Below are 461,373 nucleotides of genomic sequence, written 5' to 3' on the forward strand. Positions count from 1 at the left end.
GCGCCCTCTGTTAGTTGATTAACAGTTACATCAAGAGCGAGCGCTAAAGCTTTAAGTCGATCCATATCAAACTTATGTTCACCATGTTCATAACGATGTACAGTTTTTTTAGTGATTCCAACTTTTTCTGCCAACACTTGAAGGCTGTAATTTCTAAGGTCGCGGTACTTTTTAATATTTTGTCCAACTATTTTATAAAAAGTTTTTTTGTCGTCTAACCCTGTCATTTAAAATTCTCCTTCATCTAATGTTTGAATATAGTATAACCTCAAGAAGACACTTTATACAACAAAAATAATTATTTCGTGTCTTTTTGGGGTTGACGGTGCATATAAGTGGTGCTAATCTAGGGGTGTCTCCCGGGGAAACAACATATTATGACAGGAGGTGAAATGATGTTTAAGATCAGCGTTAAAGCAGCGAGAGTAAATTCAGGGATGAAATCAAAAGAGGCTGCGAAGGCACTAGGACTATCAGCAAATGGATATTGCAAAAAGGAAAATGGGCATGCGCGGTTCTATGTTGATGAGATTGTAACACTTAGTCAACTATTTAAAATACCGGTTGAAAATTTTTTTGAAGCGGGGTGTCTCCCGAGGAAACGATATAAGAATGACACTCCGCTGATTCCATAATTAGCAACACACAGATCACATAAAACGAAAGGATGGTACAAGCTTATGAACAATCTAGTAAGTATTGATAATGGCCGACCGGTAACAGATAGCTTAACTGTAGCGGAGGTGTTCGGTAAGCGGCATGACCGTATTCTTCAAGACATTAAGGAATTAGAGTGCAGTGCTGAATTTTCACTCCACAATTTCGTGGAGTCAACTTATACAAATGAACGTGGGCGTATTTATCCCAAATACATCATAACCCAAGATGGCTTTTCATTCCTGGTGATGGGATACACCGGAAAAGAAGCGGCTCGCTTTAAAGAAATGTACATCAAGCAATTTACTGAAATGCGTAATCAGTTAAACAACAAACAGACTGATCCTCTTAAAGTGTTGATGCAAGCGACTCATAACTTACTGGCTAGTCAAGAACTTATCGTAGGACGCGTCGATGAGATTGAGCAAAAAGTAGACAAGCAGATCACCTTAGATAGCGGACAACAACGAAGAATACAGCAAGGTATCGGTAAGAAAGTGTGCAGCATTGAACCAGACAAATCGAAGCGCGGCGAGTTATTCCGTCAACTCCATAGGGAAATAAAAGATCGATGGGAGGTACCCAGTTATAAAGATGTTCTTCGTCAGGATATGCAAAACGTATTAAATTACATTTCGGCTTGGAAGCCAATACCACGATCAGAATAGGGGGAAACGATATGAACGAAACAAAAGACGCTCTCAGATTTCACCGCCAAGAAATGGCTTACTGGCTAAGTGTTCAGAAAGACGCTCTATGGCGAGGCGATGTTGAAACTGAACAGTTTGCAATCATGGAACGCCGCAAACATCGTGATGCTGTACTAACTTTATGGGCAACACCTGTGGAGAAACTAGCGGTGTGCGTATGACAGTAATCATATGCAGCACAGTCAGATGTCCTTATCCCAATTGTGGTCATACAGGTGATGTAATCACAGTAAATCATTGCCGTACGGTTCATAACATGGAACGCAAAGAGTTGTTTGGGAAATACGGCAAGCCGCAAAGTATCGGATACGATCCTCAAGCCGCCAACAAAAACCTAGAGGGACATGTGCCAGCTCAGAAGGTAAACATAGGCTACCCTAGTGATTCTACCAACGCGAAAGATAGGAGGTCATCTAGAAGCAAAGGAAAGTGACAAATGAATTATGAACGCTTGAAAGGGGGTGGAAACCTTGAGTAAACAACGTAATAATCTTATCGGTCAGACAGGAACAGTAACTCGTCAGATCACAGTTCTTGATGCAAAAGAGGCTGATGATGGATCTATTGATATCTATGTAAGTGACAGCATGGGCAATGTGTTTTGGACTGAAATGGATGGTGATATTTCGCTGGATTAAAAACGCGGATTTCATAACCGCTATTATTTTTTTGCCAAAAACGGGGTTTTGAGCCCAAAAACACTAGAAAGAGAGGCGAAAACTATGGATAAAGTTACGCTTAAACATTATGTGGATCGGGCTAATGCGGGGCTCGCAATTGTTGCGAAAATTGATTTTTTGAAGAAGGAACTTAAAAACTCGCAATTTGCTGATGGTATCAAGTTTCAAGACATGTATGGAAATCTTCAATCTCTGATTGTAAAGAATCGCAGTAACGGAAAAACGGAGGAGACATTCCCTGCAATTGTAAACGGGATTATCCAAGCAACACAGAAGTTGATCGAGCAAGAAATCCAATTGCTCGAAGATGAACTTGCTGCATTGTAACAACAAATAAATCATATCGGAGGAATCATTCATGAAAACAAAATTCCGCATCACCAATAAGAAACACGCTTTTATCGCAGCTGTTCAGTCACAAGCTGCTAAAGAGTTCGCACTCTTCAAATCCCGCCGCCAGTTCAAACACGAACCATCCGAGAAGACAGCGTATAAGCTCGGATCACTAGGTCCTTCTGTAGTTGCTACAGCAATCATTAAAGAGTATGGCGGTATTATCCCTCGTACTCTTCGTAAAGCCAAGGCTAAACGCACAGGCAAACCATTTAAGAAGTTTTACAGCCATCAATAAATAGCAAGGGAGTGTTATAGATGCACATTAACTGTGGGTGCGGTCGGCTAGCGGAGTACGAAGTCTACGATCACCGCGAACCACATTGCCATCAATGCATGATGGATGCGATCAGCGGTAAGTATCAAGTGCCTGTTCGTAGGTTGGAAGTCGAGGAAACATACCTTGAAAACAGAATGGGAAATGAAAAGTTGGTCTCCACCTATAACAAGGCTCCTGTAGGATGCCATCCAACAACGAAATGGGTCGGAGAAGGAAAGGAAGCCTTTCAGGATGGCATAACCACAACGCTAGATATGCTAGGGATCAAGATCGAAGGATTAAATGAATAGAGTTACAACTGCGGTTGCAGCCGCAGTCAGTAGTATTAACGATTTTTCACCGTCACTATAACACGAACACTAGGAGGGTGTAAAGATGTCGTCGAGTTCACTCAGATCAAAACGCATGGTGAGCACCTTGGATATGACGCATGACGAATGGCTAGATTGGCGACGCAAGGGAATAGGGGGTAGTGACGTAGCGGCAATTTGTGGGCTGAGTCGCTATAAGTCTCCTATGGCTGTCTACCTGGATAAACTCGGGGAAATCCCACCCTTAGATGATAATCCGAAGATGAAGGCGGGTCGGATACTTGAACCGGTTGTAGCAGATTGGTTCTCAGAAGAAACCGGTATGAAGGCAACTAAGCAAAACGCTATCTTTCAGCATCCTGAAGAACCGCACATGTTAGCGAATATTGATCGATGGTTGCCTAAACAAAATGCTGGTCTGGAATGCAAAAACACCGCAGAGTATTGCCGTTCTGACTGGGAAGGAGCGACTGCACCAACAGAATATATTTTACAGGCAAATCACTATATGGCTGTGACTGGTGCTGATCGTTGGTTTATAGCCGTATTGATAGGCGGCTGGGACTTCCAGTGGCGGGTCGTAGAACGTGATGAGGAGTTAATTAAGAATCTCATAACGATTGAACGGGAGTTCTGGCACAGTAATGTTCTAGCTCAACAACCACCTTCCTTTAGCCATCAGGACACGGAATATCTAAAGGAAACATACGGCGAAACTACACCAGACCTAAGTATTGACTTGCCAGAATCAGCCTGGGAAGTAATTCAGAAACTGGCTGAAGCGCGTAAGGTCAAGGCAGCAGCTGTCATGCAAGAAGAGACGGCTAAGAACCAAATAAAAGGCATGATGCAAGATGCGGAAAAGTCATATTTTCAAGGTGAGTTGCGATTCACATGGAAAGCAAATAAGAAGGGTATTCGTTCATTTAAAGTTATCGGAGGCGAAGAATGATGACAGATAAAAAAATAGATCAGTCAGGCATAAGTGCAGCACTAGCGAATAAAGCAGGAGCCCAACTGCCATCCGAAAAGCCAAAAACGGTATTTGACATCATCCAGTCCATGGAGAAAGAATTCAAACGGGCTTTACCTGATCAGGTTGGCGTACAGCGGTTTGTACGTGTTGCCATCACGATTGTGCGAACAAACCCTAAGTTAATGGCCTGTGATGGTATGAGTATTGTAGCGGCGCTGATGCAGTCCGCACAATTGGGACTGGAGCCAAACACTCCGCTAGGTCAAGCCTACGTGATTCCTTACAAAAACAAGAAGGTCATTAACGGTCAGACTACGTGGGTGGATGAAGCTCAGTTTCAACTAGGTTACAAAGGACTCATTACCTTAGCACTCCGCACTGGTGAATACAAAGCTATTTATGCGCATGAAGTATATGAAAACGATGAATTCCATTACAGCTACGGACTAGATAAAAACTTACACCATGTGCCAGCAGACACACCAAAGGGTGAACCTATAAAATATTACGCTGTCTATCATCTCAAAAATGGGGGATACGACTTCGTAGTATGGTCTAAAGATCGGATTGACTCCCACGCTAAGAAATATTCTAAGGCGGTCCAGAAAGACCAAAACTCGCCATGGAAATCGGACTATGACGGGATGGCAAAGAAGACAGTCCTTAAAGAGGTACTGAAATATGCGCCTAAATCTATTGAGTTCGCCCAGCAGCTGGCAGCAGATGAAACCGTTAAGCGCGAAGTCGCTGATGACATGAGTGAGGTTATTGACGTGACAGACTGGTCTGCACAACAAGATGAGGGAACCGTTGATGCTGGTGGCGACCATGGCGAAACCATACAGTAAGCAACAGCAACTTTATAACCGTCGTCAAACGCTAACCGCCAAACAACGTGGAGCAATTAACAATGAGGTCTACAACGCAGCAATGGAACGATCAGGCGGACGCTGTGAGCGTTGCGGGAGTAAAGAGGGCTTACAGTGTGCCCATCTAATTCGGCGCTGGCAGATCGACGGTAAAACGACTGTGAAGGATGTGGCGATGCTCTGTGGTCCTAGTGTTAATACTGGGACCTGCCACAACTGGATTGATTACACGAAGGATGGCAAACAGTGGGCGGTAGATTTTAGGGATCAGCTCTATGAGAAATGAACCCATCGTACAAGTAGAGATACACATCCTTAGTCCAGATTGCAAGGTGTGTGGTCAAGAGATCAACCCAGATCGCGAGGAATACATTGGACGCACTCGAGTATGTCCTCGCTGTTATGGTGAGCTGACTAGCGGCAGGGACCGCAAGGATCGGAAATATAGAATCAAAAAACTATGAAATTGAGGTGCAGCAGATGCCAATTGAAATAAAGATTCTAAGCAAAAGAAGCAGCGGGGATGCTCCTGCTGGAAATTACATTGCTCGGTATTTGAACGACAAAAACCGTACCATTCAGTCGCTTAATCCATGCCGAAGTGTACAGATCATAGAAGGGATTCACTCAGGGCAAATCGTTCCTTATGAGAGTTATGTTGTAATAGGTGACCTACCAGCTCAAGCCGATGTTCTTCGGCAGAATGTCAAAATGATTGAGGGATTGGCTGAGGCTGCTCGGACAATCCAAGAACAGGACAAGGTGATCAACCGAGTCAAAGAGGAAAATGAAAAGCTTCGTAACGGTGAGTATGCCATAAACTTTGCCCCTCATATCGGAGCGCTTAAGGAACGTATTCAACAGCTAGAGTGGGAATTGGAATCTTGGCGTAACAGCAAGAAAGTACAACTACCAAGGGAAGTGGCTGCTGAACTTGATGAATTAATTATTAAAGGAATATCAAATTCGGCTATAGCGAATAGGTTTTTCACGGCTGCAGATGAGGACGAAGAACACTATGGAGTGAGCGAACTTTTAGAATGGACGGAGCACGGTCGAACAGAGCAAGGCAAAGTTCGAGTAATGATTTTTCTATCAGCCTTAGTCAATGGATACACCGAAGCCCCAGAGCCGGAGAAGGATGTTCCATCGAATATTCGATCAGAGGTAACTGAAATTATTAAGTGCTGGATGGGCACGCCTCCTGTAGCAGATGAGGGAAACGACGCTGAACGTTTGACTGAATGGATCTTTGATCACTTTAAGCGGCACGGGGATGACAAATTGCCCTTTTAAAGTAAAGCAGGTGAGGTAATGGACGGGCCGCAACTTGAAGATGGTTATACCCGTGTAGCCAATGAAATATTGGAGCAGGTGGCTCAACGAAAGTTCAATGCCACACAACTAAGAATTATCATGATCGTCTGGCGGTACACCTACGGTTATCGCCGGAAAGACCATGACTTCGCACTAACATTCTTGCAACAGCTCACTTGCCTCTCTGCCAGCACTGTTAAAAGGGAGGTAGGGCTGCTCATTAAATCAAAAGTAATTCTTGTTACTCAAAAAGAAACGAGTGTAATGCCTAGACGGCTATCATTCAATAAACATTATGAACAATGGACTATTCAGAAAAGCGGTGATGAAATGGATTGTGAAAATGACTTGTTTACGTCAGCCGAGGGTTCAGATCTGACCCCTCAAGAATCGCTTAATAATGAAATCCGAGGTATCAGATCTAGTACCCCCGAGGTATCAGATCTGACCCCCCAAGTAGAGGTTTCGAGGTATCAGATCCGACCCCCATTAAAAGAAATAAAGATCTTAAAGAAAAGTATTAAAGAAAATATAGCGATGTTTGATGATTTCTATAGTAACTATCCTAGAAAGATATCTAAAGAAGCCGCAAAAAAGGCATGGGAAAAGTTATGCAAGATAGAGGATTTTGATTCGGATACTGCTATTCACAATACAGCCAATTTTGCTGAGACCTGTAAACTGCTTCAAACAGATAAAAAATATATTCCTCATCCTTCAACCTTTCTAAACCAGAAACGCTATAAAGATTATCCGGTGGTAGATCCGGAAGGAATGCTGAAGCCAGCAGTAACAGAAAACCAAAATACAGGCGATGTAATAGACCGCGCTATGCAGAGGGAGTTGATGAACATTGGATCGGGTCGGCGTGACAGCAATTCTGAAATATCTCCGCTCGGCATACCGGAGCTTTGTGATTAATGACAACGAGATAGATGCAGTTATATCCACCTGGCAGGACATTCTTCAGGACATTCCTAATGAAGTGGCTTATGCAACTGTAAGGAATCTTTGTAGGGTGAGACCTAAGTTTGCTCCTGATCCAGCAGATATTTATCTCGCATGCACTGAACACAAAACAGAGATGACCATTTACCAGGCTCAACGGCTGGAGCAGGAGCAGAGAGTCTTGGAACTTCAAGAGTATCATGAGACAGAAAAGGTAGGTCCACCACCGGACTTCATTCAGAAAAAGATCGATGCTATTTACAGAACGAAGGTGAAGACAGATGAATCTTGATGCTGAACGAGCGCTACTAGGTTCACTACTAAAGGATCACACCTTGATGGATGATTGTTTTCTTGTGCCTGCTGACTTCACTGAAGAGGAAGAGGATAACCGACTCCTTTTCAAGGTTCTGCAATATGCAAAGGAACATTCGGACGAAGCAGCTAACCCATTTGATCCTGTTGTACTTGTATCCAAATGGGGAGCAAGACTGCAGCGGATTGGAGGGCTTACACGCCTCATGGCTCTACGTGATTCTGTCCCTAGTACAGACAGTTTCACTTATTACCAGCGGGCAGTCCGTACCGATCGTATCCAGCAGGAATTGGCAGAGTTAGGACGGCAAATTGCAACAAACGGTGGCGGTGACATCGCTGAGCTTAAAGCCAAGATGGAGCAGTTAGAGGAGTTGCAGCAAGGAGACAGTGACGGCGGGCTTGTCCATATGGCTACGTTGCTGGAAGGACATGAAAAAGTTATAGCTAAACGTGCCAACAGTGGTGGTATAACCGGGGCGAAAGCAGCCAGTGAAGATTTCACCCAATTGAGTAAAGGGCATCAAATTGGTGACTTGGAGATTCTGGCAGGCCGCCCTTCAATGGGAAAGACACTCTACATGGCAAATGATGTGGACGCAGTAACGTCATCTGGGTGGGGGGATGCAGTCTTCTCATTGGAGATGGGTGGAATGGAGATTGTTGAACAGATTGCATCATGTATCGGAGGAATAAAAAGAGACCGCATAGCATCGGGGCAGATGTCTGATAACGACTGGCTTCGGTATGGGGATGCTTTAGAGATTATCGCCGGGCGGTTGTTGTATATCGATGATCGGTCAGGAGCGACTGTAGAGTATATCCGCCGACAAGTGAAGTCATTGAAAAAGAAACATCCCGGCAAGCGCTGGGTGATCCATATCGACTTTTTACAGTTCATCCAAACAGAAAAAAACTTTGAAAACACCAAAGAACGTATTGGGTACATTACGAAGTATCTGAAGCGAATGGCACGGCAGTTACAGGTCTGCGTTGTCTGCTTATCGGCAGTAGGGCGGAGTTGTGAGCAGCGTCCAGATAAGCGGCCGTTGATGTCAGACTTGCGTGACTCCGGGGACATTGAATCAGATGCTGATGTTGTGACATTCATCTATCGAGATGACTATTACTATCCGGAAAGTCCTAAAAAAGGATTCGTTGAGATCATCGTTGCAAAGGGTCGGAAGATTGGGACAGGCACATTTGATATGGCCTTCGTACCGAGTATCAGTCGTTTTGTGAACTTGGACAAGGATCAAAAATACAAGCTCGCTGAGAAGGTGAGAGAGCATGAGCAGCAAAGGAAGAATCGAAGATGATGCAGCCTATGAAAATACGCTTGCATGGATGGTAGAGAAGGCGGAACTGTTGGATGATCCTTTAACGCTGGCAGTGGAAGAACGCAACAAACTGCAACGAATCTATGACTTTGTAGAGCAACGTGTCCTTGAGTACAACCGTGGTCAGATGCTTCTTACAGACCCGGGACGCCTCAAGCTATACAAGGCTGCAGGTGTTGCGTATCAAGAATTCAAATAGGGGGGATGGAAGATGGAAGAATGCAGATGTCCTAATTGCCATTCAGCAGGTACACATACATGGGCGCTAGTGCCATTGTGTCAAGAACACTTTGAAGCAGTGAAACAAGAAACACACCTTTACTATAAAAAGCGAATCGCATATTCTGCACGATTAACATATATGAGCATCATTTACTTGATTCCTTGGAGTCGGAAGGAGTGAGGATATGCGCTTTGTAGGTATTGACCCAGCCACGACAACCGGATTTGTTGCACTGGATGAAGAGGGCAATGTCCTTGTGGCGACAGACGTCAAGGGCGTGGGCAAACGAGTGCCGGGAGGGATAAGCATCGGCATGTTGGTGTCGCTGGAAAACAAGCTATACAACCTCCTGAAGCCCGGGGATATCGTTGCTATAGAAGAGTCAGCCAAGAAAACGCAAAGAGGTGTGACCACGGGAATGATTCACGGCGGACTGCGCTCGATGCTTTACCGCAAAGGACTTGAATTTGTAGATGTTAACCCACAGCGGACCAAGGGGTTTGTGAACCGGAACCAACGGGTGACGAGCTCAGAAAAAAAGAAGCATGTCGCCGCCGGAGTTCTAGAGCATTACGGATACGAACACAGTAGCGACAACGTCACGGACGCTTACATCATTGCTAAGATCGCTCAGGCTCTTTACACGGTAAAGAATGGCGGAGGCATGGAATTATACACATCATATCAACAACGAATAATCAAAGCCATTATAAGCCCGGAAGCCAAGGCTCCTGTACCGTACAATGAAAAATCACAAACTAACAAACGCCCAGGGAAGCCTGCGGCGGCGGGCAGTCACACCCAAAATACAGAACAAACGTGCTTATTTTAAGGAGGAATGGTATGTCTAACCAAGTTGAAACCTTAGTCACATTTAATGATGGAATTGCTTATGTCCTTTCTAATCCAGTTCATTTCACCTACTACAAACAAGGTGATTTAATCATCGGCTTGGATGACACCTGTACTTTCGTGAGTTGCTTTTACTACGAAAGACAGACTAAAGGATTCGAAGCCTTTGGCGGTAGGAAGTTTGATATCACACTTGAAAATGGCGAAGTTATTCACTGCCACGGTCAATGGTGGGATGGGGGTTATCAAAAAGCCGAAGAGCTCCTCGGAGAGCCATTAGTTCGTGTTACTTACGAGGATATTGAAGCGCTGAAGAAATGCTATGTATTTACTGGATGTAGAGCAATAGCCAGCAGCTTGACCAAGCTTCGCGAGACATATGACGGCGAGGTGCAAGGCTACTGGGCATATGAAGCTCTAATAAAAGGGCGGGATAAACCTATTAGGGAAGATCGGCCACGGTAAAAAGGTAGTAAGGAGGCGGCAGCATTGAACTGGAAAAAAGCAACGCTTGGACAGCTTTACGAAATTGCCTTTAACGATGACGGAGCTGCGCCAATATACAAAAACAATGCTATTGCTGAAATTCAGCGGAGACGGAAAAAACCTATGAGCAAGGTCAATCACAAAATCAAGGCGGTGTATCCAAGATGAGAGAAATCATCGTTGATAACTTCGCAGGTGGCGGAGGTGCTTCCACAGGGATTGAGCTTGCAACTGGACGATCAGTGGACATAGCGATTAACCACGATCCAGCAGCTATAGCCATGCACCGTGCGAATCATCCAGAAACTGAACATTACTGTGAATCTGTGTGGGACGTTGATCCCCGAGAAATTGCAGCAGGTCGTCCAGTAGGATTGGTTTGGCTATCACCCGACTGCAAGCACTTCAGTAAAGCCAAGGGTGGAAAACCTGTAGAAAAGACCATTCGAGGGCTTGCATGGATCGCAGTAAGATGGGCAGCTACGGTACGTCCTCGGGTGATCATGTTGGAGAATGTTGAAGAGTTTAAAACATGGGGACCGCTGATGAAAGACGGTTATCCCGATCCTGATCAAAAGGGACGGACGTTCAATTGCTTCGTCAACGCTCTACGCCGTCAAGGATATAACGTGGAATGGCGTGAACTGAGAGCATGCGATTACGGAGCGCCAACAATTCGTAAACGACTGTTTCTAATTGCTCGCCGCGATGGACGCCCGATAGTCTGGCCGGAACCCACGCACGGAGCCCCGGATAGTCAGGAAGTGTTAGCCGGCAAGCGTGCGCCATGGAGAACTGCTGCTGAAATTATAGATTGGTCGCTTCCTTGCCCATCCATATTTGAACGTAAAAAGCCACTGGCTGATAACACTTTACGTCGAATCGCTCGGGGTATTCAGAAGTTCGTAATCAATAATGCTAATCCGTTTATAGTGCGGGTGAACCATAGTGGATCTAATCATCATTATTGCGATTCTATCGAAGAGCCATTTAAGACTATCACTTCAAAGAATGGTTGGGGTCTAGTAACTCCCTATATTGCTCGTATTGGTCAGACTGGATTTGGTGGTGACTGCCTGCAATACGAAGTGGAAGATCCATTAACTACAATTACTACCAAAGCAGAACACTTGCTTGTTAGTCCTACACTGATTCAGATGGGCTACGGAGATCCAGAAGGGAAACGAGTCCTAGACCTCGATAAACCTGTTGGAACTGTAACTGCAGGAGGTAACAAATTCGCTCTTGCCGCAGCTTGCTTGATTAAGCACTATGGTGGCGGATATAAAGGACCAGGTAACGCAGTAGACGAACCACTTTCCACTGTCACAACGGTGGATCATAATGCCATCGTTACAGCTCACGTTGCACGTCATTTCGGAGAGTCAGTTGGTAGTGCTATAGATGATCCGATCGGAACAGTGACAGCTGGCGGAGGCGGAAAGAGTGCTTTAGTTACAAGCCACATGGTCAAGTTACGAGGAACGAATATCGGTCACGCAACAGATGAGCCAGTCCACACAGTGACAGCCGGAGGGCTGCATATCGGAGAGGTTAGAGCCTTTCTGATTGCTTACTACGGTTCTAGCGTAGGACAGGATCTATCAGATCCCCTGCAAACGGTAGTTACCAAAGATAGATTTGGGCTTGTGACGATTCACGGTGTGGAATATCAGATCGTAGATATCGGCATGAGAATGCTTGAGCCACATGAGCTATTCGCAGCTCAAGGGTTCCCATCCAATTACATCATTAATGTGGATGCCGATGGCAAGCGTTATTCCAAGAGCGCACAGGTAGCCCGTTGTGGTAATGCTGTTCCACCGCCGTTTGCGAAAGCCTTGGTAAGAGCAAACTTACCTGAGATGTGTGTAGGTTCCGGTAGAGGGTTGGTGCTGGAAAGATATAATCCGGCAGTTGGGCAGATGGAGTTTAGCCTATGACAGATCTCAGTGAAGCAGCCAAGCAAATCTGTCGGGAAAATCTCAAAGACAACTGCCATCGTTGCCCATTGCGTTCGCAATGTGTACGAAATCTTGGTGCCGGGAGAGAAGCCTACGAAAGATGGTTGAGTGAGGTTAACACTGCTGCTGAGATATTAGTAAATAAGGGGGTATAACAGCACCCAACAAACAATTCACTTACGTCTTGACCGCCAAATACGGGCGCACACCATAATCATCGCAAAGATAAGTAGGAAATATAAAAATTTGGACACATCAATCACCTCTATATTACTCAAGTTAACACCTATTCAGCCCAAATAATACCATTCGATAGTTTTTGATTATGTGCTTTATATCATGAGAGGAGATAACCAGTATGAGCAGAGAGCACAAATTCCGGGGCATGGACCTTGAAGGAAACTGGCACATTGGGAATCTAGCAATACTGCCCGAGGACGTGCGGCATCTGAAAAAGGGGTATTACATTTCCAACGAGGCAGGACTCCCGTTTGCTTACCAAGTACGACCAGAGACAGTCGGTCAATATATCGGTCGTGCTGATGATAAAGGCAAAGACCTTTTCGAAGGGCAGCGAGTCAAATTCACTAATCTATCATTAGGCAGATTTTCCAAGGACGAACAATGGGCAGAAGGCGTTATTGCATACAGTGAGGAAAGCTCTGTATTTTATATCAGCCAAGGCAAAGACAGCGGATGGAATCTTAGAGAATCGTCAGTTTTAGTTTTGGATGATGAAGGAGAGGCGGCGAAGGCGTGAAAACAATTAATGAGCTGGTTAATGAAGCCCACTGTAATGCTGTAGACAAAGGTTGGTGGGTTGAGGAACGGAGTTTTGGTGAAATCATTGCCCTGATTCATTCAGAGGCTTCGGAGGCACTGGAGGACTTTAGAAATGGCAAGAAGCCTACAGAGGTTTGGTACGAAGAAAAGTCCGCTTTCGGGATGACGCTCACTCGCTTAGAAATGGCAGACGATACTTGGAAACCATGCGGCATACCGTCCGAGCTGGCAGACATTGTGATTCGTGTATTTGACGCCTGTGGTCGTTATGGAATCGATCTGGAGCAAGCAATTAAGGAGAAGATGGCTTACAACGCAACACGTCCACAACGGCACGGAGGAAAGGTTATATGACTGAACTCAAGAAATGCCCCGAATGTGGTCGGACACTTTGCCAACTCTGTGAGGAAAAACATTCAGAACTGGTCATGAAAAATAAGTTCATCGGTAATGAATTGGAAGTTTGCAAGGCATGCCATAAGGAGGTATGGGGCAAATGAGTGAATCAGGAAAAGTTTCCTTACCAACACCAGAACGGATAGAAGAGATAAAAGAAGATGCTGCTCACGAAATTAGCGAAGGGTATGGTTACGATATATCAGATATAACCTACGAAGAAGCATTGGGCTTGCTGGCTGCTCTAGAAGAGTCACAACAACAGGTCAAGGATCTGAAAGAAGATAAACGGAAGATACTTGCTGTTCATGATGAACAGTGTGCCAGATCCTCTGAATACTACAACGAACTGATATTTGTTAAAAGGAAGCTGAAAGAGGAGGAACAAGAGAAGATCAAATATAAAGAAGAATCTGAGCGTTTAAACGAGATATGCAGACAACTAGCTGGAGAAGAAATGATGTTCCAGGAAGGACAATATGAAACTGAAATGCAGAGGTTGGAAGCTAAGTTAGTAGAGGAACAGCAGACCATAGCCCGACAACGGGAGGTACTGGAATCAGCAAGAAACACAATGGAGGATGCTCTATCCGTAGGCGAGGCACGGTACAAAGATTTTGACACACGGTTATGTCCGTGGGCGGATCTATCGGATGGCGTAGAAAACATAGAGGCAGCCCTAGGAAATAAGGAAGGGAGCGACAAGGCATGACACAGGTAAAGGGTATGACAGACCAGCAGCTTAACCGGGCGCTGGCGGAGTTGATGGGATGGAAATTGGTATATCGAATTGACGGTAACGAAACCAACGAAGGCACAGAGTATTGGGAAACAGATAAAGGATTCCGTCAGGTGGACTTTTGGGAGCCGACTACATGCCAAAGCGATTCATCGGAGGTACAGGCAAAGGCTATAGAGGTAGATGCACAATGGTATTTGAACGCTATCTCTCAAGTCGTGAACGGATATATCCCTGAAGGTACTTGGGAAGACGATGCGATAATCGCAATGATCAACGCCAGCCCCCGCCAGAAGGCAGAGGCGGCATATATCACGCTAAGAAAGGATGTGGGAAATAGTGGAACGTAAATATTACGAAATCAATGAAATGCAGGCGCGACAAGCGCGTAATATGTGGAGTTTTACGGAGTATGTTGCAGGGAGTGCGACAGAGGATTACAAGCGGTGCGTTGACACGGCGTATTTATATGTCGATGCCGTACCAGAACACGCGAAAGAAAAAGCCTTATATTACGCCGATATGTACGCCAAGAAATTAGCGGAAAATATAAATAAAGGTTTTCGTATTGAGCTAATGTGTCCTTCTGTAATGATTAGTGGTGCGGGGAATTTCCCAGTACGCAAAAAAGAAAAGCAAAACGAAGCAAGAGGGCGGCACTATGAAGAATATGAACGGATAAAAGGTTATTTAGAAAAAATCAAATGGCTTAAAAATTCAAAACCTATTGAGCCAACAGACCAGCCAAACAAAGAATATGACGGAGATTATTTTAAAGTTAAAGAAAACGCGGAAATCGACCGCTTACAGCTTGTATTTGATGGTAAACCAAGCGAGAACGTCCGCAGAATACTCAAATCAAACGGCTATAAATGGTCGCCGAAAAACGAAACATGGCAACGCCAACTAACGGATAATGCAAGGGCAAGTGTGGTAAGAGTTGAACGCGAAATAAAGGCGATATAAACGGCCGAAGGCTATCGTCCGACAGCATAAACCCAGCAACGCGGGGGCCGAAAGAGATCATTAAGGGAGTAGGAGTATCCCTCCTCTCCCAAAGTAGACTAATAACTATGAAGGAGTGAATCAAGTTGAAAAAGTACGAATGCACAGATAGTTTTTCGATTGATAAATGTGACGGTGATGGATTCACGATTGAAGAAAGTGGAGTGTTTATTGATAGAGGTTCAAAATGGCTTGACTGTGAAGAGGACTATCGTTTATTAGGCGGTGAAATTCGGTTGGAGAACGAAGACGGAACGTGGATCGAGTTGTCAAAAGAAGATGTTTCTGAAAGATTCAAAGAAATAGTTTAATTCGCAGTACGAAGATACAGGGACAGAGAGGGTTAATAGCCCTCCTCTCCCACAAGGAGGATATAAGAGATGAAATATGAAGAATGCGGGACAGTGGAAGTCAAAGAATCGTTCGAAGTTTTCTTGTTTGATGAATATGACGAACCAACAGGTGAAAAAGAGACTATCCAAGTAGGAACTTGCGGAGAAATAGTCTCTTATGGATGGAGCAGTACAGACGGATTCCGTAACAGATATGATGTCGAATTGCAGATAAACGGCGATGTTAAATCGATAAGCCTATATGAAAATGAATTAGAACAGCACATGCATGTTACCCCGTTTCCAGAAGAAGCCCGGGAGGAAGCCCAATGACACAAAGGGACTGGCAAAAGGATATGGAGATGGCACATACAGCCAGATACGAGCATACCATCATCCACCTTAACAATGTGCTTGATTCACTGTTCTACTGGCTGGGTGCATATGGCGGCTTAGAATCAGCATATGAAAAACAAATAGCTGAGTCTGGAAAATATTCGGAGCGTGCAGACGCAGCAGAGGCTCGAGTAAAAGAATTAGAGAATAGCGCACGTTTCGAATTAATACGTCATATCCGCACTGAAGCAGATAGAAAAGAATATCTTCTTGCTGAGGAAATAATTCGGCTGGAGGAACGGGAAAAGCAACTAAAAGAGGAATCGTCCGAGGCTATAGAGGGGTTATACCAAATCATTCAGCGCGGTGACTTAACAAGTCTCGACTTGGACCAAGCAGAGGAAGTTTATAAGCGATTCAGGTCCACCCTTTACCCAGATACCCCAGCACAACCAGTAGAAGAGAAATTGCCTGAATGGACTAAAGTGAAAAGCCGTGAAGATGGGCTGATTTATACAATCCATGATGCAACTGAAACAAATAATCAGTTCGGATATGGCGTCTACCGTTATCGGCTCAAAGAAAGATTAGACACGGGGTTTGCGCTGCACAAAAAGTGGTTCGATGTAATTGCAGATACCCCAGCACCCAAGGAGGGCGAATAGATCATGGATCAAGTTCAACGCTTTATCGCAGCAAATACGTTTCAGTTTGGCTATGTCATGCAGGAAGCAAGCCGCCAATGGATTGAAAAGGACCCCACAGGAGCATTAACGGTAGGCCCGTGTAACTTCTTTGTTGAAAAATCCGGAACTTATCACGAAATTCTCGACAAATTGGAGTTGATTGAAAAGGTTTGGCGTAACGGGAGTTTAGATGATTTGGACGAAGCAATGCGCAAGTGTTTCGATGGAAATACGGCCAGTGAGGAAGGAGATAACCAATGACACTCACAAGGGAAGAGATACTGGCGATGGAGCCGGGACAAGAGTTAAGCGAACTGGTGGCTGTACATGTAATGGACTATGAAGTCGGTGTAGTGAGTCTGGGACACTGGGAGCCATCAGAGAACATATCCGCAGCATGGGAAGTAGAGTCCATATTTGATCAAGATACTCCACTACGAGAGGATTACGCCATTGAGCTCCACAATGTAATGGGCCTGATGTTGCATGAGCCAACAACTCTGAATAACGTTTATCAATTTGCCCACGCAACACCAGAACAACGGTGTAAAGCAGCTCTGTTGGCTGTACTGAACTTATAAGGGGGCTGAGACACTTGATGGTCATTTTTTCAAAGTGGCATAACAATTACAGTTTTGTCCTTGGTCAGCCATATGCAGCAATTTTATATAAGCCCGGATGGTTGCTGATTGATGGTCAATTGTATCGGGCAGAACACTTCACATGGATGTAATTTAGGGGACTGAGACCCCAAAGGAGGTTATAAAGTGAGCCAAAGGGCATTATCAAAGCGCCAAGCAGAAGCACTCGAATTTATAGAATCTTTCATTATCAGTAATGGTTATTCTCCAGCAATCCGTGATATAGGCGCTCACTTCAAATATCAGTCAAGTTCTACTGCTTTTAAAATAGTCGAAGCGTTGGTCTTGAAAGGATACATCACCAAGGGAGAGTTTGGAGCAAGAACAATAAGACTGACTAAGAAAGTAGCTGCTCATAAAGCACAGGACACGACTCCTAGGACAGATTCAGAGCTTGAAGAATGTATTAAAGGGCTAACTCAAGCAATTCAGAAGGCACTGCTTTACGTTAACCGTAATAGTGATAAGTGGATGCCTGATGTTGCAGAAAAGGTTCTCAGAGATGCGTTGAAAGGAGTACCTGTAAATGTGGATTGAAGTAATCTTTGCAATTATCGTCATGATCTCATTTACCGGATCTGTCGCTGAAATGGATAGAAACAAGTCTGGAGGCATGCATATGGCAGCTATATGCGTTGCTTCAATTATCGCACTAGCTGCAGTCATTATTTTTTCATAAAACCCAAATTTGAGAGGAGCAATTATAAATGAAAATTAAAATAGCAGCGCACTTCAATAAACAAACGAAGGACTCTAAAAAGGAACTTGTACAGTTCCACGTAAAGGGTGATGACGAGAAGAAGCCTGAGCTTAACGCAATGACGAGATCGGTGGTTGTGTTGAGTATTGACGGTGTGGAGCAGTCCCTGACAACCGAGTTCAGTAAGAGTACGAAGGATGCCAAGAAGACAGTACTGGAGTTCATCGTCAAGGGTGACACATCCTCTGAAAACTCCTATGAATTCTACCGGAAGGCTGGATCGGATGTAGTCTTGGAAATCGCTGAATCTCAAATGAGCATCGAAGAGTTCCGAGGTGATGACGATGAAGAGGATCATGAAGAGCCAAGAGAAGGCGTACGAGGCAAGGTTAATCCAGACGGTACGATTGAATTAGAAGACAAGGATCAACTCACCATTGAGGAGATCGCAGATGGTCCGGTAATTCCTGAGAATAAAGACGATTTTCCGTTCTAAGATGATACACGCCCCGGCTTCGGTCGGGGGATTCTCTTTACAGATAGAGGTGATGAAGTGACACAGATGTCTTTTGAATTGCCGGAATTGGATAGGAAAAAGACGCAGGATGCAGTGGAAGCAGCGCTGGATAAATATCGGATGTTTAAGCTAATCTCCTTTGAAGAAAGAGAAGCTACAACGACAGCGGCGTGGTCAAAGACTCCAAGAAGTGATACAGGTGTAACGAGTGATCAGACAGGTGATATTGCCGCTCATAACATAGATGCACCCATGGCTCGGAAGTTACACTGTGAAAAGATCGAACGGGCAGTTAAAAGACTTCATCCAAAAGAAAGAAAACTTATAGAGGAACGTTACATGAAGGAAGATTACGTCTTCGATTATGTAGTTTATAGTCAAACGTTAGGGATAAGCGAGGCTACTTATTATAAATATCGTTGGAGAGCATTTTATAAGTTGGCACTAATCTTAGAAATAGCAGTGACTAAAAAAAATGAATAGGACAAGTTTCCTTAACAATAAAAATAGTGTAACACTATCCAGGCAGGAGGGGTGAGATGGGCATTCGGTTTACAATTGAAGTTGTAAAAGGAACGAAATCTCCATTGGAGTGTTATGCTCAAATGCTCAAGGATCATGCTAAAGAGGTGCGTGGCATTAACCTAAATGTCGAAATCGTTGATGCTGAAAAGTACAAAAGTTACGAACACCAAAACACCCATAAATAAATGGGTGTTTTTTAGTTAATGATGCAAGTATAATGTTACCTAGTTATCTCTCTAATTAACTATAAGGAGTTTCGTCTATGGATAAGATTAAATGCGGTATTTATGCTCGGGTTAGTACGGATCGGCAAGGTGATTCAATTGAAAATCAAGTAGATCAAGCAAGGGAGTACTTGCGTAGACTAGGAGATGAATATGACGCTGAAGATATCGAGGTGTACAAGGATGAGGCTGTATCTGGATACTACACTTCTGTATTTGATCGTGCAGAGATGAAACGGGCAATTGAAGACGCGAAACAGAAGAAGATTCAACTTTTAGTATTCAAAGAGGTAAGTCGGGTCGGGCGTGATAAGCAGGAAAACCCGGCTATAATAGGCATGTTTGAACAGTATGGTGTACGGATCATTGCAATTAATGACAACTACGACTCTTTAAACAAAGACAATATAACTTTTGATATTTTATCGGTTCTCTCAGAACAGGAGAGTAAAAAAATATCAGTCCGTGTAAGTAGCGCTAGAAAGCAAAAGGCAGCTCGGGGGCAATGGAACGGAGAGCCTCCATTCGGGTACATCGTCAACCCTAAGACGAAACACCTTGAAATTGATGAAGAGCTAGGTAAAGTTCCGCCTTTAGTTTTTGATTTGTACGTTAATAAGGGGTTAGGAACATTTAAAGTTGCGGAGTATCTCAACAAACACGGGATATTGACGAAGAACGGGAATTTGTGGAGTAGGGAGACGATTAATCGATTGATTCGTAATCAAGCCTACATTGGACAAGTTGCCTATGGAACCCGGCGAAATGTACTTAAAAGAGAATATGATGAACGTGGAGCAATGAGCAAAAAGAAGGTACAGATCAAAGTGGACCGTAAGGAGTGGCAAATCGTCGAGAATGCTCACCCTATACTCGTTGATAAAGAATTATTTTATGAGGCGCAAAAGCTTATTTCTTCCCGTTCTCATGACCGTGGAGTTAAGAGAGCTTATCATCCACTCACAGGAATATTGATCTGTGGGCAGTGTAAGCAGGGTATGGTCTGCCAAAAACGTTCAGTTGGTAATAAAGAGTATAGGTATTATATCTGCAAGACATATCATAAATACGGTCGTGATGCATGCTCCCAAGCGAATATACAAGCAGATGATCTCGAATCAGCTGTATTAGATGACCTATTGATGAGACTGAACAATATTCCGGAAGAACATTTTTTGTTAAGTAGCAATAGAAGCCAAGATATTGAACTGCTTTTAGGTGAGTTGAAAGGTATTAGTTCCCGAAAGGCTAAGGCTGCGAAAGATCAGATGGATATCTTCGAGCAACGCGAATTATTCCCAGAAGAGTTATACAGAAAAAAGATGATGGAATTCAAATCTCTTACAGCTGAATTAGAAGTAGAAGAAGAAGTGCTTAAAAATCAAATCGCGGGTATCGAGGAGAAAATAGGGGAGGCATCAAAGTTTTTGAATATGAGATCCGAATGCCTCATGGTTGATCGCAGCGACTCTAATCAAGTACGAGTAATGCTGCACCGTTGGATAGATCATGTTCAAATCAAAGACAAAGCTCTTCGAATAGAGTATAAGTACGACATTTAGTTAATTATGATACACTCTTCGAACCTGACGTATCCATCATCGCAATAATGACCGCATTGGAATGAGGTGTTCTAATATCATCCCATGTTTTGTAGCGCAGATCATCTGGGCTGATACTGTGAATGCCGGGATTTCCGCTGCTTGCATTGCGTCGGAGATTCTCCAGCAGCGTACGTTTTTTATCGATGTTGGACATCATCCCTTTTTTACGAATATCGTTAAAAATTATGGATTTGACCTCGATCTCTTCCTTATTCTTAGGCTTCAGATGAGGCAATTCCATATCCTGAAACAGAATGTCCTCCAGATCTTCCAGATTGACCTCTGCTTCCACGGTATCTTGGCCCGGCTGATCACCTGCTTTTTCTCCCTTACCGGGCTGTGCCGATTGTGAATCGCGCCCAAGCACATCGCCGACCTGACTTTCCCCGTCCCCCTGTCCTACATGCTTCTGTTTACGGAAGTTATAAATAATCCGGTATTCATCCAGACTGCGAATCGGAACCTTCACAATCTGCTTACCGCCTGACAAAATAATATTTTCTTCGGTAACGAGGTCAGGCAAATTATCCTTGATGGCTTCTCTGACCTTTTGCTGATGGCGTTCCTGATCCTGATGACCTTTACGATGAAGGGACCAGTCTTCTTTTGAGACTACGAAGGAAAAGGGACCGGATGATTGCGACAGGATGACCACCTCCCATGGAATATGAAATGTTGATTGAGGGAATTTTTTGCAAAGTATATATTTGGGTCCCCCGCAAAGTACCTGAGTACGCATAGAAAGCAAAGCCTCACTTTGTGGGGATGTTTTGGGGTTGTAACTAAAGTATATTCATGGGGATGAGGGATATGTGATTTCTTATTCACTGATCTCATCTAGGGTCAGCACATAGCTGTTAGATTGGCTTTCGCCAGAGTAGTTACGTCCATCCATATTGAAAGAGTATTGAGCATTTACGGAGCCCTTAAGGAAACGACCCATTACCTGTTCACTCACCTGGACAAAATAATGAATGTTAACCATAGATGCAGCATTAACTACCCCCAGCGGCAAGGTGCCGGCAAATGAAGATTGTGAATTCGGAACTCCATCAATCACAATGCTGTTGGGATCAAGAAAACATTTTTCCGGGATTAGCCGATTCAGAGATATTTCCGCAGGCCAATTTCCGCTATTGGTTAGTGAGATCCAGCATTGGACTCGCTCTCCTGCTTCTACGATAGTTGGTTTTGCATGGACTACGAGTGAAATGACAGGTGTGACTACTAGGGTGGTAACTGTATTGGAACGAGAGGTTTGCCGTACGGTCCGTCCGTCTGGAAGCACAAAGGTATACTGAACACTACCATGGTTTTGTACGGCTGCGATTTCATGAATGTTAATGGCTGCAGGTATACTCACTTGAAAAATTACAACTGCTGTAGTTCCGCCTCTTAAAGTACCTAACTGGATGCCTTCCGCTGGTCGTGCACCTTTTTGCAACACTCCATTTAAGAGAACACTATCCCATACGAAAAGAGTACCTGAAGGTATAGCATCTGTTAGGACTGCATTTACAGCCAGATTCCCGTTGTTCGTTACCGTAAGCTCATATCTCAAATTATCGCCCGGAGCTGCTGTAACATGATCCACTTTTTTACTAATGGTGACCCCCGCTTGGACAAGTGAGACAACCGCAGTGTTACTTTCGGTCGTAATTGTATGCTCATCGACTGAATAGGTGACAACCGCGCTGTTGGTTAAGGCCAACGAGGGAGAAAACTCTGTTACTCGGACACGAAAAGTAATATCAACGCTTAGGTCTGTGTCCAGGGAACCGAGTAATATCCCCTGTGCCGGGTCTGATTCTGGGTAATAAATCCCACCTGCGATGACACTCCCCGGTATAAACACCGCCCCGTCCGGAATAGAAATTATTGCACTGATTTGAGTTAAGAGGCTGTTTCCTTCATTTGTAAGCCGCAAGGTGTAAGTGACTACATCCCCTATAAAAGAAGTCGGAGTACTTGCAGACAAGGAGGTCGAGAGCTGGTAGGAGCGTAAAGAAACCTGTACGGAATTTGAAAATAGATCTCCTTTAACGATTCTTCCCTCCGGTGTGGAAAAAGAAAAACGGCCTAGCGCTTTATTTTGCAGCACTAGGGAAGACGGCAGGGAAATGATGACGACTTGAAAGGCGATGCTCACTTGATTCTGCGGTGCAATAGAACCAAGGGGGATGCCTGAAGACGGTGTAGCCCCCGGAAGAGGCACACCGTCTCTGAGCACACTGTTGGAAATAAAGGATACACCTTCTGGAAGAATGTCAAACACCGTCAAAAAAGCATCTGTATTTCCATTATTACTGGCTGTAATGGTATACACCAAAGTGTCGCCTAAAGAGGCGTGGAATTTATCTGTACTCTTCAGCAATGAAAGCACGGGGCCCACGACCGGGGTGTTAACGGTATTGGAATAGACAATTCCGTCAACACCCGCTGCCGAGTTGAAGAGTACCATGGACTGATTGGTTACGACAGGTTGGGTACGTGAGCCGGGAATCATAACGCTACTACCTGAACCTGGAAGGTAATGGTTGAAGAAGCACCTGCAGCAATTGTACCAATTGCGATTCCCGAAGCCGGACTGCCACTAGGACGTGGGGCTCCATCTACGGTAATGCTTCCCGTTACGAACTGGCTGCCAGCTGGAATAGGGTCAACCATGATGACATTATTAACTGGTGAAATCCCTAAATTGGTGACAACAATCGTATAGGTGATGATATCGCCAACAACCGCATCAATAGAAGTAGTGCTCTTAACCACACTTACGTCAGGTGAAGATACAGGGATAATTAGGACATTTGAGACAGAGGATCCCGTGAGTGAACGTCCATCTGGTGGTGTGAATGTGAAATTTGCTGTAGCTTGATTGACCAATTGCTGCGGTGAAGGCAGGGACGCAATAGTAACCTGTAAGGTAATCGTTACTGTTACTGTACTTCCCGGAGCTACCGACCCAATACTTAAGCCAGTAGCCGGATCTGATCCTGGTTGTGGTACCCCATTCACGAGCACGCTGTTTGGAACAAAGACAGCTCCGTTCGGAATGGTATCGGTGATAACTACATTTGCTATGAGGTTACCAGTATTCGTCACATTTAAGGAGTAAGTAATCGTATCTCCGACAGTTGCGGCGGTTCTGTCCGCCCCTTTGACAACTACAATGATAGGTTGATATACCGGAATAACAAGTGTATTTGAGAATGAAGATCCTGAGAATGCGCCGGACGTGAAACTGACGGAAGCTTGATTACTAAGTGTTGCAGGATTAGGCAGCACATTGACAATCGTGTTGAACGAGACTTGGAAAGATGCTCCCGGTGCAAGTGTACCGAGCGAGACCCCGTTCGCTGGGTTCGCGCTAGGGCGTGGAGTGCCATCTACGGTCACACTGCCAGCGACAAAGCTAGAGCCTGCAGGTATTGGATCACTGAGGTTAACGTTACTGATATTTGCTATTCCGCTGTTGGTAACAGTGAGGTTATAAGTGATGGTATCCCCAACAACGGCATCGGTAGCTGTCGAAGATTTAGTGACGATAACGTTCGGTGAGGATACTGAGATTGTTGTTGTATTGGAATTGATCGAATTGTTAAATGTCCGTCCATCTGGAAGTGTGTATGCAAACGCGACGGAAGCTTGATTGAGCAGCTGTTGGCTTGCCGGCAATGTTGTGATAAGCACTGAGAACATTACAGACAGGCTTCCATTCGCGGAGATTACCCCCAGTGGGATCCCGGCAGCTGGGTCTGCTCCTGGAGCAGGAGCGCCTTGAATGAGTACACTATTTGGAATAAACGTTGTACCCGCTGGAATGGTGTCACTCAGGGTTGCTAAAGCTCCGTAGTTACCTGTGTTGGTCACATTTATAGTATAAGTAATCGTATCCCCAACGGTAGCATTGACTGAATTGGAGCTTTTTGCTGCTGCAAGGATAGGCAGATAGACAGGCGTCGTGACGATATTTGAGAAGGCTACATTTGAGACAACACCTGAGGTGAAGCTGACTGTTGACTGATTATTTAACAATCCAGTAGGCGGTAGTGAAACTACATTTACAGTAAAAGCAACAGTTACGGTTACACCAGGTGCTATGCTGCCTAGGGTCACTCCAGTAGCTGGGCTAACTCCTGTGCGAGGCACACCGTCCACAAGCACGCTGCCTGTCACAAAGGTGGTGCCGGCAGGAAGGGCGTCTGTGAAGACCACATTATTTACAGTGGCAATCCCGTTATTAGTTAAAGCTATGGAATAAGTGATTGTGTCACCGACTGTAGTTGATGTTGTGGTTGTAGTTTTAATTACAGCAATATTAGGTGAGGAGACCGGAATAGTGACGGTGTTAGAGAGTGCAGTCCCATTAAGTGTACGTCCGTCGGGTAAGGTGAAGCTGTATGCTGCGGTTCCTTGATTGACCAGTTGCTGAGGACTAGGCAATGAAGTGATGTCAACCGTGAAAATGACTACGGTCGTTCCTCCAGGCTGTATTATTCCAGCTGCAATTCCGGTGGAAGGATCCGCTTGCGCTAAAGGGAGTCCATTAATGAGCACGCTATTCGGAACAAAAGCCGTACCTGCGGGAATATTATCCGTCAATGTTAAATTAGCAGCATAGTTTCCTGTGTTACTCACTGTCAGTGTGTAGCTAACGGCATCGCCAACCGTGGCATTGGCTGTACTAGCACTCTTGACTACGGCAATGTTCGGCTGGAACACAGGGACAGTAACGGTATTAGAAAAAGTGGAGCTTGAAATAACACCTGAAGTGAAGGTAACGGATGCCTGATTGATGAGTGAAGCTGTAGGAGGGACGGAGGTAACAGTAACACTGTAAGTAACCAGCGCTGATGCACCGGCTGCTAGAGTGCCGATAGATATCCCCGAAGCAGGATTCAAGTTCGGGAATGGAACTCCGTTGACAGACACGCTGCCTGTTACAAAAGTACTCCCTACCGGTGTAGGATCATTGAGTAAGACGCTAGTAACAGATTCTATACCATTATTAGTTATATTGACGTTGTAAGTGACCGTTTCACCAACAGCAACTGATGTTGAAGTAGTGCTCTTGGTAACGACAATGTTAGGAGCAGAGACTTGTAAAGTTACAGTGTTAGACACCGCAGTCCCAGATAACGGTCTACCGTCAGGCGGAGTAAAGGTAAAGCTTGCAGAAGCCTGATTACTAATCTGCTGAGGTGTTGGCAGGGAGATGATATCAACGGTGAAGCTGACTGCAATACTGGCACCAGGAGCGACATTTCCTACAGCTATCCCTGTATCAGGGGCTGATCCGGGTTGAGGCATACCACCTACAATGACACTATTAGGAACAAAAACTGTACCTGCTGGAATGTTATCAGTTAGCGTAAGATTTGCAGCCAGATTACCTGTGTTGCTAACAAGCACTGTGTAGATGACAGAATCACCGACAACTAAAGCATCGAAATCGCCGTCTCCATCAGCGGCACTTTTTACTAAGGAGATTTGGGGCTGAATAACTGGTGTAGTTGTGATATTAGATGAAGAAGAACCGGAGAATACACCGGATGTAAAACTGACAGACGACTGATTGTTAATCTGTGATGGTATCGGCATCGTTATCCTCACCTCGAATGTTACGGTAGCTGTGGCGCCAGGGCTCAAACTACCGATTGGAATGCCGGCGGACGGAACTGCTAGCGGCAGAGTAGTGCCACTTACAATTACGGTTCCGGGAATAAAAGCGACATTCTCAGGCAGAGGATCGCTGAGAATGATATTGCTTACTGTTGCAATACTGTTGTTGGTCAATACAGAGGTAAAGATAAGGATATCACCAGTAACAGCAGTAGCAGCGTTTACGCTTTTTACAACACTGACGTTAGGGGCGGACACTGGGACAGAGAGCGTATTGGACACTACATTTCCACCGAGCTGACGCCCGTCTGGAAGGGTGAAATTATATGTCGCTGAAGCAGAGTTCAGCAATACTTGTGATGGAGGCAGGGCTGTGATTGTGACCAGAAAACTTACGGTGACACTATCACCAGGAGCGAGCGGTCCAACTGGAATGCCAGTTGCCGGATTATATCCGGGCAAAGGTGTTCCTCCAATAATGACACTATTCGTGTCAAACACGGCTTGGGGTGGCAGGATATCAGTTACTAATAGAGTAGCTGCAATATTCCCGGTGTTGCTGATCAGGATGGAGTATGAGAGAGATCCCCCTACAGATGCCTGTGCTGCATTGGCGCTTTTGACCATACTAAGGATGGGCTGAAATACAGGTGTTACTATCGTGTTTGAGAGCGAAGAACCGGTGAACGCCCCAGAGGTGAAGGAGGCGCTGGCTCTGTTTGTAAACTGTGCTGGACTTGGCAAGGAAGCAACATTCACTCTAAAAGACACCGTGACAGAGCTGCCCGCGGCGATACTTCCGATTGCTATACCTGTACTTGGGTTAGCCGCTGCAACCGTCGAACCGTTGACAGTCACACTGCCTGCTACAAAAGCTCCCCCCGTAGGAATAGGGTCAGAGACAACAACGTTAGTAACAGTGACGCTGCTTGGGTTGGACACTATGACTGAATAAGTAAGATTTTCTCCAACCGCTACATTAGTTAGATTTGCAGTTTTGGTTAGTGTAATGTTTGGAGCGGAGACCGGAATGGTTAGGGTATTGGATAGACTGGTCCCGGAGAATGATCTTCCACTTGGCAGTTGGTAGGTGTAATTGCTACTGCCTTGATTATTCAGAACAGGTGGAGCAGGCAGAGATTGTACAGAGACAAGAAAGGTCACAGGAACAGCTGCCCCAGAAGCTAAAGTGCCTAAGTTAATTCCTGTAAGTGGAGAGTCAGCAGGTCTAGCAACACCGTTAACAGTTACACTTCCCGAGACAAAGGCGCTTCCTGAAGGAATATTGTCGCTCAGGGTTACAGCCGCCCCGATATTCCCTGAATTCTGAACATTTAACGTATAAAGAATATTGCCACCTACAGTTGCACTGGAAACGTTCGAGCTTTTTGCAATTTGGATTACAGGCTGATACACGGGAGTTGTAGTCGTGTTTGAGACTGAAATGCCAGTAAAAGCACCCGAGCTAAAAGAGGCACTAGATTTATTCAATAGCTGAGCGGGACTTGGTAATGAGATAACGTTGACTTGAAAAGTGACGGCAACGGAGCTTCCGGGAGCGATGGTACCGACAGCAATCCCTGTTCCAGGATTAGCTGAGGGTTGTGATACACCGGCGACGGTGACACTTCCGGGAACCAGCGATGTACCCGCAGGTATGGTATCTGAGAGTGAAACGTTGGTAACTGCTGCAATTCCGTTGTTACTGATTACTGAGGTGTAGAGCAGTATATCTCCGACAGTTACGTCGGTGAATCCAGCGCTTTTGACTACGGTAACATTGGGTGTTGTAACGGGAATAGACAAAGTGTTGGACGAGGCAGAACCAGCTACCGTTCGCCCATCTGGAACTTGAAACGTATAAGCGGCGCTTGCTTGGTCAACCAACTGCGGCGGTGAGGGAAGACTATTCACGATGACCCGAAATTGAACAGTAGAACTGCCACCGGCGGCAACCGTACCGATAGCAATCCCCGTGGCAGGGTTACCAGCGATAGGATTTCCATTGACGGTGAAGCTGCCTGCGACGTAAGAGCTGCCTGAAGGAATGTTATCCGTAAGTGTTGTTACCGCGCCGATATTTCCTGTGTTCGTGATTTGAAGGGTATAGGTGATCTGATCTCCAACCGTAGCATTGGTGGTATTGGCTGATTTCACAATGTTAAGGACGGGTGAATATACAGGTAAGGTTACTGTATTAGATGGAATGACCCCCGTCATGATAGGGCCTCCGGCTACACTTTGAAACGTAAAGGCAGCGTTGGCAGTATTTGCGATATTTTGTGGACTTGGCGGCAATGAAGTGACTTTGGCTTGATATGTAACCGTTATTGAACTGCTTAAAGCTAATGAGCCTAATGGGATTCCTGCTGTAATATCAAAAGTAGGCCTTACGACGCCAGCAACGACTACGCTTCCAGTTACAAAAGTGGATCCTGCCGGCAGCGCATCTGATAAAACGACACTTGCTGCTCCTGCTGTTCCTGTATTACTGATAGTCACCGTATAAGTTACCGTATCACCGACTATGGGGCCGGCTACATTAGCGCTTTTAGTGAGGTTTATTTTAGGAGCATTGATATCAACCTGTATGGCATTACCGTTGAGTACATAAGCATCGCCTGAGGTGGTTAATTGTAATACGGCTGAAGATTGATTGTTTATCAGCCGGGCGGAGACGTCAACATTGGTAATATCCCAGCCTTGACGGCCGCCGATAATGTTGGTCCCTGGGTTTCCGTTGGTTTGATTGCGGTTTCCAAAGGTACCTGTTGTGTTTAGATTACCTGCATCATTGTTAATCTGTGACGCAAAAAAGTTGTTGGCAAAGTTGTTTGGTCCCGATAAAGCAACAAGTGTAGCCGAGGTTGGACCAAATAACGCTTGATCCCCCGAACGGTTGGCATCCCCCTCCTGTGCGCTGAATAACGCTCTGCCGCCAAGCGCACCTGTAATTGGTGTTGCGAAGCCTGTGATCGTAGTTGAAACTGGGGCTGAGGTTGCCTGTACAAGTATTGCACCTGCCCGTAGGGACATATTGCGAAAAGGTAAGGCTGTATTTTGGTAGATTACGCCTAATGTCCAGCCAGCATGGTTGGCCGTGGAATCACTAGGGATAACAATCGTACCCACTACACCGCCAGTGGTGTAGGTGCCGGCGCCGCCTTGTTGGATAATGCTGGTCACGTTGGCGGAACGAACATATGCTGATGCACCACCTCCCAAATCGACTACGTTGCTCGTTGCTGAATCGGGAGTAACGCTGAATGTAGTGCCAGCAGGAGTTATTAGGGAGACAGGATTGTTAATGGCCGAACTGAGGTTAACGGTTCCGTTAATATAGGTACCGCCCCATATCAGTTCTGCATACAGCACTGTGCTGCCAGATGGTAGGACCAGTATGGCTGCTGAACTGTTGCTTGTATAAAGACTAGTAGTTCCGCTAGGATAGGAACCAAATGTCGATGAAGTATTAACAGTAGTAAAGCCACCGATGCTGTCTAGTGTCCCTGGCACTCCGATCGTATCGGAGCGGCTAAGTCCAAGCGTGTTGCCGGTAAATGTGATAGCACCGGTCGCATTGATCGTTGCCCGTACGACTAGTGGAATGATTCTCACCTCCTTCGAGGTTGATTTTGGCCAAAAGTGAACCGTCCTATAGTTAGGACGGCACAGTTAATACCTGTATGTTAGCCTATGATACAAAATGGGTATTAGTGTATGTCCCATCTTAAAATTATAGAAAAAAATGTCTGTTTTGTGATTTAAGTCTTCGTTCGACAAGAACATGAGGTTCAGGATAATGACTTCTGCTCATCAGCTCCAGCTCCTGATCAGTGATATTGTGCTTGATAACGACAAAATGGTACATGATTTCATGCACTACATTTGCTTGAAGGGTCTTTAGTATTTCTAGTTCTTCAGTTTCGTAAAGCGGATCTTCATAAGGGTGTTGATAGAATAACTCCATCCGCAGCAACCGATAATCGAAGGGTGGTGCGGGTACAGGGTAGTCTGGAATAGCTGGGCATACTGGACCGGATGGGGGTTGGAAGAAGGATCCTGTAAAATGCCGGGGGGTATATTCGTCAAACTTCTGCTTAAAGGAAGGATTGGACATATGGGCAAAGCTGTGGGCATAGGGTGCTAGAATGCAAACAACTGCTTTATGGATGCTAATTCTGTGAATTTCCGCCATGGCTGCGAATAAATTGTCCACATAAGGCAGTACACGGCTAGCCATAACTAACTCAGCGCTATTGTCAGGGAGAGGAATCTCTTGGCAAATATCACAGACAATATCTACAACAGGACCCGCGATCCGATCGATCCCGAGATAACCTGCTTCCTTATTAGATCCACAGCCGATATCGATTTTCAAGGGGCTCACTCCTTTCCTTTGGGATAAATCAGGCTCACACTATTGTATTAATACCGCTGTAGCCTGCATCCGACGGATGCCTAATAGAGGCTGGAAGTTATCTAAAATTACTTCATATGAAACTTTCATAGAGTGGTTAACGTTATAAGAGTATACTTATGAAGATGACTTTGAAAATAATCGCCACATAGAGGAGGCACTCAACATGAAAAAACAACGTTCATTACCCGCCATAGCAGCGATTGCTGCCTTAACATTTGCCTTAACCGCTTGCGGTGGGAATAATTCGGCACAGACTTCAGGAGAACCGACTGCAACACCTTCTCCAACTCCAACCGAGAGCGCAAGCACAGCTGAGCCTACAGAAGCTCCAAGCACTCCCGTACCCACTGAGAACCCAAGTACAGCCACACCAACCGAAAATCCGAGCACAGCTAAACCTAGTTCTACTCCAAAAGCTGAAGGTAAAACAATAAAATTGACGGCCGTTTATATCGGACAAATAGATAGTCATTCCGTTGAGATTGCGACAAAAGAAGGTCCAACCGCTTTTGAGATTTCAGCTGGGATGGAGAGTATACTTGATACTTTGAATTCCGATGATTCCGTAGTTATTGAATACGTGGAAAAAGCAGTGGAGGGCGATCCGTCTGTTAAGCAACGTGTGCTGACAAAGCTGGCTCTAGCGAAATAATTGAATGTATTAATTTGCAAATAGAGGGTGTCTCAGCAATCATATAGTGGTTGCTGGGACACCCTCGTATTTTTTAAGCATAGTTCTTGCTCAAACAATAAACTTAGTTTGGTCGATCACAGTCCGCATACCTAGCTGCATCCTTATGGATTAGGAGCTACACTATTGGATCTAGCTGCACCACTATGGATATAGCAACCCCACTAACGGAACTAGTAGCACCACTATGGATCTAGTAACCTATATTGGACTCAGCATTATCGGACCCAGCAGCCCTAAAACGCAGCTTTTCCCCACATTTGGTTCGCTATCGGACCCCATCGCAGCTATTGCCATAAAAACCGCCCAATAGGATCCTTTTTCGATGCAATAGCGTCACTGGGGTCCGAAACTGTGCTCCAAAGGGCGAAAATCCGTAAATAACGTCATCTGAGTCCGCAAGCCGCGGATGAGGGATAGGATCTAGCATTATCGGAATTATCATCATCGGAATCAGTATTATCGGACCCAGCAGCCCTAAAACGCAGCTCTTCCCCACATTTGATTCGCTATCGGACCCCATCGCAGCTATTGCCATAAAAACCGCTCAATATGATCCTCTTTTGATGCAATAGCGACACTGGGGTCCGAAACTGTGCTCCAAAGGCGAAAAAAACGTAAATAACGTCATCTGAGTCCGTGAGCCACGGATGAAGATGAGGACTCCCCCAATGTAGATTTTAGATTCATACATAAATAAAGGTATCCTCACAACCCGCTCAAAGTTGTTGGGATACCCTTTTTAATGAAGTTAGCATGTTTAAAAGAAGCTTAAAGCGTTCCAGCATTGACTAGGAAGGTTGTAATAAGCAGCATAAAGAGTAAGATAATAACACCATTGACTATTGTGCCAATAATGCCAAACACCTTGCGACGTTTCCGAATGGAAAGCCCAATGATGCCGATGACTACACCGATTACATTAAGAGCAGCCAGAATAATAACAGTTAATCCTAGAAGCATTATGAATTGCGAGGACTGGCTTAATAGTTCGGAATTCTCATTAACCAATGAAGAAGACTTCATTATAATAGAGATAAAGATGGCTGCATAGCCGATGATCGACACGAGACAGATAATGAACGAAGCAATACCAGGTCCAGAATGTTGAAGATCATGTTCTACTTTTTGATGCGTAGATGATAAATCAGCGCTTGGGTAATCCGGATGAGGGTTGGGATTTCCCACCTCTGCCGCAGGTACGTCTGATTTTGACAGAGAATTTAAGTCCATGGTTTGCACTCCTTGAGAGATTAGAATGAAAATGTTGTTAATATCCACTTTTTCATATTGATGCTAAAAAAGCAACCCCTGAATGAGGCAAAATAAAAAATGACTGCTGGAAATAGGAACTGGCATTACGTTATGATAGAATGAGTCTAAAATTAAGGGGGTGTAATCATTTGCAACGGAAATTTATGGCCTGGGGGGCTGTGCTAGCAATGCTGGCAGTAGGAATTGGTGCTTTCGGTGCCCATCTACTAAAACCAGTGATCAGTGAAGACTATATGAAGGTATATGAGACTGGTGTGCAGTATCACTTGGTACATGCGCTGGGGGTAATTCTCATCGCACTGGCTGTGGGCCAATGGGGCGAAAGTGTCCGATTACGTTGGGCGGGCCGATTGTTAATTGCAGGTACCATTTTGTTCTCTGGCAGTTTGTATGTTCTGAGTATCTCCGGAATTAAGGTGCTAGGAGCGATTACACCTATCGGTGGGGTATGCTTTATAATTGGCTGGTTATGCCTTGCGATAGAGGGATTTTCACGTAAAACGTCGTCTTAGTTGTTAAAAAAAAGAAAGACCAATAAGCACCTGTTCCCCAATGAGGGAGGGTGCTTATTTGCTTGTAACGCATGCGCTTACAGAAACTCGTCGATTTCATTTAGATTAAAGCTGTACACCTGCTTCTCATCCACATGGTAGACACTTATAGAGTTGGCTGCTTCATCAAAGTTTAAAATACGACAGGGCATGGACACTTGTTTCCCGTACCGGTTCGCTCGTAAACGTACCAATTGATTATTCTGAATATACTGACGAATCTTCCCGTATGCATCAGCTGGCGTCTCAATGGCCGTTTGCTGTGCAGGCGTTTCTGCCTGTTTTTTTATCGGTGTATCCAGCTGCTTCTTCGTAGATTTTGGAGGCAGCTTTAATGAAATGGGAGGAGCAGAGTTTTGATTCAAAGCTAGTTTAGCGGAGCGTAGCAAGCTGTCAATGGTTCTCCCTAATTCAAGACCGGAATTAATGTTGAAATCTGTGATATGGTCATTATTGTTCAACATTTCGAGCAGAAATTGCAGTGCAAGCGGGTTGGTACGGGCATTAATCAGGATGTCGACGTTAAATAAATAATTGCCGTCTGTGCGTTGTAGTTTCTCGTCCATAAATCCCCCAGCTTTTCGTTTAGAACATCTCTGAATGGTTACAGGAATGTAATTAACTATAACATTAAACATGCAATATTCATATACCCAGGACTACTGGAATAGGGACTATTATACTGCATTTTATACTAGGCATAGGACTACCGTCAGCACACCCACAGGAAAATTAGCATACATATACAACGTGGATAGTGAAAAAAAGGAGGTGCTGCTATTGGTTACTATGGAGCCTATTACAGTAGGTGAACATACGCTGATCGGGGTAGAGGTTAAGCTTCCCAAAACTACACTGCTCTCTATCAGCACGAACCGAGGTTATATTATGTGCGGTGCACTGGATGTCGGTCTCCTCAATGAAACACTTAGTGATCGGCATATCATCGCAGCTCGTGCGGTGGGTGTACGGACGCTTGCCCAGCTTTTAGCTGCCCCGTTGGAGTCTGTAACGATAGAAGCAGAGAGTCTTGGCATCGTACCAGGTATGACGGGTGCGGAAGCGTTACTTCTTATGGTCTGACCGGAAAATTTAACAATTCCAAACAAACGGGGCTTAGGCCCTTTTTGTTTGTGTGCAAGTATTCACATTTAAGCATAATCGGGTGTGTCTTTGCTAATGCTAGAACAAATAAAGGTGTTATGGAAGGCTTCTCCTTGTTTCGTATTACAGGTAAAAGGGTAAATTAAGAATAGACAAGTTACTACCGGACGAAGGAAATAGTAACCGGTAAATATAATGGATAAGGTAGGGATCATCTCATGGCTAAAGCATCGAATAAAGTAAATACAACTTCACTGGAACAGATCATGAATCGTCAGGTTGCTAACTTAAATGTCCTGTACGTAAAAATTCATAACTTTCATTGGTATGTCAAAGGAGAACAGTTTTTCTCCCTTCATGTGAAATTTGAGGAATTATATAATGAAGTAACCCTTCACATGGATGAAGTAGCAGAACGCTTGCTAACCATCAAAGGCAGTCCGGCAGCAACATTGAAAGAATATTTGGAATTAGCTACCATTCAAGAAGCTACAGGTAAGGAAGATACACGGGGAATGGTTCAGTCTCTGATTGAAGACTTCGCCACCATCTCTGAAGAGCTGACAGAAGGCATCGAGCTTGCCGAAGAAACCAAGGATCAGCCAACCTCAGATATGTTCATTAAAATCCGTAGTGATCTGGAGAAACACCAATGGATGCTACGTTCGTTTCTTAGCTAATCATTAAGCAGTTTGAATAAGGCTTCCTGCGGGAAGTCTTATTTTTGCGTAGTCTTATGTTTAATGAAAATCTTCTCTGAGTCACAAGTGATTAGCTAAAGAGAAATTTGTAAAAAAACAAGGTTTGATATAAAATTAGTGAGAATCATTGATAATCATTGTGATTCAATTTATAATAATTATAATGTGATAGAAAATCTAATTGTGCTGGGAATCAGGATTATCCTGTTTCAATACAACTTTTGATTTCGCAAATCGATCAATGGAGGGAATAATATTATGGCAGCAGAATTTGTCATTGAGGGTCTTAAAGCGACGATTGAGGGAAAAGAAATTTTGAAGGGGATTAACCTTCAAATGAAAGGTGGCGAAATTCACGCCATCATGGGACCAAACGGTACAGGTAAAAGTACTTTGGCTTCGGCGCTAATGGGTCATCCTAAATACGAAGTAACTGATGGAACTGCAACTCTTGATGGTGAAGATCTTCTGGAGATGGCTGTTGATGAACGCGCACGTGCAGGTCTTTTCCTTGCAATGCAATATCCAAGCGAAATCTCTGGAGTAACTAACTCCGACTTCTTGCGTTCTGCCATTAATTCCCGTCGTGAAGAGGGAAGCGAAATCTCGTTGATTCGTTTTATTCGCCAAATGGAAGCAAAGATGAAAGAACTAGATATGAACCCTGAGTTTTTACACCGTTACTTGAACGAAGGCTTCTCCGGTGGTGAGAAGAAACGTAATGAAATTCTACAAATGATGATGCTGGATCCAAAAATCGTGATCTTGGACGAAATTGACTCCGGTCTTGATATTGATGCTTTGAAAATTGTAGCTGAAGGCGTAAACTCCATGCGGAGCGAAGAACGCGGCTTCTTAGTTATTACCCACTATCAACGTCTTTTGAACTACATCAAACCTGATTATGTTCACGTTATGATGCAAGGTAGAATCGTGAAATCCGGTGGTCCAGAGCTTGCACAGCGTCTGGAAGCAGAGGGTTATGAATGGATTAAAGAAGAACTTGGAATTGAAGATGAAACTGTAGGGCAAGAAGCGTAAGAAACGCCAGGAAGGAGGAGACCACTATGACGACACAGACCATTCTTCCGGTGGATGCCGAACGCTTGAGCGAATTATCGCACAGCAGCGGCGAACCGGGTTGGCTGAAAGAAAGCCGCTTGAAGGCACTAGAATTGGCAGCTACTCTGACACTGCCTAAATTAGAGAAGACACGGATTGATCGTTGGAATGTCAATAATTATGGTAGCTATAAAGCAAGTGAACCTTTTGCTTCGCTAAGTGATGCACCTGCATCTATTTCTTCCTTGATCAAGGATCAGGAGGAAGGCAGCCTGATTATTCAACGCAACTCCGGTGCAGTATATACACGTATCGCTCCTGAGCTTGCAGAACAGGGTGTTATTTTTACAGACCTACAGACAGCTGTTAAAGAACACGGAGATTTAGTTCAACGTTACTTGCATAAAGCCATTCAGCCAGACGAACATTCTATCGCAGCGCTTCATGCTGCATTGTGGAATGGTGGAGTATTCCTCTATGTTCCTAAGAATGTTGTTATTGAAACTCCGCTTCAAGCAGTGCTGTTAACGGATGATGCGGAAGCTACTTTTGTTCCACACATTCTGGTCGTAGCTGATACTAACAGTTCCGTAACCTATGTAGATAACTACGTATCGGATAAAGAAGAAGCTGGACTACACAATGGTGCGGTAGAGGTATTCGTGGGCGCTGGCGCTAAAGTTCGTTATGCTACAGTGCATCAGCTTGGTGTAGATACTACAGATGTAACTTATCGCCGGGCGGTTGTTGAGAATGACGGAGTCATCGAATGGATTGTTGGTGAGATGAACTACGGAGATACTGCGAGTGATACCAAGTCTGTGCTTAAAGGCAACGGTTCTAGCTCCGATGCTAAAGTAATTGCAGTAGGTACGGGATCACAGAAACTGAATTACACCACTCAAGCTCAGCATTTTGGCAAAAGCACACCAAGTGACATGATCACTCGTGCAGTTATGCGTGATTCTGCTACTTCTATCATCAACGGAATCACCAAGATTGAGAAAGGTGCTACTAGAGCGGACGGCCAGCAAACGGAAAAAGTATTGATGCTGAGTCCAAAAGCCCGTGGTGACGCCAATCCGATCCTGCTTATTGATGAAGATGATGTTACAGCCGGCCATGCCGCTTCCGTAGGACAGGTCAATCACGAGCAAGTCTTTTACCTAATGTCCCGCGGAATTACACGGCATGATGCAGAGACTCTGATCATCTACGGCTTCTTGGCTCCTGTTGTGTCACAAATTCCACTGGAGGGACTGCGCAATCAGCTCCAATCTCTTGTGGAAAGGAAGTTAGTGCAATGATTAGCAACGCCATCCGGGAGCAATTTCCCATACTGAACCAAAATGTGAACGGACATCCACTGGTCTATCTGGACAGTGCTGCTACTTCACAGAAGCCTCGGAAAGTAATTGAGGCGGTCAAGTCGTATTATGAGTGGGATAACGCCAACGTACACCGTGGCGTCCATACTTTAGGCAGCCGAGCAACCGATGCCTACGAGGGAGCCCGGGAGAAGCTAGCTAAGTTTATAAACGCCCGCAGCACTAAAGAAATTATCTTTACACGCGGAACAACTACAGCCTTAAATCTTGTGGCCTCTTCTTACGGACCCTCTGCTGTGGGTGAAGGCGACGAAATCGTCATCACCTTAATGGAGCATCATAGTAATCTGATTCCATGGCAGCAGCTCGCTAAGAAGACAGGTGCTACATTAAAATATATACCGTTGCAACCTGATGGAACGGTTACGTTGGAAGCTGCCGAGCAGACGATTACGGATAAAACCAAAATCGTTGCTATCGCTTATGTATCCAACGTTATGGGAGTAACTCATCCTATTAAAGAGCTTGCGGCTATTGCTCATCGTCATGGTGCAGTAATTGTCGTAGATGGTGCACAAAGCACACCACATATGAAGGTCGATGTGCAGGATCTGGATTGTGATTTCTATGCACTATCTGGTCATAAAATGCTCGCACCCACCGGAATTGGCGCTTTGTATGGCAAGAGAGCACTTCTCGAAGCCATGGAGCCCGTCGAATTCGGTGGCGAGATGATCGATGATGTGGGTCTTTATGAATCCACATGGAAAGAATTGCCTTGGAAGTTTGAAGGCGGTACTCCGATCATAGCTGGTGCTGTTGGTCTAGGTGCAGCCATTGATTTCTTACAAGAAATCGGTTTGGATGAGATACACCGCCATGAGAAAGCTCTTGCAGCGTATGCAGAGCAACGTCTGTCAGAGATCGAGGGTCTGAACATTTATGGTCCTCGAAATCGTGAAGTCGGCGTTGTCACCTTTAATCTGGGTGACGTTCACCCGCATGATGTCGCTACAGTGCTAGATGCGGAAGGCATTGCCATCCGCGCCGGGCATCACTGCTGTCAGCCGCTGATGCGCTGGCTGGAAGCCAGCTCTACAGCACGTGCAAGCTTTTATCTTTATAATAACGAGCAGGATGTAGATCGACTGGTGGACGCTTTAATCAAGACAAAGGAGTACTTCAGCTATGAACTTGGATGACTTATACAGACGCGTAATTATGGATCATTATAAAAGTCCTCGAAATCGCGGTTCATTTGAAGATGATGCTCTAAAAATTGAACTGAATAACCCAACCTGTGGTGACCGGATTACTCTTCAGCTTAAGGTAGAGGATGGAATCGTAAAGGATGCCCGTTATAATGGTGAAGGCTGTTCGATCAGTATGTCATCGGCTTCGATGATGACTGAGGCGATCAAAGGACAAACGGTTGAACGTGCGCTTGAACTGGCCGATAACTTCTCCTTACTGATGAAGGGTGAAGACGTGGATTTTGGAGATTACGAAGACATTGAAGCCCTGTCGGGTGTGAATAAATTCCCTGCGCGGATCAAATGCGCAACACTGGCTTGGAACGCACTTCGTAAAGGAATTGACGAAGAAGAGCAACATAAATAACAGTAGAACAAGGAGGCTGACACCATGGCTAAGAAAGCGCCTGATATGGAAGAATACCAGTACGGGTTCCGTGATGAGCATAAATCGATATTCCAGTCTGGTAAAGGTTTGACGGCCGAAATTGTTAAAGAAATTTCAGCAATCAAAAATGAACCACAGTGGATGCTTGACTTCCGCTTGAAATCTTTGGAGCAGTTCCGTAAAATGCCAATGCCTACATGGGGCGGCAATATGGATGATTTGGACTTCGAGGATATTCAATACTATGTAAGACCTTCAGAGAAGCAAGGGAAGACTTGGGAAGAAGTTCCTTCCGAAATCAAAGAAACCTTTGATAAGCTGGGAATTCCGGAAGCGGAACAGAAGTTCCTCGCCGGCGTATCGGCACAATATGAATCTGAGGTAGTCTATCACAGCATGCAGAAGAGCCTTGAAGATCAAGGGGTTATTTTTACAGATACCGACACTGCATTGCGTGAGCACCCAGAGCTTCTGAAAAAATATTTCGGGACGATCATCCCTCCAACCGATAATAAGTTTGCCGCACTTAACAGTGCAGTTTGGTCAGGCGGCAGCTTCATCTATGTTCCTAAAGGTGTGAAATGTGAAGTTCCTTTGCAGGCTTACTTCCGTATTAACTCCGAGAACATGGGACAATTCGAACGTACTTTGATCCTTGCTGATGAAGACAGCTTCGTGCACTACGTAGAAGGATGTACTGCTCCAATCTATAGCACGAACTCTCTACACAGTGCGGTTGTTGAAATCTTGTGTATGAAGAACGCCCGCGTTCGTTATACCACAATCCAGAACTGGGCTCCAAACATCTACAACCTCGTTACGAAACGTGCGGTTGCAGAAGAGAATGCTACTATGGAATGGGTCGATGGTAACATCGGTTCCAAGCTGACCATGAAATATCCTGCGGTTGTTCTTAAAGGCCGTGGTGCTAAAGGTTCAGTACTATCCATCGCGGTAGCAGGTAAAGACCAGCATCAGGATGCGGGTGCCAAGATGATCCATTTGGCTCCAGATACAACATCCACCATTGTATCGAAATCCATCAGTAAACATGGCGGTAAAGTAACTTACCGTGGTCTAGCTTCCTTCGGCCGTCAAGCAGAAGGTGCGAAATCGAACATTAAATGTGATACGCTGATTTTGGATAATGAGTCCACTTCGGATACTATTCCTTACAATGAAATCATGAACGATAACATCGTTCTTGAGCATGAAGCAACCGTGTCTAAAGTTTCTGAGGAGCAACTGTTCTACCTGATGAGCCGTGGCCTCACAGAAGCAGAAGCGACTCAAATGATCATCATGGGCTTCATCGAGCCGTTCACAAAAGAACTGCCGATGGAATATGCGGTCGAAATGAACCGTCTGATCAAGTTCGAGATGGAGGGTAGTATTGGTTAAGGCTGATATTCCGCGCTATTCATAGGTTTTTATTAAGGGTTTTAATTCGTCGTGCCGATTTTGTGCCGATTCGGAATTGCGTTTGGTGTAGGAGGCGAACTTTTCAAGTTCGTCTTCTTCTATCTTTGGAGTTAATGATGAATAGGTATCGGATGTAGTTTTAATGGTTTTATGACCTAGACGTTTAGATACATAAAAAAGGCTAGTGCCGGCTTCGAGCAGCAATATTGCATGAGTATGACGAAAAACATGTGTGCCTTTATATTCAACACCGGCTTTTTCACAATAGTCTTTAAAAGAATCGCGAACAGTAGCGGGTGTCAAATAATTGCCTAGATAATTTTGAAATATTATACCGTCTTTACTTTGGTGAAATGTATCTTTATCTTTAATGAAATTTTCTTGTATAATTTTGAAGTTCAGCAAGGAGCTAACAATATCTTTTTCAAGTCTAATAGTGCGATAGGAAGATGTGTTTTTTAATGTAGTTAATTTCAATTCGTTGTTATTATTCCGGCTGGTCTGTCTCTCGACAGTAATTTTATCTTCATTTAAATCGGACCACCTTAACGCAAGTGCTTCGCTGATTCTCAACCCTGACTGACTTAGAAAGTAAATTAGCATATAGTACAGAGGATAACCGTCAAAACGTTGGTGATGATATCCTTTCATAAAATCTAATAATTTGTTTAGTTCCACCAGTGTGAAAAATTTAACTTCTTCTATTTTCTCGGTAGAATCTTTAACAGGAACTTTTAATTTATCCGCAGGATTTTTTTCGAGAACTTCTAATTCAAAAACGGCAAAATGAAAAATACTTTTTATAACTGAAAGGTATTTTAAACATGATCCGTAAGAGTACTGCAGCTCGTCGTTTCCATCTCTCTTATCCACGTATTCTTGTACCCACTTTTTAATATCAGGACGACGTATCTTCATTATCCTTTTATTACCAAAGAAAGGGAGGATATGCAACCGGATTATAACTTCAAGTTGGCGAAAAGTTGAATCTTTTATGTTTGAACGTTTATGTTCCGCCCATTGTTCCACCACCTCACTAAACAGCATGTTTCGGTCGTTCAGCGCTTGTCCATAATATATTCTTTCTTCAACTTTTCCCGCCTCTATCTCGGCCTCCTTTTTCGTTCTAAATGTACCAATGCTAAACTCCTCGCCATCTTTTGAAACACGAGCTTGCCAATTACCGCTTTTTAATTTCCGAAATGTCGCCATTTTATTCCTCCTAAAGAACATTTGTTCCCTTTAATGGGTAAATAAAACCGCCATGCGGCGGTATTGACTGCATGCCTTTTTCCCTGATTAATGATTATTATCACTCTTCAGATTTATCTTGTTCTTTTTCTTTTGCTTCCCAAAAAAGACCGGACAAAATGTCAATGGCACGTTGACGTTTTTCACCAATTATTGGGGTTCCATCAAATAGTATTGGATGGGCTTCTTCAAGCATTTTCTTGAGGTCAGCTATATCTTTAGATGATACTGTGTGAGTTAAGATGCTGCCCTGTTCGAGTTTCTTTCCAAGTAATGCATTAGGACTTGTTGTTAGAATATCAGCAATTTTTTCGAGGTCTGTACTAGAAGGGATGACCCTGTCGTTTTCTATATGACCAAAATTAGAGCGACCCATTCCTAAATGTCCCGCAACTTGTTGTTGAGATAAACCTAATTGCTTTCTTCTATTTCTTATCCGCGAACCTAACGACATGGTAAAACCTCCGAGATATTATTCGTAAATGGTATTTAAAATACTTGACGGTATTTTAAATACCATTTATAATCAAAATACAAATACACGAAATGAGGTGAAATTAGTGAATGAAGCATTAACTAGGAAACGAGAAAAATTGCGCGATAGACGACTGGAAAAAGGTTTTACTCAAGCTAAGCTCGCCGACAAAGTAGGCGTTTCCTTGGAACAAATTAAGAGTTTAGAATACGGAAGGGTAAATCCTAGTTTCGTTCTAATGCTGAACATATGTTCAGTCCTAAACAGTAGGCCAGAAGAAATTTTTTAACAATAAAGGTATTTATAATACCTTTATTTAAGTATACTTATATGTTAAGGTATTGTCAATACCACGCGCAGACAAGTGTGGTTTTTTTAAAGATCAAAATGGTATTTTAAATACCGTTTAGAGGTGAAAAGTGGAAAAAATTCTAGATTTAAGTATAAACGAATCACAGGTTAGAAAAATTCTCCTTGAGCAAATAGAAAAAATTGTCAAAGAAGTGGATTCTGAGCATGTGTTTTGGGATACGAATGAACTTAAAAAGCGAACATGCATGAGTTGGAATTTTATTCAGGAACAATTCTTTTTTGATTCTAGATTTCCGAAACGAAAAATTGGGACTAAATGGTTTTTTCCTGCGAAGGAGACCCGAAAGTTTTTAGAATTATGGTTAGATGAACAGCCCAAATAACTATATCAGCAATCATAACCACATCATAGAGTTTTATACTCTACATCCGTCAGGTTGACGGGTATGAATTCTGTCCGTATAGAGGACGGAAATCTTGCTCTCAGACATTTTGATTTAGAATGTCCGAATATCTAACATGGCGATTCATCATTTTAGAACTCCTAACATTCCGATTCAGAAGGTTAGACATTAGAGAAAGGAGCGATGTAAATGAACAGTGACGTACTAATCGAAAGTGTTAGTCTCCGCAATTCATACACTAGTCGTGTGGATGTACTAAACAAGGTAAAGGGGCTTTCCCTACTGCCAGATAACGAGAGTGTTTCTGTTGAAATGGCAGCGGAGTATTACGAGGTTTCAAGAAAAACAATTGATAGCCTGATTTATGATAATCGCCAAGAGTTGGATTCTGATGGTTTGAAGGTATTGAGTGGAGAGGAACTGATCTTCTTTAAGGAGAAGGCAATAATTGGTAAAATGGTTCGTTCCTTCACAGTCATTCCACGCCGTGCAATTCTGCGAATTGGTATGTTGCTGCGAGACAGCTTGGTGGCTCGGGCTGTACGTGATTATCTATTGGATACAGAAGGAGAAGCACCACCGAAGCAGTTAACTCAAAGCGAACTCATAGCTTATTTAGCTCAAAAGAATGTGGAGTATGAACGAGCGGAAGCTGAGCGTAAACGAGCGGACGCTGTGCGTGACCGCCGTCTTAATGACATGGAAGAGAAATGGGAAGACACCATAGAAGTAATGGCGCTCAATCCGGGTGAGGATTGGCGTAAGGAGACAACGGCTATTTTGAATAAGATTGCTCAGAGTCGCGGTGGTGGCGAGGCATACCAAGGGGTTAGGAATGAAAGCTATGACCTACTGACAAGCCGCTTTGGGCCTCGTTTGGAAGTCCGGAAACAGAACATGCAAGGCCGTATGTTGCGTGAAGGAGTAACTCCTTCTAAGGTAGAGAATCTCAGCAAATTGGACGTAATAGCCGCTGACAGACGGCTGATTAACGATTACATCACAGTCGTGAAGGATATGGCGATAAAGTACAACGTTAAGTTGAAGGGATGAGCATATGGACAGATTAGAGATTTATCATAGGTCGTTCACAGCAGCCATTAAGCAAGCTTCTGTAGATAAAGAGGCTCACATGGTAGTGGACCGAGCGGTATTCTACGGTGTACGTATGGCAAATGAAATGATGAAGGATGGGAGAAAGTACACGGACGTTGAAGGACTAGAGTCGCATTTCCAATTTTACGAAGTGGTTATGTCTCTCATGACGCTATTGACGCCCCGCAGAATAACAGTGATTTTTCCGATTATTAAAAGCTATGACGGCGAACGTGCAGGGTGGAAAGACTACTTTTCCACAATCAAGATGATTGAAAATCATGGCTGGGATGAACTGATTGGCGACCCTTTTGACTTCATTTGGGATTATGAAAATTGGGAACTCCGATTCTTTATGACTCATTTCATTAGCATTATGAGCGATATGCGGAGGGTACAGGGGCATCCAAGCATTGCGGAGGAATGGGCTGCAGAGAACGGGATTCCAATGTATAGACAGCATACTGCATCAAATGGCAAAGAATACATGGTGGACAGTAACGGACGTTCATTTCCTTTACAGAAGCCGCGGCCTAAGCATTTGAAAATAGTTGCTGGAAGGAGAGTGTCCAGAACATGACCCTTGAACACCTGGCGCGTATCTGGTTCCACCAACCGGCACAGCACGCAGTATTAGTCAAAAATATTATTCGGAGGGATCAACGTCGATGAGGAACCTTCGTCTCCATGTTTTATCGTATGTGGCGGATCTGAAATCAAGGATTATGGGCGCAACTAATGATTTGAGTAACGATTCTGAATCTGTAGAGGCTGTTGTAGAAGATCTGAAGGACATCATCATTGATTTTATTGAGTTTGATAAATTCCTTCAGACTTCATTTGTACAGGAAGGCATGTTGAATAGGAAAAATCGCCTAAACGCGGATACCTTGGAGGGGTCACGTTAAGACGATCAGATTTAAAAAATACTGGAGCTATATGACGTAATTATACTATTTTTTCAATACATACGTCAATATTGCTCCCAGAAATTAGGAGCGTGTATTCATGAAATCATTCATTCGTAAATTGTTTTTCCGTCTTCCATCCACTGAAAAACGTCGTCAAGAACGCCGTGTAAAATCCTATGAATTCATTTTAGAACAACAAATACGGGTACTACGTACCGATCTGGATTTAGCAGAATCAAAACTGCAAGACCTTCAGGACAATAAGAACGATATGTTTGCTCGTCTGCGCCATGTCTCGTCTTTGCAGCACCAGTTTATTGAAGCTTGCCAGCTTGAACGCCAGTACGCAGAATTTGTGAACTTAGTTCAAGCTAAGAAGGAAGGTGCTGCTGTATGAGCACTACACCACTGAACATTAGATTTATCAATGCTAATTTTGGCAAGGAGACTATTTCATTTTTTAGTGCAGATCAAAAGGAACGGTTATGCTCTACGATGCGCTTGATCATCCATCAAGAGGGCGTAAGCAGCTTGCTGGCGGCTCTTAAAGTGAACGTTAATGAACGCCCTTCAGAGGACAGGGAACGTGTCTGGAGGATCCTTCTACCCGTAGCAGAAGAGGTGATTCACGGGCTGTACGCCCGTCCAGGAGAGAGCCTACTTGTTTGGAGCAATATTCCACCTTGGGTAGCCATGGAAACGCCGTATGAACCTATGATCATGGCTCAGGTAACAAATCGCGAATACGGATGTGCGGAGTGGTTTGCAGATCCCCGGCGTAATGTTTTCAAAGGTTGGGAACGGGTTCCGTTTGTGCATCTGGATAAAGAAATGTTGTCCCGTGGTTTTAAGCGTTATCCTGATAATCTCTTTGAAGGGTCTTGCCATTTCCTCGAATTTGACTGGTCTATGTACCAGACTGATCAAGCGTCTTTCATCAACAAACTTCATGACTTTAGTGAGGTTATTGGAGCATCCATGGTGAATGCGATCCTTCTACAGCTGGTATGGCGTGTTCCAGAGGGCAAGGAAGCTGAAGAAAAGTTTCTGAGAGCGGTGTTTGGAGAGGTGTGTACATGATAGAGCACTGTGTAAAATTGCGTTCATCAATACAAATGTGTTCGGATCTTATTCAGTTTCTTAGAAAGTATCCTAAGCAGCCCATTTCGAACTATATAGGCATGTTCCGCCACATTCCGTTGGATTGTTCAGGTGATCTATTTGACGTCTCTATGAGGCTCCTAGAGGTCTTAAACGATAGTAATAGTACGAGACCTCAGCGCGAGGATTTTCACGCTCAACTGATCTGGCGGTACGGAAATAAGAATTCATTTATGAATCTTTTACAAACAGCATTTGGAGGGCTGAAATAATGAAATATACCGTTTTTATATTAAGAAGAGACGGAGTTAACACGGGTTACAATCCTAGTTTTATCTTTGATAATAAAACGGAATTCCTGGAGTTCATAGATTTATGTTTAAAAATGGTCACGCTTTAGAAATCGGCCTAATTTGAATTCAATGAATAAATGAGGGGTTGAAGGGCGTGGCTAGACCAAAAAAGGAGGGCATGGAATATTTCCCTCATGACACAGATGCAGTAAATGATGAGAAAATAGAGGCCATGCGTGCCTTATTTGGTAATGACGGTTACGCCTTCTATTTCATACTTCTGGAACGAATATACCGAAGTGGGAACGGGGAACTGGATGTGTCCAGCTTTACCGTTAGGACTGCCTTAATTAAGAAGTTGGGGATAGACCAGGATCAATTTATTCCCATGCTTGAGGCATCATTTGAAATAGGTTTATTTGACCCGATTTACTACGAAACGCATAAGTGTATCACAAGTGTAGGCATAAAAAAACGACATGAAGAAGTCGAAAACATGCGCAGCAAATGGCGGAAAAAGAAAACGAAAAACGAAGAAATAGAGGTTTTCCCAGAAGAAAACATTACGGAAAGTGAAGTTATCTCAGGGGAAAACTACAATACAGAGGGGTTATCCCCTGAGAAAGGTGCACAAAGGAAAGTAAAGGAAAGTAAAGTAAATAATAAAGATCAAAACATATGTGTTGATCCGCCTTCGGCAGAATCACACGATGATGGTTCTCATCCTGAATTCGAACGATTTTGGGATGTGTTTCCCAAAGCAAGGCGAAGAGATAAAGCGAAGGCTTACTCCGTTTGGAAAAAGAAAATCAAGGCTGCCGAGCGTGAGAATCTTGTTCGATGCACTGAGCTTTACGCAAAAGACGCTAATGCAATCGGCAAGGACGGAACTTTTGCAAAGATGCCGACAACCTACCTGAATGACGGAACATATAAAGATTACCTAGGCGGGGAAATGCCTGATGTGAATCCAGAGATGCAGGAACTGAACGGACGATTGGACTTTATAGACAAACTGTAGGAGGGCCTACATGGACAGGGAAGAAGCGAAGAAGGTTTTTAAAAAGCTTGCTGCAAGCTATCCAAGCTGGAAAGTAGATGCTGGCATTGCTGAGAGTTGGATCGATGATCTAGAAGCTGAAGATGCCGAAACGGTATGGGCTAATGTGAACGAGTACAAGCGTGAGAATAAATATGCTCCAGCCTTTGCAGAGATCGTTAAACCAAATGCAAATCTTGAAGCCAAGCGAGATAAGGAACGCACTCAAAGGCTGCTGAAAGAGAAACAATATCTGGAGATTGAAATTCCTGGCACTCCACCATGGGAAAGAGCGGGTATGACTCGGGAGGACTGGATGCGTTCAGTTATCGAAAAAAGCAGGGAGAAAAGGGAATGAACTATTTCAACCTCGAGGCAGAACAAGCAGCATTAGGCGCGCTCCTCATCGCACCGGATTTGATTTACGAGTCCATATTGATTCCTGAATACTTTTATCACGAAGACCACAAGCGCATTATTACAGCGATGCTCCATTTGCGAGATAACGAACAAATGATTGACACTGTATCGCTAGGTGCAGCATTGGGAAGTAATTTGCACGACATTGGTGGTTATTCTTACTTGACTAAGTTAAGCCAATCAGTGCCGACAAGCGGACTATTTAGGAGTCATGAAAGAATAATCAAAGAAAAATATTTACTTCGTACAGGCATGCAAAAAATCAGGGAAATCTATAGCGGTGGCTATGACGAACCAAAGAAATTTGCAGGTGAACTAATAAATATTGCTGAGATCATTATGGGTCAGTCTAAGATCGAGGGTGGGCTTAGGCACATCAAAGAAGGTTTGAAAGATCATTATGACTCGATTGAAGGAAGAGCATTCAACGGTAAACCTACAGGCTACAGTACTTTGGGGGTAGATCTTGATAGGGTTATTGGAAAATGGCAAAAGCAAACTCTCAACATCATTGCTGCTAGACCGTCTGTAGGGAAGACTGCTGCACTCTTGAATAATGCAGTGATAAACGGTAAAGAGGCACTGGCCGTTGCTATATTCAGTCTCGAACAGCCTGAGTTACAACTCTACGATCGGATGATTTCTGCACAGTGCAATATTGACGGATCTCGCATAAAGTCAGGTAAACTCAGCGATGATGAGTGGACAAAATATACTATTGGTTTCACAGGGCTTGCAGACTTGAAAATATACATCGATGACCGTCCGGGATTAAGTGTTCAGGAAATCCGATCTGAGGTTCGGAGATTTAAAAAGACACACGGTGAAATCATTGTATTTATAGATTATTTGCAGCTGGTCAACGGTGGAAGGGAATTCGCAAATCGGAATTTAGAAGTAGGGTATGTAAGCTCTAGTTTGAAGCAGATGGCACGAGAGAATGATTGTCCGGTAATCGCACTAGCACAGCTCAGCCGTGGCGTAGAACAGCGGCAGGACAAACGTCCAATGCTTTCGGATCTTCGGGAATCAGGAAATATTGAGCAGGACGCGGACACCATTACATTTTTGTACCGTGATGATTACTACAATCAGGAGACAGAAAAAAAGAACATCATCGAAATGATTGTCGCAAAAAATCGTGAAGGCGAAGTGGGCACGGTTGAAATGATTAATCTAAAAAACTATGGCAAGTTTGTCAATTATGAACGCGCACATTCGATAACAGATCATTAGGGAGGAAATATACATGTCAATGATCGCATTGGATCACGCTCTTCGTGGGGCTTCCAAAGATGAGACTACCATTAAGAAGGAAGATGTCAAAAATACCGAAGCGTTCCTCAGAGCATATTTGCCTATGCTAAAAGTAGTTAAGGACTATGAAGCGGCAGCAGCAATTGGTTCATTATCTAATAATGACTTGACTAATTTAGAAGCATATCAATTCTACAAATCTATCACTGACTTTACTATTTCGACAATTAATAACCTGTCTAACCCTTATGAACGTTTAATCATGGAGAAATTGTACATCCAAGGACTGCCTTATAAAAAAGCGGCTATGTACATGAGGATGGGTTACAGCAGTAAATTAAATCCTATCAGTCTTACTTCATTTGCAGATCGGAAAAGAAAAGCACTTGTTAGTATTGCAAAGAGTCTGAACATCATAGGAATTCTAGAAAAATTATCTAGCGAGACAACCAGACTTTACAAATAGGATTTGAGTTACAACATCCCGACCCAAAAAAGTTAATAGTTAATACGAAAGGAGAAAGAGATGAATACAACGATAGATTTTAATATGCCTCTTGCAGAGATTATCGAAATATTGCTGGGAGCCTCAGAATGTAAAACTAAAATCACTGGAAAAGATGTTGGGATCACGAATAAGCTGCTGAGAGCTTATCCAGCAATGAAAAAGGTGGTTCTTGATTACGAGGCGACCGGCGCACACCTATTACTTCAGCCGGATTCAAAAGCACCTAAGACATTATTGGCATATACAGCCTCTAAAAGTAATGGGACGAAGGAGTACAAGGCGTGTAAAGTACTTACTGAATTTATACAGTCATTAGTAAATAGTTTGTATTCACCATATGAAAGACTTGCAGTGCAAAAGCGATACATTGAAGGTGAAAAAGATCGGGTAGCGTTTGAGTTTCTACAGGATGAAGAAAAAACAGGATTTCCAGCTATTCATGGTACAACCTATTACGAACATAAAAGAAGGGGGCTTAGAAGAATAACAAGGAGTCTTAAAATTGTGGGGTTACTAGAAAAAATACCAGAGGGAATCATCGGTCTAGGTATGGAAGTCGGGAAAATCCCTGATGAATAATCTATCTTGATGAAACATAAGGAAAATTTTCCTTAAAGATATTCATTTAACAACGTAAAAAGGATGGTTCTAATATTGAAAAAGTATAAGAGACGAAAATTAAAGAAGTGGTTTAAGCGTGTGGCTGCCGGTATAAATTCCGGCCAGCCAATTCCAAGGTTTTATGCATTACGTGTAATTGATAGTCTGCACCATTTCGTAGATTGCGAGTACTTAAATCATTTTCGTCCTTGGTGGTATGAGGAATTAGATAAAGGAACTAAATTGGATTTTGTAGAGTCGCATTCACAACATTTCAAAGAGACTGAACGCAAATTCAAAGAATGGTCAGGGATTGATCCTAATGACATTTCTCTTTTGGTTAAGGAACATAAATCACGGAAGGCTCGAAAAAGAAAAGCTCCAAAGGCTAAGCCTGAACAGCCTATTCGTAAGCTTCGTAATCCAGAAGAATTCCATATCTTTTTGAAAACTGGAGAAGAGCGCCCAGTCACGGGAGAAAGAATATTTAACTATGGGGGATATGATTTTTTTATATGGCATGACGGCATATTCTGGAGTGTAAGTGACGTTTCAGTTGGTTTGAGAGTATATGCACATACACGTTACAAAAAGGCTGTAGAAGTGGCTATAGAGCGTGTAACTGTCGGTTTTGATTCGTTTGTTCGACAAGTAAAGACTATTAATGGCGAGATAGATGTATGAACATGGCTAACCTAATACTTATCATATTTGCAGGAATTGGTGCTCTGGCTGCGGGTGGATTTGCGGGTGTCTTAATCCTCGGAGGGCGGTTATATATCAGAAGTGATGGAAATGGCTACCCGGAACTTGAAAAAGAGAATGAGCGTCTGTACACCGTCATTGAGGATATGCAATCAGGTTTATGGGCTAATCATTGCGATTCTTGTGCTCATTTAAAGGTGGAATTGCAGCAGCATAAGACAGTACGAAATTTCTATTTATCTGATAATAAAAAGTTGAAAGATGCAATACAACTGGCACTATCCTGGACGTGGGATTGTTCGGAGGGAAATATGTTGGAGGTCATTGCGGCGTTAAATAATGTTCTAGAGGATCTATATCATACTGATAATCCATAACAGTAAAATGAATAACCTAAAGGAGAGTGGGCAAGAAATCTCAACTCTCCTACAAGGAAGGAGATAACTAATGACACGTTACAAGTGGTATTTTTATTCGTTCTGCTTTTCGGCTAATGGAAGAGATGGCTGTGGTAACGGAGTGATCCGTTTTAAAACAATCCCTAATATTAATGATTGGCGAAGGGTTTCGGAAAACATAGAAAAAGAAAATGAATTTCCGGTTAACACTGTTCTTATTACCAATTACCAATCGATAACTAAGTAATTGATTATTCTAGAACTGACTAAATGAATTTGGAAAGGAAAAGCCCTTATGATATTTCTTCGACTTGCAATGGATCTTGATGGTGCTCTTCGCGGAGTAGCTGGACTTAATACAGTATTGGAGAAAAAAGATATTGAATTGACTGTGACGTTCCTTGAATCATACATCCCAATGCTGAAGATTGTTAAGGATTATGAAGCCACCGGCGCACATCTGCTAATGCAACCTGAAAGCAACAGTTCAAAATCTCTAATCGCATATGCTGCTTCAAAGAGCGAAGGAGGGAAAAGGTATGGTTCCTATAAAGTATTAACGCAATTTATACCGGAACTGATTAATAGTATTTACAATCCTCACGAAAGAAAAGTCCTTGAACTAATATATATTGATGGGCTGACTTTCGGAGAGGCTGCACTCAGCATGGAAGAAGATCCAGCCGAAGGCTTAGGTCCAATATTTGGTGGGAGTTTTGCAGAAAGAAGACGGAAGGGGTTAAAGAGAATTGCATTGAGTCTTAAAATACTAGGGATATTAGAACTCATTCCAGAAGATATCACACAACTTAATGAAGTTGCGGAAAGATTCAAAATGGGAAGGAAGTCGCATTAAAATGAAGATTTTCTTAGTGCACAATTTCAAAGATGGAAGTACTTTAAGCGTCCCTCTACTTAATATGGAATCATCAGACAACAAGGATTTATTTAATTCAATCATTGCCGCAAAGATGGATTGTTATCCTATAGAATTCACAGCTGCTGACGGTAGCATAATTATAAGAAATTATCGAGATGTACGGTCGGTTGAGATTGTATTCATAGAGTAATGTACTTTTCGGATAAGGTGATTCGCCATTTCCAAACATGACGTATGTTCAACATACCCTAGCAAGGCCGGATTCGGTAGATCGCCGCATCCGGCCTTTTTTTGTTCGCTTAACGATCCTTCACCCTGCATGTGCCTCCTATCAACGACACTCTAAATTCACCTGCCGTCCCAGGCTTATGTTCAGAGTGGACACGAGTTGAAATTGAGACTTCGGGACAAGGTGGCCTAGAGAGGAATGGACATTTTGTCCATTGCACCTGGTCAGAGCGAACGGACAAAATGTCCATTCGATCAGTTGGACATTTTGTCTATCTGACCGAGCGAAATGACAAAATGTAAGGTCGCTCACCTGCGCCATTTTGTCGCAAGTGAGACTCTGGGACAAAGTGTCCTAAAGTGGGTCTGCCATTTTGTCGCACCCTAGTATAACTACTCGTCATTTTGACGATAAGCTATTTTTGGGAGCGTCTAAATCTGAGCACACCCTATTCGCCATATTGGCGGTTAGCTAGGCCATTTCGTCCTAGGTTCCAATTGCGCCAATTTGTCGTAATTCAAGATGCCAAATTGTCGACTTGAAAGTTGCTCGCCATTTTGTCGATCAAAAAAACTAGGACAAAATGTCCTAGTTAATGAGGGTCTGCCATATTGTCGTAAGCTCAGGTTCACCATGAACCCGACCTATTGCAAGGTCCATGGAGAAACTCTCAAATCCGTAGTGGAAGTGAACAAAACTGAGTTTATGATATAAACATGAATCAGTTTGAAGTGAATTGGAGGGCGGATAATGTCTTCATTAATTGGTGAGGAACTTGATCCTGTTGCTGAAGAGAGCCTAGCGATAATTGAAGAAGTAGGCCGTGATAAGTATGCGCTAACTGAAAAAGAAAGAAGAGCAGAATTTCTACTGAAATTTCATCCAACAATGATCAAGCTAATCCTTGATTATGAAAAGGTAGAGAACACCAAAACATCGAGTTTATCACAGGATGATATTTCTAATGCTTATGGACATGCAAAACGCGAGCATGGAAGAGAGCTTTATACAGACGTAACAGCAAATACAGTTGTGTTGAAACATAAAAAAGCCGCGATTTATTCCTTATATAAACAGTTGTCCGAGATTCTGCACATCGTAATCAATAGTATAAATGATGCTCATTCAAAGAAAATAGCTGAACTCATGTTCATAAAGGGACATCGTCATAGTTATGTGAGTAGCTATTTAAGTAAAGGGTATTCAAGTGATCTATACGCGATCCCCTTAGGGACATTCACATATAAGAGGATAAACGCTATTAAAGAAGTGGCATCTAGTTTAGAGGTTCTTGGAATCTTGGATTTAATACAAAAAAATGAAGGCACTGGACGATGTAAGAAACAGCAATACCGAATAGATTTAGAAGAATGGTCAGCATACGAAGAATAAAATAAGGGAAACGGGGTGGAATTCTGTGGTCATTAAATCAACTCAGAAAGAGCCCCCTATCCCTTCATCTTCTAAACTGCAACCTAGCAAATGTCGGGGTTGTGTATGGGGTAGTTGGGCTGGCAGTAAGCAAATGTGCATGCTCCCTCAATGTGCCAAGGAAAAGCCCTCTGTAACGTCTAAACGCGAACAATTACCTTAACATAGCATCACGGGTTCTGAACTCATACACCATTTCTGGTTATATGCGTTGTCGTAAAGACATCTCATTGGCGCATATCGCTCATACCCCATCATCCGGGCAACCGTGATCTCAGCGGCCAAAGATATGGATCGAGAGCGCAATGCCCGGACGCGCTACTAAGTTCCGGGCAACACCAAAGCAAACGCCTAAATTAGGGGTTTGCTTTGGTGTTTTTTATTAAATAACGGAGGGATGTAATGAAACTTGTAAGGTTAATGGAGCTAATGGGAAAGTATGCGAAATGCCCGGAATGCGGCAGTGAGACAGGCGGTCAGGGTGAAGGATCGTTGCACGCTTATGGAGATACATTCATCCGTACATGCAAATGCGGTTGGGAAGTTAAGATTATAGAACCTAGGAATAGTGAGGATAAGGGTGGGGCTATGTTCAATGTGATGGCGTCATTTACTCTAGAAGACGATGCAAGCGCAGAGGGGGATAAAAGCTTTGGAAAACGCTGATATAGCAGAGACGAAGTTGAAACTAGAGAACCCTAATCATGTTCTGAAGCCGCTTAAGATAACTGGTGTTAATTCTGAATTTAGAAATCAATTAATAAATCGATGGAAGGAGAATGATAGGTGTGAAATTCGTACAACCAATTCGTGACCCAGTAAAGCTGTCCTCTATTCAAAAATATCTCAGGAGTCAAAACCATCGGAACTATATTTTATTTCAAATCGGAATCAATACTGGATTTCGCATCTCTGATATCCTTCCCTTAAAGGTATTGGATGTAAAAGGAACACATATAACGATCCAGGAGCAAAAGACTGGCAAAGAAAAGAAGGTTTTAATCCGCAAGGCGCTCCGAAAAGACTTGGATGTATATATATCCAACAAAAGGGATGAAGATCTTCTATTCCCCAGCAGAAACAATAAAGGGAGTAGAAAACCACATCCAATATCTCGAAGCATGGCTTATAAAATCGTCCGTGACGCAGCTGCTGAGTTTGGATTAACTGAGATCGGTACTCATTCCATGAGAAAGACCTTCGGACACAACTTTTACACCAAAAAAAGAGACATAGTGTTACTAATGGATCTGTTCAACCACACTGAGGAAAAGGTGACCTTACGCTATGTTGGCATCCTTCAGGATACCTTGGACGATGCTTTAGAGGATGTAGAACTGTAGTGAGTTCGCTTAAAACTGGTAATGACGAACTCAAATTTAGTGATAATCCAAAAATATTATAAGATCAAGCCTTTACGTTCATTTATGAGTTACACACAATACGTATTGAAGAGAGCTTGTTTTACAGTTATTAGGTGAAAAGGATTGATACACCATATTATTTAGATATGTGGTGAGAAAAGGTTAGCGTAACGCTGAGCGGTCAGAAGGCTCTCCGCGTTCTTTCCAACTCGAATACTCAAAACGGTGGTGAATTATGAGCATAGATAAGAACGATAATCGAAAAAAAGCACTCAAAATGTGGCTCGATAGCGGCAAATCTATGAAACTGAAAGATATTGCTGAAAAACTTGGCGTGAGTGCCGGTCTAGTCCGAAAGTGGAAGTCAGTAGATAAGTGGGAAGACGTACCAGAAAAGCGAGGACGCGGCGGACAGAAGGGAAACAAGAACGCAAAGGGCAACAAAGGTGGTCCCGGTGGTCCCCTTGGGAACGATAAGGCGGTTACGCACGGTATGTTCCGCAAGTTTGAACCACAAGATCCTGAATACCTTGAAATTCTCGAATTGGCGCAGCAGATGGACCCAGTAGACATGATCTGGTACAACATCACCAAACTGTTCCAGAAGATCATATGGGGCCAGCGCATACTTCACGTTAATGATAAGGACGATATGACCAAGGAACTCAAAAAATCCAAGCTTGCTACTACAAAGGACATGGATATCGAGGAAACGGAGTGGGAGCTGCAATTCGCATGGGATAAACATTCAGCTGCAATGAAGGCGGAAGCCATAGTTATGCGTGAGCTGCGCGGGGCTATTAAGCAGTTCCTAGCTATAGCACCAGAAGACGATGAGCGCCGCCTGAAGCTAGATCAAATGCAAGCTGACCTAGATAAGACAAAGATCCAAATAGAGAACATGAACAACGGGGACGGAGATTCAAACAAGGACGTAATCGAAGATTGGGTTCAGGCGGTGGAAGCTGATGCCTAAGGAGTCGCCTAATACCAAGCGTAGGCTAAACGCCTTCAAGAAGCGCATACCCGAATACAAGAAGAATCCGGTCCTGTTCTGCAAAGAGATGCTTAAGTTCACGCCGGACGATTGGCAAGCCGAAGTGTTAATGGATATAGCTAATGATCCCCGCGTTTCAGTGCGATCAGGACAGGGAGTAGGCAAGACAGGAGTTGAAGCGGCAATTGCGCTTTGGTTCCTGTCTTGTTTTCCGTTTCCAAAGGTAGTTTGCACGGCACCTACAAAACAGCAGCTGCATGATGTGCTTTGGGCTGAAATTAGCAAATGGCAGGAGAAAAGCCCGATTCTGAAGATCATATTGAAATGGACGAAAACAAAGGTATACATGCGGAACTACGAAGAGCGCTGGTTCGCTACGGCACGGACTGCGACCAAGCCAGAGAACATGCAGGGCCTACATGAGGATTACATGCTGTTCATCGTAGACGAAGCGTCCGGCGTAGAGGACCGCATCATGGAAGCCATTCTCGGTACGCTGTCAGGTCCGTTCAACAAGCTGCTAATGTGTGGTAACCCAACACGTACAAGCGGAGTGTTCTACGATTCCCATAACAAAGACCGCGCAGATTATAAGACACGCAAGGTATCCTGTTTAAACAGTCCCAGGACGAGCAAAGAGAACATCGCCATGCTCAAGCGTAAATATGGCGAAGGCTCCGATGTATGGCGCGTTCGGGTTGAAGGTGAGTTTCCACGAGGTGAATCAGATACATTCATTTCACTGGAAGCAGCTGAATTCGCTAAGGACGAGATACGCATCAAGGCCATAGGACACAAGCTCACGGTGGGTGTGGACGTTGCCCGTTTCGGAGACGATGAAACAACGATATACGGCCAGATCGGAGGTAAGGTGGTAAAGAGCCACTTCCACCACAAGCAGGATACCATGACTACCACCGGTTGGGTGCTGCGACTTATTGACGATGTGAGGGCGGAACATCCGGAAGTGGATGAAGTAGAAATCAGAGTCGATGATAGCGGCATAGGTGGAGCAGTGACAGACCGCCTAAATGAGATCAATGATGAAAAGAGCCTCGGGTACACCATCATAGGCGTGAACAATGGTTCATCTGCTGAAGACGAGCATTACGGAAATCTAGGTTCTGAAATGTGGGGACACATCAAGGAACTGCTGGAAGAAAACATGAGTAACTATATGCTCGGTGTACCTGGGGTGTTTGAGCTGCCGGATGATGAGAAGTTAGTCACGCAGCTGACAAGCCGTAAATGGCGTATGGGTAGTAATGGCAGAATCTATTTGGAACGCAAAGAGGATATGAAGAAGCGCGGACTTCAATCACCGGATAGAGCGGACGCATTGGTGCTGGCATTTGCGAATATTAAAACAGGCCCAAGTTACTACTTTGGAGCCTTATCAGTGTAAAAATACCGTTATATCCGTAGTGGAGCAGTAACGAACCAATGTTATATTTTATTTGTAGTAATTTAGCAAAAGGCGGATTGCCCAATGGGTTTAACTTAGCTCAATTTGAGCCAAGTGAGTCCGCCAGCAAGAAGCCGTATCGCTCCCGGCTACAGGAGCTTATAACGATCTATTTATGGATAATCCGTAAATAGACAAAACGATGTGGTTTCGGACCTCCTGAATCAAGAGGTCCGAAAAATCTATTCACGGAAACGTAAAGCAAAACGATGTGGTGGCGGAATAGGTAGACGCTAGCAGCATCAGCTGAAAGTGAGGCGAACGCGCCCGGCTACTCTCAAGGCTGAATCCGGGTACGAGTCATTGGTGCAGCGCAGGTCCGAGAGGATTGTGCAGCCAGTGCAATGCAAGGTGCAAATCCTTGCCCACAACAATGAGCGGTATGTTGGCAATGCCCTGGTGGCGTTAGGCGGCATACCGTTTTCAATTTTTCATAGACGCAAGGGTATCTGTATTACATATACCCTTGGTTAAATTCAATTTGTGACAGGAGGCATCAAACGATGTACTTCATAACAAAAGAAGCGGACTTGCTAGGCAAGACAATAGCCTTTACCAATATGTCACAGTTTGCCGAAGCGATTACCATAGCAACAGAAGATGGCGGTATTATCGTCCTAAAAATGGAGTACAGCGGCGATGGCGAGTCTACCGAAATCAATATATACGGCGAGGTGTACGCAAGACAGTACATCCTTAACGATACCCGCCTTCGTGCTGATCTTCTTAAATCCGGCGCTTTAACTGAAGAAGCTATCAATGAGTATGAGTTCCAGCGAGAAGTTGTCCGGCAACAATGGGCCGAAGGGCAAGAGGAACGCCGGAGACGAGAATACGAACGGATGAAAGCTGAGTTTGAACCGGACTTAAATAAATAAAGCAGGAAAACTTTCCTTACCCGATTGTTTGATTTCGGATTACGCAAAATGGGTAATCCGAAAATTTGAGCATGAAATGAATATAGAAAGGAGTAGGTTGGATGTTCAAATGCCTCACAAAGCCTGAGGTTCCACAAATAGACGCATTTGATTGCTATTACTGCAAAAAGCGTTCCACAGGCAAATGGTGTCTTCACTGCAACAAAAAACCTGTTCGCGGCTTGTATTGGGACCAATTCGGATATGAATGCAAGCCCACGGCCAGAATTAAACCCTGTGGCAGGAATGAGGTGAACATAATTGGGTATTAGACAAAGGCTTATTACATGGCTTGAAGCAGGAAGGACTAAGAACGAGCCGGAGCGGCAGACAGAACCATTCTCACAGGGCTGGGGCTGGTGGGGCCGCAGAAGCACGAATCAGCCGGTGCAGAAACGAACACCTACGAACCTCAGGACGTTGAGTGAGTCACCTATACCGCGCCGAGCAATCAACGTTGTTAAGGATGGTATAACGAAGCTGAATTGGTCCGTGGCTGCTATTGATGAAAACAACACGGAGAAGTACGCAGGGCTGTGCAAGATCATCGAAAACACGCTACTTAAACCTAATCCCGGCGACACCTTCCGTTCGTGGCTGGAGCAGATGGTCGAAGACATGCTTGTCTGTAGTGCCGGTAGCTCTGAAATACTCAGGGCCGGGGATAAAGATCGGCCATTTCGCATGTATCCGGTAGACTCGTTCTCCGTTGATCTATTTCCGAACTGGGACGGTAAACCAGATTCATACCGATACGCCCAACGGAACAACGGTAAGATCGTTCCTCTGACCGCATCTGAAATGATGTATGTCCGAATGAATCCGAGATCGAGTACGCCGTTTGGGTTATCCCCCCTTGAAACGGTGTGGGAATCTGCAAATAACTTCATTGACACGCACCGTGCATCGGGAAAGCAGACCAAAAACACTTTTCTCCGAAAACTGCTAAATCTCGGTAAGAGCGCGGAAAAGAATGCCGTAAAAGCATTTCAAGATTACTGGAAAAATGAAGTGGTAGGTCAAGGTGTCCAGCCTTCTATTGGAGGGTTCGAAGGAACCTCAGTTATCGACCTCGGAGCGACTGATGATAAGGCGCTGTACATTGAGTGGCAACGATTTCTAATTGAGATCATAGCCATATCCTTTGGTGTATCGCCCAAGAAACTGGGGCAGACAAAGGACGTTAACCGGACCACAGCAGAAAGTGAGGACGAAGATACGGAAGCTACAGTACAATCCATTGCCGAGAACATCGTCGAGCATATTAACAATCACATCATCGACGGTATTTTTAAAATGGGTGGTATGATCGAGTTCAAGTTCATCTATGCTACTTCCCTAAAGGACTTGAAGACTCAAGCTGATATCGATGCCATCTATCTGGACCGTCGAACCTGGACACCAGATGAAGTCAGAGACAAACAAGGGAAAAAGGCGCTGCCTAACCAACATGGCGAGGTGCTATTACAACCAAGCAAGAGCGCGGTTGTTGATATAAATAAGACTCAAGAAGAACTCGTAGCTGCTAAAGCGCCGCCAGATCCTTCAGAAGTCGAACCAAATAAGGAAGACCCAAACACCGAGGAAACGTAACGGTGTTTTTATTTTGTCCTGAGAGGCGGTGAGAACGTGTTTAAGAAGCTACTCAAAAAGCTAGTCTGCAAGACTTCTTCTCAGGCTGCTCCAGCCCCGAGGAATCGCGCAGAACGGCGACATGGCGTAAAACCTGAGGGGAGGTGAGAAGTGAAATGTTAAAAACTCTGAAATTAAGCAATCAGAAGATGCGCGTCCAGGACTTCAAACTCTCGGATGCTGGGGGACACCCCAATAAGGTTCCATTCAAATGTGCATTGTTCGCGGTAGATCAGCCGAGTGAAGGTTCGCCGCACGGAGCTGGCGGCAAGAAGATCCGGATATCATCAAGCGTGTGTGACCAATACCTTCAAACCTTTGTGGGTATGGCGCTAAACATTGACTATGCAGCTGGTATGGCGGACCATGATCCGCGTTTTAAAGTGGCCGTGATCGATAAGGCGTACCGTTCCTTGGATGGATATGCTTGGATCGATGGATATATCTACGGCAAAGATTTCCCGGATGTTGTAGCAACCATCCGTTACTATAACGGTCTTGCAGCTGAACACAATTGGTCAGAGTACAAGTTCGGTGCTTCGCTCGAAATGGAAGCTTCGGTGCAGGATGCACCTGACATGGATAATGTGCTGGATGTGGTCGAGTTCTGCGGTACCGGCGCGGCAATCCTTTTTGCTGAAGCAGCTGCTTATCAAACAACGAGCTTTGCGGCTCGAAATCATAAATCCAAGGAGGAAAACGAAGTGGACGAAAAGGTAATGAAAGAGTTGCTGGAAGGCTTTAAGAAGGATATCTCAGCTAGTATCGGTGAGATCAAGACTGAGGTAGGCGAAATCAAAACGGACTTGGCTTCTGTCAAGGCGGCCAAGGCACCAGAGGGGCAAAAGACACCTGAAGAACAGGCTGCGGCTGATTTGAGCGCATCTCAGGCGCGTATGACCCAACTTGAGAACGAACTAAAGGAACTGAAGGCAAAGGCTGAACAGCCGCCAGCAGAACCGGAAAGAAAGACGTTCTCAGCCTCGCAACTACTTTCCAAGTATGGCAATAACACTGGTGAACCGGAAGACTACAAGACATTCTGCGCTTCGGTGGATACGTTGAATCTTCCAATTGCCGATTCCATGAATTTGAAGCTGCAAGCAAAATCACAGTTCAACAAGGAGGAAAAATAATATATGAGTAATCGAGTAGGAATAGCGGCATCCGTTGATGTCAACGCAGCGATGCAACTTCAAAGTCCAGGTGCGTTGATCACTGACGGCTTCCAAAAGGAAATCACAGATACTCTTCGCCGTAGTTCCGTTCTGGAAGGACGAATGACCTATACGCCAGCTACAGGTGATCTCTCCACTTACTATGAGCAAAACACGATTAACGGTGGCGAAGCTGTTGATCCGCGAAAAATTACCTCGACAGCAACGAGCAATCCCCGAACAGCACATAGTTTAAAAATGAAAGCAATCACAAATCAAGTGAACTTTGGTCTATATGACAATTTGCTCGGCAAACAGCAAAATAACTTTCCGGAGCTAAGAGCTAAAGACCTTGCGGACATGCTTAACGGAGTTGGTCTTCGTCATGGGAAAATGTTGTGGAGAGGCACAGACACTAACTTGATGGTGCCAACTACGTTGGAATATGTCGGCATTCCTAAACAAATCACCAACACGTTCTCCGTTGGCATTGGGGCTTCTATCGTTTCAGCCATTTGCGCCAAGATAGCGGCCATGATTGCCAGTGAAGTGTATGAGCTTATGCCAACGGCAATCTATATCCACCCTTTGGCTTTGCACTATTTGGAAGAAGAAGAAAAACTTGCATCGTTTAATTCGACACATATTAGTAACTTGTCGAAGACAATGGTTGCTGGGTTGTCTGTGCAAGCCATTCAAACAGCTGCCGGTGTATTGCCATTGATTCCAGAGCCATTCATGCCTTATACAGTGAATGCAACTCGTACTGAGAACACGGATTACGGATTTGCCATTGTGACCGAATCCATGATCGAGTATCACTATGTTGGCGAAAAGAGTATCGGACTGTATGAACTTGGTACTACAGGAAACCTTGCAGACTCCTATGTAGGCGTTAAGTTCGGTGCTCCTGTAGCAAAAGGACCTAGTTACGCTCACGCCTACGGCGTTGTAGAACGTCCGACCATCGTAGCGGTTTAATCTATTGGGCGGCTTAACTGCCGCCCTCCCCTATAGAAAGGAGAAGATAAGCATGAAAGAGGAGCCAGGAGAGAAAACAGTTACCGAAGCACAGGACACGCCGAAAGTTGAAAACAAGGACAGCAAAGAGGGTTCCAATACACCTGACACGGAGCCAACAGCGCCGCCTACCGTGGAAACCAAGCCTCAGAAGGAATCGGTTGTATTAAGAGGCTGGGACGAAGGCAGGGAAGGATCACACGCCGTTCACCTCAAAGAAGGCATTTTCACTTTCATCAACGGCAAGGCAGACTTTTCCCCTGAAGCAGCTGAAGCATTGCGTTTGGCTGGTTATGTTGAATGAGTCAATACCTTACGACAACCGACACCGACTACGTCCCAGCAGGAGTGGCGCTGACCACCGCGTTAATCATTAGGGCATCGGCAATCATAGACGGTCGCTGTAAACGTGAGATAGGAGTGACATCCTACACCGAGCGCATACCATTGACCAATCAGCGAGGACATTTATCTTACTACCCTGTAAAAGAAATTTCAGAGGTGAATGGCAGATCAGTATACGGCATCACTGGAGATAACTTCTTTGGTATTCCAGGATTCGTTACTGCTGACCTCACTACCTTGGATGTGGACAAGGAGATAGGCACTGTAATGTGCGGAGGTTCACCATTCGGAATTCCGTATGCAGAGTTGGAAGTTACTTATACCAGTGGTTGGGACCCAATTCCCGATAAGGTGAAGGTGGCTTGCGGATTGTTGATTTCCCAACTTGCTGGGAACTCCAATTCGAACGTCAAAATGAGAAAAGACGTTGACTCAACAATTGAATATTTCGGAAACGATATGATCACTCCAGAGATAGCGGACTTGCTGTCTGAGTATCAGCATCGTTCCTTTAGGTAGGTGAGAAGGATGTTCTATGAATTCGCGCACCGGCACACGCCCTGTACAGTGGATGGAGTGCCGGAGGCGGTTATATTGTCTCGCGGAGCAAGCGGTTCTTCTCAGTTCGGGAGAGAGTCGGATTACATCGGACGTTTTGCTCCTGAATCGTCCGTCCTTCCAGGCGCTTTGATTGATACTGGAGAAACGTTCCTTGTCTGTTCCATACGACCTACACCGGACCGTGATAAGTACTGTGGGATGGTAAAGACAAACATGCTTGTCAAAGTGCAGCGGTATAAGCAGGCGTACGATGGAAACGACAATCCAATCGGAGATCCTGAATTTCTGGAAATCGAAACGGATGTGCATGCATTTGTTCGTTACGTCACTGGACAATTGCGCCAAGAAGATCCCGGATTACTTCCGACTTCAACGCATTTGGTGCGAATGCAGAATACGGTCGGAGTTCTTCGTCCTAATGACCCTGCACTGAGTAAGCCGGATAGAATTGTCCTGAATGGCCGTCCTTATCAGGTGGATGCGATAGACGATATTCAATTCCCTGGACTCTACCAGATCCAATTGTCGGAGGACATGCGATGATCATAGGATATGATTATGCAAGAGCGACAAGAGATCTGGAGAACAAATTGGCGATAGAAATAACTGGGATTACAAAGATTGTGCTATTGACGGCTAAAGGCGGCGTGCGTTATTACCCTGCGGTCCGTGAAAAGTTGGAAATGAGCATGATTATCCTGGCAAACGAAATGATTCAGGGAGATATTACCGCAGACTATTGGCAAGCGTGGTTGGAGCAGTTCGGTAAAGGATCACTCATGGCAGACAGCGGTCAGAATGCCGGACTCATTACTTATATGAATTCGGATGCTTGGAACAGGCTTCGGTCAAAAGGAAGCAAGGTTGTCGTGGGGCGCGGCCAAGGGAACTATAGGAGCATTGACGGTACGGTCCGATACTCAGGCGGCGGTTATGCAGGGGTTGACCTGGAAGAACTGGCGGCACGTGGTGACATTGATCCGAAGTTCAAGGCGACACCGCCTTCATACTTCTTACGAATTGCTATTCAGTCCAACCGTGACCGCATTCTACAGGGAGTTGCACGTGTTCTGGAAGAGTTTCCATATCATAAATACTTCAAGGAGGTGAGGGATTGAGCCAAACGCTAATTGATGCCGTGCACTATCTACTGGAGCGGGACACTGCCTTTATGACGCTGCTTGGACTCGATTCCGCAGCGTTTCCAGAGGTTAAGGCTGGTAAACTGGTAAAAGGGCTAGAACCAGATATTGTGTTATCGGACAAGAATATTCCTCAAGTTCAGATTTATACAATGCCTGGGCGATACGGACGCAACCATTTGGTTTACGAAGGTAAGTTTTGCTTGGATATTTACGCCAAACGTTCGAATGATGCCAGAGGGATAGCACAGAGAGCTTTCGAGTTGTTCCATGACAAATATCTCTCATTCCAAGGGTTCCAGTCCTTTCGGTGTCACTTAGCCTATGACACTGATTTTGCAACCGGTATTAAGGAACTCAAGGGATTTAAGGCTATATATGATGTGGATTATGTTAGAAAGTGAGGTCGAGGATATGAAGGAGTTTGCAGCAGCCATGCAAGCAGCATCTATACGAACAGCCGAATCAGCCAAACTGATTGGCGAACAATTTAAAAGCGTATTGCGAAAATTGGAGGAATAAGTTATGGCAATCAAAACTACTAAAGACGAACCTACCGAGCAAGAAACGCTGATCAAAGAAAAGATTGCACTTGCAAAAAAACTTGGTATATGGGGTTCTTACAAGCCTGTTGCTGGATTTGAAAGCGCAGAAGAGTTCAATCGAATCAAGCAGATCGACCAACGCCTAACCGAAATCATAAACGGTTAGGTTTTTTATATCCCAAGGAGGGATCTACACATGGCATTATCCACAAAGCAATGGGTTGTAGACGACATTTCTAACGCAGCATTGTTTGATGAAAATGATAATCCGGTTGCGTTCTTTGAGCGACTAACCAAAATGACACTATCCATTGACTCTAAGCAGCAGCGCGTATACGGTGGTGCAAGCAAGTACGCGTTTCACTTGACCGAACAAGATGCAGAGTCTGGCATTCAGTTAGAAAACGCAGAACTGGACTTCAATATGCTGCTGGCGGCAACTGGAGCCGAACTAGCAACAGGTTCTGTTGCCGTACCTTTCTTTGAGAAACTGACAGTAGCGACTGGAGGGATCGTAACTCCTTCCAAAGCAGCCGTGTTAGTGGCTGGAACAGATAAGGTTATCGTTGTGTCTAAAGACCACACTTCTGCAGGGAAACAGTTGGAACGGGTTTCCGCAACGCCCACAGCCCTACAATATACGATTGCAGCAGGAGTCATTACGCTGGGGGATGCAACGCTTGTAGGTAAAGACGTTCGTGTGTTCGGGAGTTATACGTCTGTTGCTTCTACATCGGCTTCCATCACCACTACGACACGAAACAAGTCATACAAATTCGTTGCATACGGCAAAGCATTGGATGATTCAACCGAAGAATGGTTTGATGTAACCATCATCATCTATAAGTCAAAAATGCTGGGGACCTTCAATATTGATCAACAGCGCAAGAATGCAACTGCTAATACACTGGAATTAGCTGTACTAGATGCAAACCGATCTGACGGAAAGGTTATTGACATTATCACTACGTAGGCTCATAGGGGGTGTCAAGCCCCCGTATATCTATTTCGAATATTCAGGAGGAATTAATTGTGGAACAAGAAAAAACGGATTTAATTATGGGTATTGGCCCATCTATTCAACTTTCGGCAGATGTGAAAAAGACACTTCGGGTGGGCAGTATCAAGCAAATCAAGGAAGTAGGCGCACTCTATAAAGATGGCTTGTCACGGATCAAACATGCAGCTGTTTTTGAAGAGGGAGAAGAACAGGAAGCCACATTCAATAAATGGACGGAGATCCTCAATATGGTGTTCATCGAAGGGTTTGAGCGCTCAGGAATTGAGGATTTCATTCCGGAGGTCCTAGAAGAAGCCGTAGAGCGATTTCTCTTCTATAAGTAATGGACCGGAACGGAAAAGTCGAGGCAAAGGGAAAGAAGGGGAAGAAAGCAAACCTCTGACCATGGAAGAACTCTATGGTCGCCTCTCACGGCGAAGACTTTCAAAGCCTTGGTATGATCATAACTGGTATGAAGTGATAGCCATATTCGACGACATGAACGAAGAAATGAAAGAACAGATTCGATTGCATGGCGGAGAAGTAGAAGATCCGAAAACATTAACACGAAGTGGTATCGCGCAGATCATGAGCGCATTTAATAGGTGAATTTTATAGTCCGAAATAAGGGGTCTCCTTCGCTGTGAAGGGACCCCTTATTTCCGTTTCTGCACTAAGGAAAATTTTCCTTACTGAACCATAAAGGGGTGAACTACCTTTGACAGATATTAATAAGGATGTTGTTAGCGCACGCGTTAAGTTGGACATTACCAAAATATCACCAGCGTTCAAGTCGATTGACGAAGGTACGAAAAAGAATACTGACTCCTTCAAGACCTTGAATTCAGAAATTACTCAAACTGAGAAAACTTATGCAAACTTGGCAAAGTCCATGGATAAGATGGTCATGAATTCGGATGAACGTAAAAAGAAGGTCATGGCTGAATCTAACGCATTAGTTGCACAACGAAAAGCGCAAGCGGAATTTATTAACGCAAAAAAACAGCAATTGGACCAAACTAATCAGATTGTAGATTCAAAATTAAAAGCACAACAGGCTATAATGAAGCGCCGAGAAGACGCCATTGAACAACAAGAACGCGAGCATCAACTAAGAATGGCTACACTTCAAAATAAGGCTTCAGCTAGCGCAGCAAGAGCAAATACAGTCAATAACTATAGCGCAACAGATAACGTTGGCGGAGAAATGACCTCAACCACAACTGCATGGGCATCAAGATTGCAACAAATGGCAGCACACGCTGTGGTATTTAATACGGTTTATCGTGGCATCCACGAAGTTCAAGCTGCCATGAAAGAAGGCTTAGTGGATATTGAATCCAACATGGCCGGATATGTTCAAACAAATGAAAAGTACTTCCTAATGTATAACGAAGGATCGAAAGAAGCAGTAATGAACACTAAAATTCTGCATGAGGAAACAACAAAATTCATTCATACGGCGCATGACTTAGGAGCGGAGATTCATGATGTAACCGAATCAGCGCGTCTCTGGGGCCGGATGTACAAGGATGCGGCGGTTGTGCAGGAAATGGTCCGCAAGTCCACCATGCTGTCTACAGTCGATTTGGTGAGTCTTGAAGATGCAACAAAGAGCATGGAATCCACACTTGCACAATATGGGGTGCAGATCAAAGACGCAAACGATGCTGCTGTGCTGGGTGGACGCATCCTTGATTCTTGGTCCAAGGTGGCGCATGACACCATGGCTCCAGCAAAGGACCTGGGCGCAGCCTTTGAGCGGACCGGAAAGATTGCTGCTGAGACAGGGGTTAGTTTTGACGTTATGAACGGACTGATTTCTTCAGGGGTTCGTAATACGGCGCTCAGCGGAGAAAACCTAGGTAACATGTGGAAAACGGTTCTCGGTACGATCCGGACAGATAAAGCCGTTGCGGAAATCGAAAGCCTGGGAGTAGCGACAAAAGAGGTCGTTAACGGAAAAGAAGAATGGCGTAGAGCAGATGATATCTTGATTGAACTGTCTACCAAAGTTATCGACAAAAACTATGACCTAACTAAATCCTATGCGGATATTTCTCGTGGGGTTTATCAATATGCCAAACTAGCAGCCTCCCTGAATGCTGGCGATATCCTTTTAGGCACAGCGGCATCCATCGGATCTACTGGATCTACGCTGGAATATTTGAAAGTGCAGATGGATACCATTAGCCGAAAAGCGGCACAGACTAAAGCCTCTTTGCTGGAGATATTCAATAACGCCGGTGATGATGGTTTACGGAAAACAATTAAAGATGTGCTGGATGCCATTGATCAATTGCTAATTGGTCTAACCAAAGTGCCAGCAGGAGTCTTTGAGGGTACTGCTGCCTTGGCTGGGTTGCTTCTCGCCTACAAAACACTGAGAGCACCGATCATGAATGTTGTAGCAGCCGTTCAGGTGTTGACAGCGGCTAAGACCGCCGAAACCACAGCTATAGCTTCCAATACTGTAGCCAATGAAGTGAATATCATTACTTCGCAAGGAGCGACTCTATCAACGGTTCAGAGAGCCGCAGCAACGGAAGGTGCGGTTATTGCTCAAGGCTCATTAACGGTAGCCACAGAGGGAGCCACAGTAGCCACAGCGGCAATGACGGCTGCGCAAGCAACGTCAACGGTTACTATGGCAGCTGCAACGGCTGGATTGTCATTGCTGGCGGGAGCAATCGCCATTTATGTGTTCCAGAGCGGGAGAGCTGAGAAAAAGCAACGGGAACGCATTCAGCAGTTAAAAGATGATGACGCCGCAAGCCAGCAGATGGTCAGCCAACTTCAACGGCAGATTGAGCTTTTACCGAAGCTTACCGAAGCACACAAATCATTAGAAGCGTCCTTGCAAAGTGTGAACCTTTCAGAGCAGAAACAAATCCAGATTAAGAAGCAAATTGATGAGGTATCCCAGGCGCTGATTATTACACTTGGCAAAGATGGAGCTAAACAACTGGAAGCGGCAGGGTATACCGACAAGGCTGTCCAGATACAAGTGGAGGCCCTGAACAAACTTATCATTAAGCAAAATGAAGCAAGACAAAATGTATTAAATGATCAAAAAGCAGATTTGTATGACCAGCAAAAGCAAAAGATTGAAGAAATCACTGCTGCCACTAAAGAGTTGGAGAAAGTGCAGAAAATTATTGCCAACCCCATCAGTAAAGCTTTGGGTACAGGTGAATTCAAGAAAGATGCTGCTGAGCTGGAAGATAAGATAAAGACGTTGCAACAAGAAAACAACGCCCTCACTTTATCTATTACGGATGTCGGGGTTGCTTTAGGTGAGGCCACGATTGAAATGGATCAATTTACCGGGAAGAACGGAACTGCATCCGAATCCGTAGCCGACCAGGCGGCAGTATTAGCCGATCTTCGAGAACAGATTGACGGCAACGGTTCCGCCATCAGTGAAATGAACACCCTCCTGAAAGAAATGACCGGAGAACAGTCCATGAATGCTTCGGCGGCTGCTGAATTGATCCTGAAATATCCGCAGTTAGCCACAGAGATTTATAAAACGGCAGACGGATGGGCTTTCGAAAAAGATGCTGTTGAATTGCTGAGAAAGGAAAAGGTCGCAAAGGCTATTAGTGACCTGGAGTCTGAGAAAACATCTGCATTCAACACTAGAATGGCTACTGAAGAGAGATTACAGGCTTATGGAATTGAAGCATCAGCCATTAAAGACCTCGCTCAATTGAAGGCTTCGCTAAATGGCGCAGCTAATGCAGTAACATCCAGTTCGCTGAATAATCCTGATGATAATAAATATTTCAAAAAAGCATTCCAGAATCAAGGCTCTGTATTAGATGAAAAAGCTAAGACAGAAGCAGCGGCAGCGGCAGCTGTAAGCAGCGAACTAGATAAGATTTATGCCGATTATGCAAAGGAATCAGCTCAATATGATAGCAAAATCAAGGCGCTTGGATCACTATATCAGGACCCTAAATTCGGAGTAAGTTCAGAAAAAGCGGACAAAGGTAAGAAAACGAAAACCGGAAAAAGTGATTCAGAGAAAGCGGCAGATAAATTGGCTAAGGAAGCTGCTGAGGCTCGTAAGAAAGCTTATCAAGAAGACCTAGACAATTTTAAGTATGTAGCCGAACGCCAAAACTGGACCATAGACCAACAAGTTTCTGGATATGAAAAATTAAAGAAACGCCATGCTCAATACTTGTCTGAGGATAAAGATGCTCTAAAACAATGGAGCAGAGAAGTAGTAGCTTTAAGCGATGAAAGGTATACCGAAGATGTGGCCAACTTAGGGAAAAAGACTGAGCGCATGCGGCAAGCCAATCTTCAGGAAGTCGAAATGGTTAAGGCTTCTCTTGATTTTTACACCAAGGAACAAAACAAGACCTACCTGACTACGGAACAAAAGGCTGAAGCACAAAAACAAGTCTATGATTTGACTAAGCAATACAACGAGCTGCGTTATACCAACTCCACAAACTGGATCGACAAAGAAGCCACTAAGATGGAGATGGCTGGAAAAAGTAAGATTAATATCATCACCATGGAACTACAAGCCTATGAACGAATGGCAAAAGATAAAAATCGAACTGCCGAGCAGAGTTTTGCACTAGAAAAAAACATCTATGAGCAGAAGAAAGCCTTAATGGAACAACATTTTAGCGACTTCCAAAAGGACTTGAATCACCGCAAAGCTATGGGAGAAGTTACGACACAGGATGAGTTAAACGGATGGCTTAAGACCCAGTCTATGTACAAAGTCGGAACCGATCAACGAATGGAAGCGGATGAACAAGTCTATGCACTACGTCAAAAGCTGATTGAAGATGAGACGAAGGCCGTTGAGACGTTAGCCAAAAACTATAAAACGAGTATCGAATCATCTAAAAATGCTGCTATTAAAGCAATAGAGGCAGAGCGGGATGCTTATGTTGCTGCGAAGAACGCTGAGATCCAAGCTATTGATGATTTACTTAGTAAGCAACAGGAATTAAATGAAGACCAAGACTACGAGAGTGCACTAGCAGAGAAACAAGCTAGATTAGCTTTGCTTGCCTCAGCCGTAGGACCCGATGGAATTGCGGAACGGAAACAGGTTCAAAAAGACATTGAGAAGTTGCAACTTGATCATGAGCGCACTTTAGCTAAGAGAAGCCTGGAAGAGCAGAAACAAGCCCTACAGGACGAAAAAGACGCTAAGAAGGATGCTTTTGATAAGGACATTGAAGCAACTAAAACGCATTATGATGAGTTACTGCAAGCTCTTGAAGACTTTTCTTCCGACACTGCCAATCGTGCGGAGTTGATGAAGAATATCCAAGTCCTGAAGGAATCTGAGAAAAATGCCGAGATATTAGCACAATTAGATCAGTTTATCGCTGATTATCAATCAAAGATGAGTGCTATTACAGCTTTAACACCAACAGTAGGTGGTGCGTCATCTCTCATCACGTCAACAACTACATCTAAGAGAGATTTGGATTTAATCGAATACAATACTAACAAGGATGCATGGGATGCGGCAAAAGCGACTGGGAATAAATCTGAGATGACGCGCTTAGCAGCACGTAATGAAGAGTTGCGTAGCATTTACGGAATTGCTAAAGACACCGGGAAACTCCAAAGCTTTTCAGAGGGTGGACAAGTTAAGGGTCCGCGCGGCGCGTCTACGATGGTAGAAGCACATGCCGGAGAAATCGTTCTTAATGACCGGCAGCAGAGCAACCTATTCAAATTGTTGAACTTCACGATGCCATCATTCAACTTCACTGTACCTGGAAGAACAAATGACTATTCTAAAACAAACCAGACAATTAACAACAATACGTATCACAACAGCGTTTCTTCAGGACCCGTAACGATAACGGATGAATCATCGGCTAGGATGTTCTGGGATGAAAAAGAAAATGTGGTTCGGCGAATGGGAGGGAAATAGCGCTTATGATTGAAGCCACGGCAGACGGCGCTACTTTTGAATCTTTGGGTCTTGGGTTGGTGAGACATAATATTCCAGTCCTACCCCCAACCATTGATAACAGCCTTTCTATAGCTGGAGCAGACGGAGAAACTGACTTTGGTTCCACTTACGGCCCGAGGACATTTGATTTAGAATGTGTCCTCATGGCTGACAATCCAACTTTGGATTATCAACGGAGAGTCGCCTTAATGGCGGCTCTTTTTGATGCCAAGAAAGGCGACATCATCTTTACGTTCTCAGATTTACCGGACAAACGATATGTGGGACGGTACGCCGGAAATCTACCGATTGAAAAAATCATTTTCGATGGCAATGTGACCATTCCCATTAAAATGCATAATCCGTGGCCAGAGTCTGTTCATACCACAGAGATCCGAAGGTATGGCGAAGGGCTGTCCTATGGCGAGGGATATCAATATCAAGGCTCTTCCTATTTCACAGTCACTTCCAGTGGGCAAGTTCTTGTTGTTGAGAATAAAGGAACTAAAACAGCAGAGCCTTTGATTCGCATTACAGGTGCTTTCACAAACTTATCATTGACAGCAAAAGGACAGACCTTCACTTTTTCGGGGTCTACTGGAGCTTCAGATATTCTGGAGATCGATTGTAATCCTCAGAAATGCAGAGTCCGCCTTAACGGTGAAAGTGTATTTGGAAGGTCCAATGGAGTGTTTTTCGAATTAAGTCCAGGGGAAACAGAATTCGTAGCGCAGGCGCAATTAAGTAACATCATTATTGAATTTATATATCGATACAAATACCTGTATTAAGCAAAAGGAGAGAGCGAAAATGCCAAATCAAAGACACCTTGAGTCACTGGACAAGAACTTAAAGCGTGTGGGATTGCTTGTTTCCGCCTATGATGTGCAGCGGAAAAGAAAGATCAACTCCGATGATGAAATAACATTCACTGTACCTATGACCTCTGAGGATTACCAGGAGAAGCTTGAACTGAAGGGCCACATCCAGGATGAGCGGGGACAATATTACGTTATTGAATCTCGGTCCAGAATCCGGGACGGGCTGAAGCTGCTATGCTCATTTTACTGCCGACACATATTCCACAAGTTAACGGATTTCAAGTTCCCTTATGGCTCATACATCGGGGAAGGGTACGGAATCCATATTTCAGAATTAACTAATCGAATTACAGCGGCTACCGGTGGGCGCTTTACCTTCAGCATAGACGATTCATTTGACTTAATGGATGTAAAAGACTTTGGCGTAGGAAATTGTATGGATGCACTAGAATCGGTAATCAATTTGTATGGATGCGAAATGAAACCTGACAACTTTGTCATTCATCTCAAAAAGAAAATCGGCACTGACAAAGGCCTTCAGTACCGGCTTAAGAAAAATATCGTGTCTGACCAGTTCAAGGACAATACGACGGCGCTCACAACCCGCCTATTTGCCCAAATGAAGGACGGAATGACATGGATAGGTCAACCTGCATCCATTCTTACAAACGAAGAAAGAACACTGCTGGAGGCTGTGCCAGGGGCAATCGTTAACGGCATACTCCAAGTGAATTATTTAATTTCGCCATATGTCCATCAATGGTCTAGTGATTCGGTCCCGTTCTTTGATAATGAGATTATTGAACAGGACATCGATCCGAGTAATAATTTATCAAAGGCTGTAGCGGATCTACTGGAGGTGTCCAGAAAGACACTTCGTTTAAAAGAGATTCCAGAGTTCGAAGTCAGTGTAGATGGAGCGGATCTCTTTAAGATCGATAATGAAGAACCAGCACCCGATCTAGGGGATACCGTCTATTGTTATGATCCCAAGATGGAAATGAAAAACATGGTTGCGCGGATCATGGATCTGACAGAGTACCCATATACCAAAGAAAAGCATGCACAGGTCACGATTTCAAATGTGGCCATCAAAGACGAAACAGATATCGTTGCTGATTTAGGCAACAGTGTCAAAACAGTTGAAAAAATCTTCAGCGGCGGAAGAGTCCGAGCTGCCGCCTTCGAAGAATACGCACGTAAAGCAGTGATCGACATTAATAACTCAAAAACTGAGCTTATCTACCCACCTGAAGGTGGTATCCTAGCGCAAGAAAAAAATAATCCCTTACGCCAGGTTCGTTTAACTTCAGCAGGGCTTGGTATATCTACAGATGGATGGAATACTTTGCGAGCTGCCATTACAGCAGATGGAGTATTAGCTGAACAGGTCATAGGACAATTTGGTAACTTTGTATCCATGTTAATTGGAGAAGGCAACAACGTGGTACAACTAAACACGCATGGAATAGCAGCTGGACACGCAAATTTCAACGAAGCAAAATTTCAAGTAGATATGGCAGGAAACGTGATAGCTAGATCTATTAAACTTACTGGAGAGATTGAACAGTCCACGATGAAATCCTCATTAGTTCAGGCTAGTCGATTTGTAGGGAATGAAATAGAAGGAGGAGTGATAACAGGTTCTTTTATAAGGACTGCTGCTTCCGGACAGCGGGTTGAAATGGATGTTAACAGTTTCAGATCCGTAGATGCATCTGGAAAGATAAGAGTATCGATCTCACAAAATGGTAAGTACGGTGTTGCTGGAACAGAGTACTTTGATGGCGGCAGTGTATTTAAAGGTGGAATATACGGAATTGAAGATGGATTGTATTTTGAATCTCCATCGTATATGAATCTATACGCCCCTATCATAGCAATGAATGGTATTGTGCGTTTTGATGCCGCAACTTCAGTTAGTGGAATCAAGATAAGTGCGATAACTGGACTGCAAGCTGCAATAAATGCTATTCAGTCAAACGTTGACGCAAAGGCAACGTCAGGCATTTCAACAGGTAGTGCGGGGCCATATAACTGCGGAATCCCTATAGGCACTGTGCTTAGAGATGTCAATGGAGTTGCTTACACTTGGTCCGGCGTTCCCGCACACGTTCACACGCAAAACTGATATATGCAGACTCTCCCTATAATTGGTATAATTGCGTTATATCCTTATAGGGAGAGTTGCTTATGAAAAAGTTAATCATTGCATTTTTAACCGCGTGTGTTCTAATTACCGGCTCAACTGCGATTGCTGCTACATCTTCACTCGTTGGTAAAAAAGTTGCGAAAGAAGTCAACATAGAAAAGAATGGCGTAAAGTCCGTCCAGAAAGCGGTAATAATCGACGGGGTTACGTACGCCCCTGTTCGTGATATTGCGGAAAGCATAGGTTACTCAGTAACATATAAAGGAGATGTGGTATCGTTGCAAAGTGTACAGATAATACCTGAGGAAACTACGACATCAAATGATGTTGTGCATTCTGAGATTACTAGGCTTAAAAATAGCATTAACACATATGCTGGAAACATCGAACGACGAACGTCTTACGACCTTACCCCTGATAGAAATCTACTTACAGAGCATCTTGCAAAGGGTGGAACGGACGCGCGCGATATTGCTGTAACCGAGGGATTGGAAAAGAAAATCAAAGACAGTCAAGATTATATCGCAGAACAGCAAGCCCTAATTACCAAAGCGGAAGAACGAATTGCAGAGTTGAAAACTCAACTTGGAGAATAGCTAAGAATCGTACTAAAACTGTCGCTTAACTGCGGTCAAACAGATATATCCTATAACTAAGAAGGTCTCTCCTGATGGAGGGGCCTTTATTTTGTTATAGGAGGCTCGTTTTTATGCTTAAAGTAATTTGGAAGGCTTATCATATGTACTGGATTAAATACCACAATTCATGCAGGAACCATCATTTTAGACAAAGAGATATGCATTGGGACAAGGTTAGAAGAAAAGAATCGGAATAATCTATGTTCGCAGTTAATAAAAACAAAAAAATGAAATTGAGAAAGCGGTGTGAATAGGTGACAAAATCTCAATTAGCAGCATCTGCAGTTGGGGCAGCAGCTGTTCCGATATTCGAATTTTTATACGGGGAGGCGGACGCTGTTCCGACGGTAATGGCTGCACTTTTATTTTTCGTATTAATGGACTGGCTTTCTGGAGTCCGAGCAGCTAAAAAGGACAATACTTATGCCAGCAAGTATGGCATTGACGGTATTTTTCGAACGTTCTTTATGCTTCTGCTGCCAGCTGGCGGTCATTTACTTGATGGCGTGTTCGGATTCTCAGGAGCAATCTTTGGGGCACTGGCAGTTGGAACCCTATATCATGTCTTACAAAGTATGACCGCCAATTCGATACGAGCGGGTTGGGGGGATTGGTTGCCTTTATCTGTAATGGATTGGGTTATCAAGTGGGCTGGCAGTGAACTGGACAAAAAAATCAAGAGAGCTGCTGCCCGGAAGGAGGAAGGTGCATGAGTCGTAAATTATCGAAAGAGTATTTTGCTATAGACATAAAGTAAATTCCCAATCGCGTAAGATCATGAAGCCCGTCAATCTTAACTGGTTGACGGGCTTTTTTTGTTTGCACTTGTTAAGCACCAGGAAAATTTTCCTGAGCAAAAATGATCCGTCCAGGCTATTACTGTGGAAGATCTTTTTTGGCATGTCCTATTTTTTCTTCGATGGCTTCTAAAATGAAAGCATTCCTACTCATTCCGAATTTTTCAGCCTCGATATCAATCTTCTCGCGTTCCCCTTTTTTAACCCAAATCTTCACTTGATCATAGTTAGCTGCATTGTATTTATTTTTTGCCCTAGTCGAAGCTTTTCCTTTAATTTCCACCAACAACCCTCCCTTTTCCCATTATAACATTAATTATATACTATGACCAGTATAAAAAAGCTTGACTATGTGGTTGTACCAGTATATATTTGAGATACAGAAAACAATTAATCCACATAAAACCTAAGCTGAGGGCATACGGGGGGAGGGATAAGGGATGAAACAAACTCGCACTGAGCAAGAGTTAAAGGGGCGCGAAGTCGCGCTGCTGCAAGAACTCTTCACAAACTGCATGGAGTTGGCTGCTTGCTACAAGTCAGCAGGAAAGACGGAACTGGACTCCGAGGTTATCGGCCTGGTAGGTCGCGCTAACGGGTATCGGCGGCAGCTGAAGGCACTGGGTGTGCTGGTAGGCTAATAACACGGGGCTACGGCCGAGGGAGGTGAACGAATTGACTGAGGTTAATTCATTTAAAGATATGGACGGTAAACGAGTTGTTATCAGGGATAAGGTTAGATATGTTTCCGTCCATAAGGAACATGAGCAAGTGCGTGTCGTGCAGCGGATTATTAAGACGGGCTACTTTATTAGCGTGTATGTGGAGGGCATATCCCACCCATGGCACATGCCGAGAACATGCGTAAGGAAGGTGTGCGAATAGCTGCGCATTGCGAATGAATTGAACCATACGGGGCTACAGCCCCTCTAAAGGAGGATGAAATGAAGATCGATCCCGAATTTGTACTGAAATTATTGCGAGAATCAGACGGATCTCATTATGCAACTGCAATAGGAATTATACGAAATGAAATTCAGGCCAAGCATTCACCATTCTCTAAAATAAGAAATGTGAAAATTGTCCTCGATGCGCTTGATACACTTCACAACGAACTCATACAATATCCGCCTGATGAGCGCTGAGAGCGCCTTGGACCAGCTGTGGGGCTGGTCGAAACCTACCGGATGAATCGTGCCGGGATGGTCGCGGTATCCGCCATACGAGGGAAGCGCGCGCCCTCACATGTATAGGAGTGATAGATATGTTGTCTGGTCATGATCGACTTGCCGAACTATGGACCATCAATCTCAACCGTCCATTAACTGATCCGGAAATGGAAGAAATGTATATCTGTCTTAAAGCAAATTCCAACTATCTTTGGGAAGTTGCCAGGCTACAGCAGTTAAATCGATTAGCTAATCAGACTAGTGATCTGATTTGGAAGGAAGAGATTCGTGTTCAAATGGAAGAACTTCGGACAACTGGGAGAGTGTCAAAGAGACACTGAAATACCACCGCCTGATAGGTTTATATCATAGTAAATAAGTAGTATACGCTAAACAAAGCAGGTTATATAATTGGACTAATAAATGAAAATTATGTCAGGCGGTGTAGAACAATGATTTCAGAAGCGGTAGGATTTTTATTGTTTTCGACAATAGAAGGTGTTGGCATCCTATTCATAATGATGTCTATATTTCGGATGAACCCACTAGCGAAAATATGGCCAGCGCTCTTTATAATCCTGCTTATGAGCTTACAAAGCTTTGTTTTACGAAATGAATTGGAGTTGAACTACATGGTACCGGTAATAAATATCTTGCTTTTTATCTTACTGCTTACAACGGTGATTAAGATACCGGTATTGTGGTCAGGCATCATCGCTATATTGGGATACATGGCTTACGCAATTGCCCAAACCCTAGTTGTATTCACGGTATTCGGGTCCATAGTAAACGCACAATCCACGCTCTTTCATGGTTACACAACACAAGCAATGACGGCAATTATATTAATTTTTATTTCGTGGTTCATGTTAAAAAATCGCATAGGCTTCACCTTTGAATTTGAAAGACTTCGGTTAAAAAGAGAAGACACTATTGTTATAATATTAATGCTGATTTTTTTGATTATATTTTCAATCATCATGATTAGACAAGACATTTGGCTCAATATTATTTTTTTTGGAGCAGCTCTAATGATGTTAATATATTACTCTGTAAGGGAGGAACATTTCTATGATTGATAAAATATCGAATATTTTAGCCATTCGTATTAAGAAATCAATTCCTGATCATCCTGCGACTGAAGAGGTACTGAAATTTTCGCTAGGTATTATTCTGAATGCGGTGTCTATTATTACACTTACGTTACTCGTTTCAATTGGGACAGGACGCACAATTTCAGCACTTATAGCTCTTATTGGATTTGCTATTCTACGGCAACTAACGGGTGGATTGCATCTTCAATCTGGAACATGGTGTGTATTAGTCAGTACTTTGCTATTCACAGGGATTAGCTTAATTCACTTGTCTGATGGAGCCACAACAATTATTACTGTTTTAGCACTGATTGTTGTTATAGTATTGGCACCAAAGGGGATTGAGAGGCAGTCACGCATTGACCCGAAACATTTTTTTAAAATGAAATTAGCAGCAAGCGCGGTTGTTGCAACCAACTTGATTTTCACATCCACCACACTGGCACTTTGTTTTTTTGTACAAGTACTGCTCTTGATTCCTGGAAAGGAGGTGAAAAATTCATGAATTTAATCGCAAATATGTTGTACGCTGTCGCTGATTTTACTGTTAGCACAAACAGCTTCTTGTATATTTATAAGGGCAAAGTTCCTGCTCAGTTACTAAAGAAGTAGGGGGCTTTAAATATGGATCATCTTGTAGTCACAAATGACATTCATGGAACCGGCGGATTGATACCTGTCAAAATCGATGAAATACTATATTTTAAAAGCAAACCGGAAAAAATGCATATTAAGATAGTTACATCAACGGCAGATTTCGACGCGATGGGATCTATAAAATATTGGATTGATATGCTCAATAATTCGGGCTATCATTTCAAACTTATTGACAGAGGGACTGTAGTGAATGTCAATAAAGTAGCCGGGATTAATGAAGAAGAAAAAACATTGATGTTTGCCGGACGGAACACCGGAAAAGAATGCACTATTGCGTACCATCGGTACCGGCAGGTTCGAGACGAATTGATCGGAATGAATGGACGCATTTGTGTCATATAAACTGCAGCAGAAAGAGGCTTTAGAGGCCTCTTTTGTTTTGCGTAAAATGTCGAAAAAAGTATACTAGTTTTAGTAAATTGAGAATCCCAATTTTGATTGTCTAATCCCTGAATATGGTATTAAATTATATTAATTCAACGTTTGAAAAAATGTTGACAAAAATCAGTATGGTTGCAAAAAAAAGGAGGGGCAAATGATCTATCTAACAGTTACTGAAGATGAAGATGGCGCAGGTATGAAACAGATACGAGTCGATGAGATATTGTGTATGCAATTTGATAATCGACTTAACATCGCGGTTCACACTGAAAAAAACCATTATGTTGCTGTTGGACCTCTGAGATTTTGGGAATCAGCTTTCAAGAAGGCTGGATTGAATTTTATGAGACTAGATCGAGGGGTGTTGGCAAACGTAGATAAAATAAAAGCGGTAGATAAGGATTTTAAGTTAGCGTATTTTGATACAAATATCGATAAATATACGAAGAGTTGTACTATGTCTAGTTCGGGGTATAAATCTTTTCGCGAAATAAACCCTACAATTCCGGTCGTGAATAACAGTGGATCAAAATTGTTTAAGGGCTTGCCCTGGCAGACAAGCCCTTAATATGAAAGCATTCTAAAATTTACAATTTCAATATATCACACTATTTATGATTTCATATCCTCATTCGCGCTACAAATTATTGTTGACGAAAAATAACTTTCTGTCATGTGCAACTTTCGGTTATCGGGGGAGCAGAATTCTACTCCGTCCTGTTAGTCATAACGGCCATTCATAGAGGTCGGATTCCGTGCAACCAAGTACAATACATAGCCCTCTCATTGCTACAATTGGGATCTCCAAGCGGTTATTTTCGTATTTGGAGATAGTTGGCGCAGCAATGGACACCCCGACTTCCGACAAAAGCTTGTAAGATAACTCGTTTTGAGTGAGACCAGCCTTTTGGCGTATTTGACCTAACAGGCACTTCCCGGTTCGAAGTGCTGCCATAACAACCTCCCATTATGTTATTAAGGAGAAGACGTTCGAGCGAATTATACCATAAAATGTACCCTTAATGCATTTCAGTAGAATGAGAAATTGGCGCATTAATTAACGATAACTGTCATGATTAAATATAAGGAGCATCGTAGATGGAAAAACACAAAATACAAGTACCTTGGGATATAAGCGTAGATCTTATTAAGCTACTTTCAGCAGCTATTGTTTCATCTGAGGGAATTAAAGCACTGGTAGAAGTATCTGTAATTACACCTTCAGCCAATTATTTTGTAAGTATTGATACTAGTAGAACTGATATAAAACATGCCGATTTCGTGCCGAGATAAAGTGGAAATCTGTGATATGGCATGAAATGTATAATAGAAGAGATCGCTGTAAAATGCTGTTTCTTCTATTATAATATATGCTGTGATAGACGTAGTTATTCAAGTTCGAGATGGAGGGAAGCATAGGATAACCTTTATTTACAAGGGTTTTCTGGTTTAAAAGGTGGTGACCGCCCCCTTTTTGCCCCCTTTGCTTAATTTACGTAGTTTACGTAAAGAGTGAGAGCATCATCTTCAATTTTTTCAGTAATATGCAGATACGTGTCCGCTGTGATCTTGACACTCTTGTGTCCAAGACGAGCGGACACGTATTTTATTGTGGCCCCAGCTTCCAGTAGATGCACAGCGTGGGTATGCCGGAGGGCGTGAGGTGACAATATGGGTAGAGCGACACGTTTACATACAGCCTTAAAATAATCTCTCACAACATTTGTCCTAAGCCATCTACCGTCATGTTGCGAAAAGACTAAATTGTCTTTAGAGGCTTTGTAGTTTTCGTATCGAAGAACTACTTCTTTCTGGTTAATGCGGTGCCGCCTAAGAATTTTAATCGTAGGCTCGTCCAGCTTTATAAGCCGGTTGCTCGATTTAGATTTTGGTGTAGAGATGTACGGGTTAGTATTTAGGGGATAAACGAGAGTTTTACTAATAGATAAGGTTCGCATGTCCAGTTGAATGTCATCCCAAGTTAAAGCTAGTGCCTCACCGATCCGGATTCCTGTCCGAGCAAGCAGTGTAAAGAGCGTTTCATATTGTCTCGATTCCTTATATTTTGAATTTTTGACTGGTCGAGCTGAAGTAAGAAACATATCTAATTGCTCCCGACTAAACCAACTCACTTTCTTCTTATCCTCAGTTTCTTTGGGTATTTTAATTTTTTGCAAAGGATTCTCACGGATAATATTAAATTCATGAACGGCATCGCTCATTGCACAATTCATGATACTGTGTATCCGCCGAACAGTCCCTTCGCTATAATGCCCCCGCAATTCGTTTATCCACTCCTGATACTCATTACGAGTGATTTCTTTGATTTTTAAATGACCCCAGCGAGGCAGAATATTCAAGCGTACATTTCGTTCCTGAACCGTGTACGTAATAGGCTTAACATTAGGCTTTTTATACACCTCAAGCCATTTTTCGAAGTATTTGTTCACAAGTTCATTGCCATCAGGCATAAATCCATAATATTCAACTTCCAGTTGTGCAGCAGCAGCAGCTAGCACTGCCTCTGGTTTGGTTTTGAACCCCCCTTTAGATGTTTCGTCCTGAGCACCTGTTTTACGATTTGTGAACTTAATTCGGTACTCCCAAGTTGAACCTCGTTTTCTGTAATAGGCCATCTACACAACCTCCTTACCATGATAACTTTCTAGTCATTATTTGATCGCGAGCGATCTTCATATCTACATCGTGCATATGAATAACGTAACACCTTTTCTTCAAACCGTGTCTGTACAAGAGTTGGTGGACCTGTAATGTAAGAATACCATCGAAACAAATAACGTCACTACTAAAGGTTGACATGCATTCAATTCGCTGCATTTCATCCAAATCAATCTCAGGAAGTCGCTCTCCGATGGGTAATTCAATTTCGCGGCAGTTTATTAATGTCCATTCATCCAGAGTGACTATAAGTTGGGAGGGCCCGTCAGTTGTTCCAGAAGGATCGTAATACACAGCAAACTCCACCTCGTCGTTCACGGTAGTATTCACCTCCTTTCGTGGCTGGATTGCATTCGAAATCTCAGCATTCATACCCCCTTCGAATTCCCTCCGTAAAATTTGTTCATACCTCTTTTGCGCTAATTCTAAGTTAACTGAGAAGACAATTGATAATTGCTCTATAGCTTGTCTGCGGTCTGGAGAGAGAATTATTTGATTAATCATGAAGAAAGGCATCAAAGCATAAATTTTAAATTGTTCTGTGTCGTCTTCCTGATATTTAACAAAGGATTTAGGTAGTAAATTTTGGTTGCCTGAATGCCTTAGGAGATGGCCTAACTCGTGAAGAAAGTCTTCTCTTTGTTCTTGTAATGTTTTTTGATCATTCAAAAAAATTAACAGTTTACCTTTTTTAGTTTGATGAGAAGTACTTCGCACCTTTACATAGGTTACAGTGACATTTAATTTTTTGGCGATAGCTGAGACTGCGATATCTCCTGGAAGATGAATGCCATTTTTAATATAAAGGTGCTTCACAAACTCTTCTAAGTGGGTTTCTTTGTAATATTTAAACATAAGAGCCTCCTATTCAGATCGTATGTTCGTATTTATGGGTATGCAGAATCAACAAAATAGCTGATTCTACGGGATTTATTTTTCATCAGATTCAGAAGCGCGTTTGATAATTTCCCATATTTGTCTTAGTTCCTTGATTCTCTCTTCTGGGGCATCCAATAGCTCTTTGAAAAATAAGTTGTTCTCGGGATCGTTAATAAAAGATTCAAACTCGAATTGCTCCTTATTTTTGTCGTCTGATGAGTTTTCGAGTAGAACATCCAAAGACACATCGAAATAATCAGCAATGATTCGTACTGATTCCATTTTCGGATCAGTTAAATTATTTTCCCATCTAGAAACCATGCTCTTGCTGAAGGAAGTGGAATACCTGCTGTTAATTTCCTTTACGAACTGGTCTAAACTCAATTTTCTATCTGACCTTAGTTTTTTTAAGAGATCACCAAACATTGGAACGCCACTCCTTCTTAATATTACGTACATCTAATATAATACATATTTCGTTCCTATAATGCAACAGTGTGATAAAATATTATTCCTATTTAGGAACAAAAGGTGTTGACAGTGCAGATAAGTTGGTTTAATCTGAGGTTGTTCCTATTAAGGAACGAAAGGAGGGGCAACAATGGCAACAATGTCGCCTAATGCAAATCGCAGAAGACAGCCATACACGAAGATCAAAGTTTTTCTATATCAGAAGAACATCCCTCAGATTGAAGTGGGACAGGTGATCGGGAAAACTGTAAGTGCGATTAATCAAAAACTAAATGGAACTGGAGGTGATTTCTCTTTGGGAGAAGCAAGGATCCTTTGTGAGCACTTTGGTATCCCGAAGGAATTTTTTTTTGAGGTGAGTGTTCCTATAAAGGAACTAAGTAGTTCGGAGGTGACAAGTGAATAACATTCTTTCAGTAAACGTGAATAAAACAGAAGTCATGAAAATGTGTCGTGAACAAATTGAGTTGCTTGTTAAAGAAGTTGACTCCGAATATGTTTTTTGGGATACATCAGAACTTAAGCGTCGTACTTGTCTTTCTTGGAATACAATACAATCTCTTTTCTTCTTCGACCCTCGATTTCCAAAACGAAAGATTGGGGGGAAGTGGTTTTTTCCTGCAAGAGAAACACGGCGTTTTTTGGAAGAGTGGCTTGAGGAGCAACCACGATGATCTATCAGCCATCATAACCACATTATAGGGTTTTATACCTGAAGGGAGATACCCCATGAGTAAAAAGAAAAGTAGATACCCTGATCTGGTAAGTATATTGCAAAACTGTTTAGATCGTGGGTGCACACCAGAACAAATGCAAGACTTCATCGATCGAGCTCGTCTTTACAATATTGATCGTCCGGATATGTTAGCACTCATTGATGACTTAGAAGTAAGATATATAACTTCTCTAGGTGAAGGTAAGGAGGTTTAGTTACGTGACAGTAATCATATGCAGTACAGTCAGATGCCCTTATCCCAATTGTGGTCATACAGGTGATGTAATCACAGTCAATCATTGCCGCACTGCTCATGAAATGGAGCGCAAAGAACTGTTTGGGAGATTCGGTAAACCGCAAAGTATCGGATACGATCCTCAAGCCGCAAACAAGAATCTAGAAGGACACACGCCAATTCAGCGATTAAATATCGGATACCCTAGTGACTCCATTAACGCGAAAGATAGGAGATCAGCTAGGAGTAAAGGGAGGTGAAAGAGTCATGTATAAACGTATTTTGAAGATTTGTGGAAAGAAATTCGGATACATCGGGTGTGCTTGATTATTGAAATACCTACTAGAAAGGATGTGACAACATGAATCAATTTCAAACTTTTGATTTTTCGGGAATGGCAGTAAGGGTTGTTTCGAAAGATGGGACTCCATGGTGGGTTGCCCGAGACGTTTGTTCTGTTCTTGAGATTTCTAATAATCGAGATGCGCTCAGTCGTCTCGATGATGATGAAAAGGGAGTAGTTTCAACCGACACCCCTGGTGGAAAGCAAGATTTGATGGCTGTGAATGAACCGGGGTTATTTTCCCTCATACTCGGTAGTCGCAAGCCGGAAGCCAAGCGATTCAAACGATGGGTTACTCACGAGGTGCTTCCGGCTATTCGTAAAACTGGCATGTATGCTACTGATGACTTACTTAATAATCCCGACTTACTCATTCAAGCAGCAACTAAGCTCAAGGAAGAACGAGAAGCGCGAAAGGCGTTAGAAACAAAGGTTGAACTGGATCGTCCGAAGGTAGTCTTTGCAGAGGCGCTTGAGGTATCAGAAAATTCTGTGCTCGTACGAGAACTATCGAAAATACTCAAACAAAATGATATCGATGTTGGGGAGCAAAGGCTTTTTGAATGGTTGAGGCATAACGGATATTTAATAACTCGAAAAGGTTCAGATTATAATCTGCCTTCTCAAAAATCAATGGAACTTAAAATCATGGAAATCAAGGTAGGTCAACGCAGTAGCGCAAGTGAAGGTGTGAAGATTACTCGTACAACTAAGATTACAGGTAAGGGCATTGGCTATTTTATAAATAAGTTTAAAGGTGAGGGTCACATATGAAAGATTTAAAAGAGTGTCGATATCAAATGCGATGCTGGCTTGAGGCCAGCAAAGATGCGAAACTGCGGGGCGATGAGATCAATGAGGAGCACGCTATCGAAATGTTCCGCTTGTATCGTGACGAATTACTCGCTGCTTGGAGCAGTCCCGCAGAACGAGCAGCGCTTTGTGGATAAACGAAAAACAGCCCAACGGGTTAGGAGCCGTGGACTGTAGCTTTACCAAAAATATTAAGTTCAGTTTATCAGGGTTTGGAGGAAAAAGCAATGCAAGCTAAAGATTGGAATTTACTCATGGTGGATGTAACTGGTCGGAAATATAAGGTTACAATCCAATCTACAAGTTTATTTAATGCAGTTCTATCTATGCATAAGCGCCAACCCTATGCCGATCCCATCCTTGATGGGATGGATTTCACGGCTCAAGAACGTGCAGCAATAGATCACTCTAAATATGTAAAGAACATGCGTGAAGAGTCGCTAGACCTTGTTTTAAAAACGATGAATTATCCGGAATGGATGAGAACTCCAGAACAAAGGAGAAGAGACTTTTTAGAGCGTCAGATACAGCGTGAGAAAGTAACTTCAGGCTGGACCAACGGTAATTTTAGCTGTCTAGCCTGCGAGACAATTATTCCTGAAGGCCAGGTACATCTATCAGCCCATGGCGGTCATATCTGTAATTATCATTGCTTTGGTAACAAATTAATAAAAGATCGAGCTGAGTCAAATGGACATTGATATTAAGCAGTATATCAAGGATATCAGAAAATTACGCGCTCAGGCTGACGCTTACGATGACAATGCTCCTGGAGCAATCATGGAAAAAATACGCCTGCTTACAGCGGCTCACATGCTTATTGGACGAGTATCGGCTGTTAGAGACGGTGAGCATGCTCGTATCTATGCTGCCCGTAAAATAGCTTATGCCAAAGCTAGGAAGGAAGCAAAGCGCGGAGAGAAAGAGATAGCCGGCGATCTTGCTATTGAGGACTTGCGAATGGTTGAGGCTACAGCTCTTGAAGAAAAGATGATGTGGAAGAATGAGTTTTCTTCTCTCCGTGAGTACATTTATGAACTCAGATTAAGAGTACGGGTTGATATGAACACATTAGGAGGTGGGGATTGATGAAAGACGAATCTGCCATGAAGGTTTTAGAAGCTACAGCTATTAGGAGACGATTAAAAGAACTTAACGCCGAACTAAAAAAAGATCCTAAGCTTTCTCAGAAAAGAGTTAAAAAAATAGAAAAAGAGATTTTTGAGTTACAGCATAAATTGAAATCTTCCAATACAACATACCAACCTAAACAAAAATCACTTGGGAATTGCATTAACCCTAAGTGTCGGAAAAAGATACCAATCGGACAAGCAGTTGTTAAATACGGTCATAAGGGGTTGTGCTGTGATTATAAGTGTCTGATTGGTGCGATGAATGGAAGTTAGAAGACCGGGTGAGAAATACAGAATAGGGTGATCACATGAAAGAGGCGTATTACTTTTCCCATGACTATAACGCTAGACATGACCCCAAAATAACAGCAATGCGCGGCGTCTATGGGCCGGAGGGGTATGCCTGGTTTTGGATTCTAGTGGAGATGATGCGAGAGTCTGAGGACTACAAAATGGAGATGCGTTCGAAATACGCTTATCATGCGTTCGCATCACAAATGCAATGCGAACCTGAAAAAGCGCAAGAATTCATACGAGATTGCATTCATGAATTCGGACTGTTTAAAAGTGATGAAACGTGTTTTTGGAGTGATTCGCTACTTCGGCGTATGGAAAAACGCGACAAAAAATCAGAGGCTGCGCGCAGGTCGGCTGAGGCTAGATGGAGCAAGGAATCCACGCCCAGCAAGGATTTATCTAAAGGAGAAAAGCGAACGCAATACGAAAATGATGCGAATGCATATGCGGACGCATCAAAAAACGATGCATTAAAGGAAAGTAAAGGAAAGGAAATAAAAGAAGATATAAAACCATTGTGTGATGATCCGCCTCCGGCAGATCCACCCACTGATAATCACCATCCTGATTTTCTGAGATTTTGGGAAGTCTTCCCGAAGAACAGGCGTAGGGATAAAGCTAAAGCATTCGAAACTTGGAAAAAGAAAGTCAAAGTTGCCGAACGGGAAGATTTGATCAGATGCACGGAAGCTTACGCCAAAGATTTTAAAACGATCGGCAAAGATGGTAGTTATGCTAAGATGCCTACCACATACCTCAATGCTGGAACTTATAAAGACTACTTGGAGGGAGGGGCGATTGATGAAGACGGTGAACGTCCTTCAGGCGCTACCGGTAAATACTCAGAATTTATTATTGAGTAAACCGACCTGGGAGCATTGGGGATGCTGCATTGTCTGCCGAAAGCTCTTGGGATACAAAGAGTATCAGGTAATGGGGCGTACTAAACTCTTGCCGATTCACTGTGAATGCGAAATTGAGGCGGATAAGAAAAAGAAAATAATCGAGGAACGTAAGCGGCGCACGCTGGCTGCTCAGAAGACGTTTAACCGCTACAACTTGATACCGGACTCATTAAACATTGCCGGCTTTAAGAATTTCGTCAAACGGCCGGGATCAGAAAAATGCTATCAAATAGCGAAAAAATTCTATGTGAACTTTGAAAGTGAGGAAAACGGTTATGTTTTCTTCGGTGGCGTTGGCAGTGGTAAGAGCCATCTAGCCAGAGCGATTCAACGGTCCCTAGACGCGGACGGATGGCCTACACTCTTCTTGGATTGGCCGAAACTTGCTGATTTATCTAGGAGGTCAATTAAGGATAAAAGCATCGATATAGGTGCTATCGTACGGGCTGCTGTGGATGTGGATCTCTTGGTTTTAGATGATATTGGGACCGGACATCTTACGGATTATGAATTTAAATCGATCGCCTTTCCTGTTATTAACGGACGGCAAGGGAAAAAGACTATTTACACAAGCAATTTGGATCCAGAACGGCTAGACGCATGGTTTGCATGTGATAAGGACGATAATCCACTGGATGTTGATGGACGCTGTATGGATCGGATAATAGGATCTTGTACATTTGTTCTAAATAGGGCGAGTAGCTATCGTCGTGAGCGACCAAAGATTGTTGACTAAGGAGGGCTTATGGAAAAGATAGACGATTATGATCTGTATGATCTTGATTTTGAAGAGTGGCTGCGCCGCGGTCGGGTAGCATTCGGATTGGAGGAAGAAAATGAACTTTCTAAGCTGGAGGACGGATACAGAGCTAAAAGAGATCATCAACAATGAATATCTTGATTACGACATAAGAATCCACGCTGCCATGGAACTCATAGCCAGAGAAAAAATAAAAAAACTCATAATGGTGCTCGTCAATCGTAGACGTTCAGAGGTGTGGTGATTATGACTGCTGCTGAACGCCGGGAGAAATACTTGCTAAATGAATTCGATAGAATCTTTGAATCCTTGGAATATCGACTTTTTGAACATCTGGCCGCAGCTGACCATATCGTAGCTAAAATTATCTCAGAGGCATCTACTGCAGGTGTTGGGTTATCAACTAGTCAAAAAGTTGTACGGGCAAAGATTGAAGACATGATTGATCAAATAGCTGAAAAAACGTGAATTAGAAACCCCAAAAAGAGCGAGGAAAGATTCGAAATGACACATTACGAGGTTGGTAAAAAATATAAAAAGATCGCAACGGTAGTTAAAATTCACAAGGAAGTCCCGAGTGTACTGATGATTGATGATTTGCGTTATGTACTTGATCCGCCGCGGACTCCTAGAAAGGGTGGTATAGATGGCTCAAGGAAATAGAGGTGCAGCTTTTGAAAACTTAATTAATTTCACAAATAAATCCTATGAACATAGAGAATTAGCCGTCATCAATAAGCGATCAACGCCAGTAAAGGTAACAAAGAGTAAAGGAACAAAAGTACTTGCTGGATTCTTTGAAGCTAAATCAACTGTTGATTACGATGGCATCTATCGTGGAAGAGCTGTTTTTTTCGAAGCTAAGTCAATCCAAGAGCTTGATAGATTTGACCTAAAAAAGGTTGAGGATCATCAGTACGAACATTTAGAAAAGTGTCATAAGTTCGGAGCTCTATGTTTCGTACTAGTCGAGTTTAGAAAACAACGTAAAACATACCTTTTACCCTTCACAGCATTACGTGCATACAAGGTTGAGGCTTCCAGGGGCGGACGCAAAAGCATGACATTGGATAACTTCGAGATTGACGCATTTGAAGTTAGGACAGGCCGTGTTCCTCTTGATTATTTGGCTGCAGTAGATAAAATCTGGTTTGCGGAAACGGCATAGACCCCGAGTATGACAGGGGATCGGGCACCTCCATAGCGAAAAATCGAACTGGTGTACCCGTATATACAAATTTTAGATAATGGAGGATTTAAATATGAGTAAAGAAATTAACTTTAATAATCTAGCTGAGGGTGCTGTCGGTGAACGTCTGAACATTGAAATGCAAAAACTGGCCGCTAACGTTTTGGACCCAAACACTAATTGGAAGAACGTTCGCAAGTTAACACTGACCATTGCAATAAAGCCTAATGAAAAGCGAGAGATAGGGTCTGTTGATATTGATGTGAAAACAGCATTGGCACCAGCGAAGGGAGTATCAACAACAATTATCTTCGGAATGGATAACGAAGGTAAAGCGCGGGCAGCGGAACTTGTGTCTGGCGTTAAGGATCAGATGATGATCGATAATGACGGGGATGTAGCTGACGATAGAGGTAACAAAGTTAATCAAGTAGAGCAAAAGGAAAGTAATGTAGTTAATTTCAAATAATCTATTTATCCCTTAGGAGGAATCATTCATGTTAAAAGAAGCATTTCAATATATCGTCGGGCTTGGTAATAAAGGAATTATACCAGTCGGAGGGCAAACTTATGCTACCGGAAATTTGGAATTAGTCGCGGAGGCAACTACAACAACCCTCAAGGTTCGCAATTTATCCGGAATCGTAGAATACATCCAAAATGATTATGACCAGCAACCTCCGGTGTTAGTTCATATCGAAAGCCCAACAGAAGTTAGGGTCTTGAGTACATTTAACCGGGACAAGCGTCGTAACGTACTTGTTCAAGCCGAAGCGTTGTTACCAAGCATTCCCTTCAAGAGTTTTTTATCAGTCGAAGAATTCAATATCCTCCTGCAATCATGCTTTGTTCAGAGCGCGGATCGCGACACTCTGCTAAAAGTAGTAGGGAATATCAAAGAAGATAACGTGAAAACCACCGGAGATGATGGTATCTCCCAAAGTGTTACCGCGAAAACAGGTATCACAGCGGTAGCAGATGTTAAAGTCCCTAATCCAGTGACGTTAAAACCGTTCCGCACCTTTGTTGAGATTTCACAACCAACTTGTGATTTTGTCTTCCGCATGCAGGATGGTCCACGAGCTGCGTTGTTTGAAGCAGATGGAGGAGCTTGGAAGTTGCAGGCAATGGCAGACATCAAAGAATATTTAATGCAATCACTTAAAGAAGATATTGAATCTGGAAGAGTATTCATTATCGCTTAACAAAACATACTGGGGCGGCTTCGGCTGTCCCATCTTAAAAGGAGTGATCCTAATTGCCAAACGGAAAAGGATACTTCACTAAAAATGAAATGATGGATACCGGAGCATCGTGTTTTATTCCTGATGCTACTGGTTCATTAACGGGCAGATGGTACGGATCACTGCCAGCGGATGGAATAGTATTAACCCGTAAACGTTGCGCTGATCTGGGCGCACCAGTTAAAGATCGCGAAGATCCAGTGGCCTTCATTTATCGAGTAGAAATCAAAGATGATTACAGGTACGTACCTTTTTACCATAGACAAGCTCACGAAATTAATCGAAAGAAAACAAACTACTTAGAAGAAAGAGTACTTCTACGGAGAGCAAACGAGGAGGTGGGTAAATGTGACCCATCAAACATTTTGGAAGCCTAAGAAAGAAGAGAAACCTAAGAAGACAAACAGCCTAGGGCAGCGCAAGAAGGAGAAGAAAGAGGTATCTCCTTTGAAGCAAAAGATATTCGCAGAACACAAGCCAGGTAAAAGTTCAAAACAGCGCTGTGAGTTTCCAGCGGCAGTAATTAAGGAATTGATTGCAGAGGCTGACGGTAAATGTTCACATTGTAAAACTGCCCCGGATACAACAACACATCATGTAATGCCACGAGGAAGAAAGGGCAGGGGAGTTAAGACAAATGGATTACGCCTTTGTGGGGTCTGCCATGACATTATCCAAACGGATGAAGAGCTCTTGCAGTACTGGATTTCAGTATTTTGGAATAAATACGGCGATTACTTTTGGTTTGATGAACAAGATTGGGACGAACACAATCACAAGCTAAATAAGCAGATGGAACTAGAGAAGGTAAAAGAAGAACGATTGCAGCAGATTGAACCTATAGCGGATCTAATCGCAACGGCAGCCGGTCGAGAGCTTCGAGCAAAGGAGCTTAGATTGCTGGAGTCGTTTGAAACTAAGGATTTGAATATCTTCACCGCGATGTTTACTGATGCTCTTAATGGCTATGCAGCACAGGGATCTTACCATCCTAATGACCGATTTGAAGATTAGTTAATTCATATAACAACGAGTAAAGGGTGGTATTGATGACAGAAACTGAACGTCGCAGACACTTCCAACGAATCAAATCTTTGAGTAACGATAAGTTTTGGCGCTACATGAATGTACTGCATACCCGAGCTTATACCAAGGCAGAAAACCATTATCAAGAGGCTATGGATATCGTATTAACACCAAAGCAGAAAGCAGCAGTAATTGCTAAGGCTAATGAGATTCGAGAGTTATGGGATGGCATGCCATCAATCACGTTAGATGCTACAGAGGATGCAGAAATGCGAGAGTTGGGAGTTTAAAAGATAGCAAAAAAAATATATGCAGAAGACGCAACTGCACAACAAATAATTCAATTAAAGGGAGCGAAATATATGTCATTGGAAAAAAGCATTAAGGACGTTATTTCTAAAAAGCTAGAGGATGGCACGATCGAGAAATTGATTGCAGAACAATTAGAAAACGGAATTAAAAATGCTCTTAAAGATCTACTTGGCTCTTATGGAGACGTAACAAAGGTTATAGAAAAGCAAGTTAAATCTGTAATGGTTCCTTATTTGGAAAATTACGATTATAGCGAATACATCACTAAGCTGGATTCTGTTTTAGTGGATGTGCTGAAAAGTTCGGCGCTAGAGAACAAAAAGATGTTGGAAAACTTTAAGAATTTAATGATTCCAGATGAAATGAAAACCATTAAGGTAACTGAATTGTTTGAACGCTGGAAGAAATATGTAGAAGAAAACGTTGAAACAGATGGTCTTGAGGTTTGCTACGATGATGAGCCCAGCTACGAATATGTGGATGTACGTTTTGAAGTTGAATACAACGAAGAGCGGTCTTGGAGCAGCATGAAGCATGCAGTTTTGGTATTTGAATGTGAGCATGACGAGAAAATGAATTACGAAATCCGAATTCACACATGGCCTAAATACGATAAAGGCGAATGGACGATTGAACGCAATTCTATTCAAGATATAAATTCACTAAGACACTTGGACGAGTTTTCTATATTCCTAATGAAACTCAATCAAAATGGTACAAAGCTTATTCTTGATACTGATTCTGATGGAGATGAAGTTAAACCAGATAAAGAACCAGAAGTGACTTTCTCTTAATAATTGATTCTGTTGATATAAGGTGGGGCGTAAATAGCCCCCCTATAAAGGAGACGATAAGCATTAATCCCATGGAGGAAATTTGCAAGATAGCCCATTTGCTACCCTTTGCAGTGCTGCAAGACATAAATACTCGGATCGGAGATTGGCTGGCTGCTGGAGGTAGTGAGACTGATCCTTATATTCACCAGCAATTGAGATTCGCGAAAAGATTTATCCAAGGGGAGGCATAACCAGTATGAAAGCAATAACCATTATACAGCCCTGGGCGACATTGATTGCCCTCGGGGAGAAACGTTTTGAAACGCGCAGTTGGGCTACAAAGCACCGGGGTCCACTCGCAATCCATGCAGGGAAGAAAATCGATAAGGACGCTTGTGAAGAGCCTAAAATTAAAGCGGCACTTGCACGCCATGGCTACACAGCGGATAACTTGCCTACTGGGGCGGTAGTAGCTGTATCTGATTTAAAGGAATGTTTCAAGATTCGTCGTGATGTGTTGGGCGGTGTGATTGCATTAGAATCAGATACTCGGAAGACGCACTTCAGCACCCTAGATAAAGAATTAGCTTTTGGCTGGTTTGGTTCTGGACGCTCGGCCTGGGAAACAACGAACGTTCAGCTACTACCTGAGCCTATCCCAGCAAAGGGACAGCAAGGGCTCTGGAATTGGGAAGGAGTGCAACTATGAGTGAATCAGGAAAAGTTTCCTTACCCAGCATGACACCAGAACAGCTTGCATTGCTCAAAGCAGATATAAAAGCTGAAATCCTAAGAGACCTAACCAAGCAAGATTTAAGAGTGAGCCACTCTGCGGCAAAGAGTCCTTTAGCTGATCTATACGCTAAGTATAAAGGCCCATTATATGAAAAATTCGGCGTTGGTGTATGGGCGCAAGTATGGGAGGCGATACGCAAACTGGCAACATTCCGGGCTGGGCATAGATATATCCGAGAACTACTTCCAAGCGAAGAAGTGGAAGCAGCAGAATTTGCAGAAGGGCTATTAATTCAATTACTTGGTGAGGGGGAATCTCAATGCTGACACCAGAACGGATAGAAGAGATCAAACGTGATGCGCAAAAAGAATCTGAAACAATATACGGAAATTGCTCAGCTAACATAACGAATATTGAACTTTTGAAGTTGCTGGTTGCTCTAGAAGAGTCACAACAACAGAATGAGACGCTCGGTGGAGAATTAAAATACTGGCAACTTGAGAGGGACAAGGTTGTGAGGGAGTTAGCAGAGGCACAGCAGACCATAGCCCGACAACAAAAGGTGATTGATTGGTATGAGAGTGGTGGAAGCATGGGTGAATTGGTTGAGGAAGGGAGCAAGGAGTCATGACACAGATACAGCTAACAGACCAGCAGCTTAACCGGGCGCTGGCGGAGTTGATGGGATACACAATCTACCACTATGACTACCACTATGACAAGGATGTTGCAGAGAGATGCTATTTTGAATTAACAGCTCCTGATGGATATCCGGAGATTGTATTCGGTGGAGAACGTAATACGGAGCTTGAAGCATGGGCTGACGTTCCTAACTACTGCAATGACCCTGCTGCCAGCCTAGAGGTACAGGCAAAGGCTATAGAGGTAGATGCACAAGGATATCTGTACAACTTAGCAACCGTTGTTAACGGGTACGAGGCGGCAGATATATGGGAAGATGATGAAATCATATCTATGTTAAAAGCCAGCCCCCGAGAGAGGGCAGAGGCGGCATATATCACGCTATCCCAGGTAAGAGAGTAGTAGACGCATATTGCAAAGGGGGAAAATAATTGAGTAAGCCGCAAACGATTGGCGGATATGTAATCAAAGATCCTGAGAAAGAGACCTATTTGAAACATGATGACACTACACTAGATCATCCATATGAGGATGTAATCAATGTTGAAGATGCAACAGTGTGGAATACACTTGAACACGCATCCTATGCCCTGTGGTGGTACGTGGACATGTATAAATATTACGAAATTATAGACTTAGATACTGGGGACACGTTTGTTAAGGAAAAATTTCAGCGTGTAGTTAAGGTTTGATGCATACGGTTCACAAGAAGGATGGCGAGAGTTCGCGCAAATTAGGGGGCTGATACAATTGTCAGAACATTTTGAGGATGAAGAAAAGGTCCGGTTAAAAGAGACAGGCGAAACTGTCACGATAAAAGAGTGGTCGCTAACAAGGATGGGCAATGGGATTAAAAGGTACACGTACACATTGAAGGAGCGCGCGAGTTTTTATTATCACAGTGAGCTTGAAAGAATTTAATCAATACTGATGCAAAGTCCGAAGAAATGATGCACTAGGCCGACAGGCTCCCGTAACGACCGAATAGGCGCGAGCCGTAAGAGATCATTCAGATCATTAAGGGAGTAGGAGTATCCCTCCTCTCCCACTAAGGGAGGAACTAACCATGGAAATCTATAAATTGAGATTCAATACTGCGAGCAAAAGCGCAGATGAAATTAAAGCTAATTATGATCCGGCACCTCCATCGGATGAAGTTCTAGAGAAGATGGCCGAAGCATTTCGTAATTTGCATGACACTGAGGTTGTTGGTGCAGCTTGGCCATATAGCCCTGATAGCTACAGCCTATACGGATGGCATGGTGAAGATGATGAAAAATTCAAGGAACTTATTTACTGGATAGAACAAGATAGTTTTTTCGGAGGTTACATTGATGATCGTGATCGCTTTGACACTGATTGGGAGAACGGAGAGTACGAGCCAGTAACTGCAATGCATTTCGACAAAAGTGACTTTATTGTTATAGAAAAAATAGAGAAAAAGTAATTTACAGTACGAAGATGTAGCACATTAGGCCGTTAGGCTATCGTCCGACAGAATAAACCCAGCAACGCGGGGGCCGTAAGAGATCATTAAGAGAGTAGTAGTTATACCTACTCTCTCACAAGGAGGATATAAGAGATGAAAGTACGATATGCGCAATGGCATAACAACTACGATCTTGTGATTGGCGAGGAATATCAGGCAAGCCGTTACAAGCCTGGATGGTTGCTGATTGACGGAGTATTGTATCGTTCAGAACATTTCGAGGTAGGGGAGGAAGCCCAATGACACAAACACCACAACACCCGCCGATGACCTATGAACAGTTGAAACAATCGCATGACGAATGGAGAATGCTGGCCATGCACAATTATGGTGTGGCAAAGGCAGCAGAGGAACGGGAACAACAGCTGAAAGCATTCGTGGAAAAACTTCGAGAAGAAAACAGCGCTCATGACTTCTACTACGGAGGAATTCACGAGGAATGTAACGATATTTTATCCACCCTTTACCCAGATACCCCAGCACCCAAGGAGGGAATAGATTGGCTTAATGAAGAGTCTTGTGCCCGCTGTGGAAGAAATAAGCCCGTTGAAGGATATGAATGGTGTTCAGAGTGCAGACCGGATTTGGAAGCCAAGGAGGGCAAATAGATCATGATGGAATGGGTTAAGTATGATCGGCACGATAGAAGCATTGTGAGCCACACCGACACTCTTGTAACTGATGGAAGAAGAGTCGTATTAGTTGCGAGACATGCTGCAAAAATCCACCCAGACGGTGGCTATGGATGGCACATAAATGATACTCCGCTTACATGGGTGACACATTGGGCAAAGATCGTATTGCCTGAGGAAGGAGATAACCAATGAGTACATGGAACGAACTAACGAGAGTCAATAAGACGCGCAAGGATCACAAATGTGCTGCGACAGGACGTACAATCCCATCTGGTTCAAGTTGCTGGAATTACAGGGGTGAGTATGAAGGAGAGTTTCAAAATTGGTACATGTGCGATGAAGCTAAAGAATTTATGGATGCCAACCCCACACTTTTCAACGATCCAGACGGATATGAATGTTCCTATATCGGTGAAATGTTGGATGAAGCAAAACGGAAATCAAAGGAGGCTAACCAATGACACTCACAAGGGAAGAGATACAAGGGATGAAGCCGGGGCGAGAGATGGATGCTTTGATTGCAGAGAAGGTATTGGGATGGACTGATATAAGGAGGGTCAATCCAGCAGTAATTCACTCTTTTAGTGCGGATGGTAACCATGCAAACTTTGGTTTTAGCCCAGTTCTTTATAAACACGTACCATTTCCTCTATATTCAACGGACATATCCGCAGCATGGGAAGTAGAGTCCATATTTGATCAAGACACACCACTCCGAGAGGATTATGCCATTGAGCTTCACAATGTAATGGGACTGATGTTGCATGAGCCAACAACTCTGAATAACGTTTATCAATTTGCCCACGCAACGCCTGAACAGCGGTGTAAGGCTGCACTATTGGCTGTACTGAACTTATAACGGCCGTCAGGCCTCCGATTCGACCGCATTACTTAGCGACAGCGGAGGCCGCAGGGCTGGATGAACTTATAAGGGGGCTGAGACACATGAAAGAACATTTTGACGATGGCGAAAAAGTTAGGTTAAAGGAAACGGGTGAAACCGTGACAATAGATCAATGGTCCATCGTAAGAGTCACAAAGCAAATCCAGCGATATACCTATAGTCTCAAGGAAAAGCCGGGAACATTTTTCTACCACCGAGAAATCGAAAAATTATAAGTAGGGGGCTGAGACCCCAATCAAAGGAGACGATACACGATGGAAATAATGTTCGAAGAAACAGTTCAGGTAGACCAATGCCAATGTGTATATTGCGGTCATAAGTTTGGAGGGCGCAGAGCCTGCAACGCTGATATGGATTGTAGAACGGTCGAATGCCCTAAGTGTGAGAAGGAAATGAACGTATTCATATCCGTGGAATATACGTGTTCGCCATTGGAAGATTCAGAGGTATAAGGGGGAGAAGAGGATATGAGCAAAATAATCGTTAACTACGTCACACAAAGATCGCATTGCAAATGCTGCGAACAGAGGTTACTACAGCTTGAAACTAGCAAGGTCAAGCAGTTCACGATTAGACCAGAAGATGTGACAGATTGGGCGGAACGCGAAAGTTGGGATAGTTCATATGCCAGCCCCGACGAATTTGCTGAAATGGTCAGAGAATTCACGAATGAAGTTATCCATTTCCACGCCGCTGATATGTTTGACCGTGTTGTCATTGAAAAAATGGAACTGGATAGAGTGAATGAGTTTATCACGCGAGAAGTTTTGTATCAGGCCGTCAGGCCAACGAGTCAGACCGAATAATCCCAGTGAAACGGGGGCCAGATAAGGTTTACATAATCTGCTCCCCATAAAGAGAGGAACAAGACACTATGATCAATTGGATAAAGTATGACCCGGAGAATCCACCGAAAGAATCCGGCCATTATATCGTCTTAGAGGACGGGGATTGCATATGGACAGCAGACTATAACAACCAAACAAAGGTATGGAGAGACGATAATAACTTTATTGAACTCCATGAGGTCACTCACTATGCCCATATCAACCTTCCGAGGGAGGGTACAGACAATGAGATACAAGGACACTCAAAAAGCATTGTCGGACGGGCATAGACAATTTATCTTTACTGCAAGCCCTGGAGAGCCTGTGAATGTATTGGCGTGGGGTCCGAGCTGGGTTAGATTCAAAGATCCGTATAACACATATCCTATTAGTACAAACATGAAGATGTTTTCTATGTTGGTGGAAGGTATTTATACAGAAAAAAGCCCTGAAGCGTCAGGGCAATAGCAGATTTTATCCTCAAGTCGATTATATCACAAAGGAGTTGAGGGTTAATGATGAATGATCGGGCGTTGATTGCGAGTTATAAAAACACTAAAGGGAAGTTAAATAAAAAGCTTGCTTCACTGGAAAAAGAACTTGAGCCACTGAAGAAGAAAATAGAAGACTCCAAAGATAGGAATGAGCGTGAACTCTTACGTAAGCAGATGGAACCGATCAAATTAGATAAAAATATGATGTCTGCAATTATAAGTGATCTAGATTATTCAATTGAATGGATGGAAACAGGATATCCTCCAGGATGGCGTAGAACGATTGATAGAAGATCTGGAGCTCAACGAACAAGTGTATGGGATCCTGCATGGATGGAATATCTCACAGCCTATGAAGTAGAGTTTCAACAGGAGGAAGAGGAAGGACGATGTTTGCAACCTCATGAACAATATGCTGTTGAGGATGCCATGCACAATTTATCTGAGAGAGAAAGGCAATGCTTCGTTCTACACCACGGTTGTGGAATGTCACTAAAACAGATTTCTGAAGAACTTGATACTAAAAAAAGCACAGTACAATCTTATCTGGATCGCGCTACAACCAAAGTAGAGATTAACAAGGGAATGAGTCTATTTCTCCAATGTGTCTAATCTTGCCGTACGCCTGCCACCTATATATAGGAGGAACCTATTAACGGTTCGGCTCTTATAATGAATGGTGTGTGAAAAACCCACGCCAGCCGATGAGCTCACGGCTAATTGAGCTCAAAACAACTTCGTAAAATCAAAAGGGAAAACCCCATCGGTGTCGAATTTTTACATTGAGGGGGAATGAAAATGACATTAGTTAATGCAGTATATACACCAACGGGAATAGTAATGTCTGGGGATAGTAGGACATCAGGTCCTGGTTATGTACAGTCTGATTCGACAAATAAGGTATTTTTGCTCCATAAAAGAATAGGGATTTTGACAGCGGGCAATGCACATATAAATTTTTTGCCAATTGAACATTTCATTAATCAATTCGAGGCAGAAAATGATATTGAGGAACATTCGGAAACTGTATATGAAATGGCGGAGAAGTTGGGTACTTATTTTAAGTCGGTTTCTAAGGAAGTCAATGTATATCTCATGATTGCTGGATATGATGGGAACGAACCTTTCTTATATGAACTAAATACCATCCAAGAGCCTTTAAATATTAATAGAATGAATTTGAATGAAAGTAAGGAAGTCATTTATGGGATTGCTTGGAATGGCGATGGTGAAGTTGTTAATAGACTTACGAGTGGACAATATATGCCTCAATATAACTATATGAATTTACAAGATGCAATTGATTACTCAAGACATTTGATAAGAACGACAATAGATCAATTAAAATTTGAGCCAAGGTTTCCAACTGTGGGTGGAGAAATCGATACCCTTATAATTAAACCAGATGGCGGAGAATTTATTTATAAGAAAATGATAACTTACAATTGAAGGTAGATAATATTGGGCCATAATTCTATGGCTCTTTTTTGATGGACCCCATAATCTAAACCCCAAAAACTGCAGAGGTGACGGCGAAGTAAGGTACATGGGTATATAGTTGCAGGAAAATACTTCCTATACATCGAAATAAGATGTCGAAGGGAGGTGCAAATAATGGCAAAATACGATTACGAAATTGCAGGCGAGCTTACACAGGAATTAATAAAAGCTAGAGGCGTGGCCTTATCGACCTCTCAATCTGCCGCTGCACAAGTATCTGCTGTAGCAAAGGAAATACTCACCGCTGAAGAAGTCGCATTAGCATATAGAACAATTCTTGTTGCTGTCAGAGAAGGAATCAATAGTTAATTGAATGCTAAGCACCTTCGGGTGCTTTTTTCATGCTTAAAATATGGGGGTGGGTGATATGACATGAAATTAACTGACAAGCAGCAAAAGTTTGTTGATGAGTACTTGATTGATTTGAACGCCACACAAGCGGCCATACGAGCAGGATATAGTGTGAAAACAGCAAAAGAGATAGGTGCTGAGAACCTTTCTAAACCTCACATTCGCGCGCGTATAGATGAGAGATTGGCAGTTTTGTCCAGAAGAACAGGTATAAATCAGGAGCGAATCATGCGTGAATTAGCCCGAATAGCTTTTCTTAACGCTCCGGACGTGGTGAATTTCAGTGATGCTACTATTCGGGATGATGCTTCAGAGGATGACACCGCCGCTATCGCTTCAGTCAAGGTAAAAACCATACCTGGGCAGGATTCAGATGGTGTGGAAAGAGAGATCAAATTTGCGGATAAAATCAAAGCCTTGGAATTGCTTGGTAAGCGTTATGGCATGTGGGTGGATAAACAAATCACTGGGGAAATAGGCGTTCAAATCATCGATGATATAGGTTCGGACGATGATTAAGGTTCGCTTATCTGAAAAGATTACCCCACACTTTCATTCGTTCTGGAAAGCATCCAATTCACACCGCTATCTTAGACATGTCTTAAAGGGTGGTCGCGGATCTGCTAAGTCAACGCATATCGGGCTGAAGGTTATTAAGGACATGATGAAATACCCGGTTACGGCGCTGGTTATCCGCAAGGTTGCCAGAACACTGGAAGAGTCAGTGTTTGAGCAGCTTAAGGAAGCGATTGAAATACTTGGAGTGGAACAATATTGGCGTGTTGTGAAATCGCCGCTGCAGCTTATTTACTTGCCTCGTGGGAATAAAATCATATTCCGAGGCGCAGACGATCCGCTGAAAATTAAATCCATTAAAGTATCTAAGTTCCCAATAGCTATAATGTGGATCGAGGAATTAGCGGAATTTAAGACTGAAGAAGAGATTTCGACCATTGAAAATTCTGTGTTGCGTGCAGAATTGGAAGATGGTCTTTTTTATGCGTTCTATTACTCGTACAACCCACCTAAGCGGAAACAAAGTTGGGTGAACAAGAAGTATGAGTCACAATTCATTCCTGATAACACCTACGTTCATCATTCTACCTACCTGGATAACCCGTATATATCAAAAGCATTCGTCCAAGAAGCTGAAGAAGTTCGTAAAAAGAGTCAGCAGAAATATGACTGGGAATATGGCGGTAAAGCAATCGGGAGTGGGGTGGTTCCGTTCGATAATTTAGTATTCAGAACTATAACCGATGAGGAAGTTAATAGGTTCGATAATATACGGCAAGGCAATGACTGGGGGTACGGTGTCGATCCGGTAGCTTTTGTCCGCTGGCATTATGATAAGACTCGACGAACAATATACGCCATGGATGAGATATATGGCGTGAAGATTTCGAACAGAGAATTGGCAAAGGTAATAAAAAACAAAGGCTATCACACTACTATGACAACAGCGGACAGCGCAGAGCCAAAGTCTATTGATGAAATGCGTAATCAGCTTGATGTAAAGATGAGGGGTGCCAAGAAGGGCCCGGGATCAGTTGAATACGGCGAAAAGTGGCTGGATGATCTGAAGGAAATCGTTATAGATCAGAAGCGAACACCGAACCTTGCTAGGGAGTTTGAAAATATCGATTATCAAACAGACCCAGATGGCAATCCTCGGGCGAAGTTGGAGGATAAGGACAATCATACTATTGATGCTACCCGTTACGCCTTTGAGGGCGATATGAAGGGCCCGTCATTCTCATTTGATTAATAGGAGAGGAGGAAACCTATTTGAGTACCACACAGGAAGTTTTCAAAATCATTGAAGACGGAGCAGCAAATGCTATGACGATTGAACAGATCATCAAACAGGAAATCGATGATTGGTACAACTCCCAAGATCGCAAGGACATGCTTGCCGGGGAGAAGTATTACCGAAATAAGAGCGACATACTGGACCGAAAGCGTATGACGATCGGTGATGGTGGGGCACAAATTGAAGCTAAAAACCTGGCTAATAATAAAATCGTTCATGGATTCTTGAGGAAACTTGTTGACCAAAAAGCGGGGTATCTGCTGAGTAAGGAAATGAGCATTCAAACAGAAAACAAAGTCTACGATGAATTGCTGAGCGGATTCTTTGATAAAGGATTCAAACGGATGCTCAAGAGCCTGCTAAAGGAGTCCATTAAGAAGGGCCGCGCTTGGCTTCACGTTTACTATGATGAAAAGGGCAATTTCCGGTTTAAAATGCTGCCGTCAGAAGAGATCATTCCCCTATGGAGGGACGCTGCTCACACTGATCTGCAAGCGCTCATCCGGGTGTATGAGGTCGAAGCCTATCAAGGAACTAAAAAGACCACTATCCAGAAAGTTGAGTATTGGCATTCTAAGGGTGTTAACCGTTATGTGGTTGGCTCCAGTAGCCATTTGCCCACGCCATCTATAAGCGGTCTCATCTCTGATGTGGAATCGGGAGGGAATAGCGGCCACTTCTCTGTAATTGATGAAAAGGAAGAGACAGATGAGAAGGCATTGAACTGGGAGCGAATCCCCTTCATATGCTTTAAATACAACGAGGATGAGCTACCGCTAATATCATTGCTCAAGAGCCAGATTGATGAGTATGATCAAAAAAAATCTGACAATAGCAATAACTTGGAGGATTTGCCGAACAGTGTTTATGTAATCCGTGGATATGAGGGCTCTGATTTAGGTGAGTTCCGTCGTAACCTGTCCATACTACGGGCTGTTAAGGTGTCAGCAGATGATAACAGTGGAGTAGACACTCTTAACTTGGAGATCGACACGGAAGCGTACAAGAATCATATGGATATGACTCGAAACGATATCTATGAATTTGGCCGTGGGGTAGATACTCAAGCAGATTCATTTGCTACAGCACCGAGCGGGGAAGCGTTAAAATTCTTATATGCTGATTTGGACATGGATGCTAATGACATAGAAAATGAATTCCAAGCAGCACTTGAACAGCTTCTTTGGTTCGTTGATAAACATATCGAGAACACCACAGGCGACGATTTTTCTGAAGAAACAGTCAACTTCCTATTTAATCGGGACATCGTCATTAATGAATCACAGGTTATCACTGATGCTAAGAACAGTGAGGGAATCGTATCCAAAGAGACACAAGTAGCAAATCATCCGTGGGTTACTGATGTAAAGGAAGAATTGAAACGTCTGGAAGCTGAAGAGGCCGCGAGTCTTGCAAAAATTGATGAATACGGGCTCCCTAATAATGACACTTCCTCAGGAGGTGGAGCTGATGATAACAAAACAGACACAAGCGAAAATTAACGATCTAATCTGTGCCTTGAGTGATCGAGCAACCACCGATATCGTTTCTGGCTCTGCTGTGCCGCTAAGTACTATTGATAGCCTAAGGAGATTGATAGAGGTTACAGCTGGATGGATATCCGAAGATAAGCCGCCCGTTTGTGGATTCGTTATTTCTAATCCATCAGAAGAGGCGGGAGCTGATAACGAATGAAGTCAGCAGCTTACTGGTCTAAGCGAATGGAGCAACTGAATGAATCACTTTTAAATAAGGGTGTACCATTCACAAAGGCAATGAATAAGGAATATCGGAAGGCTCAGATATCCATCCAGACAGATGTTAACAATTTCTATCAACGGTTTGCAGATAATAATGGGATTGTAAGCTTATCCGCTGCTAAGCAAGTTCTTAAAGCTGGAGAGTTGAAAGAATTCAAGTGGACCGTTGAGGATTACATTGCTCGGGGTAAAGAGAACGCCATAGATCAGCGGTGGATGAAGGAACTAGAGAATGCCAGTATTAGAGTACGTGTTACCCGTTTAGAATCCATTCAATTGCAGATGAAACAACATGTCGAGGAATTATCTGTTAAGCGTCTATCAGGCACAACAGAGCTATTAGGTAACGTCTACAAGGATGGTTACTATCGAAGTATTTTTGAACTTGAAAAGGGTATCGGTATAGGAGCATCTTTCTCCAAGGTAGATAAGCGGCAGCTTGAAGCTATCCTTTCGGCTCCATGGGCACCAGATGGTAGCAACTTCTCATCTCGTATATGGACAGATCGAGTAAGGCTGAATGGTGAGCTGCGGAATATCTTTACTCAAGGACTTATACGCGGGGATACATCAAAACAGATGATTCAACAGCTTCAGGATCGTATGGGTGTATCAGAAAAAGCAGCTACACGACTAATCCTTACAGAATCAGCTTACTTTGCTGGACAATCTCGACTAGCTGGTTATAAAGAATTAGGCGTTGAAGAATACCGCTTTACAGCTACGCTGGATAATAAGACATCTGCTAAGTGCCAGGATATGGATGGAAAAGTATTTGCTATTGTTGATGCGGTGGTTAATGTTAACTACCCACCTCTACATGCTCATTGTCGTTCTACCACTATCCCGCACTATGACGATAACATTAAAGCTCGGGTAGCGCGTGACGAGGACGGTAAGACTGAGACCATACCAGAGGATATCAACTATAAGGAATGGGCGGAGAAATACGCTCCTGAAGCTACAGAGACTGTTTCTGTTGAAACTCCGAGTAAGCAAGCACCAGAGACTCCCTTACCTACTATTGAGATTCCGGGCGGGCCTAGAAAGGATATTCCAATTCCTGAGAAAAGCATCTATACCCTGGAACCAGAGAAATGGTATGATGAAACCGGAAAGACTGCACCACCGCTGATTAATCTCAGTAAGATGGATCTACCGAAGCTGCAGCCAGACATTCCGCGTAAACTAGGTAATATCGATCTGTCTAAACCTGATATCGTCCGCAACTATGTAAAGGATGCGGAGCAAGCCATTAGGAATGCACCGGAAGAACATGCAATAGCTCTTACTAAGGAAGGTGAGGTTATCCATGTTAAGGGTGATAAGGCATCTGTCGATATTACCAAGATCAAACCACCTGAAGTACTTAAAAAGAGCATCGTCACACATAACCACCCTACAGTGGATGGGGAACCCGGAGGATCATTTAGCCGGGACGATGTCCTAGCATTCATAAAGAATGGAATCAAGGAGTTGCGAGCAGTTGATTCAGGTAGCACGTACATCCTGAAGAAGTCAGCCCCAATAAACCTGAGTACAGATGAGATTAACCGTTTACTTGATAAAGCAGAAGATTCGTATCTTGCATTGCTTACTATTGAGCAGGCACTTTCAGGTTATGACGAAAAGCATCTAACTATGGAACAGCTAGTAATGCTAGTTGAAGCGCTACAATATACAAAGGAGTGATGATCTTGCGAACTAAAGAAGAGAATAGAGCGGCTATTGCCGAACAGTTTGCCCCGCAACGTGAGAAGCTAGGCGAACGATTTGACGCTTTTGTGGACGAGATCAGCGACGTTAGGTTTGAGTATCTTCAGAAGCGTGATAAGCTGCCAAAACAGCTAGTAGGTGTTCTGGATGCTAATGCAGCGGACGAACGGCGGTTAAATCGTGAAGAAGCTATGAAATGGGTACTAATCAAACAGAATTATGGTATATGAAGCACTCTCCAATATGTGAGGGTGCTTTTTATATTGGGCCACGGTTGAGACTACCGCGGCCTATTTGCTCATGAACCGGAGCATATCGGTTCACTCCCTAAGCTGGAGAGCAGCTATACAAATCTATGGAGGTAGATGATATATGGATTGGTTGAAAGAGTTGTTGAAGAAGTTGGGCGTTGAAGATTCCAAGATTGACGGAGCTATTGCAGATGCTGGCAAAGAGATTCCGAAGCACTTTGTTCCGAAGAGTCAGTATAACGAAGTTTCTACGGCTAAACAGCAGGCTGAGAAGGATGTCGCTGATCGGGACAAGCAAATCGAGGATCTGAGTAAAACTGCTGGACTGTCAGATGATCTGAAAAAGCAGATTGATCAGCTCAAGACTGATAACAAGACGGCAAAGGACAAATATGATGCCGACCTGCAACAGATCAAGTTAGACAATGCCATTACTGCTGCACTCACTGGTAAGGTGCATAACGAGAAGCATGTTACTGGGCTAATAGACAAAGAAAAGTTAGTCATCGGTGATGACGGTAAAGTGGTCGGCTTAGACGAGCAGCTTAAGGGTTTACAAACATCGGATGCCTACTTGTTTAAAACCGAGGATAAAGGCGGTGGTGGAGGGTTCAAGTTTAAAGGAACCTCTCTATTGGACGGCAAGGATCAATCTAAGGGTGAACAAGGCGATGACAAGGTCGGTAGCTTCGGTAAACAATTGGCGGAATCTACTAAAGGCAATGAAGGGTTGGATACAGCCCGAGAAAGCTACTTTAAATAAGAACGGAGGATAAACAAAATGAGTAAATTTAAAGAAACTACCTATGGGAATAAGAAAGAAATTCTTAAATTCCCAGATCACTATGTAGCAATTGCCGTCACGGTGAGCGATGCAGGTGTTACTGCTAACGCTGATGGTAAAAAGATTGTGCCAGCTGGAACTATTCTAGGTGGCGGTGTGATTGCTGATGATACTAAACTGGCGGTCAAGGCTACAACCACTACTGGAGTATCCAATGCTGAAGGTGTTCTGTTGAATGATACAGATGTAACAAGTGGTCCAGCACCAGGGGCGATGCTCATTCATGCGTTCATTAATAAAAATAAAATCCCGACTGCTCCTACTGCTGAAGAACTGACAGCATTGAAGCAGATCACATTTATCGACTAAGAAAGGAAAGGTGAAAATAATTATGCCTAACATTCAAGATTTAGTAAGAGCTCCAGAGATTGCGGCTTATATTGCGGCTAACCCATCAAACGCTATTCCATATCTGGGAGCTACGTTGTTTCCATCAGCAAAAAAGCTCGGTTTAGATATTGGTTGGATCAAAGGAGCAGGAGGACTGCCTGTAGCCTTGATGCCATCGGAATTCGATGTTAAAGCAACTCTGAGAGATCGAATCGGATTCGGAAAGGTAGAAACAGAGATGCCGTTTTTCCGTGAGGCTATGCTGTTAAAAGAAAAAGATCGTCAAGAATTGCTAAGACTTTTGGACTCGAACAACGGCGAATATGTAAAATCTTTGATTACTCAAATTTACGATGATAGAGCTAGTTTGGTTAGCGGTGCAGAGGTTAACGCTGAGCGCATGCGTATGCAATTGTTGTCATCCGGTAAAATCAGAATCACGGCCAATCGGATTGACTATGATTATGACTACAACATGAAGGCTGGGCATAAGACCACTCTTACAGGATCAGATAAATGGGATGATCCAACAGCTAATATCGTGGGAGACATCAAAGAATGGCAGGACACGATTGAAGATGAGCAAGGTGTGCGTCCAACAAAGGCCATCGTTACTCGTAAGACGTGGAATAACATTCTAGCTAATGAAAAGGTGCGTTTGGATATGAATCCACTTGGCGGGCTAAACATCATCATGACTGATGCACTGATGCGTCAATACCTGGAGTCCAAACTGGGATTGACGGTTGCGGTTTACAACAAGAAATATGCTCTACAAGATGGCAGCTCACACCAATTCTATCCAGACGATTATTTCACACTGATTCCAGACGGAGCTTTGGGTAAAACGTGGTATGGTACTACTCCAGAAGAAGCTGATCTTATGAGCGGGGCAACAAGTGCAGAAGTATCTATCGTGAATACAGGTGTGGCCATCACAACAATTAAGCAGCCACACCCAGTAAGTGTGGAAACTATCGTTTCTGCAATCACGCTGCCATCATTTGAAACTATCGACAATATTTTTATTGCGAAAGTGGTTTAAGGAGGGGCTAACGCCTCTCCTATTTATTTTGAAAGGATGATGAGAGTGTCTGAGGAAAAGAGAATCGAGATAGCTCTGATAACTGGAGCGAAATACAATCGGAAATTCTATAAGGCGAGTGATAAAATTTTGATCTTCCCTAGTGAAGTAGAATCCCTGATTAAGGATGGAGTAATACGACGGGAAGATGTACCAGAAATCGATGAGGTAGATAAACCGCTAGAAAAGATGAAAGTGGATGAGCTTAAGGTTTACGCTTTTGAGCATGCCATCGATCTGGGTGATGCATCCAAGAAGGAGGAAGTGCTCGCGGCAATCCTGAAAGCGGGTGACCCTAATGGAGGAGTATCTTAAGTATCTCGATAAGTTGAAGAGACTGCTTTCCATCCCCATCGAAGATACTTCCAAGGATGGCCGGCTGCAGTTTGTTTTGGAGACTATCATCCAGGAGATCAAAACCTATTGTAACATCTCATCTATTCCGGCTGCTTTGGATAATGTCGTGCTGCAGATCGCAGAGGACTATTATCGGACCAAGCATCCAACGGAGTTTGAGCAGACGGTCCCGGCTGTCACTAGCATCAAGCGCGGTGATGTGACTACGGCTTTCGGATCAGCTAAGGCTACAGTTGTAGCAGGCAACGGAGCAGCATTCGTTCGGAACTACGCAGCTCAATTACAGGCTTTCCGAAGATTGAGGTGGTAACATGGTCAGTTTCGGTAATATACCAGCAGAGCGGTTAGCTATTGAGAGCACCTATGAAGGCCTATGTACTGTTTCGGAAATGAAGGATGTAAAAGATCCATTAAGCGGTAAAACACGACAGCAGCCTATCATTATCTTGGCTAATGAGCCGTGTGCTCTCTCTCAGTCTTCCTTACCTGCTGCCACGCAAACAGTGACAGCCGATCAGATCAATTATGATGCCAAGTTATTTATCTCCCCTGATATAACTATCAAGCCAGGGAGCCGAATCACGGTTCAGCAGAACGGCATGGAGTTCAAAGGAGAACAGGCGGGTAAGGCATTCAGGTATGCTACTCATCAGGAGATTAAGCTAAAAGAGGTCCTGAACGCATGAGTATGGGTAAATTCGATTTCTCCGATGTCAAAAAGCTTCAGAAGAACCTTCAAAGGATGCAAAATGAATTTCCAGCATTTATGGAGGAGTGTATTCGTGAGCTTGCAGGACGGTTACTGGCGAAGACTATAGCTAGGACTCCAGTTATAAGCGGAGACTTGAGGCGAGGTTGGCGGATCGGTGAGGTTGTCAGATTACCTGGTGGCGGTATCCACGTAGAGATCACAAATAATGTTGAATATGCGCTCTATGTAGAATTTGGACACGTCACTAGACTACGAACCGGTTGGGTTAACGGTAAATTCATGTTGACCTTATCCGAGCAGGAACTGGAGAGAGAGTTGCCGGGGATCATGGAGCGGAGGCTGAAAAAATACATGGAGAAGCACATGGGGCGGTGAGCATGCAAGATATTAAAAACGCACTCATAAAGAAGCTATCGTTATTTACTCCGGAATATCCGGTATATGATGAAGCAGTGAAGCAGGGCATGAAGCAGCCGTGCTTTTTTGTGTTGCTGTTAGAAGGTAGCCAGGCCCGGGGTATCAATCGGAGGTATCAGCGTTTCAATCCATTTGACGTTCATTACTTCCCGAATCGAGATTCAAAAGCTCCTCGGGAAGAATGTGAACTTATGGCCGAACGGCTATATTCAGAATTGGAATATGTAAGTGGACACAGTGGTATGTACCGTGGTACTAAGATGCGGCACGAAATTGTTGATGGGGTACTCCATTTCTTTATCCAATTCAACGTCCATCTGATCCGCGAAATGGCCCCTGATCCAAAAATGAAAACAATGAAGCAAGGGGGCGGTATTAAGTGAGTGTGAAAAATGAAAAGGAAGCTATTGAAGCTCCTGAGGCTTCGTATACAAAGGAGCAGTTCTTGAACTCTACCAAATACTCATACCAGGATAAAGATGTCCTGTCGGCGCTGCTGGAGCCGGAGAAGTTGTATACGGCGTCTGAGGCACAGCAGGTCATCGAAGATTTTAAGAACAAGGAGGCTGAGTAGATTATGGCCGGTGGAACATGGACAACTCAAAATAAAGTAAGACCCGGTGTATATGTTAACGTGGAAACGTCTGGCGGGGCATTGGGTACGGTTGGCAGCAGGGGAATAACCTCTTTAGCGCTAACTCTCCCATGGGGAGCGGCTAAGGTCATCACACCGATTATAGCTGGTGAGGATACATTCAAAACTCTTGGGTATGACATTACAGCCCCGGAACTATTGCTAGTGCGTGAGGCACTGAAACGAGCGCGTACAGTGTTGCTTTACAAGCTTAACGAAGGAGTTAAAGCGACTGTAGCAGTAGGCACTCTGGTGGCTACAGCCAGATACGGTGGTACGCGAGGTAATAGCCTGAAGATTGTCGTTCAAACCAACATCGACGATAGTAGCAAATTTGATGTAAAAACATTGCTGGATAATGCAGTAGTGGACACGCAGGTAGTCGCTAATATTGCGGGGCTCATCCCGAATGACTGGATTGTATGGAGCGGGACCGGCACGCTAACTGCAAATGCTGGAGCTCCTTTGATTGGTGGAGCAAACGGCACTGTGACTAATGCGGATCATACTGCATATCTAGCTGCACTAGAGCTGTACGATTTCCAGACAGTGGCACTGACATCCACAGACAATGCACTCAAAGCAGTGTACGCTGCCTTTGTACGGCGCTTGAGAGAGTCAGAGGGTAAAAAGGTACAGGCAGCACTTGAGAACTACCCTGTAGCCGATTTCGAAGGTGTAATCAGCGTCAAGAATGGCGTGGTACTGTCAGACGGGACCATACTTACAGCAGCGCAGGCCACTGCTTGGGTAGGCGGTGCTTCGGCAGCAGCTGAGATGAATGAGTCTCTTACTTATTCGGCATACGACGATGCTGTAGATGTGGCGCCACGCTACACCAATACACAGATTGAAGCAGCTTTGAAAGCTGGAGAATTTGTTTTTACACCATCCAGTAATCGAGCTGTGATAGAACAGGATATTAATACTTTCCTCTCTTATACTCCAAAGAAAGGGGAACAACTTCAAAAAAACCGTGTGCTTCGTGTGCTGGATGGTATTGCGAATGATTTGAAGCGTATCTTTGAATCATTTTACATCGGTAAGGTATCAAACAATGTTGATGGCCGAGCTCTGTTTCGCAAAGAGGCTGTGATCTATCTGGATAACCTACAGGGGATTGATGCCATTCAAAATTTTGATGCTCAGACGGATATCACGGTACTTCCTGGTGTTGATTCAGATGCCATCTACGTGGAAGTCAATATTCAACCAGTAGATAGTATCGAAAAAGTATATATGAAAGTGCAGGTGAGATAAATGACGTTTTTAGAGGCAAAGGACACGATCAGTGGACAAGAGGGACGAGCTTTCGCCACAATCAACGGTCAGGTAGAGGAAATGTTCTATATTAAGACTATTGAAGCTTCAGTTGAAAAAACAAAGGCAGAAGTGAAGACCCTAGGCCGCCGTGGTGTTCAGCATAAAACAACTGGATGGTCGGGCAGCGGAAGTATGACCATCTATTATGTGACAAGTCGGTTTCGTCAGTTGATGATCGACTATATCAAAACGGGTAGAGATACCAACTTTGATATTACGGTAACTAATGAAGATCCGGGATCTACCATTGGGTCTCAAACAATTACTCTACTAGGTGTGAACCTTGATAGTGTAGTTATGGTATCACTGGATACAGAATCTGATGCACTAGAAGAGGATATCGATTTTACCTTTGAGGATATTGATATGGGTCAAGCATTTAACCCACCGGCCAATTAAAATAAATTTCAGGAGGAATTAATAATATGAGCGATTTTACAGCATTCTACGCACAAAATGCAGCGGTGGAGACTACAGAGGATTTCGTGGTCTCTCCTAGATTTAAAGATAAAGATGGAAAGGCGATTCCTTGGAAGCTACGAAGTATCACTGAAGAAGAAAATAAAGAACTTCGTAAGGCTGCCACGAAGCGAACCAAAGGTAAATACGGACAATTTACATCTGAAATGGATGCTAATGAATACATGGCAAAAATGGTGGTGGCTTCTGTATCTTATCCGGATCTCAAAAACGCAGAAATTCAAAAATCCTATGGAGTGCTTGGTTCAGAAGTTCTGTTACGCAAAATGCTGCTTCCTGGCGAATTCTCAGCCCTCAGCGAACGGGTACAGACACTAAACGGTTTTGATCAAGATATCAATGAGCAGATAGAAGAAGTAAAAAACTAATAGAGGAGGGTGACGGTGAGGCTAACTTAGCTTACTACGCCCTCCACGAGCTTCACATTTTACCGCATGACCTTATGGCGATGGGACAGAGGGAACGAGCCGCTATATATGCGATGATTTCTCTCCGGGTGGATAAGGAAAAGAAACAAGCGTCTAAGACCAGTTCTAAAGGACGCAAAAAGTAATAGACCGTTCATTCCCTGTTTGGTATATTGTTAGTAAATATTACCTCTGGGAGTGGAATTTATATGAAAGGCTTACGTAATGTTTTAGCAGTGCTTTGTTTCATCGCCTCTATATTCTTCTTGACATTCACTATATTTTTGTTTGTTAAGCCTGATGTAAATGGAGGGACAATAGGCGTAGTATTTACTTTGATTTTCTTTGCTTTAGGTTATTTCCTTAGAGTTAAACCACATAACCATTTAGACTCAAACGATGATAAAAATGAGTTTTTAGTAACAAGTGCATTGGACCATGTTGAAGGATTGCCTTTAGGTGAGGGAACATTGTGCAACCTATCTGTAACACAAGATAAACTGGTGATAGATGGGGGTGGCACTGACTTTAACATTAACAACTCTCAGATAAGGGCTGTAGAAGTAAAAACGGATACGGAAATTGCAAATATAGTCCATAGTAGTGCAGCTAAAGGAATCGCTGGAGGGTTGTTGTTTGGCCCAATTGGTTTAATTGTCGGATCAAGAGCGACGAACAAAGAAAAAAGAACTAACACGCATTATCTTATAATTAACTATACGAATTCTAACGGTGAGATGGCCGCACTCATGTTTGATGGAGGTCATACAGCAGCATCGGCACAAAAAATAACACATAAGCTTAGACCAATAATAACGAACAATCCAAAGCAATCAGTTCAATTGTAGTTTATGAAGCACTCCACCGTGGAGTGCTTTTTTATGTTGTGTAGAAAGGAGGAAGCCAAATTGCCAAGCATAGCAGCGAGTCTTGCATTAAATGACGTCTTTAGTCAGCGCTTGAATCAGGTTAACGCTTCTTTAGCAGCGACTATTCAGTTAATGGCACGATTGCAATCTCAAATGCAGAATCCGATGGTATTAAGAATCAGCGCGTTTGATGTGATCAGTAATTTAGATATGATTAAACAGCAGATTGCAGCTCTAGGAACAGGTAGCCTGATACGAATAAACATTAACACCACAGAAATATTACAGCAATTAGCGGTAATAAGGCAGCGGTTAGGCGGTGAAGAATCGTCAATTAAAATAAAAATCGATGCCGCTGATATTTCATCGCAAATTGCGATTATAAAAAGACAGATTGAATCTGAATTAAGTAGCGTTGTTGCACAGATTCGGATTGAGCTGCCCAGGTCTTTGGAGGCTATGTTTACAAATCTCCAACGCTTGGTATCTCAACTCATTAGATCAACGCGACAATTAAGAACACGCAGTGCAGATGCAGGTGAATTGCAAAGAGCTCTAGAACGTATCGCTAGGTTAGAACGGCAAATTGCTGACCTACAGTCTAGGGTGAACGGACAAATAAATAATGCAACGAAAAACACATCTAATTGGCTAAGTAGCCTCAAAAATGTAGTCGCAGCTTATCTATCTATTGCTGCAGCTAAAAAACTTTTGGAAACATCCGATGATGTGGTGTTGACTAACGCTAGATTAGCAATGGTTAATGATGGCCTTCGAACACAGCTAGAGTTACAACGCCAGGTAATGGACGCGGCGAATGATACTCGGGCAAACTACCAAGCTACAGCGGATATGGTCACTAAACTCGCTATGAGTACTCAGGGTATTTTTAAAACAGATGACGATATTATTAAATTCACGAAGAGCTTCAACAAAGCTTTGGTAATCTCAGGTGCAGGAGCCCAAGAAACGACTGCCTCTATATTGCAAATGGGGCAAGCGCTCGGGAGTGGGGTTTTACAAGGGGATGAATTGAGGTCCCTTAGTGAAAATGCTCCAGCGGTGATGAGCCTATTAGCGGAGGGGCTAGGTGTAGCACGCGGGGAACTTAAAGCAATGGGAGCTGATGGTAAACTAACATCTGCGATGATTGTTAAAGCTTTTGAAAAGCAAAGCGGAAAAATCGATAAGATGTTTAGTCAAATGCCTATGACTTTTGGTTCGGCAATGACAATTATGAAGAATAAAGTAGCTGAGTGGATTGGAACAATCAACGGGGCAGAAGGTCCTCTTAGTAGGATTACTAAGATGCTACAGGATCTAACTGCATGGTTAAGTACGAGTGACGGAGAACAATTTTTGAGTGGTTTAAGCGAAGGCATCACCACAACTGTCGATATTGTTGTTTCGTTAGGAGATGCTGCTGCACAGGTGTATAGCTATATTACTACGAATTGGACAACTATTGAGCCAATTGTTTGGGGGATTGCAGCGGCATTAACGGCGTGGAAACTCGCATCTATGGCTGTTGGATCTGCCTCTATATTTGCTTCAATTGGAACAGGAATAATGACAGCGGCAGTATTTCTTCAAACAGCTGCTACAGGTGGTTTGGCTCTCGCATGGCGAGGTTTAAACGCAGCTATGAAAGCCAATATATTTATTTTAGTTGCTACTATTCTGGCAGGTTTGATTATGTGGCTAATAAAACTATGGAATACAAATGATGCGTTTGCAGCCGGATTTCTTAGGGTTTGGAATGGCATAATGAATTTCTTCAATCAGGTGCCAATTTTCTTCACAAGTATAGGGTACGCAATAGCAGATGCATTCGGATGGGCTAAAACCAAGTCCTTAACTTTTATGGAGGATTTGGCAAATGGCGCTATTGATCGAATTAATGATTTGATTAATACATTGAATAAACTACCCTTTGTTGAACTTGAGACCATTAGCCACATAGAATTAGCTGCTGGAAAAGCTGCTGAAGAAGAAGCTGCGAAGCAACAGAGGGCAGCAAACTTAGCTGCAATGGAGAATAGTGCAGCAACAAAGGCTAAAGAACGTGAGGCTAAAGTCCAAAAAATGTTAGATGAACGTGCAACGAAACGTGAATCTGAAGCAGCTGCTGAGAACGCTAAAAATGCAAAATCAGGAAAAGATGATAAGGTGGCTGGAATGGGGTTTTCTGCTGGTGGTGGTGCCGCAGCTGCTGCAGCTCCAAAAACTGATAAATTAAAAAAAGTTGATAAGGTAGGCAAAGTAGAGAAGCCTATTGATATCTCTAAAGAAGACCTGAAGATTATGCGCGATGTCGCGGAGATGAAGAACATTCAAAACTTTGTGACATTGACACCGACTATTCAGGTCAAGACAGGACCAGTAACCAATGAGGCTAATGTCGATTCCATCGTTAAGAAGATCGGCAATATACTTACTGAAGAGGTGGCAAGTACAGCCAAGGGGGTATACTCCTAATGAACAACGGCTATAACATTGAATTAAGCTTCAACAACCGTGCTATTTGGTTTGAAATCCCCGTCCTTCCGGAAGAAATAGAGATTGGCGGGGAAGGTGACGGAGAGACTTATGATATAACGGATCTTGGTGAAATTAATGTAATCAAGGCTGCTAAGCTGAAAGAGATCAGCTTTAGTAGCTTTTTCCCGGCTATTGCTGTAGGTGGTACCGTACCAAGCTATGTATCATCAAAAAACTGGGGGCAACCCGCGGACTACATCCAATTAATTGAAACCTGGATGAACAAGCGCAAGCCGATCCGGTTTATTTTTACGTCAACGGGTCTCAAAATAAATATTGCTGCCAGTATCGAAGAATTTAATTATAAAGAGGTTGCCGGGAGCCCGGGCGATTTTGAATATGAAATCAGCCTGAAGGAGTATGTCTTTTACGCTGCTAAAAAGGTGACGTTGAAGACAAATACAACACCAGCTGGTACAACAACAACCACTAAGAAAGAGCCAGCGAAACGCGCAGATGAACGTACCAAGTCTAAAACAGTTACCATCAAATCCGGGGACACCTTGATGAAGATAGCTAAAAGAGAACTCGGTGACGGTAGTCGGTGGAAAGAGATTCAGAAGTTAAACGGCTTAACAGATGCGCAGCTGAAGACACTCAAAATCGGCTCTGTTCTGAAGCTACCGGGGTGATGATACATGGAGTTATTGATCGATAATAAAAATGGCACCGTCTGGGATGTTTCCAGCATCGTTACTGATATATCTTGGAAGACGATCCGTATAGGTAAGGCAGCATCCTTAGAATTCACCCTTGTAGACCATGGCCCATGGCAAGATAAAAAATTCCAACTGAATAATGGCGATGTGGTTAGGTACACAGATGAGGGACATAAGGTTTTCTATGGATATATTTTCAGTATTGAAACTGGTAAGACGGAAGAAATAAGCATCCTTGCTTATGATCAGATCCGGTATCTGATGAATAGCGGAACTTATGTATTTACGAAACAAACAGCAACTCAGGTAGTTCAAAAGATCGCTCAAGACATGCAGCTCAAAACCGGAACCCTGGAAGATACAAAATACATTATTCCTTCCCAGATCCGCGACGATAAAACGTTTATCGATATGATCTGTATGGCGTTAGATGAGACTCTGATTAACTACGGGACCAACTTCGCATTCTTTGATGAGTTTGGCAGCTTAACTATTCGTAATGTATCAAATATGCGATTTCCGTTTGTGATCGGTGATGATAGCTTAATGACTGATTACTCTTACAGCCGCAACATTGACGATGAGACATACAATCAAATTGTATTGTACAGAGACAATAAGGAGACTGGTAAGCGGGAAACTTACGTTACCAAGGATAGCGCCAGCATTGCTAAGTGGGGATTGCTACAACTCTACGAGTCAGTAGATGAGAATCTGAATCAGGCTCAAATTACCGAGCAACTAACTCAGCAACTGTTCATGAAGAATCGAGAGAAGCGGACGCTTAGTATAGAGGCCCTTGGAGATTACCGGATGCGTGCAGGATGCTACGTTAATTTATATATCAACGCAATGAACATAAATAAATTTTTCCTAGTCGATGAATGTACTCATAAGAAAGAAGGCGGAGTACATACCATGGACTTAGAGCTAAGGTTGGTGTGATCATGATAGATGCGATAAAACGCGCTGCCACTGAAGCGGTGAATGCTGCTGGTCCTGTTCTGGTACAGCTAGGAATTGTAGAAAAAATTAATCCTCTTGTAGTGTTGGTCGATAATCGGCTTTCACTTACGGAGGATTTTTTAATTGTTCCGGAAACCTTATCTGAACAGAAAATAACAATAGGAATCCAAGAATACGTAATTCGTAAGCCGTTAGCTACCGGAGATAAACTTTTACTTATCCGCATGCAAGGTGGTCAACGCTACGTAATCATGGATAGGGTGGTGAGTGTTTGATACCACAGAGCGGTAACGTGCTGCTGAATGAGGATATGGAGGATACACCCCAACCAAGTCTTACTTATAAATTAGACCTTGTAAATGGGCGTATAGGATCCGTGGTAGTGGATGGATTGGATGCCGTAAAACAGGCAGTTATAAAAATACTCTCGACAATCCGATTTGAAAACCTGATTTACAGTGACAATTACGGTAGTGAGGCAGATGTTGGAGCGGTGCGGGGTCGGGCGGTGTTTGAAACCGAAGTGGAACGCTGGACTAGGGAAGCGTTACTTCAGGATGATCGTATCGTTTCGGTAACCAACTTTAGATTTAACTATGATGGTGATGCGGTACTCGTCTTGTTTGACGTAGAGAGTGATTACGGAAACTATACAGACCGATTGGAGGTGAATGGCGGTGTATGAAAACCAGACGTTTGAAACGATCTTAGAACGGATGTTAGACCGGGTACCAGATGGGCTGGACAAGCGAGAAGGTAGCATTATTTATGATGCTATGGCTCCAGCAGCAATGGAATTAGCTCAGATGTATGTTGAGTTGGATATCAACGCAAATTTAATATTTGCTGATACAGCTAGTGGCGATTATCTGGATCGATCGATTGCGTGGTCTGGTGTTACACGAAAGGCGGCTACTAAAGCGCAATTAAGAGGGCTATTTTACAATTCATCTAATTCTCTTTTAGATATCCCGGTAGGCAGTCGGTTTGCAATAGGAGATATCAATTACAAGGCAATAGAACGGCTTTCTCTTGGTAACTACCGTATGGAATCAGAAACTGTGGGCGCTGCTGGAAATCAAACATTCGGGGCACTACTGCCAATTGATTTTATTAATAACCTAGCTCGGGCTGAACTGACAGAACTGCTTGTTGCCGGAGTGGACCGGGAAACGGATAAAGCGCTATATGAGAGATATCAGGAGCGGATAACCAAACCAGTTACCAGCGGTAACAGATACCAATATGAGCAATGGGCTCGGGAAATCAGTGGTGTTGGTCGGGCTAAAGCATTTCCTCTATGGAATGGACCTGGTACCGTTAAGGTAGTGTTGCTGAACAATGATATGAGAAAACCATCGACAGCGATTGTCGAGGCAGTTCAGAATTTTATTGATCCAACAAAGGATGGGATGGGTGAAGGGGTGGCTCCGATCGGTGCAGTTGTTACAGTAGTTGGAGCTACTGAGTTTCCTATTAATATATCAGTGAGTGTAACTCTTGCAAGTGGAGCTACAACGGATCAAGTAAAAACACAGTTGGAGACAGCGACTAGAGATTATCTGGCCACTCTTGCCTTTACTGACTCGTTAGTCCGTTATACACGAATACAAAGCCTAATACTAGATATACCGCCTGTGATCGATTATGCAAATCTAAAAGTAAATAATCAAACGGTTAATATTCAGATTCCGGATGATGCTGTGGCAGTGCTTGGGACGGTGACTGTAACATGAACGGGACTGACCGTTTAAAAAATTATCTCCCAGCATATTATGCCGACATACTCGAAATGAACGAGCTGATGAACGGCGAAGGACCAGAGTTTGATCTCCTTGGCGCACGGGTTGAAGAATTATTGAACCAAGCATTCCCGGAGTCGGCTACTTGGGCATTAGGGAGATACGAAGAGGAATTACAAATCGTAGTCGATACCAACAAACCTAGTGACCAACGGCGGTCTGTGATCATTTCAAAAATGCGCGGATTTGGTAAGGTATCCGGAGACATGATTAAGAATGTAGCACAGGCATATGACGGCGGCACAGTTGATGTGGCTGTATCTCCAGCTGAGTATAAGATCGTGATTACCTTTATTGATACATTGGGTGTGCCAATTAACATAGATGACCTTAAAAAAGCCTTAGAGGATATCAAACCGGCTCATATGACTTTGTCTTATGCCTACCGTTATTTGCTTATCAAAGAGGTGCATAAGATCATGACAATCAACCAATTGCAGCAGACGCTATTAAATAAATTTGCGGGAGGTGGGCCTGTTGTCCAGTAATACACCCAATTTGAATTTACTCAAAGTTAACCCAGTTACCGATGGTAATGATACTTTTAACATCGATACTATGCTCAATGATAACTGGGATAAAATAGACACAACAGTAGGTAATAAGGTAGATAAGGTATCTGGAAAGCAACTATCTACCAATGATTACACTGCAGCAGATAAAACAAAATTGGCGGGAATAGCTACCGGAGCCAATAATTATACACACCCTACAGGAGATGGTAATCAACACGTACCAGCTACGGGAACTAGTAATAGTGGCAAAGTGCTGAAGGCTGGAGCAACAGCCGGGAGCTCCTCTTGGGGGAATGTTAACGGATCAGAAGTTGTAGAGGACGCTACACACCGTTTTGCAACGGATACTGAAAAGGTGACATGGAACTCCAAAGAAACAACAACAGGATCTCAAGCTAAAGCAGATGCAGCAGTACTTCCGATTAATAACAGGTTGAATACTGAATCTCTCACTTCTATCAATTTAGTAGCGGGACAGCAAATTTTAAACGCAACAAAGAACGCTAGACTACAAGGATTAAAGGTACAGGGTAGGACGTTAATAGATTTACTTGGTGGGGCTGGGAGTGGAGAGAGTTTAACGGGGTGGTCGTTGGCTGGGTCAACACTCCCGGCTATTTCTACCGCTCAGAAAAAATCGGGTGCTTCATCGTTTAAGATGGCATCGGGTTCAACAGGCGGGAGCTACATGACGCGTGACTTCTCAGTTCAAATTGATAAGGCGCTGCAGTATGTATTTGGTGTTTGGGTATTTATTGAGTCCTACACTGCGGGAGCCCCGACAATTGCATTATATGATATGGGGACAAATACAATAAGATACTCAACCTCTCCAAACACAAGTATTGTTGGTAGTTGGCAGTTTGTACCTCTTAAATTACCAGTAAACAATTCTTTGGTTGGCAATGGGGTGAGGATTGTAGTTGGTTATGGAAGCGCGGGAGCAAGCACGGTATATTACGATGAATTACGCCTATACGCCGTATCCGCAACAGACTATGCAGCCATCGGAACCACGATCACAGGCGCTGCTATTGATGCTCTATTGCCTTATGTACCTCCAGGTATTAATGGAGTAGATGGGTTATATGTACGGAGATATGGACGAAATTTGCTGCCAAGTATGCCGGATAGTTTGCACGCCAACGCAAAGAAGAACGGGCCTTATGATATGACGCTTACGGCACAAGGCATATACAACACTTCTTACATTGATTTTCCGGTTATACCTGGACAAAAATATACTTTTAGCATGGATACCGTAGATGTAGGAGCCTACACTGATGGCGGTTTTTTTGGCAGCGATGGTCAAAATATTATGCAAGCATTCCTGCCCATGAGTGGCGGAAGCGTTACTACAGATCCCGCACCAGCTAATGCGATTAAAATTAGAGTGTATTTGTCCAATGAGATCAATGGAGTATATAGGTTCAAAAATTGGAAATTAGAACTCGGCAGCACAGCCACTCCGTTTCAGCCTCGTGAAGACAGCCTTGTCGCCTTTGGTGGAGTAGAGTTACACGCTAACCCAAATGACGGCAGCGATCCGGATATACTGCGTGAGGTTAACGGACGGTATGAGGTGACGAGGTTATGGCGTAAATCAAATCTTGTGGGTGACTGGTCGTGGTTATTCGATACGAATTATACAGGTTTCAAACGTGTACGCGTTATTTTACCAACTTCTAGTGGCATAAACGCATCAGAACGAGTGACTAAGTATAACGGATACCCTTTATATCCTTCAGCGGGTGTTTATTCAGCTGCTGATCAATCAACGCTTTACAATGGCGTATTATACATTACTATTGCCATCACAGATTCCGGTTGGGGGGACTCCTACACTCCTACACCTGACGAAATTAAGGCTTATTTTAATGGTTGGCGGATGTACAATGGCGCTAGCGGGGTGGCTACAAACCCATATAACGGTACGGCCGGACAAACAAAAGGATGGGTCGAGATTTTGAGTGCTGGCAATCCGGTAGGAGTATTACCAACCACAATACCTTCGGGCTGGACACCGTATCAACTTCTATACCGTCTAGCAACACCGACCACGGAGACGGTACAAGAGGATGGCGCTCTTTCTCTGCTCGAAGGCGATAACTTTATCGAGGTAGGCAGTGGTTATATATCGAGGGAGCCTGCGAGACCAAAGAAAAATGCTCTATCAGACGTATACTACATTGGACTCAATGACGCGGGTAATGGAGGAGATTCGAACCTTAAAAAACGTGCCTCCGAAATTAAACAAGTATTTAAAAATGGTCTGCCTGATTTTTGGAATATTGATAAGTTAGCAGACGGTACATGTTATGCATGGACGGATAATTACGATACAGCTGCTACCTACAGCGTCTCTTACATCAGCCTAGATAAATCCCCGGTGTCAAGCATAACAGGGGTGTATGCAGCCACTGAAAAGGGACAGCTACATGATCTTACGGATGGAGTAACTGAAGCTCTAGCGCGGGTATCCGTCGTTGAAGCAAAAAAAGCGGAGAAGGATGCAGGGCCTTGGATTACACCGTCCGCAGTGCTAAGCGGATTTACTGCTTTCGATTTAGCTTATCGCGTGAATAAAGGATTTATTGAATTTCGTGGGTACGTATATTACAACATTACTGACGTACCAGCGGGTACAAAGATTTTTAATTTGCCGACGCAATTTCGACCTGTGCGAATCTCTAGAATGCTTACATCCTCATGGACATCAAAAGTAGATCCAATGTCGAGCGCAGTGTCAGTAGGTGTAAATGGAGATATAACAACAGAGGTCAACGTAAAGCAAAATATTATATTTGATGGTCTACGGTTTCCGTTAGATTAAAGGAGGCGATATTATGAGAAAAGCAGTACCGAAAGTAGACCTAAACGGACTGTATATAGAAGATGTAGAACCGGACGACTCTTTAATAGGGGTCGTCCCTATTTATGCCCAGCCAGTGCAGGAAGAAGCTCCTGAGCTGCCGGAAGACGAAGAGATCGAAGATGAACCGGACGCGCTAGAAGAACCAGAACAGCCAAGAGAGATCATCGGTTATCTCGTAGGCATTCCGTTGCCGACCGGGTTGTATCATCCGCGTTTCGATCTGTTAACATGGGATGCATATCAGGACGCTGTACTAGAGGCACAGAGCGATTATGCCGACGAGCTACATGATTGGCGGGAGCAATGGGCGGAGGGCGAGGAACAAGGTCCTGAACCAGTTTACACACCTCCAGCACAGCCTGATAATTTATGGATCGAGGGCTTAACGCCAGAAGAGATTGCTGAGTTGACGAAGCCTGGAGAACTCTCAGAAATTGAGATGCTAAAAAAAGAAAACATGCTCTTAAAAGCACAGAACAACGCAATAACTGAACGTGCCGATTTTATTGAGGATATCATTGCTGAGATGGCAATGCAGATATACCAATGATAGCGCGCATTTTTTACTGGTTCATGTCAAAGAGGAAAGGGGGTGACATCATGATGGCTATGTTTTTCGCACAGCGCGTAATCTTAGGTAAGACCAAATATATTGAGGTTCCATCGACTTTGAGACCAGGAGTAAAAGAGATTTTGGTTGATAGCGGACTTGAATTCCTTGCTGAAGAAGAATAAATAAAGTTGGCGCCCATTGAGGCGTTTTTATTTTGCCCTCGGATCCCCGGGGGCTATTTTTAAAATCAGAGATAGAAGGGGCGGGGGCGTATGGATGACAAGGCTCAAATCATAAAAGCTGTATCAACAGCAGCAGGCGTTGTTGTTGGATACATTTGGGGAGGATGGACTGTTATGTTACAAGCACTTCTTGTGTTAGTATGCGTAGATTTTGTAACAGGATGGATCGCCGCCTGGATAAACGGAGAATTAAGAAGTATGAAGGGTTACATTGGTGTGGCGAAGAAAGTATCTATTTTTATGTTTGTTGTGGTCGCTCACTTCATAGATGTTGTACTCGGTGATATGCACTACTTGCGGGATGCAGTAGTGTTTTTTTATTTGGCAAACGAGCTTTTGAGCATTATTGAGAACGCTGGGAAAATGGGCTTACCTATGCCGCCAATCCTGCGGGATGCCGTTGCAGTGTTGGAGTCTAAGTCTGGTGGGAAGAAGGAGGGGAAGAACGGTGTTGACGCTGGATCAAGTAAAGAGTAAATCATCTACGAGATTGATATGGTTACATCCTGTTGTATTGGCTGCTACTACAGTTTTAATTGAACGCTGTTACGCTCGGGGAGTGCCTATTGTTATTACTCAAGGATTACGAACTATTGCGGAACAAGACGCTCTCTACGCACAAGGGCGTACAAAACCCGGATCTATCGTGACCAATGCAAAGGGCGGGTATAGTTACCACAATTTTGGTTTGGCTGTTGATTTTGCTTTACTGCTGCCTAATGGGTCGAGTGTTTCATGGGATATGAGCCTAGACTACAACGGAAACAACATCAAAGACTGGATTGAAGTTGTGGAAGAGGCCAAGAAGCTCGGGTTTGAGTGGGGAGGCGACTGGACAACATTTAAGGATTATCCTCATTTCCAAATGGTCTTTGGCTTAACACTCACTCAGCTGCGAGCAGGTAGCAAGCCATCTGAAACGGCTATGGCAAAAGCATCAGCTATTATAGATCGACTAAAAGGGGAGGTGAAGGAAGACATGAGTAGAATTGAGGAGCTAGAGGCAATCGTAGTGAAGCAGGATGAGCGCCTAGCAGCTGTAGAAAAACGATTAAACAAATCAGGCAAGGAAACATATGCCGTCAATTATACAGAGGCTATTACGGCTGCTAAAGCAGTAGGAGCGATCACTACATCGGCTGACAAGTCAAAGATAGAGCTTAACATTATTCAGATGTTCTTTAATCTAGGTTTATTTAAGAGAGGGGACAAGTAAAGAATGGACAATCAAAACTTAACGGATGTACTGGCGTTCGCTTCGGTGATCGCCGTTTTTGTGTTGGCAGGAGTGCAGTTCGTAAAGACTTCGTTTAACGTGCCTAAAAATATATTGCCCTTGATTGGGTTAGTCATCGGCCTGTTGATCGGCGCAGCTGCTTATCCGTTTACAGAGTTAGGCTTAGTGCTTCGATTATGGGCGGGTGGTCTAGCTGGGCTATCAGCAACTGGACTATTTGAATTAGCGTTTAGTAAGAGGGATGGGACTACAAAAGAATAAATAAAATAAGCCCACTGGCTTCGGCTGGTGGGCTTTTTATCGTTCACAGATCATCATATAATCCGGTAATACTGTTTGGAAAATTATTAGGAGGGTGTATTTTTTGTTTGTAATAAGAACATTTGTTCTATACAATGGAGATAGTAAAGGAGAAGTGCTTGACACTATATGATAGTATAAGGGAAGAAGGTGAAATTACGGCTAAGGGATGCGAGGCTTTTGGTTTGTCATTTTGACTCGATTAAAGCACTTGTTATTGATATTTGCTCAGTTCACAGTTCTTTTTCACGTGACTTTAATGGAATGGCTAAAAGTCAGATACTAAATTTGAGAAAGAGATCAGTGAGTAATATATTTTCAAAAGATTCCGCGACGGAGAAAAAAGGAACTCTTCTCGAATCTTCATTTTTGGAGTTGATTCATGAATATCAAGATGCTCTTGGGAAAATTATAATTAATATGGACTACGAATATGATTATAAGCATTTTGATTTCAGACTTAGGATTAAACAACGGGATTCAATCATTAATAAATTGTTTCACTATAGATATACTAAGGGTGAACAAGGTGGGATGCCCATCAATAAATGTTTAAACGATTTGCTTGGATTCAGAATATTGATTAATGATTTTGATCATACTTGTGAAGAGGTATCAAATTTTTTTGCAGAGCTCGGATTGATTGATTACAAGTTATTCTGTTATGATGCAAGCAAAGAAGATGCTTACAAAGCAACACATATTTATATATTTGGAGAAAATAATTTTTTTCCATGGGAATTACAAATTTGGAATCCAATTCATGCAGAAAGAAATGAACTGTCCCATAAGGAACATAAGAGCAAGAGGGAATACATAAATTGGCCTCAAGAGTATATCAAATGATCTTTAAGGGAGGTGAGGACATGGCTTTTCATTTTGTAGCAATATTAAGCGATTATGTCGTCGGTCAGAGGATAGGATGGCATTATGCTTCTGAGGATAAGCTTGATAAGGGAATTATCAGCGATTTTATGAGAAGAGTTGAGGCTTGTGGACAAACAACACTAGGTATTCACAAGTTATCTACAGAATCTCTTGAATGGTCATCAGTGATTGAAAAGGATTCCTTTTTTGAGGACGTCTTTGTAACAGAAGATATGGATGTTATCATACGACAAATTTCAGCTAGCAAGGAATTAAGTGTGTATGATGTAGTGAAATTTATCTTGTCAATCAAATCAGTTACCCATTTAAAACTTCAAAAATTACTTTATTATGCATATGCTGAGTATCTTTTAAAAACGGGGCGTAAATTATTCTATGAACCTATAGTTGCTTTTAAATACGGCCCTGTTGTCGAAGAAGTTTTTCATACACAACGACATAACGGTTCTTCTGTGATCGATTATAAAGAAGATGAAAAGTTTATTTTATCTACAGATGTTACTTTACCAGCTTCTGTTGTTCGAGTAATCAGTTCTGATAATGGAGTCATTGCAACCGAATGTATTGTAGATGTTCTATTGCGATATGGGGATGTTGACGCCAGGGACTTAGTCGCCAAAACTCATCAAGCTGGTGGTCCGTGGGATATGATATACAAAGAGGGAATGAATTATATCATAACTGATGAAATCATTAAATCGAGACATCAGTTTGTTGTCTAGTACATGAATATAAATATGGTACGTAACTCCATTGGCAATTTAATTGTTGGTGGAGTTTTTTCGCATGTAGTTAAGCGGATTCCCCTTTCTAGTGATATAGAAGTATATATACATAATGTTCCAATTGGATTATATTGTAGTTAAGGTCTCGCGAGGAAGCTCGTGAGTTTTTTTGCTGAGGAGGATGAAAATTGCTTAAGGTGTTAATTTTTGCTGGTATTATCGTAGTTGTTAGTATAGTTGCTGTAGTTCTATTTTTATCGAAAAGAAAGCCACAGTACTCGAAAGGTGAAATAATCGATCCTCTGAAGATTACAATCAAGGACATAGATCAGATGGAGGATGGATCAGACTTTGAAGAATATTTATATCTCCTATTTTTAGCTTTGGGATATAAGGATGCTTACAAAACTCCTAGAAGTAGAGACTTTGGTACTGATTTAGTTTTTACAGATCGTGAAGGGTATCGTAATGTAGTCCAGGCGAAGCGCTATTCGTACCCAGTAGGCTTAGGAGCTGTACAAGAGGTGTATAGCTCAATGAGGTACTATCGAGCCAAGAAGTCTATGGTGATAGCCTCAAATGTGTACACTGCTGCCTGTGATGAACTTGCAGGATATAACGGCGTTAAATTACATAGCAGAAATGATCTTATTGAGATAATTGATTTATTTAAAATGGGGCAAATAGACAAGGTCAAGGATATTATTGAAGGAGATCCACATTGGAAGTATGATTCATGGGATAATTACATGAACAACAATAAAGTTATTAAGAAGGACTTTAAAGCAGAAAAACGATTGGTTGCGAAGAAATAGATAGTTCGGAGAACAAGGAGTTTTTGTACTGATGAACAATGAAGATTTTCAATACAGAGACACATACTTTATTGTGGGGAAACCAGCAATCCTATGGATACTCATACTTGTATTGGTGCTACTGGGATTCGTTTTATTATTTTAATCAGGAAAACAAACAGAAAAGATAGTGAGAAGAGAGTAGTATAAACAATTTTCTAACGACTGTCTTGAAACAGTCGAATTTGGTTTTTTTAAGTCTAAGTCCTTTGCATTACCTACAAATAAAACTCGTACATAAATTTCTTATAGCTGCTAACTATAGATAAAGAAGAGGTGATCAAATTGAAATCCCAAATAAAACTGCTTGTGATTCTGTCGACTTTGTTCCTAGCTATGAGTGTGGGTCAAATCTGTTTAGCTGAGCCAGGAGATCATATTGAAGATTCAGTAAAAGACATACGAACATACACATTATCTATCCTCTTTGAAGAAATCAATAGCTCTATATCAAAACAATTTGGTTCGGATTGGGGTTTCTTTCCTAAAAAAGTTTGTGAGATAAATGGTAAGAGTCTTACTGTTGAGGGGAATCTTTTTAAAGACAATCAAACCAAAAAAATTAGAGTTGATTTAGAGAAGGAAAATTCAAGGTATAAGGTTATTCGGGTTTCGGAAATTTAGTGAAATATGTTAATGATTACTCTGTAGTCAACATGCGAATAAGTTATAGGTGAATTTTAAAGGATTATAAAAATTTCCCATCAACCTTAAGTGGTCGGTGGGATGTTTGAAATCTTTAAATTACATTAACAGTAGATCGTTTGCAAACGGTTTCTAAAAGAATATAATATCTTAATAAGAATCGGAAGGACGCTCATCAAACTAGACGGGGCATTTTTGACTTAAGGAGCGATGAAATGAAAAATCAACTCCTGTTTTTTGGAATTTGCTTTACAGTGGCCACGGTTGTTATAAATCTGTTCATATTATTAAAGAACAATGTTCCACATGTTCAGCAATGGTATTGCTGGTCAATTGTGTCATTATGCGGTACGCTCATATATAACGGGGGCTACTACTATTTAGAGAAGAGAAAAGGCGTTTGTGTGATTAACGCCGGAGTAATTATTCTAGGAGTATTAGTGTTTATGTTTTTATTTTAGAAGTGATTATTTGAGTACTACATACATAGAGAAGCACAACTTTCTAACGATGAGCTGACGTTGGGCAATGGCATTTATCTATAACTCCAAAACAAATATGATTGGAAAATTCTTGGGTTAGAGTCCATATTAGAAGGCTAAACGTAAGAATCTATCAAGATAGCTACCGCTCGAGGCATCCAACAATGATTTTAGTTTAGAGTAAAGACAAGAATACTCCGTCAACCTTCGCATTGAGTGTCCAGTTTTATTCTATGGCTTGAATATATAGTTTTGATACAGAAAAAATTTGTATACATAGAAAAAAGATAGGCTGGGAATATATATACAATAACGTTCCCTTGAAAGGAAGAGATAATTATGATTAATGAACTTCTCAAACTCAATGCCTTTCTTAGTTGGTCCATAATGATTTCATTTGGATTCTTATTTGCTTTAACAGGAAAACCAACATATTTGCTTGCTGTAGTATTCAATGCTATTGTGATCTTCTTGTTTTCTAACGAGGGGTATAAACAAAAAGATCCATGATCATCAAGAACCCAGTTGTTTTGTTTGCATAGGATATAAGTAACCCCTTTTTCAAGACTCCATCACCTTTAAACTCGCCTGAGTATAGGCGAGTTTTTAATCTTTATAAAAGATATTTGTAATTAAAGGATGGAGAATTATTTATTTTCTTTTTAATTCCAATAGATTAATATGTATTCGCTTGATTTAAGAACGTGTGTTTGGTTATAATACAAACAAATGTTCTTATTTTTGGGAGGTTATCAACATGCAAATGCAGATTGGTCAAACCATTGAAATTGTTTACTTAGATAAAGTTGGCAAGATTTCTCAACGTAAAATTGAAATTAAAGGCATGAAGGACGGCAAGATTCGTGCAACTTGCTTAAACACTGGTGCCACAAGAGTGTTTCTAGCGGAAAGCATATTAGCTTGGCAGCAAAGTGACAAAGGAGCAATTGCATGATGCCATTAACGGATAAAGAAAAAGAAATACTCAGATCATTAATTATGATGATCGAAATCAATCACTATCCACCTACTTTGCGGGAGCTTGCCAAGGAGGTAGGATTGTCATCTACAGCGGTAATACATGCACATATGGAGCGCTTAGAGATCAAGGGGTACATACAGAGAGCTAAGAACATGCCACGAGCGTTGAGAGTTATTAAGGGAGTCGACGAAGACAATGAAACCACAACAGCGTAAGAAACTTGAAGGTAATGGACTTTGGGAGGGAAGTCGGATGATAATGCCTGAGCATAAAAATAGGATTCTGGACGATTCGCTGAATGAAGAGGTGCGATCAAAGCCTGATTTGGATCCCCAAGCATTAGCTGAAATCTCACAGGTATTAGCTCAATCTTTAGAGGATTGCAGTCCGATCACGATTACATTGTTTGGGGAATATGAGGACAGATCCATCCATGGAATAGTCATGAGAGTCGATCGGCAGTTGAAACAGATTAAGTTCCATCATGATGACGATTGGGAATGGATTAAACTAGAGGAAGTTATTGAGGCAATCACTTAATCGAGTGTCGCTTTATCTCGTATTAAGCTAACGGGCAGGATTGCGTGGAGAGCCAACAAGTAAACATTTACATTTAAAACGTATGTTCTAAAATATATTATGGAACTTAATACATAGGAGGCCCATGTATATGATAAATCGAATTTCAACACCATTTAGTTATTCATCTGCTGTTGCGGCTGGTGACTATGTGTTTCTCGGATTACATCGGGGTTTTGGACAGAACTTTACAGAACAGATTCACAATACTTTCTCACACTTAAAAGAGACTCTTAATCAACTTGATGTACAACTGGATAATGTTGTTAAGGTGAATGTATACCTAAAGTACATTAAGGACTTACCTGAAATGGAACAGGTTTTTTGTGAGTATTTTGAAAAGGATAAATTCCCTGCTAGAATGACATCTACGACAGAGTTTTTTGACTCTGATTGTCTTATGATGATTGACGGAATAGCATACAAAGGATTGAACTAACGAGAAACTTTTGTTCAACGCACGAAGAAGCAGCACGCGATCCGCAGAGTTTCTTTTTCATTAAGATATAGGGCAGGATTGATTCATTGCTTCGCGAATAACTTAACTAAGGAACTAGCCCAATATGGGAGGATTAAATGAGTATAGAAGATTATAAAAATAATGATGATTTACAACTGTATGATTCAGTTATAAAAAAACTAATAGTAGACCACGAAAACAAATCGATTGAGGTTCACTTTTTAAAGGTAGTTGAGCGTGTTGACCGAGGTGAACATAATTTCACATATAAGGTTAGGGAAGCAATTTTAACTTTCTCAGGTGTCGTTTACGCTAACTTGCCTTATTGTATGGAATTTGATGAATGGAGCGAATTTTATCGTTCTGCAATTGTTAAATCCTCAAGGATGCTTGAAAGAGTCCCTGAGCGAGCAAAATCAAACAAACTACTTCAACATATTTATTTAGGAATTGATAACGGAAACGAATATAACCAACAGGATATAGTCTGTTCAAGTTATTCAATGGAATTAGGACCAAACGAATATATTCTACATGATGATTTTGAATGGTTGTACGAAGAATAAGACGAATTGCTCGTTCAACTAACGAGAAACGATAGCGTAAAGAGCAGACTGCTAATGCAATCTGCTTTTTATATTGAAGTAACGGGCAGGATAGCTCAATCGTTTCTCGAATTCTTTTTGAGATGGAGTATTTACGAACTTCGTGATTAACGTTATGCGACATACAAGCTAAAATATTTTGAAAATATATGGACGAGAAATTAATATTATACATCTAAGCAAAGAAAAGGAGATTAATGTATGAGTATAAAATTTAGAAAAGTAAGTGATTTTAAACGTGGGTTAATCTTTGAATTGTTGACAGATGCTTATTTATTTGATTGCAGATATGAACAAAATTGTAGTTCAGATTGGCAGGAATTTGATAATTTCTTCTTTGATAATTTACAGATTGCAGATGAATGTGGGTTTATTACTACATTAAACGATGAAGCAATTGGTTTGGTTTCATGGGACCCAAGAAATGTACCTGATTATGTGGAAATCGGACATAATTGTATTGCTACAAAACAAAAAAGCAATGGTTATGGTAAAATACAACTCCAAGAAGCTGTCAATAGAATCATAAAAAATGATGTTAGAAAAATTGTTGTAACTACTAATATCGACTTTATACCTGCTCAAAAAATGTATGAGAGTGTTGGATTCAAAATACATCAAAAAAGAAAAGTTGAGGGTTTTGTTAGAAAACATATAGATTATGTATATTCTTTAGAGGGCAGGAACTACACATAACACCATAATATCGCATCGTGACATTCGGTAAAATTCATTATGCTAACGGGAAACGATAGTTCAATAAGACACCTAGCAAATATGATAGTGAAAATTGCCTCGTCAGTGATAATGCTGACGAGGCATTATAATTTGATGGGTCATATATCAAATTCAGCCCATCCTGGTGGTAATGGATTCTCAGGTGCTGGTTCTAGATATGCTGGCAGCACACTAATAAGTAACGGCTCATCAATATCTAGCAAGACAGTTTGTGTTCCTTTAGCTATAACAATACCGATCTTACCAATATGGAAACCGTCTTTGATACGGACACGAACGCCAAGTATTAACTCTTCGATTTTCACTTCTTCCATCCCCTAAGGCGAATTTTCCTTACTTCGTGCTATTAAGTATCGTTGTTATATGAATATGGTCTTATTTGTTAAAGACTGTATTTAATTACCTATAGTCGTTTCGACATATAGCGACAGTATATTCCAATAAACGGATTTAGAATGAATTAGGAGCAATATGCTCCCAATTGAAGTAGGGAAGTGCGGATATCCGCACAGCCTACTCCTTGTCGTCTTGTACAACAATCCATTCGTGTAGATCTTCCATTCTGCAATCAAATATGAGAGATGCTGCGTACTCATCTTCTGGCTTCATCACTCTCTCATTATTGCAAAAATGGGAGATGATACGTTTGGGCCGACCGGATCGTTTGGCGTACTCTGCTTGAGTCCAGCCTTTATTGTCGATCCAATCTTGGAGTAGACACCTTCCGCGAGTTACGCGCAAGCTGCCATGACTCCTTTCAGTTTAGGTTGCTGTTCGAGCGAATTATACCACAATACATAATGAGAGGAGTAATGAAATTGGTTAAAACTGTTTGTGCAATTGATATCTATGCTTTAGGGAAGATTAAAGCGGACTCTGCTTTTGTTCTTTGGCAACTTCAAACAGACAATACTTACTCAAATGAAAGCGCGGCGAGCGATATCGAGAATATTGTCAGAGAGATTATTGAATTTGAATTCAACCTCAATGAAAAATTTCTATTTGAGTCCAAAAATAATGAACTAATTCCTGCCCCTTTTTTGCCCCCTCGATAATGAAATGATATGAAGTTGCATGACATGACGTCTGCTATTTATAATAGAAGAAACACGATTTGAATAGATGTGAAAGCCAAAAATAATTAAGTTCGAGATGGAAGGTTCTATCGGTTAATAAGAGCGCTTATGAATGGAGGCTTGTCCTCCCAACGCTTATATTTCTTCAAAGCATCCGTAGATATTTTTCTACGGATGCTTTTTTATTGGCACAATTGAAAAAATCCCCGAATGCTCCGGGGACACACCTTTAATATTTTCAATTATCCATTTCCGGCAACGGCAATTCCACTGAAGGATCTGGCTCCCAGAGATGCCGTTCTAATCGCTGATGCTACAATGGTGTATTGGATCTGGCCGGTAAGCACATCGGTTGAAGGCGGATAGTCGACAGCGGTGATTCCAACCATTTCATATTGGGTCGTTGTATTATTAATGTTTCCGGGGTAGGTTGTACTAAAAATTAATATATTATTGCGGTAAATACTAAAAGTAACATCATTCTGAACTATAATGCTGACATCAACACTAAGTCTGGCAAAAGCATTCAATGTGACTCTCACTAAGCCTGCATTTGCAGGTGTAACATTTACTGTCTGAAGTCCAATGTCACCGAAAATTGCACTTGAACGAACTAAATTAAGACTTTGTGCATCCATAGTGCTGCCCTGTGAAATTCGCATATCAAGAAACTGTATACTCATCCTATTCACCTAACCTCTCATTGTAGATTTTATATTTTATGAGAGAAAAAATAGAATGGTGTGTAAGATACAAACAGATAGAGGGTTGATTATATGAAACGCTGCTGAAACCCAATTATAAACAGAACCCCCGCCAATCACTTGGCGGGGGTTCTTATATGGTATAGGTTACTATTTTGCCAGATCATTCACTTCTTTACTAAAAGCCTCTGAATATTGATTAAATTTACCTGCATCAAGTTTTAAGCTGTTGTCGTTTGCTTTTGGAGGTGTCTCCTGAATCTGTTTATATAAAAGATCAATTTCTGGGGAAAGCTTGGCCCATATTTTTTTTATAGAATCATACTTAATATCTAACTCGTTCATATATGTATCGTATACTTTTTTCTCTTCCATGGCTTTGCCAAGCTGTTCAATGGTAAAGTCAATGTCCATGCTCGCTCCTGTACTGCTTGTACCACTTCTAGTATATGAGATAACATCTACAAACCCAACATTCCAAATGTCAGCAATAACAAAATTGCTTATTTCTCTTAGCATTTTTTCAGGTGAGGGTGCTGTATCAGTTTTTGAGGAGATTTCCCCGAAATTAAATAAGTTTTTAGATTCGTTGATCGCTGTGTTTGCGTCCGTAGGGTTATTGTTATTTGTATTGCTACACCCTGAAAGAAGGATAATGGCGATAATACAAGATAAAACAAGCTGCTTTTTCAATATAGTTCCCCTCCATAATATAAGTAAAAAGTGTTGTATTACTATATTACGGTAAATTGTGGTAAAAGTTTTACATCTGAAGCAAATTTAAGACGGCGAAAAAGTGAACTCTTCGTATCCCGGAATAAATTCCAATAATTATGCAAAAAACCGAATAAAGGTCCTCCTAATATTACACGATGATTACAATAATCATGTAGATTCTTAATTCATCAGGATTAAGGAGGAAACACGAGCATTTTAAGATAACGAGGGTCCTTTATATCATGTAGATGCTGCTTTTTTCCGAAATAACCGCAAAAACGCGCAATTCTCCCCTTTGCCGCATTAAATTATGGATGATACACTGCTTAAAGTCACTAAATTGTAAGCGCTAAAAAAAGCTAGCTTACGATGTAACATTTGCTTTATACAAAAAATTGCTTACTAAGTAAGCCTTAAGGAGGAGAGATATGGATGTTCTCAGGCAACTGCGCGGTTATTATCGGGAGAAGCTGCATTTTCTGATTCTTTCGATTATATGTTTGGCCGCTGCAACTGCAGTGGGGCTGATTACCCCCAATTTGTTAAGAAAGCTGATCGATGAAGTTATTGTGCCACTTAAGTTTACAGAGGTGCCAGTGCTCGCATTGAGCGTGTTAGCTGTAGTAATAGTAAAAGCATGCCTGCAGTTTGCACATGGATTTTTTGGAGGACGGCTAGGTAACTTTCTTGCATACCGGCTGCGTAATGCTTGTTATGAGAAGCTGCAATTCCTATCTTTCCGTTATTATGATACCGCGAAAACGGGAGATTTGATGTCCCGGCTAACCGGAGATTTGGAAGCGATTCGTAACTTTATCGGTTTCGGTTTTGCTCAGCTGCTGAATGTCTTTTTTATGGTCATTTTTGGTTCGATTATGATGTTCTCACTCAATTGGCAGCTTACTCTAGTAACTTTGATTACGATGCCCATCCTGGCGTTTATTGCGCTAAAATTCGAGTCTAAGATACACCCGGCCTTTCAAGAGATGCGTCTTGCACTCAGTTCTCTGACAACGGCTGTACAAGAGAATATCACGGGTGTGCGCACCGTCAAATCATTTGCGAGAGAGGCTCATGAAGTAGAGAAATTCTCACACCGCAACGAACGTTATAAGAATAACCAGATTTTTGCCGCTGAGCTCTGGAGTAAGTTTTTTCCGGCGATGGAGTTTTTAGCATCGATCAGTGCAGCTATTCTGCTTGGAGTAGGCGGAACGTTAGTTATTAAGGGGAAAATGTCACTAGGTGAACTGGTTGCTTTTTTCAGCTTAATTTGGTACATCATTGGACCGATTTGGGGTCTTGGATTCCATATTAATAACTATACACAATCCAAAGCATCGGGAGAACGTGTATTGGAAGTACTTAATCAGAATATTGATGTGAAGGATAAAGAGAACGCCCGTGAACTGGTACCTTCTGAGGTTAAAGGAGATGTAGCGTTTAATCACGTCACATTTGCTTATGGGAACAAAATGCCTGCGGTTACAGACATTGATTTTGAGGCCAAATCTGGTGCGGTTATAGGGTTCCTTGGAGGTACGGGCTCTGGTAAATCGACCATTACACAGCTGATGATGCGTGCTTATGACGTTAATGAAGGCAGCATCACACTGGATGGGATGGACATCAGAGAATACAATGTTCGCAGCTTGCGTTCACAGATTGCAACGGTCTTTCAGGAAACCTTCCTGTTCTCCTCCTCAATTCGCAACAACATCTCCTATGGGTTGAAAAATGTAAGCATGGAAGAAATTATCCGAGCTGCACAACTTGCCAAAGCCCATGATTTCATCATGGAGATGGAAGACGGTTATGACACTGTGGTGGGTGAGCGCGGAATGGGTCTTTCCGGTGGACAAAAGCAACGGATTGCCATCGCTAGAGCCCTGCTTAAGAATCCGCGGATTCTTATCCTCGATGATGCGACCAGCGCTGTCGATATGGAGACGGAGCACGAGATTCAAGCCGGATTCCAAGAGGTCATGAAGGGGCGCACTACACTTATTATTGCCCATCGGATCTCCTCCTTGCGCCATGCGGATCAAATTATCGTCATGAACGAAGGTCATGTACAGCAGCGTGGTACCCATAAAGAGCTAATTGAAGTGCCGGGTCCTTATCAGGATGTATACCGGATACAGTATGCTGATTATCTGGCCAGAGCGACCGGAAGAGGGGAGGAGTGAGGCATATGAAACTTGAAGCCAAACCAATGACCGCTACGGGAGCAAAAAATAAAGCAGCCGAGCAGCAAGAGCTGGATGAACGTTTTGTATACAAAGATGATGATGTCATCGATAAGGCTTTTGACTGGAAGCAATTCACCAGACTGTTCGGGTACATGAAGCCTTATGCAAAGCAGATGCTTCCATTGGTGTCCATCATGATGATTCTGGGAACCATCACGAAGTTGACCGTCCCGTTCCTAACAAGTTTAGCCATTGACCGTGCAATTGCGCCAAAGGTAGGGAATCCCAGCTTATCACTGCTTTATTCGCTTACAGCAGGGGTAATCGTCTTATATCTGATTCAATGGATTGCGGGAGTGTACCGGATTAAATATACGAACATCATAGGCCAAAGAGTGATTTATGATTTGCGCTCAGATTTGTTCAAGCATATTCAGAAGCTCTCCTTTAACTTCTTTGATAAACGTCCGGCAGGCTCGGTATTAGTACGGGTAACCAATGATATCAACTCTCTGCAGGATCTGTTCACAAACGGGGTTGTCAATCTGATGATTGACTGCGTGCAGCTTATGGGGATTACCATTATTCTGCTGGTGATTAACTGGAAGCTAGGTCTTGCAGTAATGGTTACGGTTCCTATTATGTTCTTTGTTTCAACTAAGCTGCGCCAAAAGATTCGGATCGCTTGGCAGGATGTGCGGATGAAGAACTCCAGAATTAATTCTCATTTAAATGAATCGATTCAGGGAATCAGAGTCACACAAGCCTACACCCAAGAACAAGAAAATATGAATTATTTCGATGTTATGAATACCGACAGCAAAAAATCCTGGAACAAAGCCTCTGCGATGAACCAGGCGTTCGGTCCGATTATTGAGGTCACAGGTGGTTTTGGAACAATGATCCTCTTTTGGCTGGGGGCTTATCTGATCCAATCTGGAGAACTCACAGTAGGTATGCTGGTAGCATTCAGTTCTTATGTCAGCAACTTCTGGGACCCGATTAATCGCCTTGGGCAGATGTACAATCAGCTGCTTGTGGCAATGGCTTCCTCGGAACGGATCTTTGAATATTTGGATGAGCAACCGGCGGTGCAAGATAATCCTGGTGCTAAGCCAATGGGAACGATTCGTGGGGATATTAACTTTGAAAAGGTCATTTTTGAATATGAAAAAGGCCGGGCTGCACTAAAAGGTATTGATCTGGATGTAAAAGCAGGACAGTCGATCGCGCTCGTAGGTCATACAGGTTCTGGTAAAAGTACGATCATTAACCTGATTGGCCGATTCTATGATATTAAGAGTGGCCGAATCACGATAGACGGTGAAGATATCCGCGGAGTTACATTAGACAGCCTGCGAAGGCAGATCGGAATCGTGCTGCAAGATACCTTTATTTTCTCGGGAACGATTCGGGATAATATCCGTTTTGGCCGTCTGGAGGCTACAGATGAAGAAGTGGAAAATGCCGCAAAAGCCGTGGATGCCCATGACTTTATCATGAAGCTGCCCGGAGGGTATGAGACTGAGGTGGAAGAGCGCGGCAGCGCATTGTCGATGGGACAACGTCAGCTGCTCTCCTTCGCCCGGGCGCTTTTGGCAAATCCGCGGATACTAATCCTGGATGAGGCAACTGCCAGCATTGATACGGAGACGGAGCTGAAGATCCAGGAGGCACTCAAAATCCTGCTTCAAGGCCGAACCTCCTTTATCGTAGCGCACAGACTCTCTACCATCCGTCATGCGGATAAAATAGTCGTCCTCGATCACGGAGAGATTAAAGAAGAAGGAAACCATCATGAATTGACATCCCGTGATGGGGTATACAACGGTCTGATCGAAGCGCAATTCCGCTTCCTATAGACCGACAGAACAGAACAGAAGAGAACACGACAGAACACAACAACAGCTCATTCCCTTTGCTTAGGCAAATGGGGGTGAGCTGTTGTTATAGGGATATAGGATGTAGAAAATAATGGTTGGTAGATCAGAGAAGAACGGAAGAACGGAAGAACGGAAGAACGGAAGAACGGAAGAACGGAAGAACGGAAGAACGGAAGAACGGAAGAACGGAAGAACGGAAGAACGGAAGAACGGAAGAACGGAAGAACGAAAGAACGGAAGAACGGAAGAACGGCAGAACAGCAGAACGGCAGAACAGCAGAACGGCAGAATGTCAGAACGGAAGAACAGCAGAACAGCAGAATGGCAGAATGGCAGAACGGAAGAATGGAAGAACAGCAGAACAGCAGAATGGCAGAACGGAAGAACGGAAGAACGGCAGAACAGCAGGACGGCAGAAAATAATATAGCAGGGTAAGATTTCTATTCAGTTACTTAGGGCGTTTGGATACCCTGCCCGTCACACGCAGCTCAAACATTTGTGCACAAATATCTTGATGCCATTGTAGATCAGCTGTCTGTTCCGCTAATAGGATTTCATTTTGTAATCGGGCCATCTCATAGCAGTAGGTAGCGTTAATTTGCAGGCACTGCTGTTGCTCCGTTTCCTCAGCAGCAGTAAGCTGCCGTCTACGGCTTAGGGTGAACAACTCGGCAAGGCGTTCATGGACAGGAAGCATGCTTTTTTCCTCCTACAGCATTTTAAAACCACATATTAGTCTCGCCATGAGAAGAGAAATTCAAACGTTACGTCAGATAATGAAATTGAGGGGCCTTACTATGTTGAGGGTAGAAGGAACTATCTTCGAAGTCAGAAGGAAACAATAGAGGTGAGAGAGGTGAGAGAGGTGAGAGAGGTGAGAGAGGTGAGAGAGGTGAAAATCGAGGAATGTTTAGGAGTAATCTGGAAACCAATCTTTAGTTGCAGTTTGTACAATAGAAACCATCATTCTCGTTATAAAAATACTGTTAATTGCACTTTGTGCAGCTATTTTCGAGAAATGTGCTTATAAAGAGCATTTTCCTTAATTCTAGTTGCACAAAGTACAACTAAATCACAATTCAGCTCGCAAGACGTGGATTAGTTGCACAAAGTACAACTAAATCACAATTCAGCTCGCAAGACGTGGATACTGTTGCACAAAGTACAACTAAATCACAATTCAGCCTGGTAGACGTGGGTTCTGTTGCACAAAGTACAACTAAAAAATCCCCCGTAGTCAAACCGGGGGATTTAGTGTACGAACAGCAGCTCTTAACCTTCTGCTAAGCAACGCAGGACCTCAAGAAACGCCCTAGTCCATGTAGATTTCCACAATCGTAACGTTACGTTCGCGGGCTAGATCGACAAATAATCCATCGATCTTTACCAGCGGACGGAAAATATCAACTGGATTGTTCATGATAATCACACCTGTATCACCCGTGTTCAGTAATACTCGCTTGCCGATAAAGTTGGGCATTAAATGCTGTATAAAGGCTTGAACCGTTCTGCCGTTCAGCTTACCAAAGCTGAGGTCATTTAGTTCACGTAGGACAGAAATAAGCTCTTGCTTGGACTGATAGACGCGTTTAGAAGTCATCGCACTATAGATGTCAGCTACAGCAGCAATTTGCGCATAAGGATGAATCTCGGATTTGGTTAGCTTATTAGGATAGCCAGAACCGTCCTCACGTTCATGATGCTGTAGGGCTGCCAAGGCTGTATGTGAGTCATCCATCGAATTGCGGATAATTTCGTAGCCGTACTTAGTATGTAGTTTAACTTCTTCGAATTCTTCCGCGGTTAATTTTCCAGGCTTATTTAATAGAGCAGGTGAGATTCTACATTTTCCAATATCAATTAAATATCCAGCTCGTCCAATCTCATAGCATTCTTGTTTGGAATACCCAAGCCAGATTGCAATATAATAAGAGAGCATACCTACCTGCAAGGAGTGGTTGTAGGTATAATTATCTTCGCGATCGAGCAGAAGCAGCAGGGAGACTACATCCTTTTGCTTGTCCAACGATTGGAGCGAAGGCTGAAGAATGTCGTTAACCACGGATTGGTTAAAGCTTCCTTTTAATAGTGCTTCCATATAAAGATTCTCAAAGCCGTCAATCATGGTATCAAAACTAGTGGTCACCGTCTGAATAATTGAAGGTCTGCTTAATGGGGCAGGTTCTTCCACTAACGTCTGGATATCAACATAATCAACTCCATGCTGCATCAGCTTGGCGATATCATCTATCTGGAGCAGCGATCCCTTTGGTAATACATGCAGACCTCTTGAACTATAAGCGTCTGAGTTGAGGTGATTACCAGGTTTTAGATCCGAGACGTGTACTCTCAATGCCTATGCCACCTTTTATCCGATTTTATCCAGAATATCAACAAAGTGCAGATTTTTCAATGAAAAAGGAGTGAAGATTAATTGTAGAGGGAATCGGCAGCCTTTTGTTCAGAGCCTACCCAGTGCTGGCCTGATTCATTGATGTCTTTTTTCCAGATAGGGACGGTCTGTTTCAGCAGTTCAATGGCCAGACGACTAGCCTCGTAACAGGTATCGCGATGAGGGGTGGAGACAGCAATGATAACGCTTGCTTCCTTAAGACCAACAAGCCCAATGCGGTGGGAAATCGCGCAGCGTGCATTCAAGCGATTCTGTACCTCATCACCAATTTCTTTCAGCTTATTTAAGGCCATAGGAATATAGGCTTCATAGTCTAATGCTGTTGTGCGTTGTTCTCCGGTCATTTCGCGTGTAGTTCCTACAAATAATAGGGATGCTCCATGATTGGCATCGAGGACGGCATCCAGAAGCTTCTCAGCATTTAATGGCAGATCCGTTATGCTATAGAGGCCGTCAGGAGTGCTCTCATATAAAGAACCATTCTCTCCCCCGGAAACGGGAGGGATTAATGCAACTTCGGCAGACTCGGTGATGAGGGCTTCATCAGGTGCATATTCCCGGTCAATAGCGACCAAAGAAGTTCCAATTAGGGATGCTGCATCCGGATAAGAGGTTGAAAGGAGTTCTTTTAACTTCCCAGCGGTTAAGGGATTCTCCGTCGCATGAAAGGTCAGAGAAGATGAACCGATAATCTCAGCCAAACCCGCGAACAGGCGGATTGTGATATGCATACTTATTCACCTCTGAAATATGTTGTAATGTCTACAATATACCATAATGAGCCTGAAAATGTTATGCTAGGCTCTATAAGATCATGCATCGGCTGCGTCATTAAAGAGCGGCTCAACAGGTAGGAGGAATGTTGCTAATGGGGCATGTGCCGCAAAGACTGACCATACTTCATACCAATGATATACATAGCCATTTCGAAATGGTGAGTCCATTGGCAGCAGAAATCGGGAGACAAAGAGCTGCAGCGGGAGAAGAGCCTGTGCTGCTGCTGGATATTGGCGATCATATGGATCGTGCAGCCGTAGAGACAGAAGGAACTATGGGTCAGGCTAACATTGATGTACTTAATTTAACAGGATATGATGCTGTAACCATCGGTAATAATGAGGGGTTAACATTCTCACAGGAGATGTTATCCTCTATTTTCTCCGGGTTACAGTGTCCAGTGGTATGCTGTAATTTTGTGGAGACTGCAACAGGGGAACCTCCCCACTGGATGAAGCGTCATGCCATCTTGGAGAAGGACGGAATCAGAATAGGAGTGACTGGAGCGACAGCGGCATTTACTTCGTTTTATTCCTTGCTGGGCTGGGATGCTCTGGATCCCGAGACAACCCTTCGGGAACAATGCCTTCTTCTAGCTCCTCAGGTGGACATTCTAATCATCCTTTCTCATTTGGGGCTTCCCGCAGATCGAATTCTGGCAGAGCGGCTGGAAGGTGTGCATGCTATTCTAGGTGGACATACACATCATATGCTGGAAGAACCGCTCATGATTAACGGAACAGCTGTATGTGGAGCCGGGAAATTCGGGCGTTACCTCGGGCGGCTTCAATTTGAGCGGAGAGAGGGACAACCTGGATTCAGCCTGGTGGCGGGTGAATGTATTCCGATTGACCCAGGACTGAAGGAAGAGATTGTAGGTCCTGCCGCTACTATTCATTTGGAGCGTGGTCGTGAGGCTCTTCAGCAGACCGTTGCGATCACAGATCGTGAGCTTCCTTTGAATTTGCAGGGAGAATCCCCTTTTGGCAATCTTTTAGCCCAAGCTGTACGTAGATTTACAGGCACTAGTTTGTCGATAGTTAACACAGGTCAGCTTCTAGGACCTTTGCCTGAAGGGGAGGTTACAGCGGGAATGCTGCACGCCCTATGTCCTTCTCCCATTAACACCTGCGTAATCAAGCTGAAAGGCCTAGATATTCGCATAGCTTTGGAGCAGAGTCTTACTGAAGAATTTTATAATAAGGTGATTTTTGGGTATGGCTTTCGCGGGAATTATCTGGGCAGCTTAGCAGTAGATGGGATAAAAATCTTGTACGATCCGCAGAAGATACCGTATGATAACAATATTGCAGTTTTTGTCGAAGGAAACCCGCTGGAGGATGATAAAGAGTATAATGTTGGTACGCTGGACATGTTTACTTTCCGTGCAGGCTATGAGACGATCGCCAATGGGAAGGATCCTGTATTTTTGCTGCCTCATTTTTTACGCGACCTGCTTGGGATGGAATTGCAGCGTCCGGACAGTCTTGATGAATGCATGCTCACTCGGTGGGAGATCAAGTCTGAGTAAACCTGCAGCTCAAAGATATACTTTTTGATTCCATTTAAACAGTGCTAGATTCCCGAAAAATAGGAGGAGATTATGGACACGATTACAGCTATTATTTTAGCAATTGTCGAAGGGATCACTGAATTTATTCCTGTTTCTTCTACAGGACACATGATCTTGACCTCGAAGCTTCTGGGCTTTGATGAGCAGGATTCGATTATGAAGACTTATGAAATCGTTATTCAGCTAGGGGCAATATTGGCGATTGCGCTTGTTTACCGCGAGCGTGTGCTTAATTTGCTGGGCATTGGGCGTAAGAACTCAGGAAGAGGCGGTGTGATGCCGGCGTCTCGTTTGAACTTAATCCATGTAATACTTGGGATTGCCCCAGCACTAGCTGTGGCATTTTTTGCCCGCGATTTTATAAAAAGTCTCTTTGGAGCCACGACTGTTCTTTGGGCGCTTGTCGCCGGCGGGATTCTAATGATTATCGCAGAATGGGTAAACAGACGCAAAATTAGAATTACAGCGCATGAGCTGGACGATCTTTCTTACGGACAGGCGCTGGCTATCGGGATGTATCAGATTATTTCAGTGCTGTGGCCAGGATTTTCCCGTTCGGGATCTACGATCTCCGGAGGGATGTTAAGTGGGGTTAGTTATAAAGCTTCTGCGGATTTCTCCTTCCTTATAGCCATTCCTATTATGTGTGCGGCTTCCGGATATGAAATGTTGGATTCTTATAAGAACTTTACTAGTGAAACGATTGGCTATTTTGTAATTGGATTTCTGATTTCTTTTGTAGTGGCTTATGTAGTGGTTATTTTGTTTATGAAATTGATTCAAAAGATTAGATTGACGCATTTCGCGATCTACAGATTTATTCTTGCTGCTATATTCTGGTTGTTTATTATGCGTTAATGCCCATAGGCAAAGACCTAGACACACCCGATGTTCTTCATGGTGCACCTGTCTGATCTCTACATAAACGGTATAGACAAAGCGTGTGACCCAAGGATTTCAAAACAGAATAGCATTTTACCGTTAAAGGCAGGAGTGAGCTAAGTGCGTTTAGTATCCGTGAATCAGCTTCAAGCAGGCATGAAATTAGGTAAAAAAATATATAATGATGAAGGTCTAACTCTCCTCGCGGATGGGGTGGAGCTTACTGATGCATTGATCAAGAGGCTTTCAAGAATTGACATCGGTTATATTTACATAGAGGACTCTGTCACGGACGATGTTGAGATTATAGGTATGCTTCAAGATGAGACACGTAATCAGGCACTGAAGGTGATTCGTAATCAGTTTCAGCAAATGACAGGCGCTTCAGGAATAAGCAAGGGATTCTACCATCTGGATAAAAAATTCTCAAAGATCATGGATAGCATCCTGGATGATTTGTCTTTACAAGAAGATCCGATGATCATGCTGCTTGATATGCACACCGCTGATAACTACTTGTACGTCCATTCCCTGAATGTCTGCTTGTACACTTTGGTGCTTGGCATTGCGCATGGGTACAGCAAAGAGGAGCTTCGAGTGATTGGTCTGGGTGCGCTGCTGCATGATATTGGCAAGACCCAAGTCCCGATAAAAATCATTCAAAAACCTGGTAAGCTCAGTGAAGATGAATTTCGCCATATGCAGGCACACACCGAGATCGGGTATCAGATTCTCAAGGAAGAACCGAATATCCCGCTGCTCGCGGCTCATTGTGCGCTTCAGCATCATGAACGCATTGACGGATCCGGATATCCGCGGGGATTAAAAGGACCTCAAATTCATGAATATGCCAAATGGTTGGGCGTGGCTGATTCCTACGATGCCATGACCTCCAACCGGGTCTACAAAAAGGCTATGCTGCCACATCAAGCCGTTGAGGCGCTTTATGTAGGTTCTGGTACATTGTATGAGCAGAAGCAGCTAGAGTTATTTAGAGATCGTGTGGCTATCTATCCTCTTGGTCTTACGGTGAAGCTCAGTACGGGTGAAAGTGGAGTTGTTGTCAAAATAGACCCAAGTACGCCTCACAGACCGATTGTACGTGTGCTTACAGGGCCTGAAGGAGAAAAAGTAGTACCGTTCGAAAGGGATCTAGGAAAAGCCCTCTCCGTTGTTATCGTTGACGTCGCAGATCAAGGCGATTCTGTGGGAACGCCAAAATATTTATCATAGCAGCGAAGAGAGAAGATTAGGCTTGTCCGCATAACTCGCGGAAGCCTATTTTTCGTCTCGCTGCTATTATTTTTTACAGTGAAAAAGCTTGTAAGGACAGTCTGAAAGACATCCGAAGTGCAGTTTTTCTGACTAACGTGGTATGATATAGGATAAGACACCGTTCAATCTTCATGATTATGGGTTAATAATAGGAATAAGATTTAAAGGAGCTAGTACAAATGAATGTTTTAAGACCATTAACATCTTCACCGAAGGAGCTGTCGCCAAGCTACGATCCGTGGGATCCCATTACTTCTTTACGTAAGCATGGACGCCATGTGCTAACGAGTGTGGAATTCACAGTAACCAATTTATGTAATATGCGGTGTGAACACTGTGCGGTAGGTGATAGTTTAACCTCTAGAGAAGGGGATATGCTGCCGCTTAAAAATATGTTGGACCGTTTAGATGAAGTAGAGCATCTGGAGACGATTAGTATTACCGGCGGAGAGCCTATGTTCTTGGCTGGTACGGTGGATAATATCATAGTGCCGCTCTTAAAGTATGCCAAAGAGCGGGGGATTAGATCGCAAATTAATTCTAATCTGACGATGCCGTATGCTCGATATGAAAAGCTGCTTCCGTATTTGGACGTTATGCATATTTCTTTTAATTATGTGAACGGAGACGATTTTCATGAAGTTGGTTTTGCCAACAGCGGGCATGCAGTTTCAAAAGAAAGTGCATATCGGTTATATAATGCAATGATTGAGAATTCTCGACGGCTAAGTGAGGATGGTATGCTAATTTCTGCGGAAACTATGATTAATTACCGTACACATACTAAGCTGCCTGAAATTCATAAGTTGATTCTCGATATGGGCGCCAAACGGCATGAGGTACATCCTATGTACAACTCCAGTTTTGCTTCGGCTTTGCCAGTGTTGTCCTTGAATGAAATGCGGACGGCAATCCATAAACTACTGGATACCCGTGATCCGGAGATTTGGATGCTGTTTGGGACCCTTCCGTTTTTTGCTTGCAGCTTCCTGGAAGAAGATCAGAAGCTGATAAGCAGAATGCGCGCCGAGAAGAATGTTACCCTTCGCAATGATCCGGATGGCCGGAATCGAGTGAACGTAAACATGTTTACTGGCGATGTTTTTGTTACAGATTTCGCTGATATCGCAGCCTTTGGCAACATCGAGAACCAAAAGCTGGATGATATATTTATCGATTGGCAGACTAAACACCCGCTGAACCAAAAGGTGAACTGCCACTGCGATGCAGCAGGCTGCTGCGGACCTAATCTGTTAGTGGCTGATATGTATTATCCGGAAGTTGACTTCAAAACTAGAAAAGCGATCAATCTGTAGAAATGAGGCGTTGTTAAGTGGTGCATACGGAATTTGAAGTAGGGAGATTATTGCTTAATCTTTTGCTGGTTCTGGTGCTCGTATTATTGAACGGTATTTTTGTAGCAGCGGAATTTTCATTAGTTAAGGTCAGGCAGTCCCGCCTGACCCAACTTGTCAGTGAAGGTAATAAAATGGCTGGATATGCTCTGAAAGTAAATAAGAGACTGGATTCCTATTTATCCGCCACTCAGTTTGGGATAACACTTGCGTCGCTGGGCTTAGGTTGGGTTGGAGAGCCTGCGATTTCTGAGTTGTTGGTCGAACCTTTAATGTACCAGATGGGGATCACCGATCATACCCTGATTTCTACCGTATCTGTGATTATTGGATTTTCGATCATTACATTTTTACATATTGTACTTGGGGAGCTTGCTCCTAAATCGCTCGCGATTCAAAGAACAGAAGGTTCGGCACTGTTGTTATCTGCACCCCTGATGTTCTTCTATAATGTGTTCATGCCTTTTATCTGGGTGCTGAACGCTTCAGCCAACGCGTTGCTTCGGTTAGTCGGTGTGGAGCCTGCAAATGAAAGTGAAGCAGCACACTCGGAAGAGGAAATACGTATTCTGATGAATCAGAGCGCCAAGAGTGGTGTCATTGACAAAGATGAAATGAAACTAATGGATAATATCTTTGAATTCTCAGATCTGCTTGCACGTGAAGTCATGCTGCCTCGTACAGATATGGATGTGCTTTACAGCAATCTTTCGTTAGAAGAAAATATGAAGATTATTACCGAAACGAGACATTCGCGTTATCCGGTTGCCCTGGAAGATAAAGACCGTATTATCGGTTTTATTCATATTACCGACCTGTTGTTTGCTCCCCCGGAGCAGCAGAATGACCTTACAACTCTGGTTCGGCCTATCCTTAACGTTCCGGAATCGATGGAGATCAGCCATACTCTTCGTTTTATGCAGAAGAATAAGGCTCAGCTGACGTTAGTTGTCGATGAATATGGCGGCACAGCAGGTTTGCTGACAGCAGAAGAGATTTTGGAAGAAATCGTAGGTGATTTACATGACGAGTTCGAAGATGAGCGTCCAAGTGTGGAACATAATGGGGAGTATATCTCTGTTGAGGGCCGGATGCTGATTGAGGATGTCAACGATCTTACGGGTGTTGTGATTGAAGACGATGAGGTGGATTCCATCGGCGGTTGGTTGTTTAAGGAGCTGGAGGGTAATCCAACCAAAGGAAAACGTGTCAAAGTAGAAGATGTTATTTTTGAAGTCGAGGAATCAACAAGATTGCGTATCACTAGAATTAATATCCACCGGGAACCACGTGTCGAGGACGAAGAAACCTCATCAGAACTGAATGAGGATAAAGAATAACCTATTAAAAATTGTAACGTATTGTTCCGGTTGATCAGGGATATAATGAACTCCTCCTGCAAGAGCTGTATGGCTCATGACAGGGGGAGTTTTTTGTGGACACATAAAGGACATAACGCTCGTCTATGCTAATGTATATTAATTGTTTGAAAGCGGGGTCTAGATTGAAAAAGAAACTTCTTCTCGTTGAGGATGAAATTCGTATTCGTGAACTGGTATCTGATTATTTCTTACAGAATGATTGGGAGGTACTTGAAGCGGATAATGGAAGAGATGCATTGGTTTGGTTTGATTCACTGCTGCCGGATCTGCTGATTCTGGATATCATGATGCCTGCTATGAATGGCTTCGAAGTGTGCCGTGAAGTTCGTGAGAAATCAGCGGTACCCATCATTTTGTTAACCGCCAAGTCTACAGATGACGACAAAATCTACGGTTTTGAATTAGGAGCCGATGATTATGTTACAAAACCATTTAGTCCAAAGGTGCTAGTAGCCCGGGCAAATGCACTTATGAAACGGGTTGAAGGCACCCATCAGCCTGAATCTAGCATAATAAAATTTGGTTCCGCGATGTTTAATACCTTGGCTCATCGGTTGGAGGTAGAAGATGCGGAAGTGGAGCTTACCCCTAAGGAATATGATCTTTTATGGCTTTTAATACGAAATAAAGGGATTGTCATTTCAAGGGATACGATCCTCAGTCGGATCTGGGGAATTGAATTTGAAGGAGATTCCAGAGTTGTGGACAGTCATATCAAAAAGCTGCGAAGTAAATTGGGTTATGAATCACGTTTTATTCGTACGGTAATTGGCACAGGATACATGTTCGAGGAAGAGGCATGAGAAGACGGGGAATTACTTTTAAACTGTTTGTGATGACCGTTATCTTTTTCCTTTGCTTCTATGGCATGGTGATTCTAAGCCAATTGCTGTTGTTTGACAATTTCTATCAGAAGCAAAAAGAGCACCGTGTGGAGAAACACCTTAAGAGCTTTGCGGCAAGATATATTAGCGAACCATGGGGAAGCACTAGAACCTCTCAGGAGCTTGTCCGGTTTATGCTGCGGAATAAAACACAAATGGTTATTTTGAAGCTGGATGGAAGGATGAATTCAGAAGATCCATTTCATATAAAGCTAATCGATGATGACGGGAAGAGTATGGTTGTTTCTTTATCCCTATTCATGAATCAGTACGGAGATTCACTGAGAGCAGCAAAGATTAAAGTAGATGATCAGTTGAGCGTGGAAGGCGAACTTCTGGATGAAGACAGTGCTTCACCCGTTATACTCTACCCCATAAGCATTACAAAAAAAGGGGGCGGAACCATAGGGGAGACGGGAGAGACTGGGACGATTCATGCATCTGGTACTGTTGCAGAAGTTGTACTGCCTGATTTAAAAATATGGAATCCACGCCAGGGAATAATGTTTGAAGCTCTTGAGGAATGGTTTCCTTTGACACCAGCGCAGATAGAAGACTTTAAAAATTTGAAAATACAGAAACGAGACTGGGTTGCTCCCTGGAGTGGGAGTCGCAATTCTGTGGTTATTCTGCCCTTGAAGCAAAGTAACGGAGAAATTGAATTACTATTCACAGTCACTTCATTACAGGAAGTTAAGGATTCGAACGATGCGTTACGCTGGTTCTTCTTATATCTGGGAATGGGTGGCTTTGTCCTGATTCTGGTGCTTTCTCTCTTTTTCTCGAAAATGGTAACGCGTCCGCTAATTAAGTTAAACAAGATAGCAAAACGGATGGTTTCTCTGGACTTTACAGGGGACACATCGATTCGGCAGAAGGATGAGCTAGGCAGCCTTTCTAACAGCATGTTCACCTTATCACTAAGTCTGGACTCTGCTTTACGGGAGTTAAGAGAGGCCAATCAGCAGCTAGTTGAGGATATGGAACAGAAGCAAAGAATGGAGATCATGCAGCAGGACTTTTTTGCCAACGCCTCCCATGAATTGAAGACGCCCCTCAGTATTATCAAAGGTTTTGCTGAAGGCTTGGAAGACGGCGTTAGCGCCGGCAAGCAGGATCACTACATTAAAGTGATTATTGAGGAAGCCGATAAAATGGAGTTTCTTGTTAAAAATATGCTAGATCTAGCGCGGTTGGAGTCGGGCACGATTAAACTACGGAAATCTTCCTTTATGTTAAGTGAACTGACGGAAAAGGTGACGGACAAGCTGGTCCACTTGCTGAGTGAAAAACATTTGGAGGTCATCATTATTCCTGCAAATGAATTACCAATTTATGCTGATATGAACTGGATCGAACAAGTTGTGCTAAATTTTATGACCAATGCTATTAGGCATGCGGAAGAACGAAGTTCTATCACCGTCAATATTGAGAGTCATGCCCAGACTATTGTATTCACTATTCAAAATATAGGAGAATCAATCCCTGAAGATCAGCTGGAGCAGATCTGGGAACGGTTCTATCGGTCTGAGCCATCCCGCAGTCGAATGACAGGCGGTACGGGTCTTGGGCTTTCCATCGCGAAGCGAATACTAGATATGCACGCATGTCTCTATACAGTGAAAAATACGAAGAACGGTGTCAGCTTTACAGTGACCTTTGAAGGTTAAACCGAATCAACAGAAATACTGCTATGAAAGGGGTGAAATTGTATGAAATTGAACTGGTTGCCTTCAACGTGCACACTCGGAAATTTGGGACTAGGATCACTATCCTTGTATTTTACGATTCAAGAACGATATAGCCTAGCTTTATTAATGATAATGCTCGCGGCAATATGTGATGTACTGGATGGATTACTGGCAAGAATATTGCAATGTACTAGTGAATTCGGTAAACAATTGGACTCATTGGCGGATATTATATCATTTGGTTTAGCGCCTACCTTCCTTATCTTGTTATATAGGTTAGAAGATGCCGACTGGATTGGACCTGCAGCTGCAGTTTTCTTTTTGATTTGTGGCGCACTTCGTTTGGCCAGATTTAATCTGTCGGCGCCTTCCAAAGGGTTCGTGGGGATGCCCATTACTGCTGCTGGAGTCATTCTGTCGATGATTTCTTTACTAGATGAACGGATGAAACCAGGACTGGTCATCGGATTAATGGCATTGCTGTCCGTAATGATGATCAGCCGTATCCCATTTCCGTCCCTTAAAAAATCCTTCAACAGGAAGTGATACACCCATGCCTTGGATTATAGAGTTCATTTCACAATATGGATATTTAGCCATATTTGGCCTTATGGCACTTGGGATTATCGGACTTCCTGTGCCTGATGAGGTGTTAATGCTGTTTGTAGGCTATTTATCCTCCGTTATGGTTTTGGATTTTTCACTTTCCGTATTGGTTTGCTTTATGGGATCCATCACAGGAATGCTTATCAGCTATACCATTGGTCTAAGGCTAGGACAACCTGTGGTAGCAAAATTCGGCAAGTGGGTTGGCCTTACACCCAAGCGTTTTGCCAGTATGAAAAGATGGTTTTTGCGGTTCGGAAACTGGGCGATTTTCATTGCTTATTTTATTCCCGGTCTGAGGCATGTATCAAGCTATATCTCTGGTATCAGTGCTATGTCTTTCAAAAAATATATACTAATAACGACTGCAGGAGCGCTAACCTGGTCACTTCTTTTTGTTTCTATCGGCTTTTTTGTGGGGGCTAAGTTTTCCTTTTTATAGCCTTTGAAGTTTAACATTATTAATCGCAATTGAATGGAGCAAGATCAATGAATGTATTCAAGCGATTCTACACGAATATTACTACCAGACGCTTTTTTATTCTCGCACTTATCGGGTTGCTGCTGTACATGGTTCGAGGGATGCTTAATCTGGTGCTGCTGACGTTTCTGATTGCTTTTGTCATGAACAGCTTTCAGATTGTGCTCAGTAAGCGAATTGGTAAATTTATGAAGGTTAACAGTAAGGTGATTATTGTCATTTTATACCTTGCTTTAATCGCATTGATTGTACTGGCCTTTGCAAAATATCTTCCTAAAGTATTGGAGCAGATTAAGCAATTAGCCATCTTCCTCACCAATCTCAAGTCAGAGGATCTTCCGCAGAACAAGATTACATTATATTTGTATGAAATGTTCAGGGACCTTAACTATCAGTCCTATATCAAAAGAGGCATCGATTATGTGCTGCAGGTTAGCAACTGGGGTGCAACTTTCGTAGTATCAACCATTTTAAGCTTTGTGTTTATTCTGGAGAAGAACCGGGTCGTCAGTTTCACTTCCAGGATGAGAGAGAGCAGGATTGCCTGGTTTTATATAGATCTGGAGTATTTCAGCCGAAAATTCATCGTTTCCTTTGGGAAAGTAATTGAAGCGCAAATTCTCATTGCCATGTTCAACACCTGTCTTACTGTTATTGGCTTGTGGCTGCTTAACTTCCCGTATTTATTTGCCCTAGCGATTTTGATTTTTCTGCTCAGTCTCATCCCGGTGGTTGGTTTTTTGATTTCGCTCATTCCGCTTTTAATAATTGGTTACAACATCGGCGGTCTGATGACAGTTACTTATGTGCTGGCGATTATTGCGGTGTTGCATTTTATCGAAGGCTATTTCTTGAATCCTAAGTTGATGTCCACAAAAATGAATTTGCCGATGTTTTTCACCTTTAGCGTGTTGTTGTTCTCTGAGCATTATATGGGTGTCTGGGGACTTATTCTTGGTATTCCTATCTTTGTATTTATGTTGGATATCCTTGAGATTACCCACGAAGATTCGTTCAAAAGAGCGAAGCCCTAAGCTGAATACTAAAAAACCCAAGTTATAAGCTGTTTTCGGTACTTTTCCGGAGACAGCTTATTTGTCATGCACATTGCACAAAAAAAATTGCTAATGGGCTTTTTTTGTGAATAACGTTTTATATTGTGTCCTGCTGTCATAAGTTAGCTAAGGGAGTAATGTTCAGAGTCTTTAAAGAAGGAACAGGAACAAAGGAGGTACAAAAAAGATGGAATCACAGCTGCGGAGGTATACCCCCTTTAGGGGCCCGTTTGATCCTTGCCCACCGGTGCCGTTCAAGACGTATGTAGTTCCACCCAATCAATTTATCACCTTTCAGCCACCCGATTTGCCACAGTTTAGTTTGCAGGAGGCTCTGAAGTATGGAACGCTCTGGCCGGCACTATTTAGTCCGTATGAATCCAAGTGCAAAGGAGGAGGGAAATAGACTATGGAGGCAAATCCTTGCGACCAACGTTATTATGAATTGCTTGAACAGTTGCAGACCCTTGATTTTGCCTTAGTGGAGTTGAACTTATACCTAAATACGCATCCTGACGATCTGAGAAGTATTGAACAATTTAATCAGCTTACGCTGGAACGAACTAAGCTAGCGAATCATTTTCAGGAGTTATATGGTCCGCTGCAGAATTTTGGCCGCGCTTATTCTAAATGTCCATGGGAATGGAATCAACCCCCTTGGCCTTGGCAGGTGTAAGAGGAGTATAACCGTAAGGAACTATTTTTCTAGAGGAGGGAAGTTCCCGAATGTGGATATACGAAAAAAAACTGCAATATCCGGTACGGGTGGGTAAATGTGATGTCCGGATGGCGCGTTATTTGAGTGAGCAATACGGAGGCGCAGATGGCGAGCTCGCCGCTGCACTACGCTATATGAATCAAAGATACACGATTCCAGATAAAGTTATTGGCGTGTTGAACGATATTTCTACTGAGGAATTTGCTCACCTTGAGATGATTGCCACGATGATCTACAAGCTGACGAAGGATGCTTCGGTATGCGAATTAGAGGAAGCGGGATTAGGGCCACATTTTGTAGCGCATGATCATGCCCTGTTCTACACGGATGCTAGTGGAGTTCCATTCACCGCAGCCTATATTCAAGCTAAGGGAGATCCGCTGGCAGACCTTTATGAAGACATTGCGGCTGAGGAAAAAGCCCGGGCTACATATCAGTGGCTGATTGACATGACGGATGACGTGGATCTGCAGGATAGCCTTAAGTTCCTGCGGGAGCGGGAGATTGTGCATGCATTACGGTTTAAGGAAGCGGTGCAGATTATTATTGATGATCGGAATCAGAAGCGGGTGTTCTGACTCAAGAAGAAGTCGCCATTTTGGCGGCTTTTTTATTTTTCTATTAGATAGTTACTTGGTTGGTTAAAATTTACTGTGTTAATATTAGCGAATATAACTAGAGGAGGAAAATTATTGAAAAGTAAAAGAATTTATACCTTATTAGTATTAATACCTGTATTTCTTGTACTGGCAGTTTGCAGCAGTGGTAATGCTAAGGTCTATAAGATGGAGCCCGATACTTTCTCCAAACAGGATATGGCCATTTACAAGGTAGATAACAGCAGGGAAAGAGTCAGCTATGGCATGAGTCGTAAGAATGCGGAGAAGGTTCTGGGGACTGGAAATGAAGGAATTTCCAATTGGTATACATATGATTCAGGAGTGAGTGTACTCTACAGATATGATAAGGCTGTAGCCATAACATTGGGAAGAGAATCTCAGGGGGCATATAAAACTGCCCGAGGAGCTGAAGTTGGTACGAACAAAGAGAGAATTAAAGAGTTATATGGAGAGAAATATGCGATAGAGAATGCTTCGGAAAGTATGAAATCTTTTAAATATTTGGAATATTATTACGATACAGAAACAAAGAAACTAGTAAAAGAATATACATCAGATTTTAAATCGCTTTCCAAAAAAGAACTCAGAGCCAAATATCTGCTTTCAACAACCTATGATGAGGACGGAAAGATTGGGTTGATCATACTGGCGGATGCGCAGGCAACTAACACTTTTGAATGATATGGAGATTTATTAATATTCTCTTCCAAAAGGGTACGAACGATGTTAGCAGAGAGATTAGGATTCGGAAATTTGATACAGTTCTGTATTAATTAATTATGGTAGCCACCTATCGGGTTTAAGGAAGCGGGTGTTCTAAGGATTTCTGTGAAAAAGACATTTAAAGCCGTTCTCTTTTATAAGAGAACGGCTTTTTTACGTTAAAAAATATGGAGGCTCCGCAGGAATTGATAGAAGAAATACCCCCCAAAGCCGATTAATACAAAACCTGCGCTGATAGTCACCCATTTAATAGCTGTCCGATTCATTGCTTTTCGTGTGGTGGATACAATCGTCATCAGGCCAATATCATGGAGTAGGATACCAATCAGGATACCTAATCCCACTAGCAAAAAGCTGCCCGTATTAGTACGGTCAAAGGAGTCGGACAATACGGTACCAAAGACACTTACCCAAAATACCAGGTTTCCTGGTGAGATCGCTACTAGCAAACCATTTTTGTAAGAAGAGAACAGCGATTTGGACGTCTTCTCACCTCCAAGGGAAATATCATGATCTGCATTCTTGATGCTGTCATAGCCAACGTAGCACAGGAACAGAGCCCCAACTAGCCACATGATCACTTGTATGATAGGCATGGAAAGAATAGAGGCTAGACCCAGGTATAAGCCTAGAATTAGGAAGAGGTCGATGGTCATTCCCCCGAGGCCAACAATCCAACCATGCATAAAGCCATTTTTCAAGCCTTGTTTGGTCATTTCAATGGTAATGGTACCTACGGGGAGAGCGATGGAGAAGCCGAGCAAAACGTATGTAAGAAATAAAGTCATTAAAATTAAAAGCCCCCTTTATCAAATTAAACGAAAGTATATTTTACACCATGAAGTAATAGGGGGCAATTCTTTTGAGTGAATTTATCTATTACAAATTTGCTCTATAATTTTCGACCGCTCTAATAGAGATGGTCTTTTTTATTTATTTGAGGATCGCCAGAGATGAATATTAATGGTCTCGATTTTCTTTACCGATGAATTATTGGTCGAAAATTAATATACAATAGTTCATATGATTAAACCATTAAACCCAAAGGGGCAGCTTATGGACAGACAAGAACGCTTAAAAAATCTGGCTGAAGAATTTGGTGAATGCAGTAAAGCTCTTGCAGCCATTGGAGATGAGACACGTCAATCCATCATCATTGCTTTGATTGAAGGTGAAAGTGATTGCGAAAAAGGAATCAGAGTTGGTGAGCTGACACAAAGGACCAATTTATCCCGTCCAGCCGTATCTCATCATTTGAAGGTATTAAAAGAGGCTAATTTGATTGGTTTTGATCAGGAAGGCACCAAAAATTATTATTATTTGGATGTACTTAAAAGTGATATTTTCAGACTCAAAAGGCTGTTTGACCATATCGATGAGTTCATCAAAGATTCTGCAGAATCAGATCCTAAAACTATAAATGATGATGAAGGGTGACATGAGATGAAAAATGTGATTTTGTTAGGTGGAAGTGGTTATATCGGAACACATTTGTCGGAAGAATGGTTAAGAAAAGATCCTCAGGTGCAGATCATCAGCGTATCCCGAAACGGAAAGCCTGGAAAGTTATTACCGAGCCTCGTTAATCACAATCGGATAAAATGGATGTCTGTCGATATTTTTGATATCGATTCTTACATTAGTAAGTTACCTCAACAAGCGGATGCCATCGTTGATTTGGTCGGCACTGCTACAGCAAACAGCAAGGAGGATTTCGAAAAGCTAAATGCTGAGCTGGTAAACATTATGGTTGAGCTTATGAGTAGATTGAACATTCCCAAGGGATGTTATATTTCAGGACGGATGGGAATGCCCTTTAAAAATAAACCATTTCTTGAATCCAAGCATAGAGGAGAGCATATCGCCCTTACAAGCGGCAAAAATATCGGCATTGTAAAACCAAGTCTGGTTTACGGGGATCGTGCTGATGCGGTTGTCATGGTTCCTTTTGTACAAGCCGTAGGTCTTTTCAACAAGGATCTAAAACCCATTAAAGTGAATCAGTTGGCTCAGCAGATTATACAAATATGCATTTAATACTATAATATTAGTGATTTATGGACTAGTATATAAGCGATTAATTGAAAAAAAAGAGCCTCATTAGCTTCGGCTAACAAGGCTCTTAATACTGTCATGAGTTTGGATTTCATTATTTAATTGTTATCTTTATCGGTTTGTTTGATCAGTTCATAAGCGATATACCCGATCATTCCCAAGAACAACCCTGTGCCTGCAATAATGTAAACAATCGTAAATATTTTTCCTAGTGCTGTCTGAGGAACGAACGTTGGATGACCTAATGTACTAAGCGTTGCAACGCAGAAATAAATAGCATCCAGAACAGACAAACCTTCCTGTTTGACATAAAAAATGGTTCCAGACAACAACGTCATCAAAACTAATAAGAATAATGCTTGGAAATTTTTACGTTTGAGCGCTTTCCATAAGCCCGAGAATAAACGTTTTAAAGTTAGTAAAAATGATAACATGCAGCTCCACCCTTCATTTATATTAGAGCATACATAACAAATTAACGTCAAATTTAAAATAGATTTGCAGGAAGAAACTGAGGAGGTTGTGGGGAACTTAAATTTCTAGCATTCAGAGCTGAAACTGGTCACACTCCATTCAAAGCTAGTCTAAGCTATGTTATTATTACCTTATATTTTCCTATAAATAACAAATTATAGAGTTTGGAGGTTTAAGAATGAAAAGTAAGCGTAACTTGATAATGCTGTTATTGTTTGCTTTGACGATTATACTTTCAGGATGTAATGATAAAAAAGCTGCGATATTATCCATGGATGAAATACGAGATCTAGCTCAGCAAGGCGAGGCGTTGTCGTGGAAGGATTTTGAAGGTCATCCCTTTGAAGACGTTGGTTCAGGTTTGTACATCCGTAAATATGAAATTAATGAAAACTACCATGTGCTGGTGGGTGGCGGAAGTGTTGATGCAGCTCCTCTGTATATAAATCTTGTCAAAAGAAACGGAGAAAAGATCGATATCCGTTATGATGACATCGATCATTTTATCCTCAATTAAATGAGGGGTTTTTAGGCTATTCAAATCTTATTCCGTTAGATAATTCATCCAGACGCTCCCAGTCGAGTACAATAATTTCTTGCTTAACTTTATATAAAATTCCCATGTCGGTGAGCCGCTGAATGACACGGTTTAAATGGCGGGGAGTAGTCCCAATCAAAGAGGCTATATCTGGGATATAGGGTGTCTGAATTTCTTTTCCAAACTCACGTTGGAGTTGAATGGTCAATAAATAACTTGCAAACCTTTCTTCTACAGAGCCCAGCAAGTTCGTTCGGGATGCGGATGTGCAGGTTAGAAGCTTGTAGGAGAGATGTTTCAGCAACAAGTCTTTAAACCTGTGGTTATCCATTAGGTCAGACTCAACCTTTTGTTTCGGGATAAATAAGAGGCTGGTTTGTTGTACCGCTTCAACTTGGGATTGGATCACAACTTCCTGCACGTATTCAATATCCCCGAATAATGACAAGGGTGAGCAGAAACGTAATAACAAGGATTTTCCCGTCCCCACACTAGAAGAAACCTTGGTACGCCCCTCCACTTGAAAATAAATTCCGTCCAGCTCATCCCCCTCACGCAAAATGATTTCATTCTGCTCATAGACAAGTAACTGGATTAAAGCATGTGTTGACGTTGTGAATACTTGGTCTAGATTAAATTGTGTAATGTAATGTGATATCAGATTTGGATCGTGAATAGATTTCATCGTTTACTCCTTTTTGGACATCGGTCCTTTCCATTATATCTGAACTCGTTATTATAGAGAAAAAAGGGAGGATATAAACGATGAAATTTATTTTTGATTTAGATGGGACGATTTGTTTTAGCGGCAAACCTTTGAGTAAATTTATTGTACAAGCCTTGGATTCTCTAATTGAAAAAGGACATGAGGTTATTTTTGCGTCAGCCCGGCCTATTCGTGATTTATTGCCTGTGTTGCCTGCTCATATGCATCATTTTTCTATGGTTGGCGGGAATGGCGCGTTTATTGCAAAGGGTGGGGAGGTTATTTCGACGATACATTTTGACCCACAGACTGCGGACAACCTCCTGAATTTGATTGAAGAATTTGATGCAACTTATTTGATTGATAGTCATTGGGACTATGCATATTCGGGTTCTGCAGACCATCCCATCCGGAGAAATGTAGATCCAGAACAACGCGCCAAAAATGTAACTCCGTCGGAGCTGGATGAGATTGTGAAGGTAGTTATTTTGAGCAGTCTGAACGGGGAACAACTTATACATAAGCTGCAAAATCTGCCGATTGTGATCTACCAGCATGGACAAGAAGATATTATGGATATAAGTCCACAAGGTGTGAACAAATGGACAGGACTAAAGAGGTTAGGCATAGAACCGCAGCAATTTATTGCTTTTGGTAACGATGCTAATGATATAGAAATGTTTAGACATTCCGCACATTCGGTTTGTGTTGGCGATCATATATCTTTGGGAGAAGTTGCAACGGAAAAGGTTAGTAGCGGTGAAGAGCAGATTGTTAGAAAAATAATGGAGCTGGTGGGAGGTCTGCGATAATTGATGGGATGGGATGGGATGGTGATCACCAGCTCAGAGGTCATTGTTGCGGACTGTATAGTCGCTATTTCGGGATTTAGCTTCATTAGGCGGAGTGTTCGGACTCAGGAGGCGTTATCTGGTCAGAAGACAGCGGTTTTTGCACAAAAACAACTCAATAACGACTATGGGGTCCGAATAACCTCATTTCTGTCTATTTCGAAGCCAATAAGGACATTTGAGTCCGATGGTAGGAGGTTGGTCGCTATTTGCAACAAAAAACCTGCCATAAAATCAGCAGGTTTTTTGCATGGATGAGCAGAAATAAGTGCGATAACTATTCTAGATAAGTTCTTGGCGGCGATTTAAATAACGATATAAAACACAACCGGATATCGCGCATATAGCTGCACACAAACCGATAAAACCATACCCAGCTTGAAGACCACGTAGCAAGCCAGTTTGTGTTTCTGCTCCGTAAAGCCTCTTTACACCTTCGATTACTGCACCTATGGCATAGTTGCCAATCACGCTACCGACTCCCATTAGTGTAACTGTAAAGGTGATGGCAGTGTCACTGCCATGCGGATACCTTTTTGCGATAAACGCCATGACGGTCGGATAAATCATAGCGATACCTATGCCTGCTGCTGCGAATAGAAACGCGAGCTGTTCCCCACCCAAAATAGCAGCAAACGTACATAAGGCAGAGAAGGCTGAAAAAATGATAAGCGATAGATTGAAACCAATCTTATCTGTAACCGGCCCCAGCAGGAGCCTTGCTAGCGAGAAGCAGAGAAAAAAGGTGGACAACATACCAGAAGCTGTAACTGTATCCCACAAGTATGCTTTTTCCAAAAAATTCACTAGCCATCCACCTACTGCAAGCTCTGACACTACACCGAAAGAAAGAATAAGCACCATCAGCCATAAAGCGGGATCGCGGACCAGTGTTTTTAATGGGATCCGGTCCTCTTGCGGAAGATCGTCACCCGGAAATGTACTGCGCAAGGCAGATAGAATAGGCAGTAAAGATAAGCTTAGCATAATCAGATACATTCCGCGCCAGTCGAGTGGATGGCCAAATATACTTACCGACATGAGTCCTGTTGCCAGCAGTGGAGCTAAGGTTGAACTAAATCCGTAGAAAAAATGGGATAAGTTCATCATCGTCCCGGTATTTTTTACGAAGATGCGTGCTCCCAAAATGGCAAGACCAATCTCCAGCATTCCGTTTCCGATGTACATCAGGAAATAAGAAGCTGAGAAAAAGGGGTAGCTGTGGGAGATATAGATTAACACTCCTGAGAATATCATGGATGCAAAAGCAATGATACTGACAGCCTTGATCCCCCACTTCCGAACCAATACAGCTGTAAAGGAGCAGGCGATCAAATAACCTAATGCATTTAGGGATAAAAGGGTGCCGAGCTGTTTCTCGTCCAGATTAAAGTCGAATTGGATTCGCGGAATGGCAGGTCCCTTAATATTTTCCGATATGCCAAACACTATAAATCCTAAAAAGATGGTTGCCAATTGCATGGCGTAAATCTTGTTAAATCCCCCGAAGCGCTTTTTCAAATTGAGATCCTCCCAGAACGGGTTACTTTATTGCTCAATGTCTCTGTAATACTCTTCTTTAAGTTTTTCCCAGTGTTGCTTATCTTCGTCGGTGATTGCTCTTAATACCTTGCATGGGTTCCCCACCGCAATTACATTGTCAGGGATATCCTTAGTCACGACTGAACCTGCACCGATGATTACATTGTTGCCGATTTTTACCCCAGGATTGATTACTGCGTTTCCACCAACCCACACATTGTTTCCAATGGTAATCGGTGTACCGAATTCAAGCATACTAATACGCACATCCGCATCTATGGGGTGACCGGCAGTATATACGCCTACTCTAGGTCCAAAGAGAACATTGTTACCAATCGTTACTTTAGCTACATCAAGGATAATGCAGTCAAAATTAGCGTAGAAGTTATTGCCAACGGTAATATTACTGCCGTAATCACAACGGAAAGGAGGTTCAACATATAATGACTTTCCTGTAGACTCAAATAATTGCTTGAGTAGTTCTACTCTATATTCACCTTGTTCTTCCGTCGTATTGTTAAATAAACGAGTGAGCATTCTGGATCTTTTGTTATCCTTTGCTAATTCTTCACCGCCTGCCATATATAGCTTTCCTGCAATCATGTTTTCTTTGTTTGTTGCCATTCGTAGTTCCTCCTGAAGTGTATGTTAGTTTTATGTTTTACCGGCGCTTCTCAACCAGCTGCAACGAGTAGGTTAAGCTTTCCAGTGTGATCGCAATTAATCCGTTCATGTAATGATCATCAGGTTGATCCAGCACAATTAAGTGAGGCATATGCTCCTCTGGAATCACTTCCAGACAACGTTGATAAATCGGCCGCACATTCTCTTGTTTGACTTGTTCTCCTGTGAGAGCTATGGTCTCTGGATTAATAATTGCAATCAGGGACGATATAGTGTGAGCCGCCAAAGGGATGAAGGTATCCGTGTGGTCCAAGCTACTCAATTGCTGTTCACGCGAGATTCCAAACGGTAAAAAAGAGACTTCACCAGCAAATCTGGTATTACCTTTGTGGATATGCCCGTCGATCATCATCCCGGCGCCTGGAAAAGCACCTTTGATAAAGGTCACTACGACAATGGTTTTATCCTCTTCATAATCCTGCTGTTTATAGAACCCGTAAACGGTCAGATTCATATCATTTTCAATCGTGACTTCAAGCTCGTATTTTTCTCTGAGCAGTGATTCTAAGGGAGCATTCATTAACTCTTTAATGTCACAGATATTAATGACACCTTGGTGAGCAAGGCCGGGAATCCCAATCCCTACTGCCTTGATATTGTTATATTGTTGGATAAGCGTATCCAGCAGATGGTCGATGGCTGCAGCATCTACGTACTCTAATTCCATCCATCCATGATCCACACGATCACCAACTGAATTGGTCACCGCATAGGTTATGGATTTCTGGCCATCTTCAATTTTGGCATAGATACATGCAATATAGGAAAAATCAGCGTTATAGATAAATCGTCTGGCCGGTCGGCCTCCATTTGAAGCCTCCAGTTCAGTCTCAATGACTTCACCAGTCTCCAGAAGCTCATTCAGGATATTTCCGCAGGTAGCAATACTTAATCCGGTGGCACTTGCAATCGTGGATTTGGTTCCTTCCTTCATCGATTTCAAGGCTTGCTTGATAAGCTCCTGATTTATCTTTTTCACACGAATAGAATTGTTTGCGATTTGGTTTATTTTATTCACCTCTAGACTTTTGAAAATGGTTATTAAAAGTATTATCAATACTATAACTTGGCTCTATATAATTGTCTAGCAATCGACAGTTTTTTATAATGGATTTTTTTGAACGGACATGTGGCTTTCAATCAACCTGCGGTGTCTAATTAAATGTAAGGTCAAGAGGAGGTTCTTACAATGTCTGGAGCTCATGACAAATCCACTGGTTATCCGGATGAACAGGGAGACAAGCAAAGCTTTGAAATCACTTATAATCAATATCGCGAAAGAATCCATAAATATCTTTCGTTGAAAGTAAACTCGGGTAGCACGGAAGACTTAACGCAGCAGGTTTTCTTAAAGGCCATGGAAAAAATCCAAACATTTAAAGGGAATTCGAGCTTATTCACTTGGATCTTCAAAATCGCACAGAATATTGTGAAAAATGAATATTGGGGCTTTTATTTCATTGCGCTTTTTTGTAGACTGCACCTTGTTAAAGATCTCTAAGATTGTTGGAATGCGAGAAAGTGCGGTTAAGAAACGATTGTACCGAGCATTAGAGAGATTAAGAAGTGAACTTAAAGAGCTGTTGGTGAAGTAGACGCTCCTAATTGGTTCATGGGCACTTTTGAGGGAATAAAATTGAAAATTGTTTCTCCTTTGAATCCAGGACCAGAGCATACTATGAAACTATTCTTAAATCCACGCTGCACTTGTTTACAATGTGGTTAATCGGTGACCTTAATTCACTTGCTCCTAAATGGCTGTGTCAAGGGATTGCGGGATACGAAGTAAAACAAATGCCTGATGAGTTCATTGAAAATTCGACTTCAGAGCAAATTTATAATCTTGTTATTCCTACTTTTCAAACATTAAATTCCGCGGGCTGGGATTTCAAAACGATGAATGGCTTTCAGTTTTCTTATTTAATCGGTGAATTATAGTTTTTATTATAAGAGGGTCACATTTGCCATGTATTTGAGGCTGTTGTGACCCTTTTAAATGTCGGGCTAGAAACTATTAAAAGAATAGACAGCATCATTTGTTTCATCGAACAATAATCCACCATTTACGAAGATTTTCACAAAAAGACCAATTGTAATGGATGTACACTATGGAAATTAATAGAATCAATGTTATATAATTCACTAAGATACAAGCTAAAAATGTTCACTCATAATTTGAACCGGGTACATAATCTAATCAATATTCGGCCAGCCAGAACCTTCTGGTTGGTCTTTTTAATGTGATGCGTCTACTTTGTAGGCGATTTCGTTATATTTAGTAGATTGGTAGATTGGAGGGGAATTAAATCGGGGAGGACAAATGGGTCACAGAAGCGCAGCAGGGCAATGAGGCAGCGGTGGAATTATTAATTCGGCATACCTATAGTGATATTTATCGATTCATCAGATGAAAAATACATAATGACGAATTGGCCTGGGATCTTGCACAGACAGTGTATGAAAAAGCATGGGCCAAGCTTGACAGCTATCAAAATAAACAGGGGAGTTTCCGAGCTTGGTTGATGGCGATCGCGCGAAATGTCTGCATTGACTATTTTCGCAGCAAAGGTGCTCGGCAAGCAGAGTTGAATCAAAGCTTATCTGATGAAATCACAGTCGAAGGAGATTTTCTTGAAGGAATATTACTTCGTGAAGAGGTTAAGCAGGTATACGCCGCGATTTACTCACTGCCAGAGGAACAGAGGGATGCGCTCTTGTTAAGGTATAAATATGAATTTACGTTTACAGAAATAGCTGCCGTAACTGATGAACCTGAATCTACTGTGAAGTCAAGGGTAAGCCGATCGCTGATTAAATTACGTGATTTACTAAGGTATTCCAAGCAAGAGGACATATCCCAACCCCTAAAGAAAGGAGCAGGAAAATGAGGGTTAAACGTAACCATCAAGATTACCTCAATCTGAATTTACAGGATGAGATGACAGCAGAGTCTGTAGAGGAGATCGTGAATTATATCAGGTGCATTCCTGAACCGCCACGCCTTGACGGTTTTGCAGAAGAAGCCATGAGCAGGTGGAGAAAATCCAAGCGGGCTTTACCTGCGCCAGTACCACCCGTTCCTCTATTTGCACGGCAACAGCTGAGGATTCTTTTTTCACAGGGATGGTGGAAAGAGGTTGTGCTTGGTGTGATCTTGTTTGTAGTAGGATATTTGGTGCTGAGTGTTATGCAGATTGTTAGCCCTATGTTCATTCTGTCCATCGTGGGTTGTATTCCTTTACTGGTGGTCGTCTCTCATACGGCTCGGAATACGCTCTGTGGAATGGGAGAACTCGCACGTAGTTTTAGAATCCCGTTGCATCGGTATGTGCAAGCTCGGTTCCTTATGGCAGGGGTGATCTCACTACTGATTAACGTTAGTGTAACTGCTATGGTAACCCCGGTAGGGGGAACGGAGTTTATGCTGCGTATGACCCTGCTATGGTGCATCCCGATCCTAAACAATGCGGCGGTAGCGTTAGTATTATCCACGCTGATACGTAATTTTAGACAATTAATGACCGTACTCTTCATGTTGCCTCTCTTTTGGATGATTTTATTTTCCGGAGAATTTGCAGTGAGATGGACGATGTCGGTCGAGTTATTTTGGTTAATGGGACTGGGCGTTCTGTCGGCAGTGGTATTTAGCCTAGCCATGAGGTTTCAATCCAGAATATTGAGCAGGGGAGGGTTTCTGATTGGAGCTTAAACTATGTAATATTGTACATGATTTCGGCAAAAAGCGAATTTTAAATACGATCAACCTTTCTATGTCACCTGGTGTGTATGGTCTTCTAGGACCTAACGGAACAGGAAAAACGACATTGATGCGTATTGTTGCAGATATTCTGTATCCGACTCGTGGAAATGTACTTTTAGATGGACAAAACAAGGATGATATGGGGGATCAGTACCGGGCTCAGATAGGTTATTTACCGCAGGAACTGGGGATGTACAATCATTTTTCAGCTCGCGATTTCTTGTATTATGTTGCTGCCCTAAAGGGGTTGACCAAGAAGGAGGCGAGTGATCGTATAGAGGTTCTTGCTCAAATGGTTAATCTATCCGGAGAAATGGATAAAAAATGTGGTAAGTATTCCGGCGGGATGAAACGTAGACTCGGTATCGCTCAAGCATTGCTTAATAATCCGGGCATCCTCATTCTGGATGAGCCCACAGCAGGACTTGACCCCTCGGAACGCGTAAGATTTCGAAATTTAATTTCTGAAATATCAAATGAGTGCATCGTTATTTTGTCTACTCATATCGTTTCTGATGTTGATCATATAGCTAAACAGGTGCTACTGATGGGGCGAGGAGAGTTACTTCGTCAAGGAACAATTAAGGAGTTGACCAATGAATTGCAAGGAGAGGTTTGGGAGGCACATGTCCCCGGGCGGTTGCTGGCTCAAATCGAAGAGAATGGAACTGTAGTGAATGTGCAGCAGACAGATACTGGACTAGTGGTTCGGGTAGTCAGCAAGACTTTGCCAGTTGAGAATGCACTGATGGTGAATCCTTCATTAGAAGATGTATATATGCATTATTTTCGGAGGGGATGACACACATGAAACGTCTGGTGATGTTTGAATTACGTAAAATTATGATTCCCAGAGTCTGGATTTCTATAGCTGGAAGTATTGCATTAGCCATTTTTTGTTTTGTTAGTTTCTACCCATCCGGTACGGATAGTCTATTGGTTGTAAACAAGGAAAAGTCTGAAGCTATCGCCGCTCATCTAGGACCGATTCAACCAGATTTAGCTTTGAAATACGCACCTAGACTCAAAGAAGAAGATGCTGAAGACAGCGCTTGGCCCAAAGAGGAGAAGATGAAACGAATTCTGGAGCAACACTATGCTGGTACAGCTTATATGGTAGATCAATTCAACAGAAATTTAACAGAGCTGAGAGAGCAGAAGGTTTTAATGGAGAGGCAAGAACCAGGATCTTATGCGCTAAGAGATGTTACTAAAAAGCTCTCCATGCTGGAGGAGGGAAAACCACGGGGGTTTTATGTAACTGAGGACTGGGACTTATTACATATATTTTTTTCGAGCTCGCCTGGCGTCGGGGATCTTTTGATCGGTCTTATTCTAGTATTTGCACTGGCCTCCCTGTTCTCCGGCGAGGAAAACTATAGAATGGATGCACTTATTCTATCTAGTAAATACGGAAGGTTGAAGATTGTTGCGGCAAAACTATTAGCTGGATTTATAGTTACGTTTGTCTGGGTTACTCTTTTTTACGGGATTTGCACATTGCTGGCCTGTTTACCGTTCGGCTTCGTGGGCTGGAATGCCCCGCTGAATAGTTACTTTTATTTTGATGAGACTCCATATGCCTTAACCCAGCTGCAGGGATTTGCCCTGAAATATGCTGTAACCTTGCTGGCTGCATGTGGTCTATTGTTATTGACGGCGCTGATATCCGCTTTGTGTCGGAGTAGCTTAAGCAGTCTTGGACTGGCAGCATTCGTAGTTATTCTTCCCCTTTTCTCTTTGCCTGAAATTTTGGGCAAAATAATCTCTTTTTTGCCGTCAGGTGTAATGGTCAGCAGATCCTTAATCGAAAAATATGTATCCTATAACATTTTTGGCATCCCTATATTACATCTACCCTTGTCAATCCTTTCGGTGATAATCATAGGTATACTTGCTATAATGCTTATCCCCAAAGCTTTCGAACGTCGATTAAAGGTCTAAGTAGTAGATACGTCCAGATCGTTCCCGCTATGAAGTGGGGCGATCTTTTTTTGTTCTTCTTGTGAAAAAGGAGAGCAGTATATTTACGAATTAGACATTTCACCCGATAGTTAAGACAAAGGGGAATCACGATAAACCTGGCAAAGAGAGCAGGAACCCCTTACCGATAAGAACGAAAGGGATTATTAAAATGAAGATAATGAAGCTATTGGTACTAGGTCTTATCTCAGGGACAATTGTGACATGCGGCAACGTAAGTTATAGAGTTCATGCTGACACGACAACGTACGAGAATACAGAGACATATGAAGAAGTGGACGAGGACGTTGAGGAGGATCCGGGATCTTCACTGTTCACTGACATTCAAGGTCACTGGTCCGAGCCTTGGGTGCGTTGGGCGTTGGACAACCAATTGATGGTTGGTTATGATGATGGGAGCTTTCGACCGGATCAGCCGATTACGGAAGCGGAATTTTTGAAATTATTTTATCTTTCTTTCGGCTATCCAAAGGCTACTAGCATAGGCGAAGAATGGACAGCAGCACCGTATAGAATGGCTAAGTGGTGGAATCATCCAGTTACTGGACTACAATATCCAGTGGCAAGATCGGCTCCAATCACCAGAATGGCCGCCGCAAGGTTAGTTGCATCAGGTCTAGGGATGAATTACAACGACACGGATTCCGTGGTTTATTTGCTGGGTAACTCTCTACTTCCACTTCCCGGAGAGCCAACTTTAGTAGGTTTCAGAGGAAATCTCCCGCTTACAAGAGCAGAGGCTATACAATGGATGAGAATGCTCAAGCTTAAGGGAATATATACTGTGAATTCTCGTCCAGAAGGACGATCGGATCGGAGTCACTTACCGTCATTACCGGAACAGGGTACAGGTTTGAAGGATTTTATAGCGGTTCCGGTTACCGATCGTGATTTCGGAATAGCGGATAGTGGACGTAATCTTTTTATTGATTTTGGGAGTTCAAGAATGTTAGTAGAGGAACATTACGGGGATTCAACAGGTCAAGATGTATTCAATAATGAAATGTATAAAGAAGTATCTGTACATTATGATACCGAAGGTCGGCTGAACGCTTGGAAAATAGACAAAGATAATGAGCGCATTGATCCAATCCATATAGGTACATTGAACAATATTCGACCTGGGATAAGTACATTGGAAGATGTGCTAAAGGCATACGGTACATACGTTGCAGTGGATAACGAATACGGGATTATAATGAGTTACTGGTTTGAGAACAAGGGTGGAGTGTATGAGCCCCGATTGTCACCTTTTGAAATGGATAATATGGAGGGTGGGTTCTATATAGGCTTCATTATTGACAAACAATCTCTGAAAGTTCAAACCATACTCATATCTACAGCTCAGCAGGCAATGAATCCTACGGATATATAGGAATTGTACTGGAACCTTATTCATTCTTTAAAATGTGACGGCATGTCTTTCTGAGGCAGCCGTCTTTTGTTTTATAATTTTTTTCACCTCATAAGCTAACATTCCGAGAACTTTATCGTTATACATACGAAGGGAGGTGCAGGATGAAGCCCGGGCAGCTACATCAGATACTTCAACCTAAAATGTTAGAAATTCAAAAATACTTGATTCGTCTCGGGGCACCTGCAGCCGACGCTGAAGATATCGTACAGGATACGGTGTATAAGGCTCTTTTGTATATTGATTCCATTGATGAGAACAAATTCAGTGCATGGTTATATAAAGTAGCGATCAATCGCTACTATGATCTGTGCCGCCGCCGCAAGCGGATAGTCATTCCTATTGACTATGTAGATGTGCCGGATATGGAATTGCCAGAGGATCATGTGCTGTTAAAAGAGAAACGGGAAGACATCGAAAGAGTGTTGGATGAGCTTCTACCGCTCCATAAACAACTCATTATTATGAAGTATGAGCTGGAGCTGTCCTATCAGGAGATAGCTGAGCTTCTGGGAATTACGACAGATACAGTGAAATCGGCATTGTTTCGTGCCCGCAAGCAATTTCAAAAAAAGTATAGAGGTGAAGCGGAATGACAGCTCCATGGGAACAAAAGGATGATCAGAACCTTTCAAAAGTAATTAAGAAGGCAAAACGAAAAACAATGATTCGAAACACAATCATTTCTCTAGTGGTGACGGTTATAGTATTATTCGGCGGGATGCTGGGTAACGCCCATCTGACAAGCTGGTTGGCGATGCGTGGTTTGGATGAAGAGAGGATCATGATGAAGATTAGCAGTCCTAACCTTCAGGAGTTGAGAACTGAGCTTGATTTAGGGTTTCTATCGGGTAAAGTTGAACTGAGCACTTACAAAGTTGTTGAGGGTGTGCCCATCGTATGGGATACTAAAAAACTGTATTTCGATATGGGCAGCCGGTTTTCTCTGCTTAATAGGGGATACTCTAGTATAAATGTTCCTGACCCGGTAATGACACAGCAAAATTATGAATACTACCGAGGATATAACAGTCAAAATGGTCAGCGGGAAATGATGTTTTATGTGCCTGGAGTGAATTATAACGAAAAAGTGCTAAATGACCTGCCTTCACTCGAACATATGGAACCTGGCAAGCTCGTAGAAATGGCTGTTTCTTTTGATAAAAGCTACACTCAGGCAGAGGTAGAGAAGATGCTGCCGGCGGGTTTGTCACAGACTTGGTATTGGGTAGATACGTATGACAATAAAAAGAACCTTGAGTTTATTAGGAATGACAGCAGCCCGAATAAATATGCCTTACCGGAATCTGCTAGACAAGTATATGGCTACGGTGGGGAATGGGAAGGGTTATTTAAGCCGAAACCAGAGGATTTTTTACAATCCTTAACCTATGGGCTTCAGATGAAGGGCAAGCATTACGGAGAGTTTGAGCGAATCTCGAATTACTTGAAAAAGGATAAAGCGGCGCCGGACGCCAGTGATGTACAGCTATTGGGAGTTGTCGTTACTGGAACTGCGAAAGAGCTGCAAAGCCTCAAAGGAAAACCCTATGTAAATACGGCAGTTCTCGGCGCGATTGTGGATAAATATTAGATCAATATAGTAAAAAATGCTGGAGGGGTTATTCTATATGTGGATTTTCTACGAAAAGAGACGATCTCTCCTTCATTTTCAAAAATGCAAGGGAAAGAGCAGCGATTCATCCTCCTATTGGATCTTCGCTGCTCTGCGTTTTTGATTATCCGCGATCTGCTTCAGTAGTAGATTGAGGGCAAGGCAAAGCCTGCTGACCTTAAGCGGCAATTTGTCTATGACGTGACGCAGAAATCGCAGAAATCGCTGGTATCTTCGATTGTTTTCAGATGTCCAAATACGCTTCCGACTCTATAATTAGGGGATTTCTCCCTATAATTCTTAGATATTTGGTCATCTAACTTATAATTAGGGAAAACCTCCCTGTAATTTACCTGATTTGGTGAAAAATAAAGGAATCACCTCGATTTTTAGGGAGAAATTCCCTCATTATGCTCTTTTTTAGCGAATTTCGGCTATTTTTAGGGAGTATTTCCCCAATTACACTAAAGCGCACACCGCACACCGCACACCGCACACCGCACACCGCACACCGCACACCGCACATATCCCATGGGTTAAGTAAGAATCCATCCATTGTATAGCCAATTTTTTTAAAAAAAAGCCGCCCTATAAGTAGAATTCTCTACTTTTTGGACAGCTTCTTTTTAATCAGTTCACAACCTGCTCAAGCTAAGTCCATTTCGCGGACCAAAGCTTCATTTCCTTCAAAATTTGATGTAAATCCTCACCTTTGGGAGTAAGCGAATATTCTACCGTAACAGGAACAGTCGGAAATACGTGACGTTCAAGCACACCATGCTCCTCCAGATGGCGCAACGTAGTGGTTAGTGCGCGGGGAGAAACATTAGTGATTTTTCGTTGCAGTGCCCCAAAACGCTGCGTGCCGTCGAATAGCTCTCTGAGGACAAGAAAGGCCCATTTTCCACCTAATACTTCAAGTGTTTTTTCAACATTACATTCAATAGTAACAGGGGTTTTGGGGATATAATTATTAGTAGATTTAGCTGTCTTCAAGGTATCTCCTCCTGTTTGTGAAGCTACTATACTCTAGTATAGTAACTACACTAGAGATCATATAATAAACTAATTTTCACTTCTTTCTATTATATACAAACTATTCTAGAATGAATATGAGTGCTAAGCAACCTGCCAAAATCAAACACGGAACTATGGAGAGGAGCAGTTATTATGAAATATCGCAGATTAGGTGGAACCGGTTTAAAAGTTAGTGAGATTAGTTTGGGAAGCTGGCTGACATACGGAGGCTATGTGGAAAGAGATAATGCTGTTAATGCCATCGAAACCGCTTACGACTTAGGCGTGAATTTTTTTGATACTGCGAATGTTTATGAAAAAGGTGCTGCCGAGAAAGTACTAGGTGAGACTTTACGTAACTACTCTCGTGAGTCCTATGTATTAGCTACTAAAGTATACGGGGAAATGGGCTCGGGACCTAACGACCGTGGACTATCCCGCAAACATATCACGGAACAGTGTCATGCTAGCTTGAAACGTCTCGGAGTAGAATACGTGGATATTATGTATTGCCACCGTTTTGATCCGGAAACTCCAATTGAAGAGACCTTACGTGCGCTAGATGATCTGGTTCGGCAAGGCAAGGTATATTATGTCGGTGTTAGTGAGTGGACGGCGGCGCAAATGACCGATGCGTTAGCTGTAGCAGACCGCTATTTGCTAGATCATATTGTTGTTAATCAGCCGATTTATAATATGTTTAACCGTTATATTGAGAAAGAGATTATTCCGCTCGGCGAGCGCCGTGGGATTGGACAGGTGGTATTTTCTCCACTGGCTCAAGGGCTGTTAACTGGAAAGTATAACACGGACATCCCTGAGGATAGCCGTGCTGCTAAGCTGGATCGATTAAAAGATTCGATTACAGAAGAAAAGATTGAAAAAGTCCGCCAATTGAGTGGGATCGCCACGGAACTGAATATTTCTGTTGGGAATTTGGCTTTGGCTTGGATTTTGCGTCAACCTAATGTAGCTAGTGCGCTGGTGGGTGCCAGCCGTCCGCAGCAGGTCGAAGAGAATGTTAAGGCTTCAGGTATTGAGCTTTCGGAAGAGATTTTGAAGCAGATTGAGGAGATTCTGGAGTAGTTGTTAGCTTCATAAAAAAGGAGACATACTCATGGCGAAAGTAGTTGTTACAGGCGGCAGTGGAATGTTGGGCAGATGGGTGGTCCGGCATTTTGTAGAGCAAGGGTATGAGGTTGTGAATGTAGATACGCAAAAATCCGCAGATTCTTTGTGCCAAACGATGATTGCTGATTTGAATAATTTGGGTGAAGTATATGGTGTGCTCGCAGGCGCTGATGCAGTTGTACATTTGGCTGCAATCCCAGCTGCAAATATAAAGACAAGTGAGGTTACCTTTCAAAATAATGTAGTATCTACCTATAACATTTTGGAGGCTGCAGCGGGTCTCGGGATTCGGAAAGCAGTGATTGCTTCCAGTGAATCCTCTTACGGAATCTGTTTTGCGGTTAATCCTTTGGGGCCGAAGTATGTGCCTATGGATGAGGAGCATCCACAGTTACCTGAAGACAGCTACGGTCTGTCTAAGGTTGTGAATGAGCAAACCGCTGAGATGTTCTATCGCAGAAAGGGTATACAGGTCGTTTCCCTAAGAATCGGAAATGTTATTGATCCATCGGCGTATGAACGTTTCCCTTCCTTCATTCATGATCCGGCGCAGCGCGATCGTATTCTATGGAGTTATATTGATACACGGGATGTAGCAACAGCTTGCCAATTGGCAATCGAAACGGATGGATTGGAAGCGGTTGCTCTTAATATATGTGCAGATGAGACCAGCATGGCTGTTCCTAGCAGAGAGCTAATGGCCGCACGTTATCCAGAGGTGACGGATTTCCGCCAGCCGCTGGAGGGTCACGAGTCGCTACTCAGTAATGAGAAGGCCAAAAAGCTGCTAAATTGGCAGCCGAAGCACGTATGGCGAGATTATGTTAACCAGTAAATAACGAGCCGGATTCACTATAAGGAGCGTGCAAAATGAAGGTCTTATTTATCGGAGGTACGGGATTAATTAGTCAGGCTGTATCCCCGTTGGCTGTAGATCAAGGAATCGAGCTGTATTTGTTCAACAGAGGACAGCGGGATGAATTCGTTCCAGAAGGTGCAAAAGTAATTAAAGGAGACATTCGTAATCCGGCAGAAGCCGCATTAGTATTACGAGATTACGAATTTGATGTAGTGGTAGACTGGATTGCTTTTACACCGGAACATGTGCAGGCAGACATTGACCTGTTCACAGGTAAAACGAAGCAGTACATTTTTATCAGCTCAGCCTCTGCTTATCAGAAACCGCAGCGTAATTATGTAATCACAGAAGAGACACCGCTGGAGAATCCTTATTGGGAGTATTCGAGGAATAAAATTGCGTGTGAGCAGCTGTTGATGGAAGCTTACAAGGCGAACGGATTCCCGGTTACGATTGTTCGTCCTTCCCATACCTATGGAAATACAGCCATCCCTGCGGCACTCACAAGTGGCCAGCATCCTTGGTCACTGATCGATCGTATCCGCCGCGGCTTACCTTTAGTTATACATGGAGATGGAACCTCTTTGTGGACACTGACACATAATTCGGATTTTGCCAAAGGTTTCGTTGGGTTGCTTGGACATCCGGAAGCGATAGGCGAGGCCTTTCATATAACTTCCGACGAGGTATTAAATTGGAATCAGATTTACGCGGCCATCGGACAAGCGGCAGGTGTGGAAGCTAAAGTGGTGCATATCTCCACAGACTTTATCACAGCCTTTTCCCCTCCAGGGACAGCGGATGGTTTGGTCGGTGATCAAGCGGTAAGCAGTGTTTTTGATAATAGCAAAATCAAACGTTTCGTGCCTGACTTCCAGGCTACTGTGCCTTTCTGCGAAGGGATCAAGCAGTCGGTTGCTTGGTTCGAGGCTCATCCTGAGCAATGTACGGTCGATGCGGAATGGTCTGCGTTACTTGATAAGTTGATCGAGAGACATGGAATTGAGGCCAAACCTCTTTCATTCTACGCATAAGGTATATACAGTTATATTTAAAGACGGTCTGTTCCTAAGGGAGCAGCCGTTTTTTTAGGTTTGTCTCGTTCAATGTAAGGTTATGGAATGAATCAGCAAATCATGAATATACTCTCACTACCTAAAATTCCGTTGAAAAAGGAGTCCTGGCCATGCCAACCCATCCCTTTGTCTCGCGTTTTTTCGTAAATTCAGATGCACGTCGTGAGAAGTTAATTTATGATCTGCCGGAATCATGGTGGAGCCGTCCCTTTGAATATGAGTGGTGTATTAACTTTATTTCTCCGCATGGTGTTGTGCTGGATGCAGCCTGTGGGATTCCTCATCCCTTGAAGTTTTATTTGGCAGGGGTTTGTGCAGAGGTCTATGCCTGCGATATGGACAGTAGGGTTATTTACCCAAAAGCTATCCAAGAATGTATTGAGAATGAGATTGGGGAAAAAGCGGCGAAGCAGGTTATCGCTAGAAGAACAAACAATCTGCATTTCGCTCAAGCTAATCTGATGGATCTGCCTTATGAGGATGAAAGCTTTGACACTGTTTTTTGCATATCGGTATTGGAGCATTTGAGCTTTGAGGATACGGTCGGTACTTTACGGGAATTTCACCGGACGTTGAACGAAGAAGGATTATTGGTATTGACATTTGATTATCCAACGGTAAATCTGAGTCTTATGAATGACCTGCTGCTGCAAACTGGATTTCAGTATTGGGGGGAGACAGATTTTGAATTGCCTGCGGATGCTGTGCATACGGATGCGTGGGGTGGATTAAATTGTTTTAGAGCCGTTCTAAAAAAAGCAAAGGAATAACAGGTCTTTCTACTCTTAATTTAGTAACCTCTTTCCAGTATGCTAGGATCATAGCTAACAAAAGATGAGAGGAGGCTGTATTTTTTGAGATTAGGATCGAAGGTTTTGCGTAGAATAGCACTCATTACACTTATGTTATCACTAATAGTTCCTGTGACATCTGCTTCCAGTGCAGCTTCACTATCTTCAGATCCTATAAAGCTTGCTTTTGCGGGTGATATCCTTTTGGACGGTTTTGTTGGCGATCAGATTGCTAAATATGGGGTGAACTTTCCGTTTGTAAAGGTCGCACCTACGCTGCAAAAGGCTGACATCGCCTTCGCCAATCTGGAGACGCCTGTGTCTATCCGAGGGAAAGCGGCAGAGAAAACCTTTGCCTTCAGATCCAAACCAGCAACGTTGGGCGGCTTAACCTATGCAGGGATTGATGGAGTGTCCTTGGCGAATAATCATATTTTGGATTATGGAAAAGACGCTATGCTCGACACGCTGATCCATTTGGATCGAAACGAGATTGGCCATACAGGCGCTGGCAAAGATGAAGATGAAGCGTTCAAGCCTTATACTAAGACGGTAAAAGGGAAAAAGATCGCCATCCTTGGTGTTAGCCGTGTGCTTTCAAATCCTTCATGGTATGCCGGCAAAAACAAACCGGGAGCCGCTTCAGCTTACACCTCGCAGCCTATGCTTAGCGCCATTCAGAAGATGTCCAAGGAGAATGATTTCACGATCGTATATATTCACTGGAATGAAGAGTTTAAGGATTTCCCTGAAAAGTACGCTCGCACACTAGCTAAACAGATGATTGATAGCGGGGCGGATTTAATCCTTGGCGCACACAGTCACTGCCTTATGGGCATCGAATACTATAAGCACAAGCCCATTTATTATTCACTTGGGAATTTTGTGTTTAATCGCTCCACACGTGGTGGGGAAAAAACACTTAATTCTATGCTATTGAACGTTGAGATTAAGGACTCCAAGATGACCAGCAAGATTACCCCTGTCAAAATCATTGGCGGACAGCCCAATTTTATGGATGATTCCTACAATAGGAAGACGATTAAGCTCCTGAACACCCTATCTTTTAATGCCAACATAGATGCTAACGGCAGGGTCACGGAAAAGCAGCTTTAATAAATACAAACTCTGATTAGCTATTCACGGATCGCGCTCGATCTCGTTAGAATGTGAAATGTGTGGAGTAACTGTGGAGTACCTATGGATTACGTATGGGGTATGTATGTAGTATGTATGATGTGGCGTATAGAATACCTATGGAATACCTATGGAGTGACTATGGAGTATGATGTGGCGTATGGAATACCTATGGAGTGACTATGGAGTACCACCGTTGTGTTTGTGAAATAACTGTATTCTATACACCTATTTTATATGTAAAACGGACCATTTTGCTTTTAAGTGTATTCTATGCAACTAAAAACTAGAAAATCGACCTAGAGGGCAATATATCAACAAAATAGTTGCACGAAATACAGCTATATCCATCAGCCGAGCGAGTTGCAGAGTTATAGTTGTACAAAATACAGTTAAACTGCTAGTTAGTATTGGAACGTCTGCATCAAAAGCTGACTGCAGCAGTGTGCAAAGTATTGGAACGTCTGCATCAAAAGCTGACTGCAGCAGTATGTAGAGTATTGGGTTTGCAAAAAGGGGGAGATCCATATGGATCTCCCCTTTTTTATGCAGAAGCTAGGTTTGGAATCAGATAATCAGCCCTTCACCGCCCCCGCAACAACACCCTTAACGATGTACTTTTGCAAGAAGATGAATACCACGATCGATGGCAGCACCGCCATGACCATAGCTGTCATCGCATATTGCCAATCTGAGGTATATTGGCCCACGAAGGTGTAGGCAGCCAGTGTCAGCGTTTTGGTATCTGGGGAGCCGTTGACCATGAGCAGCGGGAGCAGGAAGTCATTCCAGATCCACATTACGTCGATAATGACAATGGTTGTTGTGACCGATTTCAGCAGTGGGAAGATGACACTGAAGAACAGGCGGAAGCCGGATGCTCCATCAATCGTGGCACTCTCATCAATTTCAACCGGAATACCCTTGACGAATCCATGGTAGATAAACACGGCGAGTGGAGCACCGAAACCCCAATATAACAACCCAAGTCCCCAAGTACTCTCAGAGAGATTTAAGGTTTTAGCGGTTTGCAGAACGGTCAGCATGATCGATTGGAACGGAATCAGCATCGGCATAATGCAGAGGAAATAAATCACCCCGCTCAGTCTGGATTTCGTCCGTGCCAGCTTGTAGGCTGCTATGGATGAAATGAACACAATACCCAGAAGACCTACACCGGTAATGACAAAGTTGTTCAGGAACAGCTTCGGATAGTTGATAAACTTCCACACGTAGGAATAGTTGCCGAATACCAGATGTTTCGGCAGGGCGATGACATCCGTCATGACTTCGCTAAAGCTTTTTAACGAGTTGATAATCGTCAGAAATAGCGGATATAGAAACAGAAGAGAGAGGATGACCATAACAACCTCTAGAATAATTCGGCCTGCTTTGCGGTTTGTATTCATTATGCCTCAACCTCTCTTCGTTTGAAGAATGCTAACTGGAGAATGGTTACCACCAAGACGGCCAGGAACAGGATAAGCGCTTTCGCTGTACCGTATCCATACAGATTGTTCTGGAAGGTATCCCGGTAGATATCGTAAGCGATACTGTAGGTAGTTCCGCCAGGTCCGCCCCCGGTTAATGACAGGATGACATCGAACACCTTGATCGAATTGGTCAGTGCCATGAACACAGAAATCGTAATGGATGGAGCGAGCAGCGGCAGTGTAATACTGAAGAATTTTCTCATGGGACCAGCGCCGTCAACTGTGGCTGCTTCTTTGAGATCCTCAGGTACAGATTGCAGACCGGCAATATAAATGACCAGATAAAAACCAATCGACTGCCAGATGGAGACGGCCAGTATGGAGACGAAAGCAAGTCCCGGCGTCCCTAGCCAGCTTAGACCAAATATGGACCAGCCTGTACTTTCTCCGAGTGAGTTGAAACCTTGCATAAAGATAAATTTCCAGATAAAACCGACAATGACAAGACTGAGGATATAAGGAATAAAGAAAGCGGCTCTCAGCCAAGGGGTGCTCTTCAGCTTCATGTCCAGAACCAGTGCGAGCAGAATGGCCAGCACGTTAACGAGAACGATGTACAGAATCGCATACTTTATGGTGAACCAGGCTGAATTGGCGAAGTTGGTGTCGCCCATAAAGATTTGTTTGAAATTATCAAGTCCGACAAACTTAGGGTGTTTCGAAATTCCGTTCCATTTGGTCATCGAATAGCGGATAGTCATGGCAAACGGAATGTAGAATGCTACAGCGATACAGATGAGGACTGGGAGAGTGAATAATCCGAATTCTGTTTTCTCGCGCCATCTTTTGCCGAGTGATTTTAACATGGATGCACCTCTTCTTGATTTGTTGGGTGGTAATATCGACTAGGCTTGCCACACATAACCATTCCGGTTAGTCTATATTGTGTATTATAGAGCAGTACCCTATACTCAAAAATGGATTTAAGAGTACAGTTAGGGGTAAAAAGGTGAACTGAAATATTTATAATTAAGCCTGTAAATCGTGGAGGAGGTTGCCGGTCATTATTAAAAAGTGGATCATAAAGCGGTTTGAACCCGTGCTGGAGCTTGTCTCACGCAGGTTGGCGAACAAGCTTATTTTGCTGTTTACAATCATCATTGTGTTGGTGGTGACCTCACTGACATTCATTTCATACGGCATGCTGCGAAAAGAATCGGTGGATAACAGCATCGCCAGTACGAGCAACAATCTGTTGCTTGTCGGCCGGAATCTGGAGAGTTATTTGGACGGCATCGAGCAATTATCCCTGCCGCAAATATCGTATGACGAGATCACCTATGCGATTTTGCATGAATCGGAGGATTATGCCTCGAAGATGTATGTGGAGGACTACTTGAAGAACCTGTACTTCTCCCGCAATGATCTGGAAGCTATCTACCTGTATGTGATCAAGGAGCACAAGTATTATTATGTCACCAAAGAGAACTATAATATTACCGTGCGGGTCGCCGAGCATCCGTCGATTGAGAATCTTTCCTGGTATAAAAAAGCGCTGGCCAGCCCGTTTAACCGTTCTTACCAGTCTTTTGTAAAAAACCAATCCTCGATGATCAATAGCTCCGACTACCCTATAAATAAGGATAAAAGCTTCATGGGCTACCATCGATTGCTGCGCTCCATAGTCTCCAGGGAGCCGCAGGCGGTGCTCTCCCTTTATTTCAACTCCTCGGTTACGGACGAGATTATGAAGGATATTCCCTTCAGTAAAGGGCAGCACCTAATGTACGTCAGTCCCGATAATGAACCTTTTGTGGTGGATGACCCCGGGTTTTATCAACAGAGTGAACAAGCGGGACTGCTTAAGGAGCTGACACCAGCCTCAGGAGGACGCGTGACGTGGACGGATAAAGAAGAGAAGTATCTAGTGATTTATGACATCAGCAAAAAAGAAGGCTGGAAGCTGATTAAGCCGATTCCCTACAAAGAAATTTATGAAGCGGCCACGACAACACGCAAATTGAACTATTTCATAGGACTGTTATTTTTAATCGTTTCGGTCATCTTGGTCAGCTTTATTTCGAACAAAATAACAAACCCGCTAAAGAATCTGTCGCTGCAGATGAAACGGTTCAGTACAGGCAGCTTTGACGCTGAAGCACAGGTTGAAGGAAAGGATGAAATTGCCTATCTGTCTCGCCACTTCAATAAGATGGTGGAAAAGACGAATGAGCTGATCAATGAACGGTACAAAATGAAAATTGTCGAGAAAAATGCTGTACTCAAAGCACTGGAAGCTGAGATCAATCCGCATTTCTTATATAATGCCCTGCAAGCCATTTCCACCAAGGCGCTGAAAAACAACAATGATGATATTGTCGATATGGTCGATAATCTTGCTATGACGCTGAGATACTGCATTAGCGGTAAAGATGTGGTTCATGCCAGAGAGGAATTAAAGCATATTGAGCGTTATTTAGCGCTGCAGAAGGCCCGTTTTGGAAACAGAATGCAGGTGGCCTACCAGTGGGAAGACCCTTTGCTTGAGCTGGAAATTCCGAAGCTGTCCATTCAGACCCTGGTAGAAAATTGCATCAAGCACGCGCTGGAAAAAGTGTCCACAACGATCACAATTACCATTGAAGCGCATATGACGCCCAGCCATACGGTTATTTCAGTGACGGATGACGGGCCGGGGTTTAGCGGGGAGCGGCTGGAGCAAGTGAGAAGTTCTCTTCAAATCCAGTGGGAAGATCAGGGCGGAGAGAACGCTGCTGAAAGTGACACGGAAAGCATCGGACTGAAAAATTTGAACACGCGGCTGAAGCTTTTGTATGGTGAGGCTGCGGGTTTGGCCATTACCAGTGATGCTGGCGGAACAAAGATGGACATGCGGTTACCGCGGGGAGGGATTAACCATGTATAAAGTATTGATTATAGATGATGAGGAACCGTTGCGTGAGGCGATCAACATCCTGGGAGACTGGAAAGGACTAGGTGTCGATCAGGTACTGGAGGCTACGGATGGAAGTATGGGCCTAGCCATGCTGCGTGAGCAAAAGATCGATCTCGTATTGGTCGACATGAAGATGCCGGAGCTGAACGGAAGTGAGCTGCTGCAGATCGTGGAGAAGGAGTTCCCGGAACTGCTGACGATTGTAATCAGCGGCTACAATGATTTTGAATATACCCGCCAGGCTATCCGTTCTAAGGTAGTTGATTATTTGCTGAAGCCGGTCAACCGGGGGGATTTGAATGCGGCCTTACGTAAAGCTATCGATGTGCTGGAGGCTAAACGCAAGAAAGAAAGCGAGTTCATCAACAGGAACATTACGCTCAACATGTCTCTGCCGAAGCTAAAAGAGAAAATCTATCTGTCGATCATTGAGCGCAGCTTCAAAAATCAGTCCAACGAGGCTTTTCTGCCGTTGATCGGCGCCGATACGACCGGAAACTATTTTGCTGCGGGTGTACTGCGGGTGCTCAATTTGGAACAAGTACGTCGTAATCGCTTCCATGAGGACCGGGATTTGCTTCATTTTGCCGTCACAAATGTGATTAATGAGAATAGCGATGAGCATTTTCAGGCCTTCAGCTTCGCCAGCCATAAGGGAGAACGCGAGTTTATCGCCATCTTCACGATGAAAGGCGGCTATGAGGAGGACGCAACTTTCCGCTCTTTACATCATATGAAGAAGTTAGTCTCGACGCTGAAAGAGCTATTTGGAATTGTTGTTGCCGGAGGAATCGGACAGCCCTATGGTGACATCATGGCGCTTGCTCAATCCTATGAGACTGCCAAAGCCTCTCTCGACGGGATTGACCTCCTGACGCTGAAGGGAGCGATTGTCACAAATAGCAGCAACGATACTTCCCAGGGAAAAGATAATCCTTCCTTGACGGGGCGCATGCCCTTGATTCGCAACGCACTGGAGAGCGGGAATATCAATCATGCCAAAAGTATTTTAAGCGGATTCACTAAGAAATGGGAGGCTTCCGGACGTTTTAATCTGGGCGAGGCTGACCGGCAGATAGAGGAATTTATTATTTTGCTGAACGATATTGCCACGGAGCTGGATGCGATCCCCGAACGTATCCGTGGTGGTAAAGATAAAGGATTGCGTGGGTTAGGCATCGGGAGCGATTTTGCTTCCTTTGGCGAATTTGAGCGGGTGCTGAGCGGGATTCTAGATTGCTATGGCAATGAAATCAGCAAAAGCCTTGCTGGCAATCGCCCCAGCGTACTGGAAAATATTAAAGCATACATTGATAATCACTATTTTGAGAATATTAAAATATCGATGTTCACGGATAAATATTTCCTGAGCAGAGAATACTTGATGAAACTTTTTAAAGGGCAATATGGTTATGGCATACATGAGTATGTACAAAAGGTAAGAATGGACAAGGCAAAGGAGCTGCTATCCACCCCCGACTTGAAAATCCAAGACATTTCCGAGATGTTGGGATACAAGGACAAAAATTATTTCAGCAAGGCGTTCCGGAATTATTATGACTGTTCACCTTCTGAATATCGGGTTCTGCTATTGAACGGGGAGGAGTGAAGCGGTTACATGAACACACTTTTTTACCCTAATAAGTTCACTTATGTACATTCTTATCCTTTTTCTTTTTCTTTAGAATTGTCTCAAGACCACTAGATGCATAGGAAAAGGGGGCAACATCATGTTAAAAAGATTTATGGCTTTATCTGCGAGTCTGCTGCTCGTCGGCGGATTACTGGCGGGTTGCGGCGGAAACAACAATGCCGCTAACAATAGCGGAACAGGGAATACTCCTGCCACAGATTCTGGCAAGCCGGTCACGATTAATATGTTCACCGCATCACCCGAGTACACTGATGCTTTTAACGCTTATATTGCCGAGTACAAGAAAGTTAAACCGAATGTGACGATTAATCTGGAGATTATGCAGGCTGACTACAATACGGTGCTCAAATCGAAGATTGCTGCGGGAAGTACACCTGACGTATTCCAGACCACAGCGGGCGGAGATATTGATACCTTTGCGGAGTATAGTGCTGACCTAACTAAGGAGCCACTGGCTGCGGCGATGACCGATGCAGTGCGTTCTAACATGAGTTCTTCGGACGGTAAAGTGCTCGGTCTTCCGGTAAAAGGAAATCTATTCGTCCTGATGTACAATAAGAAACTGTTGGCTGACGCTGGGATTACAGAAGTTCCTAAGACAACAGCCCAAATGGACGATGCGATTACTAAGCTTGAAGCTAAAGGCATTACACCTTTTGCCAACGCTTATAAAGAGTGGTGGGTATGGAAACACATCTTCCAACACTTCGTAGATGCGGCAGCCCAAGATGCAGGTACGGATGCTAAGACACTAGTAAACGATTTTATTGCCGGAAAAACCACGATCAAGGATCACCCGGTGCTGTACAATAACTTCTTCACCTTCGTTGATACCACTGTTAAACATGGCACAGACAAACCGCTTGAACGGGACAGCAATGCTGAAGTCAGCGACTTTGCATCCGGCAAAACAGCGTTCATGACGGGTAAAGGCGCATGGGATGAAGAAGCCATTAAGAAAATTACACCGGACTTCGACCTGGGTATTATGGGTTACCCAGTCAGCGACAAGGCTGAACAGTCCCAGATCATTACTGGTGCGGATCAAGCCCTGCGTATCAATAAGGATTCTGCTGTAGCTGCTGAGACTATTGAATTCTTCAACTGGCTGTATACTTCTGAATACGGTAAGAACTGGTTCTCTACAGTAGCTAAGGTTATTCCTCCAATTAAGGATGCTCCTATGCCTGACCTGCAAATGCCAAAAGAAATGGAAGAAATCCTCAAAACAGAGAAATCCGGCGACCTGTCCGTGAACTACTCTCTGGATACCTTCCACCAAAAATTTGGTGAGCTCATGCAGGCTTACATCGGCGGCAGCAAAACTAAGGATCAAGCCATCGATGAAATTCAAAAAGCTTGGATTCAATTCGGATCGGCAGAATAATTAGGTTCAGATCAGGGGCGGGCTCCAAGGTAAGATTCACTTACTGGAGAACCGTCCCTTTTTTACATGTTATATAATCATAAGAAGATACTGAGACAAAGTCAGGAGGTACATTATTGTGAATAGCAAAATGATTGAAATCATTGAAAATGGACTATATCTTACGATTGAAGTTACGGAAGATCAGGATGTTCGGCTGTTGCATTTTGGAGCGGCACCTTTGGAAGCAGCCATAGCGGATAAGAACAAGCAAGGCTTCCGGCTGCTGGAGCTGCAATTATCGGGCGAAGACCGCGCCGAATATCACGGGCGTACACACCGAGCATCCTATCCGGGTCTTCGGATGGTATATGCGGGGCACAGCGATAAAGTGAATGCGCTCGGACGTAAACTGGAGTTTAGCTTGGCTGATCCGATTTCGGGAATCCAGGCAGTGCAGCATTTTCAGTTCTACAAGGGTGTGCAAATCGTTCGAAGCTGGACAGTGCTAAAGAATGCTGGAGAAGCTGAGGTGGCAGTGGAATACATCTCCTCCTTTGCTCTTACAGGTGTAGACAAAGAGGGAGGCGGGGAGCGCAATGATAAGATTGAAGTATCCCTTGCTCACAGCGGATGGCAGAGTGAACTTCAGTGGCGGACCTACCGCCTGCCTGAGCTCGGAATGTATCATTTGGCAGACCGTGGCTCCAAACGAATTGCCGCAAGCAATACAGGCTCTTGGTCAGCAGCGGAACTTCTGCCGATGGCGGTTTTGCATAATAAGGAGAGCGGGACAAGCCTGTTCTGGCAGATTGAGCATAACGGCTCCTGGCATTGGGAGCTGACGGATCAATACGATCAGCTTACACTGCTGGTCAGCGGACCTACAGAACATGACAACCATTGGTGGCTGAAGCTAGCTCCCGGTGAAGAGTTTACCTCGGTGCCGGTAGCCGTGGGTGCTGTGCAGGGAGGATTCCAGGGCGCGGCTGAACAGCTTACGTCATATCGCCGGATGATCCGCAGACCTAATGAGGATAATGAGCTGTTGCGGATTATTTTTAATGACTATATGAATTGCCTATGGGGAAGCCCAACGACTGAGAAGCTACTGCCTTTAATTGATGCTGCCGCAGAAGTAGGTTGTGAATATTTCTGTATTGATGCTGGCTGGTATGCACCCGGAGAGTGGTGGGATGGTGTAGGCCAGTGGGAGCCTTCCAGCGAACGGTTTCCGGAAGGAATTAAATATGTGCTCGACTATATCCGCAGCAAAGGGATGATTCCCGGACTATGGCTTGAGCTGGAGGTTATGGGCATCAACAGCCCGAAGCTTGCGGAGACTGATGACAGCTGGTTTTTCATGCGGCATGGTAAAAGGGTTAAGGACCGTAGCCGCTATCAGCTAGATTACCGCAACCCGAAAGTCATTGATCATGCAAACGGTGTTATTGCGCGTTTGGTTGAGCAGTACGGTGTAGGATACATTAAAATGGATTACAACATCAATGCAGGCATTGGGACAGAAACGGATGCGGACAGCTTCGGAGATGGGCTGCTACAGCATAACCGCGCTTATCTGGCTTGGTTGGACAGTATCTTTGTTCGTTATCCGAAGCTTGTTATCGAGAACTGTTCCAGCGGGGGAATGCGCATGGATTATGCGATGCTCAGCCGACACAGCATCCAGTCAACTAGCGACCAGGAGGATTATGTACAGTATGCGGCCATTGCCGCAGGTTCTCCGGCAGCACTGACACCGGAGCAGTCCGCAGTTTGGTCTTATCCGCTGCGCGAGGGGGACGATGAGGAAGTCATCTTCAATATGGTTAATGCGCTGTTGCTTCGTGTACACCAGAGCGGTCATTTGGCGGAGCTTGAACCCCACCGCAGAAGTCTAGTTAAAGAAGCGCTGGATTATTACAAAACCATTCGCAGTGATATCCCACACGCCACACCTTTCTGGCCACTCGGCCTGCCGGACAGTGAGGGCGAATGGGTCAGCCTTGGCCTGCGGCGCGGCGAACGACGGTATGTCGCGGTATGGCGGATTGCCGGAGAAGCTGCAAATGTCCAATTGCCGATAGAAGAGCTGAAGGGACTTGAACCAGCGATCGCCTGTGCCTATCCTCAGCAGCATAGCTCAACCTGGAATTGGGATAAATCGGCAGGGGTTTTGACGGTGGCGCTCCCACCAGGAAAAACAGCGAGATTGTTTGAGATTACTTCGTAAAGCTTGCAGCGGGCCTGCTCCCCTTCAGTCTACTGTTGGGGAGCGGCTGCTGTAACTTGGCTTTTTTCACTGCCTTTCTACTTCGGTCAGGTTTGGCCTAGCTGCTGAAAGTATATTTAGAAAAGGCAATACAATGATCGTTTCGAATTCATTATTTTGAGCGTTGGTAACCAGATGACCTCCGTATTTTTCGGTGACACTTTGAATATTTGTTAAGCCGAATCCGTGAAAAGCGGGATTCTCTTTAAAATTATGCTGCACTATAGTACTATAATTGTTCCGTGAGTTGGTGACTTGGATAAACAATGAAGTATCGGTAGTGAAAATTAGCAGCTGAATGAATCTATCTTCTTTTTTGGGAACTCTTGCAGCGGCGTTTAGAGCATTATCTAGCACATTCCCGATTACGGTACATAAGTCAAACCGATCAATATCAATAGCTTCGGCGTGTATATGAATATCATACTTCATAGCAATTTTGTGTTCACAAGCAATATTTAGCGCGTTGCCAATTAAAGAATCAATTACCAAATTACCTGTTGATAGTTTTGGAGAAGGCTGATGAATTTGACCGAGCATTGAATTGATATGATGGATAGATTCCTGAATCTCATTGTTCTGAATACAAGTCCGGACATATACCAATTGCTTGTTCGTATCATGGATAACTTGTTTGATGCTTGTAAGGGAATGTGCGGTTTTTTCATAGCTGATGTGTTGATAATCCATCTGTTTATGTAATTGCAGATTCTCTTTAGTCAGTTTGGTGTTTTCATTAATTTTACCGAATAAAAGGATGGTTTCTCTAATTAGCAGAATAAGCAACATCACGATGACCATTGATAGATAAAGAGTCATCCTCGTTCTTTGAATTGTGCAATCATATAATAGGCGTAGGCTTCTTTAACCTCTTTTGCCTGAGTACGGCCAATAGGAAACTGCTCTTGATTGTGCATGACTACGGAAGTAGCTGTAAACTTATGGACATGTTCTAGATTAACAATAACGGAACGATGAATAAGCATAAATGGACGGTTTAGTTTACTTATATATTCTGAAATTGTACCTGAAATTATGTAATGCTGCGTTGAGGTAATGATCTTTAGCCGGTTTTTAGCCAAGGAATGTTTGATTTTAACAATCGCAATAATGTCAGAATTTTTGATCACCATATGTCCATCTTCAGTTTTAATCATTAGAAACCTATTTACCGAAGAAACGATATAGTTACATAGCTTTATTATCTTTGCCTCTAAACACTCATAGTCTACCGGTTTAATCAAATAATGGAAGGGTTGCACATCAAAGCTGCTCATTACGTACTGCGGATAGTTTGTCAAGAATATAATTTGAACCTCTCGATCCGGAAATGCACGGATTTTTTTTGCAACCTCGATTCCATTTAATCCTCTCAGTTCAATATCCATTAGAAGTATATGAAAAGGATAACTACTCTGTTGATTATAATAGTGAAGCAATTCCTCACCGCAGGTAAAATATTGAGTCTCGAAAGAGTAAGCCGTGCTTTTCATAAGTCTTGGGAGATATTCCTTTAGCAAATCGTGTTCCTTTTTCTCGTCATCGCATACGGCTATGCGTAACAAAGCCATTCCCCCCATAATTTAATTTGTTAATCTTCAGAGATACCAAAACCTGACACGAAACGTCATTCAGCCTCCTATTCCAACCATTAGCTACCAAATTACCCCAAATATTCTTTTATATGATATATTGATAGCGTTATCAATGTCAAACCGAAGCTTGAAAGTAGAAGAGGATATATTCTATGAATGATAAGGATACCCTTAAAAAACTTATCGGATTATTTAAACCGCATAAAAAGAATTTATGTTTTATTTTTCTGCTCTTAATATTTTCTACTTTGATTAGTTCCATTTTGCCGATGTTCAACAAAATTATTATTGATGAAGGATTTATGAAATCAGATGTTAGAATCATTATTTCAACGGCAATCTACATCTTTCTTTTGTCAATGTTCAGTAGCTTTTTAGATTTGCTCAAAGAAAAACGAAGAATAAAAATAGCTTCAAATATTATCTACTCCTTGCATAAAGCTGCATTTAATCGACTTATGAAAGTAAAAGTGAAATATTTCACTGATAAAAACTGCAGTGAAATTTTAAATCGCGTTAGTACCGATATATCGAATATTTCGCAAATAACGGATGGTAGCATGCTTTTTATTGTTAGTCAGTGTTTTAGTTTGGTAGGAGGAGTTATTGGACTTTTTATCATAAGTTGGGAACTTACACTCATTGTGCTTTTTTTAATCCCTATAGAATATTTAATTTTGAAATCGTTTGCTAAAAAAAGAAAGTCTCTTGCGGAGAAATACATCACGAAGGATGGAGAATATTCGCATTGGTTTGAGGATAGTTTGAACGGTGTGAAGGAAACAAGGCTTTTTAATTTATTCATTTTCAAAGAAAAAGAATTTGCAGACAAGCAAAATCAAGTAATAACCTCCCATATGGGAATCAGTTTATTGGATAATTGGCGGATTACTGTGGAGAGATTTCTAATTGGAGGACTAGTTCTTCTTATATATGCTTCTGGATCGACGATGATATTAGATTCAAAGCTTTCGGTAGGAAGTATATTTGCATTTATTACCTATAGCGCTTATGTGACCACTCCTATCTCATCGATGTTGAATATTGGATACTTATTGTCGGGAATAATGCCTTCTGCCCGAAGGTATTATTCATTGCTTGAGGAAGAAATCGAAGCTTGTGATGTAGAATCCGCCAACTATGATGTGAAGCTACTCAACCCTTTTGGGAGCATTCAGTTTGAGAATGTAAGCTTTGCATATGATACTGAACTGATCTTGTCAAATGTGAATTTCACGATTGGCAGCCATGAGAAAGTGGCCATTGTAGGAATGAATGGTTCGGGGAAGTCTACAATCCTAAATTTAATCCAGAGGTTTTACGAACCACTTACAGGACAAATTTTATTTGATGGAGTGGATATTAAGGCTATTAATTTGAATGAATATCGGGAATTAATTTCGACTGTTAGTCAAGAGATATATCTTTTTGACACAACCATCGAAAATAACATAAAACTTTACAGTGAAAACCATGAGGAGCAGTATAGACAGGCTATTGAGGCTACCCAATTCTTAGAGAAGGATACAAGCCGGTTTGAGGATTATGTCGTAGGTTCTAATGGGAACAAGTTGTCCGGTGGACAAAAACAAAAAATCGCGATAGCCAGAGCATTAATAAAAAGCAGGCCTATGGTGATTTTTGATGAAGCGACCTCCAACCTTGATCTTCACTCTGAACAAGCCATCAACCATCTATTAGATACAGCACTCAGTAACAATACAGTGATTATAGTCAGTCATAGGCCGGAAATTCTGAAGCATGTGGATAGAGTAATCTTTTTAGAAAAAGGTCAGGTCTCCGCTATTGGACTTCATGAGAAGTTGTCTTATACAAATGAAAGGTATCGGCGCATCACACAACAGCATCAATTCGTTTAATGGGTTTACCCTTCGAGTGATTTAAATATCAAATATTGATATTTAGATAAATACGATTTGAAAGGAGGAATAGGCATATGAAACAACTTGTAAAAAGAACAAATGCAAATTATGAAACGTTGGAGGCATATGCAGCTTGCAGTGCATGTCCTTGTTATGCATGTACATGCAATGCCAGCGGATCAAACAAAGCAGCCATGAAACAAGTAACCTATACTGGTAACTCCATGAAGATGACTGCTATTGGAATCGGGTAGTAAGTGCAATCTTAAGTATAGCTAAGAGCAGGATGGCTAAATGGCTTTATTAAAAAAGCTGTCCTGCTTCACTTTTAGAGTGGGGGGAGTTCAGATGCCAGTATTTCATTTATTTGAAACGGTAACGGGAAAATATATGTTCGATGCGAATGCAAATACATTTCTTAAATTAAATGAAAGATCTTATCAGGCTTTGTTGAACTATAGAAATTCAAACTTTGAACAAGTGGAACCGGAGATTCAAAACTTATTTGATTCCGGTTTTTTGGCGGAGAAACAGGATTTTGAGATGATTCATCCCATGAGCGACTCTTTGCAGCACAATTTAAGCAGAAGCGTTGGCTCGATAACTTTGCAGATCACGCAAAACTGTAATTTAAGATGCAGCTATTGCGCGTATTCAGGGAGCTACTTACACAGAGTACATACCAATAAGAGAATGAAAAAAGAGGTTGCTTTGAAAGCAATTAAGTTTTTGATTGAGCACTCCGTAGATTCTCCAATTATTAATATTGGATTTTATGGAGGAGAGCCCTTACTGGAAATGGACTTAATAAAAGCTTGTGTTGCTTATGCCAGAGAACAAAGTGAGGGCAAAGAACTAACGTTTAACCTTACTACAAATGCAACTCTAATTACCGACGAAACCTTAGAGTTCTTATCTTCTAATGATTTTAATTTAACGATCAGCCTGGACGGCGATGAAGTCGCGCATGATAGAAACCGAGTTTTTGCGGTAAATAATAAAGGCAGTTTTCAGACTATTATGGATAATATTGAAAATATCAAAAACAAAACACCAGACTATGTTAATAAAGTGATGTTCAATGCAGTAATTGATCCGAATTCGGATTTTAGCTGTTCCACAAACTTTTTTTCCAACTATGAGACCGTAAAAGACTTTGCTGTTATGGCAAGTGATATAGCAAGTAGCTACAAAAAAAGTGAGTCCTTGATCAATGACAGTTTTATCAAGATGTATAATTACGAAGTTTTCAAATTATTTCTTTATAAATTTGATAGGCTTAAGAAAAAGGATGTATCCAAGCTGGTGATGGAAAGCTTTGATCAAATCCAGGAGAATGTCCATAACAGGCTTAGAATCTCTTTCTATGATGTAAAAAAAGATCATCATTCCGGACCGTGTGTTCCAGGAGTACAACGATTGTTTGTGAATGCTGATGGTGCTCTGTATCCCTGTGAAAGAGTTAGTGAAGCATCTAGTGTAATGAGGATTGGGCATATAGATACAGGCTTTGAATTAAATAATATCCGGAACATACTAAACATTGGAACAATAACGGAGAAAGAATGCAAAGAGTGCTGGGCCTTTAGATATTGCACTTCTTGTGCAATGGCCGCCGATGATATCAGTGAGTTTTCTGCTGCCAAAAAGTTAAGTATCTGCAATAAAGTTAGAGAAAACACTGAGAGTTTGTTTAAAGATTATTGCGTTCTAAGAGAGTTAGGCTACGACTTTGATAAAGAAAAAGTGTAATGGGGGAGACAATGGTGAAAAAAAGAGCAATTGTTTATCCATATCATGCAGATTTCGGTCCGGTCGTCAGATTCTCCAATTTACTGGGCAACTATGAGTTTGTTTCATTAATGGCACCTTTAGGTTTTGGACTGAATGAAAAAGATGCAGCGTACAGCTATTATGGTGAGGATTTGGGTATAAAAGTTAAAGATTCTTTTTCAGATGATGAATTTGATGTGTTAATGATTTGTGAATTTGAATGCAGTTTTGAAAAAGTGGTGTTCCCGACAATTATCAAAGCCGCAGAGATGGGGAAAGATATTGTTCTGCTTAACAGATGTGCTGATCATGAAGTTGAAATGGTAAAGAAGGTATGTCTGAAAAATAATGTGGAACTCACATGTTTTTTTGGAATTGACATTGACAGAACGAAAGTAGAACTTGTTGAGAAAATACTGCTGGATATTAATGTTCCGATAATCTGCGTGGCGAGTCTGATGGAAAAATCCAATAAATTTGATGTTCAGCTTAGCCTAAGGGACTATTTCTTGAAAGAAGGGTACAAAGTAAGTCAAATTGGGACAAAATCTTATTGTGAGATTATGGGATTTCATTCTTTTCCTGATTTTATGTTTAATCATAAAGAAGCGGAGATAGATAAAATATTTCTTTTTAATCACTTCTGTAAATATATTGAATTGAACGAACGACCTGATGTAATGATCATCGGAATTCCAGGCGGGACAATGGTATATAATAATCTGTTTACCAATAGATTTGGCATTACTGCATTCGAGGCGGCTAGTGCAATCCATCCGGATGTCGGTATTATGAACTTGACCTATGATGATTTTAATAGAGAGTTTCTCGATAAGATATGTGTGTCAACAAAGCATAAATTAGGTTTTGATATTGATTGTTTTAATATGTCAAATCATAAATTTGATACGGGCAGAAGCAAACAGGATAAAGAATTGAAGTTTTTTACGGTTGATTCTAAGTTGGTTGATGAAAAAATTGCACAAATATCGCTAGAGTCAAAGGTTCCTCTGTTTAATTCGTTAAATGGGACAGACACTTTGAAATTAGCAGAATGCTGTGAAGCTCTATTGTTACAGGAAAATATGCAAATCGTATAAAAGAAGGGTGATATTTATGGATCTGGATCAAGTGCGTGAACAGATAAACGAAATATTATTCGACGTAATGGGAATGGACAAGATCAAGCTTAATGAAAACTACTTCTATGAGGATTTATTGGGCGAGGCCATGCAGTTCTCACCACGGGATTTGTTGGTTCTATTTGTACATATTGAGGAAAAACTAAAAATACAAATTCCGGAAACCGATATATTAAATGGATGCTTCAACAGCCTAGATCGAATTAATAATACAGTTTGCCGCATTCTACAGGAAAAAAGAATAAGGGAGTTGGTTTAAGTTGTTGAATGTAGCTTCACTCAGTAGCCTGAATCGTGCGGGGGCAACAATGGTAATCCAGAAAAATAAGAGCTCAGAGATTTCATTTCAAGACGCGCTATCGACATCGAGTTCGGAAGCGGTTTTGACGGAATTGGAAAAAAAATTCGACATTAAAATCAATGTGCAAGCCATACCAAAGAGCAATGAAGCAGTGAAAAGGGTATACTCTGGTAGTGTTGGCAAAGGAAATGTAACCATTGCTCCAAATATACTGAATCAGTCGGCAACAGATCCACAAATGCATAAAAGGGTAGAAGCAATTATTCAGGATCATTTTGCTTCCAGCGCTAATGATAAACCCGGTGATGCCAGTGGCGTCATTATACATCCGGATGGAACAGCTACTTTTTGGGTGATTGGTGATTATTTAACACCTGCCGAGCGGGAGAAGATTAATAAAGAAGCAGAGGCAGATAAAAAGAAAATGGCAGAGCAGTTGGATTCGTTGAGTAAATTAAGTAGTAGCACTAGCCTATCACAATCCGGGTTATTTATTGAGAACTCCAATAATGACGAAGCAGATAGCAAGTATTTAAATAGTGTGCTACAAGCTAGTCTGGATTCGATGCTGCGGAAAAAGAATCTGTTTAATTAAATGATTAATAACTTCTTTAATCATGACTACCGCCTGGGTCAATGGATTTGTGACCAATGAGGCGGTTTTATTTTTATCGCTTTGTAAAAGGAGATGATGAACATCAAAGCTAAAGTGAAAATTGCCGTGATAGATGATGGTATCAACGAATATTTGCTTGGAGAACCTGTTGTTCAACAATTGATCTTCAATGATGATTTCACAATAAACAATTATACAATAGACAGACCCGAAAGAATAACTCACGGCACCATCTGTGCAGGCATAATTAAGCACTATTATCCGGAAATCCATATGTATAGCTTGAAGATATTGTCAGAGACCTTAAATGGAAACATTCAGAAGCTGTATAGTGCGCTGGAATGGTGCGTTCAAAATGATATTCAAGTTGTAAATGTCAGCTTGGGAAGCCATTGCTCAGCGGATTTATTAGAAACGCAGAAAGTCATAAACAAGGTTGCAGGTCAAGGCCTAATTATTGTATGTGCCGCAAGTAATCATGATTATATTACATATCCAGCTTCTTTCTCAAACGTTATTGGCGTCAAGAGAGAGGTAAGCGACACGCTACTCGAAGGTGAGTTTTATCTCAATGGTAATATCATCGACGGTATAGAATTTACGGCTTTTGCTAGACACAAATTGAATGGTAAAGAGTGCAGCAACTCGAACAGCTTTGCCGCGCCCATGATTACAGCCAAAGTATGTGAACTCATTGGTAAATCTCACCTAACTAACCTGCAGCAAATAAAACTCATGTTGTCGAAAATGGCAAATAACTATAGGGACGATAAACACTTGTTTATTTGCTATGCTGACCCTGATTGGATGAGTGATATATTAGTATGCTATGTGAATGGAAAATGCAAAATGGACTATCGGAATCTTTGCGTTAACATACACGGTGAAATTGTCGTTCCCTCTGATTTGTCTTATGATGCTGTTGATGTAGCCCTATTGGCTTACAATGAAAATATTGAGACTCTCGTTGTGATCAGCAGAGATCTTTGTCCTGATGATTATGTTGAATTACAGCGGATTGCATCGAGATACAATAAAAATGTAGTGTTTATTGACAATTACCAAGGAAAAGATATGAATAAGATAGTATACAATCAGTGTAATAATATTAAGTTATGGCATAGCGTATTCAAATTACATAACATACACACACTTAACAGCAACCCATTGCTGATCGAAGAACCAATGGTTTCTATTTACATCCCTGCTGACACTGACTTTGAAGTTATTATCTGGTTAAAAGGGCAATTCAAAAATAATAACTATAACAGTTATTTTGCATCGAATCACCCTATCGGAGTTTTATACGGAATAGACTATGTTCCCGAGATAAACTCAGCGCAAACATCTTCCTACTTCTCCTTAATTCTGAACAAGAAAACTTACGATATCGCGATATATGTCTTATTTGGCTATGATATTTTAGATAAAATGGAAACAGATATTGAAATAGATATTCAACCCTTAAATGCTTGCTTTCAAGTAACTTTTGCAGTAGATGGCTTATGTAAGGAACGTATTATCAGTACTAAACAGATTGATGAAACCTTTATAGGAGAACTATATAATTCTATAGTTAATTTACTCTCTTAATGGGGTACAAAAATCATCAAACACTTTGAATACTCTCCATCAATAACATCTTTGCTAGTCCCTCGTTAGTCGACTTCCGGATTCATCGTATTTACACTACAGCGATATCATCAGCCTTGTAATACATGACGACTCGATACACACTTCTCATAGCAAAAAAATCTACTGATATACCCTATTTAAGTTTGACTTACTAAACATCTGGGTAAATGACGGAGTAGCGTTCTTGCTAGTTTTCGACAATTTCCTACTTACTGTGATTGCGGATAAGCGGAGTGACAAGATTTACAAATAGATTAATGAAGGTATTTTAGGGTAGAATTGTCATCAAGTAGGGTTACATTCTGGGCGGATTTTAACATTCCCGAGAATCCCCTATTTTTTTGTGTTCTGACACGGCTTCAAATCTTGGGGCTCAACAGATATCATACATTGTCGAAATTTTGTCGAATAATATCATATAATGTAGAAAAATAATTGACAGGAAATGAATAGAACTTTAGAATTAGGTAGTAGCGTAATCATTACTATCATATAGAAGCGTACATAGCTTTTAGCAAGAATGATTATAAATGTGACTTCAAGGGAGGATGTACGATGATGAAAGCAACAGGCATAGTAAGAAAAGTGGATGAATTGGGACGTATCGTAATTCCTATTGAACTGCGTAGAACAATGGGAATCGACATAAAAGACCCGCTCGAGATTTTTGTAGACGCTGAAAAGATTATCCTTAGAAAATATGAGCCAACTTGTATCTTCTCCGGAAGCTCAGAAAACCTGATCAATTTCAAAGGTAAAATGGTAAGCAAAGATGTTCTTGATGAACTTATTGCAAGCTTTGATAGAGCATAATCCATATACCACATATGATTTCAAAAAAAAGAACCGGTATTACAAGCACAAGATGTGCATGTAATACCGGTTCTTTTTTTATGGTGTACTTTCGAAAGCAGGTTTTATTTAGACTCTAGCACACTTTGGATTTTTTTGATAAAAGCATCATATTGTACGAGGCCTAGCTCCATGCACAACTTCTGGTAGGAAGATAACTTGTAATCTAGCTGGTTCAACTTCTGTTCCAGATCGTCGTACATTGCCTGCTTTTCTATCAATGCTTGCCGAAGCAGATTATCTATGTTCTCTTTGTCCGTCTTTTCTCCAAAATACAGGTGCATAAAAAAGTCAGAACGCAGAACATCTTTTTCGGCTGGTGATTGTAGATAAGCGTGGAACTGATCCAAGCCGGCAGAGGTAATGGTGAATACATTTTTGTCAGGTTTGCCTTCCTGTCGCACAGATTCTTTAGTGATCAGATTCAGCTTTTCCATTTTGCTTAGGGTAGGATAGATCGTGCCATAGCTGGCATCGAAGAAAAATGAGAAGTATTCCTCGAAATGTCGTTTTATCTCGTAACCAGAATGAGGTTTTTCGCTTAAAATCCCCAGAATAACATCTTGTATGTTCATAAATCATTGCCGCTCCTTTCTTTCACTTCCTACCATATCACAACTGCATATCGCTCTCAATTTGAAATGGCATAGCCGGAGTGGCAAACTGTATAATTACGCGTTTACTGGCACGGGCTCTTGTTCTCGTGAGATCCGAGTTTCTTTACGGAGGAAAGTGACAAGTACGCTTAATACAGCAATTGTTGCCCCAATACAGAGTAAATAGAACATATCCTTCCATACCCCGTTACCCCCGATAACCAGGTCGAGCATACCATTAACTGCATAGTAAGCGGGCGAAAAGGGACCGATCCAGTTATAAAAAGGTGAAAGCACATCGCGTGGAATAGTTGCTCCGGACGCTAACATTTGCATGGAGAGAAGGGCAATATTTAGCCAGCCGCCAGCATCCCCGAGGAGCAGCAGACTAAACTGAGCAAGGATCATACAGGAGAGAATTACAGTGAACTCGAACAGCCACATAAGCAGAAAGCCACGATTAGAGTGGATACCGAGTGAGTTAACCATGATAGTTCCCACTAGTGAGATAAGCACGGCCGTTCCACCCATAATGACAAATCGGGCTGCAAAGCGATTCCATTTACTAAATTGTCCAGACAAGTTGGAGGAAGCTTTATGGAGATTCATCGCGAGTAACATAGCACCGGTAAATGAGGCGGTAACGATCATTAAGGGAACCATAGTTTGTGCAAAATTAGTTGTAGGGTTAATGATTTCGACGTTGGCGGAAATGCGGCTGCTTGCAGCACTTTTGATGATCTCCGCTTGTGCTTGCGGCAGATTCATAGCTTCCAAGGTGTGGCTTAGTGCTGAATTACTGCTTTGAGTGTTCATTGCTGCCGTGACTTTAAGTGCTACCGACTGCATCACATTGCTGACCATCTGCGGATTAGATTCATTTAAGAAGTAGTGGAGTTCAGTCTTTGCAGATGGATTACTGATCTGTCCAGTGAACCCTTGGGGAATATTGATAATCATGCGGATTTCTCTATGCTCAAGTGCTTCTTTTGCATTTTCTAGTTGGAGATCCTGTATGGTTACGAACTGAAGTGATCCTGCAATCCCATCGACTATAGGCTGGCCATTTGTACCATCCTCATTAACAATAGCAATGGGCAACTGATCTACCCGATCCGTTACATGATCGTACCCTGTAATCCAAATTAAGCTGAAAAAAACTTGGAACAACAGTGCAGTTATAATTCCAATGATGGTAGCAGGCTGCTTGAGGAAGCGCATGATTAATGGATTTGACATGGTTATTTCTCCTTTATATTTCAAACTATAATATTACAGATTGAAATATAGCATAACGAAATATAAACTGCAACAGAAAAAGTTAAGAGCATGGACATTACAAAGCGATTTCATATATCATAGGGCTTGTACTGGAAATATCGCACAGATGAATGTCTTACCTGAAGCTGAACAGAATGGGGAGGAACAACAGATGAGTAACGAAGTACAAGGAACGGAACAAAACGCGGTTCATGCGAAACTGAACAAGCCAGAAGCGATTGTATTTGATATGGATGGAACATTGTTCCAGACTGAAAGTCTTTTATTGCCTGCATATCATAAAATGTTCGATATTTTGCGGGAAGAGGGACTATACGTAGGACCTACACCACCAGAAGAACGTATTCTAGGCTGCTTAGGGATGTTGCTGGCAGACATTTGGAAGAATGTTATGCCTGAAGCAGATGAAGCCGTGCACCGCCGGGCGGATGAATTGCTCCTGCAGCTGGAGATTGAAGGGCTTGAAGCCGGAGGCACGCTACTGTATCCACAGGTGGTTGAGACACTGACAGCGCTTAAAGAGCGTGGAGTGAAGCTGTTTGTGGCTAGCAACGGGCTGGAGGATTACATTCACAGCATCGTTGTGGTGCATGAGCTTAAGGAGTTGTTCGAAGGATTGTATAGTGCGGGAGGTCAAGGCACTGCGACTAAGACCGAGCTGCTACGCATTCTTTTGGATAATCATGGTATCAGCAGTGCCTGGATGGTTGGGGATCGTTCTTCAGATGTTCAGGCAGGTAAAGGAAATGGCCAGACCGTAATCGGCTGCGCCTATGCAGGCTTCGGCCGTCAGGATGAGCTGAAGGGCTCTGATGTCATTATTACCTCCTTCGACGAATTGGTTGACTTATACGACAACGCAACGATTAGTGAATAAGAACTTACGATGGGGAGTTTGCTTAGCTTACAAGCAAGCACTTGATCACATAAAAGACAACCTTCTTGAAGAAGGTTGTCTTTTTATTGAAGTCAAAAAGATGGTGCTTCAGTTGAAAGAAATCGGTATCGTCGTCAGGCAGCAAAGATATATACATAAATAAAGGGAGTAATCCGATAAAAAATGGAGAAGGAAAATCTGGAAGCCGAGAAGCGAGCCAAGGGAGCATAAATATGGTAATGAGTTTCTTTTTTATTGCTTTAAGTGCTGCGATTGGAGTGGGGATGTGGTTTTTAGTTATAGGTATAGTCTTTTCTATTGGTGGAGGGAGCCTATTTGTAACTCATTATGATTCCTTGTTTTTTTATAGTGCTGTTCTTTTGTTGTGCATTGTAAGTTATCTATGGTTTATAAAACATCTATTTGAAAAAAAATTGGAGCTATTGCTCCTTATCTGTGTGGGTACCACAATGCTCTTTTTTTTCCTTACAGGTTGGCTTAACTAATCATATGGGGGGAGGACAGGCAATTTATCTTATCTTATTAATACAATTTATTCTGACTTAATATTAATTAATCAAAGTAAGAAATGAAATTTAAATAACATAAAGGGTTCTAAATGTTTTGCATGCCTAATATGTAAACCCTTCATGTTAAACTATCGTTCTCTGTTGGTTAAATTACCAATCGGATTCATTTAATTTAAAAGAAGTGATTCAATAAATGGCTCTATGTCAAAGGGTTCAGTCGTTGTTTCGTATCTACCGTATACATGACCGTTTCTATCGATTAAAAACTTCGAGAAATTCCACTTCATCCCATTTACCGGCATATATGTCCGGATACTTTTCCTGCAGAAAATCCTGCATCCACTTACCGCCTGATGTCTCAGTATCGAATCCTTGAAATGGTGCTTGCTGTGTTAGATATTGAAATAAAGGATGGGCAGAGGGACCCCTAACCTCAACTTTCTCAAATAACGGAAACTTAACTCCAAAGTTGCTCTCACAATATTCATGTACTTCCGAGTTGCTTTCTGGCTCCTTCTCGTTGAATTGGTTACAAGGAAAACCAAGTATTTCAAACCCTTGCTCATGGTGAATTTCGTAAAGTTTTTGAAGATCAGGTAATTGGCGAGAATAGCTGCACCTACTGGCAGTGTTCAAAATAAGCAGAACTTTTCCATGATAAATGGACAATTCAACAGGCTCACCATGAATTGACTTTGCTTGAAAATCATAAATAGACATCAGATCATCCCTCCACGTAATTATTATAAATCACATAATAGCGCTATAGGCGTTTATTGGTCTAGTATATAATAGGAATAATATTTATAGTATTAACCTATAATGAGTATGTCTCCACTATAAAAAGCCGCTTGAATTTTTATTTTTGCGCTTTTAACCAATGAGTAGTTTCCCTCTTATCCTTCAGGTTACTTTGAAAATAATTCTAAGAGTATCAGCAACGAAAATTCCCCAAACGTAATCATTTTGATTGAATTATCCTGCTCGCCGTCGTATTGATTCAAGGTTGGCCATTATACCGCTTTCACCACGGCGTTCGAAGACTAAAAGAAGCGTGCTCCTTAATGGAGACACGCTTCTTGACCTGTATGATAATTGCCGCGGCGGTACTTACTGCTGCTTGGCGTACCATTCGGAAAATTGTTTTTGGTATTCAGCGATATATTTGTCTATTCCCGCTGCTTTTAGTCTGTCTAGCGCTTTGGGGAAGGCGGTGTCATAATCACTGAAGCCGCTTCCGATCGGAGCGAGGTATTCAGTGAATACGCCGTTCAGCTTCGTTTCTTCATTCTTGACGGGTGTATTGTCAAAGTTGAAGCCGGCACCTTTGGAAATGATGGCTCCATCGTCCCAAGCTTTATATTCTGCAATAAACTCATCCGGTACCGTGTTGTCGAAACGCATGAAGTTTTTGTTCATCAGCAGCCAGTCGGGGATCAGCGAATCAGTAGTTATTTTGGTCAAACGCCCGTTTTCATCCAGCGTATAGTCTGTTCCTTCTATCCCGTAGGCGAACAAGTCGTACAGCTCCTGGTTTTTTTGCAGCAGATTGAAGAACATAATATAACGTTCAGGGTCTTTAGCTGCGGTGGAGACAAAAAAGGCGGTGCTGTAAGTGCCGCGGCTGATTTTTGGACGGCCGCTGCCGAGGAAATAGTTGACCAGTTTGGCATCAGGCACTGCTTGTGAGATGGTTGCCGCACCTTCGAATGGGCGTGCTGCTGTGCCGGCCCAGAACATCGCTTTTCCGGAGTTCCAGTCAGACTGCAGCTGTGGGACATTGGTGGCGGCATATTTTGGAATGATTCCTTTTTCATACCAGCCGTGCATAAGGTTCGCATAACTCTTGAACTCTTCGGTTTCAAACCAGCTAATAATTTGATCATCCTTCACAGACTCATCCAGGGCAATAAAATCATTTTGCCAATAGAGGTTTTTGTCCGTGTAATCATATTGTAGGAGTCTGCGTGCATCGGTGTTAGCGTACCCGATCAGTTCGGGATGAATGGCATGGACCTTATCATAGAACTGCTCTAGTTCTCCCAGTGAAGTGACCTGTGTCATGCCGGCTTCTTCAAGCAAATCCTGTCTAACTAGCGCACTGTAGAATTCCGCAGAATTCGGTTTGTTGCCGACGGGGATCGCATACTGCTTGCCTTCCAGCTGAAAGGCTTTGAAGGAGGCCTCGTCCACATTTTTACTCAACTCAGCGGCTGCATCGGCATACGGAGTGAGGTCGGCATAAAGCCCCTTTGCCACAGATTTTACCATGTAATTGGCATCTGTATAAGTTGCGAAGTCTTCTCCCGTAGACAGCATTAAATCAGTTTTACCGCCGCCATATTCGGTCCAAGGAAGAAACTGAAATTCAACCTCAGCATTGATTTCTTTCTTAATAGTGTCGTAGAACGATGTCTTCGCTAGTTCCTTCATCCGGTTGGACTCATCCCCGTACAGCACAATTTTCAATTTGGCAGGAGCCAAGGCGCTGCCGTCTTTACTACCGCTATCCGTAGAGGAAGAGGTACCTTCATTTCCAGTTCCAGAACTATGGGGAGCGCTTTCATTGTTGCCCTGAGCACAGCCGCTTACCAAGAACACCGCAGCGAGGAGCAAACTTAACCAACCTTTTTTCTTTTTCATGATGAACCCTCCTGAAATAGAATCATAATGTTTGAGGCATCTATTGCAAAGGCCGTGCTCCCTTAAGTCCCATTGTACATCAAGAAGTAGGGGAGCATAAACCCGGTGCAACCGAACATAATATGGCATCTTTGCTGGAAATTAGCCTTTTACTGAACCTACGATAATGCCTTTGACAAAAAAGCGCTGGAGAAAAGGATATAATATGGCGATTGGCAAAACGGTCAGACAGGTCATTGCCATTTTGGCTGTCTCCAGTGGCGGTGCGATGATAGCTCCACCAACTTGAGCAGCATTGCCGGAAGCCAGGAACTGAATGTTCGCCATCATGTTGTACATCAAATATTGGATCGTATAGAGATCCTGATCGGATACCAGCATTAGTGGCAAATAGAAGTCGTTCCAGAATTGCAGTGCGTAAAAGAGCGAAATGGTTACCAGTCCGACGCGGCCCAGCGGAATCATAATGCTGAAGAAGATCCGCAGATGTCCGGCACCATCGATTTGCGCAGATTCCACGATTTCATGCGGGATGCTGCGGAAATAGTTAGCCATGAGAAACATCAGAAAGACGCTTAGCACATAAGGGATGAACAGGCCGATGAGCGTATCGCCCAAATGATAATATTTGGTGCTAAGCAGATACCATGGCAGCGTTCCTCCGCTGAACAGCATTGTAAAATAGGCGAAGAAGGCGAAGAAATTTTTGAGCCGGAAGCTTTTAACGGAAATGACATAAGCGTAAGCGGTGGTCACCAATACGGCCGATACGGTACCCAGCACCGTAACGATCACCGACATGGAATACGCCCGCAGAATCTGCTGTGCCTTCGAGCCAAACAGGAATTCATAGGTTTCAAAGGTAAAGCCTCTGGGCCAGAACGAATAGCCTTCCGCGGCGATTCTGGATTCGGTAGATAAGGAGCCGGATACTGCCAGAATAAACGGCGCTAGACAGATTACGGAAAATACGGCAATACAGATGTAAAAGAAAATGAGCAGGCCTTTGTTTTCGGTAGTTTGCATCTTATCAGTCTCCTAAAATAGTTTGCTGTCTTTGTCATACCAGCCGGCTAATTTGTTGGCCACCAGCACCAGAATGAAACCAAAGACGGATTGATAGAGCGTGATGGCTGAAGCAAAGCCGAATTCTCCGGAACGGATGGCTGTGCGGTATACATACACATCGATAATGTCGGTAGTCGGCAGAAGCAACGGATTCAGGAACGTTACCCCCATAATCATACTGAGGTCGCCTTTCAGCATGCCCCCGATGCCCAGCAGCGTCATCAGAATGATCGACGGAATCAGCATTGGCACCGTAATTTTGGTGATAATCTGCCATCTGGAGGCACCATCGATTCTTGCAGCTTCATAATAGGAAGTGTCGATGCCTTGCAGCACCGCATAATAGATGATGGCGCCGTAACCAGCGCTTTTCCAGATATTCGCTAGCACGAGAATGATTACGAACAGCCAAGGGCTGGAATACCAGTCAACCTGGGAGAAGCCGAATGTCTGGAGCAACTGGTTCATAATGCCTTTGTCGTAATCCAGCAGGGAGAACAGAATGGCTCCGATAATAATCCAGGAAATAAAATACGGGAAAAACATGACGCTCTGCGTGATTTTGATAAACCATTTGCTGCGCAGCTCATTTAGAATAATGGCGATGGCCACTGAAAAAAACGTGCCGGTTAGCATATACAGCGCATTTAACATCACCGTGTTGCGTGTAGCCCTAAGAGAATCTTCCATACTAGAGAAGAAAAACTCGAAATTAGAGAAGCCGGCCCACGGGCTGCCGAAGATTCCGTCGTTGAAGTTGTAATTTTTAAAGACGAGAATCAGACCACTCATCGGCAGATAAGCAAAAAGAATTAGAATGATGATTCCCGGAAGAGCGAGCAAATAAAGCGAGCTGTCCTTCCTTAGGGATTTACGGAAGCTCTTGGCTTTGGCCGTCCTGATTCCCGGACTTGGCATTCCTTGTGTCTCCGATGTAGCCTCTTGCATCATTAACAGTCCACTCCTTTATACTAGCGTTGTCATTTCCGTCCCTTGTTTTAGGAGAACGCTTTACATGAAAATCATAAATCCACCCGGAATGTAAACGCTATCATAATAAACGGAAAAAAGTTAAAAAAAGCGGAAAAGGGCAGCTTAAAAAAACGAAAAAGACAGAACTTTTTTGTTTTTAGGGTGCTCAAAAGCCTGATTTAAAGAGGGATTTCATAGTATAGGCCGGCGCGAGGGCTATTCATTGAAAGTCAAAAAGGGGATGTCTCCGGCTATGAAAATGCTGCCGGGACATCCCCTTTGTTCCTTACTTTTAGCGGGTCAATCAGGAAGATTCTGTTTCTGCAAAATATGATTCATTCTCCATTTAGAAGGTGTAACCCCATAACGCTTTTTGAACTGGGTTGTAAAATAGGTGCTGCTGTTGTAGCCCACTTTCTCGGCAATTTCCCGGATATCCAAGCCAAGCTCAGTGACTAATAACATCTGCGCCTGCTCCAGACGCAGCAGGTTAACGAAATCGGGAAAGCTGCAGTTTACTTCGTCGGCAATAAGTCTACTGAGATAAGCGGGACTTAGCGATAGCTTGTCAGCAAGGGCATTAAGGGAGAGCCTGGAGTCATCATAATGATCTCTGATATAACAAATGGCTTCACCAGCAAAGCTCTTGGTCTGTACAGCGCTCATGCTGGCAATGCGCTCGTGGGCGGTATAACAGCTGTCTACAATCCAATTCCATAGCTTGTCATAGCTTTGGATCTGCCAGATATGCTGGTAATTATCTAGAAAGCCGGAATGCTGGACGTCTGCATTAAGCTCAGCCGTGCGGCTGAGCTCAAAGACCAGTCTCGATAAAGCGATGGTGGCAGGCTCGACGCGGTAACTGCAGGCTACTGCCAGCAATCTCTCCACTGCCTGCGGAATATGGTTCGAGAGTTCCGTCTGCTTAACGGCTTGCAGTACCGGTTCAAGGGCACTGTCGGGCATTGGGCTGCTGTTCAGGTGGATCGTATCATCGGCAAAGATGATGTTCTGCTGCACATGAAATTTAATATATTGCAGACAGTCCGCAGCCTCATTGTATTTAGCCCTCAGTAGGTTTAAATCATCCGTCAGCCCGCTGATTCCGAAGGCGCAGCAGGCTCCGGAAAGCTGTAGCTGAGCGGCGGTTTCTTCCCATTTGCCGCGGTACAAAGCGTAATCGCCGAAGCTGCCGCTGTGAAGCTCGCTCAGAATAAGTACAGCAGTGCCCTGATGCGGGCGGAAGGATTGAATGGCTGCAAGTTCACAGAAGGCATGTTCAATCTGTTGTATGTTTTCCTCAAAAGTATGCTGGAAGTCGGAGTCTTCAGGTTGTTCGGGCTCCAGAGCGGTCAGCACGCATACACAATATGCTCCCCCAGCAGCGGCTATGCTCATCAGGGGTGTCCCGCTGTTCTCCGGTGTTCTCTGCGGGGAAAGCAGCCACCGCATCAAGGCGCTATCATCGCTTTCTTTTTTTAGCTGCTCCAGCTTAACGCCAATCTGTTCGAGCTCCTGGCTTACGGTATCGAAATCGCCACCGGTTTTCAGCGCTTCTTCATTGCCAGATAGATGAGCGATATTGCCGAACAACCGGCCGATTGGCTTATACATCCGCCGCGAGATCAGGTTGGCGGTTATAGATGCGGCGGCAATCAAGGCCAAGCAAAGGCCAGTCATCAGATTACGGGCATTGGAGATATCACGGATGCTATCCTTGTAGGAAGTTTCCGACACAAACCACAGCTTGTCCGCTGCAGAATATACATAGGTAATCAGCTGTGGCTCTTCACCTCCCTTATAGACAAAAGAGCCTCTTTCTGAGGTGGAGGACACCACCTGCTTTAACATGCCCTCTTCCAGAGGGATGTCAGATAATGCACTGTGCATGAGTACAGATGCTTTTCCGTCAAGCACAGCGTAACGGGTGGCTTCGCCTTCTTTTTGCGTAAACAGATTATTCTGCAGCTTTCCCAAATTGACGGTCAGTGCTACCGCACCATTATATTCGCTATTCACAAACGCCCGGTCATTATAAAACACGGTGAGCAGGGTAATGGGGGTACCGTTATTCAAGGTTGCCTCCCACAGAAACGGTGATTCAACAATGATGTTATCCCGCATTCTCGAGAATAGCTCCAGCTTGGATTCAGGGCTTAGTGGAAGGTTTTCGAACATGGCAACAGGCTCATCCACTCCCATGATGTAGGCGTTCTCCATATATTGGTTCACAACCAATGCTCCGCGGATTTGGCTTAAGGCACTGTACAACTGGTCGCTCCAGCTGGTATCGCCATTCATCATGAGCGCGTTGATGTTTGGATTCCTATAGAAGTCCATAGCGTAGTTCTGGACGATCTCTTCATAGTTTGTAAAAACGGTTTCAGTATTCACCAGTACATTTTGGTTCGCCTTGTTGACATTATCTATCGTAATATTCCGGTACCAATAAAAGATCACTACAGCCAGTACTAGAATACAGCAAACTGAAATCGCGGTTAGGCTCATAAAAAAGCGGGAGTACAATTTCTTTCTTTTTCCCAAGCTGCTCACCCCTTCAGGTAAATCCTATTACACCCATTCTAGAGGGAAAGGCTATTAGCTGACAAGGAGTGAAATATGGGCAATATAGCATGAAAGTATAAAAATGAAGAAATAGAACATAGAAAATACAAGAAAGTTAAACTTATACGAACTATAATTGGTGGTGCTTACATTTGAATTGTTTTGAGGAGGATTACTTTTAATGAGAACATTCCGCAATCCAGTGCTGCCGGGATTTTATCCTGACCCTTCCGCTATCCGTGTTGGTGAAGATTATTATCTTGTGACTTCAAGCTTTGAATTTTTCCCAGGCGTTCCTATCTTCCACAGCAAGGATCTGGTCAATTGGCGCCAGCTTGGCCATGTACTGGACCGCCCGTCCCAGCTCAATCTGGATCACTCGATTCCCTCCATGGGCATTTGGGCACCGACGCTCCGCTATCATGAGGGAGTTTTCTATATGATTACCACTTTTATTGACAATGACAAGAACCAGCATAATTTCTATGTAACAACAACCGATCCGGCCGGAGACTGGTCTGATCCTGTATGGCTGGAGGATGCACCCGGCATTGATTCCTCTTTGTTCTTCGATGAAGACGGCAAGGTGTATTATACCGGCAACCGTGTTCCGCCGGAAGGGCAGGATTATCCGAAGCATATGGATATCTGGCTGCAGGAGATTGATCTCAGCCAAGGGAAGCTAATCGGTCCGAAGCATAGTATTTGGCAAGGCGCACTCAAGGTAGCTCATGCGCAAGAGGGACCGCATATTTATAAGATCGGCGCTTGGTATTACGTGCTGATTGCCGAAGGTGGAACCGGGCATACTCATGCGATTACGATTGCCAGAAGCAAGAGTGTGACAGGTCCTTATGAAGGCCATAAAGCCAATCCGATTCTAACGCATCGCCATCTTGGCAGAGCGTATCCTATTGTTAATGTGGGTCATGGAGAGCTGGTAGAGACTCAGCATGGTGACTGGTGGATGTTCTGCTTGGCTTCACGAACCAGCGGTGGTTATTACCGCAATCTGGGACGTGAAACCTTCCTGACACCGGTAATCTGGGAGAATGAATGGCCTGTGGTCAATCCCGGTAAAGGGGTGCTGGAATTTGAGACGGAGGCTCCGGATTTGCCAGAGACAAAATGGCCGGAATTGCCTGCGCGCGATGAGTTTATAGGTAATGAGCTGGAACCGATCTGGAATTTCCTGCGGACACCGCGGGGTGAATTCTGGAGTCTTACCGACAAGCCTGGAGTTCTGCGGCTTCGCCTGAAGCCAGAACGGCTCTCGGAGATTGCCAATCCATCTTATATCGGTAGACGCCAGCAGCATTTGAACTTCAGAGCGGCGACGGACATGACGTTTAGTCCCGCTGCAGAAGGGGAAGTAGCTGGTCTTGTTCTCCTCCAAAATGCGGATCACCACTTCCGTTATGAACTGGGGCTAGAGGCAGGCGAACGTGTATTACAGCTGATTCATCGGATGGGTGGCAGCGAGCAGCTGCTGGCGTCAGTGCCATATCCACAGGATCAGGTACAGCTTAAGGTGGAAGCCAGGGGACAAGAGTATAGCTTCTATTACAGAGCTTCTGAAGCCGCCAAGTGGACAGCCTTCTGCGAACGGACGGATGGCAGAGTGCTCAGCACCGATCTGGCCGGAGGATTCACAGGAGCATACCTCGGGATGTACGCAAGCTCTCAAGGTGCAAAGAGCGAAAGCTATGCCGATTTCGACTGGTTTAGCTATGAAGGACTTGAGTAATAGGAGGAGGTGAAATTCAATGAGCAGCAATCTTGTAACTAACACGTATCCGATTCCCGAGCTTCCCCAGATTCCCGAACGGACTTTTGCAATCACGGATTATGGGGCAGAAGAGGGGGGATTAATGCTATGTACCTCTGCTATTCAGGCTGCACTGGATGCCTGCGCTGCGGCGGGCGGCGGAAAGGTTGTTATTCCAGCTGGCATCTGGCGCACAGGACCCCTTACTTTGCATAGTCGAATTAATCTGTATGTAGACAAGGGAGCGTTGGTGCAGTTTGACCCTAATCATACCTTGTATCCGTTACTTTCTTCCCATTATGAGGGGAATGCCGGCTGGCGCTGTCAGGCTCCGCTCGATGGAGAAGGTTTAAGCGATGTGGCAATAACCGGTGAGGGGATATTCGACGGCAGTGGCGAAGGCTGGCGCCCAGTGAAGCGGTTTAAGATGACCGAGAAGCAATGGGAGCGTTTGATCGAATCTGGAGGAGTGCTTGATCCGCAGGGCGAAGTATGGTGGCCTTCCCGGGAAGCCATGGAAGGAGAGGACTTCTGCCGGAAGCTGTGGGATAAGGGAGAAACTAGTATGGAGGCTTATCTGCCTGCTCGTACGTATCTTCGTCCGACGTTGCTTAGCCTGCGCAATTGCCGGCGGGTGCTGCTGGAAGGGCCGACCTTCCAGAATTCACCTGCTTGGTGTCTTCATCCCATTGGCTGCGAGCAGATTACCGTACGAAATGTTCAGGTACGTAATCCTTGGTATTCGCAGAACGGGGATGGCCTTGATTTGGAATCCTGCACGCATGCTCTAGTTGAGCACAGCAGCTTTGATGTGGGTGATGACGCCATCTGTCTCAAGTCAGGTAAGGATGAGGAAGGACGTAAGTGGGGAATGCCCTGCCAGTATATTACCATCAGGAATTGCACGGTATATCACGGACATGGAGGCGTTGTGATCGGCAGCGAGATGTCCGGAGGTGTCCATGCAGTTCGAGTTAGCGACTGCCTGTTCATCGGCACGGACATTGGCTTGCGGTTCAAAAGCACCCGGGGAAGAGGTGGTGTGGTGGAGGATATTGTAATGGAGAATATCAACATGACTGGCATCATCCATGAGGCTGTATCCTTTCATATGTTCTATGCAGGGGTTGAAGGATCGGAAGGGTATGACGAGCAGTTATTTTCGGTTACAGAGGAAACTCCGCAATTTCGGAAGATTACCCTGAAGAACATTGTGTGCCATGGTGCGGCAACCGCTCTACTGGTTAACGGGCTGCCGGAGATGCCGCTTGCTGATCTAACCATCGAAAAATTCCACGCAGTGAGTGATCGGGGAATTGTGCTGCGGCATGCCACGGGGCTCACGCTGGATCGTATCCGGTTGCAGACTTCGGAGATGCCGAAGATAACTGCGCATAGATGCAGCCACGTCACGCTCACTCATTCCGAAGATTTGACGATTACAGAGAGATAAAAAAATTCTATGGATGATGGAAATCCGTCTTGAACTTCCGTGGGTGTGACCTTGCTTCTTTTCGGTATTGGAGCGGGGTCAGACCGGTTGATTTTTTGAATGTTTTATTGAAATGGGAAAGATGTTCAAATCCGACAGCGGAGGCGATCTCCTGGATTTTGCCTGTAGATCCGACAAGCAGCCGTTCGGCTTCCCTTACGCGGACATGAACGATGTATTCCCGAAAGTGAAAACCCGTCAATCGGTGAAATACCCGGCTCAAGTATGAAGGACTAATGTAAAAATTACTCGCAGTCTCTTCCAGAGTAAGGGCCTCACGGTAGTGATCACGGATATAGGTGGCTACATCCGTTACTAGATGATGGAGCGGATGTTTCGTCCCTCCAGCTTGTGAGATACTCTCTGAACGCTGGAGGAGAATCATCAGCTCGGAGAATAAAGCGATTACGCTGGTTTCGTAATACGGGCGCTGCAACCGGCATTCTTCCAGCATCCGGTTCATTAGGATTTCCGCTTCGTCCTGCTCGCGCAGGGTCAGCTTGAACAAGCGGTACCCGCGGTCATGAAACCAGATGGCTTCATTCTGCAGGGATGGCGGTAGAAGAGCAGGATCATAGTTGATCAGAATCCGCTCGAACTCGGCTACTTCCGAGCTTGCTGTGGAATGAAGCTCCCGGCCGGAGATAAGAATAAGCTCACCCTTATGAACCGTAATGACTCGGTCGTCCACAAAGTATACCCGCTCCCCTTGTATCAGATAGTACAGCTCGGCTAAGTCATGGCTGTGGGGACGTGGCATAGCAGTGATGCCTTTACGTTTCATATGCTGGATGCTGTAGCGGTCTTCTTCAATATGATATTTGTGATTGGGGCTAGTCAGGCTAGTCATAATTCTCCTCTTCTCTTACGAAGCGTTACGGTTATTATAGAATAAACTCAGGTTGATAGGAAAGGAGCCGCAGATGTTAATTACAGTCTCTAAGAGTGTCGACGAAGGATTCAGTAGTCTACAGGCAGCGTTGGATTCAATTCCACAGGAACACAAGGAAGAAGTGACGATTCGGATCAAACCCGGCATTTACGAGGAAAAAATTACAGTGAAACAGGGAACGCCTCCGGTTCTGCTACTGGGGGAAGACACGAATTCCACCATCATTACGTGGTCAGACAACGCGCACACTTTAGGTCCGGACGGAGAGCCGATTGGCACGTTCAAATCCGGTACCCTGAATGTATTCGCTGAGCATTTCACCGCTGAAAATCTGACCATTCGAAATGCATCAGGTCCAGGCACTGGTCAGGCGGTGGCTGCTTTTGTTGATGCTGGTCATGCTGTATTCCGGCGTGTACGCCTGCTGGGTGATCAGGATACTTTGTATACAGGGCAAGGAAAGCAATATTATAACGAATGTTACATTGAAGGCGATGTGGATTATATTTTTGGCGCGGCTACGGCTTTGTTTGAACGTTGCCGGCTGCATAACAAACGTTCCAGAGGATATATTACAGCCGCATCAACGCCTGAAGGCGCACCGTTTGGTTATGTATTCCTCGATTGTGAAATTACTGGCGGTCAAGGTGTAAGTGAAGTGTATCTTGGCCGACCTTGGCGCCCTTATGCACATGTGGCTTTTATCCGCACGGTCATAGACAGTTCGATTATCGGCGAAGGCTGGCATAATTGGGGGCAGCCGGACAGGGAGGAAACTAGCCGCTATGAAGAATATGGCAGCAGTGGACCGGGAGCCAATCCCGAAGCCAGAGCTGCATGGTCACGGCAGCTGATTCCACAGGAAGCTGCGGAGTATAGGGTGCTGACCGTGCTTGATGGCTGGCATCCTGAAGGATATTAAGGAAGGAGCACTTCGGATGGAGCCTCTGGAACAATACATGAAAGAACTAGCTGGTTCAGCTCAACGCAAATCGGCTTTCAGCAAAGATCCCTTTCAGCAATGGCGTGAGGAGCTTACCACAGCATTTACAGAGCGATTAGGTGGCTTTCCAGAAATAGCTGAGGAGCTGCAACCGGTTCTGCTGGAACGAACCGTCTGCACCGGGTATACCCGTGAACGTATAGAGATAACTACCTATGAAGGGTTGCGCATGCCGCTGTATCTTTTGATCCCGGATCAGCCGTTCTCTACCCCTGTTCCTGCCGTTCTTGCCATTCATGGACATGGCTATGGAAGCCGGGAGATCGTAGGCTTGAACCCGGACGGATCGGATCGGCAGGGAGATCCCGGGCTGCACAAAGACTTCGCTGTTTCACTGGTAAAACAGGGCTTTGTAGTGGCAGCCCCGGAGCTGCTCGGCTTTGGCGACAGGCGACTGGAAGAAGACCTAACAAGCGGGGAGCCTGGACGTAATTCCTGCTTCCGCCTGTCATCCGCATTGTTGATGGTTGGGAAGACGATGGCCGGCTACCGTATCTACGAAACCATGCGGGCACTGGATTATTTGCAGACAAGAAAAGAGGTTGAGAGCGAACGAATTGGAATTATGGGTATTTCCGGCGGGGGACTGGTGGCTGGCTTCACAGCTGCACTTGACGAACGAATCGCTTGTGCGGTCGTAAGCGGGTATGCCAATACTTTCGCAGACAGTATTCTGACACGCAATCATTGCCTTGATAATTATATTCCAGGGATTTTGCTGGAAGCGGAGATGCCTGACCTACTGGGCCTCATTGCCCCTCGTGGTCTGTTCCTCGAATCGGGAGATGCCGATCATCTGTTTGGCCCGCGCGGAACAAAATTAGCTTTAACCCAGTTGCAGACGATTTACAGGTCGGCGAATCATATCGGACAGGTAGAAGCGGACTTCTTCACCGGAGGTCATGAGATTCATGGTGAACCAGCCTTTGCCTGGCTGCGCAAGCAGCTCAACTGAGCATAAGATTAGACTTCATATGGATGACAAACGAAGGAGGAATAAGGATGTCTATAACTGAAGCAACAACCGTTCGCTTGTCCAGTAAAATTGCGAATACGATTCTTGGAGGGTGCAACAAGCAGGGAGAGCATGAATATGTGCTGGAAAGATGGGCTTATGTTCCGGGCATGCTGCTGATGGCAATGGCCCGGGCGGGTGTTCAGCTCGACCAGCCTGAGTATGTCTCCTTTATGGAGCGGCATATGGACACATTTATTGGAGCGGATGGTTCCATCCGTACCTACAGGCTGGAAGAATACAATCTGGACCAGATTAACGAGGGGAAAAACCTGTTCTTGCTATACCAGAAAACCGGAGAAGAACGGTATGCTGAAGCAGCCCATTTGCTGGCCGCACAGCTTATTGGACATCCCCGCACCTCCGAAGGGGGATTCTGGCATAAGAAGGTATACCCTTTCCAGATGTGGCTGGACGGGCTGTACATGGCATCGCCATTCCTAGCGGAATACGGCAAGGTTTTTCAACGACCTGAACTGATTGACGAAGCGGCGCATCAGCTGCTGCTGGTTGAGCGGCGGACCCGCGATCCACGGACCGGCCTGCTCTATCATGGCTGGGATGAATCCAAAGAGCAGGAATGGGCTGACTCGTCTACCGGATTGTCCTCTCATTTTTGGAGCCGGGCGATGGGCTGGTATGCGATGGCTGTGGTTGATTGCCTGGAGCATTTTCCGCTCACTCATCCGCAGCGGGGGACGATCATTGGCATTTTCCAGCGGATGTGCGGCGCGCTTCTGGAGGTTCAAGACAAGGAGACTGGCCTCTGGTACCAGGTGTTAGATCAAGCGGGGAGAAAAGGCAATTATCTTGAAGCTTCCGGCTCGTGCATGTTTGTTTATGCGATGGCTAAGGGACTAAGATTAGGTTATCTGGAATCCTCTTTTATAGAGGCGATGTTGCAAGGGTATGAAGGCATTTTGACGCATTTGACTGAAGAGGATGAACAAGGTGTGCACTTGCACCAGATCTGTCATGGAGCGGGTCTGAGCAAAGACCGTAATGGCTCATACGATTACTATATCTCTGAGGACGTATTGTCGGATGTGCCTATGGGCGTCGCTCCATTGTTATTAGCATCACTTGAGGTGGAACGGTACCAAGCTGAAAAATAACAGAAGCCCAATCATTCCCTCTGAAATGGAATGATTGGGCCTTTTTTTGCTGCCAGATATATATTTATTAGCGTTTCAGCAGATCCTCGCGGATAGGTGTGAAGACATCGAGCAGCGCAGAGTCTGCTTCCAATGCGGTTACACCGTGCTTTGCATCTGGCGGTATGGCAATACTTTGCCCCGTGGTTACCTTATGCTTCTCGCCGTCAATACGAAATTCAAAGCTTCCACGCAGACAGTAGCTCATCTGCTCGTGAGGATGGCTATGCTCATAGCCCTCGGCTCCCTTTTCGAAATGAACCTCCATCATCATCAGACTGGCTGCAGCGTTCAAGATACAGCGTTTAACTCCCGGTTCTGCTGGTTCCCATACTCCAAGATTGCTCATGTTCTAATCTTCCTCCTTCTATATAGTTATCGGGGCATGGCGATGTGAATTCTGCCTGCCTCAATTCTTAATTGGGTTGCTTCAGGTTGCCCGGATGTTGACTCAGATTCTCCGAGCAGCCTAAGCGGTCCGGGACCCGGAACAGTAACAAGGTGTTCCTCCTTGGTGCCGTTGATGGCGGCGATAAACCATTTTCCATCCGTACGGGATATCCTGTACAAGCGTACTCCTTCGACAGCCTCTTCATAATCAAGCTGTTCAAGCTGTAGTGAAGAAGCATCTTCTGTCCGGGGATGAAGCAGAATGACGTAATCGCTTGTACCACCATAAACACGAAAATGTTGCTGCTCTGCCAGCGGATAATTCCCGGCTACAGCGCCTTCTCCCATTGTAATCACTGGAAGTTCTGGTTCGGCGATATAAGCGCTTAGGTGCTTGCCGTTCAGGCAAGCTGCATCAATGGATTGCTCCATTATACTTGCATCAGTACTGAGTGTATGCAGATTCCAGACGCTGTTCGATGCTCCCTCAATTCGATCCCATATCAAGTAGACGTTAAAGCCTGCTTTAATGAACAAGAAATTCCGCTCATATTCTCTGGCGTTAGCCTCTGGAATAAGACTGCTGGCATGATCTAACTCTTCTGAAAAGCGTACTTCCTTGCATGTGCTTTGCAGTGGGCCATTGGCAAAATTTCCGAATGAATCGGTAAATTGAACAACATTATGAGCTGCGCTGGACACATACCAATGCCGATCTCCGTTATAGTAACCTCCCGTTCCAGAATCAAGGGTTACTGGAACACCATCTGCCCAGATGGAGAAGTGCCCTTCATCATGATGAGCGTGATAAGTCAGCGGAGACGCCTCGTAGATTGCATAATGCTGAAGGTTCTGTTCTCCGTTGCGGAAGATGACATAACCGATATCGGGATAATGTACGGAGTCGAGTGCAGGCCTTTGTTCTGCTAAGTCGGGCTGTGGATATAACAGCGCGACCAGAGGCAGAGGAAATGCGCCACTATCCTCAATCGGTTCTCCGCCGTGCTTCCACGTCCAGAGCATTTCCCCGGCAAGCTGGGGGTCTTCGTCCATATAGAATGGGGCCGCATATCCGAGCAGGCGAAACCATTTTTCCTGCACATTGGCATCGCCGACCGCTGGTGTAAGCAGGATGGGGGAGCCAGAAGAGCCGCCTTGAATAATATCTGGTGCAGTCACTGTGCCGATTAGGAAACGGTACATGCCCTTTACCTTTTCATGCTTGAAATAATCATTGCCCTTCAAACGCTTTAATAGGACGAAGAAGAGAAAATAGCGATGCAATACTGCGCCATGGTAGCGAATATTTTCTGGCCACGCGCCGTCTGAATCCACCACTTCTGCCAGCTGCCAGTTGATGACTGAGAGGGCATGATCAAGATATGCCTCACTTTGTTTTTCATTGGGAAAGAGGAGGGCATATACACCCAGTCCGGTTGCCCGGTCGGCATTCCAATTACTGCGTTTTCCCCCCTTTTCATCTGGGAAGGTCTCCAGATCAAACCGGTAGTAGTGGGTATCCATCATCATGTCTGCGATATAGCGGAAATGAGCGAGAAGTTCGGTTTCTTCTCCAGTGAGGAATACACTGCTGCCAGCAATCTGATCGTAGATTACCGAAGCAGCAGCGAGCCCCCTCCCGATATGCACCGCGCCGTAAGTATCATCGTCATGCCAGCCGTCTCTACGGAAAATATCCATGCCTACCCGCATATCGGCAAGCATGTACTGGAGCTTTTGCTTGGCTCGAACCGCAAATTTACTTTCACCCGTGGTCATATACATATTGGCGTCCGCTCCCGTAGCCTCCAGCAGGAAGGCCCAATTGGTAAGTGTCGGCCGATTAAAAAGCGGGGAGAGCAGCTCAGTTCCCAATGGCTGCCCCGCAGCATTTAGAAAATGGACCCCGATGCAGATTCCTTCGCCTAGAGGAGCTTCCAGACTGAGCACCGTCTGCACGCTGTAATGATCACCTTCGTATACAGGTATGGTCTCTCCATAATGAAGGATTGTCAATCCTATCACTTCCTCATTACTGATGCAGATACATTGCAAATCGTCTGCCAGACTAGCGCCAGATGGGGTTACACCAGATGGCTGGAGACCCTGCTGCCAGCTGGCCAATTTCTCTAGATATACTGTGCTTCCGTTTTCTCGGTCTTGACTCCACCCCAGCATCCCAGATTCTAGACCGCCATTCGCTAGTTCAACCGGCAAGCCAAGCTGCGAATGAGTCAGACGCAAGCCCCCGATGCGCGCCGTGCCCTTTCCCCGAATCTGTACAGAAAGCTTGAGGAAGGCCGTTCTGGGAGGGGTTTTAAAAACAAAGGGTTCTACCCGGAACACCCCGAGTTTATGGAGGGGCGCAGCAGCTTCTCGGCTGGCAAATTGTTCAGACAGCTGTTGTTGTCTTTCGTACTCTTGCCGGACCTTGGGAAGCTGTTCGATTCTAAGGCGTATGCCCTCCAGCTCTCCTTCGGTATAACATCCGAAGGGGCGTGTACCGCCACCATATGCTGAAATCATCGGTAGTTCTAACCTCCTTGTAAAGTAGTCATGGTTCGTGGGTGAGCTTTCTCTTAATTAGTATAAACGTGGCTTTACGAAGGACGGGATAGATAAACAAATGAAGGAAAGGGGACAAAGCAACTGAAAAAGTGAAATTCTCCCCCAAGCGCAGTCGCTTTCTCCCTAACCGTTACGAACGGATAGAATTATCATTAAGGACATAAGCTTAGTCCAATGGACAGGAGGAACAATAAATGAATTTATCAAAACGTCAAATTAACGCCTGGACCTTCGTTGCTCCCAGTTTGATTCTGACGCTGGTTTTTGGAGTATATCCGATCTTTTGGGCTCTGAAGTACATGTTCTATGATTACCAGGGTTTCGGCGAACCCCTGTTTATCGGACTGGAGAATTTCGAGCGCTTATTAAGGGATAAGGAATTCTGGAAGTCAGTGGTCAACACCTTTATCTACGCTGGAGGCAAGCTGCTCATCACCTTGCCATTATCATTTTTACTGGCGGTTGTCCTCAATCGTGCTTTGAAAGGGCGGCAGCTGCTAAGAGCGGTTTACTTTATGCCGACTGTAATCAGTGCTTCGGTTATGGCCATCGTATTCTACGTTATCTTTAATTCATACAACGGGATGGTTAACCAGCTATTGGTCGGCTCTGGAATTATTTCCGCTCCGATAGATTGGTTAGGGCCGAAATATGCCTTACTAACCGCTATTATGATTGCGATATGGGGGGCTATCGGTAACTATATGCTGCTCTTTATCGCTGGTTTACAGAACATTCCTGAGGATCTCTATGAGGCGGCATCTATAGATGGAGCTGGACCTTTCAGAAAAATGTGGAACATCACCGTTCCCATGCTCGGACCTGTATTGCAAATGATCATTATGCTCGCTATTACCGCCTCCCTAAAAGGCTACGAGAGTATTATGGTGCTTACCGAAGGCGGTCCTTATGGCAAGACGGAAGTTATGTACCTGTACCTGTATAAGCTGTTCTTCCCTGTATCCAGTGGAGGTACAAGCATTCAGCAATTTGGCTACGGTAGTGCGGTTGGTTTTGCCACAGCAGTTATTGTAGGTCTGATTACCTTAGTCTACTTTTATGTATCTAAAAAGCTAAATGATATCTATTAAAAGAGAGGAGAATGAACAGTGAGTACATTACATGCGGAGACGAAGAACACTTCGGTCCAGCCTGTCCGGTCCTTCAAGACCCGAGCGGTGCTGTCCCGGACCTTGCTGTGGATTTTTCTACTTATAGTGGCGGCTTTTGCGTTGTTTCCGATTATTCTGGCTTTTTTTGGATCCCTTAAGACCAATCTGGAGTTGACGACAGGAACCACCTTGCTGCCTAAGTCATGGCAGATTGGAAACTACGCGCAGGCTTGGAATTCGGCTAACTTTGCCCGCTTTACATGGAACAGTGTGTTTATCAGTATCTTTACCACCTTAGGCACTCTATTCATTGGAACCATGGCCGCATATGCGGTAGCGAGAGTCGATTTTTACGGGAAACGTATATATGTTGTAATTCAGTCCTGCACGCTGTTTATCTCGATCGGTGCTGTGGTGCTTCGGCCGCAATTTGACCTTATGGTAGCGCTTAATCTACAGAAATCGTTATGGGGTGTCATTATTATTCTGATTAGTGCGCATGCCACGGCATTTTTTATGTTGATTGGTTTTGTACGAGCGATTCCGAAGGATCTGGATGAGGCTGCTTTTATTGACGGCTGTAATTTCTATAGCGTATACTTTCGAGTTATCTTACCGCTTCTGACGCCCGCCCTTGGAGTCACGGCGCTCTGGACCTTCCGCGGAGCATGGAACGAATATATTCTGCCGCTGGTTTTTACCATGACACAGCCAAAATTACAGACACTCACCGTAGGATTGGCGGGGCTAAAATATGGTATCGGCGATGCGGCGCAACCTCAATTGATGCTCGCGGGTGCATGTCTGTCCATGTTGCCAATGATTGTTGTCTATATTTTCGCTAATAAATCGTTCATGCAGATGACAGCTGGCTCTGTAAAGGGCTAAATTCGGGGCGGGCTTCGGACAGCTATTCAAGAAGGATGTGAATACATGCTGAAGGCCTGGGTTTATCGTACCTCTTTGAAGAAAAGAATATGGCTATCTTTTACCGCACTGACGGTATTCTGTATTTCTGTCACCGGTTTATTGGCTTACTCCATCGCTTCTCGGGCGATGGAGCGTAACTCTGTCGAGTTAAATCAAAATGTGCTGACTCAGTCAATCAATGTCCTGGACCAGAAGTTAAAGCAAATCATTGTGGCTTCCTCCACGATGATGTTGAGCGAAGCTTATCAGCAGACCATCCGGGATATTAAAGCTCATAATATGGAACGTTTTTTTGCCAATTTTTCTATGCTGCAAGCGCCCTTCACGCAGGTAGAGTTGACGGAAAACTCCATTGAATCTATCTTGATCAGTACGCCGGACGGGGATTTCTACTCTACCAGCAATCAGCGCAGAACCTTGACCCCTTTTCTAGAATCTTCGCTGTACCAACGGATTAAGGAGAAACCTGAATCCAATTGGGTAGAGAGTCATCGGGACGAGCTATTTGCCGGGAAACACCATGTTATTTCCCTAGTCTTGCAGCCGCTTACAGACAATTATGTCCCTGATCTATTTTTGATTGTTAATGTAAAAGAGGACATTCTTGAAGATACTGTAAGTGGAGGCGGGAGTCTTGGCTCCGCGCGTTTTTTACTGATCAATAAAGAGGGAACAAGCGTCTTCGGAGACGGGAGACGTCCGGAATGGTCTCGGGACTCTGTGTTTTTGGACAAACTGAGGGAAGCGGACCGGGGTAATTTTGAATATTCTGCTGGGGATGGGCCAATGCTGCTCAGCTATGCCAGTTCAGGGTACGCAAAAGACTGGGTGTTGGTCAGCTACCTGTCCAAAAAGGAACTGCTGCAACCTGTTCGGAGTATTCAATGGCTGGTGTTGATGATCATGGCGGCATGTATCGTCATCGCGCTTTTCCTTGCAAGGTATCTGTCCGCTTTGCTACTGGGACCGCTGCTGAAACTGCAACGGACGATGTCTCGTGTTGAGCAAGAGGATCTCAGTGCACGCTTCCAGAGTCCTTTCCAGGATGAGATTGGGGAGGCGGGACGCAAATTTAACCAGATGTTAGACCGGATTGGTGAGTTGATTGTTGAAGTCAAGGATACAGAAAAAGAAAAGAGAAAAGCGGAGATCAAGGCGCTTCAGGCGCAGATCGAGCCTCATTTTTTATATAACACATTAAACACGATTTTCTGGAAATGTGAGATGGATGAATATGAAGATGTGAAACAGATGGTCATTTCGCTGTCTGCACTGTTTCAGCTGGGACTGAACAACGGGCAGGAAATTACGACCTTAGGCAAGGAACTGGAACATGTCCGCCAGTATCTAAACCTTCAGCAGCAATGTTACGAAGGGTTGTTTGACTATACAATTGATGCCGGAGTGGAACTGCTGGAGCTTCCTGTATTGAAAATTATTATTCAGCCCTTGGTGGAGAACTCAATCCTGCACGGCCTTAAGGAATTAAGGGGAGGGGGAGTGATCCGGATCTCTGTAGAAGTAGCCAAAAACACACTGCTCATCCGGGTTACCGATAACGGAACCGGCATGAATGCGGAGAAACTCAATGCCTGGCTGAAGGAGCCGAACGGCAGTGGAGGTTATGCTCTGTCTAATATATGTAGCCGACTGCAGCTGTACTACGGCAAAGAAGCCGGATTGGTCTTTCGAAGCAGTCCGCGTGTTGAAACCGAAGCTGTTCTATCCATTCCTGTGGAAGGGGGAATAAATCCTGAGCGCCCATTCAATTAAAATATGTATTGTTGATGATATTCCTGCAGTGGTCCGCGGATTGTCGCAGCGGATTCCTTGGGAGGAACATGGGATTGTGATCGCGGCCACCGCGGCAGACGGGGAAGAAGGTCTGGAGCAGATCCGCAAGCATCGTCCTGACATCGTATTGACGGATATCCGAATGCCTTTTAAGGATGGTTTAGAGATGATGCGGAGCATCCAAGCCGAGCAGCCAGGCATCAAACTGATTTTTTTGACGGGTTATTCTGATTTCACCTATGCCCAGGAAGCAGTTAAGCTGGGTGCCTTTGATCTGATTGTAAAACCGTATACCAAGGTTCAAGTGCTTGAATCCGTGTTGAAGGCCAAAGAAGTGTTGGAGCGGGAACGCAGTCAAGCTGAGCAGATGATGGGCATGGAACAAAAGCTGCGCGAGAGCTTACCTTATTTGCGTCAGGAATATATGCGTCTGCTCATCCGTTACGGAACTAGGCAGCAGCACTTGAGCCAGCAGTGGGATTTTTACAATATCGAGATGAATAACCATAACTTTTGCGTGATGGTAGCGGAAGTGGATTTTTTTGTGGAACGTACATCAGAACTTACGGTTTCCGAGGTGGAATTAATCCGCTTTGCCGTACAGAATATTTTGGAAAATACAATATCCGAATACACTCGGGGCATTGTGTTCCGGGAAAATGTGAATCAGTTCGTTATTGTGATGAACCCTCTGGCGGAGCCGAATATGGAGCAACTTGCAGAGAAATGCCGGGAAAATGTACATCGGTATACGTACCAGACGGTATCCATTGGACTGGGTGGAGAGGTGGAGGAGGTAGGGCAGCTTTCTGCTTCCTATGCGCAGGCGCTGTCTGCACTTGCGAACACCTTTCTAAATGGTGGGAACAGCGTGTACACCTATGTTGAAGATGCAGTCGTGAATGCCGTGCTACCCAGATACTCATATGACAAGGAGAAAGAATTGCTTTATTGTCTGCGTTCGGCGAATTTGTCCAAAGCAGAGGAGCAGCTGGATCATATTTGGCATGATTGGATTACTGCACCGGCAACGCCTAACCCGTCCATCGTTAAGACGTTATGTCTTGAACTGGCTCATTCTATCCATCGGATTTTTTCGGAAAAAGCAACGGATTCGGAAGTTAAAACTCTGGAAAATAAGCTTGCAGACATGAGCAGTGCAGTCTCTTTTGAAGATCTTAGCCGCCAGATTCGGGAATTTTGCCGTTTGGGCTGTACGTATTTGCAACAACGCCAATGCAGTGACGCGCGTATGCTTGTGGATCGGGCCATCACTCATATCAATGGAAATCTGCAGCGAAATCTATCCGTCGCGGACTGTGCACGGGAGGTGCATCTTAGTCCTAGCTACTTCTCCAATCTTTTTAAAAAGGAGACGGGGATGACACTCGCCCAATATATTATCGGGAGACGAATGGACAAAGCCAAGGAGCTGGTGCTGGAAGGCATACAGGTTCAGGATATTGCCATCTCTTTGGGCTATGAGGATCGACCCTATTTTACAGAGCAGTTCAAAAAATACACCGGAATGACGCCGACTGACTTTCGTGCAAAATATACCTTGCCCAAAGTGGAGGGAAACAGTGATTTCGTCTCCCATTGACAGTTGTTTTCTCCTTCACTGATAAAAGGGCAGTGGAATTATAATTTTCTTAAGAAATGAATGCGATTTCAAAAGAAAAGGGAGGCATTTTAGATGAAAAGAAATAAATGGATATTAGCTGGGGTTTCGCTGATGCTGGCTGGCTCGTTGGCCGCCTGTTCATCATCCGAATCTAATACGGAGGTAAGCAGCAGCAATACAAACTCCGAAAAAACAAAGTTGGTCTACTGGACCATTGATCGTCATGATTCTGATTTTATTGAGCAAAAGATCAGCGAGTATGAAGGTCTTAATCCCAATATCGAGATTGAAATGAAGGTTATGGCAGAGAACTATACGCAGTCGGTGGATATTGCCTTCTCCAGCATGCAGGCGCCTGATATTCTCCGGGTGGATACTTATAACGTGCCAACATGGGTCAAAAGAGGGTATCTGGAATCTTTTGATAGCTACATTTCACCAGAGATGAAGAGCCGGTTCGAGAACGTACTTATCAACGAGAAAAATACCGTTGACGGCAAAATATATAGCCTTCCCAATATCGGTCAGTTCTGGCGCCTCATTTATAACGTAGATTTGTTCGAGAAGGCTGGCATTACAGAGCCGCCTACCACACTCGCAGAGATGGTCGAGGATGCCAAGAAAATTACGGCAGCAGGAAAAGACATAGGCGCTTACGGCTTCGCGGGTAATTTCAAAAGTACCAGCGGATTTGAGCGTATCGCTTATCCAATAACAACACTTAGCAAGACTAAGGGCACAGAGGGCTTCGACTTCCAGACCGGGCAATTTGATTTTAGCGTATATAAAGAGGTTGCTGAGGCGCTGCGGCAGATTAAGGTGGATGGAAGCATGATGCCAGGATCGGAATCGCTTGATATCGACCCGCTGCGTGCGCAATTCGCTCAAGGCAAGATCGGCATGTATTTCAACCATTCCGTTGAGCCGACGGTCTACAAAACCCAATTCCCAACTGAAATTCGCTGGGCAGCTGCGATTCCTCCAACCATTGACGGGGAGCAGAAGGGTGTCAGCCAAGTTATTGCAGGAAGTTATTTGGCTATGAGCAAGGATTCTAAGCATAAGGAAGAAGCTTGGAAGTTTATTGAATGGATGTACAGTGATGATGTGCAGATTGCTTACCAGGAAGCAGGGTATGGGGTTTCGGTTATTCCATCGGTTGCTACAGTTGCCAAGGCACCAGACATTGCAGGGATTGAAGATTTTCTGCCTACGAAGTTAGACGGGATTTATCCAGCGACTCCGATGGTCATCAGTGAAGGACGTCTGGAAGGACTAAAGAAGGTTGATGTCTTCAATAGATATATTTTTGGTGGTGGAGATTTAGATAAAGAGCTTCAGGACTTGAATACTCGCTATAATGCGGCGCTTGAAAAAGCCAAAGCTGCAGGTGACACCGATATCGAAGCACAGCCGGACTTCGATGCAGGTTCCCTGCAGGGATCATTGGCCAAATAAATCGAAAAAGACGCCCCTTCGGCTTCGTATTAATACGAGCTCGGGGTGTCTTTTTTTAATGACTACTAAGATATTTTTATTCCTCAGTCGTTTTAGCTGTGCTCGGGGTTCCTTTGTTATTGTAGAGCCACAGCGCGTATTCCAGAGGGCGAATCAGGGCTTTGCGGTAAGTGGTTCCGTCACCTGATCTTGCGAACACTTCACGGGCGGGCTTTGGATTAACCTCCAGCACGTAAATTTTACCTTCGCGATCAATGGCGAGGTCCAATGCAAGCTCACATAAGGCTCCGTAACTTTCTTCCAGGAAGGCTGCGGCATCAAGGCCTAACCTCTCGGCAGTCTTCATGACCTTATCGGTTTTATCCTGACTACCCAGCCATTCCTTCAGCAGCGTTTCCGCTCGAACGGCATGACCACCGCCATGAAGATTGGAGGTTACACTCCGCGCTGCACCGACCCGTGCTGCCATACCTGTGAGTTCCCAGACACCTTGCCCGTTCTTTTGAACGAGCATCCGGTAATCATGGAAACGTCCGCCCGGCAGACGTAATGGAATCCCCTGTTGGATAAGGAAACGTCCGCCGATACACCATTGCCGTACGATGGAATCCAGCCGAGTAGAAGAGACTTTACGGGTGGGAATGATTCGGCGATCCTGGCGACGGCCTTGAATATCATATACCCCACGCCCATCCTTCATTCTCTCAATTCTGAGAATGCCACGTCCGCCTGTGCCGTTTGCCGGCTTGATATAGACTACTGAATTGGTTTTCAGCATCCGGCGCAGGTCGGCAGAGGACTGATAGAGTAAAGTTTCTGGCATATGTTGCCGGAAACGGCTTTTTTGTGAGAATGTTTGGTGAATGGTCCATTTGTTGCGCAGTGGACGATTCATAAATAACAGATGATTGTAGCGTTCTCGGAAACGAAGCAGTTGCTGAAAGCGTGAGCTGCGCTGAATACGGCAACGGTCATAAATCATGTTCGGAAAAGAACGCCATTTGCGTGACCATTTTCCGCTCTTGGGATCAAAGACAAGGGCATGGATCTGCTCTTTGCTGGGATGAACATCCATGGGGGTAAACACAAAGACATCCAAGCCAATTCGTTTGCCCTCGACGATCATTCTCCGGTACACGGCCTTTTCTTCAAGCTGCTTGGCTTCGTTAATATATAAAGTAAGAATGCCTAAGACGGGCTCTGGCACAGGAGTTCACCTTCTTGTGGAGAAATAGTAGTGCTGCCGGTATGATGGGGTGACCGGAGCAGTAATGTTGGCTTGCCGGTAGGACCAGTGGTAAGTGTGTCGGCAGCAAGGCCGATATTGAAGCACATCTTTAGGCTAGCAGTATTGTCGCAGGCAACACTGCATTGCAGATGCCCGAGGCGTTTCAGCTGGGCAGCCATTAAGGCAGTGCCGGTATGTCTATTCCGGTAGAAGGGGTGCACAGCGACAAGACAGGCTTCTGCACCGAAACCGGATACGAAGCTGACTCCTGCGAGCTGGCGCCCATTCTGACCGCGTACGGTAGCGACAAGCAGCGAGATACCCGGCTCTGACAACTGATCCGGTGTTAATCGGGCCAGTACTTTGCAAGCTTGGTTTGTGATTCGCTTCTCCCCATGCGCTCTTATAAACTCAAGCAGTCCAGCCAGCCGTGATTTCCACTGCTTGGCATTTGTGTCATAGATGGAGGATATCTGCATGCTGTGTCACATCCTTTTAATGATTTCTATTTAAACTGGCGCGCTAAATGCTGGCCGTAGTGAAAGATTCGCTCTAGGGACAGCTTGCGGATCGCGGGTTCATCAAATTTCATCGGCCGGGAGTTGGCCTCAAAGAACCAGAGTCCCCCATTCTCATCTACACCCAGATCCATCGACATCTCTCCGAGCATAGAATCAGAAGCTCTTTCAATTTGTCTAGCGATAAGAAGGGCGGTTGTAGGCACGCTCTTCAGGATCATGGCTGCTCTTTCGGTTCCAAATGTACTTTCCAGCATGCTGGCAGGCTCTTCAATACTACCTCCGCGTGGTACATGTGTCGTTATACTTCGGGCACCGGCGAGGCGTGCACCTATGCCAGTGACTCCCCAGCCGCCTCTGCTGTTTTTTTGCAGAAGCACCCTCAGATCAAACGGTCTGCCCCGATGAGTCGCCAGTTCAATAGCCTGCTGCACAATATAACGAGAGATCCCTTTTTCTTTTCCGATTCTTGCCCAGAGCCGGTCCATGGAAGCTGCTTTGTACGTCACATTTTTTTTGCCGCTTTGAATTTGGAGCCGGTAAGGCAAAGCGGTATCTGCACGATATTTTAGGCGCATAATTCCTTTTCCTGCTTTGCCATTCTCTGGTTTAAGGTAGAGGCTGGTATGCTGGTTCAGCATGGCAGTAAGGGTGTTTGCACTGCGTAATCGTCTCGTTTTTGGAACATGCTTTGAGGTGGAGTGCGAACCCCTTAACCATTCGAACAGACTCCATTTATTGAAAAAATATGGATTATATAGCTTAATGCCTGGATGTTCCAGGCATTGAGCTATTTTACGTACCACAGCAGGTTTTTCCTCATCCTCACGGGTGGGAATTCGGTTATAAATGATTTGTGGAAGAGGTACAGGAATGCTGTACCAGATTTTACCGCTGGACGATGGGACATATCCGTTCACCATCCGTTCCTCAAGCTTGAGGTCACGGACAGTGATGACGTAGACAAGAAATCCCATTTCTTTGCCTGTGCGAATAATGTCCCGGAAGTTGCTGCGGTTGCCATTAAATTGCCGTACTTTATCGCTGGTTGTCAGTATGGCAATAACAGGTTTTGTATCTTCCGGATTATGGGTGCTCACATCTCATCCCTCCTGCGGAATTTGCTGAGGTATAGACAATGCTCCAGAATGTGCTCGATGGAAGCTTTGCCCTCAGCGCGCAGGGAAGGGTGACGGAAGATGGAACGACCTGGTTTGGCGTTGGCCTCGAACATCCAGATGTCTTCATCCTGATCAATTCCGAGATCAAAGCCAATTTCACCGAGCAAATGACGATGCTGGACTTCTAGTGATTCTGCCAGCTTGATGGCTGTAGTCTTTGCACGCTGCAGTACTTCATCAGCTCTTGCGCCGAATACACGTCCGAGTGCTTGCTGAGGTGTAAGCAATGCTCCTCCATTTTTAAGGTGAGTGGTGACACTACCACGGCCGGCTTTTTTAGCGCCTATGCCGACTACAATCCACTGATTACTGCCGTTTTTATGCATATGGAACCGGAAATCAATCGGGCAGCCATCTATTTCAATGAGACGTATTCCCTGCTGAACTATATAATTTTGCAGATTTTGACCGTGACGCGAACGAAGCATACGCATAAGGGCTTCAAAGGTGGTAAAGCGTAAAAGAACGTTTTTTCCACCGCGGCGGTAGCGGGCAAAATACCCCTTTTTCGGGAGATAGGTAAGCCGATAAATGCCGTGACCCAGACTTCCCGCAGAAGGTTTATAGTATACAAAATGATGGTGATCCAGCATTTCTCTCATTTTTTCCGTGGACGGATTGCTGTGGGTTTCAGGTACATATCGATTTGCCGCCCCATCATTTTCTAAAAGCTTATAGATATCGGATTTATTGAAAAAGCTCCAGTTAAAGTATGGAATTCTTTTCCGCATAAATCGTTCGCGAAGTTGGTTGATATAGGGTGAGGTCTCAGCTCTCCGACTGGGCAATCGATTATAGACAACATCAGGCAGAGGGACCATTTTTCGTTCAAACTTACCGCTTGAAGTCAAAAAATATCCATAGACCTGTTCCTGTTGCCAGTTGATGTCACGCGGCATAAAGGCAAATATATAACATTTGTTGCTGCCTTCCCGCAGCAATTGCTTGATGAACCCTGTGCGAGAACCGAAGGGCTGAGACGAGGAAGCAGGACCATCGGACAATATGCCAACTAAAGGTCCTAGCTGCACCTCGTCATTCTGTAGATTGCGTAAATAGACACCACCTGATTTCGGAACCTTGATAGCGCTTTTTACGCCTGAGGCGAGATATAGGTGATTTCCGGCGCGCTTGATGGGCTTGATCATGGTCGGGGTGGCATCTTTACCGAGCCTTAAGCGTATATTTTTTTTCCCCGTTAACTTCAAGCTTTTCATCAGTGCACCTGATACATATACAACTCTTTGGGGCTGCTTAGTGAAATGCACATTGCAAAAAGTGAGACTCATTTATGAATCCTCCTTAGGAACCATTGTTATCATTCTCCCGTTTGTAACGGAGCTGCCCGTAGATAGGGATGGTATCCGTCGTTGTGTGAGCAGTAGATGGCGCGCATAAGACAGTGGATTCTCGGCGGCGAGCTTAGCAGCCCGGCGGTCGCCCGTCAGCCGGAATACCGTGCGCCCTGGCTTGGAATTTGCTTCTAGTAAATGAATCCGACCGCTCGAATCAATACCGAAATCAAGGCCGAGTTCTCCAAGCCTGCCGCATGCAGCCTCCAGTAGGGGAGGCAAGTATGCAGCTTCTGCAGCAAGCTCACGCATGATGTCTTTTCCACCCTGACCATATTCAGCAAGCAAAAAAGGCAGGGGAGAAACAGCTGTTCCGCCGCCATGCAGGTTCGAAGTCAGCGAACCTTGGTTACCCAGCCGTACGGCCATGCCGGTTAGAGTCCAGCGGCCAAGGCCATTCTTTTGCATCAATACACGCACATCGAACGGTTGCCCCTTACTATTCGTTAGGTGCAGGAAAGGCTGTATAATATAGCGGCGTGAGCCGATAAATTCATGAATCCAGTTCAGTCCTTCAGCCTGTGAGTCGAAAACATATTGAAAGGGTGTATTTGTTCCGTCACGCCCTCGTACTCTCATCCCTCTGTTCTGCAGTATGGCATGTAATGTACGTTTGCCATGGGTGCCGGCCTTGGGCTTTAGAAAGACTCCATATTCTCTTTCAGCAAGCATTGTACTTAACCTGCGGGTACCGGTATAGAGTACAGTTTCCGGCAGTATTGCCGCTGCTCTCCGGTCGCGCTTCAATATCTCATGTACACCCCATTTATCTGGCAAACCTCGAGACCAAGGCAGGGAACGATGAAGAGTAGAGAGAGCAGCGGAAGCTTCTTTTCTTTCTTTAGGACCTTCGTAAAAGCAGCGATTATAGACAATATCTGGCGGTGAAGAAGTAGTATTCTGCCAGCTTCCATCTTTCCAGGTATAGCCGGTAATGGAGGAACCGTCTGCCGCTACTCCGTCTGGATGAAATACGAGGACTTTTAGGCTGTATAGAGGAGCTGCCCGGCATAAATGACTGCAAAACTCTGGCTCGGCGATCGGTGGATTCCCGTTGCGGCGGCCTGTCATAATGCCGAGGAACCCCACTTCTGTTTCAGTCATCGTGTCCTCCTTATAAACCGGCCAAGTAGCGGCAATATAAAATCATTTGCTTGACGGACGGTCTTATTTTTTGATCGTTTAACGGTGTATTATCGTTCTTGGAGGGCTTGGAGTTAACCTCTAAGAGCCATATTCGTCCTGATTGATCCAGTGCCAGATCGATTCCGAGCTCTCCGAAATGAGCGGGGATAAAGGTTTCGACCCCTCTTGCAATGGCAAGTGCTGCTCTGGGCAGCTGAAGCTGAACGTTTTCTTTTGCGCCCGGAGGAAGACTGCTCTTGCTAACCGCTTCTTTTACAGTGCTGAGACTGCCACCTCTAGCTAAATTAGACACGAAGTGATTGCTTCCGGCGGTGCGGGCGACAATGGAGGTAACCCCCCATTTTCCGCTGCCATTCTTCTGAACAAGTGCCCGGAAATCTACAGGCCGCCTTCCTAGCTCCATCAAAGGCAATCCCTGCTGAATCTGGTATCGAGTAGTCTTCATTTTGGGAGCGATGGACTGGTACAATTTAGCGAGAGTGGTGTAGCTTTGCTTGCGTGTACCTATGGAGGTAGTAGACAACAGACGGTAACCTCCGCCTTCTTCTTTAGAGATACGAAGTATGCCTTTGCCGAGACTGCCTCGTACAGGTTTCAAAAATACACTTGGGTAATGGCTGCACATCTTCTTCATTACGGCAAAGCCGTTCAACGCATGCGATTCAGGTAAATACCGCTGCAGGGAAGGGTCTTGCGCTAAAGCTTCAAATACCTCTGTCTTGTCAAGAAATTTTTCGTTGAAGAAATGCGTTCCATATCGTGATTTTACATCCGCCAAAAAATGCTGTACGCTAGGTTTATTCTCCACCTTTCGCGTCGTTAACCGATTGTTGATTACATCGGCAATGGGCAGACTCATTTTTCTCCAACCCTCGTTGTATACCCAGCCCTGAATGGAAGAACTGCGTGTTTCCAGCGCTTCCGGGGTAAAGAAATATACATAGGCGCCTTGTGTGTGGCAGGCATTTGTCAATTCCCGGCAGAACATGGTAATGGGTCCAAACAACCTGTCGAGATTATCTGGATGGTCACGACTGACGAGCACGCCGATCAACGGTCCAAGCCGCAAGGTGCGGCTTACAGAGCTGTAAGAAACGTTGAGGGTTTGTCGGTGTTTCCATCCGGTCCGCTGCGCCAGTCCTTCGCTTACACGCAGGATGTCGGATTTGGGAGCCGAGATAATGGTAACCTCCTGCCGGAAAGAGCCGAATGCCAGCTGGAGTGTTCCGTGAGACGGGATTTTGAGTCTTTTCATGGATTTTTCGCCAAGCATTATAGCGTTTTCCTGCAGGATGCCCGAGTTGACCGTATGGACCGGGATCTTGAATTGGGACATCGTGGATCTCCTTCCGGTAGGCAGCATGATGCCGGCAATTTGGTAGCTAAGGGTTACATATCATTCATCATATGGAGACAGATGACCCTTGGTGATTGACCTAATCGCTAAAAACCTTGCCCAGTCATTTCATAAGCTCGGCCCAAGAAGCAAAACAAGTATGGAATGAGCGAATATTGGAAACTAAAGCAGCGTGAATTCAGGAAGCGGCTGCTAACAAAACTTAAGCGTATGTTTTCGGAGTGAGTTTTGTACGAAGACGATCTGAGGAGTGTACGCTAACAAAACTTTTAGGAGGAATCATAATGAGCATTCACGACAAAGCACATGAATTGGCGAAAGCCATTAAAGAGAGCAGCGAGGTATCGGATATCAGAAATGCCATGAAGGTCGTGGAAACAGATCCTGAAGCGAAAGCGATGCTGGACAATTTCCGCCAAGGTCAGATGGAGCTGCAACAACGGATGATGAGCGGAGAAATGCCTCCACAGGAAGAAATGGAAAAGATGGAGAAGCTGTTCGAGGTGCTTAACTTGAATCTTGGCATTCGTCGTCTGTTTGATGCGGAACGCCGTCTGAGCGTTGTAATCGAGGATGTAAATAAAATTATCACTGAGAGTTTGTCCCAATTGTACGGTGAATAAATTTCAGCAATGAAAATCAAAAGAGGGTGTTCCCGAAGCCGGTGGCTCTGGAAACACCCTCTTTCTTGTGGCTGTGACTATAGGGCTAGCCTAAGTTCAAGCTCGACCTCGACCTCAACCTCAACCTCAACCTCAACCTCAACCTCAACCTCAACCTAATCTTGTTTACCTTCGACTGCGCAGAGAAGAATACCAGCTGCCAAACCTAAGCGGCGATCAAGCTTGCCTTTTCGATCCTCCGAGAAGTCAGCCATAATTTTGGTGACAAATGGATTGAAATTTTGCTTGAATGCAGGGATCGTAGTATCATCCATCTCGATATTATATTTCTGCGGAATAATAGCGATGAAGCGGCGCAGTAGAGCCATCGCGGTGCTGTCTTCCTTGATTTTTCCGATTTCCTGATCATGACGGTCAAGAATAATCCATTCATCCTTCAAAATAGATTTGAGACCCTTACGTCGAAAAGCACCAATATGCTCACCGGACTCTGTATCGTGTACATCATAAGTAGCACTAAAATCGACCACGTTGCGGGCTTTTATGCGCAGAAGCTCCTTCTGCATGGACTCATCCGTATAAAGTGCAATGTCTTCTTTAAGCTTGAACGCTTTCATTTGCGAATAGAGCACAAGCTGCTCAGAGCTATCAAAAATATGAAGTTTCGCACCCATGATCGAAAATACTTTTTTTCGAATTATGTATTCGGTATGATTATAAGCTGCATTCAATTCAAAAACGCCTCCCCCAAATGAAATCATCATCTCATATATAAGCGTCTCTTGCTATATAAATGCTAACCTTTTATACATAATTTTGAAAAGGTATATATTTTTTAATGGACTTGTCTCATATTACGGGCCTCATGTTCATAGAGTAGAGATATAGATTCAATCGAATATCCTGTCTACGAAGGAGCTGTTATTAATGAGAAAAAGAAACAAGTTCAAACACGGTGTCTATCTGTTGCTGGCGTTGGCCATGCTTTTGTATGCACTGCCGAAGCTTTCGCTTGCGAATGGACCGAGCTGGGTGTTTGGTTTTGGAGTCGTCTGGTCACTTTTTGCGTTTATGGTCATTGCGGCACATTTGCATTTTATTATCGGGGTTGATGAAGAAAAGACCAAACGTTTGGAAGCTGTGCGAAAAGCAAAGCTGGAGCAATGGCAGACAAAGTGGAATGAAGAAACTAGAGTTTCGCAAAGATAATAGAGTTGGCATCGGATACTAAAAAGCTAGATTAGCTTCAGGTCTCTCGAATAAGCGCGGCAGTCGTGCAAAGAGAGGCAAAAATGCCTTAGAATATTGCGCAAAGCGCGGCAATGGTGCGAAGAGAGGCAAAAATGCCTCAGAATGCTGCGGAAAGCGTAGAAGTGGCGCGAAGAGAGGCATAAGTGCCTCAGAATGCCGCGGAAAGTGCAAAAGTGGGGAAAAGAGAAGTATAAATACCGTAGAATGCCGTACAAAACACCAAAGTAGCCAAAAGAAAGGTATAAATACCGTAGAATGCCACGCAAAACACCAAAGTAGCCAAAAGAAAGGTATAACTACCGTAGAATGCCGCGCAAAACACCAAAGTAGCCAAAAGAAAGGTATAAATACCGTAGAATGCCGCGCAAAACGCACAACTAGCCAAAAGAGAGGCATAAGTGCCTCAGAATGCTGCGAAAAGCGAAGAAGTAGCGAAAAGAGAGGCATAAATGCCTCGGAATGCTGCGAAAAGCGCAGAAGTCGCGCAGAGAGACACACTCATACGAAAAAGCCCACTAGCCTAAGCCAGTGGGCTTTAATATGCCCCCTGCATTGCTTGCAGGGGGCTAAATGTTATTGTCTGCCGCTACCTGCTGCGAGTTGAACACTATTTTTGTCCACAGAAAGAGCTTCGTCCGGTCGTTCCTCACGAGGAAATGAAGCCATAACCTCTATCTCTTTGGGTGCATATGAGAACTCGAGTTCTACCCGATCACCGCTGATGGCTTTAGGATGTACCTTTTGTTTGGAAACCAATTCATCGTAAGAAGCCATATCCACACATACGCCTTTGCCATTGTCGTTCCAGCAATAAGAGCCTTGAATAGCCTCGAACCGCTCACCGCCAACAGTAACTTGAACACTTGGGGGCTGTGGGTTAGCAGTGTCTTCTGATGAAATCTTATCTTTAAAAGTTGATTGAAACAAGTCCAATAGATCTTTTTTGCTGGTATCTGACAGACGATAGTGGCCCATTTGTCCGGATTTAATGAGTAACCCACTGTTACTTCCGCCGATCCAAAAAGAGAACGCATAACTTATGCCATCCTTCATGTTCACAGTGGTGCTGTAATCGCTGGGAGCAATATCTAGTTGTCCTCTATCATATTCAGCAGTAGTTATGGCTTGAACGAAACGTTCAAACGAGGATGGATCCGAAATAGTGGCCATGGGCTGTTTTTTTTCAATTAAGTTAATAGAAACTATATTATTTGCATCCAGCTCAATCTGGCCTGCTTGTTTTACTTCGTTTCCCGTATTTCCACAGCCGACCAGTCCTATAAAAAGCAAAGTAATAGTAAGTAGTAATAAAGCGGTCTTGTTTATATCTTCAATGCTCCTTTACACATTCTTTAATTCTCAGACTATAAAAAAGAGGAAAAGGTTGCTAAATAAAGGAAGTGAATGTTTAAGGTCAGCTTAGAACGCATCAGAGATATTCAGTTTCAAAAAAATTCGATTTTAAGGTGGTTTTCAAACTTACTATGTGGCAATACCTACCTTAATCTTAGATTGTGTAAGGAGAGTGAAATTAGAATTCGAAGCTTATGAATCGGTTGTACTGAGCCATTCTATCCGTGTATAATAGGTACAGTATAGTACAGATCGGAGCATGGGGGTGTAACAGTTGGAAGGTCAAGGCGATGCGATTACTAAACACGAGCAACTGCTGCAGCATATTGAAGGTCTTAAGGTAGGCACCAAAATATCTGTTCGCAAGCTCGCCAAAGAAATGCTAGTCAGCGAAGGGACTGCTTACCGTGCAGTGAAGGAAGCTGAGAATCTCGGGATAGTCATCACGAAGGAACGGATTGGTACAGTTCGTGTAGAAAAGAAACCTCGGAACATTTCAGAGCAGCTGACGTTTGGCGATGTAGTTGATATTGTTGAAGGGCATGTGCTCGGCGGAGCAAGTGGACTAAATAAACATCTGCATAAATACGTGATCGGGGCGATGAAGGTCGATGCGATGATCCGTTATATAGACGCTGACAGTCTGTTGATTGTAGGTAACCGTGATGATGTTCACTCTCTAGCGCTGGAGCAGGGTGCGGGGGTTCTGGTGACAGGGGGCTTTGGGACGAGCCGTGAAGTGAAGGCCTTGGCAGACGAGCTGGATCTTCCCATTATTTCTTCGAGACATGACACGTTTACCGTCGCTTCAATGATTAACCGTGCTATTTTTGATAGATTGATAAAGAAAAAAATTATGCTGGTAGAGGATATTATCGACAGCAAACCGCGCCTGAATACGTTGAAAATCTCTAGTACCGTCGGCGAGCTACGACAGGTTTCTGAGGAAACTGGAGAGCAGCGCTTTCCCGTTACGGATGAATGGAACCGAGTCATAGGCATTATCGGTCGCCGCGATGTAGAGGAATTGACGGAAGGCCAGATCATTGAAAAAGCGATGATCCGCAGTCCGGTTACGGCTGCACTGCAAACCTCACTAGCCTCCGCGGCCCAGATCATGATGTGGGAAGGCGTGGATTTTCTGCCCATAGTGGACCGTAACCGTAAACTGGTAGGCTCCCTAACCCGTAAAGAAGTGCTGCAAAGCTTACGCGATGTCCGGAATCAACCTCAGCTGGGAGAGACTTTTGATCATCTCATTTGGAATGGTTTTGCGGATGAGCGGGACGAAGAGGGACGGTTGTTCTTCCATGGCTTTATTACGCCGCAGATGGCCACGGATCTTGGGACGATTTCTGAAGGGATATTGTCTACGCTTATGACGCTCTCGGCATTTAAAGCAGCTAAGGACATCACAGGAAATGATTATGTACTAGATAATATGTCCACTTATTTTATCCGACCGGTACAGATCGAACATGCGATCATTGTAATGCCGAGACTGCTCGAAATCAGCCGCCGTACCTGTAAGCTTGAAATTGAGATCAGCCACTCGGATACTCTGGTAGCCAAAGCTGTTCTGATGCTGCAATCCATTGATCATGGCTAAAAAATGGTTTGCTAGCTGGATAGCATACGGTAAATAGGATCGTATACATGCTAAATAGACTGCCCTCATCATTGAAAGAGAGGGGAGTCTATTTTATTCTTTCTATTCCGTCAGAACAGCAGCTAAGCTTTCGACTAGTGTTGTTCCTGGCTGCGACTACGGCTGTAAAAACTATAGCTGCGTAGCCCCGAGAAGATGTTGAACGCACCAATCAGCAGAAAGGCAGCTTCAACAATGATATTAACGGTAGAGCCGCGAAACAAAAACATGGATATTAAGGACAGCGTTACGAGCATAGCACCGAGCATCACATTCATGACGGAGCGTTTCAGCCCTTTATCTTGGGGATTTAAGGCACGGCGGGAGGATATGCTGAACACAGCGGCACCGATTACAAAGATCACCAGCAGGATAAACAATAAATACTTGATAAATAAAACCATGGACAGCCAGCTCCTTTATCGTGTCTTGCAGTAGCCAAGAAGTAATTTCCACGTCTGTCCATTATTGTATCACACGATGGCTGTCAGCTGCGCTTAAAAGGACTGATTTCTACCCAGATTTGCAGGACGCCTTCCATGACGAGCATGGTTCGGATTTTGACAGAGTATTCCTTGTCACGCACAATGTATAGCTTACCATCCAACAGCAGTCTAACCAGTTTGCTGTCTGTATCAATATCGAACATGCTGCGGCCGCGCATCGGTTCCAGATCTGAGCCCATTTGGCTTATGATTAATTTTACAGTTACGGGGTCAAGTGGGGTATCTTCTTTGGATTTGCTTTCCTCCGATCGAATTTTGATTTCTCTGATCACGGTTGAGGTATTATTGTATTTTTTGAGTGTCTGAATATCTTTTTGATATTGCTCGATCTGTACACGCAGATCTTGATTATGCAGCCATAATACGTTATATCCTACATGGTAAATAGCATTGTATATGACAGCTCCTACGACGATCCCTAGCATGAATATAGCGGAGATCTGGGTGAATCTGCGAAAACGACTGAATGGTGGAACTCTCACTGGCGTTACCCCCTGCCGCACACCCATTTTACTAGCTCACTGCCCATATGGGCTCCTAGAAAAGCGAAGGCAAGATACATGATTTGTTTGATGGCGGGGGAGAGGTTGCCTCCGATCATGTTGCTTTCAATGACCCGTAAAGGGTCCATAGTACCTCCTACAGCGGCTGCTAGTGCCCATATTTTAATCCGATCTGCCACATCCAGCATCGTTTGCGTCGGCGGTTGCAGGGATACAACGGCGCCGATTCCGCCGAGCATAGCTCCGCCAAGCACGATGCCGAAGGCGATAAAGAAGTCGAGGATAGCTTTGCTCATAAAAATGCTCATACAGGCCCCTTCCCGGACGAGGCATTTACAAGCTTTGCCTGTCCTTATGCTCTTAATCCATTCTATGGGCGGGTCCCCCTTTAATATGATAAAATAGTTTCATCTTATGTTTGATTTTTGCAGTAGAGAGGAAGTGGGGTTATGAGCCCTTTCGTGCATTTGCATGTGCACAGCGAATACAGTTTACTGGACGGGGCGGCGCGCATTACCGATCTCGTGCGCCGGGCCGGCGAATACGGCATGAAGTCGCTGGCGCTTACGGATCATGGAGTGATGTACGGGGCCATCCCCTTTTATAAAGCGTGTAAAGAGAATGGAATCAAGCCGATTATTGGCTGTGAAGCTTATTTAACCGCGGGTTCACGCCGTGAGCGGGGCAGTCGAAAAGATCAACCGATCTACCACTTGATTCTGCTCGTCAAGAATGAAACCGGCTACAAGAACCTGATGAAGCTGATCTCTATCGGCCATCTGGAAGGCCATCATTATAAACCACGAATTGATATGGAAGTGCTGGCAGCTCATTCAGAGGGGATTATCTGCCTAAGTGCTTGTCTGGGCGGAGAAGTGCCGCAGCATCTGCTGCATGGACGTGATGAGGAGGCGCGCAAGGCTGCGCTGCGATATAAGGCGATTTTTGGCGAAGATTTCTATCTGGAGCTGCAAGACCACGGGATCTCCGAGCAAAAGAGAGTCAATCCCAAGCTCATCGCCCTTGCCGAGGACTGTGAAATTCCACTTGTGGTGACGAATGATGTCCATTATTTAGCGAAGGAAGATGCTGAGGTTCAGGATGTGCTGATCTGCATCGGAACAGGCAAAACGGTGGATGATGAGGAACGTCTCAAGATCGGAACAGATCAGCTGTTTCTAAAAAGCAGCGAGCAAATGGCGGCCTTGTTTCCGCATGTGCCGCAGGCTATCGCCAATACCTTATTGATCGCAGAAAAATGTAATTTGGAGCTGACCTTCGGCAATCATATTCTGCCTGCCTATTCTCCGCTCCCTGAAGGCATGGATTCCGCTGCTTATTTGCGTGAGCTGTGCTGGAAGGGGATGGAGGAACGATATATAGATACACCGCAATGGACTACACCTGAGCAAAGAGAGACGGCTGAGAAGCGTCTGACCTATGAACTGGGCGTTATCGAGAGTATGGGCTTCAGCGATTATTTTCTAATTGTGTGGGATTTTATTGCTTATTGTCATCGTCAGGGAATTGCTACGGGACCCGGACGGGGATCCTCCGCGGGTAGTCTCACCGCATACTCTTTGCGAATAACTGACGTGGACCCATTGAAATATAACTTGCTCTTTGAACGTTTTCTAAATCCAGAACGGATCACCATGCCGGATATTGATATCGATTTTAGTGATGAACGGCGTGATGAGGTTATTGGTTATGTAGTGGAGAAATACGGCAAAGAACATGTGGCGCAAATTATTACTTTCGGAACTATGGCTGCACGGGCTGCCGTACGTGATGTAGGCAGGGTGCTGAACTTGCCTTATAACGAGGTAGACAAAGCTGCCAAGCTTATACCTGGTCAACTAGGGATCAGCCTTGCCAGAGCGCTGGAGAGTACACCAGATCTTAAAGCACTGTATGATAGCAATCCAAAGATAAAAGGGCTGCTGGATATGGCTATGAAGGTGGAGGGCATGCCCCGCCATGCTTCGACACATGCAGCGGGGGTTGTTATCTCGAAGGGTCCGTTGACCGATGCAGTCCCACTTCAGGAAGGTAACGAAAGTACGGCGTTAACCCAATACTCTATGGAGCATTTGGAGAGTGTCGGGCTGTTGAAAATGGATTTTCTGGGTTTGCGCACGTTGTCGATTATCGAACGCTGCATGAATTCGATTAGAGAAATGAGCGGAAGTGTTCCGGATTTCCGTGTCATCCCAGATCATGATCCAGCTACGTATGAAATGCTTGGGGCTGGTGAGACAACAGGGGTCTTCCAGCTGGAGTCGGCGGGCGTTAGACGAGTACTTAAAGATCTGAAGCCTAACGGCTTTGAAGATATTGTATCGGTTCTAGCGCTGTATCGTCCGGGTCCGATGGAATTTATCCCGAAATATATAGCAGGCAAACACGGTGAGATTGAAGTAGAGTATCCACATTCTGATTTGAAGGCTATTTTAGCGGACACCTATGGGATCATTGTGTATCAGGAACAGATCATGCAGATTGCTTCTCTGATGGCGGGCTTCTCGTTAGGAGAAGCGGATCTGCTCCGTCGAGCGGTCTCAAAGAAAAAACGTGAGACGCTGGATAAGGAACGGAGCCATTTTGTTCAAGGCAGCTTGCAGCAGGGGTATAATGAAACGGATGCAAATGCTGTTTATGACATGATCGTGCGCTTTGCTGATTACGGCTTCCCGCGTGCTCATGCCGCGGCTTATGGAGTATTGGCTTTCCAGACAGCCTATCTCAAGGCACATTATCCGGTGCAGTTTATGGCGTCTATGTTGACCGCTGTAATGGGCACTCACCGCAAGGTAGCGGAGTATGTGCTGGACTGCCGCCGCACAGGCATCGGCGTGTTGCCGCCGGATGTGAACGAGAGCGGCGTATTGTTTACTCCGGTTCCTGGTGAAGGAACCGGAACCGGGCATATCCGCTTTGGACTCGCAGCCATTAAGAACGTTGGCACGCTGGCAGTGGAGAACATTATGGCGGTCCGCAAGGAGCGGCCGTTCGACAGTCTGCTAGATTTCTGTCGACGTGTGGACCTGCGGGTCTGTAATAAGCGGGTAGTGGAATCTTTGCTGCAGGCGGGAGCTTTTGACTGTCTGCCAGGTCACCGCGCCCAGCTGCTGGCTATGCTGGACGAGACGGTTGACGCTGCGCTGAAATGGCGCAAGGAGCGGGATGAACTGCAAATCCAGCTGTTCGACGATTTGGTCGAGACACCGAACTGGGAAATCCGCTATCCGGATATCCCTAAGTTCACCATTGGCCAGCAGCTGGAGATGGAACGTGAGCTGCTGGGGTTATATCTTTCGGGCCATCCGCTTGATGATAGCGCGGAACTGCTTGAGGAGCCCGGCATGCAGCGGCTGATGGATCTTGGTGAAGCCGCGGATGAGAGCCAGACGGTTACGGCCGGAATGGTAGTATCCGTTAAGGAAATTACGACGAAGCAAGGAAAATCGATGGCCTTCGTCGAATGGGAAGATCAGATCGAGCGCTGCGAGGTCGTGCTCTTCCCTGAGGTGTGGAAGCGAAGCCGCAGCTTGATTGCCAAGGGCGCGTTGCTGGCCTTGCGCGCTAAGGTGCAGCAGGAAGACGAAGGCTTCAAGCTGCTGGCCGAGGAAGTGGCGCTGCTGTCTGCGGAGGCTCTCCGCGGGCTGTTGCAGCGCCGCAGTGCCGCCGCGTCCCGCTCGTACAGCGCGGGACGCTCGGCCTCGGCAGGAGCGCCGCCACGCGGCGCAGCTCCTGCTTCCCGGACCAGTGGTGCCGCCACTGGTCCGGCTGCCAGGCCAGCAGGCGGCACAACGCCGCCTGTAACACCTGCACAGGCCGCGCCAACAACAGCGGCGACCTCAGGCCAGCGTGTCTTTATCAAGATCACGCCGGCCTCAGAGAATGCAGCGTTGCTGTCGCGCCTGAAAGAGCTGCTGCAGAATCATCCCGGTCCTGCTGCGACGCTTCTGTTCTATGAACAGGATCAGAAGCTCCTAGCTCTTAGCGATAATTATCGAATTAAGCCGTCCGAGGAACTTTTCGCGGCGATCGAGGTTATGCTGGGTGCAGGTACGGTAAGAATAAAATAAGAACAATTCTCCCCTTTTCCGCATACATTAGGAAACCACAGGGCACATCCCTGTACGGAAAGGGGAGTCGCAGCATGTCCTATCAAATGGCAGTAGATCTGTTGGAACGCAGAGGTGTATCACTTTCCTCCATTGCTGAAATCGTATATATTTTACAATCGGTTTATTATCCTGGTTTAACCAAGGATGAATGTCTGTCCAGCGTCAAGTCTGTTTTGGGCAAAAGAGAAGTGCAGTATACTTTAATGACAGGTGTTGCTCTTGATGAATTAGCCGAGAAAAAACTGCTTCCACAGCCGCTGCAGGCGGTAATGGAGGCTGATGAATCCCTCTACGGAGCGGACGAGACTCTGGCGCTTGGTATTACAGGGGTATATGGGATGATCGGACTGACAGGTTTTGGGTATTTGGACAAAATAAAGCTTGGAATCATTGGTGAACTGAACGATGATAAAGGTAGGATTCATGTATTCTTGGATGACCTTGTTGCCGGCATTGCTGCCGCCGCTTCCGCCAGAATTGCTCATCGGCATGAAGGGGCAAAAGTATATCCTTTAGGCACGGACAAGGAATAATTGAGCCCCTTTATTTCGTTTGAACAAGTTCCTCAGTCTTGCTTCCTATGCCCTACTCCTGTTGCGGGAAAAAAGAAAACTGTGTTATCATAATTCCATTATACGGGATACGGCTGGGAATTAAGATTGGGGAGGCCTTGCAGGGCATGTGGACGGTAATATATATCGCGCCGACCGCCAGAGTGGCGGATATGATTAAGAGTAAGCTGACAGAAGAAGGTTTTTTGGTAGAATGCCGTCCAATCAATATGTCCAAGCAGCAGTTTGAGATATTGGTTCCTTCAGGTGAGCTGGAGGAAGTACAGGAAGTCCTTAATCTTATTCTGCATCCCTGAGTTTCTTACAAGACAAAAGTCATGACAGCGGCAAGCTGCATAACGCAAATAAACGGCTGAAGAGGTGCGGGTGTGTTCAAAGATTTATTTCAGAAGAAACGGAAGTACGCGACTATTCCTTCAGAACGTCTGGAGCGGAGCGGCGGGCCTGCGGAAGGCGAACGCCCCAAACGTGAAATCCCTGAAGGATTAATGAGCAAATGTAATAAATGCGGAACGATCCAGTATAGTAAGGAATTAGAGAAGAACCTAAAGGTATGTCCTAATTGTGGTCACCACTTACGCCTAAATGCTGTGGAGCGTATTGCAATGACATTAGACCCTGAGGGCTTTATTGAGTTTGACAGTGAAATGTATTCTATCGACCCGCTGAAATTTCCGGGTTACGCTTCCAAAGTGGAGCAACAGCAGCTGAAATCTGGACAAACTGAAGCCGTAATTACGGGTCAGGGCTCCATTGGTGGCCATCCAGTCATCGTAGCTGTGATGAATTTTGAATTTTTCTCAGGCAGTATGGGCTCTGTAGTAGGGGAGAAGATCACCCGTGCGATAGAAGAGGCCACAGAGCAACAGCTTCCACTCCTTATTTTCTCTACTTCTGGTGGAGCGAGAATGCAGGAGAGTATTCTTAGTCTAATGCAAATGGCGAAGACCAGCGCTGCGCTGGCTCGTTTTAACGAGGTTGGAGGTCTTTACATCTCGATTATTACGGATCCTACTACCGGTGGAGTATCTGCGAGTTTTGCCAGCCTTGGTGATATAATTATTGCAGAGCCTGGAGCGGTATTTGGTTTCGCAGGACGTATAGTCATTGAGCAGACCATTCGCCAGAAGCTTCCGGATGATTTCCAGACCGCTGAATTTAATCTTCAGCATGGGTTGCTTGATATGGTCGTGCACCGCAAAGAAATGCGCGCTACATTGACTAAAATTTTGGAGCTGCATGACGTGAAAGGGGGATTTTAGGTTGGCAGGAGAGTTGCCTTTTGAAATGCCTCTGGTAGAAATGCGCAAGAAGATTGCTGAACTGAAGCAGTTTGGCGAAGAGAAGGGTATTGATTTTACGGACGAGGTAGCTAGGCTGGAAGAACGATACCGTGTGCTCGAGGAAGAGATATATTCTAATATTTCTCCTTCGCAAAAAATGCATTTGGCTAGACATCAAGGACGTCCGACTTCCCTTGATCTTATGGGGCAGATCTTCACAGATTTTATTGAGCTCCACGGTGATCGGATGTTTGGGGATGATCTTGCTATTGTAGGCGGCATCGCTAAACTAAATGGGTTGCCGGTTACAGTTATTGGCCAGCAGCGCGGTAAAGACACCAAAGAAAATATTTTACGATTCTTCGGCAGTGCACACCCTGAGGGCTTCCGTAAAGCGCTGCGTCTGATGCAGCAAGCGGACAAGTTCAAACGTCCCATTATTACCTTCGTGGATACGAAAGGTGCATACCCAGGCAACACAGCCGAGGAAAGAGGTCAATCCGAAGCGATTGCCCGCAATTTACGCGAGATGTCTCAGTTTGGTGTCCCTGTAATCTGTGTGGTCATCGGTGAAGGCGGAAGCGGTGGCGCCCTGGCATTGGCGGTTGGAAATAGAGTGCTCATGCTGGAACATGCCATTTATTCGGCGATATCTCCTAACGGAGCGGCCTCTATTCTGTGGAAGGATGCTTCGAAGGCTGATCAAGCGGCAGAAGCCATGAAGATAACGGCTGCTGATCTGCTTGAGATGGAAGTTATAGAAGAGATCGTACCAGAGCCTAAAGGCGGCGCTCATCGGGATTACGAAGCAACGGCAGCGGCGATTAAGGATGCATTATGGCGGCATCTGCAGGAGCTAACCCAGATGAACTCAGTGGAATTGAAGGATGATCGATACCGTAAATTCCGTAAAATTGGTGAGTTTGCAGAGGCTCAGCAGGAACAAATTCTTATTGAAGAAGAAGTGAAGTCAGAAGTGTAAAAGTGCAAAATCATTTGCACTTTAAGACATATAGCTATACTTAGTGGGTCTTTTGGATATAGTGTAAAATATACAATTTATTGGAATTAAAATAATCTCGATCCACTAACGGGATTATTTTAATTTTTTTTATGTTTACAGAAAATTCGACTTAAAGTTACACCCAAAAGTGCCTACAACATTGATTTTGTGTCTGGTTTGCAGTAATATTCATAAGGGCGTACTTAAAGGCACATGTGACAAAGTTCCTATTTTATTAGTTAGCCTTGTAGTAGATTTTGTAGTTGGAAAAAGTGAGACAGAGAGAACGAAAAAACGGAGGAAAACCTAATGCGGAAAAGTAAAATTGTATGTACGATCGGACCTGCGAGTGAATCGTTGGAGAATATCAAAAAATTGATTTTGGCTGGTATGAATGTGGCCCGTCTGAATTTCTCCCACGGCGATTTCGAAGAGCACGGTGCTCGGATCAATACGATCCGTCAAGCATCTAAGGAACTGAACAAAACAGTTGCTATCCTGCTCGATACTAAAGGACCGGAGATTCGCACAGGCAAGCTGGAAGTAGAACCGATTGAACTTGTTCAGGACGAGTACCTGACACTGACTACGGAAGAGATCCTTGGTAATCAAGATCGTATTTCCATCACGTACAGCGAACTTCCTAACGATGTTCAAGTAGGATCCACAATCCTTATTGATGACGGTCTGATTGGTTTGACAGTTGTCGACATTCAAGGTACAGAAATCAAGACCCGTATTGTAAACGGTGGTACGATTAAGAGCAAGAAAGGCGTTAACGTACCAGGAGTAAACATCTCCTTGCCGGGTATTACGGAAAAAGACACCAACGATATTCTTTTTGGTATCGAACAGGACATCGATTTTATCGCCGCTTCCTTCGTTCGCAAAGCTAGCGACGTTCAGGAAATTCGTGAGCTGCTTGAGAAAAACAACGCTTCTCACATCCAAATCATTTCCAAAATCGAAAACCAACAAGGTGTTGACAACCTTGATGAAATTTTAGAAGCTTCTGACGGCCTGATGGTTGCTCGTGGTGACCTTGGTGTTGAAATCCCAGCTGAAGATGTACCTTTGGCTCAAAAATTGATGATTCAAAAATGTAACGTTGCTGGTAAACCAGTAATCACAGCTACACAAATGTTGGATTCCATGCAACGCAACCCACGTCCTACTCGCGCTGAAGCAAGTGACGTAGCAAACGCTATTTTAGATGGTACAGATGCAATCATGCTTTCCGGAGAAACTGCTGCTGGTAAATATCCAGTAGAATCCGTACTTACAATGTCCCGCATTGCTGAGAAAGCGGAATCCGCTCTGAACCACCATGAAATCTTCATGAAACAACAAACTGCACAAGAAACTACAGTTACAGAAGCAATCAGCCAATCCGTTGCAATTTCTGCTTTGGATCTGAACGCTAAGGCTATCATTTCTTCGACTGTAACAGGTCATACTGCACGCGTTGTTTCCAAATACCGTCCTAAAGCACCAATCATTGCCGTTACAACACAAGAAAGAACTATGCGTCAGTTGTCCCTCGTTTGGGGCGTAACGCCAGTGTTCGGACAAGTTGCATCTTCCACAGATGAGCTGCTGGAAACAGCAATCAAAGGTGGTAAGGATTCCGGTCTGGTTCAAACTGGTGACCTAGTTGTGATTACTGCAGGAATTCCACTTGGACGTTCTGGTTCCACTAACTTGGTAAAAGTAAGCACAATCGAGTAGTTCTCGATTGGCTTCACCTGTTTAGCAGGTTCCATAAAGCTTAATTAAAGGGTTGTCTCAACTGTAGTGAAAATCTACAAGCGAGGCAGCCCTTTTTTTCGTGTTTATCAACATATTCGATTGAAGATTATGTTAAATCCATTTATGCTGTTAGTAACAAATCTTGAATGATAGGTTCGAGTATTTTTATTTGGGGTATGTTCGTTTGACAGTAAAAGAATCCCCACGATGGTTTGGACAAGAAGGAACGGCGATAGTAGCGTTATTTTGCACCATGATTCCTCCCATATTGAGAGTGAGCCTCGGACTTTTGCCATTAATTCGACAGCAATAGAAGCAAGTAGGGGAGACACGCGCCAGCTTTGCAATCGAGCCGTCTACCTCGGGAGCTTCCATAATCCATTCACCAGAGGTTTGTGGTCCGGTATATCGCTGTAATGTTCGAAAAATCCAATTTCGGCTCAAATTGCGGAGCGTAATCGTCCATTTGTTGCGGCCTACCTTCGTGATGTTCGCTTTTATATGGTCTCCAGGGCTCACTGGAAGGGGAATTACCGTTTCGACATCAGGAAGGATTTCCCACCAAGCGTAATACCGGGCACGGCCATTTACGAATTCATGGCCTGTACCCGTTTGGATCAGGCTGCTGTTCTTGAAACCGTCAATACCAATCCAAGCAGAGGAATAGGAAGGTTTAGAGGTTGGTTTTACATATGGAACGATCCATTCACCGGCAATGCGGTTAAAAGCCCCCTTTTTTCCAGTGATCGTATATCCGCTCCAGTTTGTTGAAGACCAGCCGAAGCCGGAGCTTTGAAATTTGTTCGAATTAGATTTGTCTTTTAGACATGGATGATTGACCCGATTAGAATTTTGCTTATCATTCAACTTGTCCACCGCCTTTATAGTACTGCTATATTAAATGCGGTGATTACATAGGAAGTACGGGTGTTCTGCTAAAATATAAGAGAGTGCAATGCTTGATTAAGAAGCTGGAGAGGATTTGTAGCTTAAAATGGAAAAATTATCGAAGCTGCGTGGCTTTTATCTGTTTTTAGGATTGGCCGGCGGTTCATTTGGCTCATATCTAACGCTGCTGCTTGTCCACAATGGACTTGATAGCGGGCAGATAGGTATACTAATGGCAACAGGCACGCTAATTGCGATCACGATTCAGCCAATATGGGGAATTGTCTCGGATCGGTATAATCAGACGCGTTTGGTACTAATCCTAAGTGTGGCGATACCGGCTTTATTAGCCGTCTTTTACCGTTCGGAATATTTTATAGTGTTACTGCTGGTGTATACCCTCTCTACAATCTTTTCCTCGACACAGGCGCCTATAGCCGATTCTTACGCGATTTCAGCGGCGAAGAGGGCTGGGGCTACTTATGGCAGTATAAGGCTTATGATGAGCATTGGAGCGGCTGTGGGAGCCTATTTAGGCGGATTGTATGTATCGTCCTTCTCTGTATCCACGATATGGTTGCCCTTTCTTATGTTTAATCTGATTGCGGTTCTTATTGCATTGACGCTGCCGAAGCAGGCAGAAGAGAATCATATGATGCGGCAATCGTTTTCTCAGGGGGTTAAAAAGCTGCTGGGGAATCGGGTGTTCCTAGCGTTTTTGGGTGGCAGTTTTCTTGTGAACCAGACGATGACTGCTTTTGGAACCTACTTCGTCATTGCGTTTCAGTCGGTTGGAGGTTCAACTCGTTATGCAGGAATTGCGCTTTTCCTCGCATCTGTAACGAACGTGCCCTCCATGCTGTTTGCTTCCAAGGTAATCAAAAAGCTGGGGCGCGAGCGGACGCTGCTCCTTGGCGCACTTATTTATGTCTTGCGGTGGGGTATTCAGGTGGCTTTCCCTTATCCATCCGTAATGATTGGAGTGCAGGTACTGCATGGTCTGTCATTCGGGTTCTTTTATATTGCTGCCGTTGAATATGTATCTCAGATCACCTCTAACGAGATGCAGGCGACTGGGCAAAGTGTTTTTAATATGGTGTTCTCGGGTTTTGCCGGTGTTGTTGGCAATTTATTAAATGGATTCTTGCTCAATCAAGGCGGCGTAGAAGTGATGAACCTGTCTTGTATGTTGAGTTCAATTGCAGGAGCGATGCTGTTATTTTATGTCGCCAGAAGCTCCCGAAGCAAACTATCGACGACAAAGCTATCTTCAGACGGGGCCCGGGCCTAAAGCTCTCCCTGCTGCCTATGCCGAAAGGAGTATTTATAAATGGAATTACAGCAAGACGGCTTGCGAAGCCGGTGGTATGAGTCTACCCTGCGTGTTCGATACCAGGAAAGTGATCAGATGGGCGTAGTGTATCATGCGAATTATTTGAACTGGTTTGAGTCTGGCCGTACGGAGTTGTTACGTCAGCTTGGCTTTACTTATCGTGAGCTTGAGAATCAGGGAGTGCTGCTGCCTGTTACCTCAGCCGATTTGCAATTTAAAAGTCCGGCGCGATATGATGATCTTATCTCCGTGTATGCGCGAATGACTACCTTTTCGGCGTTAAGAGTCGCATTTGAGTATCAGGTGCGGAGGCTCTCGGAAGCAGAAGGTAGGAATTTAGAGGGTTCAGCGGCTACTTTGGGACAATTGCGCTCGATGGACCTCCCCGGGGAACTGCTGGTTACCGGCTCGACAAATCATGTTTGGGTGAATCGAGAATGGAAGCCTGCCAGGCTGGATAGAGCCCTTCCGGAGCTGTTTCACGCGATTAAAGGAGCGCTGCGGGAAGAAAGGGGTTCTGTATGATTAGAAGCAAATGGTTGTGGGCTGCATTATTTATCATTCCTGCCGTGGAATTATTCGGCTTTATCTTTGTAGCAGATCAACTTGGAGCATTCAAAACGCTGCTGCTTATGTTGACGACCTCGGTTATCGGACTATTGATGATGCGTTTCGAAGGGAATAAAGTGCTGCAAGACAGCAGAACACATATGCAGGAGGGACGCGTTCCTGGCCGGACGATGCTGGATGGCCTATGCATTTTTTTCGGTGGCTTACTGCTGATCTTACCTGGCTTCATAACGGATATTGTAGGTTTCTCCTTGGTGTTTCCGTTGACTCGGCCTTTGTATCGTATATTTTTGCTGAAGTGGATTGAGAAAAAGATGAAAAACGGCACCTTCACCTTTTACCGCCGCTAGTCATCATCAAAACAAAAACAGAGCGGGCCCCTGTCATTGATAGGAGCCGCTCTGTTTTGCTATTCCAAGAATTGTAGGGTATTGTTTATTATCTTAGTCTTCCGCTGACAATATAGCTGTGTAATGCGTGAAATACACCTGCTCGGTTAAAGGCTACAAGAATAACTAGAATAACGGGACCGATGATCAGCCCAAGCATACCGAACAGCTGCAAACCTGCAAACATACCGACCAGCATAGCAAGGGGATCAAGCCCAATGCTGCTGGCGAGCACTTTCGGCTCAAGCACTTGGCGGGTTACAAGGATAACGGCATATAGGATAGTAAGTCCGATCCCCAGTGCCAGATTGTCTGTCATGTAAGAGTATAACGCCCAAGGAATCATTACGATTCCAACCCCTAAATAAGGCAACAGATCCACAAAACCAATCATTAAGCCAATAGCGAAAGCAGATTTTACACCCAAGAGCAGCAACCCGATCACGACAATGACCGCTGTAATGGAGATCAGGATTAGCTGAGCCCGGAGATAGCCGAAGAGAGCTTTTCGCAGATCCCGCCAGATACCCGATACCGGCTTTAAGAATGGGGCTGGCAGCCAGCCTGTGAGTTTGGCATTATGTCTTTCCCAGCTAGTACTAATAAAAAAGGCAGCGAGAACGACCACGATAAGAATTGTACCCATACTGGGTAGAGCGGAGATCAGCTTTAAGATCACATTAAAAAATCCGGTCACCACTTGCGTAACTGCGTAACCAACGGTTTCCGTTGTTCTGCTGATATTGCTGTCAATGGTGGCGTGATAGTCAGGATTGTCGCGGTAGAACTGATTTATCTGGTTAATGATATTCTGTATGCTTGCATTCTGGCTCAAGGACAGCAGAAGCTCTCTCCATTGGTCCGTATGAAGATTAAAGGTCTGCAGCAGCACGATCAATTCTTTCACTAGCCTAGTAATCATCGCGGTCAGTACTAGTGCGGTTCCGCCTATGTAAAATAGCAGCGAGAGCGACACCGCCAGCCACGCTGGGAGCTTAAGGCCTTTAAGAATCAACACTAGTGGATGCATGATATAAGCGAGCAACCAAGCGAGCAGGAGGGGGTATAACAGCGGAAGCAATAAATAGATTGCCAGCAGGAGGATAGAGGTAGCCAGAACGACCCACAGGCCGCGCAGCAGTCTTTTTAATGCTAATCGGTCCATACGAAGATCTACACCTCCTTCATTCCTGCGGATGCAGGGGAATAAAAGCTCGTCTTCATATATATTCATAGAACCTATTTAAAGACTAGGAAACAGGATAAATATTGGGCTGAACCGGATGCTATAAACTAAAATCTCAACTGTGAATCAAGGGTTTAGAAGTTTTTTTCTATCTCTGTGATAAAATCATTTGATGCGCTGCAAAGCTTCCACATTGTTCACATAACCGACAAAATCCAGTATGATGAATAAAGATTCGATTACGAAAGTCAGACAACATCCTCGCCGGATATGTCCTTGAACTGCACTCCTTAGATTTTTCAATGCTTTAAATTGTAAATGTTTACATGAAACCGAGAATGCTTTTTATACCTTGTTGGCAAAGGAGAGATATGCTATGACAGCTACCAAAGGCTTGGAAGGTATCGTTGCAACAACTTCATCCATTAGCTCTATTGTGGATGGGGTACTCACTTACCGTGGTTATGATATTGATGATCTCGCAGAAAATGCTACCTTCGAAGAAACAGCTTATTTATTGTGGTTTGGCAGTCTACCAACAACACCAGAGCTGGAAGCGCTCAAACGGGATTTCAGTGCTTTCGCACGGATTCCTGAGCCAGTCATCGAGCAAATGAAGCTCTATCCAAAAGACACCAACACCATGGCAGCATTGCGGACTGCTGTATCAAGCCTTGCTCTCTATGATGAAGCGGCTGACGATATGAGTAGAGAAGCTAACGAGATTAAAGCAGTAAAACTACAGGCACAGCTCTCGACGGTTGTGGCGGCCCTATCGCGTATTCGCAAAGGTCTGGAACCTGTGGCTCCTAAAGAAGGCGTCTCGATTGCCGAGAACTTCCTGTATATGTTATGGGGAAAAGAGCCTGACAGTGTATCTGTTAAAGCGCTTGATACCGCACTTGTGCTTCATGCGGACCATGAGCTGAATGCTTCAACTTTTGCAGGCAGAGTTACGGTTGCAACCTTGTCCGATATTTATTCCGGCGTGACCTCCGCTATCGGCGCACTAAAGGGTCCACTTCACGGTGGGGCGAATGAAGCCGTTATGAAGATGCTTGAAGAGATCGGAAGTTTGGAAGCGGTTGAACCTTATATTCGTAAGAAGCTGGATAACCGCGAGAAGATCATGGGCTTCGGCCATAGAGTATACAAAAATGGTGATCCACGTGCTAAACACCTGATGAAAATGTCACTTGAACTTGGCACAATGAAAAATGATACTACGCTGTATGATATGTCCGTAAATATCGAGGAATTGATTACCGGACAAAAGGGACTTAAACCGAATGTTGATTTCTATTCGGCATCAGTTTATACACAGCTGGGTATTGAACGTGAGCTGTTCACTCCTATCTTTGCAATTAGCCGGACTTCAGGCTGGACTGCACATATTCTGGAGCAATATACAGATAACCGTATTATCCGGCCACGTGCAGAATACACAGGTATGATTGAACAGAAATACGTTCCAGTAGACGAAAGATAGAAGGGCAGCCTTGCGGGCTGCTCCTAAAGTTTAGTAGAATGAACCCTAGAATATATGCAATAATGCATATTCATACGTAGAGAGTTTTGTTCGAGGCTTGTCCATGAGAAATTAAATCCCACAAAACTTTAGGAGGAATATACTCAAATGTTGAAACTAGAAAAATTCGATCTGCCAACAGAAGGCGAACAAATCACAATTAAAGATGGTAAACTGCAGGTTCCTAATCATCCAATCATTCCTTTTATTGAGGGTGACGGCACAGGCCGTGATATTTGGAAGGCTTCCAAAAGCGTACTTGATGCAGCAGTAACTAAAGCTTATAACGGCACAAAGCAAATCGCTTGGTACGAAGTTTTTGCTGGCGAAAAAGCCTTCAATACATATGGCGAATGGCTGCCAAATGATACTTTGGAGGCAATCCGTGAATATTTTGTAGCTATTAAAGGTCCACTTACGACTCCAATCGGAGGCGGTATTCGTTCATTGAACGTAGCTTTGCGTCAAGAGTTGGATTTGTACGTATGTCTGCGTCCAGTTCGTTATTTCGAAGGGGTTCCTTCTCCTGTTAAACGTCCTGAGCTGGTGGATATGGTTATTTTCCGTGAGAATACGGAGGATATTTATGCAGGGATTGAATATCAAGAAGGTTCTGCTGAAGTGAAGAAAGTCATCGAATTCCTGCAAAAAGAGATGGGAGTTAACAAAATCCGTTTCCCTGAAACTTCTGGTATTGGTATCAAACCAGTATCCTCCGAAGGTTCGAAACGTTTAGTACGCGCTGCTATTGAATATGCGATCAAACACGGACGCAAGAGCGTAACGCTTGTGCACAAAGGAAACATCATGAAGTTCACTGAAGGTGCCTTCAAAAACTGGGGTTATGAAGTTGCTGAGCAAGAGTTCGGAGATAAGGTCTTCACTTGGAATCAATACGATGTGATTAAAGAACGTGAAGGTGAAGCTGCTGCCAATGCTGCTCAGAAGGATGCTGAAGCTGCGGGCAAAATTATCATCAAGGATGCCATTGCGGATATCGCATTGCAACAAGTTCTGACTCGTCCGACTGATTTTGATGTTATTGCTACCTTGAACCTGAACGGGGATTACCTGTCTGACGCGCTTGCTGCGCAAATCGGCGGTATCGGTATCGCTCCTGGAGCGAACATTAACTATATTTCTGGACATGCGATTTTTGAAGCCACTCATGGCACCGCACCTAAATATGCAGACAAAGATGTTGTGAACCCTGGTTCCGTGATTCTGTCCGGCGTAATGTTGCTGGAGCATCTGGGTTGGCAGGAAGCAGCAGATCTGATTTATAAAGGTATGGAAACAGCTATTAATAACAAAACCGTGACTTATGACTTTGCCCGCCTGATGGAAGGCGCAACTGAACTGAAATGCTCTGCATTTGCCGACGAGATTATTAATCACCTCTAAGATAGGCTGGCTCAACCAACTGAATATATTGAAGTTTAGCTAATACAAGCTATACCGACACCGTTCTAGGAGGAGAATCCTTGGCAATCAAACGTTATAAAATTACAGTTGTAGGTGCCGGTTTTACTGGGGCTACTACAGCTCTTATGCTTGCTCAAAAGGAGCTTGGTGACGTTGTGCTGCTTGATATCCCACAAATGGAGAACACAACCAAGGGGAAGGCACTAGATATGCTGGAAGCAGGTCCTGTACAGAAATTTGACAGTCAAATTACAGGAACCTCAAGCTATGAAGATGCTGCGGATTCAGATATTGTAATCATCACTGCAGGGATTGCCCGTAAACCTGGAATGAGTCGCGATGATCTCGTGAACACCAATGCAGGTATTGTGAAGTCGGTATGCGAGAACATAAAACGTGTAGCACCAGATTCCATCGTAATCATTCTGAGTAATCCAGTTGACGCTATGACCTATGCGGCATTTAATGCGCTGGGTTTTCCGAAGAGTCGCGTAATTGGACAATCCGGAGTGCTGGATACAGCCCGTTATAACACGTTTATTGCACAAGAGCTGAAGGTATCTGTTGAAGATGTACGTGGTTTCGTATTAGGCGGACACGGCGATGATATGGTACCGCTCGTAAGGTATTCCAGTGTCGGCGGCATTCCAATTGATACATTGATATCTGCAGAGCGTATTGATGAGATTGTGCAACGTACACGTGTAGGTGGCGGAGAGATTGTTAACCTCTTAGGAAATGGTAGTGCTTATTATGCACCAGCGGCTTCTTTAGTTCAGATGGCGGAAGCTATCTTGAAGGACAAAAAACGGATCATTCCGGTTATCGCTTTGCTCGAAGGAGAATATGGCTACGATAACCTGTTCATGGGTGTTCCGGCGTTACTTGGTGCCAATGGTATTGAGAAAATTTTTGAACTCGAGCTTACAGCTGAGGAAAAAGCGGCTTTAGATAAGTCTGCTGAATCCGTGCGTAGCGTAACAGCTGTGCTAACTGTATAGATTGTGACAGAGGTATGAAGAAACCCCCATTTTGTTCACTTAAAATGGGGGTTTCCTTTTCTTCTCAAGCAATAATGGGTATAATTAAATGTAACTATTATCACAGTTAAATCGGAGGAGATATGTTATGGATTGGAACGTGTTGTTTTTCTTACATATGATCGGAACCTTGGCACTTGGCTTCTACCTTGTGCTACCCTTCATCCTAGGACGTGCAGAGAAACTGTCGTCTGGGGCTAAAGAAGGAACGTTAAGTGCAGTAACCGGATTTAATCGTTTTGCGCAGTATGGATTGGTGATCCAACTCCTTACAGGCGGTTATATGATGACCAAAGGTGATTATTCAGTAGCGTGGATGATTATTGTTGTTGTGTTATTGCTAGCGATGTTTGCACTTGGCGGTATTATGAGCAAGCCTTTGCGTCTTGCAGCAGCTGGAATTCGTGAGAACCGCGACGTTAGCGCAGAGACTGGCAAATTGCGCACACTTAGTGCACTGCTTACGGTGTCATTGCTACTAATGGTATTCTTCATGGTGTTTAACGATATAGTTTAATCTATAGCGAATTATACCCGCCTCCGTAATGGAGAGCGGGTTTTTCGTATGTTAATAAAACCTAATTATTTAAAAAATCTCTAATTATATATTTTCAATTATGTAGTGATAGAGTAATATAAATGTGTTTGGATGGATTTTACAATTATTTTATTATTTGAGAGATTGCGGGGAGTTTGAATGGATGTGTATTTAAGAAAGATTGTGAGTGTAAGTCTGGGATTCAGTCTGCTATTCAGTTTGTTAAGCTTGGCATCCGCAGCTACTGGCAACTCGGTCAAAGACTATGAGAGCCACTGGGCGCAGAAGCAGATCGAGAGCTGGTTAGATAAGGGATGGTTAAAGGGTTTCGCAGACGGATCAGTAAAGCCTGACCAAGGCATCACGAGGGCTGAATTTGTCACACTTATAAATCGCTCTTTCGATATTAGGGGGAGTATGCCGGTGAGATTTACTGATGTGCCTACTACGGGTTGGATTTATGAAGAGTTTGCCAAGGCTGCCTCAGCAGGTTACATAAAAGGATATGGAGATAAAGTTCGCCCAAATGATCCGCTTACCCGCCAGGAGGCTGCTGTAATTATCAGTGATCTTCTAAAATTAGAAGATGCTTCAGATCTCTCGGCACTCAATAAGTTCAAAGATCGCGATCAGATAGCAGCATGGAATGCGAGTAAGGTAGGGGCAATGATTAATAGTGGAATTATGAAAGGTTACCCGAGTGGTAATTTTGCTCCACTACAAGCGATCACCCGTGCTGAGGTGGTAACTATAATAGAGCCATTAACTACCAAGCTGGGTGGTGCAATGGAGATCAATGAGGCTGGGGTTTTTGGTGGCGAAGACCCTACTGCACCGGCTTTTGATGAAGGCGTTACAGTGAATACATATGGGGTTACGCTTAAGAATTTCCTTGTACTCGGAGATTTGCGTATAAATGAAGGCGTTGGTGAAGGTGATGTTTCCTTAGAAAACGTAACTGTAAAAGGAAAAGTTATCGTTAAGGGTGGCGGCGCTAATTCAATTCATTTTAAAGATTCTATTTTGGGGGAAGTTGTTGTTCAGAAAAAAGGCGGAAAAGTAAGTCTTGTAGCTGAAGGAACAACTCAAATTAAAACAGTAACCGTACAATCTGGCGCATTCATTCAACTGGGACAAGGGACTTCTGTGGCTAAACTTATTTTGGATGCAGTCACAAAGGTAACTGGGCAAGGTCAAATCTTAGCTGCAACAGTGAACCAAGGAGGTAAAGGCTCCTCTTTTGAGAAAAAGCCCGATCTCGTAGAAGGTGTTGGGTTACTATCAGGGACAAGCCATTTTAACTGATCAACAGAGGTAGATACATTCGCTTTCAAAATAAATAAGCTTTCGACAGTGGGGCAGTTAACTTTGGATAATGAACCTGCAGTAAACTGAGCGTGTGATTGGTATATGAAACTAACCGAAGATCAATAGAAAGTGCTTTCTGGAGAACTGGTGAATAAGATTATAGAACTTAAGGCGAAGCTGCTTCAACTGAAGTGAAATTAATTCCAAACTAATAAACTATCTGAACTGCACCCCAATTGTTAGACAAGAACTTACAATTGGAGTGCAGTTTTTTATGACCAAATTAGTCTTTCCTGATAGGATTCGTATAAGATTTCGGCCGGTAATTTAACGGAGAAACACCCGTCCATCGTTTGAATTGTCGGCTGAAGTGGCTCTGGGAAGCAAACCCGAGTTGTTCAGAAATCCTCTGTATTTTTAAATCGGTATGAAGCAGCAAATGTTTTGACTTCTTTAATCTTAGGTTAGTTATGTACTGCCTAGGAGATATCTTATATATCTTTGTAAACAACTTATGGCACTGCACCCGACTTAAGCAAAGCTGCTCAGCAATCAAATTAACCGTGAGCTCCGGCAAATGAATATTGGCTGCAATATATTTTTCGATCTGATGAGCAGTTTCCACCTCGTACAAAGAGTTTGCTTGTCGCGCTGTGTTGGAATTCTCCGAATTCGAGAGCTGTACATCAATGAGTTCAGTCAAAATCATCAGGATGATCGCTTGCAAACGAAGCCTTTCTTTTACAAGAATCATTTCTTCAATTTCCTCGGGAAATCCAGTGGAGGCCGTCGTGGCGAGAATATTGTTCTTAATAAATTCATCCAAATGTTCCAGTTGGTGATTTAATTCCGAATGCTGCATTTGCTGGTTATTCCATTTCTGTACAGCTTGAGACTGAAACCAATCACGAAACTTTAAATCGTCAATATCGAAATGAAAGGAGAAGTAGATATAGTTGCTTAGGCCAGAATTAACTACATAATGACGTAAGCCAGGCGGAATAATTAACCAATCTCCTTTACCAAAGGCAATGGAACTTCCTTCTACATATTGATGGGAGTTGCCGTCGTAGCAATACAATAGTTCGAAGATTTTGTGATGATGATCAGGGTATGCCCACCCAGGTTCTGCTACACGATAATGAACACCGATCAGCTGCAGTGTACTTATAATGTTCGGAAAGCTGACTTTGTAAGCGATAGGAGTTCTCCTCCTTAGGATCAATAGGGATGTTCTTAATTATATCAAGGATACCTATACATATGACCATTTTGCAGTGTGAGCCGTTGATCATTCCATGGTTTTCGTTACAAAAGGTCAAAAAAAAGAATGAAATCATCATTTGAATCACTTCAGAGAACAGGGATAATGGAGGGACCTAGGGAAGTATTTCGAGAAACGGAAGGAAGTGTAATGAAGTGAGAAAGCTGTGTAGGAATATACTAATCTTATCTTCTTTACTTATGGCTTCATTGACTCTTACTCACGGTAAAACAGAGGCATCCCTATTAAAAGATGAGGCAGAGAGGCAACCTCCAACCCAAATTGCAAGCGTATACAAGTTTAATTTTACAAACCAAGTTAAAACAGGATATCAATCCGTTAGGTATGATCCTAATCGCGGTGCACAATTGTATGACTCATCTTTAGGTTATGGTTTTGTTCAAGAGACCAACGCTTTACCCGCCAGAGAAGTGCACACCGACTCAATTACATCCGATGGAACAGGTTTTTTCATCACAGAACCTATTTTTTTTGCTGAACCTAAATCTGAGAAAGATAATTATAACAACTACGGAATGGCGTTTCGAATGGATGCTCCCCCTGGAACCTACAACGTATATGTAAAAACGACTTCTGACGCAGAGGATGGGATCGTGTCAGTATCAGGAATGCAGACCAGCCGCTTGTTGAAAAGTGGACATTGGGACGCTGCAAAGCTTGTACCCGTCAAGCATACGGCTGTAGCCAAAGGGAAAGAGTGGACTTATACGTATGTAAACGGCCGTGATCATATAGATATTGAGATCGAACCGAACAAAGTGAACACAGCTGTGGGGATTGAGGAGATCATACTGGAACCGATTTTGCCACAGCATAGAGCAGTTGGTGCTCTTCCGAATTTATTTATACTTGGAGATTCCACGGTCAAGTCCTACACCTTCGACGAAGCACCAATGAGTGGTTGGGGCCAGATTATTGGCAGTATGTTTAATCAACATAAATTGAGTGTAACTAACTATTCCATGGGAGGACGCTCGTTTAAAAATGCCTATACAGAAGGACGACTGAACGACATTTTACTGAATGGCAGCATTGGAGATTATGTGTTTATTCAATTCGGACACAATGATGAGAGCGCAGATGAGTTCAGACGTTACGGCAGAGGTTCGACAGAAGCAATGTATGAAAATTATCTTAAAGAAGTTTATCTCCCTGCGATTCAAGCCCGGGGCATGATACCAGTACTGGTAACCCCAATGTCCAGAATTAAAGGGAATGCAAGTCCGGGATATATCTATGAAAATTCTTTTAAATCAAGAAAGTTTGTAGATATTCTTAAACGGGTCGCAGATGAATCTGGAGTTACACTTATTGACCTTAACTCGGAAAGTCTGAAATATTATAACGAGATCGGTGTAGAAGCAATAACAGCCCTCTTCATGTCTATTGAAGCCGGAGAAACGCCAGGCAAAACAAATGACGGAAGTTACGCTAACGGGCATCCTTCAAAGAAAGTCGATGGGACTCATTTTAAAGAAGCGCTCTCCAAACAATTTTCGCGGATGATTGTTACGGAGCTTGTAGAGAAAGGTGCTACTGGCGATTCTACTGCTGCCTCCATTACTCCTTACCTTAAAGGGAACGTTAAGCATGCGGCACTAACAGGGAACTGGGGTAAGATTTTTCCGGAAATAACGAATGATACGACGACCGGGGAAGCTGCATATTACCGTAATCAAATTGAGAAATTAATCCAGCTGGGAGTAATGGGCAAAGACCGTCAAGGGAATTTTAATCCGGATACGGAGATGACAGTTGCTGAATTCACACGCAGTATTTCTAAGTTAATGAAAGTGGAAAGATCAGATCTTGCCTATTATCCGAAAGGTAAGCTGTCACGTGAAACGATGGGTGCTATACTCTATGACGTTTACCAAATAAAGTTTGCTAATAAACCTAAGTACATGACTGATTATAACGGCACAGCAGTAGTGCCAGGAGCTCCTGGCTATGATTCGAATCTGGAGCCAGGAGCTAGAGGTGCGATGTACTATCCTCTTGTATCCTGGACGCAGCTTGTTGATACAGGGGACATTTCTCCTTATTTAATTTCAAAAGTGAAAAGTGCATATGAATTAGGACTCATTAGATCTGAAGTGGGGATTACCAGAGGCGAAATGGTCAATGGGACAGAACTAGAACCTAAAGCAATAGTGACCCGGGAGAAAGCGGCCAAAGCTCTTTACTTTATGTGGGTGCTGGAACATGAAGTGAATGCAGAAAATCATGTTTCTTCTCTAAAATAGTCAGGGTGAACAATTCAAGGCACAGCAGCGATGCTGTGTCTATTTGTATGCAGTGAATTCCTCTCCACTTACAGCAGTGTATCTCTCGTGGTTGTTTATTTCTACTTTCATTGTGGTAAGTAAGATTCGTAAAGCGATTTAAGAAAATGACAAACCCAGCGTATAAACGTGCATAGTTGTGCCATCCTAAGACGATCAGTTAACTATCAATTTGCTTAACGAGAGGAGATAGGGAAGATGTCAGGCAACAATAAACAAGCTACAAAAACCTTACCCCCACAGGAGCAGCATCATCAGCCAGGGATTGAGAGTGAAATGACGCCGCTGCCCAAATACGAGCCGGCAAATTATAAAGCAGCAGGTAAACTGCAAGACAAGGCGGCGTTAATTACCGGTGGAGACAGCGGAATTGGGCGTGCAGTTGCTGTGCTTTTTGCTAAAGAAGGCGCTGATGTGGTCATTTCATATCTTAATGAACACTCAGATGCAGAGGAAACTAAACGTCAGGTCGAGCAGGAAGGCCGCAAATGTATCCTAATTCCAGGTGATATCGGTGACGAGAAATTCTGTAAGGATCTTATTAAACAGACGGTGGAGGGCTTAGGAAAGCTTGATATTCTCATCAATAACGCGGCAGAGCAACATCCGCAAGCTAAGATCGAGGATATTACTTCCGAGCAGCTTGAGCGTACTTTCCGTACGAATATATTTGCGATGTTCTATTTAACAAAAGCAGCTATGCCTCATTTAAAAGCAGGATCTACAATTATAAATACAACTTCAATTACCGCTTATCGCGGAAGCCCGCAGCTGCTGGACTATTCATCAACTAAAGGAGCTATTCTTAGCTTCACACGATCCTTGTCCACGAATCTGGCAGAGAAGGGCATACGGGTAAACGGTGTTGCACCAGGTCCAATCTGGACACCGCTGATTCCCTCTACCTTTGATGCAAAACAGGTTAGCGAGTTTGGAGGTACACAGCCTATGAAACGGCCTGGACAACCAGAAGAGCTGGCACCAGCCTATGTATATCTGGCCTCTGACGATTCCAGTTATGTGACTGGACAGGTTATTCATGTAAATGGTGGCGAGGTAGTAAACGGTTAGATTAGAACAGCTAATGTGAATAAATGGGTGTATTTCAATAAAAAAATATGTTACTATAACCACGTTAGCATTTTAAAATTGTATATTTATGTCACTAGGGGTGCCGATTGGCTGAGACGGAATGGATTTCCGGACCCTTTGAACCTGATCTGGTTAAGACCAGCGTAGGGAAGTGGAGAACGAATTTCTGTTATCGGGCTATTTGTAGTGCCGTCTATATACAGATTCTGACTGCCTTCCTTACGGGGGCAGTTTTTTTGTTTTTTACTGACCTACAGGGAAGTGAGAGAGGAGATCGTGATGTTGCAAGCTGAGATCCATCTAATATCAGACGGCAAGCTACAGCTGAGACATTTTGTTGAACTAGCTGTCACGGTGCAGACATGGGTCGATTATATTCACCTGAGAGATAAGCAATGTCCTGCATGCGAACTGCTCGCTGCGGCACAGCAGCTGTTGGCTGCCGGTATGCCCGCTACCAAACTGATAATCAACGACCGGATCGATGTAGCCTTGGCAGCTGGTGCCGCGGGGGTTCAGTTGGCTTGGCACAGTCTGAGTCCGGTTACAGCCCGGCGAATTGCACCTCAGCTTCGGCTGGGGAGATCGGTTCATTCTCCGGAAGAAGCGGCGAATGCCTCAGAGCAGGGAGCTGATTATTGCTTGTTTGGTCATGTATTTCCCTCGGATAGCAAGTTAGGGCTGCCCGCACGTGGGTTAGAGCTGCTTGCAGAAACGGTGAAGACCAGCTCTATTCCTGTAATTGCGATTGGCGGAATTAGCCCCGCTAATGCGGCGCAGATCATCAGGAAAGGTGCGGCAGGAGTTGCTGTGATGTCCGGTATTTGTGGAGCGGATGATCCTTATGAGGCCGCCAAAGCTATTCATAAGGCGGTTCATTCATAGCCTGAAGGTAACAGCATGGGCGAAGGGGGTGATTCAGAATGAAGCTGTTGATTAACGGGAAATCCGCAGAGTGTTCTGGTGGTATTCAAACTATAGCTGATTTGATCAGTCTTCCTGAGTGGTCGGGTCGTCTGATGATCATTGAGCTGAATGGAGAAATTGTCAGTAAGGAGAATTATGAAAGTACTGCTCTGAGCGAGGATGATCGTTTGGAACTGGTGCACTTTGTTGGTGGGGGTTGAGATGGAGCGGTATAGAATTTTGAGAAATTTATAAGAACCAAAGGGAGGTAATTTCATGCATGACCCGTTACATATTGGCGGCATCGAATTAACCAGTAGATTATTTATCGGAACCGGAAAATATAGCCGGAATACGCTGATCCCCGAAGTGATTGCTAGCTCTGGTTCTCAGGTGATTACTGTAGCGCTTCGCCGAGTGGACCCGCAAGGTGGAGCAGAAAATATCATGAACCACATTCCCGGTCACATGACTCTTCTGCCTAATACCTCAGGAGCGCGTAAAGCGGAAGAGGCAGTCCGTATTGCAAGATTAGCAAGAGCTGCGGGACTGGGGAACTGGGTCAAGATCGAAGTGATCAATGATCAGAAATACCTGCTTCCAGATAATCTGGAGACCATACGAGCTACAGAGATTTTAGCAACGGAGGGTTTTGTAGTACTGCCTTATATGAGTCCGGACCTTTCGGCTGCTTTACGTCTGAGAGATGCCGGTGCTGCTGCTGTGATGCCGCTTGGTGCGCCGATCGGAACGAATCGCGGCCTGCGCACCAAGGAGCTTGTGCGTATTCTTATTGAAGAAGTGAATTTGCCGATTATTATAGACGCCGGGATTGGCAAGCCCTCGGAAGCGGCGGAAGCAATGGAGATGGGGGCCGCTGCTGTTCTGCTTAATACGGCTATTGCAACGGCACGTAATCCGCTCGTCATGGCGGAAGCGTTCCGCGAGGCGATATCCGCTGGCCGCAAAGCTTATTTGGCAGGACTCGGTCCTGTAGAAGAAGTTGCTTTTGCTTCGTCACCGTTGACTGGATTTTTGAACTGAATTTGATAGGTCACGAAAGGAGGGAGGATTAGCATGAGCTTTTTTGACACACTGGCCCGCTTGGAGCAGTATCCTTATGAGCAGCTGTGGAAGGAGTTCCGGGAGGATGACGTTAGGCGGGCGCTTGGAAAAGACAAGCTGAACGAAAATGATTTGCTGGCATTGCTCTCTCCGGCAGCAACGCCGCTGCTAGAGGAGATGGCGTTGGCTGCACAGCGACTGACCCGTGCACATTTTGGTTATTCGATGCAGCTGTTCACACCGATGTATCTTGCGGATTTTTGTGTGAATCATTGTACCTACTGCAGCTTCAGCTCCATTTATGATTTTCCGCGCAAAAAGCTGTCCTTGGAGGAGGTTCGCAGGGAGGCTGAGAAGATTGCAGCTACAGGTCTGCGGCATATCCTCATTTTGACTGGTGAATCGCGCCGGGAGAATCCTGTCTCATATATTAAGGATTGCGTAGATGTACTCAGGGAATTTTTTTCCTCTGTCAGTATTGAGATAAATCCTCTATCAACTGCAGAATATAAAGAGCTTCTTCAAGCAGGGGTGGATGGATTAACACTATACCAAGAGGTGTACCACCAGGAGACTTACAGAAAGCTGCATGTTAAAGGGCCTAAAAGAAACTACCGGAATCGCCTGGATGCACCTGAACGCGGCTGTCAGGCAGGTTTTCGTTCTGTGAATATTGGTACGTTGCTCGGGATGTATGATTGGCGGCAAGAGGCATTCCAAAGTGCCATGCATGCCCGCTATTTGCAGGATCGGTATCCAGATTGCGAGATCAGTCTGTCACCTCCACGGTTTCGGCCTTATTTAGGGGAATTTAACCCGGAGTGTGATGTTACCGACCGATCGCTAGTGCAGATTATTTTGGCATACCGGTTATTTTTACCCCGTTCTGGCATTACTTTATCTACACGAGAGCCTGCCTCTCTACGCGATCATTTAATTCATCTAGGAATAACAAAGATGTCAGCCGGGGTCACTACTGAGGTGGGCGGTCACACTAATGCAGGGGGAACTCCGCAATTCGAAATATCCGATAGCCGTAGTGTGCAGGAGATTACGAAAATGCTATATACGAAGGGTTTGCAGCCCATTTTTAAAGACTGGGATATCCTGACCGAATCAACAACGTAACGCTTGTATTATCAATTATTAATCACTAATGGACCCCTGCGAGATTCATGCGGAGGTCCATTTTTTATTGTATAGAGGGTGTTTAGTTTCCGGCAGAGAGCTCATCGAGAGACATTTCGAAACTCGGTGCCATATGAGTCAGAAAATAATCCAATTCCTGCAGGTCAAGCCCACGAAGTTTTGCTGCTGTCTGCTCCTTCGCGGCGGCAAATTCTCGGTTTCCTGCAGCAACTTCCCATACGCATTTCAAATAAGCATCCAGCCGATCAGCGGCTTTCACATAGCTGTGCAGCAGAATGTCTTCCGAATCGGGAGGGCTGTCTTCCGGTCGTATAAGCTGAGTGTAGATGCTTTTCAGCTCTGATGGAATCATTCCAGTTAAGCGATCAGCCGCAACTTTCTCCATTTCCCGGAAGCTGGTGAGCAAGCGAGGATTGTTGTATTTTACCGGCGTGGCGATGTCACCTGTGAACACTTCGCTGGCATCATGGAACAGAGCTAGGGTTGCTGCTCGTTCTGCGTTTAGTGAACGTCCAAAATGAACATTACCGATGGAACAGAGCATATGTGTGAGCAATGCAACATGAAAAGAATGCTCAGCGACGTTCTCCGGTGCGGTGCTGCGCATCAAGCTCCAGCGCTGAATATACTGAAGACGATATAGATAGGCAGAAAAATGGTAGCTCAATTTTAAAGTAACCCCTTTCATGCGGTGCTAGGTATGATATTATTATACTAATTGTATCAAACTTTAGATAACCTGGAACTGCCGAGAGGAGCTTGAATGAAGATGCAGCATTTTGAAGACAGTATTTATAACCTTATCGTAGAAACTTCCACGAATTTGCCGGGAGATGTACGCCGGGCAGTTGCAAAAGGTCGCGCGCTGGAAGACAGGGCTACCCGGTCCGGTCTTGCTTTAACCACGATTGCGCAAAATATCGGAATGGCTGAGCAGCAAGTGTCTCCGATCTGTCAGGATACGGGAATGCCTACATTTATCATTCACACCCCTGTGGGAATCAATCAGATTGAGATGAAAAAAGATATTCATAATGCCATTGTACGAGCGACCAAGAATGGTAAACTTCGTCCCAATTCTGTAGATTCATTAACAGGTGAGAATAGCGGAGATAACTTGGGTGCAGGCACACCAGTCATTCATTTCGAACAATGGGAAGAGGATAAAATAGACGTTAGACTTATTCTGAAGGGTGGAGGCTGCGAGAATAAAAATATTCAATACAGTCTCCCGGCAGAATTAGAAGGACTCGGCAAAGCGGGCCGGGATCTGGACGGAATCCGTAAATGTATTTTACACGCGGTATATCAGGCGCAGGGACAAGGCTGCAGTGCCGGTTTTATTGGCGTGGGTATCGGCGGTGACCGTACGACTGGCTACGAGCTGGCTAAGAAGCAGCTGTTCCGCAAAGTGGAGGATGTTAATCCAATAGAAGACCTTAGTAAGCTGGAAGACTATATTATGGAGAATGCTAACAAGCTTGGAATTGGCACGATGGGCTTTGGTGGTGAAGTATCGCTGCTGGGCTGTAAGGTTGGCGTAATGAATCGTCTGCCAGCTAGCTTTTTCGTATCCGTTGCTTATAACTGTTGGGCCTTCCGCCGCCAAGGGGTGCTGGTTGATCCATCCACAGGCAATATAGAGGATTGGTTGTATGAGAGTGGTACAGGGATATCTGTAGATGATGAAGGGGCACATGAATCTGAAGCAGTAATTGCTGAGGGAGCTAACAGCCCAGCCTCTGAATCGCGGGAAGTACGTCTTACAACGCCGATAAGTGAAGAGGATATCCGTAGTCTGCGTGTTGGAGACGTGGTTATTTTATCCGGTGAAATGCATACAGGCCGTGATGCTTTGCACAAATATTTAATGGATCATGAGTCTCCGGTAGATCTGGAAGGGGCTGTGATTTATCATTGTGGTCCTGTGATGATGAAAGATGAGGAAGGCTGGCATGTAAAAGCTGCGGGCCCAACTACGAGCATTCGTGAAGAGCCTTATCAAGGCGATATTATCAAAAAATTTGGAATCCGTGCAGTCATCGGAAAAGGTGGTATGGGTCCAAAAACGTTAAAAGCCTTACAGGAGCACGGCGGGGTATACCTCAATGCGATTGGTGGAGCCGCCCAGTATTATGCAGAGTGCATTAAGAAGGTCAACGCTGTTGATTTTATGGAATTTGGTATTCCTGAGGCGATGTGGCATCTCGATGTGGAGGGTTTTGCAGCGATTGTGACGATGGATGCTCACGGCAACAGTCTGCATGCGGATGTGGAAAAAGATTCTGCAGCTAAATTGACTCAATTCAAGGAGCCAGTGTTTAAATAAATGGGGTTACAACCGGTGGATAAGTCATGAGGAAGGCAGATTCTCTGAATGGCTTTTCCATGGGTTTTAATCAAATTATAAGGATTTATATGTCCAGACTATAAATGATCTTTAAGGAACGCCGAAGGCGTTTTTACCTGTCTAAAGGAGGACAACGAATGGCACCACATTATATTAGAAATGGGTTTCTTAACGTTACGCCGTATTTTATTGCGGAAGATGCAGACCAATTGATAGATTTTGTTGTGCACTGCTTTGATGCCAAAATTATTGATATGCTGCGAAATGATGAGGGAAGGATTAGGCATGCCGAGGTCAGAATCGGTGATTCCATCATTGAGATTTCCGAAGCGAATGAAAAGTATTCACCGGTACAGCTTGCCATTCATCTTTATGTAAGAAATGTTGATGAGACCTACCGCAAGTGCCTGGATGCCGGGGCTTCTATTATTGAAGAACCACTGGATAAATCCTATGGAGAAAGAGGAGCAGGGGTTAGAGACCGTCAGGGTAATCAGTGGTTTCTTGCCACCCGTACAGAATAAACTCATGTGTTTTTACAAAAGTAATACAAAGTAACAGTCCAGAGTTAATCAACTCGGGCTGTTATTTTTATATAATCTACTCTGGGGGGCTTATGTCACGGTCATAGTCGTACTGGTATTTTGAAGAAAATGAAGTTAGGATAAAAGATACAATGATAAAGGGAGAGGCAAATTTCAGATGAAACCGTTTCGCGCTCGTCTTACGTTTATACTTATGGCCTTAATCGGTATTTCCATGATTGGTACTGGATTTACGATGGCTCATCTGTTTAAGAGCTCCCATATAACTGCTCTGGAAGAGAATATGTCCCGGGAAATAAGCTTGCTCTCAGGCACACTGGAATTTGTTGATATGAATTCTTCGAATGCGATCCCGTATTACACTGAACAGGCGGAGCATATTTCTAAACTTTTAGATTCTCGGATAACGTTTATTACAAAGTCGGGTAAAGTAATTGGCGATTCTGAGAAAAACCCCTTGGAAATGGACAACCACTCCAATCGTGAAGAAGAGATAGGGGCTGCGAAAGAGGGAACTGGACGGGCAATCCGTTACAGCGAAACTCTAAAGCATGAGATGTTATATGTGGCTGGAAAGGTAACTTCTGATCAGGGATTTGACGGCTATATTCGGGTCTCAATGGGACTTGATGCTGTAACGCAAGGTCTTAAGCATGCTTGGATGATCATGGCTGCAGGTCTAATTATCTTGTTCTTGTCAGCAACTATTGTGAGCTATAAAGTAGCTTCAAGCATGACTTCCCCGCTGGAGCAAATCACAAGAGTCGCCCGGCGGATTACCGATCTGGATTATGATGCCAGAGTTCATTTGAAGCGTAAAGATGAAGTTGGACAGCTGGCTACAGCGATTAATGCGATGGCAGACAGTCTTCAAGACCAGCTTAAGACGATTCGTGATAATGAGGATCTGCTGCAAAGCGTGCTGGATAATATGACGGGCGGCATCATAATGATCAATGCGGAAGAAGAGATTGCGCTGCTTAATCGAGCTTCAGAGCGAATGCTTGATGTCAGTAACGGTGAAATGGCGGGTCATTCGTACAAAGAGTTAAAACGGCATTATGAGCTAACCCGTCTGCTTGAAGAAGGGGTGTTAAGCCGGGAGCCGATTCATGAAGAACGAAGTATTTATAACCCAAGAGAGCGAATTGTACGGATGGACGCGGTTCCGATGATCCAGGATGGTACGTACAGAGGTATGCTTTTCCTATTGCAAGAGGTTACGGAAATTCGCCGTTTGGAGCGGATGCGTAGTGAATTTGTAGCTAATGTATCGCATGAACTCAAGACTCCGGTTGCAGCGGTCAAAGGGTTTGCCGAGACCTTACTGGGTGGCGGAGTTAAAGATGAGAAGACGGCGAGATCCTTCCTGCAAATTATTTATGATGAGAACGAGCGTTTAAATCGCTTGATTGGAGATATTCTGGAATTATCTAAAATCGAATCTAAACGGGTGCAGCTCGATTGCTCACCGGTTCATATCATTGAATTCTTTGATTCCGTGCTGGGAACCATCAGTAAAGTCGCTGAGAAGAAAAACATTAGTCTTAATGTAGAGGTTCCTGAGGAGCTATTCATTGAGGCGGATGAGGATAAGCTGCGTCAAATCTTTATGAATCTGTTCTCTAATGCGATTAATTACACACATGAAGGCGGAAACGTAAAGGTCTACGTTAAGAGTCTACTGAAACCAGACGGCTCCGAAAATGTTCAATTTACTGTTAGCGATACAGGTATGGGGATTCCTAAAAAAGATCTGCCGCGTATTTTTGAACGTTTTTACCGGGTGGATAAGGCAAGATCCAGAAGCTCCGGCGGAACGGGATTGGGGCTGTCTATTGTGAAGCATTTGGTAGATATGCACCATGGAGTGATTTCAGTTGAAAGTGATTTGGGAATCGGCAGTTCCTTTGTGATTGAATTGCCTTTACTGCAGGAAGAAAAGACCGATTAGATTTTTGTAAATTCACTTTTTCAATTTTACACTAAGTTAACATTACGGTGATATGATGGTTTTGTTGCTGTTTTGTAAAAATCAAACTATATGGAAGACGGGGGAACCTATGGCTCAACGATTGCTTGTCATTGAAGACGAACCGACACTAGCCCGGCTGCTGTCCTATAACTTAACGCAGGAAGGTTACGAGGTGACGGTAGAGGATCATGGAACGGCAGGATATGATCGTGCGACGAGGGAACCTTTTGACTTGATCGTATTGGATCTGATGCTGCCAGGAATGAATGGCATTGACATCCTTGATAAATTGCGTGGACAAGGTATCCGCACACCTATTATCGTATTGACTGCTAAAAATGCTGAAGAAGATGTGGTTAGAGGGCTGAAATCCGGTGCTGATGATTATATAACCAAACCTTTTGGGGTATCCGAATTGCTTGCAAGAGTGAGCGCTGTATTGCGGCGGATTTCCGGTCTTGCTGAGGAGGCTCCACAAGAGACACCTATATCTGCTTCTACGATCATTCTGGGACAACTGGAAATCTATCCTGAGCGGTATGAAGTTTCCTTAGGTGGACATAGCATTAACCTGCGACCTAAAGAGTTCGAGGTATTGTTATATTTGGCTCGTAAACCAGGGGTAGTGCTGACAAGAGATGATCTTATGAACGCTGTATGGGGCTTTGATTATATTGGTGGACAGCGCACCGTTGATGTGCACGTAAGTTCACTTCGTAAAAAGCTTGAGCTAGATCCAGAATCCGTCCATATCGATTCCATTCGAGGTGTAGGTTATAAATTAGTTGTTAACAAAAAGAGAGCTCCGGTCATTTAGCATGACTGGAGTTTTCTTCTTTATCCCGTTCATAAACAAGATTCAGGTGAGATTACACGCCGAATTGTAGGGAATACTATCACGTGGACTAATTCATCTTCACCAATTTTACATTGCGTTAACATTTCTCTCCAACTGTATTTACATTAAAAGCTTATTATGGAGAACGAAGATGATGAGAAGGAGACGTAAATACTAATGAAATCCATCATTGACATAGAGAAACTTGATCTCTACTATGAGTCATTTCACGCACTGAAGAATGTGAATCTGCAAATTCCGGAGAAACAGGTTACTGCTTTTATTGGACCTTCCGGTTGCGGAAAATCCACTCTGTTGCGCACGCTGAATCGTATGAATGATATGATTCCTGGTACACGTATTGAAGGAACTGTAAACATCGGCGGCAAAAATATTTATAGTGACGAGGTAGAGGTAGAAAGCCTGCGTAAGCAGGTGGGCATGGTATTCCAACAGCCCAATCCTTTTCCAAAGTCGATTTACGACAATGTAGCTTATGGTCCTCGCCTGCACGGCATTCGTTCAAAGAGCGAACTGGATGAGATTGTAGAGCAAAGTCTGCGTCATTCCGCGCTGTGGGAGGAAGTTAAAGATTTTCTGAAAAAATCTGCCCTTAGCTTGTCCGGCGGACAGCAGCAACGGCTGTGTATCGCCCGAGCTTTGGCAGTACAGCCGGATATTCTGCTCATGGATGAGGCAACGTCTGCACTTGATCCTGTGTCTACGCTCAAGATAGAGGAGCTTGTACAGGAATTAAGAAGTAAGTATACAATCGTTATGGTTACTCATAACATGCATCAGGCGGCACGTGTATCTGGTCGAACCGTGTTTTTCTTGAATGGTGTAATTGTAGAGGCGGCGGATACAGAGGTGTTGTTCTCTACTCCTAAGGATTCCCGCACCGAAGATTATATTTCTGGACGTTTCGGCTGATACGGGCTACAAGGGCGCTCGTCCTTGGAAATGGCAAGCTGACCATACATTAATGAGGAGGATCGCTCTTACTATGATTCGCAGAAAAGAATTTGATAAAGATTTGGAAGAGCTGCGCAGTCTGCTGCAGCAGATGGGTGAACATGTAATAGATGCTCTTGGTGGAGCAATTGTTGCTTTACAGAATCTTGATACTGTGCGCGCTCAGGAAATCATTAAAGCAGATTTGCAGCTGAATGCCATGGAAGATAAAATCATGGAAATTGGCTCACGGCTAATTATTACACAGCAGCCTGTAGCAAAAGATTTGCGCCGCATTATCGTTGCTTTCAAAATATCTAGCGATTTGGAACGTATGGGTGACTTGGCTATTGATGTTGCGAAAGCAACTATGCGCATCCATGGACAGCAGCTGATCAAGCCGCTTGTAGACATTCCACGTATGGCGGAAATTGTGACGACCATGATTGATGAGGCTATCCAGTCTTATCTGGATGAGAACACGGATCTGGCTTATAGAATGGCACAAGATGATGATCAGGTCGATCAATTATATGGTTCGATGATCAATGAGCTATATAGTTATATGGTGGCAAAACCGGATTCTGTATCCCAAGCTATGTTATTAACGCTGGTAGGCCGTTATATTGAACGGATTGCCGATCATGCGACTAACATTGGTGAGAGTGTTGTTTATCTGGTCACAGGCAGCCGTCCGGACTTGAATCAGTAATTTGCACTTACACAGCTTTTGTTATATCTTTAGTTAAACAAGTAGCCGCCCTTTTAAAAGGGCGGCTACTTGTTGTATATCCTTAACATATCAGCTTATCCCACTGTTTAGGTTGGTAAAGCCGTTTCTACTTGTACAGGGCATATGGTAAGATGTAAGGAGTAAGCATGAAAAAGGCGAGGTGCACTATGGACAAGTTGATACTTATAGATGGAAACAATATTATTTACCGTGCTTTTTTTGCGATGCCCCCGCTGACGAATACAGCAGGGCAACAGACAAATGCGGTGTACGGATTTACAACGATGCTGCTTCGTTTAATCGAAGAACATAAACCGACACATATGATTGTCGCTTTCGATGCAGGGAAAGTTACTTTTCGGCATGAAGGTTATCAAGATTATAAGGGCGGCCGGCAAAAAACACCGCCGGAACTCTCCGAGCAGTTCCCTTTGTTGAAGGAATTGCTGACTAATTTAGGTGTACCGCAGTTTGAAATTGACAATTATGAGGCTGATGATATTATTGGCACCATTTCACGCCAGGCGGATGAAGCGGGACGGCAGGTTATGATCGTGTCGGGAGACAAGGATATGTTGCAGCTGGCCTCTGAGCATACGACCGTTGCCTTAATCCGCAAAGGGGTCACCGAAGTTGAGCTTTATGGGCCGGAACAAATCCGGGAGAAATATGACCTAACCCCTGAGCAGATCATTGATCTTAAAGGGCTGATGGGCGATGCAAGTGATAACATCCCGGGAGTACCCGGCGTAGGTGAGAAGACAGCTTTGAAGCTGCTGCATCAATTTGGATCAGTGGAAGGTGTCTTAGCTGGAACCGGTGAGCTAAAGGGTAAAATGAAAGAGAAACTGGAAACCCATGCGGAAGATGCGGTGATGAGCAAAAAATTAGCGACCATCTATCGCGAAGTACCGCTTGAGCATTCGTGGGAAGACATGGTCTTCAATGGAATTTCAGCAGATACAGCCGGACCAGCGCTTGCCAAGCTGGAATTTAAATCATTGTTGGAACGTTTGTCACTTAGTGCCTACGCTCCTGTTGCCGAGGGTGAGGAGAGTACTGCTGAAGTAGAAGCTGAGGCACTTGATATTACGATCGTAAGTGAAGAAGAACTTAAGGAGCTCAGTGAAGCCCTGGCTGGTATTTCGGCGCTGCATGTGGAATCGTATGGAGATAATCCGCATCGTGCCGAGGTAATCGGAATAGGATTGTCCTCTCTGGAGCGGCATTACTATGTGCCGTTTGAATTACTGCATAAACCGGCCGCTGCGAAGCTGCGTGATTGGCTAGGAGATGAAAAGGCTCCGAAAAGTGGATATGATCTTCACCGCGCTGATTTGGCTCTACACTGGCAGGGAATTGCTTTTGCAGGTGCAGCCCATGATGTGCAGCTGGCGGCTTATTTGCTTGATCCTACGGAGGCTAATCAGAATCTAAATGATCTCACTGCTAAATACGGCTTGCCGCGGCTCTCTCCTGATGAAGAGGTATTTGGTAAAGGTGCCAAATACAAAATCCCTGAGCTTGAAGTTTTAGGAAATCACGTTGCACGAAAGAGTGCAACGGTTCTTGGAATCGCACAGAAGCAACAGCAGGAGCTGGTGGAGACCGCAATGACAGGGCTATTCGAGGATCTGGAAATGCCTTTGTCCCGGATTTTGGCGGATATGGAGAAACAGGGGATTGCAGTCAATGCTGGTGATCTTAAAGAGCTTGGAAAAGAATTCGAGGCGCAAATTTCCAAATTGGTCAGTGAAATATACGAGATTTGTGGCACTGAGTTTAATTTGAACTCACCAAAGCAGCTGGGTGAAATCTTGTTTGTAAAGCTAGGTCTGCCTGTCGTCAAGAAGACGAAGACGGGTTATTCCACGGATGCCGAGGTGCTTGAGAAACTGGCGCCATACCACGATGTGGTGCGTTTGATTCTGCAATATCGCACAATTGCAAAGCTGCAATCTACCTACGTAGAGGGGCTGCTTAAAGAAATTTCCCCGAACACAGGGAAGGTGCATACATTCTATCGGCAGACAATTGCCGCTACAGGACGGCTTAGCAGCCAATTCCCGAACTTGCAAAATATCCCGATTCGTCTAGAGGAAGGACGCAAAATCCGCAAGGTATTCGTTCCGTCCGAACCGGGCTGGTCCATCTTAGCAGCCGACTATTCGCAGATCGAACTGCGTGTGCTGGCACATATTTCCGGTGATGAGCGGATGAAGGAAGCCTTTCTGCATGATATGGATATTCACACGAAGACAGCGATGGATGTGTTCGGTGTGACCGCAGAACAGGTGGACAGTAATATGCGCCGTGCCGCAAAAGCCGTTAACTTTGGGATCGTCTACGGGATCAGTGATTACGGTCTCTCGCAGAATCTGAATATTCCGCGTAAGGAAGCCGCGCAATTTATTGAACAGTATTTTGAGGTTTATCAGGGTGTGCGCCGCTATATGGACGATATTGTAGTGGAGGCACGAAAGTATGGTTATGTGACCACATTGCTCGAACGTCGCCGTTATCTGCCGGAGATTAATGCGAAGAACTTTAATCTGCGCTCTTTTGCGGAGCGGACAGCAATGAATACACCTATACAGGGAACAGCAGCGGATATAATCAAGCTGGCGATGGTGCATATGGACAAGGCGTTATTTGATCGTGGGCTTAAGAGCCGTATGCTGCTTCAAGTACACGATGAGCTTGTATTCGAGGTGCCAGAGGATGAAATGGAGCTTATGAAGACGCTTTTGCCGGAAGTAATGGGTGGAGCCCTAAAGTTATCTGTGCCGCTTAAGGCAGAGGTCAGCTTTGGAAGTAACTGGTACGAGGCGAAATAGACTCCCTTTAAGGTGTGCATATCAGCTATAATGTAGTTGAGGTGAAGACATCATGCCGGAATTACCGGAAGTAGAGACAGTCAAGAGAACACTTAATGAGTTAGTTAATGGAAAGCAGATAGAGAATGTAACCGTCCGGTTGGCGCGGATTATTCAGCGTCCGGATGATATTCAGGCTTTTGCCCACCTGCTGGCAGGTCATAGCATTGTAAAAGTTGAACGAAGAGGAAAGTTTTTGCGTATTGTGCTGGATGGTCTGGTGCTTGTGTCACATTTACGGATGGAAGGCCGTTACGGACTTTTTTCAAATGATGACCCACTGGACAAGCATACACATGTGATTTTTCATTTTACGGATGGAACTGAGCTGCGTTACACGGATGTTCGCCAATTCGGGACAATGCATCTTTTTCAGATGGGAGAAGATCTTCAGCTGCCGCCTTTAAATAAGCTGGGGCAGGAGCCGCTGGAGCCTTCTTTTACACCGGAGAGGTTTAAGCAGATCGTGTCCGGTAAAAGCACCAAAATTAAATCGCTGCTGCTTAATCAGGAATATATCGTCGGCATCGGCAATATTTATGTAGATGAGTCGTTGCACCGTGCGGGTATCCATCCTGAAGACAGCGCCAAAGCGCTCACGGACAATCAATTGGACAAGCTGCATCATGCTATTGTAAGCACGCTGGCCGAAGCGGTTAACGCCGGAGGTTCATCTGTTAAGTCATATGTTAATGGCCAAGGTGAGAGCGGTACGTATCAGCAGCAGCTATTGATTTACGGTCGTAAAGATCAGCCGTGTAGTAACTGCGGAACGATGATTGAGAAGACGGTTGTAGGCGGTCGTGGCACGCATTATTGTCCAAATTGCCAGCGTCCGACTGTTCACTGAATTTGTTGAAATAATAAGGTTGGCACCCACTACTTGTCCCGCCCATATACTGTGTGAAGAATGCTTAATAGAGAACGGAAGCTGAAACGATAAAATTTCAGTTTTCCGGTTCTACACAGGAGGGATTGCGGGTGCTCAGCCCATTATTTTCACTGCTATTGCTAGCGTTTGCCTTGAGTTTGGATGGTTTTGGTGTAGGAATTACATATGGGCTGCGTAAAATGAAAATACCACTGCTCTCCGTTCTGATTATCTCGCTCTGTTCGGGGGTAGTTATCTGTGTATCGATGCAGGTTGGGGTTTTGCTTGCCAAGGTAGTGTCTCCGAATGCAGCTTCTATAGTTGGTGCGGTTATACTTGTGCTAATGGGATGCTGGTCGCTTGTTCAGATGCTGATGCAAAAAGAGAAAGATGCAGATGGCGGACGTAAAGCTGAAACGGTAGATAAGGGCTCATTTTCCGAGCAGGCTTGGGCAGAGGTAGCTGCTGATTCTGAAGCGGGTACAGAACCTGTTATGAATGATGAACCGTTGAAATCAGCTGTTTTTTCACTTGAGCTTCGCCGTTTGGGGATTGTAGTACAGATCTTGCGTACCCCGTCTTCTGCGGATATGGATGCCTCAGGAAGCATCTCTTCGATGGAAGCGATGATACTGGGGATTGCGCTCTCTCTGGATGCTTTTGGGGCTGGACTTGGCGCAGCGCTGCTTGGCTTCAATCCGATATGGACATCACTTACAATAGCTTTGTTTAGTGGTACATTTCTATTGCTGGGTATGAAGACTGGACTTAGATTTGCCGGGAACTACTGGATGAAGCATGCTGCCGCATTACCAGCGTTATTATTAATTGCAATGGGAATACTGAAGCTATTATGAGGTGAGTACATGATTATAGGCTTAACCGGAGGAATCGCATCCGGAAAAAGCACAGTGTCTGCACTGCTTGTGAACAAGGGAGCGAGGCTGGTTGATGCCGATGTGATCGCCAGAGAAGTTATGCTTCCCGGGCATGAAGTGTTGGCGGCTGCTGCTAAGCAATTCGGAAAAGAGATCCTTTTTCCGGATGGAACACTGAATAGGGCCAAATTAGGTGAAATCGTCTTTCAAGATCCTGTGGCCCTGCAAACCTTGAACAATTTGACGCATCCTGCTATCCGGCAGGAAATCAAAGACCGTATGTACAGCATGGAGCAGGAAGAGCCGAAGCGGCTTATTATTGTGGATATTCCGCTTCTTTTTGAATCAGGGCTTGAGACCCTGTTCCATGAGATTGTAGTAGTCTACGTTCCCCGTGAAATGCAAATTGCTCGATTAATGGAACGTAATAGGCTCTCTTTAGAAGAAGCAGAAGCGCGATTGAATGCACAGATGGATATTGAGCAGAAACGTAATAAAGCGGACTACATCATCGACAACAGTGGCGATCTTGCGTACACTGAGCAACAGGTTGCTGTGTTTTGGGACAGGCTGGGTTTATCATGAAATGGCTACGTAAAAAAAGAGTACTGCTTCTGCTATTTGTGGGTTTTACGGCAATATTGTTTCTGAGTACTAACTGGATGTCGTGGTTTTATCCCATCCATTTTAAAGATGAGATTCGCAAGCACAGCATCACTTATGAGATAGACCCGTTTCTTGTAACCGCGATTATTCGTGTAGAAACGAACTTCAAAACTGGACGAGAATCCAAAAAAGGCGCACTAGGGCTGATGCAGCTTATGCCGGATACCGCGAAGTGGGCGCTGGAAAAGGCCAAGCTTCCAAACGTATCTATGGAAGAACTCAAGCATGAGCCTTCGGCTAATATTGAACTGGGTACATGGTATCTTTCAACTTTATCCCGTCAGTTCGAAGGTAAACGTACAGCAATTATCGCAGCCTATAATGCTGGGCCCGGAAAAGTTCAACGCTGGTTGGACGAAGGGGTCTGGGATGGGACAGATGCAACCATTAAAGATATTCCCATTGGTGAAACCAGGCATTATGTACAGCGCGTTAATTATTACTATGATCAGTACACGGACATTTACAAAGAATTTTAATTTCTACCGTGTTATGTATAAAAAGAAGTATTAAACGACCTGTAGGTCGTTTAATACTTCTTCAAAAAGCTTATGTTGGTCAGGTTATTTGTATTGACCTGCCAGTTGTTGTTCTGCCAGGGTTACAAGACGTTTAGTGATGTAACCACCGATCGAACCATTTTCATAAGAAGTTTTATTGCCTTGGTAACCATCTGGGGAAAGCGTGATTCCTAGTTCTTGGGCAACTTCGTATTTAAGTTGTTCCAAGGCACCGCGGGAATTTGGAGCTACAAGGTTATTGGAGTTGTTGCTTTGGCTCATTGCTGTTCACCTCCTCTGTTGGTAACTGTATTATGTGCCGGACTTGCCATTATCATTACAAGAAAAAAACGGTGATTTCTGGAAATAATTAAAAAGCCGTTCAAAAGCCGGATTTATAACGTGCCGGGACCCATACCATTATGTAATAGGAAGTGATGAAGCTTATGAAATGCCCTTACTGCGATCACACAAATACTAAAGTGCTGGACTCGCGACCAGCGAATGAAAATAAGTCAATCCGTCGTAGGCGTGAATGTGAGCGTTGCAGCAAACGTTTCACTACTTTTGAAATGATTGAAGAAACGCCACTCATTGTAATTAAAAAAGACGGCAGCCGTGAGGAATTCAGTCGTGATAAAATACTCCGCGGTCTCATCCGTGCTTGTGAGAAACGGCCGGTTTCTGTGGAACGTCTAGAAAAGATCGTGTCCGAGGTTGAGAAATCTTTGCGCGGCATCGCCGTTGCGGAAGTGGAAAGCCAACAGATTGGTGAATTCGTGATGGAGCAGCTCTACCCAGTAGATGAAGTGGCTTACGTTCGTTTTGCGTCCGTATATCGCCAGTTCAAGGATATTAATATGTTCATGAAGGAACTCAAGGGGCTGCTATCCAAGAGTACGGGAGAATTAGAGGGATTATAGGGTTTTGTCCAGTTAGGGCGTTACAGCCAATCCTAGAGTCTGTTAGGAGTGCTTGTACTGGTTTGTTTCCTCTGAGTTTTGAGCGGGGAATTTGAGTGGGAAAATGAATTTTAAAAAAAGTGTTGACATAGAGGGCGATTTTTTATATTATATAGAAGTCGCCTACGACGCTTGAGTTTATCGGAACAACTCAATTACGACCAAACTAAAATTAAAAAATGTGTGATTACATACATCTGAAATTTCAGTTTGGGGCCATAGCTCAGCTGGGAGAGCGCATCGCTGGCAGCGTCCTCGGCAAAATCCCGCAAATTTTTCCGTATTTTGTACGGTGACTGTAACGTTGACTGTGCGCTGACATGCGCAGATATACGCTCCAATAAAACGAAGATATGCGTTATACAATCGGCTCTTTTCCGTAATAATACGGGAGGGGTTTTTTAGTTTGAGCGGAGATAAACGTAAGGGTCGTGTAGTTAAGAATGAACGGACATCAGAGCGGTTACGCTATTCACTCGACTACTTATTCGATTACTATTACCAAGCGAAGAAGTCGGAGGGGCGCGCAGTTAACACGCTAAAGACTTACGAGCAGAACTATGGTTACTTCTGCGAGTTCTTGGATATGCGTGGGATAATAAAAGATATCCGCAACATTACCATTGAAACGGGCCGCGAGTACATTATCTGGCTCCGCGATGAGAAACCGAGATTTAGCGAGAAGTGCAACGTTCCAGAGTCGGCGCGGACAGTGGGTCTTTTGCCAAAGTCAATTAATACCCGAGTCAAGAATATGAAAACGATGTTTAAATTTTTGAAGGATGAGGATGTCATTGAGGCGGACCCGTTCGTCTATTTAAAAAATGTTCAAGATATCGGCCGGGACATTGACGTTCTTACGGCAGATGAGTTGAGTCGTCTCATACACGCGCCAAATCAGCGCAAATATAACGAGTTTAGGGATTACGTGGTGTTGAATTTATTAGTTGACGGAATGTTTCGCGTTGACGAGGCGCTATTCAATGTGTAGGCAGGTCTCCTGGCTTCCGTAAGATCTCCTAGCGCCTTCCCGAGGGTTCGTTACCTCAGTAGCATATGCAAGGGGATGTGGTCCTTCTAAGTGAAGGCCGTCCGGTTACAGTGGCGGGACCGCAGCGGATTTTCACCGCACTTCCCTATTAAGCTCTAAATCCGATAAAGGATCAAAGCGCCTAAATCACTATATTTTGTTGTCGTAAGACCATCTTAATATGTAAAACTTTGTTAGTCAATGATTATTATTCGTAGGAAGCCAGTAGAGAGCATCACAATTCACAGCAAGCTAACATACACCGCATGATCTGCCTGCGTAAGCCTTTGAATTAGCGCGTCTAGCCCTTCGGGAGTATTAGCGCTAGGGTACGAAGGTAGAACGGCTAATTTGCGGTGATCTTAACACTATTCGGCGCTATCCTTTTCGGCGAGTGCGAAGTCTATCAACAGGCTGATATCCGTAATTTCTAGAGCATGTGCGATTTTCTCTAGCATTTCTAAATTAACTTCTTGGCGGTTAGGGTTGCACAGCTTAGATATCCTTGCTTGTGCTATTCCGGTAAGTCCTGACAGCTCTACTTGTGTGATTCCTCGTTCTTTTAATAGTTCTTTAATTTTAAGTTTAATTTTTAACATAGAAAAGCCCCCTTGACATATTATGACCCTAAGCGTATATTGTGAATATGACCATAAGCGTATATTAACAAACAAAGTATACTACCTATTTACAGAAAAATCCACAACTTTCTGCTTATTTGTTATGCGCAAAAAAGGAGGTAGGGAAAGGTGTATCGAGCCGGCCTACTAATCGAAGGAAGGTTATATGTAAGGACGCGTAGAGGGAATTTGATCGCATTACAATTATTAACTCAAATTTAAGGGGGACTATTTATGAAAAAGATTAAATTTGACGGTTGCGACACAATCGTGATTAAGGACAACTTGGTCGTTATTCTCGATATTGAGGCGGAGTGCACGATAATTACAAAGATCGACGGGGATAGTTGGACAGGAATCCACTTCGAAAGTCCGATCAGCGTTAAAGGGTTACATAAAATATATACCGCCGAAAATGAGTTAGATGTCTTAATTGCGGCATTGGAGGGGTAGCCGATGGATCGCGTAAAAGTAACGAAGTATATAAAGGACCTCGACGTTGTGGGAGTGACGTCAGCCGTAACGTTTGAAGCGCTATTAATCGGAAACTCAACCGCGATAACCGTCGATAACTTCTGCGATAAAACCTACGTAATGGCAGAGCGGATAGAAGAGATAAACGGAGAGTTACGCGTATGTGATGGCCCCGGAAGCCACCTCTACGCTATTAACTTGAACGGGACGTATACGGTGCGGGATATCGCGAGGATGTCCGCAGTTGATTATATGATGGCCTGTATCTAATCGTATATAGCGCCAAATATATACGGTAAGTATCATCCGGTCATCTGGCACCAACAGGCGACCGGGCCTTTGCGGGCTACGGGCAGGTCCGCGAGGGCAAATTCGAAGCGGAATATTTATTTTTAATGCAAAATGTTTACAAACGCTATATATTGGGTTATTTTTATTTAACAAAACGATATGTAGTATATACGGGCGCTACCGGAAGACGGATGCGTCCTTTTTATGCGCTAAAGGTGCGAGAAGGTGCGGAGCCTTTATAGATTAACGAGAATGACGCATGTACCAGTTTGTAGAATTAATGTCCCCATCTCTAGTATAGGCATTTTATTTTCCGCAGATGGTGCGGGAAGCCAAAGTCATTACGAATATATTCGTATAGTGGGTGCGAATCGCTTGAGGACGTCGGCGTTATCTATATGGCGTATGTACGGAATGCGATCGACCCACATTATATTAATTGAAAGTGGGCAAACCGATAGGCGAGCACGTAGAAATAGTTAGGGGGCGATGTGACAGCTTAAAGTAAGCTTAGAAAGCACTAACCCCCAAAGATACTTAAATAACCTCCAAACTTACTTGCGCACACCCCCCAATAAGTCTTGGTGTATTAAGAGTTACTAATAAGATTTATCTACTAAGACTTATATTTCGGCACCTGAAATAGAAAGAGCCTATTTCAGTTACCGGATATGCGTAGATAAATATATAGACAGGTTGGGGGATATATAGGGATTTAGTGCGCAAGAGAAAAAGAAAAACAAAAGGAACAGATTTACCCGCCCCCAAAATCGTTTAGGGGGTTTACTTCACTAAAGAGGAGGAAATGATTTGAGCCAAAAGCCCTTTCAAGCTACCACCTTCGTTCCGTCCGCCCGCGCCTTTCGTACCCTCTACGTCTATCTACCGGGGTTCACGAATAATCACGTTGCCCTTTATGACATTCTTTATCACTACTGGAACGCTTCCGAAGGCTACGCATGGCCGCCACATGCCCTGCTTCAAAAAGAAAGTGGACTTAGCGACCCTACCGTGAGCAGTTGTTTAAAGTTCTTGGAAAAGTACGGACTTATCCGAGTTTTAACTAATCCGTCCGGCCAAAACAAGACGTACGACTTATTCCCTCTGATTGAAGACGAGGCGTTCTTTTGGGCGAGGTTTCCGGAAGCCCTCGAAAACAAGCGGAAGCGTGACGCAGCGATTGACGCACGCGCCGCACGGCCTAACAGAGCGCAGAGACGCGCCAAAGCTGCACGAGAGGTCGCTCTACCCGTTGCCGCCGGAATGGAAGATCTTGCCCAATACCTTTAAGGAGGAAACCATTATGCAAAGCACCGCACACAAGCTGCCCGAGAATCAACGTACACAACTGACCGTGATCACGCCGTATCCTCGCGTAAATGACTTCTCCGCTGTACAAGAGCCGTCCGGTTCCGCCAGTGACGCCTTCCCGAATCGGAAGCGCACGGATTTCCGCAGATACGCAGACCAACCGCTTAAACTCCGTATTCGTTCGGCGGGCCGAATGGCTGCGGCTATTCTAGGGTATCACCACTCGCAGCATGTCGGAGGAGACGGCCGCTTCCTTACGGGTACGGAAAAGCAGCGCCTTGAACGGATGGCTGACTACATGCTCGCGGAGGATCACGCACTCGGCCTAACTATTCTACGCGATCCATACGACAAGCCTCGCGACGTTGACGTTATCATTCCGCCGGGCGAGGGTGCCCTGGCTTTTATGGAAGAACGCGGACTTAGCATTTACTGCCTGGCTGACGCGGAAGCGGTAGCGGACGGCATACGGGTTAAGGTCTGCCGAACGTGCGAGTATCCGTTTGAAGATCGCAGCCCCGGGCGGAACAAGCGAGATTGCGGGGATAGTTGCCGTACGTTCGCGAAGAAACTGTCCGCGAGGCGTGGGCGTTACGGATCGGAGGAATTGATAGGCGAGCGTAGCCGGATGCACCTACCTTATCCGTTCTACAATCCGCAAGAAATGTACGAAATTGAGAATCGTTCGGAGCGCGCTTACGGAGGCTATGAAAAGCTTAGCGGGATAGATGCGGCCAAGAAGCGCAAAGAGACACACGGTAAAAAGAATACGGTTCAACTCGTAGATAAAAAGGGAACGGAGGATAACGGATACCTCGACGGGCGGTACGGATGGCAGAGTGATCGGAACGCGTGGAAGGGAAAAACGTCGCCTATATGGTGGGGTCCGGTTGTGTCGTATAACCTGCGTGACCAAGCGTTGACGGAGAGTTTCGTAGACTGCGAATCCTCGTACACTGTCCACATCTCCGCCTAAGAAGGGAGAGGTACACAGTCCCAACTATTCTATTTATTACGTTTGCGTTATCTCTAATAGATTAAGGGGGTTTGTGATATGGACGGAGAGGGTGTCCGTGGTATTCGGATAATGGCCGGCATGACGCAGGCTGCTTTCGCTGATACGTTGGGCGTTAGTCAGGCGCTTGTGTCTGATGTGGAGTGCGGTCGTCGTGCGGTGTCACGAGATTTACGGATAAAAATCGCGCAGGTGTTCGGAACAGGCGACGACGTAATGACGGCTATTCAACGTGCGAAGGAATCCGGTAAGTTAGCGCTCTAGGGCGCTTTTTATTTTGACAAATTACTTTATCGCTTTTAAGCGCGAAAGGGAGATGCAATATGCACATTGTCCACGAATTGAATATCGAAGGTGAAACGGTGAACGAATGCGTCAGCGTATACGATTCGGCCGCGTCAGTTAAGCCGCGCGAGTCATTTCCGCGTTCATATCCGGTGAATCTCTTGCGCGATCCGTTCCAATCCGCAGCGGAATCGTTATCTATTGGCGCAGCAAGGGCGCAGAAACTCGATAAGAATGCGCGCTTAACCTTCTCGTCCAACGTACCGAAGGTCGCGGAGATGTTTGCGGAGGAGTGGGCGCAAGGATGAGTGAACGCCATGAGGATGCGCGGCTTTACTGTTCGTATTATAGACGGGACAGCACCTGCGCGCTGCTGCACGGCATGTCGAAAACGGATAAGCGATGCAAGGTAATGCGCGGAGAGGATTCGATACCATGTCGATATCTAAATAATTTCGTAGCTAGACGATAAGGAGCGATGAACCGTGCGTAATAACGTAGTAATAGTAGACATAACGCCGATCGGTCATAACCGGATCGTGACATTAGCGAACACACAGACGGGACAGCGCCGGACTCTACTTTACGGAGATAGCGTGACTGAACGCTCAATACGGTGGCGAGCGCCTAGTCTTTGGAAGACGGCACGGCCAATAAAAGCATAGGGAGGGGTCGTCATATGTCGCCTTTATTAATCGCGGAGTACCTGCCATTCGAGGGTATTACGCTTTTTTGCGTTGATATCTACGGAGAGGATGGCCAACTTATACAGCCGTTTGTGCTCGCGATATCAGACCCAAGCCTCTGTATATGTGCTATGCGGGACTTTGCGGAAGAACGCCATATTGACACATTCGACGTATGGACGTCTGACCGTACGTTATTCGGCGCGTGCATAGGTGAGCCTGGAATAACCGTATTCGCTAAGCATCCGAGCGATACAGTTACGGCTGCGCGCCGCCACGTCGAGAGTGATCCGGATATATTTCGTGAGATGTACGTGCCGCCGCTGGAGTCCGTCGAAGAGGAAGCGCCGAAGTTACCGCCGTTACCGAAATGGCGCGCGTGGATAGTTGAACAAATTAGAAAGCTGTTAACCAAAATTGAGAGGGCGGATAAGTATGAAATTTACTAAAATTGATGATTTTCAAAGAGAGCAGGATGCAGTATCAGGCAAGCGGGCGGGCATCCAGCAAGCAAGGGACTCAGCATTCGAAAAAGTCCAGGCACTCAAGGCGGAGTACTCCGCAACTATGACGCGTTCGTTTGAAACTGGCGCGGATGTTACGGCTAAGCTTGACAGTTTAAGCGATCAACTCTCGGCAGCAGAGAAGGAATTTCGCCGTAAGGATCTCGCAGTTACAATGAGCGCCGGAGCTAAAGGGAAGATGCCGCCGGACGAGGTTATGCTTGCATGGAATACGGAGTATATGCCGAAATACCGCGCGGAAGTGTTCGACCCGTTGGCCGCTGCGCTTGTAAAGGCTCGAGATGAATATTACCAAGCCTATGCTGCGTGTGCCGCGTCTGTTCAAGCGCTCGATAATGAACGGCAGAGCGTTATTTATACGCTTGATCCTAATTACGGATTAAGTAATCGTTACATTTATAAGCTGAATGGACCGGATTTTTTCAGTAAGACGGCGCGCTACGTTATCAAGTCGGAGGATATTCAAAAGCTCGCAAGCGGTGAAAAGCCGGATAACGCGGGTCTGAAAGGCGGTGCGTAAGTATGAAATTTTCTAAACTTCGCGAGATGGAAAAGCTCTCCAAAGGATACCCGCTGAAAATGGGCCAGTACGTAGCGGCAAAGCGTGAGTACGACGAAACAGTCGCGGTCATGTTTACGAAAGATTCGCCGTTCCAATTCGTCGGCAGCCCAAATGAGGGATACGTTAAGGACGCGGAAGCCCATGCAGCCCAAACCGGAGACGCTGACGACATTGCCCGCGCAGCTATTCTGCGCGATCGCTACGAAGCTTACGAGGAAGATAAGACAGCACATACGGATTTACGTACGACAAAGGACCGCCTGCGTGATAAGTTGCAGAGAGGCGAGGCGATGACACCTAGTGATGTACGAAACGCATGGAGGGTCGCGAAGCTTAACTCGACGGTTGCGAACGTTGCATTGTTCTCCCAGGTTAAGTATGAACAGCAAAATCCGTCAGAACGACCGCCGGCGCCCGAAGTCGTAAAGGTAACGGTTGAGGACGTGGAGGCAGCGAGGGCAGCGGCACAAGCCAATCCGTCCGCACAAAACATCGCTCGATTTTCAACTGCGAAACGTGAGTATGCCGCACAAACGGAAGTAGGAGATGCCGAATAATGAAATACTCACTATATATTGCTGCCGCTGCTGATGATAAGCGCGCGGCTTATTCGTACGTTCTTGTTAACTACACAGGAATTATCGCAAAGGGGACGTACTTAACGGTCGGAGAACGCCGTTTTGATGATTCCTTTTGCGGACATGTCGCCTTGCAGCGCTCACTACGGGAAGCAGCACGGCAGGATGGCGTATTAGACGTTACCGTCGTACTTGATGCGGGAGGCTTACAAGAGGTCGGACTTGAGCTTATGGACGTAAGCCCGCCGCTATATCCTGCGTTGTGGAGAAATACGAAACGCGTTATGCAGCGCTTTAGTGAATGCACGCTTGCCGCTATGAAAAAGGACGACGAAATGACGCGAGAAGAGGCTTCGGTATTTGACGAATGTCTTGACGGGCTCGAACAATCGCGTACGTTCGGCGGCCGCCTACGGTTAATTCGGGATTGTCTGCTAGGAAAAAACAACATAATCAGATAGGGGATATGAAATGAAATTACCAGTTAAAGTACAAACGGCAGTCGATGCCTATAAAGATGCGACAGGAAAAGCTCAAGGTCTATCCACTACGCATAGCCAGCGTGCAGAGGAACTGCGGTCGGAGATCGCGGTTAAACGGGCGAAGCTAGACGCTGCGACTGACGCCTCACTAATGGACCCGACGCCCCAGAACGTTGAGAAAGAGAATGCACTACAACGCGAAATCGCCATGCTTACGATGGAAATGTCCGCAGCAGAAGAGCGGTCATTGCGTGTATTCGGAAGATCCTCGGCACAAATGGAGGTGCTAGCGAGGACAGCCGTAGAAACTGCGCGTGTTGAAGCTACCACCTACCATCAAGAACATTACGATAAGAAAATGAGCGCCGTTGAGGAAGCGAAATACGCGTATCTAAAGGCGCTAGTTGATGTTCATACGTTAGGTGAAGAAACTCGGGGGATTTTCCTAACGGCCGCTCAAGAAACGAATCCCCGTTTAGCGGAAGCCGGATATTCTGGACAGATTAGTGGACCGCATATCCCCGAACCGACGCTACATTACCGATCGGGCGTACAAGTCCACGGTATTTCTGAGCCGGAGATTACTCGCGCTTTAAAGTACGGGAAGATCCGGAAGGGTGACGTAGCCCCAGGGCGTGAAATCGAATAACGAAAATATCAACGAGAGCCGGCGCTTAATTGCGTCGGTTCTTTAATTTATAAGGGGGAACGTTAATGGACGAATTGTATCGAATTAGCCTCGCGGCGATCATCGGACAAGCGGAGCGTATCGCGCAAATTAAGGACGCAGAGGGAACGGACGAGGAGAAGCACGAAGCACTCCGGTACTCTATGCGCGGCATACTATTCGCGTTACAGAATATCGGCGTGATTCCGGAAACACTAGACGTAGAGGAAGACATCGCGCTTGACTTGTTAACGCCGATTCTGGCGGAGGTGTTGCGTTAATGACAACTGGTGGAACTAATGTAGGCGAGATACGCGCACGGATTACGCTAGAAATGGCGGAGTTTAGGCGTCAGATGGACGAAGCACGCCGCCGCATTCAAGACCTTGAACGGGACGGCCGTAGAAGTGCAGACGGTATGCGCGATCTATCCTCCGCAATGGCTGGAATCGGTGCTGGCGCTGGACTTGCGAAACTCGTGTCCGAGATGAAGCAAGCGGTCGACGCAGCTACGAAGCTATACAACGCGTTCCAAGGTTTAAACGCGGTTGCTAAGGGATTCGGTATACAGACGAAAGACGCGCAACAGGCCGCGCAGGACTTAGCAAAACGCGGATTCTTGTCTCTCACTGAATCGGTATTGGCGTATAAAACCGCTATGTCGACGGGGTTAGGGTTGGAGGAATCGACGAAGCTTATCAACTCGCTTGCAGATTCCGCAGCGTATAACCGTCAATCCTTCTACACAATGGGTGGCGCAATTCAAGCCTCATTGGACGGGATTAAGAACGGTAACTCAACACTTTCAGATGCGGTAGGCGTTACGAAGAACCTATCCGTGATGCAAGCAGAGTACGCGAGGACGATCGGAACGACAGCGGGTAAATTGTCAGACAGCCAGAAGATTCAGGCCGCGTACAACGGGTTTGTTAATGAAGGCGCGATATTCACCGGAAATGCGGACCAAGCAATGCAAGATTTCACCGGCACACAAGCGCGGTTCACTGCTGCGACTGATGAAGCTACAGTAGCTTTCGGACAAGCATTTACGCCGCTGTTTAAAACCGTACTCGAAACGCTGACGCCGACAATCATTGCGCTGGCTGAATTCACAACCGAGAATAAAGCGCTTGTATCCGCTGCCGCTGCGAGTTCGGTCGGCGTATTAGGGCTCGTTGCAATTCTCGCGACAGTACCGCCGGTGCTTAAGCTTATTGCTACCGGTTTAAAGGCTATGCAGGTGGCGGCCGGACCTATCGGCTGGATTACGCTAGCCGTCGGAGCATTAGCGGGAGGTTTCGCCTACCTAAAGACTGCGCAATCAGAAGCCGCTAATGCTACGAAGGAACTTGCGAAGGCTCAGTCCGATCTTAACGCGGTATTAAATAAGCGGGATATTGATCGCACGGCTGCGGATGTTGAAGAGTTGAAGGCGAAAACGGAGGAGCTAACGCCTGTCCTCGCGGAACGCGCGCGGCTACAAGAGCGGTTAAACGAGCTTCAAGCGGCCCAAAAGGCAGGAACAGCACTTCCGGAAATGTATACGGAACTTCCCGATATTATCGATGCAATCAGCATACTCGACGATAAGCTCGAAGATCTCGGTTACACTGGCGTAGAGAATGCGACGCAGAAGCTCGGAGAAATGAACGCGGTCATAGATAAAGGTGTTATCGCGCTATCCGCTCAGGATAAAGCGGAGTATGCCGCGCTCGCTACGAAGAAACAGACGCTAAAGGAAATGTCCGCAATGGCTGCAGAGTTTAAAACGCTCAACTCTGCGCAGGAGCTCGACGCATCGCAGAAAAGCCGCCTCGTTGATATTACGCAGAAGTTAGTCGAGCAGTATCCGGAATTGAACGCTCAGCAGGGCGAGGATGGAAGAATTCGCGCTAGTAACATCGATGTAATTATCGACCAGATTGCGACGGATAAGCGTTTCACGGACATGGCCGCCGATAACAGCGTAGCGCGTATACGTAATTCCGCTAAAGAAAGTGAAGCGGTAGCAAAATCAATACAGACGCAAATTGATAACTACACGCGGCTAATAAAGGCTATGGCAGCCGTATCCGGGACAAAGGCAGGAACTTTTGAGGAAGATATGGCGGCAAAGGCGGAGGCTGACAAGCGCAAAAAATCGGGCAACGTTATGGACATCGTGACTAATGGCGCGCTGGAGATGATGGTGGGGTCCGGAGCATCTAAAGAACTTGAAAAGCAACGAGACGACGCGCTTAAAGAGCAGCAGAAGTATTCCGACGCAGCTCGTGATCTCGAAAAGCTGGCCGCCGAGGTTGAAACGGGAACCCAAACGTTCACGAAGGATATCATCGCCCCAGATGCCCCGAAAGCGGCGAAGGAGAAGAAGGAAAAGGCGGGTAAAACTCCGGCTGAACTCGCTGCTGAGCTACGCGAGAAGTTATACAACGCTGACCTAAAGACCGTCCAGTTCCAAGCGGATTTCTACGATATGACGGCGGATCAACAGATAGCGAAATACGATGCGCTTAAGAAGAAACACGCTACCTTTTTAAAGGAATCCGTAGACGATGCGCGGACTTTAGCTCTCCAGCTTAAGCGGCTCGGTGAGGACAGCGCTCAGTCACGATATGAATTCTCGACGACCGCGATCGAACAGGAAACACGTCGTATGGAAGACGCAGGCAAGACGGAACGCGAGATCGCTAACCAAAAGCTGTACCTGTGGCAAAACGTTCGTGGACGCTACGAAAAGGATTCCGAGTACTACAAGCAGGCGGATGAGCACGCACGTCAAGCCCGTAAGGACCTCGCGTCAGCTACGGTAAAAGAGACGAAGGATACCTATGATAAACGTGTGGATTTAATCGCGAAAGAAGTACGTAGGCTCGAAGACTCAGGCGCGGCGGAGGCGGATATCACTTCGTACAAAATCGAAGCCTGGACGAAGCTGCGCGCGAAGTATAGTTCGGATACTACGTTCTATGCGCAAGCAGATGAACAACTCTACCAATCGCGGAAGACACTTGTTACGAAGACGATAGACTTAGCGGATAAGTTAGTAGACGCGGAGAAAAAGCGCATTGATTCCGCTAAGAAAACGGAGCTCGCAGCGATTGAGGAACGCAAAAACGCATACGTTAGCGCACAGGATGCGAAGATTCAAGCGATCGAGGATCTCCTGGCGGCTGAAACGCAGGCTAATACAGACGTAGATTACGGTACGGCTCTGGCGGAGAAGAACAAACGTATTGCGGAGTTAGCTTCGGCAGTTGGTCCGGAGGGGATTGCTGAACGCGAGAAGACGATCGAGGAACGAGATAAGATGATTCTCGACCATGACCGCGACCTCCGTAAACGTGAACTGGAATCGCAGAAGACGGCGCTCCAAAAGGACAAGGAAACGCAGCTCACAGCGTATGAATCCGAAAAGAGCGCAGCCGAAGCGCAGTACGATGCGTTAAAAGCTGCATTCGATGCGTATAGTGGCGATATTAAAACGATCGAGGACGGAATTGCTGCATATCGCGTTAGTTCTAGCGGCTCGGCTAATACGCAGATTCTTGCGGAGCTCGATACGTTCGTAGCGCAATATAACGCGAAGATGGCGGCAGTAGCACAAGCGCAGGCAGCCTCGCAGAAGGACGCCGACCTCCAAGAATACAACAGCAACAAAGACGCGTTCACATCGGCTAAGGCTCGCGGAGATAAGGAGGAAATGGCGCGTTTAGCAGCGCGTAATGAATCCCTACGCAAGTTGTATGGAGTGACGTCCGACACTGGCGAGAAGCTGCAGCATTTTAGCGAGGGAGGAATCGTTAAGGGCGCACCTGGCGCGGCTGTACCAATTATCGCCCACTCAAACGAGTTAGTGCTCAACTCCGCCCAACAATCAGCGCTGTTTGATATGGTTGGGCGTCCGCGTATGAGTCCAGCAGCTCCGGTAGCTCCGACTTATATCACGCAGAATATCGACATGGGCGCGGAGAATGTTACGCTGACTGACCGTGCCGACGTAGGTATGTATTATGACGAGAAGGTGCGCGCTGCTTTAAGAATGCAGAACACAGGAGGGAAAATAACTGAATGAACCATTTAACGGTACATGACAAAAATAGAAGGCTCGTCGGACATTTAAGCTCTGCGTATGATGTTACGCGGCTCCGACGTATTAACTCAGACGATGCACTTACGTTCCTCGTCCCGATGACTTCCGTAGACTATATTGACAACATACAAGTTAAAGGCCACGTAATGGACGAACGCGGTCAATATTACGTAATTAACTCGCGTAAACGAATCCGTGACGACCGTAAGTTAACCGCGCAGATATCCTGCCAGCACGTTATGTTCAAGCTCGGAGATGTACGGATGCCTTACGATTCATATATCCGAGAAGCTTACGGCGTACACATTTCGCACCTATTAGATAAGATTAAGGAGGCCTCTCGGGGTCTCTTTTCTTTTGTCGTACATGATACGTTCGACCTTTTCGATGTAAAGGATTGGGGCCGAGGAACAGCGCTCCAAGCATTGAATGATACGGTGAGTTTGTACGGCGTTGAAATTGAACCGGACAATTACGTTATCCATGTTCGGAAGAAAATCGGCGATGCTAATTCCGCCCTACAATACCGCATCGGCAGGAATATCGTATCTTCAGAGTTTCAAGACGACGGTTCTGCGCTTGTTACTCGTATGTTTGCAACAATGAAGGACGATCGGACATGGATCGGTCAACCCGCGTCGATACTTACAGCGGAGGAAAGAGCTCGCTTAGAGTCGATACCTGGCGCTATAGTTGACGGGCTTTTACGAGTCAATTACCTCGTATCGCAATATGCGCCAGTATGGGCGAGCGATGGCCTTCCATATCTAGACGGGGAGATTACGGAACAGAACATAACAGACCCGCTTGAATTACTGACGAAGACTCGCGCATCCCTTGCGAAGATGGAGCAGCCGGTACTTGAGCTTTCGCTACAGGCAGCCGACTTGTACAAGATCGACGCAAATGAACTACGTCCCGGCCTAGGCGACACGGTTACTTGTGTTGATCCGGATATGGGGCTTACACACGTAACTGCGCGCATTATTGAGCTAACGGAATTCCCGTTCGCTAAAGACAAACACGCTCAAATTACGATCGCTAACGTCATGCGACGGGACAGCGCGCAGATCATGGCGGACTTAAATAAGGCGAAACAGGTCATTAACGACGTGACGAGCGGCGGTCGTATCCGCGCAGACGCATTCGAAGAGTTCGCGCGCCTTGCCGTTATCGACGTTAACGCGAGTAAGACGGAAATCAAGTACGATGAGCGCGGTATTATCCTGCAAAGTAAGGCGAATGCGAACGATCTCGTAGCGCTGACCTCAAACGGGATCATCGTATCAACTGACGGAGGTACAACGGCGCGAACGGCTATTACCGCGGCCGGAATCGCAGCGGAACAGGTTATCGGACAATTCGGTAACTTCGTGTCTATGTTGATCGGACAAGGCAATAACGTTGTTCAGATAAATCCGCACGGGATCGCGGCAGGACACGCCGCTTTCGAGAGTGCTCCGTTCCGTGCGTATATGAACGGCCACATAGTTGCTCGCGACATCGAACTAACCGGACGTATAGATAACAGCGAAATGTATTCGTCTGTCATTAACGCGGGGACGATTAACGGGGCGACGATTAACGGCGGAAGCATTAACGCGGGAACGGACATAAACGTTACAAGAGACGCTCGGATCGGAAATAATTTGTTTCTCGGGTTGACTGGTGCGGTGAATGACCGACGGATTGAGTTCGTTAAGGGTGGCGGATACGAGGCTTATATGGGGTTTACGAACAGTACAAGTCAACTTACAGTACGAGCGGGTAACGACCTTCGATTATCTAGCGGACTTTATATGACGTTAGAGGGAATGGTGATAACGCTTAATGGCGATAGCTACGTCGGATCAAGTACGCCGGGCAACCGTATCGTAACCGCCTCAGAACTTGACGATCTATGGGATGCAATCAACAGTAAAGCGAATATCTCACACAGTCACACCCTTACGTTGGCGAATCATAACCATGGTAGTACAACGCTCGTTCCATCGGGCGGCGGGACGTTCACAGTCTCTTAAATTATCTTTCATGTTGCGAATCTCTTGGGTATACTTGGAAGAACACTATACTTAGGGGGTTCGTACATATGAAGAAGAAAATAGTAGGGATAGTAGCGGCGGCGTTGTTACTTGGTGGTTCAATAGGATTCGCAGCGAGCTCGTCGTTAATCGGCGCTAAAGTTACCGGACTGTATACGATAAAGCAAGACGGAAAGAAGATTGCGGACGCTGCTATTATAAACGGATCAGCTTACGTACCAGTGCGCACAATGTCCGAAGCGACCGGAACGGGGCTGACGGTAGAAGGGAAGACGATAATATTGGAGAATAAGGAAACGGAGAAGCCAGCCGCAATACCCGAGACTGATACAACGGTTGAAAAGCCGAAAGAAACGACAAAGGCAAGCGCTAACGCTGATAAACTCCGGGAAAGATTAGCATCGGCAGAATCCCGCGTTCAAGTTCTCAAAGAAGCGATCCAACAGGCGGAAACTACTGTGGCCGACCTAACAAGCGCAGCAGACCAAGAGGCTCGCAAAAACTATATCGCTGATTTGAATAAACGCGTTGAGTTTACCGAAACAGAAATCGCGCAGCTTAAGGCGCAGCTCGGCGAATAAATATACGCTAGTTCAGCGTGAACCATACTACGGCCGCCTCCGGGTGGTCTTATTTGCTTACGGAAGTACTTTAGACACAAAGATAGCGCCTCCCCTTATATTAAGAGACAGCGCTATTAGGGCAGTAAGTACCGAGAACAGTTGAAATAATAAGGTTCGGGATAAGCCGCCAGTTATGTAATCTAAAAAGGAAGATCCATGTGCTCTAATTCCGACAAAATAGCGTCTCTAATGAACTTTTCTAAATCCAGATTAGGGTTTTTGTGAATACTTGCTAATATAGTCGCTTTATGCAAATTAACAACGTATCCTGCAATCTCTAGTCTGTATATATCAGTATTAGGAGTAAGTCTGAGAACATCTTTGTAGTTTGTCACCAGAGTGCTATTGTTGAACAACTCATTCATAGCGTTGATTATTGCCGGATGAACAGCGGCCTCTCTTTCTTGTTTAAGTCTTTTGTTTTTAGCTGCTTCTTCTTTATCAGAATCGTGCTTTTGAACGATTTCCTCAACCTTACTTACGAATTCACTCATACATCTACACCTCCAGTAATGATAGTTAAATTATACCATATGTATAAACTAAAAGGAGGACGAAGTTTTTGAAGAAATTATCCGAATCCGCTGCTCATACACATACCGTGCCTTTGTGCGGTCTATTTCTATTACCGAAGGGGATAGAATGACGTATAAGAAGCGTAAGAAGCGCGCACGTCCACCGCTGGACGAACGGCATTATATAGCGATAGAGTTACTTACGACAGTGCCTACGCCTAACCTCGACGATATAGCGCGGGCCTGTACGATAGATAGGCGTACACTATACCGCTGGCGCTTACGTAAGGACTTCGATAAGGAGATGCGTAGGAAGATGGAAGCGCGGCGTCCACGTATAAAGCGCAGACCGTTGCCTACGACCGTTGACGGAATCGAGCGCCTGTTTATAGATTGCGGATTCATGTAGAGTACGAAATTCGCGCGTGTAACCTTGCGTCGGATTGATTCACAACGAAACGGAAGATAACGTAATCGCGCGTAAACGTAAGCGTGACGGAGATAAGCGGGGATTATACGTAGGATATAACGGGACATAAAGCGTCCCGATTCTATACGTTAAGACGTTATTTCGTACGCGTGGGGGTTGCGGAAACCTTCGGATTATTTCGACTTTTCGCGACTATAGCGCGTTTCACCTGCACGGGGCTCCGGACGGACGGCCCCTCTGAAATTTTCGGGGGTCGCGTAAATCCGGTTCACTCCGCTGCATAAACGCATGTATATACGCAATCGGACTCCGTGTATAAATTGCCAGCGCTAGGAACGTGATAACTGCGCCATTCCTTACGGTTACGCGGTTTGCGGAGTCCGACCACTGGAAATGTATATGCAGCGTATAGGGTGCGTTTATGCAACGGATGGACAAACGTAGGCGGGGCGCGGGTTTGCGGCGATTTAGCGGAGCGGTTAGCAATCAGCGATGCGCTACGGAAAATGTATACCATATACATTACGATTATCCTACGCTTCACCGCGCTAAAATTACCCCAACGGCCTACTTAAAGTAAGCGACATCAGGACGCCGCAAAATCCGCAAATCATTTTTTAACTCGGGGTGTAACATCCGTTAAGGCTACGCTTTTTACGTTAAGCAGCGATGCGCTGAGCGCATATCCGTCTAGGAGACGTACGTGAACGAAGAACGGCGCTACATCAACGTTTCTCAGCAGCATAAAAATAAAATCGCAGATATACGCAAAAAATAGTTGCAGCGATGCGCTCCCGTGTGGTATATTAATTGAGCGGAAAGAAAACGAGCGGATTTGCAGGACGCTAGAAACCGTTGGTACGAGCGGGTTGTACGTTGACTGACCGTCGACTTGACGGAGTAATTCGCGGGGCCATAGCTCAGCTGGGAGAGCGCATCGCTGGCAGCGATGAGGTCAGGGGTTCGATCCCCCTTGGCTCCACCAAACATCATATGGACTCTTAGCTCAGTTGGTAGAGCAGTAGACTCTTAATCTATTTGTCCAGGGTTCGAGCCCCTGAGAGTCCATCCTAAAGAAACGGCAGAAATGCCGTTTCTTTGTTGTGTGCGCCCAGCATGGGCGCTATCTATAGGGTTGAAGTCCCGAATGGCGAAGGCAGTAGTAGCCATTAGCTTAAGGCAAGGGTGTCCACCGCGAGGTGGAATCTGAAGGAAGCCAGCGGCAAATCTCCGGTCTGAGGAATACGAACTTCATACAAGGCTAACGTAGGCTGGATGAGGTTGCACAACAAACCAAAGTCCATACTGCCAAAGGCGTACGAGAGTAAATGAAGCAGATAGATGGAGAGGAAGATAGCGTTCTTACCTGGGGAGATCTGTGTGATAGGCGAGTATACTTCGTAACCCTACTTGTGAGAGTAGGCTGAGTGCACAGAAGTCAGCAGACGCCATAGTACGCAAGCTGTTGCAACAGCTGCGGAAGGGCTGAACATGGAATAGGATTTATACATCCAGGCGTTCAAGATGAGCGATGAATGCAGAAAAAAAAAATCCGAAAGGACCTGACTGAAGAAGGAAACGGTGAATCCCGTGGGGGTCTTCAGCAGGGCGGAGTTCATCTTTGGCACAAATGGAAGGTATAAATCACGTAAAGAGAGGTTAAAAAAAAATGTTGGAGCAACTGCTATCACGGGAAAATCTTCTGCAAGCCTTAAAGCGTGTTGAAGCGAATAAAGGAAGTCATGGCGTAGATGGGATGTCCGTAAAATCCTTACGAGAACACATCGTACAAAACTGGCAGACCTTGCGGCATGCCATAGAAGAAGGAACCTATGAACCGAGCCCCGTGCGCCGAGTCGAAATCCCGAAACCCGGTGGCGGAGGTGTTAGGTTACTAGGAATACCTACCGTGACAGATCGAATGATTCAACAAGCAATCGCGCAGGTGTTAACTCCATTGTTTGATCCAGAGTTTTCCGACCATAGCTATGGATTCCGTCCGAAAAGACGAGGGCATGATGCGGTGAGGAAAGCTCGAACCTTTATGAAAGAAGGATATCGATTCGTAGTCGACCTAGACTTGGAGAAATTCTTTGATCGCGTCAACCATGACCGACTGATGATGAAGATTTCGGAGAAAGTGGAGGACAAGAAAGTTCTCCTGCTTATCCGCAAATATCTTCAGTCAGGTGTGATGGAGAACGGGTTAGTAACCCCGACAACGGAAGGTGCCCCGCAAGGCGGTCCACTGAGTCCGTTATTATCTAACATTGTCCTAGATGAGCTCGACAAAGAACTCGAGAAACGTGGGCACCGCTTCGTTCGTTATGCGGATGATTGCAATATTTACGTGAAAACGCTAAGAGCAGGAGAGAGAGTCAAGACAACGGTCACCCGATTCATCGAGACGAGGCTAAAGCTGAAGGTGAACCAAGTAAAGAGCGCGGTAGACCGTCCCTGGAAACGAAAGTTTCTAGGATTTAGTTTTAGTGTGGACAAAGAACCAAAGGTGAGAATTGCGAAGCAGTCCTTACAGAGAGTCAAGGTTCGAATACAGGAGATATCCTCTCGAAAGAGATCGATGAAGATGGAAGAGCGAATCAAGGAACTAAACCACTACCTCATGGGATGGTGCGGTTATTTCTCGCTGGCGGATACCCCAAGTACCTTTCGAGATATGGATAAATGGATACGAAGAAGGCTACGAATGTGCCTCTGGAAGCAGTGGAAGACCCCTAGAACCAAAGTCAAAAGACTTATATCCTTAGGGGTACCTAAGGATAAAGCCTATGAGTGGGGAAATACCCGAAAAGGGTATTGGCGAATTGCAGGGAGTCCAATTCTACAACATGCATTGAATAACCAATATTGGGAAGCCAATGGATTAAAGAGTGTATTGGACAGATACAACTCCTTACGGAATATTTCATGAACCGCCGTATATCGAACGGTACGTACGGTGGTGTGAGAGGTCGGGGGCTAGCCGCCCCCTCCTACTCGATTTGGGGAAGAGTGACTTTTTATTTGGTTTTGATCGTGGTATAGTTTGGGTAGATAAAACGTACAATGCAAAGAGAGTCGTGCGGAAACACGACTCCCAGTGCAATAGCCGCTTTTAAGGGCGGCGGCTTCGGAAGTTTAGTCAGGAAATAGACCGCATTCCTTTGCGAGAGGGCGGTCTATTTCTTTTTGAGGTAGTTGAGCAGTGCAATAATGAACATGCCGAACATGAACATCAATGACAATTGCTGGCTCCAATTACAGACAATCCATATCTAAAGAAACAGCAAGATGCTGTTTCTTTTTTTGTTCCCATTTATTAATTATCATTAAATCCATTAAACTCCTGAAGCATTTGAATAAAGGTTTCAAGCTGTTGATTATCCCATTGAGCTATGCGCTCATAAAATATGAATTCCTTATCCTGCAGCGCATCAAAGGTTTTTTGTCGTCCAAGTTCAGTGAGTGTAAGAAGGATGGCTCGACGATCATTAGGAGAGTCTTCTCTTCTAACATAACCCAAATTTTCGAGTTGCTTGATGAGACGGCTGACTGAACTACGATCCATAGCCGTTGATTCTGCCAACACAGAGGCGCTTGTTGGTCCATAAGAGTACAGCCAACGGACTATATGGAAAGCAGCAGGCTGTATAGATGAATCGAAAGCGGCAGCAGTTCTGACATTTAGGGCATGCGAAGCGCTAATGAGAGCACTAATTTGTCCACCTAGCTTCAGTTCTAATTGTCCTCTCAACGTGTCTTTACGTTCAGTATTCATTGTTTTAACCACCTACCCTTGTATTTTAAAGTTGTCATACATCTATTTAGTTGACATATGTCAATCATCAACATATAGTTGATATATATCAATTATATGATTTGGACAATACGCTGTCAAAATGAAATTGCCCCTGATGAATTCCTGATATAAAGGAGAATGTAGATGATGACAAAGCCGATTATTGTAATTACTGGAGCTACAAGCGGTTTGGGACAACTCGTTGCACTTGAAATGGCAAAGCAGGGTGCCCATCTTGTTCTAACTGCAAGGAGTAAAACCCGTTCGGAAGTAACTGAAAAAATGATAAAGGAGAGCGTACCAGCAGCCGAAATTAGTTTTTTCTACGGAGATTTATCTTCAATGAGGGATGTCACTAGGTTAGGACAAGAAATATCTAGTGTTTTTCCGAAGATAGACGTGTTAATAAATAACGCAGGGCTTCATGGGTTTGAACAGCGGATAACTGCCGATGGATTCTCAGAAATGATGGCTGTGAACTATTTTGCACCATGGTTATTGACGCAAACCTTAGAACGTTCTTTGAGAGCAGCAGGAAATGCAAAAATTATAAATGTTGCTTCGGAAGCTTCACGCCGGCATGGAGTACTAAAGTTGCCAGAAGATTTGCTCAATACAGCTTCTTTTACTTCCAGAGGATCTTCTGAGATTTATGGGAAAACCAAACTGCTAAACATTATGTTTACCAGTGAGCTTGCACGCCGCTGGGCGGGAACGGGAATTCGCGTTCATGCATTGAATCCGGGCTTTAACGTTACAGGTCTCGGGCGTGAACTTTGGTTTTCTTCGATGCTTAAGCACTTATTGAATTTCTTTCGTATTGGCGATCCTCGTAAAGGAGCGGAGATCATTATTCGTTTAATGACCGATCCTAAGTATCAAGAGAGCAGTGGGGGATATTTTAACGTTGGGACAGGCAATCCCATTGTACCCGTACAACCGGGAGGAGATAAGGTAATGGAAAATAAATTATGGAACGATACGCAAGACATTTTGCAGCAGAAAGGTTTCTTTGGAAACTGATTTAATTAGTGAAACTAACCTCATGTCCGTTCGAATCACCCATTCATGATCCTGCGGACTGTATAGCTCTTATTTTCTTTATTTAGTGAAATTAGTCGAGTGATCGGACCGTAGCGCACTTATTTCCTCTCCAGTAGCAGTATTTTGTTTTGAAAAGACTAAATAAGTGCGTAGGAGTCCGATAGCTTGGGAAAACGCCCCATAATGAGAAAATAAGAGCACCTCGGTCCGTTGTATCTCAACATTCCGCCAGTCCGACATTTTATAGTACTACGATCAGAAATAGACCGATCCCTTGTGAGAGTATCCCGTTCCATTTTGAGGTGAAAAACATAGAAATGACATAGCAAATGGAGTGCAAACTGGCAACAGTTTTGGCACTCCATTTTTGTTGTTATATCAACGTTTGTAGTGAATATTTCTCGAAAATTGGCTAATAAATAGGTAAGGGATATTTAATTGTAATGAATTCATTACAATTTAAAAATGACGTCAATTTCTGTGTCAATTCATAAGTCAATAAAGCTGTCAATTTCTGTGTCAATTGTTATTGTTTTATTTTCATTATCGGTTTAATATTATTAAAATCATAATATCAGTGTTTGGAGGGATAAGGCAAATGAAATTTATTAAACCGAAAGAAAAAACGGTCAATAAAACCATCTGGGAGGTATCCGATCGAACCAAACACACCGTCAAATTTTATGCCGAATATACAGGCTTCAGTGAAGACGAGGTGGTCGATACCTTTTTACTGAATATTTTGGATGATCCCGACTTTATCGCATGGATTCAGAAGAAGCGGCGGAACACTCGAATTGCAAAGCAGCTCTTTCCAGAAGAAGCCGTAAAGGAGAGCGCAAGTGGGGAAAATTAAGCGATTGGCTACGCTTAGGGACAACTTGGTGGATGTTCCTTTACCTAGTGTGGAAGAATTGGAACAGCGAAAAAGCGACTACCCTCAGTTAGCGCCCATGCAATTTGCTAAAAAGTATCGCAGACTGTACGATCCCACTTCTTTTGTGTGGAAGGGAAAGACCTTTTCCATTCAACTCAATACATGCACCAACCCTTTTTGTCGGTGGTTTGGCATGCCGCAAACCATCATTGGAAAATCAACAAGAAAACCGATTTATCGTTATCGTTTAAAAGGAAATCCCAAAGAAAAAGACCAGCGAATCGTTTGTAATGCAGAAGAACCACTGCCACGTACGGGCTATTTGACGTGGGGGTGTAACAGCGTGACCTTGTCAAACTGGGCAGCCGTAGAAGAAATCAAACGTTTGGTGACCCAAAACAGCGTACAAAACATCGACGAGACGTATGTTTTTCATCGCGAAGCATGCTTAAATGCAGCGCTAACCCCACTCAAACAACCAAAGTCCTTTTATAAACGGGGGACAAGCAGTAGTAACTCGCAGAAGTGGCAATGCAAGACCTGTCTGAAGTTAACGAACGTTCTTCCCGATCAACGGAGATCATTTAACTACCACCAGCAGCGAAACGAAGTGCTGTATATGTTTGCTAAAAACTTAACCGCTAGAACGCCTGTAAAGCGCACCTGCGAGATTTTAGAAATCGGCTCCAGTACCTACTACGCAAAGTTGGAACTGCTCTATAAACGGTGTCTAGAATTTCTAGAGAAGCATGAAGCGAAGCCATTGCAGGATAAGACCTTTAAAAGGATCTGGATCAACACTGATAAAATTCTGTATCACTTGAACAACGTTCGAAAAAAAGGACATGGCAAGTATCGCTACGATAACCTCGAAGATAACCTCATGCAAACTCATATTGTCGTAAGCGCAGATGTACATTCCCACTACGTGTTTGCTTCGGATTTAGCCTATGACTGGGACATTTCGTTAACCGACATCGAAAGAGACACCTTGTTGTATAAAGATGATCATCTGGATGAATCTTCACGTAAAAATGCACGCCTGCGATTTTCCTTTGCTCCGCAGCCCCCTACATCCCTGGATTTACAAACCACCGAAGAGTATGTGAACGAATTCAAAACGTTTGAACGTCGGAAAGCCTACATTGACGGACTTCATGTCAATTCCACCTATACGACATTTGCGCAGTTTTGGCTGCTCAAACAGAAGATTAACGCCAAAGAATGGCGTTTTGTGACCGATGAAGATTCTTCGATTTCCACCGCATTATACCGCGCTTTTCAAAGGGAAGTGCGAATCGGCGAAGCACATCATTTTCTATGCAAGATGGATCGGACCAAAACCAGAGCGCAAGCCTTTCGGGAGTTTCAAGAGGGGAAGGCGGATTTACAGGCATGGGCGCTAAGCAGCGGAGTCTCAGCAGATACCATTAGCCAATTGGCCTATCTGTACTTAAAAGAAAAATTTGAAGTCCACCGTTTTGATGAAGAAATCGTTGTCGAAGGGAATCTCTACCGCAGGTGGGCGAAGCGCTCGTTTCCACATCCGTTGCCGACGAGAGATAAAGGCTGGTTTACAGTGGATGCTTTGACCGATTTGTCGGCATATGAACCTGAGCAACTCGTACAGATGGTACTGCAAGTTAGCGACCATGCCACGAATGCCTTTATTCAAATGGCGCGCAGGCGTCTCAGCATTTTAGAACGTCCTTTGGTGACCACCAGAGGCGACGGAAAAAGTTATATCTACGCCAATTTCAATCCCAAATATGCTCAAATGGCAATTACGATCCTTCGCACCTTCTACAATTTTTGTATGCCATACAAAACGAAGGACAAAGTCCCCTTAACGCCAGCACAGCGTCTCGGTATTGCTGGACGAAAGTATGAAATCAAGGATATTATCTACTTTTCGTAATCAAAAACTCTGTTAAAACTTATTGTTGATAATTGATATATATGAGGCTTATCCCATTACCGCTTCAAGCGGGATGGAAACCAACGTGTTAAAGGGGTTAACACATTCAAAATGTTAATAACTATCATAGACGTTTAAATCGTTGGCTTGACTATTTTAATGGTATATCAACCAAGTATATGCAACATTACTTGGCTTGGTTTCGTTATTTAGATAACAAGGAATATGAAAACACAACGTCGAATAAGAATAATATGCTCGTTATCTCGTGCTTGTTTACTGTAAATGAGACAAATACCACACTTAGGGAAACATCTTTTTGTTCTTGAATTACGTATAGCATTATTAGGGAGGTGTGTTGTGAGTAAAAATTTTCAATTTTTATCAATAATATTTTTAGGTATATGTCTTCTTTTAAGCTCATGGTTTATATCACAATCTTTAGAAACAAAACACGTTGAATATGTTGATACGCCGAGTAAGCAAACTTCAACACAAGACGTACAAAACAGATATGAATTCATCACGATAGTAAGTGATTACTTTATCATTTTCGATAAGCAAACTGGTGATTATTGGCAAAAAGTTGGTTCCTCTGACTGGGAAAAACAGAATTCTATTTTAAAATCCTCCAAACAATAATTACAATAGCCAATAATTAGGTGCGATAAATTGGTAAACCGCTTTATTATGAACTGCACCCCAATTGTTAGACACAACTAACATTTGGAGGTGCAGTTTTTTTATGACCAGGTACAGTACAGACGAAAAAATCCAAGCTATTATGCGTTATAAAAAGGGATCCGAGAGCTTGAAAACCATTGCAAAATCAATCGGGATTCACCATTCTGTCTTTTCAAACTGGATTAGTCAATATGAGCATCATGGTGAAGAAGCATTTAAAAAGGGCTATACATCATATCCAGCACAGATTAAACTAGACGTACTTAATTATATGAACGAATTCGGGACGTCTGTTAGAGAAACGGCTGCGATATTTAATATTGCGAGTCATAGTACCATTTTAAGCTGGCATAGAAGCTTAGAGTTACATGGAATGGACGCCCTACAACCAAAGAAGAAGGGGCGTCCATCCATGAAAAAAGAACCTAATAAACGAAAGATTCAAACGTTAAAAGAAGGGTCTGTTGAGGCATTACAAGCAGAGGTAGAGCGTTTGAGAATGGAAAATGCATATTTAAAAAAGTTGAATGCCTTAGTTCAAAACAAGGAAAAATCACCAAACAAGACAAAGCACGAGTAGTCTATGAACTAAGGAACGAATTTTCGGTGAAAGCACTCCTGCAGCTAGCAGATATCCCTCGTAGTACGTATTATTTCGTGGTGAAAACGTTTGGTATGCCCGATAGAGATAAGGAGCTAAAAGACGTTATTCAAGCGATTTACGAGGAGCATGAGGGTCGTTATGGTTATCGTCGTATTCGTGACGAGTTAGTGAATCGAGGACACCATGTGAATCATAAAAAGGTACAACGCTTGATGAAGGTATTGGGTTTAAAGTGTGTGGTACGTATGAAGAAATATCGTTCCTATAAAGGGACGATTGGCAAACTCGCACCGAACATATTAGAACGTAACTTCCACGCTGAGAATCCAAATGAGAAGTGGGTTACGGATATTACAGAGTTTAAATTATTTGGAGAAAAGTTGTACTTATCTCCAATTCTAGATCTATATAATGGTGAGATTATTACGTATACAATCGGTTCAAGGCCGGTCTACTCGCTTGTTTCAACGATGTTAGATCAAGCATTCCGACGATTAACTGATGAAGATAACCTCCTTATTCATTCTGACCAAGGCTGGCACTATCAGATGAAGCAGTATCGTCATGCCCTTGAAGAACGAGATATCAAGCAAAGTATGTCCCGTAAAGGTAATTGCTACGACAACGCCGTCATTGAGAACTTCTTTGGTATCATGAAATCTGAATTTCTATATTTAAAGGAATTCGAAAGTATCACACATTTCAAACAAGAGCTATCAAAATACATCGATTATTACAACAACAAGCGAATTAAGGCAAAACTAAAAGGCCTGAGTCCGGTACAGTACCGAACTCAAGCCCAACAAGTCGCTTAATTATATACCTGTCTAACTTTAAGGGGTCACTTCATTAGGAGGCGGTTTTCTTTTTGTCGAAAATCAACAATAAACTTTAACGTAGCCTAATCAAAAGATACAAAAAGACGTCGATTTGAACGGGGAATGTTACCGCTCTTCACGACGTTTTATTGTATTTAAGCTGTCACTTTATTAGTCATTTGACCTGTCAAATCGGTTTTTGCACCTCAAAACGGAACGGGTTACTTGTGAGAGAGGGCGGTCTATTTTACCGTTACCGTTAGTTACCGTATTCCTTCAAAAGCGTATCTCACCAACTGCTGCACATAAGCATCGTCTATGGGTTGGCCGGTCACCAGCAAGCGGTAGAATATCGGCCCGTAAATAAGATCGGTAACAACTTCAATATCGAGAGTATCCTTCAATTCCCCGCGCTGAACACCCCGTTCCATAAGCAGCCGTGCCTCAAGCCGACGAGGCTGGAAATATCGGGTCCGATAAGCTTCCGCCAAGCCTGAATCCATCTGTCCTTCTCCAATGATCTCCGTAATGATTTTACCCTCTCGACTAATCAGGAACCGGGATAAGTTCGTTGCATGCATGAGAATATCATCGAATACTGAACCTGTGTCAGGTACGGGCAGTCTGTCCGCAGCGGAGGATAGGAATCCATCCATCACCACGGCAGCCTTGTTAGGCCACCATTTATATATCGTAGCTTTGCTGACCTTGGCACGATCCGCTATTTTTTCCACCGTAACTGCTCCAAAACCATTTTCCAATAACAAATCATAGGAAGCGGAAAGAATAGACTTCTCCGTCTCAACATTACGCGGACGTCCTCGTTTACTCTCCATCTGAAATCACCCTTTCGTTAATCTGTCTCCAATCAAAATATAAACTATACGTTCAGTATACTAAAAAAATCCGGGAAAATAAATGACCATCGCCTATTTACAAAACGATACGTTCAGTATATTATTTAAACATGAATTAGTGAACTGAACGTATAGTATTTAAAATATTATGACCATCTGAGGAGGATTCACATGCAAAAAGAACAAGCGGCGAAAGAGAACCACATTTCAAGTTGGATGATGTTTATGTTAGCAGCGGCATGCGGGCTTATCGTGGCCAATCTTTATTATGCTCAAACCCTTGTCGGACCTATCAGTGTCTCGACAGGACTTTCTTCTACAGCCGCAGGCTTGATCGTCACTTTAACTCAAATCGGTTATGTTGTAGGTTTGTTATTTATCGTGCCGCTGAGTGACATTGTTGAGAATCGGCGTCTCACGATAATCACGTTAATGGTTGCAGTCGGTGCATTGCTGGTTGCAGCCTTCGCAGCTAATGCGCCTTTGTTCCTGACAGCATCTTTGTTTATAGGAACCGGTTCTGTGGTAGCTCAAATCCTGGTGCCTTATGCCACCTATTTAGCGTCTGAAGAGCAGCGTGGGCGTGTGGTTGGTAATGTTATGAGTGGACTTTTACTTGGTATTATGTTTGCCCGGCCCGTGGCAAGCTTTATCACCAGCATCTGGGGATGGCAAGCCGTGTTTATTTTTTCAGCGGTCGTTATCACGTTGTTAGCCATTCTTCTGTCGCGATTTCTTCCTCAACGTAAACCTGCACCTTCGGTAAGCTATGGTAAATTAATTGTCTCTTTAGGCACCCTTTTAAAACAAACGCCTATATTGCGGCGACGTGCCTTATATCAAGCTTGTTTATTTGGAGCTTTTAGTCTCTTTTGGACGGTGGTTCCGTTGCGGTTGGCGGATGATTTTGGAATGTCGCAGCAAGGTATCGCTTGGTTTGCTTTAGTAGGTGTTGGTGGGGCTGTAGCCGCGCCGATTGCTGGAAGACTGGCAGATAAAGGTTGGAGCAAATGGTTAACCGGACTGGCCATGATCATAGCCACCTTGTCTTTTTTACTAATTCATCTTTTCCATAGCCACTCAACTTTTGCTCTCGTTCTGCTCTTTATTTCCGCGATTACATTGGATATGGCCGTATCCGGAAATCTTGTACTCGGACAGCGTGTGATTTATTCATTGGGAAGTGAAGCGAGGGGACGTCTTAATGGGATCTTTATGGCGATTTTCTTCGTGGGTGGAGCCGTTGGATCATCTTTGGGTGGTTGGGCTTATGCCTATGGGGGATGGACCTTCGCTTCACTCATCGGAGTGATCCTGCCGCTATTGGCTTTGGTTTACTTTTTCACTGAAAAAAGATCAACTAAAGCTGTTGAATAAAGCCTTGCTTTAAGTGTGGGGGTTGGGTTTACGGCAGAATAGACCGCTACCTTTGGTTAGGGCGGTCTATTTCTTTTTGAGGTAATAACGCTTGATAAACGTTAGTTATGCTCCGCTAACTGCACCTCAAACCCGTCCGGGTCCAGGATATAAAAGAACCGCAGGTGGGGATTGGGTGCGATTGGTCCGCGCTCTACTGGGATACCTTGGCTTTTTAAACTCTCCATCGCTTCATCAATTGACTCCACTTCGAAACCCACAGAAACGCCACATTCCGGCTTCAAAGCCGGGTCACTTCCCTGAATAAGCTCGATCTTGGGTTGCCCTTCCAGACCTAACATGACGATCTGTTTTCCACTGCTCTCAAATCTACGCTCAATGGGTAGCCCCAGTATCCGGTTATAAAAATGAAGGGAAGCCTCCAGATCGCGGACCCGAAGCGTAATCCAATTCATACTCAATTTCATGTTTTATAGTCTCCTCTGATGAATATTCTATTTCGTATATTATACGCTATCGTCTTGCCCGGAAACAGGGAGAATGGGAATCAAGAACGTTTAATGAGGATAAAAGCCCGCAAAATCAGCTGTGCAACCAGTGGTTGACAGTATGTAAGGGTAGATAGGTAGTCAATTACAGAACGTTATAATATGATGAGCATGAGGTGATGGCGAATGGACTTTGCAAATAAATTGCAAAGCTATAGGAAACAGAGAGGAATGTCCCAGGAGAACTTAGCGGAGGTGATTGGTGTTTCGCGGCAAGCCGTGTCTAAGTGGGAATCAGGTCAATCCTATCCCGAAATGGATAAGATGATTAGTTTAAGTGAATTATTTCACGTAAGTTTGGATCATCTGGTGAAGGATGCTTCAAGCGATACCAAAGCAGAGCATGTCGCAAGCCCCGTATATGTAGATCTGAATTCCTTGTTTCATTATGAGTACAAAAGTAAGAGAACATGCTTTGGAATTCCTCTGGTTCATATCCATATCGGGCGGGGGCTATACGTTGCCAAAGGGGTTATTGCCATAGGTAATGTTGCGATTGGTGCGGTATCCATTGGTATTGTTGCTTTGGGCGGATTATGTTTAGGTGCGCTTGCTTTAGGACTCATCAGTTTTGCAGGTCTGGCTCTAGGGCTTTTGTTAGCCGTTGGGGGCATTGCGGCGGGTACAATGGCCGTTGGTGGAATAGCATTGGGGATATTTGCTGTTGGAGGTTTAGCTGTAGGTATGTTCTCCTTGGGTGGTCTCTCTATCGCTTCGCATATTGCAATGGGTGGATATGCAAGCGGGCATATAGCTATAGGGGATACCGTAAAAGGTGCTTATACCTTTATTACTCAAGATAATAATTTCAACGACATCAAGGGGGAGGAGGTAAGAAAGTTAATTCAGCAAGAATATCCACATCTTTGGAAGCCCATTGTGCAGGGAATTATTTCAATTTTCAAATAGCTGATTAATTTGCGGAAATTTCTTTACGGTTGTTTCATATGGATATAATTTGGGTAATAAACGATTGGCGTTTGTCATATATTGTTCCGGCAAAAATACTTGTTGCTCAGCAACAAGTATTTTGATTTTGTGTTGGATATTTGTGAAAATATAAAACCTGATATTAGATTTTTTGCTGAAAACCGAAATTTTTACAGAGGAGTATTTATTTGAAAAGCATTCATAAGCGCTTATTATTCTTGCTGCTTGTGTTTATAATTCTACCGTATTTTTTATCCGTGTTGTTGATCTATCGGCAGACGAAAGAGAATGTGGAACGACATGAACTTGAGAACAGCCAAGAGCAAATTCAGCAGGCGTCAGCCGATCTAGAGCAATATTTTGATGAAATCATTAATCTTCCATATATTTTATACCGAAATCCAGACTTATTCAGGGTGTTTGAAGAAGGGTTAGAAGAAGATTTTTATTACAAGCAGCTTGAAATTAATAAGGGTATGACTAACTTCTATCTCATGAGGAGTGAAATTCGTCAGATCCGTTTATTCATAAACGAAGGGAAAAGCTCATTTACAGTTTATAATGCCATGTTAAGTTCCCGTAAAAGGAATCCGGGTTTATTACAGCAAGCTTCCATTCAGAAGCTGATGAGCTCTAATAGCAATGATCTTATTGAAGCTCCGCATCCGATTGAGAACTATAACGACACCTCCATTATGCCTCCTTCGGATAAAACGATGGTCTTGACGGTTCATCACAAAATTGTGGATGTCCTAACACAGGAATTTCTGGGCGTCATCACTATAGATATTGATTTGGACAAGATTGCTCATATCGCTAATCATTTTCTACAGAAAAATAAAGAGAGCGTATGGCTTTCCGATGCGGAAAATCATGTCATTTACGCAAGTGATGAAACATGGATAGGCAAAACCGTTCCCGATGAACTGCAAAGGAAAATAAGTCCGATACAGGCAGATACTAAATCTCCAGAAGGAGATATTGTGTTTACTAGAACATTACAGGAACCGATAAAAGCGTGGCATTTTGCTAAGGTAACCCCGAGCTCTTTTTTATTTGAAGATGTAAGGAAAACCGCCTATACAAACATCATCGTAGGTGTGGTTGTAGGTGGACTGGGCTTGATAATGATAACAATCATTTCATATGGATTTACACGGCCGATAAAACTGCTTAGTCAAAAAGTCCAGCGTATCGAGGGAAAGAATATGAATGACCCATTCGACGATATGCGGGAGGACGAAATCGGTATTCTAGAAAGACATATCAAGGAGATGATGAATCGGATCAACCGTCATATTGACCGGGAGTATAAGCTTGAGATAGAGAACAGGAAAAATCAGCATAGGGCGCTAAAGTCGCAAATCAATCCGCACTTTTTATTTAATTCTTTACAATCCATTGCTGCTGTTGCCCTACTCTCTGAATCTCCAAAAGTATATCAACTGATTACCTCTTTATCCAAAATGATGCGGTACTCGATTCGTGTGGATCAGAAGGCGACGGTTCAAAGCGAAGTGGATTATGTACAGGCTTATTTGAATCTTCAAGCGGAACGTTTTCAGACTGATTTTAGCTATTCCATTGATGTGCCCAAAGATATTCTTGATATTCCGGTTCCTAGTATGATCCTACAGCCGCTCGTTGAAAACTTTTTTAAGCACTGTTATGACGAGGGCTATGAACAAGCTTACATCCATATTTATGGTGAAATACAAGGTGAATATTTGAATCTAGTCGTAGAAAATAACGGAAACAGCGTGACGGATGATGAACTTGAGGCATTAAAAAATAATCTCTACACACCGGTTAACGAAGGCAATCCTTCATTTGCACATATCGGGTTAAAAAACATTCATGATCGCTTGGTTCTTCATTTCGATCAGACAGCGGGAATCAAACTAGATTCGATGCAGGGACAAGGGTTCACTGTACGGCTAGTAATTCCACTCTACCTAAAGGAGAAGTAACGTTTATGAAAGCTCTTATTGTAGATGATGAGTCTAATGTTAGAAAAATCATCCGTTTTTTGGGACGGTGGGAACAATACGGGATTACCGAAGTGCTGGAAGCCAGAAATGGTCTCGAGGCTAAGGCGTTGATTGAGCAGAAATCTCCAGAAATCATAATGACAGATGTCAAAATGCCCAAAAATAGCGGGATGGAGTTAATCGAGTGGTTGGCTGCTAAAGACTATCCGGGAAAAGTGATTATGATTTCAGGGTTTGACGATTATTGTTTCATGCGTAAAGCGTTTAAGCTGGGATGCTTTGATTATTTGATGAAGCCAATTGAAGAGGAAATGCTGAATGAAACTTTAGAAGGGGCGTTGAGAGCCTGGGAACAAGAAGAGGGAGAACGTCGCAATATGGAGTCCGGATTTTATGAAGAGGTAAAAATGTTTCGCTTAAACAGGGAGATTACTGCTGCTTGTAACGGTGAAGCTTTTGATGCAGGCGAAATTGCCTCGGCTCTCCCACAGGCAGAAGTATACGACTTCACCATGATGTATTTTTACCAATCTCATTATTCGGAGCCATACATTCAGCTTTTGACCGAAGAACTGGCTACACGGGAGTGGGGAAATGCATTTACGCTTCAAAATGATCCTAATGTCTGTGTGATTCTGTCCCTTCATGGACAGTTTTTCCCGATAGAGGAATGGATTACCCAGCATTTTGATATACCTGTTCGTTTGGTTAGTGGCCCCTCCATCCAATCGCTCGCAGAGATATCGTTATCTTTTCAATCTGTACAAAGGTCTATGGCTGAACAAAATTTTAGAGCAATCCATCGTTTGGCGGATTTAGATGATGTTAGGCGTATGAATGATATTGTCGCATTTGTTGATGAGCATTATATGGAAGAGCTAAGTTTGGACAAATTATCCACCCGTTTTTTTCTGAGCCGAGAACATATCTCGCGGAGATTTAAGCAAGAAGTAGGGATGACTCTTACTAATTACGTCATTCATTTACGAATAAATCAAGCGAAACAGTGGTTACTAGAATCGGATGAAAAGATGTACTCGATTGCCTTAAAGCTAGGGTATCAAGATGAGATTTATTTCTCTAAGCTGTTCAAAAAAAACGTCGGTATGACGCCTGCTGAATATCGTAATTCACAGGGAGCAAGAGAAATAGACGCGGAAGTCAGGATAGCCAATACATAAGTTCATTGTTGAATGCATCTGGGGGAATTATGAAAATAAAAAGGGTTCAAATGATTATCGTGGGGTTGATTACGCTAACGCTTTCTTCATGTGGTGCGCATACACGTCCACTGAAGGAAGCGGATTTGAAGGTAGCGGATAAGACAGTCACTTTGGAGGTACTGAATCCTAAAGTGGAAATTTCTATAGAATTCGAGCAGATGGTTAAGGAATATGAAAAGGAAAACCCGAATATTAACGTGGAAATTCTAACCTTTGGCGGAGGAGCTAACTACCTTGATGAGCTAAAGGCGAGGTTTGCGGCCAATGTTGGTCCGGATATTTTTCCAAATGGCGGTTATGAAGAAGCGAAGGCATGGAGTAGATATCTTGAGGATTTATCGGATCAACCTTGGGTGGAACAGGCTTATGACGAGGCGCTAGAACCGATGAAGATGGACGGGAAAATATACGGGATGCCGATCAATTTTGAAGGCTACGGTTTTATTTATAATAAGGACTTATTCGCAAAGGCTGGGATTACTCCTCTCCCAACAACGTTTACGGAATTAAAAGTGGCGGCGAAAAAGCTGAAGGCTATAGGTGTGACTCCTTTTTCTGTTGGGTATTCCGATCATTGGTTTTTTGTACTCCTGTTGAATATTGCTATTGCACAACAGGAGGACCCGGATGCTTTTATTCAAGGGTTAAACAACGGAACACAATCTTTTCGAGAGAATAAGGAAGTGAAAGATGTCATTCGGATGCTGGATTTGACCGTACAATATGGTAACGAAAATTTTTTGACAACAGATTATAATTCGGAAGTTGAGTTATTTGCAACAGGGAGAACGGCGATTCTAAAACAAGGGAATTGGGTTCAGTCTAAAATTGATCAAATATCGCCGAATATGAATATCGGTTTTTTACCCATGCCTATTAATGATAGTGCCGAAAACAATGCGTTGCCAGTAGGGGTATCTAATAATTGGGCTGTGAATAAAGAATCTTCGCCAGAAAAGAAGAAGGAAGCCAAAAAGTTTTTGAACTGGATGGTTTCCTCGGAAACAGGGAAAAAGTTCATGAAGGATCGCTTTCATTTTATTTCAGCTTTTAAAAATATAGAGACGGACCGTTCGGGAGCGCTTGTAAAAGATCTTATGCGATACGTCGATGAACAGAAAACTTTATCTTGGAATTGGTTCAAATTCCCTCCCAGAGCAAGAGAGGAGTTTGGCTATCTTATGCAAGCTTATGTAGGAGAGCAAATTAATCGGGATCAATTGCTTCAAGAGCTTCAAAAATCGTGGGATACCCATGTGAAGTAATAAAACCAAATCAATATAACCCTGTAAATGCATCAATTTACGACATACTCATAACGTCTACTCTTCATTAGAATTTAAAAGGGGAACAGCACAAAGGAAGATCGAAACCCAAATTTAAAGTATAAGAGGAGTTAGATGATGAATTTCAAGAAAATGATTAAACAAACAACAATCCTAACCTTTACAGCTGCTTTAATGTTAGGTGGAGCTACTCAAACCTTTGCGAAAGGAAATAACAAGCCGAACAAGCCGGAGTACAATGACTATGGTTTCTCTCATATCACTCGCGCTGACATGTTGAAATTACCCAAACAACAAAATAGTAAACAATTCCAAGTCCCAAAATTTGATGCTTCAACGATTGAGAACATTCCTGCAGCCATTAAGTTCGATGAGAATGGAAACAAAATTGAAATGGATGTTTGGGATACTTGGCCGCTGCAAAATCCAGATGGAACTGTAGCCAGTTATAAGGGGTATCAAATTGTTTTTGGTCTGGCGGGCGACCCTAATAATGGATCAGACACATTTATTTATTTGTTCTATAAGAAAGAAGGAGACAACTCTATCAGCAGCTGGAAGAATGCCGGCAGAGTGTTTAAGGATAGTGACAAACTTGTTTCTGATGATTATGTTTTAAACAATCAAGCCGAAGAATGGTCCGGTTCAGCAACCATGACATCTGATGGCAAAGTTCGCTTGTTTTACACTAATCGTCATCCTTGGGATCCAGATCGCGGATTTTACGGGAAACAAACTTTAACTACAGCTCAAATTAATGTCTCTGCCCCGGATGGGGATACCCTTAAGATTGATGGCGTAGAAGATATGAAATCCATCTATGACGGTAATCAAGGTGAAATTTATCAAAGTGTTGATATCACCGGTTTTAGCAAAGGCGATTACGACGATAATCATACCTTAAGAGATCCTCACTATGTGGAGGATAAAGGCCACAAGTATCTTGTATTTGAAGCAAATACAGGGACAACTACGGGTTACCAGGGTGAAGACTCTCTTTTTAACAAAGCTTATTATGGTAATAGCAATGCCTTCTTCCAAGCGGAGAAAAAGAAATTACTTAGCAGTGCTGACAAAACATCTGCGGAAACCGCGAATGGTGCGCTCGGTATCATTGAATTAAATAATGATTATACATTCAAAAAAGAAATGAAGCCGCTACTTGCCTCCAACACCGTGACAGATGAAATTGAACGTGCGAACATATTTAAATTGAATGGCAAGTGGTATCTGTTCACAAGCTCAAGAGGTTCTAAAATGTTCATTGATGGCATTGATGATGAAGACATCTATATGCTCGGGTACGTATCTAATTCTTTAACCGGACCGTATAAACCATTAAATGGTACAGGACTTGTCCTCCATCAAGATCTTAATCCTTATGATATTACCTGGACTTATGCTCACTTTGCGATTCCGCAAGCGAAAGGTAATAATGTAGTCATCACAAGTTACATGACGAATAGAGGTTACTTTGGGGATCATCATTCCACTTTTGCCCCAAGCTTTGTGCTGAATATTAAAGGCTCCAAGACTTCAGTTGTACCGAACAGCATTTTGGAACAAGGGCAATTGACGCTTAAAGGTAACAAACCGTATTAATCATTTACAAAGTAAATGCCAATGTAGTTGGCGTTTACTTTTCTTTTTATAAGCTGAGATTAGCAATGTAAAAAAAGCGAGGTATATTTTGAATAAGAAAAAAATGATAGGAATCACTATATTAATCCTTTGTTTAATTTGTATTGTGACGATAGTATTAGTAACTTATGACGCTGGAGAGAAGAAGAAGCCGGGGACCGACGTTCCTGATCATAAACCTACCACTCGGGCTAGCTATCATTTCACTGTACCTGAGCATTGGAAAAATGATCCGCAAAAACCCATTTATTTTGATGGTAAATATCATTACTATTATCTCTATAATGCTGATTACCCGGATGGAAATGGTACAGAATGGAGACATGCCACATCAACGGATTTGGTGAGCTGGGCAGATGAAGGCGTTGCGATTCCAAAATATACAACACCCAATGGTGATCCCTGGTCAGGATCTGTTGTTGTTGACGAGAGCAATACAGCAGGTTTTGGCGAAGGGGCTATTGTGGCGATTTTAACACAGCCCTCTGCAGAGGCGGGGAAGCAAGAACAATATTTATGGTTCAGTACGGATCGTGGGCTGACGTTTAAATCTTATAGTGATGATCCTATTTTGCCAAATCCGGGCACAGAAGATTTCAGAGACCCGAAGGTAATATGGGATCAACATTCTCATAAATGGGTGATGACGCTAGCCGAAGGTACGAAAGTGGGCTTTTACGAGTCTGACAATTTAAAAGATTGGCACTACACAAGCGGCTTCGAAACAGAAAATATCGGAATTGTAGAGTGTCCTGACTTCTATATGATGCGGGCGAATGATGGCACTTATAAATGGGTTCTTGGGGTCAGTGCAAATGGTAAGTCGATAGGTAAACCTAACACGTATGCCTACTGGACTGGAGATTTTAATGAGAATGAATTTATCGCGGATCATCATGAACCACAGTGGCTAGATTATGGATTTGATTGGTATGGTGCTGTGACTTTTGAAGAGGGAAAGGACAAGGATCAATACAATCATCGATATGCTTTGGCCTGGATGAATAATTGGGATTACCCTCATGTTACCCCCAATCTTAACGAAGGTTTTAACGGAATGGATTCAATCGTACGTCAAATAAATTTAACACGAGATGAAGAGCAGTCGTATCAGTTAGTATCACAGCCCATCGAAGCATTAGATCAAATGGTAACTTCAACGGATTCCTTGCAACAAATAAAAGTGAACGGCTCGTCAACACTTGATATCACAGGCGAAAATTACCAGCTCGATGCAGATCTATCTTGGTCAGAGATTACCAATGTAGGCTTAAGACTTCGTGAATCCGCAGATAAGACGCGCCACGTGGACGTAGGAGTGTTTGTTGAAGGACAATATTCTTATGTTAACCGAGCCTTCACTGGACAACCTGATGAGAGTGACAGATATCTTGAAAGCAAGGCCCCCTTTGATGTGAACAAGAAAAAAGTGCATCTGAAGATCCTTGTGGATAGAACAAGTATTGAAGTTTTTATAGATGATGGTGAAATTGTATTATCTAATGAAATCTTCCCGGAAATAAATGATCAAGGCATTACCTTGTTTTCTGAAGGTGGCACCGCGATTTTTAATAATGTTGTAATTAAGCATTTTGGCAAAGATTAGACAGAATTTTTCTAATTCTTGCGCAATAAGAGGGCACTCCAACCTATGGATGTCCTCTTTTTTTATTATAAATTCGTATTATTAAACCTAATTCACGAAGGAATACATAATTGTTAAACGCTATCTTGAATTCTAGAATGATGTTATTGGCATTACGTTACTTTTCTTGGTTTCAAAATCATTCTGGGAGGTTGTCCTAATGAAGCGAAGGCCTATTTATGTTGTTCTTATTCTGTTTATTGTATTAGGTTCATGGTTGCTGCTGAATCACCGGGAAAATAACAGCGCCTCGGAGAAGCAAGTGCAGGAAGTGCTGCCTACGAGTATTGTTGATACTAACACAACAATGGCTAACGTTACTGTAAATAACAGAGAAACTCCGGTGCAGTACTTGGATCCCGCATATAAAGTTACAGTGAAACACGATATTTTGTATGCAAGTAAGAAAAACGAGACGGATGCTGAAGAACCGCTGAAGCTCGATTTGTACCAGCCCATTGGAGACGATACCAATCAGAGGCCAGTATTTATTTTTATTCATGGCGGAGGTTATACCGGAGGGGATAAGTCTGATGCAGCAGATTTTTCCGAAGGCCTGGCGAAACGGGGGTATGCTGTTCTCACTATTGATTATAGGCTAAAAAAAGATCCGTTTTTCAATTTTACTCGCACACTTAATGATGCTAATGAGGATATAAATGATGTGATCAAATGGATTAATCAGCATGCGGAGACTTATGGATTGAACAAGGAAAGTATAGTTATTGGCGGAGATTCAGCAGGAGGTCATCTGGCCATGAACTTTGTGAATCTATCCTTAGCAAAAGATCCCTCCCTGGTTAAGTCTGTATTTTCTATTATAGATATTTATGGTGGTGAACTGACAAGAAGTGCTGACAACAAGCTGCCGCCTGTCCTAATTATTCATGGAACGATAGATAAAATGGTGCCGTACCAGCATAGTGTTGACCTAGCCGCTCAATTGAAAGAGAAAGGTATTTACCATAATCTGCTCACGATGGAGGGAGTCGGACATGATTATAAAAATGAAAAATACATCGATGAAATTATGGAGACGACAGCACATTTTCTGTGGAATGTCATGAACAGTTCGGACCTTGCGAGTCTTCCGGAAAATTCGGGGATCACGGTTGCTTCTGGTTCTGCTTTTGATATTAAGCTGCCTGAAGCTTATCGCAGCGCATCGAAGGAGCCGCTTAATATCGATTTGCCAGAGGGATGGCTGCTTAATGGAGAAGAAGAAGGTTCGCTGCGGATACAGGTTCCGGAAAGCTTGGTGCGCGGAAACGATTCGCTGTTCGTCTCTCGGGGTGCAGATCCTACAGCGGCATCAAGCTTCACTATGAATATCAACGTAATCGACCCGCTGGCAGTGTATTACGAGACCTTTTATGAGGAGTCTGCCAAAGAGATAAAAACCCATATGGATGTTACTAATCAATCTACAAGCAATTTCAGCGGTTCAGTGGAAGCTGATTATGAGACGGGACGATCTACCCGAGGTACTTATGCTTCGACTGTGGAAAATCTGGAGCCGGGTAAGAGCGTTCGTCTTGAGATTCCTGAGCTGGCAAGAGGCCAGCGGTCGCTTAAAGTTTTTAATGATATAGGTACCTTATTGCAATCGACAGTTGATTCTTCTAACGTGCTTCTGTTGCCGAAACTCAGTCCGCCTGTCCAAATCGATGGCAACTTGTCGGACTGGGGGAATCAAGCTCCCTTTGATGTGAAGGATGTCAAAATCATGGGCTGGCAAGGAGAGCAGGATCTCAGCGTCAAGGGTTCCTTAGCATGGGATGCCGACAATCTTTACCTTGGGGTAGAAGTTATCGATGATTATCACGCACAGTCAGCATCAGGAGATGCCATCTGGAGTGGGGATAGCATCCAGATTGGAATTGGCATTGCTAACGGGGATGGAACGGTGCCTTCTGAGTACCATGAACTCGGTGTGGCTCGCGGAGATACGGGCGAATTACTCAAATGGTGCTGGTTGGCACCAAAGGGGTTTAATTTGGGTGATGCTATAGAATTACAGTATGCCGTGGAACGTAAAGATTCAAAAACCAGTTACGAACTAGCCATTCCCTGGCGTGAACTAAAATCCGACGATGTACAGGTGAAGCCAGGAATGAAGCTGAAATTTTCGTTATTGGTCAATGACAATGATGGTGAGGGGCGTAAGGGCTGGGTGGAATATAACAGCGGCATTGGTTCGGCTAAGGATGTTGATGCTTTTGGTGATCTATTTGTGCATTGACATATTCTGCTGTTAACACTATGATATGAATGAAAAAATAATTATTCATTCACGGAGAGACGAAAAGTGGAAGACAAAAAAACAAAGATATACCAATGTGCGAAAGAGCTATTTAGCAATAAAGGCTTTAAAGACACGAATGTTTCTGGCATTACCACAATGGCTGGAATAGCTGTAGGAAGTTTTTACAACTATTATCCCTCTAAGGAAAAGCTTTTTATGGATATTTTTTTAGAGGAAAACGAAAAGCTCAAAAAAAGCTGTATGCAATCGCTGGATATGAGCCAAAGCCCATTAGCACTAATACGGCAGATGATGGTGCTTAATTTGGAAGGTATGATAGCCAACCCCATTCTTAAGGAATGGTATAACAAAAGTGTTTTCGCAAAAATCGAACAGTTGTACCGGGAAGAAACCAACATTCAGGTAAACGACTTCTTGTATGATAGCTTCCATGAAATCATTAAGCAGTGGCAAGCCGATGGTAAAATGCGCAGCGATATGGATAGTAAAATGATTATGATGATCTTCGGCGCAATGATTAATGTGGAAACCCACAAGGAAGAAATCGGGCTGGAGTATTTTCCACAACTTTTGGACAATATGCTGGAACTAATTATGAAGGGTTTGACAGACTGCCCCTAATACACTTATGGTGCAGTTTTTTTTTTAGTGAAATGAATGAATTATTAAATATTCATTCAAATTTTAAAGCAAAAGGAAGGAGGCAAGCAGGTGAGTAAGAGAAGAGGAAAAAAGCGAAAATTCAATAAATGGATTATTGTTCTCAGCATTCTATGCGGGATTACAGTCATAGGTTGGATAGGTGGTATTCTCTTATCTGCTCCGGGAAGGCATGAAGTTCAGCAGCTTACTATCAACGCCATAGATATACAGAAACTGCGGGAGGGCAGCTATGTGGGGGAATACATTGGCATCAAAGATCATTCCAGAGATACCAAGATGAAGGCCACAATATCTGCTGGACGGCTGTCAGATATCAAAATACTCAAAGGTGCCTTGGACAAAACAGGGAACCCTGCTGAACTGAAGGGTGGGCTAAGCATTGGTGATTTGTTTGGTCATGTGATTGAATCGCAGTCTCTTCAGGTGGACGTTATCAGCGGGGCAACGCTTACCTCTAAAACACATCTTAAGGCACTCGAAAATGCCCTACTGCAGGCGGAGACGAAATAATTCATTTTAAGGAGAATTTATATGAACATTGCAGTCATTTCGTATTCATTCACAGGTAATAATGAAGCATTAGCAAGGAGTGTGGCGAAAGTGTTGTCGGCTGAATATATACGAATCTCGGAAGCTAAACCCCGAACACTCGGTAGGATTACCTTTGATATGATTTTTGACAGGATACCGTTGGTTCAACCGAAGCCTGAGCAATTAGGAAAATATGATATTATCCTATTTTTTGGACCGGTTTGGATGGGGAAAGTGGCCACACCGCTCCGTGCCTATCTAGAGTACTTGAAGAAAAATCCGCAAAAGTATGGTTACCTTTCAATCAATGGTGGAGCTGACGGTCCAAATCCGAAGGTGCCAGGGGAGCTTAGAAAAAGAACTGGAGCAGACCCTGTTGTATTCATCGAGCAGCATATCGCAGATCTGATATCAGCAGATCACAAGCCTGCACGTAAAGATACCTCAGCTTATAAGTTAAATGAGGGCGATATTAATCAATTAACTGGAAAAATAGTGAAGAAAGTAAGGGATATGATCTAGCTTTTAAGCTCCAGCGAGACGAACAGAGAAACGGCAAAGCTGCCGTTTTTTTGTTTTCTCTGCAATCTGGTAGAAATTGTTCTATTATAAAGTGTTCCTTCAATTCGCTAGATGGTATGATAGGTATGGGAGGGAATTATAAAATGAACAATGAGACGACTAATGAAAATGAAATAACAAATGAGAATGAGGAAGTAAATGATAATACAGAAATGTCTGAAGAGGATATGGCGCAGCTGCTAAAGGCTGTTCACCATAACGGCCTTGTAGCGTTGAGAGTACACTTTAAAGATGTTGAAGGACAAGTATTGAACATGGAAGCCTACGGCCCTGTTTTTGTTTTTCACGTGAAAACTGAATTAGATCAGGTGTATTCTTGCGGATTTTTTCTGCGCGAGTTAATTGCAAGATTCCAGTCGGGTAAGGATCCGGCAGCATGGATGGCCTCATTCTTCGTTGAGCTGATGAAAATTGAGGGAGGCAAAACACTTCCAAAACCACCAGCAAGTGAAGAAGAAGCAAAAGGGATCATTGATAATGTGTTAGTTCCGCTTTGTATTGAGGAAATTACCCAAGAATTTGCTCCAGAAAAAGTGCATGTCGGGCTAGCTTGGAACGAGAAATTGGGACCAGTCTTCGAGGCTGGATTTCCAGCGATCACCGATGGGAATAACGTATGCGCATTCCCGCTTCATCTGTTGCTGACTCATTTGCAATTGAACCGGGATCCATCCGAACTGCTTGTTCAAGGCATGTATAACATCCGCAAAGAACATGGATTGGAGTAAAACAGGCTCTGAGCCCTGACCATCCATAACCCAAAGAAACGGCAGAAATGCCGTTTCTTTTTCTTTTGACATTCAAAGAGTAGATCCTTGCTTGATGAATTCATTCATATCTACTTTGAGCTGATAGCTTTAAGCTGATAACCTGCTGCTTGAAGGTTTCGTTCACATCATCTACGGACTGTATAGCGCTTTAGCTCCATTTACCGAACTCGCGGACCGTATAGCCCTTATTGTCTGTTTATTGCCTATAAAAGTAGGAGGATTAGCCAAATAGTTGCATCTCAGTCCGTTAACAGAAGAATTCTCTTGAAAATGAACCAATAACGTCTCCTCGGTCCGATAGGTCTTGGTGTTGCTGGATTATATAAAGAAACTGTAAATACTTTTCAGATAGTTTAGGATAAAATTTCATTTACGGAATACGTTTGCGGACCAAGCTATATGTACAGCACCACTATACTTTTTTAGAAAAATAAACGAAGGCGTGGTAACAAGATGAAATATCTAGTTTCAATACTACTAATTGCTGCAGTGATAGCATCTGGTTGTTCCAATTCCACTCCAATTCCTCATCCAACCTCTAATCAGGAAACTTCTCCTTCTCCTGATCCTTCAGATAACCGCAGAGAAGATACTGTGTTCCTCAACAAAAATATAGGTTGGAAAGCAGTCTATCCTTTTCAAGGAATGTCACGTGAAGATATGGAGCTTTATACAACTAGTGATGGGGGAGAGACTTGGAAGGAGATTGGGGATAGCTTACAAGCAGGAAGTACTCTTCCTAGCGGAGTGAAATCGGGACTTACTTTTGTTAACGAAAAAGAAGGCTGGATTACAACGAATGCGCCTTGGCAGGGAAAAGTTGGTTTATATAAAACAATGGATGGTGGAGTTACATGGAGTGAACAGACAGTCACAGTGCCGGATGAGTTAGTAAACTCGCAAATCTATGCTTATCCTCCCCTCTTTCTTACGAAGGATCAAGGAATCTTAATTACTCGGCCCGCTGAAAATGAACATACATTGTTATATATAACGATAGACGGGGGACAACATTGGAAATCATTCCTTGACGATCAAGAGGACCAGTATGCTGGTATCGCATGGACGCTCTCAGAGAGTATGGCGACGGTAAAATACGCAGAGAAAACCTGGACATTAAGCATGCAGAACTATGGAAAATGGTCCCTTTAATCGAAATGTTGGCATATTGCGTTTAGAAAAGACGTACACATCAAATGAAGCGAGGCGTTAACCTGACTCTGGCTGTTATAGCTGTTTATGGGATAACGTTTTGTTTTATCCATTATTCGAAACCGGTTTCAAATGTGCGAGCGCGCCGCGCAATGAAATCAGTAGGAGGAAAAGACGATGTTACGAAAAGGAAAAATGTTAAGTCTATTTCTGCTGTTCACCCTCTTAATTGCTTGGGTACCTACAGGGAGTTCAAGCGCGGCATCAAGCTGGAATCTGGCATGGAGCGATGAATTTGATGGGAATTCTCTGAACACTAATAATTGGTCGGCGGAAATAGGTACGGGTAGCGGGGGGTGGGGAAACAATGAGCTTCAGTATTATACCAGTCGTCCGCAGAACCTGCAGGTAACGGGTGGGAATTTAGTGATTACTGCACAAAAGGAGTCGTACGGGGGGATGAATTATACCTCTGCACGGATCAAAACACAGGGACTCAAAAGCTTCACCTACGGAAAAATCGAAGCTAGAATCAAATTGCCTTCAGGACAGGGACTCTGGCCAGCATTTTGGATGCTTGGGGCGAATATTGATTCAGTGGGTTGGCCGAAATCTGGGGAAACGGACATTATGGAGCGTGTGAACAATAATGCTTTTGTTAACGGGACGGTACATTGGGATGCCAATGGGCATGCCGAGTACGGTCAGGTGTCTGGTAACCTCGATTTCTCACAGTACCATGTGTACAGCGTGGAATGGGATGCGAATTATATAAGATGGTTTGTAGACGGCAACCCATTTAATGCTTTTTATATTGAGAACGGAACCGGAAATACGGAGGAGTTCCAGAAACCTTTCTTCATCCTGCTAAACCTTGCCGTGGGTGGAAATTGGCCGGGAAGTCCAAATGCTTCAACTGCTTTCCCAGCTCAAATGCTGGTTGATTACGTACGTGTGTATCAGGCTGCGCCTACCTCAAGCATCGTTAGTGGTGGGATTTACACTTTAGCTGACAAGGCTAGTGGCAAGGTTCTGGACGTAGTGGATGTATCCACAGCAAGCGGGGCGAAAATGCAGCAATGGACCAATTACACTGCCAATAATCAGAAATTTAAAGTGGAGAGTACAGGCGACGGTTATTACAAGCTTACGGCAGTGCATAGTGGAAAAGTGTTGGATGTGCCGAACTCATCAACCGCGAGCGGTGTACAGCTGCAGCAATGGGATGACAATGGTACCAACGCTCAGCGATGGAGCATTATTGATGTTGGAGGGGGCTATTATAAGCTTATTTCAAAAGTGAGCGGATTAGCCATGGATGTATCCGGAGCATCAACAGCCGATGGTGCAGCAGTTCAGCAGTGGACGGATAACGGGAGTGATGCTCAGAAATGGTTTTTTACAAAAGTGAACTAAAGAAATGCCGCCCCATATCAAATGGGGCTTTTTCTAATCGGTCTAATCGGTCTAATTTGTTTTAAATCGGCTAAAAGAATAGGGGTTAAGTTCAACTGAACAATTTTTATTTTCTGCTTGTTTCTTTTTCGGGTGAGGTGTGGTTTTAAAGGGCTGCTTTTCCGTTTTCTTCGTCTGATTTTGGCTCTGGTGATTCTCCAAGGGGTTAGCTTTAGGAATTGCTGATATAGGGATGAACCCGCGGAATCTTTATTCCAGCATTTATCATCTCCGGCAAAATGGATGATTTTGTTAGTGAAATCATGGTCCGGAATGTTTGTGTTGAACGAATTAAAACGGATATCAAGGGGGAGGTAATTCCCACCAAAAACTGCATTCAGAACATCCTGATCTGGCATGGTGACATCAGGAAAGGTACGTAGGAAGGTTAGCATTTCTTCGTACCAGTTGGTATTCTGGCGGATATTATGCAAAGAAAATAAAATCACTCCGGAATTAAAATAAAGATCAGGATTTAATCCCTTAGCGCTCACAATATGAGCAACCTCTCTAATTCCCTGGTCCCAAATTGCAGCCAAATACTTGTCATTCAGTTCAACCTGCCATAATTCAGTAATGTCCATATTCACTAATACATCGCAGTCCAGATAGATGATTTTGTCCACGGGTATTAGTGCAGGAAGAAGCAATCGATACATACATGCCTGCGTCCATACATTAATGGAGTTAACATTGGCTAGCACCTGAGTTAGATCATCGGGCATAGTGATTGAATAAAAGCTAAGGATATGATTATGTTTTGTAGTTAATGCGCTAAGCCTGCGCTTATTAGTTTCACTTAAAGAAACATCATGTAAAATATGAATATGAATTGGGGAACTCGTATGATGAAAAATTGACGCTAGAACGACTCCGGCATGTTCAGCATATTTCCCATCCTTATCTTGAAAAGCCAAGGCGATATCGATCATTTGATTTATCCTCTCTTCACGTTTGTGTACGAATGTACCACAGTATACGTTCGCCTTGATCAGAGGACAGAGACATTAAACCCAGAATATTCACCCAATTTGATGTGAACACCAAAAAACCAAGTGCTGAATCTCAGCAACTTGGTCGGCTAAGGACTTCAATCTTTATTTTCGCAGCTTAATTTGATCTACGTGATGATTGTTGTCCTTATGCATTATAAGATCCGCACGATTTCGGGTGGGCAGAATATTTTGCTGCAAATTAACGTAGTTTATTTCTTTCCAGATCCGCTTTGAGATTTCAATAGATTCCTCTAGAGACAGCTGTGCATATTTTTTGAAATAAGATTGTTCATCTTGGAAGGCAGTATCTCTGAGTTTAATAAACCGATCAATGTACCATGTCTCGATATCGTTCACATCGGCATCCACATAAATAGAAAAATCAAAGAAATCAGATACAAAATAGTTAGGCATATTATGATTATTTGTAATCGCAGTCTGAAGAACATTTAAGCCCTCAACAATTAGAATATCCGGATTCTCAATCGTAATATATTCATCTGGCACAATATCATAAGTTAAGTGAGAGTATACAGGGCTTTGGACCCGCGGCACCCCAGACTTCACATCCGTTAAAAAAGAAATTAAACTACGCGTGTCGTAGCTTTCAGGAAAGCCCTTTTTCGTCATTATACCGCGCTTTTCCAGCTCTGCGTTGGGATGTAGAAAACCATCAGTCGTAACTAAATCCACCTTTGGATGGGAAGGTAATTGTGAGAGGAGTTTTTGTAGGAGTCTGGCCGTAGTGCTTTTACCAACAGCGACACTTCCCGCGATACCTATGATAAATGGACCTTTTTTTAGATCATTATTCAAAAAGTGATTTATAGACTCATTAAATTTATGAGCAGATAGAAGTTGCAGATTTAGTAAATTGGACAGAGGAAGATAGACTTCGTTAACATCCTCGCTGGAGATTTTTTCATTAATACTTTGGACTTCCATAAGTTCTTCTTCTGATAATTGGATAGCGGTGAAATCGCTTAGTTTTTTCCAATCCTCACGTAAATAAAGTGTATATGCTGAATTATTCACCATTAAATTTTCCACATCCCTGAAGTTTTTAGAGATTTCTTATGCACTTAGGTATTATAACCGTTCATACAGCTTCATTCCATTCATTGTAATCGACATTATTATGGACATTAAGGAGATTGCATTTCAGTAAATGGGAAAATCAATTAAAATATAGAATATTAGGAAAAATGGGGTGGGGCAATGGGAGTTTTTCGAAAGGTTGAATTATTGAAGGATTACACACGCACGGAAACGTTCCAAGAAGAGTCAGAGGGAAGGAAAATAGTTATAAGTATTTATTATCCGGATACAGAGGGTGTATTAAATAAAAACGCATCTGCAATGAAATATATGGAGCTTTTCGGGCCCTGTCAACAACAGGCGAGAGAGCTTCTAAAAGATATTGGCATGAACATGGAAATCATAAATACATTATCTACCTCAATCAGCGATCGGACCTTTCAAAGCAAATCCAAACGCTCCTATCCAGTCATCATCTACTCACCTGCATTAGGTTTAGATAGAGATATGTATATTTATAATATAGAAGCGCTGGCCAAGCAAGGTTTCATCGTGGTAACGGTCAGTGCTGCGTACGAAGCTATGTTTACTGTTTGCCCTAGTGGAGAATTTATTAATCAATCCGAAGCTATGAGGCAAATAAAAGCTGCGGATTATACCGATTTACATAACTTAATTTCCATTCGAAAAAAAGATATCCAATACGTTCTGGATCACCTGTCCACGCTTAATTCTATGGATAAAGATGTGATGGGCTTATTTGATATGAATAAGATTGGTATTATCGGTCATTCCATCGGCGGTGCTACTGCATTAGATTTAACTATGGAAGACGATAGAATTAAAGCTGCTATTTTATTAGATGCAAGCATGCACTTATATATTGAGAATGAAGAGAAGAACAATACTGTGCCGCTTCTTGTATTAAGGCAAAAGGCCTTTATCATTTGCCAGTTTCTCCTGTAATATATTACTTAAGGATTCTAAGGTGAGGAAGGAGAGAATTTAAAACAAAGAACCAGTGAAATTCATACTTGCCTAAATGAGCTTATAAGTAAGTTCCTTTTGGAGCATCTTTTAGATCAGGGGCAAGGTTATTCGGCATTAATTAGTAGGGTTCATAAAGATTTTTGTGAGATCCATGGTAGTGGAGAAGAAATTCTGTGAATTAGCAATAAACTCTCCTTTGTTTATACCGATAAACATATATAAGGGGGGGAATTATGAATGCATTCTGCTCAGTCTAATGAGAAAATATGTAATCATATTGAAAAATACATAGGTGTTATTGATAATGTTTTTAAAGAAATTATTTCAGGTGTTCTGTCGATAGATATTCTAATTCTTGATCCGACGCCTGAGCGGAACTTCTATACTTTAATTACTTCTGGAATGAGCGAATTACCGATGACGGTGCCAGAAGGTGCAGAAGAATATCAATATGCTGAGCTAATGATTTGTCTCCCTCCTACCTGGAAGCTGTCGGATGAGGCTTTTAAGGATGAACGGAATTATTGGCCGATTCGAGCCCTGAAAACAATGGCTAGGTTTCCGCATGAATATAATACATGGCTTTATATGGGGCATACGCTTGTGAACGGGAATCCCGCCCAGCCTTATAGTGAGGATACAGGATTTCAAGGGATGTTCGTTTGGGTTCCAGATGTAAAAGATAAAGCCGGTTTCTTTAATTTAGAAATGACCCATGAGAAAGTGGTGCACTTTTATACGTTAATTCCGCTCTATGGGGAGGAGTTAGATTATAAAATCAAGCATAGCGAGGAAGAGTTACTACACAAGTTAAATAAGATTGGGGTTACGGATGTTTTGGATCCTTCCCGTAAAAATAGTTGTAAGAAGTTATGGGGACTCTTTTAAACACAAGAAAAAACGGCTGAGAGCCGTTTTTTTTATTTTTTGATTCCAAAAGCAATCCAGCGACCATCCACATCTTCAATCACAAATTCCTTGTTATTATAATCGGTGTTTGATAAAGAACGAACAATATGAACACCGGCGGCTTCGAACTCCTTCTCGAACTCTTCTTGCTGCTTCGTAATAAAATAGGCATCGTATCCATAACCGTACAATTCTCGATTGGGAATGACCTTTTGTCCATGGGATTGCGTAAGGATAATCTCTGTATCGTCACGATACAAACAAAGATGTGGTTCTTGTGTATCTAAATAGGGCACAGCTTTAAAACCTAAGTACTGGCTGTAGAAGGCAGCGGTTTGCTCAATATTCAACGTAGGGAAAATACTATGTGATTGTAAGAGCTTTTTGTCCACGAGTGAGGTCATCCTTTCAAAGAAAAAATAGATATCCATATATTACCTTAAGATAGAAGTTTCAACAATACACGGAGTTTCCATTTAGCAGAAGATTATTCACGGTTGACATCATCGCTATTCTATAATAATATACATGCATGAGCATGCATTTATAAATATTTTATATAAGATGAACTTAGAAACTCATGTTCACTGGAAGCATTGATCATACTATACTTAGTTTTTTATAAAGAGGAGAGATATCATGAAGGACTTATTCACCCCGTATGAATTGAAGGATTTGAAGCTGAAGAACCGCGTGGTTATGCCTCCAATGTGTCAGTATTCAGTGTCTAACAAAGACGGAATTGCTACGGATTGGCATTATAATCATTACGTAAGCCGCGCTGTTGGCGGAACCGGATTAATTATTATTGAAATGACGGACGTGGAGCCTGATGGCCGGATTACTGATTTTGATCTTGGTATTTGGTCTGATGAGCAAATTCCTGCACTGGCTAGAATCGTTGAAGCTTGTCATTCTTATGGCGCTAAAGTAGGTATTCAAATTGCACACGCCGGACGTAAAGCAGAAGATGCAGCAGTTCCTGTATCCTCCTCTAACGTTCCTTTTGATGCTGACTCCAAAACACCACGTGCCTTAACAACTGAAGAAGTGAAAGCTATGGTTGAGAAATTCCGGTTGGGCGTGAAGCGGGCGATACAAGCGGGATTTGATGTTATCGAGCTTCATGGAGCGCATGGTTACCTTATTCATCAGTTCCATTCCCCTCTAACCAATCAAAGAACAGATGAATATGGCAAGGATTTAACACGGTTTGGTACAGAAGTCATTCGCGCAGCAAAAAGTGAAATGCCGGAAGGAATGCCATTGATTATGCGTATCTCGGCTCAAGAATATGTTGAGGGCGGGTACGGTATCAAAGAAAGCTTGGAATTTAGTAAAGCTTACAAAGAAGCAGGCGCAGATATTTTCCATATCAGTGCAGGTGGTGAAGGTCCTATCGCAGCTGCCGGGAAACCAGGGACGCATGCAGCTTATCAGGTTCCTTTGGCCAGAGAAATCAAGTATGGCTTGAATGTTCCGGTTATTGCGGTTGGCAGATTGGATGAGCCTGTACTTGCTAATGCCGTGATTGGGAATGAGGAAGCTGATCTTGTTGCCGTGGGCCGGGGCATGTTGAGAAATCCATACTGGACGCTGGAAGCAGGGGTCGAGCTTCAGAAAGATGCGGGTATTCCCAGACAATATTCTTTCGGGTTTCCAAGAATTAATGGGTAAAGACTAATTTAAATAGTGTGAAGTCTAAACAAAATAATTGTAAAGTGTGGAGGGGCCGGCTTCTTGGAGAAACGGTCTCTCCTTTTTTTAAAAATAAAATAAGTATAAGTATCGAACCTATACTTTATGTATGGTTGTGGATTGTAGTACTATTATATAGAAGGAAAAAATCATGAAAAGCCATACACCCGGGAGATGAATAATAAAATGGGCGACATTCTTAACAATGAACTTATAACGAGTTGGTTGACGTTAACGCATATACAAATGAATGTGACGAATGAATTGGAAGCTAATCTACAAGCCAAACATGGCTTATCCTTAAAAGAATTTTATTTGCTGTTATTTTTGTCGGAAGCGCCGGAGAAGAAACTGAAATTGCAGAAACTCGAAGCTATGGTGGGTTTAAGCCAGAGTGCAGTTTCCCGACTGGTTAGTCGTTTTGAGGCCAAAGGCTGTGGCGCTTTAGAAAGAAAAGCGTGTGATGCTGATCGCAGAAGTATCTATACTGCCTTGACTGCCATTGGCGAAGACAAGCTCCTCCGTGCACAAGATACCTTTCAAGAGACCCTGCTTGCAGCTTTTCCAGAAAAAGATGTGAAAGAGCTTTTGGATCAAATGCTTCGCATGAAGCAACAGTCATGAATTCACAATAAAACCTCTGTTTTGGTAAATGGACCGAATCTCCATTTCCCATACAGAGGTTTTTTAGTGTGGGGCGCTATTTACATCCTACCTGTTCATTCTACTGTTGCTGGGAAAGCCGGTAATAATTATAGTCTTCATGTTCAATTGTAATCTCGTCAAGAAGCTCGAAACCACATTTTTGAATGACTCTATTAGATGGGATATTGTGTTTCAGAGCAATGGCGTTTAATACATCGGTAGAGCTATTATCAAACAAATACTTAATTAATCCCTTGGCAGCTTGAGTAGTGTAGCCTTTACCGCGATGATCCTTGGATATGGCATACATAATCTCTCTGTTAGGAACGGGCAATTCATCCTTAATTCCTGTACAACACCAACCAATAAACTCACCGGACTCTTTTAAAATAATGCCTAAACGAAGACGAAGCTCTCCGATATCTCCGCCCGCTGAGATCGCTTGAAGAAACTGCTGGTTCTCTTTTATTTCATAGTTTATTAACCAGTCCAACCGTTGTTCTTTAGGAACATTCCAATCTGGCAAGAATTCAATAATTTCAGGCTGTAGAGTAAGCGCATGAAACTCCTCTAAATCCTCCACGCTATACTCCCGCAGAAAAATATCTTTACAATCAATCGTAAATAAATCACTAGAATTGGCCTCTTCATTCACAACCTCGCTCAACTTTCACCACTCCTTTATTAACTAACAGATATTTTACCATGAAACAATTGATTGATTTGGTAATATTTGATTATAAAAAATGTTTTCTTTTATTTCACATAAATATTAATTGGTTAATATATTAATTGACTATAAAATATGTTATTATGTTTCGTATAAACGGCAATGAACTAATATTGTTAGGTTTTTAAGATTTCTACTATAAAGATAACAGGTGATCTTCTATGAAAAATGACAACGGTAACAAATTTATTAATGGTAGTCTAATTGCGCATTATAAGTTTGATAATCCAGAGGATGTAGGTCAAGATTTCTCGGGGAACGGCAATGATGGAACCGCTTCAGGTACGAAGCTGCCGGCTATTAAATCCGTAGCAGGTAGACAAGCTGTTTCGCTTGCTGGGGGAGAACATGGCACATCCTATATTTCATTACCTAACGATCTGCTTAAAGAGGTCAGTGACCATACAGGAATTACGATTTCGACCTGGATGTATGTAAGCAAAGCTTCAAGCTTATGGGAAAGAATTTTTGATTTTGGTAAAGGTGAAACAGGACCTTATCTTTTTGTAACTCGCAATTTGCGGGGCACTTGTTTTGCAGGGGAAGACTTAATTGCAGATCCAGGGAAATCCTTTGCGACTGATGAATGGGTACACGTTTCCTTTGCAGTTACAGGCACAAAAGGTGGAACACTAAGCAGTGCAGGACCTGTGATGTATGTAAATGGTGAAGTAGTTGCGGATGGCATGATCAGCCAAACCTCTAGTGGCACATATGCTAAGCTGCGCACATGGTTTGCTACTTTTGAAGATCAACTGAATTATAGCAATAATACAATCGGGAAATCCCAGTACGCGGCAGATGTTGATTTTGGCGGCTATATTTCAGACTTCCGTGTATATAAAGCAGGCTTAACTCAAGATGAAGTGATTGAAATTATGTGCGAATCTTTGACGGATGAAGATATCGTTAAGCTTGCAAAAGATAAATACTTAACCTTCCCAAGCTCGATTATTACCAAAGATATCGAATTGCCAGCTTCGCTGATGGGCGGGAAAGTTGACGTATCTTGGGTATCCAGCGATACCAAAGTCATTTCTAATGAAGGCGTTGTGAATAAAGGAGTTCAATCTGCTCAAGGCGTAACACTTACAGCACATTTGAAAAAGGGAGCTAGTACAGTAGAAAAGAGCTTCACTGTGTCTGTGCTTCCGGAAGATTTGCCACCTTACACCTTAACGATTGACGGCAATCAGGAGATTTTGGATGTTAGCCAAATTCTATATGGTTTATTCTATGAGGACATTAACAATGCAGCAGACGGTGGGATCTATGCAGAGCTAGTGCAGAATCGCTCCTTCGAATCTTTTGCTTTTGACAGCTATTCGCATGTATGTGGTGTACATGGTGCTTCCACCGGAAGAAATTATACACCTCTTCACGCATGGTCTGGGGATACAGACCAAATGACTGTCCATAATACAGGCGGATTAAACGATTTCTTCGGCATCGATGATAAAGATATGAATGCGCATTATGTGACGGTAGCGGATGGCGCGACGATTAATAATAGAGGTTTTGCCGATTCCAATCAGCACTGCTCGATGTTTATTCAGGAAGATGCCAAGTACAACTTCACGATTTGGGCGAAGGCAGAAGCAGCGGGCACAATTACCTTGCAATTGCTCGACAAAGACGGTAAAGCCATCAGCGATACTGCAGTTGTTGAAGTAAACGGTGACGGCAGCTGGAAGAAGTATGGTGTCGATTCAAAGCTTGTATTAACAGGATCTGAAACTGTGCTTGGTCAGCTGGCTTTAACCTTTAACGGTGAGATCTCCATTGATATGGTTTCCTTAATTCCTGATGACGTTTGGGGCGCTGGTGAAGAGGAACGTTCTGCTACAGCTCATGCTAACTATAAAGGAAATTCAAACTATAGATTGCGAAAAGACTTAGTGAATGCACTCGTTGATCTTCATCCTACCTTCCTGCGTTTCCCTGGGGGTTGTATTTCTGAAGGTTCTCACATTTGGGAGAACGTGTACGATTGGAAAGAGTCCGTCAACGATATCGAATTGCGCAAAGAGAACTATAACGTATGGGGCTACATGATGACCATGGGTCTTGGATATATGGAGTATTTCCAATTAGCCGAGGATTTGAACGCAACACCACTTCCGGTTATGGCCTGCGGCGTACTCTGTCAAGCTCGTTCGGATTATGCGAATCCAGCTGGCGGTGCGTTAAGAGATTATTATGTGAAGAACTTTACGGATCTGATTGATTTTGCGATTAGCATGGATTTTGACAATAATGAGTGGGCTGCATTGCGTAAAAAGATGGGCCATGAAGCAGCGTTTGATCTGCGTTATTTGGGTGTGGGGAATGAAAACTGGGGTACAGAGTTTTTCGCCAACTTCGAATATTTTAAAACAGTGATTGATGAGTATATGGTGAAGAACTATCCTGATCATGAATTGACTATTCTCTCTACCGTGGGTGCACAGGCAGATGATGATGCTTACCAGCAAGGTTGGAAATTCCTAAGCGGAAATTTACAGGGCTCGGAAAAAATCAGCTTTACGGATGGTACATCGAGCATCGAAGAGACTGTTACCTGGTACGAAAAACAAAAGAACTACATGGATACCATTGCGGATGAGCATTACTACCGTTCCAATGAATATTTGTTAGAGAATGCTGATCGTTACAACTACTATTACAGAGCCTATAAGGAAGACGGCAGCTTGGATGAGGCTGAAACTTCAAAGGTTTTTGTGGGCGAATATGCTTCCACAGATAAAAACACATTGGCAGGAGCTGTTGCTGAGGCGGCGATTATGTCCAGCTTCGAGAATAACTCTGATGTGATTAGATTGGCGGCAACGGCACCGTTGTTCAACAAGGTTCTGACAGATGGCACCTATAGATGGACACCGGATTGCATCTGGTTCGATGATGAAACCGTATGGTACACACCGAACTATTATGTTCAGCAGCTGTATGCTAAATACCTGGGAACCAAAGTGGTTGGCACCTCATTTTCGACTTATCGCAACGGGGAGAAGGTAGACCTCATTCCTCATGGAGGAATTGAAGTGGCTGCCGGGAAATCAGCTGTGATCGTGAAACGGGTGAAAGTGACTTCGAATGTAGATGGCAGTGTATGGTTGGATCAAGATTTCACGCAGCCGCTGGATGAAGCTTGGAAAGTGATTCCTGGCTCTGCCGGATATACGATTGATCCTTCCAAAGGTCTGGTATTGAAAGCGCAGAATGGCGGATTGAATGGATTGAATGGATTGTATATCCTTAATGACGCGTGGACTAATTATAAAGTAGAGGTTGTAGCTGAAAAAGCTTCTGGCGAAGATGGCTTCTATGTAGGCGCAGGTCTGACAGAAATCTCACCGGAAAATAAAGATGTTATCGAATATGCAATTGGCTATAATGGCGATGCCACAGGAGTCAAGGTGTACAAGCAAGGGATTGAGGCTTATACTCTCGGCGATTATTCCTCTAGTACCGCTGCTGGTAACCTTAGAGCCAGTTGCTATGAAGAGCTTGCGGATCATACGGAATATACCATCACCGTTAATTATGGCGGAGCAGATGGCAAACATTTGATTTGCTCTTATACAGATGGCAAGGTAACAAGCAAAGTACTGGATTATAAGCTTGAGGCTTATAACAGAGAGGTATACAATTCTGTAACTAAAGATGATAAGCATCTTTATGTGAAGCTTGTAAATGCGGATGGTGTAGAAAAAGCAACGAAGCTTGATCTAAAAGGCTTAAAAGTAGCTGCTACGGGTAAACGGATTACCTTAACCGGAGACGCCTCGCTGGTTCACACACCTAATGTGAACAGAAAAAATGATGAGAAGGTTACACCAGTTGAAACGGAAATCGTAATTGATAAAGACACGGCAATTGTGAAGCTAGCTGCCAATTCCGTGAATGTGATTGTTCTGGATCTGATTTAATAGAAAATATGCTGTTCAACACGCGCCGATCTTTTTGTTCGGCGCGTGTTGTTGTTTAACAAGCCTCTAAATCGGTTGATGATTATATAGAGAGAACTGTCCACTTGCTTGATGAATCTCAGAATCTATCTTACACTGGTGAAAGTACATCACCCGACTGACCCTCCAGTCTGCGATCCTTCCAGATGTTTTTTCCACAGCTGCCTTCATTACTCCAGAATACAGTGCATACCCCCTAGCCCCTAAAAAGGAGAACGACAAAATGATGAAATCATTCAAAACGGACTGGAAAGCAAATCTGAAAAATCCTCAAACGATTATGGCCTTGTTTACTTATCGTTATGGAAATTGGGTGTATTATCGAGTGAAGAATGGCATCGTGCGAAAACCTTTGTGGCTTTTGTACCGGATAATGGATGTGCTTTTTGTCCGTATTCTTGCGAATGGCGAGCTTCACGCTCAAGCTCAAATTGGTGACGCGCTTCATTTACCGCATGGTTTAAATGGGATTATCATTAGTCCTAAAGCGGTGCTTGGAAGCCATGCTACTATTTTTCATCAAGTGACTATTGGCGGGAGAAATAACTTAGGAGAGCCAGTGATTGGAGACAGAGCTTTTATTGGAGTAGGCTCCAAGATTCTTGGACCGGTTGTCATTGGTAACGATGTTAATATCGGGGCCATGTCTGTCGTGGTAAAGGATGTGCCGGATAACGCTTCGGCTGTAGGTATTCCTGCTAAAAATATATTGCGGAGTGAACCGAAACCAGAGAATACAAGATAAAGACGTTAGGTTCTAGTACATAGGGTACGCGTGCGCTTTATTTTAATATCTTACAGGGTATAATTAAAGCATCCAAGTAATCTTGTAATAACCTTCTAGAGATCGGAGTAATGAAATGAAATATAGCAATTTAGAAGAGTGTGTTAATGATTTAGAGAAACACGGACATTTAGTTCGTATTCAGGAAGAAGTGGACCCTTATCTAGAGATGGCGGCGATTCACCTAAAGGTTTATGAGGCTGGTGGACCTGCATTATTATTTGAAAATGTAAAAGGCTCGAAGTTTCGGGCCGTATCTAACCTTTTTGGAACGATAGAGCGCAGTAAGTTTATCTTTCGGCGTACTTGGGACTCCACACATAACGTAATTGCCCTTCGCAACGATCCCGTAAAAGCACTCAAAAATCCATTTAAATATGTTGGTACCGGATTATCCGCGAGAAAAGCATTGCCGATTAAAAAGCCAGGGGGTCTGCCAAGCGGTTTTCAGGAAATTAGTATCTCTGATCTTCCGCTAATCACACATTGGCCGGGAGATGGTGGTGCTTTTGTAACTTTGCCGCAGGTGTATTCAGAAGATCCGGACAAGCCGGGCATTATGAATTCCAATCTGGGAATGTACCGTGTGCAGCTGACTGGAAATGAGTATGAATTAAATAAAGAAGTGGGCATTCATTATCAAATTCATCGCGGCATTGGCGTACATCAGGAAAAAGCGAACCGCCAAGGACAACCGCTTAAAGTGAGTTGTTTTATCGGTGGACCACCCGCTCACTCTTTATCGGCGGTTATGCCTTTGCCTGAGGGAATGAGTGAGATGATCGTTGCAGGATTACTTTCAGGACGCCATTTCAGCTATAGCTATGTGGATGGTTATTGTATAAGCAATGATGCGGACTTTGTAATAACAGGTGAAATTCACCCTGGTGAGACGAAGCCGGAGGGGCCTTTTGGCGACCATTTAGGCTATTATAGCTTGGTTCACCCTTTCCCAGTAATGAGAGTACATAAAGTGTACGCCAGAAAAAATGCAATCTTTCCATTTACGGTTGTCGGCCGGCCGCCACAAGAGGATACCGCGTTTGGTGAGTTAATTCACGAGCTGACAGGTGGGGCTATCCGCCAAGAAATTCCGGGCGTCAAAGAAGTTCATGCAGTCGATGCTGCGGGTGTTCATCCCCTGCTGTTCGCCATTGGCAGTGAACGTTATACGCCTTATCAGCAAGTAAAGCAGCCAGCGGAAATTCTGACCATTGCTAACCGGATTTTAGGGACGGGTCAGCTTAGTTTAGCTAAGTTTTTGTTTATTACAGCAGAAGAGAATCAGCCTATCAGCACACATAATATCGAGGATTTCTTGACGTATATCTTAGAGCGGATTAATCTTCATAGAGATATTCATTTCTATACCAATACCACGATTGATACACTTGATTATTCCGGCACAGGATTAAACAGCGGAAGTAAAGTGATCTTCGCAGCAGTAGGGGATAAGAAAAGAGAGCTATGTACAGAGGTGCCAGGCCTGCTGAAAGAATTACAGGGATTTGAACATGCACGAATGGTGATGCCTGGTCTTGTTGCCCTTCAAGGCGCTAAATTCACAAGCTACGCTGAAGCAGCACTGGAAATGAACAAGCTTAGTGAAGCTATTCAGGAGCAAGGGTCACTTCCTTCTTGCCCAATGATTATTTTGTGTGATGATAGCGAGTTTTTGAGTGAAAAGATCGACAATTTCCTATGGGCGACGTTCACCCGCAGTAATCCATCTCATGATATCTATGGAGTGAACAGTTCTACTGAGTATAAACATTGGTCCTGTGATAACGTGATTATTGATGCTCGGGTAAAACCCCATCAAGCCCCGCCACTGATCCCAGACCCAACCGTTCAGAAGCATATCGAACGATTATTTGCGTCAGGTGGCAGTTTAAGCAGAGTCAAGATATAGAGAAACATTCATAGGCCTTCTTGGGAATCCAAGGAGGCCTATTTGCTGTTTGTGAAATGATTTTGCTCATATGAAATAAAAAAGAAATAGGGGTATTATGGGTTGTATGGTATATATTTGCTATTAATATTGGGGAAGTGTTGTTCTGATGGAAATTATGGAAACCGAACGTTTATGGATTAGAAGGTTCTCAGCAGAGGATTGGAAAGACCTTCATGAATATTTGTCGCAAGAAAGTGTTGTGAAATATGAGCCCTATTCCGTGTTTAATGCAGATGAATCTCGCACTGAGGCACTCAGACGGTCATCGGACCGTGCTTTTTGGGCAGTCTGTCTTAAATCTACGACAAAAATGATCGGCAACTTATATTTTCAAGCGAGCGAACCAAAGGTTTTTGGCGTTTGGGAATTTGGATATGTTTTTAACCCTGATTTTCAGGGAAGCGGGTATGCTACAGAGGCTTGTAATCAATTGTTAAACTATGGCTTTGATAATCTGAAAATGAGACGTGTGATTGCGAACTGTGATCCCGAAAATACACGCTCATGGAAACTGCTTGAACGATTGAAGCTTCGTCGAGAAGGACATTTTTTGCAGACGGGTTATTTTAAATACGATAGTAATGGAGAGCCAATCTGGCATGATACTTATTCCTATGGATTGCTCAGAAGCGAATGGTTAAGGATGACGGAATAGCAAAACTGTTGTCGTGATCTCAAAAGCGGGTGTCCCCTCACTGATTCTTCTGTCCTAACTTCTTCCCAAATCGTAGGTTTTTATAACTATAGGCGAAGAAATTGAACGGTTTAGTGTATGATAAAATCTGTTTTTTAAATGTTCAGAGTGACACTTAGGTGGTAGTATCGTGTTGGATATGAGTGAAACTGGAATCATCTACCATCCAGCTGCCTGAGCAAAGAGGAGGGGATACGCGCACGAAGTGAACTTATATTTGAAGAACGAATGACAACGAAGCTTATTGTAAGCGTTTACTACAACGGGGCTAGATGCGTACTAAGTTCTTTTAATCATAAGAAAGCGGGTGAAGCACAGAAGATGAAGAGGAATAAGCTTGGAAATAAAATATTTATGGTGTTATTGTCGTGGATCTTCATTTGTTCATCAATACTTCCATCTACAACATTTGGTGTGCAACAGGCCAGTGCAGCTTCAGGTCCAATAACCTTGCAATATGATTTTGGAACAGCAACAAGTCCTGTTATGAGTGGTTATACAGGCGTGCATGAATCTAAGTTATATACGAATGAGCTAGGGTATGGTTTAGATCAGGCGGTTGCTTCAAGGAATCGTTCGGGTGGAGACGATATGACCAACGATTTTGTATTGGGACTGTCCTATTCTTTTTTGGTGGATCTTCCTAATGGGGATTACGATGTGACTGTATACTCAGGAGATTTACTAGCAGGTACAAGTACAACCAAAACTACGATTACTTTGGAAGGTAGCACGGCTGGGTCGATAAGCAGCAAGCAAGCTGTAAATCAAGCTACCTACCGGACGACTGTTCAAGATGGTCAACTGACCGTCGGCATTACGGGTACAGGGGTTGGCGGATATTTAAATGGACTAATTATTCAGCAGATTGTACCAGGTCCATTGAAAGCCCCTGAGGGATTAGTGGTTCATAATATCACTCCCACTGAGGTATCTCTAGGGTGGAGCAGCGTGACAGAAGCAGTCTATTACAATATTTATCGAACGGTTCTTCCTAGTGGAACCCTTCAAGCCATAGGTCAAGCTGCTGCTAACAGCTACGTGGATTCAGATGTAAATGAAGGCAGTGGTTACATTTACAATGTGTCAGCTGTAAATGGAAAGGGTGAGGAATCTGCTTTGAGCGCATCTGTGACCGTAGACAAAATTCCGGGGGGAGAGGTTCCCGCAGCACCAACCGGTCTTTCAATTGTCAGTGTCGGTGTAAGTTCTGTTCAACTGAATTGGAACAGTGTGGCTGGAGCTAGCCGCTATACGATCTTAAGGTCTGATTCAGCAGATGGAACATTCCATGAGATTGGCCAGTCAGAGAAGACGACATTTACGGATGCCTCAGCGGACACCTCAAAACGGCAATATTATGGGGTGAAGGCAGCCAATGACCAAGGCGAATCAGAGCTATCTGACAAGGTGGAAAGCGCCGTGTATACGCCTCCTGGAACTTTGCCAGAAGGAGATGTTTATTCCTTTGATTTTGGTCCGGGTGCTGTGGCTGAAGGTTATCTTAAGGTAGATGCAGGGGTATCTTATTCCTCTGAGGTTAAATATGGATTTACAGATATATCGAAAGTAACTGGGGTAGACCGAGGAACCTCAGATCCTTTGCGATCAGATTTTGTGGTCCCTAAGGATGCAACTTTTAATGTAGATTTACCGAATGGCGATTATACAGTGTCACTTATCGCTGGTGACAGCGCCGGAGAAACAGAGATTGGCATCAAAGTCGAATCCATTCAAAAAGTTCAACAGACGAGCAAAACAGCAGGCCAGTATTTGGAAATGAGCTTTGACATCGCTTTGGTGGATGGACAAATGAACTTGGTGTTCTCTGGCACTAAGCCAAATATCAATGCACTGGTGATTACTAAGCAGCCAGACCGTCCTGCTAATGAATTGCCAACGGTTTATATTGCGGGTGATTCAACCGTGCAGACTTATGATCCTTATTGGATACCACAAGCAGGCTGGGGACAAATGATTCCTGATTTCTTTAGTGAGGAAGTAACGTTTAAGAATCACGCTATCGGAGGCCGCAGCTCTAAGTCATTTATTGTCGAGGGAAGGCTGGATGAAGTACTGCGTAAGATCCAACCGGGTGACTATTTCCTGATCCAGTTTGGTCATAATGACGCAACGATTAGCGTTCCAGACCGATATGCTTCTCCAGCCGATTACAAAGTTTATTTAAAAACATATGTCAATGGAGCTAGGCAAAGAGGAGCAACTCCGATTCTGGTGACCCCCATGGGCCGCAGAGATTATAATGCCGCGAGCGAAAAATTTAATGTGAGCTTTCCAGAATATGTGCAGGCTATGAAAGAAGTAGCAAGTGAACTTGATGTTGATTTGGTCGATCTTAGCGCACTCAGTGTAGCTTATTACAATTCTATCGGTTTTGCAGCTACACGCTCTGTATTCCTTCACCTCGATGCAGGGATATATGGTGCTTTCCCAAATGGCTCGACAGACGATACTCACTTTCAAGAATACGGAGCCATTCAAATGGCCCGTCTGCTGGCCAAAGGAATAGGGGAATTAAATATTCCACTCTCCAGCTTTGTGCAGGACATCAAACAGCCGGAAACGGTGCCTGTGAAGCCTGAAGGTCTTGTAGCTGGGAGTATCAGTAATGCAGGTGCAGTACTGAAATGGAATAAAGTAGAAGGTACAGATATCTATAAAATCTATCGTAAGCTAGCGGCAGAAGCCGAATCTGCTTATACCTTAGCGGGAACTTCAACTGTCCCTTCATTGACATTAAGCGGGTTGGTTGAAGGTCAAAGCTACTCGGTAAGAGTGACTGCAGTGAACGGGCTAGGAGAGTCTGAGCCTTCAGATGAAGTGAAGCTGACTACGAAATCCGCTCAGTATCGTTATGATTTTGGACCTGTTGGTTCACCCGTTGCTGCGGGTTATACGGAAGTGAATGTGAATGTCCTGTATACCCCAGAACGTGGATATGGTTTGACCTCGAGTGCAGGGATGATTGATCGGGATCGGGGAAATGCGACGGACGATCTGCGCAGAGATTTTGTGATTTATTTTGGAGGATCGTATGAATTCAAAGTTGATTTACCCAATGGTTATTACTCTGTTAAGACCTATACAGGAGATTGGATTGGATCTGCCAAGACGAATGTAGCCATTGAAGGCAAAGATTACGGAACAGTCTCCTCAGGTAAGGAAAATATTGCTGAGAAGCTGTATAACCAGATTGCTGTCAAAGACGGGCAGATGAATCTTGTCTTTAGTGGCACAACCGCTCATCTCAATGGGCTGGAGATCACACCGTTATTATTAGCCCCAACGAATCTGAAACTGGGTAGCCTGGATTTAAACAGTGAGCCTATCACAGCTAATCTTTCTTGGGATAGTATGGAGAGTGCGCTGAAATACCGTGTATATCGTCAGGCTACGGTTGCGAATAGTGCAGAGCTGCTGGGCGAGACAACAGAGCCGCTCTACACAGATACCACTGCGGATATTGGTATGGAATATATCTATACGGTAACTTCGGTCGACAGCACGGGACTGGAATCCGTAGGCTCCAATGCGCTAAAAGTGTCTATGATTGACCCCTCCGTAGCAAAAGCAGCCGTACCTAGTAGTCTAGCTGTACAATCTACGAACAAAAATGATGTGACCTTTACTTGGAATGAGGTACCGGATGCACGGATGTTCAACATTTATCGTGCGAAATCCGCAGACAGTGAGTTCATCCTGATCGGCAAATCATTCGAAGCTTCGTACACAGACACGACCGTTCTGACTACCATTCCTTACTATTACAAAGTAGCCTCGGTAAATGCAGGCGGCATCTCTGATCTATCCGCTACGTTGGAAACCTCAGCGGTGACAACATTATACCGGAAGATGGAGGCGCTGGATCGTGCGCCTGTAGCGGTTAAGACAGATGAGGGTGTTTATATCAGCTGGCGGATGTTAGGTCTGGATCCGGAAACGATAGGATTCAATCTGTATCGTGGCGATAAGAAACTTAATGATTCGTTGATTACTCAAAACACGAACTATCTCGATACTAAAGGCACGGAGGATGCCAAATATAGAATCACATCAGTAATCAATGGAGTCGAGAAATCCGCTTCGGAACCATTCAGCGTATGGCAGAAGCAATATCTATCGATCCCTTTGCAAAAGCCAGCAGATGATTACACCAAGGATGGTCAACCGTATACGTATAGTGCGGGAGATGCAAGTGTAGGTGATTTGGACGGTGATGGTGTATATGAAATCATCATGCTGTGGTCACCTTCGAACAGCAAGGATAACTCTCAAGCTGGGTATACTGGACTTGTCTATTTGGACGCTTATAAATTAGATGGAACTCGCTTATGGCGGATTAATTTAGGGCCTAATATTCGTGCCGGCGCACACTATTCTCCATTCCTGGTATATGATCTGGATAGTGATGGACGTGCCGAAATTATGATCAAGACGGCAGATGGCACAGTGGACGGTCAAGGAAAAGTCATCGGCAATGCCAGTGCAGACTATCGTAACAGTTCGGGTTATGTGCTGCTGGGCAATGAATATTTAACGGTGTTCGAAGGGGCAACAGGCCGGGCATTGGATACCGTTGATTATGATCCGCCACGTGGAGATGTTGGCGCTTGGGGGGATACCTATGGTAACCGTGTAGACCGCTTTTTGGCAGCTGTAGCTTATTTAGACGGCGAGCAGCCAAGCGTGATTTTTAGCCGCGGTTATTATACTAGAACCGTACTTGCAGCTTACAATTATCGCGAGGGCAAGCTCGAGAAAGTATGGCGTTTCGATTCTAATGATGAAGGATATGGAGACTATGTTGGTCAAGGAAACCACAATCTTTCTGTAGGCGATGTGGACGGTGACGGCAAGGACGAAATAACCTTCGGCGCGATGGCAATCGACGATGACGGATTGCCGCTGTATAATACAAAGCTTGGCCATGGTGATGCAATTCATTTCGGGGACCTTGATCCTACCAGACCCGGGCTGGAAGTCTTTGATGTTCATGAGCATACCGATTCGAAGTATGGGATTGAAATGCGTGATGCAGCTACAGGAGAAATATTATGGGGTGTATTCACGGGGATTGATACTGGACGGGGAATGTCAGCAGATATTGATCCGCGATATGCTGGCGAAGAGGTATGGGCTGCAACGATCACCAATGAGGAGCATATACCTGTTACGGGCCTATACAGTGCGCAAGGGGAACTAATCACTAAAAAACTGCCTTCCTCCACGAATTTTGGTATTTGGTGGGATGGTGATCTTTTACGTGAATTACTGGATGCGAATCGAGTGGATAAGTGGGACTATACCAATCAGACAACGGTTAACTTATTGACGGCTGTAGGTGCTTCTTCAAATAATGGCACCAAGGCGAATCCAAGCTTGCAGGCAGATCTGTTCGGGGATTGGCGTGAAGAAGTGATCTGGCGGGCAACGGACAGTTCTGAACTACGGATCTACACAACAACGGATATGACAGATTATCGTATTCGCACATTGATGCATGATCCGATCTACCGCCTGGCAGTAGCTTGGCAAAATGTAGGCTATAATCAACCTCCGCACCCTGGATTCTTTCTTGGTGAAGGGATGGAACAACCAGCGGCTCCAAAAATTCAATATGTAGGCTCACCGGGAGAAACTGAAGATACTACACCACCTACGATTTCTGGTTTACCTTCTGCTCAAATGAGTGAAACGGATGTATTGAAGGTGCAGGTCGTAGCGGAAGATCCAGAGTCTGGCATTCGCAGTCTGGATATTACCTTTGATGGTAAACCTATCGTTTATGGAGATGAGATTCCACTCACAGGGCTTGCGGGAGCGCATACGTTCATCGCAACAGCCATTAATAACGCTGGACTTTCGACGACAGAACAAGTGATTGTGTTCGTAAGTGGACCTCAGAAGGCTACAGGTGTTCCGGGGCAATGGGTTCTATCCAATAATAATGGGCAGGATACAGGACTTTTGGACGGGGATTACCAAATCACAATGAATATGTGGTGGGGCAATAATGGTACGGTCTACAAGCTATATGAGAACGGTGCCTTAATCGACACGCAAACCTTACGTGATGATTCCCCAGCTGCACAGACTGCAGTGACTAATATTACCGGAAAAGAAAACGGAACCTACACCTATACGGCTGAGCTGACCAATTCTTTTGGCACAACGGTGTCTGCTGCTCATGTGGTTATCGTGAAGGATGCTGCACCAGCTAAGCCGGTGTTGTCCAATGACAACTGGGATGGTGATGGAGAGTATAAAGTGACTATGAATTTATGGTGGGGGATGAACGGCAAAGAGTATCGCTTGTATGAGAACGGAATACTGATCGATACTCAGACTTTAACAGCGGGTACCCCAAACGCACAAACGGCTTCTACTTCCATCACTAACCGTTCTCCAGGCGTCTATGAATACCGGGCTGAGCTGTTGAATGATCAAGGGGTAAATGAGAGTGCGATCATGAAAGTTACGGTAAAATAACTGAATATTTGTTGAAAAAGCGCCTAAGTCGGTAATATCCGGCTAGGCGCTTTTTTTAGATTATCTAAGATTTAAAGGATTCTGCAAGACTAATTCTCCTAACAGCCTCATATGAATCTAAACAACGAATGATAGGGGGGATTGTAAATATGGATTTGACGCATATGATCTCAAAGCTTGTGGTAGTTATACATGTTATAGCATCCATAGTGGGAATTGGACCAGCTTTTGTGCTGCCAATACTGACAAGCTCAGCCAAGACAGGCAGTCAGCTTCGTTTTGTATTTGGTCTTATGAAGAAAATAAACAGATTCCCTAAGACAGGTGGGATCACCCTGATCGTTACAGGTATTTTGTTAATGATCATAGATAAAATGGGCTTGTCGGTGTTGTGGTTAAATCTGTCGTTATTATTTTTTATCGTGATCGAAGTGATTATTATTGGAATGGTTGAGCCCCGATTGAAAAAGCTAACCCAGCTCGTAATGAGCAGCGAAGGGGAAGAAATTCCTGATGGTTATACTACCGCTATGAACAAGATCGCTCCGCTAGAAGCGGCGGTTCATGTACTTACTATCGTCATTATTATATTAATGGTAGTAAAGCCGGTATAAGATCATAACGCCTATTCTCAATGATCTCTTCATAATCGCGGATGAGTCCATCAAAAATATTCTCCCAAGAGCGGCCGAGTGCCAGCTGTCGGCCTTCATGCCCCATAGCAGCTAGCTTTTGAGGGTGCTCTACATATGCACAAATCTCACGAATAAAAGCATCCGGGCAGCGGGGCTCGACAATTATTCCTGTGCGGCCGGGTGTGACCAGATCCTTCACCCCACCTTCATTTACTGCGAGGACAGGCAGTCCTGAGGCCATAGCCTCTAAGACAACATTACCGAAGGTTTCTGTACTGGAAGGGAAGACGAATAGATCCGCTGAGGCATATAATTGGGCAAGCTCGTCACCATGTTTATAGCCTGTAAACGTGACATTATACGGCGCCTGTGCCCGCATTTCCGGCAGAAGGGGACCGTCTCCAACGACCAGCCAATGAACCTGAGATTGCATAGATTCGGGCAATTGCTGCATGGCGAGAGCAAGCGTCTGTATATCTTTTTCAGGGGCGATCCTTCCCACATATAGAAGCAGTAACGGTGCGGTAATTCCGTAGCGCTCACGGACCTCATGGCTGCGTTTTTTGGGGGTATACTGCTGGCAGTCGATGCCTCTGGACCATAGCTTCAGGCGATGAAAGCCTTGAGCTTGGAGGGAATCGAGGGTTTCGTAGGATGGTGCAAAGGTGGCATCACAGGAGCGGTGAAACCACTTCATGTATTTCCAATAGAGCGGAGCGATTTTTTTCATCCGGTAATATTCAAGATAGCGGTCAAAATGGGTATGATAGGAGGCGACATGGGGCAGATCATGTTTGCGCGCATAACGAAGGCCGCAGAGACCGATATTGAACGGAGTTGCCATATGAAGCAGATCGGGACGAAAAGCTTTCAGCTCTGATTGGATAGAGGACATATTGGGCAGTGCGAGTCTACATTCAGGGTATAAGAAAAAGGGGATGCTGGTAATGGGACGTATGGGATCGGCATAACTGTCTTCAGGAGCAGATTTTGGTGAGAAAAGCAGATGTTCAATACCGCGCTCTTTCAAATGGGTGGTTAATCGTTGAAGCGTACGTGAAACTCCGTTGGTTTGCGGAAGAAATGTGTCCGTGAATAAAGCAAGACGCATGGAACCCCTCCCAGGTACTCTTGATGCCCTGATCATAACAGGCGATTATTTGATGGAGGTCAAACGGATGTTAAACAGAATATAAAAATCCACTGCACCAGGTAAGATAAAGAGGTGTGCAGTGGATTTATTAGTTTTAATGGGATGAAGCCCTACAAGGATTCGTATATCTGTTGTAAAAAAGTAATGCTTTCTCCTAAATGTGACTCAGGAGTGCTTTCCAGGATTCCTTGAATATGAGGACGTTCATATTTCATATAACGAAGGATCGGCTCAAACTCTAGCCACCCTTGACCTACAGGGACTATTTTTATGGCTCCTTCTTGGACGATAAAGTCTTTTAAATGAATGACAGCAATTCGATTTCCTAGAAGCTTCAAAGCCTCCGTAATAATAGCTTCTTGATGCAAGTGATTTGTAGGCGACATTAGATTTGCGCAATCCAATATGACCTGAAGATTGTTAGAAGGGACTTCATCCAGAAGTCGGCGGGTTAAGGGCGCGGTGTACAGCGGATGATGAAGGCCTGCTTCGATTCCTACCGTCACACCAAAACGTTCGGCCTCCGCCACCATGGCCTTAACTGATGCCACCACCTCTTGGAAGGCTTCTTCTGTAAAATTATCTGTGGTATACCCAAGTCCCACACTTCCGGTTTCCGTACCTACCAGACTAGCGCCGAAATCCCGGGCCAAGCGCAGATGGGTATTAAACGCGGCTAACGCTTGCGCCCGTTTGTGAGGATCGGTGTCTACAATATTTACATAGCAGCCCAGAACCGCAATCTGAATACCTGCCTGTCTAAAGGCATTGCCATAATAGCTGGCTGTTCCAGGGCTTATAGCCGTCAGGCTAGGGGCACTATCAGGAAAAGATTTCTTAAGTGCGAACTGGATATGAGTGAAATGATAGGACTTAATCTTCTCAATTAACTCTTGCAATGGAACTTGTGTGAAATCATGTGCTCGAACACCTAGTTGAAGGGGAATGCTCATATGACCGATCGCTCCTATTAGTATTGTTGTTTGTGAGGTGCTAATTTGTCCCAGTCAAAGGTAACACCAGTGCCCGTTACTTCTGGCGCAACTGCCATCCCATTGTCTTTATTAATCACTAGCGGACGTGTAGTGTATTGATCGATAGGGAAGCTATGCATTTCGAGATAACCTGCATTTGGCATAGCTGCTAACAAACTAACGTGCAATTCCTGCATCCCATGTGTGGAAACAGAAAGGTTATAGGCTTGTGTTAAGTGAGCTACCTTTAACCAGCCCGTTATCCCGCCTATATTGGAAGCATCAGGTTGAGGAAAATCAACATGACCATATTGCAGCATGTGATGGAATTCGGTTAATGTGCGCAAGTTCTCTCCGCCTGCAACGGCCATTCCTGTTTCTTCAGCAATCCGTGCATAGCCGGCATAATCTTCCGGAATCGTTGGTTCTTCTAAAAAGAGAATGTCGTATTTCAAAAATTCACGTGCGGCTTTTATCGCTTTTTCCACACTCCAGCTCATATTGGCATCGACCATAAAGGCTACATCCGGGCCGACCAATTGGCGTACCGCAGCCACTCGTTCCACATCTTCAGCTAATGTTTTTTGGCCTAGTTTAATTTTGACAGCCTGGAGGCCCATATCTAAGTATTTTTGATTGTTGCGCAGGAGCTTTTCTAATGGGAAGTTTAAATCAATCGCTCCACCATAACATTTGACCTCATTGCTTGCGCCACCCAGAAGTTTGTAGAGAGGTTCATCTGCTTTCTTTGCACGTAAATCCCATAAAGCAATGTCACATGCCGCAATGGCGAAGCTAGCCAAGCCCCCGCGAGCAACATAATGTATTCCCCAGTTCATCTGCTCCCAGATACTTTCCACACAGCTGGCGTCTTTGCCAACTAAGATATGTGTTAATTCATTAGCAATTAGTGAGCAGATCGCTTTGCCGCCAAATCCGCCAGTATAGGTATAACCTACACCTTCACGACCGTCATCCGTTCTAATTTTGACAATGGGAACTTCAAAATGAGTATGCAAGCCATGTTTAGCATCCTCCATGATTTCTGGCAAAGGGATACGATAGTACTCCGTAATAACTTCTTTAATTAGAGACATCTTTGATCACTCCTTATAAAAGTTGTTGTAAGTTTGATAGAGATGAGGCTGTATTTTGTTTAAGAGCTTGAACCACAAGTTTAGCAATTTCCCGGGCACCTTCATCTGAGAAATGAGTATCATCCGTAACCCCATTTGGGTAATTGGGATGTGTTTTCGCTGGCAAATGCATGAATAACTTCTTGGATTCCTCTTCGCCTAATGAACGATAGAGCGCTTGCGAGGCTGGGAAAATATCAAGTAGCGGAGTGTGCGTTTCTTCTGCCACTTGTCTCATTACCTCGGGATAAGCACCTACAGCAAACGGGTCCAGCTCTCCATCGGCGTTAAAGCGGCGGCGACTTACAGAGGTTAACAGAACCGGAGTCCCCCCTAGCTGCCTAGCAGCATCTATATATTGAATGAGATTATGGCGATATTCGGTTTCAGGATCGGTGTAACGTAATGGATCATCTTTTTTCTCATCGTTATGTCCAAATTGAATAAACAGGTAGTCGCCGGGTTGGAAGTCTTTTCTGATAGCATCGAGGCGGCCGTCTGTTATGAACGATTTGGTGCTTCGACCATTAATTGCACGATTCTGGATTTGAATAGAAGTCCGAAAATAACTTTGCAGGTATTCTCCCCAGCCGGTCATAGGTTTTTCTCCAGCGCCTTTAATGGCCGCAGTGGAATCGCCTGCAATAAATAGTTGTTGTCTCATAAGGTCTTCTTCTCCTTTAACGTATTGGCGTTCCCTTAACCAATTCTCAGCAAGGGAAAGCCATTGCTGGCAATGAGGGTGTTCTTTTGCAAGCCCTAAACCATGCCGCCCTTCTTCAAAGATATGTAATTCAAAAGGAATTCCCTGATTAGACAGGGCAGAGGCGAACAACAGACTATTCTCCACGGGAACGCTGGCATCGTTCGCTGTTGTCCAGATAAAGGTTGGAGGTGTGAGTGAATCCACCTGGGCTTCTGAGGAAAAGGAGTCAAGCTCCGCTTGTGATGGGTCGTCTCCAAGAAAATGTAGCCGGCTTCCCTTGTGCGAATGGGGCTCTTGGAAAGTGATTACAGGGTAACCTAATAGAAGAAGGTTTGGTTTCTCTGCTCTAGTGGTAGAAAAGATAGAAGCTAAGTGTCCTCCTGCCGAGAATCCAATCATCCCTACTTTGTCTGAGATCACATTCCAAGCTTTGGGTGCTTCCCTAATCCATTTGAGAGCTTCCTCAACATCATTTAACAAAGAAGAGACGTTGAAATCTCCGACCTGATAATCTAGTACACCTGCATGAATACCTAGACTGTTTAGCCATTGAGCCACAGGTTCTCCTTCATGTTTGGCTAAGTGCTGATAACCTCCACCAGGCAATACCAATATAAAAGGACGGGGGTGATCCGTCTCGAGCGGATAGAGGGTGAGTAGTGAGGTTTCCTGAGAAATCGTATCTTGTTCTACACGGTTAGTATTTAGACGAAAGTTCAACATTGCGTTCAAATTCCTCCCTAAATGGTTATATGCACACGTTAACATATTTTCCGAAAAAAAGAGAGACTCTTTTTTTTTTAGATTCGGCCTTGAACGATTATTTTGTGATTTTTACATAGATTCGTCAAATGTTGGTTTGGATTTAGCGCCTGTATTGTTATCCCGGTACTGTCCAGGGGTCATCCCTTCCTGTTTACGGAAAGATCGAATGAAATTCTGAGAATTGTTGTATCTTAATTTGGCTGCGATATCTTTGATCGGCATATCGGTTTCCTGCAGCCATTTTTTCGCCATTTTAAATCGGTACATCGTTAAATATTCGCTGAAATAGTATTGGGTCTCCTTACGGAAGACACTGCTGATATAGTTGGCGTTGTAATGCAGCCGTGAAGCGCATTCTTCCAAGGTTAGATCCGTATCATATTCATGTTGGATCAGATCAATGATTTTCTCAGAGATGTTTTGGTATTGGGCATTTTGCCTGCTGATAAAAATTTTGATCATCGGGTAGATGACCATGCTCCAGAACCAATCCTCAATCTCAGCCACGGTATGAAGGTCATGTAATTCCTCAAAAATAGAGCCATTAGCATGATAGATCTGATTTAAGCTAATGCCCGATTCCTGCATCATAATGAGCAAGTTATTGAGTAAGCGGGTCAACGGGATTTGATATTCCTGTGGTGAAAGCTCAAGGGCAAAGATAGATTTAAAAAGCAAATGAATCAGTTCCTTGGCTTTATCCGTTTCAGCCAGCTTGATCGCATCCATTAGATCGTTTTCTTTATGCGTAGGGTAGTTCAAGTTCAGATAATGTTTGCCGGAGTTAATGTTCTCATATTGAATAATAACGCCTTTGCCAAGCTTAATGCGATGCTTCAGTGCTTCAAGACCTTCTCTGTAGGCGATGGCTAGTTTATCGAAGGCGTTGAAGGGCAGGCTCAGCCCAATACTCACCTGCACCTTTAGATAATTATTTATTTCTTGCTGCAGCTTCTCCGTTAACGAATACAGTGTCTTATGAAAAGATTGGGTATCGCAATCTGGACTGCCCAATAATACGACTACCGCATGGTCCATGATCACTGGAGCCAGCCGTTGTTCAGGACAGATTAACTCTTCGATCATATTGTGGGCAGCGAACAATAAGAGGCTGAGATCTTTTTTCTCATAGCTGGAATCCTCGGCATAATCAATAGACAACGTAATTACTGCCATGGTTTTCCATTCTTCAAGCTGGGTTTGGTAACCGAATTGCCCTAATTCTTCGAGTAAATCACGTTTCTTAACATTGCCGTGGAAGGCATTGATCAGAAAAAACGTACGAACCTGCTGAAAGTGTTGCCGGACTTCTTTTTCCAGCTGTGATTTGGATTGGAACAAAGAATGAACTTGTTCTCCTATAATCTGAAATTCATTGCGATGTCTCGATTTAATATCCGGTTTGCGTTGGCCCATCTGATTAAGCAGTCTTTCGATAGGGGTGTACATACGCCTGGAGCCGATCCAGGCCAGAAGAATGGAGAATAAGAGCATAAAGGTACACACGATTATCGTAAACATACCAATTTTATTGGACTCCTTCGTCAAGCTTTCCATGGAAGTAACCGATAGATAAACCCAGCCATTTAACTGAGAACGCATGAAAGTGACGGAGTAATTCTTTTTGTTGATCACAGTCTTGAACTGTCCGGATTGTTTAGAAGGATCAGAGATTAAAGGGACTTCTTTAAATCCGCCTTGCTCTTTAGGTTTTCCGATTAAGCTGGTATCCGGATGGAGCAGGAAGCGGCCAGCTTGATCCAGAACGATAATGTCATCGAGTGGCTGCACATCTGAATTAATGAAATCCTGAAGACTGCAGACCGGAATATTAGCTAGGGCAAGCCCATATTTTTGCAGCTTATTGGTGGGAAGCTTTTTGATAAGACTGATGCTGTAATTGCAGCCAGTGACGTTAATGCTCTCCTCACTATAAAATAAGGACGATGGATTCAAAATCCATGAAGTATCGTCAGCTATATTCATTAGATTAGAGAGTTGCGCGTGGTTTTTGTATTCATCCAGACGATAGACGCCTGAATTTTTGATCATCCAGTTCTGCTGCTGATTGAGCAGGATGACATCCTCAAGTTTCGTATCGAAGGATTGCATATTGCGGATTTCGTTTCTTAAATCATTATATAAAATGAAATCGGTTTCATTTAAAGGGTTATTTAGTGCTTTTTTTAATACACTAGAGTTGATCACTTGGTTTAATGTTTGATTGACAGTTGTTAACTTATGTTCTACATTTGAGGTGATTTGTAATATAAGTTCCATTTTACTGTTGTTTACGTTCTTTTGGATCTCATTAGATGATGTGAAATAGGAAAAAGAACCGATGAATATCACCGGCAACGTGCTAATTACAAAGGCAAAAATCGTTAATTTACTTAAAAAGCTTAATGGTCTCACGGGACTCAGCACCTTTACTTATGTAGAAGTAGACACTTGTTCTTAGTGTATGAAACCTGGTGGAAAATAACAATAATCATCTCGTTCTGCAATAATCATTAACCCTAATTATGACTACAAAATGGAAAATCTTCAAGCTGTAGGGTGAAAATCCTTACAATACCTTAGGAGGCTGTAGAAATGTTTAGACAATTTATGTGTAGAAGGGCAACGTTTTGTTGCTGCTTATTTTTCATGCTTGTTTTCCCTATGTTAAGCGCTTGCAGTGATGGAAAGTCCGCTGGTTCCACACTGCAAGAAGCTCGCCCGAGCATCTCCATCTTGGCACCCCTTCATTTTCCACAGCAGCCTTCAAAAAATATTATGGCTGAGATTGAAAGATTAACAGGGGTGGAGCTTGATATCACGTGGGTGCCTGAGGGTGTTTATACCGATAAAATGAACACAGCGTTGACCACTAATTCCTTGGGAAAAGTCACCTTTGTGAAGTTCTCAGACTATAATCTGGTGAAAAACGCCATCCGTTCTGAAGCATTTTGGGAGATCGGCCCATATCTTCAGGAGTTCCCCAATCTTAAAGCACTGGACCCCGCTATTCTTAAGCAGACAGCTGTTGATGGTAAGATCTACGGCCTGTATACAGAACGCCCTTCCTCCAGACAGGGTGTCATAATACGTAAGGATTGGCTGGACACTCTTCATTTAAGCAATCCACAGACCTTAGATGACCTATATGAAGTAATGAGGCAATTTACATATAACGATCCGGATCAGAATGGCAAACAAGATACCCTTGGATTAGTCGATCGTAATGATCTTGTTTATGGTGTATTTAAGACACTAAGCTCTTATTTTGGCACACCAAATAATTGGAAGCTAGAGAATCATCAATTTGTTCCGGAATTCGTAACAACGGAGTATATGAACACAATGAATTTTATGAAGAAATTATATGATGAAAAAATCATAAATCAGGACTTTGCTCTTACCAGTAAAGAGGTTCAACGCGATAAATTCATTAACGGTATCGCTGGTGTGTTTATTGGCAGCATGACTGATGTGCAGCGGTTGTCAATTGAAGCTCAAGCATACAATCCAAAGGCTGAACTTACGCTGATCAATCGTATCGAGGGGCCTGATGGATATAAAGTGTGGTCTATCCCCAATTACAACGGACTGTATCTCTTTTCCAAAAAGTCCATTGCCACAGAGGAGGAGCTTCGGCAGGTGCTTGGATTTTTTGATCGGACCATGGATAAAGATGTAGCCAATATAATGATGTATGGCTTTGAGGGACGGCATTACAAGCTTGAAGGCGGCAAAATTATCCTTCCCGAGGAAACCTCACAACTGCGGGTACAGGAAGTGAATCCGCTATATGCTTTAATGATCGCGGATATTAGTAATAAAAACATTATGGAAGTGGCTCAGAAGGAGCAATTAACCTCTCTAGCAGATCAGTTGAGTAAAGATAATGAATCTTTTCTGGTTGATGACCCGACAGTTTCTCTGAGCTCATCTACTTTTGATGAGAAGAATATGGAGTTATCTTCAATCATTGTGGATGCTACATATAACTATATATTAGGTAACATTACCGTCGAGGGATTCCAGCAAGAGGTTGAGAAATGGAGAGCTCGTGGAGGCAATCTTATTATTAAGGAATATGCTGAGGCTGAGTTTGGGACAGAAAAGTAAATAGGTTAAAAAGGTTTTAATCCACTGCGGATAATGCGGTGGATTTTTTTTGTGCTGCGATATCCCGATAATCATTTGCTCAGATCCCTTTCAGAACGCGCCGTTATGGGGAAATGATTGTTTTCGTAACCTTGCCGACGATGTAACGTGGAACTCGTAACCAATACAAATTATGGAGGTCAAAATGGTATGAAGAAGAAATCCTTCACCATGTTGTTAACAGCACTGTTAACATTCAGCACATTGTTAGCTGGATGCGGTGGTAACAACAATAACAAAGAAGAAGCAGCAGCCCCAACTACAAGTGCAGAGAACACTACGAAGGTGGAAGAGACTGAAGCACCTAAAGAGGAACCTACAGAAATCAAAATCATGCTTCCATTGAATACATCAGAGACTCCGCCTGATACGATTAAGAATGAACTTGAGAAATTGACCAACACGAAGCTGACTTATCAATTTTTTCCGGCTGATACTTATGAAGAAAAACTGAATTCATCTTTTGCAACGGGTTCATTGCCGCAAGTAACATATTTGAAGAATCAGACAACCTTCATTCAGATGAAAGAAGCGATAAAAGACGGGCAATTCTGGGAAATCGGTCCACTATTAAGCGAATTTCCGAATTTGAGCAAATTGAAACCAGAAATTCTTAATAACACGAAAGTAGATGACAAGCTTTATACCCTATATATCGGGCGTCCACTTGCACGCCAAGGGATCATTTACCGCAAAGACTGGGCAGATAAATTAGGACTTGCTGCACCAGCTAATGTAGATGAATTATTTGAAATGGCTAAAGCCTTCACAGAACAAGATCCAGACGGTAATGGAAAGAAAGATACTACCGGTATTATTGACCGTAATGAGTTGACCTATGGAGCTTTCAAAACTGTTTCGTCTTGGTTCGGAACACCGAATACCTGGGGTGAGAAGGATGGCAAATTAGCGCCTGAATTTACCTTCGATGAATATTTCGACACAATGGATTTTTTCAAAAAAGCTCGTGATGGCGGATACATTAATCAAGATTTCGCTGCCACCAGTAAAACGGATGCAGTAAATATGTTTAAGGCTGGAAAGGGTGGACTCTATATTGGGGGCTCCATGCAAGATATTGATTCCCTCAATAAAGATACTATTAAGAATAACCCTGACGCTGTTTTGGATGCGCATAGTATGGTTGCAAGTCCAGATGGAAAATATGCTCAATGGATGATTCCAGGCTATAACAATGTTGTCTTGTTCCCGAAATCTGCTGTCAAGGATGAGGCAGAGCTGAAGAAGATTCTTGCTTTCTTTGATCAAATGATGACCCCAGAAGTAGCTAATTTGATGTATTGGGGAATTGAAGGTACTCACTATACCGTTGAAGACGGTAAAGCGAAAGCTACTGACGACAAAGAATTGATTGAACGTGAAGTAAAGGGATATAAGGACAGTGTTATCGGCGAAGCTGAAACCAATGGAATGTACGAGAACTATAACACGCTGCCAGGAAGAATTCATGCAGATCAATTGGTTCTTGAGAATGTCAAAGTTGGTGTAGCGGATCCAACAGCTGCTATGGATTCGGCTACCTATACAGAAAAAGGCGTAGAGCTTCAACAGATTATTACAGATGCAACCTATAAATATATTTATGGTCAGATTGACAAGGCTGGATTTGAGAAGGAAGTAGAGAACTGGAAGAGCCGTGGTGGAGATAAGATTATTGAAGAATACAACGCGTTATACAAAAAATAGTAACCCGTACTCGAATAGTTAAGCGACAAATTGTAGCTGAAAAGGTTGTTGATCTTGTTTCAACAACCTTTTCTATTCCTCACTGGGTTCAGAAATATCGTGTTTGAATAAAGAAGGAGAAAGGAAGAATATCATGCAGGAAGTCACCGCACAGCCCAGCTCAGCTCCTCAAATGAATCCTAAGCCTGAAATTTATAAAAGCAGCAGCGAACTGAAAAAGCGGCTGTGGAGAAATAAATGGCTCTACGTCATGCTAACTCCGGGAGTACTGTATTTTTTGATTTTTAAATATCTTCCAATGTACGGATTAATTATCTCATTTCAGGATTACAAACCCTATCAAGGGATCAACGGTAGTGACTGGGTAGGGATGAAGCATTTCAGCAGGTTGTTCACAGAGCCGGATTTCTTAAATATATTAGTGAACACACTTATTCTTTTCGGATTAAATATTCTTATCTATTTCCCGATGCCGATTATTCTTGCCCTGATGTTAAATGAACTTCAAGGCAGCTTTTTCAAAAGAACCTTTCAGACGATCTTCTATTTGCCCCATTTTCTGTCATTGGTTATCATCGTCTCCATTTCTTATGTAATGGTCACGATGGATGGAGGGATTATCAACGAGCTGCTTGTCTATTTTGGCTTTGAACCAATCAATTTCCTGCTTAATCCAGGGTGGTTCAGGCCCATGTATATTATTCAGGTGATTTGGAGAGAAGCAGGTTGGGGAACGATTATTTATCTAGCTTCCATAGCTGCGATTGACCCAGGGCTTTATGAAGCATCGCGTATGGACGGAGCTGGAAGACTTAGACAAGTCTGGCATATCACTCTTCCAGCGATTAGAGGCGTAATTATTACATTATTTATTCTGAAAATTGGTTCCGTTCTTGATCTTGGATTTGAACATGTATATCTGCTACTTAACTCCATGAATCGAGAAGTTGCGGAAATTATCGATACGTATGTATATACTGCTGGTTTGAGACAGGGGCAGTTTAGTTACAGTACAGCTATTGGATTCTTTAAATCGATTGTAGGCTTTGTAATGGTGATGATGGTGAATAAATTATCCAAGAAAATGGGAGAAGAAGGCGTTTATTGATATTTTGTGGGAGGAATCGAAATGGTAGAAGATAAAACAATCAGTGGTAGAATCTTTTCTGCTATAAACTTTACGCTGCTTGCGATCATTGCTTTAATTACTGTGCTTCCCCTTGTTCACGTTGTAGCAGGCTCTTTCACAACGAGTGCAGAACTAGCTTCTAGCAAATTTGTACTGATTCCAAAGGTATGGAGTCTGGAAGCGTACAAGTTCATCTTTTCGACGAATACAATATTTAAAGCCATGGGTGTTTCCATTGGTGTCACGGCAATTGGTTCTATTTTTAGTTTGTTTATAACTTCTTTGATGGCCTACGCTCTTACCAGAAAAGATCTGGATGGTCGTAAAGTGGTTAACTTCATGGTTGTGTTCACCATGCTTTTTCATGGTGGGATGATTCCAACGTTCCTCGTGGTGAAGGAATTAGGACTAATTGACACGTACGCCTCACTGATTCTACCGTCAGCGATTAGTGCCTTTAATATGATCATTTTGAGAAACTTTTTCCAAAATATACCTGAAGGTTTGGAGGAATCGGCCAAAATTGATGGTTGTAATGATTTTGGAATATTATTTCGGATTGTATTGCCACTATCCTTACCTGCGTTAGCGACGATCGGATTGTTCTATGCGGTAACGTATTGGAATACCTACATGAATGCGATTCTGTATTTGAATGATAGTGCGAAATGGCCAATACAGGTTCTGCTCAGACAAATTGTCGTCCTTGCCAGCGGTATGGATCACAGCGCTACACTGGATGCTGCTGTTCCACCGCCAGATCAATCAATTAAAATGGCTGTTATCGTTGTAGCTACCTTACCAATAGTTTGTGTGTATCCGTTCCTGCAAAAGCATTTTGCCAAAGGTGCCATGTTGGGTTCTATGAAGGGCTAGCAAGAAAGAGAGAGACTATACTTAGGGGAGGAGCTTCGAGATGACTGTACAGATACCTACAACGCCGATAGAGTGGGCAAAAAAAGCTTGCGATTCACTAATGGATACTTACAGGGCGGGAGAGCTTCCCCCCGCGCATCGATGGCACTATCATCAGGGTGTATTTCTGTGTGGCATGGAGCTTTTGTGGAATGCTTATCAAGAAGACCGTTATATCAACTATATTCAGGAATATGTAGATGATTTGGTGGATGAATACGGGAACTTTTATTTTGCACGTGATGAGCTGGATGCGGTTCAAGCAGGACAGCTACTATTCACTCTTTATGAACGGACAGGCAAACTAAAGTATCGTATTGCAGCAGAGAAGCTAAGGAATTTACTGCTCACACTAAATAAAACCTCTGAGGGCGGGTATTGGCACAAGGATAAGTACGCCAACCAAATGTGGTTGGATGGACTTTATATGGCAGGCGTATTCTCCTTGAAATATGCTAATGTTTACGATGAACCAAGCTTGCGTGAAACGGTCCTTCATCAGGAAATGTTAATGCGCAAGCATATGAAGGATGAGACAACGGGTTTGTTATACCATGCCTGGGATGAGAGCCGGCGGATGCCTTGGTCGAATCCGGAGACGGGTTGTTCACCGGAGTTCTGGAGCCGATCATTAGGATGGTATGGTCTCGCCTTATCGCAATTTCTGGATCTGTTACCTTCCCATGATTCAGCCCGGACAGAGCTTTCTACTACGCTGAGAGATTTTGTGGATGCACTTATTCGTTACCAAGATCAAAAAAGTGGACTTTGGTATCAAGTCGTAGATAAGGGACATGAGCCAGATAATTGGCTGGAGACTTCAGGGTCATGTTTGTTCGTCTATACGATTGCCAAAGCCGTGAAGCATGGCGTTGTAAGTGATGTGACTATCGCTACAGCTGCCGCTAAAAAAGGATATGAAGGGTTAACCAAAGTAATCCAGTGGGATGAGCATAACCGATTAGTTCTGCCGGACATTTGTATCGGTACCTCAGCTGGAGATTACGAGAGTTACGTGACTCGGCCTAAGGTTAAAAATGATCTGCATGGTGTGGGCGCATTGGTGATGGCTTGTGTTGAAATACAGTCAATGCTTCAAGAGTGAATCGCTCCGTATCCTTACTAAACAATGACTTGATTCTCTGAGATTTCAGAGAATCAAGTCGTATTATTTTATGTGCAAAGAATCCTTAAATCGGCTGAACCTATTTTTAGTTTTTGAGCTCTTAAATTTATAAATATTTTGGGGGTTGGGATGAAGAAATCACAGTGGGCAATTCAAACGGCAGACTCTATTATGGCGCGGACACCGAAGCTTTATGAAGATAAAGGCTACAAAGGAAGCTGGACCTACGATTATGGCGTGGTATTGAACGGTTTTGAATGGCTTTGGAAGCAGACCGGTGATTCGAAGTATCTGCAGTTCATTCAAGATAATATGGACTACTTTATTCAGGAAGATGGCAGTGTCAAGGGCTACCACCTGGAGGAGTATAATATCGATCATATTAACAACGGAAAATTATTATTGACTCTATATAAAGAAACGAAGCAGGAAAAATATAAAAAAGCGGCTGCTTTACTTAGAAAGCAACTTGAGACCCATCCGCGAACCTCGGAAGGTGCTTTTTGGCATAAAAATATATATCCCTATCAGATTTGGTTAGATGGACTTTATATGGGCGCTCCTTTTTATTTAGCCTACTTGCTAGCTTTTGAAGAAGGGCAGGGACTTGAGGATGTAACCAAACAATTTATCTTGTGTGAGAAGCATACGAAAGATCCGGTAACAGGTCTGCTATATCATGCATGGGATGAGCAGCGTATTCAACCTTGGTGCGACCCTGAAACAGGACTTTCGCCTAACTTTTGGGCCCGTTCACTTGGCTGGTATCTCATGGCTTTAGTTGATGTTCTGGCATTGCTGCCTAATGAGCACTCAGATTATCCCGAGCTGGTACGAATACTAAATGATACCTTAACTGCGGTGAAGACATATCAGGATAAGGAATCCGGGGTCTGGTATCAAGTGATGAATCTAGGGGAACGCAAAGGAAATTATCTTGAGGCCTCTGCTTCAAGTATGATCGTGTATGCCATGGCTAAAGGTATCCGATTAGGCGTGTTAAACGCTGGATGGTACGAAACATTAGATCTGGCTCAACAAGGACTTATCTCGGAGTTTGTACTAGAAACCAAAGAAGAATGGGTCAATTTAAATAAGAATTGCCAAGTAGCCGGATTAGGTGGAGTGGACCAACGTGACGGTACTTTCGCTTATTACATTAGCGAGCCTATTGTCACTAACGACCAAAAAGGTGTGGGTGCTTTCCTACAGGCTTGTGTGGAATATGAACAATTAAGAGGCTGGATCTGATATAGAACAGGGGGGATATGAATGTTGATCTACAATATTGAGGATTTTGGAGCGCTTAAGAATAGTAAAAAGTTAGCGACGGAAGCGATAACGCGTGCGATTGAAGCGGCAAATAAAGCCGGTGGAGGAACCGTTTATGTACCGGCTGGTACGTTCTTAACCGGTGCAATTCATATGAAAAGCAATATCGAATTGAATTTAAATCCTGGTGCCATTCTTTCATTCAGTACGAACCCGGAGGATTACCCTGCAGTGGAATGCAGATGGGAAGGGGTGAAGCAGCAGGTTCATTCACCTTGTATTTATGGAAGAGAGTTAGTTAATGTATCGATCACTGGCAGCGGAATGATTAACGGAAATGGTGAACTCTGGTGGGATAAGTTTCGGAACCGCCGGGAAGAGCTTCAGTATCCCCGGCCGACTCTAATCGGCTTGGACAGCTGTCAGCGGGTAACCCTTAAAGATATCGCGCTGGTCAATTCTCCAAGCTGGACCGTTAATCCGATAGGCTGTTACAATGTGACTATTGATAATATTTCCATTCTGAACCCGGCGGACTCTCCGAATACAGATGGCATTAATCCAGAGTCTTGCACCAATGTGCGAATTAGCAATTGCAATATTGATGTCGGTGATGACTGCATTGCGATCAAGGCAGGAACTGAGGATACCAAAGAACGAGTTCCTTGTGAGAATATCACGATCACCAACTGCACTATGGTACATGGACACGGGGGTGTCGTACTCGGTAGTGAAATGAGTGGAGATATTCGTAATGTCACGATTAGTAATTGTGTGTTTAAACAAACCGATCGTGGAATCCGGATGAAATCAAGACGGGGACGCGGGGGAACGATTGAAGATATTCGGATCAGCAATATTGTAATGGAGGACGTTATTTGTCCGTTTACTCTAAATCTATATTATTTCTGTGGACCACGCGGGAAAGAAAAATATGTGTGGGATAAAAATCCTTATCCGATTACAGAGGAAACGCCGTGTTTTAGACGCATTCATTTTGCCAATATTACCGCACGTAATGTTCATGCCGCAGCGGGTTTCTTATACGGGCTTGCTGAGCAGTATGTATCCGAGATTACGTTTACCAATGTGGACATCTCCATGGCGACGAATGCAATTCCCGGCCATCCAGACATGATGACAGGGATCGAAAACATGAATAATCGCGGGTTTTTCCTCGGGAATGCAAGAGATGTTCAATTTCATCAGGTGACGATTGAGAACCATGAAGGGCCTGCTTTTTACATTGAAAATGGAGAAGCTGTAGAGATCATAAATTGTCGATCAAAAAACACGAAGAAGCCGGAAAAATTAGTAGAACAAGCTACAGTATCACCTGAAGCACAGAATGTCTGTCCATAAGAGAAAGTCATCAATTTATTGAAAGGAAAAGAATCCACTATGCTTGTTGTAGGAAAAGAATCTTTTTGCGCTTATCACACGATTCAAGAGGCGGTAGATTCACTAGAGCAGGGGCCATCCGGTCAAGCGGATACGCTTTATATTTTGTCAGGGGTCTATAAAGAGGCAGTGCGGATTTATCGTTCTAATCTTACGATCATAGGGATTGGCTACGTGGAGATTGTTATGAATCGTTACGCGAAAGAGCGTGATGAAGCGGGCGAAGAAATCAATACATTCTCTACACCAACGTTATTTCTGGGCGGGAGCCATCTGGTCTTGGAAAATCTGGTGATTACCAATAATGCAGGGCAGGGTGAAAATATCGGGCAGGCGGTAGCCGTGTATGCTAATTGTGATCAAACCGTATTTAGAAATTGCACCTTAAAAGGGCATCAGGATACGTTATTCACGGGACCTTTGCCACCTGCACCCAAAGAGCGATCTACGTTTGGAGGTATACCACTGAGAGAACACCATGCCCAATATCGGCAGTTGTATCAGCATTGCTATATAGAGGGAACAGTGGACTTTATATTTGGTGGGGCTACAGCATATTTTGACAGATGTGAAATTCGCAGCTTGTGTCATAGTGAGAATCAAGCAGGTTATATCACGGCAGCCTCCACACCCGAGGGACAATCGTATGGTTATATTTTTAAAAATTGCTTTTTAACAGCGGCCCCTGATATTGCTCCGGTGTTTCTGGGCCGTCCTTGGCGTGAGTATGCTAAAACCGTATTTGTAGATTGCCAGTTGGGGGCACATATACATCCACTTGGCTGGGATAACTGGGACAACACCGCTAATGAACAAACCGTTAGTTATCAGGAATATGGCGTGAAGGATGCAATTCCCCTGAGTAAGCAACGTGTGTCTTGGGCAGATTGTTTTGAAGATGGGGACGAGGCGCTGGATAAAGAGTTTGTTTTTGCTGGCACGGATTTTTGGAAATAGATACTTTAATTAACGAGTACACAAGTAAAAAAACGGTAGTCTAGACAGAAGCATAAAGTCTTAGACTGCCGTTTTATTTAAATGTTGTATCACTTTATTTTTAATATGATCTTTCCTTTAGCTCTGCCCGATTCGGAATACTCCATCGCTTTCTGCGCCTCTACAAAAGGAAACACTTGATCAATAACAGGTTTTATTTGTCCGGATTCAATAAGCTCTGAAATGATTTCTAATTGACTGCCACTTGGTTTCATGAACAGAAAGCTGTATTTAACCTTGTACTTTGCCTCTAATTTGCTCAGCTTCCGGGTAATCAAGCGAAAAATATTAGTTTTTATGAACCCCGCGCCATACTCTTTTCCGAAGCGTGCATTAGGCAACCCTGAAACCGATACAATTTGTCCTCCTTGTTTGACTGTTTTAAAAGCTTTTTCTAATGTTTCACCGCCAATGGTATCGAATACTCCATCATAATTTTGTAAAATCTTATCAAATGCTTCGGTTTTATAATTGATAATTTGATCGGCTCCAAGTGACTTGACCAATTCTGCTCCAGCATCGCTTGTAGTAGTAGCCACGTATATCCCCATCGTTTTGGCAAGTTGGATAGCAAAGGTGCCAACACCGCCCGCTCCCGCTTGAATCAATACCTTTTGTCCTGCCGTTAGCTGTAATATATCATGTAATGCTTGATAAGAAGTAAGCCCGACTAATGGAATGGATGCAGCTTCCTCAAAGGAAAGATTGTGAGGTTTGAGAGCTATATCCTCTTCATGTACGGAGATATATTCTGCGAAGGTTCCGATTCTATCTTTTCTGGGCCGTCCGTAAATCTCATCACCTATCTTGAATTTTTTAACATTCTTTCCTACTTGGATGACAATCCCTGAAAAATCATTTCCTAAAACTAGGGGCATGTTGTATTTCAACAGCGTACGTACTTTGCCATCCCGCACTTTGAAATCGATAGGATTAATACTTGCTGCGTGGATCTCTGCCAATACATCGTAATCACCCACTGCGGGTGTTGGGATATCGGCTAGTTGAAGAGGGGAATTCCCGTATTTTTTTATGATCATTGCTTTCATCCTAAAAACTCCAATTCATTAATTATTCATTTTTGCTGATCCAGAAAAATAACTCATCTCAACAGGGGAGATGTTTTTTGATTTCGATTTGTCCTCGCTTTTATCTGAGCAGTCTCGGCGATATTTCCCTTGTTCCAGCTTCATATCAATAAAATCGACAACCTGCTGCAGCGACGAGATTTGGCTGACGATGTTTTCTCGATGGTTTCTTAAATGCTCTACCAGTTCAGGATAATCCGCGGGATCAGCGTCGGCGGAGACCGCCAAAAATGGCTGCATTTCCTGCAAGGGCATGCCTGTTTTTTTGAGGCAGGATAGCAGCAGGATTGTCTCTATGTCTTCCTGCCGGTAAACGCGGTGCCCGTTGTCCTTCCGGTCCGCCCGGGGAAGCAGCGCGATCTTTTCGTAATAGCGGATTGTATCCTCGGATATTCCGGTTTGCACGGCGGTTTCTTTTATCGTAAACGTTTGCTCTGCCTTCATACTGTACCTCCTGGAGATTGCTTTGTGTGTGCATTATACAACTTGGAGCTGACTCCAAGTCAAGACCTTATCTCTGGGACAAAATCTTTTTATTACGCCTTGACTTGGAGTCGACTCCAATTAATAAAATGTGCGTTATAAGAAGAAGATATCCCGAATTCAGGAGGAGATTTACAATGAGCACACAGCAACGTGAAAATATCGCATTGATTACAGGCGCTAACGCCGGGATTGGATTGGAATTAACTCGAAAATTGCTAGCGGAGGATTGGCAGGTGGTTGCTTTGAACCGTTCCGGTTTTCCAGCCGATGATGTGAACATCCAAAAAGCCATCAAAAACGGCTGGCTTCGTATTTATAAAACAACCGATCTCGCGGATTTTGCCAGCTTGAGAGGGACACTGGAAGAGATCAAAGGCAAGGAGCAGCGGATCGATATTTTGTTCAACAATGCCGGCGGGAGCTTCCCTGAACTGAGCTATTCGACACAGGGGCGCGAAAAGCACTATGAGTTGATGACCGTTGTGCCGTATATTATTCTAATGGAATTGAAGGATATCCTACAAAAAGGACGCTTGAAAACGGTGATCAACACCTCATCCTCAGCGCTTAAGTTTACGAAAGAGTTTACGATTGAAATCCTGGAGCGTCCCACAACCTTCCGCAAGCTGCTTGGTCCTTACGCCACCTCAAAGCTGGCATTATCGTTATGGACACAGGCCGCTGCGCCGCAGCTTGCTAACGAGGGCATCATGATTCGCAGTGTTGATCCGGGTAGCAATAACACGCTGCGAAAAGGAAAAAATTCTGGACTGCCTCTAATAGTTAAACCGTTGATGAAGCTGTTTTTCTCTCCGCCTACCCACGGCGCCGACCAATTGTATGAGGGTGCTCTGGGAGAACACCGTGAGGAGACGGGGGTATTTCTTCGGAAAGGTCAGGTTGCGGATTTGAAATTTAAGGATCAAGCCCGGAATGTTTTGGAAAGGATTAATGATATTTACGAAAATGAGTATCTTCGTTGTTAATCTGATCTTTAGATCTCTAATTTTTTTTTGTAATTCCTCCAAACGTATGAGATAATAGAGTTTTTCCGTTGATTCTATTTTTCATGGCATGGTAGAGATGCCTGATCAAATATTGGAGGTAGGCTTGTTGGCGAAACAGTATCCTTTTGAATATGATCGGACCAAACCTTTTATGGAGCAAGTAGGGGAATGGGTCGGAGATGTATTCTATGAAATTCTTCCTGAGGCTGGATTTGAAGTACGTGATGAACAGATATACATGGCCTTTCAGGTAGAGCGAGCTTTTGCCGAGAAAAAGACGATTTTTGCTGAGGCAGGGGTCGGAACAGGCAAGACATTAGTGTATTTGTTGTATAGCATTTGTTATGCGCGTTATATGGGCAAACCTGCGATTATTGCATGTGCGGACGAGTCCTTGATTGAGCAGCTTGTGAAACCGGAAGGCGATATCGCCAAGCTTGCGAAGCATCTGAACATGAATATTGATGCCAGACTAGCGAAATCTCCGGATAAATATATGTGTCTGAAAAAGCTGGATCAGGCTCGGAACCATGATGATGAAAGCTTACCACTGGAGAGCTTGTACAGTACATTACCTGATTTTGTACATTCACATGCACCGATGCAGCAATTCCATGCTTATGGAGACCGCAGAGATTACCCTGATCTGAATGACGAACAATGGAACAAGATTAACTGGGATACGTTTCAGGACTGCTTTACTTGCGATATGCGTCACCGCTGCGGGCAGACCTTGTCCCGTGATCATTACCGGAAATCAAGTGATCTGATCATTTGTTCCCACGATTATTACATGGAGCATATTTGGACCTATGAAGCGCGTAAGCGGGAAGGGCAAATCCCTTTGCTTCCGGATCACTGTGCGGTTGTTTTCGATGAAGGACATTTATTAGAATCAGCGGCCATGAAGGCGCTTGGCTATAAGATGAAGCATGTCGTCTTTGAAGAATTGATTTCTCGCCTGCTACAGAATGAAATCCGTGAAACGCTGGCGGTTCTGATTGATGAAGCGATCATGCAAAGTGAGCAAATGTTCAAAGCGATTCGCCGTCAATGCCGAAACATACCGGGATCAGATCGGAAAAGCATTGCGCTGAATGCTTCATTGATTCGTGAGGTACACCGGATGCGGAGTGTAATTGCTGCTATCGAAGAAGAATTAGTATTCGAGAGCGGACTCTACACGATTGATGAATACCAACTGCGAATTGTGGAGGAACGTTTGGAGACCATAGAGATCGCTTTGCGATTGTTTGAGGATTCAGGGGCTCTAATCTGCTGGGCGACAGAAGAAAGCGATGGTCTAACGCTGTCGGTCATGCCACGAAATGTCAAAGAGGTACTTCAAGACAGCCTGTTCACGCAAAAAATGCCAATCGTATTCTCATCGGCTACATTGTCTGTGGATAAATCATTCCAATACTTGAAGGACAGTCTTGGGATACAAGATTTTTTATCCTTCTCTGTAGACTCACCTTATGACTATGAGCACCAGATGAATGTCTATGTGCCAGAGCTTCAGAGTGGGGATTTTGCTGAGAAAATGGAAATTTCCCTGAAGCTTATTCAGCGGACTGAAGGTAGAGCGCTGCTACTGTTCCGTACTCGTGAAGAGCTTCTGCAATTCAAGCAGCTTAACTCATTACGACCGGAAAGCAGTTCATATTCATTTTTATATGAAGGGGATCAAGAAATCAGCTATTTGATTTCGGCGTTCCAACGGGATGAGCATAGCGTGTTATGTGCGGTCACCTTATGGGAGGGGCTAGACATCCCTGGACCTTCATTATCTAATGTGATCATATGGTCGCTGCCGTATCCTCCGCTTGATCCAGTGTTTATGGCAAAACGGGCGGAAACCTCCACTCCCTTTGAAGATGTGGATTTGCCTTACATGCTGTTAAGACTCAAACAAGGGATGGGGCGGCTGATTCGAACCGGTACAGATCAAGGAATTGTAACTGTACTTGCGGAAGAGGAAGGGCAACATCCGGTACACGAATATATAACTTCTGTACTTCCAAAAGGGACTCGACTACAGAAGCTGGAAGCTTAAATATCACTAACGATTATAATTGCTCCTTTGGTGAGGCAGATGCTACGGCATTTATGTTTCACTCGAAGGAGCTTTTTTGTCTAAAATTAAGCATAAGTATTCCTAATCTTACGGATAGGATATTGGTATTTAACTTCCGGGCGGTGTCGTATTATTGTTGAGTCATGGGATGTATTTATACAGCATCATCTAGAGATTCATCAAGGAGTGTATACGACATGGGTCAATCAGAAGGTTTGTATCAACCAGATCACAACAAAAAGGTTGGGTTTGCATTAGGGATAGGGCTAACCTTAGTTATCGCATTATTGGCAAAATTTTTAGCGGGTTTTCCATTCCTATCTATTATGGGGCAATTGGTCATTGCCATCTTAATCGGGATTATTTGGCGAGCTACGATAGGAGTGCCAAATAGCATCACACATGGCACCGATTTTTCCAGTAAAAAACTGCTTCGTCTTGGGATTATCTTGCTCGGTATGCGGCTTAATCTAAAGGATATCGTTGCTGCAGGACCTCGGGTATTTCTTTTGGCAGTCATCGTCATTATATTTGCGATCTCCGTTGTATACGGACTGGCTCGACTGTTCAAAGTAGATAAGCGCCTCAGTATCTTAACTGCCTGCGGAACTGCGATTTGCGGTGCGGCAGCTGTGGTTGCCATCGCTCCACAGATAAAAGCCAAAGATGACGAAACTGCTATTGGTGCAGCTATAGTAGCTATATTAGGCACAATATTTACACTGCTGTACACATTTTTATATCCTTTTCTCGGCTTATCAGATTTAGGTTATGGGGTATTCTCAGGAGCGACTTTACATGAAATTGCTCACGTTATCGCGGCTGCGGATGCTGGAGGAAATGCTGCCGTTGATATGGCGGTCATCGTTAAATTGACCCGGGTGGCTTTACTTGTGCCGGTGGCTATTTTAATTGGGATTTGGTCCAATAGTGAAGAAAGAAAAGTGCAAGGTGGAGCGGCTAAAGCTTCGTGGAAAAGCATTCCAATCCCTTGGTTTATTCTAGGATTTTTAGTTGTCAGTGGTGTGAATTCGTTAGGAATCGTCTCCGCATCAGTAGCCAATGGGATCGTTACGATTGCTTATATGTTAATCGCTATGGCGATGGCAGGGCTTGGATTAAACGTTGATTTGGCGGCATTTAGACGGCTTGGAATGAAGTCTTTTGCTGCGGGACTTATAGGTTCGGTCATGTTATCTTTAGTTGGATTTATGTTAGTTCACTTACTTGCGCTAGCGTAGTTAGCATGTACACCCTGAGTATGAAATGAGTTACTTCATATCCAAACAGCATCCTTCTCTTTATCATTTAGTGTGGTAGGGTATGCATGAAATGAATGGAGGGACTTCAAGTGAAGTATTGCATAGGTGAATTTGCTTCCATTCTCGGGGTAACTGCGGATACGCTGAGATTATACGAGAAACATGATATTGTTAGGCCTACAAAAGATAACAGCAATAATTATAGATATTTTAATGATTTAGATGCAAGGGATCTGTTAATGAGCAGATGGTATCGCAGTATGGAAATTCCATTGCCCGAAGTGGCACTTCTGATGAAGGATTCCTCTATTGAGCAAGTTATGGGATTGATGCAGCAGTCTCAGCAGAGTTTAGAAGAAGAGATTAAGCAAAAGACGATGCTGCTAAACAAGATGAATGAAATTCATAAAGAGCTTAAGGAAATAGAGTCCTCATTATATATATGTAAACTTAAACAACTGCCAGGCATGTACAGACTTAAGCAAACGGATAAAAATGCATTATTAAAAAATGATATCGTAAAAAGCCTCGTCAACACTTGGATGGATAGGCTTCCTTATGCGTTTTATTCTTTTAAGATTGAGGACGCGGGGGTGTTATCCGGTGATAATAACTTTGACTATAGCTGGGGGCTTACCTTACCCGAGGAGGAAGTGCAGAAATTTGCAATGGATATCGATGAATATGTAGAGTATATTAGCCCGAGTACCTGTATCTCTGCTATCATGTTATCTACGGATGGACATTATATCACGAAGAAATCTTTGCAGTTTATGATAGATTACATCGAAGCAAATGGTTATACCATAGCGGGTGATGTGGTGGGTAAATTAATGCTTACTGAAAAAATAGAAGGCAATAACCGCTCATATTTGGAAGTGAATATTCCAATTGTATAAGTTTATTTTTATAAACACCTGCTCTAAGAGCGGGTGTTTTTTCTTTTTGGACAAGAATTGGACATTGACCTTGGTGCTGCACCAATGTTTATACTTCGGTATATAGCTTGGCAACGTTCGGTAGATATGTATAGATATGAATGTGAAAAATATCACGTTATTGGCGAGCTATAAGATATTAGATACTGGGGGAGAAGAGAATGCGCAACAGAAATTTCACCAAGAAAATGCTCATGTTAACTTTTTGTATGGTGCTGATCGTTTCCATGCTGAGCGGATGCAAAGGAAATGGGGAGTCGGCAAATTCGTCATCATCATCTTTTAAAGCCGGTACATTCGCAGGGGAAGCGGAAGGCAAAGAGGGCGTGATTAAAGTAGAAGTCACTATGGATGAGCCAGATAAAATTAAAGATATTAAGATCGTAAGCCAGTCAGAAACGGGTGGTCTAGGCGATAATGCACTTGAAAAAATAAAAGATCAAATTCTGGAAGGACAAACCTTGGCAGTAGATGCTGTTAGTGGTGCGAGTCTTTCCAGTGAAGCAATGCTCGCGGCAGTTGAAGATGCCGTAACCAAAGGTGGAGGAAATCTGGAAGTCCTTAAAGCCGGTGGCGTGCAAAAAGCAGGTGAAGGTAAAACGGAAAAGCTTGAATCAGACGTAGTGGTAGTAGGCGCCGGTGCATCTGGTGTGTCCGCAGCGGTAACCGCTGCTGATAAAGGTGCCAAGGTTATTATTATCGAAAAAACAGGAGTTATCGGGGGAGCAAGTAATCTATCCTGGGCCGGTAAGTTCTATAATTCTTCCGCAGCTACTGACAATAATCTTAAAGTAAATGTGGAAAAAGAAATTGCCGATTGGATTGTCAACAATCACTGGAGAGTTGACGCTGCAGCGATTAGACAATACGTAACGAAATCCGGCGAAACTTATGATTGGTTAGCAGAAAAAGGGTATAAAACCAGCTTCCTAAACTTCTTCGGAGAGCAGCTGCATGTACTGCCAGCTTATGAAACCCGGGAAGAGAACCTTCGGAAAATGTTGGCTGAATCGGTTGAACAAAAGGGTGGACAAGTGATCACCGAAACCACTGCCAAAAAGCTGATTACCAATGAAGCAGGAGAAGTTACAGGTATTGTGGCTGAGAAATCGGACGGGACTACTCTTGAAATCACAGCCAAAAGTGTCGTAATGGCAACAGGCGGTTATGCCGCAAATTCGGAAATGGTTAAAGAAGCTTTTGGTTTTGAAGGGGTTAACGGAGGACTAGGTCAGAATGTTGGGGAAGGTCTGAAGATGGCTTGGGAAGCAGGAGCCAAGGTTCCTGATAACTTCGGTGGACAAATGCTGCACCAAACATTAGCCAGAGCAACACAAGGACTAAAAACACAATATGAGCCTTTTGAAGCAAGTTATCCGCTGATGTTGACGTATCTGCCTAACTTCATGAATGTCGGTTCTTCCGGAGCACGTTTCAGAGATGAAGCAGCTACATTAACATCGGTCGCAGCAGCTAATACGAGTGCATTTAATGGTGCTTATCATATGGTTATCGTATCAAAATCTCAATTGGCTGCTCTTCAGTCCAAGGGGATGAAAGGTGTTAACGCACCAAGCCTGCCAGGAATGCCACCAGAATTTTATGCCGAATTTGCAGATCAATTCACGTTAGAGAATCCATGGGTAAATGCAGAAAAGGTGTTTGATTCTATGGTAGAAAACGGAGATGGCTTCAAAGGAAATACAATCGAAGAATTAGCAACAAATGCAGGTATGGATGTAGATGTGTTTGTAGAAAATTACAATAGTTATAAAGAAGCTACAAAAACTGGTGTGGATACTGAATTTGGTAAAGCTGCTGATTATTTAGAGCCAATGGGCGAAGAAGGACCGTATTATGCCATCGTCGCTGAAATCAACAACTTGGGTTCTGTGGGTGGCTTGCTGGTAAACACTAAGTTCCAAGTGCTAAATGATAAACGTACACCAGTAAAAGGATTGTTTGCTGTAGGGCTTGAATCGGAAGGCGTATTATTCAATGATACCTATGTGGGCAATGGGGTCGGAATTGGTTATTCCTTTACTTCAGGTCGTCTAGGTGGAGAGAGCGCGGCAAACAGTGCTTTGAAAGCTAATTAACGACAATTTCCCGGAAAATAATTCAATCTTTTTAAAGCCGCAGAGTAGACAACTCTGCGGCTTTTTTTGCTGGAGATTAGAGCCAATCTTCTTTTAGCAAAGATTTAAGAAGCTCTACATTTGTTACTCCCAGCTTGGCAGCGATCTGCTGCTCTAATTCAATTTTGGTGATCATCATTCTGTTATTGCATTCTATACCCTTTGGAGTGAGGACAATATTTTTGTCACGCTGATTTCCTTCGACTTCAACGGCTTCAACATAACCACGGGATAACATGCCTTGAATGCTTTTATGCGTGCCCTGTCTTGAAATATGAATTATTCTACTGATTTCTGAGATCGATAACATTTCTCGGGCCTCAAGAACTGCAAGAATGTGGGATTCGGTCTTATTGATTTGATCCGGGTCTTTGTCTGTCACTATTTTACGTAAAGCTAGATGCTTCTCACTGAGTAAATCAATCAGGTTCATTTTTTGCAGCTGCTTATTCATTAGAACACTCCTAAATGATGGCTCGTTTATCCCAGTATAAGTTATTTGCGATTATTGTCAACTTGGTTGACTTGATTTGAGAATTTGTGTTATTGTAATCCAAGTTGACAATATAGAGATAAAAGGAGCTTGAAGATGGGAAGAAACAAAAAAGAAGCATTTTTATTTACGTTCATCATGTGTTTTTTGATGGTACTGGGGATGAGTATTTACAATGTAGCACTAATGGAGGGTTGGTCAGGCACGTTAGTTAAGGATGTGATTGTCGGCTACTTGCCTGCATTTATAGTTGCACTCATTCTAGATGTATTTGTTGTAGGCAAGGTTGCGAAGGGGATCGCGCATAAGCTGGTTAAAGAGAATGAGCCGATGATCAAAAAAATCATGTTCATATCCTTTTTTATGGTGACCGGAATGGTATTGTTCATGTCCTTCTATGGCGCAGTTCTCCATGTTGGATTTTCTGCTGAGCTACCAAGAGCTTATCTGTCTGCCATAGGTAAAAATTTTATTGTTGCACTTCCACTGCAAATCATTTTAGTTGGGCCGCTTACACGATTTATTTTTGTGAAAATTACTCCAGCTGTGTCTGCGTAGGGAATAAATCAATAGAAGCAATATACAACAAAACGCTCTCCGTCTGCCCGAATAAGCAGAAGAGAGCGTTTTTTTTAGATGAGAAACGTTTATCTATGGCTCGCTCGTTTACGCAAGCGCGTGAACTCTCTTTTTTACAGGTTCGAGTAGATTTAGGGCATACTCATTTCCGCTACCTTTGGGACTATCGTTACGGATATGCTCCTCCAGACATAATCTGGAATTGTGATCCGCTTGATAATCAGGATGATTATCCAGATACCCCATTAGGGCTTGCCATGAGCCGTAGATATCATCAGTACTTTCTGTCAAAGCATAGAGGCCGCCGTCGAGGCGCATTTCCTTTAGGTGAGCTGGTATCTTCACATTTTCCGGAATTGAGGCACAGAATCCATATCCGTAAGGTTTATTCTCACCACTTGGATGCGGGTTCGTATTGCCGCCAAACAGCCGTGCTGTGCCTAATAGTTGACTAGCTTCCAGCCATTCATTAACTGGGATCATAGCTTCATCTTCTGGTGAGGTACTAACCGCAACATTGTAGGCAAATCTCATAGCTGGAAGAGTAATGAATCTTACATGAATAGGGGTAGAGTGATTAATAGTTGGCATAGATATAACCTCCTCAGTTTCAGTCATACCATCCGATGGACTGCATGACTTTTCGTTTAGTTCAGATAATAATTGATTTGTAATGGGTTCCTCGAGATGGGCGGATATCCACTGTAAAAAGAGATGGATTTCACCTTCTCTATTTGTTAGTTCTGTTTTTTGATTGTGAATAGAAGCCGCTTGCTGGCTGAGCGCTTCGTACATGGACTGAACGGACATATTTTTAAGCACGGTTCCAATATCCTTGATGCTAATATCCAGCTTTCTTAATAATGAGGTAACCCGAATGGCGAGTATTGCTTTCTCATCATAAATCCGCCAGCCAGAGCTGCTATCCCGCTTACTTTCAAACAATCCTTGAGCTTCCCAGTGACGCAGAGTCCGACTCGTCAGCCCGAATTGCGCAGAAAGCTTATCAATGGTAACAAATCCGCTCATAGACAACTCCCATTTCATAGTTTGATAAGGCGCCTTATGTGGATTATTTTAGCATTTAACGTTACGTCAATTGCAAGGAGAATTAATGATTGGGTATTCGAGATAATTTACATTTCTCATACAAAACATTGTCCAGTATTTAACGTCCAGCTTCTACAATCAAGATATTGGTAGAATGTACCTATTGCAATATGAGGCTTTATACGGAGGATGATATTGTTGAAAGCTAGGTCTATGCATCTAACTATGAAATGGAAGTTGATTTTGAGTTTTTCCGCCGTTGTTCTTTTCTTTTTGGGAGTAGCGTTTTATCAAAACCATAAAATCAGCCAAGTGGAGATTTCTATGGAAACGCAAAAAGCTGAGATGGAAAAACGAATTACCGTGTCTATAATTACGCAACTGCTGCAGGAAATGAATGCGGTAGAATCTTCGTTAGCGGGTTCGAGTGATTTGGAATTCGTCCAACCTTTTAAGGACAAGCAAACAAAGCTGACTAAAGAGTTGGCGACGGTGAATTTTGCGGCAGATTCGCCGGCATTTAAAGAGTTAGAACAATTACATAGTCAGATTGGGGAATATACGGGATATTTTGACGAATTGGTAAAGACCATAGAAGACGAGCAGCTTGATCCCATGAGTGTGCTGGAACAAATCGATGAATTACATACGAAGGCTACAGCGTTGAGTGAAGTCATGCTAGTGACTAATGAAAAGTTGTATACGGCAGCAGCAGAAAATGCAGAAAAAGCACAGGATTATTCTTTTGATCTGCTTAATCTGACCACCTCTATCGTTGCTTACGCAGCTGTGCTAGTGTTTATTTTCACATTAGTGATTGCGGTTATGCTCATACGTTCCTTCCTGAATCCTATTCATAAACTGCAAGTGGCTCTGCGAAAAATTGCCGAAGGAGATTTGCGTCAGCAGATTAATTCACCTTACAACGATGAGTTGGGCAGTTTGAGTCATCATTTTGATCATATGGTGGAGCGGGTCCGGGAAATGCTTCAGCATACCCAGTCAGTAGCCTCTTCGCTGGCAACTTATTCGCATTCTTTTCAAGAATCTTCATCTATAACGGCGCATACGAATCAAGATATCGTAAGCACTATACAGGAAATCTCGGTAGGCGCAGAACAGCAGGCAGGACAATCTGAGCAGAGCGCTGGCCTGATTCAGGAGCTGGAACGTGAAGTGAATGAGATCACGGAGTATACCGAGGTTATGCTGGCTACCAGTCAAACGGCTAATCACAATACTCGCAAAGGATCTGAATCCGTCATCGCCCTCCGGGAGGTGTCTGAGCATTCGCGAGAATCTGTTAATAAAGTATATCTGGCTTTAACCAAACTGAGTGATCAATCAAAGGACATCTCGCGCATCACTAAATCCATAACAGATATTTCTAATCAGACCAATATCCTCTCACTTAACGCAGCAATTGAAGCAGCCCGGGCAGGTGCCTACGGAAAAGGGTTCGCTGTCATCGCTGATGAAGTAAGACAATTATCTGTGCAGACCAAAGAGTCCTCCGTACATATCAGTCAGATTATTAGCGAGCTGCAATCCGGGATGGATGAATTCCAGCAATATATGCTGGTGACCAAAGGAAATCTTGAGGAACAGGATCATAAAGTGGCCGAAACGTTGTCCTCTTTTGTAGCGATTGATCAATCTATTGTGGAGATTAGTAAACAGATTGGGCAAATTCACGACAAAGTGGATATGACTCAGACTATGAACCGTAGACTCGCAGAGTCTGTGCATGCCGTCGCGGCCATCGCCGAGGAAACTGCGGCAGGGGTGCAAGAGGTGAACGCCTCCAGCGTACAGCAGGATCATGCTATCCGTGATATAGCCCGTCAAGCCATTGAGATTAATGAAATTTCGCAGAATTTATTTAAAGAAATCAACATTTTTAAGATTGATTCGGATGGGGACGATGGGGTCAGATATGAAGGTGACAGGGATACAAAGCATGCTGGCAATCCAGAAGCCGGGGACACATTAGGAGACGCATTAGGAGATGATACATTAGGTGCTGGTGATCCTCCAGATGATAGCGGTACTCCAAATGATGGTGGTACACCAAATGTAGACGGTTCTAAAGAGGGGGCTTATCTGACAATCTCTGCTTAGCTCAGCGGGAAATGGCATTCGTAGCGTAAGGTGGAATAGAGAGTAGAGAATAGAGAATAGAGAAGGGAGAAGGGAGAAGGGAGAAGGGAGAAGGGAGCAGGGAGTAGAGAGTAGTGAGTAGGGAGTAGGGAGTAGAGTTTATAGAATAGAGTTTAGAGATGAGAGGCTAAAGTTTAGCGTTTAGTGAGGTTCTACCTGCCGTTTTGATTTTAAGTGTATTTTATACAACTAAAAAAGTTTGTATTTAGCTTGATTAGGGTTTAGTTGTATTTAGTGCAGTTATTTCGAGGTGAAATGACGATAATGGTGGTTTAGTGGGGATATAATTGCATGAAATACAACTAAAACCAGATGGGAGTACACATACCTGAAAATAGTTGTATAGAGTGCAATTAACTCAACGCATAATTGTGTTTGGTTACATGAAGAAGCTGGCTCATTCGTGGGAGTGTCCACGAATGAGCCAGCTTTTTATCGTAGTAACATAGTTAGTAATTAGTCCTCGTACGTTTGATTTAGGGAGCTAACTAACTCTGGGAGCCAGTCGCTTAGAGTGAGAAACTTGTATCCCTCCGATTGAGCTTTAGCTGTATCCATAAACCAGGATTGTGTGATCCCGAATGGAGAATTATGCGCATCCGCTGTTTCGCTTTGAATGACGGCTTGTTTTCCGGTCTCTTTTTCAATCAGCGAGATAAGGTCTTTAATACTAACGGTACCGTCTGAGCAAGCGTTGAGAGGACCCGTCACCATCGAGTTGCCGAGCCAATATAGAAAATCAGCAGCTTCGTCCGAACGGATAAAACAGATATTTGCATCTGGATTCGGAATCCCGATGGGCAGTTCGTTACGTACATGTTCAATATGAAAATGGAGTCTTCGTGTATAATCGTCAGTTCCCAGAACAATGGGAAAGCGGACAGCGGCTACCGGGAACGTAGCTTGTTGGATAAGGACAGCTTCCGCGAGTCTTTTCCCCTCCTGATAGGTGAAATCCTTTCGTCCTCCATAACGAATTGGGTACGTTTCAGGATCGAATATCTCTTCCGTCAGCGCTGACTCACTGAAATCATAGACAGATAAACTTGAAGTCAGTATGTAACGTGTGGTTTTGCCGTCAAAAATACGGCGCGCCTGATCCGCTTCATCAGGTGAAAAACAAATATTATCGTAAACCACATCCCAACTCGTATCACCTAATGCTTGAGCGAAGGCCTCCGGTTGAGACCGATCTACCTGTATCCGGTGAACGAGATTGCCAAAAGGATCGCTTGTTTCCCCGCGCGTTAATATGGTTACTTCGTTCTTAGAATCCTCAAGCAGACGCTCGACCAAACGTTTTCCAAAAAAACGTGTGCCGCCTAAAATAAGAATCTTCCTCATCAACCTCACTCCTTGATTGCTATTAATGGTTATTAAAACGACTGTTTATTGGTTTATATAAAGCTTCTGACTCATTGTAGATAAGCGGCGGGATCAGCCAGATCAGCAGCAATGTATTTAGTTTTGAGTGATACGAATTGGACTAAAGAGAAAGAGTTAGTTTGATTGTACTTCGTGCAATAGAATTCGTATTAGAGTGGAGAAAATTTGATCCTATTGCACTCTATACAATCAATGGATGAGCAAGTGGCATTAAACTAACTTTTCACCAGAATCTATTGCAGAGAGTGCAGCAGATTCAATTTTTGCGGCCAGGACGGCGGATTCTGTTGCACAATATGCAACGTTTGAAGCTAGTTACCACAAACAGCCCAAATGTTAATTACACATTAAGCGCACTAATCACAATCATATCTGTTCGTTTTTAACGTAATGAGACACTTAGCTGCCCGAAATCCAGCTTAACGAAAAACTACGCCACCATACACATTCCTGGCGTGGTATAGTTCCAGCTGTTTGAACTGAATCCACCAGCTTGGAAGGTCTGGAAGCCTTGTAAGCTTTGGCTCGATACCGCCATTACAGGTTCCTGGCTTTCGTCCGCAAATACAAGCTCGATCAGCTCGGCAATTTCCCCATGTTCATACGCGGCTGCAAGGCGGCTCAAGACGATCTGCATGGCTGTGTCCTGTGGTAAGGAAGGACCATCGGCCTGAAGCAGCTCTTGTCTTACGAGAGGGAGGGCTTGCCGGGCTCGGTGCAGAGCGGCTTTTATTGCCCCTTCTGTGGTATCGAGAATGTCGGCAGCTTCCATTGCAGAGTGTCCCAATACATCTCGAAGCAGGAACACCGCCTGTTGCAGCGGAGACAAATGACCCTGTAGTGCTTGAAAAGCAGCTTCGATCTCAAATGAACCATACTCCGCAGAGGCCTCAGTGGGGGACTGATCCAGCTCCAACACTCGTGACAAGGTGGCTTTTCGCCGCATGATATCAATCCATGTGTTTCGGGCAATCCGAAAAAGCAATGCCTCAGGATTTGGGTGATTTGTAGAACGGGTATGATGAGTAGAATTTGTAGGAATCGTAGAATGCATTGCAGATTTTGTAGACGTTGCAGTCTTAGATGGCGTTACAGCCGTTGCAGCCGTTGCAGCCGTTGCAGCCGTAGAAACCATATAGTTCATTTGATTAGTTTGATTAGTTTCAAGTTTTTGATTAGCTCCATTAGCTCCATTAGCTCCATTAGCTTCATTAGCTTTATCATTTTCAATGGCTTTATTTTGTTTAACTTCATTCATTGGACTGTTCCTATTATTTGCGCTCGTTGAGTCCGAAGTCTTCATATAACCTAGGGCCTTGACCCATGTATCCTGAGCTAAATCATCGGCATCCCACGGGGATTGTGTCAATGCAAGACAATATCGCTTCAGAGCTATCTGCAAAGACCTGGTGTTACTTTCATCCGGCGCATCTCCGGTGCTAAGCTTCTCAAGGATGATCACTCTGCATAACTCCTTTTCCAGTAAGGTGATTTCGATTACTTCTAATAATAAACGAATGAGCAGGAAATTAAGATACGCAATTTTAAAAAATAAAAATTCTCACGCCTAACGTATCCTATCCCCATACTAATCCGTTTACAGGGTAGATTTCAAAACTCTAAAACAGATGGAGGTCGAATACGGATGGCGTACGTTCCTTATGTAGTCGAACAAACGAATCAAGGTGAAAGATCTTACGATATTTATTCGCGGCTGTTGAAGGACCGGATAGTGTTCGTAGGTGCGGAAATTGAGGATCAGCTGGCTAACAGTATTGTTGCCCAGTTATTGTTTTTATCAGCAGAAGATCCGGATAAAGATATACACATGTATATTAATTGTCCAGGTGGCTCTATCACCGCAGGCTTCAGTATTTATGACACGATGCAGCTTATTAAACCGCCGGTGAATACCATTTGTACAGGAATGGCGGCTTCCTTTGGTTCTTTGTTGTTATTGGCTGGGGCCAAAGGGAAACGTTATGCCTTGCCGAATAGCGAGATTATGATTCATCAGCCGCATGGTGGGGCGCAGGGGCAAGCTAGTGACATTGCGATCAGTGCCAAACGTATTTTGAAGGCAAGGGAAGTGCTTGTGCAAATTACAGCGGACCGAACTGGGCAGACGGTAGAGAAGGTACTGCAAGATATGGATCGAGATTATTTCATGTCAGCCGATGAGGCGGTTGAATACGGAATTATCGATAAGGTCATCACAAATCTCTAAGACGAAGGAGTGAAGAAGGCTATGCTGGAGGTTTTGCAGGGAAAAGAGGTAACAATCTATTTTGTGGATGGCTCCAACGCTACAAAAGGAGTGCTGGAAACGGTAAGTGAAAATTTCGTCAAATACCGGACGGATTTTGAAGAGTTTTATATTCCAATCAGCTCGATCTGTTCTATCTCTCTAGATACCAAAACGCGTGAACGAGCCAAAGTAGGGTTCACACAATAACATCAACAACAACATCTGTATAAAAAAGGGTTAGGAGCTCCACAGCTCCTAACCCGTACTTTCCCGAATAGCCAAATAATGAGCCACATTTGCATGATGCGGCACAACGGTCTCCCCTTTAATCAGCTTGATTAAAGTTCGGGTGGCGGTCATCCCAATCTCCGTTCCTGAGTATTCAACCGAGGAAAGCTTAGGTCGAACGATAGAGGCAATGAAGCTGTTATCAAATCCGAACACGGCAACATCAGCTGGCACCCGTAGACCGTTATCGGTTAAATGATTCATGGCTCCAACTGCCATCCAATCTGTAGAGCAAAACACCGCAGTAGGTAACTCCCCGCTATCCATAATTCGGCGCATGGCGTCGCTCCCATCTTCGACGGCCATCGCACTTTCTACTACCCATTCTTTCCTTAAGGTTATGCCTGCATCCATAAGGGCTTGTAGATAGCCTTTATACCGATCCCCGCCCACTGCATTATCTCCCGAGCCACGAATCATAGCGATTTTGCGATGACCTTTTTGAATCAGATAAGTAACAGCTTCATAAGAGGCAGTTATATTGTCCAGATGAACGGAAGGAATCGTATCCACCTGCGATTGTTGCCCGACAAGCACGCAAGGTGTATTTGAGCTGCGGATGATCTCCAAATGTTCATGGTTTGGAATAGAACCCACAAATATATTTCCTTCTGTCCCCATCCGCTGGAACATCTTCAAATAATGTTGTTCACTTTCTGCACTGCCGTCCGTTAATCCGACCATAATGTCGTATCCATACAAATCCGCGAGATCGCGAATGCCAACATTGAAGTCATCCAGTACAGTGTTGCTATTCTGCGGAATGATCACACCGATCAGCTGTGTATTAGCTCTGTCCGTTTCAAGGCCGATGACATTCGAACGGTAGTTGGTTTGTTTAATAGCTTCCAGTACTCGTTTGCGGACATCATCGTTAACTGGTTTGCTGTTATTGATTACCCTGGACACCGTAGAGATCGAAACGTTCGCCAATTGGGCTATATCTTTTATCTTTACCTTCAAGAAGATCACCATAACTTTCCATATGATTCACTTGGTGTTTCAACTCTCGCAAGCATATCACGGATAGCTTCAAGAATCCAAAAGATTGTTGTTGACCTAGGAAATAAAAGGTCCTATAATGATCGCTGTAGGAAAATTATTTCCTTGAAAAAAGCTTGTTTTGCACGATAAAGTTGAATTTTTGCTAAAAAAAATAACTGAATTATTAATTCTAATGAATTTCGGGAAAATATTTTCCTGTGAAGGGTATATGAATACGAAGGAGCTGCATGCATTGAACAGAACATGGTGGAAAGAAGCCACAGCGTATCAAATTTACCCACGGAGCTTTATGGACAGTAATGGTGATGGTGTAGGCGATCTGCAAGGAGTCATTTCTAAACTTGATTATTTGCAGGAGCTTGGCATCAATGTCATTTGGATCTGTCCTATTTATAAATCCCCAAATGATGATAATGGTTATGATATTTCGGATTATCAGGATATTATGGCGGAGTTCGGCAGCATGGCCGACTTTGATCAGCTGCTGCACGAGGTTCATGCACGAGGCATGAAGCTGATTCTGGATCTAGTGATTAATCATACTTCGGACGAACATCCATGGTTTGTTGAAGCACGTTCAAGCAAGGATAATCCGAAGCGGGATTATTATATTTGGAGTGATCCTAAGGACGGGAAGGAGCCGAATAACTGGGAGAGTATTTTCAGCGGTTCAATTTGGGAGCTTGATCCCGCCACAGAGCAATATTTTATGCATGTATTTTCCAAAAGACAGCCAGACCTCAACTGGGAGAATCCAGAGGTGCGCCGTGAATTGTATAGCATGGTCAACTGGTGGCTGGACAAAGGAATCGACGGCTTCCGGGTGGATGCCATTTCACATATTAAAAAAATCACCGGACATCCCGATCTGCCGAATCCACAGAATCTTCCGTATGTTCCGTCTGGCGATGGGCACATGAACCGTGAAGGGATTCACGATTTCTTGCAGGAGCTCAAGCAGGAGACGTTTGACCGATATGACATCATGACGGTTGGCGAAGCGAGTGGTGTAAATGTTGATCAGGCGGAGTCATGGGTGGGTGAAGAGCAAGGCAAATTTAATATGATTTTTCAATTCGAGCATTTAGCTCTTTGGAATAAGAGTGTGACAGGTGGATTGGATGTTCTGCAGCTAAAATCAGCGCTCTCCCGTTGGCAAAAAGGTCTTGAGGGCAGAGGCTGGAACGCATTGTTCATCGAAAATCACGACCAGCCGCGTTCAGTTTCTACTTGGGGAAATGATGGCCAGTATTGGAAAGAGTCAGCCAAATCGTTGGCTACGATGTATTTCCTGATGCAGGGAACACCATTTATTTATCAAGGTCAAGAAATTGGGATGACCAATGTAAGATTTGAATCAATGGATGATTACGATGATGTGGCGATGAAGAACTTGTATCGTTTGGAGACTGAAGCCGGTAAATCACGTGAGGAAGTCATGGAGGTAATCTGGAAGAACGGTCGGGACAACTCTAGAACACCAATGCAATGGAGCGACTCTGAAAACGCTGGTTTCAGCAGTGGCAAACCATGGATGAAGGTGAATCCGAATTATACGGAAATCAATGTGGAGCGGGCGAAGCAGGACCCTTATTCCATCTATCATCATTACAAAAGGCTTATCGCTCTTCGGGCTGCTAATCCCGTTACTGTTTACGGGACTTATGATCTCATTTTGCCTGAAGATGAACGTATTTATGCTTATACGCGGACGCTTGGAAATGAAAAACTGCTGGTCATGTCTAACCTGACAGCAGAGGAAGCGCTGTTTGACCTTCCATTTGATTTGGAGTTTGATACTAGTGAATTGCTCTTGCATAACTATGAGGTTGATCCTGCGGAGCCGATTGAGACTGTCGCATTACGGCCTTACGAGTCCCGTGTGTATATGCTGGTTAACGCACCTGTAGAGCAAGAGGGTAGCAGTGAACTTGTACCTGCACAAGAGTTAAGTGAAGCTTCTTTTCCAGAAACCGTTTAATATATTCATTGTAATTCAAAGCGTCCGGTTATCCGGGCGCTTTTTTTGTTGCGGTAGTGTAGGGCTCTTGCACAAAATGAATGCGCTTACTTAGGCGAGTCGTATAAAAATATTATTTTTTCTATTATTTTTGTTCCCAAAATTAATAGAATACTATATTATGTTATGAATACAGATTCATATAAGTGTATATTCATTCAATTTGGGGTGAAAGTAGACAAAATTATAGGAGGTAAAAAATGTCCAAGAGAATACTATCTTTATTACTAGCTTTTACACTTATGATGTCGGGTCTGCTTCCAGCTGCATATGCAGGTGAAGTTGCAACCGAAATTAACCCGCAGGCAGTTGTTGCTCCGGTTTCTACGGAGAACACAGCTGATCCAGCGGTGCTTTCTTCAGAACAAACTACGGTAGCGACTGCTGTCTATGAACAAATAGCGGCGACAGTTTCCACAGAAGTATACAAAGCTTCTATGACGGAAGCTAGAACATTAGAATTGACTTTAGATCTTCCTGATGGGGCATCGCCTCAAGATATCATCTGGAATTTTGGCAGAACGGCGGAAGAGATGAAGCCGCTGGCAGAGTGGAAGAAATGGAATAAAGATGCGAAAGATTATTCAGGTAATCCTTTCGTAACAGTGACCTATGAGCCGATCTCAGGTTCAAAAGTAAAGGCTTTAATTCATTTTGATTTGCTGTACGGAGAGAATCTCTCACTAACGGGTATACGTGCAGAGTACGTCAAACGAGTGGGAATTTATAATCTAATCGGGACATTACCTGCTGGAGATGTGCTGGTAGAGCAGCAAGTCAAACTAAATCCATATGAAACCTATCATACATATGATGAGATTAAACCGGCGATCGATAGGATTACTGCTGACAGCAATAATAAATATGATCGATATGTAGAGTATCAGCAAATTGGGACCTCAACTCAAGGTCGTGCCATTCATTTCTCTATTGTTGCTAAGGATAAGTCCTCAGTAGATCAATATTTGAACGAGACCTTACCGCTTATGATGAATGATCCTGAAGCCCTGCAAAAGAAAATTAACGACGGGGAACTGCAGGATTATAAGGTACCTATCTGGTTGAATAACATTCATGCCGATGAAGCCAATGGTGTCGATGTAATCATTAAGTTTTTGGATACGCTGATGACACAGCAAATTGTCACTTATGATACCACTGATGAGAATGGAAATCCGAAAAAGGTAGTTCTGAACATCGACGAAGCGCTTGACCATGTGATTTTCCTGCTTGATTATGTAGAGAATCCTGACGGTCGCGCGTTAAACACGCGTCAAACTTCAACACTGCTTGATCCAAATCGGGACAACTCTTACCAGACCCAGCCTGAGACACAAGCGGTAACTGCACAAATTGCTAAGTGGACGCCGCTTACCTTTTTGGACATGCATGGATTTGTAAGTGGCTTCTTGATTGAGCCTTGCACACCACCTCATGATCCTAACATTGAATATGATCTTGTAATGCCAAGTATGCTTGAGCAAGCAAATGCCATGGGGAAGGCGGGAATTGCTAATACTAAATATGATTCCTACCATATCCCTTATGAAGAATACGAAAAAACACAACAGGATCCGAACTATAAAGGAACGAATGCAACAGGTTGGGATGATGCTTCACCAGCCTACACAGCTGTATATGCCATGCATCAAGGAGCACTTGGGCATACGATTGAAGTGCCTGAATTGAATGAAGATTCACTGGATGCCTTTTATTATGCGGCTTTGGGGGCAACCGATTATGTGATCAACAACAAGCAGGAACTGTTCCTGAATCAATTGGAAATCTTCAAACGGGGTATCCAAAATGAGAATACTAATGCTGCTGTTAAAGATTATCTAATCAATGCACAGAATGAGTCCATTGGACGTCCAGGGGTAGATGAGAATACGAATTTCTTCCCTGAGTATTACATTCTTCCGGTTGCAAAAGATTTGCAAAAAAATGATCTGGAAACCTACAAAATGGTTCAGTACCTACTGCGTAACAATGTGAAAGTAGAACGGACAACAGCCAGTGTAACTGTAGATTCTGTAGTCTATCCGGCTGGAACCTATGTGGTGAATATGCATCAAGCCAAAAGAGGTTATGCGAATCTTGTCTTGTATGATGGACTAGATGTCTCGGATTTTAATGAGATGTATTCAGATACGGTACAGAATTTCTCGGCTATGCGTGGTTTTGACCGATATATTAGCCGTTCTGTTGGAGCATTCACTGGGAAGACAGAACAGGTTAGCAGTGTAACGATCCCTAGTACGAATCTGGATCAATCTCCGTTCGAGCAAAATTATGTGATTAAAAACAGTAACAATGATGCGATAAAAGCTGTGAATGAGCTGCTAGCCAATCATAAGGCAGTGACACTGCTGGAGAATGGGGGGACGGGTTACGAGAAGGGAAGTTTCCTTGTATCCAGATCCAACCTTAGAACGGTATCGTCTAAATATCTGCTGGATATTGTGCCGTTTAGTGCTTCAGAGAACAGAACGGGTAAATTGCTTAAGGCTCCTAAGGTAGCTATTGCAGGAGCGACTGCATTTATGCTGAAGGATCTTGGATTTAACGTAACTACGGATACAGTGGCAGCAGATGTTCTAATCAATTCGGGAACGAATCTGATTGCTACAGGTAAACCATTTATCGGTTATGGAAGAACGATGCTGAAAACTGTTAAAGGGCTTAAGGTCCTCCCTGGACTGGACTATTCAACTCCGGTCAATAAGGATGGCAAAGAAGATGCTCATGAGGGATTGTTTAAGGCTGAGGTCTCTCAGGACAATGTAATTACAGCGCCTTATGCCGATAGCGAATACCTCTACACGGTTTCCGCGGCTTATATTACAAAAGTGCCTGAAGGCGCAGAGATCTTGGCGAAATACGGATCAGGCGCTGACTTTTTCAAAGCAGGCTGGTGGCCGAATAACGAGGCTGCACAAGACCAAGTATTGGCGCTTACTTACAATACAGACAACATTCATGTGACGTTATTTGCGAATGATCTGATGAATAAATATCATCCGCAAAATCAATTCAGATTGCTTGCCAATTCAATCTATGCTGCTGCTCCAGCGGCGACCGAAGAGGATGGTATGGATAACGGGGTGAATGAACAAGAGCCAACGACACCTTCGACACCGTGGCAGCCATCTGTAACATCAACACCTGCACCGACCGTGCAGCCGTCTGCAACACCAACGCCAGCTCCAACTCCAACTGTGCAGCCGTCTGCGACACCAGCCCCAATAGGTTCTAACTTCACGGATCTAGGTAAGGTGGCGTGGGCAGCATCGGCGATTAAAGAGCTGGCGGCAAAAGGGATTCTGCAAGGGGTGAGCGATAATACCTTTGCTCCGCTTAAAGAGGTGACGCGTGCCGAGTTTATTACCATGATCGTGCGAGCTTTTGATCTGCTTGATGTGAAATCATCCGCTGCCTTCAGTGACGTGAAAGCTTCTGACTGGTCTTACGGATACATTGCATCCGGGGTCAAGAACGGATTGATTAACGGTGTAGGCAATGGAAAGTTTGATCCTAACCGTGCGATTACACGCGAGGAAATGGCAATCATTGTATCCAATACACTTAAGAAATTTAAAGGCAAGTCGGTAAGTGATACAAATGCCGCTTTGGCTAACTTTAAAGATCAGGCAACAATCGCTGCTTACGGTAAAGAAGCGGTGGCATTACTAACTCAGGAAGGTATTGTGCAAGGTCTGACTGCGGAGACCTTCGGTCCTAAAAACATTGCCAACCGTGCTCAAGCAGCAGTGATTATCGATAGGATGTTGAAGCTTAATTAAGTTTTAGATTCTTATAAAAAAAACAAAAATGCCCCTCAGCTATTTGGCTGAGGGGCATTCTTTTTATAGTTACTTTGCATCATCCGTAGAGGGTAAATCCGGCAGTTGTTGAATGTAGCTGTTTGACATATTTAGAAGCCGCTGAACGGCGTCAAATTGTTCTTTTGTCGAACCGCCCTCTGTTTCAGAGCCATCGATTAGATTAAAGTTGTCTCCATCGTCGTAATCGACACCAGTTAAATACATGCTTGTGTCATTAATGAAAGAGCCGGTAGGCAAAAAGTGTCTGACAGGCAGCATGTTGGTCTGTTGGTTCATCAGGTCTTCTCCGAAATGGAGCTGGTCTTTCATTGAAATCCCTAACAGGTTAGCTACAGTTGGCATAATGTCGATTTGGCCGCCAGTTTGGCTGTACACGGCAGGTTCACCTACACCAGGGGCATGAACGATGAAAGGAACATTGAACATATCGGTATAACCATATTCGTGGCCGACCATTTCTTCCATTAACGATTTCTCGTTGCCATCAAGGGAGTATAGCGATACACCCTGATGGTCACCGTAAAAGACAATGACGCTATCATCCCATAGACCACTGGACTTTAATTGATCCAGGAATTGTCCCATTGCATAATCTGCGTAATTTTGAGCTAGAATATAGTTGCCAACTAGGGTGCCTTCATACCGTTTAGGCAGTGTCATTTTATTTTTCAACTCTGGCATTTTATAAGGGTGATGAGCACTCATAGAAATGACCATCGCGTAAAAAGGATCATCTTTAGCATCCATTTTGACTAATTCAGGAACAGTCTTGGCATAGAGTACCTCATCTGAAGCACCGAATGCGATATGATCATCATCCCCATAGAACGCTTGATCATAATACTTATCAAAGTCTAGAACTTTGTATAGGGTTTTGCGGTTCCAGAATTCTACGCTATTGGTGTGAAAGGTTGCTGTGTTATATCCATTAGCTTTCATCAACTTAGGCAGGCTCGGAAGCGCCTTATCCATATAATTGGATGAAGTGGCTACCTCGTGGTGGGGAACGTACAACGAAGTATTCACTACAAATTCAGCATCCGAAGTTGTTCCTTGCCCGGCATTAGTATAGAAGTTATTGAAATAATGTTCGCTTTTCAAAAGCTTATTTAGATTGGGTGTTACTTCCTGCCCGTCAATGCTCAGGCCCAGCAAAAAGTTCTGAAAAGATTCCATTTGTACCACGATTAGATTTTTACCTTGAGCTGCCGCCCAGTACTTCGGTGAGACAGGCTCTGTAATCCCTTTGGTCTCGTTAATGGATGGTTGCGTGATTTCTTTGCTGTCGATTATTTCTTCTGTTTCCCTTGTATCGGCAAAAATAGTATAGACCTCGTAATTTAGAATCCCCATACTCTCCGCTTTTTTGTTCTCGTTCATACTGGCATGATTTGGCCAAATATTAAAGACACAGACCGCCAAAGAAACACTGATGATTCCAAACAAAGCGGTCCGGTTCATGCGGCGGTTCATACCTCTTTCTTTCCAGATCGCAATATATTTCGGACGGAACATAAAAAACATGAAAACTACAATATCCACAAAAATGAACAAGTAGTAAGGGTCCAGCAATGAGTATGTGCTTTCTCCCACCTTAGTTACTTTATCTGCTTGTTCCAAGGCATGATAAGTAGCAATTACACCGTAATATTTGTAATACATTAGCACGGCAAAATATATGACTGAAATCAATAGGTTGGCTATCATGTAATACAGAAACTTTCGTTTGGAAGCCATCCATTCTATGAGTCCAAATACGATAAAGAAAAATGGGATCTCTGTCAGCAGCATGCTCCAGTTAGGACCGTCGCTAAAAACTACGAACCAGGCCACTGCGCATTTTAGCAGCAGGACGAAGCTAAAGACTAGGAAGGGTTTGTTTTTTATATCAAAATCTTTTTTCACTCGTTATCATCCTCTCTGATGCAATTACACCAAGGTCCTGCATATACCTGTATTTCATGGAAATCCGTTGCAATATGCCGAAGCTTATTATGCTCTCGAAGTTAACAAGTGTCAAAAGGTGGACGAGAGCCCTAGAGCGAAGCAACAGGCGATTTATGCCGCATAAGCAGGTAAAATCAACGCCAATCCCAAACTACAGGGTCCTATGCGTATAAAATGATTTTAATAATTTCCAGTATCCCGCAACTTTGTATAATATTCCTCAGTCTAAATATAGAGGAGTGATTAGAGAGGCGGGAATCAGATGACTAAGCGGCAGTTTGTAACGATGGTAACGATTTGTTTTTTTGTACTCTTAAACTCTGGATGTAATCAAGGGGAGAACTCCATAGTTGTGGAACCTGCTGCCTCTATAGCTTCAACGTCTGTACCACAGGTAACGCCAACATCTGCTCAAGTAACTATGATTTCCGAAGACTTTTTGCAAACACTGGATTATAAAGTTCAGAGCCATCCGGAGGCATTTGCAGTTGAGGTACCGCAGAACTGGGAGGTTAAGCTGGGGGAGTATCCAGTGGGACTTTACTGGCAATTAGCGAATGAGTTCTCTAAAGATGCAGGATTGGATTTGACACTGCTGAAGGGGACCACGGTAGAGGTGCAGCGGTATTCCTTAGTCGATGGTTTACCTGGTTCTGGCGAACAAAAAGAATTTTCTTATCCCTCCAACCTCGTTTTGCTTGTGCAATCAGGGAATACCGTTGGTGCGTGGCTGGAATTTAATATTCAAAGTATCGGCCCGTCGATTAAGAAGCGTAGCTTGACCGACATTACAGGACTTACATTTGAGGAGTGGACGGAGAGAGAAGGTTTGTTTGCTGAGGAAGGTGAGAATGGTGACTTAGCCTCATTAGGCCATTTCGAACTTCTGGATGCTTTCTTTCAGGCTATTCAGGATGGTAATCATACCCGTGCCCGCGCATGTTTGAATCCTAATGCCTTACTCACTGCATTGACGGTTAACCGTCAAACGCATCAACTCTATAACCCGGATTTTGGTGGTGAAAATGCTCTCAGTGAAAGTATTGTTGAGGCTAAGCCTACCTCTTATAAAGTGATGGATTATGATACTGGCTTAGAAATTAAAGACATCGGTGATCGCACAACGTTAAATATTGTGGTCGATCTGTATATGAAATCACTAAATCCCGTCTTCAATACCCCAGATGGCCGGGAGACTCGCTTCGCAGTGTTGACCAAACACGCTAACGGCTGGAAGATTGGAGGTTTTGGAACGGGACCGTGAGTTGTTGCGTTATCTTTATTTTTAATAAAAGGAGTGATCTCAAGTGTTTAAACAAAGCTTGATGTCAAAAGTGCAGGTAAGTCGGATTTGTAGAGTTGTTGTCGGGACTGTTCTTTGCCTGACTATAGTCTCACCCTTAGTGGCAGCAGCAGATAATGTTGTGAATTCACCTGAAGAAAAGAAATTATTGTCTGGCATCACCCAACTGGACGCTGGTGACAGAAGTGCGTATGCCGTCACTGCGGATGGAACAGCCTGGGCGTGGGGTGGTGGGTACGGCTCTATTGGTAATGGGGCGACCACACCAGCGTATACTCCCGTCAAAATGCATATCGATCATGTAAAGCAAATCTCAGGTGGTTATCGCCATAACTTGATGTTGAAGGACGATGGTACAGTGTGGGCGGTAGGGGGGAACGAGCATGGACAACTTGGCATTGGAACACAGTCTTCTAAGATTCTTGTAGAGCCTGTTCAAGTGCAAGGGCTAACAGATGTGAAAGCTGTTTCTGCGGGGGGCACCTTTAGCTTAGCTCTTCTTAAAGATGGAACGGTCTGGGCGTGGGGAGGCAATGAACAAGGAGAACTCGGTGACGATTCGCGGAAAAACAAGCTAACCCCGGTGCAGGTGAAGGGACTACCCACCGTCCTGTCTATAGCAGCGGGATCGAATAATTCAGTGGCTCTTGGTAACGGCGGAGAGGTATGGGTGTGGGGATCACAGCAACCACTGGGAACTCAGAAGGGCGTAATCTTAAAGCCTACGCTTATTAAAGGAAGCGGAGAATATAGAGCGGTTGATATGGATGGAGCCTATGGACTTTATGGGGCGGCATTGAGATGGGATGGTACAGTATGGATTTGGAATAATTACATAGATCCATATCTGGGAGAAGCTCTAAAGCCTGTTCAGGTTCCAGGACTTACAGACGTCATTTCGCTGACAACAGATTCCGCAGTGAAGGCGGATGGGACCGTGTGGCAGTGGACGGTTGGCGATAAGAACAAGATTAATGTTACACAGTCTAAAGGCATCCAGAATGCAGTTTCCATTACTAAAGGGAGCAGAAATCATTATGTACTCTTAAAAGATGGTCATGTCCTTGCCTGGGGGGCAAATGAATTTGGACAGACGGGTCTGGGGGTCAGAGAGATCGAGGTGAGTACGCCTCAGCTGGTGAAGAAATCTATTCAAGTGTTGTTGAATGGGAATGAAATGGAACTGACTATGCCGCCGTTACTAATCAATAATTCGACATATGTTCCTTTAAGAGGAGTCTTCGAGCAGATGGGAGTTAATGTTCGTTGGGATGTTCCATCGAGAGCTGTGGTTGCTGTGAAGGGATCTACAACGCTGATCTTGAATTCGGTAACTGGACAAACGACTGTTAATGGAAAGATTATCGCAACAGATCAAAAACCGGTCTTCATTAATGATAGCGTTTATGTACCCCTCAGATTGATAAGTGAAATGTTGGGGGCGCAGGTAGAATGGGATGCAGATGCTTATGCCGTTCGAATAAATTCCAATAAATAAGTTGACTATATATTAGAAGCTTTAGGCTGAACTCTCCTTCAGGGGAGCTCAGCTTTTTTGCGTGGAAGGCAGAAGATTTAGGGGGATATGCAATGACCGTAAACAAAGCGTACGCGATTTTGAAGAATGTGTGCGGGAATCTTTTCGAGGATTCTTTATACGGATGATGATGAATATTGGAAAAATGGGACAACTTATAATTATCCCAATGATCGTTCAATTATGGGCGCGAAACGGATGGGCATAGCAACAACGATTAATATTGGGACAAAAACGGGTAAGAGTATATTACGGCCTCTTTGTATTTGCTGCAGTGCTGTTGATTGGAATGTGTGGAAACCGAACTTCTTTAGGCGGAGTTGAAAGGGTGGTGAGATTTTTCATTGATTTTAAAATAAATCGTATGAAGTATAACCCTCTTGTGATAGAATAATCTAGTTGCCCTAGTTTTTGAAAATCCACTCTGTTCCAGCAAAACACCTGACCTATAAACGTGGATAATCGAGGAAATATGAGCATTTAAGAGTATTAACAAGATTTCTTAGAGATTTTACACAAAACACATCATTTTTTGTCGATTTTTATTGATTTATTCAAAAATATTATGTATAATCAGCCTTGTTGATTTTGCAAATGGAATTTTAGGAGGTTTTTATTTTGGGAAAAGCGTTAATTATTGGCGCTGGCGGCGTAGCAAGTGTTGTTGTTCATAAATGCTGCCAGAACCCGGATGTATTTGAAGAGATCTGCATTGCTAGCAGAACTGTCGCGAAATGTGACGCTCTGAAAGATAAATTAGCCGGAGGCCGCACGAAGATTTCTACTGCTCAGCTCGATGCAGATAACACGGACGAAGTCATTGAACTGATCAAGAGCTTTGAGCCGGATGTCGTTATTAATGTCGCTCTCCCATATCAGGACCTGACGATCATGGATGCGTGCCTGGCAACAGGAGTGCACTATGTGGATACTGCCAATTATGAACCACAAGATACAGCGAAATTCGAATATTCCTGGCAGTGGGCTTACAAAGAAAGATTTGAGAAAGCTGGCCTTACCGCTTTGCTCGGCAGTGGATTTGACCCAGGAGTAACTGGCGTATTCACGGCTTACGCGCAAAAGCACTATTTTGATGAGATCCATACCATTGATATTGTAGACGCCAACGCTGGCGATCATGGATATCCATTCGCTACAAACTTTAATCCTGAAATCAATATTCGTGAAATTACAGCTAATGGCCGTTATTTCGAGAATGGCGAGTGGATTGAAACTGCACCACTTTCTGAGAAGAAAGTTTATGATCTTCCGGAAATTGGACCTAAAGATATTTATCTTTTGTACCATGAAGAGCTGGAATCCTTGGCTGTTAACATCAATGGCGTGAAGAAGATCCGTTTCTGGATGACTTTCTCGCAGAACTACCTGACTCACTTGAAAGTGCTTGAAAATGTGGGTATGACTTCTATCGAGCCTATCATGTACGAAGGTAAAGAGATCGTTCCTTTGCAATTCTTGAAGGCAATGCTGCCTGACCCAGCTTCCCTGGGACCAAGAACAAAAGGTAAAACTAACATTGGATGTATCATCCAAGGTACTAAAGACGGTAAGCCAAAAACTTATTATGTATACAACGTTTGCGATCATGAAGAATGTTATGCAGAGGTTGGCTCCCAAGCCATTTCCTATACTACAGGCGTTCCTGCAATGATCGGAGCAATGTTAATTATAAAAGGAATCTGGAAGAAACCAGGCGTGTACAACGTAGAAGAGTTCGATCCAGATCCATTCATGGAAGCTTTGAATAAACATGGTCTGCCTTGGCAAGAAGATTTCTCGCCAACGCTGCTAGACTAAGGCGCGATTGATGGATATTGATATCAGCGTTGTCCCGTCACCATGTTACCTTGTAGATGAAAGATTGCTTACCCGCAATCTTGAGATTATGAATTCTGTACAAGAACGTACAGGAGCTAAGATTTTGCTCGCGCAAAAAGGCTTCTCTATGCACTCCTTGTATCCGCTAGTTGGCAAGTACTTGCATGGCGTAACTTCCAGCTCCTTATTCGAAGCCAGACTTGGCTATGAAAAAATGGGCAAAGAGGTTCATGTCTACGCACCAGCTTATGTGGACAGTGAATTCGATGAGCTTCTTGAATACTCCGATCACATTGTGTTCAATTCTTTTGACCAGTGGAATCGATTCAAGGATCGTGTGAAAAATGCACCGAAGCACATCAGCTGCGGCATTCGAGTGAATCCGGAGTATTCCGAGATCGAAGTTCCGCTGTATGATCCATGCTACAATTATTCCAGAATGGGAGTAACTCTCCCTAACTTTAGACCTGAAGAGCTTGAGGGGATTGATGGATTACACTTCCATACCATGTGCGAACAAAATTCTGACACACTGGAGCGTACGCTCAAGGTAGTCGAAGAGAAGTTCGGACCTTATCTCAAAGGGATGAAATGGCTTAATTTTGGTGGCGGTCATCATATTACACGTCCCGATTATGATCTGGAGACCCTTGTCCGCTGCATTTTGCATATGAAAGAGACTTACGGTGTGGAAATCTATCTGGAGCCAGGTGAGGCCGTTGCGCTTAATACTGGATATTTGGTAGCTACCGTTCTGGATGTTATGCATAACGGAATGGACATTGCGATTCTCGATACTTCGGCTGAATGCCACATGCCAGATGTACTGGCTATGCCATACCGTCCGAACATTATCGATGCTGGACAACCTGGGGAATATCCTTATACGTACAGATTAGGTGGAATGACTTGCCTAGCCGGAGATGTGATTGGAGATTATTCCTTCAAGGAGCCTTTGAAATACGGCGATAGACTCGTATTCCTAGATATGGCGCATTATTCTATGGTGAAGAACCATATGTTTAACGGCGTGAATCTGCCAGCTATCGTCAGCTACAATGACGAAGAAGGAATTAAAGTAATCAAACAGTTTGCTTTCGAAGATTTCAGCGGACGTTTATCTTAATAGAATGATCTAAAAAGGTGTCCCTTCAGGGACACCTTTTTTGCTATGGTTCCAGTCCTTTGAATGCGCGATTACATCTAGGAAAAGAGAAGTGATGCTAAGGACCGTATCAGCTATTGGTATTTATTAGCTTATTTAGCTAAGGTTATGGACAGGATAGCACTTATTGGCCGGATAGTGACTATTATTAGTGCGCATTTGGTAGAATTGCTGCAACTGAGTCCGATTGTATGCTGATACAGCCGATTTTTCGGAAATAGAGTCTCCTCGGTCCGATTCATGTTCGTGGGGATGGGGGGGAAGATAGATATCGAACCGTTTTTTCATAGGGATTCTTCTCTTGTTATTGGGTTTATCTTACAGTTGGATACTTGTATTACTGGAAAAGTTTCTTCATAATTAGCCGCTCACAAGTAAGGTCTCATGTGATACAATAATTTAGTCTGTTTTTAAAAATAGTTATTGAAGGGTCCGTATCTGAGGAGGAAGTCAGCATCAATGAAACATGCACCGTTTATTGCAGTGGAAGGCCCGATCGGGGCTGGAAAAACAACATTAGCTTCGATGCTTGCAGAGGAATTAAACTTACCGATTATTAAGGAGATTGTTGATGAAAATCCGTTTCTGGCTAAATTTTATCAGAACATGGATGACTGGAGCTTTCAACTGGAGATGTTTTTTCTCTGTAATCGGTACAAGCAGCTTGAAGATACAGTAACTCAATACATAGATAAAGGTAAACCGGTGATCTCGGATTATCATATTTATAAGAACCTTATCTTTGGGGAACGAACGCTGAAGGGAACGAAACGAGAAAAGTATCGAGAAATCTATCATGTGCTGACGGATGACCTGCCGAAGCCAAATATTATTCTCTATATAAAAGCGGATCTCGATACCTTGTTAAAAAGAATTGCCAAACGCGGACGCCCTTTTGAAGGGGATATGGATACTGCGTATTTGCAGCAATTGATAGAAGATTATGATGATGCGATGGCCTCTCTAGCGATTCAAGAGCCGTCTACCGTTATTATTACCATAGATGGAAATGCAGTCGATTTCGTGGAGAACCCAGAACACTTCGTCGAAATTGCCTCTCACCTAAAGGAGCTAATGAAATGAATCCATATAACATCCCAGATAACGCCATAATTACCGTGGCAGGAACCGTGGGGGTGGGGAAGTCCACTTTAACAGGTGCTTTGGCTAAAAGGTTGAATTTTCAAACCTCGCTGGAGCAAGTTGATCATAATCCTTATCTTGAAAAATTCTATCATGATTTTGAGAGATGGAGTTTTCATCTACAGATTTATTTCCTAGCCGAACGTTTTAAAGAACAGAAGAAAATGTTCGAAATGGGCGGTGGTTTTGTTCAAGATCGCTCGATTTATGAGGACACTGGTATTTTTGCTAAAATGCATGCGGATCAAGGCACGATGTCTAAGACAGACTATGAAACCTATACAAGCTTGTATGAAGCTATGGTTATGACACCCTATTTCCCGCACCCTGATGTACTGATTTATATTGAAGGCAGTCTTCCTTCTATTTTATCGCGAATTAATGAACGTGGCCGTGAAATGGAAATTCAAACGGACGTGTCCTACTGGGAGCATATGCATGGCAGATATTCGAAATGGATCAATGAGTTTACAGCTTGCCCAGTGCTCCGACTGAACATTGATGATTATGACGTGAATGATTCGGCATCAATGGCGGATATTCTTACGAAGGTAGGCAACACCATTCGTAAGCCTGTTGATACAATATAATAGTTGATGATTAGCAGCTCCCGTGGTTTGGGGGTTGTTTTTTTATATGCTCATAAAAAAAGACCCAAATCTATGATTTGGGCTAATAGGGAAGTGTCAGTTGTCCTAATCATAAAATACGAAAAGTAAATTAAAATGGTGTGGACATTGTAATGTGCTTAAGGGCCACCTCCTATTTTATTAGCCTTTTTTTATAAAAATAGGTTCCAGTCTAATAGAAACTAGTTATTGGTCCATGTCTAAAATTAATAAGATGCGTACACTGAACTATCTTTATAGGGAGGTGTACGCATTGAGTTGTCCAGACGATAAAAAGTGTCATAAGAAAAAAGTCGCCACTGTATTTCCTTCGAAAAGAAAAAGAAAAGAACATCGCCGAAAGGTTATTAAGAAGATTGTAAAAGTAACCTGTCCTCCACCAGAAGTGAATGTTACTACTCCCACAGTCGTTGGTGCTACAGGACCGCAAGGGCCACAAGGAGCACAAGGACTCCAAGGAATACAAGGGGCCCAAGGCATTCCCGGAGCTCAAGGAGTACGAGGACTCCAAGGAGCTGAAGGACCTCAAGGACCTGCAGGCGGCCCTCCGGGACCCCAAGGACCTCAAGGTGAACCCGGGCCAGCGGGAGCGATTGGTCCTCAGGGTGTAGCGGGCCCCGTTGGTCCTCAGGGTGCGCAAGGCGTTCCGGGTGCCCAAGGAGTTGTAGGTCCTCAGGGATCGCAAGGTTTACCGGGTCCTGCAGGAGCTATAGGACCACAAGGTTTTGTAGGAGCAACCGGAGCGCCGGGAGCACCGGGAGCACCGGGAGCGCCGGGAGCGCCGGGAGTAGCTGGAGCAACAGGAGCACCGGGAGCGGCCGGAGCACCGGGAGTAGCAGGAGCACCGGGAGCAGCAGGAGCAACGGGAGCAACCGGGGCACCGGGAGCAGCAGGAGCACCGGGAGCAGCAGGAGCCGCGGGAGCAACCGGAGCACCGGGAGCAGCAGGAGCAACGGGCGCAACCGGGGCAACAGGAGGCGTATTAGGTTTTGCTGATTTTTTTGCCCTAATGCCTCCTGATAATGCAGCAACTGTAGCACCGGGCACAGACGTAAGTTTTCCTCAAAACGGACCTACTAGCGGGACGACAATTGCACGAACAGGTCCTAGTTCGTTTAATTTAGCGGCAATAGGGACTTATCAGGTTTTGTTTCAGGTTAGTGTAACCGAAGCGGGACAACTCATCTTGACTCTTAATGGTGCGGATCTTGCCTATACTGTTGTTGGACGTGCAACAGGTACATCGCAAATCGTAGAAATGGCTATAGTGCAAACAACGGTCATTAACACCATCCTGACCGTTCGCAATCCTGCTGGTAACTCTACTGCACTTACTATTACTCCTCTCGCTGGAGGAACAAGATCTGTTTCAGCACATCTCGTTATTACACAATTAGCGTAACAAGGTGTATTTCGTATAGATAAGTTGTTCACCTTAATATTGGTGATTTTACTTATGATTATTGTAAAGAGGAGGACGAATGAAGGTCTTCCTCTTTACTCAGAGTATTTACTGGCTTTCAAAAAAGCAGCAATCGAACAAGTTCATTTTTTAATCAAGGTGATGCTAACATTCTATTGTTTTTCTATCGCCTAACGACTTGAAATTAATCATCTATTTATGTGAATTCTTTTGATTCTATCTTAAGATGCTATATCGGTTTCCTCATGATACAATAAAAGATAAGTTTATAAGGATGAGGTGACTTTAGTTGAAGTATGATTTCGATCGCGTAATTGACCGCCGTAATACTAGCTCTTACAAATGGGACCAATCCGAGAAGTTATTCGGTGAGAAGGATATTATGCCGCTTTGGGTGGCAGACATGGATTTTGAAAGTCCTCCCGCAGTGAAGGAAGCCATTCTGCGCCGCGCAGAACAAGGAGTTTACGGTTATAGTGTACCTAGTGATACTTATAAAGAAGCCATCACGTCATGGTTTAAAAGACGGCATGATTGGCAGATCAAACCGGAGTGGATTTCAGATTCTCCCGGAATTGTAACTTCCTTAAGTCTCTCTGTTGAACTGTTTACTGAGCCTGGGGACGAGGTTATTTTACAATCGCCAGTTTATTATCCCTTCTATGATGTCATTCAGATGAATGACCGGAAGGTTGCCAAAAATCCGCTTATCGTCCGTAATGGGCGCTTTGAGATGGATTATGAGCAGTTAGAAGGGCTGATGTTGGGGGGCGCGAAGCTGCTGCTGTTATGCAGTCCGCATAATCCAGGCGGTAGAGTATGGGAAAGAGAAGAGCTGTTGAAGCTCGGTGAACTGTGCTTGCGTCACGGAGTGACAGTAATCTCTGATGAGATCCATTGTGATTTGGCGCTTCCAGGGTATGAGCATATTCCTTTTGCATCCTTGTCTGAGGAAATTGCCAATATTACGTTAACTACACTTGCCGCGACCAAAACCTTCAATCTTCCGGGACTTCAATCCTCTTTTATCGTGTCCTCGAATCCGGAATTGAAACGTAAATTCGATCAAAAAATGAAAGCCTTGAGCTTACATATGGCTAGTTTCTTTGCGCAAGGAGCGGTACAAGCCGCTTACAATGACGGAGAAGAATGGCTGGATGAGCTGTTACAATATGTATCAGATAATGTGGATTATACGGTCAGCTATTTGGCGGAGCATTTACCACAGGTTCATGTGATGCAGCCGCAAGGAACCTACCTGCTCTGGGTGGATTGCCGCGAACTGAACTTGGAAATAGACGGTCTGAAGCAGCTGATGTACAAAGAAGCTAAAGTTGCGTTTAATGAAGGTTCTGTTTTCGGAACAGAAGGCAAAGGCCATCTGCGGATTAATCTGGCTTGTCCGAGATCCACGTTAGTTGAGGCATTGGAACGCTTTTGTAAGGCAGCCGCAGCTTATACAACGAAATAAACGGTGATTACTGAAGCTTGATGATTCCGCTAATGGGATCGTTAAGCTTCTTTATTTTGCAATAGGGTAAAAAGAATAATAAAATGGAGTCCATTACGACATGCAGGAGGACTGCAAATGAAATGGGTAGCTCAGCTTCCGTATTATAAGATACAACGGGAAATTAGGGATGGAGAACAACGAAGTGTTGCTTCCAATCGGCTAATGTATCTGTATCAAGATAGAATTGTAACTCGTCATCGGGAATTCCCGCTAAAAGATATTTTCGATATGTCTTATCGCTCAATGGGGGATATGGGTGGTATGTTCTATCTCCACACGAGTAAGGGCGTGTATGCTTATTTGATAGAGTGTGATCCTGAGCGGTTTATTGATGCTTTTAAAGAACAGGAATTGAATAAAAATTGAGCGATCCTCGTTGGCCGTGATATGATAGTTTTTATGAAAAAACATAATGGGAGAGAACATAAATGAGCAAAACACGAATTATTATTGATGCAGATACAGGTATTGACGATGCACTGGCGATTCTATATGCCTTACGTGCTCCAAACGTAATTGTAGAAGGAATTACAACCGTTTTTGGAAATATTGAGGTCGAAAAGGCGGCGGACAATTCACTGCGGCTAATTGAGCTTGCTAAGCCCGGTTATGAGATTCCTGTAGCGATCGGAGCATCCAAGGCACTTGTTCGTGAACACTCAGGCTACGCCACTCATGTGCATGGTGAGAACGGTATTGGCAATGTGGAAATTGCTCCATCCAGCCAGCGTCCCATTAGCGAAACTGCATCTGAGTTTATTGTTCGGATGGCTAATGAGAATCCCGGAGAGATTGTATTAGTCACACTGGCACATTTAACCAACCTTTCAATGGCGCTTGATATAGACCCTGGTATTAAGAATACTTTGAAAAAAGTAGTGGTGATGGGCGGTACGATCTTCAATCCCGGCAATAGAACACCGGTTGCGGAAGCGAATATTGCTGGGGATCCGGAAGCTGCTGATCATGTATTTACATCTGGGCTTCCTGTTATGATGGTGGGTCTAGACGTTACGCTTAAGACGCGGATTACACAAGAGCATATCGATTTATTAAACCGTTTTGGACGTGAAGAAAATAAAGCGATCATTTCGTTTATGGAACAATCGCTTACTCATTATTTTAATTTCTATCGTGAAGCGAACTTTTTGATCAACAGCGCACCGCTGCATGATCCACTCGCACTTATGGTTGCGCTGCAACCAGATCTAGTAACCTACAAAGAGATGAATGTTCGTGTGGAGCATAAAGGTGAGTTTACATCGGGAATGGTCGTAGCGGACTTGCGGGCTCAGCCAAAAGTGGGTAAACCCATACAAGTTGCAGTGGATGTAGATGTTGAACGAGCAGTGGGAACCTTTTTGAGCGTGTTTATGTAATTTTGCCGACCTCTTCTAATATGACAAATAATTTCGAAGCTCAAAGATGACAATCTATTAATTTTACAATTGGATAATCTTTGGTAAAATGGTAGAGGACATATAAGAGTTTACAAGATTAGACTGCATATCATAGAAGAGGGAGACTTAACATTCATGAATAAGCGAATCGGTAAATTAGTATTATGTATGGCTATTTCGCTAGGAGGCACCACGGCGTTATTCCAAAATACCACACAGGCAGCCACAGCTGGTGGAGTTAGTATTGTGCTGGATGGTTATCCACTACCCTTTCCAGTAGAACCTGTTGTGATGAGCGGAACAACGATGGTGCCATTCCGAGCTATATCTGAAGCTTTGGGAATTAATGTCGAGTGGAATCAAGCGCAGAAGAAAATTACGGCTACCAAAACAGATACTGCAGGGACCAAAGTCGTAACCCTGACCCTTGGCAGCAAAAATGCAGGTGTTAACGGCGCGGTTGTGAAGTTAGGAGTTGCTCCGCAAACGATCCGGGATACAACGATGATTCCCCTTAGCTTCTTTGGCCAGCAGTTTGGTGCGGGTGTAGCTTGGAATCAATCCACGAAGACCGTATCTATTACTTCGCCGAAGACTGAGCTGTACACTCTTGGTTTCTATGCGCTGAGTTCTTATAGTGAGATTTCCTTACTTCCTAATTTTGATGCTGTGGCCTTCGGTTGGAGTGGGATTGATAAAAGCGGGCAATTCACCACAACGGGGACTGATTTCAAATGGCCTCAGGCGGCTGGTGACGTAACACCAGAATCAATTGTCACGAATGCAGCGGCAGGTGGAACAGCTCCTTATCTGATGGTCTTCTCTGGAGATACCGCATCAGAATTAACTAAGAACCTGGAAGATAAGCAGCTTCAAGAACAGACGATTACTGGAATCGTAGATCTTGCAACGCAAAAAGGATTCCAAGGCATTACCCTGGATCTGGAGGGCCTAGGTCTAACAGGTGATAAGGCGAAGGTGCAAGCGGATTACAATGCTTTTGTGAAAAACCTATCACAAAAAGCACATGTAGCAGGACTTAAACTTACCGTTATTCTTCATCCATTAAATAGTTCTTATAAAGGTTATGATTACAAAACTTTAGGAACACTTGCAGATGATTTGGTCATTATGGCGTACGATTATTTACAAGAGAAAAAAGTTCCAGAGCCGATGAGTTTAGTTGATGAAGGCATCCGGCTTGCGCTTCAGCAAGTGAGTAAGGATAAGCTGATCCTCGGGATCTCTGTGTATAGCGAAAACGAATCTTCAGTGAATTCGAAGGTAGGACTTGCTAAACGTTATGGCCTTAAAGGAATTGCAATCTGGCGTTTAGGTCTGATCGGACAGCCTGTCTGGAACGAGATGGGGAAGTCAGTAGAGTAAGCAGCAACGATCAAAAAGAGTGGTACCGCGAAGGTTAAACCTATCGCCTCTTTGGAGGCGATAGGTTTTTTCTGTTCTCTATAGAATAAATACTATTGAAGGTGGGTGTTTTATCTACCTAAGGTTTTTTTATGGGCAGAATGCAACTGTTTAGAGAGAATATCAGACGAGAGTGTTGAACAATTGGACTGCTATGCCGCTGCTTGCGAGTATCTTTTAATACCAAAGTATGAAGAACGTTATTTAGATACGGAGGTTACACTCAACGATATAACTATGCACATGCAAAATCTCAAGAAAAAATGGATAAATGGATGGCGTGGATAATTAGCCTCCGTAACTGGCAGCCGATTGCTGTCTTCATAAGCGTTTAACGCCAATCTTTCGAGTGTTGGAGGTGAACACAACTGAGGGCATAAAGAGACCAAAAATACGAAACCAGTCCGAAGTTCGGAGCAGGTGTTGTGTTTTATCGTTCATTAAGCAGTAGCACAGAAAAATTGTAAGTTCTTCATTGGCCTCTGCATCTGCAGAGGGCTTTTCTATTGATCGGATCAATTCCATTAATCGCAATACTCAAGTCATTTAACTAACGAATCATATTCATGAGGAACAAACATATCACCAAATTTCTTTCTCATCATTATTTGAGTTTGTAATGCTTGTTCATAATTAGAACCCGTAGCAATGAAAGCCAAATTCTTCTCTTTAACATCTATCCAGTTAGTAGATGGCCAAATATTGATGTTTTCAAATTTATCATCAAACCACATTAGAGCGTATTGATTTATTTCGTATGGTGCGGAGGAGTCTAGATAAAATAGAGTACTCATATTTATGCCTTTATTTCTTTTAGTGATATATACAGTGACCTCTTGATCTTTTGTGAAGTCATAGGCATCTATTGAGACATTTCCAACAAATTTCTTTTGACCAAATATTGGTTTATATAGTGTCCCATTAACCTTAATTATGGTACTTTTAGCTGAAGCAGAGTTGTTAAGGGTGAACACGACGGCAGTACGTTCTACGTTAACCTTTTTCGGGAAATTGTAGTTATATAAAAACAAAGCAACACCTATTAGCACTAAAAATAGTACAACTGAAATTAAGGTTATAGGTTTCTTTAATCTCATAATTCCCCTCCAAATTAAAATAGTTGAGATTTACGTCAAAAACGCTTTGACGCAAATCTCAACTTCAAATAATTGAAATCTATTACAATAAATAACCCATACCCATAGGCATAGCAGGGGTAATAGTTTGAACGGTTTTACCATCAATCCCGGTAAGAGTAATTTTTGTTATGAAAGAAGTTGCAGTAGGCCCGCTGAGATAATAATTTATTGCGGCAGAAGAATCTCTATGATACAGGGCAGTATAACTAAATTGTTTCGATGATCCCTGATTTATTGTTGCATTTGTTGTGGCACCAGTTGTTGAAGCATAGCTAAACGTAGGAATAGAATATGCACTAGCGCCGCTAACTGTACTAGTAATTAATGCTAAACTTTGATAAGAATCAGACTTGCTAGCTTCTTTTATAAACATAAAATCTACTGATTCGTACCAGTTCCAAGTATAACTCGCCGAAATATTTTTGACTGTAGTTGTTTTACTAAAGTTAGAATCAGAAATAAAGTTCTTTACCGCGTCATATATAGTTATGGTAGCACCTACATAACTATTAAATGAACCAAGAGTAGTTGTCGCAGCTGACACCAAAAGATTGGAAACCCCCGCTTGCAACGAATTTGAGTTTGAAAGAAACGTTACTCCCGTATTTTTGAGTGCAGAATTTTGAGCATTAGATTCTGCCGTTACATGTTGAACTTCATATGTAACCCCATTTTTGACCCAGTTAGACCGGAAACTAGACCAAACAATGTTTGTGCTCGCCGGTAAATCAACAAATGGTTGTATTTGTGAGCTGTCTGTTCCTAAGGATTTTTTTTGTGCTATTACAACTTGTGCTTCCTCTGGAGTTAAAAAATCTACCCCCAAAGATTCTAGTTCCTTCCCTAGCTTTTCATATTCTATTTCGTAGCCAGCCTTATGTTCTCCCAGTAGATCCGCTCTTTCTTGATAAATCTTACTAATCTGTGCTTCGACATCGTTGTTGTTGCTACTTGAAGCGCTTACAACACCTGTTGATCCAAGAAGTAAAGAACTAATCAGTACTAATGAGGCAATTTTTCGGAATATCATCATAATCCTCCTTTTTTACCAAAAATACTATATTTTGGCTCTTTATTAGTATATAAGATCTTATGAAAATCTGTCAATGATTAACATAATCGAATGAAGGAGAGATTCAGGAATGCGCTTCGAGAGTACCGTTCTTTCTTCATATAGAAGCTCCTTTAATTTAAAATGGTCTATATAATCCAGAGTGAAAGTAATGTAAAATTACCAATTGATACGGTAATAACAAAGGAAACTGGAGAAAAATCCGGTTGGAAGAACGGATATTTCCGTAGTCACGATCGTTAGCTGTTATAGCTGGCAATTCGAATGTTATAAAACTCACATTAACCTAAGCCATAAACCTATATAATCTCTAAGGTTGAACTTTTGAACTAAATTCATTATTTTTCAGGAGGACTTTAGAGTATGAGATATAAAGCATTAGAGCTCGACAAACCGCTTACTTATGAGCTGGAAGGGTTAGAAATAGGGGTAACTTCGAACTGTAATTTCCGCTGCGATTATTGCTGTGCATATAATAGAAATGATGGACAAAGCATCAAAGCAAAAGAGGTCATCCGCATTCTGGACGAACTTCCAGGCCTTAAAAGAGTACGCTTATCAGGTGGAGAAGTGACGCTGAAATTCGATGACTGTGTGGAAATTGTAACCTACTGCGCATCCAGAGGGATTCAGACACAGTTAAATTCCAACGGCAGTCTTTTAAATGCTGAACGAATTGGCCAATTGGTCTCCGCAGGATTAACGACTATACATATTTCCTTCAATTTTACTACTGCGGAAGCTTTCTCAAAATATTATAATATTCATCCAAGCATCTATGAAAAAATAAGAGAAAATATTACCCTATTCGCTGCAACAAGTGTGGATACCGTACTGGAGACGCTGCTGTTCAGTGAAACCCAGGATAATATGAAGGAGATCAGCGATCATGTCTACGCAATGGGCGTGCGCACACATGAAATTCAGAACAGTATTATCATGGATCATACGGGTTGGAAGTCTATAGCTGCACGGGAACAATTAAAGAATGCAGTGAGCGAGCTGATCGCACGGAAGAAAGAAGATACGATTCTGTATTTCACCTGTATGGACCGCTTTATGGACGCCCTTGGGTTCGAAGAGCAGCCGGGTGTGTATTTTCCTCACTGTATTGAGGGGAAGAAGCAGCTTCATCTGCATGGAAATGGCGACATTTTGATTTCAGAGCTTTGCCATCCGGTGATTATCGGCAACATTTATCAAGGAACTTCACTAAAAGATTTATACAATAATATGCCAGCGCCATTGGCACAGTTTTTGGATAAGCAACCCTGCCCAGCACTGGATGCATTGTTTCCACAAGGCATAGAAGTTTAACACTCTATATAGATTAATTCGAGGGACCAATTTAAGAATTGGTTCCTATTTTTTTATGGTAGACTTAATAAAAAACAAAGATAAGGGATGTATGAGCTTCATACATAAGGTGTACTGCCAAGTGTTTGCTAATATAAGAAATGGACTCATCAAATCTAATGTTGTTCTAGAAAAGATTATGCCGTTATTAACACCCACAGCCATCGTGGTCGGCGTACTTAACGAAAGCAGACTGCTGCCGTTCACAGGTCTCGTGCCCTGGATTTTTGCTGTAATGACGCTGATCGGTAGCTTGAAGTCCAACCTAAAGGATCTGTTGGGGGTACTTCTGAAACCTCAGAAGCTGATTATTCTAATGGTAATTTTACATATTGTAATGCCGCTGATCGGCTGGCTTGCAGCCATGGCTTTTTTTCCGGGAGATCCATATACAGTAACTGGTTATGTATTGTTGTTCGCGATTCCTACAGGTGTTGTAAGTGTGGTATGGGTGTCGATGTACGGAGGGAATATTGCGCTGACATTGGCGCTTATTCTGATTGATACGCTCTTGTCGCCCATTGTTGTCCCGGGTACCTTATATTTGCTGATGGGAGCGAGTGTTGAAATTCAGCTAGGCGATATGATGAAAGGGCTGCTATGGATGGTAGTCATTCCTTCTGTAGTTGGGATGCTGCTGAATCAATGGACAAAAGGGAAAGTAAATACGGTATGTGGTCCGCCGCTTGCTCCGTTTGTTAAAGTCGGATTGTTTGTAGTTGTTTCTATTAATGGGGCCAGCATTGCCCGTTATCTGAAACATCCGGATGGCAAATTAGCGATCATTATTGGAGTGACCTTCATAACCGTTGTGCTTGGCTATGTGATCGGAGCTTTGGTGTCACGCCGTTTCCGCTTTAGTTATGAAGATTCCGTGGCGGTGCAGTTTAATTCGGGTATGCGGAATTTAAGTGCGGGAGCTGTATTATCGGTGAAATATTTTCCTCCTGCTGTCGCGCTTCCAGTAATTTCGGGGATGTTATTCCAACAAATACTCGCTGCGATGTCTGGTCTATTTTTACGTAGTAGAACTAAACGACTGTTAAGTGAGGGTGCATTAATGCAAGCGAATACTGTCTCTCAGCTAGAACCACCTAGTTCTTCTAGGACAGATGACAGGCCTTGTTAACCATCTTGTGAAGGATATAAGACCTAAAAGCTGTGATATTTTATTCATTTACATGAAAAATTTCGACATTTTATGATATATTTCTTATTTTTGCGCGATTTATATTCACTATTCAACTTTGCCACCCGATAGTAATTGTATTATTTACAATTTCATTGTTCGCAAATGAACAAGCAGTCGGAAGGATGAAAAGAATATGAAGATTCGCCTAAAGTTATCACTTGTTATGATAGGTGTGACCCTTTTATGTATTTCTGTAATGGGGATATTTACGTATTTGAAATCAACTCAGGCGATTGTGAATCTTACTGAGAATTCTATGAAGCAGGTCAATACGAACAAAGCTCAGACTATATCAGCCATGATAGCAAAAGAGCAGAGAAGTACAGAGCTTATTGCGAGCCGTTCGGAAATTGTTGATCTACTGCTGCAAGCTGGGAATGGTGGAGTTAACAAAGGAGATAAGCTTCAGAATGAGGTGAACGCCAGTCTACAAAGCATTGTGGAGGAAGCAGGAAACCTTGAGCACATTCTAGTCAGTGATATGAAAGGTATTAGTGTGGCTGACAGTGATACTAAGCTTATAGGGACAGATTTTAGTGAAAGAGATTATACGAAAAGAGTAATGGAGACGGCTGAGCCTGTGATCAGTGAAACGCTGAAATCAAAATCTACAGGAGCTTATGTAGTGGCTTTTGTACAGCCCGTAAAGAGTAATGGAAAGATGATTGGATTTATTGCATCAGCTGTTTCCGCAGATAGTATGATTAAGTATTTGGCCGATACCAAAGTGGTAAACACGACGAGCTCCTACGCTTATTTACTGGATGAGAACGGCAATAAATTATATTATCCGGATAAAACACAAATTGGTCAGCCTATTGAGAATACGCAGATCGCAGCTGTTATGGAGCGTGTGAAATCTGGTGAGAAGGTAGCGGATGGCCTGCTCAATAATACATATAATGGTGTGGAAAAAAAATCAACCTATACAGTTTTACCTGAGACGCACTGGTTGCTTGTATTAACCGCAGACCTCGATGAAATCGTGAAACCTGTCACTGATATGAGAAATTTCAACTTATTTCTTGGTGTGGGAAGTTTGATTATTGCCTTGCTGATTGCTCTTTATTTTGCTAAAAAAATCTCTTCTCCGATTGTTAAACTAACGGACATGATTAATAAAACGGCAGAATTGAATTTAACGCATGACTCAGAGTATGAGTATTTGACTAAAAACAAAGATGAGACAGGGACGATCGCCAAAGCGATGTTCAGCACCCGGGCTACACTTCGTGAGATGGCTGGAAGCTTAATTACGATCTCGTCCAAAGTGCTTGAAAATGCAGAAACGCTGGAGAAGCTGTCTATAGATGTGCGGGAAAATGCCCACGATAATTCAGCGACTACGCAGCAGCTATCGGCAGGTATGGAAGAGACCGCAGCCTCCACGGAGGAAATGACAGCAGCAATTACAGAAATTGATAACAATGTATCCGGGATCACCAATAATGTGAAGGAAGGCGCTGCCGTTTCTAGACAAATTAGTGAGCGGGCGCTGACTCTTCAGGATGAGGCAACAGAATCTACGACGAATGCTAAACAAATTTATGAATCCGTGCGAATCGATATGGAAAAAGCGATTGAGCAGTCGAGCGCGATTGCAGAGATTAATGTACTGACGGATACGATTCTATCCATTGCCAGTCAGACCAATCTGCTGGCCCTGAATGCAGCTATAGAAGCGGCAAGAGCGGGGGAGGCAGGTAAAGGTTTTGCGGTTGTAGCTGGTGAGATTCGGAAGTTGGCTGAGAAGTCGTCTAAGATTGCGGCCGGAATTCAAGGTGTGGTAACAGGTGTATATTCCTCTGTTGAATCCATGAAGGAGAATTCTGAGGCATTACTTTCTTTTATTGACCAGAATGTCCTAGCAGATTATGAACGATTAACTGAGGTAAGTCAGCAATACAACAGTGATGCTGCTACTGTAAATACGCTGTTAAAACAATTCGAGAGCGCAGCCGATCATTTGAGTATGGCCATATCGAGTATTAATATTGCCGTTAATGAGGTAGCTGCTACAGTAAACGAAGGAGCTATAGGGATTCAGGATATCGCGGTGAAAACGGCGGATATCGTGGAAAAAACATTCCTAGAGGTTACTATGGCCGATGAAAATACTCAAAGTGCCAAAGAGCTTCAGGGGTTAGTAGATAAGTTTAAGATCTAGGGGTTTGAAATGAATTAAGGGAATCCTTATCTCTTTTTCATAAAATATTAAGCTTGCAGGGTTATAGTACATGTATAACCTCCCTTATATATAGACTTTACCCCGCCGGTCGCCGGCGGGGTCTTTTTTTATGCGGATCTTTTTAGAAGAATATAAGGCAGCAGTTTATCCAGTAATAAGGTAGATGGCTTCATCTAATGGAACTATAACTTCTGTTTGTTCCTTCATATCCTTCAGACGCACCTTATCCGCACTGGATTCACTCTCGCCGATCAGAATAACGTAACGTATTTTTTGGGATGAGGCTGTGGCGAGTTGCTTTTTAAGTTTTCTTTTACCGGATACCAGACTGGTCCGGATAGAACAGGCACGGAGCTCGGCGGCTGCAATTAAAGCCTGTGGGAGCGTCTCGCCAACCGGAATGACCATAACCTCTGCTGTCTTGCGCTCTTGGATAGGACGTTCTGCAAGGAGCGCCATGATAGACTCCATACCAAAAGATAAGCCAACCGTCGGATATTGAATATCCTCTCTGCCCACTAGCTGTCCGATGATAGCGTCATATCTGCCTCCACCACCCAAGCTTGAGGTAAAGGAACCGGATGCATCAAAGATCTCGTAGACGGTTCCAGTGTAGAAAGAAAGCCCGCGGGATAAGAAGGGATCGAAACGGCAAGTCTGCTGCAGCTGAATGTCTTGGAGCAGCTTTTGCAGGACAAGAACCTCCATTGCTCCCGGTTGTCCGGTAAGACTATATTTTTCGCATAACTGCTCAAAGCTTGGATTGTCCATTTCAATAAGCTCTAGAATATCAGCGATGGTTGCAGATTCGATTTCCTTGCTGATCAATTCATTTTTCACGCCGACGAGGTTGATTTTTTCTAATTTATCCAAGGTTAGCATAACGGACAGTTGGTCCTCGGCAGGTACACCAATCGATTCCAGGATCTCACCGAGAAAACGTCTGTTGTTCCATTTTAGGATGATCGGGATGTCCAGCTTGCGAAAAGCTTCTGTGGCCAGCTGCATCAATTCAGCTTCCGCCTCAGGTCCTGAAATACCAACAACATCAACATCGCATTGCAGAAATTCACGCAGGCGCCCACGTTTCACGGGACCATCACGGAATACTTTTCCGATCTCATAACGCTTGAAGGGAAACACTATTCCAGGATTTAAGGCGATCACTTTGGCAAAAGGGATGGTCAGATCATATCGTAAGCCCAGCTTGCGGTTGCCTTGATCGGTGAGTTGGTACATCTCCTTGAGAATTTCATCCCCACCTGCATATTTCGAGGTTAATAACTCCAGTTCATTTAATAATGTGGTGTCCATGGATTCAAAATCATAGAGTTCGAACAAATCCTGCAGCGTATTTTGAATGTTCTTTCTGAGCGCCTGCTCTTTTCCGAAGTAATCATAAGTTCCTTTAATGTTTTGCATCGTTAGTAGCTCCTTTGAATTGGCATAGTTTAGAAATAAAAAAACGCGCAGGACCTCATGGTCCTGCGCGTGATCTATGCCGCAGGGAGGCCAACGCGAGTAGCGTTAGCCTCCCTGAGAATTTCAGGGTTGCTAACGCTGTTTGTGATAATAATGAAGTTGATTCAGCATGATTGTTATGGTGTTCATCAGAATCAATTCCCTTCGACATTTTGATTACTGCCGATTATAGCGGATCATTTGGAGCCGTGCAAGTAAGAATTTGTTATAACAAAGATTTTTAGTAGGCGAATGGACAGGCAATCAGCTATAATAGGGCTTCGATATTTCATAGGTGAGGGGAGCTTGTTGACGATGAATCAACCTTTAATAATAGCCCGGGCGGAAGAATTTGTGAAAGAACAACTAGGACAAGATACTACGGGGCATGACTGGTGGCACACCCATCGGGTCCGCAGCACGGCATGTGAAATTGCTGAGATCGAGCGTGCGGATGTTTTTATCTGTACGATGGCAGCCTTGCTGCATGATGTTGCAGACGAGAAGCTTAATCCGTCAAAAGAAGCAGGTCTGCTTAAAGTCCACACTTGGCTTACGGCAAACCTTACAGAGGAGGAGCAAATTCGTCATATCATGCTGATCGTTGAAACGATGTCTTTTAGTGGTGGTGGAGGAGAACCTATGCAGACTCTGGAAGGTCAAGTGGTGCAGGATGCAGATCGACTAGATGCACTTGGCGCGATTGGCGTTGCCAGAACCTTTATTTTCTCAGGCGCAAAGGGACGTCCGGCTTATGATCCGGAAGTTTCTCCACGCGAGGAGTCGCTGCAGAAGGAATACAGGGATTATAGCAAAGGGACGGCTGTGAATCATTTTTATGAGAAGCTGTTGAAACTAAAATTCTTAATGAATACGGCTTATGGACGCAAGTTAGCGGAAGAACGGCATGATTTCATGTTGAATTTTCTGGACCAGTTCTATAAGGAATGGAATCAAGGACGCCAATAACTGCTATAATGATAAGTATGCACAAGATGGAAGGATCGCGGAGTTTCCGCTTTAACCAGAACAATCGGCATAGAAGAGGTTGAACGATGAGTGAATTGCAATTTAGAGATTATGAGTTAGACGAAGAGATAATTAAAGCACTGGATGTTCTGAAATTTATGACACCTACGGAGGTACAGAGCAAGGTAATTCCTGTGGCTTTGCGGCAAAAGGATCTGATTGTGAAATCGCAAACAGGCAGTGGCAAGACGGGAGCTTATGGTATTCCGCTTTGCGATCTGGTGGATTGGGTGGAGAATAAGCCGCAGGCTTTGATTCTTACGCCAACTCGGGAGCTTGCGATGCAGGTGAAAGAGGATATTACGAACATCGGACGTTTTAAACGGATTAAAGCAGTTGCTCTCTTCGGCAAGCAGCCCTTTGCCCCTCAAAAGATAGAGCTTACGCAAAAAACACATGTTGTCGTAGGTACGCCTGGACGCGTATTTGACCATATTGAAAGAGGCACACTTCCGCTAAATCGAATCAAATATTTGATCATCGATGAAGCTGACGAAATGCTGAGCATGGGCTTTATTGAGCAGATCGAGAAGATCATCAAGCAGCTGCCCAAAGAGCGAGTAACGATGTTATTCTCAGCTACCTTACCCGAAGTCATTAAGAATTTGTGCCTAAAATATATGAACGATCCAACGGATATCGAGATTCAGGCAAGTGGAATTACGACAGCTACGATTGAACATGCATTGATTGAAGTGAGACAAGCTGCCAAATTCTCTTTGCTAAGCGATATCATTACGGTGGAGAATCCGGATAGCTGTATTATTTTTTGCCGTACGCAAGAGCAGGTGAATGCTGTATTCAGAGGACTGGCGGATCTGGAATATCCTTGTGATAAGATCCACGGGGGTATGGAGCAGGATGAGCGCTTTGAGGTCATGAATGCTTTTAAAAGAGGGCAATTCCGCTATTTAATCGCTACCGATGTGGCGGCTAGAGGGATTGATATCGAGAATATCACCCATGTGATTAATTACGATATTCCACTGGAAAAAGAAAGCTACGTGCATCGTACGGGCAGAACCGCGCGTGCAGGCAAGACAGGTAAAGCGATCACTTTTGTCACTCCGAATGAGCAGAAGTGGGTAACTGAAATCGAAAGCTATATTGGCTTCAGCATTCCGCATATGAAAGCTCCTTCGGACGACGCAGTGGCCTACGCAAAGGAAGCGTTCGAGCAGAAGATCAATAAGCAGCCTGTCCGCAAGAAGGACAAAAGCGAAAGCTTAAACAAAGAGATTATGAAGCTATACTTCAACGGCGGCAAGAAAAAGAAGCTAAGAGCCGTGGATTTTGTCGGCACAATAGCAAAGCTTGAAGGTATGTCCGCCGAAGATATCGGGATTATCTCGATTCAGGACAATGTGACCTACGTGGATATTTTGAACGGTAAAGGCGCAATGGTGCTGCAAGCGATGAGAGAGACCACCGTGAAGGGCAAGCAGCTGAAGGTTCATATTGCTAAAAAATAAATCAAGGATGACAGCTTATTGCTAAGCTCCTTGCAAATATGCCGCTACTGATGCGGTTTATATGAAGAGGGAGTCGTGTTCACCACACGGCTCTCTTTTTATTTGTTGTTGTATCTCAGTATCTCCATTTTTTCATTGTAAAATTATAGAAAATAGAATATAACTTGTGAGAGGTGATAGATTGAAAGGTGAATTAAGAAGCACAAGGATGAAAGTACTCCTACAAGTCACCATTGTTGTTTTCTTGCATTTAATTATTATCTACCTTTTGGGAATGAAAACGGGGAAGTTGGAAGTAGAAGTAGTAAAACAAATGTTTATAATGTATGCAGCCCCAATAATTCTCCTGAATGTGTCTTGCAAGATAGCTTTAAAGACGGAAAAGCTTAGGTACAACATTTCTTGGTTAGTTATTAGTATTGTTCCTAGCATGAGAATTCTATTTTATTTAAAAGAATTACAAGGAAAAGAGTCAAGTGGTTCAGGGGTTGTTGGTTTAAGTTTTTTTGATATTAAGCCTGACTTTGATCAGATAAGTCTTATCTATTTTTTTCCTATAATATATTTAGGTATTCAACTAGTTTTGATTTTTTTACTACTGATCATGATAGTAACGAAAGAAAAATCAATAGCTGACTAGCATAATGTTCTTGTACATACCAGGAATGCCGAAATGAACGGTAAAAATCCCGTACAATGCGCTGATCCCGCTGGAAACGTCCAAATGAACGGTAAAAATCCCGTACAATGCGTTGAACCAGCTGGAAATGCCGAATTGTACGGTAAAATTCCCGTACAATGCGCTGAACCAGCTGGAAATGCCGAATTGTACGGTAGAAATCCCGTACAATCCGTTGAACCAGCTGGAAATGCCGAATTGTACGGTAAAATTCCCGTACAATGCGCTGAACCAGCTGGAAATGCCGAATTGTACGGTAGAACTCCCGTATAATGAGCTGATCCAGCTGGAAATACCGAATTGTACGGTAAAATTTCCGTACATTCAGTCAGCATGTTATGTAACCCAAGAGACAACACCATAATGGTGTCGTCTCTTGGGTTTTTTCGGCGCTAAATGGAGCTGATAACGCAGATCCGTTCAGCTTAAGTAAAATAAGATCGAAAATAATTTATTTTCATTCCATAAATGGAAACAAATGTGATATTATGGCGATATAGAGCCCATACTTCACGGATGACCTGCCTAGCTTGGTTCCTCCTGAGGATAGGCTCTGATTTTTTTTATGAGAAAGGTGGTGTGGCCCGAGCGGTATCGGGGAACAGGAAGAAACGAAGCCATAAGGTTCGAACCTAATTCAGAAGGGAGAATCGAAGCGATGAAAAAAAGAACTTTTTTGAAAGCGCTTAATTTTGTTTTGGTTTTATGTTTGCTTGTACCTGTGTATTGGGCTGCACCCGCACATGCGGAGAACACGCTTATTCAGCAAAGCGATTTTGAAGATGGCACTGTTCAGGGCTGGAGTGGACGTGGGGAAGTTGAGGTGCTTACAGCCAAAACAGATGCGGCACGCAGCGGCACATATGGCCTGGAGGTAAGCGGCCGAACAAAAACGTGGCATGGACCTTCACTGGATGTGACTAGCCAGCTGGAAGTGGGACAAACTTATGTGTTTATTGGATGGGTGAAGCTGCCTGCCGGATCATCTAACGCGAATATCTATATGTCATTGCAGCGGACATTACCTTCTACCATTCATTATGACAATTTGACCTTTGGTGCAGTGACAGCGAACGGTTGGGTGAAGCTGCAGGCGCAGTACAAGCTATTGGAGCCGGCAGATCAGCTTTCTATTTATTTTGAAGTGCCGGGTAGCGCGACAACTTCTTTTTATTTGGATGATTTTCGATTGGAAAAGCTACCGGATCTCGGTCCAATTGTCATCGAAGATGCGATTCCTTCGCTAAAGGATGTGTTTGCAAACAAATTTCTGATCGGCTCGGCGTTTACGAATAGTGAGCTGCTGACAGCTCCGGATCGGCAATTGTTAGCCAAGCATTTTGATAGTGTAACGCCAGGAAATGTTCTGAAATGGGACAGCACGGAGCCGCAGGAAGGTGTGTTTAATTTCGCTGAAGCTGATACGGCAGTAGCTTTTGCCACCGCAAATGGACAGCAGGTACGTGGGCATACCCTGGTTTGGCATTCGCAGACACCGGATTGGGTATTCCGTGACGCCAGTGGTAATTTGGTCTCCAAAACGGTGTTATATGAACGGATGAAGAGTCATATTAAGACTGTTATGGAACGTTATAAAGGTGAAATCTATGCTTGGGATGTCGTTAATGAAGTGATTGATACTTCGCAATCGGATGGCATGCGCCGCAGCCTGTGGTACCAGATCGCGGGTGAAGAGTATATTGAGAAGGCATTCCAGTTCGCTCATGAAGCTGATCCTAACGCAAAACTGTTCATTAATGACTACAATACGCATGAGCCAGCCAAAAGCCAAGCACTATACAATCTAATCGTACGACTTCAGGCTAAAGGGGTTCCTATTGACGGAGTAGGGCATCAAACACATATCAGCTTGTATTATCCTTCGCTCTCTGAAATCGAGAATTCGATTATCAAATTCAAGGCTTTAGGGCTGGAAACTCATATTACTGAGCTGGATATTAGTGTGTATTCTGATAATTCTCAAGCTTATGAGACCTTCCCTGATAATTTGAAGCAGCGCCAAGCGGCTTTATACAAATCATTATTTGAAATCTTCCTGCGGCACACGGATACGGTCACGAATGTCACTCTCTGGGGGAAGGATGACAGTAATACTTGGCTGCGTACCTATCCGGTAGCCCGTAACAATTGGCCTTTATTGTTCGATGAGCGCCTTCAGTCCAAGCCAGCTTATTGGTCTGTATTGGAGACAGTGGCAGCTCCCGTAGTTCCAGCAGCTCCTGCTAACTTGAATGCAGCTGCAGGCAATGGGCTCGTGAATCTTAGCTGGAGCACCTCGGCGGGCGCGACTTCCTATACGGTGAAACGGTCACTTACGAGTGGTGGCCCTTATACCACTCTGACTACGGCTACCGGGACGAGCTATAGCGATGCGGCGGTTAGCAACGGAACGACTTATTATTATGTTGTGAATGCTGTCAATAGTGCGGGTACGAGCAGCAATTCTGTACAAGCGATGGCTACACCGCAAGGATCGGGGCCTGTCGAACCGGTCACCGGGCTTGCAGTGGCGTATCGGACAGCGGATACTAACCCAAATGACAACCAGATGAAGCCCTATTTTAATATTAAAAATAACGGCACAACTGCAGTCGATCTTAGCGAGCTGAGCATCCGTTACTGGTATACGATCGATGGAGACAAGCCGCAATCCTTTTTCTGTGATTATGCCCAGATCGGCAACAGCAAGGTAGCAGGCAGCTTTGTAAAGCTGGACACGCCCCGAACGGGAGCAGATTACTATTTGGAAGTGAAATTCAACGCAGGTGCGGGCATGCTTGTCGCTGGAGGAACTTCCGGGGATATTCAGACCCGGATACACAAGACAGATTGGAGCAATTTTAACGAGGCCAATGATTATTCGTTTAATTCACTTCAGACCGCTTATGCGGATTGGAACAAGGTGACCCTTTATCGGAACGGAGTGCTGGTATGGGGAACAGAGCCGCAATAGCGAAAGTAGGAGAACTGAGCTTTAATTGTGCCGTTTTTAATTTTTAGGGAAAACCTCCCTGAAAATAGCTAATTTTTGCTGGTTACTTAGCTTTTCAGGGAAATCCTCCCTAAATATCGCCTGAATTCCACTATTATGAGCAAATTGGGGTGAATTTGCGGGAGGTTTTCCCTGATTGCAAGGATTAGAGCAATAAACCAAAGAAAATCAGGGAGGAATTCCTTAATCAAGCATCACGTTTGCTGCAAATAGAGGAGTTACGCGAAAAAGCAAGCCTAGTCGCCAAAAACATGGTGACTAGGCTTGCTTCATTTTTGCCCAGCTGCGGCAAAATACTTTTTAAAAGTTATATTGCGCCTGATGCAGACGGCTATAAATTCCACCAGCATGGACTAGTTCTTCATGTCTGCCTTGTTCAGCGATTCCTTCTTCATTCACGACCATAATCCGGTCGGCATTTTTGATTGTCGTCAAACGGTGAGCGATGACGAGTGTGGTTCTGCCTACGGACAGATCAGCCAGGGATTGCTGAATTGCGGCTTCGGTCTCTGTGTCCAGCGCGGAAGTAGCTTCATCCAGAATCAGAATCGGCGGATTCTTGAGGAACATGCGAGCGATAGCCAGGCGCTGCTTTTGTCCACCGGACAGCTTCACACCGCGCTCCCCGATGACTGTCTCCATTCCATCTGGCAGATTCTGAATGAGCTCCTCCAGATGAGCACGTCGCGCAGCTTCCCAGATTTCAGGCAGCTTTGCATCCAGTTTCCCATAGGCGATATTCTCGCGAATTGTCCCGGAGAACAGGAAAACATCCTGCTGCACGATCCCGATTTGGTTGCGCAGCGATTCCAGCTTCATGTCACGGATATCGATGCCATCAATCGTGATAGCCCCGGCTGTGACATCATAGAAGCGCGGAAGCAGGCTGCAGATTGTTGTTTTGCCTGCGCCGGACGGCCCAACAAAGGCAATGGTTTCGCCAGCCTTTACGTTAAGGCTTATATTTTGCAGAACCGGACGATTCTCTTCGTATCCAAAAGATACATCCTGGAATGTAATATCACCGCGCAAAGCGTTGATCTCCACGGCATCCGGTTTGTCACTGATGTCAGGTTCCGTGTCAATGATCTCCAGATAACGTCTGAAGCCGGCAATTCCTTTAGGATAACTTTCGATCACGGCATTGATTTTCTCGATAGGGCGGAAGAAGATATTCGACAACAAGATAAACGCCACAAATTCACCGATTTGCAGCTCGCCATTGATAAAGAACCATGCGCCGCAGATCATCACCAGGATAGTAATGAGGCGGGTCATCATATAGCTGACGGACAAGCTTCTAGCCATGATTTTATAAGCCATAAGTTTTGTTTTGCGGAACATTTGATTATCTACTGCGAATAGCTCTTGTTCATGCTGCTCATTGGCAAAAGATTGCACGACCCGAATCCCGCCGACATTATCTTCGATACGGGCATTGAAACTGCCTACATTTCCAAATAGCTGGCGATAAGTTGAAGTCATATTGCGGCCGAAGTAGATGATTACCCAAGCCATAATTGGAACGATAATAAAAGTAATAATCGCCAGCTTCAGATTAATATCAGCCATTAGGAGAAAGGCTCCGACAAGGGTCATGATTGCAATAAATACATCCTCAGGACCGTGATGCGCCACTTCGCCGATATCATTTAAGTCATTGGTGATTCTTCCGATTAGATGGCCTGTTTTATTATTATCAAAGAATCGGAACGAGAGTTTCTGAATATGGTCAAACATTTTTTTGCGCATATCAGTTTCGATATTTATGCCCAGCATATGACCCCAGTAGGTGACAATATACTGCATCACCGTATTTAAGGCGTAAATCGCCAGCAGCGCAACACAAGCGATAAGAATAAGCGGCCAATCTTGACCAGGAAGCAAATCATCAATAAATTTATTGACGGCTACCGGAAAAGCCAGTTCTAGCAGTCCCGCAAAAACAGCGCAGGAGAAATCCAATATAAATAGTTTTCTATACGGACGATAGTAGGAAAAAAACCTTCGAAGCATTCTGTTCACTCTTTTCTGTGGTTTAAATATGAGTTCAAATGAAATTGATTCTCAACTACCCGATGATATGGATACTAAAGATGGTCAGCGGTTTTGTCAATAATTCGGGTATAAAATTACTTAAGGGTTGTAACTTCTAATAGAATAGTAGATGATGGTTCATAGTGTTTAAAATATTTCAAATCCTTGACAAGCTCTGTGCTTGGCGGGGTTATTTGTTTGTAATTTAGGAGGATACACGATGAAAGCTTCACAAAGCGAAGGACACATTCAGAATAATAGCTTAATGGACAGCAAATATGATCGCTGGCTGCTTGTGCTGGGAATTATTTTTATCGCTGCAGCGCTGCGGGCTCCATTTACTTCTGTGGGTCCATTAATACAATTGATTCAGGATGACCTCGGCTTATCCAATACTCTAGCAGGAGCTATTACTACTTTACCATTATTGGCTTTTGCCATCTTGTCCCCGTTTGCTCCAAAGCTGGCCCGCCGTTTTGGTTTAGCTAATGTGTTATTAGTTGCCATGGTCATGCTGGCTATGGGAATTCTAATTCGCTCGGGATCTGGAGCAGGTCTGTTGTTCACAGGTACTGCTATACTTGGATTATCCATTGCCGTGTGTAATGTACTGCTTCCAGGTCTTATTAAGGGGAAGTTTCCTCACAAAATCGGGTTAATGACAGGTATCTATACAGTTTCTATGAATTTATGCGCAGCCATTGCCTCAGGAATTAGTGTACCGCTGGCAACAAATGCTGGATTCGGTTGGAGAGGGACCTTGGCCATCTGGTTTATGATCGCAGCTCTAGCAACAGTGTTCTGGATTCCGCAAATGCGAAAGCTTAATCAAGGAACCGGCTCTAAGAGTGCAGCCTCTAGCAAAAATATGTGGCGTTCATCTCTTGCTTGGAAAGTCACGATCTTTATGGGTTTACAGTCACTGCTTTATTACGTCTTTATTGCCTGGTTTTCGGTTCTCCTCGGTGAACGGGGAATGTCGTCGAGTAATGCGGGTTGGTTTCTCTCGCTCATGCAATTGGCACAGCTACCCTTTACTTTCTTCGTACCGCTGTGGGCAGGCCGGATGAAGAACCAACGTATTCTAGTTATAATCACTGCTGTTCTTTATTTCATCGCATTAGGTGGCATCTGGCAAGGCAGCGGCGCTTTAATGGCTGTCTGGGCGGTATGCTTTGGTATTGCCGGAGGATTTGCCTTCGGTCTTGCGATGATGTTCTTCAGTCTAAGAACAAGAAGCACGCAAGAAGCGGCGGAGCTGTCAGGAATGGCCCAATCTGTGGGTTATGTACTGGCAGCAATGGGACCGGCATTATTCGGCTGGCTGCATGATGTAACGAACAGCTGGACGGTGCCATTGATTTTACTGCTGGGTGCAAGTGTGCTGTTGATGGTTGTGGGACTTGGCGCTGGCAGTGATCGGTACGTTGGAGATAGAAAATAGGATCCCGTGTAAAAAGAGTGTGCTAGCGCGTGTTAAGCGCCAGTGCACTCTTTTTTTGACTATTGAACATGAGAAGTATTTCTTATCTATTCTAGCTTCGTTTGTAAGCAACAATCCGGATTCTGCGATAATCCATTACCCAGCGGCCGTCCTGATATAGCTTGGATTTCAATTTCTGTTCCATAGAAGAGAGAACTTCTGCGCGTTCGGTGGGTGTGAGCACACTTAAGATTCCATCGGCAAAAGTATTCAGCCACCGCTGAAATCCTTGCTCCAAGCCTTCCAGTGGTGTTGGCCGGTCAAAACAAAGGGCGAGGTCCACGGTCAGTCCGTGCTTCTCTAGTAGAGTTGCATACTCGCCAACACTTGGGAAGTACCAGGGCAAATGCAGCTTATGACTACAGCCAATGGCTGCAAAAGCTTGTGGAAGGCCAGCGACGATGGAAGCAATATTGCCCAGTCCACCGAACTCGGCCACGAAACGGCCGCCTACCCGCAGGCTGGCAACAATGGACGCCGCCGCTCCGTTTGCGTCTGTTAGCCAGTGAAGGGCAGCGTTGCTGAACACAGCATCGACTGGCTGTTCTGCGACATAAGTTTGCCCATCAGCTAAGACAAAGCTTAGATGGGGATGTTTGTCACGGGCTGTCTGAATCATTTCGGCAGAGGCATCAATACCTGTCACAGTGGCACCCCTAGCAGCAATGGCTGCCGCCAAATCTCCGGTTCCACAGCCCCAATCGATAATCTGTTCGCCTGGCTGTGGGTGAAGCAGCTCAATCAATGATTCTCCAAACTGAGACACAAAGGCCATATCAGTATCATAGGTTTGGGTATTCCACTGCTGGTTCATAAGTATTCATCCTTTCTATTGATCGATTATTCCGACATCTCCGTCATAGCGCCTTACTTTATCTATGTTGTACCATAGGAGGCTTTATAATAGAAATATATAAACTGAATAATATTGATTGGTTGTGCCTATGAGTTTATATGAAGCCTATTTCAAAAACACAAAAACCTTGCGTTTTAAGTGCAGAGGGAGTATAGTATTATGTACAGGCGGTTTTGGTCGCCAGTTACATAATATGCGGTCATGGCGGAATTGGCAGACGCGCTGGCTTCAGGTGCCAGTGGTAGCAATATCGTGGAGGTTCGAGTCCTCTTGACCGCATCCTATCAACAAAAACAGGTTTCTGATTTACCTATTCAGGTAGATTGGAAACCTGTTTTTTTTATTGAATCAGGTTCGAGTTCTTCTTCGAAAAAATACTTACTTAGCTAAGTATTGATATTCATCGATTACTATGTTATTATTTTCACAATCTTAAGGAGGAGGTAATACATATGTTAACTACTTTTAAAGCGACAGCTAAAAAACTGCCTAATGGAATGCAAGTTGAAACCAATTCTAGAGGTTTTAAGATTATTATGGACGAACCAGAGGATTTGGGGGGGACCGATGTTGGTTTGAATCCCGTCGAGGCGTTATTGTGTGCCTTTGGTGCATGTCAGTCCATTGTCGCTAGTGCCTTTGCAGACGCTAACGATTTTAGCTTCGAAGAATTTTATGTTGAACTTGAAGGAGACTTAGATCCGGATGGTTTCATGGGTCTTGCAGATGTGAGAAATGGTTTCCAAGAAATTCGTTTTGTTATGCATTTTAAAACCAACGAAAGCCAAGAAAAGGCAGATGCTTTTGCTGACTTTATCGAGAAGACATGTCCTGTTGGAGATTGTCTTGCTAACGGTGTGAAGCTGGTAAAAGCAGGCGTAGTCATTCACTAATACATTCGCTTGAGGGGCTCTTTATGAGTCCCCTCATGGATATGAGGAGCATAACGATGGAAATAAAAATGTCTATGATTCCAGGTGGCAAAAAGGGGAAAGCAGGCAAGATAAATGTAAATATCGGAGACAAGATATCTGCAGGAGATCCCTTGGTACAGATTGAAACTGGAAAAGGCAACAGATCGATTGAAGCGACAGAAGAGGGTATTATTATCAATATATTATTTGAAGAGGGGAGCGAAATTGCCTCAAATCAAGTCTTATTTGAAGTAAATCCGATCCAGGTGGAGGCTCCGGTCCAATCATCTGTCCCACAACCTGCAGTCGCCGTGCAACAAACTCATGCTATAAACCCTGACTTGCTTATCATTGGAGCAGGACCAGGAGGTTACGTTGCCGCTATTTATGCAGCGAAAAAAGGACTTCAGGTAGCGGTGATTGAGAAAGAAGAATTAGGAGGTACCTGCTTAAATGTTGGCTGTATCCCTACAAAATCTTTAGTCAAATCATCTGAAATCTGTCATGAAATAAAAAACTCCTCTTTGTTTGGTATAACAACAGGATCTGATCTTCAAGTGGATATGAAGCAGGTTATTCGACGTAAAAATGAAGTCAAAGAGAAATTGGTCTCCGGCGTTGGTTATTTAATGGAAAAAAACGGTGTTCAGGTTGTTCGCGGCCACGCTTCGTTCCTATCGGCGCATGAAGTGAAGGTAACCGGCGAAAATAGTTACCGTATTTCAGCAAAAAATATCATTGTGGCAACAGGCTCGAGGATTTCCAAGGTGAATATCCCAGGAGTTGATCTGCCATTTGTAATGAACAGTACTGAAGCGCTCGCCTGCGAAGAGTTACCAAAGGTAATAACTATCATCGGTGGCGGGGTTATCGGCATGGAATTCGCCTTCATTTACCGTAACCTAGGAGTTGAAGTTCATGTTGTAGAATTTATGGACCGTCTGCTAACGATGCTGGACAGTGATATTTCGGTAGAAATTATGTGTTTAGCTCAGCTGGCTGGGATTCATATTCATACCAACTCCAAAGTTTCCAAAATCCAACGTGCGGATGATGGTCAGGCGATTGTAACCTATGAGAATAGTGAGGGTGAGCATCTGCTAGTTAGTGAAAAAGTATTGGTCGCTATTGGACGCGAGCCTAACCTAGAGGGTCTGGATATCGAAAAAGCAGGTATTCAACTAAATGAACGTGGTAAAGGTATTGCCGTTGATAAACAAATGCGTACGAATGTAGAAAATGTGTATGCGATTGGCGATGTAACTAACATTATTCAGCTTGCTCATGTTGCTTCACATCAGGGCATTACGGCTGTAAACACCTTACTCGGTGAATCCCAAGATATGCATTATTCCGCGGTACCGAATGTAATTTTCACCTCTCCAGAGATTGCCAGCGTCGGGCTGTTGGAAGATGAATGTAAGGAGAATGGGCTGGACTATCGTGTGAGTAAGGTATCTTTTGCAAGTAACGGAAAAGCATTGACAATGAATGAACCGGAAGGTTTTATCAAATTAATCAAAGATAATGGCTCCGGACAGATTGTGGGAGGGTCTATCATTGGTCCCGATGCGTCTTCTCTGATTAGTAGTCTTACACTTGCGATTGCCAATGGGCTTACGGAACAACAGATTACACAGACAATCTTTGCCCATCCAACTACTGGGGAAGTAATTCATGAAGCTGCATTCGGTTTAGGAATTGGAGCGTTGCATCAAGGATAAGTTGTTCTAAGTATCTCGGGAGATGGATCCTGCTGCAGCCTAAATAAATGAACTATGTGATCACTTGAAAAGTATGTTCAGCTTCCTTAATATATTTTGCTATAATAAATTAGAAAAGAGTTGATTATTTTAAGATAAAACAGTTGGGATTGGTTGGTGTAAACATTGTTTAATTTAGATGACTGTATGGCCTTTATTGCAAACCGTAGTGCAAAAATATTCGCGGAAGCCTTGGAAAAGGAATTTCGGCCGTATAATATGACCCGGAGCCAATGGATTGCGATGTATTACATCTATACCAGTGAATCCATAACCCAGAGAGAATTAGCAGATAAAATGTCTATAAAAGAGCCCAGCGTAGTCAGGCTGCTTCAAAAATTGGAATCTGAGGGTTTCTTGCATCGCTCTGGCACCCATGCGGATAAGCGAGTCAAGCAGTTGGAATTGTCAGATAAGGGAGTACAGATCTATCTCGATTTACTGCCAGTTGCCGAAAAGTTTAAAGATGATACGATCACCAATATTTCTGAACAGGATCTTCAAACGTTTAAAAATGTACTAGGTGTCATGGTTGAAAATGCCTCAAAAGAGAGACCATAAAAACTATGCAGAACAAAATAAAGAATAGGTCAGGTTGGGTATGTTCTTTTTTTACATATCTTATCTGGCCTATTTTTTTGTATAGACTTTTGTAGTTTTAGAATCTGTGCGAACAGTGTCTGCTAACGGACCGTATGGCCGCTATTATTGATTTTTGGCACATTTTACAGAGGTTTCGGACTGCATAGCGCTTATTGCTAAGGAATCGTGTGAAAAGCGAGTGTTTGGAGACGAATAGCTGCATCTGAGTCCGAACGTAAGCTGAAACACGCTATTTTTCGGAAATAGCGGCATCTCAGTCCGATACTTCATAATGAGAAAGGAATAGGTGCCACGGTGGGAGTATCTAGCTGCTGAGTAGCCCCCCCAACAAATCCGTCCTAGCTAAGTGCTAGGCGTTTTTTTGTTGCGCTCATAATCGCTGCGATGAAAAAAATGGGTGTTTTTGTATTGACAATTATATCGGCTTCCGTAATAATGGTATTACGGAAGCCGATATATCGACAACAGTAATAGAATGGGGATGAAATGATGCCTGAAAGCACAGAAAGAGGCGCATTAACTGAAGCTGTATTTTATATCTTATTGTCTCTATATACAGCAATGCACGGATACGCAATTATGCAGAATGTGAAGGACTTAAGTAACGGTCGGGTTGATCTGGGCGCGGGCACTTTATACGGAGCACTTAACACTTTACTGGAAAAAGGCTGGATAAAAGCAGTGGAAGGGGAGCAAGGTTCTCGTAGAAAAGAATACGAAATTACCGGCTTAGGAAAGTCAGTGATTCAGGGAGAGATCATCCGTCTGGAAGAATTGATAGCCAATGGTAAGAGAATAGCTGGAGGTGAGTCCAAATGAAACATGTGGTTCGCAAGCTGATTTGGGATTATGAGAAGGAAGAAAAGTGGCTTAATGAAATGTCTGCGAAGGGGATGGCTCTATCAGAATTATCTTGGTGCAAATATGTGTTTACAGAGACCCCCAATAATGAGTACACGTATAGAATTGAGCTTTTAGATAACTTGCCGGATCATCCGGATAGCATCAAATATATCAAGTTTTTAGAGGAAAACGGTATAGATTGTGTGAGTACTTACATGCGCTGGGTTTACCTTAGAAAGAAGTCAGTGGAAGGTCCGTTTGATATTTACACAGATCTGGAATCCAGAATAAAACACTATAAGCGAATCAACAGGTTATGGAAATCTGTAATGTGGTTAGAGTTGATTTTAGGCCTATTTAATGTGATGATTGGTGTAATAAATTATTCTTTTTCATCACAGAATCTCAGTATGGTAAACGTAATAATGGGCGGTATGTTGATTTTTTTAGGTCTTGTTTTTTTAATTATTGGTGCACCTATCCGTAAGAAAATTAAGAAGCTTCAGCTGGAAAATTTGATAATAGAATAGGACTTTAGAGTTGTAACATGCACACACGGCAAGTTTCCTTTTCAGAGGGAGACTTGCTGTTTATTTTTTGCGGAGTTTTACTGCGAAATTTACCAGTCTATCATTTAGGACTCAACTATCAAGCTTATTTACCGAAAAAAAGGTATACTGAAATTATTACAAGTTTGTTAATATAGTCCCCCATTTTCAAAAGAGGAGGCTTACAGGTGTCTGATTTTCTTTTTAAACAGCTATACTTACGGTCTTCTATCGGGATTGCGGTAGTCTCTCCGAAGGACGGGACGTTATTACAATCGAATCCTGCGCTATGCCAAATGTTTGGTTATGCAGAAGAAGATCTTTTGAATATAAATTATCTGGATCTTGTGTATCCGGAAGATAAAACTAATAATGATCATTCCGTTATCCTGAACGATTTGCTAGCTGAGCCTGGGACTGCATTGGAGAAAGAACGGCGGTTCTTGCGTAAGGATGGAGAAATCATCTGGGTAGCCCAACATATATTTTTAATCTATCAGGAGAATTCCAGTGAACCCTATGTCCTGATTTCTGAGTTAACAGATATCACTGACCGAAAACTTGCTGAACAAAAGATTCATGAAGATGAGCAGTTATATAATTTGATTACGAAAAATACACCGGATATGATTTCTTTTGGCGATCCTGACGGGACACTGCACTACGTATCTCCCTCAGTGGAGCTGCTGTTAGGTTATTCTGCACAAGAAATGATAGGTACTAAAAGACCCGAGTATTATCACGTAGATGATGCTCTAGAGATGATTGAACAAGGTAAGATATATTCCGATACGGACGTATTTACTCGTAGAGCCCGTCATAAAGATGGACATTATTTGTGGATCGAGAGTTCTTCCCAAGTGGTACGTGATGAGCAGGGGAACGTTAAACAGATATTAACCATTGGTCGCGATATTACTCAGCGCAAGAAATACGAGGATATGCTGGCTAAAGCGCAACACCTTGCGAAGATGGGGTCCTGGGAATGGGACATGACAAAATCACGGCTGACGGTTTCCAGAGAAATGCGTAATATTTTTGGCTTTTTGGAAGATGAGAGCAATCATTCTTATTTTGATTACAGACGTGTTTTTGCTTGCATTGATCCTGACGATTTCATCAGACTTGAACGGTTAGTACATCAATCCATGGAGAATGGGACTAATGGCGAAGTAACGGTCCGTATTCATAGTGCGGATGGAGAGCTGAAATATCTGGATGCGCACTGGGAAGTGATTACGGATGAAGAAGGAAGACTGCTGCAGATCAGCGGGATAGCCCAGGATGTCACCGAACGTCAACGAATGGAAGAACAACTGCGGGAAAGTGAGCAGAACTATCGTCTGATCTCAGAAAATTCTATGGACTTCATTTCACGTAATGCAGCGGACGGGAGCTTTACCTATCTGTATGCCTCACCCATCTGCCAGACTATGTTTGGCTATGCACCAGAAGAAATGTGCGGAACTAGAGGGATTGATTACATACATCCGGAGGACAGAATCAAATTAACTTCATATCTCAGCAATTGTATGGAGGGGAAGAAGCTTGAGCCTGTTATTCTCCGGTTTATTTGCAAAGACGGAACCTGTATTTGGACAGAAACGACACTGCGGTATATTTACTCTGAGACCTGCGGGAATCAAGAGCTTGTCTGTGTAACCCGCGATATTGGGGAACGTACGCGTCATTTTGAAGAAATACAGAAATTAAGTAACGAATATGCGCTGATCTTGAATTCGGTCTCTGAGGGCATATTTGGGATGAACCTTGAAGGCAACACGATGTTCATTAATCCAGCAGCCATTACTATGTTGGGTTTCGATCCTACTGAGTGGGGAAACAGCAAATTTCATGCGATTCACCAAACCTGGCTGGATAACGAGTCTTTTACAGGAATTCAGAAGACGCTGCTTCCTTCGCGCTCCAATAATCTCACTATTGAAGATAGGGAGGGTGTGTTTTGGAGGCAGGATGGTTCAAGCTTTTTAGTCAGATATCGAATGACCCCACTGTTTGATGGTGGTGAACGGATTGGGGCGGTTGTCGTCTTTCGTGATATCACGGAGGAGAAGGAGATTGTGCGGGCGAAGGAGTCTGCCGAGGAAGCGGACCGGGCAAAATCGGAGTTCCTAGCGATCATGAGCCATGAGCTGCGTACGCCTATGAACGGTATTATTGGGATGGCTGATCTTTTATCGGGGACGGAGCTGGATGAAGAGCAAAGCTACTACACACAGATCATTAACAAAAGCGGAGAGGCATTGCTTCATATTCTGAATGAAGTGCTGGATTTCAGCAAAATTGAAGCAGGCATGATGACGCTTGAACTGCAAATGGTGGATTTACATGAAGTGATACAGAACGTTTGTGAACTGTTTTATCCGAAGGTTAAGGAAAAAGGGCTTTTACTTACTAGCGAGTTATCTCCTGAGCTTCCAGCCGTCATCATGACTGATGGGGCGAGATTGCGTCAAATTCTCGTAAATCTGGTTGGGAACGCAGTGAAATTTACGGAGACAGGTGAAATCAGTATCTCTGTTATGCTAGAAGCCTCAGAGGCATCCGGAAATCTTATCGTGAAATTTGTCGTAAAAGATACTGGGTTGGGGATTCCAGTTTCCAGCCAAGGTCTATTATTTCAATCCTTCTCGCAATTGCATCCGTCGATCAATCGTAAATATGGCGGTACAGGGCTTGGACTTGCCATTAGTAAAAAGCTGGCCGAGCTTCTTGGCGGATCTATCGGTGTAAATAGCTGTGAGGATGAAGGCTCGGAGTTTTATTTTACAGTGGAGGTCTCTCTACCCAAAGAGGAATGGGATCAGAAATTGACCGTCAACGCCTCAACAGATTTGGTCAGAAATGATAAATCCACTGTTAAAGAGTTAACTACCGGTGAATATGGACCGATGTCCATTCTTATTGCTGAAGATCATCCTGTGAATCAGCAGCTTATGCAGGCGTATCTGAAAAAGAGGGGATATGTTCCTGACATCGCCTTAAATGGTGAGGAAGCAGTTCGGGCTGTGCTTTCCAATCATTATGATCTGGTATTTATGGATATTCAGATGCCTATTATGGATGGAATAGAAGCAACGGGAATCATACGTGAGAAGCTAGGGCTGAATCCAATCATCATTGCGGCTACAGCCTTTGCCAGAGATGAAGATAAGATGATGTGTCTTAGTGCTGGAATGCAGGATTTCATTTCTAAACCCATCTCGATAAAAGAGCTCGACCGGGTATTAAGAGAGTGGTCTGCCCAAATTCGTTTAGGTGAGCATCATTGACAAATAGGGTTATGATTAATATATTGATATTAATCGTAATCATTACGTATATTATTTGTCATGAAAGGATTCTTATCTTGCTAACAATGAAGCGCGGGGATATTTTAATTATTGTGATAGCCTTGTTAGCTGCGGGCTTGATTTATGGCATGAAGTGGTGGGACAGCAGCAATGAGCAGTATCAGCAAGGGGATTTGAAAGCTATAATTACGGTGGACGGTAAAGAATACAAAACCGTTTCTTTGACTAAAGAAGAACAAATTATAGATATTCAAACGAAATTCGGCCACAATACGCTAAAGGTGTTTGATTATGGAATCCAAATGACCTATTCTGATGCTCCCTTAAGAATTGCTTTGGAAATGGGGTTCATCTCAAGACCCAAACAGCAAATTATCTGTATTCCAGCTCGTATTATGGTAGAAGTATTTAATCCTAATAAGTCTGAGAATGATGAGGATGAGCTAGATGCGATTATTTAGTAATCTTAGTTGAGCCTTCTAGCTCCTTCCATGCGGTGATAGAGTCAGGACTGGTGTAGATGTAAGGTGTTACGGGTTGTTTGATAGGTGTAATAGACTCTGCACTAATTTGCATAATTTCTTGACCTTTATAGGGAACAACTTGAAGCTTGCCCCGAACCTCTATCCAGGTATCGGTAGGCAGGCTTTTTAGCTTGCCGGAATCCACTAATATCCCAAAAGGTGTAGCATCGGCAGTACAGCATTGGACCAGAAATCTACCTATGGCAAAAGAATTCTCTGAATGTTCACCTTGATCACGATATAAAAAGCCGGAAATAGTAATTTCTTTGCCTGCAAATTGTTGTTTGTACAGCTCAAGCGCACCTAAAGTTTCGGAGAAAATCGCCGAATAAACTGGGACCACAGGTTGTGCATAAAGGATCTTGGCCAGCTCAGTAAGCTCTTCATGGTAAGGATCAATGGACTCGAATCTCGCGGAATTTTTAGCTTCAGTGGGCAAGGAGGATAGGGAGATTCCTTTTTTAGCAGCAGCCATACTTCCCAATGCGCGATCAGGAAGAAGAAATCCGAGCAGCAGTGGAAAAAGGAATAATCCATATAGCGCTGTACTTTTGAAAAAAGAATGTGGGAGCCGATGCTCGCAGTCACAGAGAACACTACCTTTGCCAAATAAAGCCTGTATGGTCAGACTGAGCGCCATAAGTGTCAGCGGGATTGGGCATAATTGAACCCAGCGTGCCAGTTTAGGAGCTACATAATAATGCAAAGCGTCCTGCTGTACCAGATGCCCGATATAGAGGGAGAAAGCGAGCAGAATGACCGCCCTTAACAAATAGTGAAACCGGATGCTACGAGAGTCATTCATGCTCTATCCTCCTACCCATGTTGTAAGCAACAGCTTACCACCTCTATGAATTACAGCCACAAGGACATGAATACCGCCCCAACAAACACGCTTGCGAAGATCAGAAAGAACAAATAAAGAGCGAATTTGGTCTTAAACAGTGAGAGCAACATCAATGAATTTTTGAAATCCAGCATGGGTCCGAATACCATAAAAGCGAGCAGAGCCCCAGATGGAAAAGAATGTACGAAGGTGGAAGCTACAAAGGCATCTGAGGTGGAGCAGAGCGAGAGCACAAATGCCAGTCCCATCATGAAGAAATATGACCCCAGCGGTTTAGCTCCGATCGCGGCCAGACTGTCTTGAACCATAAATGTCTGAATACCAGCGGTTAACAAGCAGCCGATAATTAAATATTTCCCCATCTCAAAAAACTCATCTGAGGTATGGACGAAAACAGCGGCTATTTTTCCCCCGCGAGAATTATTGTGATGAGCTTCCCCCGTTTCACGCTGAACATTTAGGCGGATGGGAGATTTTTTGACCGTTGCGTAGATTATCAAGCCTATGAGACAGGCTACAACAAACGCCAGACCCATACGGGCATAGGCCAGCTCCGAGTGGCTGCGAAATGCTGTCATGGTCGCCCCATAGACGACAGGATTTAGGATCGGTCCGGACAAAATAAACACGATAGCCACGTAAACAGGCATACCTTTATGGATAAGCCGGCGGACGAGTGGGATCATTCCACATTCGCAGACCGGAAAAATAATTCCGAGCAGACATGCGAACAGAATAGCCGGAAGAGGTCGCCGCGGAATCCACCGGGAAATCATTTCATCCGGGATAAAGACGCGAAGCAGTGAAGATAACAATGCTCCTGCTAATACAAACGGCAAGGCTTCCAGCAATATGCCGATAAAAGCGGTTTTGAAGGTGTCGATGTACGCATTATCCAACAGTTCCAGATGATTCGGCAGCCATACAAAACCAATGATAATCAGAAAAGAGATCGGGAGGAGCAACGGCAGTATTTTTAATGGTGAAAAGGTAGTCAAAACTCGAATAAGGCGGACCACCGATCTGCCAGCTGTTCTTCATCTATATTCATCCCGATGAACACCACATATGGCATACCAGGATAACGAGAGGCTTCCCAGGTAGTACGCATCCCCGCATATTGAACAAGCTGAACCGGCTCCTGTTCGGACAAAAGAATATGCCCCTTGGCACGTAACAGGTTGTCACCCCATTCTTGAAAGAAGGCCTCTAGGCGTTCTTTAGAAGGCATTGTTGTCCTTACCTGCGGAATGGTTAACGTGATGGCTGTTACCTGCGAGAAAGAAGCATGCTGCTCCTCATGCAGCTCTTTTACAGCGGTTCCCCCATGCTCTGAATGCATTTGTTTCAGTGATGCTCCTTTGAAGGTTTGAGGCGCTCGCTGCGGAGCCGGAGCTATGATTTTACGTGGGATAATTCCTGACAATATCGGAGACAGGTTGATTTCACTGTAATGGGTGTACACAATTTCAGCCTCCGTATTTTGTTTACGAACTCCCTTTTCAATTCGCCATAAGGTTTCCGGTTCTACGAGATCACTTTTATTAACGACAATAAGATCAGCTGTGGAAAGCTGCTTACGCAGGGTCCGAACGAGCTGTTTGTCAGAGGAGAGTCTGCTGTTATATTCCAGAGCATTTTCCGCATCTAACAGAGTGATGGTATAGTGCAGCTCCACCAGATCCTGTAGAGGAGTTTCCTGCAACGTTTTGGCGATTTCTTCAGGATCGGCGACGCCGGTCAACTCCATATAAATGGCATCTGGACGTCCTCTCAGCAGCACCATCAGGCTATCTGCCAAATCCTCTTTACGGCTACAACATACGCATCCGTCCAGCAGTTTAGTTACAGCTGTACCGGTATGCTCCTGCAAAATATACCCGTCCACATCTCGTTTGCCCAGTTCATTCATTACTACTCCTGGATTCAGCCCTCTTACCTTGCTCTCTTTCAGCAGGGACAACAGCAGAGTTGTCTTCCCGCTCCCCAGAAACCCGCTCAAAATAATTACTGGTATCTTCATGATCTCCACTCCTGCCTGATTCTCTAGGAATTACAAGAATCATATTTTTTATAATTCCATCTATACGTAATTTGTCCACCAGAAAGACCACAAAATTAAGAGAGTTGAAATTTTTACAAGATCATAGTTGACAGATTGTGAATAAACCGTGTACGATGTGTTAATCGTAATTATTACGATTTAATCAAAAGGAGATGGAAACGATGAGAGTAATCATAACTCTGGCATGTACGGAGACAGGAGATCGCAACTATACCACTACCAAGAATAAACGAAATCATCCAGGGCGTATGGAAATGAAAAAATATTGTCCACGCCTAAAGAGAGTAACCTTACATCGCGAAACCCGTTAAGGGTGGATGTTTTTAATCTTGATTTTATAAACGATAGGAGTGGTATAGTTGAAAAAGCTCCCTGTTACCGTGCTCAGTGGATATTTGGGCTCTGGGAAAACAACATTGTTGAATCATATTCTGCACAACCGTGACGGTCTTAAAGTAGCTGTTATTGTAAATGACATGAGTGAAGTGAATGTGGATGCGAATCTGGTGAAGTCCGGAAATACGCTTTCCAGGACTGAAGAAAAATTGGTTGAGATGTCCAATGGTTGCATCTGTTGTACACTTCGTGATGATTTGATTGTCGAAGTACAAAAACTGGCTGCGGAAGGGCGATTTGATTACATCCTGATTGAATCCTCAGGCATTAGCGAACCTGTGCCAGTAGCACAGACCTTTACCTATGCCAATCCCGAGTTGGATATTGATCTGACTTCGCTTGCTCAATTAGACACGATGGTGACTGTTGTGGATGCTGGGCGTTTCTGGCATGACTTCTCCTCAGGTGATAGTCTGATGGACCGCAACCAAACGGCTGGAGAAGGGGATTTCCGCGATATTGTGGATCTGCTTATTGATCAGATCGAAACTTGTGATGTCTTGCTGCTTAATAAGTGCGATCTGTTGAAAGAAGATGAACTCAATAAGCTTGAAGCTGTGCTGCGTAAGCTTCAGCCGTCTGCTAAGCTGATCCGTACAATTAACGGTGTAGTAGATCCAAAGGAAATTCTAAATACCGGATTGTTTGATTTTGAGAAAACAAGCTTATCCTCTGGTTGGATCGCGGAGCTGAATAAAGAGACCCATACCCCTGAGACGGAGGAATACGGGATTTCTTCTTTCGTCTATCGCCGGAGAACACCGTTCCACCCGCAAAGATTAAGTTTTTTCTTTAGCAACTGGCCGGAAGAGGTCGTTCGGGCAAAAGGGGTGGCATGGGTAGCGGCAAAAGGTGATCTTGCAGCTACTGTAAGTCAGGCAGGACCTTCCATTCAGTTCGGACCTGCTGGTTACTGGTTGGCTACAATGCCTAAGGATCAGCAGCTGGAGGTGCTGGAAAGCGAACCTGAGCTGCGGGCAAAATGGGACGAGCAGTGGGGCGATAGAATAAATGAAATCGTATTTATCGGTGTAAATATAGATCAGGCACAACTCGAAGCCAGATTGGACAGATGTCTGCTGACAGCGGAGGAGCTGAAGCAGGATTGGACAAAGTTCAACAATCCACTTCCGTGGCCTGTTGAAGAACTCCTTGCGGCTGCTGAGGAATAGATACTTAGTAATTAACGGTGGAAATCCGGAATCCAGAAGGTGGGATTCCGGATTTTTGTTGTATTCGAAAAATGACTAATAGTTATTATTACGATTAATTTTCAGTTTTGGGTTTACAAATCGTAATGATTACGATATTATCAAATTTGTTAAATCGTAAAACTTACGATTTAATCTGGTTGGACATAATATCAGTCAGAAGGGAGGCGAGGCATGATGATCCTATCATCCATGCGGAATGTAGTGTTCGGGTATGGGGATGAACCTGTTCTTGATGATATCTCATTAGATATTCATACCGGACAGTTTATTGGTATAACGGGACCCAATGGTGCTGCTAAAACCACCCTGCTGAAGCTAATGCTCGGCCTGCTTCGTCCATGGAGTGGAACGGTTCAGTTGAATAAAGAGTTATCAGATAACGGGAAGATGATTATCGGCTACGTTCCACAGCAGGTAGCTTCTTTTAACGCAGGGTTCCCAAGTAAGGTGATCGAACTGGTTCGCTCGGGTTGTTATCCAAGGCTTGGATTATTTAGACGCTTTACACCTGAGCAGGACGAGATCGTCGAGCGAAGTTTAAAGCAGGTGGAGATGTGGCATTTGCGAGACCGGAAGATAGGAGAACTGTCAGGCGGCCAGAAGCAGCGGATTTGCATCGCTCGAGCATTGGCACAACAGCCGCAGATATTGGTTCTTGACGAACCAACTACGGGAATGGATCTGGACAGTCGTATTGGGTTCTATAAGCTGATGCGCCATGATGTCAGTGAACACGGCCGGACCGTAATCATGGTGACGCATGGCCTGGAAGAGACCAGCTCCTATCTGGATACGTTGATCAGCCTGGAACGAAAGGAGAATGAGGGTTGGCAATGTTTAGTTACGAATTCATGCAACGTGCATTTTGGGCCGGTGGATTAATTGGCATTATCGGTCCGCTACTCGGGGTATATCTCATGCTTCGCCGTCAGGTCCTAATGGCGGATACCCTCTCTCATGTTTCGCTTGCAGGAGTAGCACTAGGCTCAATACTACAGCTTAATCCGGCACTAAGTGGCTTCATGGTAGCGATTCTCGGTGGTATTGTCATCGAACAGCTTCGACGGTCTTATCGTACATATAGCGAGCTTCCGGTAGCGATTATTATGACCTCTGGATTAGCATTGGCAGTTGTACTTATGAGCTTAAAGCAGAATTTAAGTAAAAGCTTCAGTTCCTATCTGTTTGGTTCCATCGTTGCGGTCAGCGATACTCAACTAAAGATTATCGCTGTGGTTGCTGTAATCGGTCTGATCTATTTTATTGTGTTACGCAGATCCTTATATAATCTGACCTTTGATGAAGAGACCGCTAGTATCAGTGGAGTTCATGTGGGCTGGTTATCATTTTCGTTTGCTGTACTAACTGGAATGACAGTCGCTGCTGCGATGCCAGTTGTTGGAGTGCTGTTAGTCTCAGCGCTTATTGTTTTGCCAGCTTCGATTGCTTTGCGTATAGCGTCTGGTTTTACGACAGCTATATTGATCTCAATCGGCGTAGGATTACTCGGCGTTTTTAGTGGCCTAAGTGCCTCGTATTACATCAATACACCGCCTGGTGGGACGATTGCTCTTATACTGCTATCGTTCTTATTAATCGCAATTTTGGTACAGAAGCTGATCCGACTAAGAAATCGTCGGCGAATTCATAAAACTATTTCCAGTAAAGGAGTTACACCTCTCAATGAAATTTAGAATCCATCATTTAGCCATTTTGTCCCTGTCCGCGTTACTTATTGCCGCCGGTTGCGGTAATAATGCTGTTAATTCTTCTACTACTACGAATGCTTCTGGAGCCGCAGAAGCTACAGCCCTTCCGGAGTCATCTAAATTAAATATTAAAGTCAGTTTCTATCCTATTTACGAGTTTACCAAAAATGTGGCAGGAGATCTGGCGGACGTGGAAGCACTCATACCAGCAGGAATCGAACCCCATGATTGGGAACCGACAGCAAAAGATATGGCAGAAATCTCAGATGCGGATATGCTGATCTATAATGGCGCAGGAATGGAAGGTTGGGTAGATCAGGTGCTGGAAAGTGTATCTGGCACTCCGTTAATTACTGTAGAAGCGAGCAAGGGTCTGGACATCATGGAAGGCACGGAAGAGGAAGAGGAAGAGGCTGACCACCACCATGAAGAAGGGGAGCATGTTCATGAAGAAGGAGAACATGCTCATGAAGAAGGGGAGCATGCTCATGAAGAGCATTCGCATGATCACGGTGGATTAGATCCGCATGTGTGGCTCAATCCTACATTAGCCATTCAAGAAGTGCGTAACATTGAAGCAGCTTTAGCTGCTGCCGCACCTGAACATGCCGAGGATTTTAAGACAAATGCAGATGCTTATGTAGCTAAGCTGGAGCAACTGGATCAAGAATTTAAGGACGGTCTTAAGGATACTAAACGCAAGGATTTTATTACTCAGCATGCGGCTTTTGGATACCTTGCCAAGCAGTATGGATTAACTCAGGTCCCGATTGCCGGACTATCTCCGGAGCAGGAGCCTTCTGCCGCAAATATGAGTAAGATTGTGGAGTTTGCGAAAGAGCATAAAGTGAAGACGATTTTCTTCGAGACACTTGTATCCTCCAGTGTGGCAGACACAATAGCAAAAGAGATTGGTGCCAAAGCAGCCGTTCTAAACCCAATTGAAGGATTAACAGAGGAAGATCGCAGTCAAAACCTGGATTATTTAGGAATCATGCGTCAGAACCTGGAAGCCTTGAAGAGTGCATTGAACGAGTAGATTTAAAGGATGGAAGGAGAACGAACATGGCCAAGAAATCTAAAGTTGTGAAAGAATTGAAGAGACAAGCACTAGTCGCCAAATACGCTGTTAAAAGAAAAGAACTAAAGGAACAGGGGGACTATATGGCTTTGCAAAAGCTGCCACGTGATTCCTCCGCAACTCGTCAAAAAAATAGATGCCAAGTGTCGGGCAGACCTCGAGGCTATTTGCGGAAATTTAATGTTTCCCGAATTGTATTCCGCGAATTGGCGCATAAAGGTCAGATTCCGGGCATTACCAAGTCGAGTTGGTAAATGAGAACGGCTAATTCTCCGTAGTTTAGAGGATTGGCCGTTTTTGCTGTTCATCCATCATGGGCTTTAGAAAATTCGGCTATGCTTAGAATAGGAAAATGATTTATCATAGAAGGAATATATTTCTATTTAAGATGGAGGTGATGCAAATGAGCTATACCGATACTTTTATTCGTGTAGCAGAGGACTGTCCTGAGGAAATAGGAGTTCCTCCGATGTCTTGCCGAACGCTCCCGCCTGCACATGTGATTCAATATGAACTGTTAATCAATGAGCCCTACAAATACAATCATGAAGAACTTCTGTACGAGGTTCATGTGCGCCATAAACAAATTCCACAGGAAGAACGTTTGGCCCGTAAGGAAGAAATATGGAACGAACTATTTTCCAAAAATCATCCTTGTCTAAGGGCTTCACTGTTGCCGAAGCGTTTTGGTTGGGGTGTTCATTATAACGGTGAGGGGAAAATAGCTCTCTATGGCAAAGAGTCTCCCGAATATGACTATTTCACCTCCCAAGGGGAGGGAGCTGTGAAATTACTGCCTGCGATGCGTAACAAACGTGCTTCAAAAGGAGCGGATTAAGCTGTATAAATTCATAGAAGAAATCACACTTAATACTTGGCCGGCGGAGCAAAGTGTTCTCCTGCAGGGCTGGATTCTACGTTCGGCAGCTGGTTATACAAAAAGGGCCAATTCGGTCAATCCATTATACGGTGCTGACAGCTCTCAGGTTGAACTCACAGAACAAATCAAGCTTGCGGAACGGTATTATGAGCATGCTGGACTACAGTCCGTGTTCAAAATAACTCCCTACATCCAGCCGCCAAAGCTTGATGAGATTCTTGCAGAGCGTGGCTATACAATTGCCGAGCCTTCATCTGTAAGGCTTCTTGATCTGGGGGACTTAGCGAGCCCTGATCTGCGTTATACGGTACAGATACAGGAAAGCTTGACTGAAGAGTGGCTGCACACCTTCAGTGAGCTTACCGGCTTGTCTGAAAAGAACCGGGAAACCTTAACTAGAATGTTGTCTGCATCACATTTGCAGCAGGGTTATGTCCTGTTGTTTAATCATGGTGTTCCTGTCACCTGCGGTCTTGGTGTGATTCAGAACGGGTACTTGGGTCTGTATGATATTGTCACTTCCCCTGCTCATCGTAGAAAGGGAATGGCGGAACAACTGCTGCTAGCGTTGCTTAATTGGGGTAGAGCAAAGGGAGCAACGACTTCCTTTCTGCAAGTTGTGCAAGCGAATACGGGGGCTTCAGCCTTGTATGACAAGCTGGGTTTTAAGGAGATCTATCAGTATTGGTATAGAGTGAAAAACTAGCTGAGGAGGGGATGCGGTGAGAAAATTAGGATTGAATCTCCTGATCATTATTGTGTACTGTTTTCCATTTGTCTATTTCGCGATGGATAAAGATTTCAATAATGGTTCAATGGTTGGTTATTTAATGATGATCGTCATAACATCACTAATAGCTTTTTTGGGAAAATGGTCTAATAATATAATGGCTATAGTCATTGGGAATATCGCTTCTGCATTTGTCTCTTATTATTTTATTAGCAACTTGTCAGGGGAAGGCGGTTGGGACGGGACGTTTTTCAAACCACTTGGACCTACAGGATCGTTTATATTTTTTAGTATGCTAAACCTGATCCCTCAGTTCCTTGCGATGAAATTAGCGAATAAATTTAAAAAGAAGGTCTAATCTATGTCCGAATACTGGAGTCTAAGATTTGCTCAGGAAGGAATGATCTGGGGGAGTGAACCTAGTCCTACAGCTCAGGCAGCAAGGGATATATTCCGGCAACATAACGTGAAATCAGTTTTAGTCCCGGGTGCGGGATACGGAAGAAATACGAAGGTGTTCTCAGATGAGTTTAAGACCTTAGGCATTGAGTTGAGCGAGGACGCGTTAAAGATGGCGGCAGAATGGGATCCCAAGAGCCATTTTATCTCAGGTTCCGTATTAGATCCTATTTCTGAAGTACAGGTTGATGCTGTCTACTGCTATGACGTATTGCATTTATTTCTCGAAGAGGATCGCCGCAGGCTCGTAGCTAATTGTCTGGAACAGCTGCGGCCGGATGGCTTGCTCTATTTTACCAGTTTTTCCGATGAGGATGCGAACAACGGCTGTGGAACACTTTTGGAACCGGGAACCTACGAATACAAAGAGGGAAAATACGCCCATTTTTTTAGTGAAGAAGATTTAAGACAACATTTTGCAGGTACGAAAATAATTACGACCGGCTCATGTGTGGAGACTTTATGTGGGCCGCTTGGAAAAAAACATCAATACATACTGAGATATATCGTCGCACGTAAATCTGCACTAAGCAAGTAATTTAGGGAGGAACTCCCTATAATTTCGTTGAATATCCGTAGAATCGGCTATATCAAATGAATTATAGGGATTTTTTCCCTAGACCTCTGTGCGCTGATCAGGAGTACCTTTTTTACACAAATTTACCTTGACCCGGTAGCGCCATTTCTTTGAAATTTTTGCACAAATGAGCAAGCTGAGTAGACAGCTCCTCACCTTCCATGGGTACTCCATGTCCCGAAAGAACAAGATGTGGATTCAGCAAGGCAAGGGTACGGACCGATTTCTCAGCAGCTTCCCAGTCTGTCGTGAAATAAGAGGGTGGGCCATGCACCACCTGATGCTGCGTAGCCACTGCAAATACGGATTCCTGTTTGACCGTAAGGAATGTATCACCTGCGATCAGCACTCTATCCTCAGGCCTGAACAGGGAGATATGTCCGGGACTATGTCCAGGGGTATGGATCCATTCCCAGCCCTTCGCACCAGGGACAGTCCTGTCTTCCGGCAAGGGATGAACGGCTGAACCAAGGTCAATGCCATGATGTGAAAACAATGGCGATATCATGCTCATAAGCCCGCCGCCTACGGCTGGATCGGCTGGAGGGTAGTCTTCTTTACCTGTCAGAAAAGGTAGTTCTAGCGGATGAGCATATACAGGCACATTCCATTCCTCAACAAGCCTTTTTACACCCCCAATATGGTCGAAATGCCCATGCGTCAGGATAATTGCCACCGGAGGTTTATCATAATGCTCCGTAGCAAAATCAATAATATTGCCTGTATATGAGCTAAGACCAGTATCTACAAGAACCCAATCCGAAGAGGGCTGGCCAATTAATGCGACATTTACAAACATAGTGCGAAGTCCAATGACACCAGGGGCCACTTTCCAAGTATCGGTATAGCCCTTTGACAGAATTCCGTTAAGTTTCATCTTGCGCCTCCTGACCCGTTCTTTAGTACTACACAATATATTTACACACAGTAGTATGACCTCTTTTTAAGAAAAAAAGGTATGGCAAATAACCCTTCTCATGATTTCTTGAAGAAGGGCTGTGTTAGACGTGTTTTGTGAGAGGATTGTATTAGAGCGTTCCGCAGTCTGCAAATAGAATATGGCGTGGAATCCGAAAGAAAGCTTCGGCTTTTTCCTGCAGAGCAGGGGTCGGCAGATGGCTGTTGTGGAGCCATTTTCGAAATGTTCCAGGATGGACGCCTATCCAGATACTTACATCCGTTACTGAGAAATCGTAAACCATACAAAGTCCGGTCAGGATAACATTGCTGCGCGGTGAACTGGTAATACTTCTTTTCATAAAACGTGAAGGTGTAGGCTGACATACAATGGGGCTTTGACGAATCAATGCTTCATTGAACAGAATGTGGGGTGGGTACCCCAATAGGCGGCAGGTCTTGTCAATGTTATTGTTGGAAGGGATACGACCTTCGTATACCCAAGCGCTTACACTGCGTGAGGATATACCAAGCTCTTCTGCGAGTCGTGACAGCTTGATATCCTTAGCCATCAATACAGCAAGCAGCACACGGTTTCTAATCTGGCTGCGCTTTGGACGGCGAAATCTTTTGACTCGAACGCCTTGTCCAAGGTATTTGCGATTGATCAGAGACCACGCCTGGATATTATGAGTTTCTTGTTGGTTATTAGGCATAATTCCTCCGATTTTTTAAAAATATACTACAACACTTTCTGGTATATCGGCAATGGTTAATGCTGCTATTTCTGACAACACCGTTTAAGTTTCTTTCAGAACAGCTACGCTTATGATATATTTTTAATATCTAATTACAATATTACATTAGGGAGCGATATAGAATGATCAAACATATTGTGTTTTTCAAATTAAAAGATCGGTCCGAAGAAAGCGTAGCGGCAACGGTAGCAGTACTGCGTAATATGGAAGGCAAGATCCCGCAGCTCCTCTCCATCGAGGTGGGTGCTGACATCATTCATTCCGATCGTTCCTTTGATATTGCTCTAGTCACAGAAGTGGCTTCTCTAGAGGATTTACAGGCGTATCAGGTTCATCCGGCGCATAAAGAAGTTATTGCTCACATTAATGAAGTCAAAGAGCTCTCGATTGCTGTAGATTACGAAATTTAAGCTGCTGCTTGAATATAGTATCATCATTTTATACCGGAAGCGGTGACAGGAATGCGTGAGCTTGAGTATCCAATGGAAGCGTTAACTTATTTAGTCGTTTTTCTCGGAGCATGTTTCGTAATGTTCTTCTGGCTGAAACGCCGTGGCAAACGCGGTAAGTAGAGATTAGGACGGTTCTCTAACAATTATAGACATGGGGGTATTGCTGTGTATTATGTCAACCGCAATCAAATCGAAACCATTCTTGCTCAAATCCCTGATATTACCGCTGGTCTTCGGACTGTAGCAGCTTCCTGGGATGGTACAACATTAACCGGACTAATACAGGAACGCTGCCTCCATCTGGCAATAGAGGTTGTAACAGACGTTGGTAGCTGTCTCATTGACGGGTTTATTATGCGTGATGCTGGAAGTTATGAGGATATAATTTCTATTATTCATGAAGAGAAAGTGCTAGGTCAAAGTGTGATTTATGAGAGATTGATAGAATTAGTTGCTCTGCGTAAGCCACTCGTTCAGGATTATTATGCTTGGGAGAGAGGAGATCTGCATCCACTTACCCCCATTCTTTCGGAAGTACTTGAGCAGTTTGCCGTTGAGGTACGGAAATATTTGGACCAGGAGCTTGGAGCCAGTGTACCGCTATAATAGCATAGGATAGAATCACATAGAATAGGCGATAGCCGTGAAAGAGAGGGGTTCCTTTATGATGAAGATGGGGCAGGAAAACGGATCGACAAGACAAATGATTATGACGCTCCTGAAGACGAAAGGAACACTGACCATCGGCGCGCTGGCAGAAGAATTGGGAATTACAGAGATGGGTGTCCGTCGTCATGTGCTTCAGCTGGAGCAAGAAGGGCTTGCAAAGACAAAAGTGGTCCGGCAAGCGATGGGGCGGCCTTTACATATGTACTCATTAACGGAGAGAGCCGAAGAATATTTCCCAAAAAGTTATCACAACTTGGCTTTGGAGCTTTTGCGTGAATTGGATTACGGCAGTGGACTGGATGCTGTTAATACATTATTTGAAGGACGCCGCCGCCGAATGCTCGCTCAGTATGCTCCGATGATGGAACGGCGGAATTTGGAAGAACGCGTCGCCGAGTTATCTTCCATCCAAAATGCCGGTGGATATATGGCAGAATGGAACCGCGAAGAGGATGGCTCATATGTCATAAGGGAGTACAATTGCCCGATTCGCCAAGTGGCTACCCAGTATCGTAAGGCATGCCAATGTGAGCATAGTCTTTTCGAAGAACTGCTGGATGCTAAGGTCACACGTAATGAATGTATGGCAGAGGGCGGCCATTGCTGCCGCTACGCTATCGTACCCAAAAATGTTACAGACAAAACTTCTGAAAAGTTATAATAATTAGTCACAAGACAATCCCCTGCTGCTTATGATATAGCAGATATAGGCATTAGCCCGGTAGAGCGGGGAGCAATGAATTTAAAGGAGAGATGAAACGATGAAAAAGGACACCAAAGGCTTATTATGGGGCGCTTTAGTCGGCAGTGTGGTTGGATCGGTAACAGCATTGCTGTTCGCACCTAAACCAGGTAAAGAGCTGCGCAAGGATATTGCTGAAGGAACTGCCGCTGGTATTGAGAAGGTTCAAGAAATTGCCGTTCAAGCCGGAGACAAGAGCATTGAGATTTATGACAAAGCAAAAGATTCGATTGGGCATGTAGTGCATGAAGTTCGGGAATGGAGCAAATCATGTGCGAATGCTGTTGATGAAGAAGAAAAAATCACAGTAACTGTAAGCGGTATTGCTACAGAAGAAGCTGTAGAAGCAGTTGACGCTGTAGAAGCAGTTGAAGAGGCTGCTGCCACTTTGGAAGTGAAAACTGAGTGGGCTGAGGACACTATAAGTGAAGATGTAAGCGAAGAAGTTAGCCTTGAAGAAGTCGTTCAAGATGACAAGGTTGATAAAGAAATCCTATAATGGGACCGTGGTTTAAATCCTCTGTTTCAGTGGTAAAAGAGTACTCATTCTCTTATAATAGAGCCGCTTCTTCGCATTGGGCGGAGGGTGGCTTTTTTAATTAGTTTGCACCCGCTTGTTAAATGATGGAAGAAGACTAGTCTTGAACTAAGAGGGCAAAAGGAGTAATATCTGCAATTGGGGCTGAAAGCCAGGTACATTTTGTTTTCACCTTACATAAGCTACACAAAACAAGTAGAAGGAAGCGGTGTGTTCGTGCAGCAAGCTATAGCAATATTAGACTCAGGTGTGGGAGGGTTAACAGTTGTCAAAGAAGTGATGAGGCAACTCCCGCGGGAGAAGATCATCTATTTCGGAGATACTGCCCGAGCTCCGTACGGACCCCGTTCGACCGAGGAAGTACAACTGTTTACTGAACAAATTGTAGATTATTTGATCCAGTTTAATCCTAAAATGATCGTTATCGCTTGTAATACCGCAACAGCTGCGGCACTCGATTATATCTCAGCGAAGGTCTCCATCCCTGTAATTGGGGTGATTCATCCCGGAGCCCGCGCAGCAATTAGCGCAACCAAAAGCGGACATGTCGGCGTGATCGGTACGGTAGGAACCATCAACAGCGGAGCTTATACTAACGCATTAAAGCAGTTGTCCCCTTTTGTTGAGGTTGTAAGTCAAGCCTGTCCAGCGCTTGTCCCACTTGTCGAGCAAGGCAAGTTCCGCTCAGAGAAAAGTTACGATATCGTAGAAGAGGCACTAGAAGGCATTAAAGACACTAACATCGATACTTTAATTTTAGGATGCACTCATTATCCATTTCTTGTAGAACCCATTGGTGAGACTATGGGATCAGGAGTCAAGCTGATCAGTTCTGCAGATGAGACCGCTCGTGAGATCAGCACAATTTTATATGACAAAGGCAAGCTGTCCATCGGCGATGAAAGTCCAATTCATCAGTTCTTCTGCAGCGGTGATGCTGAGATGTTTCAAAGCATCGCGCGAGACTGGCTTGGAGAACAAATTAGACGTACTCCAGTAGTGTGGCAAGTATCCACGTTATAAGCAGGAGCAATGTTGAATTGAATAGGGACAAACTCCATGGGAGTGTAAAAAGAAAAACAGACTGGGAAAGCACATTTCCCAGTCTGTTTTTTTGAAATATAAGCATTTATACGCTGCGGATCTGTAATATCCTTATTTTCATGAGAAATGGTTGCCATCTATAAAGGGCGATGACGTTGTTTTTTCTTGTGATTCATTTCTCCTTCATGCCGGGTAGTGGCGCTTGCATACAATAGAGTTAAGTGCTGTATGCCGCTGTTTTTGTATTGCTGTATCAGCAATTTAAGGCCGAGAGGATGAGACCTAATGCGACAATATATTGCAAACAGGGGAGATACCGTAAGCCGAATTGCCGCTCTACATGGATTAACTCCTGAGCATGTTATTCAAGGTAATCCATGGGTTGGGAGGCAGTCTTATTTATACCCAGGCCAGGTTTTATTTCTGCCATCTTCGCCGCGTAAAAGGTATGCTGTGCAGGAAGGGGACACTCCAGAACGGATAACCTCATTATTTAATGTGAATTTAGAGGATTTGGAGAAGCTTAATCCTGGGGTGACCTCAGGGCGCTGCTGTACACCTGGAAAAATACTTGTCATTCCACCCCCGATTCCAGACCGCGTGGTGTTTCTGCGCGGGGAGTACGGTCCGGCTGATGTTGAGAGTGACATTGACAGCTTGCTTGTCCAATACCCGTTTATACAAGCAGCCACAATAGGCACGAGCGTACTCGGCAAGCCACTCCATGTACTCAAGATCGGGAACGGCACTCGTCATCTGCATGTTAACGCCGCTTTGCATGCCAATGAATGGCTGACTTCGCCATGCTTGATGTCCTTCATAGAGGAGTATGCAGCAGCTTATGCTGAAGGCTTGGAATGGAATGGACATAACCCTGAGGTTTGGTTCCAAAACTGGACATTATGGGTCGTGCCTATGGCTAATCCAGATGGTGTGGAGCTGGTTCAGGAAGGGGTTTTGCCTGACCATCCGTTTTATGATGACCTCATGAGATGGAATGGTGGACGAAGCAGCTTCCGGCATTGGAAAGCTAACATCCGCGGTGTGGATCTTGGGGATCAATTTCCCGCTCATTGGGAAGAGGAGCGGGAACGTCGGGGAGTAAGGCAGCCCTCACCGCGGGATTACAGCGGCCCTGAGCCGTTGAGTGAGCCTGAAGCAGCTGCTCTGGCAGCCCTGGCTGAGGAAGCGCCTGGCGAAGCTGCAGTGTCTCTGCATAGCCAAGGAGGAGAGATTTATTGGAACTACCGGGGGTATGAGCCTCCCGAGAGCCGTGAATTAGCCGCACAGCTGGCAGTTGCGAGCAGCTACCGGGCAGTGGAGCTGACGGGAAGTGATGCCGGATATAAGGATTGGTTTATTCAGACCTTCCGCAAACCTGGATTTACTGTGGAGCTTGGGATTGGCAAAAATCCGCTGCCACTAGCAGATTTTGAAGATATGGCCCTGGAAACAGGACTTATATTAGCAACGCTCCTTTCCAATGTGAAATAATTATGAAACATTTGCAGTAAACTTGCGTAAAATAAACCATAGGGTATGGCCGCTGTCGTCACTACACGTTATCCGCGGCTGTATCCTTTTTACTTGGGAGGAGGGTCACCATGAAACTGAAAAAAATACTGTCACTAAAACAATGGTCCCATATCTTCAGTAGCTCTTGGCAATACATCCGCTCCCCTAAAGTAGCAATGGGGGACAAGCTGTTATTTACAATTCCAGTACTGCTCTATTGGGTCTTGCCGGACTTCATGCCATTTATTCCGATCGATGATATTGGAGTGACCATGCTGCTAATGGGCTGGTTCGTGTCACGAATGAGCCGGAAATATCCTACCCTTCAGCAGGGTGAATAAGATAGCACCGCACATTTTCGACAAGAACTTCAGAGCTAATTAGCCAATATAGTTGCTTTTACATGTCATTTACCTTTAAAATAAGTAATTGAGTATTTAATTTTCGGACTAGGAGATGGAATATAGATGAAGGTCAAAATTACCCGCAATGCGGCTAAAGTGATAAAGAAACAAATGGAGCTTGAAGGAAACAGTGAGTTGAAGCTGCGCGTAGCAATTACACATGCACACGGTGATCATGCTCACTACGGACTGGACTTGGACACGCCTAAAGAGAACGATGTTGTAGTATCGACAGATAAGGAAATCGATGTTATTCTTGATCCGAGCCAACCACTCCTTGATGGCGTGGTCGTTGATTATTTGTATCTTCCACAAGAAGGTTTTGTCATTACGAATCCCTCTAAAGGTAATCACGGCGATCACTAAACATTCGCCTGTAAATTTCGAACACAAAGAAGGGTTGCTCCATGGCTAACGAAATACAAGTGTGCGATGAATGTAATTTCATGAAGTTGAAAAGTATTATCCCTAAGCTGCAAAAAATGGCACCTGATGCCGAGATCAAGGTCGGCTGCAAGTCGTACTGCGGTCCATGTGGCAAACGGGCTTTTGTTTATGTGAATGGTCGTTATGTGAGTGCTCCAACGGAGGATGAAGTGTTGAAGAAAGCGGAAGCTTTTATCAAACAGCCCTCCGTTCAGAAATAATACTGAGTTCTTATCAACTAAGATAATAGGGTCGATCCCTCTTTATTCTCAGAATAAGTAAAAGTAAACAGAGCAGCGATTCTCCTGTTATTTGGAGGATCGCTGCTCTGCGTTTTCTGGCCATTGACGGCTTACTTCAATCGTGTCCATCATCCCATCATTTCTCCGTCTCATCATCTCATCATCTCATCGTCCCACCATCTCACCGTCTCATCGAGCCCACCATCCCATCATTCCACCATCACACAGGCGTTACGGACTCAGATGACGTTATTTGCCTGTTTTTAGCCTTTAAAGCAAGATTTCGGACCCCAGTGACGCTATTCCTTAAAAAGAGGCTCATATCGGCGTTTTCTAGGCTAATAGCTGCTCTGGAGTCCGTTAGCATTCCAAATCTCGGATAATGCTGCGTTTAGGGTCAGCTGTGTCCGTTAGTGAGATACTTTACGTATTTAAGTCGGAAAACCAAACGTGCTTCCAACAACGATCAAGTGGTAAATGTCCAACATAGAGAGGATATCGCAGCAGCCGTTTTCGATAGTTTTTTTGGATAGTCTCTTCGTTTACCCGGATGTAAGCTTAAGGTGCAGATTGTGTGTTCTTGAGCTTCTTGATTCCATCATATTTCATGATATCGTCGGAGATCTGTAGCCGGAGCTTACTGGTCTCATACCCGATGCTGCACTCCCCTACGTCAACGGCTTCGCGGCTTTCGAGACTATAACAGGTTCCGCTGGCAAATTGCCCATTTTCGCTGGGGAGATAAGACAGCTTTGCATCGGCATAGGCGCCGGATCGCAGCGTTACAAGACGCTCATGCCCGCTAAACAGATTATTGCCCATGAGATAATAAGGATCACGTGAGATCCCCAGCAAATGGAGCAAGGAAGGTGTAAGATCCAATTGACCAGCTGGAGCTGAATCAAGGACAGAGGCGTTAGAGCCTGGCAGATGAATGAGCAAGGGAACCTGATGCAATATTTGCTGCATATCGAGTGCGTTAAGGCTTTTGCCGAGAAATTGTTCGTAATAAGAGGTCTCCTGGATCGAATTATCATGATCTCCATAGAAAGCAACAATGGTATTATCCCACAGCCCACGCTGCTTCATCTCTTTGACCATTTCCCCTAAAGCTTCATCCGTATAGTGAACAGCCTGCAAATAATCTCCGAAGATCGTGCCCTTGAACTCTCCAGTATCAAGCCCTTGTTTATCTGCAGGGAGAGAATAAGGATGATGGCTGGATAGTGTAGTCAAAAATGAATAAAAAGGCTGCTGTATCGTTTCTGAAGTGTTCATAATATCGAGGGATTGCCGCAAAAAGGATTTGTCACCCAGAGACCAGCCTAGAGGTTCGTCTATTGTATAGTCTTTTTTGTTATAAAAATGGTCATAACCCATCGCGTTATACATAATCTGCCGATTCCAGAAGCTGCCTTCATACGCATGAAAAGCATTGGTACTGTAGCCCTTTGATTTCAAAATAGCAGGTAGCGTGTCAAACTGATGATCCGGGTAACGGACAAATACCGAGCCGGAGACCAGCGGGTACAGGGAAGCGTTGGACGTGAAATCCGCATCGGAAGTTCGGCCTTGTGAGGTCTGATGGTAGTAGTTGCTGAAATAGGTGTTTTCTTTGATTAGAGCGTTCAGATTAGGCGTGATCTCCTGGCCGGATATTGAGCGTCCAACTACAAAGTTCATAAAAGCTTCAGCTTGAATAACAACGATGTTGCTTCCGCTGTATTTTCCAAAGCTGTCATTATTGGCATTTTGCTCAGTGTTTTGTTTATTGAACCAGAGCTGCATTGAGGTGGCTTCTTCTTGCGAAAGCTCGGGCTGCGGACCTAGATGATCTTTAGCATATAAGTAAATATCATAACCGTGAAAACCGATTAGTCCGGTTACGTTATACATCGCCAGACTCCACCAGTTGCCAGTGAATAGATCTTTAGCCCAGGTAGTAGCGTAGGTGTGTATAGGTCCAAAGGTTAGCACGCAACCTAGCGCCAGAGCAACGATGCCATTCACGCTTCTTTTCAGCGTTCTTCTCAGGCGTGAAGAGCGGCGGGAATAACCGGTTTGAGAATAAGAGTGAAATTGCCCAGAACGGCGAGGGGCGGCATTAGACAAGTATGTATGGGTTTTCCGGTGGTAGAACCCTATTCCGATTCCATAGGCAATAAGCAGAAGCCAGTCAGCGAACAAATAAAGATCGGAAGGACGCAGTAGAGCGAAGATACTTCCACCAAGAGCATCCATCTGTCCAGCCTGAAACAATACGGGTACCGTGATAAAATCCTGAAAATAACGATAGTAGACGATATCCGAATAAATAAGCAGTGTCAGAAGCAAGTTTATACTTAACAACGCTATCGTCTGTCCCCGGCGGGGAAGCCACAGGGTCCAAAAAGACAATAACATGACTGAACCTACAGCAATCCATTTGTCCTGCCGGTTCATATCTATATTGGGAGCATGCAGCCCACTATGCAGAAATAATAACTTGGCCAGCATGATGCCAAGAAAAAGGAGATAACCGATATATCGGGAGCGAATCACAGCAACTACTGTACTTGTTACGGTTGTGCTGCTCCGATTTGATGGAAAGCCAGACATTATAAAACCTCCTAACACAGAAAATAAATAAAACCAGAATAAACAACGTTGTTGTCTTTTTTAGATGATAAACGTTTCTCGTAGAAATATATGAGCGTAAAGTTATAGGCGCTAAACTAAAACAGTCTTATACTCGGAGAAAAACGGACATCCTCCTCATACGAGGTAGATGTCCGTTCTGCATTCAAAACAATGGTGATCCTAATTATTTCGGATTTCTAGGTGGAAGTGGACCCAAGTATTGATAATATTGACACTCGATACGTCCGTTATACAGTTTGCGGCGTTTGTCTGCCTTACGACCGTAAAATTGTTCGAATTCCTTGTAAGGGCTGATCGCAAAAAATGACCATGTTGGCAGATATATCATCATTTCACCAAACTGGCGGGTCAGCTTTTCCACTTCTTTGTCATTACTGATCCGTTCCCCATAGGGAGGGTTGGTAATGATACAACCATATTCTCCTTCAGGTCTTGCTTTGGCGGCAGCCATCACTTTGAAGGTGATTTCTCCGGACAGTCCAGCACTCTTGGCGGCAGCTTCAGCAATTTCGATCGCTTCTGGATCAATGTCCGTACCTGTTAATTGCAAAGGATAATCGTCGCGCACCGCATCGAAAGCTTCTTCGCGCGCCTCTTCCCAAAGATGTTTGGGGATGACTGGCCAATGTTCAGATGGAAATGAGCGGCGTAGTCCTGGAGCAATATTCCAAGCGATCATGGCAGCTTCAATTAACAGTGTTCCCGAACCACAACATGGATCGAACAGGGGCCGATGGCCATTCCAGCGGCTAAGCTGGATTAGTGCAGCAGCCATTGTTTCCTTCAGTGGAGCCTCTGTTGCATGTCTGCGGTAACCCCGTTTGTGAAGCGCGGGTCCTGTGGTATCTAATGTGATCAAAGCGATGTCATTTAATAAAATCACTTCGATCACATATCGAGGACCGTTCTCCGGGAACCAGTCTGTATGATACGAAAGCTTCAGCTTCTCAACAATAGCTTTTTTGACAATCCCTTGGCAAGCGGGTACACTCGTTAGTTGTGATTTATGGGACCGTCCTTCAACCGGGAATTCTCCATTCTCTGGAATCCAATCTTCCCAAGGCAAGGCTTTAACCCCTTCGAATAACTCGTCAAAGGTTTTAGCAGGGAATTGGCCCATTTTAACCAATACGCGGTCAGATGTACGCAGCCACAAGTTACAGCGACAGATATCGATGTAATCACCGCTGAATAATACTCGTCCGTTCTCGACCTTGGTCTCATAACCCAGTTCGTTTAATTCGCGCGCTACCACAGCTTCTAAACCCATAGGGGCAGTAGCGATTAATTGTAATTTGCTCAAATACTCTCAACTCCGTTTAACTTGTAGATAAATACAAAAAGCCAGTACAATAAGAAGAGACGACATTGTCGTCCTTTAAAGCATCCATACAAGTATAGGGGAATGTGGGACACTTCACAATGCCCGGCATTCCATAAATCATAAAATGTTCCCCGTCATCCCTTACTATGAGCAAACGGGGGATCCTCAAAGGAGAATCTTTATGCTTACGCAAGAAGAATACAGTGAACAACTTTATACAGAGGACGAAATTCTGCTTCGAGTAAAAGAAGCAATCGTTCAAGCAGGCATGCCGCCGGTGTCTGTCGAGCCGGGGTACGGAAGACTGCTCACCATGCTAGTTAGACTGTCTCGCTCAAAGCGTATTTTGGAAATTGGCGCACTTGGCGGTTACAGCGGAATTTGCTTGTCCCGTGGTTTCTCTGAAAGTGGCACACTGACTTCGCTAGAGCTGAGAGCCGACTATGCCGAGCTTGCCCGCCGTAATTTAGAGCTGGCAGGCTTCGGGGATACTACGGAGTATAGAATAGGACCCGCAATGGACAGCCTGAAGGCACTGGAAGCAGAGGGCGCTAGGTTCGATTTCTTTTTCATTGACGCAGATAAGTTGAACTACACTAACTACTTGGAATATGCCATCAAGCTGGCCAATCCAGGAGCGATCATTGCGGGTGATAATATTTTTCTCCGTGGACGTACCTTAAATACAGATAGAAATGGTCCTGCCATCCTGGCTGTGCGCCACTTCAATGAGATGATCGCCACGGATGAACGTCTTATCAGTACATGTCTGCCTGCCTATGATGGACTGGCACTAGCGATGGTCAAATAGCTGATTAGCGAAATAACCGCGGTGTTGTTACTTTGTACAGCTTCAATCGAACCCAAATCGTATTAACCAGCAGCAAGCAGCCGGATATAATGAAAAGCCCCTCAATTCCGATGTAACCTGATAGAAAGCCGCCCAAGATAGCTCCCAGCATATTGCCTAGTGCCAATGTACTGCTGTTGAAGCCGAATGCGCGGCTTTCTTTTCCGTCAGGGGTATAGGAGCGGATAAGCGCATTAACGCTGGGCAACAGTCCGCCCATGAAGACTCCCATGAGGAAACGGACAATAATCAGCTGCCAGACGCTAGTTACGAATGCCTGCGGAATTAGGAAGAGTGAAGCGCCAATTAACGCATAGGTCAGAATACGATGTGCGCCGACTTTGTCACTTAGCTTCCCAAGCAAGGGCGAAGCCAGCATATTGGAGATCCCTGTAACCGCACTGACCATCCCGGCCAAGAAGGCTATATTCTCAGCGGGTCCATTTAATTTTTCTACATAAAGTGGCAACAAGGCCATAGGACTAATCATTGCAAATTGCAGCAGAAAGGTTACACCGAATAGAGCTGGAAGCTGAGGGATTTTGATTAATTCCTTCAAGCCTGCGAGTACAGAAACCTGTGGCTCTTGTGCGGCTTCGGCGCGGTCGAATTTTTCTTTAACAAGAAATAATGCCAGCAGAGAGGCGATAAAGAGCAAGGCTCCAACGACATAAAAAATCGGCCGAAATCCGATTAAATCGGCAAGTAAGCCACCAATCAGTGGCCCTAGAATTGTCCCTGCAACAGATCCTGATTGCATCAATCCCATGGAGAAGCCCATACGTTCTTTGGGGGTAGTACCTGACACCAGTGCGATGGAGGCGGGATTGAAGCCAGAGATTGTACCGTTTAAGAGACGGAGCAGGAGCAGCTGTAAAGGGGATTGTGCGAAGCCCATTAATACCATGACAATAGCCATGCCAAAGCTGGAACGCAGCAACATGATTTTACGTCCATATTTGTCTGCAAGCTTGCCCCATAATGGCTGGAATATGAAAGAGGTTAAGAAGTTTGCGGCAAAAATAAGTCCCGCCCAGATTCCAATTTCATGTTCACCCTGGACACCAAGATCCTTCGCAAGGTACAAGGTCAGGAAGGGTGTAATCATTGTCATTCCAGCATTCACCAAAAATTGCCCGAACCAAAGCACTAAGAGGTTGACCTTCCAGGTCTCCCATTTCTTCATAGTGCTTTCACATCCTTTCAAAGAATTTCAGAGAATATATGATTCACGGAAAAAATGCCATTTTATCAGTATATCATTTTTTGCAGCTTCATGTGTGCAACACATGTCATAGTAATGTCATAGGATTGTCATTCCAAACTCTTCGTATTAGTTGTTACAAGCTTTTAAAAAGGGCATAATAGTAGATATGCCGATTAAAAAAATCTAATAAAATATAATGGAGATCTTATCATGACCTACAATGACACTTTTATCCGCGCCTGCAGAAAGCAGGACACGGAGCACGTTCCCGTATGGTACATGCGGCAGGCCGGCCGTTATGATCCCGAGTACCGTAAAATTAAGGAAAAGTATTCGTTGCTTGAAATCTGCAAGCAGCCTGAGCTGGCGGCAGAAGTAACCATGATGCCCGTTCGCAAGCTGGGTGTGGATGCGGCCATTTTGTATTCCGACATTATGAATCCAGTTGCTTCAATCGGAGTGAAATTCGATATCGTTAAGGATATCGGTCCAGTGATTGAGAATCCGATCCGTAGTGCAGCTGATGTGGAGAGACTAAAACCCATTGATGTGGAGGGTGATCTGAGCCACATTTTGGAAACGATTGCTATTCTGGATAAGGAACTGGACGTTCCTTTGATCACTTTTGCAGGCGCGCCGTTTACAATTGCCAGCTATTTGATCGAAGGTAGACCTTCCAAAGGATATATCCGTACGAAAGAGCTAATGTACAGTGAACCTCGTGTCTGGGAAATGCTGATGGACAAGCTGGGCGATATGATTATCACTTACCTCCGAAGTCATGTGCGGAGTGGAGGAAAAGCCTTCCAATTGTTCGACAGTTGGGTTGGTGCGCTTGCTCCACGCGATTTTGAAACGTACGTGCTGCCGACGGTTTCTCGTATTTTTTCCGAATTATCTGATCTTGATGTACCTAAAATATACTTTCCTGGCGTAAGCTCTGGAGAATTGCTGCCAAGCCTAACGAAGCTTCAAGCAGACGTAATCGGGCTGGATTGGCGAGTTAGCTTGACTGAAGGCCGACGCAGAATAGGCAATAAATTTGCGATTCAAGGAAATCTTGATCCATATTTGCTTACAGCTCCGATGGACCTCTTGAAAGAACGCGCGAAAGCACTGATCGATGAAGGTGTGCTTGAGCCAGGTTATATCTTCAATCTGGGCCATGGATTATTCCCGGAGGCCTCATTAGACAAACTTAGAGAATTGACGGAGTATATTCACGCTTATTCTCAGGAAGTATTACAAGAAACGGCTAAGCAGCGTTCGTAAAAATATAAGAATTTATATGTTCCACGCTATTAAATTGTAAAGGGGACGGAATCCGTGACAGTAAAAATAGGTGTTCTCGTCATGTCGTATGGCACTCCTAAGAGCCTAGAAGATGTTAAAGCTTATTACACGCATATTAGACGGGGGAATCCGCCAACAGCGGAGCAGCTTAAAGAGTTAACCGACCGTTATGAAGCAATCGTCGGGGGGGTATTCCCACTGCGGGAGAATACAGACCGGCAAGTAGAAGCTTTACAAGCAGCATTAAATGCGGATAAAGCGGGAGCAGATGTTGAATTTGTCTGCTATCAAGGCTTGAAGCATGCCAGTCCCTTTATTGAGGACGGCGTGGAGGCTATGGCGAAGGATGGCATTACTCAAGCAGTGGGTATTGTTTTGGCGCCACACTATTCCAGTATGAGTGTAGGGAGCTACATCAAGCGTGCGCAGGAAAAGGCTGATGCATGCAAGATTGACATGGGTTTTGTAGAGAGTTACCATATGCATCCTGAATTGATCGATGTGTTAAGCCAAAGAGTGTCGGCGAAGCTGGATCAATATATTGAAGCAGGCGCGACCCGTGATGAGATTCGCGTATTATTCAGCGCTCATAGTCTTCCAGAACGTATTCTGGCTATGGGTGATCCATATCGGGATCAGCTGCTGGAAACTTCGCAGGCAATTGCAGCTCAAGCAGGCGTAACCAACTGGCAGTTTACTTGGCAAAGTGCTGGCCGCACAGCTGAACCGTGGCTTGGTCCAGATATTCTGGACACGCTGCAACAGCTTAGTAAAGAACAGGTGGAATACGTATTGGTGGCCCCTATCGGATTCGTATCCGATCATTTAGAGGTACTGTACGATCTCGATATTGAGGCAACAGCCGTAGCTGCAGAGCTTGATATGCGTCTTATGCGGATTGACTCACTGAATAGTGATCCCGCATATATGTCTGTATTGAGCGATGTAATTCGTAAACGACTGGAGCAGATGAAGGCCGCTCAATCATGATTGGCCCCACAAGAAAAATTGTTATCATAGGCGGAGGGCTGAGCGGACTCAGCGCCGCCTTTTATATTCGTAAATTTTATAAAGAAGCGGGTATTAAGCCTGATATTGTCTTGCTTGAGAAAGAGAAAAACCTCGGTGGAAAGATTGAAACCTTACATCGCGATGGTTTTGTGATTGAAAAGGGACCGGATTCATTTCTGGCGGAAAGGGCGGAGATGTGCGAGCTGGCTAAGGAATTGGAATTGGATCACGAGCTGGTATCCACTAACCCTCTTGCTAAGAAGCGATATATCTTGCAGCGGGACAAGCTTAATCCTCTGCCAACCGGTCTTGTACTCGGTATCCCTACCGAACTGAAACCTTTTTTATCAAGTGGGTTAGTTTCGTTTGGGGGCAAAATACGTGCGATGATGGATTTTATTCTTCCTCCGCGGCGTAATGATGAAGACGAATCGCTTGGTGAGCTTATTGAGCGCCGTCTAGGGTCTGAAGTGCTGGAGAACTTAACCGAGCCGCTCCTCTCTGGCATGTACGCCGGAGATATACAAAAAATTAGCCTGCATGCTACTTTTCCGCAATTTGGACAATTAGAACAACAGTATGGCAGCCTTATTCGTGGAATGCGCACAGGGCGAAAGAATAAAAAGGCACAGAAAGGTACTACACAGAGTACCTTCTTGACGTTCCGCAAAGGGCTGCAAAGTCTCGTGCATAGTCTGATTTATGAGCTGCATGATGTAGAACAACGGACGGAATCTAACGTAGTTTCTATTCAGGCTGTTGGGAGTCCTTCTATTTATGAGGTAGAGCTGGAGAATGGCGAACGGTTGCTTGCGGATGATGTATATATCACTACGCCTAATTTTACGGCTGCTGACTTACTTCGTCCCCATATGGAGGTTACGGCGCTGGAAGCGGTGGATTATGTTTCAGTAGCGAATCTAGTCATGGCTTTTAACAAAAAGGATATTGTTAACGAATATGATGGATCAGGTTTTTTTGTGCCTCGTAAAGAAGGGCGGAATATTACTGCCTGCACATGGACATCTACGAAATGGCCGCATACGGCTCCTGATGATAAGGTGCTTTTGCGCTGTTATGTGGGTCGTTCTGGTGATGAACAGAATGTTCAGCTGCCTGATGAGGCTTTGACGGAGCTTGTGCTTAAAGATTTGCGAGAGATCATGGGCATTACTGCGAATCCAATATTTACGGAAATCACCCGCTTAGAGCATTCCATGCCGCAGTATCCTATAGGACATCTTGATAATATTACCGAATTCCGCAAAGAATTAGCGGCTTCGCTTCCTGGTGTGTATGTCATTGGCGCCGGATTTAATGGCATAGCAATGCCGGATTGCATCAAGCAGTCCAAGCTTATTGCGGCAAGCGTTGCTAAACAGCTAATGAATGAAATGTGAGTACGATGACTAAATAAAACAGTGAAGCGAAGCATGAGGCGCTTCACTGTTTTTCTTTAGTTAGTAAAATTTTCTATTTTTATCGACTCTCTTATTTGTAGGGTGCTGTGATAGATATGCTATAATAAAAACAATTTGAGAGTAGAGGAGATCACAGAAACCATGTATCCGCCGCGATCGCGTTCTAGACAAAAGAACAAACATAAGAGCAAACGCAAGCGCAGAACGGCCTGGGCTTGGATCAATGCAGGTCTTCTTTTGATGATTACCGTGTTATTGACTTATAGCTTTACGAATGACCCTGACAAGAAAAGCGCCTCACCGCCTCCGGTAGCAGAAGCGACAGCTACGCCTATACCAGAGAGTAGTGATCAGCCTCAGACAGCACCTCCGGTGGTTGCAGTTGCAACGCCTGAAGCTACAGAGACGCCAAGCCCTTCTCCTACGGCAACTCCAGAGCCAACGCCTACACCGCAGAAGGAGCCCGAAGAGATCATTGAAACACAAGCTCCTGAAGCGACAGCGACCCCTGCGAAGGATGAGGACAGCTCGGAAGCAGCAAATAATGATGTAGTGTCTGGTCTGCCGTCAGATGATAACGCGTCTGGTAAGACGGTAACTTTGAATTTTGGTGGAGATGTTATATTTTCCGGGAAAGCTGGAGAACTGCTGGAGAAGAAAGGTTATGATTATTCGTATGCCGCATTGGAGGGTCTGTTCAAGAAAGATGATCTTACGATCTTGAATCTGGAAACTCCAGTGACCACAGGTGGCGTAAGTGCCACTAATAAGCAATTTGTATTCAAAGGATCACCACTCGCTCTGGATGCGCTTAAGACAGCGGGTGTGGACGCAGTAAATATGGCGAATAATCACACGCTTGATCAAGGAGAGCAAGGCTTGCGGGATACCCTTAACCACCTTGCTGAAAGAGGAATTCCTTATGTGGGTGCGGGGCTTAACAGTAAAGAAGCATATTCGGCGCAATATTTTGAACGTAAGGGCATTAAGATCGCTTTGCTGGGATTCACCCGGGTGATTCCTGCGTCGGATTGGATGGCAGGGAAAAATAAGCCGGGACTTGCCTCCGTATACGATAGTGCAGAAGGACTGAAGGCTATTGCTGCAGCCAAAAAGAAAGCCGATTTGGTGGTCGTAGTGGTCCATTGGGGTAAAGAACGGGTAGAACAATATGATAAAACGCAACAGTCGCTGGGCCATAGCTTTATCGATGCAGGAGCCGATCTTGTCATTGGCGGCCATCCACATGTGCTGCAAGGCGTGGAGCCATACAAGGGCAAATGGATTGCCTACAGCACCGGGAATTTTATTTTTACGAGATCTACAGTGCCTGCCACTTGGGAAACTGCGGTTTTTCAGGCGGAATGTAGTGTAAAAGGTCAATGCTCCTTAAAGCTGAAGCCTATGAAAGCCGAGCTAGCACAGCCTGTGCCGATGAACGAAGTGGATGGAAAGCTTTTGTTAAAAAGAGTAGAAGCTCTATCCGCAGGACGGGTAAAGATCGGTAGCGACGGTAAAGTCACTCAAGTTACCAAATAGGGTTCCTGGGAGGTCCTTATGATGAACAATTTGTGTGTAGCCCATCGAGGGTTTTCCGGTAAAGCTCCAGAGAATACATTGGCAGCCATTCGGATGGCGATTGCCATGCCCTATGTGCACTGGATGGAAATTGATGTCCAGCTCTCCAAAGACGGCGTTCCTGTTGTCATTCATGATTATACGTTAGACCGGACGACCAATGGTCATGGCAAGGTGAAGAACATGGACTGGGAATATATCCGGCGTCTGGATGCGGGGAGCTGGAAAGGGCGTTCTTTTCAGGGCGAGCGGGTGCCTTCTTTGGAAGAGGTGCTGTCACTAGCCTCCGGAAGATTGCATCTGAATATTGAACTGAAAACAGTGGGAGATATGTATCCTGGCATTGAGAAGACGGTGACGGATCTTATTTCTGCAAAAGGTATGCGGGACGACGTGATCTTGACCTCTTTTGATACTGGAGCATTAAAAAAAGTCAAGGAAATTGATCCCCGTTTTCGCACCGGATTGATCTTTGATTCCAGATTTGGCAATCCTGCACGCAGGCTGCATGAACTGGATTGCTCTTTACTTTCGATTAGCTTCTCGCGGCTGAATCCTAGACTGGCTAAGCTTTTGTCCGAGCGTGGGGTGGAAATTATGGCTTGGACTGTGAACAAAGCGAAAGAGATGCGTCGCTTAGCCGACATGCATTCTGATATAATGATCTGTACAAACCGCCCGGATATATGGGGCGACACCTTTCTGAAGGTATAAATAATCCAATTCGATGGGAAAGAGAGCTGACTGTTTATGTGCGCTGCTGTTAATAATTTATATTGTGTTGGACGCAACTACAAGCTACACGCGGAGGAATTGGGTAACAATGTGCCCGTGGAGCCGCTCATCTTCATGAAGCCCTCACATGCGGCTGTTTCCCTCGATAAAGCAGTAATTAAGCTGCCAAAGGATGCGGGTCAGATTCATTATGAAGGTGAACTTGTACTGCGTATTGCACGTGATTATACACCAGGCATGAGCGTGGAGGATCTGGTAGATGTAATGGCACTGGGACTGGATTTCACGCTGCGTGATGTGCATAATGATCTGCAGAAGAAAGGTTTGCCGTGGACGCCAGCTAAAGGCTTTAAAAATGCCGCACCACTCACCCCTTACATAGCGTTTCCAGATAAGGAAGAGCTGGAGGGAACTGATTTTACAGTGGTGAAAAATGGGGTGGAAGTACAACGCGGCAATGTTAAAAACATGATTTTTTCACTTCAAAAAATTGTTGATTTTATCGCCGAGCGCTACGGGCTAGGGAAAGACGATGTGATATTTACAGGTACTCCGGCAGGCGTGGGTCCTACTGTAGCTGGCGACGCTTTCGAGCTGTACTGGGGCGACAAGCTGATGGGGACTTGCCTGATCGGTTAATAGATCTGTTGGAGATGAATCTATGCAGTGGGTTATTGGCGCTTTAGGCGCTTTGATTGTTGCGGGAGCGGCATATTGGAAGCAGTCTTTAAGTCTCTCTGGCATGATTGCCGCGGTAGTGATGGGCACTATTTATTTTGGTGCCGGAAATGCTTTTTGGTTTGGGATATTACTGATTTTCTTCATCACTTCAAGCCTGCTGTCCAAACTTCATCATGATAATAAAGCAGAATTAGAGCTGACGTATGCTAAGACGGGCCGCCGCGATGCCGGGCAGGTCTTTGCTAACGGTGGACTTGGCATGGTTCTGGTTTTTCTGAATGCGATCTTCCCGAATGAGCTATGGGGGTTCCTATTTATTGGTGTAATGGCTACAGTAACCTCGGATACATGGGCTACGGAGATCGGAACACTGAGCAAGAAACCGCCTCGTTCTGTCCTTACGGGTAAAGTTCTTCCTGCCGGAGCTTCGGGCGGTGTATCCAGCTTGGGTACGCTGGCGGCAGCAGCAGGAGGCGCACTCATCGGTGCGTCAGCTTGGCTGCTGCGTATGATATCCGGCATGCCGGATCACTCTTTCGTGCTGCTTACCCTAGCAGGACTTGCCGGAGGATTAGTCGGCGCCTTTGCCGACTCTATCCTTGGTGCAACCGTGCAGCAGATGAACCGCTGTACCGTATGCGGCCGCGAAGTGGAAGGCTCACAGCATTGTGGGGCTCCAGCTGTACACGCAAGAGGCTGGAAGTGGATGAGCAATGACGCAGTCAATGCCATCAGCTCTATCCTAGGAGGTGCGGCAGCCTTACTGCTGAGCATGATCATTTAGCATTTGAATTTAAGCTTTGAACGGCACAGTTTGGGGAGGGACCGATGAGTAGCGCATCCAATCAAAAACATACTGCTATTCTGGATGCCGCATACGAGCTCTTCGGTTCAGGTGGATTTTACGAAACGAAGATGTCGGAAGTGGCGGAGCAAGCCGGGATAGCAAAGGGCACCGTTTATTTATACTTCAAGAGCAAGGAAGATTTATTCATGGCAGTGACGCGCCGCGATTGTGAGGGGTTTCTCCTGCAATTACAGGAAAGGCTGAAGGCTAGTGATACTTTGGCCAGTAAACTGTCGATCATTGCTAAACATCACTTGAATTATTATTATGAACGCAAGCGGCATACGAAGCTCTTTTTCCGTGCCCCTAACAATAATCCTGAATTAGTGGCGTATATGACTCAATTTATGGAGCAATACATGCAAGATGTGGTCAAGGTATTATTAGAAGGTGGAGCATCCGAGCCTGAGCTTATGGCACAGTCCTACATAGGGATGCTGGATCGTTTGAAGATGGATATTTTATTTGATCCGTCTTTTACGGAGGAGGACGCGTATAAACGCGCTGATTTCGCTGCTGGTCTTTTTATTAGAGGGGCCATGATCACCTGAATTTTGGATAGGATGATAGACCGGATAAATAGCATTGGTTAGATGCGGGCCGGTTTTATGAAAATATAAGGCAAGCGAGGAAATAGCATGAATATTATGACCGTGGAACATCTTTCCAAGAGTTATGGCGAGAAAGTACTCTTTAGCGACGCTTCATTTGGTATGGACGATCGGGATAAAATTGGCTTGATCGGTGTGAATGGAACGGGTAAATCAACCTTTTTACGGATTATTGCCGGTCTGGATACTCCGGATGGTGGACAAATTGCCATCGGGAATAATGTAAGAGTACAATATTTGGCGCAGAATCCTCCTTATGATCCTATGAATACAGTTTTGCAGCAAGTGTTCGCCGGGGATGATCCAGACCTTGCTACCATGCGTGAGTATATGGAGACTATGTCCCAGCTTGAACAGCAGCCTGGTAATGCTGAACTGGAAGGAAAACTAGTAAAGATTGGGCAGGCGATCGACGCTGCGGGAACATGGCATTTGGAGAGTGAAGCCAAAAGCGTGCTTACCAAGCTAGGCATCTTAAAGTTTGATGCGTTAATGGACACACTTTCTGGTGGACAACGTAAACGTGTGGCTCTGGCAGCTGCACTGATTACCCCCTCTGAACTGCTGATTCTTGATGAGCCTACCAACCATATTGATACGGATTCCGTGGCTTGGTTGGAGCAATATTTGCAGAAACGGCGCGGCGCTCTTTTG

The 461,373-nt window shown here is 43.9% G+C and carries 487 protein-coding genes, 3 tRNA genes, 3 pseudogenes and 2 riboswitches (2 of these 495 running past the window's edge); of the genes and pseudogenes, 398 read left to right on the forward strand and 95 right to left on the reverse strand.

Annotated features, from left to right (window positions below; all coding sequences use genetic code 11):
- Positions 1-227, reverse strand: the 5' end (the start) of a protein-coding gene (locus NYE58_RS09970) for a LexA family protein (RefSeq protein ID WP_341001685.1). 421 nt of this gene lie to the left of the window's left edge; 227 of the gene's 648 nt are visible here — the first part of the coding sequence; the start codon lies at positions 225-227; its stop codon lies beyond the left edge, outside the window.
- A 168-nt stretch (positions 228-395) separates the two neighbouring features.
- Here NYE58_RS09970 and NYE58_RS09975 point away from each other — a divergent pair, with 168 nt between their 5' ends.
- The 37 genes from NYE58_RS09975 (at position 396) to NYE58_RS10155 (ending at position 20,767) form a co-directional block, all read left to right on the forward strand.
- Positions 396-635, forward strand: coding sequence for a helix-turn-helix domain-containing protein (locus NYE58_RS09975; protein ID WP_341001687.1), 240 nt, complete (start codon positions 396-398; stop codon positions 633-635).
- A 45-nt stretch (positions 636-680) separates the two neighbouring features.
- A complete protein-coding gene (locus tag NYE58_RS09980; RefSeq protein WP_341001690.1) occupies positions 681-1,325 on the forward strand; it encodes a Rha family transcriptional regulator in 645 nt (214 codons plus the stop codon).
- Between the two features lie 11 nt (positions 1,326-1,336).
- Positions 1,337-1,528, forward strand: coding sequence for a hypothetical protein (locus NYE58_RS09985; RefSeq protein WP_341001692.1), 192 nt, complete (start codon positions 1,337-1,339; stop codon positions 1,526-1,528).
- Positions 1,525-1,800 (forward strand): hypothetical protein, encoded by a 276-nt coding sequence (locus NYE58_RS09990; protein ID WP_341001694.1) that lies wholly within the window; start codon positions 1,525-1,527, stop codon positions 1,798-1,800. Before NYE58_RS09985 ends, NYE58_RS09990 begins: the two co-directional genes overlap by 4 nt.
- 37 nt (positions 1,801-1,837) lie before the next feature.
- A complete protein-coding gene (locus NYE58_RS09995; protein ID WP_341004341.1) occupies positions 1,838-2,005 on the forward strand; it encodes a hypothetical protein in 168 nt (55 codons plus the stop codon).
- Between the two features lie 84 nt (positions 2,006-2,089).
- The gene (locus NYE58_RS10000; RefSeq protein ID WP_036687884.1) at positions 2,090-2,374 is read left to right on the forward strand and encodes a hypothetical protein; all 285 of its coding nucleotides are present in this window, start codon (positions 2,090-2,092) and stop codon (positions 2,372-2,374) included.
- Between the two features lie 31 nt (positions 2,375-2,405).
- Positions 2,406-2,678, forward strand: coding sequence for a hypothetical protein (locus tag NYE58_RS10005; protein ID WP_341001697.1), 273 nt, complete (start codon positions 2,406-2,408; stop codon positions 2,676-2,678).
- Positions 2,679-2,698: 20 nt separating this feature from the next.
- Positions 2,699-3,010 (forward strand): hypothetical protein, encoded by a 312-nt coding sequence (locus tag NYE58_RS10010; protein ID WP_341001699.1) that lies wholly within the window; start codon positions 2,699-2,701, stop codon positions 3,008-3,010.
- 85 nt (positions 3,011-3,095) lie between these two features.
- Positions 3,096-3,983, forward strand: a complete 888-nt coding sequence (locus NYE58_RS10015; protein ID WP_341001700.1) for a YqaJ viral recombinase family nuclease — start codon at positions 3,096-3,098, stop codon at positions 3,981-3,983.
- Positions 3,980-4,855: a recombinase RecT gene (locus NYE58_RS10020; protein ID WP_341001702.1), complete on the forward strand. Its 876-nt coding sequence runs from the start codon at positions 3,980-3,982 to the stop codon at positions 4,853-4,855. The genes NYE58_RS10015 and NYE58_RS10020 overlap by 4 nt, the downstream gene beginning before the upstream one ends.
- On the forward strand, positions 4,836-5,162 hold the full coding sequence (locus NYE58_RS10025) for a hypothetical protein (protein WP_341001704.1): 327 nt from the start codon (positions 4,836-4,838) through the stop codon (positions 5,160-5,162). The genes NYE58_RS10020 and NYE58_RS10025 overlap by 20 nt, the downstream gene beginning before the upstream one ends.
- A gap of 194 nt (positions 5,163-5,356) precedes the next feature.
- A complete protein-coding gene (locus tag NYE58_RS10030) occupies positions 5,357-6,172 on the forward strand; it encodes a hypothetical protein (protein ID WP_341001706.1) in 816 nt (271 codons plus the stop codon).
- Between the two features lie 18 nt (positions 6,173-6,190).
- On the forward strand, positions 6,191-7,114 hold the full coding sequence (locus NYE58_RS10035) for a replication protein (RefSeq protein WP_341001708.1): 924 nt from the start codon (positions 6,191-6,193) through the stop codon (positions 7,112-7,114).
- The gene (locus NYE58_RS10040) at positions 7,107-7,433 is read left to right on the forward strand and encodes a hypothetical protein (protein ID WP_341001710.1); all 327 of its coding nucleotides are present in this window, start codon (positions 7,107-7,109) and stop codon (positions 7,431-7,433) included. Before NYE58_RS10035 ends, NYE58_RS10040 begins: the two co-directional genes overlap by 8 nt.
- Positions 7,423-8,775, forward strand: a complete 1,353-nt coding sequence (locus NYE58_RS10045; RefSeq protein WP_341001712.1) for a replicative DNA helicase — start codon at positions 7,423-7,425, stop codon at positions 8,773-8,775. Before NYE58_RS10040 ends, NYE58_RS10045 begins: the two co-directional genes overlap by 11 nt.
- Positions 8,747-8,995: a hypothetical protein gene (locus NYE58_RS10050; RefSeq protein WP_341001714.1), complete on the forward strand. Its 249-nt coding sequence runs from the start codon at positions 8,747-8,749 to the stop codon at positions 8,993-8,995. The genes NYE58_RS10045 and NYE58_RS10050 overlap by 29 nt, the downstream gene beginning before the upstream one ends.
- 208 nt (positions 8,996-9,203) lie before the next feature.
- Entirely contained in the window at positions 9,204-9,851 is a 648-nt protein-coding gene (locus NYE58_RS10055; protein WP_341001716.1) for a hypothetical protein, read from the forward strand.
- Positions 9,852-9,862: 11 nt separating this feature from the next.
- Entirely contained in the window at positions 9,863-10,336 is a 474-nt protein-coding gene (locus tag NYE58_RS10060) for a hypothetical protein (RefSeq protein WP_341001717.1), read from the forward strand.
- 24 nt (positions 10,337-10,360) lie between these two features.
- Positions 10,361-10,525 (forward strand): hypothetical protein, encoded by a 165-nt coding sequence (locus NYE58_RS10065; RefSeq protein WP_341001721.1) that lies wholly within the window; start codon positions 10,361-10,363, stop codon positions 10,523-10,525.
- On the forward strand, positions 10,522-12,300 hold the full coding sequence (locus NYE58_RS10070) for a DNA cytosine methyltransferase (protein ID WP_341001723.1): 1,779 nt from the start codon (positions 10,522-10,524) through the stop codon (positions 12,298-12,300). Before NYE58_RS10065 ends, NYE58_RS10070 begins: the two co-directional genes overlap by 4 nt.
- Positions 12,297-12,476 (forward strand): hypothetical protein, encoded by a 180-nt coding sequence (locus NYE58_RS10075; RefSeq protein ID WP_144024925.1) that lies wholly within the window; start codon positions 12,297-12,299, stop codon positions 12,474-12,476. The genes NYE58_RS10070 and NYE58_RS10075 overlap by 4 nt, the downstream gene beginning before the upstream one ends.
- Before the next feature lie 203 nt (positions 12,477-12,679).
- A complete protein-coding gene (locus NYE58_RS10080) occupies positions 12,680-13,081 on the forward strand; it encodes a hypothetical protein (RefSeq protein WP_076221085.1) in 402 nt (133 codons plus the stop codon).
- Positions 13,078-13,458: a hypothetical protein gene (locus tag NYE58_RS10085; protein WP_076221088.1), complete on the forward strand. Its 381-nt coding sequence runs from the start codon at positions 13,078-13,080 to the stop codon at positions 13,456-13,458. Before NYE58_RS10080 ends, NYE58_RS10085 begins: the two co-directional genes overlap by 4 nt.
- Positions 13,459-13,600: 142 nt before the next feature.
- Positions 13,601-14,212: a hypothetical protein gene (locus NYE58_RS10090; protein WP_341001726.1), complete on the forward strand. Its 612-nt coding sequence runs from the start codon at positions 13,601-13,603 to the stop codon at positions 14,210-14,212.
- Positions 14,209-14,589 (forward strand): hypothetical protein, encoded by a 381-nt coding sequence (locus tag NYE58_RS10095; RefSeq protein WP_341001728.1) that lies wholly within the window; start codon positions 14,209-14,211, stop codon positions 14,587-14,589. Before NYE58_RS10090 ends, NYE58_RS10095 begins: the two co-directional genes overlap by 4 nt.
- Entirely contained in the window at positions 14,579-15,205 is a 627-nt protein-coding gene (locus tag NYE58_RS10100) for a hypothetical protein (RefSeq protein WP_341001729.1), read from the forward strand. Before NYE58_RS10095 ends, NYE58_RS10100 begins: the two co-directional genes overlap by 11 nt.
- Before the next feature lie 125 nt (positions 15,206-15,330).
- Positions 15,331-15,555 (forward strand): hypothetical protein, encoded by a 225-nt coding sequence (locus tag NYE58_RS10105; RefSeq protein ID WP_341001731.1) that lies wholly within the window; start codon positions 15,331-15,333, stop codon positions 15,553-15,555.
- 69 nt (positions 15,556-15,624) lie between these two features.
- On the forward strand, positions 15,625-15,909 hold the full coding sequence (locus NYE58_RS10110) for a hypothetical protein (protein ID WP_341001732.1): 285 nt from the start codon (positions 15,625-15,627) through the stop codon (positions 15,907-15,909).
- The gene (locus tag NYE58_RS10115) at positions 15,906-16,577 is read left to right on the forward strand and encodes a hypothetical protein (protein WP_341001733.1); all 672 of its coding nucleotides are present in this window, start codon (positions 15,906-15,908) and stop codon (positions 16,575-16,577) included. The genes NYE58_RS10110 and NYE58_RS10115 overlap by 4 nt, the downstream gene beginning before the upstream one ends.
- Positions 16,578-16,580: 3 nt before the next feature.
- A complete protein-coding gene (locus NYE58_RS10120; protein ID WP_341001734.1) occupies positions 16,581-16,859 on the forward strand; it encodes a hypothetical protein in 279 nt (92 codons plus the stop codon).
- Positions 16,856-17,179 (forward strand): BC1872 family protein, encoded by a 324-nt coding sequence (locus NYE58_RS10125; protein WP_341001736.1) that lies wholly within the window; start codon positions 16,856-16,858, stop codon positions 17,177-17,179. Before NYE58_RS10120 ends, NYE58_RS10125 begins: the two co-directional genes overlap by 4 nt.
- Positions 17,180-17,365: 186 nt before the next feature.
- Positions 17,366-17,776 carry a LexA family protein gene (locus NYE58_RS10130; RefSeq protein WP_341001738.1) on the forward strand — a complete coding sequence of 137 codons (411 nt, stop codon included), beginning with the start codon at positions 17,366-17,368 and terminating at the stop codon, positions 17,774-17,776.
- On the forward strand, positions 17,766-17,918 hold the full coding sequence (locus tag NYE58_RS10135) for a hypothetical protein (protein WP_341001739.1): 153 nt from the start codon (positions 17,766-17,768) through the stop codon (positions 17,916-17,918). The genes NYE58_RS10130 and NYE58_RS10135 overlap by 11 nt, the downstream gene beginning before the upstream one ends.
- Positions 17,919-17,946: 28 nt before the next feature.
- A complete protein-coding gene (locus NYE58_RS10140; RefSeq protein ID WP_341001740.1) occupies positions 17,947-18,435 on the forward strand; it encodes a hypothetical protein in 489 nt (162 codons plus the stop codon).
- 66 nt (positions 18,436-18,501) lie between these two features.
- The gene (locus tag NYE58_RS10145; protein ID WP_341004240.1) at positions 18,502-18,939 is read left to right on the forward strand and encodes an ArpU family phage packaging/lysis transcriptional regulator; all 438 of its coding nucleotides are present in this window, start codon (positions 18,502-18,504) and stop codon (positions 18,937-18,939) included.
- A 56-nt stretch (positions 18,940-18,995) separates the two neighbouring features.
- Complete coding sequence (locus NYE58_RS10150) at positions 18,996-19,166, forward strand: hypothetical protein (RefSeq protein ID WP_341001741.1); 171 nt, start codon at positions 18,996-18,998, stop codon at positions 19,164-19,166.
- Positions 19,167-19,243: 77 nt separating this feature from the next.
- Positions 19,244-20,767, forward strand: a complete 1,524-nt coding sequence (locus tag NYE58_RS10155; protein ID WP_341001742.1) for a recombinase family protein — start codon at positions 19,244-19,246, stop codon at positions 20,765-20,767.
- A gap of 19 nt (positions 20,768-20,786) precedes the next feature.
- Here the strand turns inward: NYE58_RS10155 and NYE58_RS10160 are convergent.
- The 4 genes and pseudogenes from NYE58_RS10160 to NYE58_RS10175 all read right to left on the reverse strand — a co-directional run.
- Positions 20,787-21,455, reverse strand: a pseudogene (locus NYE58_RS10160) (DUF444 family protein); the annotation flags it as partial.
- A 174-nt stretch (positions 21,456-21,629) separates the two neighbouring features.
- Positions 21,630-23,315, reverse strand: coding sequence for a hypothetical protein (locus NYE58_RS10165; protein WP_341001744.1), 1,686 nt, complete (start codon positions 23,313-23,315; stop codon positions 21,630-21,632).
- A complete protein-coding gene (locus NYE58_RS10170; protein WP_341001745.1) occupies positions 23,312-30,049 on the reverse strand; it encodes a DUF7507 domain-containing protein in 6,738 nt (2,245 codons plus the stop codon). The genes NYE58_RS10165 and NYE58_RS10170 overlap by 4 nt, the downstream gene beginning before the upstream one ends.
- Positions 30,050-30,167: 118 nt before the next feature.
- Positions 30,168-30,812: a methyltransferase domain-containing protein gene (locus NYE58_RS10175; protein WP_076219343.1), complete on the reverse strand. Its 645-nt coding sequence runs from the start codon at positions 30,810-30,812 to the stop codon at positions 30,168-30,170.
- A 205-nt stretch (positions 30,813-31,017) separates the two neighbouring features.
- Between NYE58_RS10175 and NYE58_RS10180 the strand changes: the two genes are divergently transcribed.
- A complete protein-coding gene (locus NYE58_RS10180) occupies positions 31,018-31,506 on the forward strand; it encodes a hypothetical protein (RefSeq protein WP_076219342.1) in 489 nt (162 codons plus the stop codon).
- Positions 31,507-32,316: 810 nt separating this feature from the next.
- On the opposite strand, the gene NYE58_RS10185 is transcribed toward NYE58_RS10180, so the two are convergent.
- Positions 32,317-32,778, reverse strand: coding sequence for a hypothetical protein (locus tag NYE58_RS10185; RefSeq protein WP_076124771.1), 462 nt, complete (start codon positions 32,776-32,778; stop codon positions 32,317-32,319).
- Positions 32,779-32,948: 170 nt separating this feature from the next.
- Between NYE58_RS10185 and NYE58_RS10190 the strand changes: the two genes are divergently transcribed.
- Entirely contained in the window at positions 32,949-33,332 is a 384-nt protein-coding gene (locus NYE58_RS10190; RefSeq protein ID WP_076124773.1) for a DUF423 domain-containing protein, read from the forward strand.
- 77 nt (positions 33,333-33,409) lie between these two features.
- Here the strand turns inward: NYE58_RS10190 and NYE58_RS10195 are convergent, their stop codons facing one another.
- Positions 33,410-33,937 carry a hypothetical protein gene (locus NYE58_RS10195; protein ID WP_036684355.1) on the reverse strand — a complete coding sequence of 176 codons (528 nt, stop codon included), beginning with the start codon at positions 33,935-33,937 and terminating at the stop codon, positions 33,410-33,412.
- Positions 33,938-34,151: 214 nt separating this feature from the next.
- Here NYE58_RS10195 and NYE58_RS10200 point away from each other — a divergent pair, with 214 nt between their 5' ends.
- From NYE58_RS10200 to sufB, 7 genes are all read left to right on the forward strand, one after another.
- Positions 34,152-34,454 (forward strand): YunC family protein, encoded by a 303-nt coding sequence (locus NYE58_RS10200; RefSeq protein ID WP_036684352.1) that lies wholly within the window; start codon positions 34,152-34,154, stop codon positions 34,452-34,454.
- Between the two features lie 239 nt (positions 34,455-34,693).
- Complete coding sequence (locus tag NYE58_RS10205) at positions 34,694-35,155, forward strand: Dps family protein (RefSeq protein WP_036684350.1); 462 nt, start codon at positions 34,694-34,696, stop codon at positions 35,153-35,155.
- Positions 35,156-35,434: 279 nt separating this feature from the next.
- On the forward strand, positions 35,435-36,217 hold the full coding sequence (sufC, locus tag NYE58_RS10210; protein ID WP_036684347.1) for a Fe-S cluster assembly ATPase SufC: 783 nt from the start codon (positions 35,435-35,437) through the stop codon (positions 36,215-36,217).
- Positions 36,218-36,243: 26 nt separating this feature from the next.
- Positions 36,244-37,545 carry a Fe-S cluster assembly protein SufD gene (gene sufD / locus NYE58_RS10215; protein WP_036684344.1) on the forward strand — a complete coding sequence of 434 codons (1,302 nt, stop codon included), beginning with the start codon at positions 36,244-36,246 and terminating at the stop codon, positions 37,543-37,545.
- Positions 37,542-38,768: a cysteine desulfurase gene (locus NYE58_RS10220; RefSeq protein ID WP_076219340.1), complete on the forward strand. Its 1,227-nt coding sequence runs from the start codon at positions 37,542-37,544 to the stop codon at positions 38,766-38,768. The genes sufD and NYE58_RS10220 overlap by 4 nt, the downstream gene beginning before the upstream one ends.
- Positions 38,755-39,186 (forward strand): Fe-S cluster assembly sulfur transfer protein SufU, encoded by a 432-nt coding sequence (gene sufU, locus NYE58_RS10225; RefSeq protein WP_036684339.1) that lies wholly within the window; start codon positions 38,755-38,757, stop codon positions 39,184-39,186. The genes NYE58_RS10220 and sufU overlap by 14 nt, the downstream gene beginning before the upstream one ends.
- A 24-nt stretch (positions 39,187-39,210) precedes the next feature.
- Complete coding sequence (gene sufB, locus NYE58_RS10230) at positions 39,211-40,608, forward strand: Fe-S cluster assembly protein SufB (RefSeq protein WP_036684335.1); 1,398 nt, start codon at positions 39,211-39,213, stop codon at positions 40,606-40,608.
- Between the two features lie 15 nt (positions 40,609-40,623).
- Here the strand turns inward: sufB and NYE58_RS10235 are convergent, their stop codons facing one another.
- Positions 40,624-41,841 carry a tyrosine-type recombinase/integrase gene (locus tag NYE58_RS10235; protein WP_341001748.1) on the reverse strand — a complete coding sequence of 406 codons (1,218 nt, stop codon included), beginning with the start codon at positions 41,839-41,841 and terminating at the stop codon, positions 40,624-40,626.
- Positions 41,842-41,941: 100 nt separating this feature from the next.
- Positions 41,942-42,334, reverse strand: coding sequence for a helix-turn-helix domain-containing protein (locus NYE58_RS10240; RefSeq protein WP_341001749.1), 393 nt, complete (start codon positions 42,332-42,334; stop codon positions 41,942-41,944).
- Between the two features lie 28 nt (positions 42,335-42,362).
- On the opposite strand from NYE58_RS10240, the gene NYE58_RS10245 reads away from it, so the two are divergent.
- The 39 genes from NYE58_RS10245 (at position 42,363) to NYE58_RS10435 (ending at position 76,351) form a co-directional block, all read left to right on the forward strand.
- Complete coding sequence (locus NYE58_RS10245) at positions 42,363-42,644, forward strand: helix-turn-helix transcriptional regulator (RefSeq protein WP_341001751.1); 282 nt, start codon at positions 42,363-42,365, stop codon at positions 42,642-42,644.
- Positions 42,645-42,783: 139 nt separating this feature from the next.
- Positions 42,784-43,050 (forward strand): group-specific protein, encoded by a 267-nt coding sequence (locus NYE58_RS10250; RefSeq protein WP_341004242.1) that lies wholly within the window; start codon positions 42,784-42,786, stop codon positions 43,048-43,050.
- 210 nt (positions 43,051-43,260) lie between these two features.
- On the forward strand, positions 43,261-44,124 hold the full coding sequence (locus NYE58_RS10255) for a hypothetical protein (RefSeq protein ID WP_341001752.1): 864 nt from the start codon (positions 43,261-43,263) through the stop codon (positions 44,122-44,124).
- 4 nt (positions 44,125-44,128) lie between these two features.
- Positions 44,129-44,746: a hypothetical protein gene (locus NYE58_RS10260; RefSeq protein WP_341001755.1), complete on the forward strand. Its 618-nt coding sequence runs from the start codon at positions 44,129-44,131 to the stop codon at positions 44,744-44,746.
- Between the two features lie 88 nt (positions 44,747-44,834).
- A complete protein-coding gene (locus tag NYE58_RS10265; protein ID WP_341001756.1) occupies positions 44,835-45,074 on the forward strand; it encodes a hypothetical protein in 240 nt (79 codons plus the stop codon).
- Positions 45,075-45,174: 100 nt separating this feature from the next.
- Positions 45,175-45,474, forward strand: a complete 300-nt coding sequence (locus tag NYE58_RS10270) for a hypothetical protein (RefSeq protein WP_341001758.1) — start codon at positions 45,175-45,177, stop codon at positions 45,472-45,474.
- The gene (locus NYE58_RS10275) at positions 45,471-46,157 is read left to right on the forward strand and encodes a hypothetical protein (protein ID WP_341001759.1); all 687 of its coding nucleotides are present in this window, start codon (positions 45,471-45,473) and stop codon (positions 46,155-46,157) included. The genes NYE58_RS10270 and NYE58_RS10275 overlap by 4 nt, the downstream gene beginning before the upstream one ends.
- 468 nt (positions 46,158-46,625) lie before the next feature.
- Positions 46,626-47,492 (forward strand): DUF4373 domain-containing protein, encoded by an 867-nt coding sequence (locus tag NYE58_RS10280; RefSeq protein ID WP_341001760.1) that lies wholly within the window; start codon positions 46,626-46,628, stop codon positions 47,490-47,492.
- Between the two features lie 10 nt (positions 47,493-47,502).
- Complete coding sequence (locus tag NYE58_RS10285; RefSeq protein ID WP_341001761.1) at positions 47,503-47,868, forward strand: hypothetical protein; 366 nt, start codon at positions 47,503-47,505, stop codon at positions 47,866-47,868.
- Entirely contained in the window at positions 47,865-49,166 is a 1,302-nt protein-coding gene (dnaB, locus tag NYE58_RS10290) for a replicative DNA helicase (RefSeq protein ID WP_341001762.1), read from the forward strand. The genes NYE58_RS10285 and dnaB overlap by 4 nt, the downstream gene beginning before the upstream one ends.
- Before the next feature lie 13 nt (positions 49,167-49,179).
- On the forward strand, positions 49,180-49,653 hold the full coding sequence (locus NYE58_RS10295) for a hypothetical protein (RefSeq protein ID WP_341001763.1): 474 nt from the start codon (positions 49,180-49,182) through the stop codon (positions 49,651-49,653).
- Positions 49,654-49,713: 60 nt separating this feature from the next.
- The gene (locus tag NYE58_RS10300; RefSeq protein WP_341001764.1) at positions 49,714-50,274 is read left to right on the forward strand and encodes a hypothetical protein; all 561 of its coding nucleotides are present in this window, start codon (positions 49,714-49,716) and stop codon (positions 50,272-50,274) included.
- Between the two features lie 75 nt (positions 50,275-50,349).
- Positions 50,350-50,979 (forward strand): hypothetical protein, encoded by a 630-nt coding sequence (locus NYE58_RS10305; RefSeq protein ID WP_341001765.1) that lies wholly within the window; start codon positions 50,350-50,352, stop codon positions 50,977-50,979.
- Positions 50,980-50,981: 2 nt separating this feature from the next.
- Positions 50,982-51,377 carry a hypothetical protein gene (locus NYE58_RS10310; protein WP_341001767.1) on the forward strand — a complete coding sequence of 132 codons (396 nt, stop codon included), beginning with the start codon at positions 50,982-50,984 and terminating at the stop codon, positions 51,375-51,377.
- 70 nt (positions 51,378-51,447) lie between these two features.
- Positions 51,448-51,645 carry a hypothetical protein gene (locus NYE58_RS10315; protein WP_341001769.1) on the forward strand — a complete coding sequence of 66 codons (198 nt, stop codon included), beginning with the start codon at positions 51,448-51,450 and terminating at the stop codon, positions 51,643-51,645.
- A gap of 69 nt (positions 51,646-51,714) precedes the next feature.
- A complete protein-coding gene (locus NYE58_RS10320; protein ID WP_341001771.1) occupies positions 51,715-52,254 on the forward strand; it encodes a hypothetical protein in 540 nt (179 codons plus the stop codon).
- A gap of 1,003 nt (positions 52,255-53,257) precedes the next feature.
- On the forward strand, positions 53,258-53,899 hold the full coding sequence (locus NYE58_RS10325; RefSeq protein WP_341001772.1) for a hypothetical protein: 642 nt from the start codon (positions 53,258-53,260) through the stop codon (positions 53,897-53,899).
- Positions 53,900-54,340: 441 nt separating this feature from the next.
- Positions 54,341-54,604: a DUF3797 domain-containing protein gene (locus NYE58_RS10330; protein ID WP_341001773.1), complete on the forward strand. Its 264-nt coding sequence runs from the start codon at positions 54,341-54,343 to the stop codon at positions 54,602-54,604.
- 122 nt (positions 54,605-54,726) lie between these two features.
- Positions 54,727-55,281, forward strand: coding sequence for a tyrosine-type recombinase/integrase (locus NYE58_RS10335; protein WP_341001775.1), 555 nt, complete (start codon positions 54,727-54,729; stop codon positions 55,279-55,281).
- A 256-nt stretch (positions 55,282-55,537) separates the two neighbouring features.
- Complete coding sequence (terS, locus tag NYE58_RS10340; RefSeq protein ID WP_341001777.1) at positions 55,538-56,278, forward strand: phage terminase small subunit; 741 nt, start codon at positions 55,538-55,540, stop codon at positions 56,276-56,278.
- Complete coding sequence (locus tag NYE58_RS10345; protein WP_445671756.1) at positions 56,271-57,704, forward strand: DEAD/DEAH box helicase family protein; 1,434 nt, start codon at positions 56,271-56,273, stop codon at positions 57,702-57,704. Before terS ends, NYE58_RS10345 begins: the two co-directional genes overlap by 8 nt.
- Positions 57,705-58,267: 563 nt before the next feature.
- Positions 58,268-58,642, forward strand: a complete 375-nt coding sequence (locus tag NYE58_RS10350) for a hypothetical protein (RefSeq protein WP_341001779.1) — start codon at positions 58,268-58,270, stop codon at positions 58,640-58,642.
- Between the two features lie 300 nt (positions 58,643-58,942).
- Positions 58,943-60,274, forward strand: a complete 1,332-nt coding sequence (locus NYE58_RS10355; protein ID WP_341001780.1) for a phage portal protein — start codon at positions 58,943-58,945, stop codon at positions 60,272-60,274.
- A gap of 155 nt (positions 60,275-60,429) precedes the next feature.
- The gene (locus NYE58_RS10360) at positions 60,430-61,449 is read left to right on the forward strand and encodes a 3-oxoacyl-ACP reductase (protein ID WP_341001781.1); all 1,020 of its coding nucleotides are present in this window, start codon (positions 60,430-60,432) and stop codon (positions 61,447-61,449) included.
- Between the two features lie 3 nt (positions 61,450-61,452).
- The gene (locus tag NYE58_RS10365; RefSeq protein ID WP_341001782.1) at positions 61,453-62,451 is read left to right on the forward strand and encodes a hypothetical protein; all 999 of its coding nucleotides are present in this window, start codon (positions 61,453-61,455) and stop codon (positions 62,449-62,451) included.
- 52 nt (positions 62,452-62,503) lie between these two features.
- Positions 62,504-62,794, forward strand: coding sequence for a hypothetical protein (locus tag NYE58_RS10370; protein ID WP_341001784.1), 291 nt, complete (start codon positions 62,504-62,506; stop codon positions 62,792-62,794).
- Positions 62,791-63,354, forward strand: coding sequence for a hypothetical protein (locus NYE58_RS10375; protein WP_341001785.1), 564 nt, complete (start codon positions 62,791-62,793; stop codon positions 63,352-63,354). Before NYE58_RS10370 ends, NYE58_RS10375 begins: the two co-directional genes overlap by 4 nt.
- 75 nt (positions 63,355-63,429) lie before the next feature.
- Positions 63,430-63,939 (forward strand): head-tail adaptor protein, encoded by a 510-nt coding sequence (locus tag NYE58_RS10380; protein ID WP_341001786.1) that lies wholly within the window; start codon positions 63,430-63,432, stop codon positions 63,937-63,939.
- Positions 63,936-64,514 (forward strand): hypothetical protein, encoded by a 579-nt coding sequence (locus NYE58_RS10385; RefSeq protein WP_341001787.1) that lies wholly within the window; start codon positions 63,936-63,938, stop codon positions 64,512-64,514. Before NYE58_RS10380 ends, NYE58_RS10385 begins: the two co-directional genes overlap by 4 nt.
- On the forward strand, positions 64,511-64,942 hold the full coding sequence (locus NYE58_RS10390; RefSeq protein ID WP_341001789.1) for a hypothetical protein: 432 nt from the start codon (positions 64,511-64,513) through the stop codon (positions 64,940-64,942). The genes NYE58_RS10385 and NYE58_RS10390 overlap by 4 nt, the downstream gene beginning before the upstream one ends.
- Positions 64,929-65,060: a hypothetical protein gene (locus tag NYE58_RS10395; protein WP_341001790.1), complete on the forward strand. Its 132-nt coding sequence runs from the start codon at positions 64,929-64,931 to the stop codon at positions 65,058-65,060. Before NYE58_RS10390 ends, NYE58_RS10395 begins: the two co-directional genes overlap by 14 nt.
- Before the next feature lie 3 nt (positions 65,061-65,063).
- Positions 65,064-65,249, forward strand: coding sequence for a hypothetical protein (locus NYE58_RS10400; protein WP_341001791.1), 186 nt, complete (start codon positions 65,064-65,066; stop codon positions 65,247-65,249).
- Between the two features lie 30 nt (positions 65,250-65,279).
- A complete protein-coding gene (locus tag NYE58_RS10405) occupies positions 65,280-66,056 on the forward strand; it encodes a hypothetical protein (protein WP_341001793.1) in 777 nt (258 codons plus the stop codon).
- Between the two features lie 59 nt (positions 66,057-66,115).
- Complete coding sequence (locus tag NYE58_RS10410; RefSeq protein ID WP_341001794.1) at positions 66,116-66,427, forward strand: hypothetical protein; 312 nt, start codon at positions 66,116-66,118, stop codon at positions 66,425-66,427.
- Between the two features lie 374 nt (positions 66,428-66,801).
- Positions 66,802-72,006, forward strand: a complete 5,205-nt coding sequence (locus NYE58_RS10415) for a transglycosylase (protein ID WP_341001796.1) — start codon at positions 66,802-66,804, stop codon at positions 72,004-72,006.
- 5 nt (positions 72,007-72,011) lie between these two features.
- Positions 72,012-72,818 carry a phage tail domain-containing protein gene (locus NYE58_RS10420; RefSeq protein WP_341001797.1) on the forward strand — a complete coding sequence of 269 codons (807 nt, stop codon included), beginning with the start codon at positions 72,012-72,014 and terminating at the stop codon, positions 72,816-72,818.
- Positions 72,819-72,837: 19 nt separating this feature from the next.
- Positions 72,838-74,979, forward strand: coding sequence for a prophage endopeptidase tail family protein (locus tag NYE58_RS10425; RefSeq protein WP_341001798.1), 2,142 nt, complete (start codon positions 72,838-72,840; stop codon positions 74,977-74,979).
- A gap of 62 nt (positions 74,980-75,041) precedes the next feature.
- The gene (locus tag NYE58_RS10430) at positions 75,042-75,596 is read left to right on the forward strand and encodes a hypothetical protein (RefSeq protein WP_341001799.1); all 555 of its coding nucleotides are present in this window, start codon (positions 75,042-75,044) and stop codon (positions 75,594-75,596) included.
- Positions 75,597-75,892: 296 nt separating this feature from the next.
- The gene (locus tag NYE58_RS10435; protein ID WP_341001800.1) at positions 75,893-76,351 is read left to right on the forward strand and encodes a phage holin family protein; all 459 of its coding nucleotides are present in this window, start codon (positions 75,893-75,895) and stop codon (positions 76,349-76,351) included.
- 163 nt (positions 76,352-76,514) lie between these two features.
- Here NYE58_RS10435 and NYE58_RS10440 read toward each other — a convergent pair whose 3' ends face one another.
- Positions 76,515-76,718 (reverse strand): transcriptional regulator, encoded by a 204-nt coding sequence (locus NYE58_RS10440; protein ID WP_341001801.1) that lies wholly within the window; start codon positions 76,716-76,718, stop codon positions 76,515-76,517.
- A 157-nt stretch (positions 76,719-76,875) separates the two neighbouring features.
- Between NYE58_RS10440 and NYE58_RS10445 the strand changes: the two genes are divergently transcribed.
- From NYE58_RS10445 to NYE58_RS10480, 8 genes are all read left to right on the forward strand, one after another.
- Positions 76,876-77,076, forward strand: a complete 201-nt coding sequence (locus tag NYE58_RS10445; RefSeq protein WP_341001802.1) for a hypothetical protein — start codon at positions 76,876-76,878, stop codon at positions 77,074-77,076.
- 303 nt (positions 77,077-77,379) lie between these two features.
- Positions 77,380-77,580, forward strand: a complete 201-nt coding sequence (locus tag NYE58_RS10450) for a hypothetical protein (protein WP_341001803.1) — start codon at positions 77,380-77,382, stop codon at positions 77,578-77,580.
- A 119-nt stretch (positions 77,581-77,699) separates the two neighbouring features.
- Positions 77,700-77,945, forward strand: coding sequence for a DUF7667 family protein (locus tag NYE58_RS10455; protein WP_445671786.1), 246 nt, complete (start codon positions 77,700-77,702; stop codon positions 77,943-77,945).
- Between the two features lie 111 nt (positions 77,946-78,056).
- On the forward strand, positions 78,057-78,683 hold the full coding sequence (locus NYE58_RS10460; RefSeq protein ID WP_341001806.1) for a hypothetical protein: 627 nt from the start codon (positions 78,057-78,059) through the stop codon (positions 78,681-78,683).
- Complete coding sequence (locus NYE58_RS10465; RefSeq protein WP_341001807.1) at positions 78,676-79,203, forward strand: accessory gene regulator ArgB-like protein; 528 nt, start codon at positions 78,676-78,678, stop codon at positions 79,201-79,203. The genes NYE58_RS10460 and NYE58_RS10465 overlap by 8 nt, the downstream gene beginning before the upstream one ends.
- On the forward strand, positions 79,200-79,310 hold the full coding sequence (locus NYE58_RS10470) for a cyclic lactone autoinducer peptide (protein WP_341001808.1): 111 nt from the start codon (positions 79,200-79,202) through the stop codon (positions 79,308-79,310). Before NYE58_RS10465 ends, NYE58_RS10470 begins: the two co-directional genes overlap by 4 nt.
- A gap of 12 nt (positions 79,311-79,322) precedes the next feature.
- Positions 79,323-79,697: a LytTR family transcriptional regulator DNA-binding domain-containing protein gene (locus NYE58_RS10475; RefSeq protein ID WP_341001809.1), complete on the forward strand. Its 375-nt coding sequence runs from the start codon at positions 79,323-79,325 to the stop codon at positions 79,695-79,697.
- 193 nt (positions 79,698-79,890) lie between these two features.
- On the forward strand, positions 79,891-80,304 hold the full coding sequence (locus NYE58_RS10480) for a LytTR family DNA-binding domain-containing protein (protein WP_341001810.1): 414 nt from the start codon (positions 79,891-79,893) through the stop codon (positions 80,302-80,304).
- Between the two features lie 156 nt (positions 80,305-80,460).
- Here the strand turns inward: NYE58_RS10480 and NYE58_RS10485 are convergent, their stop codons facing one another.
- Entirely contained in the window at positions 80,461-80,691 is a 231-nt protein-coding gene (locus tag NYE58_RS10485; RefSeq protein ID WP_341001811.1) for a helix-turn-helix domain-containing protein, read from the reverse strand.
- A gap of 143 nt (positions 80,692-80,834) precedes the next feature.
- On the opposite strand from NYE58_RS10485, the gene NYE58_RS10490 reads away from it, so the two are divergent.
- On the forward strand, positions 80,835-81,029 hold the full coding sequence (locus tag NYE58_RS10490; protein ID WP_341001812.1) for a hypothetical protein: 195 nt from the start codon (positions 80,835-80,837) through the stop codon (positions 81,027-81,029).
- A gap of 194 nt (positions 81,030-81,223) precedes the next feature.
- Here NYE58_RS10490 and NYE58_RS10495 read toward each other — a convergent pair whose 3' ends face one another.
- The 3 genes from NYE58_RS10495 to NYE58_RS10505 all read right to left on the reverse strand — a co-directional run bounded on the left by NYE58_RS10495 (position 81,224) and on the right by NYE58_RS10505 (position 83,753).
- Positions 81,224-82,372, reverse strand: coding sequence for a tyrosine-type recombinase/integrase (locus NYE58_RS10495; protein ID WP_076104490.1), 1,149 nt, complete (start codon positions 82,370-82,372; stop codon positions 81,224-81,226).
- Between the two features lie 13 nt (positions 82,373-82,385).
- Positions 82,386-83,270, reverse strand: coding sequence for an ImmA/IrrE family metallo-endopeptidase (locus tag NYE58_RS10500; protein ID WP_341001813.1), 885 nt, complete (start codon positions 83,268-83,270; stop codon positions 82,386-82,388).
- Between the two features lie 75 nt (positions 83,271-83,345).
- The gene (locus NYE58_RS10505; protein ID WP_076104492.1) at positions 83,346-83,753 is read right to left on the reverse strand and encodes a helix-turn-helix domain-containing protein; all 408 of its coding nucleotides are present in this window, start codon (positions 83,751-83,753) and stop codon (positions 83,346-83,348) included.
- A 142-nt stretch (positions 83,754-83,895) separates the two neighbouring features.
- Between NYE58_RS10505 and NYE58_RS10510 the strand changes: the two genes are divergently transcribed.
- From NYE58_RS10510 to NYE58_RS10920, 83 genes are all read left to right on the forward strand, one after another.
- The gene (locus tag NYE58_RS10510; RefSeq protein WP_081393362.1) at positions 83,896-84,171 is read left to right on the forward strand and encodes a hypothetical protein; all 276 of its coding nucleotides are present in this window, start codon (positions 83,896-83,898) and stop codon (positions 84,169-84,171) included.
- A 1-nt stretch (position 84,172) separates the two neighbouring features.
- Positions 84,173-84,439, forward strand: a complete 267-nt coding sequence (locus NYE58_RS10515; protein ID WP_036684541.1) for a group-specific protein — start codon at positions 84,173-84,175, stop codon at positions 84,437-84,439.
- A gap of 55 nt (positions 84,440-84,494) precedes the next feature.
- Complete coding sequence (locus NYE58_RS10520; protein WP_076104493.1) at positions 84,495-84,695, forward strand: hypothetical protein; 201 nt, start codon at positions 84,495-84,497, stop codon at positions 84,693-84,695.
- Between the two features lie 4 nt (positions 84,696-84,699).
- The gene (locus NYE58_RS10525; RefSeq protein WP_341001815.1) at positions 84,700-84,975 is read left to right on the forward strand and encodes a hypothetical protein; all 276 of its coding nucleotides are present in this window, start codon (positions 84,700-84,702) and stop codon (positions 84,973-84,975) included.
- A 101-nt stretch (positions 84,976-85,076) separates the two neighbouring features.
- Positions 85,077-85,832, forward strand: a complete 756-nt coding sequence (locus NYE58_RS10530) for a phage antirepressor KilAC domain-containing protein (protein WP_341001816.1) — start codon at positions 85,077-85,079, stop codon at positions 85,830-85,832.
- A gap of 26 nt (positions 85,833-85,858) precedes the next feature.
- Positions 85,859-86,008, forward strand: a complete 150-nt coding sequence (locus tag NYE58_RS10535; protein WP_340891758.1) for a hypothetical protein — start codon at positions 85,859-85,861, stop codon at positions 86,006-86,008.
- A 90-nt stretch (positions 86,009-86,098) separates the two neighbouring features.
- Positions 86,099-86,572, forward strand: a complete 474-nt coding sequence (locus tag NYE58_RS10540) for a hypothetical protein (protein WP_341001817.1) — start codon at positions 86,099-86,101, stop codon at positions 86,570-86,572.
- The gene (locus tag NYE58_RS10545) at positions 86,562-86,960 is read left to right on the forward strand and encodes a hypothetical protein (protein WP_036684313.1); all 399 of its coding nucleotides are present in this window, start codon (positions 86,562-86,564) and stop codon (positions 86,958-86,960) included. The genes NYE58_RS10540 and NYE58_RS10545 overlap by 11 nt, the downstream gene beginning before the upstream one ends.
- Positions 86,960-87,277 (forward strand): hypothetical protein, encoded by a 318-nt coding sequence (locus NYE58_RS10550; RefSeq protein WP_036684310.1) that lies wholly within the window; start codon positions 86,960-86,962, stop codon positions 87,275-87,277. The genes NYE58_RS10545 and NYE58_RS10550 overlap by 1 nt, the downstream gene beginning before the upstream one ends.
- A gap of 35 nt (positions 87,278-87,312) precedes the next feature.
- A complete protein-coding gene (locus tag NYE58_RS10555) occupies positions 87,313-88,164 on the forward strand; it encodes a DUF4373 domain-containing protein (RefSeq protein WP_340891751.1) in 852 nt (283 codons plus the stop codon).
- Positions 88,103-88,942 (forward strand): ATP-binding protein, encoded by an 840-nt coding sequence (locus NYE58_RS10560; RefSeq protein WP_341001819.1) that lies wholly within the window; start codon positions 88,103-88,105, stop codon positions 88,940-88,942. The genes NYE58_RS10555 and NYE58_RS10560 overlap by 62 nt, the downstream gene beginning before the upstream one ends.
- Positions 88,943-88,951: 9 nt before the next feature.
- Entirely contained in the window at positions 88,952-89,098 is a 147-nt protein-coding gene (locus NYE58_RS10565) for a hypothetical protein (RefSeq protein ID WP_179089039.1), read from the forward strand.
- A gap of 105 nt (positions 89,099-89,203) precedes the next feature.
- The gene (locus tag NYE58_RS10570) at positions 89,204-89,434 is read left to right on the forward strand and encodes a hypothetical protein (RefSeq protein WP_341001820.1); all 231 of its coding nucleotides are present in this window, start codon (positions 89,204-89,206) and stop codon (positions 89,432-89,434) included.
- 36 nt (positions 89,435-89,470) lie between these two features.
- On the forward strand, positions 89,471-89,629 hold the full coding sequence (locus NYE58_RS10575) for a hypothetical protein (RefSeq protein WP_341001821.1): 159 nt from the start codon (positions 89,471-89,473) through the stop codon (positions 89,627-89,629).
- Positions 89,613-90,134 (forward strand): Holliday junction resolvase RecU, encoded by a 522-nt coding sequence (locus NYE58_RS10580; protein ID WP_341001823.1) that lies wholly within the window; start codon positions 89,613-89,615, stop codon positions 90,132-90,134. The genes NYE58_RS10575 and NYE58_RS10580 overlap by 17 nt, the downstream gene beginning before the upstream one ends.
- A gap of 94 nt (positions 90,135-90,228) precedes the next feature.
- Positions 90,229-90,624, forward strand: a complete 396-nt coding sequence (locus NYE58_RS10585; protein WP_341001824.1) for a replication terminator protein — start codon at positions 90,229-90,231, stop codon at positions 90,622-90,624.
- A 28-nt stretch (positions 90,625-90,652) separates the two neighbouring features.
- Entirely contained in the window at positions 90,653-91,360 is a 708-nt protein-coding gene (locus tag NYE58_RS10590; RefSeq protein ID WP_339246809.1) for a hypothetical protein, read from the forward strand.
- A gap of 53 nt (positions 91,361-91,413) precedes the next feature.
- Positions 91,414-91,776 carry a hypothetical protein gene (locus tag NYE58_RS10595; protein WP_341001825.1) on the forward strand — a complete coding sequence of 121 codons (363 nt, stop codon included), beginning with the start codon at positions 91,414-91,416 and terminating at the stop codon, positions 91,774-91,776.
- Positions 91,748-92,413: an HNH endonuclease gene (locus NYE58_RS10600; protein ID WP_341001827.1), complete on the forward strand. Its 666-nt coding sequence runs from the start codon at positions 91,748-91,750 to the stop codon at positions 92,411-92,413. Before NYE58_RS10595 ends, NYE58_RS10600 begins: the two co-directional genes overlap by 29 nt.
- 35 nt (positions 92,414-92,448) lie before the next feature.
- Positions 92,449-92,715 (forward strand): hypothetical protein, encoded by a 267-nt coding sequence (locus NYE58_RS10605; protein ID WP_076219416.1) that lies wholly within the window; start codon positions 92,449-92,451, stop codon positions 92,713-92,715.
- Between the two features lie 72 nt (positions 92,716-92,787).
- Positions 92,788-93,531 (forward strand): hypothetical protein, encoded by a 744-nt coding sequence (locus tag NYE58_RS10610; protein ID WP_341001828.1) that lies wholly within the window; start codon positions 92,788-92,790, stop codon positions 93,529-93,531.
- Between the two features lie 71 nt (positions 93,532-93,602).
- Positions 93,603-93,764 (forward strand): DUF6877 family protein, encoded by a 162-nt coding sequence (locus NYE58_RS10615; RefSeq protein ID WP_340962183.1) that lies wholly within the window; start codon positions 93,603-93,605, stop codon positions 93,762-93,764.
- A gap of 5 nt (positions 93,765-93,769) precedes the next feature.
- Positions 93,770-94,222: an ASCH domain-containing protein gene (locus NYE58_RS10620; RefSeq protein WP_341001829.1), complete on the forward strand. Its 453-nt coding sequence runs from the start codon at positions 93,770-93,772 to the stop codon at positions 94,220-94,222.
- On the forward strand, positions 94,219-94,575 hold the full coding sequence (locus tag NYE58_RS10625) for a hypothetical protein (protein ID WP_339248150.1): 357 nt from the start codon (positions 94,219-94,221) through the stop codon (positions 94,573-94,575). Before NYE58_RS10620 ends, NYE58_RS10625 begins: the two co-directional genes overlap by 4 nt.
- Complete coding sequence (locus NYE58_RS10630; RefSeq protein WP_341001831.1) at positions 94,569-94,880, forward strand: hypothetical protein; 312 nt, start codon at positions 94,569-94,571, stop codon at positions 94,878-94,880. Before NYE58_RS10625 ends, NYE58_RS10630 begins: the two co-directional genes overlap by 7 nt.
- Positions 94,877-95,293 (forward strand): hypothetical protein, encoded by a 417-nt coding sequence (locus NYE58_RS10635; RefSeq protein WP_341001832.1) that lies wholly within the window; start codon positions 94,877-94,879, stop codon positions 95,291-95,293. The genes NYE58_RS10630 and NYE58_RS10635 overlap by 4 nt, the downstream gene beginning before the upstream one ends.
- 29 nt (positions 95,294-95,322) lie before the next feature.
- The gene (locus NYE58_RS10640; RefSeq protein ID WP_341001833.1) at positions 95,323-95,583 is read left to right on the forward strand and encodes a hypothetical protein; all 261 of its coding nucleotides are present in this window, start codon (positions 95,323-95,325) and stop codon (positions 95,581-95,583) included.
- Between the two features lie 58 nt (positions 95,584-95,641).
- Entirely contained in the window at positions 95,642-95,812 is a 171-nt protein-coding gene (locus NYE58_RS10645) for a hypothetical protein (protein ID WP_341001834.1), read from the forward strand.
- 145 nt (positions 95,813-95,957) lie between these two features.
- Positions 95,958-96,338, forward strand: coding sequence for a hypothetical protein (locus tag NYE58_RS10650; RefSeq protein ID WP_341001835.1), 381 nt, complete (start codon positions 95,958-95,960; stop codon positions 96,336-96,338).
- 135 nt (positions 96,339-96,473) lie between these two features.
- A complete protein-coding gene (locus tag NYE58_RS10655; protein WP_341001836.1) occupies positions 96,474-96,623 on the forward strand; it encodes a hypothetical protein in 150 nt (49 codons plus the stop codon).
- A complete protein-coding gene (locus NYE58_RS10660; protein ID WP_341001837.1) occupies positions 96,620-96,988 on the forward strand; it encodes a hypothetical protein in 369 nt (122 codons plus the stop codon). The genes NYE58_RS10655 and NYE58_RS10660 overlap by 4 nt, the downstream gene beginning before the upstream one ends.
- Before the next feature lie 3 nt (positions 96,989-96,991).
- Positions 96,992-97,207 (forward strand): hypothetical protein, encoded by a 216-nt coding sequence (locus tag NYE58_RS10665; protein ID WP_076218585.1) that lies wholly within the window; start codon positions 96,992-96,994, stop codon positions 97,205-97,207.
- Positions 97,204-97,476, forward strand: coding sequence for a hypothetical protein (locus NYE58_RS10670; protein WP_076218586.1), 273 nt, complete (start codon positions 97,204-97,206; stop codon positions 97,474-97,476). Before NYE58_RS10665 ends, NYE58_RS10670 begins: the two co-directional genes overlap by 4 nt.
- Positions 97,473-97,874, forward strand: coding sequence for a BC1872 family protein (locus NYE58_RS10675; RefSeq protein ID WP_076277316.1), 402 nt, complete (start codon positions 97,473-97,475; stop codon positions 97,872-97,874). The genes NYE58_RS10670 and NYE58_RS10675 overlap by 4 nt, the downstream gene beginning before the upstream one ends.
- Before the next feature lie 86 nt (positions 97,875-97,960).
- The gene (locus NYE58_RS10680) at positions 97,961-98,134 is read left to right on the forward strand and encodes a hypothetical protein (protein WP_179087471.1); all 174 of its coding nucleotides are present in this window, start codon (positions 97,961-97,963) and stop codon (positions 98,132-98,134) included.
- A 252-nt stretch (positions 98,135-98,386) separates the two neighbouring features.
- The gene (locus NYE58_RS10685; protein WP_341001840.1) at positions 98,387-98,725 is read left to right on the forward strand and encodes a hypothetical protein; all 339 of its coding nucleotides are present in this window, start codon (positions 98,387-98,389) and stop codon (positions 98,723-98,725) included.
- 267 nt (positions 98,726-98,992) lie between these two features.
- On the forward strand, positions 98,993-99,214 hold the full coding sequence (locus NYE58_RS10690) for a hypothetical protein (protein WP_341001842.1): 222 nt from the start codon (positions 98,993-98,995) through the stop codon (positions 99,212-99,214).
- 47 nt (positions 99,215-99,261) lie between these two features.
- Positions 99,262-99,852, forward strand: a complete 591-nt coding sequence (locus tag NYE58_RS10695; RefSeq protein WP_341001844.1) for a sigma-70 family RNA polymerase sigma factor — start codon at positions 99,262-99,264, stop codon at positions 99,850-99,852.
- A 186-nt stretch (positions 99,853-100,038) separates the two neighbouring features.
- Positions 100,039-100,689: a hypothetical protein gene (locus NYE58_RS10700; RefSeq protein ID WP_341001845.1), complete on the forward strand. Its 651-nt coding sequence runs from the start codon at positions 100,039-100,041 to the stop codon at positions 100,687-100,689.
- A gap of 165 nt (positions 100,690-100,854) precedes the next feature.
- A complete protein-coding gene (locus NYE58_RS10705; protein WP_341001846.1) occupies positions 100,855-101,049 on the forward strand; it encodes a hypothetical protein in 195 nt (64 codons plus the stop codon).
- A 63-nt stretch (positions 101,050-101,112) separates the two neighbouring features.
- Positions 101,113-101,610, forward strand: coding sequence for a terminase small subunit (locus NYE58_RS10710; protein ID WP_076303909.1), 498 nt, complete (start codon positions 101,113-101,115; stop codon positions 101,608-101,610).
- A complete protein-coding gene (locus NYE58_RS10715; RefSeq protein ID WP_341001847.1) occupies positions 101,603-102,859 on the forward strand; it encodes a PBSX family phage terminase large subunit in 1,257 nt (418 codons plus the stop codon). The genes NYE58_RS10710 and NYE58_RS10715 overlap by 8 nt, the downstream gene beginning before the upstream one ends.
- Positions 102,860-102,879: 20 nt before the next feature.
- A complete protein-coding gene (locus tag NYE58_RS10720) occupies positions 102,880-104,406 on the forward strand; it encodes a phage portal protein (protein ID WP_341001849.1) in 1,527 nt (508 codons plus the stop codon).
- On the forward strand, positions 104,375-104,599 hold the full coding sequence (locus tag NYE58_RS10725; protein WP_341001850.1) for a hypothetical protein: 225 nt from the start codon (positions 104,375-104,377) through the stop codon (positions 104,597-104,599). The genes NYE58_RS10720 and NYE58_RS10725 overlap by 32 nt, the downstream gene beginning before the upstream one ends.
- Complete coding sequence (locus NYE58_RS10730; RefSeq protein ID WP_341001851.1) at positions 104,596-106,356, forward strand: minor capsid protein; 1,761 nt, start codon at positions 104,596-104,598, stop codon at positions 106,354-106,356. Before NYE58_RS10725 ends, NYE58_RS10730 begins: the two co-directional genes overlap by 4 nt.
- 5 nt (positions 106,357-106,361) lie before the next feature.
- Positions 106,362-106,610, forward strand: coding sequence for a hypothetical protein (locus NYE58_RS10735; RefSeq protein ID WP_341001852.1), 249 nt, complete (start codon positions 106,362-106,364; stop codon positions 106,608-106,610).
- A 142-nt stretch (positions 106,611-106,752) separates the two neighbouring features.
- Positions 106,753-107,394 carry a phage scaffolding protein gene (locus NYE58_RS10740; RefSeq protein ID WP_341001853.1) on the forward strand — a complete coding sequence of 214 codons (642 nt, stop codon included), beginning with the start codon at positions 106,753-106,755 and terminating at the stop codon, positions 107,392-107,394.
- Between the two features lie 18 nt (positions 107,395-107,412).
- Entirely contained in the window at positions 107,413-107,784 is a 372-nt protein-coding gene (locus tag NYE58_RS10745; protein ID WP_339246882.1) for a hypothetical protein, read from the forward strand.
- Positions 107,785-107,806: 22 nt separating this feature from the next.
- Positions 107,807-108,850 (forward strand): major capsid protein, encoded by a 1,044-nt coding sequence (locus NYE58_RS10750; protein WP_076208592.1) that lies wholly within the window; start codon positions 107,807-107,809, stop codon positions 108,848-108,850.
- Positions 108,851-108,895: 45 nt separating this feature from the next.
- Positions 108,896-109,204, forward strand: coding sequence for a hypothetical protein (locus NYE58_RS10755; protein ID WP_341001854.1), 309 nt, complete (start codon positions 108,896-108,898; stop codon positions 109,202-109,204).
- Positions 109,188-109,556: a phage head-tail connector protein gene (locus NYE58_RS10760; protein WP_339189800.1), complete on the forward strand. Its 369-nt coding sequence runs from the start codon at positions 109,188-109,190 to the stop codon at positions 109,554-109,556. Before NYE58_RS10755 ends, NYE58_RS10760 begins: the two co-directional genes overlap by 17 nt.
- 1 nt (position 109,557) lies before the next feature.
- The gene (locus NYE58_RS10765) at positions 109,558-109,932 is read left to right on the forward strand and encodes an ABC transporter ATP-binding protein (protein ID WP_339189802.1); all 375 of its coding nucleotides are present in this window, start codon (positions 109,558-109,560) and stop codon (positions 109,930-109,932) included.
- Positions 109,929-110,333: an HK97 gp10 family phage protein gene (locus tag NYE58_RS10770; RefSeq protein WP_341001855.1), complete on the forward strand. Its 405-nt coding sequence runs from the start codon at positions 109,929-109,931 to the stop codon at positions 110,331-110,333. The genes NYE58_RS10765 and NYE58_RS10770 overlap by 4 nt, the downstream gene beginning before the upstream one ends.
- A 2-nt stretch (positions 110,334-110,335) precedes the next feature.
- The gene (locus NYE58_RS10775) at positions 110,336-110,758 is read left to right on the forward strand and encodes a phage tail terminator family protein (RefSeq protein WP_341001856.1); all 423 of its coding nucleotides are present in this window, start codon (positions 110,336-110,338) and stop codon (positions 110,756-110,758) included.
- Entirely contained in the window at positions 110,755-110,949 is a 195-nt protein-coding gene (locus NYE58_RS10780; protein ID WP_341001857.1) for a hypothetical protein, read from the forward strand. Before NYE58_RS10775 ends, NYE58_RS10780 begins: the two co-directional genes overlap by 4 nt.
- 3 nt (positions 110,950-110,952) lie before the next feature.
- Positions 110,953-112,269, forward strand: coding sequence for a phage tail sheath family protein (locus NYE58_RS10785; RefSeq protein ID WP_341001858.1), 1,317 nt, complete (start codon positions 110,953-110,955; stop codon positions 112,267-112,269).
- Positions 112,270-112,731 (forward strand): phage tail tube protein, encoded by a 462-nt coding sequence (locus NYE58_RS10790; protein WP_341001859.1) that lies wholly within the window; start codon positions 112,270-112,272, stop codon positions 112,729-112,731.
- Between the two features lie 26 nt (positions 112,732-112,757).
- Positions 112,758-113,180, forward strand: coding sequence for a phage tail assembly chaperone (locus tag NYE58_RS10795; RefSeq protein WP_340034038.1), 423 nt, complete (start codon positions 112,758-112,760; stop codon positions 113,178-113,180).
- A gap of 248 nt (positions 113,181-113,428) precedes the next feature.
- Positions 113,429-114,067, forward strand: a complete 639-nt coding sequence (locus NYE58_RS10800) for a hypothetical protein (RefSeq protein ID WP_341001860.1) — start codon at positions 113,429-113,431, stop codon at positions 114,065-114,067.
- Between the two features lie 60 nt (positions 114,068-114,127).
- A complete protein-coding gene (locus NYE58_RS10805) occupies positions 114,128-116,566 on the forward strand; it encodes a tape measure protein (RefSeq protein ID WP_341001861.1) in 2,439 nt (812 codons plus the stop codon).
- Positions 116,566-117,261, forward strand: a complete 696-nt coding sequence (locus NYE58_RS10810) for a LysM peptidoglycan-binding domain-containing protein (protein WP_341001863.1) — start codon at positions 116,566-116,568, stop codon at positions 117,259-117,261. The genes NYE58_RS10805 and NYE58_RS10810 overlap by 1 nt, the downstream gene beginning before the upstream one ends.
- Before the next feature lie 6 nt (positions 117,262-117,267).
- Positions 117,268-118,233: an XkdQ/YqbQ family protein gene (locus NYE58_RS10815; protein ID WP_076104541.1), complete on the forward strand. Its 966-nt coding sequence runs from the start codon at positions 117,268-117,270 to the stop codon at positions 118,231-118,233.
- Positions 118,234-118,235: 2 nt separating this feature from the next.
- On the forward strand, positions 118,236-118,529 hold the full coding sequence (locus tag NYE58_RS10820) for a DUF2577 domain-containing protein (protein WP_076138688.1): 294 nt from the start codon (positions 118,236-118,238) through the stop codon (positions 118,527-118,529).
- Positions 118,526-118,939, forward strand: a complete 414-nt coding sequence (locus tag NYE58_RS10825) for a DUF2634 domain-containing protein (RefSeq protein WP_340891675.1) — start codon at positions 118,526-118,528, stop codon at positions 118,937-118,939. The genes NYE58_RS10820 and NYE58_RS10825 overlap by 4 nt, the downstream gene beginning before the upstream one ends.
- Positions 118,926-119,990 carry a baseplate J/gp47 family protein gene (locus NYE58_RS10830; RefSeq protein ID WP_341001864.1) on the forward strand — a complete coding sequence of 355 codons (1,065 nt, stop codon included), beginning with the start codon at positions 118,926-118,928 and terminating at the stop codon, positions 119,988-119,990. The genes NYE58_RS10825 and NYE58_RS10830 overlap by 14 nt, the downstream gene beginning before the upstream one ends.
- Complete coding sequence (locus NYE58_RS10835) at positions 119,987-120,544, forward strand: YmfQ family protein (RefSeq protein ID WP_340891671.1); 558 nt, start codon at positions 119,987-119,989, stop codon at positions 120,542-120,544. Before NYE58_RS10830 ends, NYE58_RS10835 begins: the two co-directional genes overlap by 4 nt.
- Positions 120,534-123,404 carry a hypothetical protein gene (locus tag NYE58_RS10840; RefSeq protein WP_341001865.1) on the forward strand — a complete coding sequence of 957 codons (2,871 nt, stop codon included), beginning with the start codon at positions 120,534-120,536 and terminating at the stop codon, positions 123,402-123,404. The genes NYE58_RS10835 and NYE58_RS10840 overlap by 11 nt, the downstream gene beginning before the upstream one ends.
- A 13-nt stretch (positions 123,405-123,417) precedes the next feature.
- Positions 123,418-123,996, forward strand: a complete 579-nt coding sequence (locus NYE58_RS10845) for a hypothetical protein (protein WP_341001866.1) — start codon at positions 123,418-123,420, stop codon at positions 123,994-123,996.
- Positions 123,997-124,019: 23 nt separating this feature from the next.
- Complete coding sequence (locus NYE58_RS10850) at positions 124,020-124,181, forward strand: hypothetical protein (RefSeq protein ID WP_341001867.1); 162 nt, start codon at positions 124,020-124,022, stop codon at positions 124,179-124,181.
- A 90-nt stretch (positions 124,182-124,271) separates the two neighbouring features.
- Positions 124,272-124,718 carry a phage holin family protein gene (locus tag NYE58_RS10855; protein ID WP_036687931.1) on the forward strand — a complete coding sequence of 149 codons (447 nt, stop codon included), beginning with the start codon at positions 124,272-124,274 and terminating at the stop codon, positions 124,716-124,718.
- Positions 124,690-125,457, forward strand: coding sequence for a M15 family metallopeptidase (locus NYE58_RS10860; protein WP_341001868.1), 768 nt, complete (start codon positions 124,690-124,692; stop codon positions 125,455-125,457). Before NYE58_RS10855 ends, NYE58_RS10860 begins: the two co-directional genes overlap by 29 nt.
- A 3-nt stretch (positions 125,458-125,460) precedes the next feature.
- On the forward strand, positions 125,461-125,739 hold the full coding sequence (locus NYE58_RS10865) for a holin (protein ID WP_340890674.1): 279 nt from the start codon (positions 125,461-125,463) through the stop codon (positions 125,737-125,739).
- Positions 125,740-125,928: 189 nt separating this feature from the next.
- Positions 125,929-126,624, forward strand: coding sequence for a hypothetical protein (locus NYE58_RS10870; RefSeq protein WP_341001869.1), 696 nt, complete (start codon positions 125,929-125,931; stop codon positions 126,622-126,624).
- A gap of 20 nt (positions 126,625-126,644) precedes the next feature.
- A complete protein-coding gene (locus NYE58_RS10875; RefSeq protein WP_341001870.1) occupies positions 126,645-127,388 on the forward strand; it encodes a Panacea domain-containing protein in 744 nt (247 codons plus the stop codon).
- Between the two features lie 200 nt (positions 127,389-127,588).
- Complete coding sequence (locus NYE58_RS10880; RefSeq protein WP_341004244.1) at positions 127,589-128,206, forward strand: restriction endonuclease; 618 nt, start codon at positions 127,589-127,591, stop codon at positions 128,204-128,206.
- Positions 128,207-128,581: 375 nt separating this feature from the next.
- A complete protein-coding gene (locus NYE58_RS10885; protein ID WP_340939673.1) occupies positions 128,582-128,869 on the forward strand; it encodes a hypothetical protein in 288 nt (95 codons plus the stop codon).
- An 842-nt stretch (positions 128,870-129,711) separates the two neighbouring features.
- On the forward strand, positions 129,712-129,882 hold the full coding sequence (locus NYE58_RS10890; RefSeq protein ID WP_340890676.1) for a hypothetical protein: 171 nt from the start codon (positions 129,712-129,714) through the stop codon (positions 129,880-129,882).
- Positions 129,883-130,129: 247 nt separating this feature from the next.
- Positions 130,130-130,327: a hypothetical protein gene (locus tag NYE58_RS10895; RefSeq protein ID WP_341001871.1), complete on the forward strand. Its 198-nt coding sequence runs from the start codon at positions 130,130-130,132 to the stop codon at positions 130,325-130,327.
- Positions 130,324-130,569 (forward strand): LexA family protein, encoded by a 246-nt coding sequence (locus NYE58_RS10900; RefSeq protein ID WP_341001872.1) that lies wholly within the window; start codon positions 130,324-130,326, stop codon positions 130,567-130,569. Before NYE58_RS10895 ends, NYE58_RS10900 begins: the two co-directional genes overlap by 4 nt.
- A complete protein-coding gene (locus NYE58_RS10905) occupies positions 130,550-130,894 on the forward strand; it encodes a YolD-like family protein (RefSeq protein ID WP_341001873.1) in 345 nt (114 codons plus the stop codon). Before NYE58_RS10900 ends, NYE58_RS10905 begins: the two co-directional genes overlap by 20 nt.
- Positions 130,895-131,024: 130 nt before the next feature.
- Complete coding sequence (locus NYE58_RS10910) at positions 131,025-131,372, forward strand: RidA family protein (RefSeq protein ID WP_341001875.1); 348 nt, start codon at positions 131,025-131,027, stop codon at positions 131,370-131,372.
- Between the two features lie 137 nt (positions 131,373-131,509).
- A complete protein-coding gene (locus NYE58_RS10915) occupies positions 131,510-131,959 on the forward strand; it encodes a hypothetical protein (RefSeq protein ID WP_036684122.1) in 450 nt (149 codons plus the stop codon).
- Between the two features lie 240 nt (positions 131,960-132,199).
- Positions 132,200-132,694, forward strand: coding sequence for a GNAT family N-acetyltransferase (locus NYE58_RS10920; RefSeq protein ID WP_341001876.1), 495 nt, complete (start codon positions 132,200-132,202; stop codon positions 132,692-132,694).
- Positions 132,695-132,834: 140 nt separating this feature from the next.
- Here the strand turns inward: NYE58_RS10920 and NYE58_RS10925 are convergent, their stop codons facing one another.
- Positions 132,835-133,041: a hypothetical protein gene (locus NYE58_RS10925; protein ID WP_341001877.1), complete on the reverse strand. Its 207-nt coding sequence runs from the start codon at positions 133,039-133,041 to the stop codon at positions 132,835-132,837.
- Between the two features lie 208 nt (positions 133,042-133,249).
- Entirely contained in the window at positions 133,250-133,477 is a 228-nt protein-coding gene (locus NYE58_RS10930; protein ID WP_076104562.1) for a helix-turn-helix domain-containing protein, read from the reverse strand.
- Between the two features lie 77 nt (positions 133,478-133,554).
- Between NYE58_RS10930 and NYE58_RS10935 the strand changes: the two genes are divergently transcribed.
- Positions 133,555-133,791, forward strand: coding sequence for a hypothetical protein (locus NYE58_RS10935; RefSeq protein ID WP_076104563.1), 237 nt, complete (start codon positions 133,555-133,557; stop codon positions 133,789-133,791).
- 263 nt (positions 133,792-134,054) lie between these two features.
- Here the strand turns inward: NYE58_RS10935 and NYE58_RS10940 are convergent, their stop codons facing one another.
- On the reverse strand, positions 134,055-134,495 hold the full coding sequence (locus tag NYE58_RS10940) for a hypothetical protein (RefSeq protein WP_076191066.1): 441 nt from the start codon (positions 134,493-134,495) through the stop codon (positions 134,055-134,057).
- Positions 134,496-134,666: 171 nt separating this feature from the next.
- Positions 134,667-135,209: a hypothetical protein gene (locus NYE58_RS10945; RefSeq protein WP_341001878.1), complete on the reverse strand. Its 543-nt coding sequence runs from the start codon at positions 135,207-135,209 to the stop codon at positions 134,667-134,669.
- Between the two features lie 452 nt (positions 135,210-135,661).
- Here NYE58_RS10945 and NYE58_RS10950 point away from each other — a divergent pair, with 452 nt between their 5' ends.
- The 3 genes from NYE58_RS10950 (at position 135,662) to NYE58_RS10960 (ending at position 139,744) form a co-directional block, all read left to right on the forward strand.
- Positions 135,662-137,422, forward strand: a complete 1,761-nt coding sequence (locus tag NYE58_RS10950; protein WP_076219338.1) for an ABC transporter ATP-binding protein — start codon at positions 135,662-135,664, stop codon at positions 137,420-137,422.
- A 26-nt stretch (positions 137,423-137,448) separates the two neighbouring features.
- Positions 137,449-139,287: an ABC transporter ATP-binding protein gene (locus NYE58_RS10955; protein WP_036684176.1), complete on the forward strand. Its 1,839-nt coding sequence runs from the start codon at positions 137,449-137,451 to the stop codon at positions 139,285-139,287.
- A gap of 112 nt (positions 139,288-139,399) precedes the next feature.
- Complete coding sequence (locus NYE58_RS10960) at positions 139,400-139,744, forward strand: hypothetical protein (RefSeq protein ID WP_341001879.1); 345 nt, start codon at positions 139,400-139,402, stop codon at positions 139,742-139,744.
- A gap of 13 nt (positions 139,745-139,757) precedes the next feature.
- On the opposite strand, the gene NYE58_RS10965 is transcribed toward NYE58_RS10960, so the two are convergent.
- The 3 genes from NYE58_RS10965 to NYE58_RS10975 all read right to left on the reverse strand — a co-directional run bounded on the left by NYE58_RS10965 (position 139,758) and on the right by NYE58_RS10975 (position 142,453).
- Positions 139,758-140,006, reverse strand: coding sequence for a DUF7667 family protein (locus NYE58_RS10965; protein ID WP_076124783.1), 249 nt, complete (start codon positions 140,004-140,006; stop codon positions 139,758-139,760).
- Between the two features lie 615 nt (positions 140,007-140,621).
- Positions 140,622-141,662, reverse strand: a complete 1,041-nt coding sequence (locus NYE58_RS10970; RefSeq protein ID WP_076219643.1) for an HD-GYP domain-containing protein — start codon at positions 141,660-141,662, stop codon at positions 140,622-140,624.
- A gap of 77 nt (positions 141,663-141,739) precedes the next feature.
- Positions 141,740-142,453: a molybdenum cofactor biosynthesis protein gene (locus NYE58_RS10975; protein WP_076219642.1), complete on the reverse strand. Its 714-nt coding sequence runs from the start codon at positions 142,451-142,453 to the stop codon at positions 141,740-141,742.
- Positions 142,454-142,590: 137 nt separating this feature from the next.
- Here NYE58_RS10975 and NYE58_RS10980 point away from each other — a divergent pair, with 137 nt between their 5' ends.
- The 14 genes from NYE58_RS10980 (at position 142,591) to NYE58_RS11045 (ending at position 155,702) form a co-directional block, all read left to right on the forward strand.
- A complete protein-coding gene (locus tag NYE58_RS10980; protein WP_076187091.1) occupies positions 142,591-144,030 on the forward strand; it encodes a bifunctional metallophosphatase/5'-nucleotidase in 1,440 nt (479 codons plus the stop codon).
- Positions 144,031-144,102: 72 nt separating this feature from the next.
- Positions 144,103-144,930, forward strand: a complete 828-nt coding sequence (locus NYE58_RS10985) for an undecaprenyl-diphosphate phosphatase (protein ID WP_076124791.1) — start codon at positions 144,103-144,105, stop codon at positions 144,928-144,930.
- Between the two features lie 144 nt (positions 144,931-145,074).
- Positions 145,075-146,187 (forward strand): HD-GYP domain-containing protein, encoded by a 1,113-nt coding sequence (locus NYE58_RS10990; protein WP_076187093.1) that lies wholly within the window; start codon positions 145,075-145,077, stop codon positions 146,185-146,187.
- A gap of 221 nt (positions 146,188-146,408) precedes the next feature.
- Positions 146,409-147,545, forward strand: coding sequence for a radical SAM/CxCxxxxC motif protein YfkAB (gene yfkAB / locus NYE58_RS10995; RefSeq protein ID WP_036684078.1), 1,137 nt, complete (start codon positions 146,409-146,411; stop codon positions 147,543-147,545).
- 20 nt (positions 147,546-147,565) lie between these two features.
- Positions 147,566-148,924, forward strand: a complete 1,359-nt coding sequence (locus NYE58_RS11000; RefSeq protein WP_076135925.1) for a hemolysin family protein — start codon at positions 147,566-147,568, stop codon at positions 148,922-148,924.
- 164 nt (positions 148,925-149,088) lie between these two features.
- The gene (locus NYE58_RS11005; RefSeq protein WP_341001880.1) at positions 149,089-149,769 is read left to right on the forward strand and encodes a response regulator transcription factor; all 681 of its coding nucleotides are present in this window, start codon (positions 149,089-149,091) and stop codon (positions 149,767-149,769) included.
- Complete coding sequence (locus tag NYE58_RS11010) at positions 149,766-151,520, forward strand: sensor histidine kinase (protein ID WP_341001881.1); 1,755 nt, start codon at positions 149,766-149,768, stop codon at positions 151,518-151,520. Before NYE58_RS11005 ends, NYE58_RS11010 begins: the two co-directional genes overlap by 4 nt.
- Positions 151,521-151,562: 42 nt before the next feature.
- Complete coding sequence (gene pssA / locus NYE58_RS11015; RefSeq protein ID WP_076219640.1) at positions 151,563-152,087, forward strand: CDP-diacylglycerol--serine O-phosphatidyltransferase; 525 nt, start codon at positions 151,563-151,565, stop codon at positions 152,085-152,087.
- 7 nt (positions 152,088-152,094) lie between these two features.
- Positions 152,095-152,589 carry a DedA family protein gene (locus NYE58_RS11020; protein WP_076100017.1) on the forward strand — a complete coding sequence of 165 codons (495 nt, stop codon included), beginning with the start codon at positions 152,095-152,097 and terminating at the stop codon, positions 152,587-152,589.
- Between the two features lie 47 nt (positions 152,590-152,636).
- Positions 152,637-153,662 (forward strand): AI-2E family transporter, encoded by a 1,026-nt coding sequence (locus NYE58_RS11025; RefSeq protein WP_341001883.1) that lies wholly within the window; start codon positions 152,637-152,639, stop codon positions 153,660-153,662.
- Between the two features lie 208 nt (positions 153,663-153,870).
- Complete coding sequence (locus NYE58_RS11030) at positions 153,871-154,089, forward strand: spore coat associated protein CotJA (protein ID WP_036684070.1); 219 nt, start codon at positions 153,871-153,873, stop codon at positions 154,087-154,089.
- Between the two features lie 3 nt (positions 154,090-154,092).
- Positions 154,093-154,359 (forward strand): spore coat protein CotJB, encoded by a 267-nt coding sequence (locus NYE58_RS11035; protein WP_036684069.1) that lies wholly within the window; start codon positions 154,093-154,095, stop codon positions 154,357-154,359.
- A 50-nt stretch (positions 154,360-154,409) separates the two neighbouring features.
- Complete coding sequence (locus tag NYE58_RS11040) at positions 154,410-154,979, forward strand: manganese catalase family protein (RefSeq protein WP_036684067.1); 570 nt, start codon at positions 154,410-154,412, stop codon at positions 154,977-154,979.
- A gap of 114 nt (positions 154,980-155,093) precedes the next feature.
- Positions 155,094-155,702: a hypothetical protein gene (locus NYE58_RS11045; RefSeq protein WP_076219041.1), complete on the forward strand. Its 609-nt coding sequence runs from the start codon at positions 155,094-155,096 to the stop codon at positions 155,700-155,702.
- 200 nt (positions 155,703-155,902) lie between these two features.
- Here NYE58_RS11045 and NYE58_RS11050 read toward each other — a convergent pair whose 3' ends face one another.
- The gene (locus NYE58_RS11050; protein ID WP_076219042.1) at positions 155,903-156,532 is read right to left on the reverse strand and encodes a LysE family translocator; all 630 of its coding nucleotides are present in this window, start codon (positions 156,530-156,532) and stop codon (positions 155,903-155,905) included.
- Positions 156,533-156,767: 235 nt separating this feature from the next.
- On the opposite strand from NYE58_RS11050, the gene NYE58_RS11055 reads away from it, so the two are divergent.
- Both NYE58_RS11055 and NYE58_RS11060 read left to right on the forward strand, forming a co-directional pair.
- Positions 156,768-157,181 (forward strand): ArsR/SmtB family transcription factor, encoded by a 414-nt coding sequence (locus NYE58_RS11055; RefSeq protein ID WP_076277532.1) that lies wholly within the window; start codon positions 156,768-156,770, stop codon positions 157,179-157,181.
- Between the two features lie 6 nt (positions 157,182-157,187).
- Positions 157,188-157,781 carry an NAD-dependent epimerase/dehydratase family protein gene (locus NYE58_RS11060; protein WP_341001885.1) on the forward strand — a complete coding sequence of 198 codons (594 nt, stop codon included), beginning with the start codon at positions 157,188-157,190 and terminating at the stop codon, positions 157,779-157,781.
- A gap of 116 nt (positions 157,782-157,897) precedes the next feature.
- Here the strand turns inward: NYE58_RS11060 and NYE58_RS11065 are convergent, their stop codons facing one another.
- A complete protein-coding gene (locus tag NYE58_RS11065; protein ID WP_076124810.1) occupies positions 157,898-158,233 on the reverse strand; it encodes a potassium channel family protein in 336 nt (111 codons plus the stop codon).
- Between the two features lie 218 nt (positions 158,234-158,451).
- Here NYE58_RS11065 and NYE58_RS11070 point away from each other — a divergent pair, with 218 nt between their 5' ends.
- Positions 158,452-158,790, forward strand: a complete 339-nt coding sequence (locus NYE58_RS11070) for a hypothetical protein (protein ID WP_076187103.1) — start codon at positions 158,452-158,454, stop codon at positions 158,788-158,790.
- A 16-nt stretch (positions 158,791-158,806) separates the two neighbouring features.
- On the opposite strand, the gene NYE58_RS11075 is transcribed toward NYE58_RS11070, so the two are convergent.
- Positions 158,807-159,496, reverse strand: a complete 690-nt coding sequence (locus NYE58_RS11075; RefSeq protein WP_076277530.1) for a Crp/Fnr family transcriptional regulator — start codon at positions 159,494-159,496, stop codon at positions 158,807-158,809.
- An 80-nt stretch (positions 159,497-159,576) separates the two neighbouring features.
- Between NYE58_RS11075 and NYE58_RS11080 the strand changes: the two genes are divergently transcribed.
- On the forward strand, positions 159,577-160,329 hold the full coding sequence (locus tag NYE58_RS11080; RefSeq protein WP_076277529.1) for an HAD-IIB family hydrolase: 753 nt from the start codon (positions 159,577-159,579) through the stop codon (positions 160,327-160,329).
- A gap of 321 nt (positions 160,330-160,650) precedes the next feature.
- On the opposite strand, the gene NYE58_RS11085 is transcribed toward NYE58_RS11080, so the two are convergent.
- The 3 genes from NYE58_RS11085 to NYE58_RS11095 form a co-directional block, all read right to left on the reverse strand.
- Positions 160,651-161,850, reverse strand: a complete 1,200-nt coding sequence (locus NYE58_RS11085) for an MFS transporter (protein WP_076104606.1) — start codon at positions 161,848-161,850, stop codon at positions 160,651-160,653.
- A 66-nt stretch (positions 161,851-161,916) separates the two neighbouring features.
- Positions 161,917-162,534 carry a sugar O-acetyltransferase gene (locus NYE58_RS11090; protein WP_076277527.1) on the reverse strand — a complete coding sequence of 206 codons (618 nt, stop codon included), beginning with the start codon at positions 162,532-162,534 and terminating at the stop codon, positions 161,917-161,919.
- 37 nt (positions 162,535-162,571) lie between these two features.
- Positions 162,572-163,612, reverse strand: a complete 1,041-nt coding sequence (locus tag NYE58_RS11095; protein WP_256719068.1) for an ROK family protein — start codon at positions 163,610-163,612, stop codon at positions 162,572-162,574.
- A 171-nt stretch (positions 163,613-163,783) separates the two neighbouring features.
- On the opposite strand from NYE58_RS11095, the gene NYE58_RS11100 reads away from it, so the two are divergent.
- The 10 genes from NYE58_RS11100 (at position 163,784) to NYE58_RS11145 (ending at position 171,345) form a co-directional block, all read left to right on the forward strand.
- On the forward strand, positions 163,784-164,095 hold the full coding sequence (locus NYE58_RS11100; RefSeq protein WP_341001887.1) for an RNA polymerase sigma factor: 312 nt from the start codon (positions 163,784-163,786) through the stop codon (positions 164,093-164,095).
- On the forward strand, positions 164,031-164,189 hold the full coding sequence (locus tag NYE58_RS11105; protein WP_341001888.1) for a sigma factor-like helix-turn-helix DNA-binding protein: 159 nt from the start codon (positions 164,031-164,033) through the stop codon (positions 164,187-164,189). The genes NYE58_RS11100 and NYE58_RS11105 overlap by 65 nt, the downstream gene beginning before the upstream one ends.
- Positions 164,190-164,310: 121 nt before the next feature.
- On the forward strand, positions 164,311-164,532 hold the full coding sequence (locus NYE58_RS11110) for a hypothetical protein (RefSeq protein ID WP_341001889.1): 222 nt from the start codon (positions 164,311-164,313) through the stop codon (positions 164,530-164,532).
- 491 nt (positions 164,533-165,023) lie between these two features.
- Positions 165,024-165,482, forward strand: a complete 459-nt coding sequence (locus tag NYE58_RS11115; RefSeq protein ID WP_341001891.1) for an RNA polymerase sigma factor — start codon at positions 165,024-165,026, stop codon at positions 165,480-165,482.
- Positions 165,479-166,303 carry a hypothetical protein gene (locus tag NYE58_RS11120; RefSeq protein WP_076277526.1) on the forward strand — a complete coding sequence of 275 codons (825 nt, stop codon included), beginning with the start codon at positions 165,479-165,481 and terminating at the stop codon, positions 166,301-166,303. Before NYE58_RS11115 ends, NYE58_RS11120 begins: the two co-directional genes overlap by 4 nt.
- Positions 166,293-167,156, forward strand: coding sequence for an ABC transporter ATP-binding protein (locus NYE58_RS11125; RefSeq protein WP_341001892.1), 864 nt, complete (start codon positions 166,293-166,295; stop codon positions 167,154-167,156). The genes NYE58_RS11120 and NYE58_RS11125 overlap by 11 nt, the downstream gene beginning before the upstream one ends.
- Before the next feature lie 5 nt (positions 167,157-167,161).
- Positions 167,162-168,298 carry a hypothetical protein gene (locus tag NYE58_RS11130; protein ID WP_341001893.1) on the forward strand — a complete coding sequence of 379 codons (1,137 nt, stop codon included), beginning with the start codon at positions 167,162-167,164 and terminating at the stop codon, positions 168,296-168,298.
- Between the two features lie 199 nt (positions 168,299-168,497).
- The gene (locus NYE58_RS11135; RefSeq protein ID WP_341001894.1) at positions 168,498-169,712 is read left to right on the forward strand and encodes an S-layer homology domain-containing protein; all 1,215 of its coding nucleotides are present in this window, start codon (positions 168,498-168,500) and stop codon (positions 169,710-169,712) included.
- A 143-nt stretch (positions 169,713-169,855) separates the two neighbouring features.
- Positions 169,856-170,347 (forward strand): RNA polymerase sigma factor, encoded by a 492-nt coding sequence (locus tag NYE58_RS11140; RefSeq protein WP_036684055.1) that lies wholly within the window; start codon positions 169,856-169,858, stop codon positions 170,345-170,347.
- The gene (locus tag NYE58_RS11145; RefSeq protein WP_076219054.1) at positions 170,344-171,345 is read left to right on the forward strand and encodes an anti sigma factor C-terminal domain-containing protein; all 1,002 of its coding nucleotides are present in this window, start codon (positions 170,344-170,346) and stop codon (positions 171,343-171,345) included. The genes NYE58_RS11140 and NYE58_RS11145 overlap by 4 nt, the downstream gene beginning before the upstream one ends.
- Before the next feature lie 672 nt (positions 171,346-172,017).
- On the opposite strand, the gene NYE58_RS11150 is transcribed toward NYE58_RS11145, so the two are convergent.
- The gene (locus tag NYE58_RS11150; protein ID WP_036684053.1) at positions 172,018-172,362 is read right to left on the reverse strand and encodes a winged helix-turn-helix transcriptional regulator; all 345 of its coding nucleotides are present in this window, start codon (positions 172,360-172,362) and stop codon (positions 172,018-172,020) included.
- Between the two features lie 174 nt (positions 172,363-172,536).
- Here NYE58_RS11150 and NYE58_RS11155 point away from each other — a divergent pair, with 174 nt between their 5' ends.
- The 5 genes from NYE58_RS11155 (at position 172,537) to NYE58_RS11175 (ending at position 177,356) form a co-directional block, all read left to right on the forward strand.
- On the forward strand, positions 172,537-173,469 hold the full coding sequence (locus NYE58_RS11155; RefSeq protein ID WP_038569620.1) for an aldo/keto reductase family protein: 933 nt from the start codon (positions 172,537-172,539) through the stop codon (positions 173,467-173,469).
- Positions 173,470-173,500: 31 nt separating this feature from the next.
- Complete coding sequence (locus NYE58_RS11160; protein WP_076191106.1) at positions 173,501-174,349, forward strand: NAD-dependent epimerase/dehydratase family protein; 849 nt, start codon at positions 173,501-173,503, stop codon at positions 174,347-174,349.
- A 35-nt stretch (positions 174,350-174,384) separates the two neighbouring features.
- A complete protein-coding gene (locus NYE58_RS11165; RefSeq protein WP_076219055.1) occupies positions 174,385-175,407 on the forward strand; it encodes an SDR family oxidoreductase in 1,023 nt (340 codons plus the stop codon).
- Between the two features lie 152 nt (positions 175,408-175,559).
- The gene (locus NYE58_RS11170; RefSeq protein WP_076219056.1) at positions 175,560-176,219 is read left to right on the forward strand and encodes a class I SAM-dependent methyltransferase; all 660 of its coding nucleotides are present in this window, start codon (positions 175,560-175,562) and stop codon (positions 176,217-176,219) included.
- Between the two features lie 132 nt (positions 176,220-176,351).
- Positions 176,352-177,356, forward strand: coding sequence for a CapA family protein (locus tag NYE58_RS11175; protein WP_445671787.1), 1,005 nt, complete (start codon positions 176,352-176,354; stop codon positions 177,354-177,356).
- A gap of 596 nt (positions 177,357-177,952) precedes the next feature.
- Here NYE58_RS11175 and NYE58_RS11180 read toward each other — a convergent pair.
- Both NYE58_RS11180 and NYE58_RS11185 read right to left on the reverse strand, forming a co-directional pair.
- Positions 177,953-178,786, reverse strand: a complete 834-nt coding sequence (locus NYE58_RS11180; RefSeq protein ID WP_036684045.1) for a carbohydrate ABC transporter permease — start codon at positions 178,784-178,786, stop codon at positions 177,953-177,955.
- Positions 178,786-179,676: a carbohydrate ABC transporter permease gene (locus tag NYE58_RS11185; RefSeq protein ID WP_036684044.1), complete on the reverse strand. Its 891-nt coding sequence runs from the start codon at positions 179,674-179,676 to the stop codon at positions 178,786-178,788. Before NYE58_RS11185 ends, NYE58_RS11180 begins: the two co-directional genes overlap by 1 nt.
- Positions 179,677-179,873: 197 nt before the next feature.
- On the opposite strand from NYE58_RS11185, the gene NYE58_RS11190 reads away from it, so the two are divergent.
- The 4 genes from NYE58_RS11190 to NYE58_RS11205 all read left to right on the forward strand — a co-directional run bounded on the left by NYE58_RS11190 (position 179,874) and on the right by NYE58_RS11205 (position 187,019).
- Positions 179,874-181,736, forward strand: a complete 1,863-nt coding sequence (locus NYE58_RS11190; RefSeq protein ID WP_341004247.1) for a sensor histidine kinase — start codon at positions 179,874-179,876, stop codon at positions 181,734-181,736.
- The gene (locus NYE58_RS11195) at positions 181,729-183,375 is read left to right on the forward strand and encodes a response regulator (RefSeq protein WP_076276436.1); all 1,647 of its coding nucleotides are present in this window, start codon (positions 181,729-181,731) and stop codon (positions 183,373-183,375) included. Before NYE58_RS11190 ends, NYE58_RS11195 begins: the two co-directional genes overlap by 8 nt.
- A gap of 121 nt (positions 183,376-183,496) precedes the next feature.
- Positions 183,497-184,807, forward strand: coding sequence for an ABC transporter substrate-binding protein (locus NYE58_RS11200; protein ID WP_076220100.1), 1,311 nt, complete (start codon positions 183,497-183,499; stop codon positions 184,805-184,807).
- 130 nt (positions 184,808-184,937) lie between these two features.
- Entirely contained in the window at positions 184,938-187,019 is a 2,082-nt protein-coding gene (locus tag NYE58_RS11205; protein WP_076276446.1) for a glycoside hydrolase family 36 protein, read from the forward strand.
- A gap of 66 nt (positions 187,020-187,085) precedes the next feature.
- On the opposite strand, the gene NYE58_RS11210 is transcribed toward NYE58_RS11205, so the two are convergent.
- Together NYE58_RS11210 and NYE58_RS11215 are read right to left on the reverse strand one after the other, a co-directional pair.
- Positions 187,086-187,859 carry a sensor histidine kinase gene (locus NYE58_RS11210; protein WP_076219786.1) on the reverse strand — a complete coding sequence of 258 codons (774 nt, stop codon included), beginning with the start codon at positions 187,857-187,859 and terminating at the stop codon, positions 187,086-187,088.
- Positions 187,860-187,873: 14 nt separating this feature from the next.
- Positions 187,874-188,638, reverse strand: coding sequence for a LytTR family transcriptional regulator DNA-binding domain-containing protein (locus NYE58_RS11215; RefSeq protein WP_081387444.1), 765 nt, complete (start codon positions 188,636-188,638; stop codon positions 187,874-187,876).
- A gap of 167 nt (positions 188,639-188,805) precedes the next feature.
- On the opposite strand from NYE58_RS11215, the gene NYE58_RS11220 reads away from it, so the two are divergent.
- The 8 genes from NYE58_RS11220 to NYE58_RS11255 all read left to right on the forward strand — a co-directional run bounded on the left by NYE58_RS11220 (position 188,806) and on the right by NYE58_RS11255 (position 196,816).
- Complete coding sequence (locus NYE58_RS11220; protein ID WP_076219788.1) at positions 188,806-190,533, forward strand: ABC transporter ATP-binding protein; 1,728 nt, start codon at positions 188,806-188,808, stop codon at positions 190,531-190,533.
- A gap of 77 nt (positions 190,534-190,610) precedes the next feature.
- Positions 190,611-190,790, forward strand: coding sequence for a CLI_3235 family bacteriocin precursor (locus NYE58_RS11225; protein WP_036684027.1), 180 nt, complete (start codon positions 190,611-190,613; stop codon positions 190,788-190,790).
- Between the two features lie 40 nt (positions 190,791-190,830).
- Positions 190,831-192,288, forward strand: coding sequence for a Cys-rich peptide radical SAM maturase CcpM (gene ccpM, locus NYE58_RS11230; protein ID WP_218640429.1), 1,458 nt, complete (start codon positions 190,831-190,833; stop codon positions 192,286-192,288).
- The gene (locus NYE58_RS11235; RefSeq protein WP_081387443.1) at positions 192,288-193,409 is read left to right on the forward strand and encodes a TIGR04066 family peptide maturation system protein; all 1,122 of its coding nucleotides are present in this window, start codon (positions 192,288-192,290) and stop codon (positions 193,407-193,409) included. Before ccpM ends, NYE58_RS11235 begins: the two co-directional genes overlap by 1 nt.
- 16 nt (positions 193,410-193,425) lie before the next feature.
- Positions 193,426-193,710: a hypothetical protein gene (locus tag NYE58_RS11240; RefSeq protein ID WP_036684022.1), complete on the forward strand. Its 285-nt coding sequence runs from the start codon at positions 193,426-193,428 to the stop codon at positions 193,708-193,710.
- Position 193,711: 1 nt separating this feature from the next.
- Positions 193,712-194,347, forward strand: coding sequence for a DUF6033 family protein (locus NYE58_RS11245; protein ID WP_076219791.1), 636 nt, complete (start codon positions 193,712-193,714; stop codon positions 194,345-194,347).
- A 93-nt stretch (positions 194,348-194,440) separates the two neighbouring features.
- Entirely contained in the window at positions 194,441-195,961 is a 1,521-nt protein-coding gene (locus NYE58_RS11250; RefSeq protein ID WP_081387442.1) for a S8 family serine peptidase, read from the forward strand.
- Between the two features lie 597 nt (positions 195,962-196,558).
- Positions 196,559-196,816, forward strand: coding sequence for an AbrB/MazE/SpoVT family DNA-binding domain-containing protein (locus NYE58_RS11255; protein ID WP_036684015.1), 258 nt, complete (start codon positions 196,559-196,561; stop codon positions 196,814-196,816).
- Positions 196,817-196,920: 104 nt separating this feature from the next.
- Here the strand turns inward: NYE58_RS11255 and NYE58_RS11260 are convergent, their stop codons facing one another.
- Positions 196,921-197,430, reverse strand: a complete 510-nt coding sequence (locus NYE58_RS11260) for a PadR family transcriptional regulator (RefSeq protein WP_036684013.1) — start codon at positions 197,428-197,430, stop codon at positions 196,921-196,923.
- Positions 197,431-197,526: 96 nt separating this feature from the next.
- Complete coding sequence (locus NYE58_RS11265) at positions 197,527-198,690, reverse strand: YhgE/Pip domain-containing protein (RefSeq protein WP_341001897.1); 1,164 nt, start codon at positions 198,688-198,690, stop codon at positions 197,527-197,529.
- A 193-nt stretch (positions 198,691-198,883) separates the two neighbouring features.
- Between NYE58_RS11265 and NYE58_RS11270 the strand changes: the two genes are divergently transcribed.
- Positions 198,884-199,609 carry an HAD family hydrolase gene (locus NYE58_RS11270; RefSeq protein ID WP_076276445.1) on the forward strand — a complete coding sequence of 242 codons (726 nt, stop codon included), beginning with the start codon at positions 198,884-198,886 and terminating at the stop codon, positions 199,607-199,609.
- Between the two features lie 697 nt (positions 199,610-200,306).
- Here the strand turns inward: NYE58_RS11270 and NYE58_RS11275 are convergent.
- From NYE58_RS11275 to NYE58_RS11295, 5 genes and pseudogenes are all read right to left on the reverse strand, one after another.
- A pseudogene (locus tag NYE58_RS11275) lies at positions 200,307-200,859 on the reverse strand (glutathione peroxidase).
- A 390-nt stretch (positions 200,860-201,249) separates the two neighbouring features.
- Positions 201,250-202,782, reverse strand: coding sequence for a DUF3502 domain-containing protein (locus tag NYE58_RS11280; RefSeq protein ID WP_076276431.1), 1,533 nt, complete (start codon positions 202,780-202,782; stop codon positions 201,250-201,252).
- Positions 202,783-202,923: 141 nt separating this feature from the next.
- Complete coding sequence (locus tag NYE58_RS11285) at positions 202,924-203,808, reverse strand: carbohydrate ABC transporter permease (RefSeq protein ID WP_038569639.1); 885 nt, start codon at positions 203,806-203,808, stop codon at positions 202,924-202,926.
- Between the two features lie 12 nt (positions 203,809-203,820).
- Entirely contained in the window at positions 203,821-204,801 is a 981-nt protein-coding gene (locus NYE58_RS11290; RefSeq protein WP_081383729.1) for an ABC transporter permease, read from the reverse strand.
- A gap of 321 nt (positions 204,802-205,122) precedes the next feature.
- Entirely contained in the window at positions 205,123-207,366 is a 2,244-nt protein-coding gene (locus tag NYE58_RS11295) for a helix-turn-helix domain-containing protein (RefSeq protein ID WP_341001898.1), read from the reverse strand.
- 202 nt (positions 207,367-207,568) lie between these two features.
- On the opposite strand from NYE58_RS11295, the gene NYE58_RS11300 reads away from it, so the two are divergent.
- The gene (locus tag NYE58_RS11300; protein WP_076276429.1) at positions 207,569-209,134 is read left to right on the forward strand and encodes a glycoside hydrolase family 43 protein; all 1,566 of its coding nucleotides are present in this window, start codon (positions 207,569-207,571) and stop codon (positions 209,132-209,134) included.
- A 19-nt stretch (positions 209,135-209,153) separates the two neighbouring features.
- A complete protein-coding gene (locus NYE58_RS11305) occupies positions 209,154-210,608 on the forward strand; it encodes a glycoside hydrolase family 28 protein (protein WP_341001899.1) in 1,455 nt (484 codons plus the stop codon).
- 7 nt (positions 210,609-210,615) lie between these two features.
- On the opposite strand, the gene NYE58_RS11310 is transcribed toward NYE58_RS11305, so the two are convergent.
- Positions 210,616-211,497, reverse strand: a complete 882-nt coding sequence (locus tag NYE58_RS11310) for a helix-turn-helix transcriptional regulator (RefSeq protein ID WP_076179655.1) — start codon at positions 211,495-211,497, stop codon at positions 210,616-210,618.
- Between the two features lie 73 nt (positions 211,498-211,570).
- On the opposite strand from NYE58_RS11310, the gene NYE58_RS11315 reads away from it, so the two are divergent.
- Genes NYE58_RS11315 through NYE58_RS11325 form a run of 3 tightly spaced genes read left to right on the forward strand, consistent with a single transcriptional unit; the run spans position 211,571 to position 214,672 of the window.
- On the forward strand, positions 211,571-212,461 hold the full coding sequence (locus tag NYE58_RS11315) for a pectinesterase family protein (protein WP_076191130.1): 891 nt from the start codon (positions 211,571-211,573) through the stop codon (positions 212,459-212,461).
- A complete protein-coding gene (locus tag NYE58_RS11320) occupies positions 212,436-213,497 on the forward strand; it encodes an alpha/beta hydrolase family protein (RefSeq protein WP_341004248.1) in 1,062 nt (353 codons plus the stop codon). The genes NYE58_RS11315 and NYE58_RS11320 overlap by 26 nt, the downstream gene beginning before the upstream one ends.
- Before the next feature lie 47 nt (positions 213,498-213,544).
- Positions 213,545-214,672: a glycoside hydrolase family 88/105 protein gene (locus tag NYE58_RS11325; protein ID WP_076219910.1), complete on the forward strand. Its 1,128-nt coding sequence runs from the start codon at positions 213,545-213,547 to the stop codon at positions 214,670-214,672.
- Positions 214,673-214,739: 67 nt separating this feature from the next.
- Here NYE58_RS11325 and NYE58_RS11330 read toward each other — a convergent pair whose 3' ends face one another.
- Positions 214,740-215,060 (reverse strand): cupin domain-containing protein, encoded by a 321-nt coding sequence (locus NYE58_RS11330; RefSeq protein WP_076219911.1) that lies wholly within the window; start codon positions 215,058-215,060, stop codon positions 214,740-214,742.
- Positions 215,061-215,086: 26 nt separating this feature from the next.
- On the reverse strand, positions 215,087-217,627 hold the full coding sequence (locus NYE58_RS11335) for a heparinase II/III domain-containing protein (RefSeq protein WP_341001900.1): 2,541 nt from the start codon (positions 217,625-217,627) through the stop codon (positions 215,087-215,089).
- A 236-nt stretch (positions 217,628-217,863) separates the two neighbouring features.
- Between NYE58_RS11335 and NYE58_RS11340 the strand changes: the two genes are divergently transcribed.
- The 5 genes from NYE58_RS11340 to NYE58_RS11360 all read left to right on the forward strand — a co-directional run bounded on the left by NYE58_RS11340 (position 217,864) and on the right by NYE58_RS11360 (position 224,587).
- Positions 217,864-218,760: a carbohydrate ABC transporter permease gene (locus NYE58_RS11340; protein WP_076219913.1), complete on the forward strand. Its 897-nt coding sequence runs from the start codon at positions 217,864-217,866 to the stop codon at positions 218,758-218,760.
- A gap of 90 nt (positions 218,761-218,850) precedes the next feature.
- Positions 218,851-219,669, forward strand: coding sequence for a carbohydrate ABC transporter permease (locus tag NYE58_RS11345; RefSeq protein WP_076125141.1), 819 nt, complete (start codon positions 218,851-218,853; stop codon positions 219,667-219,669).
- A 45-nt stretch (positions 219,670-219,714) separates the two neighbouring features.
- Positions 219,715-221,484 (forward strand): cache domain-containing sensor histidine kinase, encoded by a 1,770-nt coding sequence (locus tag NYE58_RS11350; RefSeq protein WP_076276424.1) that lies wholly within the window; start codon positions 219,715-219,717, stop codon positions 221,482-221,484.
- A gap of 7 nt (positions 221,485-221,491) precedes the next feature.
- Positions 221,492-223,108, forward strand: coding sequence for a response regulator (locus tag NYE58_RS11355; protein ID WP_256717495.1), 1,617 nt, complete (start codon positions 221,492-221,494; stop codon positions 223,106-223,108).
- A gap of 93 nt (positions 223,109-223,201) precedes the next feature.
- Complete coding sequence (locus tag NYE58_RS11360) at positions 223,202-224,587, forward strand: ABC transporter substrate-binding protein (protein ID WP_038569657.1); 1,386 nt, start codon at positions 223,202-223,204, stop codon at positions 224,585-224,587.
- Positions 224,588-224,663: 76 nt separating this feature from the next.
- On the opposite strand, the gene NYE58_RS11365 is transcribed toward NYE58_RS11360, so the two are convergent.
- From NYE58_RS11365 to NYE58_RS11390, 6 genes are read right to left on the reverse strand one after another with little or no spacing between them, the layout of a single operon-like run.
- Entirely contained in the window at positions 224,664-225,794 is a 1,131-nt protein-coding gene (locus NYE58_RS11365; protein ID WP_076276423.1) for a YheC/YheD family endospore coat-associated protein, read from the reverse strand.
- A complete protein-coding gene (locus NYE58_RS11370; RefSeq protein WP_076124882.1) occupies positions 225,776-226,294 on the reverse strand; it encodes a GNAT family N-acetyltransferase in 519 nt (172 codons plus the stop codon). Before NYE58_RS11370 ends, NYE58_RS11365 begins: the two co-directional genes overlap by 19 nt.
- A 26-nt stretch (positions 226,295-226,320) precedes the next feature.
- The gene (locus tag NYE58_RS11375; protein ID WP_076124884.1) at positions 226,321-227,433 is read right to left on the reverse strand and encodes a YheC/YheD family endospore coat-associated protein; all 1,113 of its coding nucleotides are present in this window, start codon (positions 227,431-227,433) and stop codon (positions 226,321-226,323) included.
- On the reverse strand, positions 227,430-228,803 hold the full coding sequence (locus tag NYE58_RS11380) for a YheC/YheD family endospore coat-associated protein (protein WP_036683976.1): 1,374 nt from the start codon (positions 228,801-228,803) through the stop codon (positions 227,430-227,432). Before NYE58_RS11380 ends, NYE58_RS11375 begins: the two co-directional genes overlap by 4 nt.
- Entirely contained in the window at positions 228,804-229,970 is a 1,167-nt protein-coding gene (locus tag NYE58_RS11385) for a YheC/YheD family endospore coat-associated protein (protein WP_076220185.1), read from the reverse strand.
- Positions 229,971-229,980: 10 nt separating this feature from the next.
- Entirely contained in the window at positions 229,981-231,348 is a 1,368-nt protein-coding gene (locus NYE58_RS11390; RefSeq protein WP_076124889.1) for a YheC/YheD family endospore coat-associated protein, read from the reverse strand.
- A 305-nt stretch (positions 231,349-231,653) separates the two neighbouring features.
- On the opposite strand from NYE58_RS11390, the gene NYE58_RS11395 reads away from it, so the two are divergent.
- Positions 231,654-231,992: a YlbF family regulator gene (locus tag NYE58_RS11395; protein WP_036683973.1), complete on the forward strand. Its 339-nt coding sequence runs from the start codon at positions 231,654-231,656 to the stop codon at positions 231,990-231,992.
- Positions 231,993-232,147: 155 nt separating this feature from the next.
- Here NYE58_RS11395 and NYE58_RS11400 read toward each other — a convergent pair whose 3' ends face one another.
- Positions 232,148-232,723: a hypothetical protein gene (locus NYE58_RS11400; RefSeq protein ID WP_076124891.1), complete on the reverse strand. Its 576-nt coding sequence runs from the start codon at positions 232,721-232,723 to the stop codon at positions 232,148-232,150.
- 196 nt (positions 232,724-232,919) lie between these two features.
- Between NYE58_RS11400 and NYE58_RS11405 the strand changes: the two genes are divergently transcribed.
- The gene (locus NYE58_RS11405) at positions 232,920-233,201 is read left to right on the forward strand and encodes a hypothetical protein (protein ID WP_036683968.1); all 282 of its coding nucleotides are present in this window, start codon (positions 232,920-232,922) and stop codon (positions 233,199-233,201) included.
- A 615-nt stretch (positions 233,202-233,816) separates the two neighbouring features.
- On the opposite strand, the gene NYE58_RS11410 is transcribed toward NYE58_RS11405, so the two are convergent.
- Complete coding sequence (locus tag NYE58_RS11410; protein ID WP_341001901.1) at positions 233,817-234,533, reverse strand: hypothetical protein; 717 nt, start codon at positions 234,531-234,533, stop codon at positions 233,817-233,819.
- 337 nt (positions 234,534-234,870) lie between these two features.
- On the opposite strand from NYE58_RS11410, the gene NYE58_RS11415 reads away from it, so the two are divergent.
- Complete coding sequence (locus NYE58_RS11415) at positions 234,871-236,205, forward strand: DRTGG domain-containing protein (protein ID WP_076124897.1); 1,335 nt, start codon at positions 234,871-234,873, stop codon at positions 236,203-236,205.
- 134 nt (positions 236,206-236,339) lie between these two features.
- On the opposite strand, the gene NYE58_RS11420 is transcribed toward NYE58_RS11415, so the two are convergent.
- The 3 genes from NYE58_RS11420 to NYE58_RS11430 all read right to left on the reverse strand — a co-directional run bounded on the left by NYE58_RS11420 (position 236,340) and on the right by NYE58_RS11430 (position 237,561).
- On the reverse strand, positions 236,340-236,648 hold the full coding sequence (locus tag NYE58_RS11420) for a YtpI family protein (RefSeq protein ID WP_076218922.1): 309 nt from the start codon (positions 236,646-236,648) through the stop codon (positions 236,340-236,342).
- 83 nt (positions 236,649-236,731) lie between these two features.
- Positions 236,732-237,232, reverse strand: coding sequence for a DUF4044 domain-containing protein (locus NYE58_RS11425; RefSeq protein ID WP_038569663.1), 501 nt, complete (start codon positions 237,230-237,232; stop codon positions 236,732-236,734).
- Between the two features lie 5 nt (positions 237,233-237,237).
- Positions 237,238-237,561: a YtrH family sporulation protein gene (locus tag NYE58_RS11430; protein ID WP_036678886.1), complete on the reverse strand. Its 324-nt coding sequence runs from the start codon at positions 237,559-237,561 to the stop codon at positions 237,238-237,240.
- Between the two features lie 141 nt (positions 237,562-237,702).
- Here NYE58_RS11430 and NYE58_RS11435 point away from each other — a divergent pair, with 141 nt between their 5' ends.
- The 6 genes from NYE58_RS11435 (at position 237,703) to pyk (ending at position 245,972) form a co-directional block, all read left to right on the forward strand.
- Positions 237,703-241,344, forward strand: a complete 3,642-nt coding sequence (locus NYE58_RS11435; RefSeq protein ID WP_076218923.1) for a DNA polymerase III subunit alpha — start codon at positions 237,703-237,705, stop codon at positions 241,342-241,344.
- 74 nt (positions 241,345-241,418) lie between these two features.
- On the forward strand, positions 241,419-241,919 hold the full coding sequence (locus tag NYE58_RS11440) for a phosphatidylglycerophosphatase A family protein (protein ID WP_036678892.1): 501 nt from the start codon (positions 241,419-241,421) through the stop codon (positions 241,917-241,919).
- Positions 241,920-242,065: 146 nt separating this feature from the next.
- Positions 242,066-242,254: a hypothetical protein gene (locus NYE58_RS11445; protein WP_036678895.1), complete on the forward strand. Its 189-nt coding sequence runs from the start codon at positions 242,066-242,068 to the stop codon at positions 242,252-242,254.
- Between the two features lie 72 nt (positions 242,255-242,326).
- Complete coding sequence (gene accD / locus NYE58_RS11450) at positions 242,327-243,220, forward strand: acetyl-CoA carboxylase, carboxyltransferase subunit beta (protein WP_076124903.1); 894 nt, start codon at positions 242,327-242,329, stop codon at positions 243,218-243,220.
- Position 243,221: 1 nt separating this feature from the next.
- Entirely contained in the window at positions 243,222-244,223 is a 1,002-nt protein-coding gene (locus tag NYE58_RS11455) for an acetyl-CoA carboxylase carboxyltransferase subunit alpha (protein ID WP_076276419.1), read from the forward strand.
- 330 nt (positions 244,224-244,553) lie between these two features.
- Positions 244,554-245,972, forward strand: a complete 1,419-nt coding sequence (gene pyk, locus NYE58_RS11460; protein ID WP_038569666.1) for a pyruvate kinase — start codon at positions 244,554-244,556, stop codon at positions 245,970-245,972.
- 186 nt (positions 245,973-246,158) lie between these two features.
- Here the strand turns inward: pyk and NYE58_RS11465 are convergent, their stop codons facing one another.
- Positions 246,159-246,860: a G1 family glutamic endopeptidase gene (locus NYE58_RS11465; protein ID WP_076124905.1), complete on the reverse strand. Its 702-nt coding sequence runs from the start codon at positions 246,858-246,860 to the stop codon at positions 246,159-246,161.
- A gap of 127 nt (positions 246,861-246,987) precedes the next feature.
- Here NYE58_RS11465 and NYE58_RS11470 point away from each other — a divergent pair, with 127 nt between their 5' ends.
- The 3 genes from NYE58_RS11470 to NYE58_RS11480 are packed head-to-tail and all read left to right on the forward strand — an operon-like array spanning position 246,988 to position 249,134.
- A complete protein-coding gene (locus tag NYE58_RS11470) occupies positions 246,988-248,172 on the forward strand; it encodes an MFS transporter (protein WP_036678905.1) in 1,185 nt (394 codons plus the stop codon).
- Positions 248,173-248,211: 39 nt separating this feature from the next.
- Positions 248,212-248,739, forward strand: coding sequence for an acyl-CoA thioesterase (locus NYE58_RS11475; protein WP_038569667.1), 528 nt, complete (start codon positions 248,212-248,214; stop codon positions 248,737-248,739).
- The gene (locus NYE58_RS11480; protein WP_076124906.1) at positions 248,736-249,134 is read left to right on the forward strand and encodes an FxsA family protein; all 399 of its coding nucleotides are present in this window, start codon (positions 248,736-248,738) and stop codon (positions 249,132-249,134) included. Before NYE58_RS11475 ends, NYE58_RS11480 begins: the two co-directional genes overlap by 4 nt.
- Positions 249,135-249,222: 88 nt before the next feature.
- On the opposite strand, the gene ytvI is transcribed toward NYE58_RS11480, so the two are convergent.
- Complete coding sequence (gene ytvI / locus NYE58_RS11485; RefSeq protein ID WP_076124908.1) at positions 249,223-250,338, reverse strand: sporulation integral membrane protein YtvI; 1,116 nt, start codon at positions 250,336-250,338, stop codon at positions 249,223-249,225.
- Between the two features lie 397 nt (positions 250,339-250,735).
- Between ytvI and citZ the strand changes: the two genes are divergently transcribed.
- The 5 genes from citZ to NYE58_RS11510 all read left to right on the forward strand — a co-directional run bounded on the left by citZ (position 250,736) and on the right by NYE58_RS11510 (position 256,195).
- Positions 250,736-251,848: a citrate synthase gene (gene citZ, locus NYE58_RS11490; protein ID WP_341001902.1), complete on the forward strand. Its 1,113-nt coding sequence runs from the start codon at positions 250,736-250,738 to the stop codon at positions 251,846-251,848.
- 147 nt (positions 251,849-251,995) lie between these two features.
- Positions 251,996-253,291: an NADP-dependent isocitrate dehydrogenase gene (gene icd, locus NYE58_RS11495; RefSeq protein WP_341001903.1), complete on the forward strand. Its 1,296-nt coding sequence runs from the start codon at positions 251,996-251,998 to the stop codon at positions 253,289-253,291.
- Between the two features lie 80 nt (positions 253,292-253,371).
- Complete coding sequence (gene mdh / locus NYE58_RS11500) at positions 253,372-254,313, forward strand: malate dehydrogenase (protein ID WP_076100099.1); 942 nt, start codon at positions 253,372-253,374, stop codon at positions 254,311-254,313.
- Between the two features lie 127 nt (positions 254,314-254,440).
- Positions 254,441-254,869 carry a hypothetical protein gene (locus NYE58_RS11505; RefSeq protein WP_036678923.1) on the forward strand — a complete coding sequence of 143 codons (429 nt, stop codon included), beginning with the start codon at positions 254,441-254,443 and terminating at the stop codon, positions 254,867-254,869.
- A gap of 180 nt (positions 254,870-255,049) precedes the next feature.
- Positions 255,050-256,195, forward strand: a complete 1,146-nt coding sequence (locus tag NYE58_RS11510) for an S-layer homology domain-containing protein (protein ID WP_341001904.1) — start codon at positions 255,050-255,052, stop codon at positions 256,193-256,195.
- Positions 256,196-256,481: 286 nt separating this feature from the next.
- Here the strand turns inward: NYE58_RS11510 and NYE58_RS11515 are convergent, their stop codons facing one another.
- Complete coding sequence (locus NYE58_RS11515; RefSeq protein WP_341001905.1) at positions 256,482-257,423, reverse strand: AraC family transcriptional regulator; 942 nt, start codon at positions 257,421-257,423, stop codon at positions 256,482-256,484.
- Between the two features lie 239 nt (positions 257,424-257,662).
- On the opposite strand from NYE58_RS11515, the gene NYE58_RS11520 reads away from it, so the two are divergent.
- From NYE58_RS11520 to thiH, 6 genes are all read left to right on the forward strand, one after another.
- Positions 257,663-259,729 (forward strand): GDSL-type esterase/lipase family protein, encoded by a 2,067-nt coding sequence (locus tag NYE58_RS11520; RefSeq protein ID WP_341001906.1) that lies wholly within the window; start codon positions 257,663-257,665, stop codon positions 259,727-259,729.
- A gap of 237 nt (positions 259,730-259,966) precedes the next feature.
- Positions 259,967-260,839, forward strand: a complete 873-nt coding sequence (locus NYE58_RS11525) for an SDR family oxidoreductase (RefSeq protein ID WP_038569678.1) — start codon at positions 259,967-259,969, stop codon at positions 260,837-260,839.
- A gap of 86 nt (positions 260,840-260,925) precedes the next feature.
- Positions 260,926-261,027: riboswitch (TPP riboswitch) on the forward strand.
- 112 nt (positions 261,028-261,139) lie between these two features.
- Positions 261,140-261,745 (forward strand): thiamine phosphate synthase, encoded by a 606-nt coding sequence (locus tag NYE58_RS11530; RefSeq protein WP_081392472.1) that lies wholly within the window; start codon positions 261,140-261,142, stop codon positions 261,743-261,745.
- A 38-nt stretch (positions 261,746-261,783) separates the two neighbouring features.
- Complete coding sequence (thiS, locus tag NYE58_RS11535; RefSeq protein ID WP_038569682.1) at positions 261,784-261,987, forward strand: sulfur carrier protein ThiS; 204 nt, start codon at positions 261,784-261,786, stop codon at positions 261,985-261,987.
- Between the two features lie 55 nt (positions 261,988-262,042).
- Positions 262,043-262,810 (forward strand): thiazole synthase, encoded by a 768-nt coding sequence (locus NYE58_RS11540; protein ID WP_341001907.1) that lies wholly within the window; start codon positions 262,043-262,045, stop codon positions 262,808-262,810.
- 33 nt (positions 262,811-262,843) lie between these two features.
- On the forward strand, positions 262,844-263,959 hold the full coding sequence (gene thiH, locus NYE58_RS11545) for a 2-iminoacetate synthase ThiH (RefSeq protein ID WP_076309831.1): 1,116 nt from the start codon (positions 262,844-262,846) through the stop codon (positions 263,957-263,959).
- 82 nt (positions 263,960-264,041) lie between these two features.
- On the opposite strand, the gene yfbR is transcribed toward thiH, so the two are convergent.
- Entirely contained in the window at positions 264,042-264,647 is a 606-nt protein-coding gene (yfbR, locus tag NYE58_RS11550) for a 5'-deoxynucleotidase (protein WP_341001908.1), read from the reverse strand.
- Between the two features lie 102 nt (positions 264,648-264,749).
- Between yfbR and NYE58_RS11555 the strand changes: the two genes are divergently transcribed.
- From NYE58_RS11555 to NYE58_RS11605, 11 genes are all read left to right on the forward strand, one after another.
- Positions 264,750-266,309, forward strand: coding sequence for a fumarate hydratase (locus NYE58_RS11555; protein WP_076125145.1), 1,560 nt, complete (start codon positions 264,750-264,752; stop codon positions 266,307-266,309).
- 158 nt (positions 266,310-266,467) lie between these two features.
- Positions 266,468-266,854 (forward strand): VOC family protein, encoded by a 387-nt coding sequence (locus tag NYE58_RS11560; protein WP_076124919.1) that lies wholly within the window; start codon positions 266,468-266,470, stop codon positions 266,852-266,854.
- 178 nt (positions 266,855-267,032) lie between these two features.
- Complete coding sequence (gene pnpS / locus NYE58_RS11565; protein ID WP_076124920.1) at positions 267,033-268,829, forward strand: two-component system histidine kinase PnpS; 1,797 nt, start codon at positions 267,033-267,035, stop codon at positions 268,827-268,829.
- Positions 268,830-268,938: 109 nt separating this feature from the next.
- The gene (locus NYE58_RS11570; RefSeq protein ID WP_036678951.1) at positions 268,939-269,667 is read left to right on the forward strand and encodes a response regulator transcription factor; all 729 of its coding nucleotides are present in this window, start codon (positions 268,939-268,941) and stop codon (positions 269,665-269,667) included.
- 198 nt (positions 269,668-269,865) lie between these two features.
- A complete protein-coding gene (pstB, locus tag NYE58_RS11575) occupies positions 269,866-270,621 on the forward strand; it encodes a phosphate ABC transporter ATP-binding protein PstB (protein ID WP_036678954.1) in 756 nt (251 codons plus the stop codon).
- Between the two features lie 73 nt (positions 270,622-270,694).
- Positions 270,695-271,354, forward strand: a complete 660-nt coding sequence (gene phoU / locus NYE58_RS11580; protein WP_036678957.1) for a phosphate signaling complex protein PhoU — start codon at positions 270,695-270,697, stop codon at positions 271,352-271,354.
- Positions 271,355-271,542: 188 nt separating this feature from the next.
- Positions 271,543-274,212, forward strand: coding sequence for a DNA polymerase I (gene polA, locus NYE58_RS11585; RefSeq protein WP_341001909.1), 2,670 nt, complete (start codon positions 271,543-271,545; stop codon positions 274,210-274,212).
- A gap of 52 nt (positions 274,213-274,264) precedes the next feature.
- On the forward strand, positions 274,265-275,101 hold the full coding sequence (mutM, locus tag NYE58_RS11590) for a DNA-formamidopyrimidine glycosylase (protein WP_076124923.1): 837 nt from the start codon (positions 274,265-274,267) through the stop codon (positions 275,099-275,101).
- Positions 275,102-275,232: 131 nt separating this feature from the next.
- Entirely contained in the window at positions 275,233-275,979 is a 747-nt protein-coding gene (locus NYE58_RS11595; protein WP_076124925.1) for a manganese efflux pump, read from the forward strand.
- Between the two features lie 9 nt (positions 275,980-275,988).
- Positions 275,989-276,585 carry a dephospho-CoA kinase gene (coaE, locus tag NYE58_RS11600; protein ID WP_076220141.1) on the forward strand — a complete coding sequence of 199 codons (597 nt, stop codon included), beginning with the start codon at positions 275,989-275,991 and terminating at the stop codon, positions 276,583-276,585.
- The gene (locus NYE58_RS11605; RefSeq protein ID WP_076124928.1) at positions 276,582-277,145 is read left to right on the forward strand and encodes a lytic transglycosylase domain-containing protein; all 564 of its coding nucleotides are present in this window, start codon (positions 276,582-276,584) and stop codon (positions 277,143-277,145) included. The genes coaE and NYE58_RS11605 overlap by 4 nt, the downstream gene beginning before the upstream one ends.
- A gap of 84 nt (positions 277,146-277,229) precedes the next feature.
- Here NYE58_RS11605 and NYE58_RS11610 read toward each other — a convergent pair whose 3' ends face one another.
- Positions 277,230-277,448: an alpha/beta-type small acid-soluble spore protein gene (locus NYE58_RS11610; protein WP_036678974.1), complete on the reverse strand. Its 219-nt coding sequence runs from the start codon at positions 277,446-277,448 to the stop codon at positions 277,230-277,232.
- Between the two features lie 164 nt (positions 277,449-277,612).
- Between NYE58_RS11610 and nrdR the strand changes: the two genes are divergently transcribed.
- A complete protein-coding gene (nrdR, locus tag NYE58_RS11615; RefSeq protein WP_036678976.1) occupies positions 277,613-278,089 on the forward strand; it encodes a transcriptional regulator NrdR in 477 nt (158 codons plus the stop codon).
- A 445-nt stretch (positions 278,090-278,534) separates the two neighbouring features.
- Positions 278,535-279,119, forward strand: coding sequence for a tyrosine-type recombinase/integrase (locus NYE58_RS11620; RefSeq protein ID WP_341001911.1), 585 nt, complete (start codon positions 278,535-278,537; stop codon positions 279,117-279,119).
- A riboswitch (cobalamin riboswitch) is annotated at positions 279,102-279,319 on the reverse strand. (Overlaps the previous gene by 18 nt.)
- Before the next feature lie 207 nt (positions 279,320-279,526).
- On the opposite strand, the gene NYE58_RS11625 is transcribed toward NYE58_RS11620, so the two are convergent.
- The gene (locus NYE58_RS11625) at positions 279,527-279,757 is read right to left on the reverse strand and encodes a helix-turn-helix domain-containing protein (protein ID WP_341001913.1); all 231 of its coding nucleotides are present in this window, start codon (positions 279,755-279,757) and stop codon (positions 279,527-279,529) included.
- Positions 279,758-280,012: 255 nt separating this feature from the next.
- Between NYE58_RS11625 and NYE58_RS11630 the strand changes: the two genes are divergently transcribed.
- The 16 genes from NYE58_RS11630 to NYE58_RS11705 all read left to right on the forward strand — a co-directional run bounded on the left by NYE58_RS11630 (position 280,013) and on the right by NYE58_RS11705 (position 293,366).
- Positions 280,013-280,231, forward strand: a complete 219-nt coding sequence (locus NYE58_RS11630; RefSeq protein WP_341001914.1) for a hypothetical protein — start codon at positions 280,013-280,015, stop codon at positions 280,229-280,231.
- A 3-nt stretch (positions 280,232-280,234) separates the two neighbouring features.
- The gene (locus tag NYE58_RS11635; protein ID WP_341001915.1) at positions 280,235-280,522 is read left to right on the forward strand and encodes a hypothetical protein; all 288 of its coding nucleotides are present in this window, start codon (positions 280,235-280,237) and stop codon (positions 280,520-280,522) included.
- Positions 280,523-281,353: 831 nt separating this feature from the next.
- The gene (locus tag NYE58_RS11640) at positions 281,354-281,833 is read left to right on the forward strand and encodes a hypothetical protein (RefSeq protein ID WP_341001916.1); all 480 of its coding nucleotides are present in this window, start codon (positions 281,354-281,356) and stop codon (positions 281,831-281,833) included.
- Positions 281,834-281,846: 13 nt separating this feature from the next.
- On the forward strand, positions 281,847-282,830 hold the full coding sequence (locus NYE58_RS11645; RefSeq protein ID WP_341001917.1) for a hypothetical protein: 984 nt from the start codon (positions 281,847-281,849) through the stop codon (positions 282,828-282,830).
- 78 nt (positions 282,831-282,908) lie between these two features.
- On the forward strand, positions 282,909-283,133 hold the full coding sequence (locus tag NYE58_RS11650; RefSeq protein WP_341001918.1) for a helix-turn-helix transcriptional regulator: 225 nt from the start codon (positions 282,909-282,911) through the stop codon (positions 283,131-283,133).
- A gap of 59 nt (positions 283,134-283,192) precedes the next feature.
- On the forward strand, positions 283,193-283,462 hold the full coding sequence (locus NYE58_RS11655) for a hypothetical protein (RefSeq protein ID WP_341001919.1): 270 nt from the start codon (positions 283,193-283,195) through the stop codon (positions 283,460-283,462).
- Between the two features lie 177 nt (positions 283,463-283,639).
- The gene (locus tag NYE58_RS11660) at positions 283,640-283,819 is read left to right on the forward strand and encodes a hypothetical protein (protein WP_341001920.1); all 180 of its coding nucleotides are present in this window, start codon (positions 283,640-283,642) and stop codon (positions 283,817-283,819) included.
- Positions 283,820-283,833: 14 nt separating this feature from the next.
- Positions 283,834-284,289 carry a hypothetical protein gene (locus NYE58_RS11665; RefSeq protein ID WP_341001921.1) on the forward strand — a complete coding sequence of 152 codons (456 nt, stop codon included), beginning with the start codon at positions 283,834-283,836 and terminating at the stop codon, positions 284,287-284,289.
- A complete protein-coding gene (locus tag NYE58_RS11670; RefSeq protein ID WP_341001922.1) occupies positions 284,276-284,884 on the forward strand; it encodes a hypothetical protein in 609 nt (202 codons plus the stop codon). The genes NYE58_RS11665 and NYE58_RS11670 overlap by 14 nt, the downstream gene beginning before the upstream one ends.
- 2 nt (positions 284,885-284,886) lie before the next feature.
- Positions 284,887-285,483: a hypothetical protein gene (locus NYE58_RS11675; protein ID WP_341001923.1), complete on the forward strand. Its 597-nt coding sequence runs from the start codon at positions 284,887-284,889 to the stop codon at positions 285,481-285,483.
- Positions 285,483-285,965: a hypothetical protein gene (locus NYE58_RS11680; RefSeq protein WP_341001925.1), complete on the forward strand. Its 483-nt coding sequence runs from the start codon at positions 285,483-285,485 to the stop codon at positions 285,963-285,965. The genes NYE58_RS11675 and NYE58_RS11680 overlap by 1 nt, the downstream gene beginning before the upstream one ends.
- Before the next feature lie 10 nt (positions 285,966-285,975).
- Positions 285,976-286,635, forward strand: a complete 660-nt coding sequence (locus tag NYE58_RS11685; RefSeq protein WP_341001927.1) for a hypothetical protein — start codon at positions 285,976-285,978, stop codon at positions 286,633-286,635.
- A 65-nt stretch (positions 286,636-286,700) separates the two neighbouring features.
- Positions 286,701-286,934: a hypothetical protein gene (locus tag NYE58_RS11690; RefSeq protein ID WP_341001928.1), complete on the forward strand. Its 234-nt coding sequence runs from the start codon at positions 286,701-286,703 to the stop codon at positions 286,932-286,934.
- Entirely contained in the window at positions 286,934-290,725 is a 3,792-nt protein-coding gene (locus tag NYE58_RS11695; protein ID WP_341001929.1) for a hypothetical protein, read from the forward strand. Before NYE58_RS11690 ends, NYE58_RS11695 begins: the two co-directional genes overlap by 1 nt.
- Positions 290,722-292,764, forward strand: a complete 2,043-nt coding sequence (locus NYE58_RS11700; RefSeq protein WP_341001931.1) for a phage tail spike protein — start codon at positions 290,722-290,724, stop codon at positions 292,762-292,764. Before NYE58_RS11695 ends, NYE58_RS11700 begins: the two co-directional genes overlap by 4 nt.
- A 68-nt stretch (positions 292,765-292,832) precedes the next feature.
- Positions 292,833-293,366, forward strand: a complete 534-nt coding sequence (locus NYE58_RS11705; protein WP_341001932.1) for a hypothetical protein — start codon at positions 292,833-292,835, stop codon at positions 293,364-293,366.
- Positions 293,367-293,548: 182 nt separating this feature from the next.
- On the opposite strand, the gene NYE58_RS11710 is transcribed toward NYE58_RS11705, so the two are convergent.
- Entirely contained in the window at positions 293,549-293,902 is a 354-nt protein-coding gene (locus NYE58_RS11710; RefSeq protein WP_341001933.1) for a hypothetical protein, read from the reverse strand.
- 148 nt (positions 293,903-294,050) lie between these two features.
- Between NYE58_RS11710 and NYE58_RS11715 the strand changes: the two genes are divergently transcribed.
- From NYE58_RS11715 to ltrA, 4 genes are all read left to right on the forward strand, one after another.
- A complete protein-coding gene (locus tag NYE58_RS11715) occupies positions 294,051-294,332 on the forward strand; it encodes a hypothetical protein (protein WP_341001934.1) in 282 nt (93 codons plus the stop codon).
- A 930-nt stretch (positions 294,333-295,262) separates the two neighbouring features.
- A tRNA-Ala gene (locus tag NYE58_RS11720) sits at positions 295,263-295,338 on the forward strand.
- Between the two features lie 10 nt (positions 295,339-295,348).
- Positions 295,349-295,421 (forward strand) — tRNA-Lys (locus tag NYE58_RS11725).
- 601 nt (positions 295,422-296,022) lie between these two features.
- Positions 296,023-297,285 (forward strand): group II intron reverse transcriptase/maturase, encoded by a 1,263-nt coding sequence (ltrA, locus tag NYE58_RS11730; protein ID WP_036681916.1) that lies wholly within the window; start codon positions 296,023-296,025, stop codon positions 297,283-297,285.
- A gap of 247 nt (positions 297,286-297,532) precedes the next feature.
- Here the strand turns inward: ltrA and NYE58_RS37470 are convergent, their stop codons facing one another.
- Both NYE58_RS37470 and NYE58_RS11735 read right to left on the reverse strand, forming a co-directional pair.
- On the reverse strand, positions 297,533-297,598 hold the full coding sequence (locus NYE58_RS37470; RefSeq protein WP_367946865.1) for a putative holin-like toxin: 66 nt from the start codon (positions 297,596-297,598) through the stop codon (positions 297,533-297,535).
- A gap of 74 nt (positions 297,599-297,672) precedes the next feature.
- Complete coding sequence (locus tag NYE58_RS11735; RefSeq protein WP_076191189.1) at positions 297,673-298,131, reverse strand: MarR family winged helix-turn-helix transcriptional regulator; 459 nt, start codon at positions 298,129-298,131, stop codon at positions 297,673-297,675.
- Between the two features lie 165 nt (positions 298,132-298,296).
- On the opposite strand from NYE58_RS11735, the gene NYE58_RS11740 reads away from it, so the two are divergent.
- From NYE58_RS11740 to NYE58_RS11765, 6 genes and pseudogenes are all read left to right on the forward strand, one after another.
- Positions 298,297-299,175: an SDR family NAD(P)-dependent oxidoreductase gene (locus NYE58_RS11740; RefSeq protein WP_076276411.1), complete on the forward strand. Its 879-nt coding sequence runs from the start codon at positions 298,297-298,299 to the stop codon at positions 299,173-299,175.
- 619 nt (positions 299,176-299,794) lie between these two features.
- Positions 299,795-300,052 carry a hypothetical protein gene (locus tag NYE58_RS11745; protein WP_076220685.1) on the forward strand — a complete coding sequence of 86 codons (258 nt, stop codon included), beginning with the start codon at positions 299,795-299,797 and terminating at the stop codon, positions 300,050-300,052.
- 4 nt (positions 300,053-300,056) lie between these two features.
- A complete protein-coding gene (locus tag NYE58_RS11750; RefSeq protein ID WP_341001936.1) occupies positions 300,057-301,991 on the forward strand; it encodes an insertion element protein in 1,935 nt (644 codons plus the stop codon).
- Positions 301,992-302,036: 45 nt separating this feature from the next.
- Positions 302,037-302,276: pseudogene (locus NYE58_RS11755) on the forward strand (IS1595 family transposase); the annotation flags it as partial.
- A 75-nt stretch (positions 302,277-302,351) separates the two neighbouring features.
- Positions 302,352-302,633 (forward strand): hypothetical protein, encoded by a 282-nt coding sequence (locus tag NYE58_RS11760; protein WP_256718965.1) that lies wholly within the window; start codon positions 302,352-302,354, stop codon positions 302,631-302,633.
- Positions 302,634-302,736: 103 nt separating this feature from the next.
- A protein-coding gene (locus NYE58_RS11765; protein WP_143766079.1) for an IS3 family transposase occupies positions 302,737-304,094 on the forward strand; the annotation gives its coding sequence in 2 pieces (ribosomal slippage) (positions 302,737-303,190 and positions 303,190-304,094; 1,359 coding nt in all).
- Positions 304,095-304,360: 266 nt separating this feature from the next.
- Here the strand turns inward: NYE58_RS11765 and NYE58_RS11770 are convergent.
- A complete protein-coding gene (locus NYE58_RS11770) occupies positions 304,361-304,933 on the reverse strand; it encodes a TetR/AcrR family transcriptional regulator (protein WP_076276409.1) in 573 nt (190 codons plus the stop codon).
- A 192-nt stretch (positions 304,934-305,125) separates the two neighbouring features.
- Here NYE58_RS11770 and NYE58_RS11775 point away from each other — a divergent pair, with 192 nt between their 5' ends.
- Positions 305,126-306,331, forward strand: a complete 1,206-nt coding sequence (locus NYE58_RS11775) for an MFS transporter (RefSeq protein ID WP_340393866.1) — start codon at positions 305,126-305,128, stop codon at positions 306,329-306,331.
- A gap of 101 nt (positions 306,332-306,432) precedes the next feature.
- Here NYE58_RS11775 and NYE58_RS11780 read toward each other — a convergent pair whose 3' ends face one another.
- The gene (locus tag NYE58_RS11780; RefSeq protein ID WP_341001938.1) at positions 306,433-306,798 is read right to left on the reverse strand and encodes a VOC family protein; all 366 of its coding nucleotides are present in this window, start codon (positions 306,796-306,798) and stop codon (positions 306,433-306,435) included.
- 207 nt (positions 306,799-307,005) lie between these two features.
- Here NYE58_RS11780 and NYE58_RS11785 point away from each other — a divergent pair, with 207 nt between their 5' ends.
- The 13 genes from NYE58_RS11785 to NYE58_RS11845 all read left to right on the forward strand — a co-directional run bounded on the left by NYE58_RS11785 (position 307,006) and on the right by NYE58_RS11845 (position 322,975).
- Entirely contained in the window at positions 307,006-307,788 is a 783-nt protein-coding gene (locus NYE58_RS11785) for a helix-turn-helix domain-containing protein (protein ID WP_036679206.1), read from the forward strand.
- 209 nt (positions 307,789-307,997) lie between these two features.
- Complete coding sequence (locus NYE58_RS11790; RefSeq protein ID WP_341001939.1) at positions 307,998-309,779, forward strand: cache domain-containing sensor histidine kinase; 1,782 nt, start codon at positions 307,998-308,000, stop codon at positions 309,777-309,779.
- A gap of 5 nt (positions 309,780-309,784) precedes the next feature.
- The gene (locus NYE58_RS11795; RefSeq protein ID WP_076219905.1) at positions 309,785-310,981 is read left to right on the forward strand and encodes a response regulator transcription factor; all 1,197 of its coding nucleotides are present in this window, start codon (positions 309,785-309,787) and stop codon (positions 310,979-310,981) included.
- A 29-nt stretch (positions 310,982-311,010) separates the two neighbouring features.
- Positions 311,011-312,288 (forward strand): ABC transporter substrate-binding protein, encoded by a 1,278-nt coding sequence (locus NYE58_RS11800; RefSeq protein WP_341001941.1) that lies wholly within the window; start codon positions 311,011-311,013, stop codon positions 312,286-312,288.
- A 138-nt stretch (positions 312,289-312,426) separates the two neighbouring features.
- Positions 312,427-313,911: a glycoside hydrolase family 68 protein gene (locus NYE58_RS11805; RefSeq protein WP_076276442.1), complete on the forward strand. Its 1,485-nt coding sequence runs from the start codon at positions 312,427-312,429 to the stop codon at positions 313,909-313,911.
- Between the two features lie 103 nt (positions 313,912-314,014).
- The gene (locus tag NYE58_RS11810) at positions 314,015-315,556 is read left to right on the forward strand and encodes a glycoside hydrolase family 32 protein (protein ID WP_076219907.1); all 1,542 of its coding nucleotides are present in this window, start codon (positions 314,015-314,017) and stop codon (positions 315,554-315,556) included.
- A 199-nt stretch (positions 315,557-315,755) separates the two neighbouring features.
- A complete protein-coding gene (locus tag NYE58_RS11815; protein WP_076276405.1) occupies positions 315,756-317,837 on the forward strand; it encodes a prolyl oligopeptidase family serine peptidase in 2,082 nt (693 codons plus the stop codon).
- 66 nt (positions 317,838-317,903) lie between these two features.
- On the forward strand, positions 317,904-318,482 hold the full coding sequence (locus tag NYE58_RS11820) for a TetR/AcrR family transcriptional regulator (protein ID WP_076184298.1): 579 nt from the start codon (positions 317,904-317,906) through the stop codon (positions 318,480-318,482).
- A gap of 90 nt (positions 318,483-318,572) precedes the next feature.
- Positions 318,573-319,034 carry an FMN-binding protein gene (locus tag NYE58_RS11825; RefSeq protein WP_076276404.1) on the forward strand — a complete coding sequence of 154 codons (462 nt, stop codon included), beginning with the start codon at positions 318,573-318,575 and terminating at the stop codon, positions 319,032-319,034.
- Between the two features lie 21 nt (positions 319,035-319,055).
- Positions 319,056-319,577, forward strand: coding sequence for a flavodoxin family protein (locus NYE58_RS11830; protein WP_076276403.1), 522 nt, complete (start codon positions 319,056-319,058; stop codon positions 319,575-319,577).
- 143 nt (positions 319,578-319,720) lie between these two features.
- Positions 319,721-320,365, forward strand: a complete 645-nt coding sequence (locus tag NYE58_RS11835) for a hypothetical protein (RefSeq protein ID WP_076107537.1) — start codon at positions 319,721-319,723, stop codon at positions 320,363-320,365.
- Between the two features lie 495 nt (positions 320,366-320,860).
- A complete protein-coding gene (locus NYE58_RS11840) occupies positions 320,861-321,559 on the forward strand; it encodes a WD40/YVTN/BNR-like repeat-containing protein (protein WP_076219168.1) in 699 nt (232 codons plus the stop codon).
- Positions 321,560-321,736: 177 nt separating this feature from the next.
- Complete coding sequence (locus NYE58_RS11845) at positions 321,737-322,975, forward strand: RICIN domain-containing protein (RefSeq protein ID WP_036679228.1); 1,239 nt, start codon at positions 321,737-321,739, stop codon at positions 322,973-322,975.
- A 17-nt stretch (positions 322,976-322,992) separates the two neighbouring features.
- On the opposite strand, the gene NYE58_RS11850 is transcribed toward NYE58_RS11845, so the two are convergent.
- Positions 322,993-323,946 (reverse strand): glycosyltransferase family 8 protein, encoded by a 954-nt coding sequence (locus NYE58_RS11850; RefSeq protein ID WP_341001944.1) that lies wholly within the window; start codon positions 323,944-323,946, stop codon positions 322,993-322,995.
- 165 nt (positions 323,947-324,111) lie between these two features.
- On the reverse strand, positions 324,112-325,047 hold the full coding sequence (coaA, locus tag NYE58_RS11855) for a type I pantothenate kinase (protein WP_076124954.1): 936 nt from the start codon (positions 325,045-325,047) through the stop codon (positions 324,112-324,114).
- A 180-nt stretch (positions 325,048-325,227) separates the two neighbouring features.
- Here coaA and NYE58_RS11860 point away from each other — a divergent pair, with 180 nt between their 5' ends.
- Together NYE58_RS11860 and NYE58_RS11865 are read left to right on the forward strand one after the other, a co-directional pair.
- Positions 325,228-326,013 carry an alpha/beta hydrolase gene (locus NYE58_RS11860; protein WP_341001946.1) on the forward strand — a complete coding sequence of 262 codons (786 nt, stop codon included), beginning with the start codon at positions 325,228-325,230 and terminating at the stop codon, positions 326,011-326,013.
- A 261-nt stretch (positions 326,014-326,274) separates the two neighbouring features.
- Positions 326,275-326,925: a suppressor of fused domain protein gene (locus tag NYE58_RS11865; protein WP_076184305.1), complete on the forward strand. Its 651-nt coding sequence runs from the start codon at positions 326,275-326,277 to the stop codon at positions 326,923-326,925.
- Positions 326,926-326,957: 32 nt separating this feature from the next.
- Here the strand turns inward: NYE58_RS11865 and NYE58_RS11870 are convergent, their stop codons facing one another.
- Positions 326,958-327,338 carry a VOC family protein gene (locus NYE58_RS11870; protein WP_341001948.1) on the reverse strand — a complete coding sequence of 127 codons (381 nt, stop codon included), beginning with the start codon at positions 327,336-327,338 and terminating at the stop codon, positions 326,958-326,960.
- A gap of 247 nt (positions 327,339-327,585) precedes the next feature.
- Here NYE58_RS11870 and NYE58_RS11875 point away from each other — a divergent pair, with 247 nt between their 5' ends.
- Both NYE58_RS11875 and NYE58_RS11880 read left to right on the forward strand, forming a co-directional pair.
- The gene (locus tag NYE58_RS11875; RefSeq protein ID WP_341001949.1) at positions 327,586-328,623 is read left to right on the forward strand and encodes an NADH:flavin oxidoreductase/NADH oxidase; all 1,038 of its coding nucleotides are present in this window, start codon (positions 327,586-327,588) and stop codon (positions 328,621-328,623) included.
- 195 nt (positions 328,624-328,818) lie between these two features.
- Positions 328,819-329,268, forward strand: coding sequence for a MarR family winged helix-turn-helix transcriptional regulator (locus NYE58_RS11880; RefSeq protein WP_254848715.1), 450 nt, complete (start codon positions 328,819-328,821; stop codon positions 329,266-329,268).
- Between the two features lie 100 nt (positions 329,269-329,368).
- Here the strand turns inward: NYE58_RS11880 and NYE58_RS11885 are convergent, their stop codons facing one another.
- On the reverse strand, positions 329,369-329,956 hold the full coding sequence (locus NYE58_RS11885; protein ID WP_256716512.1) for a GNAT family N-acetyltransferase: 588 nt from the start codon (positions 329,954-329,956) through the stop codon (positions 329,369-329,371).
- 224 nt (positions 329,957-330,180) lie between these two features.
- Between NYE58_RS11885 and NYE58_RS11890 the strand changes: the two genes are divergently transcribed.
- The 6 genes from NYE58_RS11890 (at position 330,181) to NYE58_RS11915 (ending at position 344,543) form a co-directional block, all read left to right on the forward strand.
- The gene (locus NYE58_RS11890; RefSeq protein ID WP_341001951.1) at positions 330,181-333,948 is read left to right on the forward strand and encodes an alpha-L-arabinofuranosidase C-terminal domain-containing protein; all 3,768 of its coding nucleotides are present in this window, start codon (positions 330,181-330,183) and stop codon (positions 333,946-333,948) included.
- A 262-nt stretch (positions 333,949-334,210) separates the two neighbouring features.
- A complete protein-coding gene (locus NYE58_RS11895) occupies positions 334,211-334,732 on the forward strand; it encodes a serine O-acetyltransferase (RefSeq protein WP_036679239.1) in 522 nt (173 codons plus the stop codon).
- A gap of 115 nt (positions 334,733-334,847) precedes the next feature.
- Positions 334,848-336,683: a UbiD family decarboxylase gene (locus NYE58_RS11900; protein ID WP_076276402.1), complete on the forward strand. Its 1,836-nt coding sequence runs from the start codon at positions 334,848-334,850 to the stop codon at positions 336,681-336,683.
- A 148-nt stretch (positions 336,684-336,831) separates the two neighbouring features.
- Positions 336,832-337,380, forward strand: coding sequence for a GNAT family N-acetyltransferase (locus tag NYE58_RS11905; RefSeq protein ID WP_179087504.1), 549 nt, complete (start codon positions 336,832-336,834; stop codon positions 337,378-337,380).
- Positions 337,381-337,647: 267 nt separating this feature from the next.
- Positions 337,648-343,929, forward strand: coding sequence for a rhamnogalacturonan lyase family protein (locus NYE58_RS11910; RefSeq protein ID WP_341001953.1), 6,282 nt, complete (start codon positions 337,648-337,650; stop codon positions 343,927-343,929).
- A gap of 149 nt (positions 343,930-344,078) precedes the next feature.
- Positions 344,079-344,543: a DUF2269 family protein gene (locus NYE58_RS11915; RefSeq protein ID WP_248549305.1), complete on the forward strand. Its 465-nt coding sequence runs from the start codon at positions 344,079-344,081 to the stop codon at positions 344,541-344,543.
- Here NYE58_RS11915 and NYE58_RS11920 read toward each other — a convergent pair.
- The 5 genes from NYE58_RS11920 to NYE58_RS11940 form a co-directional block, all read right to left on the reverse strand.
- Positions 344,515-345,675 (reverse strand): glycosyltransferase family 4 protein, encoded by a 1,161-nt coding sequence (locus NYE58_RS11920; protein ID WP_076276401.1) that lies wholly within the window; start codon positions 345,673-345,675, stop codon positions 344,515-344,517. The two genes, NYE58_RS11915 and NYE58_RS11920, sit on opposite strands and share 29 nt — an antisense overlap.
- Positions 345,676-345,827: 152 nt before the next feature.
- Complete coding sequence (locus NYE58_RS11925) at positions 345,828-346,670, reverse strand: sugar phosphate isomerase/epimerase family protein (RefSeq protein ID WP_076276400.1); 843 nt, start codon at positions 346,668-346,670, stop codon at positions 345,828-345,830.
- 17 nt (positions 346,671-346,687) lie between these two features.
- On the reverse strand, positions 346,688-347,788 hold the full coding sequence (locus tag NYE58_RS11930) for a mandelate racemase/muconate lactonizing enzyme family protein (protein ID WP_076124972.1): 1,101 nt from the start codon (positions 347,786-347,788) through the stop codon (positions 346,688-346,690).
- Positions 347,789-347,801: 13 nt separating this feature from the next.
- Positions 347,802-349,256 carry a GDSL-type esterase/lipase family protein gene (locus NYE58_RS11935; RefSeq protein ID WP_341001954.1) on the reverse strand — a complete coding sequence of 485 codons (1,455 nt, stop codon included), beginning with the start codon at positions 349,254-349,256 and terminating at the stop codon, positions 347,802-347,804.
- 111 nt (positions 349,257-349,367) lie between these two features.
- Entirely contained in the window at positions 349,368-351,713 is a 2,346-nt protein-coding gene (locus tag NYE58_RS11940) for a helix-turn-helix domain-containing protein (protein ID WP_076276398.1), read from the reverse strand.
- A 180-nt stretch (positions 351,714-351,893) separates the two neighbouring features.
- Here NYE58_RS11940 and NYE58_RS11945 point away from each other — a divergent pair, with 180 nt between their 5' ends.
- From NYE58_RS11945 to NYE58_RS11980, 8 genes are all read left to right on the forward strand, one after another.
- Positions 351,894-353,411 (forward strand): extracellular solute-binding protein, encoded by a 1,518-nt coding sequence (locus NYE58_RS11945; RefSeq protein ID WP_341001955.1) that lies wholly within the window; start codon positions 351,894-351,896, stop codon positions 353,409-353,411.
- A 189-nt stretch (positions 353,412-353,600) separates the two neighbouring features.
- Positions 353,601-355,157 carry an extracellular solute-binding protein gene (locus NYE58_RS11950; RefSeq protein WP_076191234.1) on the forward strand — a complete coding sequence of 519 codons (1,557 nt, stop codon included), beginning with the start codon at positions 353,601-353,603 and terminating at the stop codon, positions 355,155-355,157.
- Between the two features lie 133 nt (positions 355,158-355,290).
- Positions 355,291-356,265 carry an ABC transporter permease gene (locus NYE58_RS11955; RefSeq protein WP_036679252.1) on the forward strand — a complete coding sequence of 325 codons (975 nt, stop codon included), beginning with the start codon at positions 355,291-355,293 and terminating at the stop codon, positions 356,263-356,265.
- A gap of 21 nt (positions 356,266-356,286) precedes the next feature.
- The gene (locus NYE58_RS11960; protein WP_036679255.1) at positions 356,287-357,162 is read left to right on the forward strand and encodes a carbohydrate ABC transporter permease; all 876 of its coding nucleotides are present in this window, start codon (positions 356,287-356,289) and stop codon (positions 357,160-357,162) included.
- A gap of 40 nt (positions 357,163-357,202) precedes the next feature.
- On the forward strand, positions 357,203-358,306 hold the full coding sequence (locus tag NYE58_RS11965) for a glycoside hydrolase family 88/105 protein (RefSeq protein WP_076124980.1): 1,104 nt from the start codon (positions 357,203-357,205) through the stop codon (positions 358,304-358,306).
- Between the two features lie 150 nt (positions 358,307-358,456).
- Positions 358,457-359,578, forward strand: coding sequence for a glycoside hydrolase family 88/105 protein (locus NYE58_RS11970; RefSeq protein ID WP_341001956.1), 1,122 nt, complete (start codon positions 358,457-358,459; stop codon positions 359,576-359,578).
- Positions 359,579-359,599: 21 nt separating this feature from the next.
- On the forward strand, positions 359,600-360,961 hold the full coding sequence (locus NYE58_RS11975; protein WP_076124983.1) for a glycoside hydrolase family 28 protein: 1,362 nt from the start codon (positions 359,600-359,602) through the stop codon (positions 360,959-360,961).
- Between the two features lie 39 nt (positions 360,962-361,000).
- Entirely contained in the window at positions 361,001-361,957 is a 957-nt protein-coding gene (locus NYE58_RS11980) for a pectinesterase family protein (RefSeq protein ID WP_076276395.1), read from the forward strand.
- Between the two features lie 89 nt (positions 361,958-362,046).
- Here NYE58_RS11980 and NYE58_RS11985 read toward each other — a convergent pair whose 3' ends face one another.
- Together NYE58_RS11985 and NYE58_RS11990 are read right to left on the reverse strand one after the other, a co-directional pair.
- Positions 362,047-363,045: an NADP-dependent oxidoreductase gene (locus NYE58_RS11985; protein WP_341001958.1), complete on the reverse strand. Its 999-nt coding sequence runs from the start codon at positions 363,043-363,045 to the stop codon at positions 362,047-362,049.
- Between the two features lie 18 nt (positions 363,046-363,063).
- A complete protein-coding gene (locus NYE58_RS11990) occupies positions 363,064-363,528 on the reverse strand; it encodes a MerR family transcriptional regulator (protein WP_076276393.1) in 465 nt (154 codons plus the stop codon).
- 176 nt (positions 363,529-363,704) lie between these two features.
- Here NYE58_RS11990 and NYE58_RS11995 point away from each other — a divergent pair, with 176 nt between their 5' ends.
- The 5 genes from NYE58_RS11995 (at position 363,705) to NYE58_RS12015 (ending at position 370,953) form a co-directional block, all read left to right on the forward strand.
- Positions 363,705-364,556: an SDR family NAD(P)-dependent oxidoreductase gene (locus NYE58_RS11995; protein ID WP_341001959.1), complete on the forward strand. Its 852-nt coding sequence runs from the start codon at positions 363,705-363,707 to the stop codon at positions 364,554-364,556.
- 172 nt (positions 364,557-364,728) lie between these two features.
- Positions 364,729-366,633, forward strand: a complete 1,905-nt coding sequence (locus tag NYE58_RS12000; protein WP_370510779.1) for an ATP-dependent DNA helicase — start codon at positions 364,729-364,731, stop codon at positions 366,631-366,633.
- 218 nt (positions 366,634-366,851) lie between these two features.
- The gene (locus NYE58_RS12005) at positions 366,852-367,895 is read left to right on the forward strand and encodes a YeiH family protein (protein ID WP_341001960.1); all 1,044 of its coding nucleotides are present in this window, start codon (positions 366,852-366,854) and stop codon (positions 367,893-367,895) included.
- Positions 367,896-368,005: 110 nt separating this feature from the next.
- Entirely contained in the window at positions 368,006-368,815 is an 810-nt protein-coding gene (locus NYE58_RS12010; protein ID WP_076124994.1) for a MerR family transcriptional regulator, read from the forward strand.
- Between the two features lie 200 nt (positions 368,816-369,015).
- Positions 369,016-370,953 carry an FAD-dependent oxidoreductase gene (locus NYE58_RS12015; RefSeq protein ID WP_341001961.1) on the forward strand — a complete coding sequence of 646 codons (1,938 nt, stop codon included), beginning with the start codon at positions 369,016-369,018 and terminating at the stop codon, positions 370,951-370,953.
- Between the two features lie 76 nt (positions 370,954-371,029).
- Here NYE58_RS12015 and NYE58_RS12020 read toward each other — a convergent pair whose 3' ends face one another.
- The gene (locus NYE58_RS12020) at positions 371,030-371,446 is read right to left on the reverse strand and encodes a MarR family winged helix-turn-helix transcriptional regulator (protein WP_038569750.1); all 417 of its coding nucleotides are present in this window, start codon (positions 371,444-371,446) and stop codon (positions 371,030-371,032) included.
- Positions 371,447-371,581: 135 nt separating this feature from the next.
- Between NYE58_RS12020 and NYE58_RS12025 the strand changes: the two genes are divergently transcribed.
- Positions 371,582-372,043, forward strand: a complete 462-nt coding sequence (locus NYE58_RS12025) for a DUF2798 domain-containing protein (RefSeq protein WP_341001962.1) — start codon at positions 371,582-371,584, stop codon at positions 372,041-372,043.
- A gap of 108 nt (positions 372,044-372,151) precedes the next feature.
- On the opposite strand, the gene NYE58_RS12030 is transcribed toward NYE58_RS12025, so the two are convergent.
- On the reverse strand, positions 372,152-373,093 hold the full coding sequence (locus NYE58_RS12030; protein WP_341001963.1) for a MerR family transcriptional regulator: 942 nt from the start codon (positions 373,091-373,093) through the stop codon (positions 372,152-372,154).
- Between the two features lie 345 nt (positions 373,094-373,438).
- On the opposite strand from NYE58_RS12030, the gene NYE58_RS12035 reads away from it, so the two are divergent.
- Positions 373,439-375,235, forward strand: a complete 1,797-nt coding sequence (locus NYE58_RS12035) for a methyl-accepting chemotaxis protein (RefSeq protein ID WP_341001965.1) — start codon at positions 373,439-373,441, stop codon at positions 375,233-375,235.
- A 495-nt stretch (positions 375,236-375,730) separates the two neighbouring features.
- Here NYE58_RS12035 and NYE58_RS12040 read toward each other — a convergent pair whose 3' ends face one another.
- Together NYE58_RS12040 and NYE58_RS12045 are read right to left on the reverse strand one after the other, a co-directional pair.
- On the reverse strand, positions 375,731-376,618 hold the full coding sequence (locus NYE58_RS12040; RefSeq protein WP_341001967.1) for an NAD-dependent epimerase/dehydratase family protein: 888 nt from the start codon (positions 376,616-376,618) through the stop codon (positions 375,731-375,733).
- A 472-nt stretch (positions 376,619-377,090) separates the two neighbouring features.
- Entirely contained in the window at positions 377,091-378,122 is a 1,032-nt protein-coding gene (locus tag NYE58_RS12045; RefSeq protein ID WP_341001968.1) for a sigma factor-like helix-turn-helix DNA-binding protein, read from the reverse strand.
- A 183-nt stretch (positions 378,123-378,305) separates the two neighbouring features.
- On the opposite strand from NYE58_RS12045, the gene clpP reads away from it, so the two are divergent.
- Entirely contained in the window at positions 378,306-378,887 is a 582-nt protein-coding gene (gene clpP / locus NYE58_RS12050) for an ATP-dependent Clp endopeptidase proteolytic subunit ClpP (RefSeq protein WP_036679301.1), read from the forward strand.
- 21 nt (positions 378,888-378,908) lie between these two features.
- Positions 378,909-379,115 carry a hypothetical protein gene (locus NYE58_RS12055; RefSeq protein ID WP_036679303.1) on the forward strand — a complete coding sequence of 69 codons (207 nt, stop codon included), beginning with the start codon at positions 378,909-378,911 and terminating at the stop codon, positions 379,113-379,115.
- Between the two features lie 48 nt (positions 379,116-379,163).
- On the opposite strand, the gene NYE58_RS12060 is transcribed toward NYE58_RS12055, so the two are convergent.
- Complete coding sequence (locus NYE58_RS12060) at positions 379,164-380,159, reverse strand: LacI family DNA-binding transcriptional regulator (protein ID WP_254848908.1); 996 nt, start codon at positions 380,157-380,159, stop codon at positions 379,164-379,166.
- Between the two features lie 274 nt (positions 380,160-380,433).
- On the opposite strand from NYE58_RS12060, the gene NYE58_RS12065 reads away from it, so the two are divergent.
- Complete coding sequence (locus NYE58_RS12065; RefSeq protein WP_341001969.1) at positions 380,434-382,182, forward strand: glycoside hydrolase family 13 protein; 1,749 nt, start codon at positions 380,434-380,436, stop codon at positions 382,180-382,182.
- 239 nt (positions 382,183-382,421) lie between these two features.
- Positions 382,422-386,024 carry a M14 family metallopeptidase gene (locus tag NYE58_RS12070; RefSeq protein WP_341001970.1) on the forward strand — a complete coding sequence of 1,201 codons (3,603 nt, stop codon included), beginning with the start codon at positions 382,422-382,424 and terminating at the stop codon, positions 386,022-386,024.
- Positions 386,025-386,093: 69 nt separating this feature from the next.
- Here the strand turns inward: NYE58_RS12070 and NYE58_RS12075 are convergent, their stop codons facing one another.
- Complete coding sequence (locus NYE58_RS12075; protein WP_076276382.1) at positions 386,094-387,971, reverse strand: LTA synthase family protein; 1,878 nt, start codon at positions 387,969-387,971, stop codon at positions 386,094-386,096.
- Between the two features lie 304 nt (positions 387,972-388,275).
- On the opposite strand from NYE58_RS12075, the gene NYE58_RS12080 reads away from it, so the two are divergent.
- The 11 genes from NYE58_RS12080 (at position 388,276) to NYE58_RS12130 (ending at position 401,351) form a co-directional block, all read left to right on the forward strand.
- Positions 388,276-389,277 carry a DUF4830 domain-containing protein gene (locus NYE58_RS12080; protein WP_341001971.1) on the forward strand — a complete coding sequence of 334 codons (1,002 nt, stop codon included), beginning with the start codon at positions 388,276-388,278 and terminating at the stop codon, positions 389,275-389,277.
- A gap of 43 nt (positions 389,278-389,320) precedes the next feature.
- Positions 389,321-390,814 (forward strand): stalk domain-containing protein, encoded by a 1,494-nt coding sequence (locus NYE58_RS12085; RefSeq protein WP_341001972.1) that lies wholly within the window; start codon positions 389,321-389,323, stop codon positions 390,812-390,814.
- Between the two features lie 657 nt (positions 390,815-391,471).
- A complete protein-coding gene (locus NYE58_RS12090) occupies positions 391,472-392,671 on the forward strand; it encodes a saccharopine dehydrogenase family protein (protein WP_341001973.1) in 1,200 nt (399 codons plus the stop codon).
- Positions 392,672-392,681: 10 nt separating this feature from the next.
- Positions 392,682-393,818: a carboxynorspermidine decarboxylase gene (gene nspC / locus NYE58_RS12095; RefSeq protein WP_076125019.1), complete on the forward strand. Its 1,137-nt coding sequence runs from the start codon at positions 392,682-392,684 to the stop codon at positions 393,816-393,818.
- Positions 393,819-394,316: 498 nt separating this feature from the next.
- Positions 394,317-394,940, forward strand: a complete 624-nt coding sequence (locus tag NYE58_RS12100; protein ID WP_076276379.1) for a deoxynucleoside kinase — start codon at positions 394,317-394,319, stop codon at positions 394,938-394,940.
- Complete coding sequence (locus tag NYE58_RS12105; RefSeq protein WP_341001974.1) at positions 394,937-395,590, forward strand: deoxynucleoside kinase; 654 nt, start codon at positions 394,937-394,939, stop codon at positions 395,588-395,590. Before NYE58_RS12100 ends, NYE58_RS12105 begins: the two co-directional genes overlap by 4 nt.
- A gap of 283 nt (positions 395,591-395,873) precedes the next feature.
- On the forward strand, positions 395,874-397,031 hold the full coding sequence (locus NYE58_RS12110; RefSeq protein WP_341004250.1) for a collagen-like protein: 1,158 nt from the start codon (positions 395,874-395,876) through the stop codon (positions 397,029-397,031).
- Between the two features lie 310 nt (positions 397,032-397,341).
- Positions 397,342-398,523 (forward strand): MalY/PatB family protein, encoded by a 1,182-nt coding sequence (locus tag NYE58_RS12115; RefSeq protein ID WP_076125027.1) that lies wholly within the window; start codon positions 397,342-397,344, stop codon positions 398,521-398,523.
- A gap of 117 nt (positions 398,524-398,640) precedes the next feature.
- Entirely contained in the window at positions 398,641-398,931 is a 291-nt protein-coding gene (locus NYE58_RS12120) for a hypothetical protein (protein WP_076276378.1), read from the forward strand.
- A 62-nt stretch (positions 398,932-398,993) separates the two neighbouring features.
- The gene (locus NYE58_RS12125; RefSeq protein ID WP_076276377.1) at positions 398,994-399,944 is read left to right on the forward strand and encodes a nucleoside hydrolase; all 951 of its coding nucleotides are present in this window, start codon (positions 398,994-398,996) and stop codon (positions 399,942-399,944) included.
- Between the two features lie 156 nt (positions 399,945-400,100).
- On the forward strand, positions 400,101-401,351 hold the full coding sequence (locus tag NYE58_RS12130) for a stalk domain-containing protein (protein ID WP_445671757.1): 1,251 nt from the start codon (positions 400,101-400,103) through the stop codon (positions 401,349-401,351).
- Between the two features lie 581 nt (positions 401,352-401,932).
- Here the strand turns inward: NYE58_RS12130 and NYE58_RS12135 are convergent.
- Together NYE58_RS12135 and NYE58_RS12140 are read right to left on the reverse strand one after the other, a co-directional pair.
- A complete protein-coding gene (locus NYE58_RS12135; RefSeq protein WP_076276375.1) occupies positions 401,933-402,487 on the reverse strand; it encodes a hypothetical protein in 555 nt (184 codons plus the stop codon).
- An 82-nt stretch (positions 402,488-402,569) separates the two neighbouring features.
- Positions 402,570-403,559, reverse strand: a complete 990-nt coding sequence (locus NYE58_RS12140) for a hypothetical protein (RefSeq protein ID WP_076276374.1) — start codon at positions 403,557-403,559, stop codon at positions 402,570-402,572.
- Positions 403,560-403,964: 405 nt separating this feature from the next.
- Here NYE58_RS12140 and NYE58_RS12145 point away from each other — a divergent pair, with 405 nt between their 5' ends.
- From NYE58_RS12145 to NYE58_RS12155, 3 genes are all read left to right on the forward strand, one after another.
- Positions 403,965-404,918, forward strand: coding sequence for a radical SAM protein (locus NYE58_RS12145; RefSeq protein WP_038569765.1), 954 nt, complete (start codon positions 403,965-403,967; stop codon positions 404,916-404,918).
- A gap of 91 nt (positions 404,919-405,009) precedes the next feature.
- Complete coding sequence (locus tag NYE58_RS12150; RefSeq protein WP_341001975.1) at positions 405,010-406,086, forward strand: bile acid:sodium symporter family protein; 1,077 nt, start codon at positions 405,010-405,012, stop codon at positions 406,084-406,086.
- Positions 406,087-406,282: 196 nt separating this feature from the next.
- Positions 406,283-408,316: a methyl-accepting chemotaxis protein gene (locus tag NYE58_RS12155; RefSeq protein WP_076301241.1), complete on the forward strand. Its 2,034-nt coding sequence runs from the start codon at positions 406,283-406,285 to the stop codon at positions 408,314-408,316.
- A gap of 165 nt (positions 408,317-408,481) precedes the next feature.
- Here NYE58_RS12155 and NYE58_RS12160 read toward each other — a convergent pair whose 3' ends face one another.
- Positions 408,482-409,759 carry a histidine--tRNA ligase gene (locus NYE58_RS12160; RefSeq protein WP_076276372.1) on the reverse strand — a complete coding sequence of 426 codons (1,278 nt, stop codon included), beginning with the start codon at positions 409,757-409,759 and terminating at the stop codon, positions 408,482-408,484.
- Positions 409,760-410,113: 354 nt separating this feature from the next.
- On the opposite strand from NYE58_RS12160, the gene NYE58_RS12165 reads away from it, so the two are divergent.
- From NYE58_RS12165 to NYE58_RS12175, 3 genes are all read left to right on the forward strand, one after another.
- Positions 410,114-410,767 (forward strand): HD domain-containing protein, encoded by a 654-nt coding sequence (locus NYE58_RS12165; RefSeq protein ID WP_076184328.1) that lies wholly within the window; start codon positions 410,114-410,116, stop codon positions 410,765-410,767.
- An 86-nt stretch (positions 410,768-410,853) separates the two neighbouring features.
- Positions 410,854-412,299, forward strand: a complete 1,446-nt coding sequence (locus NYE58_RS12170; protein ID WP_341001976.1) for a DEAD/DEAH box helicase — start codon at positions 410,854-410,856, stop codon at positions 412,297-412,299.
- A 181-nt stretch (positions 412,300-412,480) separates the two neighbouring features.
- Positions 412,481-412,939 carry a hypothetical protein gene (locus NYE58_RS12175; RefSeq protein ID WP_076219371.1) on the forward strand — a complete coding sequence of 153 codons (459 nt, stop codon included), beginning with the start codon at positions 412,481-412,483 and terminating at the stop codon, positions 412,937-412,939.
- On the opposite strand, the gene NYE58_RS12180 is transcribed toward NYE58_RS12175, so the two are convergent.
- Positions 412,925-413,302 carry a hypothetical protein gene (locus NYE58_RS12180; RefSeq protein WP_341001977.1) on the reverse strand — a complete coding sequence of 126 codons (378 nt, stop codon included), beginning with the start codon at positions 413,300-413,302 and terminating at the stop codon, positions 412,925-412,927. The genes NYE58_RS12175 and NYE58_RS12180 overlap by 15 nt on opposite strands.
- Positions 413,303-413,636: 334 nt before the next feature.
- Between NYE58_RS12180 and NYE58_RS12185 the strand changes: the two genes are divergently transcribed.
- Positions 413,637-415,952 carry an endo-1,4-beta-xylanase gene (locus NYE58_RS12185; protein WP_341001978.1) on the forward strand — a complete coding sequence of 772 codons (2,316 nt, stop codon included), beginning with the start codon at positions 413,637-413,639 and terminating at the stop codon, positions 415,950-415,952.
- Between the two features lie 339 nt (positions 415,953-416,291).
- Here NYE58_RS12185 and NYE58_RS12190 read toward each other — a convergent pair whose 3' ends face one another.
- Complete coding sequence (locus NYE58_RS12190; RefSeq protein ID WP_341001979.1) at positions 416,292-418,007, reverse strand: ABC transporter ATP-binding protein; 1,716 nt, start codon at positions 418,005-418,007, stop codon at positions 416,292-416,294.
- Positions 418,008-418,293: 286 nt separating this feature from the next.
- Between NYE58_RS12190 and NYE58_RS12195 the strand changes: the two genes are divergently transcribed.
- On the forward strand, positions 418,294-419,472 hold the full coding sequence (locus tag NYE58_RS12195) for a CynX/NimT family MFS transporter (protein WP_248549329.1): 1,179 nt from the start codon (positions 418,294-418,296) through the stop codon (positions 419,470-419,472).
- Positions 419,473-419,563: 91 nt separating this feature from the next.
- Here the strand turns inward: NYE58_RS12195 and NYE58_RS12200 are convergent, their stop codons facing one another.
- Positions 419,564-420,325 (reverse strand): methyltransferase domain-containing protein, encoded by a 762-nt coding sequence (locus NYE58_RS12200; RefSeq protein WP_076276366.1) that lies wholly within the window; start codon positions 420,323-420,325, stop codon positions 419,564-419,566.
- Between the two features lie 237 nt (positions 420,326-420,562).
- Here NYE58_RS12200 and NYE58_RS12205 point away from each other — a divergent pair.
- The 8 genes from NYE58_RS12205 to NYE58_RS12240 all read left to right on the forward strand — a co-directional run bounded on the left by NYE58_RS12205 (position 420,563) and on the right by NYE58_RS12240 (position 428,813).
- Positions 420,563-420,646: transfer RNA gene (locus tag NYE58_RS12205), tRNA-Leu, on the forward strand.
- Positions 420,647-420,819: 173 nt separating this feature from the next.
- Entirely contained in the window at positions 420,820-421,260 is a 441-nt protein-coding gene (locus NYE58_RS12210) for an OsmC family protein (RefSeq protein ID WP_076125055.1), read from the forward strand.
- 56 nt (positions 421,261-421,316) lie between these two features.
- Entirely contained in the window at positions 421,317-423,005 is a 1,689-nt protein-coding gene (gene lpdA / locus NYE58_RS12215) for a dihydrolipoyl dehydrogenase (RefSeq protein WP_341001980.1), read from the forward strand.
- Positions 423,006-423,191: 186 nt separating this feature from the next.
- On the forward strand, positions 423,192-423,605 hold the full coding sequence (locus NYE58_RS12220; RefSeq protein WP_248549275.1) for a MarR family winged helix-turn-helix transcriptional regulator: 414 nt from the start codon (positions 423,192-423,194) through the stop codon (positions 423,603-423,605).
- 531 nt (positions 423,606-424,136) lie between these two features.
- Complete coding sequence (locus NYE58_RS12225) at positions 424,137-424,466, forward strand: PadR family transcriptional regulator (RefSeq protein WP_076133666.1); 330 nt, start codon at positions 424,137-424,139, stop codon at positions 424,464-424,466.
- The gene (locus tag NYE58_RS12230; protein ID WP_076276364.1) at positions 424,463-425,020 is read left to right on the forward strand and encodes a DUF2812 domain-containing protein; all 558 of its coding nucleotides are present in this window, start codon (positions 424,463-424,465) and stop codon (positions 425,018-425,020) included. The genes NYE58_RS12225 and NYE58_RS12230 overlap by 4 nt, the downstream gene beginning before the upstream one ends.
- Positions 425,021-425,226: 206 nt before the next feature.
- Positions 425,227-428,331 (forward strand): PAS domain-containing hybrid sensor histidine kinase/response regulator, encoded by a 3,105-nt coding sequence (locus tag NYE58_RS12235; RefSeq protein ID WP_076276363.1) that lies wholly within the window; start codon positions 425,227-425,229, stop codon positions 428,329-428,331.
- Between the two features lie 86 nt (positions 428,332-428,417).
- Entirely contained in the window at positions 428,418-428,813 is a 396-nt protein-coding gene (locus NYE58_RS12240) for a NusG domain II-containing protein (RefSeq protein WP_036679457.1), read from the forward strand.
- On the opposite strand, the gene NYE58_RS12245 is transcribed toward NYE58_RS12240, so the two are convergent.
- From NYE58_RS12245 to NYE58_RS12255, 3 genes are read right to left on the reverse strand one after another with little or no spacing between them, the layout of a single operon-like run.
- Entirely contained in the window at positions 428,806-429,681 is an 876-nt protein-coding gene (locus NYE58_RS12245) for a TIGR03943 family putative permease subunit (RefSeq protein ID WP_076219883.1), read from the reverse strand. The genes NYE58_RS12240 and NYE58_RS12245 overlap by 8 nt on opposite strands.
- A gap of 50 nt (positions 429,682-429,731) precedes the next feature.
- Entirely contained in the window at positions 429,732-430,721 is a 990-nt protein-coding gene (locus tag NYE58_RS12250) for a permease (RefSeq protein ID WP_076276362.1), read from the reverse strand.
- On the reverse strand, positions 430,718-431,746 hold the full coding sequence (locus NYE58_RS12255) for a CobW family GTP-binding protein (RefSeq protein ID WP_036679372.1): 1,029 nt from the start codon (positions 431,744-431,746) through the stop codon (positions 430,718-430,720). The genes NYE58_RS12250 and NYE58_RS12255 overlap by 4 nt, the downstream gene beginning before the upstream one ends.
- A 203-nt stretch (positions 431,747-431,949) precedes the next feature.
- Here NYE58_RS12255 and rpmG point away from each other — a divergent pair, with 203 nt between their 5' ends.
- The 10 genes from rpmG (at position 431,950) to NYE58_RS12305 (ending at position 438,795) form a co-directional block, all read left to right on the forward strand.
- Positions 431,950-432,099: a 50S ribosomal protein L33 gene (gene rpmG / locus NYE58_RS12260; RefSeq protein WP_076098468.1), complete on the forward strand. Its 150-nt coding sequence runs from the start codon at positions 431,950-431,952 to the stop codon at positions 432,097-432,099.
- A gap of 48 nt (positions 432,100-432,147) precedes the next feature.
- A complete protein-coding gene (locus NYE58_RS12265; protein WP_076125069.1) occupies positions 432,148-433,356 on the forward strand; it encodes a GTP-binding protein in 1,209 nt (402 codons plus the stop codon).
- A 216-nt stretch (positions 433,357-433,572) separates the two neighbouring features.
- Positions 433,573-434,280 (forward strand): metal ABC transporter ATP-binding protein, encoded by a 708-nt coding sequence (locus NYE58_RS12270; protein WP_341004253.1) that lies wholly within the window; start codon positions 433,573-433,575, stop codon positions 434,278-434,280.
- Complete coding sequence (locus tag NYE58_RS12275) at positions 434,226-435,092, forward strand: metal ABC transporter permease (protein WP_076125073.1); 867 nt, start codon at positions 434,226-434,228, stop codon at positions 435,090-435,092. Before NYE58_RS12270 ends, NYE58_RS12275 begins: the two co-directional genes overlap by 55 nt.
- The gene (locus NYE58_RS12280; protein WP_076219386.1) at positions 435,082-436,146 is read left to right on the forward strand and encodes a metal ABC transporter substrate-binding protein; all 1,065 of its coding nucleotides are present in this window, start codon (positions 435,082-435,084) and stop codon (positions 436,144-436,146) included. The genes NYE58_RS12275 and NYE58_RS12280 overlap by 11 nt, the downstream gene beginning before the upstream one ends.
- Positions 436,147-436,172: 26 nt before the next feature.
- Positions 436,173-436,442, forward strand: coding sequence for a 30S ribosomal protein S14 (gene rpsN / locus NYE58_RS12285; protein WP_038569786.1), 270 nt, complete (start codon positions 436,173-436,175; stop codon positions 436,440-436,442).
- 149 nt (positions 436,443-436,591) lie between these two features.
- Entirely contained in the window at positions 436,592-437,026 is a 435-nt protein-coding gene (locus NYE58_RS12290; RefSeq protein ID WP_081383129.1) for a DUF6157 family protein, read from the forward strand.
- Complete coding sequence (locus NYE58_RS12295; protein ID WP_081387434.1) at positions 437,004-437,774, forward strand: GNAT family N-acetyltransferase; 771 nt, start codon at positions 437,004-437,006, stop codon at positions 437,772-437,774. The genes NYE58_RS12290 and NYE58_RS12295 overlap by 23 nt, the downstream gene beginning before the upstream one ends.
- A gap of 16 nt (positions 437,775-437,790) precedes the next feature.
- On the forward strand, positions 437,791-438,156 hold the full coding sequence (locus tag NYE58_RS12300; RefSeq protein WP_076219387.1) for a hypothetical protein: 366 nt from the start codon (positions 437,791-437,793) through the stop codon (positions 438,154-438,156).
- A gap of 3 nt (positions 438,157-438,159) precedes the next feature.
- Positions 438,160-438,795, forward strand: coding sequence for a class I SAM-dependent methyltransferase (locus tag NYE58_RS12305; protein WP_076219388.1), 636 nt, complete (start codon positions 438,160-438,162; stop codon positions 438,793-438,795).
- A 112-nt stretch (positions 438,796-438,907) separates the two neighbouring features.
- On the opposite strand, the gene NYE58_RS12310 is transcribed toward NYE58_RS12305, so the two are convergent.
- A complete protein-coding gene (locus NYE58_RS12310) occupies positions 438,908-439,711 on the reverse strand; it encodes an MBL fold metallo-hydrolase (RefSeq protein ID WP_076125083.1) in 804 nt (267 codons plus the stop codon).
- A 151-nt stretch (positions 439,712-439,862) separates the two neighbouring features.
- Positions 439,863-440,447: a helix-turn-helix domain-containing protein gene (locus tag NYE58_RS12315; RefSeq protein WP_036679391.1), complete on the reverse strand. Its 585-nt coding sequence runs from the start codon at positions 440,445-440,447 to the stop codon at positions 439,863-439,865.
- Positions 440,448-440,611: 164 nt separating this feature from the next.
- Between NYE58_RS12315 and NYE58_RS12320 the strand changes: the two genes are divergently transcribed.
- From NYE58_RS12320 to NYE58_RS12360, 9 genes are all read left to right on the forward strand, one after another.
- Positions 440,612-440,899, forward strand: a complete 288-nt coding sequence (locus tag NYE58_RS12320) for a Dabb family protein (RefSeq protein ID WP_036689213.1) — start codon at positions 440,612-440,614, stop codon at positions 440,897-440,899.
- Between the two features lie 207 nt (positions 440,900-441,106).
- Positions 441,107-441,547, forward strand: coding sequence for a DUF86 domain-containing protein (locus NYE58_RS12325; protein WP_076125085.1), 441 nt, complete (start codon positions 441,107-441,109; stop codon positions 441,545-441,547).
- A gap of 58 nt (positions 441,548-441,605) precedes the next feature.
- The gene (locus NYE58_RS12330) at positions 441,606-442,271 is read left to right on the forward strand and encodes a helix-turn-helix transcriptional regulator (protein ID WP_038569796.1); all 666 of its coding nucleotides are present in this window, start codon (positions 441,606-441,608) and stop codon (positions 442,269-442,271) included.
- 100 nt (positions 442,272-442,371) lie between these two features.
- Entirely contained in the window at positions 442,372-442,851 is a 480-nt protein-coding gene (locus NYE58_RS12335; RefSeq protein WP_341001982.1) for a YtxH domain-containing protein, read from the forward strand.
- Between the two features lie 255 nt (positions 442,852-443,106).
- Entirely contained in the window at positions 443,107-443,913 is an 807-nt protein-coding gene (racE, locus tag NYE58_RS12340; protein ID WP_036689641.1) for a glutamate racemase, read from the forward strand.
- Between the two features lie 306 nt (positions 443,914-444,219).
- Positions 444,220-445,428 (forward strand): M14 family metallopeptidase, encoded by a 1,209-nt coding sequence (locus NYE58_RS12345; protein WP_076219389.1) that lies wholly within the window; start codon positions 444,220-444,222, stop codon positions 445,426-445,428.
- Positions 445,429-445,538: 110 nt separating this feature from the next.
- Positions 445,539-445,790: a hypothetical protein gene (locus NYE58_RS12350; protein ID WP_076219390.1), complete on the forward strand. Its 252-nt coding sequence runs from the start codon at positions 445,539-445,541 to the stop codon at positions 445,788-445,790.
- A gap of 126 nt (positions 445,791-445,916) precedes the next feature.
- Entirely contained in the window at positions 445,917-446,219 is a 303-nt protein-coding gene (locus tag NYE58_RS12355) for a HesB/IscA family protein (protein WP_036689223.1), read from the forward strand.
- 41 nt (positions 446,220-446,260) lie between these two features.
- Positions 446,261-446,500, forward strand: a complete 240-nt coding sequence (locus NYE58_RS12360) for a DUF1450 domain-containing protein (protein WP_036689224.1) — start codon at positions 446,261-446,263, stop codon at positions 446,498-446,500.
- 579 nt (positions 446,501-447,079) lie between these two features.
- Here the strand turns inward: NYE58_RS12360 and NYE58_RS12365 are convergent.
- Entirely contained in the window at positions 447,080-449,119 is a 2,040-nt protein-coding gene (locus tag NYE58_RS12365; RefSeq protein ID WP_341001984.1) for an LTA synthase family protein, read from the reverse strand.
- A 205-nt stretch (positions 449,120-449,324) separates the two neighbouring features.
- Entirely contained in the window at positions 449,325-450,464 is a 1,140-nt protein-coding gene (locus NYE58_RS12370; RefSeq protein ID WP_036689227.1) for a THUMP domain-containing class I SAM-dependent RNA methyltransferase, read from the reverse strand.
- A gap of 202 nt (positions 450,465-450,666) precedes the next feature.
- Here NYE58_RS12370 and NYE58_RS12375 point away from each other — a divergent pair, with 202 nt between their 5' ends.
- Positions 450,667-451,296: an O-methyltransferase gene (locus NYE58_RS12375; RefSeq protein WP_076191324.1), complete on the forward strand. Its 630-nt coding sequence runs from the start codon at positions 450,667-450,669 to the stop codon at positions 451,294-451,296.
- A 4-nt stretch (positions 451,297-451,300) separates the two neighbouring features.
- On the opposite strand, the gene NYE58_RS12380 is transcribed toward NYE58_RS12375, so the two are convergent.
- On the reverse strand, positions 451,301-452,521 hold the full coding sequence (locus NYE58_RS12380) for an MFS transporter (protein WP_038569803.1): 1,221 nt from the start codon (positions 452,519-452,521) through the stop codon (positions 451,301-451,303).
- Positions 452,522-452,752: 231 nt separating this feature from the next.
- Here NYE58_RS12380 and hemE point away from each other — a divergent pair, with 231 nt between their 5' ends.
- The 9 genes from hemE to NYE58_RS12425 all read left to right on the forward strand — a co-directional run.
- Positions 452,753-453,814 carry a uroporphyrinogen decarboxylase gene (gene hemE / locus NYE58_RS12385; RefSeq protein ID WP_076125097.1) on the forward strand — a complete coding sequence of 354 codons (1,062 nt, stop codon included), beginning with the start codon at positions 452,753-452,755 and terminating at the stop codon, positions 453,812-453,814.
- Positions 453,815-453,868: 54 nt separating this feature from the next.
- Entirely contained in the window at positions 453,869-454,825 is a 957-nt protein-coding gene (gene hemH, locus NYE58_RS12390; protein WP_076125099.1) for a ferrochelatase, read from the forward strand.
- Positions 454,822-456,246: a protoporphyrinogen oxidase gene (gene hemG / locus NYE58_RS12395; protein ID WP_341001985.1), complete on the forward strand. Its 1,425-nt coding sequence runs from the start codon at positions 454,822-454,824 to the stop codon at positions 456,244-456,246. The genes hemH and hemG overlap by 4 nt, the downstream gene beginning before the upstream one ends.
- 162 nt (positions 456,247-456,408) lie before the next feature.
- Complete coding sequence (locus tag NYE58_RS12400) at positions 456,409-457,806, forward strand: CapA family protein (RefSeq protein WP_076276352.1); 1,398 nt, start codon at positions 456,409-456,411, stop codon at positions 457,804-457,806.
- A gap of 21 nt (positions 457,807-457,827) precedes the next feature.
- On the forward strand, positions 457,828-458,559 hold the full coding sequence (locus NYE58_RS12405) for a glycerophosphodiester phosphodiesterase (RefSeq protein WP_076276351.1): 732 nt from the start codon (positions 457,828-457,830) through the stop codon (positions 458,557-458,559).
- A 36-nt stretch (positions 458,560-458,595) separates the two neighbouring features.
- Positions 458,596-459,219: a fumarylacetoacetate hydrolase family protein gene (locus NYE58_RS12410; protein WP_036689251.1), complete on the forward strand. Its 624-nt coding sequence runs from the start codon at positions 458,596-458,598 to the stop codon at positions 459,217-459,219.
- Positions 459,220-459,241: 22 nt separating this feature from the next.
- Positions 459,242-460,045, forward strand: a complete 804-nt coding sequence (locus NYE58_RS12415) for a DUF92 domain-containing protein (protein ID WP_076184351.1) — start codon at positions 459,242-459,244, stop codon at positions 460,043-460,045.
- Between the two features lie 44 nt (positions 460,046-460,089).
- A complete protein-coding gene (locus NYE58_RS12420; protein WP_076218388.1) occupies positions 460,090-460,659 on the forward strand; it encodes a TetR/AcrR family transcriptional regulator in 570 nt (189 codons plus the stop codon).
- 87 nt (positions 460,660-460,746) lie between these two features.
- Positions 460,747-461,373, forward strand: the beginning of a protein-coding gene (locus tag NYE58_RS12425) for an ABC-F family ATP-binding cassette domain-containing protein (RefSeq protein ID WP_036689259.1). The gene runs 1,308 nt beyond the window's last position; 627 of the gene's 1,935 nt are visible here — the first part of the coding sequence; the start codon lies at positions 460,747-460,749; the stop codon falls past the right edge of the window.

Origin of the sequence: Paenibacillus sp. FSL L8-0708 (genome assembly GCF_038009325.1) — a bacterium.
GTDB classification, from domain to species: Bacteria; Bacillota; Bacilli; order Paenibacillales; family Paenibacillaceae; genus Paenibacillus_AQ; species Paenibacillus_AQ odorifer.

What these genes read in the sequence shown, in the direction of transcription:
- NYE58_RS10395 (WP_341001790.1), top strand. Translation starts at nt 64,929, where the DNA reads ATGTTAGAAAGTGAGGTCGAGGATATGAAGGAGTTTGCAGCAGCCATG.
- NYE58_RS12025 (WP_341001962.1), top strand. Translation starts at nt 371,582, where the DNA reads ATGGGAAGAAACAAAAAAGAAGCATTTTTATTTACGTTCATCATGTGT.
- NYE58_RS11025 (WP_341001883.1), top strand. Translation starts at nt 152,637, where the DNA reads ATGAATGTATTCAAGCGATTCTACACGAATATTACTACCAGACGCTTT.
- NYE58_RS11840 (WP_076219168.1), top strand. Translation starts at nt 320,861, where the DNA reads ATGAAATATCTAGTTTCAATACTACTAATTGCTGCAGTGATAGCATCT.
- NYE58_RS10545 (WP_036684313.1), top strand. Translation starts at nt 86,562, where the DNA reads ATGGACATTGATATTAAGCAGTATATCAAGGATATCAGAAAATTACGC.
- NYE58_RS11065 (WP_076124810.1), bottom strand. Translation starts at nt 158,233, where the DNA reads ATGTTATCATTTTTACTAACTTTAAAACGTTTATTCTCGGGCTTATGG.
- NYE58_RS10030 (WP_341001706.1), top strand. Translation starts at nt 5,357, where the DNA reads ATGCCAATTGAAATAAAGATTCTAAGCAAAAGAAGCAGCGGGGATGCT.
- NYE58_RS09985 (WP_341001692.1), top strand. Translation starts at nt 1,337, where the DNA reads ATGAACGAAACAAAAGACGCTCTCAGATTTCACCGCCAAGAAATGGCT.
- NYE58_RS10155 (WP_341001742.1), top strand. Translation starts at nt 19,244, where the DNA reads ATGGATAAGATTAAATGCGGTATTTATGCTCGGGTTAGTACGGATCGG.
- NYE58_RS12040 (WP_341001967.1), bottom strand. Translation starts at nt 376,618, where the DNA reads ATGAGGAAGATTCTTATTTTAGGCGGCACACGTTTTTTTGGAAAACGT.
- NYE58_RS09980 (WP_341001690.1), top strand. Translation starts at nt 681, where the DNA reads ATGAACAATCTAGTAAGTATTGATAATGGCCGACCGGTAACAGATAGC.
- NYE58_RS11735 (WP_076191189.1), bottom strand. Translation starts at nt 298,131, where the DNA reads ATGAATACTGAACGTAAAGACACGTTGAGAGGACAATTAGAACTGAAG.
- NYE58_RS11215 (WP_081387444.1), bottom strand. Translation starts at nt 188,638, where the DNA reads ATGGGGGGAATGGCTTTGTTACGCATAGCCGTATGCGATGACGAGAAA.
- NYE58_RS11775 (WP_340393866.1), top strand. Translation starts at nt 305,126, where the DNA reads ATGCAAAAAGAACAAGCGGCGAAAGAGAACCACATTTCAAGTTGGATG.
- clpP (WP_036679301.1), top strand. Translation starts at nt 378,306, where the DNA reads ATGGCGTACGTTCCTTATGTAGTCGAACAAACGAATCAAGGTGAAAGA.
- NYE58_RS11185 (WP_036684044.1), bottom strand. Translation starts at nt 179,676, where the DNA reads ATGTTAAAATCACTCGGCAAAAGATGGCGCGAGAAAACAGAATTCGGA.
- NYE58_RS10060 (WP_341001717.1), top strand. Translation starts at nt 9,863, where the DNA reads ATGTCTAACCAAGTTGAAACCTTAGTCACATTTAATGATGGAATTGCT.
- NYE58_RS10975 (WP_076219642.1), bottom strand. Translation starts at nt 142,453, where the DNA reads ATGCATATCACAATCCGCCTGTTCGCGGGTTTGGCTGAGATTATCGGT.
- NYE58_RS12165 (WP_076184328.1), top strand. Translation starts at nt 410,114, where the DNA reads ATGAATCAACCTTTAATAATAGCCCGGGCGGAAGAATTTGTGAAAGAA.
- NYE58_RS12140 (WP_076276374.1), bottom strand. Translation starts at nt 403,559, where the DNA reads ATGATATTCCGAAAAATTGCCTCATTAGTACTGATTAGTTCTTTACTT.
- NYE58_RS11080 (WP_076277529.1), top strand. Translation starts at nt 159,577, where the DNA reads ATGAAATTTATTTTTGATTTAGATGGGACGATTTGTTTTAGCGGCAAA.
- NYE58_RS11340 (WP_076219913.1), top strand. Translation starts at nt 217,864, where the DNA reads ATGAATTTATCAAAACGTCAAATTAACGCCTGGACCTTCGTTGCTCCC.
- NYE58_RS10915 (WP_036684122.1), top strand. Translation starts at nt 131,510, where the DNA reads ATGAGTATAGAAGATTATAAAAATAATGATGATTTACAACTGTATGAT.
- NYE58_RS12070 (WP_341001970.1), top strand. Translation starts at nt 382,422, where the DNA reads ATGTCCAAGAGAATACTATCTTTATTACTAGCTTTTACACTTATGATG.
- NYE58_RS10875 (WP_341001870.1), top strand. Translation starts at nt 126,645, where the DNA reads ATGGCTTTTCATTTTGTAGCAATATTAAGCGATTATGTCGTCGGTCAG.
- NYE58_RS11850 (WP_341001944.1), bottom strand. Translation starts at nt 323,946, where the DNA reads ATGATCGATATCGCCTTGGCTTTTCAAGATAAGGATGGGAAATATGCT.
- NYE58_RS11685 (WP_341001927.1), top strand. Translation starts at nt 285,976, where the DNA reads ATGAAATTACCAGTTAAAGTACAAACGGCAGTCGATGCCTATAAAGAT.
- thiH (WP_076309831.1), top strand. Translation starts at nt 262,844, where the DNA reads ATGAGCTTTTTTGACACACTGGCCCGCTTGGAGCAGTATCCTTATGAG.
- NYE58_RS11395 (WP_036683973.1), top strand. Translation starts at nt 231,654, where the DNA reads ATGAGCATTCACGACAAAGCACATGAATTGGCGAAAGCCATTAAAGAG.
- NYE58_RS10610 (WP_341001828.1), top strand. Translation starts at nt 92,788, where the DNA reads ATGTCATTGGAAAAAAGCATTAAGGACGTTATTTCTAAAAAGCTAGAG.
- NYE58_RS12270 (WP_341004253.1), top strand. Translation starts at nt 433,573, where the DNA reads ATGATCCTATCATCCATGCGGAATGTAGTGTTCGGGTATGGGGATGAA.
- NYE58_RS10125 (WP_341001736.1), top strand. Translation starts at nt 16,856, where the DNA reads ATGACACTCACAAGGGAAGAGATACTGGCGATGGAGCCGGGACAAGAG.
- dnaB (WP_341001762.1), top strand. Translation starts at nt 47,865, where the DNA reads ATGAACTATTTCAACCTCGAGGCAGAACAAGCAGCATTAGGCGCGCTC.
- NYE58_RS10695 (WP_341001844.1), top strand. Translation starts at nt 99,262, where the DNA reads ATGATGAATGATCGGGCGTTGATTGCGAGTTATAAAAACACTAAAGGG.
- NYE58_RS10120 (WP_341001734.1), top strand. Translation starts at nt 16,581, where the DNA reads ATGGATCAAGTTCAACGCTTTATCGCAGCAAATACGTTTCAGTTTGGC.
- NYE58_RS10240 (WP_341001749.1), bottom strand. Translation starts at nt 42,334, where the DNA reads ATGTCGTTAGGTTCGCGGATAAGAAATAGAAGAAAGCAATTAGGTTTA.
- rpsN (WP_038569786.1), top strand. Translation starts at nt 436,173, where the DNA reads ATGGCCAAGAAATCTAAAGTTGTGAAAGAATTGAAGAGACAAGCACTA.
- NYE58_RS11970 (WP_341001956.1), top strand. Translation starts at nt 358,457, where the DNA reads ATGAAGAAATCACAGTGGGCAATTCAAACGGCAGACTCTATTATGGCG.
- NYE58_RS10110 (WP_341001732.1), top strand. Translation starts at nt 15,625, where the DNA reads ATGAAATATGAAGAATGCGGGACAGTGGAAGTCAAAGAATCGTTCGAA.
- NYE58_RS11320 (WP_341004248.1), top strand. Translation starts at nt 212,436, where the DNA reads ATGGCTGGCATCCTGAAGGATATTAAGGAAGGAGCACTTCGGATGGAG.
- NYE58_RS12000 (WP_370510779.1), top strand. Translation starts at nt 364,729, where the DNA reads ATGGAGCAAGTAGGGGAATGGGTCGGAGATGTATTCTATGAAATTCTT.
- NYE58_RS11510 (WP_341001904.1), top strand. Translation starts at nt 255,050, where the DNA reads ATGGATGTGTATTTAAGAAAGATTGTGAGTGTAAGTCTGGGATTCAGT.
- NYE58_RS10510 (WP_081393362.1), top strand. Translation starts at nt 83,896, where the DNA reads ATGGCAACAATGTCGCCTAATGCAAATCGCAGAAGACAGCCATACACG.
- NYE58_RS10615 (WP_340962183.1), top strand. Translation starts at nt 93,603, where the DNA reads ATGGAGGAAATTTGCAAGATAGCCCATTTGCTACCCTTTGCAGTGCTG.
- NYE58_RS12020 (WP_038569750.1), bottom strand. Translation starts at nt 371,446, where the DNA reads ATGAATAAGCAGCTGCAAAAAATGAACCTGATTGATTTACTCAGTGAG.
- NYE58_RS11300 (WP_076276429.1), top strand. Translation starts at nt 207,569, where the DNA reads ATGAGAACATTCCGCAATCCAGTGCTGCCGGGATTTTATCCTGACCCT.
- NYE58_RS11180 (WP_036684045.1), bottom strand. Translation starts at nt 178,786, where the DNA reads ATGAATACAAACCGCAAAGCAGGCCGAATTATTCTAGAGGTTGTTATG.
- NYE58_RS10405 (WP_341001793.1), top strand. Translation starts at nt 65,280, where the DNA reads ATGGCATTATCCACAAAGCAATGGGTTGTAGACGACATTTCTAACGCA.
- NYE58_RS10320 (WP_341001771.1), top strand. Translation starts at nt 51,715, where the DNA reads ATGGATCTTGATGGTGCTCTTCGCGGAGTAGCTGGACTTAATACAGTA.
- NYE58_RS10560 (WP_341001819.1), top strand. Translation starts at nt 88,103, where the DNA reads ATGAAGACGGTGAACGTCCTTCAGGCGCTACCGGTAAATACTCAGAAT.
- NYE58_RS11740 (WP_076276411.1), top strand. Translation starts at nt 298,297, where the DNA reads ATGATGACAAAGCCGATTATTGTAATTACTGGAGCTACAAGCGGTTTG.
- NYE58_RS10540 (WP_341001817.1), top strand. Translation starts at nt 86,099, where the DNA reads ATGCAAGCTAAAGATTGGAATTTACTCATGGTGGATGTAACTGGTCGG.
- NYE58_RS12160 (WP_076276372.1), bottom strand. Translation starts at nt 409,759, where the DNA reads ATGCAAAACATTAAAGGAACTTATGATTACTTCGGAAAAGAGCAGGCG.
- NYE58_RS11980 (WP_076276395.1), top strand. Translation starts at nt 361,001, where the DNA reads ATGCTTGTTGTAGGAAAAGAATCTTTTTGCGCTTATCACACGATTCAA.
- NYE58_RS11880 (WP_254848715.1), top strand. Translation starts at nt 328,819, where the DNA reads ATGAATAATAAAATGGGCGACATTCTTAACAATGAACTTATAACGAGT.
- NYE58_RS10900 (WP_341001872.1), top strand. Translation starts at nt 130,324, where the DNA reads ATGATGCCATTAACGGATAAAGAAAAAGAAATACTCAGATCATTAATT.
- NYE58_RS11965 (WP_076124980.1), top strand. Translation starts at nt 357,203, where the DNA reads ATGACTGTACAGATACCTACAACGCCGATAGAGTGGGCAAAAAAAGCT.
- lpdA (WP_341001980.1), top strand. Translation starts at nt 421,317, where the DNA reads ATGGAAATAAAAATGTCTATGATTCCAGGTGGCAAAAAGGGGAAAGCA.
- sufC (WP_036684347.1), top strand. Translation starts at nt 35,435, where the DNA reads ATGGCAGCAGAATTTGTCATTGAGGGTCTTAAAGCGACGATTGAGGGA.
- NYE58_RS10430 (WP_341001799.1), top strand. Translation starts at nt 75,042, where the DNA reads ATGAAAAAGTTAATCATTGCATTTTTAACCGCGTGTGTTCTAATTACC.
- NYE58_RS11945 (WP_341001955.1), top strand. Translation starts at nt 351,894, where the DNA reads ATGTTTAGACAATTTATGTGTAGAAGGGCAACGTTTTGTTGCTGCTTA.
- NYE58_RS11845 (WP_036679228.1), top strand. Translation starts at nt 321,737, where the DNA reads ATGTTACGAAAAGGAAAAATGTTAAGTCTATTTCTGCTGTTCACCCTC.
- NYE58_RS11225 (WP_036684027.1), top strand. Translation starts at nt 190,611, where the DNA reads ATGAAACAACTTGTAAAAAGAACAAATGCAAATTATGAAACGTTGGAG.
- NYE58_RS11240 (WP_036684022.1), top strand. Translation starts at nt 193,426, where the DNA reads ATGGATCTGGATCAAGTGCGTGAACAGATAAACGAAATATTATTCGAC.
- NYE58_RS11815 (WP_076276405.1), top strand. Translation starts at nt 315,756, where the DNA reads ATGAAGCGAAGGCCTATTTATGTTGTTCTTATTCTGTTTATTGTATTA.
- NYE58_RS11635 (WP_341001915.1), top strand. Translation starts at nt 280,235, where the DNA reads ATGGATCGCGTAAAAGTAACGAAGTATATAAAGGACCTCGACGTTGTG.
- NYE58_RS11670 (WP_341001922.1), top strand. Translation starts at nt 284,276, where the DNA reads ATGAAATTTACTAAAATTGATGATTTTCAAAGAGAGCAGGATGCAGTA.
- NYE58_RS11210 (WP_076219786.1), bottom strand. Translation starts at nt 187,859, where the DNA reads ATGGTCATCGTGATGTTGCTTATTCTGCTAATTAGAGAAACCATCCTT.
- yfkAB (WP_036684078.1), top strand. Translation starts at nt 146,409, where the DNA reads ATGAATGTTTTAAGACCATTAACATCTTCACCGAAGGAGCTGTCGCCA.
- NYE58_RS10325 (WP_341001772.1), top strand. Translation starts at nt 53,258, where the DNA reads ATGTCTTCATTAATTGGTGAGGAACTTGATCCTGTTGCTGAAGAGAGC.
- NYE58_RS10890 (WP_340890676.1), top strand. Translation starts at nt 129,712, where the DNA reads ATGATTAATGAACTTCTCAAACTCAATGCCTTTCTTAGTTGGTCCATA.
- NYE58_RS12195 (WP_248549329.1), top strand. Translation starts at nt 418,294, where the DNA reads ATGGACAGCAAATATGATCGCTGGCTGCTTGTGCTGGGAATTATTTTT.
- sufB (WP_036684335.1), top strand. Translation starts at nt 39,211, where the DNA reads ATGGCTAAGAAAGCGCCTGATATGGAAGAATACCAGTACGGGTTCCGT.
- NYE58_RS11100 (WP_341001887.1), top strand. Translation starts at nt 163,784, where the DNA reads ATGTCTGGAGCTCATGACAAATCCACTGGTTATCCGGATGAACAGGGA.
- NYE58_RS10285 (WP_341001761.1), top strand. Translation starts at nt 47,503, where the DNA reads ATGGACAGGGAAGAAGCGAAGAAGGTTTTTAAAAAGCTTGCTGCAAGC.
- NYE58_RS12410 (WP_036689251.1), top strand. Translation starts at nt 458,596, where the DNA reads ATGTGCGCTGCTGTTAATAATTTATATTGTGTTGGACGCAACTACAAG.
- NYE58_RS10450 (WP_341001803.1), top strand. Translation starts at nt 77,380, where the DNA reads ATGAAGATCGATCCCGAATTTGTACTGAAATTATTGCGAGAATCAGAC.
- NYE58_RS10905 (WP_341001873.1), top strand. Translation starts at nt 130,550, where the DNA reads ATGAAACCACAACAGCGTAAGAAACTTGAAGGTAATGGACTTTGGGAG.
- NYE58_RS11890 (WP_341001951.1), top strand. Translation starts at nt 330,181, where the DNA reads ATGAAAAATGACAACGGTAACAAATTTATTAATGGTAGTCTAATTGCG.
- NYE58_RS10245 (WP_341001751.1), top strand. Translation starts at nt 42,363, where the DNA reads ATGGTATTTAAAATACTTGACGGTATTTTAAATACCATTTATAATCAA.
- NYE58_RS12230 (WP_076276364.1), top strand. Translation starts at nt 424,463, where the DNA reads ATGAAACATGTGGTTCGCAAGCTGATTTGGGATTATGAGAAGGAAGAA.
- NYE58_RS11035 (WP_036684069.1), top strand. Translation starts at nt 154,093, where the DNA reads ATGGAGGCAAATCCTTGCGACCAACGTTATTATGAATTGCTTGAACAG.
- NYE58_RS10295 (WP_341001763.1), top strand. Translation starts at nt 49,180, where the DNA reads ATGTCAATGATCGCATTGGATCACGCTCTTCGTGGGGCTTCCAAAGAT.
- NYE58_RS12345 (WP_076219389.1), top strand. Translation starts at nt 444,220, where the DNA reads ATGCGACAATATATTGCAAACAGGGGAGATACCGTAAGCCGAATTGCC.
- NYE58_RS10300 (WP_341001764.1), top strand. Translation starts at nt 49,714, where the DNA reads ATGAATACAACGATAGATTTTAATATGCCTCTTGCAGAGATTATCGAA.
- NYE58_RS12375 (WP_076191324.1), top strand. Translation starts at nt 450,667, where the DNA reads ATGCTTACGCAAGAAGAATACAGTGAACAACTTTATACAGAGGACGAA.
- hemE (WP_076125097.1), top strand. Translation starts at nt 452,753, where the DNA reads ATGACCTACAATGACACTTTTATCCGCGCCTGCAGAAAGCAGGACACG.
- NYE58_RS11530 (WP_081392472.1), top strand. Translation starts at nt 261,140, where the DNA reads ATGTTGCAAGCTGAGATCCATCTAATATCAGACGGCAAGCTACAGCTG.
- NYE58_RS10505 (WP_076104492.1), bottom strand. Translation starts at nt 83,753, where the DNA reads ATGTACGTAATATTAAGAAGGAGTGGCGTTCCAATGTTTGGTGATCTC.
- NYE58_RS10345 (WP_445671756.1), top strand. Translation starts at nt 56,271, where the DNA reads ATGCCTAAGGAGTCGCCTAATACCAAGCGTAGGCTAAACGCCTTCAAG.
- NYE58_RS10575 (WP_341001821.1), top strand. Translation starts at nt 89,471, where the DNA reads ATGACACATTACGAGGTTGGTAAAAAATATAAAAAGATCGCAACGGTA.
- NYE58_RS10080 (WP_076221085.1), top strand. Translation starts at nt 12,680, where the DNA reads ATGAGCAGAGAGCACAAATTCCGGGGCATGGACCTTGAAGGAAACTGG.
- NYE58_RS11420 (WP_076218922.1), bottom strand. Translation starts at nt 236,648, where the DNA reads ATGGTTTTATTTATCAAGTATTTATTGTTTATCCTGCTGGTGATCTTT.
- NYE58_RS10955 (WP_036684176.1), top strand. Translation starts at nt 137,449, where the DNA reads ATGACCGCTACGGGAGCAAAAAATAAAGCAGCCGAGCAGCAAGAGCTG.
- NYE58_RS10235 (WP_341001748.1), bottom strand. Translation starts at nt 41,841, where the DNA reads ATGGCGACATTTCGGAAATTAAAAAGCGGTAATTGGCAAGCTCGTGTT.
- NYE58_RS12290 (WP_081383129.1), top strand. Translation starts at nt 436,592, where the DNA reads ATGAGCTATACCGATACTTTTATTCGTGTAGCAGAGGACTGTCCTGAG.
- NYE58_RS11120 (WP_076277526.1), top strand. Translation starts at nt 165,479, where the DNA reads ATGAGGGTTAAACGTAACCATCAAGATTACCTCAATCTGAATTTACAG.
- NYE58_RS11265 (WP_341001897.1), bottom strand. Translation starts at nt 198,690, where the DNA reads ATGTCAAATCCATTAATCATGCGCTTCCTCAAGCAGCCTGCTACCATC.
- NYE58_RS11285 (WP_038569639.1), bottom strand. Translation starts at nt 203,808, where the DNA reads ATGCAAACTACCGAAAACAAAGGCCTGCTCATTTTCTTTTACATCTGT.
- NYE58_RS11895 (WP_036679239.1), top strand. Translation starts at nt 334,211, where the DNA reads ATGATGAAATCATTCAAAACGGACTGGAAAGCAAATCTGAAAAATCCT.
- NYE58_RS12190 (WP_341001979.1), bottom strand. Translation starts at nt 418,007, where the DNA reads ATGCTTCGAAGGTTTTTTTCCTACTATCGTCCGTATAGAAAACTATTT.
- NYE58_RS12415 (WP_076184351.1), top strand. Translation starts at nt 459,242, where the DNA reads ATGCAGTGGGTTATTGGCGCTTTAGGCGCTTTGATTGTTGCGGGAGCG.
- NYE58_RS11475 (WP_038569667.1), top strand. Translation starts at nt 248,212, where the DNA reads ATGGAATTACAGCAAGACGGCTTGCGAAGCCGGTGGTATGAGTCTACC.
- NYE58_RS11195 (WP_076276436.1), top strand. Translation starts at nt 181,729, where the DNA reads ATGTATAAAGTATTGATTATAGATGATGAGGAACCGTTGCGTGAGGCG.
- NYE58_RS11785 (WP_036679206.1), top strand. Translation starts at nt 307,006, where the DNA reads ATGGACTTTGCAAATAAATTGCAAAGCTATAGGAAACAGAGAGGAATG.
- NYE58_RS11445 (WP_036678895.1), top strand. Translation starts at nt 242,066, where the DNA reads ATGTGGACGGTAATATATATCGCGCCGACCGCCAGAGTGGCGGATATG.
- NYE58_RS12355 (WP_036689223.1), top strand. Translation starts at nt 445,917, where the DNA reads ATGAAGGTCAAAATTACCCGCAATGCGGCTAAAGTGATAAAGAAACAA.
- nspC (WP_076125019.1), top strand. Translation starts at nt 392,682, where the DNA reads ATGGATATTGATATCAGCGTTGTCCCGTCACCATGTTACCTTGTAGAT.
- coaA (WP_076124954.1), bottom strand. Translation starts at nt 325,047, where the DNA reads ATGGTGAATAATTCAGCATATACACTTTATTTACGTGAGGATTGGAAA.
- NYE58_RS12335 (WP_341001982.1), top strand. Translation starts at nt 442,372, where the DNA reads ATGAAAAAGGACACCAAAGGCTTATTATGGGGCGCTTTAGTCGGCAGT.
- NYE58_RS11315 (WP_076191130.1), top strand. Translation starts at nt 211,571, where the DNA reads ATGTTAATTACAGTCTCTAAGAGTGTCGACGAAGGATTCAGTAGTCTA.
- NYE58_RS11165 (WP_076219055.1), top strand. Translation starts at nt 174,385, where the DNA reads ATGAAGGTCTTATTTATCGGAGGTACGGGATTAATTAGTCAGGCTGTA.
- citZ (WP_341001902.1), top strand. Translation starts at nt 250,736, where the DNA reads ATGACAGCTACCAAAGGCTTGGAAGGTATCGTTGCAACAACTTCATCC.
- NYE58_RS10010 (WP_341001699.1), top strand. Translation starts at nt 2,699, where the DNA reads ATGCACATTAACTGTGGGTGCGGTCGGCTAGCGGAGTACGAAGTCTAC.
- NYE58_RS10655 (WP_341001836.1), top strand. Translation starts at nt 96,474, where the DNA reads ATGAAAGTACGATATGCGCAATGGCATAACAACTACGATCTTGTGATT.
- NYE58_RS10195 (WP_036684355.1), bottom strand. Translation starts at nt 33,937, where the DNA reads ATGGACGAGAAACTACAACGCACAGACGGCAATTATTTATTTAACGTC.
- NYE58_RS11405 (WP_036683968.1), top strand. Translation starts at nt 232,920, where the DNA reads ATGAGAAAAAGAAACAAGTTCAAACACGGTGTCTATCTGTTGCTGGCG.
- NYE58_RS11540 (WP_341001907.1), top strand. Translation starts at nt 262,043, where the DNA reads ATGCATGACCCGTTACATATTGGCGGCATCGAATTAACCAGTAGATTA.
- ytvI (WP_076124908.1), bottom strand. Translation starts at nt 250,338, where the DNA reads ATGGACCGATTAGCATTAAAAAGACTGCTGCGCGGCCTGTGGGTCGTT.
- NYE58_RS10385 (WP_341001787.1), top strand. Translation starts at nt 63,936, where the DNA reads ATGATCATAGGATATGATTATGCAAGAGCGACAAGAGATCTGGAGAAC.
- NYE58_RS12055 (WP_036679303.1), top strand. Translation starts at nt 378,909, where the DNA reads ATGCTGGAGGTTTTGCAGGGAAAAGAGGTAACAATCTATTTTGTGGAT.
- NYE58_RS10400 (WP_341001791.1), top strand. Translation starts at nt 65,064, where the DNA reads ATGGCAATCAAAACTACTAAAGACGAACCTACCGAGCAAGAAACGCTG.
- NYE58_RS10750 (WP_076208592.1), top strand. Translation starts at nt 107,807, where the DNA reads ATGCCTAACATTCAAGATTTAGTAAGAGCTCCAGAGATTGCGGCTTAT.
- NYE58_RS11390 (WP_076124889.1), bottom strand. Translation starts at nt 231,348, where the DNA reads ATGTCCCAATTCAAGATCCCGGTCCATACGGTCAACTCGGGCATCCTG.
- NYE58_RS12130 (WP_445671757.1), top strand. Translation starts at nt 400,101, where the DNA reads ATGAATAAGCGAATCGGTAAATTAGTATTATGTATGGCTATTTCGCTA.
- NYE58_RS11250 (WP_081387442.1), top strand. Translation starts at nt 194,441, where the DNA reads ATGATGAACATCAAAGCTAAAGTGAAAATTGCCGTGATAGATGATGGT.
- NYE58_RS10650 (WP_341001835.1), top strand. Translation starts at nt 95,958, where the DNA reads ATGGAAATCTATAAATTGAGATTCAATACTGCGAGCAAAAGCGCAGAT.
- NYE58_RS10350 (WP_341001779.1), top strand. Translation starts at nt 58,268, where the DNA reads ATGTACTTCATAACAAAAGAAGCGGACTTGCTAGGCAAGACAATAGCC.
- NYE58_RS12245 (WP_076219883.1), bottom strand. Translation starts at nt 429,681, where the DNA reads ATGAATGACTCTCGTAGCATCCGGTTTCACTATTTGTTAAGGGCGGTC.
- phoU (WP_036678957.1), top strand. Translation starts at nt 270,695, where the DNA reads ATGATTCGCAGAAAAGAATTTGATAAAGATTTGGAAGAGCTGCGCAGT.
- NYE58_RS10985 (WP_076124791.1), top strand. Translation starts at nt 144,103, where the DNA reads ATGGACACGATTACAGCTATTATTTTAGCAATTGTCGAAGGGATCACT.
- NYE58_RS12310 (WP_076125083.1), bottom strand. Translation starts at nt 439,711, where the DNA reads ATGAAACTTAACGGAATTCTGTCAAAGGGCTATACCGATACTTGGAAA.
- NYE58_RS10095 (WP_341001728.1), top strand. Translation starts at nt 14,209, where the DNA reads ATGACACAGGTAAAGGGTATGACAGACCAGCAGCTTAACCGGGCGCTG.
- NYE58_RS11260 (WP_036684013.1), bottom strand. Translation starts at nt 197,430, where the DNA reads ATGAACATACAAGATGTTATTCTGGGGATTTTAAGCGAAAAACCTCAT.
- NYE58_RS11975 (WP_076124983.1), top strand. Translation starts at nt 359,600, where the DNA reads ATGTTGATCTACAATATTGAGGATTTTGGAGCGCTTAAGAATAGTAAA.
- NYE58_RS10465 (WP_341001807.1), top strand. Translation starts at nt 78,676, where the DNA reads ATGATTGATAAAATATCGAATATTTTAGCCATTCGTATTAAGAAATCA.
- NYE58_RS10590 (WP_339246809.1), top strand. Translation starts at nt 90,653, where the DNA reads ATGTTAAAAGAAGCATTTCAATATATCGTCGGGCTTGGTAATAAAGGA.
- NYE58_RS10620 (WP_341001829.1), top strand. Translation starts at nt 93,770, where the DNA reads ATGAAAGCAATAACCATTATACAGCCCTGGGCGACATTGATTGCCCTC.
- NYE58_RS10845 (WP_341001866.1), top strand. Translation starts at nt 123,418, where the DNA reads ATGAGAAAAGCAGTACCGAAAGTAGACCTAAACGGACTGTATATAGAA.
- NYE58_RS10360 (WP_341001781.1), top strand. Translation starts at nt 60,430, where the DNA reads ATGTTAAAAACTCTGAAATTAAGCAATCAGAAGATGCGCGTCCAGGAC.
- NYE58_RS10740 (WP_341001853.1), top strand. Translation starts at nt 106,753, where the DNA reads ATGGATTGGTTGAAAGAGTTGTTGAAGAAGTTGGGCGTTGAAGATTCC.
- NYE58_RS10205 (WP_036684350.1), top strand. Translation starts at nt 34,694, where the DNA reads ATGGCTAAAGCATCGAATAAAGTAAATACAACTTCACTGGAACAGATC.
- NYE58_RS10765 (WP_339189802.1), top strand. Translation starts at nt 109,558, where the DNA reads ATGGTCAGTTTCGGTAATATACCAGCAGAGCGGTTAGCTATTGAGAGC.
- NYE58_RS12315 (WP_036679391.1), bottom strand. Translation starts at nt 440,447, where the DNA reads ATGCCTAATAACCAACAAGAAACTCATAATATCCAGGCGTGGTCTCTG.
- NYE58_RS11155 (WP_038569620.1), top strand. Translation starts at nt 172,537, where the DNA reads ATGAAATATCGCAGATTAGGTGGAACCGGTTTAAAAGTTAGTGAGATT.
- NYE58_RS11860 (WP_341001946.1), top strand. Translation starts at nt 325,228, where the DNA reads ATGGGAGTTTTTCGAAAGGTTGAATTATTGAAGGATTACACACGCACG.
- NYE58_RS10585 (WP_341001824.1), top strand. Translation starts at nt 90,229, where the DNA reads ATGAGTAAAGAAATTAACTTTAATAATCTAGCTGAGGGTGCTGTCGGT.
- NYE58_RS11305 (WP_341001899.1), top strand. Translation starts at nt 209,154, where the DNA reads ATGAGCAGCAATCTTGTAACTAACACGTATCCGATTCCCGAGCTTCCC.
- NYE58_RS11175 (WP_445671787.1), top strand. Translation starts at nt 176,352, where the DNA reads ATGTTATCACTAATAGTTCCTGTGACATCTGCTTCCAGTGCAGCTTCA.
- NYE58_RS10715 (WP_341001847.1), top strand. Translation starts at nt 101,603, where the DNA reads ATGATTAAGGTTCGCTTATCTGAAAAGATTACCCCACACTTTCATTCG.
- NYE58_RS10310 (WP_341001767.1), top strand. Translation starts at nt 50,982, where the DNA reads ATGGCTAACCTAATACTTATCATATTTGCAGGAATTGGTGCTCTGGCT.
- NYE58_RS12255 (WP_036679372.1), bottom strand. Translation starts at nt 431,746, where the DNA reads ATGAAGATACCAGTAATTATTTTGAGCGGGTTTCTGGGGAGCGGGAAG.
- NYE58_RS12030 (WP_341001963.1), bottom strand. Translation starts at nt 373,093, where the DNA reads ATGAGCGGATTTGTTACCATTGATAAGCTTTCTGCGCAATTCGGGCTG.
- NYE58_RS10500 (WP_341001813.1), bottom strand. Translation starts at nt 83,270, where the DNA reads ATGTTTAAATATTACAAAGAAACCCACTTAGAAGAGTTTGTGAAGCAC.
- NYE58_RS11270 (WP_076276445.1), top strand. Translation starts at nt 198,884, where the DNA reads ATGAGTAACGAAGTACAAGGAACGGAACAAAACGCGGTTCATGCGAAA.
- NYE58_RS11910 (WP_341001953.1), top strand. Translation starts at nt 337,648, where the DNA reads ATGACAACGAAGCTTATTGTAAGCGTTTACTACAACGGGGCTAGATGC.
- NYE58_RS10140 (WP_341001740.1), top strand. Translation starts at nt 17,947, where the DNA reads ATGAAAATTAAAATAGCAGCGCACTTCAATAAACAAACGAAGGACTCT.
- NYE58_RS11055 (WP_076277532.1), top strand. Translation starts at nt 156,768, where the DNA reads ATGATTAAACCATTAAACCCAAAGGGGCAGCTTATGGACAGACAAGAA.
- NYE58_RS10800 (WP_341001860.1), top strand. Translation starts at nt 113,429, where the DNA reads ATGAAAGGCTTACGTAATGTTTTAGCAGTGCTTTGTTTCATCGCCTCT.
- NYE58_RS10005 (WP_341001697.1), top strand. Translation starts at nt 2,406, where the DNA reads ATGAAAACAAAATTCCGCATCACCAATAAGAAACACGCTTTTATCGCA.
- NYE58_RS12240 (WP_036679457.1), top strand. Translation starts at nt 428,418, where the DNA reads ATGAAGCGCGGGGATATTTTAATTATTGTGATAGCCTTGTTAGCTGCG.
- NYE58_RS11625 (WP_341001913.1), bottom strand. Translation starts at nt 279,757, where the DNA reads ATGTTAAAAATTAAACTTAAAATTAAAGAACTATTAAAAGAACGAGGA.
- NYE58_RS11930 (WP_076124972.1), bottom strand. Translation starts at nt 347,788, where the DNA reads ATGTCTCTAATTAAAGAAGTTATTACGGAGTACTATCGTATCCCTTTG.
- NYE58_RS10795 (WP_340034038.1), top strand. Translation starts at nt 112,758, where the DNA reads ATGAGCGATTTTACAGCATTCTACGCACAAAATGCAGCGGTGGAGACT.
- NYE58_RS10020 (WP_341001702.1), top strand. Translation starts at nt 3,980, where the DNA reads ATGATGACAGATAAAAAAATAGATCAGTCAGGCATAAGTGCAGCACTA.
- NYE58_RS10270 (WP_341001758.1), top strand. Translation starts at nt 45,175, where the DNA reads ATGAAATCATTCATTCGTAAATTGTTTTTCCGTCTTCCATCCACTGAA.
- NYE58_RS11235 (WP_081387443.1), top strand. Translation starts at nt 192,288, where the DNA reads ATGGGGGAGACAATGGTGAAAAAAAGAGCAATTGTTTATCCATATCAT.
- NYE58_RS12080 (WP_341001971.1), top strand. Translation starts at nt 388,276, where the DNA reads ATGACTAAGCGGCAGTTTGTAACGATGGTAACGATTTGTTTTTTTGTA.
- NYE58_RS11865 (WP_076184305.1), top strand. Translation starts at nt 326,275, where the DNA reads ATGCATTCTGCTCAGTCTAATGAGAAAATATGTAATCATATTGAAAAA.
- NYE58_RS11680 (WP_341001925.1), top strand. Translation starts at nt 285,483, where the DNA reads ATGAAATACTCACTATATATTGCTGCCGCTGCTGATGATAAGCGCGCG.
- NYE58_RS11560 (WP_076124919.1), top strand. Translation starts at nt 266,468, where the DNA reads ATGGCACCACATTATATTAGAAATGGGTTTCTTAACGTTACGCCGTAT.
- rpmG (WP_076098468.1), top strand. Translation starts at nt 431,950, where the DNA reads ATGAGAGTAATCATAACTCTGGCATGTACGGAGACAGGAGATCGCAAC.
- NYE58_RS12365 (WP_341001984.1), bottom strand. Translation starts at nt 449,119, where the DNA reads ATGTCTGGCTTTCCATCAAATCGGAGCAGCACAACCGTAACAAGTACA.
- NYE58_RS11435 (WP_076218923.1), top strand. Translation starts at nt 237,703, where the DNA reads ATGAGCCCTTTCGTGCATTTGCATGTGCACAGCGAATACAGTTTACTG.
- NYE58_RS11010 (WP_341001881.1), top strand. Translation starts at nt 149,766, where the DNA reads ATGAGAAGACGGGGAATTACTTTTAAACTGTTTGTGATGACCGTTATC.
- NYE58_RS11020 (WP_076100017.1), top strand. Translation starts at nt 152,095, where the DNA reads ATGCCTTGGATTATAGAGTTCATTTCACAATATGGATATTTAGCCATA.
- NYE58_RS11810 (WP_076219907.1), top strand. Translation starts at nt 314,015, where the DNA reads ATGATAGGAATCACTATATTAATCCTTTGTTTAATTTGTATTGTGACG.
- NYE58_RS11200 (WP_076220100.1), top strand. Translation starts at nt 183,497, where the DNA reads ATGTTAAAAAGATTTATGGCTTTATCTGCGAGTCTGCTGCTCGTCGGC.
- NYE58_RS11090 (WP_076277527.1), bottom strand. Translation starts at nt 162,534, where the DNA reads ATGGCAACAAACAAAGAAAACATGATTGCAGGAAAGCTATATATGGCA.
- NYE58_RS11105 (WP_341001888.1), top strand. Translation starts at nt 164,031, where the DNA reads ATGAATATTGGGGCTTTTATTTCATTGCGCTTTTTTGTAGACTGCACC.
- NYE58_RS12185 (WP_341001978.1), top strand. Translation starts at nt 413,637, where the DNA reads ATGAAAAAAAGAACTTTTTTGAAAGCGCTTAATTTTGTTTTGGTTTTA.
- NYE58_RS11745 (WP_076220685.1), top strand. Translation starts at nt 299,795, where the DNA reads ATGAAATTTATTAAACCGAAAGAAAAAACGGTCAATAAAACCATCTGG.
- NYE58_RS11610 (WP_036678974.1), bottom strand. Translation starts at nt 277,448, where the DNA reads ATGAGCCAAAGCAACAACTCCAATAACCTTGTAGCTCCAAATTCCCGC.
- NYE58_RS11075 (WP_076277530.1), bottom strand. Translation starts at nt 159,496, where the DNA reads ATGAAATCTATTCACGATCCAAATCTGATATCACATTACATTACACAA.
- NYE58_RS11205 (WP_076276446.1), top strand. Translation starts at nt 184,938, where the DNA reads ATGATTGAAATCATTGAAAATGGACTATATCTTACGATTGAAGTTACG.
- NYE58_RS10965 (WP_076124783.1), bottom strand. Translation starts at nt 140,006, where the DNA reads ATGCTTCCTGTCCATGAACGCCTTGCCGAGTTGTTCACCCTAAGCCGT.
- NYE58_RS10145 (WP_341004240.1), top strand. Translation starts at nt 18,502, where the DNA reads ATGTCTTTTGAATTGCCGGAATTGGATAGGAAAAAGACGCAGGATGCA.
- NYE58_RS11675 (WP_341001923.1), top strand. Translation starts at nt 284,887, where the DNA reads ATGAAATTTTCTAAACTTCGCGAGATGGAAAAGCTCTCCAAAGGATAC.
- NYE58_RS11290 (WP_081383729.1), bottom strand. Translation starts at nt 204,801, where the DNA reads ATGATGCAAGAGGCTACATCGGAGACACAAGGAATGCCAAGTCCGGGA.
- NYE58_RS11060 (WP_341001885.1), top strand. Translation starts at nt 157,188, where the DNA reads ATGAAAAATGTGATTTTGTTAGGTGGAAGTGGTTATATCGGAACACAT.
- NYE58_RS11130 (WP_341001893.1), top strand. Translation starts at nt 167,162, where the DNA reads ATGAAACGTCTGGTGATGTTTGAATTACGTAAAATTATGATTCCCAGA.
- NYE58_RS10165 (WP_341001744.1), bottom strand. Translation starts at nt 23,315, where the DNA reads ATGATTCCCGGCTCACGTACCCAACCTGTCGTAACCAATCAGTCCATG.
- NYE58_RS10980 (WP_076187091.1), top strand. Translation starts at nt 142,591, where the DNA reads ATGGGGCATGTGCCGCAAAGACTGACCATACTTCATACCAATGATATA.
- NYE58_RS10420 (WP_341001797.1), top strand. Translation starts at nt 72,012, where the DNA reads ATGATTGAAGCCACGGCAGACGGCGCTACTTTTGAATCTTTGGGTCTT.
- NYE58_RS10330 (WP_341001773.1), top strand. Translation starts at nt 54,341, where the DNA reads ATGAAACTTGTAAGGTTAATGGAGCTAATGGGAAAGTATGCGAAATGC.
- NYE58_RS11805 (WP_076276442.1), top strand. Translation starts at nt 312,427, where the DNA reads ATGAATTTCAAGAAAATGATTAAACAAACAACAATCCTAACCTTTACA.
- NYE58_RS12150 (WP_341001975.1), top strand. Translation starts at nt 405,010, where the DNA reads ATGAGCTTCATACATAAGGTGTACTGCCAAGTGTTTGCTAATATAAGA.
- NYE58_RS12125 (WP_076276377.1), top strand. Translation starts at nt 398,994, where the DNA reads ATGAGCAAAACACGAATTATTATTGATGCAGATACAGGTATTGACGAT.
- NYE58_RS11985 (WP_341001958.1), bottom strand. Translation starts at nt 363,045, where the DNA reads ATGAAAGCAATGATCATAAAAAAATACGGGAATTCCCCTCTTCAACTA.
- NYE58_RS10530 (WP_341001816.1), top strand. Translation starts at nt 85,077, where the DNA reads ATGAATCAATTTCAAACTTTTGATTTTTCGGGAATGGCAGTAAGGGTT.
- NYE58_RS11325 (WP_076219910.1), top strand. Translation starts at nt 213,545, where the DNA reads ATGTCTATAACTGAAGCAACAACCGTTCGCTTGTCCAGTAAAATTGCG.
- NYE58_RS10690 (WP_341001842.1), top strand. Translation starts at nt 98,993, where the DNA reads ATGAGATACAAGGACACTCAAAAAGCATTGTCGGACGGGCATAGACAA.
- NYE58_RS10770 (WP_341001855.1), top strand. Translation starts at nt 109,929, where the DNA reads ATGAGTATGGGTAAATTCGATTTCTCCGATGTCAAAAAGCTTCAGAAG.
- NYE58_RS12155 (WP_076301241.1), top strand. Translation starts at nt 406,283, where the DNA reads ATGAAGATTCGCCTAAAGTTATCACTTGTTATGATAGGTGTGACCCTT.
- NYE58_RS11030 (WP_036684070.1), top strand. Translation starts at nt 153,871, where the DNA reads ATGGAATCACAGCTGCGGAGGTATACCCCCTTTAGGGGCCCGTTTGAT.
- NYE58_RS11135 (WP_341001894.1), top strand. Translation starts at nt 168,498, where the DNA reads ATGAAGCTATTGGTACTAGGTCTTATCTCAGGGACAATTGTGACATGC.
- NYE58_RS11520 (WP_341001906.1), top strand. Translation starts at nt 257,663, where the DNA reads ATGGCTTCATTGACTCTTACTCACGGTAAAACAGAGGCATCCCTATTA.
- NYE58_RS10260 (WP_341001755.1), top strand. Translation starts at nt 44,129, where the DNA reads ATGGACAGATTAGAGATTTATCATAGGTCGTTCACAGCAGCCATTAAG.
- NYE58_RS10265 (WP_341001756.1), top strand. Translation starts at nt 44,835, where the DNA reads ATGAGGAACCTTCGTCTCCATGTTTTATCGTATGTGGCGGATCTGAAA.
- NYE58_RS11710 (WP_341001933.1), bottom strand. Translation starts at nt 293,902, where the DNA reads ATGAGTGAATTCGTAAGTAAGGTTGAGGAAATCGTTCAAAAGCACGAT.
- NYE58_RS10480 (WP_341001810.1), top strand. Translation starts at nt 79,891, where the DNA reads ATGATCTATCTAACAGTTACTGAAGATGAAGATGGCGCAGGTATGAAA.
- NYE58_RS10790 (WP_341001859.1), top strand. Translation starts at nt 112,270, where the DNA reads ATGACGTTTTTAGAGGCAAAGGACACGATCAGTGGACAAGAGGGACGA.
- NYE58_RS11085 (WP_076104606.1), bottom strand. Translation starts at nt 161,850, where the DNA reads ATGCAATTGGCAACCATCTTTTTAGGATTTATAGTGTTTGGCATATCG.
- NYE58_RS09975 (WP_341001687.1), top strand. Translation starts at nt 396, where the DNA reads ATGTTTAAGATCAGCGTTAAAGCAGCGAGAGTAAATTCAGGGATGAAA.
- icd (WP_341001903.1), top strand. Translation starts at nt 251,996, where the DNA reads ATGTTGAAACTAGAAAAATTCGATCTGCCAACAGAAGGCGAACAAATC.
- NYE58_RS11950 (WP_076191234.1), top strand. Translation starts at nt 353,601, where the DNA reads ATGAAGAAGAAATCCTTCACCATGTTGTTAACAGCACTGTTAACATTC.
- NYE58_RS10070 (WP_341001723.1), top strand. Translation starts at nt 10,522, where the DNA reads ATGAGAGAAATCATCGTTGATAACTTCGCAGGTGGCGGAGGTGCTTCC.
- NYE58_RS11905 (WP_179087504.1), top strand. Translation starts at nt 336,832, where the DNA reads ATGGAAATTATGGAAACCGAACGTTTATGGATTAGAAGGTTCTCAGCA.
- NYE58_RS10255 (WP_341001752.1), top strand. Translation starts at nt 43,261, where the DNA reads ATGAACAGTGACGTACTAATCGAAAGTGTTAGTCTCCGCAATTCATAC.
- NYE58_RS10855 (WP_036687931.1), top strand. Translation starts at nt 124,272, where the DNA reads ATGGATGACAAGGCTCAAATCATAAAAGCTGTATCAACAGCAGCAGGC.
- NYE58_RS12225 (WP_076133666.1), top strand. Translation starts at nt 424,137, where the DNA reads ATGCCTGAAAGCACAGAAAGAGGCGCATTAACTGAAGCTGTATTTTAT.
- NYE58_RS10370 (WP_341001784.1), top strand. Translation starts at nt 62,504, where the DNA reads ATGAAAGAGGAGCCAGGAGAGAAAACAGTTACCGAAGCACAGGACACG.
- sufU (WP_036684339.1), top strand. Translation starts at nt 38,755, where the DNA reads ATGAACTTGGATGACTTATACAGACGCGTAATTATGGATCATTATAAA.
- NYE58_RS11480 (WP_076124906.1), top strand. Translation starts at nt 248,736, where the DNA reads ATGATTAGAAGCAAATGGTTGTGGGCTGCATTATTTATCATTCCTGCC.
- NYE58_RS10045 (WP_341001712.1), top strand. Translation starts at nt 7,423, where the DNA reads ATGAATCTTGATGCTGAACGAGCGCTACTAGGTTCACTACTAAAGGAT.
- NYE58_RS10550 (WP_036684310.1), top strand. Translation starts at nt 86,960, where the DNA reads ATGAAAGACGAATCTGCCATGAAGGTTTTAGAAGCTACAGCTATTAGG.
- NYE58_RS10705 (WP_341001846.1), top strand. Translation starts at nt 100,855, where the DNA reads ATGGCAAAATACGATTACGAAATTGCAGGCGAGCTTACACAGGAATTA.
- NYE58_RS10635 (WP_341001832.1), top strand. Translation starts at nt 94,877, where the DNA reads ATGACACAGATACAGCTAACAGACCAGCAGCTTAACCGGGCGCTGGCG.
- NYE58_RS12400 (WP_076276352.1), top strand. Translation starts at nt 456,409, where the DNA reads ATGTATCCGCCGCGATCGCGTTCTAGACAAAAGAACAAACATAAGAGC.
- NYE58_RS11330 (WP_076219911.1), bottom strand. Translation starts at nt 215,060, where the DNA reads ATGAGCAATCTTGGAGTATGGGAACCAGCAGAACCGGGAGTTAAACGC.
- NYE58_RS11995 (WP_341001959.1), top strand. Translation starts at nt 363,705, where the DNA reads ATGAGCACACAGCAACGTGAAAATATCGCATTGATTACAGGCGCTAAC.
- NYE58_RS10375 (WP_341001785.1), top strand. Translation starts at nt 62,791, where the DNA reads ATGAGTCAATACCTTACGACAACCGACACCGACTACGTCCCAGCAGGA.
- NYE58_RS10075 (WP_144024925.1), top strand. Translation starts at nt 12,297, where the DNA reads ATGACAGATCTCAGTGAAGCAGCCAAGCAAATCTGTCGGGAAAATCTC.
- NYE58_RS11430 (WP_036678886.1), bottom strand. Translation starts at nt 237,561, where the DNA reads ATGAGCATTTTTATGAGCAAAGCTATCCTCGACTTCTTTATCGCCTTC.
- NYE58_RS10535 (WP_340891758.1), top strand. Translation starts at nt 85,859, where the DNA reads ATGCGATGCTGGCTTGAGGCCAGCAAAGATGCGAAACTGCGGGGCGAT.
- NYE58_RS11070 (WP_076187103.1), top strand. Translation starts at nt 158,452, where the DNA reads ATGAAAAGTAAGCGTAACTTGATAATGCTGTTATTGTTTGCTTTGACG.
- NYE58_RS10365 (WP_341001782.1), top strand. Translation starts at nt 61,453, where the DNA reads ATGAGTAATCGAGTAGGAATAGCGGCATCCGTTGATGTCAACGCAGCG.
- NYE58_RS10665 (WP_076218585.1), top strand. Translation starts at nt 96,992, where the DNA reads ATGATGGAATGGGTTAAGTATGATCGGCACGATAGAAGCATTGTGAGC.
- NYE58_RS11110 (WP_341001889.1), top strand. Translation starts at nt 164,311, where the DNA reads ATGTGGTTAATCGGTGACCTTAATTCACTTGCTCCTAAATGGCTGTGT.
- NYE58_RS11505 (WP_036678923.1), top strand. Translation starts at nt 254,441, where the DNA reads ATGGATTGGAACGTGTTGTTTTTCTTACATATGATCGGAACCTTGGCA.
- NYE58_RS12420 (WP_076218388.1), top strand. Translation starts at nt 460,090, where the DNA reads ATGAGTAGCGCATCCAATCAAAAACATACTGCTATTCTGGATGCCGCA.
- NYE58_RS09990 (WP_341001694.1), top strand. Translation starts at nt 1,525, where the DNA reads ATGACAGTAATCATATGCAGCACAGTCAGATGTCCTTATCCCAATTGT.
- NYE58_RS11605 (WP_076124928.1), top strand. Translation starts at nt 276,582, where the DNA reads ATGAAATGGCTACGTAAAAAAAGAGTACTGCTTCTGCTATTTGTGGGT.
- NYE58_RS10025 (WP_341001704.1), top strand. Translation starts at nt 4,836, where the DNA reads ATGGCGAAACCATACAGTAAGCAACAGCAACTTTATAACCGTCGTCAA.
- NYE58_RS10685 (WP_341001840.1), top strand. Translation starts at nt 98,387, where the DNA reads ATGAGCAAAATAATCGTTAACTACGTCACACAAAGATCGCATTGCAAA.
- NYE58_RS12120 (WP_076276378.1), top strand. Translation starts at nt 398,641, where the DNA reads ATGAAATGGGTAGCTCAGCTTCCGTATTATAAGATACAACGGGAAATT.
- NYE58_RS11830 (WP_076276403.1), top strand. Translation starts at nt 319,056, where the DNA reads ATGAACATTGCAGTCATTTCGTATTCATTCACAGGTAATAATGAAGCA.
- NYE58_RS11705 (WP_341001932.1), top strand. Translation starts at nt 292,833, where the DNA reads ATGAAGAAGAAAATAGTAGGGATAGTAGCGGCGGCGTTGTTACTTGGT.
- NYE58_RS11655 (WP_341001919.1), top strand. Translation starts at nt 283,193, where the DNA reads ATGCACATTGTCCACGAATTGAATATCGAAGGTGAAACGGTGAACGAA.
- NYE58_RS11665 (WP_341001921.1), top strand. Translation starts at nt 283,834, where the DNA reads ATGTCGCCTTTATTAATCGCGGAGTACCTGCCATTCGAGGGTATTACG.
- NYE58_RS10475 (WP_341001809.1), top strand. Translation starts at nt 79,323, where the DNA reads ATGGATCATCTTGTAGTCACAAATGACATTCATGGAACCGGCGGATTG.
- NYE58_RS10445 (WP_341001802.1), top strand. Translation starts at nt 76,876, where the DNA reads ATGAAACAAACTCGCACTGAGCAAGAGTTAAAGGGGCGCGAAGTCGCG.
- NYE58_RS10810 (WP_341001863.1), top strand. Translation starts at nt 116,566, where the DNA reads ATGAACAACGGCTATAACATTGAATTAAGCTTCAACAACCGTGCTATT.
- NYE58_RS10460 (WP_341001806.1), top strand. Translation starts at nt 78,057, where the DNA reads ATGATTTCAGAAGCGGTAGGATTTTTATTGTTTTCGACAATAGAAGGT.
- pssA (WP_076219640.1), top strand. Translation starts at nt 151,563, where the DNA reads ATGAAATTGAACTGGTTGCCTTCAACGTGCACACTCGGAAATTTGGGA.
- NYE58_RS12405 (WP_076276351.1), top strand. Translation starts at nt 457,828, where the DNA reads ATGAACAATTTGTGTGTAGCCCATCGAGGGTTTTCCGGTAAAGCTCCA.
- NYE58_RS11555 (WP_076125145.1), top strand. Translation starts at nt 264,750, where the DNA reads ATGCAGCATTTTGAAGACAGTATTTATAACCTTATCGTAGAAACTTCC.
- NYE58_RS10425 (WP_341001798.1), top strand. Translation starts at nt 72,838, where the DNA reads ATGCCAAATCAAAGACACCTTGAGTCACTGGACAAGAACTTAAAGCGT.
- NYE58_RS10895 (WP_341001871.1), top strand. Translation starts at nt 130,130, where the DNA reads ATGCAAATGCAGATTGGTCAAACCATTGAAATTGTTTACTTAGATAAA.
- NYE58_RS10830 (WP_341001864.1), top strand. Translation starts at nt 118,926, where the DNA reads ATGGCGGTGTATGAAAACCAGACGTTTGAAACGATCTTAGAACGGATG.
- NYE58_RS11385 (WP_076220185.1), bottom strand. Translation starts at nt 229,970, where the DNA reads ATGACTGAAACAGAAGTGGGGTTCCTCGGCATTATGACAGGCCGCCGC.
- NYE58_RS11140 (WP_036684055.1), top strand. Translation starts at nt 169,856, where the DNA reads ATGAAGCCCGGGCAGCTACATCAGATACTTCAACCTAAAATGTTAGAA.
- NYE58_RS10745 (WP_339246882.1), top strand. Translation starts at nt 107,413, where the DNA reads ATGAGTAAATTTAAAGAAACTACCTATGGGAATAAGAAAGAAATTCTT.
- NYE58_RS11650 (WP_341001918.1), top strand. Translation starts at nt 282,909, where the DNA reads ATGGACGGAGAGGGTGTCCGTGGTATTCGGATAATGGCCGGCATGACG.
- NYE58_RS11715 (WP_341001934.1), top strand. Translation starts at nt 294,051, where the DNA reads ATGACGTATAAGAAGCGTAAGAAGCGCGCACGTCCACCGCTGGACGAA.
- NYE58_RS10670 (WP_076218586.1), top strand. Translation starts at nt 97,204, where the DNA reads ATGAGTACATGGAACGAACTAACGAGAGTCAATAAGACGCGCAAGGAT.
- NYE58_RS10485 (WP_341001811.1), bottom strand. Translation starts at nt 80,691, where the DNA reads ATGGCAGCACTTCGAACCGGGAAGTGCCTGTTAGGTCAAATACGCCAA.
- NYE58_RS12305 (WP_076219388.1), top strand. Translation starts at nt 438,160, where the DNA reads ATGTCCGAATACTGGAGTCTAAGATTTGCTCAGGAAGGAATGATCTGG.
- NYE58_RS11470 (WP_036678905.1), top strand. Translation starts at nt 246,988, where the DNA reads ATGGAAAAATTATCGAAGCTGCGTGGCTTTTATCTGTTTTTAGGATTG.
- pnpS (WP_076124920.1), top strand. Translation starts at nt 267,033, where the DNA reads ATGAAACCGTTTCGCGCTCGTCTTACGTTTATACTTATGGCCTTAATC.
- NYE58_RS10050 (WP_341001714.1), top strand. Translation starts at nt 8,747, where the DNA reads ATGAGCAGCAAAGGAAGAATCGAAGATGATGCAGCCTATGAAAATACG.
- NYE58_RS12210 (WP_076125055.1), top strand. Translation starts at nt 420,820, where the DNA reads ATGTTAACTACTTTTAAAGCGACAGCTAAAAAACTGCCTAATGGAATG.
- NYE58_RS11800 (WP_341001941.1), top strand. Translation starts at nt 311,011, where the DNA reads ATGAAAATAAAAAGGGTTCAAATGATTATCGTGGGGTTGATTACGCTA.
- NYE58_RS11925 (WP_076276400.1), bottom strand. Translation starts at nt 346,670, where the DNA reads ATGAGCATTCCCCTTCAACTAGGTGTTCGAGCACATGATTTCACACAA.
- NYE58_RS11695 (WP_341001929.1), top strand. Translation starts at nt 286,934, where the DNA reads ATGACAACTGGTGGAACTAATGTAGGCGAGATACGCGCACGGATTACG.
- NYE58_RS10630 (WP_341001831.1), top strand. Translation starts at nt 94,569, where the DNA reads ATGCTGACACCAGAACGGATAGAAGAGATCAAACGTGATGCGCAAAAA.
- NYE58_RS12200 (WP_076276366.1), bottom strand. Translation starts at nt 420,325, where the DNA reads ATGAACCAGCAGTGGAATACCCAAACCTATGATACTGATATGGCCTTT.
- NYE58_RS12350 (WP_076219390.1), top strand. Translation starts at nt 445,539, where the DNA reads ATGAAACTGAAAAAAATACTGTCACTAAAACAATGGTCCCATATCTTC.
- NYE58_RS12180 (WP_341001977.1), bottom strand. Translation starts at nt 413,302, where the DNA reads ATGTACGGAAATTTTACCGTACAATTCGGTATTTCCAGCTGGATCAGC.
- NYE58_RS10565 (WP_179089039.1), top strand. Translation starts at nt 88,952, where the DNA reads ATGGAAAAGATAGACGATTATGATCTGTATGATCTTGATTTTGAAGAG.
- NYE58_RS11310 (WP_076179655.1), bottom strand. Translation starts at nt 211,497, where the DNA reads ATGACTAGCCTGACTAGCCCCAATCACAAATATCATATTGAAGAAGAC.
- NYE58_RS12380 (WP_038569803.1), bottom strand. Translation starts at nt 452,521, where the DNA reads ATGAAGAAATGGGAGACCTGGAAGGTCAACCTCTTAGTGCTTTGGTTC.
- sufD (WP_036684344.1), top strand. Translation starts at nt 36,244, where the DNA reads ATGACGACACAGACCATTCTTCCGGTGGATGCCGAACGCTTGAGCGAA.
- NYE58_RS10315 (WP_341001769.1), top strand. Translation starts at nt 51,448, where the DNA reads ATGACACGTTACAAGTGGTATTTTTATTCGTTCTGCTTTTCGGCTAAT.
- NYE58_RS11770 (WP_076276409.1), bottom strand. Translation starts at nt 304,933, where the DNA reads ATGGAGAGTAAACGAGGACGTCCGCGTAATGTTGAGACGGAGAAGTCT.
- NYE58_RS12100 (WP_076276379.1), top strand. Translation starts at nt 394,317, where the DNA reads ATGAAACATGCACCGTTTATTGCAGTGGAAGGCCCGATCGGGGCTGGA.
- NYE58_RS11990 (WP_076276393.1), bottom strand. Translation starts at nt 363,528, where the DNA reads ATGAAGGCAGAGCAAACGTTTACGATAAAAGAAACCGCCGTGCAAACC.
- NYE58_RS10950 (WP_076219338.1), top strand. Translation starts at nt 135,662, where the DNA reads ATGGATGTTCTCAGGCAACTGCGCGGTTATTATCGGGAGAAGCTGCAT.
- NYE58_RS12330 (WP_038569796.1), top strand. Translation starts at nt 441,606, where the DNA reads ATGATGAAGATGGGGCAGGAAAACGGATCGACAAGACAAATGATTATG.
- NYE58_RS10730 (WP_341001851.1), top strand. Translation starts at nt 104,596, where the DNA reads ATGAAGTCAGCAGCTTACTGGTCTAAGCGAATGGAGCAACTGAATGAA.
- NYE58_RS10885 (WP_340939673.1), top strand. Translation starts at nt 128,582, where the DNA reads ATGAGTGTGGGTCAAATCTGTTTAGCTGAGCCAGGAGATCATATTGAA.
- NYE58_RS11255 (WP_036684015.1), top strand. Translation starts at nt 196,559, where the DNA reads ATGATGAAAGCAACAGGCATAGTAAGAAAAGTGGATGAATTGGGACGT.
- NYE58_RS12135 (WP_076276375.1), bottom strand. Translation starts at nt 402,487, where the DNA reads ATGAGATTAAAGAAACCTATAACCTTAATTTCAGTTGTACTATTTTTA.
- NYE58_RS10275 (WP_341001759.1), top strand. Translation starts at nt 45,471, where the DNA reads ATGAGCACTACACCACTGAACATTAGATTTATCAATGCTAATTTTGGC.
- NYE58_RS10920 (WP_341001876.1), top strand. Translation starts at nt 132,200, where the DNA reads ATGAGTATAAAATTTAGAAAAGTAAGTGATTTTAAACGTGGGTTAATC.
- NYE58_RS10815 (WP_076104541.1), top strand. Translation starts at nt 117,268, where the DNA reads ATGGAGTTATTGATCGATAATAAAAATGGCACCGTCTGGGATGTTTCC.
- NYE58_RS10185 (WP_076124771.1), bottom strand. Translation starts at nt 32,778, where the DNA reads ATGGACTTAAATTCTCTGTCAAAATCAGACGTACCTGCGGCAGAGGTG.
- NYE58_RS10015 (WP_341001700.1), top strand. Translation starts at nt 3,096, where the DNA reads ATGTCGTCGAGTTCACTCAGATCAAAACGCATGGTGAGCACCTTGGAT.
- terS (WP_341001777.1), top strand. Translation starts at nt 55,538, where the DNA reads ATGAGCATAGATAAGAACGATAATCGAAAAAAAGCACTCAAAATGTGG.
- NYE58_RS10135 (WP_341001739.1), top strand. Translation starts at nt 17,766, where the DNA reads ATGTGGATTGAAGTAATCTTTGCAATTATCGTCATGATCTCATTTACC.
- NYE58_RS12170 (WP_341001976.1), top strand. Translation starts at nt 410,854, where the DNA reads ATGAGTGAATTGCAATTTAGAGATTATGAGTTAGACGAAGAGATAATT.
- NYE58_RS10555 (WP_340891751.1), top strand. Translation starts at nt 87,313, where the DNA reads ATGAAAGAGGCGTATTACTTTTCCCATGACTATAACGCTAGACATGAC.
- NYE58_RS10725 (WP_341001850.1), top strand. Translation starts at nt 104,375, where the DNA reads ATGATAACAAAACAGACACAAGCGAAAATTAACGATCTAATCTGTGCC.
- NYE58_RS11160 (WP_076191106.1), top strand. Translation starts at nt 173,501, where the DNA reads ATGGCGAAAGTAGTTGTTACAGGCGGCAGTGGAATGTTGGGCAGATGG.
- nrdR (WP_036678976.1), top strand. Translation starts at nt 277,613, where the DNA reads ATGAAATGCCCTTACTGCGATCACACAAATACTAAAGTGCTGGACTCG.
- NYE58_RS12220 (WP_248549275.1), top strand. Translation starts at nt 423,192, where the DNA reads ATGGCCTTTATTGCAAACCGTAGTGCAAAAATATTCGCGGAAGCCTTG.
- ltrA (WP_036681916.1), top strand. Translation starts at nt 296,023, where the DNA reads ATGTTGGAGCAACTGCTATCACGGGAAAATCTTCTGCAAGCCTTAAAG.
- NYE58_RS11935 (WP_341001954.1), bottom strand. Translation starts at nt 349,256, where the DNA reads ATGTTGAACTTTCGTCTAAATACTAACCGTGTAGAACAAGATACGATT.
- NYE58_RS11835 (WP_076107537.1), top strand. Translation starts at nt 319,721, where the DNA reads ATGAACAATGAGACGACTAATGAAAATGAAATAACAAATGAGAATGAG.
- NYE58_RS12360 (WP_036689224.1), top strand. Translation starts at nt 446,261, where the DNA reads ATGGCTAACGAAATACAAGTGTGCGATGAATGTAATTTCATGAAGTTG.
- NYE58_RS10455 (WP_445671786.1), top strand. Translation starts at nt 77,700, where the DNA reads ATGTTGTCTGGTCATGATCGACTTGCCGAACTATGGACCATCAATCTC.
- NYE58_RS11280 (WP_076276431.1), bottom strand. Translation starts at nt 202,782, where the DNA reads ATGAAAAAGAAAAAAGGTTGGTTAAGTTTGCTCCTCGCTGCGGTGTTC.
- NYE58_RS10700 (WP_341001845.1), top strand. Translation starts at nt 100,039, where the DNA reads ATGACATTAGTTAATGCAGTATATACACCAACGGGAATAGTAATGTCT.
- NYE58_RS10220 (WP_076219340.1), top strand. Translation starts at nt 37,542, where the DNA reads ATGATTAGCAACGCCATCCGGGAGCAATTTCCCATACTGAACCAAAAT.
- hemG (WP_341001985.1), top strand. Translation starts at nt 454,822, where the DNA reads ATGATTGGCCCCACAAGAAAAATTGTTATCATAGGCGGAGGGCTGAGC.
- NYE58_RS11630 (WP_341001914.1), top strand. Translation starts at nt 280,013, where the DNA reads ATGAAAAAGATTAAATTTGACGGTTGCGACACAATCGTGATTAAGGAC.
- NYE58_RS12015 (WP_341001961.1), top strand. Translation starts at nt 369,016, where the DNA reads ATGCGCAACAGAAATTTCACCAAGAAAATGCTCATGTTAACTTTTTGT.
- NYE58_RS12280 (WP_076219386.1), top strand. Translation starts at nt 435,082, where the DNA reads ATGAAATTTAGAATCCATCATTTAGCCATTTTGTCCCTGTCCGCGTTA.
- NYE58_RS10000 (WP_036687884.1), top strand. Translation starts at nt 2,090, where the DNA reads ATGGATAAAGTTACGCTTAAACATTATGTGGATCGGGCTAATGCGGGG.
- NYE58_RS12145 (WP_038569765.1), top strand. Translation starts at nt 403,965, where the DNA reads ATGAGATATAAAGCATTAGAGCTCGACAAACCGCTTACTTATGAGCTG.
- NYE58_RS11220 (WP_076219788.1), top strand. Translation starts at nt 188,806, where the DNA reads ATGAATGATAAGGATACCCTTAAAAAACTTATCGGATTATTTAAACCG.
- NYE58_RS11350 (WP_076276424.1), top strand. Translation starts at nt 219,715, where the DNA reads ATGCTGAAGGCCTGGGTTTATCGTACCTCTTTGAAGAAAAGAATATGG.
- NYE58_RS11335 (WP_341001900.1), bottom strand. Translation starts at nt 217,627, where the DNA reads ATGATTTCAGCATATGGTGGCGGTACACGCCCCTTCGGATGTTATACC.
- NYE58_RS11960 (WP_036679255.1), top strand. Translation starts at nt 356,287, where the DNA reads ATGGTAGAAGATAAAACAATCAGTGGTAGAATCTTTTCTGCTATAAAC.
- NYE58_RS10775 (WP_341001856.1), top strand. Translation starts at nt 110,336, where the DNA reads ATGCAAGATATTAAAAACGCACTCATAAAGAAGCTATCGTTATTTACT.
- NYE58_RS11780 (WP_341001938.1), bottom strand. Translation starts at nt 306,798, where the DNA reads ATGAAATTGAGTATGAATTGGATTACGCTTCGGGTCCGCGATCTGGAG.
- NYE58_RS10940 (WP_076191066.1), bottom strand. Translation starts at nt 134,495, where the DNA reads ATGAGTATACAGTTTCTTGATATGCGAATTTCACAGGGCAGCACTATG.
- NYE58_RS11920 (WP_076276401.1), bottom strand. Translation starts at nt 345,675, where the DNA reads ATGCGTCTTGCTTTATTCACGGACACATTTCTTCCGCAAACCAACGGA.
- NYE58_RS11900 (WP_076276402.1), top strand. Translation starts at nt 334,848, where the DNA reads ATGAAATATAGCAATTTAGAAGAGTGTGTTAATGATTTAGAGAAACAC.
- NYE58_RS10820 (WP_076138688.1), top strand. Translation starts at nt 118,236, where the DNA reads ATGATAGATGCGATAAAACGCGCTGCCACTGAAGCGGTGAATGCTGCT.
- NYE58_RS11170 (WP_076219056.1), top strand. Translation starts at nt 175,560, where the DNA reads ATGCCAACCCATCCCTTTGTCTCGCGTTTTTTCGTAAATTCAGATGCA.
- NYE58_RS10115 (WP_341001733.1), top strand. Translation starts at nt 15,906, where the DNA reads ATGACACAAAGGGACTGGCAAAAGGATATGGAGATGGCACATACAGCC.
- NYE58_RS12005 (WP_341001960.1), top strand. Translation starts at nt 366,852, where the DNA reads ATGGGTCAATCAGAAGGTTTGTATCAACCAGATCACAACAAAAAGGTT.
- NYE58_RS11360 (WP_038569657.1), top strand. Translation starts at nt 223,202, where the DNA reads ATGAAAAGAAATAAATGGATATTAGCTGGGGTTTCGCTGATGCTGGCT.
- NYE58_RS11525 (WP_038569678.1), top strand. Translation starts at nt 259,967, where the DNA reads ATGTCAGGCAACAATAAACAAGCTACAAAAACCTTACCCCCACAGGAG.
- NYE58_RS11955 (WP_036679252.1), top strand. Translation starts at nt 355,291, where the DNA reads ATGCAGGAAGTCACCGCACAGCCCAGCTCAGCTCCTCAAATGAATCCT.
- polA (WP_341001909.1), top strand. Translation starts at nt 271,543, where the DNA reads ATGGACAAGTTGATACTTATAGATGGAAACAATATTATTTACCGTGCT.
- mutM (WP_076124923.1), top strand. Translation starts at nt 274,265, where the DNA reads ATGCCGGAATTACCGGAAGTAGAGACAGTCAAGAGAACACTTAATGAG.
- NYE58_RS11645 (WP_341001917.1), top strand. Translation starts at nt 281,847, where the DNA reads ATGCAAAGCACCGCACACAAGCTGCCCGAGAATCAACGTACACAACTG.
- NYE58_RS10865 (WP_340890674.1), top strand. Translation starts at nt 125,461, where the DNA reads ATGGACAATCAAAACTTAACGGATGTACTGGCGTTCGCTTCGGTGATC.
- NYE58_RS10150 (WP_341001741.1), top strand. Translation starts at nt 18,996, where the DNA reads ATGGGCATTCGGTTTACAATTGAAGTTGTAAAAGGAACGAAATCTCCA.
- NYE58_RS10055 (WP_341001716.1), top strand. Translation starts at nt 9,204, where the DNA reads ATGCGCTTTGTAGGTATTGACCCAGCCACGACAACCGGATTTGTTGCA.
- NYE58_RS10660 (WP_341001837.1), top strand. Translation starts at nt 96,620, where the DNA reads ATGACACAAACACCACAACACCCGCCGATGACCTATGAACAGTTGAAA.
- NYE58_RS10035 (WP_341001708.1), top strand. Translation starts at nt 6,191, where the DNA reads ATGGACGGGCCGCAACTTGAAGATGGTTATACCCGTGTAGCCAATGAA.
- NYE58_RS10580 (WP_341001823.1), top strand. Translation starts at nt 89,613, where the DNA reads ATGGCTCAAGGAAATAGAGGTGCAGCTTTTGAAAACTTAATTAATTTC.
- NYE58_RS10180 (WP_076219342.1), top strand. Translation starts at nt 31,018, where the DNA reads ATGAAAAAACAACGTTCATTACCCGCCATAGCAGCGATTGCTGCCTTA.
- NYE58_RS11380 (WP_036683976.1), bottom strand. Translation starts at nt 228,803, where the DNA reads ATGAGTCTCACTTTTTGCAATGTGCATTTCACTAAGCAGCCCCAAAGA.
- pyk (WP_038569666.1), top strand. Translation starts at nt 244,554, where the DNA reads ATGCGGAAAAGTAAAATTGTATGTACGATCGGACCTGCGAGTGAATCG.
- NYE58_RS10675 (WP_076277316.1), top strand. Translation starts at nt 97,473, where the DNA reads ATGACACTCACAAGGGAAGAGATACAAGGGATGAAGCCGGGGCGAGAG.
- NYE58_RS10090 (WP_341001726.1), top strand. Translation starts at nt 13,601, where the DNA reads ATGAGTGAATCAGGAAAAGTTTCCTTACCAACACCAGAACGGATAGAA.
- NYE58_RS11690 (WP_341001928.1), top strand. Translation starts at nt 286,701, where the DNA reads ATGGACGAATTGTATCGAATTAGCCTCGCGGCGATCATCGGACAAGCG.
- NYE58_RS10470 (WP_341001808.1), top strand. Translation starts at nt 79,200, where the DNA reads ATGAATTTAATCGCAAATATGTTGTACGCTGTCGCTGATTTTACTGTT.
- NYE58_RS11795 (WP_076219905.1), top strand. Translation starts at nt 309,785, where the DNA reads ATGAAAGCTCTTATTGTAGATGATGAGTCTAATGTTAGAAAAATCATC.
- NYE58_RS10605 (WP_076219416.1), top strand. Translation starts at nt 92,449, where the DNA reads ATGACAGAAACTGAACGTCGCAGACACTTCCAACGAATCAAATCTTTG.
- thiS (WP_038569682.1), top strand. Translation starts at nt 261,784, where the DNA reads ATGAAGCTGTTGATTAACGGGAAATCCGCAGAGTGTTCTGGTGGTATT.
- NYE58_RS12320 (WP_036689213.1), top strand. Translation starts at nt 440,612, where the DNA reads ATGATCAAACATATTGTGTTTTTCAAATTAAAAGATCGGTCCGAAGAA.
- NYE58_RS12105 (WP_341001974.1), top strand. Translation starts at nt 394,937, where the DNA reads ATGAATCCATATAACATCCCAGATAACGCCATAATTACCGTGGCAGGA.
- NYE58_RS10680 (WP_179087471.1), top strand. Translation starts at nt 97,961, where the DNA reads ATGAAAGAACATTTTGACGATGGCGAAAAAGTTAGGTTAAAGGAAACG.
- NYE58_RS11050 (WP_076219042.1), bottom strand. Translation starts at nt 156,532, where the DNA reads ATGACTTTATTTCTTACATACGTTTTGCTCGGCTTCTCCATCGCTCTC.
- NYE58_RS10710 (WP_076303909.1), top strand. Translation starts at nt 101,113, where the DNA reads ATGAAATTAACTGACAAGCAGCAAAAGTTTGTTGATGAGTACTTGATT.
- NYE58_RS11915 (WP_248549305.1), top strand. Translation starts at nt 344,079, where the DNA reads ATGGATTTGACGCATATGATCTCAAAGCTTGTGGTAGTTATACATGTT.
- NYE58_RS11570 (WP_036678951.1), top strand. Translation starts at nt 268,939, where the DNA reads ATGGCTCAACGATTGCTTGTCATTGAAGACGAACCGACACTAGCCCGG.
- NYE58_RS10835 (WP_340891671.1), top strand. Translation starts at nt 119,987, where the DNA reads ATGAACGGGACTGACCGTTTAAAAAATTATCTCCCAGCATATTATGCC.
- NYE58_RS10495 (WP_076104490.1), bottom strand. Translation starts at nt 82,372, where the DNA reads ATGGCCTATTACAGAAAACGAGGTTCAACTTGGGAGTACCGAATTAAG.
- NYE58_RS10520 (WP_076104493.1), top strand. Translation starts at nt 84,495, where the DNA reads ATGAGTAAAAAGAAAAGTAGATACCCTGATCTGGTAAGTATATTGCAA.
- NYE58_RS11440 (WP_036678892.1), top strand. Translation starts at nt 241,419, where the DNA reads ATGTCCTATCAAATGGCAGTAGATCTGTTGGAACGCAGAGGTGTATCA.
- NYE58_RS10850 (WP_341001867.1), top strand. Translation starts at nt 124,020, where the DNA reads ATGTCAAAGAGGAAAGGGGGTGACATCATGATGGCTATGTTTTTCGCA.
- NYE58_RS10785 (WP_341001858.1), top strand. Translation starts at nt 110,953, where the DNA reads ATGGCCGGTGGAACATGGACAACTCAAAATAAAGTAAGACCCGGTGTA.
- pstB (WP_036678954.1), top strand. Translation starts at nt 269,866, where the DNA reads ATGAAATCCATCATTGACATAGAGAAACTTGATCTCTACTATGAGTCA.
- coaE (WP_076220141.1), top strand. Translation starts at nt 275,989, where the DNA reads ATGATTATAGGCTTAACCGGAGGAATCGCATCCGGAAAAAGCACAGTG.
- NYE58_RS10760 (WP_339189800.1), top strand. Translation starts at nt 109,188, where the DNA reads ATGGAGGAGTATCTTAAGTATCTCGATAAGTTGAAGAGACTGCTTTCC.
- NYE58_RS12035 (WP_341001965.1), top strand. Translation starts at nt 373,439, where the DNA reads ATGGAAACGCAAAAAGCTGAGATGGAAAAACGAATTACCGTGTCTATA.
- ccpM (WP_218640429.1), top strand. Translation starts at nt 190,831, where the DNA reads ATGGCTTTATTAAAAAAGCTGTCCTGCTTCACTTTTAGAGTGGGGGGA.
- NYE58_RS10960 (WP_341001879.1), top strand. Translation starts at nt 139,400, where the DNA reads ATGGTTGGTAGATCAGAGAAGAACGGAAGAACGGAAGAACGGAAGAAC.
- NYE58_RS11700 (WP_341001931.1), top strand. Translation starts at nt 290,722, where the DNA reads ATGAACCATTTAACGGTACATGACAAAAATAGAAGGCTCGTCGGACAT.
- NYE58_RS10625 (WP_339248150.1), top strand. Translation starts at nt 94,219, where the DNA reads ATGAGTGAATCAGGAAAAGTTTCCTTACCCAGCATGACACCAGAACAG.
- NYE58_RS11875 (WP_341001949.1), top strand. Translation starts at nt 327,586, where the DNA reads ATGAAGGACTTATTCACCCCGTATGAATTGAAGGATTTGAAGCTGAAG.
- NYE58_RS11370 (WP_076124882.1), bottom strand. Translation starts at nt 226,294, where the DNA reads ATGCAGATATCCTCCATCTATGACACAAATGCCAAGCAGTGGAAATCA.
- NYE58_RS11040 (WP_036684067.1), top strand. Translation starts at nt 154,410, where the DNA reads ATGTGGATATACGAAAAAAAACTGCAATATCCGGTACGGGTGGGTAAA.
- NYE58_RS10910 (WP_341001875.1), top strand. Translation starts at nt 131,025, where the DNA reads ATGATAAATCGAATTTCAACACCATTTAGTTATTCATCTGCTGTTGCG.
- NYE58_RS10490 (WP_341001812.1), top strand. Translation starts at nt 80,835, where the DNA reads ATGGAAAAACACAAAATACAAGTACCTTGGGATATAAGCGTAGATCTT.
- NYE58_RS11145 (WP_076219054.1), top strand. Translation starts at nt 170,344, where the DNA reads ATGACAGCTCCATGGGAACAAAAGGATGATCAGAACCTTTCAAAAGTA.